Annotated in this window: 363 protein-coding genes, 4 tRNA genes and 3 pseudogenes (1 of these 370 cut by a window edge); 150 read left to right on the forward strand and 220 right to left on the reverse strand. The window is 53.5% G+C overall.

Features of this window, described 5'->3' with window-relative positions:
- Positions 1–1210 carry the 5' portion of an acyl-CoA dehydrogenase gene (locus tag GO984_RS01810; protein ID WP_157020861.1) on the reverse strand. Its footprint begins 14 nt before the window's first position, so the window shows 1210 of its 1224 coding nt (coding positions 1–1210); its start codon is at positions 1208–1210; its stop codon lies off the left edge, out of view.
- A gap of 102 nt (positions 1211–1312) precedes the next feature.
- Between GO984_RS01810 and GO984_RS01815 the strand changes: the two genes are divergently transcribed.
- Positions 1313–2224 carry a LysR family transcriptional regulator gene (locus GO984_RS01815; protein WP_157020862.1) on the forward strand — a complete coding sequence of 304 codons (912 nt, stop codon included), beginning with the start codon at positions 1313–1315 and terminating at the stop codon, positions 2222–2224.
- Between the two features lie 65 nt (positions 2225–2289).
- Here the strand turns inward: GO984_RS01815 and phoB are convergent, their stop codons facing one another.
- The 11 genes from phoB to GO984_RS01870 form a co-directional block, all read right to left on the reverse strand.
- Entirely contained in the window at positions 2290–2979 is a 690-nt protein-coding gene (gene phoB, locus GO984_RS01820) for a phosphate regulon transcriptional regulator PhoB (protein WP_157020863.1), read from the reverse strand.
- A gap of 3 nt (positions 2980–2982) precedes the next feature.
- Positions 2983–3693, reverse strand: coding sequence for a phosphate signaling complex protein PhoU (phoU, locus tag GO984_RS01825; protein WP_138165039.1), 711 nt, complete (start codon positions 3691–3693; stop codon positions 2983–2985).
- Between the two features lie 16 nt (positions 3694–3709).
- Positions 3710–4507, reverse strand: a complete 798-nt coding sequence (gene pstB, locus GO984_RS01830) for a phosphate ABC transporter ATP-binding protein PstB (RefSeq protein WP_157020864.1) — start codon at positions 4505–4507, stop codon at positions 3710–3712.
- A gap of 11 nt (positions 4508–4518) precedes the next feature.
- Positions 4519–5856, reverse strand: a complete 1338-nt coding sequence (gene pstA, locus GO984_RS01835) for a phosphate ABC transporter permease PstA (protein ID WP_157020865.1) — start codon at positions 5854–5856, stop codon at positions 4519–4521.
- Positions 5856–7334, reverse strand: a complete 1479-nt coding sequence (pstC, locus tag GO984_RS01840; RefSeq protein ID WP_157020866.1) for a phosphate ABC transporter permease subunit PstC — start codon at positions 7332–7334, stop codon at positions 5856–5858. The genes pstA and pstC overlap by 1 nt, the downstream gene beginning before the upstream one ends.
- Before the next feature lie 100 nt (positions 7335–7434).
- On the reverse strand, positions 7435–8490 hold the full coding sequence (locus tag GO984_RS01845) for a substrate-binding domain-containing protein (protein WP_157020867.1): 1056 nt from the start codon (positions 8488–8490) through the stop codon (positions 7435–7437).
- 220 nt (positions 8491–8710) lie between these two features.
- Complete coding sequence (locus GO984_RS01850; RefSeq protein ID WP_157020868.1) at positions 8711–9763, reverse strand: ATP-binding protein; 1053 nt, start codon at positions 9761–9763, stop codon at positions 8711–8713.
- A 102-nt stretch (positions 9764–9865) separates the two neighbouring features.
- Complete coding sequence (locus GO984_RS01855) at positions 9866–11047, reverse strand: trans-sulfuration enzyme family protein (protein ID WP_157020869.1); 1182 nt, start codon at positions 11045–11047, stop codon at positions 9866–9868.
- A 3-nt stretch (positions 11048–11050) separates the two neighbouring features.
- Positions 11051–11572 (reverse strand): gamma carbonic anhydrase family protein, encoded by a 522-nt coding sequence (locus GO984_RS01860; protein WP_157020870.1) that lies wholly within the window; start codon positions 11570–11572, stop codon positions 11051–11053.
- Positions 11569–12210: a guanylate kinase gene (gmk, locus tag GO984_RS01865; protein ID WP_157020871.1), complete on the reverse strand. Its 642-nt coding sequence runs from the start codon at positions 12208–12210 to the stop codon at positions 11569–11571. The genes GO984_RS01860 and gmk overlap by 4 nt, the downstream gene beginning before the upstream one ends.
- Before the next feature lie 15 nt (positions 12211–12225).
- The gene (locus GO984_RS01870) at positions 12226–13122 is read right to left on the reverse strand and encodes a YicC/YloC family endoribonuclease (protein ID WP_157020872.1); all 897 of its coding nucleotides are present in this window, start codon (positions 13120–13122) and stop codon (positions 12226–12228) included.
- A 268-nt stretch (positions 13123–13390) separates the two neighbouring features.
- On the opposite strand from GO984_RS01870, the gene GO984_RS01875 reads away from it, so the two are divergent.
- Positions 13391–14200: a PAS domain-containing protein gene (locus tag GO984_RS01875; protein ID WP_157020873.1), complete on the forward strand. Its 810-nt coding sequence runs from the start codon at positions 13391–13393 to the stop codon at positions 14198–14200.
- A gap of 194 nt (positions 14201–14394) precedes the next feature.
- On the opposite strand, the gene GO984_RS01880 is transcribed toward GO984_RS01875, so the two are convergent.
- Positions 14395–15765: a class II 3-deoxy-7-phosphoheptulonate synthase gene (locus GO984_RS01880; RefSeq protein WP_157020874.1), complete on the reverse strand. Its 1371-nt coding sequence runs from the start codon at positions 15763–15765 to the stop codon at positions 14395–14397.
- A 180-nt stretch (positions 15766–15945) separates the two neighbouring features.
- Here GO984_RS01880 and GO984_RS01885 point away from each other — a divergent pair, with 180 nt between their 5' ends.
- Positions 15946–16944: a GlxA family transcriptional regulator gene (locus tag GO984_RS01885; RefSeq protein WP_157020875.1), complete on the forward strand. Its 999-nt coding sequence runs from the start codon at positions 15946–15948 to the stop codon at positions 16942–16944.
- Positions 16945–17017: 73 nt separating this feature from the next.
- On the opposite strand, the gene GO984_RS01890 is transcribed toward GO984_RS01885, so the two are convergent.
- Positions 17018–18115: a PQQ-dependent sugar dehydrogenase gene (locus tag GO984_RS01890; RefSeq protein ID WP_157020876.1), complete on the reverse strand. Its 1098-nt coding sequence runs from the start codon at positions 18113–18115 to the stop codon at positions 17018–17020.
- 173 nt (positions 18116–18288) lie between these two features.
- Here GO984_RS01890 and GO984_RS01895 point away from each other — a divergent pair, with 173 nt between their 5' ends.
- The 5 genes from GO984_RS01895 to GO984_RS01915 all read left to right on the forward strand — a co-directional run bounded on the left by GO984_RS01895 (position 18289) and on the right by GO984_RS01915 (position 23527).
- A complete protein-coding gene (locus GO984_RS01895) occupies positions 18289–19482 on the forward strand; it encodes an ABC transporter substrate-binding protein (RefSeq protein ID WP_157020877.1) in 1194 nt (397 codons plus the stop codon).
- 94 nt (positions 19483–19576) lie between these two features.
- Positions 19577–20365: an ABC transporter ATP-binding protein gene (locus GO984_RS01900; RefSeq protein WP_138165024.1), complete on the forward strand. Its 789-nt coding sequence runs from the start codon at positions 19577–19579 to the stop codon at positions 20363–20365.
- Complete coding sequence (locus GO984_RS01905; RefSeq protein ID WP_157020878.1) at positions 20362–21195, forward strand: ABC transporter ATP-binding protein; 834 nt, start codon at positions 20362–20364, stop codon at positions 21193–21195. Before GO984_RS01900 ends, GO984_RS01905 begins: the two co-directional genes overlap by 4 nt.
- Before the next feature lie 2 nt (positions 21196–21197).
- The gene (locus GO984_RS01910) at positions 21198–22208 is read left to right on the forward strand and encodes a branched-chain amino acid ABC transporter permease (protein ID WP_157020879.1); all 1011 of its coding nucleotides are present in this window, start codon (positions 21198–21200) and stop codon (positions 22206–22208) included.
- Positions 22205–23527 (forward strand): branched-chain amino acid ABC transporter permease, encoded by a 1323-nt coding sequence (locus GO984_RS01915; protein WP_157020880.1) that lies wholly within the window; start codon positions 22205–22207, stop codon positions 23525–23527. Before GO984_RS01910 ends, GO984_RS01915 begins: the two co-directional genes overlap by 4 nt.
- A gap of 93 nt (positions 23528–23620) precedes the next feature.
- Here GO984_RS01915 and GO984_RS01920 read toward each other — a convergent pair whose 3' ends face one another.
- Positions 23621–25162 (reverse strand): helicase HerA-like domain-containing protein, encoded by a 1542-nt coding sequence (locus GO984_RS01920; RefSeq protein ID WP_157020881.1) that lies wholly within the window; start codon positions 25160–25162, stop codon positions 23621–23623.
- Positions 25163–25635: 473 nt separating this feature from the next.
- Here GO984_RS01920 and GO984_RS01925 point away from each other — a divergent pair, with 473 nt between their 5' ends.
- The gene (locus tag GO984_RS01925) at positions 25636–26265 is read left to right on the forward strand and encodes an invasion associated locus B family protein (protein WP_157020882.1); all 630 of its coding nucleotides are present in this window, start codon (positions 25636–25638) and stop codon (positions 26263–26265) included.
- Positions 26266–26335: 70 nt separating this feature from the next.
- Here GO984_RS01925 and GO984_RS01930 read toward each other — a convergent pair whose 3' ends face one another.
- Genes GO984_RS01930 through GO984_RS01945 form a run of 4 tightly spaced genes read right to left on the reverse strand, consistent with a single transcriptional unit; the run spans position 26336 to position 30611 of the window.
- Positions 26336–27544, reverse strand: coding sequence for a beta-ketoacyl-[acyl-carrier-protein] synthase family protein (locus GO984_RS01930; RefSeq protein WP_157020883.1), 1209 nt, complete (start codon positions 27542–27544; stop codon positions 26336–26338).
- Between the two features lie 28 nt (positions 27545–27572).
- Positions 27573–27827 (reverse strand): acyl carrier protein, encoded by a 255-nt coding sequence (locus tag GO984_RS01935; RefSeq protein WP_157020884.1) that lies wholly within the window; start codon positions 27825–27827, stop codon positions 27573–27575.
- Positions 27828–27875: 48 nt separating this feature from the next.
- Positions 27876–28949, reverse strand: coding sequence for a UDP-3-O-(3-hydroxymyristoyl)glucosamine N-acyltransferase (locus GO984_RS01940; protein WP_157020885.1), 1074 nt, complete (start codon positions 28947–28949; stop codon positions 27876–27878).
- A gap of 39 nt (positions 28950–28988) precedes the next feature.
- Positions 28989–30611 (reverse strand): L,D-transpeptidase family protein, encoded by a 1623-nt coding sequence (locus GO984_RS01945; RefSeq protein WP_157021199.1) that lies wholly within the window; start codon positions 30609–30611, stop codon positions 28989–28991.
- Between the two features lie 361 nt (positions 30612–30972).
- On the opposite strand from GO984_RS01945, the gene mepK reads away from it, so the two are divergent.
- Both mepK and GO984_RS01955 read left to right on the forward strand, forming a co-directional pair.
- Positions 30973–31542 carry a peptidoglycan L,D-endopeptidase MepK gene (mepK, locus tag GO984_RS01950; RefSeq protein WP_138165015.1) on the forward strand — a complete coding sequence of 190 codons (570 nt, stop codon included), beginning with the start codon at positions 30973–30975 and terminating at the stop codon, positions 31540–31542.
- A 171-nt stretch (positions 31543–31713) separates the two neighbouring features.
- Positions 31714–31790, forward strand: a tRNA-Arg gene (locus GO984_RS01955).
- A gap of 90 nt (positions 31791–31880) precedes the next feature.
- Here the strand turns inward: GO984_RS01955 and GO984_RS01960 are convergent.
- From GO984_RS01960 to GO984_RS01985, 6 genes are all read right to left on the reverse strand, one after another.
- On the reverse strand, positions 31881–32195 hold the full coding sequence (locus GO984_RS01960) for a DUF3307 domain-containing protein (protein WP_157020886.1): 315 nt from the start codon (positions 32193–32195) through the stop codon (positions 31881–31883).
- A gap of 260 nt (positions 32196–32455) precedes the next feature.
- A complete protein-coding gene (locus GO984_RS01965; protein ID WP_157020887.1) occupies positions 32456–33490 on the reverse strand; it encodes an ACP S-malonyltransferase in 1035 nt (344 codons plus the stop codon).
- Complete coding sequence (locus tag GO984_RS01970; protein ID WP_157020888.1) at positions 33487–35676, reverse strand: thiamine pyrophosphate-dependent enzyme; 2190 nt, start codon at positions 35674–35676, stop codon at positions 33487–33489. The genes GO984_RS01965 and GO984_RS01970 overlap by 4 nt, the downstream gene beginning before the upstream one ends.
- Positions 35677–35864: 188 nt before the next feature.
- Complete coding sequence (locus GO984_RS01975; RefSeq protein WP_157020889.1) at positions 35865–36917, reverse strand: dihydropteroate synthase; 1053 nt, start codon at positions 36915–36917, stop codon at positions 35865–35867.
- A gap of 9 nt (positions 36918–36926) precedes the next feature.
- Complete coding sequence (locus GO984_RS01980) at positions 36927–37853, reverse strand: methylenetetrahydrofolate reductase (protein ID WP_157020890.1); 927 nt, start codon at positions 37851–37853, stop codon at positions 36927–36929.
- A gap of 26 nt (positions 37854–37879) precedes the next feature.
- Entirely contained in the window at positions 37880–38176 is a 297-nt protein-coding gene (locus tag GO984_RS01985) for a virulence factor (protein ID WP_157020891.1), read from the reverse strand.
- A gap of 289 nt (positions 38177–38465) precedes the next feature.
- Here GO984_RS01985 and GO984_RS01990 point away from each other — a divergent pair, with 289 nt between their 5' ends.
- The 3 genes from GO984_RS01990 to GO984_RS02000 all read left to right on the forward strand — a co-directional run bounded on the left by GO984_RS01990 (position 38466) and on the right by GO984_RS02000 (position 41427).
- Entirely contained in the window at positions 38466–39578 is a 1113-nt protein-coding gene (locus tag GO984_RS01990; protein ID WP_157020892.1) for a Ppx/GppA phosphatase family protein, read from the forward strand.
- Between the two features lie 370 nt (positions 39579–39948).
- A complete protein-coding gene (locus tag GO984_RS01995; protein WP_157020893.1) occupies positions 39949–40611 on the forward strand; it encodes a winged helix-turn-helix transcriptional regulator in 663 nt (220 codons plus the stop codon).
- A gap of 99 nt (positions 40612–40710) precedes the next feature.
- A complete protein-coding gene (locus GO984_RS02000; protein WP_157021200.1) occupies positions 40711–41427 on the forward strand; it encodes an RlmE family RNA methyltransferase in 717 nt (238 codons plus the stop codon).
- 19 nt (positions 41428–41446) lie between these two features.
- On the opposite strand, the gene GO984_RS02005 is transcribed toward GO984_RS02000, so the two are convergent.
- Together GO984_RS02005 and GO984_RS02010 are read right to left on the reverse strand one after the other, a co-directional pair.
- Complete coding sequence (locus GO984_RS02005) at positions 41447–41635, reverse strand: hypothetical protein (RefSeq protein WP_157020894.1); 189 nt, start codon at positions 41633–41635, stop codon at positions 41447–41449.
- A gap of 167 nt (positions 41636–41802) precedes the next feature.
- Positions 41803–42708 carry a YihY/virulence factor BrkB family protein gene (locus GO984_RS02010; protein ID WP_157020895.1) on the reverse strand — a complete coding sequence of 302 codons (906 nt, stop codon included), beginning with the start codon at positions 42706–42708 and terminating at the stop codon, positions 41803–41805.
- A gap of 335 nt (positions 42709–43043) precedes the next feature.
- Between GO984_RS02010 and cls the strand changes: the two genes are divergently transcribed.
- On the forward strand, positions 43044–44462 hold the full coding sequence (gene cls / locus GO984_RS02015; protein ID WP_157020896.1) for a cardiolipin synthase: 1419 nt from the start codon (positions 43044–43046) through the stop codon (positions 44460–44462).
- On the opposite strand, the gene GO984_RS02020 is transcribed toward cls, so the two are convergent.
- Together GO984_RS02020 and GO984_RS02025 are read right to left on the reverse strand one after the other, a co-directional pair.
- Positions 44459–44932 carry a potassium channel family protein gene (locus tag GO984_RS02020; protein WP_245230962.1) on the reverse strand — a complete coding sequence of 158 codons (474 nt, stop codon included), beginning with the start codon at positions 44930–44932 and terminating at the stop codon, positions 44459–44461. The genes cls and GO984_RS02020 overlap by 4 nt on opposite strands.
- 45 nt (positions 44933–44977) lie before the next feature.
- Positions 44978–45298, reverse strand: a complete 321-nt coding sequence (locus GO984_RS02025; RefSeq protein WP_157020898.1) for a hypothetical protein — start codon at positions 45296–45298, stop codon at positions 44978–44980.
- Between the two features lie 170 nt (positions 45299–45468).
- Between GO984_RS02025 and GO984_RS02030 the strand changes: the two genes are divergently transcribed.
- From GO984_RS02030 to GO984_RS02040, 3 genes are read left to right on the forward strand one after another with little or no spacing between them, the layout of a single operon-like run.
- Complete coding sequence (locus GO984_RS02030) at positions 45469–46137, forward strand: ABC transporter ATP-binding protein (protein WP_157020899.1); 669 nt, start codon at positions 45469–45471, stop codon at positions 46135–46137.
- A complete protein-coding gene (locus GO984_RS02035; protein WP_157020900.1) occupies positions 46134–48545 on the forward strand; it encodes an FtsX-like permease family protein in 2412 nt (803 codons plus the stop codon). The genes GO984_RS02030 and GO984_RS02035 overlap by 4 nt, the downstream gene beginning before the upstream one ends.
- A complete protein-coding gene (locus GO984_RS02040; protein WP_157020901.1) occupies positions 48535–49587 on the forward strand; it encodes a lipocalin-like domain-containing protein in 1053 nt (350 codons plus the stop codon). Before GO984_RS02035 ends, GO984_RS02040 begins: the two co-directional genes overlap by 11 nt.
- Before the next feature lie 27 nt (positions 49588–49614).
- Here GO984_RS02040 and GO984_RS02045 read toward each other — a convergent pair whose 3' ends face one another.
- The 3 genes from GO984_RS02045 to GO984_RS02055 form a co-directional block, all read right to left on the reverse strand.
- The gene (locus GO984_RS02045) at positions 49615–50046 is read right to left on the reverse strand and encodes a universal stress protein (protein WP_157020902.1); all 432 of its coding nucleotides are present in this window, start codon (positions 50044–50046) and stop codon (positions 49615–49617) included.
- Positions 50043–52652 (reverse strand): TRAP transporter permease, encoded by a 2610-nt coding sequence (locus GO984_RS02050; protein ID WP_157020903.1) that lies wholly within the window; start codon positions 52650–52652, stop codon positions 50043–50045. Before GO984_RS02050 ends, GO984_RS02045 begins: the two co-directional genes overlap by 4 nt.
- A gap of 114 nt (positions 52653–52766) precedes the next feature.
- On the reverse strand, positions 52767–53732 hold the full coding sequence (locus GO984_RS02055; protein WP_157020904.1) for a TAXI family TRAP transporter solute-binding subunit: 966 nt from the start codon (positions 53730–53732) through the stop codon (positions 52767–52769).
- A gap of 334 nt (positions 53733–54066) precedes the next feature.
- Here GO984_RS02055 and GO984_RS02060 point away from each other — a divergent pair, with 334 nt between their 5' ends.
- The 5 genes from GO984_RS02060 (at position 54067) to GO984_RS02080 (ending at position 58316) form a co-directional block, all read left to right on the forward strand.
- Entirely contained in the window at positions 54067–54357 is a 291-nt protein-coding gene (locus tag GO984_RS02060; protein ID WP_245230963.1) for a hypothetical protein, read from the forward strand.
- 124 nt (positions 54358–54481) lie between these two features.
- Positions 54482–55351 carry an FAD binding domain-containing protein gene (locus GO984_RS02065; RefSeq protein ID WP_157020905.1) on the forward strand — a complete coding sequence of 290 codons (870 nt, stop codon included), beginning with the start codon at positions 54482–54484 and terminating at the stop codon, positions 55349–55351.
- Positions 55348–55827 carry a (2Fe-2S)-binding protein gene (locus tag GO984_RS02070; protein ID WP_157020906.1) on the forward strand — a complete coding sequence of 160 codons (480 nt, stop codon included), beginning with the start codon at positions 55348–55350 and terminating at the stop codon, positions 55825–55827. The genes GO984_RS02065 and GO984_RS02070 overlap by 4 nt, the downstream gene beginning before the upstream one ends.
- Positions 55827–58070: a xanthine dehydrogenase family protein molybdopterin-binding subunit gene (locus tag GO984_RS02075; protein WP_157020907.1), complete on the forward strand. Its 2244-nt coding sequence runs from the start codon at positions 55827–55829 to the stop codon at positions 58068–58070. The genes GO984_RS02070 and GO984_RS02075 overlap by 1 nt, the downstream gene beginning before the upstream one ends.
- Positions 58071–58316: a MoaD/ThiS family protein gene (locus GO984_RS02080; RefSeq protein WP_157020908.1), complete on the forward strand. Its 246-nt coding sequence runs from the start codon at positions 58071–58073 to the stop codon at positions 58314–58316.
- 107 nt (positions 58317–58423) lie between these two features.
- Here the strand turns inward: GO984_RS02080 and GO984_RS02085 are convergent, their stop codons facing one another.
- The 5 genes from GO984_RS02085 to GO984_RS02105 form a co-directional block, all read right to left on the reverse strand.
- On the reverse strand, positions 58424–61552 hold the full coding sequence (locus tag GO984_RS02085; RefSeq protein ID WP_157020909.1) for an efflux RND transporter permease subunit: 3129 nt from the start codon (positions 61550–61552) through the stop codon (positions 58424–58426).
- A 3-nt stretch (positions 61553–61555) separates the two neighbouring features.
- Positions 61556–62719: an efflux RND transporter periplasmic adaptor subunit gene (locus tag GO984_RS02090; protein ID WP_157020910.1), complete on the reverse strand. Its 1164-nt coding sequence runs from the start codon at positions 62717–62719 to the stop codon at positions 61556–61558.
- Positions 62720–62965: 246 nt separating this feature from the next.
- Positions 62966–64012, reverse strand: coding sequence for a substrate-binding domain-containing protein (locus GO984_RS02095; protein ID WP_245230965.1), 1047 nt, complete (start codon positions 64010–64012; stop codon positions 62966–62968).
- A 28-nt stretch (positions 64013–64040) separates the two neighbouring features.
- A complete protein-coding gene (locus GO984_RS02100; protein ID WP_157020911.1) occupies positions 64041–65057 on the reverse strand; it encodes an ABC transporter permease in 1017 nt (338 codons plus the stop codon).
- Positions 65058–65070: 13 nt separating this feature from the next.
- Positions 65071–66585 (reverse strand): sugar ABC transporter ATP-binding protein, encoded by a 1515-nt coding sequence (locus GO984_RS02105; protein ID WP_157020912.1) that lies wholly within the window; start codon positions 66583–66585, stop codon positions 65071–65073.
- Positions 66586–66719: 134 nt separating this feature from the next.
- On the opposite strand from GO984_RS02105, the gene mtnK reads away from it, so the two are divergent.
- The 10 genes from mtnK to GO984_RS02155 all read left to right on the forward strand — a co-directional run bounded on the left by mtnK (position 66720) and on the right by GO984_RS02155 (position 77153).
- Positions 66720–67982 carry an S-methyl-5-thioribose kinase gene (mtnK, locus tag GO984_RS02110; RefSeq protein ID WP_157020913.1) on the forward strand — a complete coding sequence of 421 codons (1263 nt, stop codon included), beginning with the start codon at positions 66720–66722 and terminating at the stop codon, positions 67980–67982.
- Positions 67979–69085, forward strand: coding sequence for an S-methyl-5-thioribose-1-phosphate isomerase (gene mtnA, locus GO984_RS02115; protein WP_167740186.1), 1107 nt, complete (start codon positions 67979–67981; stop codon positions 69083–69085). Before mtnK ends, mtnA begins: the two co-directional genes overlap by 4 nt.
- A gap of 32 nt (positions 69086–69117) precedes the next feature.
- On the forward strand, positions 69118–70074 hold the full coding sequence (locus GO984_RS02120) for a sugar-binding transcriptional regulator (protein ID WP_167740187.1): 957 nt from the start codon (positions 69118–69120) through the stop codon (positions 70072–70074).
- Complete coding sequence (locus tag GO984_RS02125) at positions 70071–70733, forward strand: class II aldolase/adducin family protein (RefSeq protein WP_157020915.1); 663 nt, start codon at positions 70071–70073, stop codon at positions 70731–70733. The genes GO984_RS02120 and GO984_RS02125 overlap by 4 nt, the downstream gene beginning before the upstream one ends.
- Positions 70734–70882: 149 nt before the next feature.
- Complete coding sequence (locus tag GO984_RS02130; protein WP_157020916.1) at positions 70883–71932, forward strand: dipeptidase; 1050 nt, start codon at positions 70883–70885, stop codon at positions 71930–71932.
- A 46-nt stretch (positions 71933–71978) separates the two neighbouring features.
- Complete coding sequence (locus GO984_RS02135) at positions 71979–73574, forward strand: ABC transporter substrate-binding protein (RefSeq protein WP_157020917.1); 1596 nt, start codon at positions 71979–71981, stop codon at positions 73572–73574.
- Positions 73575–74633 carry an ABC transporter permease gene (locus GO984_RS02140; protein WP_157020918.1) on the forward strand — a complete coding sequence of 353 codons (1059 nt, stop codon included), beginning with the start codon at positions 73575–73577 and terminating at the stop codon, positions 74631–74633.
- Positions 74630–75547: an ABC transporter permease gene (locus GO984_RS02145; protein WP_138164978.1), complete on the forward strand. Its 918-nt coding sequence runs from the start codon at positions 74630–74632 to the stop codon at positions 75545–75547. Before GO984_RS02140 ends, GO984_RS02145 begins: the two co-directional genes overlap by 4 nt.
- Positions 75544–76401, forward strand: coding sequence for an ABC transporter ATP-binding protein (locus GO984_RS02150; protein ID WP_157020919.1), 858 nt, complete (start codon positions 75544–75546; stop codon positions 76399–76401). Before GO984_RS02145 ends, GO984_RS02150 begins: the two co-directional genes overlap by 4 nt.
- The gene (locus GO984_RS02155) at positions 76398–77153 is read left to right on the forward strand and encodes an ABC transporter ATP-binding protein (RefSeq protein WP_157020920.1); all 756 of its coding nucleotides are present in this window, start codon (positions 76398–76400) and stop codon (positions 77151–77153) included. Before GO984_RS02150 ends, GO984_RS02155 begins: the two co-directional genes overlap by 4 nt.
- Positions 77154–77196: 43 nt before the next feature.
- Here GO984_RS02155 and GO984_RS02160 read toward each other — a convergent pair whose 3' ends face one another.
- Positions 77197–79491, reverse strand: a complete 2295-nt coding sequence (locus GO984_RS02160) for a glycosyltransferase family 2 protein (RefSeq protein WP_342448050.1) — start codon at positions 79489–79491, stop codon at positions 77197–77199.
- Positions 79492–80024: 533 nt separating this feature from the next.
- Between GO984_RS02160 and GO984_RS02165 the strand changes: the two genes are divergently transcribed.
- The 6 genes from GO984_RS02165 to GO984_RS02190 are packed head-to-tail and all read left to right on the forward strand — an operon-like array spanning position 80025 to position 86055.
- Complete coding sequence (locus GO984_RS02165) at positions 80025–80723, forward strand: FadR/GntR family transcriptional regulator (protein WP_342448051.1); 699 nt, start codon at positions 80025–80027, stop codon at positions 80721–80723.
- The gene (locus GO984_RS02170) at positions 80720–81883 is read left to right on the forward strand and encodes an aminotransferase class I/II-fold pyridoxal phosphate-dependent enzyme (RefSeq protein WP_157020921.1); all 1164 of its coding nucleotides are present in this window, start codon (positions 80720–80722) and stop codon (positions 81881–81883) included. The genes GO984_RS02165 and GO984_RS02170 overlap by 4 nt, the downstream gene beginning before the upstream one ends.
- A 36-nt stretch (positions 81884–81919) precedes the next feature.
- Positions 81920–83182 carry an ABC transporter substrate-binding protein gene (locus tag GO984_RS02175; RefSeq protein ID WP_157020922.1) on the forward strand — a complete coding sequence of 421 codons (1263 nt, stop codon included), beginning with the start codon at positions 81920–81922 and terminating at the stop codon, positions 83180–83182.
- The gene (locus tag GO984_RS02180; RefSeq protein ID WP_157020923.1) at positions 83179–84114 is read left to right on the forward strand and encodes a carbohydrate ABC transporter permease; all 936 of its coding nucleotides are present in this window, start codon (positions 83179–83181) and stop codon (positions 84112–84114) included. The genes GO984_RS02175 and GO984_RS02180 overlap by 4 nt, the downstream gene beginning before the upstream one ends.
- Before the next feature lie 9 nt (positions 84115–84123).
- Positions 84124–84966: a carbohydrate ABC transporter permease gene (locus tag GO984_RS02185; RefSeq protein ID WP_157020924.1), complete on the forward strand. Its 843-nt coding sequence runs from the start codon at positions 84124–84126 to the stop codon at positions 84964–84966.
- A 9-nt stretch (positions 84967–84975) separates the two neighbouring features.
- Positions 84976–86055 carry an ABC transporter ATP-binding protein gene (locus GO984_RS02190; protein ID WP_157020925.1) on the forward strand — a complete coding sequence of 360 codons (1080 nt, stop codon included), beginning with the start codon at positions 84976–84978 and terminating at the stop codon, positions 86053–86055.
- 81 nt (positions 86056–86136) lie between these two features.
- On the opposite strand, the gene GO984_RS02195 is transcribed toward GO984_RS02190, so the two are convergent.
- The 3 genes from GO984_RS02195 to GO984_RS02205 all read right to left on the reverse strand — a co-directional run bounded on the left by GO984_RS02195 (position 86137) and on the right by GO984_RS02205 (position 89261).
- Positions 86137–87390 carry an AGE family epimerase/isomerase gene (locus GO984_RS02195; protein WP_157020926.1) on the reverse strand — a complete coding sequence of 418 codons (1254 nt, stop codon included), beginning with the start codon at positions 87388–87390 and terminating at the stop codon, positions 86137–86139.
- 28 nt (positions 87391–87418) lie between these two features.
- Positions 87419–88465: a LacI family transcriptional regulator gene (locus GO984_RS02200; protein ID WP_157020927.1), complete on the reverse strand. Its 1047-nt coding sequence runs from the start codon at positions 88463–88465 to the stop codon at positions 87419–87421.
- Between the two features lie 710 nt (positions 88466–89175).
- Positions 89176–89261, reverse strand: a tRNA-Leu gene (locus GO984_RS02205).
- A gap of 152 nt (positions 89262–89413) precedes the next feature.
- On the opposite strand from GO984_RS02205, the gene GO984_RS02210 reads away from it, so the two are divergent.
- Together GO984_RS02210 and GO984_RS02215 are read left to right on the forward strand one after the other, a co-directional pair.
- On the forward strand, positions 89414–89992 hold the full coding sequence (locus GO984_RS02210; RefSeq protein ID WP_157020928.1) for a YqaA family protein: 579 nt from the start codon (positions 89414–89416) through the stop codon (positions 89990–89992).
- Positions 89993–89995: 3 nt separating this feature from the next.
- Entirely contained in the window at positions 89996–90457 is a 462-nt protein-coding gene (locus tag GO984_RS02215; protein ID WP_157020929.1) for a disulfide bond formation protein B, read from the forward strand.
- Positions 90458–90491: 34 nt separating this feature from the next.
- Here the strand turns inward: GO984_RS02215 and GO984_RS02220 are convergent, their stop codons facing one another.
- A complete protein-coding gene (locus tag GO984_RS02220) occupies positions 90492–90917 on the reverse strand; it encodes an Lrp/AsnC family transcriptional regulator (protein WP_138164958.1) in 426 nt (141 codons plus the stop codon).
- A 116-nt stretch (positions 90918–91033) separates the two neighbouring features.
- On the opposite strand from GO984_RS02220, the gene rocF reads away from it, so the two are divergent.
- Genes rocF through GO984_RS02235 form a run of 3 tightly spaced genes read left to right on the forward strand, consistent with a single transcriptional unit; the run spans position 91034 to position 93929 of the window.
- On the forward strand, positions 91034–91960 hold the full coding sequence (gene rocF / locus GO984_RS02225) for an arginase (protein ID WP_167740188.1): 927 nt from the start codon (positions 91034–91036) through the stop codon (positions 91958–91960).
- Positions 91957–92886 (forward strand): citrulline utilization hydrolase CtlX, encoded by a 930-nt coding sequence (gene ctlX / locus GO984_RS02230; protein ID WP_167740189.1) that lies wholly within the window; start codon positions 91957–91959, stop codon positions 92884–92886. The genes rocF and ctlX overlap by 4 nt, the downstream gene beginning before the upstream one ends.
- The gene (locus GO984_RS02235) at positions 92883–93929 is read left to right on the forward strand and encodes an ornithine cyclodeaminase (RefSeq protein ID WP_138164955.1); all 1047 of its coding nucleotides are present in this window, start codon (positions 92883–92885) and stop codon (positions 93927–93929) included. Before ctlX ends, GO984_RS02235 begins: the two co-directional genes overlap by 4 nt.
- Positions 93930–93977: 48 nt before the next feature.
- Here GO984_RS02235 and GO984_RS02240 read toward each other — a convergent pair whose 3' ends face one another.
- Complete coding sequence (locus tag GO984_RS02240) at positions 93978–94562, reverse strand: HNH endonuclease (protein WP_138164954.1); 585 nt, start codon at positions 94560–94562, stop codon at positions 93978–93980.
- A 205-nt stretch (positions 94563–94767) separates the two neighbouring features.
- Here GO984_RS02240 and GO984_RS02245 point away from each other — a divergent pair, with 205 nt between their 5' ends.
- Positions 94768–95349, forward strand: coding sequence for a pseudouridine synthase (locus GO984_RS02245; protein WP_157020930.1), 582 nt, complete (start codon positions 94768–94770; stop codon positions 95347–95349).
- A gap of 318 nt (positions 95350–95667) precedes the next feature.
- Here the strand turns inward: GO984_RS02245 and GO984_RS02250 are convergent, their stop codons facing one another.
- Positions 95668–96333 carry an alpha/beta hydrolase gene (locus tag GO984_RS02250; protein WP_138164952.1) on the reverse strand — a complete coding sequence of 222 codons (666 nt, stop codon included), beginning with the start codon at positions 96331–96333 and terminating at the stop codon, positions 95668–95670.
- Positions 96330–96974, reverse strand: a complete 645-nt coding sequence (locus tag GO984_RS02255; protein ID WP_342448052.1) for a DNA-3-methyladenine glycosylase family protein — start codon at positions 96972–96974, stop codon at positions 96330–96332. Before GO984_RS02255 ends, GO984_RS02250 begins: the two co-directional genes overlap by 4 nt.
- Before the next feature lie 96 nt (positions 96975–97070).
- Between GO984_RS02255 and GO984_RS02260 the strand changes: the two genes are divergently transcribed.
- Positions 97071–98294 carry an MFS transporter gene (locus GO984_RS02260; RefSeq protein WP_157020931.1) on the forward strand — a complete coding sequence of 408 codons (1224 nt, stop codon included), beginning with the start codon at positions 97071–97073 and terminating at the stop codon, positions 98292–98294.
- Positions 98295–98307: 13 nt separating this feature from the next.
- Here GO984_RS02260 and GO984_RS02265 read toward each other — a convergent pair whose 3' ends face one another.
- The 4 genes from GO984_RS02265 to cysS all read right to left on the reverse strand — a co-directional run bounded on the left by GO984_RS02265 (position 98308) and on the right by cysS (position 103171).
- On the reverse strand, positions 98308–99084 hold the full coding sequence (locus GO984_RS02265; protein ID WP_157020932.1) for a squalene/phytoene synthase family protein: 777 nt from the start codon (positions 99082–99084) through the stop codon (positions 98308–98310).
- Positions 99074–100048, reverse strand: coding sequence for an alpha/beta hydrolase (locus GO984_RS02270; RefSeq protein WP_209279368.1), 975 nt, complete (start codon positions 100046–100048; stop codon positions 99074–99076). Before GO984_RS02270 ends, GO984_RS02265 begins: the two co-directional genes overlap by 11 nt.
- Positions 100045–101664: a citramalate synthase gene (gene cimA, locus GO984_RS02275; RefSeq protein WP_167740190.1), complete on the reverse strand. Its 1620-nt coding sequence runs from the start codon at positions 101662–101664 to the stop codon at positions 100045–100047. The genes GO984_RS02270 and cimA overlap by 4 nt, the downstream gene beginning before the upstream one ends.
- Before the next feature lie 124 nt (positions 101665–101788).
- The gene (gene cysS, locus GO984_RS02280; RefSeq protein WP_157020934.1) at positions 101789–103171 is read right to left on the reverse strand and encodes a cysteine--tRNA ligase; all 1383 of its coding nucleotides are present in this window, start codon (positions 103169–103171) and stop codon (positions 101789–101791) included.
- A gap of 325 nt (positions 103172–103496) precedes the next feature.
- Here cysS and GO984_RS02285 point away from each other — a divergent pair, with 325 nt between their 5' ends.
- Positions 103497–104669, forward strand: coding sequence for a pyridoxal phosphate-dependent aminotransferase (locus tag GO984_RS02285; protein WP_157020935.1), 1173 nt, complete (start codon positions 103497–103499; stop codon positions 104667–104669).
- Positions 104670–104688: 19 nt separating this feature from the next.
- On the opposite strand, the gene GO984_RS02290 is transcribed toward GO984_RS02285, so the two are convergent.
- Positions 104689–105222: an outer membrane protein gene (locus tag GO984_RS02290; protein ID WP_157020936.1), complete on the reverse strand. Its 534-nt coding sequence runs from the start codon at positions 105220–105222 to the stop codon at positions 104689–104691.
- Positions 105223–105893: 671 nt separating this feature from the next.
- On the opposite strand from GO984_RS02290, the gene GO984_RS23885 reads away from it, so the two are divergent.
- The 3 genes from GO984_RS23885 to GO984_RS02305 are packed head-to-tail and all read left to right on the forward strand — an operon-like array spanning position 105894 to position 108450.
- Entirely contained in the window at positions 105894–106748 is an 855-nt protein-coding gene (locus tag GO984_RS23885) for a glycosyltransferase family 25 protein (protein ID WP_342448053.1), read from the forward strand.
- Positions 106745–107593: a glycosyltransferase family 25 protein gene (locus GO984_RS02300; protein WP_342448058.1), complete on the forward strand. Its 849-nt coding sequence runs from the start codon at positions 106745–106747 to the stop codon at positions 107591–107593. The genes GO984_RS23885 and GO984_RS02300 overlap by 4 nt, the downstream gene beginning before the upstream one ends.
- Complete coding sequence (locus GO984_RS02305; RefSeq protein ID WP_157020939.1) at positions 107590–108450, forward strand: alpha-1,2-fucosyltransferase; 861 nt, start codon at positions 107590–107592, stop codon at positions 108448–108450. Before GO984_RS02300 ends, GO984_RS02305 begins: the two co-directional genes overlap by 4 nt.
- Before the next feature lie 309 nt (positions 108451–108759).
- Here the strand turns inward: GO984_RS02305 and GO984_RS02310 are convergent, their stop codons facing one another.
- The 5 genes from GO984_RS02310 to pdxH all read right to left on the reverse strand — a co-directional run bounded on the left by GO984_RS02310 (position 108760) and on the right by pdxH (position 115004).
- A complete protein-coding gene (locus tag GO984_RS02310) occupies positions 108760–112416 on the reverse strand; it encodes a vitamin B12-dependent ribonucleotide reductase (RefSeq protein ID WP_157020940.1) in 3657 nt (1218 codons plus the stop codon).
- Positions 112417–113138: 722 nt separating this feature from the next.
- A tRNA-Pro gene (locus tag GO984_RS02315) sits at positions 113139–113215 on the reverse strand.
- Positions 113216–113259: 44 nt separating this feature from the next.
- Positions 113260–113730, reverse strand: a complete 471-nt coding sequence (locus GO984_RS02320; RefSeq protein ID WP_157020941.1) for a DUF192 domain-containing protein — start codon at positions 113728–113730, stop codon at positions 113260–113262.
- A gap of 9 nt (positions 113731–113739) precedes the next feature.
- Positions 113740–114273, reverse strand: a complete 534-nt coding sequence (locus GO984_RS02325) for a cold-shock protein (protein WP_157021210.1) — start codon at positions 114271–114273, stop codon at positions 113740–113742.
- A 125-nt stretch (positions 114274–114398) separates the two neighbouring features.
- Positions 114399–115004, reverse strand: coding sequence for a pyridoxamine 5'-phosphate oxidase (pdxH, locus tag GO984_RS02330; protein ID WP_157020942.1), 606 nt, complete (start codon positions 115002–115004; stop codon positions 114399–114401).
- Positions 115005–115135: 131 nt separating this feature from the next.
- On the opposite strand from pdxH, the gene fabI reads away from it, so the two are divergent.
- The 3 genes from fabI to gpt are packed head-to-tail and all read left to right on the forward strand — an operon-like array spanning position 115136 to position 117083.
- Positions 115136–115942 carry an enoyl-ACP reductase FabI gene (gene fabI / locus GO984_RS02335; RefSeq protein ID WP_138164940.1) on the forward strand — a complete coding sequence of 269 codons (807 nt, stop codon included), beginning with the start codon at positions 115136–115138 and terminating at the stop codon, positions 115940–115942.
- Entirely contained in the window at positions 115939–116553 is a 615-nt protein-coding gene (locus tag GO984_RS02340) for a LysE family translocator (RefSeq protein ID WP_157020943.1), read from the forward strand. Before fabI ends, GO984_RS02340 begins: the two co-directional genes overlap by 4 nt.
- Positions 116554–116576: 23 nt before the next feature.
- Positions 116577–117083 (forward strand): xanthine phosphoribosyltransferase, encoded by a 507-nt coding sequence (gpt, locus tag GO984_RS02345; RefSeq protein WP_138164938.1) that lies wholly within the window; start codon positions 116577–116579, stop codon positions 117081–117083.
- 54 nt (positions 117084–117137) lie between these two features.
- Here gpt and bla read toward each other — a convergent pair whose 3' ends face one another.
- On the reverse strand, positions 117138–117893 hold the full coding sequence (gene bla / locus GO984_RS02350; RefSeq protein WP_167740191.1) for a subclass B1 metallo-beta-lactamase: 756 nt from the start codon (positions 117891–117893) through the stop codon (positions 117138–117140).
- Positions 117894–118131: 238 nt separating this feature from the next.
- On the opposite strand from bla, the gene GO984_RS02355 reads away from it, so the two are divergent.
- The 3 genes from GO984_RS02355 (at position 118132) to trpE (ending at position 122806) form a co-directional block, all read left to right on the forward strand.
- On the forward strand, positions 118132–119307 hold the full coding sequence (locus GO984_RS02355) for an aminotransferase (protein WP_157021211.1): 1176 nt from the start codon (positions 118132–118134) through the stop codon (positions 119305–119307).
- 127 nt (positions 119308–119434) lie between these two features.
- Entirely contained in the window at positions 119435–121279 is a 1845-nt protein-coding gene (locus tag GO984_RS02360; RefSeq protein ID WP_157020945.1) for a peptidylprolyl isomerase, read from the forward strand.
- A gap of 15 nt (positions 121280–121294) precedes the next feature.
- Complete coding sequence (gene trpE / locus GO984_RS02365; protein WP_157020946.1) at positions 121295–122806, forward strand: anthranilate synthase component I; 1512 nt, start codon at positions 121295–121297, stop codon at positions 122804–122806.
- A 56-nt stretch (positions 122807–122862) separates the two neighbouring features.
- Here the strand turns inward: trpE and GO984_RS02370 are convergent, their stop codons facing one another.
- Together GO984_RS02370 and GO984_RS02375 are read right to left on the reverse strand one after the other, a co-directional pair.
- The gene (locus GO984_RS02370) at positions 122863–123609 is read right to left on the reverse strand and encodes a TSUP family transporter (protein ID WP_167740192.1); all 747 of its coding nucleotides are present in this window, start codon (positions 123607–123609) and stop codon (positions 122863–122865) included.
- A gap of 54 nt (positions 123610–123663) precedes the next feature.
- Complete coding sequence (locus tag GO984_RS02375) at positions 123664–125298, reverse strand: divergent polysaccharide deacetylase family protein (RefSeq protein WP_157020947.1); 1635 nt, start codon at positions 125296–125298, stop codon at positions 123664–123666.
- 189 nt (positions 125299–125487) lie between these two features.
- Between GO984_RS02375 and GO984_RS02380 the strand changes: the two genes are divergently transcribed.
- From GO984_RS02380 to lexA, 7 genes are all read left to right on the forward strand, one after another.
- A complete protein-coding gene (locus GO984_RS02380) occupies positions 125488–126069 on the forward strand; it encodes an anthranilate synthase component II (protein WP_157021213.1) in 582 nt (193 codons plus the stop codon).
- A complete protein-coding gene (trpD, locus tag GO984_RS02385; RefSeq protein ID WP_157020948.1) occupies positions 126066–127088 on the forward strand; it encodes an anthranilate phosphoribosyltransferase in 1023 nt (340 codons plus the stop codon). The genes GO984_RS02380 and trpD overlap by 4 nt, the downstream gene beginning before the upstream one ends.
- Positions 127088–127756 carry a uracil-DNA glycosylase gene (locus GO984_RS02390; RefSeq protein ID WP_157020949.1) on the forward strand — a complete coding sequence of 223 codons (669 nt, stop codon included), beginning with the start codon at positions 127088–127090 and terminating at the stop codon, positions 127754–127756. Before trpD ends, GO984_RS02390 begins: the two co-directional genes overlap by 1 nt.
- Positions 127753–128565: an indole-3-glycerol phosphate synthase TrpC gene (trpC, locus tag GO984_RS02395; RefSeq protein WP_157020950.1), complete on the forward strand. Its 813-nt coding sequence runs from the start codon at positions 127753–127755 to the stop codon at positions 128563–128565. The genes GO984_RS02390 and trpC overlap by 4 nt, the downstream gene beginning before the upstream one ends.
- Complete coding sequence (gene moaC / locus GO984_RS02400) at positions 128565–129035, forward strand: cyclic pyranopterin monophosphate synthase MoaC (RefSeq protein WP_157020951.1); 471 nt, start codon at positions 128565–128567, stop codon at positions 129033–129035. Before trpC ends, moaC begins: the two co-directional genes overlap by 1 nt.
- Positions 129036–130208 (forward strand): molybdopterin molybdotransferase MoeA, encoded by a 1173-nt coding sequence (locus GO984_RS02405; protein ID WP_157020952.1) that lies wholly within the window; start codon positions 129036–129038, stop codon positions 130206–130208.
- Between the two features lie 144 nt (positions 130209–130352).
- Positions 130353–131060 (forward strand): transcriptional repressor LexA, encoded by a 708-nt coding sequence (lexA, locus tag GO984_RS02410; protein WP_138164925.1) that lies wholly within the window; start codon positions 130353–130355, stop codon positions 131058–131060.
- A gap of 7 nt (positions 131061–131067) precedes the next feature.
- Here lexA and GO984_RS02415 read toward each other — a convergent pair whose 3' ends face one another.
- Positions 131068–133101, reverse strand: coding sequence for a ComEC/Rec2 family competence protein (locus GO984_RS02415; RefSeq protein WP_157020953.1), 2034 nt, complete (start codon positions 133099–133101; stop codon positions 131068–131070).
- Between the two features lie 77 nt (positions 133102–133178).
- Here GO984_RS02415 and gltX point away from each other — a divergent pair, with 77 nt between their 5' ends.
- From gltX to GO984_RS23790, 3 genes are all read left to right on the forward strand, one after another.
- Complete coding sequence (gene gltX / locus GO984_RS02420) at positions 133179–134579, forward strand: glutamate--tRNA ligase (RefSeq protein ID WP_157020954.1); 1401 nt, start codon at positions 133179–133181, stop codon at positions 134577–134579.
- Between the two features lie 119 nt (positions 134580–134698).
- The gene (gltA, locus tag GO984_RS02425) at positions 134699–135994 is read left to right on the forward strand and encodes a citrate synthase (protein WP_157020955.1); all 1296 of its coding nucleotides are present in this window, start codon (positions 134699–134701) and stop codon (positions 135992–135994) included.
- A 219-nt stretch (positions 135995–136213) separates the two neighbouring features.
- A complete protein-coding gene (locus GO984_RS23790; RefSeq protein WP_167740193.1) occupies positions 136214–137467 on the forward strand; it encodes a calcium-binding protein in 1254 nt (417 codons plus the stop codon).
- A 225-nt stretch (positions 137468–137692) separates the two neighbouring features.
- On the opposite strand, the gene GO984_RS02435 is transcribed toward GO984_RS23790, so the two are convergent.
- The 11 genes from GO984_RS02435 to GO984_RS02485 all read right to left on the reverse strand — a co-directional run bounded on the left by GO984_RS02435 (position 137693) and on the right by GO984_RS02485 (position 150068).
- Entirely contained in the window at positions 137693–138469 is a 777-nt protein-coding gene (locus GO984_RS02435) for an enoyl-CoA hydratase-related protein (protein ID WP_157020957.1), read from the reverse strand.
- A gap of 37 nt (positions 138470–138506) precedes the next feature.
- Complete coding sequence (locus GO984_RS02440) at positions 138507–139055, reverse strand: DUF2087 domain-containing protein (protein ID WP_157020958.1); 549 nt, start codon at positions 139053–139055, stop codon at positions 138507–138509.
- Positions 139056–139226: 171 nt separating this feature from the next.
- A complete protein-coding gene (locus GO984_RS02445; RefSeq protein WP_157020959.1) occupies positions 139227–139712 on the reverse strand; it encodes a cytochrome c-type biogenesis protein in 486 nt (161 codons plus the stop codon).
- On the reverse strand, positions 139709–141682 hold the full coding sequence (locus GO984_RS02450; protein WP_157020960.1) for a heme lyase CcmF/NrfE family subunit: 1974 nt from the start codon (positions 141680–141682) through the stop codon (positions 139709–139711). Before GO984_RS02450 ends, GO984_RS02445 begins: the two co-directional genes overlap by 4 nt.
- Before the next feature lie 72 nt (positions 141683–141754).
- The gene (locus GO984_RS02455; RefSeq protein WP_157020961.1) at positions 141755–142342 is read right to left on the reverse strand and encodes a holin family protein; all 588 of its coding nucleotides are present in this window, start codon (positions 142340–142342) and stop codon (positions 141755–141757) included.
- Positions 142333–142944 (reverse strand): holin-associated N-acetylmuramidase, encoded by a 612-nt coding sequence (locus tag GO984_RS02460; protein WP_157020962.1) that lies wholly within the window; start codon positions 142942–142944, stop codon positions 142333–142335. The genes GO984_RS02455 and GO984_RS02460 overlap by 10 nt, the downstream gene beginning before the upstream one ends.
- Positions 142945–143097: 153 nt before the next feature.
- Positions 143098–143541: a cytochrome c maturation protein CcmE gene (gene ccmE, locus GO984_RS02465; protein WP_157020963.1), complete on the reverse strand. Its 444-nt coding sequence runs from the start codon at positions 143539–143541 to the stop codon at positions 143098–143100.
- Between the two features lie 7 nt (positions 143542–143548).
- The gene (gene argC, locus GO984_RS02470) at positions 143549–144577 is read right to left on the reverse strand and encodes an N-acetyl-gamma-glutamyl-phosphate reductase (RefSeq protein WP_157020964.1); all 1029 of its coding nucleotides are present in this window, start codon (positions 144575–144577) and stop codon (positions 143549–143551) included.
- An 88-nt stretch (positions 144578–144665) separates the two neighbouring features.
- Positions 144666–145475, reverse strand: a complete 810-nt coding sequence (locus tag GO984_RS02475; protein WP_157020965.1) for a glutamate racemase — start codon at positions 145473–145475, stop codon at positions 144666–144668.
- Positions 145476–145483: 8 nt separating this feature from the next.
- Positions 145484–146359, reverse strand: coding sequence for a lysophospholipid acyltransferase family protein (locus GO984_RS02480; RefSeq protein ID WP_157020966.1), 876 nt, complete (start codon positions 146357–146359; stop codon positions 145484–145486).
- A gap of 286 nt (positions 146360–146645) precedes the next feature.
- Entirely contained in the window at positions 146646–150068 is a 3423-nt protein-coding gene (locus tag GO984_RS02485) for an indolepyruvate ferredoxin oxidoreductase family protein (RefSeq protein ID WP_157020967.1), read from the reverse strand.
- Positions 150069–150235: 167 nt separating this feature from the next.
- On the opposite strand from GO984_RS02485, the gene GO984_RS02490 reads away from it, so the two are divergent.
- The 6 genes from GO984_RS02490 (at position 150236) to grxD (ending at position 158296) form a co-directional block, all read left to right on the forward strand.
- Positions 150236–151141 carry a LysR family transcriptional regulator gene (locus GO984_RS02490; RefSeq protein WP_138165080.1) on the forward strand — a complete coding sequence of 302 codons (906 nt, stop codon included), beginning with the start codon at positions 150236–150238 and terminating at the stop codon, positions 151139–151141.
- Between the two features lie 287 nt (positions 151142–151428).
- Positions 151429–153720 (forward strand): mechanosensitive ion channel family protein, encoded by a 2292-nt coding sequence (locus tag GO984_RS02495; protein ID WP_342448054.1) that lies wholly within the window; start codon positions 151429–151431, stop codon positions 153718–153720.
- A 21-nt stretch (positions 153721–153741) separates the two neighbouring features.
- Complete coding sequence (locus GO984_RS02500) at positions 153742–154929, forward strand: BamA/TamA family outer membrane protein (protein ID WP_245230966.1); 1188 nt, start codon at positions 153742–153744, stop codon at positions 154927–154929.
- Positions 154930–155069: 140 nt separating this feature from the next.
- Positions 155070–157235 (forward strand): phosphoribosylformylglycinamidine synthase subunit PurL, encoded by a 2166-nt coding sequence (gene purL, locus GO984_RS02505; protein WP_157020968.1) that lies wholly within the window; start codon positions 155070–155072, stop codon positions 157233–157235.
- Positions 157236–157412: 177 nt separating this feature from the next.
- Positions 157413–157649 (forward strand): BolA/IbaG family iron-sulfur metabolism protein, encoded by a 237-nt coding sequence (locus GO984_RS02510; protein ID WP_138165082.1) that lies wholly within the window; start codon positions 157413–157415, stop codon positions 157647–157649.
- A gap of 284 nt (positions 157650–157933) precedes the next feature.
- Positions 157934–158296, forward strand: coding sequence for a Grx4 family monothiol glutaredoxin (gene grxD / locus GO984_RS02515; RefSeq protein WP_157020969.1), 363 nt, complete (start codon positions 157934–157936; stop codon positions 158294–158296).
- 78 nt (positions 158297–158374) lie between these two features.
- Here grxD and GO984_RS02520 read toward each other — a convergent pair whose 3' ends face one another.
- Together GO984_RS02520 and GO984_RS02525 are read right to left on the reverse strand one after the other, a co-directional pair.
- Positions 158375–158770 (reverse strand): cell division protein ZapA, encoded by a 396-nt coding sequence (locus GO984_RS02520; protein WP_157020970.1) that lies wholly within the window; start codon positions 158768–158770, stop codon positions 158375–158377.
- Positions 158770–159675, reverse strand: a complete 906-nt coding sequence (locus GO984_RS02525) for a coiled-coil domain-containing protein (protein ID WP_157020971.1) — start codon at positions 159673–159675, stop codon at positions 158770–158772. Before GO984_RS02525 ends, GO984_RS02520 begins: the two co-directional genes overlap by 1 nt.
- Positions 159676–159923: 248 nt before the next feature.
- On the opposite strand from GO984_RS02525, the gene tkt reads away from it, so the two are divergent.
- Entirely contained in the window at positions 159924–161945 is a 2022-nt protein-coding gene (gene tkt, locus GO984_RS02530) for a transketolase (protein ID WP_167740194.1), read from the forward strand.
- Between the two features lie 120 nt (positions 161946–162065).
- Here the strand turns inward: tkt and GO984_RS02535 are convergent, their stop codons facing one another.
- From GO984_RS02535 to GO984_RS02550, 4 genes are all read right to left on the reverse strand, one after another.
- Entirely contained in the window at positions 162066–162602 is a 537-nt protein-coding gene (locus GO984_RS02535) for a hypothetical protein (RefSeq protein WP_157020973.1), read from the reverse strand.
- Entirely contained in the window at positions 162599–163009 is a 411-nt protein-coding gene (locus GO984_RS02540; protein ID WP_157020974.1) for a hypothetical protein, read from the reverse strand. Before GO984_RS02540 ends, GO984_RS02535 begins: the two co-directional genes overlap by 4 nt.
- Positions 163010–163207: 198 nt before the next feature.
- The gene (locus GO984_RS23890; RefSeq protein WP_157020975.1) at positions 163208–163840 is read right to left on the reverse strand and encodes a DUF3885 domain-containing protein; all 633 of its coding nucleotides are present in this window, start codon (positions 163838–163840) and stop codon (positions 163208–163210) included.
- Positions 163841–163856: 16 nt separating this feature from the next.
- Complete coding sequence (locus tag GO984_RS02550) at positions 163857–164828, reverse strand: DUF808 domain-containing protein (RefSeq protein WP_157020976.1); 972 nt, start codon at positions 164826–164828, stop codon at positions 163857–163859.
- A 240-nt stretch (positions 164829–165068) separates the two neighbouring features.
- Between GO984_RS02550 and gap the strand changes: the two genes are divergently transcribed.
- Both gap and GO984_RS23320 read left to right on the forward strand, forming a co-directional pair.
- Positions 165069–166073 (forward strand): type I glyceraldehyde-3-phosphate dehydrogenase, encoded by a 1005-nt coding sequence (gene gap, locus GO984_RS02555; RefSeq protein ID WP_138165091.1) that lies wholly within the window; start codon positions 165069–165071, stop codon positions 166071–166073.
- A gap of 86 nt (positions 166074–166159) precedes the next feature.
- Positions 166160–166303, forward strand: coding sequence for a hypothetical protein (locus tag GO984_RS23320; protein WP_167740195.1), 144 nt, complete (start codon positions 166160–166162; stop codon positions 166301–166303).
- A 370-nt stretch (positions 166304–166673) separates the two neighbouring features.
- On the opposite strand, the gene coaD is transcribed toward GO984_RS23320, so the two are convergent.
- The 3 genes from coaD to GO984_RS02570 all read right to left on the reverse strand — a co-directional run bounded on the left by coaD (position 166674) and on the right by GO984_RS02570 (position 168654).
- Entirely contained in the window at positions 166674–167168 is a 495-nt protein-coding gene (gene coaD / locus GO984_RS02560) for a pantetheine-phosphate adenylyltransferase (RefSeq protein ID WP_157020977.1), read from the reverse strand.
- Positions 167169–167262: 94 nt separating this feature from the next.
- A complete protein-coding gene (locus GO984_RS02565) occupies positions 167263–167697 on the reverse strand; it encodes a CBS domain-containing protein (RefSeq protein ID WP_157020978.1) in 435 nt (144 codons plus the stop codon).
- A gap of 60 nt (positions 167698–167757) precedes the next feature.
- Positions 167758–168654, reverse strand: a complete 897-nt coding sequence (locus GO984_RS02570; RefSeq protein WP_157021216.1) for a LysR family transcriptional regulator — start codon at positions 168652–168654, stop codon at positions 167758–167760.
- Between the two features lie 135 nt (positions 168655–168789).
- Here GO984_RS02570 and GO984_RS02575 point away from each other — a divergent pair, with 135 nt between their 5' ends.
- Positions 168790–170289, forward strand: coding sequence for a CoA-acylating methylmalonate-semialdehyde dehydrogenase (locus tag GO984_RS02575; protein WP_157020979.1), 1500 nt, complete (start codon positions 168790–168792; stop codon positions 170287–170289).
- 101 nt (positions 170290–170390) lie between these two features.
- On the opposite strand, the gene GO984_RS02580 is transcribed toward GO984_RS02575, so the two are convergent.
- Positions 170391–170885, reverse strand: a complete 495-nt coding sequence (locus GO984_RS02580) for a hypothetical protein (RefSeq protein WP_157020980.1) — start codon at positions 170883–170885, stop codon at positions 170391–170393.
- A 278-nt stretch (positions 170886–171163) separates the two neighbouring features.
- Here GO984_RS02580 and GO984_RS02585 point away from each other — a divergent pair, with 278 nt between their 5' ends.
- Entirely contained in the window at positions 171164–171763 is a 600-nt protein-coding gene (locus tag GO984_RS02585; RefSeq protein WP_157020981.1) for a L,D-transpeptidase, read from the forward strand.
- A gap of 620 nt (positions 171764–172383) precedes the next feature.
- Positions 172384–175176 carry a bifunctional aconitate hydratase 2/2-methylisocitrate dehydratase gene (locus GO984_RS02590; RefSeq protein ID WP_157020982.1) on the forward strand — a complete coding sequence of 931 codons (2793 nt, stop codon included), beginning with the start codon at positions 172384–172386 and terminating at the stop codon, positions 175174–175176.
- 165 nt (positions 175177–175341) lie between these two features.
- On the opposite strand, the gene GO984_RS02595 is transcribed toward GO984_RS02590, so the two are convergent.
- The 6 genes from GO984_RS02595 to GO984_RS02620 all read right to left on the reverse strand — a co-directional run bounded on the left by GO984_RS02595 (position 175342) and on the right by GO984_RS02620 (position 180713).
- Positions 175342–175497, reverse strand: a complete 156-nt coding sequence (locus tag GO984_RS02595; RefSeq protein WP_157020983.1) for a hypothetical protein — start codon at positions 175495–175497, stop codon at positions 175342–175344.
- Positions 175498–175571: 74 nt separating this feature from the next.
- Positions 175572–176639: a helix-turn-helix domain-containing protein gene (locus tag GO984_RS02600; RefSeq protein ID WP_157020984.1), complete on the reverse strand. Its 1068-nt coding sequence runs from the start codon at positions 176637–176639 to the stop codon at positions 175572–175574.
- Between the two features lie 275 nt (positions 176640–176914).
- On the reverse strand, positions 176915–177700 hold the full coding sequence (locus tag GO984_RS02605) for a heme ABC transporter ATP-binding protein (protein WP_157020985.1): 786 nt from the start codon (positions 177698–177700) through the stop codon (positions 176915–176917).
- 12 nt (positions 177701–177712) lie between these two features.
- Positions 177713–178789, reverse strand: a complete 1077-nt coding sequence (locus GO984_RS02610) for a FecCD family ABC transporter permease (RefSeq protein ID WP_245230967.1) — start codon at positions 178787–178789, stop codon at positions 177713–177715.
- Positions 178789–179658, reverse strand: a complete 870-nt coding sequence (locus GO984_RS02615) for a heme/hemin ABC transporter substrate-binding protein (protein WP_157020986.1) — start codon at positions 179656–179658, stop codon at positions 178789–178791. The genes GO984_RS02610 and GO984_RS02615 overlap by 1 nt, the downstream gene beginning before the upstream one ends.
- Positions 179658–180713, reverse strand: a complete 1056-nt coding sequence (locus GO984_RS02620) for a hemin-degrading factor (protein WP_157020987.1) — start codon at positions 180711–180713, stop codon at positions 179658–179660. The genes GO984_RS02615 and GO984_RS02620 overlap by 1 nt, the downstream gene beginning before the upstream one ends.
- A 236-nt stretch (positions 180714–180949) precedes the next feature.
- Between GO984_RS02620 and GO984_RS02625 the strand changes: the two genes are divergently transcribed.
- From GO984_RS02625 to GO984_RS02650, 6 genes are read left to right on the forward strand one after another with little or no spacing between them, the layout of a single operon-like run.
- Positions 180950–182941 carry a TonB-dependent receptor domain-containing protein gene (locus GO984_RS02625; protein ID WP_157020988.1) on the forward strand — a complete coding sequence of 664 codons (1992 nt, stop codon included), beginning with the start codon at positions 180950–180952 and terminating at the stop codon, positions 182939–182941.
- 26 nt (positions 182942–182967) lie between these two features.
- Entirely contained in the window at positions 182968–183408 is a 441-nt protein-coding gene (locus GO984_RS02630; RefSeq protein WP_157020989.1) for a hypothetical protein, read from the forward strand.
- The gene (locus GO984_RS02635; protein WP_157020990.1) at positions 183405–184064 is read left to right on the forward strand and encodes a MotA/TolQ/ExbB proton channel family protein; all 660 of its coding nucleotides are present in this window, start codon (positions 183405–183407) and stop codon (positions 184062–184064) included. Before GO984_RS02630 ends, GO984_RS02635 begins: the two co-directional genes overlap by 4 nt.
- Positions 184054–184437, forward strand: a complete 384-nt coding sequence (locus tag GO984_RS02640; RefSeq protein WP_245230968.1) for an ExbD/TolR family protein — start codon at positions 184054–184056, stop codon at positions 184435–184437. The genes GO984_RS02635 and GO984_RS02640 overlap by 11 nt, the downstream gene beginning before the upstream one ends.
- 10 nt (positions 184438–184447) lie before the next feature.
- Positions 184448–184837 carry a biopolymer transporter ExbD gene (locus GO984_RS02645; RefSeq protein ID WP_167740196.1) on the forward strand — a complete coding sequence of 130 codons (390 nt, stop codon included), beginning with the start codon at positions 184448–184450 and terminating at the stop codon, positions 184835–184837.
- The gene (locus GO984_RS02650; RefSeq protein WP_157020991.1) at positions 184834–185799 is read left to right on the forward strand and encodes an energy transducer TonB; all 966 of its coding nucleotides are present in this window, start codon (positions 184834–184836) and stop codon (positions 185797–185799) included. The genes GO984_RS02645 and GO984_RS02650 overlap by 4 nt, the downstream gene beginning before the upstream one ends.
- Before the next feature lie 27 nt (positions 185800–185826).
- On the opposite strand, the gene GO984_RS02655 is transcribed toward GO984_RS02650, so the two are convergent.
- A complete protein-coding gene (locus tag GO984_RS02655) occupies positions 185827–186069 on the reverse strand; it encodes a hypothetical protein (RefSeq protein WP_157020992.1) in 243 nt (80 codons plus the stop codon).
- Between the two features lie 425 nt (positions 186070–186494).
- On the opposite strand from GO984_RS02655, the gene GO984_RS02660 reads away from it, so the two are divergent.
- The 3 genes from GO984_RS02660 to mmsB are packed head-to-tail and all read left to right on the forward strand — an operon-like array spanning position 186495 to position 189561.
- Positions 186495–187640, forward strand: coding sequence for an acyl-CoA dehydrogenase family protein (locus tag GO984_RS02660; RefSeq protein ID WP_157020993.1), 1146 nt, complete (start codon positions 186495–186497; stop codon positions 187638–187640).
- Positions 187641–188681, forward strand: a complete 1041-nt coding sequence (locus GO984_RS02665) for an enoyl-CoA hydratase/isomerase family protein (RefSeq protein WP_157020994.1) — start codon at positions 187641–187643, stop codon at positions 188679–188681.
- Positions 188682–188685: 4 nt separating this feature from the next.
- Positions 188686–189561: a 3-hydroxyisobutyrate dehydrogenase gene (gene mmsB / locus GO984_RS02670; RefSeq protein ID WP_157020995.1), complete on the forward strand. Its 876-nt coding sequence runs from the start codon at positions 188686–188688 to the stop codon at positions 189559–189561.
- A 138-nt stretch (positions 189562–189699) separates the two neighbouring features.
- Here mmsB and uvrA read toward each other — a convergent pair whose 3' ends face one another.
- From uvrA to GO984_RS02690, 4 genes are all read right to left on the reverse strand, one after another.
- On the reverse strand, positions 189700–192552 hold the full coding sequence (gene uvrA / locus GO984_RS02675) for an excinuclease ABC subunit UvrA (protein WP_157020996.1): 2853 nt from the start codon (positions 192550–192552) through the stop codon (positions 189700–189702).
- An 81-nt stretch (positions 192553–192633) separates the two neighbouring features.
- Complete coding sequence (locus GO984_RS02680) at positions 192634–193797, reverse strand: MFS transporter (RefSeq protein WP_342448055.1); 1164 nt, start codon at positions 193795–193797, stop codon at positions 192634–192636.
- A gap of 133 nt (positions 193798–193930) precedes the next feature.
- Positions 193931–194467, reverse strand: a complete 537-nt coding sequence (locus tag GO984_RS02685) for a methyltransferase domain-containing protein (protein ID WP_157020997.1) — start codon at positions 194465–194467, stop codon at positions 193931–193933.
- Between the two features lie 115 nt (positions 194468–194582).
- A complete protein-coding gene (locus GO984_RS02690; RefSeq protein ID WP_157020998.1) occupies positions 194583–195143 on the reverse strand; it encodes a TetR/AcrR family transcriptional regulator in 561 nt (186 codons plus the stop codon).
- A 96-nt stretch (positions 195144–195239) separates the two neighbouring features.
- Between GO984_RS02690 and GO984_RS02695 the strand changes: the two genes are divergently transcribed.
- On the forward strand, positions 195240–195692 hold the full coding sequence (locus GO984_RS02695) for a hypothetical protein (protein ID WP_157020999.1): 453 nt from the start codon (positions 195240–195242) through the stop codon (positions 195690–195692).
- Between the two features lie 137 nt (positions 195693–195829).
- Here GO984_RS02695 and GO984_RS02700 read toward each other — a convergent pair whose 3' ends face one another.
- On the reverse strand, positions 195830–196354 hold the full coding sequence (locus GO984_RS02700) for a hypothetical protein (RefSeq protein WP_157021000.1): 525 nt from the start codon (positions 196352–196354) through the stop codon (positions 195830–195832).
- Positions 196355–196624: 270 nt separating this feature from the next.
- On the reverse strand, positions 196625–198019 hold the full coding sequence (lpdA, locus tag GO984_RS02705) for a dihydrolipoyl dehydrogenase (RefSeq protein WP_157021001.1): 1395 nt from the start codon (positions 198017–198019) through the stop codon (positions 196625–196627).
- Between the two features lie 203 nt (positions 198020–198222).
- Between lpdA and GO984_RS02710 the strand changes: the two genes are divergently transcribed.
- Complete coding sequence (locus tag GO984_RS02710; protein WP_157021002.1) at positions 198223–198621, forward strand: hypothetical protein; 399 nt, start codon at positions 198223–198225, stop codon at positions 198619–198621.
- A gap of 6 nt (positions 198622–198627) precedes the next feature.
- On the opposite strand, the gene GO984_RS02715 is transcribed toward GO984_RS02710, so the two are convergent.
- The 5 genes from GO984_RS02715 to GO984_RS02735 form a co-directional block, all read right to left on the reverse strand.
- Positions 198628–199206: a DUF924 family protein gene (locus GO984_RS02715; protein WP_157021003.1), complete on the reverse strand. Its 579-nt coding sequence runs from the start codon at positions 199204–199206 to the stop codon at positions 198628–198630.
- A gap of 137 nt (positions 199207–199343) precedes the next feature.
- The gene (locus GO984_RS02720) at positions 199344–200618 is read right to left on the reverse strand and encodes an MFS transporter (RefSeq protein WP_157021004.1); all 1275 of its coding nucleotides are present in this window, start codon (positions 200616–200618) and stop codon (positions 199344–199346) included.
- 189 nt (positions 200619–200807) lie between these two features.
- Positions 200808–201497 (reverse strand): SDR family NAD(P)-dependent oxidoreductase, encoded by a 690-nt coding sequence (locus GO984_RS02725; protein ID WP_157021005.1) that lies wholly within the window; start codon positions 201495–201497, stop codon positions 200808–200810.
- Between the two features lie 66 nt (positions 201498–201563).
- On the reverse strand, positions 201564–202610 hold the full coding sequence (queA, locus tag GO984_RS02730; RefSeq protein WP_157021006.1) for a tRNA preQ1(34) S-adenosylmethionine ribosyltransferase-isomerase QueA: 1047 nt from the start codon (positions 202608–202610) through the stop codon (positions 201564–201566).
- Between the two features lie 89 nt (positions 202611–202699).
- Entirely contained in the window at positions 202700–206155 is a 3456-nt protein-coding gene (locus GO984_RS02735) for a YhdP family protein (protein WP_157021007.1), read from the reverse strand.
- A gap of 5 nt (positions 206156–206160) precedes the next feature.
- Between GO984_RS02735 and GO984_RS02740 the strand changes: the two genes are divergently transcribed.
- From GO984_RS02740 to GO984_RS02755, 4 genes are all read left to right on the forward strand, one after another.
- Complete coding sequence (locus GO984_RS02740; protein ID WP_157021008.1) at positions 206161–206625, forward strand: peroxiredoxin; 465 nt, start codon at positions 206161–206163, stop codon at positions 206623–206625.
- A 161-nt stretch (positions 206626–206786) separates the two neighbouring features.
- Positions 206787–207617, forward strand: coding sequence for a ferritin-like domain-containing protein (locus GO984_RS02745; protein ID WP_157021009.1), 831 nt, complete (start codon positions 206787–206789; stop codon positions 207615–207617).
- 202 nt (positions 207618–207819) lie between these two features.
- Positions 207820–209151 carry a DUF5930 domain-containing protein gene (locus GO984_RS02750; RefSeq protein ID WP_167740197.1) on the forward strand — a complete coding sequence of 444 codons (1332 nt, stop codon included), beginning with the start codon at positions 207820–207822 and terminating at the stop codon, positions 209149–209151.
- Complete coding sequence (locus GO984_RS02755; protein WP_157021010.1) at positions 209141–209680, forward strand: bactofilin family protein; 540 nt, start codon at positions 209141–209143, stop codon at positions 209678–209680. Before GO984_RS02750 ends, GO984_RS02755 begins: the two co-directional genes overlap by 11 nt.
- Before the next feature lie 127 nt (positions 209681–209807).
- Here GO984_RS02755 and GO984_RS02760 read toward each other — a convergent pair whose 3' ends face one another.
- Positions 209808–210185: a winged helix-turn-helix transcriptional regulator gene (locus tag GO984_RS02760; protein WP_157021011.1), complete on the reverse strand. Its 378-nt coding sequence runs from the start codon at positions 210183–210185 to the stop codon at positions 209808–209810.
- A 129-nt stretch (positions 210186–210314) separates the two neighbouring features.
- Between GO984_RS02760 and GO984_RS02765 the strand changes: the two genes are divergently transcribed.
- Complete coding sequence (locus GO984_RS02765) at positions 210315–211220, forward strand: PLP-dependent cysteine synthase family protein (RefSeq protein ID WP_157021012.1); 906 nt, start codon at positions 210315–210317, stop codon at positions 211218–211220.
- A 54-nt stretch (positions 211221–211274) separates the two neighbouring features.
- Here the strand turns inward: GO984_RS02765 and GO984_RS02770 are convergent, their stop codons facing one another.
- The 3 genes from GO984_RS02770 to GO984_RS02780 form a co-directional block, all read right to left on the reverse strand.
- Positions 211275–212243, reverse strand: coding sequence for a DUF3179 domain-containing protein (locus GO984_RS02770; protein WP_157021013.1), 969 nt, complete (start codon positions 212241–212243; stop codon positions 211275–211277).
- Positions 212244–212373: 130 nt separating this feature from the next.
- Entirely contained in the window at positions 212374–212922 is a 549-nt protein-coding gene (locus GO984_RS02775) for a peptidylprolyl isomerase (RefSeq protein WP_157021014.1), read from the reverse strand.
- Positions 212915–213421 carry a peptidylprolyl isomerase gene (locus GO984_RS02780; protein ID WP_138165132.1) on the reverse strand — a complete coding sequence of 169 codons (507 nt, stop codon included), beginning with the start codon at positions 213419–213421 and terminating at the stop codon, positions 212915–212917. Before GO984_RS02780 ends, GO984_RS02775 begins: the two co-directional genes overlap by 8 nt.
- A 134-nt stretch (positions 213422–213555) precedes the next feature.
- Between GO984_RS02780 and GO984_RS02785 the strand changes: the two genes are divergently transcribed.
- Together GO984_RS02785 and GO984_RS02790 are read left to right on the forward strand one after the other, a co-directional pair.
- Positions 213556–214746, forward strand: a complete 1191-nt coding sequence (locus GO984_RS02785; protein ID WP_157021015.1) for a phosphoglycerate kinase — start codon at positions 213556–213558, stop codon at positions 214744–214746.
- 340 nt (positions 214747–215086) lie between these two features.
- The gene (locus GO984_RS02790; RefSeq protein WP_138165134.1) at positions 215087–215386 is read left to right on the forward strand and encodes a septum formation initiator family protein; all 300 of its coding nucleotides are present in this window, start codon (positions 215087–215089) and stop codon (positions 215384–215386) included.
- On the opposite strand, the gene GO984_RS02795 is transcribed toward GO984_RS02790, so the two are convergent.
- On the reverse strand, positions 215383–215763 hold the full coding sequence (locus GO984_RS02795; protein ID WP_157021017.1) for a DUF6924 domain-containing protein: 381 nt from the start codon (positions 215761–215763) through the stop codon (positions 215383–215385). The genes GO984_RS02790 and GO984_RS02795 overlap by 4 nt on opposite strands.
- A gap of 211 nt (positions 215764–215974) precedes the next feature.
- Between GO984_RS02795 and pdhA the strand changes: the two genes are divergently transcribed.
- From pdhA to GO984_RS02815, 4 genes are all read left to right on the forward strand, one after another.
- Positions 215975–216964, forward strand: a complete 990-nt coding sequence (gene pdhA, locus GO984_RS02800) for a pyruvate dehydrogenase (acetyl-transferring) E1 component subunit alpha (protein ID WP_157021018.1) — start codon at positions 215975–215977, stop codon at positions 216962–216964.
- A 12-nt stretch (positions 216965–216976) separates the two neighbouring features.
- Entirely contained in the window at positions 216977–218344 is a 1368-nt protein-coding gene (locus GO984_RS02805) for a pyruvate dehydrogenase complex E1 component subunit beta (RefSeq protein WP_157021019.1), read from the forward strand.
- A 12-nt stretch (positions 218345–218356) separates the two neighbouring features.
- Positions 218357–219661, forward strand: a complete 1305-nt coding sequence (locus GO984_RS02810) for a pyruvate dehydrogenase complex dihydrolipoamide acetyltransferase (RefSeq protein ID WP_157021020.1) — start codon at positions 218357–218359, stop codon at positions 219659–219661.
- Positions 219662–219837: 176 nt separating this feature from the next.
- Complete coding sequence (locus GO984_RS02815; protein WP_157021021.1) at positions 219838–220437, forward strand: hypothetical protein; 600 nt, start codon at positions 219838–219840, stop codon at positions 220435–220437.
- A 232-nt stretch (positions 220438–220669) separates the two neighbouring features.
- Here the strand turns inward: GO984_RS02815 and GO984_RS23465 are convergent, their stop codons facing one another.
- Positions 220670–220912 (reverse strand): hypothetical protein, encoded by a 243-nt coding sequence (locus GO984_RS23465; protein WP_209279376.1) that lies wholly within the window; start codon positions 220910–220912, stop codon positions 220670–220672.
- 63 nt (positions 220913–220975) lie between these two features.
- On the opposite strand from GO984_RS23465, the gene GO984_RS02825 reads away from it, so the two are divergent.
- A complete protein-coding gene (locus GO984_RS02825; RefSeq protein WP_167740198.1) occupies positions 220976–222232 on the forward strand; it encodes a glycosyltransferase in 1257 nt (418 codons plus the stop codon).
- 143 nt (positions 222233–222375) lie between these two features.
- Here GO984_RS02825 and cysE read toward each other — a convergent pair whose 3' ends face one another.
- The 27 genes from cysE to fabD all read right to left on the reverse strand — a co-directional run bounded on the left by cysE (position 222376) and on the right by fabD (position 245385).
- Positions 222376–223191, reverse strand: coding sequence for a serine O-acetyltransferase (cysE, locus tag GO984_RS02830; protein WP_157021023.1), 816 nt, complete (start codon positions 223189–223191; stop codon positions 222376–222378).
- Positions 223192–223327: 136 nt separating this feature from the next.
- Positions 223328–223612, reverse strand: coding sequence for a DUF7742 family protein (locus tag GO984_RS02835; protein ID WP_157021222.1), 285 nt, complete (start codon positions 223610–223612; stop codon positions 223328–223330).
- Positions 223612–227538, reverse strand: a complete 3927-nt coding sequence (locus tag GO984_RS02840) for a baseplate multidomain protein megatron (RefSeq protein ID WP_157021024.1) — start codon at positions 227536–227538, stop codon at positions 223612–223614. The genes GO984_RS02835 and GO984_RS02840 overlap by 1 nt, the downstream gene beginning before the upstream one ends.
- A complete protein-coding gene (locus tag GO984_RS02845) occupies positions 227538–227984 on the reverse strand; it encodes an NlpC/P60 family protein (protein ID WP_157021025.1) in 447 nt (148 codons plus the stop codon). Before GO984_RS02845 ends, GO984_RS02840 begins: the two co-directional genes overlap by 1 nt.
- The gene (locus GO984_RS02850; protein ID WP_157021026.1) at positions 227981–228871 is read right to left on the reverse strand and encodes a DUF2163 domain-containing protein; all 891 of its coding nucleotides are present in this window, start codon (positions 228869–228871) and stop codon (positions 227981–227983) included. The genes GO984_RS02845 and GO984_RS02850 overlap by 4 nt, the downstream gene beginning before the upstream one ends.
- Entirely contained in the window at positions 228868–229500 is a 633-nt protein-coding gene (locus tag GO984_RS02855) for a DUF2460 domain-containing protein (protein WP_157021027.1), read from the reverse strand. The genes GO984_RS02850 and GO984_RS02855 overlap by 4 nt, the downstream gene beginning before the upstream one ends.
- Positions 229501–229593: 93 nt before the next feature.
- Positions 229594–230253 (reverse strand): phage tail tape measure protein, encoded by a 660-nt coding sequence (locus GO984_RS02860; protein ID WP_157021028.1) that lies wholly within the window; start codon positions 230251–230253, stop codon positions 229594–229596.
- On the reverse strand, positions 230246–230455 hold the full coding sequence (locus GO984_RS02865; protein WP_157021029.1) for a rcc01693 family protein: 210 nt from the start codon (positions 230453–230455) through the stop codon (positions 230246–230248). The genes GO984_RS02860 and GO984_RS02865 overlap by 8 nt, the downstream gene beginning before the upstream one ends.
- On the reverse strand, positions 230452–230772 hold the full coding sequence (locus GO984_RS02870; protein ID WP_157021030.1) for a gene transfer agent family protein: 321 nt from the start codon (positions 230770–230772) through the stop codon (positions 230452–230454). Before GO984_RS02870 ends, GO984_RS02865 begins: the two co-directional genes overlap by 4 nt.
- A 3-nt stretch (positions 230773–230775) precedes the next feature.
- Positions 230776–231189: a phage major tail protein, TP901-1 family gene (locus GO984_RS02875; protein WP_157021031.1), complete on the reverse strand. Its 414-nt coding sequence runs from the start codon at positions 231187–231189 to the stop codon at positions 230776–230778.
- Between the two features lie 88 nt (positions 231190–231277).
- On the reverse strand, positions 231278–231676 hold the full coding sequence (locus GO984_RS02880; RefSeq protein WP_157021032.1) for a DUF3168 domain-containing protein: 399 nt from the start codon (positions 231674–231676) through the stop codon (positions 231278–231280).
- Complete coding sequence (locus GO984_RS02885) at positions 231673–232011, reverse strand: head-tail adaptor protein (RefSeq protein ID WP_157021033.1); 339 nt, start codon at positions 232009–232011, stop codon at positions 231673–231675. Before GO984_RS02885 ends, GO984_RS02880 begins: the two co-directional genes overlap by 4 nt.
- Positions 232008–232607 carry a head-tail connector protein gene (locus GO984_RS02890; protein WP_157021034.1) on the reverse strand — a complete coding sequence of 200 codons (600 nt, stop codon included), beginning with the start codon at positions 232605–232607 and terminating at the stop codon, positions 232008–232010. Before GO984_RS02890 ends, GO984_RS02885 begins: the two co-directional genes overlap by 4 nt.
- 165 nt (positions 232608–232772) lie before the next feature.
- Positions 232773–233954 (reverse strand): phage major capsid protein, encoded by a 1182-nt coding sequence (locus tag GO984_RS02895; RefSeq protein ID WP_157021035.1) that lies wholly within the window; start codon positions 233952–233954, stop codon positions 232773–232775.
- A 42-nt stretch (positions 233955–233996) separates the two neighbouring features.
- On the reverse strand, positions 233997–234554 hold the full coding sequence (locus GO984_RS02900; RefSeq protein ID WP_157021036.1) for an HK97 family phage prohead protease: 558 nt from the start codon (positions 234552–234554) through the stop codon (positions 233997–233999).
- A 28-nt stretch (positions 234555–234582) separates the two neighbouring features.
- The gene (locus tag GO984_RS02905) at positions 234583–234798 is read right to left on the reverse strand and encodes a GTA head formation protein, RCAP_rcc01685 family (RefSeq protein WP_157021037.1); all 216 of its coding nucleotides are present in this window, start codon (positions 234796–234798) and stop codon (positions 234583–234585) included.
- On the reverse strand, positions 234791–235972 hold the full coding sequence (locus GO984_RS02910; RefSeq protein WP_157021038.1) for a phage portal protein: 1182 nt from the start codon (positions 235970–235972) through the stop codon (positions 234791–234793). Before GO984_RS02910 ends, GO984_RS02905 begins: the two co-directional genes overlap by 8 nt.
- Positions 235973–236153: 181 nt before the next feature.
- Positions 236154–237446 (reverse strand): DNA-packaging protein, encoded by a 1293-nt coding sequence (locus GO984_RS02915; protein WP_209279375.1) that lies wholly within the window; start codon positions 237444–237446, stop codon positions 236154–236156.
- The gene (locus GO984_RS02920) at positions 237421–237705 is read right to left on the reverse strand and encodes a recombinase (protein ID WP_245230969.1); all 285 of its coding nucleotides are present in this window, start codon (positions 237703–237705) and stop codon (positions 237421–237423) included. The genes GO984_RS02915 and GO984_RS02920 overlap by 26 nt, the downstream gene beginning before the upstream one ends.
- Before the next feature lie 253 nt (positions 237706–237958).
- Positions 237959–238351, reverse strand: coding sequence for a VOC family protein (locus tag GO984_RS02925; protein ID WP_157021039.1), 393 nt, complete (start codon positions 238349–238351; stop codon positions 237959–237961).
- A 681-nt stretch (positions 238352–239032) separates the two neighbouring features.
- A complete protein-coding gene (locus GO984_RS02930; protein WP_167740199.1) occupies positions 239033–239278 on the reverse strand; it encodes a zf-TFIIB domain-containing protein in 246 nt (81 codons plus the stop codon).
- Positions 239279–239482: 204 nt separating this feature from the next.
- Positions 239483–240637, reverse strand: a complete 1155-nt coding sequence (mltG, locus tag GO984_RS02935) for an endolytic transglycosylase MltG (RefSeq protein ID WP_157021040.1) — start codon at positions 240635–240637, stop codon at positions 239483–239485.
- The gene (fabF, locus tag GO984_RS02940) at positions 240637–241902 is read right to left on the reverse strand and encodes a beta-ketoacyl-ACP synthase II (protein WP_157021041.1); all 1266 of its coding nucleotides are present in this window, start codon (positions 241900–241902) and stop codon (positions 240637–240639) included. The genes mltG and fabF overlap by 1 nt, the downstream gene beginning before the upstream one ends.
- Positions 241903–242199: 297 nt before the next feature.
- The gene (locus tag GO984_RS02945) at positions 242200–242943 is read right to left on the reverse strand and encodes a 1-(5-phosphoribosyl)-5-[(5-phosphoribosylamino)methylideneamino]imidazole-4-carboxamide isomerase (RefSeq protein ID WP_157021042.1); all 744 of its coding nucleotides are present in this window, start codon (positions 242941–242943) and stop codon (positions 242200–242202) included.
- Between the two features lie 156 nt (positions 242944–243099).
- Entirely contained in the window at positions 243100–243333 is a 234-nt protein-coding gene (locus tag GO984_RS02950) for an acyl carrier protein (protein WP_108800206.1), read from the reverse strand.
- A gap of 316 nt (positions 243334–243649) precedes the next feature.
- Positions 243650–244387: a 3-oxoacyl-[acyl-carrier-protein] reductase gene (fabG, locus tag GO984_RS02955; protein ID WP_157021043.1), complete on the reverse strand. Its 738-nt coding sequence runs from the start codon at positions 244385–244387 to the stop codon at positions 243650–243652.
- A 62-nt stretch (positions 244388–244449) separates the two neighbouring features.
- Positions 244450–245385, reverse strand: coding sequence for an ACP S-malonyltransferase (gene fabD / locus GO984_RS02960; RefSeq protein ID WP_157021044.1), 936 nt, complete (start codon positions 245383–245385; stop codon positions 244450–244452).
- 183 nt (positions 245386–245568) lie between these two features.
- Between fabD and GO984_RS02965 the strand changes: the two genes are divergently transcribed.
- Positions 245569–246798 carry a cytochrome b/b6 domain-containing protein gene (locus GO984_RS02965; protein WP_167740200.1) on the forward strand — a complete coding sequence of 410 codons (1230 nt, stop codon included), beginning with the start codon at positions 245569–245571 and terminating at the stop codon, positions 246796–246798.
- Positions 246799–246890: 92 nt separating this feature from the next.
- A complete protein-coding gene (locus tag GO984_RS02970) occupies positions 246891–248384 on the forward strand; it encodes an efflux transporter outer membrane subunit (protein ID WP_157021045.1) in 1494 nt (497 codons plus the stop codon).
- A gap of 32 nt (positions 248385–248416) precedes the next feature.
- Here GO984_RS02970 and GO984_RS02975 read toward each other — a convergent pair whose 3' ends face one another.
- The 3 genes from GO984_RS02975 to GO984_RS02985 form a co-directional block, all read right to left on the reverse strand.
- Positions 248417–248989, reverse strand: coding sequence for a YceI family protein (locus GO984_RS02975; RefSeq protein WP_157021046.1), 573 nt, complete (start codon positions 248987–248989; stop codon positions 248417–248419).
- 169 nt (positions 248990–249158) lie between these two features.
- Positions 249159–249734, reverse strand: coding sequence for a YceI family protein (locus tag GO984_RS02980; protein ID WP_157021047.1), 576 nt, complete (start codon positions 249732–249734; stop codon positions 249159–249161).
- Positions 249735–249891: 157 nt separating this feature from the next.
- Positions 249892–250425: a hypothetical protein gene (locus GO984_RS02985; RefSeq protein ID WP_157021048.1), complete on the reverse strand. Its 534-nt coding sequence runs from the start codon at positions 250423–250425 to the stop codon at positions 249892–249894.
- A gap of 298 nt (positions 250426–250723) precedes the next feature.
- On the opposite strand from GO984_RS02985, the gene rpsF reads away from it, so the two are divergent.
- The 5 genes from rpsF to GO984_RS03010 all read left to right on the forward strand — a co-directional run bounded on the left by rpsF (position 250724) and on the right by GO984_RS03010 (position 253043).
- The gene (rpsF, locus tag GO984_RS02990) at positions 250724–251077 is read left to right on the forward strand and encodes a 30S ribosomal protein S6 (RefSeq protein WP_138165170.1); all 354 of its coding nucleotides are present in this window, start codon (positions 250724–250726) and stop codon (positions 251075–251077) included.
- Between the two features lie 28 nt (positions 251078–251105).
- Entirely contained in the window at positions 251106–251333 is a 228-nt protein-coding gene (gene rpsR / locus GO984_RS02995) for a 30S ribosomal protein S18 (protein ID WP_138165171.1), read from the forward strand.
- A 12-nt stretch (positions 251334–251345) separates the two neighbouring features.
- Positions 251346–251957, forward strand: a complete 612-nt coding sequence (gene rplI, locus GO984_RS03000) for a 50S ribosomal protein L9 (RefSeq protein ID WP_157021049.1) — start codon at positions 251346–251348, stop codon at positions 251955–251957.
- A gap of 135 nt (positions 251958–252092) precedes the next feature.
- On the forward strand, positions 252093–252452 hold the full coding sequence (locus GO984_RS03005) for a hypothetical protein (protein WP_157021050.1): 360 nt from the start codon (positions 252093–252095) through the stop codon (positions 252450–252452).
- A gap of 120 nt (positions 252453–252572) precedes the next feature.
- Positions 252573–253043, forward strand: a complete 471-nt coding sequence (locus GO984_RS03010) for a lytic transglycosylase domain-containing protein (protein WP_157021051.1) — start codon at positions 252573–252575, stop codon at positions 253041–253043.
- Positions 253044–253081: 38 nt separating this feature from the next.
- Here GO984_RS03010 and aqpZ read toward each other — a convergent pair whose 3' ends face one another.
- The gene (gene aqpZ, locus GO984_RS03015) at positions 253082–253771 is read right to left on the reverse strand and encodes an aquaporin Z (protein ID WP_157021052.1); all 690 of its coding nucleotides are present in this window, start codon (positions 253769–253771) and stop codon (positions 253082–253084) included.
- Positions 253772–253978: 207 nt separating this feature from the next.
- Between aqpZ and GO984_RS03020 the strand changes: the two genes are divergently transcribed.
- A complete protein-coding gene (locus tag GO984_RS03020; protein WP_157021053.1) occupies positions 253979–255937 on the forward strand; it encodes a bifunctional 2',3'-cyclic-nucleotide 2'-phosphodiesterase/3'-nucleotidase in 1959 nt (652 codons plus the stop codon).
- Between the two features lie 406 nt (positions 255938–256343).
- On the opposite strand, the gene GO984_RS03025 is transcribed toward GO984_RS03020, so the two are convergent.
- Positions 256344–257246: a LysR family transcriptional regulator gene (locus GO984_RS03025; RefSeq protein ID WP_157021054.1), complete on the reverse strand. Its 903-nt coding sequence runs from the start codon at positions 257244–257246 to the stop codon at positions 256344–256346.
- A 120-nt stretch (positions 257247–257366) separates the two neighbouring features.
- Between GO984_RS03025 and GO984_RS03030 the strand changes: the two genes are divergently transcribed.
- From GO984_RS03030 to GO984_RS03045, 4 genes are all read left to right on the forward strand, one after another.
- The gene (locus GO984_RS03030; RefSeq protein WP_157021055.1) at positions 257367–258029 is read left to right on the forward strand and encodes an NAD(P)-dependent oxidoreductase; all 663 of its coding nucleotides are present in this window, start codon (positions 257367–257369) and stop codon (positions 258027–258029) included.
- Between the two features lie 59 nt (positions 258030–258088).
- Entirely contained in the window at positions 258089–258706 is a 618-nt protein-coding gene (locus GO984_RS03035; RefSeq protein WP_157021056.1) for a glutathione S-transferase, read from the forward strand.
- Between the two features lie 597 nt (positions 258707–259303).
- Entirely contained in the window at positions 259304–260149 is an 846-nt protein-coding gene (locus tag GO984_RS03040) for a flagellin N-terminal helical domain-containing protein (RefSeq protein WP_157021057.1), read from the forward strand.
- A gap of 681 nt (positions 260150–260830) precedes the next feature.
- Positions 260831–261679 carry a flagellin N-terminal helical domain-containing protein gene (locus tag GO984_RS03045; protein ID WP_157021058.1) on the forward strand — a complete coding sequence of 283 codons (849 nt, stop codon included), beginning with the start codon at positions 260831–260833 and terminating at the stop codon, positions 261677–261679.
- A 199-nt stretch (positions 261680–261878) separates the two neighbouring features.
- On the opposite strand, the gene tig is transcribed toward GO984_RS03045, so the two are convergent.
- The 3 genes from tig to GO984_RS03060 form a co-directional block, all read right to left on the reverse strand.
- Entirely contained in the window at positions 261879–263210 is a 1332-nt protein-coding gene (tig, locus tag GO984_RS03050; RefSeq protein WP_157021226.1) for a trigger factor, read from the reverse strand.
- A 208-nt stretch (positions 263211–263418) separates the two neighbouring features.
- A complete protein-coding gene (locus GO984_RS03055) occupies positions 263419–264537 on the reverse strand; it encodes a porin (protein ID WP_157021059.1) in 1119 nt (372 codons plus the stop codon).
- A 363-nt stretch (positions 264538–264900) separates the two neighbouring features.
- The gene (locus GO984_RS03060; RefSeq protein WP_157021060.1) at positions 264901–266007 is read right to left on the reverse strand and encodes a porin; all 1107 of its coding nucleotides are present in this window, start codon (positions 266005–266007) and stop codon (positions 264901–264903) included.
- Positions 266008–266471: 464 nt separating this feature from the next.
- Between GO984_RS03060 and GO984_RS03065 the strand changes: the two genes are divergently transcribed.
- Positions 266472–267320, forward strand: coding sequence for a flagellin N-terminal helical domain-containing protein (locus GO984_RS03065; RefSeq protein WP_138165184.1), 849 nt, complete (start codon positions 266472–266474; stop codon positions 267318–267320).
- Between the two features lie 156 nt (positions 267321–267476).
- Here GO984_RS03065 and GO984_RS03070 read toward each other — a convergent pair whose 3' ends face one another.
- The 4 genes from GO984_RS03070 to GO984_RS03085 form a co-directional block, all read right to left on the reverse strand.
- Positions 267477–267806, reverse strand: coding sequence for an arsenate reductase family protein (locus GO984_RS03070; RefSeq protein ID WP_157021061.1), 330 nt, complete (start codon positions 267804–267806; stop codon positions 267477–267479).
- 141 nt (positions 267807–267947) lie between these two features.
- Positions 267948–268751 (reverse strand): alpha/beta hydrolase, encoded by an 804-nt coding sequence (locus GO984_RS03075; RefSeq protein ID WP_157021062.1) that lies wholly within the window; start codon positions 268749–268751, stop codon positions 267948–267950.
- Between the two features lie 14 nt (positions 268752–268765).
- Positions 268766–270253, reverse strand: coding sequence for a flavin-containing monooxygenase (locus tag GO984_RS03080; protein WP_157021063.1), 1488 nt, complete (start codon positions 270251–270253; stop codon positions 268766–268768).
- A gap of 10 nt (positions 270254–270263) precedes the next feature.
- On the reverse strand, positions 270264–270722 hold the full coding sequence (locus tag GO984_RS03085; RefSeq protein WP_157021064.1) for a cupin domain-containing protein: 459 nt from the start codon (positions 270720–270722) through the stop codon (positions 270264–270266).
- Positions 270723–270861: 139 nt separating this feature from the next.
- On the opposite strand from GO984_RS03085, the gene GO984_RS03090 reads away from it, so the two are divergent.
- Positions 270862–271857 (forward strand): AraC-like ligand-binding domain-containing protein, encoded by a 996-nt coding sequence (locus tag GO984_RS03090; RefSeq protein ID WP_157021065.1) that lies wholly within the window; start codon positions 270862–270864, stop codon positions 271855–271857.
- A 125-nt stretch (positions 271858–271982) separates the two neighbouring features.
- On the opposite strand, the gene rpsU is transcribed toward GO984_RS03090, so the two are convergent.
- From rpsU to GO984_RS03265, 36 genes and pseudogenes are all read right to left on the reverse strand, one after another.
- Positions 271983–272189, reverse strand: coding sequence for a 30S ribosomal protein S21 (rpsU, locus tag GO984_RS03095; RefSeq protein WP_127750344.1), 207 nt, complete (start codon positions 272187–272189; stop codon positions 271983–271985).
- A gap of 352 nt (positions 272190–272541) precedes the next feature.
- Positions 272542–273033 (reverse strand): hypothetical protein, encoded by a 492-nt coding sequence (locus tag GO984_RS03100; protein ID WP_157021066.1) that lies wholly within the window; start codon positions 273031–273033, stop codon positions 272542–272544.
- 341 nt (positions 273034–273374) lie between these two features.
- A pseudogene (locus GO984_RS23580) lies at positions 273375–273669 on the reverse strand (IS5/IS1182 family transposase); the annotation flags it as partial.
- 576 nt (positions 273670–274245) lie between these two features.
- Positions 274246–276714: a beta propeller repeat protein gene (locus tag GO984_RS03105; RefSeq protein ID WP_157021067.1), complete on the reverse strand. Its 2469-nt coding sequence runs from the start codon at positions 276712–276714 to the stop codon at positions 274246–274248.
- 34 nt (positions 276715–276748) lie between these two features.
- Complete coding sequence (locus tag GO984_RS23895) at positions 276749–277162, reverse strand: thermonuclease family protein (RefSeq protein WP_342448056.1); 414 nt, start codon at positions 277160–277162, stop codon at positions 276749–276751.
- A gap of 470 nt (positions 277163–277632) precedes the next feature.
- Positions 277633–279195 carry a peptidoglycan-binding domain-containing protein gene (locus GO984_RS03115; protein WP_157021068.1) on the reverse strand — a complete coding sequence of 521 codons (1563 nt, stop codon included), beginning with the start codon at positions 279193–279195 and terminating at the stop codon, positions 277633–277635.
- A gap of 219 nt (positions 279196–279414) precedes the next feature.
- Positions 279415–279648 carry a hypothetical protein gene (locus GO984_RS03120; protein WP_157021069.1) on the reverse strand — a complete coding sequence of 78 codons (234 nt, stop codon included), beginning with the start codon at positions 279646–279648 and terminating at the stop codon, positions 279415–279417.
- A 50-nt stretch (positions 279649–279698) separates the two neighbouring features.
- A complete protein-coding gene (locus tag GO984_RS23470) occupies positions 279699–280577 on the reverse strand; it encodes a potassium channel family protein (RefSeq protein ID WP_209279369.1) in 879 nt (292 codons plus the stop codon).
- Positions 280578–280754: 177 nt separating this feature from the next.
- On the reverse strand, positions 280755–281426 hold the full coding sequence (locus GO984_RS03130) for a hypothetical protein (RefSeq protein ID WP_157021070.1): 672 nt from the start codon (positions 281424–281426) through the stop codon (positions 280755–280757).
- An 80-nt stretch (positions 281427–281506) separates the two neighbouring features.
- Positions 281507–281995, reverse strand: a complete 489-nt coding sequence (locus tag GO984_RS03135) for a hypothetical protein (protein WP_157021071.1) — start codon at positions 281993–281995, stop codon at positions 281507–281509.
- 12 nt (positions 281996–282007) lie between these two features.
- Positions 282008–282367, reverse strand: a complete 360-nt coding sequence (locus GO984_RS03140) for a hypothetical protein (protein ID WP_157021072.1) — start codon at positions 282365–282367, stop codon at positions 282008–282010.
- 544 nt (positions 282368–282911) lie between these two features.
- Entirely contained in the window at positions 282912–283406 is a 495-nt protein-coding gene (locus GO984_RS03145) for a hypothetical protein (protein ID WP_157021073.1), read from the reverse strand.
- The gene (locus GO984_RS03150; protein WP_157021074.1) at positions 283403–285094 is read right to left on the reverse strand and encodes a phage head spike fiber domain-containing protein; all 1692 of its coding nucleotides are present in this window, start codon (positions 285092–285094) and stop codon (positions 283403–283405) included. Before GO984_RS03150 ends, GO984_RS03145 begins: the two co-directional genes overlap by 4 nt.
- Positions 285094–285375, reverse strand: a complete 282-nt coding sequence (locus tag GO984_RS03155) for a spike base protein, RCAP_Rcc01079 family (protein WP_157021075.1) — start codon at positions 285373–285375, stop codon at positions 285094–285096. Before GO984_RS03155 ends, GO984_RS03150 begins: the two co-directional genes overlap by 1 nt.
- 45 nt (positions 285376–285420) lie before the next feature.
- On the reverse strand, positions 285421–285645 hold the full coding sequence (gene lysC / locus GO984_RS03160) for an Rz1-like lysis system protein LysC (protein ID WP_167740201.1): 225 nt from the start codon (positions 285643–285645) through the stop codon (positions 285421–285423).
- Entirely contained in the window at positions 285617–285925 is a 309-nt protein-coding gene (locus tag GO984_RS03165) for a hypothetical protein (RefSeq protein WP_157021077.1), read from the reverse strand. Before GO984_RS03165 ends, lysC begins: the two co-directional genes overlap by 29 nt.
- Positions 285925–286671: a lysozyme gene (locus GO984_RS03170; RefSeq protein ID WP_157021078.1), complete on the reverse strand. Its 747-nt coding sequence runs from the start codon at positions 286669–286671 to the stop codon at positions 285925–285927. The genes GO984_RS03165 and GO984_RS03170 overlap by 1 nt, the downstream gene beginning before the upstream one ends.
- A 68-nt stretch (positions 286672–286739) precedes the next feature.
- Positions 286740–286958 carry a phage holin family protein gene (locus tag GO984_RS03175; protein ID WP_167740202.1) on the reverse strand — a complete coding sequence of 73 codons (219 nt, stop codon included), beginning with the start codon at positions 286956–286958 and terminating at the stop codon, positions 286740–286742.
- Positions 286955–287464 (reverse strand): hypothetical protein, encoded by a 510-nt coding sequence (locus GO984_RS03180; RefSeq protein ID WP_157021080.1) that lies wholly within the window; start codon positions 287462–287464, stop codon positions 286955–286957. The genes GO984_RS03175 and GO984_RS03180 overlap by 4 nt, the downstream gene beginning before the upstream one ends.
- A 4-nt stretch (positions 287465–287468) precedes the next feature.
- Positions 287469–288500 (reverse strand): hypothetical protein, encoded by a 1032-nt coding sequence (locus GO984_RS03185; protein WP_157021081.1) that lies wholly within the window; start codon positions 288498–288500, stop codon positions 287469–287471.
- Between the two features lie 27 nt (positions 288501–288527).
- On the reverse strand, positions 288528–292103 hold the full coding sequence (locus GO984_RS03190) for a host specificity factor TipJ family phage tail protein (protein WP_157021082.1): 3576 nt from the start codon (positions 292101–292103) through the stop codon (positions 288528–288530).
- A gap of 46 nt (positions 292104–292149) precedes the next feature.
- Positions 292150–292530: an NlpC/P60 family protein gene (locus GO984_RS03195; protein WP_157021083.1), complete on the reverse strand. Its 381-nt coding sequence runs from the start codon at positions 292528–292530 to the stop codon at positions 292150–292152.
- The gene (locus GO984_RS03200; protein ID WP_157021084.1) at positions 292530–293003 is read right to left on the reverse strand and encodes a DUF1833 family protein; all 474 of its coding nucleotides are present in this window, start codon (positions 293001–293003) and stop codon (positions 292530–292532) included. Before GO984_RS03200 ends, GO984_RS03195 begins: the two co-directional genes overlap by 1 nt.
- Positions 293004–293356: 353 nt before the next feature.
- Positions 293357–295561 (reverse strand): phage tail tape measure protein, encoded by a 2205-nt coding sequence (locus GO984_RS23900; RefSeq protein WP_209279370.1) that lies wholly within the window; start codon positions 295559–295561, stop codon positions 293357–293359.
- Positions 295562–295699: 138 nt separating this feature from the next.
- The gene (locus GO984_RS03210; protein ID WP_157021085.1) at positions 295700–296191 is read right to left on the reverse strand and encodes a hypothetical protein; all 492 of its coding nucleotides are present in this window, start codon (positions 296189–296191) and stop codon (positions 295700–295702) included.
- Positions 296191–296580 carry a hypothetical protein gene (locus GO984_RS03215; protein ID WP_157021086.1) on the reverse strand — a complete coding sequence of 130 codons (390 nt, stop codon included), beginning with the start codon at positions 296578–296580 and terminating at the stop codon, positions 296191–296193. Before GO984_RS03215 ends, GO984_RS03210 begins: the two co-directional genes overlap by 1 nt.
- Positions 296581–296605: 25 nt before the next feature.
- Positions 296606–297028, reverse strand: coding sequence for a hypothetical protein (locus tag GO984_RS03220; protein WP_157021087.1), 423 nt, complete (start codon positions 297026–297028; stop codon positions 296606–296608).
- A complete protein-coding gene (locus GO984_RS03225) occupies positions 297028–297201 on the reverse strand; it encodes a hypothetical protein (protein ID WP_157021088.1) in 174 nt (57 codons plus the stop codon). The genes GO984_RS03220 and GO984_RS03225 overlap by 1 nt, the downstream gene beginning before the upstream one ends.
- Positions 297198–297521 carry a head-tail joining protein gene (locus GO984_RS03230; protein ID WP_157021089.1) on the reverse strand — a complete coding sequence of 108 codons (324 nt, stop codon included), beginning with the start codon at positions 297519–297521 and terminating at the stop codon, positions 297198–297200. The genes GO984_RS03225 and GO984_RS03230 overlap by 4 nt, the downstream gene beginning before the upstream one ends.
- Before the next feature lie 6 nt (positions 297522–297527).
- Complete coding sequence (locus GO984_RS03235) at positions 297528–297860, reverse strand: DUF2190 family protein (protein ID WP_157021090.1); 333 nt, start codon at positions 297858–297860, stop codon at positions 297528–297530.
- Between the two features lie 100 nt (positions 297861–297960).
- Positions 297961–300342, reverse strand: a complete 2382-nt coding sequence (locus GO984_RS03240) for a S49 family peptidase (protein WP_167740203.1) — start codon at positions 300340–300342, stop codon at positions 297961–297963.
- Positions 300335–301837, reverse strand: a complete 1503-nt coding sequence (locus tag GO984_RS03245) for a phage portal protein (RefSeq protein ID WP_157021092.1) — start codon at positions 301835–301837, stop codon at positions 300335–300337. Before GO984_RS03245 ends, GO984_RS03240 begins: the two co-directional genes overlap by 8 nt.
- Positions 301837–302040, reverse strand: coding sequence for a phage head-tail joining protein (locus GO984_RS03250; RefSeq protein WP_157021093.1), 204 nt, complete (start codon positions 302038–302040; stop codon positions 301837–301839). The genes GO984_RS03245 and GO984_RS03250 overlap by 1 nt, the downstream gene beginning before the upstream one ends.
- Before the next feature lies 1 nt (position 302041).
- Positions 302042–304177 (reverse strand): terminase gpA endonuclease subunit, encoded by a 2136-nt coding sequence (locus GO984_RS03255; protein ID WP_157021094.1) that lies wholly within the window; start codon positions 304175–304177, stop codon positions 302042–302044.
- A gap of 2 nt (positions 304178–304179) precedes the next feature.
- Positions 304180–304833 carry a terminase small subunit gene (locus tag GO984_RS03260; RefSeq protein WP_157021095.1) on the reverse strand — a complete coding sequence of 218 codons (654 nt, stop codon included), beginning with the start codon at positions 304831–304833 and terminating at the stop codon, positions 304180–304182.
- Between the two features lie 131 nt (positions 304834–304964).
- Positions 304965–305579, reverse strand: coding sequence for a hypothetical protein (locus GO984_RS03265; RefSeq protein WP_157021096.1), 615 nt, complete (start codon positions 305577–305579; stop codon positions 304965–304967).
- Between the two features lie 441 nt (positions 305580–306020).
- On the opposite strand from GO984_RS03265, the gene sigZ reads away from it, so the two are divergent.
- Both sigZ and GO984_RS03275 read left to right on the forward strand, forming a co-directional pair.
- Complete coding sequence (gene sigZ, locus GO984_RS03270; protein ID WP_157021097.1) at positions 306021–306563, forward strand: RNA polymerase sigma factor SigZ; 543 nt, start codon at positions 306021–306023, stop codon at positions 306561–306563.
- Between the two features lie 69 nt (positions 306564–306632).
- On the forward strand, positions 306633–307343 hold the full coding sequence (locus tag GO984_RS03275) for a glutathione S-transferase family protein (protein WP_157021098.1): 711 nt from the start codon (positions 306633–306635) through the stop codon (positions 307341–307343).
- Positions 307344–307663: 320 nt separating this feature from the next.
- Here the strand turns inward: GO984_RS03275 and GO984_RS03280 are convergent, their stop codons facing one another.
- From GO984_RS03280 to GO984_RS03300, 6 genes and pseudogenes are all read right to left on the reverse strand, one after another.
- The gene (locus tag GO984_RS03280) at positions 307664–308338 is read right to left on the reverse strand and encodes a hypothetical protein (protein ID WP_157021099.1); all 675 of its coding nucleotides are present in this window, start codon (positions 308336–308338) and stop codon (positions 307664–307666) included.
- Positions 308338–308940 (reverse strand): hypothetical protein, encoded by a 603-nt coding sequence (locus GO984_RS03285; RefSeq protein WP_157021100.1) that lies wholly within the window; start codon positions 308938–308940, stop codon positions 308338–308340. The genes GO984_RS03280 and GO984_RS03285 overlap by 1 nt, the downstream gene beginning before the upstream one ends.
- Positions 308930–309358 (reverse strand): hypothetical protein, encoded by a 429-nt coding sequence (locus tag GO984_RS03290; RefSeq protein ID WP_245230970.1) that lies wholly within the window; start codon positions 309356–309358, stop codon positions 308930–308932. The genes GO984_RS03285 and GO984_RS03290 overlap by 11 nt, the downstream gene beginning before the upstream one ends.
- Positions 309359–309364: 6 nt before the next feature.
- Positions 309365–309559: pseudogene (locus tag GO984_RS23960) on the reverse strand (helix-turn-helix domain-containing protein); the annotation flags it as partial.
- Positions 309560–310184: 625 nt separating this feature from the next.
- Complete coding sequence (locus GO984_RS03295; RefSeq protein ID WP_157021102.1) at positions 310185–310508, reverse strand: hypothetical protein; 324 nt, start codon at positions 310506–310508, stop codon at positions 310185–310187.
- Complete coding sequence (locus tag GO984_RS03300) at positions 310505–310717, reverse strand: hypothetical protein (RefSeq protein WP_157021103.1); 213 nt, start codon at positions 310715–310717, stop codon at positions 310505–310507. The genes GO984_RS03295 and GO984_RS03300 overlap by 4 nt, the downstream gene beginning before the upstream one ends.
- An 85-nt stretch (positions 310718–310802) precedes the next feature.
- Between GO984_RS03300 and GO984_RS03305 the strand changes: the two genes are divergently transcribed.
- Positions 310803–311432, forward strand: coding sequence for an XRE family transcriptional regulator (locus GO984_RS03305; RefSeq protein ID WP_245230971.1), 630 nt, complete (start codon positions 310803–310805; stop codon positions 311430–311432).
- A 237-nt stretch (positions 311433–311669) separates the two neighbouring features.
- On the opposite strand, the gene GO984_RS03310 is transcribed toward GO984_RS03305, so the two are convergent.
- On the reverse strand, positions 311670–313025 hold the full coding sequence (locus GO984_RS03310) for a COG3904 family protein (RefSeq protein ID WP_157021105.1): 1356 nt from the start codon (positions 313023–313025) through the stop codon (positions 311670–311672).
- 521 nt (positions 313026–313546) lie between these two features.
- Between GO984_RS03310 and GO984_RS03315 the strand changes: the two genes are divergently transcribed.
- The 4 genes from GO984_RS03315 to GO984_RS03330 all read left to right on the forward strand — a co-directional run bounded on the left by GO984_RS03315 (position 313547) and on the right by GO984_RS03330 (position 316027).
- The gene (locus GO984_RS03315; protein ID WP_157021106.1) at positions 313547–313816 is read left to right on the forward strand and encodes a hypothetical protein; all 270 of its coding nucleotides are present in this window, start codon (positions 313547–313549) and stop codon (positions 313814–313816) included.
- Between the two features lie 656 nt (positions 313817–314472).
- On the forward strand, positions 314473–314826 hold the full coding sequence (locus tag GO984_RS03320) for an ASCH domain-containing protein (protein ID WP_157021107.1): 354 nt from the start codon (positions 314473–314475) through the stop codon (positions 314824–314826).
- The gene (locus GO984_RS03325) at positions 314826–315032 is read left to right on the forward strand and encodes a hypothetical protein (protein ID WP_157021108.1); all 207 of its coding nucleotides are present in this window, start codon (positions 314826–314828) and stop codon (positions 315030–315032) included. The genes GO984_RS03320 and GO984_RS03325 overlap by 1 nt, the downstream gene beginning before the upstream one ends.
- Positions 315026–316027 (forward strand): tyrosine-type recombinase/integrase, encoded by a 1002-nt coding sequence (locus tag GO984_RS03330; protein ID WP_157021109.1) that lies wholly within the window; start codon positions 315026–315028, stop codon positions 316025–316027. Before GO984_RS03325 ends, GO984_RS03330 begins: the two co-directional genes overlap by 7 nt.
- Positions 316028–316121: 94 nt before the next feature.
- Here GO984_RS03330 and GO984_RS03335 read toward each other — a convergent pair.
- Positions 316122–316206 (reverse strand) — tRNA-Leu (locus GO984_RS03335).
- 318 nt (positions 316207–316524) lie between these two features.
- Between GO984_RS03335 and GO984_RS03340 the strand changes: the two genes are divergently transcribed.
- The gene (locus tag GO984_RS03340; protein ID WP_157021110.1) at positions 316525–316953 is read left to right on the forward strand and encodes a Hint domain-containing protein; all 429 of its coding nucleotides are present in this window, start codon (positions 316525–316527) and stop codon (positions 316951–316953) included.
- On the opposite strand, the gene GO984_RS03345 is transcribed toward GO984_RS03340, so the two are convergent.
- A complete protein-coding gene (locus GO984_RS03345; RefSeq protein ID WP_157021111.1) occupies positions 316950–318524 on the reverse strand; it encodes an NAD(P)H-hydrate dehydratase in 1575 nt (524 codons plus the stop codon). The genes GO984_RS03340 and GO984_RS03345 overlap by 4 nt on opposite strands.
- A gap of 169 nt (positions 318525–318693) precedes the next feature.
- On the opposite strand from GO984_RS03345, the gene GO984_RS03350 reads away from it, so the two are divergent.
- The 5 genes from GO984_RS03350 to GO984_RS03370 all read left to right on the forward strand — a co-directional run bounded on the left by GO984_RS03350 (position 318694) and on the right by GO984_RS03370 (position 323809).
- The gene (locus tag GO984_RS03350; RefSeq protein ID WP_157021112.1) at positions 318694–319032 is read left to right on the forward strand and encodes a P-II family nitrogen regulator; all 339 of its coding nucleotides are present in this window, start codon (positions 318694–318696) and stop codon (positions 319030–319032) included.
- Between the two features lie 50 nt (positions 319033–319082).
- Entirely contained in the window at positions 319083–320489 is a 1407-nt protein-coding gene (gene glnA, locus GO984_RS03355; protein WP_157021113.1) for a type I glutamate--ammonia ligase, read from the forward strand.
- A 143-nt stretch (positions 320490–320632) separates the two neighbouring features.
- Positions 320633–321883, forward strand: coding sequence for an Hsp70 family protein (locus tag GO984_RS03360; RefSeq protein WP_157021114.1), 1251 nt, complete (start codon positions 320633–320635; stop codon positions 321881–321883).
- Positions 321884–321965: 82 nt separating this feature from the next.
- A complete protein-coding gene (locus tag GO984_RS03365) occupies positions 321966–322760 on the forward strand; it encodes a lytic murein transglycosylase (RefSeq protein ID WP_157021115.1) in 795 nt (264 codons plus the stop codon).
- Between the two features lie 374 nt (positions 322761–323134).
- Positions 323135–323809, forward strand: coding sequence for a hypothetical protein (locus GO984_RS03370; protein ID WP_157021116.1), 675 nt, complete (start codon positions 323135–323137; stop codon positions 323807–323809).
- 44 nt (positions 323810–323853) lie between these two features.
- Here the strand turns inward: GO984_RS03370 and GO984_RS03375 are convergent, their stop codons facing one another.
- The gene (locus tag GO984_RS03375) at positions 323854–324600 is read right to left on the reverse strand and encodes a heme-dependent oxidative N-demethylase family protein (protein WP_157021117.1); all 747 of its coding nucleotides are present in this window, start codon (positions 324598–324600) and stop codon (positions 323854–323856) included.
- A gap of 181 nt (positions 324601–324781) precedes the next feature.
- Between GO984_RS03375 and dddP the strand changes: the two genes are divergently transcribed.
- Positions 324782–326122: a dimethylsulfonioproprionate lyase DddP gene (gene dddP / locus GO984_RS03380; protein WP_157021118.1), complete on the forward strand. Its 1341-nt coding sequence runs from the start codon at positions 324782–324784 to the stop codon at positions 326120–326122.
- A 51-nt stretch (positions 326123–326173) separates the two neighbouring features.
- Here the strand turns inward: dddP and GO984_RS03385 are convergent, their stop codons facing one another.
- From GO984_RS03385 to GO984_RS03395, 3 genes are all read right to left on the reverse strand, one after another.
- On the reverse strand, positions 326174–326734 hold the full coding sequence (locus GO984_RS03385) for an NUDIX hydrolase (protein WP_157021119.1): 561 nt from the start codon (positions 326732–326734) through the stop codon (positions 326174–326176).
- A 96-nt stretch (positions 326735–326830) separates the two neighbouring features.
- The gene (locus GO984_RS03390; protein WP_157021120.1) at positions 326831–327832 is read right to left on the reverse strand and encodes a Hint domain-containing protein; all 1002 of its coding nucleotides are present in this window, start codon (positions 327830–327832) and stop codon (positions 326831–326833) included.
- Positions 327823–328680, reverse strand: a complete 858-nt coding sequence (locus GO984_RS03395) for a hypothetical protein (RefSeq protein WP_157021121.1) — start codon at positions 328678–328680, stop codon at positions 327823–327825. Before GO984_RS03395 ends, GO984_RS03390 begins: the two co-directional genes overlap by 10 nt.
- Positions 328681–328960: 280 nt before the next feature.
- Here GO984_RS03395 and GO984_RS03400 point away from each other — a divergent pair, with 280 nt between their 5' ends.
- Complete coding sequence (locus tag GO984_RS03400; RefSeq protein ID WP_157021122.1) at positions 328961–330190, forward strand: bifunctional alpha/beta hydrolase/OsmC family protein; 1230 nt, start codon at positions 328961–328963, stop codon at positions 330188–330190.
- A 75-nt stretch (positions 330191–330265) separates the two neighbouring features.
- On the opposite strand, the gene GO984_RS03405 is transcribed toward GO984_RS03400, so the two are convergent.
- Together GO984_RS03405 and GO984_RS03410 are read right to left on the reverse strand one after the other, a co-directional pair.
- Positions 330266–330568: a hypothetical protein gene (locus tag GO984_RS03405; protein WP_245230973.1), complete on the reverse strand. Its 303-nt coding sequence runs from the start codon at positions 330566–330568 to the stop codon at positions 330266–330268.
- Positions 330569–330576: 8 nt separating this feature from the next.
- The gene (locus GO984_RS03410; protein ID WP_157021123.1) at positions 330577–331143 is read right to left on the reverse strand and encodes a hypothetical protein; all 567 of its coding nucleotides are present in this window, start codon (positions 331141–331143) and stop codon (positions 330577–330579) included.
- A gap of 281 nt (positions 331144–331424) precedes the next feature.
- Between GO984_RS03410 and purB the strand changes: the two genes are divergently transcribed.
- The 6 genes from purB to GO984_RS03440 all read left to right on the forward strand — a co-directional run bounded on the left by purB (position 331425) and on the right by GO984_RS03440 (position 336955).
- Complete coding sequence (gene purB / locus GO984_RS03415) at positions 331425–332729, forward strand: adenylosuccinate lyase (RefSeq protein ID WP_157021124.1); 1305 nt, start codon at positions 331425–331427, stop codon at positions 332727–332729.
- Between the two features lie 70 nt (positions 332730–332799).
- A complete protein-coding gene (locus GO984_RS03420) occupies positions 332800–333789 on the forward strand; it encodes a phosphotransferase (protein ID WP_167740204.1) in 990 nt (329 codons plus the stop codon).
- A 144-nt stretch (positions 333790–333933) separates the two neighbouring features.
- A complete protein-coding gene (locus GO984_RS03425; RefSeq protein ID WP_157021126.1) occupies positions 333934–334089 on the forward strand; it encodes a hypothetical protein in 156 nt (51 codons plus the stop codon).
- Between the two features lie 108 nt (positions 334090–334197).
- Positions 334198–334728 carry a tetratricopeptide repeat protein gene (locus tag GO984_RS03430; protein ID WP_157021127.1) on the forward strand — a complete coding sequence of 177 codons (531 nt, stop codon included), beginning with the start codon at positions 334198–334200 and terminating at the stop codon, positions 334726–334728.
- A gap of 76 nt (positions 334729–334804) precedes the next feature.
- On the forward strand, positions 334805–335914 hold the full coding sequence (locus tag GO984_RS03435) for a flagellar motor switch protein FliG (RefSeq protein WP_157021128.1): 1110 nt from the start codon (positions 334805–334807) through the stop codon (positions 335912–335914).
- A 117-nt stretch (positions 335915–336031) separates the two neighbouring features.
- Positions 336032–336955, forward strand: coding sequence for a lysophospholipid acyltransferase family protein (locus GO984_RS03440; RefSeq protein ID WP_157021129.1), 924 nt, complete (start codon positions 336032–336034; stop codon positions 336953–336955).
- A 10-nt stretch (positions 336956–336965) separates the two neighbouring features.
- On the opposite strand, the gene GO984_RS03445 is transcribed toward GO984_RS03440, so the two are convergent.
- Positions 336966–337667 carry a DUF1223 domain-containing protein gene (locus GO984_RS03445; protein ID WP_157021130.1) on the reverse strand — a complete coding sequence of 234 codons (702 nt, stop codon included), beginning with the start codon at positions 337665–337667 and terminating at the stop codon, positions 336966–336968.
- Between the two features lie 234 nt (positions 337668–337901).
- Here GO984_RS03445 and acnA point away from each other — a divergent pair, with 234 nt between their 5' ends.
- From acnA to GO984_RS03465, 4 genes are all read left to right on the forward strand, one after another.
- On the forward strand, positions 337902–340589 hold the full coding sequence (gene acnA, locus GO984_RS03450) for an aconitate hydratase AcnA (RefSeq protein WP_157021131.1): 2688 nt from the start codon (positions 337902–337904) through the stop codon (positions 340587–340589).
- A gap of 211 nt (positions 340590–340800) precedes the next feature.
- Positions 340801–341085, forward strand: a complete 285-nt coding sequence (locus GO984_RS03455) for an antibiotic biosynthesis monooxygenase (RefSeq protein WP_157021132.1) — start codon at positions 340801–340803, stop codon at positions 341083–341085.
- A gap of 111 nt (positions 341086–341196) precedes the next feature.
- Positions 341197–341535, forward strand: a complete 339-nt coding sequence (locus GO984_RS03460) for a DOPA 4,5-dioxygenase family protein (RefSeq protein ID WP_157021133.1) — start codon at positions 341197–341199, stop codon at positions 341533–341535.
- A 272-nt stretch (positions 341536–341807) separates the two neighbouring features.
- The gene (locus tag GO984_RS03465) at positions 341808–342656 is read left to right on the forward strand and encodes a polysaccharide deacetylase family protein (protein WP_157021134.1); all 849 of its coding nucleotides are present in this window, start codon (positions 341808–341810) and stop codon (positions 342654–342656) included.
- Between the two features lie 107 nt (positions 342657–342763).
- Here GO984_RS03465 and GO984_RS03470 read toward each other — a convergent pair whose 3' ends face one another.
- The 9 genes from GO984_RS03470 to yajC all read right to left on the reverse strand — a co-directional run bounded on the left by GO984_RS03470 (position 342764) and on the right by yajC (position 349019).
- Positions 342764–343303 carry a DsbE family thiol:disulfide interchange protein gene (locus GO984_RS03470; RefSeq protein WP_157021135.1) on the reverse strand — a complete coding sequence of 180 codons (540 nt, stop codon included), beginning with the start codon at positions 343301–343303 and terminating at the stop codon, positions 342764–342766.
- Entirely contained in the window at positions 343296–343454 is a 159-nt protein-coding gene (ccmD, locus tag GO984_RS03475) for a heme exporter protein CcmD (RefSeq protein ID WP_171021739.1), read from the reverse strand. Before ccmD ends, GO984_RS03470 begins: the two co-directional genes overlap by 8 nt.
- Positions 343451–344203, reverse strand: a complete 753-nt coding sequence (locus GO984_RS03480; RefSeq protein ID WP_138164238.1) for a heme ABC transporter permease — start codon at positions 344201–344203, stop codon at positions 343451–343453. Before GO984_RS03480 ends, ccmD begins: the two co-directional genes overlap by 4 nt.
- A gap of 47 nt (positions 344204–344250) precedes the next feature.
- The gene (ccmB, locus tag GO984_RS03485; protein ID WP_138164237.1) at positions 344251–344907 is read right to left on the reverse strand and encodes a heme exporter protein CcmB; all 657 of its coding nucleotides are present in this window, start codon (positions 344905–344907) and stop codon (positions 344251–344253) included.
- Positions 344904–345518 carry a heme ABC exporter ATP-binding protein CcmA gene (ccmA, locus tag GO984_RS03490; RefSeq protein WP_157021136.1) on the reverse strand — a complete coding sequence of 205 codons (615 nt, stop codon included), beginning with the start codon at positions 345516–345518 and terminating at the stop codon, positions 344904–344906. Before ccmA ends, ccmB begins: the two co-directional genes overlap by 4 nt.
- Before the next feature lie 67 nt (positions 345519–345585).
- Entirely contained in the window at positions 345586–345942 is a 357-nt protein-coding gene (locus tag GO984_RS03495) for an Mth938-like domain-containing protein (protein ID WP_157021137.1), read from the reverse strand.
- Positions 345943–346069: 127 nt separating this feature from the next.
- Positions 346070–347038 carry a protein translocase subunit SecF gene (secF, locus tag GO984_RS03500; RefSeq protein ID WP_157021138.1) on the reverse strand — a complete coding sequence of 323 codons (969 nt, stop codon included), beginning with the start codon at positions 347036–347038 and terminating at the stop codon, positions 346070–346072.
- A 1-nt stretch (position 347039) separates the two neighbouring features.
- Positions 347040–348701, reverse strand: coding sequence for a protein translocase subunit SecD (gene secD / locus GO984_RS03505; RefSeq protein WP_157021139.1), 1662 nt, complete (start codon positions 348699–348701; stop codon positions 347040–347042).
- A 33-nt stretch (positions 348702–348734) separates the two neighbouring features.
- A complete protein-coding gene (yajC, locus tag GO984_RS03510) occupies positions 348735–349019 on the reverse strand; it encodes a preprotein translocase subunit YajC (protein ID WP_138164232.1) in 285 nt (94 codons plus the stop codon).
- Positions 349020–349209: 190 nt separating this feature from the next.
- Between yajC and GO984_RS03515 the strand changes: the two genes are divergently transcribed.
- Together GO984_RS03515 and serS are read left to right on the forward strand one after the other, a co-directional pair.
- A complete protein-coding gene (locus GO984_RS03515) occupies positions 349210–350850 on the forward strand; it encodes a mechanosensitive ion channel family protein (RefSeq protein ID WP_157021140.1) in 1641 nt (546 codons plus the stop codon).
- 249 nt (positions 350851–351099) lie between these two features.
- Complete coding sequence (gene serS, locus GO984_RS03520; protein ID WP_157021141.1) at positions 351100–352392, forward strand: serine--tRNA ligase; 1293 nt, start codon at positions 351100–351102, stop codon at positions 352390–352392.
- A gap of 38 nt (positions 352393–352430) precedes the next feature.
- On the opposite strand, the gene GO984_RS03525 is transcribed toward serS, so the two are convergent.
- The 4 genes from GO984_RS03525 to GO984_RS03540 form a co-directional block, all read right to left on the reverse strand.
- Positions 352431–353384, reverse strand: a complete 954-nt coding sequence (locus tag GO984_RS03525; protein ID WP_157021142.1) for a fatty acid desaturase — start codon at positions 353382–353384, stop codon at positions 352431–352433.
- A 207-nt stretch (positions 353385–353591) separates the two neighbouring features.
- Positions 353592–355061 (reverse strand): ribosome biogenesis GTPase Der, encoded by a 1470-nt coding sequence (der, locus tag GO984_RS03530; protein ID WP_157021143.1) that lies wholly within the window; start codon positions 355059–355061, stop codon positions 353592–353594.
- Positions 355062–355109: 48 nt separating this feature from the next.
- A complete protein-coding gene (locus tag GO984_RS03535) occupies positions 355110–356426 on the reverse strand; it encodes a PQQ-like beta-propeller repeat protein (RefSeq protein ID WP_157021144.1) in 1317 nt (438 codons plus the stop codon).
- Between the two features lie 59 nt (positions 356427–356485).
- Positions 356486–357157: a hypothetical protein gene (locus GO984_RS03540; protein WP_157021145.1), complete on the reverse strand. Its 672-nt coding sequence runs from the start codon at positions 357155–357157 to the stop codon at positions 356486–356488.
- Between the two features lie 261 nt (positions 357158–357418).
- Here GO984_RS03540 and GO984_RS03545 point away from each other — a divergent pair, with 261 nt between their 5' ends.
- Positions 357419–358666: an efflux RND transporter periplasmic adaptor subunit gene (locus GO984_RS03545; protein ID WP_157021146.1), complete on the forward strand. Its 1248-nt coding sequence runs from the start codon at positions 357419–357421 to the stop codon at positions 358664–358666.
- Positions 358663–362454, forward strand: coding sequence for an efflux RND transporter permease subunit (locus GO984_RS03550; RefSeq protein WP_157021147.1), 3792 nt, complete (start codon positions 358663–358665; stop codon positions 362452–362454). The genes GO984_RS03545 and GO984_RS03550 overlap by 4 nt, the downstream gene beginning before the upstream one ends.
- A 123-nt stretch (positions 362455–362577) precedes the next feature.
- Here GO984_RS03550 and GO984_RS03555 read toward each other — a convergent pair whose 3' ends face one another.
- From GO984_RS03555 to GO984_RS23590, 4 genes are all read right to left on the reverse strand, one after another.
- On the reverse strand, positions 362578–364146 hold the full coding sequence (locus GO984_RS03555) for a phospholipase D family protein (RefSeq protein WP_157021148.1): 1569 nt from the start codon (positions 364144–364146) through the stop codon (positions 362578–362580).
- A gap of 286 nt (positions 364147–364432) precedes the next feature.
- Positions 364433–365029: a 3'-5' exonuclease family protein gene (locus tag GO984_RS03560; protein WP_167740212.1), complete on the reverse strand. Its 597-nt coding sequence runs from the start codon at positions 365027–365029 to the stop codon at positions 364433–364435.
- Positions 365030–365167: 138 nt separating this feature from the next.
- Positions 365168–366976 (reverse strand): ABCB family ABC transporter ATP-binding protein/permease, encoded by a 1809-nt coding sequence (locus GO984_RS03565; protein ID WP_157021150.1) that lies wholly within the window; start codon positions 366974–366976, stop codon positions 365168–365170.
- Positions 366977–367084: 108 nt separating this feature from the next.
- The gene (locus GO984_RS23590; RefSeq protein ID WP_245230975.1) at positions 367085–369004 is read right to left on the reverse strand and encodes a LysM peptidoglycan-binding domain-containing protein; all 1920 of its coding nucleotides are present in this window, start codon (positions 369002–369004) and stop codon (positions 367085–367087) included.
- A gap of 120 nt (positions 369005–369124) precedes the next feature.
- Between GO984_RS23590 and GO984_RS03575 the strand changes: the two genes are divergently transcribed.
- Both GO984_RS03575 and GO984_RS03580 read left to right on the forward strand, forming a co-directional pair.
- Complete coding sequence (locus GO984_RS03575) at positions 369125–369667, forward strand: LOG family protein (RefSeq protein ID WP_157021151.1); 543 nt, start codon at positions 369125–369127, stop codon at positions 369665–369667.
- A 205-nt stretch (positions 369668–369872) separates the two neighbouring features.
- Positions 369873–370628 carry a substrate-binding periplasmic protein gene (locus GO984_RS03580; protein WP_157021152.1) on the forward strand — a complete coding sequence of 252 codons (756 nt, stop codon included), beginning with the start codon at positions 369873–369875 and terminating at the stop codon, positions 370626–370628.
- A 635-nt stretch (positions 370629–371263) separates the two neighbouring features.
- Here the strand turns inward: GO984_RS03580 and GO984_RS03585 are convergent.
- The 6 genes from GO984_RS03585 to GO984_RS03610 form a co-directional block, all read right to left on the reverse strand.
- A complete protein-coding gene (locus GO984_RS03585) occupies positions 371264–371866 on the reverse strand; it encodes a superoxide dismutase (protein ID WP_157021153.1) in 603 nt (200 codons plus the stop codon).
- A gap of 141 nt (positions 371867–372007) precedes the next feature.
- Complete coding sequence (locus GO984_RS03590) at positions 372008–372430, reverse strand: hypothetical protein (protein ID WP_157021154.1); 423 nt, start codon at positions 372428–372430, stop codon at positions 372008–372010.
- Positions 372431–372552: 122 nt separating this feature from the next.
- On the reverse strand, positions 372553–373119 hold the full coding sequence (locus tag GO984_RS03595; RefSeq protein WP_157021155.1) for a sarcosine oxidase subunit gamma: 567 nt from the start codon (positions 373117–373119) through the stop codon (positions 372553–372555).
- Positions 373112–376129, reverse strand: coding sequence for a sarcosine oxidase subunit alpha family protein (locus tag GO984_RS03600; protein ID WP_157021156.1), 3018 nt, complete (start codon positions 376127–376129; stop codon positions 373112–373114). Before GO984_RS03600 ends, GO984_RS03595 begins: the two co-directional genes overlap by 8 nt.
- A gap of 61 nt (positions 376130–376190) precedes the next feature.
- Entirely contained in the window at positions 376191–376520 is a 330-nt protein-coding gene (locus GO984_RS03605) for a sarcosine oxidase subunit delta (protein WP_157021157.1), read from the reverse strand.
- 241 nt (positions 376521–376761) lie between these two features.
- Positions 376762–378006 carry a sarcosine oxidase subunit beta family protein gene (locus tag GO984_RS03610; RefSeq protein WP_157021158.1) on the reverse strand — a complete coding sequence of 415 codons (1245 nt, stop codon included), beginning with the start codon at positions 378004–378006 and terminating at the stop codon, positions 376762–376764.
- A 188-nt stretch (positions 378007–378194) separates the two neighbouring features.
- Here GO984_RS03610 and ccmI point away from each other — a divergent pair, with 188 nt between their 5' ends.
- The 3 genes from ccmI to GO984_RS03625 are packed head-to-tail and all read left to right on the forward strand — an operon-like array spanning position 378195 to position 380138.
- Complete coding sequence (gene ccmI / locus GO984_RS03615; protein WP_157021159.1) at positions 378195–379433, forward strand: c-type cytochrome biogenesis protein CcmI; 1239 nt, start codon at positions 378195–378197, stop codon at positions 379431–379433.
- The gene (gene ruvX, locus GO984_RS03620) at positions 379430–379903 is read left to right on the forward strand and encodes a Holliday junction resolvase RuvX (RefSeq protein WP_157021160.1); all 474 of its coding nucleotides are present in this window, start codon (positions 379430–379432) and stop codon (positions 379901–379903) included. Before ccmI ends, ruvX begins: the two co-directional genes overlap by 4 nt.
- A 4-nt stretch (positions 379904–379907) precedes the next feature.
- Positions 379908–380138, forward strand: a complete 231-nt coding sequence (locus tag GO984_RS03625) for a DUF1289 domain-containing protein (RefSeq protein ID WP_138164207.1) — start codon at positions 379908–379910, stop codon at positions 380136–380138.
- A gap of 385 nt (positions 380139–380523) precedes the next feature.
- Here the strand turns inward: GO984_RS03625 and GO984_RS03630 are convergent, their stop codons facing one another.
- Together GO984_RS03630 and dusA are read right to left on the reverse strand one after the other, a co-directional pair.
- The gene (locus GO984_RS03630; protein WP_157021161.1) at positions 380524–381348 is read right to left on the reverse strand and encodes a sulfite exporter TauE/SafE family protein; all 825 of its coding nucleotides are present in this window, start codon (positions 381346–381348) and stop codon (positions 380524–380526) included.
- Positions 381349–381433: 85 nt separating this feature from the next.
- Complete coding sequence (gene dusA, locus GO984_RS03635; RefSeq protein ID WP_157021162.1) at positions 381434–382423, reverse strand: tRNA dihydrouridine(20/20a) synthase DusA; 990 nt, start codon at positions 382421–382423, stop codon at positions 381434–381436.
- A gap of 162 nt (positions 382424–382585) precedes the next feature.
- Here dusA and GO984_RS03640 point away from each other — a divergent pair.
- A pseudogene (locus GO984_RS03640) lies at positions 382586–383086 on the forward strand (hypothetical protein); the annotation flags it as partial.

A 383086-nucleotide genomic window follows, 5' to 3' on the forward strand; every position in this document is an offset into this window, starting at 1 on the left:
GAAGACCAGTTTGGGCACGTCCCAAAATCAGCGCATGGACATCATGAGTGCCTTCATAAGTATTCACTGTCTCCAAGTTCATCATGTGACGGATCACATCAAACTCAAGTGAAATCCCGTTTCCACCGTGCATGTCGCGGGCATGACGAGCTATGTCCAGTGCTTTTCCACAGTTGTTACGTTTGATGATAGAGATCATCTCTGGGGCGGCTTTTGCTTGGTCCATCAAACGTCCTACCTGCAGGGAGGCCTGCAACCCTAAGGCGATTTCGGTTTGCATATTTGCCAGCTTCAACTGGAACAATTGGGTTTGTGCCAGCGGGCGGTTAAACTGATGGCGGTCTAGACCATACTGGCGCGCTGAGTGCCAGCAGGCTTCGGCCGCCCCCATTGCACCCCAACTGATTCCGTAACGTGCACGGTTCAAGCAGCCAAATGGGCCTTTCAATCCCTGGACATGGGGAAGCAGGGCGTCATCACCAACTTCCACACCATCTAAAACAATCTCTCCGGTGATCGATGCGCGCAGTGACATTTTGTTTTCGATCTTTGGCGCAGTCAGCCCCTCGAGACCCTTCTCGAGGATAAAGCCTCGAATTTTACCACCATGTGCTTCGGATTTTGCCCAAACAACAAAAACATCCGCGATTGGCGCATTTGAGATCCACATTTTGGATCCAGTCAACTTGTATCCATTTGCGGTTTTTTCAGCGCGCGTTTTCATCCCTGCGGGGTCAGAACCTGCATCCGGTTCAGTCAATCCGAAACATCCGATATACTCACCTGAGGCAAGCTTTGGCAGGTACTTCTGACGTTGTTCCTCACTGCCGTAAGCATAGACAGGGTACATTACAAGCGAGCTTTGTACCGACATCATCGACCGGTAGCCAGAATCTACACGCTCGACTTCACGGGCAACCAAGCCATATGCAACATATCCTCCCCCTAGCCCACCATATTCTTCTGGGATAGTAGTTCCGAGCAGGCCCATTTCGCCCATCTCACGGAAAATTTCTGGATCACACACTTCGTTGGCGTAGGCACTTGTCACCCGCGGCTGTAGCTTGTCCTGAGCATATGCTTTGGCGGACATAGCAATCATCCGCTCATCCTCTGTCAACTGATCGTCCAGGCGCAGTGGATCGGCCCAATCAAAGCTAGTCAGGTCTGGCGCATCTTTGGCTCGGAGGGAGGGTTTGGTATCAGTCATTATGCTATTCCTTGCTCACAGCTGAATTTGAGCGGACCCTAACCGCAGGTTAATGGAAAAAACAGCGAGACTTCCACATCAAGATATGACTATTAATCATACATGATAGCACCTCGACGTTTCCTACCCTCTATCTCTTCTTTGCGCGCTCTTGAGGCACTTGATCGCCTAGGCTCAGCTTCAGCGGTTGCAGAGGAATTATCGCTTACCCAAAGTGCGATCAGCCGACAACTACAGGCCCTTGAACGTCAGCTGGGAATTGATCTGATTGTGCGTGACAAAAAGCGCCTAACCTTGACAACCGAAGCTAAGGAATATGCGTCAGAAGTCCGCCAAGCACTTAATCAGATTGCCCAATCTACGCTTCGATTACAAACATCCCCCTTGGTTGGGACCCTCAGCTTGGCAATTCTTCCTGCCTTTGGAATGCGATGGTTGATGCCGCGATTGCCCAATTTTTCGCGATTACATCCAGAAGTTACGATCAACATGGCTACGCGCCTCGAACAGTTTAACTTTGCTGGTGAACCCTTTGATGCTGCAATACACTATGGTCACGCAGATTGGCCTGGAACGCAGTCTTTGTTGCTAAAAAACGAACGTTTGATACCCGTCTGTGCTGCATCGTTGATTGAAAAAAAACAGATTACTGCACCATCAGATATTTTAGACCTTCCGCTACTACACATTCAAACCCGCCCCCTGGCTTGGGCACATTGGTTCGAAAGTCAGGGGGAACTGAAACTACCACCTCTTTCGGGCACCATGTATGATCAATTTGCAACCATTATTCAGGCCGCACTGCACGGTCTAGGTGTTGCCCTATTGCCCGACTATCTGGTCGAGCAAGATCTCGCATCCGGCCGCTTGCGAGCGCTACATCCTTTCCCGGTTGAAACAAGCGGTGCTTACTATCTAGTTTGGCCAGAAACAAAATCGCGACATGCGGCATTGCACAAATTTAGAGATTGGCTGGCAACGCAGTCCCAACCCGAAGACCCACTGCCCCGCTGATCTTGAAAAGCGGAACAACGAGTTTCCAAAAACTTAATCGCTATGCGAGATTTTATAGTTTTTGATCAACCAAGTGCATAACCTGCGCCACGTACGGTGCGCAATGGATCATCACCACCAAATTGGCTCAGAGCCTTACGCAACCGCCCAATGTGTACGTCTACAGTTCTCGTATCCACGTATATATCTCGCCCCCAAACCCGATCTAACAATTGTTCTCGGCTCCAGACACGTCCTGGTTTTTCCATAAATGTGGAGAGAAGCCGAAATTCTGTTGGGCCCAGTTTAAGTGGCTGATTGTCGCGGCTAACCCGGTGAGTTTCAGAATCTAGAATGATATCAGCGTATTCCAACTTGACCCCAACGGATGAAGGTCGAACCCGACGCAACTGGGTGCGCACCCTGGCCATCAGTTCAATTACAGAGTACGGCTTTACCACGTAGTCATCAGCGCCAGTTTCTAAGCCACGAACCTTGTCGATCTCTTCGGATCGTGCTGACAACATAATCACCGGAATATTGCGGGTTTCAGCGCGTGATTTCAGACGTCGGCAAACCTCGATTCCACTAAGATTTGGCATCATCCAATCCAAAACGATAATGTCTGGGTTTTCTTCCTTTACCAACAACAGTGCCTTTTCACCGTCTTCGGCCGTTAGGACACGAAATCCATCCGCTTCCAAATTGTAACCAAGCACTTCTCGTTGTGCCATTTCATCTTCGACAACAAGGACAGTAGGCTGATCTACGGACATAATTTAGGCCTCCTGAACTGCAGTCGAAGTCGTATCGGCTTTTGATCGGCCCTCTTCGGGACGCTCACCGGTGACCAGATAGATCACTTGTTCAGCAATTGATGTTACGTGGTCGCCCATACGTTCTGTGTTTTTTGCTATGAAATGCAGATGCATACATGGCGTAATGTTGCGAGGATCTTCCATCATAAAAGTCAGGAATTCGCGAAACAACGCATTGTACATCTGATCGACATCTAGGTCGCGTGCAATCACATCTGTCGCCAACTCTACATCACGCTGAATATATGCGTCCAATGCATCTTTCAGCATTCTCTCAACTTCACGCGCCATCCGGCGCAGAGCTGCAGTGCTATCACTGACAGCAGGTCCTTGCGCCAAAACGACTGTCCGTTTCGCCATATTCTTTGCATAGTCTCCGATGCGTTCTAAGTTCGCCGAAATTTTCATAACTGACAGAACCAATCGTAAATCACTGGCCGCAGGTGAACGCAGCGCAATGAGGCGTGCAGCCTCTTCATTGATTTGCTCTTCGAGCATATCAATGACTTTGTCGCCTGCACGAACCTGCAATGCCAATTCTTCGTCACGGGTTTCAAGCGCCCGTGCTGCCTCGACAATTGCGGCCTCTACCAAGCCACCCATTTTCATAATCCGGGCCTGAATTGCCTCAAGATCACGATCAAAAGCGGATGCGATATGTTGCTCTTCCATGTCTAGTTCCTCTGGGTCAGCCAATACGGCCTGTAATGTAACTTTCGGTTCGCGGATCGTTGGGATTGGTGAAGATCTGACCTGTTTCCCCAAATTCCACTAAGCTACCTAGGTGAAAGAACGCTGTTTTTTGGCTTACGCGCGCGGCTTGTTGCATCGAATGCGTAACAATCACCACAGAAAACCGCTGGCGAAGTTCGTCGATCAATTCCTCAACCTGCGCCGTCGCAATCGGATCAAGCGCAGAGCAGGGTTCATCCATGAGCAGCACTTCGGGTTCAGTTGCAACGGCGCGGGCAATGCACAGTCGTTGCTGTTGACCACCAGACAGGCCCGTTCCAGGAGCATTCAATCGGTCTTTGACTTCCTCCCAAATTGCAGCCCTTCGAAGCGCCTTTTCCACAATCTCGTCAAGTTCGCTTTTGCCACGCGCCAAGCCGTGAATTTTTGGACCATAAGCCACGTTATCATAGATAGATTTAGGGAATGGGTTTGGCTTTTGGAAAACCATTCCGACCTTGGCGCGCAGCTGTACCACATCTACACGTTTGTCGTAGATATCTTCTCCGTCTAGAAGGATTTTCCCTTTAATTGAACAGGTTTGGATGGTGTCATTCATTCTGTTCAAGCAGCGCAGAAAAGTCGATTTCCCGCAGCCAGATGGGCCGATAAAGGCCGTTACCGTCTTGTCCTCAATTGATACATTCACATCCTTAATGGCATGGGTTTCTCCGTAATGAACTTGCACATTACTTGCCGCGATTTTGATATCTTTCGTATCCACGTTGCGCTCCGTTAGCGTCATGTCATTCATAACCTTTGCCCCTACCAGCGACGTTCAAAGCGGCGGCGCAAGATAACGGCCACCAAGTTCATAGAGACCAAAAACAACAGCAACAGGATAATACCACCCCATGCCCGTTCATAGAACGCCGGATCGGCGCGCTTGGCCCATTCGTAAATTTGCGCCGGCATAGCCGAATTTGGCGACAACAGCCCAGAGGCGATACTGTCCGGCGCGTTTGAAGCAACAAAACCAACCATACCGATCAAAAGCAGCGGTGCGGTTTCTCCCAGCGCCTGTGCCAGACCGATAATTGTACCAGTTAATATTCCAGGCGCGGCGAGCGGCAGAACGTGGTGAAACACCGTTTGCATGGGAGAGGCTCCCACCCCTAGTGCCGCATCCCGAATACTGGGTGGGACTGCACTTAATGCCGCGCGCGTCGAGATTATAATTGTCGGTAGTGTCATAAGGGTTAGCACCAGCCCGCCGACCAAAGGAGCTGACATTGGCAAATGCATGTAGTTGATAAAAACGGCCAAACCCAAAATGCCAAATACGATCGATGGGACTGCAGCCAGGTTAGAGATGTTCACCTCAATGACATCAGTGACCCAGTTCTTGGGTGCAAATTCCTCGAGGTAAATTGAGGCTCCAACTCCGATTGGCAAAGCAAGGGCCAAAACAACCAACACCATAGAAAGGGAGCCCAATATGGACACGCCCATACCAGCAGCTTCGGGCCGTTGATCCGAAGCATCTGCGCCGACAATAAAGTCGATATTGAAGGTTTTTTCGATAAGTCCGGCGTCTATCAGTGAATCAACCAAATCAAGTTGTTCTGGAGTTATATTCTTGTCGTTTTCGATACTAGAACGGCTAACTCGACCTTTCAGATATCCGTCGACACGGCTTGAGGCGAGAAAACGAAATTGGACAGTGTCTCCAATCCGACCTGGGTTGGCGATGACATAGTCCCGCAATTGTGCAGCTGCGCCTTTTGACAAAATTCCTGCCATCTGCTTGGCCTTTAGCCCGGTCACAACCCCCAGTTCTTCGACGGTGTCCGTGATAGATGCTTTGATGAGTGGGGCGTACCCAAAGGTTGAAACTTTTTTGATGTCAGTCAGATTTCGATTGCCCTTTTTGTCTAACTTCTTCTCCAAGAGTTCCACTTGCAAGGTGATAAACGTCTGCTGATATGCACCTAATCCTTTGCTGATAATTGTGGTCAGCAATACCATTAGCATAAGCAGACTGATCGCAATGGCGGCGATTCCGTATAGCTTGAACCGGGTTTCTGCAGCGTTTCGCCTTTTGGTCCTCGTGCTTTGCAACAGCAATGAACCACCAGAATGTCTGTCTAAAGAAGTTTTCATCAGTCGTACTGCTCTCGGTAAGTGCGCACGATAGCTAGCGCTAGAATGTTCAGGCCTAGGGTCAACACGAACAGTGACAGTCCCAAAGCAAAGGCCACCAGCGTTTCGGGGCTGGCAAAGTCTGTATCGCCGGTCAATTGGCTGACGATGCGGGTTGTGATTGTGGTCATTGACTCTAACGGGTTGGTTGAAAACTTGGCGATTGCCCCCGCTCCCATCACCACAATCATTGTTTCACCAATGGCACGCGATGCGGCCAACAGTACTGCACCGACAATCCCAGGAAGAGCAGCAGGAATGACCACCTGACGCACGGTCTCAGATTTTGTGGCCCCCAGCCCCAAAGAGGCATCTCGCATGGATTGAGGCACCGCATTGATGATGTCATCAGACAGGGAAGACACAAATGGGATCAGCATAATGCCCATCACCAGACCAGCAGTCAGCACAGATGTGGCTCCAGTCATCCAAGTCAACCCCAGCAAACCTTCGGTTCCACGGCCAAAAATTCGAACCAACATCGGCCCGACAGTGAGCAAGGCAAACAACCCGTAAACGATGGTGGGGATACCCGCCAGAATTTCAAGCAATGGCTTGGCAAAGGACCGCGTAGAGGAACTCGCGTACTCAGACAGATATATTGCTGCGTACAATCCAATTGGAACCGCAACCAACAGGGCAATCAGTGAAATGTAGATGGTTCCCCACAAAAGGGGCAGTATCGATAGTTCACTATCGCCGCGAAAATTCGGGGCCCAAGTGGTTCCCAGGAAAAAATCTTTCCAGCTGTGCAAGCCAAAAAAGCTTATGGTCTCGAACAGCATCGAAAATACGATACCAACCGTTGTCAGGATGGCGAGTGAAGCTGCCAGCGCCAGCAATGCAAATACACAGCGTTCAACAACATTACGGGCCCGAAAGTCTTTATCAGTAAGACCGTAAGATCTAGCAAATCCAACAATGGCCAACAACACGACTACAATCGTCATCATCAACCGACCAGAATGTGTCATATCCCGATGTTGACGGGCAGCAGTCAGGATCTCAGGTCGCACTTCGGAACCTAACGCAATGCCCAGATCTGCCAACCTGCCACGCAGATCAACGGCGTCAGCGTCCATCACACGAATTTCTTCGTTAGTCATTTCGTTACGGGCAACAGCAATGTTCAGACCTTCACTTACCCTCTGAACATCGCTCATCATTAGTTCAGCACTGGTGTTGTCTGAGTTCAAATCCGTGGAGATCTTCCCTGACACTCGGGCGTCAATAACCAATGGTTGCAAGATGGACCAAAGAGCCAGCGCTGCCAGCGCCGGCAGCAATGTGGATAGCGCGACGTTGTAACCGTAATAAGAGGGTAAAGAGTGCAGTTTTCGAACTTCGCCGCCAGCGGAAAGCACAGCGCGATAACGGCCAAGGACAAATCCTGCGGCAGACATCAAAAACAAGCAGGCGACAAGCCAGAAAGTGGGCATCAACGGCTCCATTAGTGGTAGCAGGCTGGATTTTCTAGGTGAGAAAATAGATTAAGAACCGGAGTGAAACCCTCACCCCGGTTACATTTTCCTAAGCGACTTAGGAATTTCCGCCCATCACGACTTCGTCCGAAACAGACTCTTGAGTTTTTTCAAGTTCAGGGTCAGCTACCAAACCATATTCGGCCAACGGGCCATCTGGACCAGCCACTTCATCGGCGACGAAAAACTCAGTGTATTCCTTCAAACCTGGAATAACGCCAATGTGTGCTTTCTTAACATAAAAGAACAAAGGACGAGACACAGGGTATTCGCCGGTCGCAATCGTTTCAGTCGAAGGGACAACTCCTGACATAGTCGCAGTCTGGAGTTTGTCGGTATTGTTTTCATAGAATGCCAGGCCAAACACACCTATGCCGTTTTTATTGCTTTCAATTCGGGCCAAAGTTTCTGTGTAATCGCCATCGATATCTACTGACAAGCCATCGGTCCGCAGCGAGATACAGGCCTTTTCAGCAGCTTTCTTTTTGGCTTTTGCGGTATCGCCTGATGCTTGATCCAACAGCACATCAAATGCACCTGTTGCCTCACAGCCTGCAAGGATCACTTTATCTTCAAACACTTCGCGGGTGCCGTGTTTAGTTCCTGGAATATAGGCTTGGATAGGCTGAGCTGGGAAAGCAGCGTTTACATCAGCCCAGGTCTTGGCGCTATTTGCTACCAGCTCGCCGTCGACCAGCACCTGGTCAGACAATGCAAGGAACCAATCTGTCGGCGTGAACTCAAACGCGTTGCCCTGAATATCACTGGCAAATACAATACCGTCATATCCGATCTGCACTTCAATAATATCGGTAACACCGTTTTCAGCGCACTTTTCAATTTCTTTGGTTTTTATACGGCGCGAAGCATTGGCCACGTCGATGGTGTTTTCTCCAACACCCTCACAGAACCGCTTCAGTCCGGCCGATGAGCCACCGGACTCAACAACTGGGGTAGGGAAGTCAAAGTTCTCGCCAAAAGCTTCAGCAACGATTGATGCATATGGCAGAACCGTGGATGAGCCGGCGACTTGCACTTGGTCGCGGGCAACGGCAGCGGTTGCAGACACAGCAGCAATTGCCAGAGCGGAAGTTGTCAGTTTCACAAAGGACATCTCATGTTTCCTTGAGTAGGATTAAACTCGATCACCCCATGGTGATCTTGCAGCCCTGATAAGCGGGCTGCATGTGTCTTTTGTGACGGCAATGTAACAGCCACATGACAACGTGGAAAATTACTAACTATTTGCGCGTTACGACGAGAAAGGTGAACCAAGATACGAAGTGAATCTCTTTTACTGCCAAAAGGTTATTGGCCACGGCACACTCAACTAATTATTTTTCGGGGCAAAGCGGGAGAACAACAGTGAATGTGCTTCCCTGTTCCAGTTTGCTTTCCACCCGAAACCTACCCCGGTGTCGGTTGGTGATATGTTTAACAATTGCCAACCCTAGGCCTGTACCACCCAGCTCACGTGATCGGTGGCTATCGGCGCGATAGAATCTTTCGGTCAGGCGAGGCAAGTGGTGAGGTGCAATGCCGGGTCCGTTATCAATCACCTGCACCTGTGCGGCACTGCTTCTCAAACCAGGGTCGCGCTGTAAATTAGTCAGCTTAACCAGTACCCGAGTGCCACCATACTTGATTGCGTTTTCCACAAGGTTGGTGAAAACCTGTTGCAACTGGTCAGGGTCACCTATCAGTTGAGCCGGCGTTTCGTCCGTTTCAAGTATCAACTCAACTCCGCCGGATTTGGAAAGTGGTTCCAGAGAAATCAATGTCGAAGACAGTAGGGAGATAAGATCCACCTGCATTTTGGGGCGAACTCGTTCCTGACTTTCAACGCGGTTAAGTGAAAGTAAGTCGCCCACCAATCTGTTCATCCGGCTGGCTTCACCTTCCATGATTGATAGAAACCGATCACGAGCATTTGAATCATCTTTGGCCGCGCCGCGTAGGGTTTCTATGAACCCCATCAGCGCCGTCAAAGGGGTTCGTAATTCGTGGCTGACATTTGCTACAAAATCCCGGCGCATCTGGCTGGCGTGTTCTACCTCGGTAACATCCGAAAAACATAGCAACACTGCGCCTTTGTCATCTGCACCAATGCTTGGCACAAACCGTAATGTTACGTCGTAGGTGGTGTCTTGAGTGCCTTCGTTCGATTGATGGCGGGTAAGGCGTGGCTGCTGGTCGTTCAGACAAGATTCAACGGCATCTATTACCGCAGGCTGCCGAAGAATGGTGGCAAAATGACGGCCCAGTATTTGTTGTCCCAGTAATGAGCAACTTTCAGTATTGGTGCCGACTATACGTTCTTGCTGATCGACCAACACAGCCGGCAACGGCATGGCAGACAAAAAACCGTTTATTAGCTGCTGGGTCATTAAGTTGCCACCGATATTCCAATCACGAAGTGGCAAGAGTAGTGTTCACAATCTTGCCACCATTCGAATCTGTTCAACTGACTTTGTATCCGCCAATTGTAACTAAGACGTGGCAGTCCGTACCGCGTTGGCAAAGACCTGCAACAGGGCGTCAGGTTCTTCTAACCCTACAGACACCCGAAAGAACCCTTCACTTAACCCAAGGGCAGTACGATCATCGGCGCTAAGAGCCCTATGCGACGAAGATGCAGGATGAGATAAGGTCGTGCCAACATCGCCCAGCGTCGGTGCAAAGTTTAATCCTTCTGCCTCTCGGGTAAAGATATTGGCCGCTGCGCGTCCCCCTGACAGCTCAAAACTGACCATGTTGCACCCCGAAGAGCCCAACAATTCAGAAGCTCGATCGGCATCTGGGTGGTCAACGCGCATTGGATAGATAACACGTTTGATACCGGGCATTTCTGCAAGATGATCTGCTAGCAGTGCTGCTGTTTCCTGGGCCCTGTCAAAGCGAAGTTCGAATGACAACATGCCCCGTTCAGCCAACCAGCAATCAAACGGGCTTGGGGTCATTCCAGTTGTAACGCAAAACACGCGCATACGGTCATTAATCGCCGGATCCCGGGCCACCGCATAGCCTAACATTACGTCCGAATGTCCTGCCAAAAGTTTGGTAATCGAATGAATGACGATATCAGCGCCGTGCTCAAAGGGTCTGAATCCGCGGGGTGTCGTGAAGGTATTGTCAACCACCAACAGAATATTGCTATCAGCACAAAGTTTAGCCAGCCCAGTGATATCGGCAACTGCGAGTGTCGGATTTGAGACAACTTCAACCAGAATCATCTTCGTTTCAGGACGAATTGCCCCTTCGATAGCCTTCACATCTGAGGGATCTGCAAGTGTGGTTGCGATGCCTAACCGCGGGAGATCTTCAGCCATAAGCCGTAAAGAGCGACCATAAAGCTGGTTGGCGCCAATCACGTGGTCCCCGGCCTTAAGCAATCCTATAAGAACCGTTGAAACCGCCGCCATGCCCGAACTTGTCACGACGCCACCGGAAACGCCTTCCATTGCGTCCAGCCGTTTAGCCACCACATCAGCATTGGGGTGACCTTCGCGCGAGTAGGTATAGCCATGCACCCTGCCCTCGTACTGGTCATCCAATGCGTCCGGAGTATCGCTGGCATAGACCACGGATGGGCTAAGCGGCGTCACCACCGGTCGACTGGCACTATATGGGAGCGGATCGGGGCGCATCAGGGAACCCTTGGAATTACGCATTAGTTAGATCTCTTTCAGCTTGTCGCGGAAGTGCCGCATATTGTCCTGATAATGCAGGGCGCTCTGGTATAATCGCTCCACTGTTGCCGCGTCAACGTCGCGGACAACTTTCCCCGGAGAGCCCATAACCAATGAATTGTCGGGTATGACTTTGTTCTCAGTAATCAATGCGCTGGCACCGATCAGACAGTTTTTCCCAATCGTGGCACCATTCAGCACAATTGCTCCCATGCCGATCAAGGTATTGTCTCCGATGGTGCATCCGTGCAGCATCACTTTATGGCCAATAGTACAATTTCGGCCGATGGTAAGTGGGAAGCCCGCGTCGATGTGCATGACACAGTTTTCCTGAACATTTGAACCCTGACCAACCCTGATCTCTTCATGGTCAGCTCGAATTGTGCAGCCGAACCAGACCGAGCCCCCCTGCTCGACCACAACCTGTCCTACCAGATTTGCATCTGGGGCAATCCACGTGTCATCATGAATTTCGGGACGGTGTTCTCCTAGTGAATAGAGAGTCATTGCTGGTCCTCGAATTCAGTTTGCAGAACTCTTACATGCTGGGTAAGCGATGGTTGTTGAATACGACGCATGCGTTCAGCTTGAACGATTGTTTTCAACCTTTCCTCGGTTTCATCCAGATCATCATTGATCAGCACATAATCGTAGTACCCCCAGTGACTGATCTCATCCCAGCTTTTCAGCATACGTTTGCCAATAACGTCTTCGCTGTCTTGCGCCCGGGTTTCTAGGCGACGGCGCAACTCACGGATTGAGGGAGGTAAAATAAAGATCGAAAGGGCATGTTTGCCAAGGTCTGAATTTCGGATCTGAATTTCACCCTGCCAATCGACGTCGAACAAGACATCTTGACCGGAATCAATTGTCTTCCTCACCGGTCCAGCGGGCGATCCATAGAAGTTGCCAAAAACGTGAGCATGCTCAAGCATTTCGCCGTCAATGGCTTGCTGTTTAAACTCTCTCTCGTCAAGAAAGAAATACTCGCGCCCATGCTCTTCTCCGGGTCGCGGCTGACGGGTCGTGGCGGACACCGAAAATTTCAAGCTGGGATCCCAGTCCATCAGTCTGCGAGCCAAGGTGGATTTACCCGCACCAGACGGTGAAGACAGGATTATTAATAGGCCGCGCCGATCTGCCATGGCGTGCTCTCCTTGCTACTCTATGTTTTGAACTTGTTCACGCATCTGGTCTATCACCGCCTTCAGCTCCAATCCGGCGGCCGTCAATTCGCTATTTTGCGCCTTAGAGCAAAGTGTATTTGCCTCTCGATTGAACTCTTGCATCAGAAAATCCAATTTTCGCCCAACCGCACCACCTTTGCACAGCAATTCACGTGCAGCCGCCACGTGGGCACCAATACGGTCTATTTCTTCAGTGACGTCCGCCTTTACTGCCAAGACCGCCAATTCCTGAGCCACCCGCGCCGGGTCAGCCCATTCGCTATTGTCTATAACTTTAGCCAGATTTGCCTTTAGAGCAGCAGCAACCAATGGCTTGCGAGCCTCTGCACGCTCTGCTGCTAGGGTCGTCAACTGCTCAACCTGAGCCAATTGTTTGGTTAATACTTCTTCTAATGCAGCGCCTTCTGCGTCACGCATTTGAACGAATTCGGACACAAGGCTTTCGAACTCCTTAGTCAACTCTTTAACAAGCGGCGAAGGATCGTCACTACTGACTGAATGTTCTAAGACGCCACGCAAAGCTAAAAGATCCGCAGGATTTGCAGGAGTAAGTGTAACATCGGCAGACAAAGCAGCTGCTTCAACAACCCCCACCGCCTTGAGTATCGATTCTAGAACCGCGGTATTCACTTCAAGCTGACTACCGCCATCTTCAGTGCGTGAAACGCGCAATGCTAAAGAAACATTCCCCCTTTCCAAAGCTTTAGAGAGTTGAGATCGCAGTTGTGTCTCCAAACCCTCCAGCCAGTCGGGTACTCTCAGACGAAGGTCCAGCCCCTTGGCGTTAACGGAGCGAATTTCCCAACTCCAACTATGAGCCCCCAGGTTTCCCTGGGAAGAAGCAAAACCAGTCATTGATCGCAGGGGCATACGGCGGACTCCTTACAAGGGTAGATTTAAGTACAGCACCTAAGGCCATGGCTGACTGCTGTACAGGGGCGGAAGGCTGTGTCTGGCAACCTTTATGGTTAACGCATTGGCTGACAGGATATTAACCATTGTTTAAACATTTAGTCCAAAATTGAACTAGATTGTGTCATCTTAACTCCAGAGTAACCATTCCGGTATTAATCATTACGAGCAAGTTTGCTCCGAATGAAGCGGGAATGACAATCGGACGCGAATGGAGGGATAGGACATGTTTTTTGGTAGCCGCAAAGGTTCCGAGCATAACTCGGGTCAAGACAAGGTGATATCGATGGATCGGTTCCGTGATGGCAGCTCCCTTTCACCAATCCGTCAGGCCGAAGCATATTGGACCGCTCTACGACAGGGCGAAGATGTTCCAAAACGCTCGCAGATTGATCCGCGCGGGCTTGAAAACATCTTAAGCCAAACATTTATCTTGGAGCGCATAGCACCTGGAATCGCACGGTTCCGCTTGGCCGGCCAAAAGCTGAACGAAATGGCAGGTATGGAAGTGCGTGGCATGCCTCTCACTGCATTTTTCACTCCAACAGCGCGCAAACAAGTCAGCGCAGCGTTAGAGCATATGTTTGATGCGCCTGCAGTTGTCGAACTATCACTCCAGACAGAGGCCACCCGCAACCGCCCTTCCCAAGAAGCTCGCATGTTATTGATGCCACTTCGCAGTGATCTGGGTGACGTGAGCCGCGCATTGGGCGTATTTGTATCCGAGGGCAACTCGATGAAGACTTCGCAGCGATTTAACGTCACTGCTACAGAACTCCGCCCAGTCACACCATTGTTGAAGCCCAAAATGTCACCTGCGTCAAAGTCTCCAAATGAGGTCAATGCAGGTTTTGCTGAAACCCAGGCTAAGTTTAGTGATGAGCCATCAGTAATGGATGAGGCACGCGCACTCGTTGAAGCCAGCCGTCAATCTATGGATGAGGCACGTAAGAGCTTAAGCGAAATAGGAAAGCCGACAGAAAAAACAAAGCCTAGTCGTTCATCCCACCTTCGCCTAGTTGTCAGCCGGGATTGATCCAAAATAGATTTGTTGAGAAGTTAATGAGTGCAAGCCGTTATTTTCGGCTTTGGTTAAGATGCGCCCTGTGGAGAAACCCAGGGCGTTTTATTTTGTTCGAACGTCTTTTACTCAGAATTCACAAACCGAAAGACGCAAAAAAATGCCCGGCAAAATCGCCGGGCATCGGTGTGCTCTATCTCAAGAAAAAGTTAACCAGCCTGACGCGCAGTACGTTCAGTACGCAGTGCTGACAGTTCTTCGGCAACCAAGAATGCTAGTTCCAGAGACTGACTGGCATTCAGACGCGGATCGCATGCCGTATGGTAACGAGCACTTAGATCTTCATCCGTTACTGCCCGCACTCCGCCGGTACATTCTGTTACGTCCTGGCCAGTCATCTCGAAATGCACGCCACCCGGTACAGTTCCTTCGGCACTGTGCACAGCGAAGAAGTCACGAACTTCCTTTAGAACGCTATCAAAGGGTCGTGTTTTGTAGCCTGACGACGACTTGACGGTATTGCCATGCATTGGATCACAAACCCATGTTACATTTGCACCCTCTTCCTGCACCGCTTTGACTAGGCGTGGAAGGTGTTCTGCAACTTTGCCAGCGCCAAACCGTGCAATCAGTGTCAACTTACCTTCTTCGTTCTCTGGATTAAGCTTTGACATCAGAACCTTAAGGTCTTCTGCTGATGTCGTTGGACCGCATTTCAGACCGATGGGGTTCAACACACCACGACAGAATTCGACGTGTGCACCATCAGGCTGGCGAGTACGATCGCCAATCCAAATCATATGCCCCGAACCAGCCAACCATTTGCCAGAAGTTGAATCCAGTACGGTAAGCGCCTCTTCATACTCCAACAGCAAGCCTTCATGGCTGGTATAGAACTCGACAGACTGCAAAGTATGTGCAGTTTCTTGAGTAACACCTGCCGCTTTCATGAAGTCTAGCGTATCGGTAATACGTGCAGCCATTTCTCGGTATTTGTCGACTTTTTCAGTTTCAGTAAAGCCCAGTGTCCAGGCATGCACCTGGTTTACGTCGGCGTAACCACCGGTTGAGAACGCACGCAGAAGGTTTAGAGTTGCGGAGGCCTGAGTGTAGGCTTGCAACATCTTGTTTGGATTTGGGATTCTGCTTTCCGGAGTGAAGGCCAGCTCATTGATGATATCTCCGCGGTAGCTGGGCAGCTCCACACCATCGATCACCTCGGTCGCAGCACTACGCGGCTTGGCAAACTGCCCAGCCATACGCCCCAACTTGATGACAGGCACCTTAGCGCCATAGGTCAAGACCATCGCCATCTGCAGCATCACCTTGAAGGTGTCACGGATATTGTTAGCGCTGAACTGTTCAAAACTTTCCGCACAATCTCCACCTTGCAACAAAAAGGCTTCGCCGCGAGCGGCGGCTGCAAGATGTTGCTTCAGGCGTCGCGCTTCACCGGCAAAGACCAAGGGTGGATAATTAGAAAGCTGCGCCTCGACACCCGCAAGGGCATCAGCGTTGGTATAGTCGGGCATTTGAACCCGCGGTTTCGCACGCCAGTTCGATTTTTGCCACTTACTCATAGCTTTGTCTCCGCATCAAAGGTCTTCATTTACTTGAGGCCTCTCTATACAAAAGTGCAAGGCCTGTGACCAGTTCCGAATTGAGACTACTTGACGCCGCTTGTAAGCTGTGATCACGCTCTCAATAACGCCCCGGAATATCTCCCTCAGGCGACCCCAGGTTTTGAGGACTAACGCGCCATGCACGAGCAAAAAGAGCTTGTCGAAATCGACGGCATCCAGGACAAACCTCGTCGGTTTGTCTTTGTTTTAATGAACAATTTTACAATGTTATCGTTCGCCTCCGCCCTCGAATGCCTACGGATTTCTAACCGGATGGGGAACAAGGATCTGTATAGCTGGACTTTGATCGGTGAAGGCGGCGAAGGCGTAACTTGTTCGGCGGGCACTTCGTTTCAGCTTGATGCTGATCTGGGTGACTTACAGCGTGATGATGTCGTTCTATTGTGTTCGGGTGTTCAAGTGCAGTCGGCAACAACCAAAAAGCTATTGGGCTGGCTGCGCCGTGAGGCTCGCAAAGGTCTGAAGGTTGGGGGACTATGCACTGCCGCATATGTTCTGGCCCGAGCTGGGTTGCTGGACGGCAAAAAGGCAACCATTCACTGGGAAAACGCTGATAGCTTTATTGAAGAGTTTGATGAAATTGAGCTAACCAAATCAGTGTTTGTAATCGATGGAAACAGGATGACCACTGCGGGCGGCACTTCTTCTATCGATCTGCTGCTAAAATTGATCGCCAATGATCATGGCGAAGATCTTGCGAATGCCGTGGCAGACCAGCTGATCTATTCGTCGATTCGAACGGATCAAGATACTCAACGGCTTTCCGTACCAACACGGATTGGCGTTCGTCATCCGAAGTTGTCGACAGTAATTCAGATGATGGAAGCCAATATCGAAGAACCGATCAGCCCGTCAATCTTGGCGCGTGATGTCGGAATGTCGACCCGTCAACTGGAGCGCTTGTTCCGCCGCTATCTGAACCGCTCTCCCAAACGTTATTATATGGAATTGAGATTGCAAAAAGCACGTAACCTGTTGATGCAAACCGATATGAGCGTGATCAACGTCGCACTAGCTTGTGGGTTTGCCTCACCTTCACATTTCTCAAAATGCTACCGCGCCCACTATGATACCACACCGTACCGCGAACGGGGGAGCCTCGCCTCCAAGCCTTGAGGAACGCGGTAATGGCTATCGGTTGCATTGGGTTCTTAGAATAACCACAGAAGGTCGGGTTCGTTCACGTTTTCTAGTTCGCTGGCGTAAGCCGATAGATTGCTCCGTCATTTTCTGATGCAAACCAGATACTTCCATCCGGGGCTTCTGCGATTTCCCGGATCCGACCTGTTGCTGCCCCCTTCAACCGCTCCTTTTCTGTAAGGCTCTCGCCTGACAAACGCGAAAGAAAGTCAAGTTTCAGCGATCCGACGAAAAAATGGCCACGCCAACTAGGCCAGAGCTTTCCAGAATAGATCATCATGCCAGACGGCGCTATAGATGGATCCCAGTACCAGACCGGTTGTTGCATACCGGGTTTTGATGTGCCTTCGCCAATTTTAGCTCCAGAATAGTGCCGTCCGTATGAGATTATCGGCCAGCCATAGTTGGCTCCTTTCCGGATCAAATTTATTTCGTCACCGCCTTTGGCACCATGTTCAACAACCCATAGTCTTCCGCGCCGGTCAAATGCCATCCCTTGTGGGTTTCGATGTCCATATGACCAAATCTGCGGCTGTGAATCACGACGCGTAACAAAAGGGTTGCTGGCTGGGGTTCCCCCATTTCGGTTCAAATGTATAACTGACCCTTGGTGCCGTGATAAATCCTGTGCGCTGTCTCGCTCACCGCGTTCGCCCAAGGTCAAGAACAACGTTCCATCGGTCGATTCGATTACACGAGCCCCATAGTGTCGAGATGTGGAGGAACTCGGGCTGGCCTCAAATATCACACGAAGATTAGTCAGGCGTTTGAAATCATTGCTCAACGCTGCCACGGCCAATGCTGTCCCGGAACCATTCCCTTGCGATTTCGAAAAGGTCAGAAATAGTTGCCGACTTTGATGGAAATCACCTGGCACAAGGACATCCAGTAGGCCACCCTGCCCCCGCGCTACTACTCGGGGTACGCCTTTGATACGAAACTTATTCTGCCCAAGCACATAATTTAGGCGACCTGCGCGTTCTGTCACCAATGCGGCTCCGTTAGGCAGAAAATCGATAGCCCAGGGGACATCAAACCCAGAGGCCATTCTTTCCAATTTCAGCTGGCCTTGGCTGCTGTCCATTGTATCTGCATGGGCGCTTGCAATGGATAGTAGAAAGATAACTAGAAGAATGATCTTTGTCATTTTTCCTTCCTTTCAGGATGCTTTAAGTATATTGGATCCAACACAGCTGACCACCCCCAAGAAGTGGCAGCGATGGCCCGAAACAGGAACCGGTTTGATAGCACTTTTCTTTTCAACCGCCCTTGCCTAGGGTCAAAGATGAACAGTTATGTTCCAACAATGGGAGTTTTCTAATGAAAAAATTGCTGATGGCCACCGCTGCTGTTGCACTAACCGCTGGTACGGCCTTTGCAGGCGGCCACGCCAAAGAAGTCAAACTGGGAATTCTGTTTGGTTTTACTGGACCAATTGAATCCTTGGCTCCGTCCATGGGCGCTGGTGCCGAATTGGCAATGGCAGAAGTAACAAAGTCTGGCATGCTGCTGGACACTGCAACCGTAACCCCCATGCGCGCCGACACTGGCTGCATTGACAATGGCCTTTCCACTGCTAATGCTGAAAAAATGCTGGCTGATGGCGTCAGCGGCATCATTGGCGGCGACTGTTCCGGTGTAACCGGTGCGATCCTACAGAACGTTGCAATCCCTAACGGTATGGTCATGATCTCACCATCCGCGACTTCGCCTGGTCTGTCGACCATGGAAGACAACGGTTTGTTCTTCCGGACAGCTCCGTCAGATGCGCGCGAAGGTCAAGTTATGGCCGAAGTCCTGACCGATCGTGGTGTCAAGTCCATCGCCCTGACCTATACCAACAACGACTATGGCAAAGGTTTGGCCGACGCCATCAAGACTTCGTTTGAAGCAGTGGGGGGTGAAGTTACCATTTCCGCAGCACACGAAGATGGCAAAGGCGATTACTCTGCTGAAGTTGGCGCACTGGCCTCAGCTGGTGGTGATATCCTTGTCGTTGCCGGTTACCTCGATCAAGGCGGTCTGGGAATCATTCAGTCTTCGCTCGATAGTGGTGCATTCGACAAGTTCGGCCTGCCAGGTGGCATGATCGGAGACTCGCTGCCAGCTAACGTTGGTGCTGACCTGAACGGTTCGTTTGGTCAAATTGCCGGTTCCGGTGGCCAAGGTGCGGAAGCTTACTTTGCTATGGCTGAGGAAGCTGGTTTTGACGGATCTTCGCCTTATTCGCCAGAATCCTACGATGCAGCTGCACTGGTGATGTTGGCAATGCAGGCCGCGAACTCCAAAGATCCAGCCGACTACGGCACCAAGATCATGGACGTTGCCAATGCTCCGGGTGAGAAAATCTATCCGGGTGAACTAGGTAAAGCACTAGAATTGCTGAAAGCTGGCACAGACATCGACTATGTTGGTGCCTCCGCTGTTGAGCTGATCGGACCCGGTGAAAGTGCTGGTTCCTACCGTGAGATCGAAGTCACAGACGGCGCTAACAAAACTGTGCAGTTCCGCTAATCCTCTAAGGATTGTTTAGTAAAGATCAGCCCGGGTTCAACCCGGGCTGTTCCAACATATGGGCTGCGAAAAAGCAGTTTGGGGGAATAGTGAAATGATCGTCGTCGAAGACGTACACAAGCATTTCGGAGGATTCCACGCAGTTGACGGTGCTACACTGGAAATTGCCAAGGGATCTATTACTGGCCTAATTGGACCAAACGGTGCCGGAAAAACCACTCTTTTCAATGTAATCGCAGGCGTTCTTCCACCAACCTCCGGGCGGGTGAAAATGGACGGTGAGGACATCACCGGTTTGCCGCCACATACATTGTTTCACAAAGGGTTGTTGAGAACGTTTCAGATCGCGCATGAGTTTTCATCAATGACCTGTCGGGAAAACCTTATGATGGTACCTGGTGGGCAATCCGGTGAGACCTTGTGGAACACTTGGTTTGGTCGCAAACGAATTGCGGATGAAGAGCGCGCGCTAAGGGCTAAGGCAGATGAGGTAATGGAATTCCTTACCATTGAACACATCTCCGATCTCAAGGCCGGACAGATCTCAGGCGGGCAAAAAAAGCTACTGGAACTGGGCCGGACAATGATGGTCGACGCCAAGATTGTGTTCTTGGACGAAGTTGGAGCCGGTGTGAACCGTACACTGCTTTATACCATCGCTGATGCTATCAAACGCCTGAATGAAGAGCGCGGATATACCTTTGTCGTGATTGAACACGACATGGAATTCATTGGTCGCTTGTGTGATCCGGTGATCTGTATGGCCGAGGGTAAAGTCTTGGCGCAGGGTACACTGGACGAGATCAAGGCCAACGAACAGGTTATCGAAGCTTACTTGGGTACAGGTTTGAAAAACAAAGACAAACTGGAGGCCGGAGCATGAGCGGCAATCCATACCAAAACGATCGCGGCAACAAGGACGCATCGATCACCAGCACGTCGGGCCGGAGCACTATGGAACCCGGATTAAAGCACAGCGGCGAGGTCAAACCCGTTATCGGTGACAGCCCGTTTTTGGTTGGCGACACCATGACCGGTGGATACGGCAAGGGCCCGGATATTCTGCATGAGTGTACAATTGCAGTGAACCCAGGCGAAATTGCAGTGATCGTAGGGCCAAATGGCGCCGGCAAATCCACCGCGATGAAAGCCGTCTTTGGAATGCTGAATGTGCGCTCGGGCAAGGTGCTGTTGGACGGTGAGGACATCACAAACCTCAGCCCACAAGACCGGGTGGTCAAAGGCATGGGCTTTGTACCGCAAACCAGCAACATTTTCACCTCTCTAACGGTTGAAGAAAACCTGGAGATGGGTGCGTTTATCCGCACCGATGACATCAGCAATACAATGGAGCAGATCTATCACCTGTTCCCCATCCTTAAGGACAAGCGCAATCAAGCAGCCGGAGAGCTGTCTGGCGGTCAACGCCAACAGGTTGCGGTAGGTCGCGCGTTGATGACGCAGCCCAAGGTGCTGATGCTGGATGAGCCTACAGCCGGCGTGTCGCCGATTGTGATGGACGAACTGTTTGACCGAATTATCGAAGTTGCCCGTACAGGAATCCCGATTCTAATGGTAGAGCAAAACGCCCGGCAAGCACTTGAAATTGCAGACAAAGGATATGTTCTGGTTCAAGGGCGTAATGCTTATACTGGCACCGGCAAGGAACTTTTGGCTGATCCCGAAGTCCGCAAATCGTTTTTGGGAGGCTGATAATGGATCTGCTCAACGCCCTAGTGGCGCTTACTAACTATGTGATGATCCCTGCGGTCGCCTATGGCAGCCAGTTGGCGCTTGGTGCGCTGGGGGTTACCATGATTTACGCCGTGTTGCGGTTCTCAAACTTTGCACACGGCGATACAATGGCCTTTGGTACCATGGTAACCATTCTGATCACTTGGTGGTTGCAATCTATGGGGATCAATCTTGGTCCACTGCCGACCGCCCTACTTGCTCTACCATTTGGTATTCTGGGCTGTATGGCACTGATGTTATTCACTGACCGGGTCGTCTATCGGTTCTACCGCGAGCAAAAAGCCAAACCAGTGATTTTTGTCATGGTGTCTCTTGGTGTGATGTTCATGATGAACGGTTTGGTGCGTTTTATCATTGGCCCAGGTGATCAACGGTTCTCAGATGGTGAACGTTTCATCGTTTCGGCACGTGATTTCAAAGCAATGACCGGTCTTCGTGAAGGACTAGCGTTTAAAACCAGCCAAGGCATTACCATCATTACTGCTGTTGTGGTTGTAGCGGCCTTGTTTTGGTTCCTGAACCGCACTCGCACTGGTAAATCCATGCGTGCCTACTCCGACAACGAAGATCTGGCGCTGCTGTCTGGCATCAACCCAGAACGCGTTGTGATGTACACTTGGATGATCGTCGCAGGCTTGGCAACGATCGCTGGCGTATTGTATGGATTGGATAAATCCTTCAAACCTTTCACCTATTTCCAATTGCTACTGCCCATCTTTGCAGCGGCAATTGTAGGTGGATTGGGGAACCCGATCGGAGCCATCGCTGGCGGTTTTGTCATCGCGTTCTCTGAGGTTTCAATCACTTATGCCTGGAAGAAGATCCTCCGGTACCTGATGCCAGAAAATTTGGAACCTGACGGATTGGTGCAACTATTGAGTACGGATTACAAATTTGCCGTCTCTTTCGTGATCCTTTTGATCGTCCTTCTGTTCAAGCCCACCGGCCTCTTCAAAGGAAAATCGGTATGAGCGAGACTGTAAAACACTCCCTTATGTTTGCCTTCGTCGGGGTGCTGATCATCTTGGATGGTACCACCAGCTTTGGCATTTTCGCGGGTTCTTGGAACTCAGCACTTGGAATCCTGAATATGGGGCTTGTCTCAGCAATCATGGCCCTGGGCGTAAATCTCCAATGGGGATTTGCCGGGTTATTCAACGTCGGCATCATGGGCTTTACTGCTCTTGGTGGGCTTGCCGTTGTACTGGTCTCTTCCTCTCCAACGCCGGGTGCGTGGAGCCAGGGCGGTATTGGCATCATCATGGCCCTAATTCTTGGCGCACTTACCGTTGTAGCTGCTGTATTCATCACCAAGAATATGACAAAAGGAAAGCCGAGAGTTCTCGCTCTTACAGCGCTTTTGATCGCCGGTTTCTTTGCCTATAGAGCTGTTTTTGATCCTGCCGTATCTGGTGTCGAGGCCATCAATCCAGCGCTGTATGGCAGTCTTGGCGGGCTTGGTTTGCCAGTCTTACTGGCTTGGCCTGCCGGTGGTCTACTTGCAGCGGGTGCCGCTTGGTTGATTGGTAAAACCGCACTGGGGTTACGCTCTGATTATCTTGCGATTGCTACCCTTGGCATTGCTGAGATTATTATTGCGATCATGAAGAACGAGGACTGGCTGTCGCGTGGGGTCAAAAATGTTGTTGGCCTACCTCGCCCGATGCGCAAAGAAATTGTTCTGCAGGAAGATCCCGGTTTTCTGGACACAGCGGCTTCACTCGGTCTGGATCCGGTAGTTGCATCGACCCTCTACGTTAAGATCACCTATTCTCTGTTGTTTACAGTGGTGTTGTTGGCGTTGTTGTGGATGGCTCAGATGGGTTTAAAAAGCCCTTGGGGCCGGATGATGCGTGCAATCCGTGACAACGAAGTTGCTGCCGAAGCAATGGGTAAAAACGTTACCCGTCGGCATTTGCAGATCTTTGTATTGGGCTCTGCCATCTGTGGCGTTGCCGGTGCGATGATGACCACACTGGATGGCCAGTTAACACCTGGCACCTACAATCCTCTGCGGTTCACCTTCTTAATCTGGGTGATGGTTGTTGTTGGGGGATCGGGCAATAACTTTGGTGCGGTACTGGGCGGTATCTTTATTTGGTTCTTCTGGATCAAGGTCGAACCAATGGGCGCTGGGTTGATCAACTTTGTCACCTATGGGTTAGCTGACGACAGTGCACTGAAACTTCATCTGTTGGACAGCACCGCTCATATGCGATTGTTCACTATGGGTTTGATATTATTACTTGTCCTCAGGTTCAGCCCACGCGGATTGATCCCTGAGAAATAAAAATGCGCCGCCCCGGTAATTTGGGGCGGCGTTTCTTTTTACTGCGAACTTTGGTACTAAGCGCGGGCTTCATTCAACCTAGAGCCCTCACATTCAACGTCCTTTAAACAAGCTTCCCAGAATTCCACGGACAAGACGGCGGCCCGTGGTGCCCTTCAGCTCCTTGATCACGGCTTCGCTCATCGCAGAACCAAAGGTATCTCGTGATCGGTTCATACGCGACGAGGATCTGCTGACCCGGTTTCCACTAAAACGCCGTGCGGATTGGTATTCACGTTCCCTAACGGGCAGTTCCTGCGATTCTTCTTCAACGACCTCTGCTTCGGTTGCCGCAGCCTGCGCGCGTTTTGATAGAATTTCATACGCGGAGCGCCGATCCAACGTGCTGTCATACTTACCCGCCATATCGGATTGCCGCATGATTTCTTCGCGCTCTTTTACGCTAATTGGCCCAAGTTGAGAACTGGGTGGACGGATCAGCGTACGTTCGACAATGCCGGGAATGCCCTTTTTCATCAACATAGAAGTCACGGCTTCACCAACACCAACTTCTCGGATTGCCTCTTCCGTCGAAAAACGAGGATTCTCACGGTAGGTTTCGGCTGCAAGCTTCAGGTTTTTGCGATCCCGCGCAGTGAAGGCACGTAAAGCGTGCTGAATTCGGTTCCCAAGCTGGCCTAGAATATCTTCGGGGACATCAACTGGATTTTGGGTAATAAAGTAAATCCCGACCCCCTTGGAACGGATCAACCGCGCAACCTGCTCAACCTTGTCGACCAGGGCCTTGGGCGCGTCGTCAAACAACAGGTGTGCTTCGTCAAAAAAGAATACCAGCTTTGGTTTGTCTGGGTCACCAACCTCAGGCAATTCTTCAAACAATTCGCTCAGCAGCCATAATAGAAAGGTAGAATAGAGACCCGGCGAGGCCATTAACTTGTCTGCAGCTAAGATGTTGACCACACCCTTGCCGGTTTCATCGCAGCGCATCAGATCCGCGAGATCTAGAGCCGGTTCACCAAATAACTTGTCGCCCCCTTGATTCTCCAACACCAGCAACCGTCGCTGAATGGCTCCGATTGAGGCCGTGGAGACGTTTCCGTACCGCAAAGAAAGTTCACCGCGGTTCTCACCAATCCAAACCAGCAACGCCTGCAAATCCTTGAGATCAAGTAGCGGCAGGCCTTCGCTGTCTGACAATCTAAAAGCGATGTTTAAGATCCCCTCCTGCGCTTCACTCAACTCAAGCAGTCGGGCCAACAACAATGGCCCCATTTCCGCAATCGTTGTGCGGACCGGATGGCCCTGCTCACCAAACAAATCCCAGAAGGTTACTGGACAGGCATGATAGGAGAAATGATCAAAGCCAATAGTTTCTGCACGCGATGAAAACGCTTGGTGCAATTTGTGAGACGCGGTTCCTGGTTTCGCCAGCCCAGAAAGATCCCCTTTAACATCAGAGAGAATTACCGGAACGCCTGCGTTTGAAAGCCCTTCGGCCAATATCTGTAGAGTCACCGTTTTGCCTGTTCCGGTCGCCCCGGCGACCAAACCATGCCGATTTGCGTATTTCAGAGTTAAGCCCTGTTTGACGCCATAGCTGGCCCCTCCTCCACCTACAAATACCGTCTGTTCCATACTCGATCCCCGCTCAAATCCGCTCTTTTGCTATTGCACATAAAGTTAACCATTGTGTGCGAAAGTAACAATTGTCCGCTGCTGCCATCTTGGTGGGTTTGGCGGGCATTCCTCCCTGTCAGACTGGACCGTGCCTTATGGCACGGTCATTTTTTTTTGCACATTGGGCAAACAGAGCGTATTTCGCACAAAATTCAGCGGTTTTAAAACTCATCTACTTTTTTTGAACCTAGCTGTTGACCGAACGCTGCCCCTTTCGTAACGTCACAACCAATAAATAAGTCGGCCAGTCCGACGGGGAGAAAAAATAGAAAGGGAGCTGTAATGGTTCCCTTTTTTAATTTTGGTTCCAACATGTTCACTTCATAGAAGCATCAGCATGCAATTCCTCGCCGAAGCGACGGATAAAAGCCTGACACTGCTTTAACCCCATGGTACAGCCTATGCGGACGTCCAGAAAAAAAGAGGCCTTCATGTTCAATTCCCTGACCCCGCTTTCATTGTTAGCGATTCTTGCGCTCACAGCCCCGCTGGCGGCACAGGAAGGCAGCACCGCTGCTACCACCGCAGACACTGAGGCAACCCAACCAGAAACCGCTGCAGATCAGGGGCTCGATCTTGGCGAACCCGTTGATGATGGCCCTCAGATTGGGGATCGCTATTCTAAAGAGAAATTTGGTGATTGGGATCTCGCTTGTGTCCGGACTGAAGAAGAAACAGACCCCTGTTCATTATTGCAAATTCTAAAAGATTCCAACGACAACCCTATGGCCGAGTTTTCAATGTTCCGGCTTGGACAGCAAGGTGGGCAAGCCGTAGCAGCAGCCACGGTTATTGTCCCACTGGAGACCTTGTTGCCTGCGGCATTGACAATCTCAATCGATGGTGCACCCGGCAAGCGCTATAATTATTCCTTTTGTAGCCCGTTAGGTTGTGTCGCGCAGATTGGGCTAACCCAATCAGACATCACGGCCTTAAAGAAGGGCGGCGAAGCGATTTTGTCGCTTCGACCAGCACCAGCACCTGATCAAATCATCGAAATGAAAATGTCGCTGAAAGGTTTTACCGCCGGCTACAATATCGTTGACGTTGTTCAGCAGTAAACACACCTCACAAATGTCTTAAAAAAACCGCTGCTCAGTCCTGAGTAGCGGTTTTTACTATGACGGTTGATCAGATTTGTCGAAGCGCCAGCACAGCGTTCAGGCCACCAAATGCAAAAGCATTACTAAGAGCAACCTTGACCTCTACCTCGCGGGCCTCGTTCGGAACCACATCAAGAGCACATTCTGGGTCAGGTTCCTGATAGCCAATTGTTGGTGCAATCACGCCATCTCGAAGAGCCATTATACAGGCCAACAATTCTACGGCGCCAGTACCACCGATCAGGTGACCGTGCATTGATTTGGTAGACGAAATCATCAACTGATCTGCATGCGGCCCAAATACATCCGCAACCGCAGCGCATTCTGTTTTGTCATTCGCGGCCGTGCCTGTTCCGTGGGCATTAATATAGCCAACGTCGTCAGTGTTTATGCCGGCGTCTGTCAACGCCCCAGAAATGGCTCTTGCCGCGCCTTGTTTGCTTGGCATTACGATATCAGCAGCGTCCGATGACATTGCAAACCCAATCACTTCGCACAAAATATTAGCCCCACGTGAACGAGCATGATCAAAGTCTTCGAACACAAAAATTCCTGCACCTTCACCTTGGACCATTCCGTTGCGATTAGCGCTAAATGGGCGGCAGGCATCTTTTGACATCACGCGCAAACCCTCCCAGGCTTTGACCCCGCCAAAACACAACATGGATTCAGAGCCGCCGGTGACCATTGCAGGTGCCATACCTGTACGAACCATTTGAAAGGCTTGTGCCATAGCGTGGTTGGAAGACGCGCATGCCGTTGAAACAGTGAAACTTGGACCTTTCAGGTTGTACTGCATCGAAACATGGCTGGCCGCGGCATTGTTCATTAGCTTTGGCACAACAAAGGGATGCACCCGGTTCTTTCCATCTTCATAAACTGAGCGGTAGTTGTCATCCCAGGTCGAAACGCCGCCGCCAGCCGTACCCAGCACAACACCGGATTTGGCGGCAAGCTCACCAGTAAATTCAAGGCCTGACTGCTCAATCGCTTCATTCGCAGCGATTAGGGTGAATTGAGTGAACCGGTCATAAAGGCTCATCTGCTGCCGGTTGAACCGGCCCTCTGTTTCAAATCCGCGGACCTGACCACCGATCTTAATCATCAAACGGTCGACGTCTCGAAACTCAAGTGCGCCAATACCACACTGGCCTTCGCTCATTGCTTTCAGGGTGGCTGAAACCGAATGCCCTAACGCATTTATCGTACCGGCCCCAGTGATGACAACGCGTTTCATGAAAGTAGCCCCTGCTCACAACTCGTTGTTATTTATTAGAAATCAGTTCTTCTATGCCAGCCACGATAGATCCAACGTTGGTAATATCGAAGTCGCTTTTCGCGGGCTCATTGGCATTAAACGGCACGGTAATGTCAAACTCTTCTTCGATTGCGAAGATGCATTCAACCACCCCCATACTGTCAATTCCAAGTTCGTCCAACGTGCTGATAAGCGAGACATCAGAGGGTTCTAGAACTGCTTGCTCGGCGATGATGGCAAAAACCTTTTTCTGTATGCTCATATCTGTTCTCTGATCGATTGCGATAATGATGAATTAGCCGCTTGCCTGCTATTTGAAAACAGCCTTTTTCAGCGCATCTATATCGCGCATAATGCGTGGTAACCGTCTCTGTGATTTATACATTTCGGTATGTGTGTCCATTTTAACAGCCGGGTACCCCATTATCACCCTACCAGCTGGAACATTTGAGATAATTTTGGTCCCGCCGCCAGCAACAACCCCATTGCCAATAAAGATATTGTCGTTCACACCGCACTGTCCGGCTAGCACCACGTTGTCTCCAATATCTACCGATCCAGATACTCCGGTCTGACCACAGATCAGGCAGTCATTTCCGACACGAGTGTTGTGCCCGATGTGAACTTGATTATCGAGCTTGCTACCATCTCCGATAACAGTATTACGAATTGTTCCATTATCAATAGTGCAATTGGCTCCAATTTCTACGTTATCACCGATAGTTACCGCACCTAACGAATGTATTCTCAACCAAGTCTGCGCTTCGGCGTCCCCTTGATCCGCCAAAGATTTTCGAACATTTTCAACCGCTGAGGTTTCAGGTGTCACAAACGAAAATCCGTCGCTACCAACACGGGCACCAGGTTGTGCTATAAACTGATCTCCGATCGTCGCTCTTGCCCCTATCGACACCATCTCACGCAGAAAACCAGCCTCGCCGATCACCACATCAACTCCGACAAAGCAATGTGGGCCAATCACAGTTCCAGCGCCGATCTTGGCGCCTGCGCTGATGATGGATAACGGCCCAACACTCACATCGCTGGCCAAGATCGCAGCGGGATCAATAACAGCGGTTGGATGAATGCCGCCGCCAAAACCCTGCCCCAGGTCCAGTGTCGCAGTCACTCCTGCCATTGCCATACGTGGACGAGGGGCAAAAATCGCTGCACGGAGCCCCATCGACTGCCAATCTGCTTCAGGCCAAAGAAGCGCCGCCAATGCTGATCCTTGCCCCAGTGCGTCACCGTATTTAGGAGACATTGCCATCGCAAGGTCTTTTGGCCCCGCATCCTTAGGCTCGGCAGCACCGGAGATCATCAAATCCAGATCGCCCTGTGCTTCTGAGCCCAGGGCCTCTGCTATCTGGCGAATGGTATACATTTCAGGCCCTTCCCGGCGATTTGGTATTGGGCCTGAGGATTACCCCTGAACGCCGCTTAACACCACCCCTGCCCGTTCAAGCGCATTCCAAACTTTTGCATCACGACCATAAACATCACGGCGGTATTCAGCCCGACCTTTAGCCGACACAACTGCAGTCCGGTAAATGATGTGAACAGGAACCTTTTTATCAAGCTCCACTTTTGTCTCTTTACCGCTGTTCAGAACGCGATGGAAAAACGCCTTGGGGTCTTCGGTTTGACGTGCAAGCAATGCATAAGCAAAATCAAAGGGTTGCTGCAAGCGGATACAGCCATGTGAATAGGCGCGTACTTCACGCGAGAACAGGTTTTTAGCCGGAGTGTCATGAAGATAAATATTGTACTTGTTCGGAAACATGAATTTGACCAGCCCCAACGCATTTCGACTGCTCGGTGGCTGACGCATCGCAAAAGGGAAGCTTCTTGTAGTAAACTGCGTAAAGTCTACCGCACTGCGGTCAACTCTACGACCTCGGCTGTCAGTGATTTCCATGTGGCCAGCTGCATTTGGGTTCTGTTTGAGCTGAGGAAGGTACTCTTTGGTTACAATCGAGCGCGGCACATACCAGCTCGGGTTAATCACCATATGCTCCATTACATCAGAGAATTCAGGGGAGCGGCGATCACCTTGGTTCTTTCCAATCACCGAACGGGTTTCAAATGTGACGTTGCCGTGGTCAATAATTTTGGCCGTAAAGTCCGTTTGGTTGACTAGGACATGGCGTTCACCCCGGTCAGTCGGCAACCAACGTTCACGCTCCATCGCGACAATCACAGATTTCAAACGGGTCAGAACGGATTTGTTGATTTCCGCTACCGTGCCTTTTCCTGCGACACCGTCAACTTCCAACCCATGATCTGACTGAAATTGCTGAACAGCACTTTCCATCGCCAAATCGTAATCTCTGGTAGCACTACGTTGCAGATACCCCATGACAATCAACCTGTCGCGAAGAGCAACAACATCCGCGCCGCTTTGGCCTGGTTCCAGTTTGCGGTTTGGAACAGTGGGCCCCCAGCCGCCCTGCTGTAGCAAAGCTTCGAGGCGCAGTTTTTCTTTCATTAAAGCACGGTACTGAGGCGAAGCAGGTGTAAGAGAGCGAATAAAGGACATCGGTTGCTCATCCCGCATGCCGACCAAATATGTTGTCCCGTCAACACTCGGCTTTTCGCGCACCATCCCATCGTCAATCTGCGATGGGACTAGAAGTCCCGTTTGAACGTCGCGAGCATAGTCCACCAGTGCACGGCTTAATGCGACCTCGACCAGTCCAACGTCGCGAGTCGTTCGCGCATTTTTCATCTGTTCAGTCAGACGGGCAACTTCGACAGAACGGTCTGGCAAGCCATGTACTGACACATTACCAAGTGCTTCTAGCAATGCTGCGCGACGTGCTTGGCCCTCTGTGTCGGCCCCGGTCCAAATCGGCTGATAATTGTTCTCACGGTAAAACGCTGCCACGGCATCGTCGACCGAAGCAGCCTCGGCAATTGCTTGTTTGAACGCGGTAACCTGCGCATACGCAGGTGCGACACCAGTCCCCGCAGCCAGCCCACCAAGGACCAGAGCAAAAGCACCTGCTTTTAGTTTAGCCGCCAGTTCAGCGCGGGGAATACACATCATATTATAAAGTCCTTGAACAGCTCACAGATCGATTTAAGGCACTGCCTATATGAAACTTTGGTAAATACTAGGGGGAGAAGTCCATTCACATTTGCATCAGTTTGGATTGGAATTCCTATCTGATGCTGTGTGGTCTCAACGTAGGATCCTAGAAGTTGAATGAAGGGGAAAAAAGTCTGGTTAACATCATAATTTGCGCAAAAATTCGCCGAAAATCCTAGATAGATACAAGTTGCGACAATCCTTTCTTGGCACACGAATCGACCTATGGCATACATGTTACATCCGGGGATGGATGAAAACAGCGCTCGTAACATCGAGCGCAGGCAGGAATAGCGTACGGGACGGCGCAGTAACTATGGTAGAAACCAATTCTTCGGGTATCACCCGACGCAGCTTGCTGGGTGCTTTTGCGGCAACCACTCTTGTTGCAACTCCAACTTTCTCAAAGGCAGCAGGTTTTCTGCGCGGTGCAGGCGACATTCGGCGAATTCGAATGTATTCAGGCCGAACAGGTGAGCGGATCGACATGATCTATTGGATCGATGGCAAGTACATCAAAGATTCAATGAAAGAGATCAACCACTTCATGCGGGATTGGCGAAACGATCTGGTCAAAGAAATTGACCCCCGTACGATCGATATTATGGCCGCATCGCACAACCTCCTTGATGTAAACGAACCCTATATGATGCTTTCGGGTTATCGCAGCCCGCAGACCAACGCTATGTTGCGTCGCCGGTCTCGTGGTGTTGCTAAGAACTCATTGCATATGCGTGGCGAAGCTGCGGACTTGCGACTTGCTTCACGTTCAGTCCATCAGATGGCACAGGCCGCTCAGGCTTGTAAGGCTGGAGGAGTCGGAAAATATCGCCGCTCCAATTTCGTACATATGGATTGCGGCAACGTCCGCAGTTGGAATGGCTAAGCCAGAAATGATTCTGGCCATGCTACGCACCCGCAAGCGCAATGTTTGCGGGTTTTTACATTTAGTTTGCAGAGCTTCTGTAACTTCTAACAATGCTAGGTTTGATAGGCATCGACTCACAATTAGCCATTGCGGCTGATAGTTTCCGCAGCTATACCGCCGTTGAAATAAGCACCTGTAGCTCAGCTGGATAGAGCGCTGCCCTCCGAAGGCAGAGGCCAGAGGTTCGAATCCTCTCAGGTGCGCCATTTCTTTCAGATATCAACTAATCTGGACGATCTTGATTTGTGGATTCTGACGTATTGGCCGGATCAATCGAACTGACGACAGCTTTTTGTTTAAGCGACAACCAAAACAGCCCAACATATTTTACAACCTACATGTATTGCTTGATCAGTGTTGTAGGAAATCCGTCCAGAACACTTGGCATAGTCTGTAGCTGCATGGATGAAGAATTCTGCAATCCCTAACGCAAGTGAACCCGTGATGATGCCTACAAATCCTGCGTGTATTGTGCAGTGAGCAGCTAATGCATGGTACCATGGAACGCCGCATATCGGGGATGTATGGTTTTTTGCACGAGCAAGAAAGTCACCTTGCAAAGGATAGTCTGCCATCGCGTGAGCAAAAATCAACAGCGCCAGAACTTCCATATTCACCTCAAGTTTTGAAATATTGGTGCGTAGAGGCTTCTAACGTAGCAAAGCCAACGTTCTATCTCTGTAACCTTGTTCACTTTGACGCAGGCCGCTTGCGAGTACGCTGACAAAATGTTCAATACTCACGTCAACACGGTTTGCCAGTGTCGGATTATGACGAGTGCTCCAGAAAATGGCCGTCGCGCGCCCCTTATTCCACGGGGAAATTGAGGCGACTTATAAAAACTTACCAGATGGAATCGCTCACTAGTGGCTCAAGATGTCACCCAGTTACGTTGTTCTGGATCTCCCATTGATATTAACATCGGTTTTTCGGCCTGGCCTGATTTGAAGTCATTTTTTGACACCATGTTCTGCCACCCCCCCAAGACCAACGATTGCGCAACAGCACCGCCTAAAGTCGTGCCCGGTCCTGTGACAATAAAGAGATCGGGAGCAAATTCCTGAGCAGCAGCCCGAACTGCAAGGGTGAAATTGTAGGGTTGCACAACTTGTTGTCCTAAAGTGTAATCCCACAAAGCCTGCGTATTACAGGCCCCTGGCCACCACGTATGGCCACGTCCATCAATCAACGCAACATTAGGCTGACCAAACATGCTTTCTGGCAGTAGTTGACGACCTAATTCTGCAACGGGGTTCTGCAGATGTGTATGAAACGCTGCATGATTTGGCAGTCGCATTGGAAACCGCTCCTGCAGGACAGGTACAGACTGTTCAAAACCTTGCAATCCGGCCTCATTACCGGCCAAGACCAACATGCCCCCCAAATCAATTGATAGCAAAAGGGTCCGTCCATTTTCTCTATTAATTCTTGCTATTAGAGCCAGTAGCTCATTCTTCATTTGTGGTTGAGGTAGCCAGTTTTCGTCCACAATTGGATAAACCAACTGCCCCCCAATAAGGTGCTGTTGCATCAGCGTGCCCATGGTATTCACCACATGGAATCCATCGTTTAAAGAAAGCGCACCAGCAACAGCTAGCGCGATGTACCATCCCATTGAGTTGCCAGTAACTGCCACAACTTCGATATCATCCGCTAATGATTGTGCATCAGCAACAGCACTTGCATAGATCAACGGCGAAGCGACATCACCTCGTGAATATTTAGCCATTGAAAATTTGGCGGCACTGTCGATTTCGGTGACTGAATCCTGTCCTGCAAGACCTCGCAACTGGTCAAAACCCGTAAGTAGTTCAGCCTTATCAGCGTGATAGCGATTGAGATAGCCCAGCTCAGTTTTGTTATATGTACCACGTCCGGGACAAATTAGAACTGCGGTACGTGTCATCGTACATCTCCGAGTAAATCAAGGGCTGCTTTGGTTATGCTTTCTTTTGACGGCAGGCTGGCAGCATAGGCTGGCCCCGTGGCAATGAAGCAATCACCGGCAGCATGGCGGGCCGTTTTTATCGCCGTATGTTCGGAAAACAATGTCATCAATGCCTCTGATTGGCTGCCTGTACTGCGGCATTCATCGACGATCAGAACGCGTTTACACCCTTTTGCGGCTGCCAAAAGCGCCTCAGCAGGTAAAGGCGCGAGCCATCGCATATCAAGTATACGAACGTTGTATCCCTTAGCCTCCAACTCCACCCGTGCTTGGGTCGACAGGTACCGCCCATTTCCGTACGTGACGATAGCCAGATCATGGCCGTCGCCATGAATACCGACCTCTCCCAACACAATACTTTGGCCAACTGGAGGATAGGTTTGCATCCACCCCCCATCTTTGGCCGAATGCAGATCACGCATCGGATAAAGTGCGATCGGTTCTACGAACACCACGACCCGTTGTTCTTGTCGTGCCAGCCGAACGCATTCCCTCAACATCATCGCGGCCTCGGCCCCATCGGAAGGACAAGCAATAACTAGCCCCGGAATATCGCGTAGAACCGCCAGCGAATTGTCATTGTGAAAATGGCCGCCGAAGCCCTTTTGATAGCCCAGTCCAGCAATCCGAAGCACCATAGGATTTGTAAACTGACCGTCCGAGAAAAATGGTAAAGTAGCTGCTTCGCCCCGAATTTGGTCCTCAGCATTGTGAAGGTATGCTAAAAATTGGATTTCTGGGATTGGAACAAAACCATTGTGCCCCATTCCTATAGCTAACCCAAGAATGGACTGTTCATCCAAAAGCGTATCGATAACACGGTCCGGGCCAAACCTGTTGTGCAGTTTCTGAGTGACCCCATAAACGCCACCTTTACGGCCAACGTCTTCCCCCATCATCACCACGTCAGGGTGCTCCAACATGAGATCGGTAAGCGCCCAATTAATCAATCGGCTCATTGGCTGCGGATCAGCAAGTGCTTTCAAATCGGTGCCAAAGACAGCCGCACGCATGTCATTACTTGGACCGTTAATTGTTTTGCAAGAGCGTACTGGTGGGACTAAACTACGCGCCACCTCCGAAGCTGTTTTCAAATGTGGTCGCTCGACAACTTCTGCGGCAATGCGCTCCACACGCGCAAGTGTTTCCTGATAAATTTTTAGTGAAAGTTGTGGCGATAACGAATTGGAATCGCGTAATAAACGGACCGAGTGCAACAGAGGATCATTTGCCTCATCCGCCTCCACTTCAGCTTTGCTAAGATACGTTGTCGGCACGTCTGCCCCCGCATGTCCATAGAGCCGAACGGTGCTAAGATGCAAAAAGGCGGGTTTACGATGACAACGTACATAGTCAGCAGCTTGGGCCGCGACGCAATGTGTTTCAAATAAATCAAGGCCGTTCGCCTTAAAGTATTTGATACCAGGACGGTGCGCCATCGAGGCTTCTATCCAGCCCATCGGGGTTTTGGTGGATATCCCAATCCCATTATCTTCACAGACAAATAGTAGCGGCAGCGGCACCGACTGTACAGATGTCCAGCCAGCTGTATTGATTGCCCCTTGAGCAGTAGAGTGGTTGGCAGATGCATCACCGAAAGAGCACATAATAATTGAATCGTCCGGCAGTTTCTGATGCTCGGGAGGATGACGACGCGCAGTCCCAATTGAGTAGGCTACGCCCAAGGCTTTGGGAAGATGGCTGGCAATGGTTGACGTTTGCGGCGGGATCATAAGGTCTTTTGAACCCAACACCTTGTGACGCCCGCCTGATGTGGGATCATCGCTGGAACAGGCAAAGGAAAGCAACATATCCCATGCGATAGTTTGACCGGGAACCTGCCCCGCGCGGGCGACCTGAAATGCGGCGTCGCGATAATGAAGAAACGCCATATCGCTGGGGCGTAAGGCATGTGCCACCGCCGCCATACCCTCATGGCCGCTAGATCCAATCGTATAGAACCCCTGCCCGTTTTTCTGCATTTTCCGACTGGTTAAGTCCAGCGCCCGACTAACACATTGCGCGCGGTAAATAGCGACTGCTTCAGGGGCTGTCAGTGAAGCCGATGGTGGATGACCTTCGGGTAAATCATTTGCCCCCACCCGGTGGCGAAAACTACTATCAACAATCTGAGCGCGATCCATTTGAAATCCTCAATTCGGGTCAACTCCGCTACTGCGTATCGGTCAACCTAGGCCGAAAATCCAATGAAATAAAATCGTGAAAGTATGAGTAAAGCGAATAACAGCGAGTCACCAAACAAGCTCGCCCAGGCCGACAAAAAAGGCCGGCCAAAAGCATGACCGGCCAAATTCATGTTTGCATTCCCATGTTACCCGCGACGGCGACGCCCACCGCCACGACGGCCACGCCCCTCGCCTTCGGCTTCTGGAGCTTTGTTAGATCTGATCCACTCTCCACCATGTGGATCATTGTTGGTCAGGAAGTTGGCGGCACGTATCGCCTCCATTTCGCTTCCTGAACGTGCTTTGGTCGACCCAAGGCCAAACATGGTAACAAAAGCTTCGTCTTCCATGCCTTCAGGTAGGATGATGCCAGCAGCTTCTACAATTGCCTTTTTCTCAGCAATCTTCTTCTGTGTAACAGGCAAGGCAACAGGGTTCATAATGGCACTGGTCATGCCCGCCCCCATGGCCATCGGCAAAAAGGCATTGTTGATACCATGCCGATTAGGCAGACCAAACGAGATGTTTGATGCGCCACATGTGGTATTTACGCCGAGCTCTTCACGTAGTCGACGCACCAATGCAAATACCTGCAGGCCAGCGGTTCCCATTGCGCCAATCGGCATAACCAATGGGTCAACGACGATGTCATGTGCTGGGATACCAAAGTCAGCGGCGCGTTCGACGATCTTTTTGGCTACTGCAAAACGAACGTCGGGATCTTCGGAAATACCTGTATCATCGTTAGAGATTGCTACCACCGGAACATTGTATTTTTTGACAAGTGGTAGCACCAATTCCAACCGATCTTCTTCACCGGTGACTGAGTTAAGAAGTGGTCGCCCCTCAGCAGCTGCAAGTCCAGCCTCAAGCGCACCTGGAACGGAACTATCAATACACAATGGTATATCGACCAAGCCCTGAACCATATTAACGATCTTAGCCATAAGCGGTGGCTCAGTCTCGTTTGGGTTTGGGTTCGAGTTGTAGACAACGCCAGCGTTGATATCCAGAATGTTAGCACCGGCCAAAACCTGTGCCAAAGCGTCTTTCTCAACAGTTGAAAAATCCCCCGCTTCCAACTCGGCCGCCAATTTTTTTCGCCCCGTGGGGTTGATACGTTCACCAATGACGCAGAACGGCTCATCAAAGCCCAGCGTTGCGGTTTTTGTTTTTGATTCTACGACGGTACGGGTCATTATTGATCCTTAGGAGTTGACCGGCTTCGCCGAAGCGCCGCCATTGTTGATCGCCCAATTGGCATTGGTTTTGATCCCGCCCAACGGGAAGAAATGCACATTGGTGATGTTGAAATCTGGGTTTGCAGCTTTGTGCGCCGCCAACTTAGTAATCACATCTGTTGGTTCATATGGCAGCAGCAACTTGGTTACATCCATTGCACGTTTCTGGAGTACCTTCAACGAAGGTCCGACACCACAGGCAATGGCAAATTTAATCAACGTCTGAAGCTTGGCCGGTCCAGCAATACCAATATGGATAGGGATATCAATGCCTGCATCACTTAACGCATCAGCCCATTCAATAATTGGATCGGCCTCAAATGCAAACTGCGTTGCAAGCGCCATTTTAGCGTCGGTTCGTTCAGAGAACTTCTGTTTCCATTTAAGAGCTTCTACGACGTTCTTGTCAGATCCATCGGGATCGATATCCCGATTTCCCTCTGGGTGACCCGCAACATGCAAGCTTCTAAATCCGGCCTTATCGAACAGCCCAGTTTCCAGCAATTGCATCGAGCTTTCAAAATCTCCATGTGGATCTTTGACGCCACCAGCAAGCAACAGGGCTTGTTTGACGTCTGCTTCACCCTGGTACCGTGCGATCCAGTCAGCAAGCATCGCATGATCTTGAATGATACGGGCCGGAAAATGAGGCATCACAGGGAAACCCTGATCATTCAATTTCTTGGCTGTCGCAATCATGTCTTCAATTGGGGTGCCTTCGATATGGGCGACATAGACTCGGGTGTCTTCGGGCAACAGATCGCGAAAATCCTCGATCTTAGATGCGGTGCGCGGCATCACCTCAATCGAATACCCCTGCAAAAATGCTTCAACCTGAGGGTTGACGGGCTGAACACCAGCGGCGTCACGTTTTTTAAAGTTCAACAAAGCCATCACGGCCTCCCATAGTCGTGTCGAGCCTAGGCCCATCCGTCGTTCTGAATCAGCGTCTTAAGAAGATCCTGATCATATTCAGCCTCGAGCCGTTCGGCTTCGGAAACAACAATTTCGGCTGCATCACCTTCTACAGTATAGGAGGCCGCTTTGCGCCATTCTGCCAGGTAGGCATCGGCGTCTTTTGCGTTCACCTTCATGGCTGCGCGGTCGATCGCTTGCTCGAACCGTTCCTCCAATTGGCGCTTAGAGCCACGACGACCCTTTCCGACAATAACCTGCGCCGGAATATCGCGCCAGTAAACGATGGTGACCTCAGGCATTGCTGCTTCCTTCCAGATAGCTCTGATACCTTTGGTTTAGTGCGCCTATGGGAAGCGCGTAGGTCGAATTTCGACAAACCGGGGGTTCTGAGCGACGTTTTCAATATCAGGAAATTACAATTTTGCTTCGTTGAAGGCTACAACCCCGCACCCTCATAATTTTCATCTGCTTTATGAATTTGACGGGAGCGAGTTCAAGCAGATGTCAGACAGAGCGTCACAGCGTCTTGCGTGTGCCTGCCTGCGCACCTATTGTCGGATGTAACACGATAATCGGAGGGCGTGACTCATGGCGCCCAAGCGTTCTAATGGTACGGGCGCGTTCCCCAAGGCGGTAGAGCCACCTGTGCCAGCCCGACCCAATCCTGATGCGCTGTATGCAGCGTTGGATCTGGGTACAAATAGCTGCCGGATGCTGATTGCCCAACCCAAGGGCAGCGGCTTTCATGTAGTGGACAGTTTCTCCAAATCGGTGCAGCTCGGCACCGGGTTGGAGCGGACCGGGCGATTGTCACGGTCTTCAATGGCGCGTACCGTTCAAGCGCTGCGCATCTGCCAACAGAAACTGAAACGAAACCGCGTCACCCACATGCGGCTGGTTGCCACAGAAGCCTGCCGCCGGGCTAAAAACTCGCGAGAGTTCATTCGTCAAGTTCGGCGCGAGACCGGGCTGACATTGGAAATCATTCAGCCCGAAGAAGAAGCACGACTCGCTGTTATCTCTTGCGCACCACTGGTTTCGACCCAAACGGAACAGTTGTTGGTGGTTGATATTGGTGGCGGGTCAACCGAATTAGTGTGGATTGATATTTCATCGGTTCCTCGTCGCGACCGGTCTGCTGCCATTATGCGCCTACACAATGGGTTCCGGACAACCGACAGCCTGTTCCCTGCGGCCAAAGTTGTTGACTGGATCTCGGTTCCGCTAGGTGTGGCCACCCTTCGAGATCAGTTTAACGATGTAGAAGACGACGGCGCGCGCTTTGCGCTGATGAGCTGGTTTTTCGAGGAAAATCTGGCTGATTTTGCTCCTTATAAGGATGTGCAAGCTCGGGCTGGGTTTCAAATTGTGGGTACGTCTGGCACAGTTACAACTGTTGCCGCCTCACATCTCGGGCTAAAACGATACGACCGCACCAAGGTAGACGGATTGCGGATGACCAGTGACCAGATTGACAAAGTTATCCGGGGCTACCTGGATCTAGGACCCACAGGACGACGTCAGGATCCACGCATTGGCGAAGACCGACAGGCCCTAATCATGTCTGGGTCAGCCATCCTGCAAGCCTTGTTGCGGTGCTGGCCAACTGATCGTCTGTCTGTTGCGGACCGCGGCTTACGAGAAGGTTTACTTTATGCCCAGATGAGCGCGGCAGGTGTTCTGGACGATGGTCCGTTTTAAGATTTCAACGCTTCGAATTCGTAGATATCGCTTCCACACCACGACAAATTTTGTTTCGAATTCAAATGCATATGGTCAAGTACTTTGAGTCATATGGCTCCGTAAGTACAGTCAAATAGCTTTGATTGCAGGCTCTATCCTCGTATCGCGTCTTACCAGCCATTCCAATTATCATCGTTCCGCCCTCTCCATTTCTGCGCAAAACTCGCTGCACACTTAGCCCACACACTCCTGAAAAATTACAACGTCAACGATACGAAGCTCTAAGCCCAAAAGAGAGCACAAGAGTGGTGACTTTTTCGGCGCTTTGCTTTAAAAACCTAACTACCCGCTCTATTTTATAAAGCGGGTAGTTTTGGGGGAATGCCGAATGGCAAAAGCTCGGACTTATAAATTAGGTTGCCCAATTGCCCGCGCATTGGACCGCGTTGGCGATCGATGGACTTTACTAATTTTGCGCGACCTCCACGCTGGCCCAGGACGGTTTACAGAACTACAAAAGGGGTTAACTGGAATTGCTGCGAACCTGTTGACCGACCGCCTGGCCAAAATGACAAGCGATGGTCTGATCGAAAAAAATCGAGAAAAGCATGGTGCAGTTCTGTATCAACTTACTCAAACCGGAAGGCGCACAAGCAGCCTATTGTTTGAGCTAGCGCAGTTTGGCAGGCAGTTTCCGCCGCAAGGTGAGGTCTCTCGCCCCGGCAATCTACGAACACTTGCTGTCACGTTAAGCACCGCCTGTCAGCGCGCGGTCACTACAAATACTCACTTAGAAGTATCCATATTGGTTGATGGAGAAGTTTTTTTGCTCATCGCCAGATCGGGTCAAGCAACATTGACTTACCAAGCAGCGATGAACGCTGACCTGGAGCTAAAAACTTCGTACGATGCGATGGTGGCTTTGACCGAAGGGAAGATCACTTTTGAAAAATTTGCTGCTGAAGAATGTGAATTCATGGTTCACACTAAAGGCAAGGAATTCGAGTTTATGGCACTGATGACCGCAGCGCTTGAGCAATTGAAGGGTTAATGCCCCTTTTCCTTTGGCTCGTGTTACCCTAAATCGGCATGAAACACGCTGATGGTTCCAAGTTCTGAACCGACTGGCGGAATGAAACGGATCTATGTGATGGCTAAAACACCAACTGGCAAAAATACCTCTGGACGCGGTCAACGCGACCTTAAGGTAAAGGTCAAAACCGCACGCGGCCGCACACTGAGTTCGAGCCGCTGGCTGCAGCGACAGTTGAATGACCCATATGTTAAGCGCGCCAAGCTCGAAGGCTACCGCGGGCGTGCTGCCTACAAAATCATGGAAGTCGATGATAAATACCGCTTTTTGGTCCCTGGCGCTCGTGTCGTCGATCTGGGATGTGCGCCTGGAGGCTGGTGCCAGGTTGCAGTCAAACGCATCAATGCTCTGGGCGAAAAAAAGGGCAAGGCAGTCGGCACAATTTTGGGCGTCGACCTTCAAGAAATGGAGAGCTTGGCCGGTGCAGAATTGTATCAGCTCGACTTCATGGATGATGGTGCTGACGTTCAGGTTAAAGAATGGCTCGGTAGTAAGGCAGATGTGGTGATGTCAGATATGGCTGCGGCCAGTTGTGGACATAAACAGACTGACCACTTAAGGATCATATCTCTTTGCGAAGCCGCAGCTTATTTCTCATTCGATGTTCTTGAAGAAGGTGGTACTTTTGTCGCCAAAGTTCTTGCCGGCGGTGCCGAAGGTGAGCTTCAAAAACTCCTAAAGCAAAAATTCACGAAAGTGATGAACATGAAGCCACCTGCGTCTCGCTCCGACAGTTCAGAGAAATTCGTTGTTGCAATGGGCTTTAGAGGCTGATGTCAACCAAACCAAGCCCCTAAACACGCCCGTTTGACGGTACCACTAGCGATCGCTCAGCCATAGTGCGCAGCATCAGCGTGTCTTCGCCCTCGCCCGCACTACGGCGAGAGACTTGTAGCCGTCGATTGACCTGGTCTGACGCATTTTTCTGACGCAGCATTTCAAACAGTTGCGAGTGGCGAATTTTTTTACCCAATTTTGTCATCGAAACCCTCTAACCGGTCACCAAACGATCCTTGCTATGGTTAATGGCTAGCTAACAACTAAGCCGGGCAAATGGCCGAAATAAGGCAATTTGGCCACTTTTCGTCAAGAACCATAGTTACGAAGGAGAAAATCACCGATTGCATTGCGGCTCTTGTTCTTCCCCCATCAATTATCACAGCTGCTAGAATCCAGATCCTTGCTTGAGTTCACGCCTTGATCTTCTTCATCAAAAATGCGGATCAACGCGCCGTTAAATTCAGCGCCAAAGATTAATATCGCCGCATTCAAGTAAAGAAACATCAGTGCGGCCATCGCACCAGCTAAGCCAGCATATGTCGCTGAATACCGGGCGAAACCTCCGACATAGACCGAAAAACCCCAACTGGCACCCCACCACAAAAACACTGTCAAAACTGCGCCGGGCAATATCTGTACAAGACTATGTAGGTGCCCAGGCAACCAAACATGACAACCCAACACCGCAAACAAGGGTATAAGCGCGACCAACACCCCATTCACCCCGGTCTCCCATCCCAGAGAGATAGATACCTGGGGAAAATACTCAGACAAATTCAACACAAACAATGGCAAAAGAAATTCGAAAAATGCAACTGCCATAATTCCAGCACCACCGAGAATGACAAACATCAAACACAACAATCTGCTTTTCCAGAATGGCCGTGTATCGCTATCGCGATAGGCTTGAACCATGGCCAATCTTACCGCATCAACGCCATTTGAGGCAAAATACAAGGCCAGAACTCCGCCAAAAGTCATCAGCTTCGAATTAGATGCTGCCAGGACAGCGTACAATTCCCTTACAATCGGTTCTGCTACGGCCTGTGGCCATGCGCCAAACAACAGATCCAGCATATCATCCAGCTGCACATCCTGTGACAACGCTCCGGTAATTGCGCCAGCAAGTGCAACGGTGAACAGGACGAATGGGAACAAGGCCAACATCATCGACATTGCAATATGGCTGCTAAGCACCCAACCTTGTTTTCGGTTAAAACGCTTAGCAGCAGCCACCAGCGCGGGTGGCAAGGCTTGAACAAAAGTCAGCGGCATTGGGCCTGTCTCATCGTTGGAAATTCGGGGGCAAGTACTCCTGGTTGCAGCTAAGCCCTTTGGGCAATTAGGTCTTACGCGCAACAGGTATGCAACAACTTTGTATAGTATCCCCTTGAAAATCTGTCTGATTGAAATCGCTATTGATCAGTATGCTAAGTCTGGAGCTTTATGAACATGAGCAGCTCGGTCTAACGCTAAAGGGAGACCTCAAATGGGGTAAACACCTGATCGCGCGGTCAAGGTGTAGGGCGTGATAAATCGATTGAGACAGGAACAACCCCATGTGGCCATACGTGTGGCTGTGACCAAAAAATCTAGTTGGGACAGAATCTATGTTATCGGTAACTCTTAGCTCACTCATCGTGCTAATCATGTGGACTGCAGCAGGCATATCTGCCCTAAGTGCAGCCCGCACCGCCAGAACACCACAGGGCGCTATGGGATGGGTCGTTTTCTTGCTGGCCCTGCCCATTGTCGCTTTGCCCGCCTATTTGTTCTTCGGCCACCATCGCTTCAAAAACTATCGCGCAACGAGACTGCAATCTGAACGCGTGGTGCGCAAAATCAAAAGTTTCCCGCAGAACCACATCGCGATTCCGGAAAAGATTACAGTCAACCCTGCCCCGTTCCAAGCCGTAGCCGGGCTGCCGATATGTCGAGGGAATGGATTTGAGCTGCTGATAGACGGACCGGAGGTGTTTGACACTATTTTTCAAGCCATGGACACCGCACAGGAATATGTGTTGGTACAATTCTATATCGTTCGTGACGACGACTTGGGTAAGCAATTACGGGACCATATGATTGCAGCAGCCCACCGTGGAGTGGCTGTCTGGTTCATAACAGATGCGGTGGGCAGCCATGCACTGCCCCGGAGCTATTTTGCTGCGTTAGGAGCTGCGGGAGTAAACCTTGTGGATCCGACAACCAGACGAGGACCAAAACACCGATTTCTGTTAAATTTTCGCAATCATCGCAAAACGGTGATCGCAGATGGACAGATTGGATTTATTGGTGGTCTGAATGTAGGTGATGAATACCTAGGGAAAAGTGCAAAAATTGGCCACTGGCGAGATACCCATGTCCGCTTGACCGGTCCAGTAGTCTTGCAGTTGCAGCTGGTCTTTGCCGAAGACTGGCATTGGCTAACAGAAGAGCCACTGTTGGATTTGCTAACTTGGGACGCTGAACATGCAAGTCAAGATCTTTCCGCACTCATAATCGCGACCGGTCCTGGGGACAACACTACCGAAACTGGGTCAATGATGTTTTTCTCAGCGATTTCAGCTGCCAGAAGACGAGTCTGGCTTGCCTCGCCCTATTTCGTTCCTGATTTAGATGTTGTTGCCGCACTGAAGCACGCAGCACTACAGGGTATAGATGTGAGGATCCTTTTGCCGAACAGTATCGACCACTATGCCCCCTGGTTAGCAGCATACTCCTACTTCGACGACCTTCGTCACGCTGGAGTTAAGATACTTCGTTACAACCATGGTTTCATGCACCAAAAAGTCATTCTGGTTGACGATAGTATTGCTGGTATAGGTACAACCAACCTGGACAACCGTTCGTTTCGCTTAAACTTTGAAGCTATGGTATTCTTCTTCGACAACGGGGCTGCACAAAAGGTGGAGACGATGCTTGAGCAGGACTTCTTGCATTCGGTTGAGCTTACGCAAACTCTGGATCAGCAAAAATTCTTGATCCGGATTGGAGCCCCCGTTGCAAGATTGTTTTCGCCGGTACTTTAATTACCATTTCTATCTTCATGTGTAAAAACAAAAACTTTTCCCAGCGCCCCCACTAGAAAAGCTGTACTAATGCCAAATCCGAGCAACCCTGTTACAGCTCCAAAAGCAGCAAAAATACGCAAATCGGGCCCTACAACAACATCGCCATACCCAACAGTTGTGTAAGTCACCAAAGAGAAATAAATCGCTGTATTCCAATCTGGCAACGCCCCTGAAAGAACAAAGCCAGACGACCAAATCCACACCTGCAATGTGTGCGCAAATAGGATGTATGACAGGGCCACTGATATCAGAACCGTCGTGTGCCAAGGCATAAACAACTTACCGAACCGACTGGACATGTTTCGCAAAGCATTGGCACACCGCAGCAAAATGGCAGTTTCCAAAATCAAACATAGTATCAGAACAAGACTGCCCCAAAGTAACTGCTGTAGAAGCGACATCTTGTATCCCTTTGGTTTTAAATACATAATAGTAGTCAGCCTGCCTCCGTTTTCCGGGGCCACTATATTGGACTATTGCGATTTCATGCAATCGTCAAACACTCTCCAATATAGATCTACTTTTGCATCTAGTTTTCGATCTTCTGCACTTTCACTGCTATTGGAAGGTTTTGTATCAATGTCACCACCAGTTGACGTAGAAACCCCAAGCGAAACTGAACCGGATAATCTCAAACGTCCACGGTGGTCTCCGATGGTCAGCCCACGAGGCTTGTAGCCACTGTAGTTTTCCGCCCGTTTAGCGCAGACATCTTTCATCAAATTTGCACGTGCCGGCGCTGCAAGCGCAAATACGATACAAGCAGGTCCCACGAACCAGCCAAATTTACTCATGTGATGTTCACCTTCGCTCAGAGATGCCCTGTTGTCTCCTTGAGCTAGGGCAACGTCAATTCAGTTCTCCAAACCACGCGGCAATCCGCCATCCCTCTTGGTGCTGGACACTCTCCTTCAACAGGTATTCTGTTACACCAACGGATCGCAGTCATATGGCGGATTGGGAAATGACCGATAACACACTGCTTCAGATACGGAATGTGAGCAAATGTTACTCAGGCCTAGGTGAGTCACGCGCAGTTTTACGTGATGTCTCGCTCGACTTACAGGCCGGAAAAAGCATCGCGCTAACTGGTGAAAGTGGTTCCGGCAAAAGCACCCTTCTGCACTTAGTTGGAGCATTGGACTACTACGACAGTGGTGAAATAAAGATCGCTGGCACCAACTTGACCAATCTGAATGACAGTGCCCGATCAGAATTGAGACGCAATACGGTTTCCTTAGTTTTTCAACAATTCAACCTCGTACCCTCGTTGAACGTGGCGCAAAATATTTCACTTCATGCCCGGTTGGCCAACCGTGTCGATCAGACCTGGATTACATCATTGACTAGTCGGTTAGGTTTGACGGAGCTAAGCGATCGCTATCCTGAGCAATTATCCGGTGGACAGCAACAAAGAGTAGCCATTGGTCGTGCCCTAGCTGTACGGCCAAAGTTGCTTCTGGCGGACGAACCAACCGGCAATTTAGATGAAGTCACCAGCACTGCAGTGATGGATTTGATGCTCAATCTTGTCCATGAAAGCGGGGCAGCCCTGTTTTTAGTGACCCATTCGGTACAGGTAGCAAATCAGCTGGACCGAAGGGTACATCTTAGTGCTGGAAAAATTGCATGAAACGTGCAGCCCTAGGAGCATTACTCTCGCATTGGTGGCGTCATCCTTTGCAGCTGATAACATTACTCACAGGACTCGCATTGGCCACCGGACTGTGGTCAGCGGTCCAGGCGATTAATGGAGAGGCAAAAGCCAGTTATAACCTTGCGACCTCCGAGATCGGGGCAAGGCAAAATGAAACCCTCGTCCCTAAAACCGGATTTATTCCTCTTTCGCGTTACGTGGAGTTGCGTCGTTCAGGCTGGAGGCTGTCTCCTGTACTGGAAGGACGCTGGCCGCAAAATACCGGCTCTCTTAGACTTATTGGTGTGGATCTACTTAGCCACCCAACCTTTTCAAATATGGTCGAAAATTCAGATTCCGAGTCCTCCTTTTCTCTTGATGCACTTAGCTCGCAAGAACAGCTATTTCTTAACCCCAAAACGTTGGAACAGTTGACTGTTCATGTTGATTTACCGCCAATCGTCCAATCTGACCAAATTCCGATTGATGTTGCGCTAGGTGACATTAGCCTGGTCGAACGCCTATTGCAGCGGCCGGGTCAGATCACGAGAATGATAATTTTACCCGAGCAACCATTAGGTTTGCATCCGTTGGAAGATCTGGCTCCGGAATTGCAGCGTCAGTCATACGATGCGGGTCAGATGTCGCGGCTGACTGATAGTTTTCACCTGAATCTTACCGCGTTTGGCTTGTTGTCTTTTGCAGTTGGACTTTTCATTGTGCACGGTTCAGTTAGTTTGGGTATCGAACAGCGCCGCGGACTGTTTCGGACGTTGCGGGCAATGGGCGTTCCTTTGCATTTATTGACTGTCCTACTGCTTTGTGAACTTTTGTTGATCGCTATTGTTGCTGGGTCCGCTGGTCTCGTACTCGGGTATTTGATCGCAGCCGCGCTATTGCCTGACGTCAGTGCAACGCTTTCGGGCCTATACGGCGCCACAGTGGAGGGCAGCCTGAACCTACGGCCAGGCTGGCTGATATCCGGCATTGCTATGGCCGTGGTTGGCACGCTGATTGCAAGCACTCAGGCCATTACAAACATCTACAAAATGCCCTTGTTAGCCACGCCTGGACTTCAGGCTAGGGCTCAGGCTGCAAGTAGCCAACAATACGGCATGGCTGTCTTGGGCCTCGCCTTAATGGCTTTTGGAACAGCGTCGATGTTGGTTTTCGATGGATTGATTGCAGGGTTCGCCCTGCTCGCAGGGATGATGTTGGGGACAGCTTTGATGTTGCCATTGCTGCTATCGTGGGTTTTGACACTTGGTCTACGCAATGCACGTAGCGCTCTCGGTGAATGGATCTGGGCCGATATGCGCGCTCAACTGCCTGGGATCTCACTTGCTTTGATGGCTCTCTTACTGGCCCTCGCTACAAACATAGGTGTAGGAACAATGGTTTCCAGCTTTCGCCTCACCTTCCTTGGCTGGATGGATCAGCGATTATCTGCGGAGTTGTACGTAACTGCAAAAGACGAAGACCAAGCGCAGAAACTCGTCCTTTGGTTGACCCGTCGCGATATTACGGTTTTGCCAATTCGCTGGAGCGAAGTGCCGTTCCACGGAACGAAACTACGCATTTATGGTGTGCAAGACGATCCCACCTACAGAGAAAAGTGGCCTATGCTGCAGGTTCAAAACGGGGCTTGGGACCGGGTTTCAAATGGCACTGCCGTGATGATCAATGAACAGTTGGCCCGTCGACGTAATCTTTGGCCGGGCGATGATTTGAACCTTACACCCAGTTGGAAAATGACGGTGGTTGGTGTCTACTCTGACTATGGCAACCCGCACGAGCAAGCGATCGTTACTCTACCAGTACTGCTGCGACATGCTGACAACGTTCCAAATCTTCGGTTTGGCTTGCGGCTCCCCCCATCAGGTGTTCAAAACTTAATTAAGGAAATCCAGCAAGAGTCTGATTTCGAGGGTATAACAATGGTTGACCAAAATGACCTAAAAGCCCGTTCGCTTGCTGTTTTTGACCGTACATTTGTAGTAACCGGCGCATTGAACCTGCTCACATTGGGGGTCGCAGGGTTTGCAATCCTGACTAGCCTATTGACATTGTGGAATATGCGTTTGCCACAACTCGCACCAATTTGGGCATTGGGGATCACGCGACGCCAGCTTGCATGGCTGGAGTTGTGGCGCAGTCTTGCGCTGGCTGCGCTGACCGCACTTCTTGCCCTGCCTCTTGGGTTGCTGCTGGCCTGGCTGCTTCTATCGGTAATTAATGTGGAGGCTTTTGGCTGGAAGCTGCCAATGTACATATTCCCTCTAGACTGGCTGCGTCTTCTTGTGATGGCTTTAGTCGCAGCGGCCATCGCTGCCGCAATCCCTGCCCGCAAACTCGCTCTCATCAAACCGTCTGAGCTACTTAAGGTATTTGCTCATGAACGCTAAGTCCTTTTTGACGGCAATGTTTCTATGCTTACCAGCCCCTGCTTCTACTCAGGGATTTGCTGGGCTCGGGACCAATGCAAATGGGTTCGCAATCCCACAGCAGGGAACGTTTTTGTCTTTCCCTGCGGACCACGGATCACATCCGAATTTTCGTATAGAATGGTGGTACTTAACCGCCAACCTTAAAGGAGATGATGACCTGGAATATGGGGTCCAATGGACCCTATTTCGGACTGCACTAAGACCCGGATCGGAGGATGGGTGGAGCAGCCCACAGTTGTGGATGGGCCATGCGGGCCTAACGACGCCAAACCATCAGTTCTTTGCTGAAAGATTGGCTCGTGGTGGCATCGGTCAAGCTGGCGTTACGGCCGACCCCTTTATGGCCTGGATCGACAATTGGGAAATGACCACCGTAGGGCCAACCCTTCAACAGCTGAACCTGAAAGCCAGCGGGGCTGACTTTGCTTATGAACTGGACATGTCGACACAGGGTCAACAGCTGGTTCTGCATGGCGACAACGGTTACTCTGTCAAATCCGCTGGAGGACAAGCCAGCTATTACTACTCACAACCCCACTACCAGATCACAGGTACGTTGAGCTTGCCTCATGGTCCTGTAGCGGTAGTCGGACAGGGCTGGCTGGATCGAGAGTGGTCAAGCCAACCCTTGGCCGAAGATCAAAGCGGGTGGGATTGGTTCTCTCTGAGTTTCGATAGCGGCGATAAGCTGATGGGGTTTGTACTGCGGGGAGCCAGCGCTGACTTTACCTCAGGCAGTTGGATATCAGCGGATGGAACGGTAACAGCTCTGCAGCCCGGCGACTTTCAGGCACTCGCGCTGAAACATAGTAACGTTTCTGGAAGGAGCATCCCAACAGAATGGAAAATCACCCTACCGGCGAAAGAGCTATCTGTTGTAATTCAAGCCGTTAACAAGCAAAGCTGGATGGGTACATCCTTTCCTTATTGGGAAGGGCCTGTCACCATCTCAGGCAGCCACACTGGCCGCGGATACTTGGAAATGACTGGATATGAATAGGGGCGCCCTAAGGCACCCCTATTTAGTTTAACGGACAACAAAAACAGAGCAGCTTGAATGGCGGACCACTCTGGCAGCATTTGGCCCCAACAGATAGTCCTGCAAATCTGGCTTATGTGCTCCAATCACAATCAGGTCAGACTTGGCCGTCTTTGCGGTTTTCAAGATTTCCTGATAGGCAGTCCCTGTGGCAACCAAGTGACGGATCTTTGCGTTACGCTCAGCCCCGACGGCTTGCTCACAAACCTCACGCAGTCGTATGGAGGTTTCCTTGACCGCTTTCTCATGATGATGTTCTTCAAAGAAACCCGACACCCAGCTTTCGCCAAAATCGGGCAAAACCGTCACCACATCAAGCTGCGCACCGTCCTGTTCAGCCAGCTTAGCCGCTTGAACAAGGACCATATTGTCAATCTCAGCATTACCAAGATCAACAGCGCATAAGATAGACTTGCTCATGCCGGTACTCCTTCTTTACTAGCCCGCCCGCGCTGCAGCATGGCCACCAGTGCCAACAATAGTAACGCCGGTAAGAACACCAGTTCCTTTGGCAATTGATCTGCGGGAGCTTGAACCGCAGTGATTTGAACGGGCTCGTCACCGTAGAAATCAAAGCTCTCGATCTTGGTCGAAACCGGCGTGCCAAACATTGGCTCGTCCAACTTCATCAACCCATCTTCTTCAAGCAGCATGAACCCGTAGGTATCAGCACGAGATTGCCCATCGCCCTCTCCTTCTATCACCATAACCAAGGTGGTAGATTTTACTTTAGATGTATCGAAATCCGGGCCTTGTACGGTAATACGTAGCTCAGATCCGACTTCCGCAGCAGTCAAGGCCTGCACCAGTTCGGTTGGTGCGACATCACTATGGGCGGGCATCAGCCGATCCATAAAGAAGTCAGGCCTAAACAGAGCAAAGGCGACAAACACCAGTGCGACGCTTTCATAGATACGCGATCGGGTAATGAAGTAGCCCATGGTCCCGGCTGTGAACACCAATATGGCTATTGTCGCTGAAATCGCGACAAGTATGCCCTGCCCTAACGTGACATCAATCAACAATAGGTCAGTGTTGAAGATGAACACAAAAGGCAGTGCCACTGTGCGCAACGAGTAGAAGAACGCGATGAATCCAGTCTTGATTGCATCGCCACCCGACACCGCCGCAGCAGCAAAACTGGCGAGCCCTACTGGCGGCGTTACATCCGCCATGATGCCAAAGTAGAACACAAACAAATGCACCGCGATCAATGGAACAACCAATCCAGATTGCGCACCAAGCTCAACCACAACCCCTGCCATCAAAGAGCTGACAACAATATAGTTGGCGGTGGTCGGAAGACCCATACCAAGAACAAGTGAAAGCAGCCCAACCAGAATGAGCATCAGGATCAAGTTTCCGCCCGACAGGAATTCGACCAGATCAGCCATCACCTGACCAATACCCGTCAGGGTCACTGTGCCAACGATGACACCAGCTGTCGCTGTTGCCAATGCGATACCGATCATATTGCGGGCACCTTCAATCAGGCCATCCCATAGATCGGCAACACCTTCCTTAAAGGCATTGGCCGTTTCGCTTTCACCGCGGAACATAGCCTTGATTGGTTTTTGGGTCAGCAGGATGACAAACAGCAACAACGTCGCCCAAAAGGCTGACAAGCCAGGTGACTTTTGCTCGATCATCAGGAAGTAAACCAAGACAATGATCGGCAACAAATAGTGCAAACCGGCTTTGTAGATTTCGCTGACAACTGGCAGCTCAACCACCTTGGCGTTAGGGTCATCCGCAACGAGATCCTCAACTCCTGAGGCAACCCACAACAGCGCAACATAGATCGCGCCGATAATGGCCGACATCACCAGACTGGACACACCAGGCATTAGATATGCAACAAGCTGAACCGGGTATTTCACGCCGTAACACAGCGCAGCAAATCCGGCGAAGAACAGTGCCATGCCGCCAATGGTTCGGCCCATCGAAACCACTCGATTGCCTAGTGTTGGCATGTTCCGTTTAACAGCTTCCAAATGCACAATGTAAACCAGCGCAATATAGGAAATCGTTGCAGGCAGGAAGGCATGGGTAATCACTTCGACATAAGAAATGCCGACGTACTCCACCATCAAGAAGGCCGCAGCCCCCATAACGGGTGGCATGATCTGACCGTTGACGGACGAGGCAACTTCGACCGCACCAGCCTGTTCATTGGAAAATCCAACACGTTTCATCAGTGGAATGGTAAAGGTACCAGTTGTCACAACATTGGCAATCGACGAACCGGAAATCAGGCCGGTCGCAGCAGATCCAACAACCGCAGCTTTTGCAGGACCACCACGCAGGTGACCAAGTGCGCCAAAGGCCATCTTGATAAAGTAATTGCCTGCCCCAGCTTTGCTGAGCAATGCGCCAAACAACACAAACAGGAAGACAAATTTGGTAGAAACACCCAGCGCAATGCCAAACACCCCTTCCGAGGTAATCCACATATGGCTCATCGCCTTCTTCAGGCTGGCACCTTTCCAGCGGATCACATCCGGCAGGCCGTCCCAAGAGCCAAAGAACACGTATCCTAAGAAAATCACCGCGATGATTGCCATTGCCGGGCCTAACGCGCGACGCGCGGCTTCGAACAGCAACACTAGACCGATCAATGCAAACCATTTGTCTACATCGTCAGCCAGCCCCCCAGAATTCACAACTTTCTGATAGAAAATATAGCCATACAGCGCAATGAATGCTCCACCTACGGCCATGAGCCAGTCTTGGATAGGGACAAAATTCCGCGGGCTGGTTTTCAGCGCCGGATAGGCCGTAAAGGCCAGAAATATAGCAAAAGCCAAATGGATCTGCCGCGAGTTGTTCACCACGCTGCCTGGAAGCAGAACATTCGAAAGTGGTGAGGCCAGAATGACCTGAAACACCGACCAAATTACCGCAACAATTGCCAAAAATAGCCCGATAGACCCTGGTGGGTTTCGTGCGCCGGCGTCCGAGGACGATACCAGATCTTGCAATTCTTCTTCGGTAAGCGGCCGATTTTCATGAACATTAGATGTCATGGATAATCTCCCCTTTGGCCGTCGTCTTATACGCGGCCTTAATTTTTGACGTTTGGGCTGCCCCAAGCGTAAAACGGGGCGCTAAAAGCGCCCCGCCGTATTACATAAGTAGGATTATTCGATCCAACCTTGCTCTTTGTAGTACTTGGCAGCGCCAGCGTGCAGCGGAGCAGACAGACCTGCAGTTGCCATTTCTTCAGGCTGAAGGTTGGCAAAAGCTGGGTGCAGCTTGCGGAACGCATCGATGTTTTCAAACACCGACTTAACCACGGTGTACACAGCTTCTTCCGAAACCTTATCCGAAGTCACAAAAGTTGCGCCAACACCAAATGTCAAAGTGTCTGCATCTGACCCGCGATACATGCCACCAGGAATGGTAGCTGTCCGGTAGAACGCATTGTCGTCGATCAGGCCAGACACCGAATCTCCGTCAACAGTAACCAGAACGGAATCACAGGCTGTTGTGGCTTCCTGAATGGAGCCCGAAGGGTGACCAACGGTGTATACCATCGCATCAATCTGATTATCACACAGCGCCGCAGACTGCTCAGCAGCTTTTAGCTCGGTTGCCAGAGCAAAGGCATCCATGCCCCAGCCTTTAGCTTCCAACAAAACTTCCATTGTGCCGCGCTGACCGGAACCAGGGTTACCGATGTTTACGCGCTTACCTTTGAGGTCATCAAAGTTGGTGATGCCTGCATCTGCACGTGCAACAACTGTAAAGGGCTCAGGGTGTACCGAAAACACAGCACGCAGACCTTCGAACGCACCAGCGTCAGAAAACTTGGATGTGCCGTGGAACGCATGGTGCTGCCAGTCTGACTGTGCAACACCAAACTCCAGTTCACCTTCGCGGATGGTGTTGATGTTGTAGACTGAACCACCGGTAGATTCGACCGAGCAGCGAATTCCGTGCTCTTTACGGCCTTTGTTGACCAGACGGCAAATCGCGCCACCTGTTGGATAGTAAACGCCGGTTACGCCACCGGTGCCAATTGTGATGAACTCTTCAGCCATTGCTGCAGGTGCCATAACAGCAGCCGCCAGCAAGGCGCCGATGGTCATTTTTGTGTTTTTCATGATCAAGTCTCTCCCACTTGTATTATGTACAGATCGGAAGACAGCCAATTTACGTTCTTAAAGGTGACCCATTTAAGACGTTTGAAAGGCTTGGTAGGCCTGTTTTTAGCTTTATCCCCGATCCTGTCGAAAGGTTTCATTGCCCTAAGTTCAAGTCAAGAGTGCACATTATTGTCGCACCCCTTTGTCAGGTGAAAATCGCGTATTTGACAACCGCAGCGAAACTTTCCCCGTCCCTGACAAAACAACTCACCTTCAATTTGCCGTTTCGCTCGTTACGACCAACAAACAGGTCGCAGAAATTGTCAAAATTGACCCTACGGCAACTTCAAGCATGACAAATCGTAAAAAAACCGCTATGCACTCGAAAATTATTTTTGGTCAGTTTACACAAGACTTTTTTGGGAGACATTTAGTGACATTGTTAAGCCAGTTAATTTCAGACAATCCATCAATCGATAGTTTTTGGTCACTGGAACGCTGCGTGTCAGTGGCTGCCCGCTCTGAACCTCATGGCCCGCGATCTCCACTTATGTTTGATGTTGAACCAGAATTTCGCTCAACCCCACGTAAATGGGATCTTATTTTAACTGCGGCCTATGAACGTGGTATGCGCGCGCGTTAAATCACCTTTACCGTTGTCGCAGAAATTAGCCGAAATGTCGTAGTACCGATGGACCTTCGCGAAACAGGCGCCTAATCTCTCGCTCTGGAAAATCCTTTTTCCAAAACAGAGTCGAGGAGCCTTCATGCAATACCACCGCCCAACTAGCTTCAACGAGGCTGCCGCCTTAGCCAATCAAGCGACTGGTGAAACCCGCTTCTTGGCTGGTGGGACTGATGTATTGGTGCAATTGCGCGCCGACATCGTTACACCCGACACCCTAATAGACATTAAATCCATTCCAGGTGTTGGCGATATATCCCAAGCCCCAGATGGAAGCTGGACCATAGGGATAGCTGTCCCCGGAGCTGAGATGAGAGAGCATATTCAACTCGGTAAGGATTGGCCGGGATTGGTCGAAGCCATGGATCTGATCGGTTCAACTCAGGTCCAAGGACGCGCCACATTGGTAGGAAACCTGTGCAATGGGTCACCCGCTGCTGATTCCGTACCTGCAATGGTCGCTGCTGGTGTAGAACTGTCAGTAACTGGCCCAACTGGCAGCCGTCGTATCGCGGCGGTTGATGTTCCAGTTGCCCCGGGACGCACCTCTCTCGCCAAAGGTGAAGTTGTGTCAGCCGTTCATGTTCCTGCTCGTGGTAAAAACGCAGGCGACGCCTATTTGCGTTTCATTCCCCGAACAGAGATGGATATTGCTGTAGTTGGATGCGCTATAAACTTGACGCTGGACACAGATGGTACTGTCACCGCAGCGCGGGTTGCGCTTGGTGCCGTAGCACCAACCGTATTGCTGGTTGAAGACGCAGCCAACGCTCTTATCGGCAGCTCATTGGATGAAGAGGCCCTCAACCGTTTGGCTGAAGCCGCTTCAGCAGCCTGCAACCCAATTTCTGACAAGCGTGGCACCGTCGAGTTCCGTACTCATGTCGCCGGCGTGCTGGCAAAGCGCACCGCCAAAATAGCCTATGCGCGCGCTCAAGGAGAAAACACATGAAGAAAATTCACGTTACAACCACTGTCAACAACGACAATGTCGAGTTTCTGTGTGACCCGCGTGAAACACTATTGGACGTCCTCCGTGATCGCCTAAACCTGACTGGTGCCAAAGAAGGCTGCGGAACGGGCGACTGCGGTGCCTGTTCGGTCACTGTAGATGGACGCTTGGTTTGCTCCTGCCTAGTTTTGGGCGCTGAGGCAGAAGGCAAGAAAATTGCGACTGTTGAAGGCATTGCAAAAGGTGAAGAACTGCACCCTTTGCAGCATAAGTTCATTGAATATGCAGCCCTGCAATGCGGAATTTGCACGCCGGGCATTCTGGTCGCTGCAAAATCTCTGCTAGAGAAAAACCCAGACCCAACTGAGACCGAAGTTCGCTATTGGCTCGCAGGCAACCTGTGCCGCTGCACTGGTTATGACAAAATCATTCGCGCCGTGATGGATACGGCAGCAGACATGCGGGAGGCTTCTTAATGGCTCTGGACGATCAAAAACCCTCAGGTTTCAAATTTGTTGGCACCTCCCCTGACCGCCCAGATGGTTTGGACAAGGTCACTGGGCGCGCCCGATTTGGTGCAGATGCCTATGCCCCCGGCATGCTGCATGGGGCCGTCGTTCGCAGCCCTCACGCTCATGCTCGGATCGTTCGAATTGACACATCCAAGGCCGAGGCGCTGGAAGGCGTCAAAGCTGTTGTAACCCGTGCTGATTTTGTTGATGGGCTACAGGGTGAATTTGGCTTTGTACTTGAAAACGTCATGGCCGGCGAAAAAGCACTGTATGATGGCCATGCAGTGGCCGCGGTTGCAGCAAGCTCGCAATTGATTGCCCGCGATGCAGTCAAACTGGTCGAAGTTGAGTATGAAGTTCTACCACATGTGACCGATGTTGATGCGGCCATGGCAGAGAATGCCCCGGTACTAAACGACAGCTATGCAGATGCATCAGTGCCTGCAGGGCACCACCCTAATGTCGTTCGTTATCACGACAGCGGCCACGGCGACGTTGATGCGGGCTTTGCCGAAGCTGATCTTGTCATCGAAGACAGCTTTAAAACTGAAGCCACTCACCAAGGCTATATCGAACCACACGCCTGTTTGGCCTCCCTTGGCGGCGATGGTAAAGGCGAGTTGTGGTGCACAACGCAGGGTCATTGGATTGCGCAAAAAACCTGTGCTGCATTGGTTGGTATTGACACATCGCAATTGCGAGTCACAGCATCTGAAATCGGTGGTGGGTTTGGTGGTAAAACCACCGTATTTATTGAACCCGTCGCATTGGCGCTGTCTCGCAAAGCAAATCGGCCGGTCAAGATCGTTATGACCCGTTCCGAAGTGTTTCGCGCAACTGGCCCGACCTCGTCCACTTCGATGGACATCAAAATTGGCATGAAGAAAGACGGCACCATTACCGCCGCTCAGGGTATCTTCCGCCTCCAAGGTGGAGCATTCCCCGGCGCGCCGATGGAGTTCTCAGCCATGTGTGCCTTTGCGCCTTATTCACTGACTAACGTCCACCAGGTTGGCTATGATGTGATTTCCAATCGCCCAAAGCAAGCCGCCTACCGGGCCCCGGGTGCACCAATGGCTTCATTTGCCGTTGAATCAGTCATTGACGAGCTCTGCAGCCAATTGGATCTGGACCCAATCGACGTCCGTTTGAAGAATGCCTCACGCGAAGGCACAAAAGCGTCTTATGGACCCAAGTTCGAGCGCATCGGACTTGTTGAAACCCTTGAGGCAGCCAAGGCACACCCGCATTACTCAGCCCCACTAGAACCCGGACAGGGTCGCGGAATTTCCTGTGGTTTCTGGTTTAACCACGGCGGTGAAACCTCTGTTTCTCTTGCTCTTTCCGAAGATGGTACTTGCCAGATATCAGTCGGCACGCCGGACATTGGCGGCTCTCGCGCGTCGATGGCGTTAATGGCCGCTGAAGAACTGGGCATCCCTTACGAAAACATCCGGGTCACCATCGCAGATACAGCAACGCTTGGTTACAACGACGTTTCCCACGGGAGCCGGGTGACCTATGCATCTGGACTAGCCACAATCAAGGCAGCCAAAGATGCTGTTGGAAAACTGTGTAAACGCGCCGCTGCAAAATGGGGCATCCCTGAAGATGCGGTCTATTGGGAGGATGGCTGCGCCAAGCCGTCAGGCGCAAATGCTGGTAATTTTGATCCGATGCCACTGGCAAAAATCACCAAAAGCATGGGCCGCTCCGGAGGACCAATTTCCGGGCATTTCGAAGCTACTCCTGAAGGTGCCGGCGTTTCATTCGGCACCCATATCGTAGACGCCGAAGTGGATCCAGAAACGGGCAAGACAGCTGTGGTACGCTATACAGTCATTCAGGATGCAGGCAAGGCTATCCATCCGTCATATGTAGAGGGCCAATTTCAGGGTGGTGCTGCGCAGGGTATCGGATGGGCGCTGAACGAGGAATACATCTACGGTGAAGACGGTCGGTTGCAGAACTCGATTTTCCTGGATTATCGCGTGCCGGTCGCCTCGGATTTGCCGATGATCGACACAGTGATTGTCGAAGTACCAAACCCCGGCCACCCCTACGGCGTTCGGGGGGTTGGTGAGACCGGGATTGTGCCGCCACTTGCGGCCATTGCGAATGCGGTATCCGCTGCTGCTGGTGTCCGCTTGCGTCACTTGCCGATGTCACCTCCTCGCATTTTGCGCGCCCTGAAAGACAAAGGTTAAATGGTAAAGGTCCATCTTTGGTCCGGTCTGCGAACGCTCACCGGAGGGTTAGAATGTGTGGAGGTTGAAGCCTCCACCACTGGCCAGCTATTGGCCGCTCTAAGCCTGAGCTATCCTGAGCTGGAACCGGTAATTGAATCAGGAGTATCGATTGCGATTGACGGTCGCATCATCGCCACCAGCCTGACCGAACCGGTATCAGCGGAGAATGAAATCTTTCTGATGCAACGTTTGAAAGGCGGATAGAATTGGGGCTCTGCCCCAAGCCCCGGGATATTTCTAGCTAGATGAAGATGGATAGAAAATCAGGCCCGCCGGTTACACAACCGGCGGGCCTTTGTGATAAATTACAGCTAACCGACTGATGTCGTTTTATTTCCTATGCCCTTCACACGTTCTCGCAGCCCCTGCATAAAGGCATAGAGCACTGGAATTACAATGACACCAACAGCTGTAGCCATCAGCATGCCGCCAAACACTGCAACGCCAATTGCCTTCTGGCTGGCCGCCCCTGCGCCCGACGCAATCAACAGCGGAACAACGCCCAGCAGGAATGAAAAGGCGGTCATCATCACAGCCCGAAATCGCTGACGTCCAGCCTCATAAGCAGCATCCTTAATCGACAAGCCGTCTGCTCGACGCTCCATGGCAAACTCGACGATGAGAATACCGTTTTTGGCCGCCATACCAATCAGCATGATCATACCGATCTGTGTATAAAGGTTGATGTCGCTGCCAGTTAAGGACACCGCGGAAACCGCACCAAACATGGCCACAACCACCGACAACAGAATTGCCACCGGCATCGTCCAGCTTTCATATTGGGCCACCAAGAACAAATAGGTGAACAAGACAGCCATAAAGATGATCACAATCACAAACCCGGATGAGGATTGCTGTTGCTGGGCGGTTCCAGTCCACTCAAAAGCGTAGCCTGGCGGCAGTGCCGTCGCAGCTTCTTCTTGCATAACCCGGATTGCGTCCCCAGTTGATAGGCCCGCCGCAGGTACCGCGGTGACAGTGGCCGACCGGAACATATTGTGACGCTTCAACATGACTGGACCAAGAATGTTTTCTACATCCATCAGCGTGGACAGCGGAACCATATTTCCAGCTTGAGAGCGGACATAGAGATTGCCGATATCTTCGATCTTGTCTCGATAAGAGCCATCAGCCTGCACCATCACCCGGTAAACCCGGCCAAACAGGTTGAAATCATTCACATAGAATGACCCTAGGTGTGCCTGCATAGTCTGGAACACCTCTGAGATGGCGACATCCAGAGTTTTGGCCTTTTCGCGGTCCAGATCAACAAACACCTGCGGGACGTTGGCCCGGAAGGTGGTATATGACTGACCAATTTCAGCGCGCTGATTGGCGGCATATACCAAGGACCCAACAGCCGCAGCCAAATCCTGAGGCGTACCACCCGCAGTTTGCTGAACTTCCATCTCGACCCCAGCTGACATGCCTAAGCCCGAAATCGGCGGTGGGTTAAAGGCAACGATGCTGGCAGCAGCCTCACCATTTGCAATGCCATAAATCTGACCCAAGATAGCATTGGGTTGCAATTCATCCGCTTCACGCTCATCCCAGGGATCAAGGTTAACAATGATCATTGCCCCGTTTGCACCAGAGCCATTGAGCAGGCTAAAGCCATTGACCAGAATGGTATTGTTCACCCCTGGGATCTGCTCAATCTGTTCATTGACCCGCTTGGTTACCACCTCCGTACGACCCAATGCCGCGGCATCTGGCAGCTGTACATCAACAAACAGGTAGCCATTGTCCTCGGCTGGCAAGAAACCCTTGGAGGTGACGCCAAAAAGCGTGCCCGTGCCTGCGTACATTGCTATGACGATTGCCACCGCCAAGAACGGCCACCGCAGTAAACGACCAACAATGCCAAGATAACCATTGCGCATGACGTCAATCACGTTTTCAAACTTGGCCAGTAGTCCCGTCGGAGGACCAGAACGCGCCTTAAGAACCAGTGCGCAAAGCGCAGGCGATAGCGTCAGAGCGTTGATCGACGAAATCACAACCGCCACCGAAATAGTCACAGCAAACTGAGAAAACAGTCGACCGGTGATGCCAGGCATAAACGTCACTGGAACAAACACCGCTAACAAAACCAAAGTGGTCGCAATCACGGGTCCAGTGATTTGCCCCATGGCCTTACGGGTTGCATCAGCGGGGCTCAGCCCTTCCTCGGCGATAATGCGCTCTACGTTTTCCACTACGATGATGGCGTCATCAACCACGATGCCAATGGCAAGAACCAAAGCAAACAGCGAAATTGTGTTCAGTGACATCCCCAACAGCAGCAAGAACGCAAATGTGCCGATCAGGGATACTGGGATCGCAACCGCTGGCACAATTGTTGCACGCCATGAGCCAAGGAAGACAAAAACCACTGAAACCACGAGCACAAATGCAAGAATTAGTGTCGACACCACATCGTTTAGAGATTGTTCAACGAAGTCAGTTGTGTTGAACGGTACGGAATAAACGACGTCGTCTGGAAATGACGCAGACAAGCGGTCCAGTTCCGACAACACGTTCTCTGATACGGCAAGCGCGTTGGCTCCTGGCGCCTGATAGACGGCCAGAATTGTTGCTTTGCTACCTTCATAATAGCCTGAAACACTGTAATATTCGGCTCCCAGTTCGATGGTGGCCACATCTCGCACACGCACGGTGCTGCCTGCCTCACCGGTCCGGATAACAATATCACCAAACTCTTCAATCGTTGTCAGGCGGCCCTTGGACTTAATGGTGTACTGGAATGTTTGGTCCCCAGGAACCGGTGGTGCACCAATTTGCCCTGCAGAGACCTCTAGGTTTTGCTCTCGTACCGCGTTGATTAGATCACCGGGGGTGATGCTCAGCCCAGCCATTTTGTTCGGATCCATCCAGATCCGCATCGCATAGCTGAGGTTGTTTAGAATGTCAGCTTTACCAACGCCCTGGACCCGGCTGAGCGCGTCCTTGATGTTGATGGCTGCATAGTTAGACAAGAAAACATCATCATAGGTATCATTGGGTGAGGTCAGCGTTGCCACCAACAGCATATTGGTGGAGCTTTTTTGCGTCACCACGCCAGACGATGTGACCTCGGCAGGCAGACCAGACATTGCCTGTGCTACTCGGTTTTGAACGTTGACCGAAGCAATATCGGGATCAGTTCCCACTTCAAAAGTGACCGAAAGGGAATAGCTGCCAGTGTCAGAAGAACTGGACGACATATAGATCATGTCATCAACACCGTTCACCTGCGCTTCTATTGGTGCGGCAACACTTTTCTCAACCGTTTCAGCGTTGGCGCCTGTGTAGTTGGCACTCACGCTGACCACAGGCGGTGTAATATCGGGAAACTGGGCGACTGGTAGCGCCAGGTACCCGATTGCCCCCATAATGGTCAGAACCAGTGAAATTACGATCGCAAACTTAGGTCGCGAAATAAATACGGATGAAAGCATGGCTTATTCTCCGGCCTGATTGGCCAGAACCGGATCGACCTTGGCTCCGGGGCGTATACGCTGCAGGCCTTCCACCACGACGGTTTCCCCCGTTTCAAGCCCATCCAGCACAATAATGCCGGTTCCCACAACATCCCCAGTTTCGATGTACCGCTGTTCAACCATCTGCTGGTCATCAACCACCAATACAAATGGTCCCTGTTGATCACGCTGCATCGCGGCCTGACTGATGACAATCCGATCCTCAGCTTTCTGCGCCTCCAGCCCAACGGTAAGAAACGATCCATCAACAATCAAACGGCTGGTATTCTCAAACTCAGCTCGCAGAGTGATCGCACCTGTATTTGGATCAATGCGGTTGTCAGCAAATGCAAACTTGCCACGTTTTTCCAGCTCGGTACCATTGGGAAGGACTACAAATACTTCGAACAATTCTCTTTCTTGTTCTTCAGTAACTTCTGCGCCTTCTATCTTTTGCAGAATGCTGACGAACTGTTTTTCGTTCAAAGCAAAGGAAACATAAATCGGGGCTTCGCGCACAACATTCACCAGCGGCTTGCTGGTTGGACCGACCACATCGCCAACACTGACAGCGACCCGGCCTACACGACCAGCAAAAGGCGCAAACACTTCGGTATAACTCAGGTCAAGCTCCGCCTGTTGAATAGCTGCCTTAGCAGCTCGAACCTGTGCCTCACTTACTTTTTCATTTGCGAGCGCTGTATCCCGCTCTGCTTCGGGAACCGCACCTCGCGTGAAAAGTTCCTGCTTTCGGGCAAGATCAACTGACGCCAGCTGTAGATTGGCTTCGGCTTTGTCTAAATCGGCGCGTCGGGCTTCCAACGTAGCCTCGTAGGCACTTCGCTCAATACGAAACAGCAGATCACCGGCCTGTACTTCAGCACCATCTTCAACCAACACTTCTTCAAGATACCCACTCACGCGTGCAATTACATCCACCTTATCTTTGGCTTCGCCGCGGCCAATGAAGGTTTCCGAGTTGCGGATGGGCTTCGTGACCGCCGCCATCACCGACACCTTTGGTGCTGGAGCAGTCTCTTGTGCAATGGCCATTGGCGCGGTGCAAAGAGCAATTGCGGTACTCACCGCCAAAATCCGGCGTGTCACGGAACGCAGTGCTGGTTGTGTTTGTTTGATACGGGTCATTCTTGCGCCTTTCGGGTGCATCCGGCGAGCAACTGCCTGCCGTGGCAAAGGAATCCCTAATGAAATTTAGGTTCAATTTACCCATGTTTATCAAGCGTACAGCCAACTGCAAGAAACCTACAACATTTGGCATAAGTTCGCTGATCTTCAGGTTCTGGCCAAGGGGCCGCAATTCCGATGGCCTAGAAACAAAAAGTCCCAGAGCGAAACCTCGCTCCGGGACCTCTTAGTCGACACCTGGTAAAGTTAGCGCTTCGGCAAAGGCATCCAATCAGCCATCGAAACATCAGCGTGGGCGAACTGGGGCATTTTCGAACCGAGATCCCCCATGTTCTTGATGTCTTCGGCATTCAGGAAATCCTGAGTGATCAAGGTTGGTGGCACAATAACCTGTGCATCAGGCGTTTCACCGGCCAACATCAGCGCCAAAGTCCGGACTGAAACTTCACCAACAACCGCTGGGTTGGTGGCAACAGTAGCTGCCCAGGCTGACCCCGGTTCGCGCATTGCCGAGATATCAGCTGTCGACACATCCGCTGAGTAAATCTTGATGTCTGAAGTCAGACCAGCCTCGTCCACAGCAATTTTTACCCCCTTGGCAAATTCATCATAGGGCGCAAAGATCACATTGATATTTGGATTGGCCTGCAAGACAGACCGCGCCTGGTTGGCAACCGAGTTTGCAATTGGATTATCCAAAGTCCCAAACATTGCGGCTTGCTTGATGCCTGGGTTGGCCGCTTTGATATCCTCCCATGCCACGTCACGACGGTCCAGCGGAGCAATACCCGGAACGTAGACATAGCCAGCGGTGAAGTTGTCACCATTGTCGACCACTGCCTGCTCAAGCGCCAGTTTGCCGAGCATGTAGTCCGACTGCTCGACTTGCGGAATAGCGGTGTTTTCGACATTCACATCAAAAGCGACAACCTTAATGCCTGCTTCAACAGCGCGTTGGGCTGCGTCCTTCATAGACTCAGTCAGCCCATGCTGAATGATGATCCCGTCAACCCCAAGCGCAATCGCCTGATCAACCATGTCAGCCTGCAAGGCCGCATCTTGGCGACTATCAAATACCCGTAAATCGACACCCAGTGCTTCAGCTTGGGTTTCAACTCCAGACAGATAAGACTGGAAAAAGTCACCCGTAGACAGATAGCGGACAAGGGCAATTTTCACCTCACCAGCCTTATCGAAGGGGGCTGGCATATCACCTGCCAGCGCCACCCCGCCCATTCCCAAGGTCAGCGCCGCAGCGCCCGTGAGTTTCAACATCTGACGTCTCAGAAACATGTGTATTCCTCCCATGAAATAACGATAATCAATGCCGCCCAGCAGAGGATCTGCGGGACGACAGGTAGAATGTGAAAACAAGCGCTGCGACCAGCACCGCTCCCTTCACAAAATCCTGCGTGTAGTAAGGGGCGTTCATCATTGTCAGCCCTTGCAACAAGATGCCAACAAACAGCGCACCAATTGCGGTGCCAAATGCGTTAGGACGCGCGGCCCCCAGTACGGCAAACCCGATCAGTGCCGCCGCCACACTGTCCAGCAACAGGTTGTTACCTGAGGCAATATCTCCGCGCCCAAGGCGCGCTGCCAATAAGATCCCCCCGACCGAGGCCAGAACACCGGAGATCATGTAAGCTAGGACTTTGTAACGACTGACGTTGGTCCCCACCAATTCAGCGGCGCGTTGGTTTGAGCCGATCGCGTACATTAGTCGACCGTGGCGCGTGAAACCGAGGAAAAGCCAAACCGCGACAGCCACCAAGAGGAACACAACGACGGGCATCGGAAAGAGTTTTTCTATAAACATATCAAACCGGTGACGGCCAATCCAAAGGAACTCAGCAGCAAAGGTTCCCTCTGCAATGCTCCCATCGGGTAAGCGCATACCGGTCGCAATCGAGTTGCCTTGAGTAGGTATGCGCTGCAATCCAATCAGCAGAAACATCATACCCAGAGTTGCCAGCAAATCCGGCACCCGCATTTTGACGATCAGCAACCCGTTGACCAACCCAACAAGGGCGCCCATTGTCAGGCATAGCAACACTGTTACAAGCGCGGAGTATTCCAGAATAACCATAGAATACGCAGACAGCATCAAAGATGAGGTCGCAACAGATCCAATGGAAAGGTCAAAGCCATCGACCACAAGTGTACTGGTCACCCCAAGTGCCAGAATGCCGGTGATAGCCACCGATTGCAGCACAAAAACGGCAGATCGAGGGCTGGCGAACCCCTCTGCCGCAAGGCTGAAGTACATAACAATCCCGGCTAGCAGAACCAAAAAACCATAGCGGATTGCCAAATTCAAAATACGTTCGTTGTTCATGATTTTCGTCGACTTATCCTGCTAGGGCTGGGCTGCGCGACGGGCCAGAGACCTCTGCCACCAGTTTTGCCAAATCTATGTTTTGGTTGATGTGTTCACCGGCTATTGCGGCCTCGTTCAGCACAATTATCCGATCGGCGATTTCAAGCGCCTCGTCGATCTCAGCGACAAATACTATTGTTGCACGCCCCTTGGCCGTGGCCCTGATATGGCGACCAATGTCACGCCGCGCTCCAATGTCCACTCCCTGAAACGGTTCATCAAGTAACAGGACCCGACCGGGCTTTAGCAGCCATCTGGCGATCATCACCTTCTGTTGGTTTCCTCCAGACAGGGTGCCAATCCCGTCACGATTGGATTGGCAAACGATGCCGATGCTTCCGATCATCTCTTCTGACGCGCGTCGCTGCTTTTGATCCGATAACTTATAGTAACGGCTAAAACTCCCCAGGAACGGCAGCGTCATATTATTCGCAATGTCAAAATCAGGGATAACTGCATTACTTGCACGATCTTTGGGCGACATGAAAACGCCGGCACTCACGGCGGACTTTGCATTGGCGGGCTGATAGCTACCGCCATCCAACTCCATTTTTCCTGCAATGGGCCGTGACAATCCAAAAATGACCTCAGCCAATTGGCTTTTGCCGCTGCCAAGCAAGCCAGTCACCGCGATCACTTCACCATCATTGGCAACCAGATCAATAGGAGGACTATCCTCACGAAGCTTGATGGCCTTTAAGCACAAAATAGGTGCGCTGTTGGTTGCTGGGGTAATATCCACATCCGTCATAGCGTGACCCAACATGGAGGTAACCGCCCCCTCATAATCCAACGGTTGAGTATCAAACAAACCCGAAATACTACCATCACGCATTGATACAATTCGGTCAGCAATGCGCCTGATGTCCGACATCCGGTGCGAAATATATAAAATCGCCACACCAGCTGACCTAAGTCGATCAATCAACGCAAATAACCGCTCGGCCTCTGTTGCTGAAAGAGAAGACGTAGGTTCATCAAGGATCAATAACTTGGGAGACCGCGCGAGTGCGCGTGCGATGGCAATCATCTGACGGTCAGCCACGTCCAGTTCGGATACCAATTGCCGCACATTCATCGTCAGCCCCATGGCCTCTGCAACTTTTCGCGCTTCGGCACGAAGTTTGCGGTCATTCACAAACAGTCCAGCACCTGGCGCAGTCAGCTTGTCCAACATGAGATTAGTGGCGACATCCAAATCAGGAATAACCCCGTCATCGATGGATTGATGAACAGTTACAACCCCTTGGGAAATTGCATCTGCCGCATCCACTGGCGTATAAGGGTTTCCAGCCAAAGCCAGCTCCCCTTTATCCGCTGAATGAACACCGCAAAGCACTTTGACAAGAGTCGACTTCCCGGCCCCGTTTGCCCCCATAAGGACGGTGACTTCCCCCGCACGCATAGCGAGATCAATTCCACGCAAAACACGATTGCTGCCAAAGGACTTCTCGACGCCGCGCACTTCGCAAATTGTTTGGCTCATACATCCCCCAACACACCTTGATGATGCGTTTCTTAACTCTTCCTAATCACACTATCAAACATTGTCAAACGATTTGACATATGTAGAAGTATGTGCAATTTCCGATCTAAGCCAAAGGGAGGAAGACCCAGCACATGCTTCAAACAACAGCGTACAAAGCTTTGACGTCAGACACATTGAGTACCCGCCTGGGTGAACTGACCTCTCTCACCAGCCGGGTTGGGACTGAAACCAAGGACTGGAAGATTCAGGAGGTCGGCGACGGCAATCTCAACCTTGTGTTCATCGTCGAGGGAAGCAAGGGCAGCGCTATTGTGAAGCAGGCCCTGCCCTATGTTCGCTTGGTTGGTGACAGCTGGCCGCTGCCGCTGTATCGCGCTTACTATGAACATGAAGCACTGGTTCGTCAGGCTGCACGCAATCCCGGTACCGTGCCCGAAATATATCACTTTGATAATGATCAAGCGTTGATTGTGATGGAGTTTCTATCGCCCCATACGATATTGCGGCACAAATTGATCGCAGGAGAAAGAGTACAGGGGCTGGCGACTTTCCTTGGAACATTTTGCGCCCGCACCGCCTTTCGTGGATCAGAGCTTTCCATGAAAAGTAGTGATAAGAAAACTGACGTCAGCCTGTTTGCAGGCAATATTGAAATACCAGCAATTACCGAGGCTCTGGTATTTTCTGATCCGTATTTCAACGCGGAACGAAATCATCACACCCCTGAATTGGGTAATGTGGTCAATGAATTGCGGCATGATGTCGAATTAAAGACGCGGGTCCAAGAGTTATTCATGAGCTTTGCCTCTAACACTGAAACCATGGTGCACGGCGACCTGCACAGCGGTTCGGTGATGTCTACAGCAACCGATAGCATGGTGATCGACCCGGAGTTTGCACAGTACGGCCCAATGAGCTTTGATCTCGGAATGCTGATTGCGAACTTCCTAATGGCCTACTTCAGCCAACCCGGCCATCGCAGTGAAGATACACTCGATGAGTATCAGGAATGGATATTGGCCATAATCAGTGAGAGCCTTGTCACGTTTGAAGACGAATTCACCACACTTTGGAACAGTGAACGCACAGGTATGCTGTATCCGGCGACATTGTTTGAGGATCAGGGACATTCCTCGCAACCCGCACTACAGTCGCTGTTAAACCGCATCCGCACCGAAGCCATGGGTTATTGTGGCATTGAAATGCATCGCAGGACACTATCATTGGCCCACAACGCAGATTTTGAAGAAATCAAAGACAGCGCAGTTCGGGCGTCTCTAGAAGCCCGTAACCTTATGATGGGCCGAGAACTTATTCTTACATCAGATAAAATTTTGGACGCCGGAACCCTTGTTGCCCTGGCACGCCAATACAACAAGGGGGATTTCCTGTGAAAGTAAATGGAACTCACTACCGCTCGCTTTGGTGGGACGCAGACAAGAACGCATTGCAGATTATCGACCAGCGTTGGCTGCCACATGACTTTCGCGTTCAGCAAATCGATACCCTCACGGAATTTGCTGACGCTATTGTTGAAATGCGCGTGCGAGGCGCACCGCTCATCGGCGCCACAGCGGCCTATGCCATGGCATTGGCAATGCGGTTGGACCCGTCAGACAGTGCAATGAACAAAGCTTGGGAATTTTTCAACGCAACACGCCCCACTGCGATCAATCTGCGCTGGGCGTTGAACCGGTGCCGCGATCTACTGCGTCCATTACCCACTGAAATGCGCGCCTCTGCAGCACTGACCCTGGCCCATGAAATGGCAGATGAAGATGTCGAAGTTAACCGCATGATCGGCGTGCATGGGTTAGAAATCATTAGAGAAATTGCTTCAAAGAAACCAGCAGGCGAACCGGTTCGCCTCTTGACACATTGCAACGCAGGCTGGCTCGCAACCGTTGACTGGGGCACGGCCACCAGCCCCATGTACCACGCACATGACGCAGATATTCCGATCCATGTCTGGGTGGATGAAACCCGCCCCCGCAATCAAGGTGCTCTGACCTCATGGGAACTGGGCTGTCACGGTATTGATCACCAGTACATTACCGACAATGCTGGCGGCCACCTAATGCAACATGGTCAAGTGGATATGGTCATTACCGGCACGGATCGCACCACCCGGCGCGGCGATGTCTGCAATAAAATTGGGACCTACCTCAAAGCGCTTGCAGCGCGAGATAACAATGTACCGTTTTACGTAGCCTTACCCTCATCTACCATAGACTGGACCGTTGATGACGGTGTTGCCGAAATTCCGATCGAGGAACGTGGTCAGGAAGAAATCACTCACGTACAGGGCCGGTTGGCGGACGGCAGCATTGGGACAGTTCAGGTAACCCCAGACGGTACTGCAGGTGGCAATCCAGCCTTTGACGTCACACCTAATCGTTTGGTCACAGGTTTAATCACTGAGCGCGGTGTCTGCGAGGCGAGTCCCAAAGGCCTGGCCGCGATGTTCCCTGATCGCGCCGAAGCTGACGCGGCTTGATCATGGCCCCACCCAAAGGCAAACCCACCGTTATGGCTAATTCCTCCCGATCTGACCGCCAAGACGATGCAATTCTAGAAGCAACCTGGTGTTACTATATAGAGGGTCTGAACCAGAACGATATCGCCAAGCGCTTGAACATCTCCCGGGCGTCTGTGGTGAATTACCTTCAAGAGGCACGTCGGCGCGAATATGTTCGGATTACAATTGATCCCGATATTTTCCGGCACCAGAAACTGGCGCGCGATATGGTTGCAAAATTCGGCCTCAAGGATGCATTGGTGGTGCCCTCGGAATTGACAGATCGTGGCACGTTGGAACGTGTCGCGCGCGGCACTGCGGATTGGTTGCCAACATTGCTGGAACCCGGTGATCGATTAGGTGTTGCCTGGGGCGAAACTGTTTATCGCGTGGCCGAGGCCGCACCTCACACAATCATGGATGACTTAACTGTGGTGCAGCTGGTCGGATCGCGTCCTGCGGCCCTTGGGTTTGCCGCAGAGACCTGCTCTGCAACCTTGGCACGACGATTTGGCGCCCATTGCATCAACCTTCACGTCCCATTGTTGCTGACAAATAAAAACCTGGCTGACCAACTCCGTGCAGAACCTGTGGTGGCAGAACAGCTTCAGGCCGTAGAAAATTGTAATAAGACGATATTTGCTGCCGGTACCTGTCGTGAAGACAGTCATGTAGTGCAAGCAGGTATCATCAGTGCCGCCTCAATGCGCGATCAGGTCACCAAGGGAGCCAGCGCTGTAATCTGCGGCCGAATTGTTGATCAAGACGGCGCAGCCCTGCCAATATCCATCGAGGACAGGATGATCGGTGTGTCGTTGGATCAGATGCGCAACAAAGATTTGTCTTTGATGGTTGGTACTGGGCCTGATCGAATTATGCCGATGCTGGCAGCCATAAATGGTGGCTATGCCACCCATATCGCAACCTGCACCGATACCGCTGCAGCCATGCTGGAGACAACGATTTGAAGTCCCCCTATTCTGACTGCACCGAACTTCGCCAAGCTGTAATCGATGCCTGTCTTTCGATGAACACTCTGGGTATCAATCAAGGGACATCAGGCAATGTTTCTGTGCGTGTGGGTAACAAGATGCTGATTACCCCGTCTGGGGTCGCATATGATCAACTGACCCCCGAAATGATTGTTTCGATGCCGCTCACCAGCGACACGCCCGATCCTGGACAGTTAAAACCGTCTACCGAATGGCGGTTTCATCAATCGCTGCTGCTTTCCAAACTTGACAGTCATGCGGTAGTTCACGCCCATCCTGTCTATTGCGGCGCTCTGGCTATGAACCGTCGCGAAATCCCCGCCTGTCACTATATGGTTGCCGCTTTTGGCGGCAATTCAGTACGACTGGCCGACTATGCAATTTTCGGCAGCTCAGCACTCTCGGACAACTTGGATAAGGCGATGCAAGACCGACACGGCTGCCTAATGGCCAACCACGGTTCCGTCGTTGTTGGTGACACTCTGGAGCGCGCCATGTGGCGGATGGTTGAGCTTGAAACACTGGCCAAAGGATATGTCACAAGCCTGAGCATTGGTGAGCCACACATTCTAAGCAATTCTGAAATCGAGGATGTCCTCGCTTCGTTTAACAACTACGGGCTGAAAGACGCGTAAATAAAAATTTCTCTTACTTTCATCAATTTAGGCGGCATACTTAACAATATGAGACGTCGTTTTGACACACAAAGGCCCGCTAGCCCTATGAACTTATTGAGTATTGCTGCAAGGTGCCGCTTACGACGATTCACTCCAAAGGACTATTCATGCGCGAACCGCTGATTTTCGACGGGCACAATGATGTTCTTCTACGCCTCCACCAACAAGACATCAGCCCAGGCAAAGATGGGTTCCAGGGATCAGGTGGGAAGCAAATTGATCTAGACAAAGCGCGTACCGGTGGTTTTGCGGGTGGGTTCTTTGCCATCTACATCCCCGGCGAAGCAGCCCTATCCGACAGTCACGACGAGATGATGGCAAAAAACTATGACTTGCCGCTGCCTCCTCAAGTGGAATGGGGCGATGCCATCAAGGTGGCGCTGTCACAGGCCTCTATTCTATTCAATCTGGAACGTGAGGGTGCACTGAACGTCTGCCGCTGTACACAAGACATCAAAAACGCAATGGCTGAAGGCAAGATGGCCGCTGTGATGCACATGGAAGGCGCCGAAGCCATTGACCCTGATTTTCACACGTTGGAAGTGCTTTATCAGGCAGGTTTGCGGTCTCTTGGCCCAGTGTGGAGCCGCCCAACCATTTTTGGTCATGGCGTTCCCTTCCGCTTTCCCAGCACGCCGGATACGGGTGAAGGGCTGACCAGCGACGGCATACGTTTGATCAATAAATGCAATGACCTGGGCATCATGGTCGATCTATCCCACCTGAACGAGGCTGGGTTTTGGGATGTTGCAAAGCACAGCACTAAACCGCTGGTCGCCACCCACTCGAACGCCCATCCACTTAGCATGCACAGTCGGAACCTGACTGACCGTCAGTTACATGCCATTCGCGAAAGCGAGGGAATGGTTGGTTTAAATTTTGCGGTTGCCTTCTTGCGTTCCGATGGTCGAATGGATGAAGATACCCCCATCACAACTATGTTGGATCACCTTGACTATCTTATTGCACAGCTTGGCGAAGAACGGGTTGGACTTGGGTCCGACTTTGATGGTGCCGCTGTGCCAAATGAAATCAAAACCATCGCTGGATTGCCAAACCTGCGCACCGCTATGGCTGACCGCGGTTATGACGCCGCACTTATCAGGAAGCTCTGCCATGAGAATTGGTTGCGCGTCCTCGACCTGACCTGGATGTAAAAATACACCGGGCCTTATTTGCCAATAAACAAAAGGGAGTAACATCATGAATGCTTTTACAAAATTAATGGGAACAGCTGCACTTGGCTTTGCCTTAGGCGGCGTTGCCCTGCCAGTTATGGCCGAAACACCAGCTAACATGCTGGTCATTGCCAATCGCATTGACGACATCACTACTCTGGATCCAGCACAAAGCTTTGAATTTGCTGGCTCAGACGTGCTGCGCAACATCTATGGCAAACTGGTCAACTTTGACCCCAACAACCTAGACGCTGGTTACCAGCCTGATTTGGCCGAGAGCTGGACTGTTTCTGAAGATGGCAAAACCATCACCTTCACCATGCGTGAAGGCGTCAAGTTCCATTCAGGCAACCCAGTTCGCGCCGAAGACGTGGCGTTTTCGTTCAAGCGCGTTGTCGCACTGAACAAAACACCATCCTTCATCCTGACACAGTTTGGCTTCACTCCTGAGAACATGGACGAAACCATCACTGTCAGCGGCAACACAGTGTCAATCACCACAGACAAAGAATACGCGACTTCCTTTGTTCTGAACTGCCTGACAGCGACCATCGGTGGTGTTGTTGATGAGCTGACCGTTATGGCCAACGAAGTTGACGGCGATCTTGGCAACGAATGGCTGAAAACCAACTCAGCCGGTTCCGGCGCATATAGCCTAACCAGCTGGAAAGCCAAGGAAAGCGTCACTCTGACTGCTAACCCTGACTTCTATCTTGGTGCACCAGCCATGCAGCGCGTGATCGTTCGTCACGTTCAGGAAAGTGCTACCCAGCGTCTGATGCTGGAACGCGGCGATATTGACGTGGCTCGCGATCTGAACCCATCAGATGTTGAAGGTGTTCGTAACGCAGAAGGCGTCGAAGTGCTCGAAGAGATGCGCGGTCGTCTGATGTATATCTCGATGAACCAAAAGCACCCAGAGCTGTCCAAGCCTGAAGTCCGTCAGGCACTGAAGTACTTGATCGACTATGAAGGTATGCAGAACAGCTTCCTCAAAGGCGCATATGTTACTCACCAGAACTTCCTGCCGCGCACCTATCTTGGTGCCGTCGACGAGAACCCGTTCTCGATGGATGTTGAAAAGGCAAAGGCTCTGTTGGCCGAAGCTGGTGTTGACGGTCTGGAACTGACTGTTGGTGTACGCGAAGCTCAGGAACGTCTGGAAATCGGTCAGTCGCTGCAAAACACCTTTGCGCAGGCTGGCATCACGCTGAACCTGGAAGTCGGGACTGGTAAACAGGTTCTTTCCAAGTACCGCGCCCGTGAGCTGGACATCTATCTTGGTGCCTGGGGCCCGGACTATCCTGATCCTCACACAAATGCAGGTACCTTCGCCTATAATCCTGATAACTCGGACGCAGCTCAGGCGACTGGTCTGTTGGCATGGCGTAACAGCTGGGATACCGGTAAGCTGACTGAAATGTCCGCCGCAGCCGTTGTCGAAGGCGACCGCAGCAAACGTGAAGTGATGTATCACGACATTCAGGCAACCTTCCGCGATACCTCACCTTTTGCTGTTATGTTCCAGAAGATTGAGCCAGCAGGCATCAACGAAGACGTCGAGGGTCTGAACCTCGGTGGCGCGATTACAGCGGTTTCATATTGGACCGTGACCAAGTAAATGTCGTCAACGCACTATAATCCGAAGAGGCAGCCCCGGCTGCCTCTTCCTTCTTGGCTCAAGGGCACGCTCGTCACCCTTGCGTCAATCTCGGTCACAATGCTTGGCCTGTTGTTTGTCACCTTCTTCATCGGTCGGGTAATGCCCATCGAACCGGTTCTGGCTGTCGTAGGCGAACGCGCCACGCAGGAACAATATCACGCGGCATATCTTGAGCTAGGGCTCGATAAACCGCTTATCGTACAGTTTTCTTACTACGTTTGGGATGTCCTCCACGGCGATTTTGGCATGTCGTTGTTGACGGCAAGACCCGTTGCTGACGACATCGGACGTGTGTTCCCCGCTACAATGGAACTGGCCACAATCGGAATTACCATAGGTATCGTTCTGGGTGTCCCACTTGGTGTGATCGCTGCCGTACGCCGTGGCAGCTGGATTGACCAAATTGCCCGCGTGGTGGCTCTTGTTGGGTATTCCATGCCTATTTTCTGGCTGGGCCTTATGGGACTATTGCTGTTTTATGGTGTGCTGGGATGGGTTGGAGGACCCGGTCGTCAGGGTATTTTCTACGAAGACATGATCCCGTCCGTGACAGGCATGATCTTAGTGGATTCCGCTCTTGCACGTGATTGGGGGGCCTTTCGTGACGCCTTTTCCCATATCATCCTGCCTGCCTCTTTACTGGGTTACTATAGCCTTGCCTATATCAGCCGAATGACACGGTCGTTTATGTTAGAGCAACTTTCGGCAGAATACGTCACCACCGCCCGGGTCAAAGGTATGAGCGAATGGGCCGTAATATGGCGCCATGCATTCCGCAATATTCGGGTTCAGCTGATTACGGTAATCGCGTTAAGCTACGCTAACTTGTTGGAAGGCTCAGTGCTGACCGAGATCATCTTTTCTTGGCCAGGTATCGGGAACTATCTGACAACGGCACTCTTGTCTGCGGACATGAATGCTGTGCTGGGTGCAACCGTGGTAGTCGGGTTGATCTTCATCTGCCTGAATATCTTCTCCGACCTTCTTTACAAAATTTTCGACCCGAGGTCCAAATGAGCAGCCAATCACTTACTCTGCGCCAATGGTTGCTGACCGACACACCAACCTCGCGCCGTCAAGCCCGCTTTGCCGCCCTGTACAAGGGCTGGTTATCGCTGCGTTCAAACCACATGGCTATGATTGGCCTGGCCATTCTGGTTGTTCTGGTAGGATCTGCAGTGTTTGCGCCTTTGCTGGCACCGCATGATCCCTTTGTTCAGAACCTTGCCAATCGTTTGCAACCTCTGGGCACTGAGGGTCATATTCTGGGAACGGATTCGCTAGGACGCGACATTCTTAGCCGCATGATCTACGGATCCCGGATCACCCTGTATATCGTTGCGCTGGTTGCGATGATCGCACCTGTTGCTGGCCTGCTGGTCGGTACAGTCTCCGGGTATGCTGGTGGTTGGACTGATATCGTCCTGATGCGTATCACCGACATCTTCCTTGCCTTCCCTCGCCTGGTTCTGGCACTGGCTTTTGTTGCCGCTTTGGGGGCCGGTATCGAAAACGCTGTTCTGGCGATTTCACTGACCGCCTGGCCCCCCTATGCCCGTATGGCGCGCGCCGAGACGTTGACGATCCGCTCTTCGGATTACATCAGCGCCATTCGCCTACAAGGCGCCGGTCCGATGCGGATCATTACCAAACATATCTGGCCTCTGTGTATCAGCTCGCTGATCGTACGGGTTACGCTGGATATGGCGGGCATCATTCTGGCCGCTGCGGGTCTGGGTTTCCTCGGCCTTGGTGCCCAACCTCCTTCGCCTGAATGGGGTGCGATGATTTCCGAAGGGCGCCGGTTCATTCTGGATCACTGGTGGATTGCCACCATGCCTGGTCTTGCCATTTTTGCCGTCTCTTTGGCCTTCAACCTCCTGGGTGATGGTCTGCGCGACGTGCTAGATCCAAAGGACAGCGCATCATGAGCACTCTTCTGGACGTAGATAACCTCTGGGTGAAATTCCCAACCCGCAATGGCATTTTTGATGCCGTACGCGGGGTCTCCTTCTCGTTGGGACGTGAACGCCTGGGAATTGTTGGGGAAAGCGGGTCAGGTAAATCCCTGACCGGCCGCGCCATCCTTCGCCTGATCCGCAATCCAGGCATCGTCGAGGCAGGTCATATCAGCCTGCACGGCGAAAACCTTTTGGATAAATCCGAAAAGGAAATGCGGGCGATCCGAGGCGAGAAAATCTCGATGGTGATGCAGGATCCCAAATTCTCACTGAACCCTGTAATGACTGTTGGGGATCAGATCATCGAAGCCTACCGGTTGCATGCCAAAGCCAGCAAAGCCGAGGCTTACAAAAAATCGGTGGAGATGCTGGAAGCGGTAGCGATCCGTGACCCCGAACGGGTGATGAAAGCCTATCCGCATGAAATGTCGGGCGGCATGGGGCAACGCATCATGATCGCCATGATGTTGATCCCCAACCCGGAAATCCTGATCGCGGATGAGCCCACTTCGGCACTGGACGTGTCAGTACAAGGTCAGGTCCTGTCGATCATGGATAAGCTGGTCAAGGAACGCGGCATGGGACTGCTCTTTATCAGTCATGACCTGAACCTGGTTTCACAGTTCTGCGACCGGGTGCTCATCATGTATTCTGGTCGCATTGTAGAAGTCTGTGACGCCGACAAACTACATGAGGCGCAGCATCCTTATACCAAAGGGTTGCTGGGCAGCCTGCCAAAGTTTGATGAACCAAGCGATCGGTTGCAGGTCCTGACCCGCGATCCGGCATGGCGAGACGCCCCCAGCGTGGAGGGACGCGCATGAGTACTTCAATTTCCATCGAAAACCTGAACGTCTACTTTGGCGAGCATCACGACCTGTTTCAGGCAGTGAAAAATGCCAGCCTTTCAGTAGAACAAGGCGCCAGTTTTGGTCTCGTTGGGGAAAGTGGATCAGGAAAATCCACAATCCTGAAAGCGATAACTGGCTTAGCCCCACAATGGGATGGCCATATGGCCATCGAAGGCGCTGATCTGACGCACAAGCGCGACAGGACATTCTACAAGACCGTGCAGATGGTCTTTCAGGATCCTTACGCATCACTGCATCCGCGCCATTCGGTTGATCAGGTGCTCACCGAAACCCTGCACCTACACGGGTTTGATGACATCAATAATCGGATCAACAAACTGTTGTTGGATGTTGGGTTAGGGCCAGCGTTCCGCTTTCGCTATCCACACCAGCTATCTGGCGGACAGCGTCAACGAGTGGCCATTGCGCGAGCACTCGCACCCGAGCCTGATATCCTGCTACTGGATGAACCAACTTCGGCACTGGATGTATCCGTTCAGGCTGAGATCCTAAATCTACTCAGTGACTTGCGGTCTGAACATGGGCTAACTTACCTAATGGTATCACATGATTTGGCTGTGGTGGCCCATATGTGTGAACGCGTCGCAGTCATGCAGAATGGTGAGATCGTTGAAATCATCGACGTTGCTGATATGCGCGCAGGCAAGACAACTCAGGACTATACGGCAAGTCTCCTGCATGCCTCTGCCAATCGGGTAGCATAATCCTGCAATTTCTGCCCGGTCACATTGTGATCGGGCAGTAAACTTAGTGCTGTGTCTTGGTCTTTGGCACCGAAAAGAAATAGTCTGATGCAATATCATCAGACAGTACTGTATCGGGTATGCACTCTGGCCCGGCCAGAAACACCGAACTGCCAAAATGCGCATGCAGACGCGACAAGCGCTGCAACCGCTCACCAATCAACTCTTCATAGAAATCAGTGTATTTGGGGGCTTTCTTCAACTCGTCAATCCGGGTGCGGTGGCGCGAGACTGAATACGCGTGGGCGGCAGCGATATCAGGGTCTGCCAGCAATCGATCCAACTCAATTTGCAGCGCCGGTAACATGCGATAGATAGAGCGATCCCGTTCAGCATTGTTGTTCATCCGAAACCAGTAGGCCATGCCTTGATCCCGGTCGACATGGTTCACCCTGCCCCGGTCCCGTTTAACCAGAAAGCTCTCTGCCGACCGCAGAGCATAATGATTTAATGTCACCAAATCATATCCAACCGTCTGCACCGTTGAACGCCAGGCATTTCGGTACTCTTCTTTTGGCATATTAACGCCGGAACCATTGACCCAGTTAATTTGATCCACCAGTTGTGGCTTCAATCCTTTGGGTCGATGTACCCCCAACTTCTTAAATAAGCCAATGTTGCGGAACAGCGTTTTAAACCCCCAGGCCTGATGCGGTTTACGGGTCATCAATGGCGCGCAATGGGTGAACTGTTCGGTGATCAGCTCATCACGGAATTCTTCAACATCTGCGTTACCAAACAGCCGCCAGGTCAACGAGATCATGTTGGCATCTGGCACTGCTTCAAACAGCGCCTTCAAAGTTCCATCTCCAGTGTGAACTGTGATGAACTCATCTACATCCATACAAATCGCCCAACCCGCATTTTGGATCAACGGCTCCTTTTCAGCCGAGGCCAGGGCCGCATGCTGAGGCTTCAAACCGGTATCGCGAAAGCGATTATCGCGATGTTGCACAATCCCTTTCTCCTGCAACATCGCCAACATTGTGTCAGTGCCGTCGTCGCAGTCATTGGTATAAACTAAGAAATCATCGACCCCGATTGCACGGTGATAGGCCAACCATTCCAGGATAAACGGACCCTCGTTTTTCATCGTGGTAACAATTGCAACCCGGTCGCTGTTCTGGTGTTGCGTCTCAGTATTTTCCTTTGGCATCCGAACAGGCTTACCTGTCCAAAACTTCGCCATATTCAACAGCTCACCATTTTCTATCAAACTGGATTTGGGCACGATCCTCGAGATTTTACCCTCGTCTTCGCCATCTGCCCGGTAACGCAGCGCCATACAGCGATAAAAAGGGATAACCTCGGCAGCAGGATCCGCTCCAGCAATTCGAACCAAACGCCAGACAACGGATTTGGGCGCGGCCGATGGCGCAACAACCCATCGCCTGTGCCGCTTTGGCCCGTCAAACCTGCTACAAATGTGATCGCTAAATCTTGCCTTGCGCCCCTTGCGCAACGCCCAAGGATAAACCCGTTCCCCAGCCAAGACCACCAATCCTTGTGGGGCTGCCACGGCCTTATCAAAAACTGTTTCTGCTTTTTCCTCGGGTGCAGGCACCAAGTCATAGACATCGATATTCATTACTGCACGCGCATTACTCAGAAATCGCTGACGTACCAATTCATATAAGTTCAGGACCCCCAGTGGCGCACTCCAAGGCTCAGGACTCGGGGCGTCCATACGATCCTTGCCTGGGGCATCAGGTGCGTTCATGGGGTGCATTTCCGGCCCAATTTCCGGTTTACCCAACGGCTTATCTGCCGCCAACACCACGATAGTCAGCGGATCATCCAGCCCATCAGTCAAAGCAATTTCCTGCTCCAGTTCAGCCGCAAAGCGATCCGCCTCTTCTGGTGGGGAACGGTCCACAATCACCGCCCCCTGCAATCCATGCCATCGCTGATGCCATTGCAACCAATCGCACAGTGTGCCTGCGGTTTCGCCATTGCGTTCACTGACAGCGCAGTTCAATCCGGCAAACAGCTCACATTCAGATTTGGTTGCAGGCTGGCCAAGAATGTCGCCGCCCAGCCTGAGCGCCGCACGGCTGCTAGCAGTGATTTGTAATGTGGCAACCCCAGCCCCACCGATACTCTTAAATTCAAGAGCTCCTCCAGGATCATCAACAGCAATGTCCCTCTCTGCGATACCCGGCATAAAGAACACTTTGGTCACCTGAGTATCGTCAGAACCTGGCTCCAGGTGGATACTGTCCAACACCATTTGTTTTGTAACAGGCTGCACAGATTCGGGCTGAGGAGAAAGCCCCATATTACGTCTTAGGACTGTCACTTATTTGCTCCCGAAACTCTCGGCATTCAGGCTTGCCTTGCGTCGTACCTTGAACCCTGATCGCAGCATACCCACCAAGCTCGACTTGCCCCACGCCAGATGGGAATTCTCGATATTCAAACGATACATATATATGTCTTTGCGATTCAGAATGAGCAGTTTGAAATGCAGTCTACTGAAATCACCAGTGACCGCTAGTTTAATAACGGACTTCAATCGAACCATTCATACCAAGACCAGTGCCACTGGCAAGTTTCCAACACATCAGGCACAGGCAACTGCCGAAAGCGGCTTATCTGCGCCAAAAATCTAACAAACATCAGCCAGAAGTGGGACGAAAACAGTTTATCAAATCACTTGTTACTCCCGATGGGTTGGTGCAACAGCCCAACCCAAAACCGAACATTGTCTGACATAGTTGACTCATTGTCTGACAATGTTACAGTCCACCACGAGTCACTACAAACGCGAGACCAAAAGTGCCAAGACCGGAACGAAATTCTCTTCCCTCAGACGATCTGAAGGCAAACAAGGTGTTAAACCACATCAAACCTCTTGTAGCTGGGCGGGATGTACTGGACGCATTGGTCGAACTGATTGAGGCGGCCAAGCTTACTGTTGGTGACAAATTGCCCCCCGAAGTTGAATTGGCGCGGCGATTGGGGGTTGGCCGCTCTAAAATTCGCGAGGCACTTAATGCCTGGCAAAAAATGGGCATCGTCGTGCGCAATAAAGGCGCAGGAACCCGGCTCGCTGCAGAAATCGCTTCGCATTCTGTCCATATGCCACTGACAATGAAACTTGAGGCCGAAAGCCTGCTTAGAACCCACGCGGTGCGTCGCCCACTAGAGATTGAGGCCGTCCGCCTTGCCACTGTCGAAGCAACCGATCAACAACGGAAAGTGATCCTCGCCCGCATGGCAGAGCTGATGGCTGTCTACGAGGCCGGAGAAGACTGGCGCCCAGCCGATCATCGGTTTCACAATGAGATTTTTGCAGCCACTGGAAACCCTCTTTTTGGCCAGCTAATTGCGCAAATACAAAAGGCCTTTCAGGACATCTATGAAGCTCCTTTTGGCAAGCCTCATCTGGGTCAAAGCAGCATCGTTCTGCACCGGCCAATGGCCGAAGCCATCGCCTCTGGTGATCAAATCAGCGCTGTAAATTATACAACGCAAATCATGGATATCGTAGAAGCCGAAGTGCGCGAGATCATAGGTGCGGGCAAATGACTGGCACAAACTATCCAAATCTCTCCTTGGCGACCATATTGGCCGAAGCGCACACCGAGAGCGGCGGCTCAGTGACACCACCCATCGTTCAAAGCTCTCTCTTTACCTTCGACAGTTATGAATCCTTCGAACATCGTATGGCCGGACATGGCTCTGATCCGATCTACACGCGGGTACAAAATCCAACTGTCGCCGCATTCGAAGGCTTGATGGCAAAGTCTGAAAAGGGAGAGGCAGCTGTGGGGTTTGCCTCGGGTATGGCAGCTATTTCGTCCACACTAATGACATTTCTCAAACCGGGTGACAGGGTTGCATGCATTGAACACGTCTACCCAGACACATACCGCCTATTTGAACGCCTATTGCGTCCATTTGGCGTCGAAGTCTCATACCACTCACCGGCAGCATTTGAAAATGACCCCAATTTGCTGGACGGTGTGCGACTAGCCTACCTCGAAAGCCCTTCCTCAACGGTGTTCGAAGTCACCAATTTGCTAAAAGTTGCAGAACATGCACGGCGTCATGGCACACTAACGGTAATAGACAATTCCTGGGCCAGCCCGATATTACAAAATCCTCTGGCTTTGGGCATCGATGTCACCCTTCATTCTGCCTCAAAATACATCTCGGGACATTCCGATACAGTGGCTGGGGTTGTGGTTGCAAACCAAGATCTGATCGACCAAATCCGAGAGCTGGCCCTGCCACTTTTAGGTGCCAAACTGGCCCCGTTCGAGGCCTTTTTGCTGACACGTGGTTTGCGAACATTAGATGCACGAATCCAACAGCATCAACGCACTGCGGACCTGATGGTGGATCGGTTGTCACGCCTGTCCTGTGTCACCAGAATTCACTCGCCCAGCTCAAATTCCGTTCCCGGCTTAAAAGGGCGGTCTGGCCTGATGTCGGTGGAATTCGCGCCAAACATCGACATCAAACGTTTTTCAAATGCGCTGTCCTTGTTCCGGCTGGGCGTTAGCTGGGGCGGCTTTGAAAGTTTGATAATGCCGGCGCAGGTCGGGCTTGCGCAAAAGGGCGAGAAAAACTCGATGCAACGGTTTGGCGTATCGCCGTCATTGGTACGCCTCAACCTCGGGCTGGAGGAGCCAGAGGACTTATGGGCTGACATCACAACAGCCCTCTCACACGCAACATTGTGAAGCGGGACTAGCCCGCCATTTCTTGGAGGAGAAAACATGAAGACTCTGATCAAAGGCCTTGGCCTAGCTGCAGTGCTGTCTGGATCAACAGCATATGCCGACACGACCTTGAAACTGGTAGAAGTGATCACCAGCCCGGAACGCACCGAAGTTTTGCAGGCAATGGTAGAAAAGTACGAAGCCGCCAACGAGGGCGTCGAGGTTGAAATTATCTCCCTACCGTGGGGACAAGCCTTTGAAAAGTTGGCGACAATGGTCGCAGGTGGAGACATTCCAGATGTGGTCGAAATGCCTGATCGCTGGCTTGCGCTCTATGCGGGGTCAGGCAAACTGGCCAATCTGGAAGACCAGATTTCAGCATGGGAGCATGGCGGTACGCTGACGGACAAAACCATGGCCATGGCACGTCTGGCCGGCGGCGAAGCCCATATGGTGCCCTATGGGTTCTATTTGCGGGCAATGTTCTACAACAAGAAACTGCTCGCTGAAGCTGGTGTGGAAAGCCCCCCTGCCACTATGGATGAATTCATGACGGCTTCGGCCAAAGTGTCAGAACTGGATGGCAAATCTGGCTATTGTCTACGTGGTGGCCGCGGTGGCCTGAACGCATGGGTGATGATGGCGGCTGCGATGAACGGCACCAATGACTTCTTCACTGAAGACGGAAAATCCCGCATCAACGAACCAGACTCGGTCAAGGGCTTTCAGTTTCTGATCGACATGTACCAAAATGGCAATGCACCAAAAGATTCAGTCAATTGGGGATTTAATGAAATTGTTGCCGGCTTCTACTCTGGTACCTGTGCGTTCTTAGATCAAGATCCAGATGCCCTGATCGCGGTGGCTGAACGTATGCCAGCCGAGGATTTTGCTGTCATCCCAATGCCGGTTGGTCCCTCAGGCAAAGCCTTCCCTACGATTGGTTTTGTTGGCTGGTCGGTGTTTGATTCATCTGAGCACAAAGAAGACTCCTGGAACCTGGTGGCACATCTCTCCAGCCCCGATGCCAATTCCACCTGGACCAAACGTGTCGGCGTAATCCCAATCCACGAAGGCGCTGATCAGGACCCTCACTTCCAGACAGATCAGTTTGCTGGTTGGTTCAAAACCCTCAATGGGGCCGAATATGTGCCGACCATCATGCCGTCATATCTTGAAAAATTCGGTTTCTTTGCAGATTCCATCGCGTTGGAAAGCAGCCAAGAAGCTCTTTTGGGACAACGCAGCGCACAGGATGTTGCGGATGAATGGGCTGCATTTTTAACTGACGAATACACAGCGTGGAAAGCGGCGCAATGATCGCCAACACCCATACTGCAGTCACGTCCGGGGAAACCCGGGCGCGGCGCTCATTCTACTGGCGATACATGGTCGAACCCTACTTTTACCTGTCGCCAGCCTTGATCCTGATCGGCGTGGTCATGTTGGTGCCACTAATTGTCGGCATTTCCTATTCGTTTCAATCAATTGCACTGCTCAAACCGTTTGATACCGGCTGGGTTGGTTTGGAAAACTACGCAGCACTCTGGGATGATCGCAAATTCTGGCTGGCGCTGGAGAACACCTTTCGCTGGACCATCGGTTCGTTGAGCCTTCAGTTCCTGCTTGGGCTGGGGCTGGCTTTGCTGCTCAACACCCAGTTTCACGGTAAACGGTTGTTTCAGGCACTGGTTTTCCTGCCATGGGCCGTGCCCACATTTCTGTCCGCCCTCACATGGGCCTGGTTGTTCAATCCAGTCATCGGCCCCCTGCCCCATTGGATGCATGATCTTGGGTTATTGTCTGAGCCGTACAATATTTTGGGCGATCCAGATCTCGCCATCTGGGGCCCAATCACTGCAAATGTATGGTTTGGGGTTCCGTTTTTTGCCATCACATTGCTGGCAGCCCTGCAGTCCATTCCTAGTGAATTGTATGAGGCCGCCGAAATGGATGGTGCATCCGCCTGGCAGTGCTTTACCAAAATCACCCTTCCGTTTCTCGCTCCAATGATTGCGATCACTGTAATGCTGCGCACGATCTGGATCGCGAACTTTGCGGATATGATCTATGTTATGACCGGTGGAGGGCCCGCTAATTCCACTCAGATCCTGTCCTCCTATATCTTCACCACCGCATTTCGAAAGCTCGACTTCGGCTATGCTTCTGCCATCGCCGTTGCACTGCTTGGGTTGCTTTTGATCTATGCGGTCATTCTGCTGTTTGTCCGGCAGAAACTTGTCAAAGTCTGAGTACAGCTAATGTCTGACGCCACTCGTCGAAACCCAATTCTGATGATGGGCAAATTTGCTGCCATCACGTTCTACCTAACCTTTGCGCTGTTCCCGCTCTACTGGTTGCTCAAAATAGCTCTGACGCCGGATCGCTTGATCTTCACCGAAGGCACAAATTTGGCGCCGAGCGAAATTACATTCAGCAACTTCGCCTCGGTCTTATTCAAGACCGATTTCCTCTCCTATTTTGGCAACAGCCTGATTGTTTCACTGGGCACAGCAGCGGTGACAACCGTGATAGCCGCCGGTGCAGGATATGCGTTCTCCAGGTTTCACTTCAGTGGCAAGAAAATCATCATCGCCGTGATGTTGATTACCCAAATGTTCCCGCTCCTGATGATCATTGCGCCAATTTACAAAATCATCGCCTCATTTGGTTTGCTGAATTCCCTGTCCAGCCTGATCATCGTCTACACCGCGTTCAATATCCCATTTGCGACCTTCCTGATGCAGTCATTTTTTGACGGCATCCCCAAGGACTTGGAAGAAGCAGCTATGATGGATGGCTGCACCCGTTTCCAGGCTCTGCGCAAAGTTGTCATACCGCTTACTCTGCCAGGCCTGGGGGCAACTTTAGGATTTGTTTTTACCGCGGCCTGGTCGGAATTGCTGTTTGCACTGATGTTGATCAGTAAGAATGACACTATGACATTCCCAGTTGGCTTGTTGACATTTGTGTCCAAGTTTTCAGTTGATTGGGGGCAGATGATGGCCGCCGGTGTACTGGCACTGATCCCCAGCTGTCTCTTCTTCATCTTCATCCAACGCTACCTCGTCCAGGGGCTCACCTCTGGCGCGGTTAAAGGATAGGAGGCCCAAATGGCCCGTATGGAAATTAAAAACCTGATGAAACGCTATGGCCAGACCGAGGTTATGCGCGACATCAATCTTGACATAAAAGACGGCGAATTCATCGTTTTGGTTGGGCCTTCGGGCTGTGGGAAATCAACGCTCCTGCGAATGATTGCAGGGCTTGAACCGATTTCTGGCGGTGAATTTCTGATTGATGGGCATCGTATGAATGACATGCGACCACGCGACCGAGACATTGCAATGGTGTTCCAGTCCTACGCGCTCTACCCGCATATGGATGTGGAGCGGAACATGGGATTTTCGATGGAAATCCGCGGCGACGATAAAATCAAGCGTAAGCAACGTGTGCTAGAAGCTGCCAAAGTTCTCGGTCTCGAACATTTGTTGTCTCGTTACCCAAAGGAACTGTCTGGTGGCCAACGCCAACGCGTCGCAATGGGGCGCGCCATCATCCGAGATCCCCGTGCCTTTTTGTTTGATGAGCCATTGTCCAACCTTGACGCCTCTTTACGTGTTGAAATGCGATTGGAGATTGCGCGATTACACAAAAGACTCGGCGCAACTATGGTCTATGTCACCCACGACCAGGTAGAAGCCCTCACCCTTGCAGATCGAATTGTGGTGTTGGAAGGAGGTAACATTCAGCAGATCGGATCTCCCCTTGAACTCTATGAACGCCCTGCAAACCGATTTGTTGCCCAATTCATCGGGTCTCCGACAATGAACATCATCCCCGTATCACCTGCCCAAAACGGTGTCACACTGGCCAATGGAACTTGCCTTTCTCTTTCTGACACACTCGACCTCAACGCGGCAGCCGAACTCGGAATTCGCCCCGAACACATTCACGTTCTGCCATATGGGACCGGAGATTTCGACGCCGAAGCGGAGGTGGTTGAACATTTAGGGTCTGACACAAACCTCTTTGTTCGGGTCGATGGTATTGGGCCTTTGATGGTAAGGGTCCACGGCAATGTCCCAAACCAACCAGGTGACAGAATTGGCCTGCGTTTTCAGCTCGAGAACATCCATATTTTTTCGACGGATGGCCGGGCCCTTGGTCGACGCATCACGCTGGCTGCCTAAAATTCTGCTCCTCGCCATACCCGGACAGCCTGCGCTCCGGGTATGGATTTCAAGGAAAACCGCATTTTTATGTGACTTACGTCAGTTGAGACTTGTCAAAACATCTTTCAATTCAACGCCGGGCTTGGAAACACCCGTAGCCAACGGGAAAAGCGCGGCTTGCACAGAGTGATAGATGTCAGGTTTCCCGTTGAACTGTATTGCTGTTGGCCCCCCCTGAGCATCAATTTCCGGAAACCAGCCTCCGTGCTGATGGTCGATGAAATGCGTATCAGCAAACTTCCACAAACGACTGTACCACAGGTGCAGCTCTTCTGTCGGCGCAAGCTTTAGAAAGCTGGCCAGAACACCAATTGCCTCGGTTACCGGCCACCAGTACCGTGAAGTGACCGCAGGTGCTCCCTCAAAATCAAGCGTGTAGACAAACCCGCCAGTCTCTGGAATCCACGCATCTGACAGTGCGCGCCTGGTCAGTAACCAAGCAGTTTCTTTGACATCAGCGTTCGATCGCCCGGATAGATCCCAGTGCTGCAACAAAAGCCGTGCCAGTTCAAAGGAGTGACCAGGCGTTGTCCCGGCCGGACGAAACATCGGGTTCCCACTATAGGTGTGATCGATTTTCCAATCTTGCGTATAGTGTTCTGGTAGTCGCCACCCTTCACTTGCTCCAATCCGGTAGACAAGAAAATCAAGGATCTGTCCTGCCATAGCCAAATAGCGTTCGCGGCCGGTGGCTTCATAGGCTGTCAACAAGGCCTCGACACTGTGCATATTTGCATTCAATCCACGATAGGTCGAAAACGGTGACCAGTTGCGGTTCCACTCATCAGAGAAAAGCCCATGATTGTCTTCCCAAAAGCGGGTTTCAAGAATGGCCGTGACATCATCAATCAATCGGTCCGCATCAGGGTGATCGGCCATTTTGGCACTTGCACCTGCCAACAATACAAAAGCATGCCCATAGGCAAGCTTACGGTCATCGTGGATCTCATTCCCATCCAGCGCCCAAAGATACCCACCAGAAACGCGATCCCGGTGATGACCCCAAAGGTAGTCCATCCCTGTACCTATTACCGCCTCACATCCCCTATGCCCTGCAATCTTCCCCAAAGCATACGAATGGATGAACCGAGTGGTCGTATGCAATTCCTGCACTGTATCTGCCAGCGGCAACCCTTTGTAATCAAGCGTGTAAAATCCGCCTGCTGGTCGAACGCTGCCTTGAAAGAAATCAAACTGCCGCACCGCATCTTCGATCAAAAAGGCACGATGTGCAGCTGTTCCAAATCGATACTGGTCAGCCTTAGAGTTGTGGTCATGGGATATATTTTTCAAAGTAGTCTCACCAATGTTTGCAGAAGGTTTAGGTGCACAATTTTGGTTCGGCGTGTACGGCCGTGCCCGTTTGTGTGCTCAGAACAGGTTGGATAAACTGAAGGCCAGCATTGGGTTCACCAGAAATCCGCTTTAGCAAGAAGTCTGTCAGGTGTTCACCGGCTGCTGACAGGTCCTCATATAGGCTGTCCACCTTTGGTCTAACAAAGTCGAACACCCTGGACGTATGCTTGACAACAACGTTGATATCTCGCCCTGGGGTCAAACCTAAATCCTGGATCGCCGCAAGAGCAGCTAAACCAGATACATCTCCCGGAAGGACCAACCCATCCGGAGCATTCGGAGCGCTGAATCTGGTCTGGAACCATGCATGTATTTGGTCTGCCCCACTATCTAGTGTGACATCCTTTATGATCTCGAATTCAACACCCGATTTGTGCACGCAAGACATGAATCCATGCAGGAGATGATGGTGAAACGTAAACTCTTTTGGCGGTAACAAAATGCTCAAATGCTTTGACCCGCGGTCTAGCAACATCTCCGCAGCGCTTAGTCCAAATCCAAAATTGTCATAGTCAACAAACGGATGCTGCGTCGCCAGTTCTGAACGACCATGCGTAACAAACGGAAACTCCGCCTCCAAAAGATACCGAATGCGACTGTCGTTAGGCTTCGTACGCGAGAAAATGATACCATCCGCGAGTTTGTCCTGAACGATCCGCTCAATATGTTCAACAGACTGCTCAGTGCAAAAATCAGGCAGCACCACAAGATGATAATTGGTACTTTCAAGGCGGGTGCTGATGCCCCGGATCAACTGTGTGCCAAATCCAAGAATTTCCTCATGTGGTGGCAATATCAAATTGATAACATGTGTCCGCCCTGTGCGTAGCCGTTGCGCGGCTCGATCAGGCGAATAGCCAAGCTCCTTGGCCGTCTTCTGAACCAGAGCCCGGGTGTCTTTTGCCATCATAGGATCATTTGCCAGAGCTCGCGACACCGCTCCAACAGATATCCCAACCTTGTCAGCGATTGTACGCTGGGTGGGGCGCGACTTAACAAGATTTTTGGTCAACACTCCACCTCAAGTTCAGAAAACCTCAGATGGATTTAACACGTTATAAATGGAGACATCCAGTGCCAGGCAATGAAAAATCAGACTAGATCGCGGAAACAACAACATCGACTGCAAACAATGTCCGGTCGCATCGACAAGAGTAGGAATTATTTCGATTTAAACGGAATACAGCATGCACCACGTAAGAACATTTTGCCGTTAGACGCTTGATATCAATCCTCAAGGCCAATTGACAACGGGAGAGAAAGTCATGGTCCCATGTTGCTGCGAAGCGTAAATCAACATGACACCAACAGCCCTTTTTCCTTTCGAAACCAAATACGAGCACAGCCAATGGATGGCGGTGGGAGTAAACAGCCCACAATGGTCGTCACGAATGTTAGCAAAGGGTCGTTTGCGTTGGTTCGGTCATCGACACTGAATAAATGCAAGTCCGCATAGATGCCGTTGACGTTCCTTAAATGGATTGGCAAGTCGCCGAAGTTGCATTTCAGAAGAACCTCGTTGGCGAACAGTGAAATCTCAGACTGCAACTGATTGACGAATTGTCACGACCCACAGCTACCAGTCCCACCAAAACCCATTGAAAGAAACCGGTAAACAAATGAAGAATAGAGGCACGAGAACAAAGCCCCCCATCAGCGCGTAATCAAAGCAGGAACGAAAAAAGTCTCTGCCTTTTCTTTCGAAAAAACAGAGACTTATCTTGGTACCCAAGGCCGGACTCGAACCGGCACGCCCGTTAAGGCGGGGGATTTTGAATCCCCTGCGTCTACCATTCCGCCACTTGGGCCTCGGGGAACTCTCTAACCAAGCCCGCGACTGAGGTCCAGAGGCAATTTTCCTTCTGAGGCCAACATTTTGACGAATTATTTGTCCTTCATGTTGACCAGCCCCCCAACACCAGTATTCAACCTATAAAAACCGACAACAGGACACCCAATAATGCTTCGCAGCCTTTACAATCGCACAATGGCGCTGGCCGATCATCCGCATGCTTTGTGGTGCCTGGCGGCAGTGGCTTTTGTTGAAAGCTCATTTTTTCCCATTCCACCAGATGTCCTGATGATTCCGATGATTCTTGCGCGTCCTTCTCGGGCTTGGCTGATTGCGCTTGTGGCGCTGGTGGCCTCGGTCCTGGGTGGAATGCTGGGCTATGCGATTGGTGCCTTTTTCTACGACAGCATTGGCCAGCCAATTCTGGAGGCTATGGGCAAAGGTGACGCCATGTTGGCATTTAATGACAAGTTCAACGATTTTGGATTTTGGGCCGTACTGGGCGCGGGGATTACCCCTTTCCCGTTCAAAGTGATCACCATAATGTCCGGCTGGACAGGCATGCCTTTAGGGACCTTTATCGCCACTGCCATTCTGGCCCGTGCGCTGCGTTTTTTCCTGGTCGCTGCCTTGTTGTGGAAGTTTGGCACACCAATTCGTGACTTCATCGAGAACCGTTTAGGGCTTGTCTTTACTGTCTTTCTGGTGCTGCTGTTTGGCGGATTTCTATTGCTCAGGTATATTTGACATATGCGCCGACATCTTATTCTTGCTGCTGCTGGCGGCTCTGCTGCGCTCCTTCTGGGGGCGCTTGGGTTCCAGTACATCGGTGAAATGCCGCCCTGTAAACTGTGCTACTGGCAGCGCTATCCCCATGTCGCAGCCACCGGTATCGGTGTACTAGCACTGATGATTCCTGGCGCGCTACTGCCCTATCTGGGGGCGCTGGCCGCGGCCACCACATCTGGCATCGGCTTCTACCACACTGGCGTTGAACGCGGATGGTGGGAAGGCCCCTCAACCTGCACCTCTGGGCCCATTGCAAACCTCACACCGGAACAGCTGATGGAACAAATCATGGGTGCGCCATTGGTGCGCTGCGATGATGTCCCATGGGAGATGTTCACCCTTTCCATGGCCACATGGAATGGAATCGCATCTTTGATTCTAGTTGGAATCTGGATTGCGGCTGCCCGGACCAATGCCCACTGAAACGTATAGGGCCTGAGGTGGTGAGATTGCCGCCTCAGGTTTCTTTTTTGGTCGACAACAGCAGATTTGTTTCACTACTGACCACCCCGTCAAAAGTCCGGATTTTGGCCAGAGCCATATCCAGCGTCTCCAGCGTCTCGGTCCCCAGTTCGACTATCAAATCCCAACGCCCATTGGTCGAATGAATGGCCCGCACTTCCGGAATACCTTGTAATTGCCTGGTAATCCTGTTGGCCCCACGCCCCTCAATCCCGATCAGCATCAACCCTCGTACAGGGTCCCGTAGCACGTCCTCTTTGACAACAACTGTAAAGCCCAGAATATCGCCACGCGACTGAAGCCGCTCAATCCGTGCTCTTACAGTGGTTCGTGACAGGTTTAACTGCAGCGCCAGGTCCGACAAGGAAGCCCGCGCATCATGTCGCAGCGCTGACACCAGCCGCTCATCCGTTTTGTCCATATTCGCTTCCAATTTGGCGATAGAGCTACCCTTATGTACAAATTCACCCCTGTATTCCACCGCTAAACGGAGATTTGCTGCACTTAAACAAACGCAATTCCAAGGAAACCTCCCACGTGACCCCGAAAACATGTATTCTCATCGGTGCTCCGGTCGATAGTGGCAAGCGCCGCGATGGGTGCCTGATGGGACCAGATGCCTTTCGCACTGCTGGCCTGACCGCAGCCCTATCCGATCTTGGCCACAGGGTCGAAGATCTGGGCAATCTATCCCCTGCCCCATTTACGCCTGACACGGATGACGGCCCTCTTGTCGCGCCAAATGAAACCATTGGCTGGACCAAACAGCTTATGGCCAGCGCAGAACAGGCCATGACACAGGGGATGCCAATCTTCCTTGGTGGAGACCATGCGCTGTCGCTTGGCTCAGTTGCAGGTGTTGCCAACTATGCTGCAGATCAGGGGCGTCCACAGTTTGTGCTTTGGCTAGACGCCCACACTGATTTTCACACGCCACTGACCACGGACAGCGGCAATTTGCACGGCACACCAGTTGGTTATTTCACCGGTCGCAATGATTTCAACGGATTTCCAACCGTGAATAACCCGGTACCCCAGGAAAATGTCTGTATGATTGGGTTGCGTTCCGTCGACACGCCGGAACGAATGGCGCTAGAGGCCAGCAATATCCATCGCCACGACATGCGGGACATTGATGAAAATGGTATCGCCCGCCCACTCTCCGCCTTTTTGAACCGTGTGGCGCAGGCCAATGGGTTTCTCCACGTCTCACTGGACGTAGATTTCCTGGACCCTTCGGTTGCTCCGGCTGTGGGCACCACAGTTCCCGGCGGCGCCACAGTTCGTGAAGGCCACCTGATTTGTGAAATGCTGCATGATTCCGGCCTGATGACCTCGCTTGATCTGGTGGAACTCAACCCCTTTCTGGACGAACGCGGTCGCACGGCCCATCTGATGGTCGATCTGTGTGCCTCGGCCCTTGGGCGCCGTGTATTTGACCGCCCTACGCGGAGCTATCCGTGAATACGCTGCAAGCACCAAGCTCAGTCGTCATGATCCGACCGCACCAGTTCCGTTCGAACCCAGAAACCAGCGGCGACAATGCCTTTCAAACTCTGCCGAACCGCTCGCTCAGTGATACCTCAAAAACTGCACTGGCCGAATTCGACGGTGCAACCAAGGCGTTGCGCTCTGCTGGTGTAATCGTACATGTGTTTGACGACACAGGAACAGAAACTCCTGACAGTGTCTTTCCCAACAACTGGTTCTCGACCCATGTTGGTGGTCACATCGCCCTCTACCCGATGTCCGCTCCAAACCGCCGCAAAGAGCGGCGGTCCGATGTGATCGAGATGCTGAAACAGAAATATCGGGTGCAGGACGTCATCGACTATTCCGGGCTTGAACACGACAATTTGTCGCTCGAAGGCACCGGCGCCATGGTTTTGGACCATATCGGCCGCATTGCTTATACAGCTAAATCCAATCGCGCGGATCCAGTGCTGCTGGAGCGTTTCTGCACGCACTTCAACTATGAACCCATTGTATTTGAAGCCAAAGATTCAAACGGAAACGACATCTATCACACCAACGTTCTGATGGGTATCGCCACTGAATTTGCATTGATCTGTTTAGACATGATTGTTGATCCAGCTCGACGCGCAACAATTGTGCGGCGGCTCGAGGAAAGCGGCCGGGAGGTCATTGATCTAACTGCAGACCAGATTTCCTCATTTGCTGGAAACGCTATAGAGCTGAACGGGCACCAGCGCCATCTTGCCCTGTCCGCGCGCGCTCTGGACGCACTCACGCCCAGTCAAATTGCAACAATCGAACGCAGTGCAACGCCACTGCCACTCACCATTCCCACAATCGAAACTGCCGGAGGATCCGTACGCTGCATGTTGGCCGGCATCCACCTGAACGCCCGCGAAAGGATCATCCAATGACTCAACCTTCCAATAAGGCACTTGTACCTTTTGTCAGCGTAGACAACATGATGCGGCTTATTCATCATGTTGGAATTGAGCAAATGCTGATTGATTTGGCCAACTATGTTGAAGATGATTTCAAGCGTTGGGAGAAGTTTGACAAAACCCCTCGCGTAGCTAGCCACTCAGAGGTTGGTGTCATTGAACTGATGCCCACGTCAGATGGCGAGGCCTACGGCTTTAAATACGTCAACGGCCACCCCAAGAACACGTCTGAAGGGCTGCAAACCGTTACAGCGTTTGGCCTGATGGCGGATGTCTACACCGGCTATCCAGTGTTGTTGACAGAGATGACAATACTGACCGCGCTACGTACAGCGGCGACCTCAGCCATGGTGGCAAAATATCTGGCGCCAAAAGGCGCTGACACAATGGCCATGATCGGCAATGGCGCGCAGTCCGAGTTCCAAAGCTTGGCTATGAAAGCCATCTGCGGCATTACGTCGGTTCGCCTATACGACACCGACCCAGCTGCCACTGCAAAATGCGCAGCAAACCTGGCCAGCACTGGTTTGGATGTGGTCATCTGCAAGACGCCGGAACAAGCCATTGAGGGTGCGCAAATCCTCACCACCTGCACCGCCGATAAACAATGCGCCACTATCCTAACCGACAACATGGTTGGCGCGGGTGTACACATCAATGCAATCGGCGGCGATTGCCCCGGCAAAACCGAACTGGCGGCCGGGATCTTAACCCGTTCGGACGTATTTGTTGAATTCCCGCCTCAGACCCGTATCGAAGGTGAAATCCAACAGATGGCAGAGGATTTCCCGGTCACTGAATTGTGGCAGGTGATCAACGGCACAAAAACTGGCCGTACCAGTGATCGCCAGATCACGTTGTTCGACAGTGTTGGCTTTGCAATCGAAGACTTCTCAGCACTCCGCTACATCCGAGACCGTATCAAGGACAGTGATTTCTTCTTTGAATTGGACATGTTGGCCGACCCAGACGATCCTCGTGATCTGTTTGGTATGGTTCAACGCGCCGCCCAATAAGCCAGCAAATCCCGGCATCCCGTGCCGGGATTTCTCCCTCAACATTGCCTACGCATCCAGCTCAGCGTCCCAGTACAGAAAGTCCATCCAACTTCCATGCAGGTGGTTCGGTGGGAATTTCCGACCCGTATTACGCAGTTCTTCTGCGCCGGGTTGCCTTGGCGCCTTTTGCAAGAACATGTCCAGCCTGTGCAACGGTTTTGACCCCTTGCGCAGATTACAGGGTGAACAGGCTGCAACCACATTTTCCCAGCTGGTCACACCGCCAGCGGCTCTTGGTACAACATGATCAAACGTCAGGTCACCACGTGCCCCGCAATATTGGCAACAAAACTCGTCCCGCAAGAATAAATTAAAGCGCGTGAAGGCTACGCGCTTTTGAGGTTTCACATAGTCCTTTAGCACCACCACCGAAGGTATTCGGATCACTGTACTGGGGCTGTGCACCTCTTCATCGTATTCGGCTACGATATCCACACGCTCCAGCCAGGCTGCTTTGATCGCATCCTGCCAAGGCCATAGGGACAAGGGGTAATAGGACAATGGCCGATAATCGGCATTCAACACCAGCGCCGGATGTTGTTTCAAGGCGCCTGGCGTGCGCACAAAGTCAGTTCTAAAGTCGCCATCCATCTGAAACGTCTTCCTCGCCCTGTCTACCCGTCTATCCGGTACCAGAGCGGGGAACCCGCCCCAGCATATGATTAACTATATATCGTGGTTGAAACCTGACAAGCCCCCAGTTTCCACTATATCTCGCAATTAGCCTATGCCGGAATTGTAACAGCAAAATGATAGCAGCCCTTGATTTGCCTTTGCCCGCCTCGTATGGGCGGGCATGACCCGTTTGATCCGCTTTAACAAACCCTTTGATGTACTGCCGCAGTTTACTGATCGTGGCACAGCAGATGGGCCTCGCCGCACCCTGAGCGATTTCATTACCCTGCCTGGTGTTTATCCAGCCGGACGGCTTGACCGGGACAGCGAGGGCTTGATGTTGCTGACCGACCACGGCCCGCTCCAGGCCAAGATCTCGGACCCCAAGCACAAAATGGCTAAAACCTATTGGGTGCAGGTCGAAGGCACCCCAGACATGGCCGCCCTGCAAGCACTTGCCCAGGGGGTCGAACTAAAAGACGGGCTGACCAAACCAGCCCAGGCCCGCGTCATCGACGAGCCAGAAAACCTTTGGCCGCGTACGCCGCCCATACGTGTTCGTAAAAACATACCCGACACATGGGTTGAGCTAACGCTTCGCGAAGGCCGCAACCGTCAGGTGCGCCGAATGACCGCTGCAGTGGGCCATCCGACCCTGCGACTGATCCGCTGGAAGATCGGAAACTGGACATTGGAAGGGCTGGAATCAGGAACCTGGCAAAATGCCCCCCAAACGATCAAACCAACCCGAACGCGTCGCTAGCGCATATGGGCCAACAATAACCTGAGCCAGCTGTTGCCAGTACTGCGTACGGTCAGATCACGAGATGTTCGGAACTACCATTCAGTATAGCGCCCAATCGCGATTACCGTCGGGTCTGACCCCCCCGACATCAGGATCAGGGCCCTGTTTAAATCAGGGCGCTATTGAGATGCATTTACGCTCGGGGGATAAAATCCCCGGCCTACCCCGCTTGCGCGGTACCGCCGCTAGTATTTGCCTTTACCACCAGCTTGAATGCTGAAATCCAAACTGGATCAGAACCGGCAGGGATCTACCCTGTCGGCCCATAGACTGTGGTTACAACCCCAATTTGTCGCGCATAAAGGCCAGCGCAACACTCAGCCCATCCTGCGCTATTCCATGACCAGTTCCCTTTTGGATATGCGCAAACACATCCTGAAAGCCAGCTTCCTGCAAGGCTTCTGCGGCCTCAGGTAGCGACTGCGGTGGAACCACGTCATCCGCGTCTCCATGGACCAGCAGGATCGACATTTTGCTGACCACTTCATCCTTCAGCGTTTCCGGTGACAGTAAGCGTCCCGAAAAGGCCACGATGCCCGCAACCGGATCTTCGCGACGCGGTGCGACATGCAACGCCATCATCGTGCCCTGGCTAAAGCCAAACAGGACCACCTGTTCGGGCAGCACGTCCTCGTCTACCATCAACGCATCAAGAAATGCATTCAGATCATCAATAGCCGACCGCATCCCGCGCTCAGATTCTTCCTCGGATGACCCGTCAATCCACGGGATAGGAAACCATTGGTACCCCATCGGCGCCCCAGCGCAGCGCTCAGGGGCATCAGGAGCAACAAACAGCGTATCCGGCAGATGTTCACCCAGAGGATCTGCCAACCCAAGCAGGTCAGCACCATTGGCCCCATAGCCATGCAGAAACACCACAACCGAACGGGTGGTGCCTGACACAGGCTCTTTTCGTTCGGCGGTCAATACTCGAGTCATCTGATACCTTCTCTGGATTTTGCTACATGGTAATAGGAAAACAAAAGCCGCGCTGCAACCGATCGCCAAGGCGACCATGCCTCAGCCATCTTGCGCAACTCTTTTTCTTTTGGGCGGTCCGGCAATTCAAACAGCATTCTTGCGGCTTCCTGCAAGGCCAAATCCCCCGGTGCAAAAACATCCGCACGGCCAAGCGAAAACATTGCATAAATCTCTGCAGTCCAGGCTCCTATCCCAGAAACCGTGACCAATTGCTTCACTACCTCGGCATCAGGAACATCGCGCAAGGCATTGTAATCAATATTCGCTTCAGCCAAAGCACGCGCATATCGAACCTTCGGTCTGCTTAAACCTGCCGCTCGCAGCTCCTCTTCACTGGCTGCCATAACCTGAGACAATTCAGTAAGGTTGGCCTCCTCCATCCGCCGCCAAATGGCCCGCGCTGAGGCAACACTGACCTGTTGACTGATAATTGCCGACAGTAATTCAGAAAATCCATCAGGCTTACGACGTAGCGGCAATGGGCCGGTTAATTCCAGCGCGGCCGCAAAACGCGGATCGTAATGCGCCAACCACTCGGCCCCCTCCGCCACACAGGCATCACTCGATATTATGCGGCCAATTTTCTGATCTGACGCCACGTCATTCTCCTGCTTCACAATCACTTGCAGATTAGCCGCAGGTTCCAGCGCAGCAAGCGACTTGTGCCCACTGTTTTTCGCAGCTACGCAGTCGCCATGACAATTAGTATGACCACTCACGATGACCGTGCCGCCAAACGCAATGTCGCCATTCTGGTAATGGCGCAGGCTTTCCTTGGCTCGCAAATGCCCATCATCTTCATCGTTGGCGGCTTGGCTGGCCAATCCCTGGCCTCTAACGCCTGTTTTGCAACCTTGCCAATCTCGCTGATTGTTCTTGGCTCGATGTTGTCGGCCACACCTATTTCAGCCATCATGCAGAAATGGGGTCGCAGGTTCGGGTTTATTATTGGCGCTCTGGGTGGCGCCGTCGGCGCTATGGTTGGTGCTTATGGTCTATACCTTGGGTCATTCCCCATTTTCCTAGCTGGGAGTTTCCTGACAGGGGTCTACATGAGCGCGCAGGGTTTTTACCGCTTTGCGGCAGCAGACACGGCCAGCGAAGGCTTTCGACCCAAAGCCATTTCATACGTAATGGCAGGTGGTTTGCTCTCCGCAATCATTGGCCCACAACTGGTCAAAGCCACCAGCGATGCCTTTGTCATTCCATTTTTGGGCGCCTATATGGCGGTGATCGCAATCAACGTAATTGGCGCGCTCCTATTCCTGTTTCTCGACATCCCCAAGCCCGCTGCCCCTAGTGCAGACGCGCCGCATGGTCGGACCCGTTGGGAGCTATTGAAAACGCCCCGCATTGCCGTTGCAGTGATCTGCGCCATGGTTTCATACGCTTTGATGAACCTGGTGATGACATCAACCCCGCTTGCTGTGGTTGGCTGCGGGTTCACCCAAAACAATGCGGCTGACGTGGTCACAATGCATGTACTGGCGATGTACATCCCTTCGTTCTTCACCGGTCACCTGATCTCCCGCTTTGGTGTGGAAAAGGTAGTTGCCGCGGGTCTGGTCATTTTGGCTGGCGCAGGCGCTGTAGCCCTGAATGGGGTTGAACTAAGCAACTTCTTTGTTGCGCTAATTCTCCTGGGACTGGGCTGGAACTTTGGTTTCATCGGTGCCACCACCATGTTGGCTGGGGCCCATGAACCACACGAACGTGGCCGGATGCAGGGTCTAAACGATCTGCTGGTCTTTGGCGGCGTGACCTTTGCCTCGCTGTCCTCAGGCGGCTTGATGAACTGCTCGGGCGGTAATCCGGTAGAAGGCTGGAACGCAGTCAATATGGCAATGGCACCGTTCCTGGTACTGGCTGGAGGTGCACTGATGTGGCTGACCCTTCGCCCACAAGAAAGCTATTCATAGCAAGATTGGGGCGCTACCAGCGCCCCAATGCTGCGCGCCACAAAAGACCTGAGCGACGGTTGAATTCGCTTAGTCCCAAAGCGCCCTGTACAACCCGTTCAGGCTGTTTGATGGCCTGTTTTAAAATACCTTCGGCCTGCCATCCTGCCAACAGGGCAACACCGGACTGTGTTGAAACCCGCCCAGAATTTTTACGGGCATTCAACAACCGTTCCAGTGCCTTACGTGCCAAAGCTCGCACTCCTTCTGGTGTCCCATCCAAAAGTGGAACTCGTTTTTGGGCTTCCAGTTCCGGGATTGCTCGCAACCAATTTGCCACCCCGACACCATAAGCGAAATCACGCACGACACCCTCATCCGCTGGGCCCAGTGCCCCTGCAGCCATCCACATTAGCCCCCCCGATGTAGAATCGATATAAGCGTCGAACTCCGCCTCATCCGCAAAGGGGTCGCGGTAGATGTCCCAGCGCCGCGCCTCAGCCATTGCATCAATGACACGCGCCAGTTCGGGTTTCAGCAACCGCGCTAAAGGTGTGGCCACAAAATGCCGCCGTACCGACTGACCTGCAGCAATCTCAGTTCCCAGATCACGCCACCACTGTAGTCTCATTTCAGCGATCATGCTCTCCGAGCTGGCCCAAGGCGCACGCGACAGCTCTACATTGAAAGCATAGATCGCAAACAGCACCTCACGTGCGGCGACTGGCGCAGCCATAACAGCCTGAAACCGGTCCACATCTCCAGTCTGCACCAGCTCGGCACAAGACCGCAGATCATCATCAAAACCCATCCAAATAGTCCTCAATCGCGGCTAATGCCTGCGGTGAATCTACGATATCCAAATGTCCTGTTTCAGGAACAATGTGATATCGACCTTTTGCCGTTTGCGCCGACATCAGCGGCTCGAATTGTTGTGCCAGAAAAGCCTCGTCCTGCTCACCCACAACAACAAGAAAGGGTGGCAAGCTACAGATATCAGTCAAATAATCAGACCTCGGCGCATAACTGACATTCATTCGGTATGAATATTGTGTTGTCGCAAGATCCCCTAGTGGTCCGTCCAAAACGGCTTTTGGCATATTAAACTCAATCACCGAAACAGAGTTCAACAGCTCAATACCAACAGCATTTAACATGCTAAGGCCGATAATGCGCCGGGTAAGCGGTCGCGCCCATCCACCAGAATTTTCTCGAGCCGTTGGCGCGTTGTACTTCAAAAACGGCGCCAGCAAGATTGCGCCATCCAGCATATCGCCATGTGAACCACCTGCCATCCGTACTGCCAGACCACCGCCTGACGAATGTCCGAGCAACACTACTTTTTGCGCCGGGGCCCGCTCTGCATCTATCAGATCAGCCAAGTCATCTTCAAGCTGGCCAATGTAATCTACATCCCCACGCCGACCCGGCTTGGCGCCATGGCCACGCAGGTCTGGAACCAAAATACGGCCATACTTCAAAAGGTTCTTCGACAGACTGGTAAACTGCAACCCGTTCCAACCAGAGCCGTGCAGCAAAAGGATCAATGGCCCATCTGCGCCCGAGGTATATTCGCGCACCTGCAGGTCGTAGCCATCGCGCATTGTTACAGCGTGGGGAATTGGCGCATCGTCGCTTTTGGCCAAGACCTGAGTGAAGTCCAACCCGCCGTCAATGAACCTACCACTGGGTCGCTGCGAGACAATCAGCCCCAGTGCCAACACCCCGGACCCAACAATGCCATAGACGACACAGCGCAACAGGGTTGCGATCACTTGGCCTCTCCGTCACGGACCAGTTTCCAGCGTATTGCATCCAGCAACGCCTCGAACGAGGCATCTATTATGTTTGGACTGACGCCAACGGTGGACCAACGTCGGCCTGTGTCATCTTCACTGTCGATGATGACACGGGTCACCGCTTCGGTGCCGCCTTGTGTTATTCTCACTTTGAAATCCACCAGACGCATGTCGTCAAGCACCGCCGAATACCGCCCAAGGTCCTTTATCAGCGCCTTGGCCAACGCGTTCACTGGCCCTCGGTCACTGCCGGTTTCATCAACCGATTCACTGACCGACAGCCGCTTTTCGCCATCAACCTTAACAACCACAACGGCCTCTGACAGGCTGATCATCCGGTTGTACTTATTCTTGCGACGCTCAACGGTGACTTTATACCGTTTGACCTCAAAGAACTCAGGAAGTTGTCCCAGTTCGGCCCGAGCCAATAGTTCAAAACTGCCCTGCGCAGTGTCATAGGAATAGCCAAGATCCTCGCGGACCTTGATTTGTTCCAGAATTCGACCCAACGCCGGATTGCCCTTTTCGACATCCAGCCCGGCTTCTGTCAATCTTCTGCGAAGGTTGCTTTGCCCGGCCTGATTTGACATCGGAATGATGCGCGCATTGCCCACCAGTTCGGGTTCAATATGTTCATAAGTCGTAGGATCTTTCAGGATCGCGCTGGCATGCAGCCCAGCCTTATGCGCAAATGCCGAAGCCCCGACATATGCCGCCTGCCGCATTGGCACCCGGTTCAGTATATCGTCCAGCATTCTGCTCACATGGGTCAACTGTGCAAGCGCACCCCGGTTCACACCAATGTCAAATTGGCTTGCGTAGGGCTCTTTTAACAGCAACGTCGGGATCAATGAGGTCAAGTTGGCATTGCCACACCGTTCCCCCAGCCCGTTCAAGGTCCCTTGAACCTGCCGCACACCAGCCTCTACAGCTGCCAGCGAACAGGCCACAGCATTTTCAGTGTCGTTATGAGTGTGGATACCTAAACGCTCACCGGGCAGTCCAGCCGCGATCACCTCTGCGACGATGCGGTGCACTTCACTTGGCAGCGCGCCACCATTGGTGTCACACAGCACAACCCAGCGCGCGCCAGCATCCAGTGCGGCGCGACAAGCGGCAATCGCATACCCCGGATTATCCTTATACCCATCAAAGAAATGCTCGGCGTCATACAGCGCTTCACGCCCCTGTGCCACGATATGAGCAATCGAGGCGCGGATGTTTTCGATGTTCTCTTCCAGCGAAATACCAAGCGCAGCCGTCACATGGTAGTCATGTGCCTTACCTACCAGACACACCGACTGCGTCCCCGCGTTCATCACTGCCGCCAGCACATCGTCATTCTCGGCTGAACGACCGGCCCGTTTGGTCATCCCAAAGGCGGTCAAGCGCGCCTTGGTTTTGGGCGCCTCGTCAAAGAACGCGCTATCGGTCGGATTTGCTCCGGGCCAGCCACCTTCGATATAATCTACACCTAGGTCGTCCAATGCCTGGGCAATCTGCTTTTTTTCGGCAGTGGAGAACTGCACACCTTGGGTTTGTTGTCCATCACGTAACGTGGTGTCGTAAAGATAGAGCCGTTCTTTGGTCACGCCACGGCCCCCCAATATAAATCAGATCCGTGCCTTTGGCACAGACAGCGCCCGACCTTCACCATGGGAGGGCGCTTCACGCCTCCCATGGATCGGTCGCTGTTCCACATTGGTTCAGCTGATTTCATGACAGTCCCTCCAGTTTGGAAGCATCAAAGCCTGGCCCCGGAACCAGTTCCACCCCTGCCTTGCTCATCCGGACCTCCAGACCAGCGTCAACAAAACCTGCCTTCAACCGGTCCACTTCAGAAAAATCTTTACTCGCCATGGCCGCGGCACGTGCCTCGGAAAGCAGGACTTCAAAGTTAGACAAATCGATATCGGCAGTCTGAGCCCAATCGCCAATATCATCGGTGAGCAGCCCAACCAATTGCCCTGACGCCAGCAACCCAGCTGCATCACCAGCCGCAGCCAGTTTATGCAGTTCAGTAATGGCACCCGCAGTATTCAGGTCATCCGACAGCGCCTCGACAACCACGGCAGCAGCGTTGGCGGCGGGTTCGATACCCGCCGTCAGCGCCCGCCATTTACGCAGAGTAGCCTCCGCTTCCTTTGCTTTTTTGTCGGTCCAGTCCATCGGTTTACGATAATGGGTCGACAAAAACACCAAACGGATCACTTCTCCCGGAACGCCCTGCTCCAGCAAGTCCCTGACGGTAAAGAAATTTCCCAGGCTCTTGGACATCTTTTTGCCCTCAACCTGCAACATTTCATTGTGCAGCCATACTTTTGCAAAGCTATCATCGCCATTTGCGCAGCAGCTTTGCGCAATCTCATTTTCATGGTGCGGGAACATCAAGTCATTGCCACCACCGTGGATGTCAAAGGTATCCCCCAGCAGCTCAAACGACATGGCAGAACATTCGATGTGCCAGCCAGGACGTCCACGACCCCAGGGGCTGTCCCAGCCCGGCTGTGTCTCGTCCGATGGCTTCCACAGAACAAAGTCCATCGGGTTGCGTTTATAAGGCGCCACCTCAACCCGAGCGCCAGCAATCATGTCATCGACCGACCGGCCAGACAGCTTTCCATAGCCCTGCTTCCAGCTGTCTACCGCAAACAACACATGACCTTCTGCTTCATAGGCATGGCCTTTTGCGATCAGCTGTTCAATCATTGTCACCATCTGCGGAATGTACTGCGTGGCACGCGGCATGTGGTCCGGCTCAATGGCCCCCAAGGCAGCCATATCATCGAGAAACCACTGGATGGTTTCATCGGTAATCACCCCAATATCACGGCCGCTCTCTGCTGCACGAGTGTTGATTTTGTCGTCAACATCAGTGAAATTTCGCACATAGGTCACCCGATCCGCACCATAGGTTTGGCGTAGCAATCGGTTCAATATGTCGAAGACGACCACCGGGCGTGCATTGCCTAGATGGGCGCGGTCATAGACTGTTGGGCCACAGACATACATCCGCACATTATCCGGATTAATCGGCGTAAAGACCTCTTTTGTGCGGGTCTTGGTGTTGTGCAGTTTGATCACGGTCTCGGTCCTCATGACAGATTCTTAGTAGGGCACGAGCAAGTGCCTGGCGCGCAGCGCGGGCTTAGCAATTTGTCAGATAGATTGAAACGACAGATACCGGCCCGCTGGGTTGATCAGCAGGTAATGCAGCAAATAATAATGGTGCGGGTCTGGTTCATGCGCCGTGGATAACACGACTAACACGCTTCGCCAAGCCTGTTCTGACGACTCCCGATTCACAAAGCCAATACCAGCGACTGGGCTCCGCAATGTCGCAAACGAACGATGCTGTCGCAGTCAGTCTTGACAGCCTTCGTGATGCCTGCCCCCTTCGGGGTTTGTAGACAGGAGGGCCGCAATGTTGTTGTCGCAACGGATTACACATCTGAACACAAACGGGACAGATGGCTGGGAAGTGTTTGTGCGCGCGCGCTCGATGAAGGCAGCAGGTTTGCCTGTTGTTGAACTGACCATCGGCGAACACGATATTCGCACTCAAACGGACATCCTGGAGGCCATGCATGTTTCCGCCATGAATGGTCATACCGGTTACGCAATGGTTCCGGGTACAGATCAGTTACGGGACACAATCGCTAAACGAGTCAGCCTCCGCACAGGTGTCCCAACCGATCGTGACAATGTTCTGATCACCCCCGGAGGCCAATCGGCCCTATTTGCAGCCCATATCGCGCTGTGCGATCCCGGTGATCGGGCCCTGTATCTGGATCCTTACTATGCCACCTACCCTGGCACCATCCGTGGCACAGGGGCACAGGACATTGCTATCCAAACTCATTCGCGTGACGCATTCCTCCCACAACAGGCGCTGTTGGACGCAGCAGCGCCTGATGCAAAATCCTTGTTGATCAATACACCCAATAATCCAACAGGGGTCGTCTATCCAAAGGAAACGATAGAAATGATAGCGGGTGTCTGTCAGCGCCATGACCTGTGGCTGATTTCGGACGAAGTTTATGACACCCAGATTTGGCAGGGAGAGCATGTCAGCCCTCGTGCCTTGCCCGGCATGGCGGAGCGCACGCTGGTGATTGGTTCGATGTCAAAGTCCCACGCAATGACAGGGTCGCGCTGTGGTTGGATCATCGGACCAAAAGAAGTAATCGCGCATCTGATCCATTTGGCGACGCACACCACCTATGGCGTTCCGGGGTTCATTCAGGATGCCGCTGATTACGCGTTGAAGCAGGGGGCTGATCTGGAGGTCGATATTGCAGAGCCATTCAGACGACGCCGGGCCTTGGCCCTAAAGGTTCTTTCCCAGCAAGCTTTGCTACGGGTGATCCCACCGCAAGGGGCCATGTATCTGATGCTGGACGTTCGGGAAACCGGACATTCAGGTAGTAGCTTCGCCAATCTATTGCTGGAAACGCACAACATTGCAGTAATGCCGGGTGAAAGCTTTGGCCGCGCTGCTGCAGGTCATATCCGTATCGCCATGACCGTAGATGACAATGTATTTGTTACAGCACTTCAAGTGTTGTGCGACTTTGCTCAATCTCTTGGCAAGTGACCGTTCAACAGTTGGCAGGCTAAAATCGAAACGACGCGCGCAGGGACAAGGAATTCGAACGCATCATGCCGCCATTCTCCAATCCATCGACTTCCTGATGCAGAATTTCACCACCAACCCGCAGGTTTTGATTTAGGGAGTATGACATTCCAAAGCCGATCACCGCGCCGATATCGTCATCAAGCTCAGTTTCAGCCCGCACCCCCCCCACAGCGACATACCCCAGGGTCTGGCCAAAATCATAACCAACCCGCAGTTTTACCCGCTGCATTTCCTGGGTTTCAATACTCCCAAGTTGGATTTGGGCGCGCTCGACCTCAAGCTCACCGCCAAGAACCAACTGACCAAAATCAAGATCATACCCCAAGTGAAGTCCAGCGGCTCCGGCATCATGCCCAGTTGTACCGTCCATACTTGCATTCTGTCGGGCAATGGATGCCCCAAGAAGAAAACCGCTCCAGTCTGCGGACGTGACGGGTGTCGCGACGGCCATTGCGGTTGTCAGGCTCACAACAAGCCAGGTCAGGTTTTGAGTTTGTTTGGCAACAGGCATGTTCTTGTCTTTCTTCAGGCGCCCTTAAGCATCTGGTGTTCCCCTGCCCTCAAGTATCGCTCAAATTGCTTAACAGTTGGTTCCCCAGATGGCCTTTGGAAAAAAATCAGGTCTGCTTCAACCCTGCTTAGTTCTACAATACTAACACCCATGTCTCGGCGCGGTGGAGATCTGCCTCAACCAAGCACAAATCGAAAAAATCGTTGTGATACAACCTATTGCCCCCCCAAGAGGGTCAAAAAAACCTTTTCCCTTCGTATGCATCCACATGGCACTGATGGCTCACCCCATTTTTTGTTAGGCCCCATCTTTGAGGTGTTTGCAAAAATGTTGATATCAGCGAACCGTTCAAAACAATTGTGCCCATGGATATCAATGCGTTCAGGCGTGATTTGAGCTATGAACCAGGTACAGCTCCTCCTCTGCCCCAAAAACGTAATAAAGCGACGTGAAGGCATTGTATCTGATATTGGACAAAGTCATAAATCGGATTGGACCGGCCCCCTTTTGCTGGGAAACATGGTCATCGAAAGGATAACGCCGAAAAATCCGTATGCCGACTGTAAACAGGATTCAATTGAGCGAATGCCCCCCCCCAAGACAGTGTCTCGGCAGGCGGCGCATGACATTGCAATGAATATTGACCATACCAAGAGACCATGAACTATCAGATGACACACACCAATCCTCAGCAAATTCCGATCTACCTGATCAACCTCGACAACTCTCCGGAACGATTGAAGGCGTTTGAGGCTGAAACGAGCCATTTCGGATTGCAGTTCACCCGGGTTTCCGCTGTAAACTCTGCAGAGATTCCGCCAGATCAAGCAGACAACCTGCTTAGTCGGCGCTCTGGCCACTTACCGCTGGGCAAAGGTGAGATGGGATGTTTTCTTAGTCATCAAAAAGTTTGGGACCTAATCATCTCGGGCAATGACGAATGGGCGTTTGTAGCCGAAGATGACATTCACATTTCCAACCCAGATGCGTTCTTTAGCGACATGTCTTGGCTCCCTGAAGACGCCGATATCGTGAAGGCCGAGACTGCTCGGCAACTTGTAACGCTATCCATCCAGCTTCACTCAACTGTCGACGGTCATGAAATCAGGCAGTTGCAATCCTATCATGGCGGAAGTGCAGGTTATTTTGTCTCACGCACTGGCGCTCAAAAGCTGTTGGCCAGTACTCAAGACAAATGTGATGCTCTAGACCATGTTTTGTTTCACACTTGGATTGGCATTGTACAAACTTTGAAAGTCTATCAAATGGATCCGGCGATCTGTGTGCAGGACTATCTCCTGAAAGGGCTGCAAAAGAAGGGGTTTGCCAGCACTTTGAATACCGACAGAAGCACCAGCCGAAGTGAACAGGGCATGGTTGGAAAACCCAAAGGTCTTGCGAAGCTATGGCGGGAAATCAGTCGCCCCTTTACACGCTTGCTGCGAAAATTAAGCGTCGCCATCGACAACGCGCGCGGTGTTGCAGTGATCAAATTCATTCCGTTTCACGGAGATTCCAAGCGGTGATTCCACTTTATTACATCAATCTCGCCGAACAACCGTCTCGCAAGGAGTGGTTTGAAAACCAATGCGCCGAGCTCGGCATTTCCACGATACGAATAGACGCTGTTGATGGACGAAAGCTCCCTCAAGTTAAGCTTGAAGAGTTCAAAACAAAACAACGATTGAGACTTCGTTTTGGGCCTGCAGAAATTGGCTGTGCCCTGAGTCATCGCAAAGTTTGGGAAGCTTTTTGCAAGTCGGGTGAACAATGGTGCTTTGTTGCCGAGGATGATTTACATCTGGCAAAAGACAGCGCAGCCTTTTTCCAGTCGACATTCTGGATTCCAAAAGATGCCAGCCTGGTCAAAGCTGAAAGCACATTTAAGAAGTGCCACCTGGGACCCGCTGAACCTATTTTTGATGGCGAACGAACCATCCGGCGCCTTCTGAGCCTGCATGGCGGTGCTGGTGGGTATTTCATCAATCAGGATGCAGCCCAAAAAGCACTGGAAGCGACAACGCATCGCTTCGAGCCTGCAGATCACGTTCTCTTCAACCCCGAATTTGGATTCTTCGAAGACATTTCAGCCTATCAAATCGCCCCAGCTTTTGGCGCGCAAGACCTGTTCTTTGAAAACTCCATAGATGGTTTCATCAAAAGTGGGCTTGAACTGGAAAGACAAACACTGCGTAAGAGGCCAGCTGTTTCGAAAATCCTACGCGAGTTGAAGCGCCCGTTCCGCCAGGGATTGGAGGCCGCATCAAATGCCATTTATACTGCAGTACGAAAAAGCAGCTTTGTAAGCGTTCCCTATTTTTCAGCTGAACCTGGTTCCAAGCCGGAAATTCTCCGTAAGAGGTTCAAATGATTATTGTCAGAATTAATGGCGGTCTGGGAAACCAGATGTTCCAATATGCAGCGGCAAAAGCCCTTGCAGTTCGTTGCGGATCCAAAGTTGGTCTCGATCTGCGGGTGTTTGACGGCCCCTCTCAATTTGGTAACGCACTTAACCATTTTGACATTACAGGTATGGCCTTGCCAGAGAAGGACTTGCCGCCTCTCAGGAAGAAAAACAAGCTTCGATACCTTATGTGGCGTTCTGGACTTGTTGGGCCCAAATTTGTTGAAGAGGAAGGTGATGGTTTCGACCCGAAGTTCTCTGGATTCACTAAAAACACCTATCTGAAAGGGTATTGGCAAAGTGAAAAATACTTTGAGGGCATATCGGACGTAATCCGTCAGGAGTTCAGCATTACGACCAAACCAAGTATCGAAAATGTCCAGTTGATGAAGGAGGTTCAGTCTTGCAACTCTGTTTCCCTTCACATTCGACGTGGCGACTATGTCAGCGACCCGCTGGCAAATGCGACCCACGGATTGTGCTCTATGGAGTACTACACAGAATCGCTGGAACGTCTCGCAGAGAAGACAGGTACTCGACCTCAGATCTATGTGTTTTCTGATGATGCTGAATGGGCCAAAGAAAACGCCGTTTTCAAGTACCCAACACGTGTCGTTTCCCTAAATGATGGTGCGCATCAATATGAAGACATGCGGCTAATGTCATTGTGCAAAAACAATATTATAGCAAATTCATCGTTTTCCTGGTGGGGAGCTTGGCTAAACGAGAACAGCGAGAAAATTGTCATTGCGCCTAAGCAGTGGTTCCAAGCTGCACAAAAGCACAACCGTGACATTTGTCCTGCCTCCTGGATCCGGATCTAATAGCCAGGCGATTTAAGAAACGGCTTGAACTTCAGATTTCACCTGACGACACGTTGGGCCTAAAAATAAGGGGGGCCGTAGCCCCCCAGTTTCGTTATCCAAGCTCAATAGTTTACCGCTCGTATTTTTATTGCCTGCGGCTTGAATACCGTCTAGGGAGAGCGCACCCACCCCTTGTTCTCTTGAGACCAAAATACGTCCCATACATCCCATATTTTGAAATCTTGACCGTACGGGGTACAGATTTCATACGCATCCAAGCTGACATAGTGCTGACACGCGCCCTAATTAATCAGGGCGCGCAACACCTTAACTACAGCCAGACGTTCCACCACAGGTATTACACTTCATGCATGTTCCATTGCGCACCAGTGTGTAATTCCCACATTCATTACAGGCTTCACCTTCATAACCCTGCATTTTTGCCTTTACGCGTGCATCCATTCCGGTACTTGACGCCACAGGTGCTGCAGAGCCCGAAGAGGTTTCCGGCACCAGCGTCTGCAATGCAGATACCGGATCACTTCCACCGTTCAGAGCAGTGGCCTCACCCTGCCCGCCCTGCAGCACGACCAGCTCTTGTGGCAGACGTTTACGCAGATACCCTGTTGATGAGATCTGCTTTAGCACCTCCAGCGACTTGCTGGCGGCACTTTCACTCAGCTCCGAAACGTTAGAAACGCCCTCTTCCTCACCACGCCCCAGATCATCAAAGGCCGCACCTTCCGGTTTAACATGGGCCAGATCTGTTCGGTCCAGATAGCTGACGGCCAGTTCGCGGAACACATAGTCCAGGATTGAGGTAGCGTTCTTGATGCTGTCGTTGCCCTGTACCATGCCGGCGGGTTCAAACTTGGTAAAGGTAAAGGCGTCGACGAATTCCTCGAGCGGTACGCCATATTGCAGACCAACGGACACTGCGATGGCAAAGTTGTTCATCATCGCGCGGAAACCAGCACCTTCCTTGTGCATGTCGATGAAAATCTCGCCCAGGGTTCCGCTTTCATACTCCCCAGTCCGCAGATAGACCTTGTGCCCCCCAACGACCGCTTTTTGAGTATAGCCTTTGCGACGATGAGGCATCTTTTCGCGGTGCGATTTGATGATCTCTTTGACGATGACCTTTTCAACGATCTTTTCAGCCAGCACCGCTGCTTTTTCGTGCGAACTGCCGGTTTCAAGAACTTCAGCCGCATCATCGTCATCTTCGACCAGTGCCGCCGCCAAAGGCTGGCTCAGCTTGGATCCGTCACGGTAAAGGGCGTTGGCCTTAATACCCAGGCTCCAACTAAGCTCATAAGCTTTCTGGCAATCCTCGATGGTCGCATTGCTCGGCATGTTGATGGTTTTGGAAATTGCACCAGAAATAAACGACTGGGCTGCAGCCATCATGGTGATGTGGCTGTTCACCGACAAGAAACGCTTGCCTTTCTTCCCACAGGCGTTGGCGCAGTCAAAAATGTTGTAATGCGCCTCTTTCAGGTGTGGCGCACCTTCCAGTGTCATGGTGCCGCATACGTGATCATTGGCGGCTTCGATATCTGCCTTGGTAAAGCCAAGATGGCGCAGCAGGTCGAAGGTTGGATCGTTCAGTTTGGTTGCTGGGATGCCTAGAACGCCGGTGCAGAAATCCTCGCCTAGCGTCCACTGGTTGAACACAAAGCGGATATCAAAAGCACTTTCCAGCGCGGCATCAACTTTGGCCAGCTCATTGGGGCCAAAACCATGGCCGGCCAACGATGTATGGTTGATCCCAGGTGCGTTGCCGATGGTCGCGTGCCCCACCGCATAGCCGGTGATTTCTTCGATCTGAGCCGAAGAATATCCCAACCCTTCAAGTGCGGAAGGCACCGAACGGTTGATGATCTTGAAGTAACCGCCGCCGGCCAGTTTCTTGAACTTGACCAAAGCAAAGTCAGGCTCGATCCCAGTGGTGTCGCAATCCATCACCAAACCGATAGTGCCGGTTGGAGCGATCACAGTGGTTTGAGCATTTCGATAGCCGTGCTTTTCGCCCAATTCCAAGGCTTCGTCCCAGGCACTCCGCGCCAGTTCAGTGAGCTGTGCATCCGGACAATTGTGCAGATCCAGCGGAACCGGCGCTACAGACAGGCCTTTATAGCCATCAGTGTTACCATAGGCTGCATTCCGGTGATTGCGGATTACACGCAGCATATTTTCAGCGTTACGGTCATAGGCCTCAAACGCGCCCAGCTCGCCGGCTATTTCAGCCGAAGTCATGTAGGCAACACCCGTCATCAGGGCAGTCAGAGACCCGCACAGGGCGCGACCTTCGTCGCTGTCATAGCCATACCCCATATTCATCAGCAAACCGCCGATGTTCGCATAGCCTAGCCCCAGGGTGCGGAAGTCATGCGACAGTTGGGCAATTTCCTTGGATGGGAACTGCGCCATCATCACCGACACTTCCAGTGTCAGCGTCCACAAACGGCAGGCATGCATATAGTCCTCGGCCTGAAACGCCCCGTCTTTTAGGAATGTCAGCAGGTTGATCGATGCAAGGTTGCAAGCTGTGTTGTCCAGAAACATATACTCGGAACAGGGGTTCGATCCGCGGATCTCGCCATCTGCCGGGCAAGTGTGCCAGTCATTGACAGTATCGTGGTACTGAATCCCTGGATCTGCACAGGCCCAGGCCGCATGGCCAACCTGGTCCCACAGATCCCGTGCCCGGACGGTTTTAGCGACTTTGCCATCGGTACGATTGATCAGCTGCCAGTCAGCATCTTTTTCTACAGCTGTCAGGAATGCATTGGTGACCCGGATTGAGTTGTTCGAGTTCTGCCCCGAAACAGAGCTGTATGCTTCAGAATCCCAATCGGTGTCATAGGTGGGAAACTCAATGCTGGTGTGACCCTGCTTGGCATAGTCCAAAACCCGCTTGATATAGGTTTCAGGGATCATCATCTTCTTAGCTTCGCGGATTGCGGTTTTCAGACTAGTATTATGTGCCGGATCATAGGCATCTGCCTCGCCGCCATCCCAGGACCGGATCGCTTCAAAAATGCCGTTCAGCATCTTTTCATGCATTTTTGAGCCAGCAACAATCGAGGCAACTTTCTGCTCTTCGATCACCTTCCACTCGATGAATTTTTCGATATCGGGGTGGTCTGCATCAACGATAACCATCTTGGCGGCGCGACGGGTTGTTCCACCTGACTTAATTGCACCAGCGGCCCGATCACCGATTTTCAGAAAGCCCATCAAACCTGAGGATTTCCCACCGCCAGACAGCGCCTCGCCTTCGCCGCGCAGGTGGCTGAAGTTTGTGCCAGTACCCGACCCATATTTAAACAGGCGGGCCTCACGTACCCAGAGATCCATGATACCGCCATCATTGACCAGATCATCCTGAACACCCTGAATGAAGCAGGCATGCGGCTGCGGATGCTCGTAAGAGCTGTTGGATTTGGTCAGCTTTCCAGATTTGTAGTCGACATAATGGTGGCCCTGAGCTGGTCCATCTATCCCATAAGCCCAGTGCAGGCCTGTGTTGAACCATTGCGGGCTGTTGGGTGCAGCGCGTTGGCTGGCCAGCATATAACGCATTTCATCGAAATAAGCGCGAGCATCTGCTTCACTAGAAAAGTAACCACCTTTCCAGCCCCAATAGGTCCAAGCACCTGCCAAACGATCGAATACCTGCTTGGACGACGTCTCCCCCTGGAAAGTAACGTCATCTCCGTCTGGAACCGAACGCCACAGGAAGTCTGGTACGCCTTTCTCACGCACCCGCTTCAATTTGGAGGGGACACCGGCCTTGCGAAAGTATTTCTGCGCGATCACATCGCTGGCCACTTGGCTCCAGTCAGACGGGACCTCGACGTTATCAAGACGGAACACTATTGTTCCATCCGGATTACGGATTTCCGACGTCGCAGAAGTGAATTTCAGACGTGCATAGGCATCTTGCCCAGCTGTTGTGAACTTTCTTTCGATCTTCATGCTGCTGCCTTCACTTTTTTTGTTGCCTTAAAGTGCTGCCCGCACACCCCACATCGTAAATTGATGAAACAACCATAGGCACCACACAACACAGCAGGCACCTGACCAAGCTGGCCATTTGAACGGTTGTTTCAAATATCTTATTTGTAGTTATACGGGCGGACATCACCACTATATTTAGTGGCACCCCGATCTACCGCTACAATTTGGCGTATATCTCCATACATGGTCAACGCCAAATTTACCTTTAATTAGGGATCTTTTTGGTTGACCGACCATTAGGGATTGGACGCGCGTAAGGGTAGATGATTCATCCACAAGTTATCCACTAATGCTCACCGGGATTCTCGTTTCAGGTCATCCCCAATTTATACCGAAACCCTAACGGGTTGCTTCCTTATCTTCATGGCAAAATCACGCAGTTCCATGACTTGGAAAGTTGAATATGAAAAGTGTGGTTAACCAATACACCAACACAATCATTTCCAGGCGAGTAGAGAATGCCGCAGGACAGCGTTCGTATAAGTTGTAGGGGTAAATATCGAACTGTGGACGCACGACCACAGTTGTTAACATAAGGTTAAAGGAGGGAGGTTTTCATAGTCATTCCAGAAACAAATCTGACCATCAGCAGTCGTTGGGCAAGAATCAAAACTGCAGCTGATCTAGGCTCCAGCTCTCCTGTCTGGGCTTAGACATCGCTGGAATTTGAAGGTGAAAACTGGTCGGGACGGCAAGATTCGAACTTGCGACCCCCTGTACCCAAAACAGGTGCGCTACCAGACTGCGCCACGCCCCGGACCGTGCGCCTTCTCTAGCTGCGCAAAGCGGTTTTGAAAACCCCTAACAAGACCATTTTCCACCGCCAGGTGAAAAAACACTGTGCCGCATCTCAGTGCCGACCGAAATCCCATAAAGGGCAGTCAAACCAGCATTAATTTCGAGGACGGCAAAAACGTTGTCGCCGCCGGGTATAGGTGTCAGGTCACCCGGCACGGCATCGGGATGTACATGCGTGACCACACCACTTTCATCTGTAAAAATGATATCCAACGGAATCAGGGTGTTTTTCATCCAGAAGCTGGCGCGTTGAGGGTATTCATAAACAAACAGCATGCCGGCGCCGCGGGGCATGTTTTCCCGGAACATCAGCCCGCGGGCGCGCTCTTCATTGTCATCAGCAATTTCAATGCTAAACGATGCTTGACCCCAATCACCGCGCAAATCCACACGATCCGCTTTGCATTGGGCATGGGCAAGACCAGGAACTGCTGCAGCAAGGACCAAAGTAAAAGCTGCAGCAAATTTGTTCATCGGTCTACCTTACGCTACTGTTGGGACAGCACTTTCCCAGGCCATGACCTCAACTGCCATGCGGCCACGATTGCCATCTATCACGCGCATCGCCAAGGCTTCTCCAGGTTGTAGATCAGCCAGACCAGATTGACGCAGGACTTCTACATGCAAAAACACATCATCGTTGCTTCCGAAAACATTGGCAAAACCAAACCCTTTGCCCTTATCGAACCACTTGACGCGCGCCGCTTCCAAAGGCTCTGAACGCAGCTCATCAAAATCAAGTTCGGCAAAGTCAGCCAGCACCGGCGTCTCCTCACGCTCTGGTGCAACAATCGAGACCACTTCAACCGCCTGAACGCCGCGATCGGTGCTATGAGACATGATTACGATTTCGGCCCCATCCGCAACGGAGCTTTGTCCGAAATTCCGTAGCACATTCACGTGCAACAAAATATCGGGGCCGCCGTCATCAGATACAACAAAGCCATACCCTTTGGCCGGGTCGAACCATTTAACAAGGCCCCTTACTTGACGCATACCGCTCAGATCGTCTGCCAATTTGTAGTCCACCAGTGTTCTTGTTTTTATTGCTGTTCGCAACGTTGATGCGCGAAAATGGATACATTTTTCAAGCCTAAAAGTTTCGAATATCGGCAGTTTTTGCTATTCTTGTCACACTCAATTTAGGGAGATAAACGCGTAATCTGCCATGGTGATGATGACGTTTGGCGACGCCAAACAAACCGATCATGCAACCGGAAGGTGCCATCTGCCCAAAATTCAATTTCCTGTGGAACCAATCTATACCCCCCCCAAAACGGCGGACGTTCTGGTGACGTACCCTTGGCAGCGGTCACTTTTGCAACTTCGGCCATCAGCGCTGCACGGCCAGACAAGGGCCGGGACTGCTGCGAAGCCCAAGCACCCAAACGGCTTTTCAAAGATCGTGACTGATAGTAGGCATCTGCCTGCGGACCATCTTCGCGACTGATCGTACCACGGACCCTCACCTGTCGACGCAGCGATTTCCAGTGCATTACAAATGCCGCCTTGCCTGCCCCATCCAACTCCTCTGCCTTGGCACTCTCGTAATTGGTGTAAAAAACAAAGGCCGTGTCTTCGATCTCTTTCAACAGAACCATGCGCGCATTTGGCACGCCCTCTGAATCGACCGTCGACAAAGCAATTGCATTTGCATCATTGGGTTCTGTCTTTTCGGCCTCGGCTAACCAAGAGCGGGCAATCTCGAACGGATCATCGCCTGCAAAAATTCCACTGCGGTCTGACATAGCGTCCCTCATTTGTTGTTACCGGCAACCTAGGCAGGTTCTGTCAGACCAACAAGACCTCCTCCCCTTGAAGCAGGCCGCTCAATAACTTAAAGATCGCTAAATCAATCGAACACGGGCGGAGAACCTGCATGTCTAATCAGCTGATGGCCGGAAAACGTGGCCTCATCATGGGCCTGGCCAATAACAAATCAATCGCCTGGGGTATCGCCAAAGCCTGCGCCGACGCTGGCGCCGAACTGGCCTTTTCCTATCAGGGCGAAGCCCTGAAGAAACGCGTTGGTCCATTGGCCGCAGAATTGGGCAGTGACACTGTCCTGCCATGCGACGTCTCAGATGAAGCCTCGATTGATGAATTGTTTGCGTCGCTTGAAGCAAAATGGGGCAAGTTGGACTTTGTCGTCCACGCGATTGGCTTTTCCGACAAGGGCGAGCTGCGCGGCCGTTATGTTGATACCAGCCGGTCGAACTTCCAGATGACCATGGATATCTCGGTCTATTCCTTCACTGCCGTTGTAAAACGCGCCGAGAAGATGATGAGTGAAGGCGGATCATTCCTGACCATGACCTATTACGGTGCTGAGCAGGTGATGCCACATTATAATGTCATGGGTGTTGCCAAGGCCGCGCTTGAAGCATCTGTCAAATACCTGGCCGAAGATCTGGGCAAGGACGGTTTGCGTGTCAACGCCATCTCGGCTGGTCCAATTAAGACGCTGGCCGCCAGCGGCATTGGTGATTTCCGCTACATTATGAAGTGGAATGAATACAACTCTCCACTGCGTCGCAACGTGACCATCGATGACGTGGGCAAATCGGCATTGTATCTTCTGTCTGACCTCAGTTCAGGGGTGACAGGTGAAAACCTGCACGTCGATGCGGGTTATCATGTTGTAGGCATGAAGGCCGTGGACGCGCCGGATATCACCAAAGCATGAGTCTTGCCGCCTTCATTGCTGCAGTTCTGCTCTGCCTGATGGCCGCCATCAGTCCCGGCCCTGCCGTGTTGATGGCGGCCCGCATCGGGTTGGCCGAAGGTTGGCGCACCGGTGTTGCGCTGGCCACTGGGATTGGCGCAGGCGCAGTGATCTGGGCGGCAGCAGCTCTGTTTGGACTGGCACTGCTATTTGACTATGCGCCGGTTTTGCTGACAGGGTTGAAAATTGGTGGTGCAGCCTTGCTCATCTGGCTCGCCATCAAGATGTGGCGCCGTGCTGATGATCCTGTTGCTCAGACCGAGATACCACCGACACCACGTTCACCTTTGGCGGCGTTTCGTCTTGGCCTTGTGACACAGCTGGCCAACCCCAAACCCGCGGTGTTTTTTGGTGCGGTTTTTATTGGCACAGTACCCGTTGGCACACCTGGGGTGGTCATGGCTGCGCTGCTTGCCTGTATCTTCCTTGTCGAAACCCTATGGAATGCCCTGATTGCCCGGCTTTTCTCGTTGGAAAAAAGCCGCCGTATCTATATCAACCTGAAACATATTATCGACCGGACCTTTGGCGGGCTGCTTGCCTTGCTGGGGGTCAAGATCGCTGCAACCTGACGCGCTAAGCGGGGAGCCCTAACATGACCGATCGTTTGCCACACGAAAAAGGCTTTCACATCTCGTGGGACCAAATCCACCGAGACAGCCGAGCCCTGGCCTGGCGACTGGATGGCCAAGGGCCAAATGACGGGGCCTGGCGCGCCGTCGTCGCAATCACTCGTGGCGGCATGGCGCCAGCCATGATTGTTGCGCGCGAGCTGGATATCCGCACCGTCGACACCATTTCAGTTCGTTCTTACCACCATCAAGAACAGGGTGAGGCTGAGGTGTTAAAGGCACCGGATGCAGACATTATGGGGGATGCCGGCGAAGGCATTCTGATCATTGATGACCTGGTCGATAGCGGCAAAACACTTGATCTGGTACGTAACCTGTACCCCAAGGCACATTTTGCCACCGTCTATGCCAAGCCAAAAGGCCGCCCGATGGTGCATACGTTCATCACCGAGGTCAGCCAAGACACTTGGATCTTCTTCCCTTGGGATATGGCGCTGCAATATGTTGAGCCCTATCGTGGAACCGACTGACTTTTAACTATATATCCGAAAAAGCGCGTCCGATGGGCGCGTTTTTTTGAGTTCTTACCTGCCATGCTCCGTGACCAACTGAAAAGTCAGTTCCAGTAGTTCTGCCCCGGCAGGTTCACCATGACCGGGAACGACCAGTGTCGCATCAGAAAACTGTTGTTGAACGGATCCAACAGCATCCCCCCAATGCATCAGATTCGCATCTGCAATGTTACCCAACCGCTTCGCACGGGCCGAACGGATCAAGCAGCCCCCAAACAAAATCCCTGCCTCTGGAACATAAGCGACGAGGTTGTCCGCTGAGTGACCAGCGCCAGGATAGAAAACCTCTACTGGCCCAAAGTTCAACGCTTTATCATTTTGATTCAACGTTAAATCAAATTCTGCAGGCATCAGCCCACTCGCGGATGCGATCTGATTGCTCAAAGCCAGCGCGTGCGTTTCGATGCCGCGCGCCTGAACAGCCCCAACGCCTCCCATTTTGTCGCTATGCGCATGGGTGAAAATCGCCTGCTTAACCGGATGGCCCAACTCATTGCGCGCCCAGTCCAAAATCTCAGTGGTCTGTGCATCCGTCCAGGCACTATCAATCAGGATTGAATTGGCGCCATCGACAACAACCAATCCATTTGATGGATAGGCGCCAAATTTTTTAAACACCTTATAGCTGGTGTGCATCCATACCGTTTCAGACAGCTGCAAAAATTTGACCGGTGGAACGCGTTGCTCTGTTGAGGTGTCAGCCGTGACCGCTGATGAACCAAGGCCGAATACTGTCACAACAACACGTAGAATCTTTTTTGATATCATTTTGTAGCACCAATTTTTGGAAAGCTTGGTCGAAAGCCATCCCAGAAAGCAAGCACTTGGCAAGTAAGCTGGCACAGCTTCGCGCATAATATAAATGTGGTATCGGACTGAGCGATTTTTCGGGCTACACGCATTTCGACTTGAGCCTCAGGTCGTCCCATCGCAGGATCGCCAAAACTTGAGGCAAGATCTAACACAGGGTCAAATGCCAGAACCAATCGCCCGACAGGACCCGCCGATGTCACTCCCCCGTACTGCTGCAACTTTTATCTCGCCAATTGTCGAATCCCGGCGCTGGCTTGAAGGTGTTCACTTTTCTGCCGAGCAGCCGTTGATCAATGTCAGTCAAGCCGCCCCGATTGACCCGCCCCCCCAGGGCCTGCGTCAGGCCATTGCACAGGCCGCGCTGAATGATGACAGCGCCCATCTATATGGTCCGGTTTTGGGACGCCTTGATCTACGCACCGCCTTGGCTTCACAGATCTCAAAGCACTATGCAGCCAGACTGACCAGCGACCAGATTGCGATCACCTCGGGATGCAATCAGGCCTTTGCCGCCGCGATCGCATCCCTGTGTGGTGAAGGCGATGAGGTCATCATTCCAACCCCATGGTATTTCAATCACAAAATGTGGCTTGATCTGGCTGGCGTTGCGGCCTGCCCGCTCCCTGTCGGTGCCGAGATGCTACCCGATGTTCAGCACGCCGAAGCCCTGATCACGCCGCGCACGCGAGCCATTGCACTGGTGTCCCCCAACAACCCCTGTGGGACAGAATACCCTGCCCCTTTGTTGCGGGCTTTTTACGAGTTGGCCAAATCGCGCGGCCTGAAGCTGATTCTGGACGAAACCTATCGCGATTTTGACAGCCGCACCGGCGCGCCACACGATCTGATGCAATCCGAAAGCTGGGATCACACCCTTATTCACCTCTATTCTTTTTCTAAGGCTTACCGCCTAACCGGGCACCGGGTTGGCGCAATTGCCACCTCTCCTGCCCGATTGTCCGAAATGGAGAAATTCCTGGACACCGTCACCATCTGCCCAAATCAGCTGGGTCAGATCGGCGCGCTTTGGGGCATTGAAAACTTGTCTGACTGGTTGGCCGCCGAACGGGCAGAAATTCTGGATCGCCGCGCTGCGATCCATGAAAGCTTTGGTATACTGGCTGAACGCGGCTGGAAGCTACTTGGCTGCGGCGCGTATTTTGCCTATGTGGAGCACCCGTTTGACGCACCATCAGAACAGATCGCACGCGACCTTGTCACTCAGTCCTCGGTGCTGATGCTGCCGGGATCGATGTTCCTGCCGGTAGATGATCCGGCTGGGGAACGTCAATTCCGAATAGCCTTTGCCAATGTTGATCGGCCCGGCATCACTGAATTGTTCCATCGCTTAGCCGCAGTTCAACGCTAGTTGCACGCAACACCGCTTGCTCCTCATCGGGTGGCAGCGTATTCAGGGCACCAGACATTTTTTCACCCCCTGCCACGGCTGTTGCATAGACGCTGACTGGCAGAGGCACCGACAATATGAGGGCATCATGGCCGCAGGCATGAAACATCTTTCCAAAACCTTTGTGTGGATCCTGATGGGATTGATCATGCTGAGCCTTGTCGGCTTTGGTGCGGTGAATTTTTCCGGCTCAGCCAGTTCCGTAGCGACAGTCGGCACCCAAGAGATATCAGTGCAAAACTTCTATCGGGAATTGCAGCGCGAGCAGCAGGCCCTGCAGGCACAAACCGGACAGTTTATTCCATTGTCGCAGCTATCTGCACTGGGAATGGACCAACAGGTACTGTCACGGTTGATTTCAATTGCAGCCATCGACAATGAGGTTGACCAACTGGGCATATCTATCGGCGATGAAAACCTGCTAAAGGAAATCACCGAAATCCCCAGTTTTCAGGGATCCAGTGGCGAGTTCAATCGCGACACCTATGAATACACACTAGACAACAATGGTCTGTCTGAACGTGAATTCGAAGACGACCTGCGCCGCGAATCTGCCCGTACACTGGTACAGGGTGCCATGATGGTTGGCGCAACAATGCCAGCAACCATGCGCGACACCATCACCAGTTTTATTGGCGCGCGCCGCAGTTTCTCTTGGGTGCAGTTGCAAAATGACGAGATGGCGATGATCGCGCTGGCACCCACCGACGCAGAACTTCAAGCCTTCTACGATAGCAACCCTGACCTGTTCACGCTGCCCGAAACCAAACAGATCGCCTATGTTCAGTTGACCCCGGCCATGCTGATGGATCAGGTCGATGTCGACCAAGACGCACTACAGACATTGTTCGACCAACGCGCGGACCAATATCAGTCCCCGGAACGCCGTTTGGTTGAACGTTTGGTCTATTCAGACGACGAAGCAGCCTCTAGCGCCAAGGCGCAGCTGGAAACTGGCGGCACCACTTTTGAGGCCTTGGTTGAAAACCGCGGCCTTGCTCTTGCCGATGTTGATATGGGTGACATGACTATTGGTGCTCTTGGTGCCGCTGGTCAGGACATCTTTTCGGCCCAAGTCGGTGATGTTGTTGGCCCGCTACCATCAGACCTAGGCCCGGCCTTGTACCGTGTGAATGGACGTCTGGAAGCCCGCGTCACACTGTTGGCAGACGTCGAAGCCGAATTGCGTGAAGAGCTGGCCGCGGGTCGGGCCCGTCGCCTGATTGAACAACAGTCCGAAGAGATCGACGATATGCTGGCTGGCGGTGCCACGCTCGAAGAGATCGCCGATGAAACCGACATGCAGCTGGGCCAGATCAGCTGGACCGAGCAAAGCCGCGAAGGTATCGCTGCCTATGATGGGTTTCGTCAAGCCGCCTCCGCTGTCACTGTAGACGATTTCCCGGCCGTAGAGTTTCTGGATGACGGTAGCCTGATTGCTCTGCGTCTTGATACAGTATTGCCCCCGCGTGCCGAACCGCTGGCTGACGCTTATACAGCCGCTTTGCAGGGCTGGAACGCTGAACAGCGCCAAAATGCAATCACCACCGAAGCTGAGGCAATTGTGGCCCGGACCAAAGCCAATGGTGATTTTGACGAGGCGTTGACTGTCACCACTGAAACCGGTCTGACACGCACTGCCTATATCGACACCACTCCGGTCGATATGCTGAACCAGGTTTTTGAGATGGAACCCGGCGAAATGCGTATTGTGTCAGATGAGAATTCAACTGTTGTATTGCGTTTGGACGAAATCCTACCTCCGGGTGAGAGCGACGATCTGCAGGCAATGTCCAACGCGTTGGAAGCTCAGCTAAATCAGGCGCTGTCGCAGGACCTGTTTGAAGCGTTTGTTCAAGATGCCCGGACCCGTGCACAGCCCCAGATTGACCAGCAGGCTCTACACGCCTTGCAGGCCAATTACCTTCAGTAACCAAGGCAACAGATCATGGCACTGACTCCCGATTTCGACACCTTCGCCAAGGCCTATGACGCAGGTGAAAACCAAGTTGTCTATACGCGATTGGCTGCGGACCTCGATACTCCGGTGTCGCTGATGCTCAAGCTGACAGGGGCCCAAAAGGACGCCTTTATGCTGGAATCAGTGACCGGTGGAGAGGTCCGCGGGCGCTATTCGATTATCGGGATGAAACCGGATCTGGTTTGGCGCTGCCGGGGCACAACCTCGTCACTGAACCGATCAGCGCGGTTTGATGCGGATGATTTCAGCGATCAAGCAGGCGATCCAATGGATAACCTGCGCGCACTGATAGCCGAGAGCCGCATTGACCTCCCCGAGGACCTGCCACAGGCCGCCGCAGGCCTGTTTGGCTACCTTGGCTATGACATGATCCGACTGGTCGAACATCTTCCTAACGTCAATCCCGACCCTCTGGGATTACCCGATGCCTTGATGTTACGACCTTCGGTGATTGCTGTGCTGGACGGCGTAAAGGGTGAGGTTACAGTGGTGTCGCCAGCCTGGGCCAGCGATGGCCAGTCAGCCCGTGCGGCCTATGCGCAAGCGGCCGAACGAGTCATGGATGCAGTCCGCGATCTGGAACGCGCCATGCCTGCCGAAACCCGCGATTTGGGCGAAGCGGACGATGTGGCTGATCCGGTTAGCAACTTCACCAAATCCGGCTACATGGAAGCGGTTGAAAAGGCCAAAGAGTACATTCGTGCCGGTGATATCTTTCAGGTGGTCCCTGCGCAGCGCTGGACACAGGAATTCCGCCAGCCGCCGTTTACACTATATCGGTCGCTGCGCCGCACTAACCCGTCGCCGTTCATGTTCTACTTCAATTTTGGCGACTTTCAGGTGGTTGGCGCCAGTCCGGAAATCCTGGTGCGAGTGTTTGGCGATGAAATCACCATTCGTCCCATCGCCGGTACCCGCCCGCGTGGCGCCACACCAGAAGAAGATCGGGCACTAGAGGCCGACCTGCTGGCCGACAAGAAAGAACTGGCGGAACATCTGATGCTGCTGGACCTGGGGCGCAATGACACCGGCCGCGTCGCCAAGATTGGCACCGTGCGCCCAACGGAAAAGTTCATCATTGAACGTTACAGCCATGTCATGCACATCGTTTCCAATGTCGTTGGAGAGATGGCAGAAGACAAAGACGCGCTGGATGCGTTTTTTGCCGGTATGCCAGCAGGCACGGTATCAGGCGCGCCCAAGGTTCGAGCAATGGAAATCATCGACGAGCTGGAGCCCGAAAAACGCGGAGTTTATGGCGGCGGTGTTGGCTATTTCTCAGCTGGTGGCGACATGGATATGTGTATCGCGCTGCGCACTGCCGTGGTGCAGGATCAAAAGCTGTATATCCAAGCTGGCGGCGGTGTTGTCTATGATAGCGATCCCGAATCCGAGTTCATGGAAACGGTCCATAAATCCAACGCCATTCGCCGCGCTGCTGCAGATGCCGGTCGTTTTACCGGCGGTGGCAACAGATAACCTGTCCCAGTTAGGGTCCAACATGCATCAGTTTAGCCTGAAACGATCTGTTAGTTTCAGGCTAAACTACGGGCGAAAAACACGGCTGTCATCACCAGTCCCACAACGACCACGATGCTTTTGACCATCGCCACCGGCATCAGTCGCGCCAATCGTGCACCGATATAGCCGCCAATAGTGGCTGCCACCATCATGATAGCCGCTTCGTACCAATAGACGATACCCGCCAGCGTGAAGGTTACGACCGAGGCTGCTGACAAGACAAATGACAGGATGTTCTTCAACCCGTTCATCAGGTTAAGATCGCGCATCCCCTGAGCAGAAAACAGCGCCAACAGCACAATACCCAGCCCACCGTTGAAGTAACCTCCGTAGATTGAAACCACCAATGTGGCGAACCAGGTATTTTTGTCCTGTCTGCCACGCGATTCAATCCAGGAATTGATGCGACCCCCTAACAAAAATAGTATAGTGGCAAACAATAGCAGCCATGGCACAACCCAGTTGAACACACTTGCCGGCGTGACCAGCAGCAGCAATGACCCAGCGACACCGCCGACAATCGACAGCCCAACAAGCTGAAGCAACGCACGCCGGTCAAAGCTGCGCAGCTCTCTTAAAAAACCCAATGCGCCACTGGCATAACCGGGGAAAACGGCCACCGCGCTGGTGGCATTGGCTGCAATTGGGGGAATGCCTGTGAAAACCAGCGCCGGAAACGTCAGAAAGCTACCCCCGCCTGCAATTGCATTTAGTCCGCCAGCCAGAAATGCAGCGGTGCAAAGAACCACAAAATCAATCACAGTGTCCGGTCTTTCTTCAAGGAATTAGGAGTAGCCCTAAACTAAGTCTGAAACTTAGCGGTTGATAACCTGCAGGGACAATGCAGCCGACACCGGTGACAGCGCAACCCGCGTCGCACGGTCCTGCAGCCCCCACAGCAGCAAGGCCGAAATGGTATCTGGTTGCACCCGGCCCAACATAATCACCGCACCTTCCTGACCAGCGCGGAATGCCGCCTGATCCAGAAAGCGCCGGATTGCGCGGGGATTTTGGCCCGCACCATCAAAATCACGAAACACCACTGCAGCAGGAACGCCATCACGGGCCGCCAGTTTTTGGACGGTGTTCAGCCCATGGTCTTGTGTCAACAAACCGCGACCGGATGCCGCCGCAGCCGCCGACACTTGATCCGCCAAAGGCCGGTTTCCCTGAAACCCTGTACCGGTGCCTTCCAGCACTGCAATGGTTTCAGGCAGGGTATCAAACCAAACCGCAAGCGACGTTTCGGCATCCTGCGGCGCGGCTTCGCGCGGCAGATTGGTCAGAACCAGGACTTCAAACCCAGCGGCCCGTCGCGCCGCCATTTTCTCGGCCGCTTTGGGATCCTCGGGATCGATGGCAAAACTCAGGGGATAAGGAAACCCAACCAAGGCTTCGGCCCCAATCGAATTTTCGTCATCAATCAGCACAATGGCCATCAACGGGCGACCTTCCGGATTATCCAGAGGCTCAGCATAAAGTTCAAAAGGAGAGGCATCCTGCGAACCGTTTGAAAGCCCGCTCTCATTTAGCCTGTTGCGTTCCGTCAGCGGCACCACAGGCGTTCCAATTGTTGGGCCATCAGTTCCTGCTTGTGTGCCTGATGTGGTAGGCAGTGCGGCAATTCTCTCGCTGACGGCATCTTCTTCGGCGGTGCCAGATGCCTCGTCACGAGATTCGCCCGGAACCAATTGTTCTGCTGGAGCATTGTCGACAGTCGGCAAAATGGACGGCAAGGTCCCAAGAGGCACATTTCCAACGTCCGGCGTTGCCAACACTGGAACATCAACGCCAACATCAGGCGCGGCCACCGTAGCATTTTCGGCAACGTCTGGCGCAATCGGTGCGGTTTCAGTTTCCGGGTTAGCGACAATATCCTGACTGCGTGTGCTGGACGGCACCCTGTCACCGTTGTCAGGTCCGACGGGTGTTATCGCAGGGGCACCTGTGGGGGGGGTAATGGTGGCCAATTCTGGCACGACAACCGGAGACGGGGGTTGCGCCGGCTCGCCGGACACCACGACTTCGGATTCCTGTGACGGTAATGCTGGCGCCGGAAGTGTTTCGACCGGCACCACAGGTGTATCCGTTTGCAAAGATATATCCGGGGCAGAAGTAGAGTTGTTTCCGGTGTCGGTGGACTCGGCCAGAGTTGTATCATCAGCCCCAACTGAAGGTCGGGCAGCAGGCTGAGTATCTGCATCGCGCAACGCGCTGAGGTCATCGACCGCTTCCCCCACTGGCGCGGCAGGCGCAGCCTCGACCAGGTCGGCGTCCTGTCCCGGAGTGTCATCCGGAGCAGAGGTTGGGTCCACTGGTTCAAGCGTTCCTGCAGGGGGGTGTGCGGCAACATCCACCACCTTGGGAAGTGGCGCTGACAAGGACAACATTGCCGCTCCGGCGGCAGCCACCAGCGCCCCAATACTTACACCACCCAGGAATCCTCGCATGCCTGTCTCGCCTCTCACGTCTTGTATCTGCCCTTCGGGACCTAAGGATCTGCGCCCAGATGCCCCTATGGAAAAGTTGCTGCGCCACCCTGCGCCCTTGACGCTGCCGCGCAACCCTGAACATGTATGTTACGACCACTATACTGCGGCAGGGCCCTGCCCCGCCAGCCCTTAAAAGAGCCTGCCAAGATGTTGCTGCTAATCGACAACTACGATTCCTTTACCTACAACCTGGTTCACTATCTGGGCGAGTTGGGCGCAGAGATCGAAATCCGCCGTAACGATGCCATTGATGTGCAAGAGGCGATGGCGATGAAACCGAGCGGCATTTTACTGTCACCCGGTCCCTGTGATCCGGACCAAGCCGGGATTTGTCTGGCCCTGACCGAAGCCGCCGCCGAAACCAAGACACCCCTGATGGGTGTTTGTTTGGGGCACCAGACCATTGGGCAGGTGTTTGGCGGCAAAGTAGTGCGCTGTCATGAGATTGTGCATGGCAAAATGGGCAGCATGTCCCATACCGGCAAAGGTCTGTTTGCAGGCCTGCCCTCGCCGTTTGACGCGACGCGCTATCACTCGCTGGTGGTTGAGCGTGAAACTTTGCCTGACTGTCTGGAAATTACTGCCGAGCTGGAAGATGGCACCATTATGGGCCTGCAGCACCGAGAATTGCCTATTCATGGTGTTCAATTTCACCCGGAATCAATTGCATCCGAGCATGGCCACGCCCTGCTGCAAAACTTTTTGAACGAGATGAAGGACCCGACATGAGCGATCGTCTAAAGCCACTGATCGGGGCCGCTGCCGAAGGTCCGCTGACACGTGAACAGGCTGAAACCGCCTTTACGCTGCTCTTTGAAGGGGAAGCCACGCCAAGCCAAATTGGCGGCTTGCTGATGGCACTGCGCACACGCGGTGAAACAGTCGACGAATATGCCGCAGCCGCTGCGGTGATGCGATCCAAGTGCAACGCCGTAAAGGCCCCAGCTGGTGCAATGGACATCGTTGGCACCGGTGGCGATGGCAAACATACGCTGAATATCTCAACCGCGACCGCCTTTGTCACCGCTGGTGCGGGTGTGGTTGTTGCCAAACACGGCAACAAAAACCTGTCGTCCAAGTCCGGCACCGCCGACGTTCAGACCCAAATGGGTATCAATGTCATGGTGACACCTGATGTTGTCGAAAAAGCAATTTCCGAATGTGGCATTGCTTTTATGATGGCCCCGATGCACCACCCGGCAGTTGCCCATGTCATGCCCACCCGGCAAGAGCTGGGGACTCGCACAATCTTTAATATCCTTGGTCCACTGACCAACCCAGCAGGGGTAAAGCGCCAACTGACCGGTGCCTTTTCCCGTGACCTGATCCGGCCAATGGCCGAAACGCTGGGACAATTGGGATCTGAACGTGCTTGGTTGGTGCATGGATCAGACGGCACAGACGAGCTGACCATCACCGGTGTCAGCTGGGTTTCTGCGCTTGAAAAAAACGGCAGTGTTGTTGATTTTGAATTGCACCCGGAACAGGCAGGCCTGCCTGTGCATCCCTTTGAGGCCATTGTAGGCGACACGCCCGAAGACAATGCCAATGCATTCCGCGCCTTGTTGGATGGGACACCATCGGCCTACCGCGACGCAGTCCTGCTAAATTCAGCCGCTGCACTGGTGGTAGCGGATGCCGCCAGCGACCTTCAAGAAGGCGTTGAAAAAGCCCGTGAAAGCATCGATTCCGGCGCAGCCAAAGCCAAGCTTCAAGCTCTAGCACGGATCACAACAGGAGCCACCTGATGGCATCGCCACCTTTGCCAAAGGCTTGGGGGCATTTGCCTTTTTTCACTCAGGAATGGCCTGGTATCAACAGCGCCATTGAAACGGATCCGCGGCAAATTTTGCCCCCCGTGCATGATCGGTTTGCTGCACTAGATCTGACCTCGCCCAAGAGCACCCGTGTGGTGATCTTGGGCCAAGATCCCTACCCCACTCCGGGTCACGCCCATGGATTGGCTTTTTCGGTCAAACCAAATGTGCGTCCTTTACCGCGATCACTGAACAATATTTTCAAAGAGCTGACCGACGACATCGGCCAGTGCCCAACAAGCGGAGATCTGCGCGGTTGGGCCAATCAAGGCGTTTTGCTGCTGAACACAGCACTTTCAGTTCCGGCAGGTGACGCAAATGGCCACAAGAGCCTTGGTTGGACGAAACTGGTGCACCAGGTGCTGGATCTAACGTCGCAGCGCCCCACAGCATATATTCTCTGGGGCAATGCAGCGCAAAAGCTTGAATCTTTTATCAATCCGGGCGATCACCTGATCCTGAAATCTGCCCATCCCTCTCCTCTGTCAGCCCGGCGTGGTTTTTTTGGCTCGCGGCCATTTTCCACTGTGAACCGCTGGCTGTCCGAACGGGGGGAGGCTACTATCAACTGGACTGCACCATCGGAGGCGTTGGAATGACAACAAATGTGCTGGATAAGATCAAGGCCTACAAGCTGGAAGAAGTCGCCGCCGACAAAGCTGCCAAACCGTTGTCCGAGGTCGAAGCAGAGGCCCGCGCTGCCAGCCCTGTCCGTGGCTTTGCGCAGGCCCTGATGTCCGCCAATCGCGAAGGCTATGGGTTGATTGCCGAAATCAAGAAAGCCAGCCCTTCCAAAGGTTTGATCCGGGCTGACTTTGATCCTGCGGCGCTTGCCCGTGCCTACGAAGAGGGTGGTGCCACCTGCCTGTCCGTACTGACCGATACACCCAGCTTTCAGGGCGCCAAAGACTTTCTGGTTCAGGCCCGTGCCGCCTGCACACTGCCTGCCCTGCGCAAAGATTTCATGTATGACACCTATCAGGTGGCAGAGGCCCGTGCCCTCGGCGCCGATTGCATTCTGATCATCCTGGCCTCGGTGTCGGATGCTCAAGCCGCGGAACTGGAACAGGCAGCGTTTGACTGGGGCATGGATGTGCTGCTGGAAGTGCATGATGCCGAAGAACTGGAACGTGCCTGCGCGTTGAAATCACCACTGATGGGTATCAACAACCGCAACCTTAAAACCTTTGAGACCACGCTGGACACGACACGCACCCTGTCCAAAATGGTTCCCGCTGACCGTACGATTGTCTGCGAAAGCGGTCTCAGCGGTTCCGATGATCTGTCTGCCATGGCCAAATACGGGGCACGGACCTTTTTGATTGGTGAAAGCCTGATGCGTCAGGATGATGTTGCCAGTGCCACCCGCAACCTGCTGGCTTCGCCACTGATGCCCGGAGCGATGTAATGCCACTGACCCATTTTGACACCAAGGGCGATGCCCATATGGTTGACGTCTCGGACAAGCCCGTCACGTCGCGTGTCGCCACTGCTGAGGCCCACATTCGTATGGCTCAGGCTACATTTGACATCATCGCCGATGGGCGCGCCAAAAAGGGTGACGTTCTGGGCGTGGCCCGACTGGCGGGTATCATGGGGGCCAAGAAAACCCCCGATCTTATCCCGCTGTGTCACCCGCTGCCCGTCACCAAAGTGGCCGTCGAGCTGACCTTGGATCCTGACCTGCCAGGCGTTCAGATCGAGGCGACTGTTAAGACCACGGGGCAGACAGGTGTTGAAATGGAAGCCTTGACCGCTGCCAGCACCGCAGCCCTTACAGTCTATGACATGAGCAAAGCGGTGGATAAGGCCATGGAAATTGGCGGCCTGCGCGTCACACTGAAAGACGGCGGTAAATCAGGTCGTTACGAGGCATAGATGATCACAGTTGATGACGCCCTTGCGCAGTTGATGACACTGGTTTCCGTTCTGGAAGCCGAAGACGTTCCCCTGATCGAAGCAGCCGGGCGGGTGCTGGCCGCAGATGTGTCTGCACGTCGGGATCAGCCTCCCTTCGCAGCTTCAGCTATGGATGGCTATGCGCTGAAATCCACCGAGGTCGAGCAACATTCCATCCTGAAAGTGATTGGCGAATCTGCAGCTGGCCACAGGTTTGATGGGCAGGTCGGCCCCGGTCAAGCAGTGCGTATTTTCACTGGAGCGCCCGTACCTGAAGGCGCTGATTTTGTCGTCATACAAGAAGACATCACCCGCAATGGGGATCTGATTACCATTGCCAATGCGCCAAGTTCTAATTCCAACATTCGTGCCAAAGGCAATGATTTCGCCATTGGCAGTACCCTGGATGCGCCACGCGTCTTAACCCCCAGTGATATCGCCCTGCTGGCGTCGATGAACGTCGCCACGGTTCCGGTGATCCGCCGCCCCGATGTGGCGCTTATCTCCACCGGGGACGAGCTGGTTATGCCCGGCGACACGCCCGGCCCTGACCAGATTATTGCCTCCAACACTTTTGGCCTGAAGGCCATGATTGACGCTTTGGGGGCGCATGCGCGTATTTTACCCATTGCCCGCGACAACACCGCATCCTTGCGCACAGCGTTCAAACTGGCACGCGGGGCTGATCTGGTGATCACCATTGGTGGGGCCTCAGTTGGCGATCATGATCTGGTTGGCAAAGTTGCAGCAGATCTGGGGCTTGAACAGTCGTTCTACAAAGTTGCAATGCGCCCTGGAAAACCGCTGATGGCTGGTCGGATGAATGAGGCTGCGATGGTTGGACTGCCGGGTAACCCGGTATCAGCGATGATTTGCGGTAAGATTTTTATCGCGCCAATGATCGAGGCAATGCTGGGCCTAGATACAAATGCACCGACCCTTCTTAAGGCACAGCTGACCGAACCTCTTACCGCCAATGGACCGCGTCAGCACTATATGCGTGCCCTGCTGGACGGATCAGAAATCCGCGCATTTGATCGCCAAGACAGTGCTTTGTTGACAGTTTTGGCCTCAGCCAACGCGCTTTTGATCCGCGCTCCATTTGATCCCGCGCGCAAAACTGGCGAAATAGTAGATTACCTGCCGCTCTGACCCCTAATCACATTATGATCCCCCCAACCTAGGGCCGGTGGCATCGGTTGGATGGCATCTGTTCGCGCGAGCTCTAATACCGTTGACACAAAACGGGAACATGCGTAGAACAAAACAAAACGCAATACGGCGGAGGGAAAACCTATGTTGACCAAGAAACAGTTGGACTTGCTGGAATTTATTCACAAGCGCCTGCAAAAAGATGGTGTGCCTCCCAGTTTTGACGAGATGAAAGTTGCGTTGGATCTGCGCTCAAAATCCGGCATTCATCGATTGATCACTGCCTTGGAAGAACGTGGCTTTATCCGCCGTCTTGCACACCGGGCGCGGGCCATTGAAATCATCCGTCTTCCGGAATCTCTTGGCGGCAGTCAGACACCGGTTGGATTTACGCCGCGGGTGATCCAGGGCGGCCACCAAACGCCGCCCCCCAGCCAGCCCGCAAATGTCGAACCTAGCCATATGATGGCGATGGAATTGCCGGTGATGGGACGTATTGCGGCTGGTGTTCCAATTGAAGCGATCAGCCAAGTGTCACATCAGGTGGCCGTGCCCAGTTCGATGCTTTCAACCTCGGGACAACACTATGCTCTTGAGGTCCGCGGTGATTCAATGATCGAGGCCGGTATCAATGATGGGGATGTGGTGGTCATCCGTGAAACCAAGGTGGCCGACAACGGTGACATTGTTGTTGCATTGGTTGAAGGTCACGAAGCGACACTAAAGCGGTTCCACCGTCAGGGAGGATCTATTGCTCTGGAAGCCGCAAACCCAGCCTATGAAACCCGCGTTTACCCTGAAGATCAGGTAAAGGTGCAAGGCCAACTGGTTGGCTTGATCCGAACCTACTGATCGGGCATCACTGACCAGCCCCAAGCATTTGCGGGGCTGGTGCATTTGTCCACAAGCGGTGCCCGGCCAAATCTTGTGCACTGTACAGCTTCCCCTCGGCAGTCAGCATCACACTTCCGATATCGCGTAACCGCACTGGATCGATAATCTGGCAACCTCCGGTCAGGTCTTTTGCAACGGTTGTGACAATGATTTGACCAGCGCGGCACTCGGAAAACGCGTCAACGGCGCGCTTGCCAATCACATGTACAACTTCGGTTGAGCCTATAACCACCCGCCTTGATGCCCCTGCCCAACGCGCCGCCGCATCAGACTGGTTCACGTCGTCCCCGTCATTTTCCAACCAAATCCGCGCCGAAAATCCTGCGCCTTTGGGTTTTGACAGCGCGCGACCCTCACTGGTCATTTTGCCCACCAAGGCCGCATCCGCAGAGATGAGCACCGCCGGACGCTCATGCTGGCTCCACAAAACCAAACCAAATAATGCAGGTACCAACCCCAAAACCCGTAGCCACCCTTGCCAGAGGATCAACAACAACATCCCCGTTCCAACCAACGGAAGCACCATAGGCCCTGGGGCGATCACCCTGCCCTGGGCCCCCTGCAATCCGGATACCCAATGCGCAACCAACAAAATCCACTCCAATCCCCAGCCCATAAGCGTCAAGCCGATCATCTCCAGTCCAAACGGCGCAAGACTGAGCGCCAATACTGCCGAAGGGATGACCAGTACCCCCATCAAGGGCACCGATAGAAGATTAGCGATCAACCCATAGTACGATAATGTGTTGAAATGGGCCGCTCCAAATGGCGCAGTCGCGGCACCAGCCACGGCGGACGATATTATCACCGCAAGCACAGGACGCAGCCAAGCAGGCCCCAGTGTAATCCCACTGTCGCGAATCCATCCGAACACGGCCACCAACCCCGTTGTGGCGGCAAAGCTCATCTGAAAACCGGGACTCATCAGGCTTTCAGGGCGACGTATCAATACAATCAGCGCGGCCAATGCAACTGCGCGCAGGGAGAAGGCCCTCCGATCCATCAACACAGCCCCCAAAACCACGGCCACCATTACAAAGGCGCGCTCGGTGGCGACATTTCCGCCGGACAACGCCAGATACCCCGCCGCCACCAATAAGGCCCCGATGGCAGCAAGCTTTTTGACTGGTAGTCGCAGCCCGACCCTTGGCCACAGATTTAGCAACACCCGCAGGGATGCAAAGACAAACCCGGTCAAGAGCCCCATATGCAAACCTGAAATAGCCAATAGATGGGCCAGGTTACTTCCCCGCAGCGCCAACAGACTTTCCTGCCCTATGCCACTACGGTCTCCGGTGGTGATAGCTGCGGCGAATCCGCCTATGCTGCCCGGCAGTTGCTGTTGTATGTAAGTTGACGCAACACGGCGCAGACGTTGTAATCTCAAGTCCTCTCCGCCGGGTGTCACCAACAAAACTGGTACGCGGGTGTACCCTACCCCTCCGAGACTCTGAAACCAGGCATGCCGACGGAAGTCAAAACCACCCGGCTCTGCCGGCCCCTGAGGCGGCATAAGGTGTGCAGTGGTCATAATACGGCTACCTGGCGCGGGTAGCTCCGTTGCACCATGTAATGATATGCGGACCCGCTCCGGCGTGTTGACCGGAGATATTTTGCGCAGCCGGACCTGATCCAGCGTCAGACGCAGCGCATCGCTGGCCGAACGATCAATCACAACCACCCGCCCCTCAACCGGGCCGTAATAGCGATACGTCAAAACCGGAGCAGTAACCCCGTGCGCACGAAGGCCTGCCACACAAAAACCCGCCGCAACGAGCAAAATCATCCAACCCAGAAGTGATACGTTGCTCTTGCTCCGCACCACGACCAAACCACCGATACCGCAGATCGCTGCCAAGGCCAGATAGTTTTCAAGTGTGGGTTCTGTCGTTAATGCAAAATAGCTCCCAACCCCTGCCCCCAGCATCACTGGAGCGAAAGGGAACAAATGTCCCCGCTGTTTCACCAGCAGGGAGTCCAGGGCAGCAATCGCACGCATCTTGCTCCTCGCCGTTTGGCTCGGTAGACAGGCGTCAAATCTAGCTCTTCAAAAGTTTCCAAAAGGTAAATGGCCCCATGTCCAAACCGGTCGTCACCCGTTTCGCACCGTCTCCTACCGGCTTTCTACATATCGGTGGCGCGCGTACTGCTCTGTTCAACTGGCTATACGCCCGAGGTCGTGGCGGCAAATTCCTGCTGCGCATCGAGGACACTGATCGTGAGCGTTCAACACCCGAAGCAACAGCTGCGATCTTGCAGGGCATGGAATGGTTGGGTCTTGACCATGATGGCGAGGTGGTTAGCCAGTTTGACGGCGCCGCGCGTCATGCAGAGGTGGCACATCAATTGCTGGCAGAGGGCAAAGCTTACAAATGTTTTGCGAGTCAGGATGAAATTGCTGCCTTTCGAGATCAGGCCAAAGCCGAGGGTAAATCGACCCTCTATCGTTCACCCTGGCGCGAAGCCGACGAGGGCGACCACCCCGATATGCCTTATGTCATTCGCATCAAAGCGCCGCAAAGCGGCGTTACCACTATCAAAGACCAGGTTCAGGGCGATGTGACCATCAGCAACAACCAGTTGGACGATATGATCCTTCTGCGTTCAGATGGCACCCCAGTCTATATGCTGGCAGTTGTTGTCGATGATCACGATATGGGTGTGACCCATGTGATCCGGGGAGACGATCACCTAAACAACGCTGCCCGCCAGATGACAATCTATGAGGCTATGGGGTGGGACATCCCTGTTTGGGCCCATATCCCGCTGATCCATGGCGCCGACGGCAAAAAACTGTCCAAACGCCACGGTGCATTAGGCGCGCAGGAATATCAGGTGATGGGTTATCCTGCGGCGGGAATGCGCAACTATCTGGCCCGTCTAGGTTGGAGTCACGGCGATGATGAGTTCTTTTCAGACGCTCAGGCGTTGGAGTGGTTTGATCTGAATGGAATCGGTAAAAGCCCGGCCCGATTTGACACCAAAAAGCTCGAAAACCTATCCGGTCAGCACATCGCCGTTAGCGATGACGCTGCATTGCGGCAGGAAATTCAGGCCTATCTCGTTGCTGCTGAACAGCCCGTGTTGAATGACGCACAGTCAAACAATCTTGAGCGAGCCCTATATTGCCTCAAAGAGCGTGCGAAAAAATTGCCGGAACTTCTTGAAAAAGCACATTTTGTTCTAATTTCAAGGCCTGTGGAGCAAGACGAGAAAGCAGCTAAAGCGCTGGCATCTGTATCCGATGGTATACTGGATGAATTGACGCCGCAGCTGCAAAATGCTAGCTGGTCCAGAGATGATCTGGAGATGCTTCTGAAAACCTTTGCAGAAGCCCATGACACCAAGTTTGGTAAGCTGGCTGGCCCACTGCGGGCAGCACTGGCCGGACGTGCGGTGACACCTTCAGTTTTTGACATGATGCTTGTACTGGGCCGCGATGAAACCATGGCCCGTCTAACCGACGCCGCAGGTTGAACACATTAAATGTTGTTCTGACCTGCTCAAAAGTGACAATGCCTGCATTCTGAATTCGCAGGACTGGCCGCATGGAATGGCCCGGTGCCATTCCATGCCAGTAACAGGAAGGGATATCCATGACCGACACCAAGAAATCCGCCACGCTTAGCCTCAATGGCGAATCCTACGAGTTGCCTATTTTTTCCCCGACTGCTGGACCCGATGTTCTTGATATCCGTAAACTCTATGGTCAGGCTGGTGTTTTCACCTATGATCCGGGTTTCACCTCAACTGCCAGCTGCGACAGCACCATCACCTTTATTGACGGTGACAAGGGCGAACTGCTGCACCGCGGTTATCCAATCGATCAATTGGCCGGAAAATCGCATTATCTAGAAGTCTGCTATCTGCTGCTTTATGGTGAGCTGCCAACGGCTGCTCAGCTGGAAGATTTCGAAGCACGCGTGACCCGTCACACAATGGTGCACGAACAGATGCACAACTTCTTCCGTGGTTTCCGGCGTGATGCCCACCCAATGGCCACACTTGTGGGTGTTGTTGGTGCGATGTCGGCCTTCTACCACGATTCCACCGATATTTCAGACCCTTGGCAGCGCGAAGTTGCATCGATCCGTCTAATCGCCAAGCTGCCAACAATTGCTGCGATGGCCTATAAATATTCTATTGGCCAGCCATTTGTATATCCTCGCAATGATCTGGATTACGCTGCTAACTTCCTGCACATGTGTTTCTCGGTTCCCGCCGAGCAGTACGAGGTCAACCCGATCCTGGCCCGTGCCATGGACCGGATCTTTACACTTCATGCGGATCACGAGCAGAACGCATCGACCTCGACCGTACGTCTGGCCTCATCTTCTGGTGCCAATCCGTTTGCCTGTGTCGCGGCTGGCATTGCATGCCTCTGGGGTCCGGCTCACGGCGGCGCCAACCAGGCCTGCCTGGAGATGCTGAAAGAAATCGGCAGCGTTGACCGCATTCCAGAATACATTGCACGCGCCAAGGACAAGAGCGATCCGTTCCGTCTGATGGGCTTTGGTCACCGGGTTTATAAAAACACCGACCCGCGCGCCACTGTGCTGAAGCAATCAGCTGATGAGGTTCTGGACCTGCTGGGTATCGAAGATAACCCGTTGCTACAGGTTGCAAAGGAACTGGAGCAAACCGCGCTGAACGACCCCTACTTCATCGAGAAGAAGCTGTTCCCCAACGTTGACTTCTATTCGGGCATTATCCTCGAAGCGATGGGTTTCCCAACATCGATGTTCACACCGATCTTCACACTGTCACGCACAGTTGGTTGGGTATCGCAGTGGAAAGAAATGATCGCAGACCCGCAGAACAAAATCGGTCGGCCGCGTCAGTTGTATCTTGGTGAGACCGCTCGCGACTACATCGATATCGAGAATCGCTAGTAATTTCGATCACCCGATTGAAAAACAAGGTTAATGAGCGCCCCAATCCATCCGGTTTGGGGCGCTTTTTTTGAAACAATCCTTTGCTGGCCCGCGTATTGTCCCGTGCTGCCTTATAATCGCCATATTCTCTTGACGCACCAAAGGTAGAAATCTTAACAATTCATTAAGTTGCATTTTAATTCAAATAGTTGAAAGTGAGTACTCGATATGCTGTGGATGACATTGATTGGTCTGGGCTTGCTGGTTGGAGTTGTATCCAACGATGACGATGATCCCGCAACCACAGGAGATGCAGCCGAAGAGCCCCCCATCGACGACGGCCAGCTTGAAGGCAATGAGGGCCATGATTTGCTGATGGGCACTGCGTCGGATGAGACGCTGCTTGGTCGAGACGGCAACGATAACCTTGATGGTGGCGAAGGTAATGACCGGCTGTTCGGAGACAACGGCAACGACACCCTGTCCGGTGACAGTGGCCAAGACAACTTGTTTGGTGGCAAAGGCAATGACGAACTGGATGGCGGCAAAGACGATGACAAAGTCTTTGGTGGTGCCGGCAATGACGTCGCTTCTGGTGGTGACGGCAACGACAGCGTCTTTGGCAGCACAGGTGACGATACAGTCTTAGGCCGGGATGGTGACGACTTTCTGCGAGGCGGTGACGACAATGACCGCGTATTCGGTGACAATGGCAGTGACACATTGATCGGCGATGGCGGCAACGACCACCTGTTTGGCGGCAAGGGTGATGACCAGCTGAATGGTTCGGTTGGCGATGACGCAGTCTCAGGTGGGGACAACGACGACGTGGCCACCGGAGGAGAAGGCAACGACCGTGTCTTTGGCAATGACGGCGAGGACAAACTGTTTGGAGAAGCAGGAGATGATCTTCTGCGTGGCGGCGATGGCGACGACATCCTCATCGACGGTTCGGGAACCGATGTACTGCGCGGTGGTGGAGGCAACGACGCAATCTTTGCCAGTGGCTTTATGAACGAACAGGCCACACTTGATAATTTCAAAAACCCAGATGACACACTTACTCCTGCAGAATTAGTCGACAAGCTTGAGTTGGACTTTTCTCAAGATACCGACACTGACGGTGATATCGTTGATGGCGGCCAAGGCGACGACACGATATTTGGCGGCATTGGCGATGTGCTAACGGGGGGTGATGGCGCTGATACGTTTATCACTGGGGATTGGGTCAAGGGCGAGGAAGTCACTGAGATCACGGACTTCGACGCAAGCGAGGATGTGTTACTCTTCGGCTATGACGAAACCCTGCCCGAGCCGGTCCTGACGATGGTAGCTGAGGACAACGGTGAAGGTGGCAGTGACGCTATTGTAATGGCCGATGGTGTCGAAGTCATCCGCTTGGCAAATCTTGGAACAACGTTCGACGTTAGCAATGACATTGCGCTGATGCCCAACAACGGCTTGATCCAACAAAGTATAGAACGGCTCTAACCGAATACCGGAGAGATCCGTTCTATATAACTCATTTTGACTATGGGGTGATTACCGACATTTTCGTGATAGTGATCACCCTAGATCGATCAAATCGACGCGGACCTTACACGCTCTTCCTAACCGAAACTGCATGGATTCGCTGATTTTCGTCCTTGGACAACCAAAATGCCAACCGCTCCAAGTCGTTTTGCCGCCGTTTGCTATCAAACGGCGGCAAATAGTTTAGCGGCCTTCGAACTTGGCTGGGCGCTTTTCCATAAAGGCGGTGACACCTTCCAGGAAATCGCGCGACTTGCCGCATTCACCCTGCAAATGCGCTTCAACCGACAGTTGCTCTTGCAGGCTGTTGCCATAGCTGGCGCGGATCGACTGCTTGATCGCACCAAACGCTTTGGTTGGTCCTTTGGCCAGATAGGTGGCGCGGGCGCGCCACTGATCCGAAAAGTCCGCGTCTGGCACAGCTTCCCAGATCATCCCCCAGTCACTTGCCTGCTTGGCCGAGATTCTGTCGGCAAATAGTGCAGCGCCCATGGCTTTGGCCATGCCCATCTGTCGGGGAAGGAACCACGTACCACCGGCGTCCGGCATCAGCCCAATGCGGGCAAAGGCCTGCATGAAGAATGCGCTCTCAGTCGCGATCACCACATCCGTCGCCAATGCAAGATTGGCCCCTGCTCCAGCAACCGGGCCATTTACCGCCGCAAGGGTCGGAACAGGGCAATCAAAGATCGCTTCCAGCATTGGGGTATATTCATCGCGCAGCGTACGCTCCAGATCCAGGTCACTGGCGCTGTTGGCGTCGCTTAGGTCCTGTCCCGAGCAAAACGCATCACCTGCGCCTGTCAGAACAACCACCCGCGCTTCTTCACCAGCGCGACGCATCGCATGGGTAATCTCAGCGCGCATCTGGCTGGTTAGCGCATTCATCTTTTCAGGGCGATTCAACGTTACGATCGCCAGCCCGTCCGCCAGCAGATAAGTAATTTCTTTATAGTCCATCACTCGGCCTCATATTATCCGTTGTCTGCATGCTGACTTAGGTAGCCGAACGGGAAAAGGCAAACGCCACGTCAGGTAAAGGGACTCTTTGTAACTCCCGCAACTGACTTATTAGCGCGCGTGCATCTACAGGAACAGGTTGCTCCACCCTTTGGTAACGAGATCCGTCTTTGGTACGGGTTACCAATCGCATCTCAACCAGTGATCGCCGTATCTGCGCAGCATCTTCCAGTGTCGTCACTTCGTTGAGAAGCTCACTGATTTCGCGTTCTCCCCAAACAGTTTTAGAGGGCAACACAGCCCAAACCGCCCACAGGCACAGGTTCTGCGTACTTGTCTTACCGGGCCAATTGGAAAAACGGCCTTTGTCATCAAAGTTTCGCAGCGCTCGGTCCAGCAAACGCTGATTGACCTGAGGTTCGGGCGCGTTCGTTGCGCGAAGATGTTGGAAATTCTTGTAACCAGCGGCCTGTGCTACACGGTTCAGCATTTCAACATGGCTGGGCGCATCTGACAGTGTGCCCCGCAGTGATTTGGTGAATTGTGACAGGTCGGCAATGGTCAGCCGAATTACATCCCGGGTCATATCTTTCTCCCATGGATACCGCAGCCCAAGTTGGGATGAGGATGCCCGCCCTTATCCAAATGGTATCCTGAGTAAAGGATCCGGATAAATAAAAAGCAGGTTTAGCGAAAGGCGGAGCCTGGGTGAACTGCTGACCAAGGGCACCCTAACAAGGGGTAGCAAGCGTTGCAATCACTCGTCCAGAAGTTCTTTCAAACGGGCTTGTTCGGCTTCGCTCAGACCGGACTCGTTGCGCCTCGGGGCGTTGGAGCGTCCGCGCAAATACCCCCCAGCCATGATGACAGCAAGCAACAGCATCATGGGCCCAGCCGCCCACAGCAGCCAGTTCGACCCATTTGCAGAAGGCCGCAACAAAACGTATTCGCCAAAGCGATCGACAATGAAGTCCATTGCCTCAGCATCGCTGTCCCCAGCAACCAAACGTTCACGCAGTAGAATGCGCAGATCACGCGCCAGTTCGGCGTTGCTCTCATCGATGCTTTCGTTGCGGCAGACCAAGCAGCGAAGATCTTTGGACAATTCTCGCGCCCGCGCTTCTAATGCCGGATCTTCCAACACCTCATCCGGCTCAACCGCCTGAGCGGTGGTGCCAAAAAACACTGGGGTGGACAGACCCAGAACAAGCAGTAGCGTCAGAACAATCTTTAGATGTTTCATTCAGCCGCTACCCCTGCGATCTTAGCCTTGCGAGCACCAGCAGCCACGCGGTAGCGACGGTCGCTTAACGATAGCAATCCCCCCAGAGCCATCAATAGACAACCACCCCAGATCCAGTTCGCCAATGGCTTGATATAGGTCCGCATGATCCAGCCACCATCGTTTTGCTGATCGCCGATCACCACATACAGATCGCGCAGGAACCGGTAGTCAATCGCCGCTTCGGTGGTTGGCATCCGCGTCACCGGATAGTCGCGTTTTTCAGGCCGCATCATTGCCACTGGCTGACCGTCCTTGGTCACCCGGACATTGGCTACAGTTGCGTAGTAGTTTGGCCCACGATTGCGACCAACATCTTCCAGAACCAAAGTGTAGGCACCTACGTCAAAAGGTTGACCAACATATGCAACCCGAATGTCCTCTTGTTCCCAGGCGGTGAGCCCGGCTATGGCAAAGAACGTGATACCCAAACCGGCATGTGCCGTCGCTTTACCCCAATCTGCCCGCGGCAGGCGCATCATCCGTGCCAGACGCCCGGCCAGGCCAGAACGACCCGTGTGCGACCAGAGGTCAGTGATGGCGCCAAAGACCATCCAAGAGCCCAGGAACAGTCCGACAGGGCCAAGCGCTGAACGCCCGGTTTGCAAGGCCCAGGCAGCAACACCCAAAGCAACAGCCAACCCAAAGACGTAGCGCAGTTTCCAGGCCGTGCGGCCTAGCTTACCCCGTTTCCACGGCAGCATTGCGCCCACCGGCATGACCAGTCCCAACAGCACCATAAACGGCGTAAAGGCGGCGTTGAAGAACGGAGGTCCGACGCTCAATTTCCGGTCAAAGGCCATTTCAGCAATGATTGGCCACAGGGTGCCAAAGAACACCACGAAACAGCTGACGGCCAGCAGGACATTATTGATCACCAGCCCGCTTTCGCGACTGATCACGCCAAACACCCCCTTGGCCTCCATCGACTGGGCCCGTGTGGCAAACAATGTCAGCGCACCACCGGTAAAGATCGCCAGGATATACAGGATGAACACACCACGCACTGGATCATTGGCAAAGGCATGGACGGATGTCAGCAACCCTGAGCGCACAATAAAGGTGCCAACAAGCGAGAAACTAAAGGCCAGAATTGCCAGCAGGATAGTCCAGCTTTTCAGCGACTCGCGTTTTTCAACCACAACCGCACTGTGCAGCAACGCTGCGGCTAAAATCCAAGGCATGAAGGACGCGTTTTCGACCGGATCCCAGAACCAGAAACCGCCCCAGCCCAATTCATAATAGGCCCACCAGCTGCCCAGAGCGATACCAATGGTCAAAAAGACCCATGCAGCAAGTGTCCAGGGGCGAACCCAACGCCCCCAAGCTGCATCAACGCGCCCTTCAATCAGGGCAGCTATGGCAAAGGAAAAGGTCATGCTGAGGCCAACATAACCAAGGTACAAGAACGGTGGATGAAACGCCAAACCGGGGTCTTGCAATAGCGGGTTCAAATCCTGTCCGTCAAACGGCGGCACTGCCAGACGCATGAAGGGATTTGAAGTGAACAGGATAAAGGCAAAAAACGCGACCCCGATCGAGGCCTGTACCGCCAGAACGCGCGCTTTAAGGCTGGGCGGCAATCCACCACCAAAGACGGAAGCCACCGCACCAAACAGCGCCACAATCAGTACCCACAACAACATAGAGCCTTCGTGATTGCCCCAGGTTCCGCTGATTTTGTACAGCATGGGTTTGGCTGAATGGCTGTTGTCCACCACCAGCTTTAGCGAGAAATCGGAGGTGACGAAGGCCCAGGTCAGCGCGCCAAAGGCAAAAGCCGTAAACAGGAACTGCGCCTGCGCGGCTGGCTCGGCAACGGCCATCCATCCGGGCCATCGTTTATGGGCACCAATCAACGGCACAACCATCTGCACGATAGCAATCAAAAAGGCGAGGATGAGGGCGAAGTGTCCGAGCTCTGTAATCATAAAGCCTATATAGGCCGAACAGATCGGCGCGCCAATGACAATCGCCGCGCCATCCGGTCACAGGTCTGTGGTTTATTCACTCTGTTTGTTGCGCAACAAACGCCACTGTATCAATGCTGGATTCTGTTCCGGTTTGACAACCTCGATTTCATCCTCTGCATGCCCGTTTGTCGTTGCTTTACTCACACTTACGGCTTCTAGCTGTCTTAACTGAGAAACATTGCCAACGACTTGAGGCACGCGCGACAAAGACAGGGCCAGATCGCGTTGCAGATTTTCGGACTTCAGTTGCTGACGGGCGCCAAAGTAAAAGGATACAATTACCCCCAGCAGCCACCATAATGGTTCTGGCACCAGTGCAATCCCCTGCATTCGTGCCGCAAACCAAACCGGATCAACCATTGCCGATCCCAATAGCCCAATCGTGCCAAGAGCCAAGGCGGGGCGTGGCAGTCGATTAACCCCATCCATACACCGATCAAACCAGCCGCGTTGTTGCAACGCAAATTCCGATTGCATTTGGTTGATCGCAGCCATCTGGCCTTCAAATTGCCGCTGTGCACCAGACTCGGCATTCTCGCGGAACACTTCAACCGTTTCGCGCAACACATTGCGGTTGCCACCAAACGCCATTTTTAAGAACTGTGAGATCACCCCCATGATGCCACCCTTTTTTGAAAATCCTGTTCGCTGAGATGATACCGGGGAGACAAAAACTCCTCGGCACGCCGGATCCAGCCGCCTTTGCCTCCTGCCCGGGTTCGGGCGTATTTGCGGCTGGCGGCCCGTCGATCGGCTAGGCGAAAATAGTAGTTACGTCGGGCAACGCCGTAGGCATCTTTCAACGCCTGCTCACCCACATCGGCGGCCAGTCTTGACGCTTTTATCGTCTGCGGCCCGATCACCCCATCAACTGTCGCCTCATACCCCATATCGCGCAGCAACCGCTGCAAGATTTTGACGGCATTCGACCCCGCGTTAACATACATATCAAACACCGAAGGTTGCAGAAGTTTGGGTAAACTGGAGATTTTCGGAGCCGTAAAATAATGGGAAACAAATATCTCTACCGCTTGTTCCTGGCTTATCGCCTGCACATCGTCCAGCCCAACTTGCCCATCTCCGGTTAGATCCAAATTCAACCGGCGTAGCGTGTGGATTGTCACCCCATGCTTGGTCGCCCCTCCCGGATCATCGGGATCATTCACAAAACCACCTTCACGGGCGACTATTTCTTCTGCAATCTGTTGGACACTGGGCATCGCACACTCCTATCGGAACCGTGCACCAGATTGCCGTTCAAATATTGCCACGCCTAAAACACAGCGCGCGCCCCGTTATCCGGAGCGCGCGCCTTATCTTCTTAGTCATGCTGCAAAAAACGACCACGTCAAATCAGGACGGTGTCGAAAGATTCAGCTTTCTGGTTCGACGTAGACACCCTGTTCTTTCAGTGCATCTACCACTTCTTTAGGCATGTAAGTTTCGTCATGTTTCGCAAGGATTTCAGTCGCTTCGAAGACACCTTCAACATAACTCCCGGTTCCAATCATGCCTTGGTTTTCTTCGAACAAATCCGGCAAGACACCCGTATAGGTGACGGGAATCGACGCCCCACCATCCGTCACCGAGAACGAAATGATTTCACCCTGCCCGCGCACCAACGTACCTTCTTCGACCAGTCCGCCAATGCGGAACACTTCGCTTGGTTTTGGTGGTTCAGCCATCACTTCGCTAGGAGCGCGAAAGAAATTGATGCCGTCCTGCAGTGCATAGCCAATCAGACCGGTGGCCACCACAAGGGCCACCGCAGAAACCAAAACAATCTGTACCCGGCGCCGTTTTTTGAGTGTCTTCATTCCATCCTCACGGGAATAGCGGGGCCATCATCAGACCCGATGTTTCATCTTCACCTAACATCAGATTGGCGTTCTGCAAGGCCTGCCCGCTGCTACCTTTTGTCAGGTTATCCAATGCGGCGATAACAATTGCACGACCTTCGATCCGGTCGGCCGCAACACCGATGTGACAAAAGTTTGAGCCCCTCACATGATGAGTACTGGGAGCCTCACCAAAGGGAAGCACTTCGATGAACGGCTCGCCGGTGTAAGCTGCCGCCAGACACTCATGGATATGCTGGGCATCACCTTTGACATAAGCCGTAGCCAGAATACCCCGGTTGGCAGGCATGAGATGCGGGGTGAACTGCACCTTAACCGCGCGGCCGGCCACCTTTGAAAACTCTTGATCAAACTCTCCCAGATGCCGGTGCGTGCCACCGATAGCATAGGCGTTGTAACCCTCACTCAGCTCGGCGTGCAGCAACCCTTCTTTAAGAGATCGCCCCGCACCAGAAACGGCGCATTTCAGGTCCAGAATGATTTCGTCCAGATCAATCACCCCGTCTGCAATTAGGGGCCGCAATGCAAACTGCCCAGTGGCAGCATTACACCCGGTGCCAGCTACCAAACGTGCGGCAGCGATGTCGTTGCGGTAAAATTCGGTCAGCCCGTAAACCGCCTCCGTCTGCTGCTCCAGCGCGTTGTGTGGATTTCCGTACCACTTTTCATAAGCCGCCGGATCACGCAGCCGGAAGTCCGCGGACAGATCAACGATCTTTAGCGTTTTGGGTAGTGCAGCAATCACTTCCTGGCTGGTTTTATGCGGCAGGGCACAAAAACACAGATCGATCTGAGAAAAATCAATCTCACCAATCTTACACAGGGTTGGCATATCCAAATGACGCAGATGCGGGAACACCTGTGACATTTCCATGCCTGCCTTACGGTCCGCAGACAGGGCCGCGATTTCAAAGCTCGGATGCTGCGAGATCAGCCGCACCAGTTCAGCACCAGTGTAGCCGCTAGCGCCCAGAATTGCGATTTTATGGGTCATGTCAGACCTCTTTCTTACATGTCATGTATCATTGCCATGACTGACAATGAACTTTTAGAACAAAAATGGATGAGTGCTTTGACCTGGATCAGGCCGCTGAGAAGGTTATCTCTCGTCGCAAAAACTGAGTGGCGCGGTCTGATACCCGAGTGGCATCGCCGCTGGTCAGAAAACCGCCAGGTCCGCGCCCCATCATATCCGGATGACGCTCAAGATAATGCGCCAGACTTTCAGCAACCAGATCGCCCTGACTGTAAACAGTGACATTCGGTCCCAGCGCCTTTTGAAAGATATCTTCCATCAGCGGATAATGGGTACAGCCCAATATTGCGGCTTGTGGTTCAGGCATCTTGCGCTTTAGCGCATCCACATGGCTGCGCACCAAAGCTTCGGCCAGGATTTCATCACCCTCTTCGATGGCATCCACAACACCGCCGCAGCTTTGTGCTTCGACATCGACGCCAATAGCCCGAAACGCCAGTTCACGCTGAAAGGCACGGCTGGCCACGGTCGCTGGCGTCGCAAACAGCGCCACATGTTTGACCTCAACTTCACGTGGGGGGGAGTTATCGCCCCACTCTCGTTCCGTCAGGGCCTCAATCAGGGGAACAAACACGCCCAACACCCGTTTGCCCGGAGGCAGACCACCTTCTTGCATCCTGCGCAGGGCAGCAGCGCTCGCGGTGTTGCAGGCCAGTATAACCAGATCGCAGCCATGCGCCCACATCGTTTCAACCGCTTGCCGAGTCAACTGAAAGACGTCTTCAGCGTCGCGTACCCCATAAGGCGCATGGGCGCTGTCGCCATAATAAAGGAAATCCACATCCGGCAGACGTTGCTGCGCGGCGTTCAGAACGGTTAGCCCGCCCAATCCAGAATCAAAGATACCAACTGCCATTGTCCCTGTCAGGCGCGATGCCTGTCCTCGAATTCATAGCCATAGCCGTTGTTGTTCAACGGCTTTGGAGACAGCTCATACGTGGCTTTGCGCAGGAAATCCATCATTGCTTTGGAATCTGTGACCAAAGGATCCAAAACATCACGCTGCAACGGATCCCCAATCACTACTTTCACCGGCGTATCTACCCGTTTTTTGAATTCCTTGATCAACAACCCCATCCGCAACGTACCGTGTAGATGACTGGCGATTTGAAACAAGCGCGATGTATGACCCTCAAAAAACAGCGGCACAACCGTCGCATTAGATTTGGCAACCATCCGTGCCGTAAAGCCACGCCACCCCGGATCCATTGGATAATCAAACGGGCGTGCTCCGGTGGAAACGGTGCCTCCGGGAAAAATACCAATTGCTCCGCCCTGTCCCAGATAGTTGAGCGCGGTTTTTCGTGTTTGCAAGTTGGTCCTTAAGGCATCTTTGGTCTCTTTGAATGAAACAGGCAGCACGACCCGGTTCAGGTCCTCGGCATTTTGAAACACGCGGTGCGCCAAAATGCGAAAATCGGAGCGCGATTGGGACAATATGTGCCCCATCATTAGCCCATCCAGTATTCCATAAGGATGGTTTGCAATCAGGATCAATGGTCCGTCTGTTGGTATGTTCGTAAGAGACCCCGCCATCACGTCCAGGGTTAACCCGTAGCGTTCAGCCATAACTGACCAGAAGTCATGGCCCTCGGTAATATCATGCTGATATCCTTTGGCCCGCTTAATCAAACCAAGTCGGCCCGTTGAGTTTTCCATCAGTTTGATCAGGAACCGACCGGAACGGGTTTCAGCCGAATGTGCGTAGGAGATATCGCGGGCAATATGGCGCGCTTGCATTCTGGCGGTACTCCAAGGGAAGGAACCGGAACACCGGCTTATGTGTTCCAAAATATGCGAGCCGCGTAACATGCCAGTGACAGAGATTGAAACGGGATTAGTTATGACTGCACGGATGCGCCACAGCGTCATCATCTTGTTGCTTCAGGCGTTTCTACCGACAGACTATTCTTTAGCCAGATAAATTGTTGGATACCCTTCGTTGGAAACGCTATCGACGACTAGGGTTCATAACAAAAAGGCCGGGATTACCCGGCCTTTCTTTGAATTAGGATCAGCGTTGCGCCTATTCCGCCGCCTTGTTCAGCTGCGTTCCGCCCTGTTGCAACACAATCAGCAACTCCTCACGGCGCTTGGCCGCCTTTAGTTCGCTTTCGTGTTTGACAGGGCCAAAGCCACGAATTTGTAACGGCAGTTCGGCCAGTGCAATCAGCGGTTCCATGATCTCTGGGCTTGCCTTAGGCAACCAAGCCTTCATATCCGCTTCATATTGCTTGATCAGTGCACGCTCCATTTTGCGATCTGCCGAATACCCAAACAGATCCAACGGTGTACCACGCAGAGATTTCATTTTGGCGAGCAACCGCAACAGACGCAGTGTTCCCGGGCCAAATTTGCGCTTTTTGGGACGGCCATTGGCGTCTTTTCCGCCCAGCATGGGAGGAGCCAAATTAAAGGACATCTTGAAATCACCCTCAAACTCAACCTCTGCCTTGGCGCGACTGTCCAGCAGCAATCTGGCAACCTCGTACTCATCCTTATAGGCCAGTAGTTTGTGATAGCCTTTGGCCGTGGCTTCTTTGAGAGGCTTATCACTGATACCTTCCAGCAGTTTGCCATAACGCTTGGCCAGGCGTTTGCCCTGATATGCCACCAGAGCATCACTGCGATAGGATATTTTTTCATCCAGTGTTTTGGGCAGATCAACGACCTTGGGCTGGCTTACACCTTTTGCCTCGGCCGGGAACAGAACCGCCCAGCGACCAATATCAAAGGCCCGCAGGTTACGTTCGACAGCGGCACCGTTCATGGTGATCGCCTGGGTTAACGCCTCCAAAGTCAGAGGGATCAAACCACGCTGCCAGGCCGCACCAAACACCATCATGTTGGAAAAAATCGAATCTCCAAGCGTGGCTTTCGCCAGGTCGGTCGCGTCGAACAAGTCCAGACGATCCCGCAACCGTGCTTCCAGCGCCAGTTGCAACCGGTCAGTTGGAATGGTGAAATCCGTATTGCGGGTAAAATCACCGGTGATGATCTCGTGGCTATTGACCACAGCCCCAGTACGTTCAAGCGACGTCAGCCCCAATGTTTTGGCACCTGCGCTCACCACTAAGTCGCCACCAATCAATGCATGGGCCTCGCCGGTGGCCACACGGATTGCGCTGATGTCTTCCGGGCGATTGGCCAAGCGGCAATGGATGTGCACTGCGCCACCCTTTTGCGCCAAACCCGCCATTTCCATCATGCCGGCGCCTTTGCCGTCAATTTGTGCCGCCTGAGCAAGAACTGCACCAATGGTCACAACGCCAGTGCCGCCGACCCCAGTGATGACAACATTAAACGTGCCATCGATTGTCGGGAGATCTGGCTGCGGCAGATCTGGCAAATCTAACTGTGTGGTAGGGTCTTTTCGCGGCTTTGCGCCTTCCAAACTCAGGAAAGAGGGACAAAAGCCGTTCAGGCAAGAAAAATCCTTGTTGCAGGACGATTGATCAATCGCACGCTTACGGCCCAGTTCGGTTTCGGCAGGAACAATTGACACGCAGTTGGACTGAACGCCACAATCACCGCATCCTTCACAAACATCTGTATTGATGAACACCCGCTGATCCGGGTCTGGAAACAGACCACGCTTGCGGCGACGGCGTTTTTCAGCAGCACAGGTCTGGATATACAGGATGGCTGATACCCCTTCGACCTTTTCAAATTCGCGCTGAACGTTCATCAGCTCACCCCGTTCATGCATTCGCATACCGGAGGGAAATTGTTTGGCGTCGACGTCTTCTTTCTCATCATAGACCACCGCCATGGTCTTGATGCCCATGGCCACAAGCTCGCGAGCGATACGCGGAGCATCCAGCCCGCCTTCGTTACCCTGTCCACCGGTCATGGCAACCGCATCATTGTACAGGATCTTATAGGTTATGTTGGTACCCTCAGCCAGGGCAGCGCGGATCGCTTGAATGCCTGAATGATTGTAGGTGCCATCGCCTAGGTTCTGGAAAACATGGGGTCGGTTCGAGAAGGGAGCCTCGCCAATCCAGTTGGCGCCCTCCCCACCCATATGAGTAAACCCAGTGGTTTCGCGGTCCATCCACTGCACCATAAAGTGGCAACCAATACCGGCATAGGCGCGAGACCCATCCGGAAGTTTGGTGGAGGAGTTATGTGGGCATCCAGAACAGAAGTAAGGCAGACGCGAGGTGATTTCTTCGGCATTGTCCGCCCGGCGCGCGTCCTCAAGAGCCGATAGGCCTGCGTGAATAGCATCGGTTTCGCGGCCCTCTTCGATCAAGATCTGACCAAGTTTCTCGGCGATCATAATCGGATCCAGCGCAAACCGAGTTTGGAACAGCTCTTCGCCGTGCATCGAGCCCGCACCGCCCCCTTTGTGCCAACCGTAAACCCGGCGACCACGGCGATCATCAAAGATAGCTTCTTTGATCTGCACTTCGATCAGTTTGCGTTTTTCTTCAACAACAACGATCAGGTCCAGACCTTCCGCCCAATCGTGAAAACCTTTCATATCCAGCGGGAAGGTTTGTCCGACCTTATAGGTGGTGATGCCCAGCCGGTCGGCCATATTTTCATCAATGTTCAGCAACGACAACGCATGGCTCAGGTCCAGCCAGTTTTTACCCGCAGCAACAAAACCGATTTTTGCACCCCGCTGACCCCACATGCGCTTGTCCATCTTATTGGCATGCGAGAACGCTTCGGCAGCAAAACGTTTATAGTCAATTATCCGGTCTTCCTGTTGGAAGCGGTCATCGGCCAGACGGATATTCAGCCCATCGTTGGGCATTTCGAATTCAGGCGTAACCAGCTTGATCCGGTCCGGGTCCCCATCCACAACCGAGGTCACCTCGATGGTGTCCTTCATCGTCTTCAGGCCAACCCAGAGCCCCGAAAACCGGCTGAGCGCCATGCCATAGATGCCGTAGTCCAGAATTTCCTGAACACCCGCCGGGCTGACAATCGGCAAATAGGCATCCATGAGGGCCCATTCCGATTGGTGCAGCACGGTTGAGGATTCACCTGTGTGGTCGTCGCCCATCGCCAACAGCACGCCGCCGTGCTTGGAGCTTCCGGCCATGTTGGCGTGGCGGATCACATCGCCCGAACGGTCAACGCCCGGCCCTTTACCGTACCAAAGCCCAAACACGCCGTCGAATTTACCTTCACCACGGACTTCGGCCTGTTGACTGCCCCATAGCGCTGTTGCGGCCAGATCTTCGTTCAGCCCCAGCTGAAAGGTAACATCCGCCGCTTTTAGCTGCTTTTCAGCCCGCATCATCATTGTATCTACGGCACCCAGTGGCGATCCGCGATATCCGGTGACCAAGCCAGCCGTATTCAGACCGGCCTGCGCGTCACGCGCCTTTTGCATCAACATCAGGCGCACCAGCGCTTGCGTGCCGTTTAACATGACCGGCGATTTTTCCAGGTCATATTTGTCATTGAGCGAAATTTTTTGCGTGCTCATCGGGGCCTCCCAACCTTGACTAGCTTGCATTGTTTTTTCAACTAATAGGTCACAATTGCTGACCTGTATAGCTATATTTTGTAAAAACTGTCTTCAGGACACGGTTGAAATTGAAACAAGTGATACAATTCATATAGGTTAGTCGCAGTAGATCAAAAGAGATGCACATGGACTGGGACAAGCTAAGAATTTTTCACGCGGTTGCCGATGCCGGCAGCCTGACCCACGCAGGCGACAAATTGAATTTGTCGCAATCGGCGGTTAGTCGACAGATTCGCGCGCTTGAAGAAAGCCTAAGCGCCACCCTGTTTCACCGACATGCGCGTGGCCTGATTCTCACCGAACAGGGAGAATTGCTGTTTGATGCCACAGTCGCCATGTCAAAACGGCTGGAAACAGCTTCGGCCCGAATTCGTGACAGCGATGAAGAAGTGTTTGGTGAACTACGTGTCACCACGACGACTGGATTTGGAACACTTTGGTTGGCTCCGCGACTGACCAAACTGTACGACCAGTTCCCAGACCTGAAAATCGACCTAATGTTGGAAGAGCGCGTACTCGATCTGCCAATGCGCGAGGCTGATGTGGCGATTCGTATGAAAGAACCAAGTCAGGCGGATTTGATCCGTAAAAGGTTGATGACTGTCAAAATGCGGCTCTATGCCTCTCGCGCCTACTTGGAGCGTAACGGCACACCGCAAGAGCTGTCAGAGATGTCAAAACACCGGCTGATCTGCCAAGATCCGCGCTCTCCGCAGGTTGGTTCCGCTGCCGTACTGGTTCAGAAGCTGATGACTCACAACCCATTATCCTTGCTTACCGTGAACAACTATTTTGCTGTATTGCAGGGCGTTTCTCACGATTTGGGGATCGGTGTCTTACCCGACTACGTCACTGAGGACTCTCCCGACCTGATAAATATTTTACACAGCAACGATGCGGGTGAAGTCCCGGTGTACTTAGCCTATCCGGAAGAATTACGGCATTCTCGGCGCATTTCCGCCTTTAGAGATTTTGTGCAAAATGAGATCATCGCCCACCGCAAACATCTGAAAGAACTTGGCAAACTGTAAGCCATGCACAAAACGCATAGCAGCAATGCTGCGCCTGCGGCATTTCGTGCCTTGATCGAACATCACAGGGACCCTAAATCACTCTCGAAGGCGATGGCAATTGCCTCTCCTTCACCTCCCTGTTGGACTTCGGCCGAGCTTAGTGCTCGGCCTTTTTTTTGGCTTTCTAGTCCAATAGCCCCAACTGTTTCGCCAAAGTGTTTTTCAAGGTGCATTTCTAATAACCCGTGCATTTTCAAGACCAGAAGCTTAAACCTATTGGCAAAGCCGTTTTAAAGGATCCAATTGTGTTATTCCGTCTCTTATCAACGCTCAGCATATTGCTATTTGCAGGCGTCGTTTCCTCTGCCGTGCAGGCACAGGTCCCTTTGCCCAACACATCCACAGCTGCGCCAGCTGAAATCACTCTGCCGGACCCGCTGACCCCAGAAGCCATTCACGAAATGGTTGCCAGGATGTCGGATGACCAGGTCCGCAACCTGTTGCTTGATCGTCTGGACGCAGTGGCAACCACACAAACGGCGCAACAGTCAGGCAAAAGTCTAATCACAATCGCTCAAGAGACCTGGGTGGCCTTCTACACCCCTACTCTGGACGCAGTTTCCAAACTGCCGGTATTGTTCAGCAAACAGGGTGAGGCGCTTTCCAATTTCCAAGCCTCTTTTGGAAATGCCGGCCTGTTAAAGCTATTTGCCTTTATGGCGATCGCCATTGGCGCAGGTCTTGCCGCTGAATTCGTAACAAACCTACTAAGCCGACGATGGCAAGGGGATGAAACACCGTCCGAAGACGCCACACTATGGAGTGCACTCAGCTTTCTGGCGCGACGGTTTGGTCGTGACATACTTGGACTGGTAGCCTTTTACTTTGCGCTGCGGTTTGTTGGCCTGACGTTGCTTAGCCCTGCAGAACTTAGCTTTGCCGGACCGTTTGTGACCTATCTGATCTGGTTCCCACGTCTTGGCGCTGCCATTTCACGTTTTATTCTTGCCCCACACCGGGCTGATCTGCGGCTGGTGAATATCAACAGCCGCTGGGCCGGCTTTTTGCACCGCAACATAATCGGGCTGGTACTCCTGGGTGGTTTCACACTGTTTATTGTTGGGTTTGATACCGCAAACGGAGTTGCCATCAACGAAACCCGAATTGCCTTCTGGCTCAACACTGCCGTGCACATCTATGTTGCACTCATTTTCTGGACCGCCCGCGCAGGTCTGTCAGAGATGATGCGTGGCACAGATCCGGACCGTAGTAAATTTGATGAATGGGTCGCCAAAGCCTACCCTTACTTTGCAGTAGCTGTCGCATTGGTAACTTGGATTGTCGTACAGGTTCTGTCCGGCTCTGGACATATCAAACTGCTGCTGACCGCACCGCATTACACCACCATGTTCTGGTTGCTGCTGGCTCCGGCAATCGACACCGCCATTCGCGGCTTGGTGCGTCACTTGCAACCGCCGATGATTGGCGAAGGTGCAGTGGCCGAGGCTGCCTACAAAGCGACCAAGCGCAGTTACATCAAAATTGGTCGTGTCATCGCGGGCCTGTTTGTGGTGTTGCGCGTGGCAGCCGCTTGGAACTTGGACCTTCGCAACTTGGCTGCTGCCGGTGTTGGTGAGCGCTTTGCCGCTAATTTTGTTGAGTTCACAATGACCGTCGCCACTGGATATGTGATCTACGAACTTGTCTCGCTTTACGTAAACCGACAACTGGCAAAAGAGCAAACCTCGCTTGGCGTTGTCGAGGAAGACGCGGCTGGTGGTGAAGGTGGCGGAGCTGGGGGCTCACGCCTGACCACCGTCTTGCCATTGGCTCTGGTCAGTGCCCAGACTGGGATCATAGTGATTTTTGGCCTGTTGGCTGTGGGCAGCCTTGGCATCGATATTACGCCATTGCTGGCTGGTGCTGGTATCCTTGGCCTTGCGATTGGTTTTGGTGCGCAAAAGCTGGTGGCCGATGTGGTCTCTGGCGTGTTCTTCCTGATTGATGATGCGTTTCGTGTTGGCGAATACGTTGAGGTTGGCGGTACAATGGGCACGGTCGAAAAAATCTCGATCCGCTCCATGCAGCTGCGTCACCACCGCGGATTAGTGCATACCATCCCCTATGGCGAAATTCCCAAGCTGACCAACTTCAGCCGCGACTGGGTCATCATGAAATTGATGTTCACTGTGCCATTTGATACCGATCCCAATAAGGTCAAAAAGATCTTCAAAAAGATCGGTGCAGAGATGATGCAGGAACCGCTGTTCAAGGATGACTTCCTTGAGCCCTTCAAAAGTCAGGGTGTGTTCCAGTTTGATGATGTTGGCATCGTCATGCGCGGCAAATTCATGGCGAAACCGGGAACGCAGTTCACCATCCGCAAGGAAATCTATAACCGGGTGCGCAAGGAATTTGACGCCGCTGGTATTGAATTCGCCCGCCGCGAGGTCCGTGTTGCCCTTCCCGGTGGAGACGAAACTAAGGAACTGACAGAGGCCGACAAAACTGCCATTTCCGCAGCCGCGGGCGCTGCAGTTCAACAGCAGGTAGAACAAAAGGCCGAGGAAGAACTTGCAGCCAAGGCGAAGACCTAATTCTGCTTAGGAAGGACGAAGATGACCACTCAATTTGCGGCTTCATTTTGGTCAATTACAGGTCGAACTCTGTCCTGGAATAAACTTACACACGGTGGCCGTCAGATGACGGCCACCGTTGCGTTGATATGTAGCTGTATTCCGCAATTGGCATGGGCGGTTGGCCCGGATGATGTCGACCGGCAAATGCAACCTGTAGAAAAACTGGGGAAAGACACCGACTTTGGCTTCAAGAACGGCTCGGTTGTTGTGGCCCCTATCCCGTTTTCCAACCCCACCATTGGGTCTGGTCTGGCTCTTGGCGCCGGATATCTTTTCAAGACCGATGAGAATTCCAATACCTCTGTCATTGGTGCGGGCGCCATGCGGTCTGACAATGGCAGTCAGGCTGCTGGCGTGATGGCCAGCCTTGCATTTAACAACAACCATTGGCTGGTCAGCGCCTTTGCAGGCAAAGCGGACGTTCGCTATGATCTGTACACCTCACTGGGGCCGTTTCCTGTACATCAAGATGGCTATTTAGCCCGTTTCAGTCTGGCGTATGGCGTGACAGATAATCTTAGGTTTGGCGGCGTTATGCGCTACCTGGATACTTCCATCTCTGCCGATTTCCCCGGCTTGCCATCCCTGCCGCCTAGTTATGATCCGGATCTAACCCTCGAAGTCCTAACTGCCGGCATTAGCGCGGATTGGGATCGCCGCAATGACAGCGACTACCCAACCGAAGGCTCTCGATTAACCGCCGAAGTCACGCGTGGATTTTTCCTTAGCAGCGCCCGCGCCAGTTACGACAAGGCCCATGCCATTTATGATTGGTACAAACCACTGAACGAGAGCAGCACAGTAGCTCTACGCGGCGTTATCTGCTCCACAACGGATGAAACCCCGTTCTTTGATCAATGTTCAATCGGTGCCACTGATAACATGCGTGGTTTCAATTCGACCCAGTTTCTCGATCTACGCTCTACCTCCTTACAAGCCGAATATCGCCATCGCTTTGGTTCGCGCTGGGGTGGTGTGGTCTTTGGCGGCGTTGGCTGGACCGGGGCAAAATTTGACCAACTTCGAGATGGTGGCAGCCACAGTGCCATTGGTGTCGGTGCCCGCTACCGGGTTTCCAAGAAATTCCCGGTCGATTTCTCGGTGGACGTCAGCCACAACAATCTGGGCGATGATCAGATCTATATCTATGTTGGACAACGGTTCTGACCGGGCAGATCAGGGCAACCAATACCGGTTCGATCCGGACCGCACCAATTGCTACACCTTGTTTTGGCGCTTTACCCTTCCCCCGGCGGCCTAGTTGTCCTAAAAGGCGCCCAAATCCAGCCATCCGGGAAATATGATCGATGCAAGAACCAGCCATCACATCAGAACTGATTGAAAGCCACGGATTGAGCCCCGCGGAATACGATCGCATCCTGGAAATCATGGGCCGCGTCCCAACCTATACCGAGTTGGGCATTTTCTCGGCGATGTGGAATGAGCACTGTTCCTACAAATCCTCCAAGAAATGGTTACGTACTTTGCCGACCGAGGGACCACAGGTCATCTGTGGCCCTGGTGAAAATGCGGGTATCGTCGATATCGGTGATGGCCAATGTGTGGTGTTCAAGATGGAAAGCCACAACCACCCGTCGTACATTGAGCCCTATCAGGGTGCGGCCACGGGTGTAGGCGGCATTTTGCGCGATGTTTTCACAATGGGCGCTCGCCCCATTGCGGCTATGAACTCGCTGTCCTTTGGTGAACCCGCGCACCACAAGACCACTCAGCTGGTCAATGGCGTGGTCGAAGGTGTTGGTGGTTACGGCAACTGCTTTGGCGTGCCCTGCGTTGGCGGCGAAGTCCGCTTTCACCCGGCGTATAACGGCAACTGCCTGGTCAATGCCTTTGCGGCGGGCCTGGCTGACACTGACAAAATTTTCTACTCAGCTGCATCGGGCATTGGCATGCCTGTTGTTTACCTTGGCGCCAAAACCGGCCGAGATGGCGTTGGTGGCGCAACAATGGCCTCAGCTGAGTTCGACGATACCATCGAAGAAAAACGCCCCACCGTTCAGGTTGGTGACCCCTTCACTGAAAAGCGTCTGATGGAAGCCACGCTGGAGCTGATGGGCACCGGTGCCGTGATCTCGATCCAGGACATGGGCGCAGCGGGTCTCACCTGTTCGGCTGTAGAAATGGGTGACAAGGGTGGCCTTGGTGTCAAACTAAACCTCGAAGACGTGCCGCAGCGCGAAGAGAACATGACAGCCTATGAGATGATGCTGTCAGAATCTCAGGAACGCATGCTGATGGTGCTAAACCCCGAGCTGGAAGCCGAAGCCCGCGCTGTGTTTGTAAAATGGGATCTGGATTTTGCCATTGTTGGCGAAACCATCGCCGAAGACCGGTTCCTGATCCTGCACAACGGCGAGGTCAAAGCCGACCTGCCGCTGGCCACGCTGGCAGGTTCTGCCCCAGAATATGACCGCCCTTGGGTTCCAACCCCCGCTGCGGAACCACTGACAGACGCCGATGTGCCAACCATAGATCCCATTGACGGCCTCAAGGGTCTGATTTCTTCGCCCAACTATGCCGGTAAGCAGTGGGTCTACGAACAGTATGACACCACCGTCATGGGGGACACCGCTCGTCGTCCCGGTGTTGGCTCAGGCCTGATCCGGGTACACGGCACTGAAAAGATGCTGGCCTTCACTTCGGACGTGACCCCCCGCTATGTCAAAGCCAACCCAACTGAAGGCGGCAAGCAGGCGGTGGCCGAGGCTTACCGCAACCTGACCGCAGTTGGTGCCAAGCCTTTGGCCACAACCGACAACTTGAATTTTGGCAATCCGGAGAAGCCCGAAATTATGGGCCAGTTTGTCGGCGCGCTGGATGGCATTGGTCAGGCCGTCGCTGCACTGGACATGCCCATCGTGTCCGGCAACGTGTCACTATACAACGAAACTGACGGTCAGGGCATCCTGCCGACCCCAACCATTGGGGCTGTGGGTCTCGTCGCCGCCGGAGAGGAACCGATTATCGGTGAAGCTCGTGACGGTCACGTCGCACTGCTGATCGGCGATACGCTTGGTCATCTTGGCCAGTCCGCTCTACTGGCAGAAGTCTTCAACCGCGAAGATGGCGACGCCCCTGCGGTGGATCTGGACGCTGAAAAGCGCAATGGTGATTTTGTGCGCAACAACCGCGACTATATCAAAGTCTGCACCGATCTGTCCGACGGTGGCCTGGCGCTGGCTGCCTTTGAACTGGCCGAGGCAGGTGGTGTTGGTGTTCAAATCGACGCCAGCGACACACCAACCCTGTTTGGTGAAGATCAGGCGCGTTATCTGGTTGCCTGTAATTTTGATCAGGCCGAGGCCCTGATGCTGGCTGCCGGTCAGGCAGGCGTCACGCTAACCACTGTTGGAAAATTCGGTGGCGATACAGTTAAGATTGGTGGCAGCGAAGCCCCGCTGGCTGAGCTATCCGAGATCTTCCGCAGCAGTTTCGCTGCTACGGTGGCCTGACACAGCCCCCAAATCCAAATCACTTTGGAGCCGCCCGTCATCACGACTGGGCGGCTTTCCCACAGTTCTGACATGCCGATATATCGTAGAGGGGTTCGTCATCTCTGTCTCACCTGCCCCTTGCAGCCCAGCCCCCGCACATCTACATCTTAGACAACAAGTCAGGAGACATCCCCAATGGCCATGCTAGCCTCAGATATCGAAGCGCTGATCCGTGAAAGCTTCCCCAATGCCGAGATCACCGTGATGGGCGACGATGGCGTTCACTTCTCTGCTGAGGTAATCGACGAGAGCTTTCGGGGTAAAAACCGCGTGCAGCAACAACGTGCCGTGATGGCCGCGCTCAAGGGCAAAATGGACGGCTCCAACGGCGAAATCCACGCCCTAGGCCTGACAACAAAGGCGCCTGAGTAATCACTGTTGCGTGGGTCATAGCAAGCGTTGTTGTACTTATTGTTGCGGCAATTGGCATTGAAGCCTATGTGAAGCGCAACAAAAGACGGGCTCTATCGCAGTCGCAACCCACAATGCGCAACGCAAACTGCAAGAAGGTTGAGCTGGGACAAGAAGCGACTGATCTGGATCTGGTTGAACAGGCCATAAGACGAAACCAGCTGTTAGAAGACGCCGGCAGGCGTTTAAGCAGCCGTAACACAAAATAATGCGCCGCGGCGCAGTAGAGACTAAGGAAACGCGACATGACCGACACAAAGACCCGTATCGACGAAACCGTCAAAACAAATGACGTTGTGCTGTTCATGAAAGGCACCAAGGACATGCCACAGTGTGGCTTCTCGTCCAAGGTGGCCGGTGTGCTGAACTACATCGGCATTGAATATACCGACATCAATGTTCTGGCCGATGAAGACATCCGCTCGGGAATCAAAGATTACTCCGACTGGCCCACCATTCCGCAGCTCTATGTCAAAGGCGAATTTGTCGGCGGATGCGACATCATTGTTGAAATGACCCTGTCTGGCGAACTGGATGGTATGTTTGAAACCAATGGTATCACCTTCGACAAAGATGCCTCTAACAAGATCCGCGAAGCCAACGGCTAGGCCACCGTACTCAGGACAAATAAAAAAGGCCTCCGGTGATCTTCCGGAGGCCTTTTTCGTTCTAAGAGATGAAAAGGTCTATTTCGCCAGTTTTTCTTCGACTTCGGCGGCCATTGATTCTGCTCTCGCGGCCAGCTCAGCCAGTGTATCCGTCACCTGCGGCGGGATCACCGGGACTTCGATACGTTCGGGCTCGGGCGCTGGCGCAGCACGCAGATCAGCCAACTCCGATTCTCGCTCGGCGAGTTCCGCCTCGACAATTTTGATCCGGTCTTCAACAGCCGCGGTCTTATCCGCCAACAACAAACCCGCCATCAGCAGCATCCGTGCCTCGGGCATGCGACCGATCTGATCTGACAACACCTGCGCCTCGTCGTCCAGCATCTTGGCTGCGGACTGTAGATAGCTTTGCTCGCCGTCCTGACAGGAAACCTCAAAACCGCGACCGCCGATATGTATGGTCAATTCTGGCATCAGACTTCCTCCCCTTCAGGAATATTCTCAACGGGTAAACTTTGCGCGTTAGCCAACAGTGGTTCCAGTTTGGCCAGAACCGCATTGACCTGCGCCTGATCGCTGGCCTGTGCTGCGCGCAGCCCCTCAATTTCAGCTTCCATTGCAGTATTGATCAAACCGGCATCCCCGACCCCAGCAGCGTTGGCCTCACGCAGGGCGGTATTGGCGCTGCGTAGGCTTTCGTTTGCATGACGCAGCTGTTGTAACTCGGTATCTAACCGCACGAGCGTTTCGTTCTGTCGCGCCAGTTCTGCGCTGGTGTCTACCATTTCAGCAGCATCGTCTGGTTGCGAGATAAGTTGCGCGGCCTCGGTAGCCGAAGCCTTTGCCTGTTCCAGCTCAGCTTTCAATGCGCTGACTTCCTCTGTCAACGCGGCGGTTTTCAGGGCTTCGTCTGCGGCATCTTCGGAAACACTTGTTGCCTCATCCAATTTGGACTGGATTGCTGCAATTTCTGACTTTAGCTCTGCGACTTCTGCATCCTGGGCAGCAGCAGCTTCGGTAGCTTTCAAAGCAGCCGTATTGCTGGCCGCTTCCATCTCACCAGTTAAACGCGACACTTCGGCCTTCAAGGCGTCTTTCTCGTCTTGATTGCCAACTTCGTTGCGCAGCAATTCCACCTCAGCCTGAAGCGCCTCTAATTCTTGCGAATTATCAACGGGCGCCGGCACCTCAGCCAGTTGCGTCTTCAGTGTTTTCAGACGTTCCTCAAGCTGCGCATTTGCAGTTCTTTCTTCATCCAGCAACTGGTTCAAATCGTCGATCCCGGCCCCATCCTGAGCCGCATCCAAAGCGCCCAATCCGGTTCCGATCCGATCCATCGCAGCCGTGATACGACTTTGCAATTCTTCGATTTGACTCATGCCTGTTCCTCACCCGTCCACATCAATTTCAAAATTCGCCGCCACGTTTGTCTGCTGCGAATCGCTTACAAGATCTCATTCGGCGCCAGCTTACCCAAAGCAGGAGTAAATTACCCCCTGTTTGCTTTCAACCACTTGCAGGCCCAACTTGACCCTGTTCGGCACTGTTATGCTCAGCAACGCTTGATCTTTGCCCCATCGCTGCTATTCAGCCCTAAATCTGCCTGAAAACCCAAAGGAACGACCCAGTGGACCTGACAGAACTGCGCACCGCCAATCCCGAACATTGGGCCAAGGCTGCGGCCATCCGTGCCCTCACCCTTGATGCCGTCGCCGCCGCCAATTCAGGCCACTCCGGTATGCCCATGGGCATGGCCGATGTCGCCACCGTATTGTTTGAAAAGCATCTAAAATTTGATGCATCAGCCCCCAAATGGCCTGATCGTGACCGGTTCATCCTGTCGGCGGGTCATGGCTCTATGTTGATCTATTCGCTGCTACACCTGTGTGGCGATGCACAGGTCACTCTGGATCAGATCAAGAATTTCCGCCAGATGGGCGCTCTGACCGCTGGTCACCCTGAGAACTTCCTGCTGGACGCTGTGGAAACCACCACTGGCCCACTGGGTCAGGGTCTGGCGAATGCCGTGGGGTTTGCCATGGCCGAAGAAATGCAGCGCGCTCAGTACGGCCGCAAGATCGTTGACCACCACACCTATGTCATGGCCGGCGACGGCTGCCTGATGGAAGGTGTCAGCCAAGAAGCCATCGGTTTGGCCGGACGTCACTCGCTGGGCAAACTGATCCTGTTCTGGGACAACAACAACATCACCATCGACGGCACCGTTGAATTGTCCGACCGCACCGACCAGGTAAAGCGTTTCCGGGCGTCTGGCTGGCAGGTCATCGAAATCGACGGCCACGACCCACAGGCCATCGATGAGGCGATTACGGCTGCCAAGAAGTCTAAGAAGCCTTCGATGATTGCTTGCAAAACCCACATCGCTCTGGGTCACGCGGCACAGGACACTTCCAAGGGTCACGGCGCACTGACCGACGCCGACCAGATGAAGGCCGCCAAAGAGGCCTATGGCTGGACCGGTGGTCCATTCGAAGTCCCTGCCGACATCAAATCTCAGTGGGAAGCCATCGGTAGCCGTGGCGCTTCAGATCGCGCCGAATGGGAGGGTCGCTTTGCCGAGGTGTCCAAGCAGAAACAGGACCGGTTCAACCGCGCCTATGCGCTGGACGCCCCGAAAAAACTATCGGCTGCTGTCAAAGCGCTGAAAAAGCAGGTTAGCGAAGACCAGCCAAAGGTTGCCACACGTAAAGCCTCTGAAATGGCTCTGGCCGTGATCAACCCGATCATGCCGGAAACCGTTGGTGGCTCTGCTGATCTGACTGGATCGAACCTGACCAAGACTGGCGACATGGGTGTATTTGACACTGACAACCGCAAGGGTCGCTTTGTCTATTGGGGTATCCGCGAGCACGGCATGGCCGCTGCGATGAACGGTATGGCCCTGCACGGCGGTATTCGCCCCTACTCAGGCACCTTCTTCTGCTTTACCGACTATGCACGCCCCTCCATGCGTCTGGCTGCGCTGATGAAGATGCCGTCGGTGTTCGTGATGACCCACGACTCGATTGGTGTTGGCGAAGATGGTCCAACTCACCAACCGGTCGAACACCTGGCAATCTGTCGCGCGACCCCGAACACCTATGTGTTCCGCCCAGCGGATGCGGTTGAAACTGCTGAATCCTGGGAAATCGCCCTGACCACCAAGGAAACTCCATCGGTACTGTCGCTGACCCGTCAGGGCCTGCCGACCGTGCGGACCGAGCACAAGCTGAACAACCTGACTTCCAAAGGCGCATACGTGCTGGCAGATGCCGAAGCCAAACGTCAGGTGATCCTGATCGCTACTGGTTCCGAAGTCGCCATCGCACTGGAGGCCAAGGCCAAGCTGGAATCCGAAGGTATCGGTACCCGCGTTGTGTCCATGCCCTGTATGGAACTGTTTGCTGAGCAAGACGAAGCCTACCGCCGCAAGGTTCTGCCTGCAGGACCGGTTCGCGTTGGCATCGAAGCGGCTGTACGTGACGGTGGCTGGGATAAATGGCTGATGGGCGAGCGTGGCCAGGACAAGAAAGCCGCGTTTGTTGGCATGGACAGCTTTGGTGCCTCGGCCCCAGCTGGTGAACTGTACGAGAAGTTTGGCATCACCGCGGATGCAACTGTGGCTAAGGTCAAAAATCTGCTGGGCTGATGCAGCTCACATAGCTGAAATAAAATTGGGCGCCTCTAGGCGCCCTTTTCCATTGAAAGCAACCGGTTACATTCAAAATAAAACCCGCTCCAAGTTCGGGCAACCGAAGGTTGGAAGAGATCAACCGCAAGGTCTTTCCCATTCAAACGGCCGCCACTTGGTCATCGGGTGCATTTGGTGAAACTCCCGTATCAACCGATCCGCCTCAGCGTCCTCTTCTTCAGGACTTAATTCCCACTCGCCAATGTAGTCCAATAAATCAAGGTGCAAATCCTCGTCCCGATAAATGTTCGCTAGTCCCCAAGGAAATTGTACCAACAAAGACTGAGTAACATTTAGCCCAGTTCGCCCACGAACATATTGTTCTGCAATTGCGGCGGCGAGGGTCTCCACAGCCTCTGTGTCTGAAGAAACTACAGGAATACCTAACTCTTCAACGATATCATCGAACAGAGCACTCATTTCGAATGCATTGAATGGCTTAATTTCGCCAAGCAGAACGAACAAAGAAGGGCTAGAAAACCCCGCAACAACCATTGCCTCAGCCCATGCGACCCAAGTTTCATCCCCAGACTTGTTTAAGTAACGATTCGCGGACATTTCAGAAGTGTAAGGCACATAGCTTCTGGTTGTGGCGCTTTCAGTTATGTTCATCACGCATCGTGCTCCGCCTTCAACGCATCAAAGGCCTTGCGTGCAAAGTCCAACCGCATCTCATATTGCCCGGCAGCGACGGCAAACTCTGGCGGTTGAATACCGGCCGCCCCAAAAGCTTGCCGTACTTGTGCTCCAGACAGAGGGATATAGTCCGGGCTTTCACCGCTAAGCTTGTTTAATAGCCTCCCACCGAACCACTTGCTGCGGTTTTCGGCTCTTTTTGCAGTAGCCATGCGAAAATGTAGAAACCTAAATAGCTGCTTGCCATCCAGCGGGGCTAGGTCGGCAGCCGTACTAAGCGCAGAAATCAAAGGTGAAATACCGCCAGAAGTCGCCGACGCCACCCCCTGCGAAGTTGGAGAAGGTCCGGAAATTATTTTGAGTATTGGAGTTGCAGATTTCGCCATGAAAACTCCTAGTTCAATTCTTCAAATAATATTGCTGAAGATGGGTCAGCTTATTTGCTACCTCTGACAGCCCCCCAAATCGGCGCGATCACCTTGATCGACACCGGAATCAAAACAAACCCCTGCGCCGGTCCAAACACGCCGTCTATTGATACCTTGGCAGACCACCAGGTGATACCCATCCAGACCGGACGCAGACTAGCCCTCAAATACGGTTTTCATCTCGTCAAAACCATACTCTAACAGCCAAGAATTTCTGTTTTTGTAGAGTGACATCAGATCTTCTTTGCGTACAGCACTCACATCCATACCGCGATCATCGTAAGCGTAGAGAACGATACCCTTTTTGAAGTCAACGAAATAGATGTCAGCGAAACTTGCTGGTCGAATGCCCAACTCGCATCCCAGCGCCAGCCACATCACTTCGCGCAGCTGCCCAAGGTCCTCCAGCTCTGCCGCATCCCAGTGTCGAAAAACTTCATCATCATCTTCGTCAAAGTCAGGATTACCTTTCTGTGAGACAGCTCCCAGGTACTGAAAATTATTCTTCTTGAGTCCACAAAGCTTAAATGGCTTCAGCCGCTTTTTCCGCGGCTCCGCGTCGCCATAGACCGACGACAGCATCCAAAGGCACGCAGTGTCAGAAAACACCTCAGTCGCCACCGCTGCGGCACGGTCATAGGCTTGGATGAATCGTTTTAAGGGACGGTCGGTAGAGACATCTTCGCCTCCCAGTTCGAACCGAAGCGTAAACTCCGTATCGTCAAAGAGATTATGGGAAAATTCTCCGTAGGGAAACGGATGCTCAAAGTGCTTTAAAATATCTGTCACTGTACGCACGCCACTCCTAGTGGTCCGAGGTGTCTTTTCCGAATAGGCCTAGCATCGGCACAATCACCTTGGTGGCCACCGGGATCAAAAGAAACCCCAGCGCCAGTCCAAACACGCCGTCCATTGTAGCCTTGGCGAACCACTCGGTGATGCCCAGCCATGCTTCGGGCACCATTTGACCCACTGCTGCGGCGTAGTCGTGGATATGGTGGCCCAGCCAGCCATAGCCCATTTGCTCCGCCCCGTGGATGACGATGGACCCGCCAACCCAGAGCATTGCGGCGGTACCAACAATCATCAGTAGCTTCATGAACCGCGGCATCATCCGAACCAATCCACGGCCCAGGCTGCGGGTTACGCCAAACTTGCCGTTTTGGGTCATGTACAGACCTACGTCATCGGCCTTGACGATCAGCGCAACCGAGCCATAGACGGCCACGGTAATACCAACGGCCACCATGGCCAGCGTTGCGGCCTCCATCCAGATGTTGCTATCGGGGATTGCGGCCAGCGCAATGGTCATGATCTCGGCTGATAGAATGAAATCGGTCTTGATGGCCCCTGCGGCTTTTCTTTCTTCCAAATGCGCCGGGTCCCCCGGTTCGTCTTCTTTGAAGACATGTGTTTCATCATGGGGCACCAGCAGGTGATAAATCTTCTCTGCGCCCTCAAAACACAGATAGGCCCCGCCCAGCATCAATAGTGGCGGAATCATCCAAGGCGCAAAGTTAGCCAGCAGCAGCCCGATCGGCAGCAGGAATAGCAGCTTATTCTTGAGCGAGCCTTTGGTGATCTTCCAGATAACGGGCAATTCACGACTGGCAGCAAACCCATGTAGATACTTCGGGGTCACAGCGGCATCGTCGATCAGGGCACCAGCGGCTTTTGACCCGGCCTTTAGGGCTTGCGCCGCCACATCATCAATCGATGCCGCGGCTACTTTGGCAATACCTGCCACATCATCCAGCAAAGCCAGCAAACCGCTCATGGAAATATCCTCACCCGTCAAAATCGCGTTGCGCGCTACCCTAGCGAAACTGCACGGGCACGCAACCAGGCGACCGTTAGCGCCACCGGAAATTTCCGTTATCGGCACCGGTACATTTCCGTTATCGATACCATCAAGTTATTGCGCTAACAGCCCGGCATTATGACCTTTTTAACCCTTTAGACCCAGCCCCCACCGGTCTATACGCCAAGGTAAGAATTGCCGTTAGGAGACACGCTCATGACCATCAAAGTTGGCATCAACGGTTTCGGCCGGATCGGCCGCTGCACCCTGTCACACATCGCAGCCTCGGGCCGCGACGACATCGAAGTGATCAAGGTGAATGCAACCGGACCACTTGAAACCGCTGCTCACCTGCTGAAATACGATTCGGTCCACGGTCGCTTCCCCGGCGAAGTCACTCTGGGTGATGGCACCATGAACCTAGGCCGTGGCGACATGCAGATGTTTTCGACCTACAACATGGAAGACCTGGACTGGTCCGGCTGTGATGTGGTTCTGGAATGCACTGGCAAATTCAACGACGGCACCAAAGCCAAAGCCCACCTTGAACGTGGCGCTAAGAAAGTGCTGCTGTCCGCGCCCGGCAAGAACATTGACCGCACAATTGTGTTTGGCGTCAACGACGGCGAGTTGAAAGCCTCGGACACGATGATCTCCAACGGATCCTGCACCACCAACTGTCTGGCCCCACTGGCCAAGGCACTGGACGATGGCATCGGCATTGAGCACGGCCAGATGACCACCATTCACGCCTATACTGGTGACCAGCCTACCCTGGACCGTCGCCACGATGACCTGTACCGCGCCCGTGCCGCTGCAATGTCGATCATCCCGACGTCAACGGGTGCAGCCAAGGCGCTGGGTGAAGTTCTGCCCAAGCTGAAGGGCCGTTTGGACGGATCCGCGATGCGCGTGCCTACACCAAACGTTTCTGCTGTTGATCTGACCTTTATCGCATCGCGTGATGTGACTGTTGATCAGGTTAACGCCGTCATGCGCGAAGCCTCTGAAGGTGCAATGTCCCGTGTTGTTGGCTATGAGCCAACTCCTTTGGTTTCCACTGACTTCAACCAGTCACCGGAAAGCTCGATCTTTGCGCCAGAACAGACACGCGTCGTTGGCAATCGCCTGGTTCGCGTTCTGGCCTGGTACGATAACGAATGGGGCTTTTCAGTCCGGATGGCGGATGTGGCCGTCGCCATGGGCCGTCTTAGCGCCTAATGCGCCCCTGCTAAGTACTGCTCATCCTTGAGGTTTTACGTCCGGTCAGGCATATCTGGCCGGGCGTACTTTCATGGTGAGGCTATATGACCAACAAAATTTCCCTGGTGCTTGGCCTGATGATTGTCAGCGCGACCGCCATTGATCTGTTCTTGTTTGGCACCAGTCATATGGTGTTTCTCGGCAAAAGGATGCTTGAACTGATCAACTGGTTAGCCTTCTGGCGTTAGTCTTCGTCGCGCCGAACCTGCGGACAATAGGATTGGTCGGCGGTGTCCTAAATCGCGGCCTACACCGATTTCCTCATCGACACCTGCCCCACCGAAGCTCAACAAAGCAATGTCTTATGATTCGCGATTTGTGGCCTTTGCCGAAACCTGACCTTTAAAAGGTGCTTTTGGTTCCGCAATGACATGTAAAACGACACTCCATCCGTTTTACCGTTTGGAGCCTCAGTTACCCAATTGGAAGGTCGTTTTTGGGCCAATCATGCCGGGACTATCCCGAACGGTGGGCGGCAGAGGTAGAGGCTCCTAGCGGTGTTGAAGTTTCACCCGCAAAATAGGGGCGCATCTTGGCACGCCCCTGCAATTCAGCACATCACCTGCCCTGTTTTCCTTGCAATGCTTCATCGACCAGAGGCGTGACGAATTTTGACACGTCACCACCAAGCCGGCAAATTTCTTTGACCAGCTTACTGGCAATGGCCTGATGTCTGGCCTCCGCCATCAAAAACACTGTTTCGATTGAACTATCAAGTGCACGGTTCATACCAACCATTTGATATTCATACTCAAAATCGGCAACCGCGCGCAAACCACGCACAATGATCTGTGCGCCAACGTCTCGCGCACAGTCAATCAGCAAGTTCTCGAACGGATGAGCCACAATTTCAGTCCCGGTTTGCGCACTTAGCTCGGCACATTCCGCTTCAATCATCGCAACACGCTCTTCCAGAGAAAACAGTGGCCCTTTGTCTCGGTTGATCGCAACACCAATCACCAATTTGTCGACCAGCGCACTTGCACGCCGAATGATGTCAATGTGTCCGATGGTAATCGGATCAAAAGTGCCTGGATACAGAGCAACGCGCATGGCGGCCTCCTGCTGGGTCAGATTTGCTGCACACGCAAACACATTTGCGCAGTGCAGCGCAAGAGGGGGAAAATACTGAATTCACTACTGGGACTTAATGCCCCATAATCATGCCCTGCAGCGCGTCTTTTTCCATGGCAACCTGTGACAGCTGCGCCTTGACCACGTCGCCAAGACTAACCAGACCGATCAGCTTATCGTCCTCGACCACAGGCATGTGACGAAACCGACCTTCTGTCATTTGGCGCAGGATTTGGCCTACGTTGTCATGACTGGTACAGGTTATCAGCTTACGGGTCATATAACTGCTCACTGCCTTGTCCAGACAGCCCCCCCCCGATTGCGCCAACTCACGCACGATATCGCGTTCGGACAAAATACCCTCTGCGTGCTCTCCGTCTGACGAAACCACAACTGTACCAATCTTGCGCTCAGACAATAGCTTTGCAGCCTCAGAAATACTGGCATCCGGGGCAATCGTAACCACCCCTTCACTGGGTTTCGATTTCAGAATCAATTGAACTAGCATTTGTGCTTCCTCTGAAATTTTATTGCGTAATTCCAAGGGTTACCGCAATAAGACAACATGTCAAGTCAAGGCTTCCAGCCTTGCGACTTCATCACGAATTCCCGTGCTCAGTGCTTCAGCAAAACGGTTCAAACGTTCACTGCGTTGATCACCATGGTGCTGCACCAGATAAAAGCTGCGGGTCAGGCTGATCTCATCTTGCAGCACTTTTCTGAGTGCGCGATGAAATGGCAGGGTAAAATCATGGGCGACGCAAAGTGCGGTGCCTTGTGTCACCAGTCTCAGTTGAACCGAAACAGAATTTGACGCCAGAGCCACCCGCTCCAACCCAATTTCATTCAAATAATCCAGCTCACGATCAAAGATCATATCAGGAATGTAGCCAACCAGTTTGTGCTGCCTCAGGTCTTCAATGCTCTCGATGGGCGGGAATTCTCTTAGAAAGTGACGAGACGCAGCAAGGTGTAGTTTGTAGTCGCAAATCTTTTGTACCTTCAGATGCGTCGCAGTTGGGGCGCTAACCGTGATCGCCATATCCGCCTCACGCCGCGACAGATTGATCACCCGTGGGAGCGCGACAATCTGAATATCCAAATCCGGATTTTCAACACTGATCCGGGCACAGACTTGTGGCAGCAGGTAATTGGCGCTGCCGTCTGGCGCCCCGATGCGAATTTGCCCTGCCAGTGTTTCACTGGGACCACTCAGCGCTTCTTTTGCGGCACGCATTGCCTGCTCGGCATCTTCCGCATGGCTTAACAGGCGGTCGCCAGACGCACTCAATGCATAGCCTTGAGGCGACTTTACAAACAGGGGCGCTTCAAGTGCACCCTCAAATCTGGCAATCCTCCGCCCAACCGTAGCGGGATCCATCTTCAGTATCCGCCCCGCACCAGAGAGGCTGGCCTCACGCGCCACCGCCAAAAAGACTTTCATATCATCCCACTGCGGATCCATACTCTTCATACTGATTGTCCCCGTTCAACTTCTGCTGACACTTTTGCGTTCTTGCAAAACCTATTTGGAATATTTCCTCTTTTCCGATGTTTTTTGCAAGCCTATGCTTCCATCAAATAAATTGCGGAGGATCCAATGCAAGAGCTGACCCACTATATCAATGGCGAACACGTCAAAGGCACGTCCGGACGTTTTGCGGATGTATTCAACCCAGCAACAGGCGAAGTGCAGGCCAAAGTGCCTCTCGCGTCCAAGGAAGAGCTGGAAGCGGCCGTCGCCATCGCCAAGGCTGCACAGCCTGCCTGGGAAGCCGTAAATCCACAGCGTCGCGCCCGTGTCATGATGAAATACGTATCGCTGCTGAACCGCGACATGGACAAGCTGGCCGAGGCCCTGAGCCGCGAGCACGGCAAAACAATCCCCGATGCAAAAGGCGACGTGCAGCGTGGTCTGGAAGTGGTTGAGTACTGCATTGGTGCACCACAGATGCTGAAAGGTGACTTCACCGATAGCGCTGGCCCTGGCATCGACATGTACTCCATGCGCCAGGCACTGGGTGTCTCTGCGGGTATCACCCCGTTCAACTTCCCTGCGATGATCCCAATGTGGATGTTCGCCCCAGCCATCGTTTGCGGCAACGCTTTCATCCTGAAACCATCCGAACGCGCACCTTCGGTTCCGCTGATGCTGGCTGAACTGCTGGAAGAAGCAGGCCTGCCCAAAGGTATCATTCAGGTCGTGAACGGCGACAAAGAAGCTGTGGACGCGATCCTGTACAACGACGTTGTTCAGTCGGTTGGCTTTGTTGGCTCGACTCCAATTGCCGAATATATCTACGGCACAGGCTGTGCCCAGGGTAAACGCGTTCAGTGTTTCGGTGGGGCCAAGAACCACATGATCATCATGCCCGACGCTGACCTGGATCAGGCCGCTGACGCGCTGATCGGTGCTGGTTACGGGGCCGCTGGCGAACGCTGCATGGCGATCTCGGTTGCGGTTCCTGTTGGTCAAGAAACCGCTGACAAGCTGATCGAAAAGCTGGTTCCACGTATTGAAAGCCTAAAGGTTGGCCCTTACACATCTGGCAACGACGTCGACTACGGTCCAGTTGTCACCAGCGCTGCCAAAGACAATATCCTGAGTCTGGTTCAGACTGGTGTAGATCAAGGCGCGGATCTGGTTGTAGATGGTCGCGACTTTGCTCTGCAGGGGTATGAGGATGGCTTCTTTGTTGGCCCTCACCTGTTCGACAACGTCACACCCGACATGGATATCTACAAGAAAGAGATCTTTGGCCCGGTTCTAACAACAGTGCGCACCGAAACTTATGAAGAAGCGATCAAACTTGCGATCGACCACGAGTACGGCAACGGCACCGCGATTTATACCCGCGATGGTGACACCGCCCGTGACTTTGCCAACCGGATCAACATTGGCATGGTTGGTATCAACGTACCAATCCCGGTTCCGCTGGCCTACCACACCTTTGGTGGTTGGAAGAAATCTGCATTTGGTGATCTGAACCAGCACGGTCCGGATGCGTTCAAGTTCTACACACGCACCAAAACCGTAACAGCGCGCTGGCCCTCGGGCATCAAAGAAGGCGGCGAGTTCTCTATCCCAGTGATGGAATAAGTCGCGGATCTTTTGCTAAAATGAAGAATGGCTGCAGAGTGATCTGCAGCCATTTTTTTGTCGGCCCAATAGGTCCGCGGTCTTAGTGATCAAGACAGACGTCAGCCCATCTCTTCCTGACATTCGATTGCCGCTTCCAGCGCTTTGGAACTGCCGGTCAGGTCGATCGACATGACTTCGCCGCCTTCGGTATAGAGCGTCATTGTGTATTTCGCCGCTATGTCGAACAAGAAGTCTGGATTATCAAAAGGAATATCTGCACCTGGTACATCGTTCAGGTACATCCCCCGTGCCTCTGCATCATAGTCCTGACCATCCAGGGCAAATTGGACCGGGTACCATTCGTTTTCCTGGATATCCCCCCAGGCCATGTTAAATGCCGTGACGTAGCCGCCCCCCTGCACACGATCAAAACCGATGCGAACAACAGAACCGTCGTTGAATTCAGATTGTATCAGACAGCCGTTACCAAGCGATGGATCGATCATGACATCCCAGTAGTCAGATGCCCCCCAGTGCTCCAAAGTTTGAGCAAATGCTGGCGCAGTAGATACTGCCCCAATAAAAAGAGCTGTTGTGATCGTTGAAATTTTCATTGTTGTCCCCATTTTTAAATATTGGGGAACACTTTCCCCTTTTTAGACGTTTTGGCAACTCTTTCACACAATAAGCCGACCAACACCGGCATGTGTTGCAAAAATTGGAACGCCTGAAACAGGGTCACAACTGCTCCAAGCCCATTTCAAGCTTCCTGCGCGGGAACCACACAAGCCTGTGAAGCACGGAATTTTGAGCACCGCGCGCCTATTTAATTTGCATTGGCCGCTTATATTGCCCTCCGTATCGAGCCGTCAAAAATTGCCCCGGAGGCAGAATGCCCAATTCCCGCTTTACCCGCCGCCATGCCCTGTTAAGTGCGGTGGCCACACTGGCCACGCCATCATTGCTGCGCGCACAGTCCTCCGATGCTTTCCCGATTGAAGAGCGCCCAGTAAATGGAGCTGCTCCGACCAAGCGCAATATTTCGGCATTTCAAAAGCAGCAGTGGCAAGATCACTTTGACACGCTTGGAGTTGGCTGTCTTTTGGCTGATATCAACAGCCGCGCCCTGCACTATTGGAGCGGTGACAATGAAACATACCGCCTATTCCCTTCTTCGGTGCCGCTGACAGAAGATCTGACTAAGCGCGGGTATTCGAAAATTGTCCGCAAACGCGAAAATCCTAGCTGGACCCCAACTGCTTCCATGCGCGAACGTGACCCGACGTTGCCCCTGCGCATGGACGGTGGGCCTGGCAATCCATTGGGCACCCGCGCAATGTATCTAGATTGGCCTGCCTACCTGGTGCACGGCACCCACGACACACGCAAAATTGGCCGACAGAGCTCCTCTGGCTGCATTGGTCTTTACAATCAACACGTTGAAGAACTTTATGAACTTGTCAAAATTGGCACCCAAGTCTTGTTGCTTTAAACGTTTCCGCCAAATCTGAACGATCCCGCCCCTTGGCGGGTTCTTTGCGTGTTGTTGGACATTTTTTTTATTGCAGCAACCGGAAGACCCCGAAGGAATCCGGATAGGACTCTACAATCAGCGAGTTCATACAGGTGAACCGCGTCCAGATCAGGCTTGTGGAATGTCCTTCAAATGGGTTCAAAGCGGGTTCTTTCACGCCGTTTCCCCAACATTGGGACACCAATCTGGATTTGTTGCACAAATCCCGCAAAGGGTTTCGCTCGCGAATCCAACAAGATAGCCAAACACAATGACCACTTGGGCCCCTACAAATTCAAGACTATGAACTGCTCGAACTATAACACCGTGCGAAAGCGCCGCGAAAAGGAAAAGAAACCGTCAGTGGATTGTGTAACAATGCCGTTTAGGAGCTTATAGGCTGCTATCACTTAAGAATTGCAAGCAAACGCAGCACGATCTATTGATATTGACCGCGCACATGGTGTGACAGTCAGGCATCTTGCAACCCACCATAAGCTGGTATACTTCCGCATACAATGAACTTGGGCGTGGGTTAGACAGAGGTGTCTGAGAACCGACGCTTGAACCTTCTCTAACACCTAACCGTTGGATTCGTCATGAGCTTGTACACCGACTACCTAAATGAGATCGCCGCTCGTAAAGAAGAGGGGTTGAACCCTAAGCCCATTGATGATGGCCTATTTGTAGATGAACTCATCTCACAAATCAAAGAGACCGGGAATGAACACCGGGACGACTCTCTTAAGTTTTTCATCTACAACGTCTTGCCGGGCACAACGAGCGCTGCGGGCGTAAAGGCCCAGTTTCTCAAAGAAATTATTCTTGGCGCTGCCGTTGTCGACGAAATCTCTGTAGCTTTCGCATTTGAGCTGCTGTCACACATGAAGGGTGGCCCTTCAGTTGATGTGCTTCTTGACCTCGCACTGGGCGATGATGCGTCTATCGCAGGACAAGCCGCAGAAGTGCTCAAGACACAGGTCTTCTTGTACGAAGCCGATACCGATCGTTTGGCTGCGGCCTATACAGACGGCAATGCCACAGCCAAAGACATTCTGGAAAGCTACTCAAAGGCTGAGTTTTTTACAAAACTTCCTGATATCGACGAAGAAATCAAAGTTGTCACCTATATTGCAGGCGAAGGCGACATTTCTACCGATTTGCTATCCCCCGGCAACCAGGCGCACTCCCGTTCGGATCGGGAACTGCATGGCAAGTGCTTCATTTCCCCTGCTGCCCAGACTGAAATTCAGGAATTGCAAAAGCAGCACCCTGAAAAACGTGTGATGTTGATCGCAGAAAAAGGCACAATGGGTGTAGGCTCGTCCCGCATGTCAGGCGTGAATAACGTAGCCTTGTGGACTGGCAACCAAGCCAGCCCCTATGTTCCGTTTGTAAACTTCGCCCCGATTGTTGCAGGTACAAATGGCATTTCTCCGATTTTCCTGACCACCGTTGGCGTGACAGGCGGCATCGGCATCGACCTGAAAAACTGGGTCAAAAAGGTGGATTCCGAAGGCAACCCGATCCTGAACAACGATGGTAACCCGGTTCTTGAACAAAAATATTCGGTCGAGACCGGCACCGTCCTGACCATCGATACAAAAAAACAGATGCTGTATGATGAAACAGGCAAAGAAGAGCTTGTTGGCCTTTCCTCCTCTTTCACACCTCAGAAGGTGGAATTCATCAAGGCAGGCGGATCTTACGCAATCGTCTTTGGTAAAAAACTGCAGAACTTTGCGTCCAAAACGCTTGGTGTCGAACTGAAATCTGCTTTTGCTCCTTCCAAAGAAATCACCCACAAAGGGCAAGGCCTTACAGCCGTTGAAAAAATCTTCAATAAAAATGCGGTTGGCGTGACTGAAGGTGCTGTACTGCACGCCGGATCTGATGTCCGCGTTGAGGTAAATATCGTTGGCTCGCAGGACACAACCGGCTTGATGACTTCTCAAGAGTTGGAGTCGATGGCCGCGACTGTACTGTCGCCCATCGTCGATGGGGCCTATCAGTCAGGCTGTCACACAGCCTCGGTTTGGGATCTGAAGGCACAGGCCAACACCCCGCGGCTTATGAAGTTCATGCACAATTTTGGTCTGATTACCGCACGAGATCCTAAAGGCGTCTACCACGCCATGACCGACGTTATTCACAAGGTTCTGAATGACATAACGGTGGATGACTGGGCAATCATCATTGGTGGCGACTCGCACACCCGGATGTCCAAAGGCGTAGCGTTTGGTGCAGACTCGGGCACTGTTGCACTGGCTTTGGCTACAGGTGAGGCGAGCATGCCCATCCCAGAGTCCGTGAAAGTGACCTTCAAAGGCACCATGGCCGACCATATGGATTTCCGGGACGTGGTGCACGCCACCCAGTCGCAGATGTTAAAGCAGTTCGGCGACAACGTCTTCCAGGGGCGCATCATCGAGGTCCACATCGGAACCTTGCTGGCGGATCAGGCCTTCACATTCACCGACTGGTCTGCAGAAATGAAGGCCAAAGCCTCTATCTGTATTTCCGAAGACGACACGCTTGTTGAATCGCTCGAGATTGCCAAGAGCCGTATTCAGATCATGATCGACAAGGGCATGGAAAACGACAATCACATGCTGCAAGGCTTGATCGATATCGCTGACAAACGCATCGGCGAAATCAAATCAGGTGAAAAGCCAGCTTTGACGCCAGATGACAATGCCAAGTACTTCGCAGAAGTTGTGGTCGATCTGGATCAAATCGACGAGCCCATGATTGCTGACCCGGATGTAAATAACGCGGATGTATCCAAGCGTTACACCCACGACACCATCCGGCCGATTTCCTACTACAAAGCAGAGAAGAAAGTGGATCTTGGCTTTGTTGGCTCCTGCATGGTGCATAAAGGCGATTTGGTCATCGTGGCACAGATGCTGAAGAACTTGGAAAAGAAAGGCCAAAAAGTCGAATTCAACGCGCCTTTGGTTGTTGCAGCGCCGACCTACAATATCATCGACGAGATGAAGGCAGAGGGCGATTGGGCCATCTTGCAAGAATATTCAGGTTACGAATTCGATGACTTCATGCCGAAACAAACCGCACGGACAGAATACGAGAACATCCTTTATCTGGAACGCCCTGGCTGCAACCTTTGCATGGGCAACCAAGAAAAAGCAGCAAAAGGTGACACCGTTCTGGCGACATCGACCCGCCTGTTCCAAGGGCGCGTTGTAGAAGACACCGCTGAGAAGAAGGGCGAATCCTTGCTCGCCTCAACTCCGGTCGTTGTTCTCTCTGCAATCCTCGGCAGAACTCCCACTATGGAAGAGTACAAGGCTGCTGTGGAAGGGATTGACCTGACAAAGTTTGCCCCACCCGTAGAAAAGCCAGCGGGTTCACGTTCAGCTCACTTCTAAGGCACAGGTTGGGCTCGAAAATAACGAGCTGCCCCATTTAATTGGGGCGGCTCGAACGGTCTTGCAGGATTGACCTTGATCTGATTGGGCAACAAATTCCCAATACCGAAGCATTCTTCGACATTGAGCAAATACTCGTTCCCTAGGCCCTGTAGGACAGACGCCTTAGTCGTCTTGCTTAGGTGTCGTAACTTTTGGGCAGAGTTTTAGAAAACCACAAAAGGTTCCTGCTTCCGGATAAGTGGAGGGCGGCATTGTTTGAGCCGGGGTCTGGGCCGCGTTAGCAAAAAGTATCAGCAGGGTGAGAATAACGGCGCGCATTGAACATCTCCGTTTCGTGGAATTGATGCCCATGATAGTTTGACTGACACGCCCTTGCGCGTCAAACTTGGAAATCAGTGCAAGTTTGCAGCAATTGGCGATGATTTTTCAGAATCGGTGTAAGCCCGAGACAGCGCGCTGCGTCGGTATTCAGTCGGGCTGCATCCAATTTCTGCGCGGAAGGCGCGGTTGAACGGCCCCACAGACGCAAAGCCGACCTCATATGCAATTTCCAGCACCGTTGCATTCATCTGGGCAGGGTCAGATAAGGCGGCACAGGCAGCTTCGATCCTTGCCTGATTTATAAAACTAGAAAAATTGCGGTAACCCAGTCCTTGGTTTATTGCGCGCCGCAAGCGGTGCTCGGGTACGGCAATTTTTCCTGCGAGTGCACCGATTGTCAGCCCTTCTTCTCGCCAGATGCCTGCGGACATTGCTGACTGGAGACCTGCAATCAGCGTGGGGTCGGAAAATTCATCTTGAACAGGCAAACGGTTACTGATCTCGGGGGAGGTCTCGCCGGGCCAACGGTGCGCATCGGGGCGCAACAGCCACACAGCAAAATTCAAGGTAACCGCAAGCGTGCCGGCAGCTTGCAAGAGAGCCAGCGAAAGACTGTCCTCCTGTAACAAGCCTGTAGCCTGACCCGCCGTCAAAAACAAAGCAAGACCAGCGATAGCTGCTGCGAATCCAGGTCGCGCACGGCAGCGGCATTCCACCAAATCGTCACGCGTAGACCACAGCGAGAGGATGAACAGGGCCCCATAAAGGATCACGGACATTGGCAGGCAAACGGAATAGAGGTCGGGAAAGGATTCATGGGTGTAAAGCGCAGCTGAGGTCGCCAAAGACGCAACCAGCCAGGGCCAACGCTGCCCCGGGGAATCGAGAAATATAGTCACGATCAACCAGGTAATCGCTGCTGGAGTGAAGCTGGCTATAAGCGTGAGATTCGAGTGTAACGCCGGGTGCAAATCGAGTGGCAGAGCCGCAGTGATGATCAGGAATGCGGATTCGGATAGGGCCAATGCCGACACAGATAAGCGCCCTTCCAAACTGATGGGCGCGCGCCAAAGCAATAAAGCCAGTAACAACAAAACGGTAATGGCACCGCCACGCAGCGCAAGGTCGAGATAGATCATTAGCAGGCTATTCTTTTTCAAACTGTTCGAATGGGGCCTTTATAGTAAATTCGCCCTCGTTCCGCGCATCGATTTTTGAAAATGATAGGCCGATTCTGAAATTGTTGTGGTTGGCACTGGCTAGACTGACAAATTACGTCGAGCGGTCCACCAATCAGCAAGCAGCAAAGCTTCGGGGATAGAGCTTGGTGTAGTTTGTGAAGACGCCCCTGCCCGTTTCGGTCTGAAAGACAGACACGCACCGCAGGGGGTTTCTAAAATACTTGATGTTTCCCTCAGGTTACTCGAGCATGGCGAGCCTGTGGCAACAAGAAAGGTGTGCCATCATGCGGTGTTGTGCAGACCGGCAGCGGGCAACCATAGGTCTGCGCTAAGTTCGCATCAGTTAGCACCGATTGCGGACTGCCCTGAGCAGCGATGTGGCCAGCATCCATAAGCACCACTTTATCAGCAAACATGGCCGTCAAGTTCAGATCGTGCATTACTGCAACCACGCCACCACCACGGGCCGAAAAGTCGCGAGTTAGATCCATTACGGTAAACTGATGGCCGATGTCCAAGCTGGCAACCGGCTCGTCCAGAATCAACCACCGCGGAGCACCATCGACCACCGGCCGCCAAATCTGCGTCAGGACTCGTGCCAGCTGTACGCGCTGTTGTTCCCCCCCGGATAGGTCCTGATACATGCGATTGCCAAATCCTGTCAGACCGACTTTCTCTAGGGCTCTTAACGGTAACTCTTTCTCGGCAGCAGACAGTCCCGCTGTAAGACCAAGCCGCACGATTTCAAGCACGGTGAAGGGAAAGGCGATCGTGGTGCTTTGCGGTTGTACGCCTCGGAGCGCGGCCAATTGCCAGGGCTTCAGACCAGCCACATTTTTGTTATTCAGCAGCACCTTGCCGGAATAGGGAATTTCACCCGTCATGGCGCGCAGCAAGGTGGTTTTTCCTGATCCGTTGGGGCCAACAATGGCAGTGACCTCACCCGGCTTGGCCGTGAAATTCACTCCATTCAGAACCTGGCTCTTGCCCAGGACGACTTCAATATCAAAGGCTTGCATGTGAAACTCCGGTCATAGGCCCATGGCTCCGTGCCGCTTTAGCAATATCCACAGGAAGACTGGTGCTCCCAGAACGGCGGTGACAATACCAATAGGAAGTTCGGCTGGGGCAATGACAGTCCGGGCAATCATATCAGCAGCCAAAAGAAGACTGGCCCCCAACAGCGCCGCATTTGGTAAAAGGCTGTGATGGTCAGGGCCAGTCGCCAGTCGCAACAGATGCGGAACAACAATGCCGATGAAGCCAATGCCGCCGGCAACAGCAACGGCCGCACCTGTAGCCGCAGCGACAGATAGAATCGAAATATTTTTGACCCGTTGCACCGAAATACCAGTGTGACCGGCAGCGGCTTCTCCCAATGCCAAACCATTCAACCCACGTGCAATAAAGGGGGCAACCGCCAAAGCTGCCAAAACGATTGGGGTTGCCGCCAAAACCTTGGTCCATGTAGCGCCAGCCAGTGATCCCATGCCCCAGAAGGTTAAATCACGAAGCTGGTTGTCATCCGCCATATAGACCAGAATGCCGGACAGGGCTCCGGCCAGAGCACCAAGGGCGATACCCGCCAACAGCATGGTTGCAACCGAGGTCTGCCCGCGCCGGGTTGAAACCCGGTAAAGGATCAAAGTTGATCCCCAGCCGCCAAAAAACGCCGATACCGGGACCAGATAGTTGCCAGTCAAATCGCGAATCGCGGGCGGTAAAAACGCGCCCAACACGATTGCGCTGATTGCTGCCAGACCAGCACCGGCGCTAACGCCCACAATGCCCGGATCCGCAAGTGGATTGCGAAACAGCCCCTGCATCACTGCGCCTGATACCGCCAGAGAGGCGCCAACCAATATGCCCAAACATAGCCGTGGAAGGCGAATATCGAACAGGACAATGCTGTCCAAACGCGACAACTCGCGCCCGGCTGCAAGATCAACCAACGCCCCCCATAACGACGTCCCCGATGCGCCCCAAGCTAAGGAAAGCACCGAAGTCGCCGCCAGCAGGGCAACCAGAATCACTGTTAGTTGTCGGGCCTGTACCCTGCGATCTACAGGAAGAGAGCCCCGCTTTGGCATTTCAATTGTTAAGGACATCAGTTTGTCTCGCCATAAAGTGCCTGACTGAGTTCCGTGATGGCTGACGCGGTGCGAGGACCAAATCCCAGCAAATGCAGCCCGTTCATCCGCACGACCTTGCCGTTTTGAGCAGCCGGAGTCGGAATCAGCGCAGGCATAGCAAGAAGTTCTTTGGCTGCTGCGCCGTGGTCGCCACCTCGGTCCATCATCAAAATCACATCTGGTGCTGCGATGGTCACGGCCTCATCCGTCAAAGGCTTGTATCCATCAAATGCGGTAACGGCATTTATGCCCCCAGCCATATGGATAATGCCATCTGCCGCCGTATTGGTGCCACCAGCCATAATACGCCCACCCTGTGTGGACAGGATGAATAGCACTTTCTTAGGGTCCCCGTTTGCCGCCTTTTGAGCCGCATTCTGAGCTTCGGTTAGTTCGCTCGCAACCTGCGTAACCAGAACCTCTGCGGCTTGAACCTGATCAACAGCAGCACCAACAGTTCGGATCTTGGCGACGATGCCATCAGCGGTAAAAACTTCGGGCACCGAAACAAACCCAACCTGAGCGGATTGAAGTACGTCGATGGTCTCTGGCGGACCGGCGCCTTCGATGGCTATGATCAGATCCGGGGCTACGGACAACACGCCTTCGGGTGACAGCGCACGGGCATATCCAATGTCTGGCAGTTTTGCGACCTGATCAGGATAGGAAGACGTGGTGTCGCGCGCAATAATCCGATCTTGCTGATCCAGTGCATAGACAATTTCAGTCACTGACCCGCCAACGGTGACAATACGGCTCGCTGGTTGCGCCAAGGCCATATGGCTCGCCATCGTCGCCACGATAAGTAGGCTTGATGTCGTGTAAAGACGAGAAAATACCGACATTACGCTGGTTCCTTCACCTGCGCAGATCTCAGCGCATTGACGATAGCGTCCCAGGTTGGTCGATGATCTTTGGCGTCTGTGCGACGACCGAATACTTGAAATATGATACCGCCTTCTGCGTCAAAAGCCTCAACCGACATCGCCGCGCCGCGTTTTGTTGGCTTGTTGACAGCCCATACTTCGGCGATGTGATCCATGCGCAAATGCAGGTCAAATCCTGGGTCCAGAATATTCTGCCAGGGACCCATTTCGCGCAGATTTCGGATTGGACCGCCGTGGATCTCGATACAGCCCATATTGCCAACAAAAATCATAACTTCGACATTTTGATCCAGCACCGCATTGAGCATGGTGTTGACCTCATCCGTAGCCACCTGACGCGCCATGGGCTCACCGACGGTGCGATAAGCGCCTAAGCGATTCATTTTTAATTTTGGGACAAGACGCAGAAACTGATGAGTGTCGGTCATTTTGGACCACTCATTACGTAACTGCTCAATCTTGTCCGGGTTTGTCTTGGCTCCATCAACCGGTTTACGCGGTGAAACACTTAGTTCTTGATCTTGGTCGTCCAACTTCAGGTCCGTCACCAGCTGGGTCCAAGCCGTCAGATCGGAGGCTGGGCGCAGATGAATTTTGTGGACGGCATCACCCGAAGCATCAAAAATCTGGATTGAACGTTTAACACCGCTCTCGGTCTCACGTTCAACAGCAAAGGCCGAGACAAAATGCCCGCCAAACAGACGCAGGTCGATTTCCTCGTTCAGGATCATCGACGCATGCGGCCCCGAATGAAAATTGTCGTAAACGCCCACCTTCTCAATCACGCAAGAGCGGTTACGGGTCAGAGCCATCACCTCTCCCAGATCCTTAAGCCGGGGCATGATGTCATCCGGACTGGCCGCGATTCGTGTCACATCGTGACCGACATAAGCCGCAACCAACTGGCCTTCGCGTATGTTTAATTTGTCTGCAAAATCACGATCACGCAGGTTTGTATTATCGCTGCGTGCCTGCCGGATGTCTGCCGGTGTCAGCTGTGCCAGATCGCTCATGTTAGCCCTTTCAGTTGGCTTTGGTCTAAGTGAGCTGGCTTTAAGTCCGACAAAATCGGCAGATCGAGGCTGGCTGTTGCTGTTTGCAACAATGTGTTAATTATTGTTGACTGTTTTAATCACCTTTACTAATAGGCTCAAGTCGGAAAATGAATTTCTGCAATTAGAACAATACCAAAACCTCGCCAGCGCCTAACGCAAGCATCCGGTACAATAGCGATGCGAAAGGACGGCAAATGCGTGGGCATGGGCTTGGATGGAATTTATTGGGGACTGTTTCGTCCCTTAGCTTGATGATTGTTAACGCAGCCCCCCTAATGGCTCAGGATGTTGATGAGGGCTTCCTTGGTGTCATTGAATTGGGCGACAGCAAGCGCGAAGTGCAGGTTGGCACTGCAACTGCTGTAACAGTGATCAACCAAGAAGAAATCGACGACCGCCAAGCCGGTACAATTGCTGAGCTGATTGATTCCGTTCCCGGTGTAACCCTGGTTAACGGAAACACTCCGCAGGGCTCTGGGATCAACATTCGTGGTTTTGGTGCAAATGGCACCTACGGAACCGACGCTAAGGTGCTGGTTGTGGTCGACGGCGCCACAACCGGGGCTGAAGAACTCTATCGGATTGGCAATCAGCTGTTCACTGACCCGGAACTTTATAGTGAAGTTTCTGTGATCCGCGGCACTGTTGGATCATTTGAATTTGGATCCGGCGTGGTGGGTGGCGTCGTTCAGCTCGAAACAAAAAACGCTTCAGATTTCACCGGTGGTGAAATTGGTGTGCGCTTGCGCCAAGTGTTAGAGGCAACGTCAAATGGGGCAGGTTTTGCAAGTTCAACAATCGCGGCCTGGCAACCCACTGACAACCTCGAGTTCCTGTTTAACTACACAGTCCGTGATCAAGACGATTACAAAACCGCTGATGGAACTGTGGTTACAAACAGTAAGTTCCGAATGCCGTCATACCTGGTGAAGGGGCGGTATACCTTTGGTGATGACAATGCCCATGCAATTACTCTGTCCTACAATGACAGCACCACTGACGAAAAAGACGTGCCCTATGATACATTTGGCACGACAGGCGGCTCCTTTGGTAACGTTGATCGTAAAACCCACAGCAAAATTGCAGTCCTGCAATATGACTATAACCCAAGTGGGAATGACCTGATTGATTTAAGTGTCAACCTGTCGCGTTCCGAACAAGCCATCGACCAGACCTGTCTTCCTGCGACAGCACCACACGGGTGTTTTTCTGTAGTGGATGCGGATCACAACTACGAGACCACCAAACTGACGATCAAGAACACCGCCTATTTCCTAACGGGATCGGTTGAGCACAACCTAAGAGCGGGAATTGAGTTTTCACAACGTGATCGACTGGATGCGCCTTCAGCACCAGGAGGCTCAGACAAACGTTTAGCCCTGTTTGCAGTGGATGAGATTTTAGTCAACCAAAACCTGACGCTAACACCTGCCTTGCGCTATGAAACTCAAGACATCAAAGGTGATACGGCCCCTAACAATGCCTCCTATTCCAATGACGCATTGATGGGTGGCCTGTCGGCTCGATACGAATTTGATAGCGGCTTTGCCGTGTTTGCCAGCGCAGCTTATACCGAGATGATGCCGATCATTGACGACCTCGGTACGCCGCTTTTTATGACCCAGCCGGAAAAATCACGCACCTATGAAGGTGGTGTTTCTTATACCCAGGGCGATCTGTTTTCCACAGGTGATGCCCTGCAGGTGAAAGCGAATATCTACCAGACCTATGTTTGGGATGTCACTTCATACTCCAATGTCGCCAATATTGACGTCAAAGGGATCGAACTCGAAGCATCCTACAGCCATGCCAGCGGGTTTTATGCCGACTTCAATGCAACCAGCGCCGACGGAACTTCAACGACGAATGCCGGTGTTGACAGCAAGTGGATTTATGCGCCCGAAACGTCTGCACGACTAACCCTCGGAAAGCGTTTTGGTGAAGCGCTTGACGTCAGTTGGGAACTTGTGGCGGCCCAGTCCACCACAGGTGTCGGCAACATCGCACTTGCGGGTTATGGCGTGAATAACCTGAGGGCAACATACAGGCCACAATCTGGCGCGTTCAAAGGTGCTGAATTTCGCTTTGGCGTAGAAAACATTCTGGACGCCACATACCAGTCGCAGCTGTCTACTCGGGTGGCTCCGGGCCGGAACTTCAAGCTGACGATGGCAAAAACCTTCTGATCCACTGATAGCCCGAAAGGTATTCGATGACACTTGGTATATGTAAATGGAAGGCCCTAACAGCACTTGTGCTGTCAGGGCTGGTTGGTTCGGCAGCGGTTTCCGAAACGGTAAAACCGCCCGCGGTCTCAATAGAGTTGAGTGCAGCGGATGCGATCGGCGAAGCCTGCCGATTGTCTTTTGTTGTCCAGAACAGTCACAGTCAGGACATTGCCAGTTCAGTCTATGAGACGGTTTTGTTCAATGTAGATGGGCAAGTCGCACAGTTGACCCTGTTGGATTTTCAAGACTTGCCTGCCGGGCGCATGCGTGTGCGACAATTTCAATTTGACGGTTTGGCGTGCGATGACATCAGCCGGGTCCTGATCAATGGTGCTGACACCTGTAAGGGCGAAGGATTGCCACAGGATGCATGTCACAAAAATCTAACCCTGCGCAGCCTAACCAAGATGGAGCTGATAGGATGACTATGATCCAATCGGCATTGTTGCAGGTCCTCGATCTTGGTGGCCCTGTGGTATTGGTTCTTCTGGCGACTTCGGTGCTGGCGACTGCGTTGGTGTTGTACAAAATATGGCAATATCAAATTGCGCGTGTTGGCCGCCATCGACAGTTGAGCCTTGCAGTTGACGCTTGGGACCGAGGTGACGTCTCACAGGCATTGGCCAATTTGCAGCAGACCAAATCCTACTTGGCCCCAGTGCTACACATGGCGCTGACCCAGCCCCCCAGCAGAAAACTGTCGGACCGGACCGAAGCCGAAGCCGAAGCTCGCTTCTCGCGACTGGAACAGGGATTGGGTACTCTCGACCTCATTGCTCAATTGGCGCCACTACTTGGGTTGTTCGGCACAGTTCTGGGCATGATCGAAGCGTTCAAAAAACTGGAAGCGGCTGGATCCTCGGTAGATCCTTCAATGTTGGCGGGCGGAATTTGGGTGGCTTTGTTCACAACGGCCGCTGGTTTGGCTGTGGCAATGCCAACATCCATGGTGCTGAGCTGGCTTACCGCCCGAATGCAACGAGAGAGAGTGTTTGCAAACCGGGCGCTGAGCACGGTGTTTGCGCCGACGGCCGCTTCGGCAAGCAAAGTGGAAGAGTTGCGAGCAGTATATGGCAGTTAGTTTGAAAGGCCCTAAGCGTCGGCGCCTGTCGATGACCTCGTTGATTGACGTAATATTCCTTCTGCTGTTGTTCTTCATGCTGACCTCAACGTTCTCAAGATATTCTGAGGTCGAATTGATGAACGCAGCAAGCGGCAATGGCCAGGAGAACAAGCAGATGTTGTTTGTATCGCTGGGCGAAGACAGTTTGATGCTGAATGCGCAAAACGTTGATATGAGCCTTATTGCCGGTTTGGTTGAGGCTCAGCCGAATGATGGCAGCGGGCATCTGGTATTGATCAACCTCGAGGAGGTGACGTCGTCGCAAAGATTGGTGGACTTGTTGACCAGCTTGCGAGTGGTCAAAGATCTGCAGACAATGATTTTGAGCTGAGGTCGGCCCTGTGCGCATTAAGCAACCTATTGCCAGTCAAAAAGAACCAACGATCGCTCTCATCAATATCGTATTTCTAATGCTGGTGTTTTTCATGATCGCAGGCACCCTGGCAGTGCCTCTGGACAAGGAACTTCGGTTGATCGAGACAACCGGTTTGGATGGACGCGAACCGCCTGACACACTAGTGGTTCATGCCGACGGCCGACTTTCCTTACAAGGAAAGCCCCTCGCCGATGCCGCGGTTTTTCTGGCGACCCTCTCTGCAGATGAATTGAAAGTGGTGCGCATCGTTCCAGACCGTGCATTACCGGCCAAACGGCTCGTGGCGCTGGGTAATTTACTGCGTCAGGGCGGTGCAGGTCGATTGATGCTGGTCTCTGAAAAGGGGCTGAAATGACACCGCAGTCTCGAAGCGTTGCATTGTTCGCGCTGATCTTAGCCGCAGCTGCACATGCGGCTCCGGCATTTTTGAAGGGCAACACCGACGTTCAAATCGAAGGTGGCAACACTGCTCTTGCATCACAAGGAAACTCTTTTACCAACATGGCGGCGGGAGTGCAGGAACCAGAAAAGCCACAAGATATCACCAATGCTCAAGACACAATCGAACGTCCTCAGACGCCACCTATAACGCCTCCCATAAAACCTCTGGCTGAAAATCAGGTCGCGCAGGCCATTGAGCCAAGTCGCGCACTTCCACGGCAACAGATTGTAAAACCTGTCGAACAGCTGTCCAAAGTCGAACCAGTGCAGGCGTCAGCGGTCACACCTCAAGTTCAAAATCCGATAGCCGTAGACACGGCACCAGCATTGCAGGCCGTTCCGCAAGACGACAGCGCGCGGCGCACAGATCCCGAGGTGGTTCGCCCTATACAACAATCCGAACAAGGCGCAGCAAAACCGAGCGAGCGAGCGCCATTGACGCCAAAACCTGAGATTCAATCCCCCATAGCTGAAGCCAAACCACAACCTAAGCCCAAGCCCAAACCACGAGGCAATGGCGCAAACACCACTGCTCAGGGAACTGCAGATGGTCAAAGCAACAGTCCGGGAGGTCAGGCAAGAACCAATCCAAGCACCAGCAAAGTGCAAGGAAATGCCGCTGCGAGCAATTATTCCGGAACAGTCAGACGCAAAATCCATAGGGCGAAACGCCAACGGGTTAACATCAAAGGCGTGGCTCTCGTTTCGTTCAACATTGCTCCTAATGGCTCCATTTCAGGAGCGCGCGTGGCCCGTAGCTCTGGTTCGGCAAAGTTAGATCGAATTGCCTTGTCACAGGTCCGCCGCGCCTCTCCGTTCCCTCCACCTCCGCCGGGCGCACGCACCAGTTATTCAGTTGAAATCAAGGGAAAATAGATCTTCGCCCCGATCAGGTGATCCCCACTACCGGGCCGGTGTGATTGTACGGGTGACGGTATTACCCTCACGTGGCGGCAGGTCTGAAGTTGTGCGGACCAGTTCCAGATCAATCATGAATCCCTGTCTGTTGGCGATACTCTGAGGCCCCCAAGCGGAATCGAATCTATAGGCACTTTGCACTGACCAACCGATCATATGCTCCATCAGGCAATTTAGTGCCCAAACCTGTTCCGCGACTTTGGAGATCCGGGGCAAGATGCTGAACATTCTGGCTGAGCAAGCGTGACAGGGTGAACACTTTCGCTGGGTCCTCGACCTAAACGCCCCGACACGGTTCCAGGTTATGAGCCCGGCGGTCTGATGCCCCCAGCGAAAGCAAAGGTATCCTAGCCATGACAGGCATCGTTTACAATGCAGACACTCTGGCCTGACCGTTTAGATGGAACCGATGGGTGCTCTGGTTTGAGACCGCAAAGCAGGCAGTCTAAGTTTTTTGTGTGGTGGTCACCTTCAGCGCCATCACTTTGTCTCTATGCCCTTTGCAAATTTGCGAGTTCAGTTTGCAATAATAGCGACACCCAACCCGGTTTCATGAAAAATTCCTGTAACGATTACCCTATAACTAAACACTTGTTCAATTCCCGATGGATGGCAGTATAGTGCCGCCAAACTAATCAAACCGGAGGCCCGCCATGGATTTTGCATTATCCGAGGAACAAAACGCCATTTTCGACATGGCCTATGCATTCGGGCAGGAGCAAATTGCTCCATATGCCCAAGGCTGGGAAAAAGACGGAACCATCCCCAAGGCGTTATGGCCGCAAATTGGCGAGTTGGGTTTTGGTGGTCTTTATGTATCGGAAGAACATGGCGGATCAGGTCTGTCGCGGTTGGATGCAACCCTAGTCTTCGAAGCCCTGGCGATGGCCTGCCCTGCCGTGGGATCCTTTTTGTCGATCCACAACATGTGTGGTGGCATGATCGACAAGTTCGGATCGGATGAAACCAAGAAAAAATGGCTACCCGACCTCTGTACCATGTCGACCGTCTACTCGTATTGCCTGACCGAGCCTGGGTCCGGGTCCGACGCTGCAGCCCTGAAAACGCGCGCCGAAGTAAGTGATGTTGGCTACACTCTGAACGGATCCAAGGCGTTCATCTCTGGTGGCGGCTACTCTGATGCCTATATCTGCATGGTGCGCAGTGGCATTGACGGCCCCAAAGGCATCTCGGCACTGGTGGTTGAAGATGACACTCCTGGCCTATCTTTCGGCGGTCTTGAAGACAAAATGGGCTGGAAAGCCCAACCCACTGCGCAGGTCCAGTTCGACGATTGCACTGTCCCGGTTGCCAATTTGATCGGCACCGAGGGCAAAGGCTTCAGCTACGCCATGGCCGGACTTGACGGCGGCCGACTGAATATCTCTGCTGGTGCATTAGGCGGCGCTCAGCAGGCGCTGAACCTGACATTGCAATATATGTCCGAGCGCAAGGCCTTTGGCCAAAGCATCGACCAATTTCAGGGGTTACAGTTCCGACTGGCTGAGTACGAAACCAAACTTCAGGCCTCCCGCACCTTTTTGCGTCAGGCGGCATGGAAACTCGACAATGGTGCCCCAGACGCCAGCAAATTCTGCGCAATGGCCAAACTAATGGTCACTGACGTTGCCTTTGACGTGGCCAACGGCTGCCTGCAACTGCACGGCGGTTACGGCTATCTGGCGGACTACGGCATTGAAAAAATCGTTCGCGACCTGCGCGTTCACCAAATCCTGGAAGGCACCAATGAAATCATGCGGGTAATTGTCGCGCGCCATCTGTTAGCCGAGAACCAATAAATGTCTGACATCGACATTCGCATTACCGGCAAAGCTGGCCGCATTACACTGACCCGCCCTAAGGCATTGAATGCACTGTCCTATGACATGTGCATGGCCATAGACGCAGCACTAAAGGACTGGGCCACAAACGATACCGTACAACTGGTTGTGATCGATGCAACCGGGGACAAGGCCTTCTGCGCGGGAGGTGACATTGCAGAGTTATACGACAGCGGCACCAAAGGCGACTATGCCTATGGCCGCAAGTTCTGGAGCGATGAATATCGCCTGAACGCCCGTATGTTTGAATATGGCAAACCCATCGTCAGCTTCATGCAAGGTTTTACCATGGGTGGCGGCGTTGGCATTGGATGCCATGGCACCCACCGCATATTGTGCGAAACCAGCCAGATCTCCATGCCCGAGGTGGGCATTGGTCTGGTCCCCGATGTCGGCGGCACCTTGATTTTATCACAGGCCCCGGGCCGGCTGGGTGAATACCTTGGTCTGACCGGGTTTCGTATGGTGGCAGACGATGCCATTCTGGCAGGCTTTGCTGACCTCTTCATTCCGAAAGATCAATGGCCCAGTTTGATCTCTTCGCTCGAGTCAGACGGCGATTTGGCCTGCCTAACCGCCAGCGCCGACGTCCCTCCCACAGGGAAACTGCGCGATCTTCAGGGCGACATTGATCGCCACTTTGCTGGTGAGACACTAAGCGATATTCTAAATTCACTGCGCAATGATGACGGTGCGTTTTCAGCTGCCACGCTCAAATCTCTTGGGCGAAACTCGCCGCTATCGATGGCTTGCACGGCAGAGCTGTTGCACCGTTTACGCGGCCCAGAACCTAGCATCCGCACAGCGTTGGAACTGGAATATCGCTTTACTTACCGCGCAATGGAAAGGGGCGATTTTCTGGAAGGTATTCGCGCCGCCATTATCGACAAAGATCGCAAGCCGCAGTGGCATCACAGCGACATGGATGTTCCCACCAGCGCCACCAGCCAGATGCTAATGCCGCTGGGAGCTGAAACGCTGACTTTCGAGGAAGGATAAACAGATGAAAATTGGATTTATTGGACTGGGCAACATGGGCGGCCCAATGGCGGCCAACCTGGCCAAGGCAGGCCATCAGGTTACTGGTTTTGACATGGCTGAGGTGGAGATCGATGGTGTCTCTATGGCGGCATCTGCGGCTGAAGCGGCAACTGGCGCTGATGTGGTCATCACCATGTTACCCAACGGACAAATCCTGCGTGCAGTGGCCGACCAAATCATTCCAGCCATGACAGCCGGCGCAACCCTGGTCGACTGTTCGACAGTCGACGTCGACTCCGCCCGGGCAGTGGCCGAACAGACCGCATCGTCTGACCTGCTGTTTGTCGACGCCCCGGTATCCGGCGGCATCGGCGGTGCTGCTGGCGGCACGTTGACCTTCATGGCGGGCGGCAGTGATGACGCTTTTGCCACGGCCAGCCCCTTGTTCGACGTCATGGGCCAGAAAGCAGTACATTGTGGCGCTGCCGGCGCCGGTCAATCCGCCAAAATCTGCAACAACATGATCCTGGGCGTCACCATGGCCGCCACCTGCGAGGCCTTTGCCCTGGCAGACAAACTGGGTCTGGACCGGCAAAAAATGTTCGACGTGGTCTCTACCTCTTCAGGCTATTCCTGGACTATGAACGCCTACTGCCCAGCCCCAGGTGTTGGCCCGCAGTCCCCGGCAGACAATGACTACAAACCGGGGTTCGCAGCCGAACTGATGCTGAAAGATTTACGTCTATCGCAACAGGCTGCTGAAAGCGCGGATGCTGATACACCAATGGGCGAACTGGCACAGGCGCTTTATGCGCAGTTTGTCGAAAACGAAAATGGTCTGGGTATGGATTTTTCCGCCCTGCTGCCCCGGTTTGAAAAACGCGGCCGTCGTTCGTAAAAGTAAAGCGCGCCCAACTGGGCGCGCTGCCTCCGGCAGGAGTATTTTAGGCAAAAAGAAACCTGAGGCCCTACACCGTTCTTTTTGCCAGAAATACTCTGGGGTGAATGCGCTGCAAGCGCAGAGGGGCCAAGCCCCCTACTCCGCCGCTACCTTCTTGGGATTCAGCATGTCCTTTAGATAATGTCCGGTATGGCTGCGTGGTTCTTGCGCGACCTTTTCGGGCGTTCCCACAGCAACGATCTCGCCACCGCCATCGCCGCCTTCAGGGCCGATATCGATGATCCAGTCAGCCGTTTTCACCACATCCAGATTGTGCTCAATCACCACAACTGAGTTGCCCTGGTCCACCAGTTCATGCAGCACATCCAGTAGCTTACGGACATCCTCGAAATGCAAACCAGTCGTTGGTTCATCGAGAATATACAGGGTACGCCCGGTTGATCGCTTGGCCAGTTCTTTGGACAGCTTCACCCGTTGGGCTTCCCCCCCAGATAGGGTGGTGGCCGACTGACCTACCTTGATGTAGCCAAGCCCAACCCGCATCAGGGCGTCCATCTTGTCACGGATTGGCGGCACCGCCTGGAAGAATTCCTGGGCATCCTCAACTGTCATATCCAGAACATCAGCAATCGACTTGCCCTTGAACTTGATCTCCAGCGTTTCCCGGTTGTAGCGCGCACCCTGACAGGTTTCGCAGGTAACATAGACATCAGGCAGGAAATGCATCTCGATCTTGATCAAGCCATCGCCCTGGCAAGCCTCGCAGCGCCCCCCCTTGACGTTGAAGCTGAACCGGCCCGGCTTATACCCACGGGTCTTGGCCTCGGGCAGGCCAGCAAACCAATCGCGGATCGGGGTGAAAGCGCCAGTGTAGGTGGCTGGATTAGACCGTGGTGTTCGTCCGATGGGACGCTGATCAATATCAATCACCTTGTCCAGATGCTCTAGCCCTTTGATGGTTTCACAGGGCGCTGGCGTCTGCCGCGCACCGTTCAACCGCATTGAGGCGGTTTTGAACAGGGTCTCAATGGTCAGAGTTGATTTGCCGCCACCAGAAACCCCGGTGACACAGACAAACTTGGCCAGCGGAAACTCTGCCGTGACGTTCTTCAGATTGTTGCCAGTGGCTTTGACCACCTTGACCTTCTTCTTGTTGCCCTTACGCCGTTTGGCAGGCACCGCAATCTCGCGGGTTCCGGCAAGGTATTGCCCGGTGATCGAGGCCGCATCGGCGATCAATTCTGCCGGCGTGCCCTCGCTGACCACCTGACCACCATGCACGCCAGCCCCTGGGCCGATATCAAAGACATAATCTGCCTCGCGGATCGCTTCTTCATCATGTTCCACCACAATGACGGTATTGCCTTGATCACGCAGGTTTTTCAGCGTTCCCAGCAGCCGGTCATTGTCACGCTGGTGCAAGCCAATCGACGGTTCGTCCAGCACATACAATACCCCGGTCAGTCCAGACCCGATCTGGCTGGCCAGACGGATACGTTGGCTCTCACCACCCGACAATGTGCCTGAGTTACGGCTAAGAGACAGATATTCGAGCCCCACGTTGTTCAGGAACCCAAGACGCTCACGGATTTCCTTGACGATGGCCCTAGCAATTTCCTGCTTTTGCACAGTCAGATGATTGGGCACATCTTCGATCCAGGCCAGTGCCTCGCGGATCGACTTTTGCACGACCTGCCCCGCATGCGCACCAGCGATCTTAACTGCCAATGCCTCTTCACGCAGACGGAACCCATTACAAGCCCCGCAGGATCGGTTGTTTTGATAGCGTTCAAACTCTTCGCGGATCCAGTTCGAATCTGTTTCGCGATAGCGCCGTTCCATATTGGGGATTACCCCCTCAAAAACGCGCTCAACCTGATACACCCGTCCACCTTCATCATAGCGGAACATGATTTCTTCATCACCCGACCCACGCAGGAACACGTTCTGTACCTTTGGCGACAGGTCCTTCCACGAGGTGTTCTTGTCAAACTCGTAATGCTTGGCGATTGCCTCAATGGTTTGCAAAAAATACGGCGATTTGCCCTTACGCCATGGGGCAAGAGCACCGTCATAAATTTTCAGAGTCTGATCCGGCACCACAAGACGTTCATCAAAGAAAAGTTCAACCCCCAGACCATCACATTCCGGACAGGCCCCAAAAGGAGCGTTGAATGAGAACAGCCGCGGCTCGATCTCGGAGATGGTGAAACCACTGACCGGGCAAGCAAATTTTTCGGAAAACGTAATCCGCTCGGGGTCATCCGCGGCGGTTTCCAAAATGGCGATACCATCGGCCAAATCCAGCGCCGTACGCAGGCTGTCGGCAAGACGTGTTTCCAAGCCTTCGCGCACAACCAGCCGGTCTACAACGACATCGATATCGTGGCGGAATTTCTTGTCCAGCGTCGGCGGTTCATCCAGCTCATAGAACGCACCGTCCACTTTAACCCGCTGAAACCCCTGTTTCCTCAGCTCAAGGAAGTCTTTTTTGTACTCACCCTTACGGTCGCGCACGATGGGCGCCAACAGATAGCCGCGAGTCCCCTCCTCTAGCTTCATGATCCGATCGACCATGTCCTGAATCTGTTGTGCTTCGATCGGCAGGCCAGTGGCAGGGCTATAGGGCGTACCAGCACGAGCAAACAGCAGGCGCAGATAGTCGTAAATCTCAGTCACAGTGCCAACAGTGGACCGCGGGTTCTTACTGGTTGTCTTTTGCTCGATTGAGATGGCCGGTGACAGACCACTGATGTGATCCACATCCGGTTTTTCCATCATATCAAGGAACTGCCGGGCATACGCACTTAAGGATTCGACGTAACGGCGCTGGCCTTCGGCATAGATAGTGTCAAACGCCAGACTGGATTTGCCCGAGCCCGACAGGCCGGTGATCACCACCAGCTGATCGCGTGGAATGTTCACGTCGATGTTCTTTAGATTGTGCTCGCGTGCGCCGCGCACTTCGATGGATTTTAGTTCAGCCATAATGCCCCCCAGAAGACGCCCTAGACATAGGGAAAACCTTTGCGGTTTCCAACCCAAAAGTGAGAACGTTAGGCGAACATTTTAATTTCGGCGGCGGATTGCCAAGATGATATGCGCTAGCAGGCCAGCAAGAAACAGCAGCACAACCACCCCCAGCAACCCTGAGTATCCTGCAACTGTCAGTGCAGTCACCATAATTGGCGTACCAACCGTGTTCCCCAAGTTTCCGGCCTGCGCCATTGCGCCGCTTGACTGGGCCCGGTCAGCCGCTGTTTCATTCAACTGCGGAACAAGGGCAAAGCTACCACCCTGCACCAGTCCCATCGCACCAGCCAGAGCAATACAGGCCACTGGCAACCCTGGATAGGCAAGCAGCCACAAAGCCATCAGTATACACAGGACAAAGCCAAGCTGCACCAATCGGACAGCTGAAATAAACCTCATCAGGTACACACCCAGTGTCATCGACACTGCAATACTGGCCAGCGGCATCATTCCCACCACGAACCCACGCAAGTTGGGTTCAAAAAACGGTGGAATCACGGTCAGGATCGCAACGAAGCAAGCGGTATAGAACAGCCAACCAGCTGCTGGGGCCACCAACCAGGGCGAGCGGTATATCCGCCAGTGCAGTGCGGGCAACGCAGCGATGTTAGGAATGGGTTGGCGTGCCGGCACTGGTACATTGCGTAGGGCCACCCCCAAAAGTACGGCCAGTACCGCCATGATGGCGGCATGTGCGGCAAACAAGGACAAGACACCGAATTTGCTAACCAGCGGCAGCCCGAACCAAGCCAGCAGAGTAAAGGCGACGCCAAAGAATGTGCTCCACAATGTCATCGCCAGGCCGCGGGACCTGTCACTGCTCACTTGCGCGATCAATGTAGGGCCGGCCACCACCAGTCCCAAATGGGACAGGCCTTCAACCACGCGAGTTACTAGGAAAGCAGAAAAAGGCAGGTGTAAGGCTTGCAACACCGACATAGCTGCGCCAATCCACAGGGCCCAGACCAGCGTACGGCGATATCCAAACGCCGCGACAAACATGCCCGCGACCACACCCAGCAAAATCCCAAGCAACCCAACCAGCGACACAGTGAAACTGATTGCATCTCCTGCCAGGGGATACAGTTCAGCCATCCGGTCAAAGATCACACTGATCTTGCCATATTGCGCAGCGGCCCCAAGGCCGGCAGCCCAGATCACCAGGATCAAGCCCCAGCGGGTATTATCTGTCGATGTCACTTTGAATTCGCACTTCTTCAATCGCGCGCAACATCACGAAGCGTGCCAAGATACCGACAGGACTAACGGGAAGACGCCGCAGGGGCCAGTGGGGATCTTGTAAATTCTCAGCCCAATTTCGCTGGGCACCCGCCTAGGTCTTTTGCGCAATCGCCCATGCACAAATCGGCATTTTAGGGTCGTTGTCCAGCGGATCATTGGCTTCATCATATTCGGGCGGCCATTTGTCTTCGAGGTTCCGCAGCGCTGCGTTGCGGTTGCCCCATTGTTGGGCCCGGATCGCATCTTCTTCAAACCCGGCCTCTATCAGCAGGTTCTTTAATCCCCGTGCTGACCAGCGTGAACAATCATTAGGGGCAGCGTGGAAAGGTATGTGAAATGGAACAGCCAGCCAGAAGTACCCACCCCGTCGCAACATCTTGCGGATATTCTTGGTTGCCCCGTAAGGCCGGTCCAGATGCTCCCAAACCTGATTGGCCAGGATCAGATCAAACTTCAACGGACGCCCGTCTTCCCCGCTTATGGGACCCTGGCAGATATCGTATTCTGGAAACCTAAATTGTTGGTAGGAGGCAAAATCGAACATCTCGCCCCACTTCCCTGAAATCTCAGCAACATGTAACTGTCTTGGCCCCAATTCGCGGATCATTCTGCGACTGGATTTCGCCATTGCTATTCTATTGAGACTTGGCACCACTATCCCCCAACTGTTCCCGCTACCGGAGTTCACAGAACACCGAAACACCGCATAGGGCAACTGACAACTGCCTGGGGTCTGGGCAATCTTATTGCGGACATAGTCCAAGGTGCTCGACCAGCAGGGTGAGTTCCTCGGCGGGCGTCCTAGTAGGCCCGAGTGTAGTTTTTTGACGTTCACGCCATCCCAGATAGTAGTTGTAGATGATGGTCGCTTTTTCCTGAGCCACCTCATGTGAGTAACCAAGCCGTTCAATTGAGCTGCAAGCATAGTCGATACGCTGCTTTTCCACTTCGATAAGCAGGTCGCGTACGGCTCCATTGGCCTGTCCCAAGCGCCGCAAATGGATCAGAAAGTCGTCTTCAATTTCAGCACTAAAAATAGTGAGGATCAGAGTGTTGATTTCTAAAGATGTGTCTGACTTCGCTTGGCTCAACACGATGTATTCTTCGGTTCTTAGGTCCCGCCAATGGTTGATTATGTCATTTATGAACACATCACGGGTTTTGAAAAAATGATAAAAGCTGGCTTTACTGACCCCAAGCGTACGGCCCATCGCCTCCACCCGCAGAGCGTCAACTCCTCCAACACAAAATTTGCGAAACCCAAGCTTAACCCAGGCGTCCTTAGATGCAATTTTTTTGGGCACTCTATTCTCACTTTCAAATCCAGCACTTTCTATTGCACGGTAACGTCTAATAGATTCGCCCCCTTACACACCACCTTATAATGAAAGCACAATTCTATGAATACACGAACAAAACCAGCAATATGGCTCGCTTTCTCAGGTCTTTTTCTAGCTGGTATCGGCGGCATTTCCTCAACTGCCGCGACCCCAATGAAACCCCACTACCCCGAACTCGTGGCGCAGCTGAAAGGCGGTCCTGTCTGGACGGCATTTGGGCAAGATGTGACCGCCAGTAACATATATTGGGGCTATGCTTACCTTGGCCCATTCTCAATTATCATATGGGCGTTTGTGGTCTTATTTGCAGTTCGTGCTGCCCCAGCTGTTCAGTTCTCAAAATTGTTCTTGGGTGTAAACGCTCTCGGGGCGCTCGGCATGCTGGCTTTTGCAATGGCCCACCTGCTGATTGTCGGCCAAGTTTTAGCCGCGGTCGCAATACTGGGTTTTTCGCTGGCGATTTGGCAAAGTTTTCTTGTCGATAAAAACGTTCCGAAAATGCCTGTTCATTAGGCTGCACAATATGGTTCCACACCATTTGCCTGTCAAAACAACACCTGCCGAGGTAAAACTCAGCAGGTGCAATACAGATTAAGTCTGGTGATCAGGCTAGTGCCCAGCCGTCGTTCAACGGTCAGACAGATGTTGCCTCAGCCCTGCTCAGCATTACAGTTCCGGGCCAGTTCCATTGCCTTGTGTGTTCCAGCCAGATCCACCTGAAATGACGCCTCTTTTTCAGGGAAAACCGTCATAGTATATTTCTGGGCAAGATCCTCGATAAATTGAGGGTTGTCGGCAAGAATATAGCCACCGGAGTAGCCTTCGGTTATGTTCTTTTTCATCTTTGTCGCCTTGGCATTGTACATAGTGCCGTCCAAATCGATAAAGATCTTTTCCTTATTGCCGCTACCCAACTCAGCGGTCTTGGAAAACACTCCCAAATATCCCAGTTTGTGATCAGCCGTTAGCCCCATCTGCACAACATTGGCCGAGGCATCAACACGCTCGATCAGGCAGGATTCCCGCTCCACATCGACATAGACGGTCCAGCCGTCCACAACACCGTATTGGGTAAAGCTACCGTCGCCAGGCAACACTGAACCACCGGCGACTGCTGAAGTTGCAGAAACAAAGCCACCAGCCACAATCATGGCGAGAGTTTTAAAGGTATTCATAACGTTAACCCCTATACTAATTAACAAGTGTACACCAAACCAATTTAGGCACCCGTGCTGGTGCTGTCGAATGCTTTGTTTGTTCTGACCAAAAACCGCTATTTTCAACTCTGTAGTCGACTTGCCAAGACAATTTTTCCCTGATCTCATAGTCGGATAAATGTTGATAGCGAAGTGGGCGGATAATTGCTTGCTTTGCACGTTAAAACGCAAAATGCCCGGAACCAGTCATGGCTCCAGGCACTGCAACCTAAACGGCTGTATCTAAAACTACATATGGATCACGCGGTCAAATGCATCCAATACACTTTCATGCATCATCTCGCTAAGGGTCGGATGTGGGAACACGGTATTGATCAGGTCTTCCTCGGTCGTTTCCAGCTGACGCCCAACCACATAGCCTTGGATCATTTCTGTCACTTCAGCCCCAACCATGTGAGCACCCAACAGTTCGCCGGTTTTTGCATCAAAAATAGTTTTTACCAGACCTTCAGCCTCACCCAGTGCAATGGCTTTGCCATTGCCGATAAAGGGAAACCGGCCCACTTTGATGTCATAACCCAACTCTTTGGCCTTAGCTTCGGTATACCCGACGCTGGCCACCTGTGGATGACAATAGGTGCAGCCTGCAATGCTTTCGGGTTTAACCGGATGCGCGTGTTTGCCTGCGATCAAATCTGCCACCATGACACCTTCATGGCTTGCCTTATGCGCCAACCACGGTGCTCCGGCGATATCACCGATGGCATAGAGCCCGTCGACCCCAGTCCGGCAATATTCATCGGTGACAACATGGGTGCGGTCCAGCTTAACCCCCAGTGCCTCTAGCCCCAGATTCTCGACGTTACCGACGATGCCAACAGCTGAAATCACAGTGTCGAACTCTTGGGTTTCAACCTTACCACCAACCTCGATATGGGCTGTAACCTTGCCCTTACCGCGATCCAGCTTTTTGACCATGGCTTTTTCCATGATCTTCATGCCCTGCTTCTTGAACGCCTTATGGGCAAAGGCGGAAATCTCGGCGTCCTCAACTGGCAGCACCCGGTCCATCACTTCGACAACAGTCGTGTCGGTCCCCAGTGTATTATAGAAACTGGCAAATTCGATACCAATGGCGCCTGACCCGATGACCAGCAGCTTTTTCGGCATATGTGGCGGTTGCAATGCATGACGATAGGTCCAGACCAGATCTCCGTCTGCTTCCAGCCCCGGCAGTTCCCGTGCCCGCGCGCCAGTGGCCAGAACAATGTTCTTGGCGCTTAGCTCTTCGGTGCCCTTATCTGTCTTGACACTAACGCGTCCCTTAGCCGGGATCACCGCTTGTCCCATCACCACTGTAACTTTGTTCTTCTTCAACAAATGACCGATGCCACCAGACAGCTGTTTGGCTACGCCGCGTGACCGCTTCACCACTGCATCGATGTCATAGTTTATATTGTCTGCCGACAGGCCGAACTCTTTGGCCCGGTGCATCAGGTGAAACACCTCAGAGGATCGCAGCAGAGCCTTGGTAGGGATACAGCCCCAGTTCAGGCAAATGCCGCCCAGATGTTCGCGCTCGACCACTGCGACTTTCAGCCCCAGCTGCGCGCCGCGAATGGCGGCAACATAGCCCCCCGGTCCGGCCCCGATAACAATCAGATCAAAGGATTTGGTAGCCATTGTTAGTCCCTCAGCACTGCGGTTTAAAAACTAGTTCACCATTAAACTATTTCCATACAGACTGCAAACACTCACCCTGACAGAGAGGTTCTCCTGCATTTCTTATTGTTATCAATAGCATTCCACCGCAATTTCTGAAACCATGAGACGACATAAATCTTATAATTCCCAATCCAACACATTTGACCCAATAGGCCCTTGTAATGACAAAAACACTTCTGGATCTGCTCAAGGCATGTATCAACGCAACCCTGCTGCTACTGGCCCTCAGCCTGTTTCTGGGTTGGAAACTGATGTCTTCTGTGGACAATGTGACAGGGCAAGTCACTCAGGCTGTGGCCCAAATCACCCCAGTCCAAAACCGCATCGAGGCATTGCGAACCGAAGTTGTCGCCCTGCGTAGTGACATTCTGCAGCGCCCCGAAATCGCGGTGTCGGCGAAGCTTGATGCAATGGACCGTAGATTGGCGGCTCTCCAGTCCGAAATGTTGGATCTGAAAACCCTACCTGCAGAGGTCATTCGAGATGCGGCCCAAACCGGGGCGGCTGAGTTCGCCGGGCAGATTGCCCGGCTCTCAAATTGTGTGCCGCCGACCCCCTGATTGGGCCTAGCTGGCGGCCTGCAGCAAACGGACCGTCTCGCCATAGCCACCAGCCATAACATAGTCCAATTCAGGTTCCGTGCTGTGACGCGCCAGCGCTTCATTGCGATAGGGAAAGCGACCGAACAGCCGGATCACCTCACGGTGCGCGCGGGCGTGCAGCAGGTTCGACGGGCCTTCAACCGGCATCCGTTCCTTCATCAACCGAACACAACGATCCTGATCACACAGATTTTCGGAATGCATTAGCGGCAGATAGAAAAACTGCCGGGCCGGCTCATCTATCTTCATATCCCATTTCTTGCTGATCGCCGCCTTAGCCGCTGCCAGCGCCAGCTTGTCAGTGGAAAAAGCCGCCTTGGATCCGCGGTACATATTCCGTGGGAACTGATCGGTCAGAATGAGATAGGCCAGCACTCCGCTGGGATGGGTAAGCCACATCGAATACTTGCCTTCGCAAGCCCCCTCCCATGCTGCCTCAAACCGTTTTCGTATCTCGGCGTCAAACGCCTCGTCCTGCATATACCAGCCCTTTGGTCCAGCTTCATCTAGCCAGAACTCCAGAACCTCGTCGGGACCAACCATGGGTCATACTCCAATTTTTGCCTGTCCCTAACATCAGTCGATTTTACGACCACTTTACAAGTCTGTTACGGTAACAAATTACAACAGGAGTGGTGTTTTTGTGAAATCTTGCGCAAAATCCAACCGGGTTAGCGCAATCATCCTAATTCACCAGCAGCTTCTTGCTCTTCCAGTTCCGTTTCAATGGCATACTCCTGTGCAAACTCAACTGACACGGGCGATGCACTTGGTGTCATCGGAGCCATTATTCCAGTTTCTTCGACAGGAATCGCAGCCCGCTGAGTGATGCGATAAGCCGCATAGCTGGCCAAAACAGCCAGCAACAGCGCCATAAACAAGAAGTACCCCGCAGGCCCAAAGATCGCGTCCCCCATCAGCCAACCGGTGATCAGCGGTCCCGCGATCGCCCCCAGCCCATTGATAAACACCAACCCGCCCGAGGCAGCCGCCATATCATCGTGGTCAAGATAGTCGTTGGTATGGGCGATCAGCAGCGAGTACAAAGGGCTGGTCATGCCGCCAACCAGAAACGCTGACAGCAGCAACATCTCAAACTGCATCCCAAATTTCATTCCCAGCACGCTGCCAACGGCTCCAACGCCCGCAATGACCAGCACCAGAACACGTCGGTCCATTCTGTCCGAAACCCACCCCAGCGGAAACTGCAGGAGCGTCGCGCCAACGTAGAACGTCGCCACAAAGATCGAAATTTCCAACAGGCTCAATCCTGCCTCAGCGCCATATACTGCGCTCATACCAAACTGTGCGGAAAACACGCCGCCCAGCAAAAACATGCCTACACATCCCAGCGGCGACGTTTCCATCAGCTTACGCAATGTCATCGGTTTGGCAGTGTCAAACGCCGGTGTGGGGGAAATCGATAGCAAAATCGGAGCAAACGAAACGGATACAAGCACCGAAGCAATGACAAATGTCTCGTAACCGGCTGGATCACCAACCAGTAACAACCCCTGCGCAGACACGATCCCAGCCATCTGCACGATCATGTAAAGTGACAGTGCCTTACCTCGGTTTTGATTGTCTGCCGCATTGTTCAACCAGCTTTCTGCGGTCACATACACGCCAGAAAAGCAAAACCCGATAAGAACCCGTCCGAAGATCCACGCAACAGGATGGGCAAAGGCCGGATATAGGATCATCACAGCCGAGATAAATGAGGCCAAAGCCGCAAAGACCCGCACATGCCCCACCCGCCGGATCAGGTCTGGGGCCAATTTCGACCCACCTAGAAAGCCTACAAAATACGCCGACATCACAAAGGACATCTCAAACGTAGAGAAGCCCTCAATCTCACCTCTGACCCCAAGCAAGGTCCCCTGCAGGCCGTTGCCGACCATCAGTAGACCCATCCCAAGTAACAGCGCCCACGCGCTCGACAGAACCTGAAACATCCCTGCGTATCCTTCTCATTTAGGGACTGCACCATCTGGCCCGCCCCAAATAGGTTTCGGCCTCTCAGATGGCTGTTTCTCCCTGAGAACGAAGCTCAGTTCTGTCAGTTTTTCGTCACGCAGGTCCTAAAAGCGACGCTTGCATATATTCTCGGGCAAACAAAGACGGCCCTCCACAGCGCACCTGTGTCACTGATAATCGGCGATCGACCGCCCCGAGACCTGCGACCAAACCATGCCTTCACTCCGCAACATGGTGACAACCATCTCGGCGCCCTGCTCCGGGCTCATCGCAATGTTCAGATCGCGCCCAACCCCAGCCGTGTCATACATGCTGGTATCAATCTTACCCGGATAGAACCCCATCACGCGGACTCCCTTTGGCGCACATTCGACCTCCATACAGCCGGTAAACCCACGGATGGCCCATTTGCTGGCCGAATAAACACTGATCAACTTACGGCAATACAACGCCCCAGTCGAAACCGTGTTGATGATCGTGCCACGACGGCGGGCCAGCATATCGGGCAAAAAGGCATGTGTGGTCAGGATTGTGCCTGTGGTGTTTGTGTCCAAAACCTGTTGGATTTGTTCGGCAGTATAGGTCTCAAAATCCCCTTCCAGCCAAATGCCTGCATTATTGATCAGACCGTCAACCGGTCCTAGTTCAGCAACAATCTGAGCACTCACCCGCGTGATTGACCCTGCATCGGCGACATCCAACTGATACCCTGGCACAGCCAGATCTGTCGCCAGACTGTCCACCTTATCTCGATTTCGCCCCGTCAGAACCGGCTGAAACCCAGCCATCTTTAACTGCTCCACTACGGCAAGACCCAACCCGCTGGTGGCCCCTGTTACAACAATAGTCCCGCCCATACTGCAATCTCCCCTTTTACGGCGGAGCCTGCACAATTTCACCCTAGTCAGCAAGAACCGCCAAACTTAGGGCAGCAACAATGAGGCGTCACCGTAGGAAAAAAACCTGTAACCGTCTTTGACCGCGTGATCGTAAATCGCTTTCACACGCTGTTGTCCAATCAAAGCAGACACCAGCATCAACAGGGTCGACTTTGGCAGGTGAAAGTTGGTCATCAGTGCATCGGTCACATGAAAGGCGAACCCCGGATAGATAAAGATATCCGTCTCCCCTTCCCAGGGCGCAATCTCACCGTTGCGTGCCGCACTCTCAATCAATCTGAGTGCCGTGGTCCCCACCGGGATCACACGGCCACCGGCCGCCTTAGTGGCGGTGATTTCATCGACGGCTTGCTGGCTGACCCGCCCCCATTCTGCATGCATCTTATGGGTGGTCACGTCATCGACTTTGACCGGTAAGAATGTGCCTGCCCCGACATGCAGGGTGACATGCGTGAATTCCACCCCCTTGGCCGCCAAGGACGTCAGCAATGCGTCGTCAAAATGCAGACTGGCAGTTGGGGCAGCGACCGCCCCAGAATGTTGTGCCCAAACCGTTTGATAGTCCTGCTTATCCTGCTCATCCGCAGCACGTTTTGCGGCAATATAGGGCGGTAAGGGCATCGCCCCCGCCTGCGCCAGTGCTGCGTCGAAATCATCCCCATCCAGATTAAACCGCAGCTGGCCCTGACCATCCTCGACAGCCTCTAGTGTGGCGCTAAACCCATCACGGAATACTACCTCTTCGCCGATCTTGATCTTTTTCAGTGGCTTCAGCAAAGCCCCCCAACGCCCATCTGCACGCGGCTCCAGCAGTGTCACTTCAATTTTAGCTGCAACCGGTCCCTGCGCACTGTCACGATGCCGCCGCCCGCTTAATCGTGCCGGGATCACTTTAGTATCGTTCAACACCAAGCGATCGCCGGGGCGCAGCCAGTCCACCAGGTCCGTCACATGCCCATCGCTAAGCACGTCGCCTTGGGCCACCAGTAAACGCGCCGAACTGCGCGGGTTTGCGGGGCGGGTCGCAATCAGGCTGTCAGGCAGCTCAAAGTCAAAATCACTGAGTTTCATGCCCGCGCTATAAGGGGTTCACCGCCGCTTGACCATGGCCCAATGTGAGAGACTGCTTAGGTCAGCAAGGATCGCTGAACACGGCAAAGCTATCGATCCTCTGCCGGGCTGGAATAGGGAGAGGGCGGCGTGCCGGGCGTCGGCGCAGCAGGTTCTGGCTGCCCGGGAATTCTGGGCGCGGGGCCACGAAAGATTTCACGGAACATACCCGGCGCCAGCCCAGACAGCGGGTTGACCTGCACCTGCGGCTCATCCGCAGTACCGCGCAGGGTATAGGCAAATCCAATCAAGCCCTCACCCTTGCGGGTCAGTACCGATCCAATGGCGTTCAGCATATAAATCGGTGACACCACGCCGCGCATGTTCAACACCCCACGCGCAAGATCAAAATTGCCGTCCATCGACAGCCCGATCGAGGGACCGACTGCGCTGCTTTTGTGCAGGATCAGATAAGACGGGCCCAGACGAAAACTGGCCTCAACTCCTGTAAACAAAATACCTTGCCCAGCCAGTTCATCCACCAGACCGATCAAGCTTAACGAGTTGATCAAAGCGGCCATTGCCGGTGCATCTTTGATCCGGGTATTTTTCACTTTGATGCGGCCATCATACTCCCCCGGTTTACTCGCTGGGGTCAGTGTCATATCAAAACTGCCTCCCCGTCCATGGCCCAGCATCCCAGCAGACCGAAAGACGCCACCAGCATCATTTGACCGAATCCGCGTCGCAACACCCCCATTTTGCGGCACCACCTGACCGCTGATTGCTGTCTGCCCATTCAAGGCACCGCTGAATTGACCACTAAACCCGCCCAAAGTTGAGAACTTCCCCCGAAACCCATGTAACGCGATGCTGTCTGTCACCTGCAACCGGCCCAGTGTCAGGGTAATCGGAGTATTGCCTCCGCTGGTACCCGCAGCACCGCTGGCACCACTGAACGGAGTTTTACGCATGTCCAGCGCCCCACCGGTGACGTTGACCGATGGCGCGGCATTGCCCCGGCCCACCAATTCAGCTGAGCCTGTCAACCAATTGCCAACCTTCACTTGACCAAACTGGGCCCGGTCCAATCCTCCACCCTCACGGGTACTCAGGGTGCCTGACACCGACAACCCAGGGGCCTGAAGTTCCAAAAGGTCAACCTGCGCCAGTTCTCCCAACCGGGCTGAGATATTCAGGGTTCCGGTGGCCTCAGGCGACATTGCCCAACTCAAAGATGGGATTCTTAACCCTGCCCCGCTCAAATCTGATTGTAACGAGAGCAGAGGAGCCTGTTCTGGTTTCAAATCAACCGCAAATTCACCAGTAGCCTGTCCGCTAATTGATCCTTTGGGCAATCCCAGGCCAAAGGCATCTACTGCCATTTGCGATAGCTCAACCCGGCCTTCAACGCGGCTCGCTTTTGGCACGTCCTTACCAAGAGCCATTCGCCACTTGGCGCTTATGGGGACACCAGACAGTTGCCCTTTGCCACCAATATCCACGCCGTTCTGATCTCCACTCAGACTTAGAGAGGTTGCCTGCAACGCATGGCCAGGCACCAACACGTTGCTCTCGACATCAGAAATCCGTCCCTGGTAGTGATAGAAAATTTCCTCAACTGGCACCTTTTCGCGCAGTGGCAGCGATAGGGTGCCTGCAACGCTGACCAACCCCTTTGCCAGATCTACCGGCAGATTACTGTCTTTCAATACCGATAAGGGGGGGCGGTTCAACAAGGATAGAACAGACGTCACCGATCCTGTTCCCACCACCCGGGCAACTCCCGGAGCCCCCCGCTTGACGGACATATCGGGAATAATAAATGAGGTCCCCGCAACATCGATGTCCCCACCTTGATCAGCGGTAACCGTACCGCCGGTGGCCATCAGAACCAGGCGCTTGCCAAAAATGCTCATTTGACCTTGAGCATTGCGCAGCGGCGGCAGGTTTTTCTGGAACCGCACAACTGCATCTTCGAACCCAAGGTCCAAATACAAGAACGGCTTTTTGCCGTCTCTGCCGCGCAGTGCCAAATTGATGTCACGCGCAGTGCCTTGCCACAAATTCTCGCGCACCCACTTACGTGGTTTTGGCGGCGCCGCTTCGGGCCAGAGTTGCTTGACGCGGTCTGCCTCAACTTGATCCACCTGGGCGATGACATCGTAATCCCAGCCCAGATCTCCGGCCCTCAGCGCACCACTGACAAGAATATTGCTATCACCATCCCGGACCAGCATCTCGCCGATCCGAAGACGAAATGGATTGAGTTCAAGTTTGAAATCCGCACTTATCCCGGCCAGTTCCAGTGGAGTTTCGTACAACCCGCGTGGATTCAAACTCAGATCCGAAAACCGCACCTGCCCGACGAGTTCGGTCAACTGCCCATTCTCCACCCCACTTAGCAGCGCCTGACCTTCCATTGCGCCGGCGCCCCATCCGCTGTTCACACGCAGTTCATCAAACTGCAGGATTTGCGTTTCAGGCGTGAAGGAAATGTAACTACTGGCGCCATGGAATGGGATCGGTAGCGTTTGGTCTGCAGGCTGCAATACGCCGCTGCCTATCTGCAGACTGGCAGAAAACGGTAGCAGCGCACTATTGCTGTCGATGCCGCCTCTCAGAGACCCTGAAATTGGGGCCCGCAAAACCTGCAACCAACCAAGCGCAGCACTCTGACTGGCGATATCCTCGCTGGCGATTTCACGCACCAACACACCAAACTCAGCAGCGGCATCACCAATTTTTGAGCTATAATTGGCCTCAACCGTACCGACATAGTCGCGCCCGCTCAGCAACGAGAAACCACCGGTGATGGCAACATTCTCACCGGTGCGGTCTAACTCAATGTGCCCGCCATCCAAGGTCCAACCCCGGCCTTGCCGGTCGTCTTCATAGCGCAGCGTCAGGGCCTCAGTCTCGATAACATCCAGCGCCGACAAAGCCGGAGCCATCAGCAGCTGGTCAAACTGTTCAATCAATTGTGGCAAGCCCGCCGCCTGACGCACCGGTGCTGCACCACCTTCAAGGCTCAGTGCCATTGCACCACTCGCCTCGCGACGCAAAGTCGCGAACAAACCGCTGATACTGATCCGTTTGGGTTGTACCTGCCCCGACAACAGCGGTCGCATCGCCAGTGATGCCTGCGCATCCGCCAGCTGCGCCATAACAGTTCCGTCTGCCGCGCTTAGCCGGACGTCCCGCAAGCCAACGCGGGGTCGCCACCCGTGATTGACCACCATATAGATCTGGCCAAATTCGATTTGCATGCCAGCCAAGTTGCGCTCGATCCGCGTTTCAACCCGCTGGCGCAGCCAGTCTGGTGCATCAAACCGGGCCCCCATGGCAAAATACACAAATCCAGCCAATAACAACGTCACCCCAGACAATAGCCAAACGCCAACACGCAGCATCCGCCAGCGGGTCCGTTTGACGCCCGGCAGAGACGGCTCTTGGTGCTCTGGGCCAGGGCCTGGTATTTTTTGGGCACGGGTGATCTTTGCTTTTCCTTTGCCTGTTGTCGCCAGAATGTGGCAGTCAGTCCCCACAGTTTTCCATGGAGACATACGATATGCTCGAAACCTCAGACCTGGCCCCTGATTTCACACTTCCTTGCGGAGGCAAAAGCAGCGATGTGACGCTGTCAGTTCTTCGGGGCCAAGCCGTAGTCTTATTTTTCTATCCTCGTGATGATACGCCGGGCTGCACCAAGGAATCCATCGGATTTTCCAGTCAGTTGCAGGCTTTTTCTGATGCAGGTGCTCTGGTGTTTGGCATCTCCAAGGACAGTATTACCAAGCACGATAAGTTTACCGCAAAACACGAACTGACAACACCGCTGCTTTCTGACGAAAATGGCACCACCAGCGAAGACTACGGGGTCTGGAAAGAGAAAAACCTCTATGGCAAAAAACACTGGGGGATTGAGCGCTCAACCTTTCTCATTGACGCAGAGGGACGCATTGCCCGCGTTTGGCGCAAGGTAAAAGTGGACGGCCATGTCGAAGATGTTCTGGCAGCGGTCCAGGCGCTCTAAGCAGCCTTTGTACAGCGCAGCACTGAAAATCTGATCGCAAGCAATGCTGCATAATCAGTCGATTGGGGTGAGCGCGCAGAAAGCAAGCCGCGCTCACCCCAAGATCTGGACAATCTCCCCCAAATCAAGGAGATCCAGGTCACAACAACCGGATGGCTCCTATGATCAACCAAAACCTTTCACTCGCGGAGCGCGCGGCGCAGGTCCTCAACACCGCTGATGGGCACGAAAAAACTGCTCTGTCTCGTCATCACGCAAAAGAATGGTTTGAATCCCGTACAGGAAAACGTGAGGTGATCGAAATTGGTACGGCCTCCCCGCCTCTTCACCCCGCGCGGCCTGAACATCCCGAATTGCTCAACCCGCGCGATGTTCCAAAGCGGAAACCAGGAACGCCCGCTGGTAGAATTGCGCTGTTGCACGCGGTTGCGCATATCGAATTAAACGCTGTGGACCTGCATTGGGATATCATTGCGCGCTTCTCTGATGTGCCGATGCCGATGGGGTTCTATGACGACTGGGTAAAATCCGCGGATGAAGAATCCAAACACTTCAACCTTATATGTGATTGCCTGGACACCCTTGGCAGCCACTACGGTGCTTTGCCCGCCCACACTGGCATGTGGCGCGCCGCCGAAGACACCGCCGAAGATCTGATGGGCCGTTTGGCTGTGGTTCCCATGGTGCTCGAGGCCCGCGGGCTTGATGTCACCCCTGGCATGATCGAGCTGTTCCGCAAGGCCAAGATGCCGCAGGTGATCGAAACACTAGAAGTGATCTACGCCGAAGAAGTCAGCCATGTGGCCTATGGCAGCAAGTGGTTCCATTTTCTGTGTGGACGAGAAGACTCCGACCCCAAGGAAGTCTTTCACAGCTTGGTAAGGCGCTATTTTCACAGTACTTTAAAGCCTCCGTTTAATGAGGAAAAACGAGCCGAAGCTGGGATTCCGCCGGATTTCTACTGGCCCTTGACCGAAGCTGATCCTCAATAAGGCTTCGGCTAAATCCACATGGCTGCTGCCTCACTTCTGTTCGGCAAAATCTCGCCCATAGCGACCAATTGTTCGCTGGGTGAACGCTGAATTGGTCAACAGGCTTGCCCAATCCTGCCTGTCTGGCTATTCCTTACCCCCTAAGGGCTGGCGCGCTCTCTGCGGCGGGCCTTTTGTAATGAGATGGCACAAGGATCAGCGCGTGCGAACACGTCTGGCTATTAAAATTCACGGCTTTCTGGAACGGAGATTTCCCGAGCGGCGCGTTTTTCTGAAATCCGATACCGACACTCGTTTTATCCGGCTCCGCCCGGAAACTCAGCTGATCGCAGTTGCAGGCACCTGCGTCATCGTCGCCTGGGGTATTGTCGCAACCGCCATTGTCCTGATGGACAGCATTGGCTCAGGCAATTTTCGCGAACAAGCCAAACGTGATCAGGAAACCTACCGCGAGCGGCTGAATATTCTTTCGCAAGAACGCGACGCCCGCGCCCAAGAGGCACTGGCCGCGCAGAACCGATTTAACGCAGCACTGGCACAGATCTCGGTAATGCAATCGGAAATTCTGGCTTCGGAAACGCACCGCCATGAGTTGGAAACCGGCATCGAAGTCATCCAGACCACGTTGCGCCAAACCATGCAGGACCGCGAGTCGGCCCGAAGTCAGCTGACCCAGCTCCAGCAACAAGAAGCCACTGGTGACAGCCCGCAGGCACTGGCCTCATCTGCCCCGGCGCAGATGGACTTTGTCGCCGCTGCTCTGGCCGATACTGCGCTCGAGCGCGACCAGATCCTGGCAGATTCGCAAGCCGCACTTGAGGCCCGCGATGAGCTGGAAAAAGAAATCCGATTGATGGACGATCGTAACGATCAGATTTTCCGCCAACTCGAAGAAGCCATGGCAATCTCCGTCGAACCACTCGACAAAATGTTCCGCTCTGCCGGAATGCCCACGGACCGCATCCTTGAACAGGTGCGGCGCGGATATAGCGGTCAGGGCGGTCCGCTTGACCCTTTTTCCCTGTCAACCCGCGGTGAAGAACCCACTGCGGATGAACTGCGCGCCAATCTGTTGCTGAATCAGATGGACCAGTTGAATCTCTATCGTATTGCTGCCCAGCAAGCGCCATTTGCCACCCCGGTCAACCTTGGCACAGTCCGCCAAACCTCGGGTTACGGCTATCGTCGCGACCCCAAAACAGGGGGGCGCCGCCTGCACAAAGGCTCTGACTTTGCAGGCCGCACCGGCACTGACATCTTTTCCACTGCCGACGGTGTTGTCACCCAAGCAGGTTGGCAATCCGGCTATGGCAAGCTGGTCACCATCCAGCACGCCTTCGGCATTGAAACTCGATACGCCCATAATTCTAACATCCGCGTAAAGGTCGGCCAAAGGGTCTCGCGCGGGGATCACATCAGTGATATGGGTAACACCGGACGGTCCACCGGGACCCACCTCCACTACGAGGTTAGGGTCAATGGAAAACCAGTTAACCCGATGATCTATATCAAGGCTGCACGCAATGTTTTCTAAAAGCAAAATCAACGAACCCGGCGCCAAGGCCCCAGAGGCTAAAGCAACTCCGGCAGTACCAGCTTCGGCAATGGCATCGGCTCCAGCCGCGCCAGCCAAGAGCGAGTTCAAGGCCAGCGCCCCAAAGGCAAAACCACCTGCCTCCATTCTGTCCTCGGATCTGCACGTTACCGGCAACATGAAAACCACCGGTGATATTCAGGTTGAAGGCACAGTCGAAGGCGATATCCGCGCCCACCTGCTGACCATCGGCGAATCGGCCACCATCAAAGGTGAAGTGACTGCTGATGACGTCGTCATCAATGGTCGAATCGTTGGTCGTGTACGCGGGCTGAAGGTTCGCCTGACAGCAACCGCTCGGGTCGAGGGTGATATCATCCACAAGACCATCGCAATCGAAAGCGGCGCGCACTTCGAAGGCTCGGTTCAGCGTCAGGACGACCCATTGAATCCAGGTCGCGCTGCTGCGCCAGCTTCCAAGGCACCAGCCTCCAAAGCGGCAGCTGCTATAGCCAAGGCTGAAGGCTAACGCCAACATCGGATCTGAGCATCAGATCCCTGAAAAATTCGGACGCCACTGGAGAAATCTGGTGGCGTTTTTTATTCCTTGCGAGCCTCAGACACCCATGTTGCACTATAGCAGTCGCACATGGACGCTAGTCGTCGCTGTCAACAACCGTGCGCCCCTGAACTGGATCATAACGTCCACCACCCAAATGCGCATGCCCCCAGCCCATAATCTGCAACAGGATAGGTTCTAGCTCCTTGCCCCGCTCGGTCAGGTCGTAGCGATATCTGACGGGTCGGTCCTGGTAGGCTTCTCGGCGCACTGCTCCCCACTCCATCAACCGCTTCAATCGCTGCGACAACAGGTTGGTTGGCATCTTTTCTTCGCTCCCCTGCAGCTCCTGAAAGGTATGTTTCCCATGCCACATCAGATCGCGAACAACCAACAACGTCCATTTATCGCCAAGAATTTCCAGACTGCGCGCAATGGAACACCGCGAGCGAAAGTCGTGTTGTTGCTCCGGCATGGCCTGCTCCCATTCGTGATACATTCTTTGCTCTTACCGTAGTCACTTTAAAAATGGAAGCTTGACCCAACTAGTCACTTTAAATATGAAAGTCACTAAGCTCAAAACAGCACAGGGATCACAGGACCCATGATTGGAAACACTCCATTGATCAAAATTCGCCACCTGACAGGTCCAGACAGCGCGGAAGTCTACGTGAAGTGGGAAGGGGCAAACCCAACCGGCAGCATGAAAGACAGAATGGCAATGTCGATGATTGAAGGTGCAGAGCAGCGCGGCGCGTTGAAACCTGGCGGACGGGTCGTTGAATACACTGGAGGCAGCACCGGCAGCTCGCTCGCTATGATCTGCGCCACGCGCGACTATAAGGCTCATTTTGTCTCCTCGAATGGGTTTTCACAGGAAAAACTGCAAACCATGCGGGCCTTTGGTGCCGAGGTGGAGATTGTTCATGCAGAGGGAGGCGTCCTGACTGCAAACGTAATCAACCGCATGATTGCCCGCGCGAAAGAGTTGAGCCGTGAACCGGGTACATTTTGGCCCGATCAAGTCAACAATCTGGACAACAAACTGGGCTACCACGGAATGGCGCGTGAAATCCTCAACCAGATCGATGGCCCGGTTGATGAATTCATCATGGCGGCAGGTGGTGGCGGGTGCATCTCTGGAAATGCTGAAATTCTGAAAGCACAAAACCCCAACACCAGGATCATAGCCATCGAGCCAAACGATGTACGCAATGTTTCCGGAGGAGATACAAGCGGCACCCACAAACTTGAAGGAATTGGCTTGTCCTTTGTGCCAACAATCCTGCGACATGATCTCCTTAGCGACGTTATCCCTGTGACCGATGAAGACGCCTATTGGGGCGCACGGTCACTGGCCCGCCGAGAAGGCCTATTTGCGGGGATCACTTCGGGTGCAAATGTCTGGGCCGCCCTGCAACGCGCCAAAGAATTGGGTCCCGGTAAGAAAATTGTGACCGTCCTCATCGACACCGGTTTAAGGTATTTAAACGATGACTTGTACCTGTAAGACCCTACAACATAGTTGGCACATAATCTCTGGCGATGGGAGTCTTTCATTTACCTATTGGGCGCCCAACATCCACTCACCCTCAGGCCAGAACGCGTGAAACGCAAATGCAAACATCACGTCATGGGCCAGATCTCGCCCCTGCCCGTCGCGCACCCGAATGGATCCCACGTCCCGTCCCGCAGCAATTTTCCCGGTATCCAGTGCCGAGGCCTGACCGGCACGCCAGGAAATCACCACCCCAGCTTCGCGGACCTCGCCTACCTCGGCAAGACGTGCCAACGGCCAGGCCCGTGTGCCGACCCGCACCACCCGCGCCAGCGGACGAACACCGTGTGGAGGCAGTTCTCCATTGTACAAAAATGGCCGCGCAGAGCTGTCATAGCCACGATACGGGTTACGTCCATAAGACCGGTTATAGGCTGGCTCAGCCATCACCAACCCCTCTGGATTGCGCGTCACAAACTCCTGCCAGCTCTCCATCCAGCTCGGCAGCAGCTTTAACCTGACGCCCGTCATATCACCAACAATCCCCTGTCCTAGCGCCTGCTGCCACCAACTCTCGGTCTCGCGATCAAACATCACCATGTCAGAGTTTCGCAGTTTTCCAGACACCCCAAAGGTCAACACACCAGCTGAGGTACGTCGATCAAACGTCATCGCAGAATTACACAGCGGACAAAACGTCACTGCAATAGGCACATCACCAATGCTGTCATTCACAATTTCATGCCAGGTCAGATAACGCAGCGGATAAGCGCGCGGTGTTTGTCCTGCAATCTCCACTGTGATGACAGGTTCACGCGCCCCAATTCCCTGCGCATCATCTGTGCCAACAAACTGTGGATTGTCCAACGCCGGGATGCCATCTCTGGGCGGCCCGCCAGACAAGATCTCGGCCCAGCTGTCAACGCTGGTTCTGCTGAAATCGGTGTTGGGCCATTCGCCGCGCCAATTTTCCGGGTCAGCGGCGGCTCCCCAAGACAGGAGAGTGAAAACAACAAGGCAAGAACGCAGCAACATAATAAGCCCCTCTCCAGGGACAGAATGCGCTCATCCGAGATCACAAACACCAAAAAAAAGCGTGAGCAACCGACGGTCCGGCTGCTCACGCTTCCAAGCTGCAGAACTTCCCCCAGGAAGTTCCAAACGTTTAGTCGGTCACTGTTACTGTTCTCATAACATCAGGCGCGCCAATGACAGAACCATTAGCACCCAGACCCAGCTTGATGTCTTTTACCACATCCATACCTTGGGTGACTTTTCCTACAACGGTATACTGACCATTCAGGAAGTACCCGGCATCAAACATGATAAAGAACTGCGAGTTGGCACTGTTCGGGCTCTGGCTACGCGCCATGCCCACAACACCGGCGTCAAACGGCACATCCGAAAACTCAGCGTCGATATTGCCCAGGTCAGATCCACCGGTTCCGGCCCGGCTCATATCCATGCCTTCCAGACCATGCTGCACGTCTCCGGTCTGCGCCATGAAGCCTTCGATCACACGGTGGAACACAACCCCGTCATACTTGCCTTCAGCCGCCAACGCGGTGATCTGCGCCACATGCTTAGGTGCGATATCTTCCAACAGGTCGATTGTGATGGTACCATTGGCCCCTTCACCTTCAACGGCGATCTCGATGCCAGAGGCTAGCGCAGGACTGGCCATCAGGGCTAGGGCTGCTGCAAACTTAAGCATCTGCTGCAACCTTAACTGAAATCATCCGGTCCGGCTCTGCAGGTGGCTCGCCACGGGTGATGGCGTCAACGTGATCCATACCTTCAATAACCCGGCCATAAACGGTGTACTGGCCGTTCAGGAAATGGTTGTCGCTAAAGTTGATGAAGAACTGAGAGTTGGCGCTGTCTGGGCTGGCTGAACGCGCGGCGCCAATGGTGCCACGGTCGTGCGGCAGCTTTGAAAACTCGGCTGGTACATTAGGAAGCTCAGACCCACCGGTCCCCGCGCTACGCAGGTTGAAACCGTCTTCCATGTCACCATTGGCCACATCGCCAGTTTGCGCCATGAAACCATCGATCACCCGGTGAAAGCAGACATTGTCATACTCGCCACCACGGGCCAGTTCCTTCATGCGATCGCAATGCTGAGGGGCAACATCCGGCAGCAGTTCGATGACAACGTTGCCGCCTGTCAACTCGATGATGATGGTGTTTTCTGGATCTTTAATCTCGGCCATTTGGCTCTCCTGTCTTGTCTATTTGCGGTGATATTTAAGCTGCGTGCCACCAATTGCCAAGGGAGCATTGACTGCACAGCAAAAAGCCCCGAGATAAACGCCAGATTGACATAGGTTTTTCCAAGGAGACGGACATGGGCTGGAACACGCTGGACGATATGGAACTGGCAGGAAAACGCGTATTGCTGCGTGTTGATATCAATGTACCAGTGGACAATGGCGTGGTGAGCGACGACACCCGTATCCGCCGTGTGGCCCCCACAGTTGCCGATATCCTGGCACACGGTGGCAGCCCAATCCTGTTGGCGCATTTTGGCCGCCCCAAGGGTCAGGTCGTGCCTGAAATGTCGTTGCGCCCCCTGCACCCCGCACTGGAAGCCGCATTTGGCGCCCCTGTGGTGTTTTGCGCCGACTGCCGTGGCCCCGCGGCAGAGGCAGCCGTAGCCGCCCTGCAAGACGGTGAAATTCTGCTGCTGGAAAACACCCGATTTCATCCGGGCGAAGAAAAGAACGATACCGATCTGGCGGCAGAAATGGCCCAGCTCGGCGATATCTATTGCAACGATGCCTTCTCCGCGGCCCACCGCGCCCATGCCTCAACCGAGGCCCTGGCCCAATTGCTGCCCGCCTGTGCTGGCCGCTTGATGCAGGCAGAACTCTCCGCCCTCGAAGGCGCGTTGGGACAGCCCAAACGCCCGGTAACGGCTGTGGTTGGCGGTGCCAAGGTGTCCTCCAAACTAGAATTGCTGGGCAATCTGGTTGAAAAGGTCGACCATCTGGTGATTGGTGGCGGTATGGCCAATACCTTCCTCGCCGCCCAGGGCATAGATGTTGGCAAATCTCTGTGCGAACACGACATGACCGGCACCGCGCTTGAAATCATGGCCAAAGCCCAAACAGCTGGCTGCAAGATCTTGCTGCCCGCCGACGTTGTTGTCGCGCGTGAGTTCAAGGCAGGTGCAGACAATCAAACCGTCGCTGCAGACGCTTGCCCCGCTGATGCGATGATCCTGGACGCAGGTCCAGCCACCGTTGCTGCCATGGCTGATGTATTGGCGTCCTCCCAAACCCTGATCTGGAACGGCCCAATGGGTGCCTTTGAAATTCCGCCTTTCGACGCCGCGACAAATGCAGCAGCCCAACAAGCGGCCGCGCTAACCAAATCCGGTGACCTGATCAGCGTCGCTGGCGGCGGTGACACCGTGGCGGCCCTCAATCAAGCAGGCGCAGCCAAGGATTTCAGCTATATTTCCACCGCAGGCGGCGCTTTCCTGGAATGGATGGAGGGCAAAACCCTGCCAGGTGTTGCAGCATTGACCCGGTAACCCCGGTACAAAACGATCTCTCCCATCGCTGGTACCGCTAGCAAATGTCACTGTTCAAGAGTCTCTGAACAGGGTGCGGACTTGCGGTGGGAAATCGTTAACACAAGACAAAATAGAGAGAATTCCAACTCCCGGATTTCATCTAACCTGATATATCCCCGCCGGAGGCTGCGGCCCGCAGGGCCACCCCTAAAAAACCTTACAAAACCCTTAACGAAAAAAACTTAGGACATTGGACTCAAAGGGGATTCACAATCCGAATCGCCTGTGCCATAACCATTACAGACGCTGGATCAACTGGCGCTAAATAAACTTGAGCAGTACATACAGGCTATCCCACGTGACCCGAAACCACAGACCCACTCTTGGTTCATTGTCCTTTTTTGCGGCCGCATTCGCGCTCAGCGCGTATTTTACTTTTGCGGCAGTACAGGGGGATTACGGGTTATTTCGCAGGGTCGAGATCGCGGCAGAGACAGAAACTCTGGGCCGCGATCTCACCCGGCTCAATCTAGAAATCGCACAGATGGAAAATCTGACACGTCGCCTGTCAGATGATTTTCTTGACCTTGATCTTCTCGACGAACAGACCCGTTCAGTTCTGGGTGTCTTGCGCGCAGACGAAATCGTCATCCGCTAAAATTCAGCGAGTGGTTTTAAGTACCCATCCTCAACACACTCTTCCACAAGTTCCTCGAAAAACAGGTTGCCAGTCGAAAGATTGTTATCAACCTGCCAAATCTCGTTGAGTTCAGCCCGAAATGACACCGCCTGACCTTCCGGGTCGATGCAGAGAACAGGGCGGCCCTTTTGTGACAATGTCAGATCATCTACAGCAAAGATGACCATTGCTTCAGGATATGGAAACGCTTCCCTTAGCGTCTCTTCATCAGAACCAATAAACCTTTGCGCATCAACAAACCGCAGGTCGGCGCGAAATCCCATTTCGTTTTCCACCAAGCTGTCTTCACACAGCTCCTGCCATTTCATGGCATTGACGTCGGTTATCAGGACCATTGGCGACGCAGAGTCTTCCAAAATATTTCCCCTTACAAACAAGCAAATCACTGTTTTCATATCGACCGACTCCCCGTAGCATTCACCACAGATCACTGCGGAAAACAGCCGTCTCAGGCGCGCGCAACAAAAATACTCGCCAGCCGCGCCAAAATGATTTATTAGATAGTTTAACACTAAACTATCTAGCCTACAGGGGGAGTTCACCACCATGGCTGCGAGAAAAAGCGTTAAGAAAACAAATGTTTCCGCCGAAGAACTGACCGAGCACTATCGCTCGATGTTGTTGATCCGGCGATTCGAAGAAAAGGCGGGCCAGCTTTATGGCATGGGCCTGATTGGCGGCTTTTGCCACCTTTACATCGGTCAGGAAGCCGTTGTTGTCGGTCTTGAGGCCGCAGCTGAGGAAGGCGACAAGCGCCTGACCTCCTACCGCGACCACGGCCATATGCTGGCCTGTGGCATGGACGCTGGCGGCGTTATGGCTGAACTCACCGGACGCGAAGGCGGCCTGTCCAAGGGTAAGGGCGGCTCGATGCACATGTTCTCGAAAGAGAAGCATTTCTACGGCGGTCACGGCATTGTTGGGGCCCAGGTGCCAATTGGTGCCGGTCTGGCCTTTGCTGATAAGTACAATGACAACGGCCGCGTCACGTTCACCTACTTCGGTGACGGTGCATCGAACCAGGGCCAGGTTTATGAAACCTTCAACATGGCCGCGCTTTGGGAACTACCGGTGATTTTTGTTATTGAGAACAACCAATACGCTATGGGCACCTCGCAACAACGGTCCTCGGTCACACCAGACATCTACACCCGAGGCGCCGCTTTTGGTATCCCCGGCGAAGCTGTTGATGGCATGAGCGTTCTTGCCGTAAAAGATGCTGGCGAACGCGCGGTAGCCCACTGCCGCGCGGGCAAAGGCCCCTATATCCTAGAAGTCAAAACCTACCGCTATCGTGGACACTCCATGTCGGACCCGGCCAAATACCGGACCCGCGAAGAGGTTCAGAAAATGCGCGAAGAGCGGGATCCGATTGAACAGGTCCGCGCGATGCTGCTCGAAAACAAATACGCCACCGAAGATGACCTCAAGGCCATCGACAAAGAGATCAAAGAAGTGGTCAACCAGTCCGCTGATTTTGCTCGCACCAGCCCGGAACCAGCGCTCGAAGAGCTCTGGACCGACATCTACGCTTGAGGGGATTGAAACATGGCAACTGAAATTCTTATGCCCGCCCTGTCTCCCACCATGGAAGAAGGCACCCTGGCCAAATGGTTGGTCAAGGAAGGCGACACCGTAAACTCGGGCGACGTGATGGCCGAGATCGAAACCGACAAGGCAACGATGGAGTTCGAGGCCGTAGACGAAGGTATCATCGGCAAGCTCCTGATCGCCGAGGGCACCGAGGCCGTCAAAGTCAACACCGCCATCGCCATTCTGGTCGAAGACGGTGAAGCTCTGGATGCAACCCCAACCACCGCAACCGCTGCCCCAGCCGCAGTTGAGGCCCCGGCCCCAAGCGCAACCCCGGTAGCCGCTTCCATTCCTGCCGCACCGGCAGTGGATGTGACGCCGGATTGGCCCGAGGGCACCGAACTGGTTCAAACCACCGTCCGCGAAGCTTTGCGCGACGCAATGGCCGAAGAGATGCGCAGTGACGACGGCGTTTTCCTGATGGGTGAAGAAGTTGCCGAATATCAGGGCGCTTACAAAATCTCGCAAGGGTTGCTGGACGAATTTGGCGCAAAGCGGGTGATCGATACCCCGATCACAGAACACGGCTTTACTGGCATCGCTGTTGGCGCGGCCTTTGGCGGCCTAAAGCCAATCGTCGAGTTCATGACCTTCAACTTTGCTCTGCAAGCGATGGATCACATCATCAACTCGGCAGCCAAGACACTGTATATGTCTGGTGGCCAGATGGGTGCCCCAATGGTGTTCCGCGGTGCCAATGGCGCTGCAGCCCGTGTCGGCGCGCAGCACAGCCAGGACTTTGCGGCCTGGTTCATGCAGATCCCCGGCCTCAAAGTTGCGATGCCCTACTCTGCATCTGATGCCAAGGGCCTGCTGAAATCAGCAATCCGCGACCCTAACCCGGTTGTCTTCCTTGAGAACGAAATCCTCTATGGTCGCGCCTTTGACGTGCCCAAACTGGATGACTACACCGTTCCATTTGGCAAGGCCCGCATCTGGCGGACCGGCACTGACGTGACCATCGTGTCGTTCGGTATCGGCATGCAATACGCACTGGAGGCCGCTGACAAGCTGGCCGAAGACGGTATTTCTGCCGAAGTCATCGACCTGCGCACCCTGCGCCCGATGGACACCCCGGCGATCATCAAATCGGTGATGAAAACCAACCGTCTGGTGACAGTCGAGGAAGGCTGGCCCCAGGGATCTGTTGGCAGCTACATTTCTTCCGTTGTGATGCAAGAGGCTTTCGATTACCTCGACGCCCCAGTGATCAACTGCACCGGTAAAGATGTCCCGATGCCCTATGCGGCCAACCTTGAAAAACACGCACTGATCACCACCGAAGAGGTGATTGAGGCCGTGAAACAAGTGACCTACCGGTAAGGAGACAGAGCTATGCCCACTGAAATTCTCATGCCCGCCCTGTCCCCCACCATGGAGGAAGGCACCCTGGCCAAATGGCTGGTCAAGGAAGGCGACACCGTAAACTCAGGTGACCTGATTGCCGAAATTGAAACCGACAAGGCCACCATGGAATTCGAAGCTGTCGACGAAGGCGTCGTTGGCAAGATCCTGGTCCCCGAAGGCAGTGAAGGCGTTGCGGTGAACACCGCCATTGCGGTGCTGCTGGAAGACGGTGAAAGCGCTGATGACATCGGTGCCACACCTGCAGCCCCGGCGGCCCCAGCCGCAGCCGCTGCGCCAGCAGAGCCGGGGCCTGTACCGGCGTCCTCTCCTGCGCCAGCAGCCCCCGCCCCGGCGGCACCGGCAGCCGCAGATGGCACCCGGATCTTTGCATCGCCCCTTGCCCGCCGTATCGCGGCCAACAAAGGTCTGGATCTGGCAACGCTGTCCGGATCTGGTCCCCGTGGTCGTATCGTCAAGGCAGACGTTGAAAATGCCGTGGTGGCACCTAAGCCTGCCGCCGCTGCGCCAGTGGCCACGCCTGCTGCTGCCGCAGCACCGACCGGTCCATCGGCAGATATGGTTGCCAAGATGTACGCGGATCGCGACTACGACGAGGTCAGCCTTGACGGAATGCGCAAAACCATTGCCGCACGTCTGTCCGAGGCCAAACAGACCATCCCACACTTCTACCTGCGCCGTGACATCCAGCTGGATGCACTGCTCAAGTTCCGCGCTCAGCTGAACACACAGCTTGCGGGACGCGGTGTGAAACTCTCGGTCAACGATTTCATCATCAAGGCCGTCGCCATCGCCCTGCAACAGGTCCCCGAGGCCAACGCAGTCTGGGCTGGTGATCGTGTGTTGCAGATGAAAGCGTCAGATGTAGCTGTAGCTGTGGCAATCGAGGGCGGCTTGTTCACCCCGGTTCTGCAAGACGCAGACAGCAAGTCGCTGTCATCCTTGTCGACCCAGATGAAGGACATGGCCTCGCGTGCGCGCGACCGCAAACTGGCCCCCCATGAATATCAGGGCGGATCCTTTGCGATCTCCAACCTGGGCATGTTTGGCATCGACAATTTCGACGCCATCGTGAACCCACCCCACGCCGGTATCCTGGCCGTGGGTGCGGGCAAGAAGCAGCCCGTGGTTGGTGAAGATGGCGAGCTGAAAGTGGCGACCGTGATGTCGGTCACCATGTCGGTTGACCACCGCGTCATCGACGGAGCCCTAGGCGCCAACCTGCTGAACGCCATCGTCGACAATCTGGAAAACCCGATTGCCATGCTGGCCTAAGGGTCGCTGGATAGGAATTGATAAAGCCCCGGTCGTAATGGCCGGGGCTTTTTGTTTTAATAGCGCAGATGTGGATAAAATTTCTCACTTTGAGACCGATCTACCTTGAGCTAAGAATTCAAGGAAACGGATAAAAAGCTCTTGAGTATCACAACCACAAATTTTTTCTTTCTTAAATGGACTTTCAAACAATGGTTTCTGGTACCATTTCACCTCTTTTGAATCGTAGCTCTAATGCATGGCGCACCATACTCGCCGCACCTGCTGTACTTATGCTTATGGCCAGTCAGCCAAACGCTCAGACGGCAGTTTGCTCGAACTCTGAAACACTTGATCCTGGCTTCATTTCCCTCATTTCTGATCAATTCGACACCGATCGCGATGTCCTGTTGAACCCTGATGCCTCGTCATCAAAAGAAGCTTGGCCGGGATCTGACCTACAGGTGTATGTTGCCAGCGGTGACTATGGCTCGGTACTTCGATGTGTTGAATACCTTGGTGTGGACCCCGCTCGCGTTGACCAAGAAGTCCAAGGATTGAGAGAGAAACTTGGTCCAAGCTCAGAGGTCCGGCTTTCAGCAGATCAAGAAGGCGTAACAACAGATGTTGGCGCCTTGTTTGTCTTGGCTGAGAAAGACGTTTTTATTCGCGTCTCAAAAGAAGAAAGCCTGATGTCTGCCGCAGCTGCGGTATTCGCCGCCTTGAATCTTAACGAACAATCGTGCTGGCTCAACCAAGAGTGTTTGAAAGCGGTTGAGGCTTATTGGGCAAAATGAACCATTTCTGGTTATCCAATCATTTAATCTTGCGTGTCCCCACCGTGAGCCGCATGAAAACCTGAGGCCCACCCAAGGTGTAACAAAAAAGGGAGCGCAGCCGCCCCTTTCTTCTTTGCCAAGAAACTCAATTGCGCGGCCTCTGCCGCCAACGCGACGCTAGCAGCAACACGCAGATCTGTACTTAAACCCAGGTGTCGAATACGACAGGGTCAGTTCCTCGTCGTCCCTCTCAGCCCCGATGCCATCGAACAGCGGGGGTGGACAGGTAACGTTCGCCGGTGTCTGGCAGCATGGCCAGGAAGACCGAGCCCTTGTCATCAATCTGCTGAACGCCATCGTCAACAATCTGGAAAAACCGATTGCCATACTGGCTTAAGACAGGCTGGGTAGAATGACCGAGCCCTCGGGTGCCGTCCCGGGGACCTTCAGCGCGGCGGTAACGGAGGCACTGCGCTACAAAGTCCAACGGCATTTTTGTCTCAGACAGGTTGAACCATCCCCGCTTCCTGCCTACTTAAGCTGTAAAGAGGCGCATATGAAAATTCTATTGATTGCAATTGGTTCGCGCGGAGATGTACAGCCGTTTGTCGTGCTGGGGAACCGTCTGAAAGCTGAAGGACATGACGTCCACATTGCAGCAGCCGAAGGATTTTCGGCTATGATCTCAGAGGCAGGACTGGCGCACCATCCCTTGCCAATGGACCTTCAGGATCTGATGCAGTCTCCCGAAATCAAGTCTGCGCTCACCTCGTTCTCCGGCAAGATCAAGGCCTACCGTTGGACAAGCGAGATTATGAACCAACAGCTGAGCGCGATGTGGCAGATCGGCATGGATGTCGCGCCCGGACTGATTTTGTACCACTTCAAGGGTGCACTGGCACCCTATCTAGCACGGAAACTCGGCATTCCTGCTTGGCCCATCATGCTGCAGCCGGGTTTCACTGCAACACGCCAGTATCCGCAATTCCTTGTGGCGTCGCGCTCTCTTGGCCGGGTTGGCAATTTGGCCAGCCACAAAGCCATTGGTGCGCTGATCAAGGTCGGGACCAATTTGATGATTAAGCGTTGGATCAAGGCGAGCGGGACAGATATTGGCCCCATGATGGATGTTCAGGCAGGTTATGCCCCTGATGGCTTGGTGACACGCCCCCATGCCTATTCGCCCCACATAACGCCCCTTGCCCCGGATATGTCGGAGGCTGAAAAGCAGGTCGGTTACATATTTGCCAAACCAGAGGAGTTTACGCCGCCGCCTGCGCTGCAGTCTTTTCTGACAGAGGGTCCCAAACCAATTTATGTTGGATTTGGTTCGATGCCGGGCATTGATCATCAACGCATCAACACCGCACTCCTTGGGGCGCTTGAACAGACCGGCATTCGGGCTGTTGTCGCAACTGGCTGGGGTGGGTTTGCTGATTTATCTCCTGGACCAAATATTCATGTTCTTGAGGCGGTTCCACATACCTGGCTCTTTCCGCGTGTCGCTGCGGTGGTACATCACGGTGGATCCGGGACAACCCACGAAGGTCTCCGTTGGGGACGACCAAGCGTTGTCTGCCCACTTTTTGCCGACCAGCCCTTCTTTGGCCAACGTGTTGCCGATTTGGGCGTTGGCCCAGCCCCCATTGCCCAAAAACGCCTGACAGCAGACAAGCTTGCCTCCGCATTGGAGGCCGTCCTGAGCCCCGAGATGACTGCCAAGGCTGAAACGCTAGGCGCTTCGATGAAACACGAGGATGGCGCAGGCAAGATGGCGGAACTGATCGCTCAGATTGACGAGGTACCGTCCTAGGCTTCTGTCACAGCAGTCGAAAACGCACCTGGTGAATTCACCCTGTCGGCGGCGGCCCTTTTGATTTTATACTGCGACAAAAACAAACACCTACCGAGAAAACTCTCGATAGGTGCCAAAGTCTAGTACGAATTGGCTAAGGTCTATTTACCGCTACCGCAGGGAACCACCTGATCCATATTGACGGCAGGTTGATCGCAGCCTGCCTCACCAACGATCTTGGCCGGAACCCCAGCTACAGTTGTGCACTCTGGGACTTCGTTCAGCACCACGGAACCGGCAGCAATACGACTGCATCGACCAACTTTGATGTTGCCCAACACCTTGGCACCGGCCCCGATCAACACGCCATCGGCGATCTTGGGGTGACGGTCTTCTTCTTCTTTGCCGGTCCCGCCCAGTGTCACGGAATGCAGCATCGACACGTTATTGCCAACCACTGCGGTCTCGCCGATCACAATGGAATGGGCATGGTCGATCATGATCCCCTGCCCGACTTTGGCACCAGGATGGATATCGATGCCAAAAATTTCCGAGGTTCGCATCTGGAAGAAATAGGCCAGATCCTCTTGCCCTTCCGTCCATAGGAAATGACTAACCCGGTAGGCCTGAACTGCCTGATATCCTTTGAAATACAGCACCGGCTGCAACAGACGATGACAGGCCGGATCACGATCATAGATCGCCATCAAATCCGCACGAGCGGATTCGACGATACTGGGAGACTTTGCAAAAGCATCATCAACAATCTCACGCAGCACCATCATCGACATCTCGTTTGAGCTCAACTTGGCGGCAATGCGATACGACAAGGCTTTTTCAAGCGACGTGTGGTGTAGAATGCAGGCATGGATCAATCCGCCCATCAAGGGCTGCGTGGCAACCGCTTCCTGAGCTTCGGCAGTGATCTGATCCCAAACCGGGTCAATCGATGTAACGGCGTGCTGTGTTTCAACCATGGCTATACGTCCTATGCTGCTCTTAACAGTGGCATCTAAGATGCCTTTTGCCAAATGCAAAGTCTTGATGGCTCATATTCTCGTGTGGAATGAATCAGCAGCGGGTCTGCCATAACAAGATAGCAATGCCTCAAACCTACGGGTCATAGCGCGTCATCAACCGGTGCAGTACCAAAGCAAAGCACTGGCAGTATTCGATGTTATCAAAGCTGGGCTCATCCGCCAGCTTGTAATACCTAGCCGCCGACATCAGTGACCCATTGCCATAAGAAGAGTGTAATCGTCCACTCAAACGCACATACTCCTCGGCCTGATCTGCCTGCACAAAAATATGCTGACAAAGCCCCTCACGCGCTTCCTTACCAACCAATAGCAGCGCCCGTGCCACCGAGGTCACATCCCCATGCAGCACCGGCCGCATCACCCTAAAATCACCATTGCTGGCAATCCCGCGCCATATCTGGAAGAGATTTGTGTCACTTCCACCCTGTCTCCGGCAATCACACCATCCGCAACCTGCGCACCGGGGCTATAACTCCAACTTGGGGTGTTCACGCTATACTCCCCCACCAAGGTCTCGCCGCGCAGGACCTGAACGCGATACAGTTCTGTCTCTTCACCCAAGGGCACCTCGGGCAGATCCCAGCTGTCGCCATCAATCCGGGTACGGCGGATCCAAATGAACACCACATCCTCGCCCAGCGCACCGACTTGTTCTAGATGGACCGGGCTGTAGGGGCGCAAGCCATTGCCATCAAAAGCCTCAGTCCTGTGGACATAAGAGGGATCATCATAGCCACGTCGAGCCGACCCAATGCGGTAATGCCGCGAAATCCGCCGCTGGGCCGGGGTCAGCCCTATCTGTGCAGGTGTTCCATCCAACCGTACAATCCAGGATCCCACGGGCCAGGTTGCGGGCATCAGCGCGTCACTCCCCAATTGCCCGCGCAAACGTCGCCGCAGCAGATAACTATCCGGACCGATCAGCTCCGCCTCCTGAAACTGTAAAAGCTCCCAGTTGCCGCTGGTACCGTCACCGATGGCCAGCAGATTGGCCCCATTCAACACCGCATCAGCCTCTCGGCTCTGCAAACTACCCGAAATCAAGCTCACATGCAGATCACCGCCTTGGTCCCAACGCCCGGTTGGAGCCGCCGCTAACGGGGATTTGGTGATACCAATAGTTGTCCCGGCAGCAATGATTTGATCCAGCACATAGTTATCATCGCTGTTTGAATCATACACGGCCACTGTCCCTGGCCAGGGTTGTGCGGTCACCGCAAGAAGTGGCGCATGTGGGATTTCATCGCCGTGCATCAGGGGAAGATCTAAAAATAGCGGCAACACCGGTACTGGGGCCGCAAAGGCCGTTAGCCCCGGCAGGTCTTCGGCCATCTCGGAAGGCGTATAAACCTCGGGTTCGATGCGCGCAGCTTCGGCCAGTTGCAATTCCGTCTGTTCCAGCTGATCTATCCGGTAAAGGGTTTTGGTACCATTGCTGTCTGGCAGCCGCACCACATCACCTGCGCCCAGCGCCATGGCAGATGGTGGCAGAGCAAAGCGGATAGTGTCCCGCGCCACCCGGGCCTCTGTCAGCCAACGTTCCACCACCTGACGACCCTCACCACGGGTCAGGGCCAGCGGCAGATCGTTTTGGCTCACGGCGTGGGTGGCCTGATCCGGAAGCACTGCTTCTTCCCCCACCACATCATGATCGCCGCCAGACAGCACAAACCGTAATCTGACCCGGCCTGCCAGTTCAGCCTCACTTTCGCGGATCTGCTCTGTACTCCCGTCTACTGCGTGACTGATCGCCAACAGATCCGGATCCAGATCCACCGCCCCTAGCCCATTGCGCATCTGGAACGTCAGCACCCCATTGCGTTCAATCGCATCAAAGCCAAAGCGCAACATCAAGGGTTGCAGTGCCGCCCGTGCTTCGCCGACATCCGCGACAACATACCCGCGAACCACTCCGTGCAGCTGCGAGACGTCATAGCTGCCGGCCTCCAGCCCAGCGCGCTGACAGATCTCACCCACAACCGAGTCCAATGTGCGTTGCCCCACCCGGCCGTTCAACCAATGCCCTCTCGGGTGATTGTCGCCGTCGCTCCAAATATCCAGCGCATTGGGAAACACCGGAAAAGGACGGGCATCCCAGGCCCAGACATAAGCATTGGCCATATCCAGCATCGGCGCCCCGTAGACCTCGGATATTGGATTATTCTCCACCTGTCCCCAGTGTCCCAGCACAGCGCGCAGATATTGGGTTTGGATCAGATCATCCCGCAATCCGTTTGAGAATTTTGGCAGTTGAGATTCCGAACTTTTGGGATCTAGAAATTTGTTGGGTTGATTGGTTCCCTTATCTAGGGCGGCACATCCCAGTTCGGTGAACCAAATGGGCTTACTCTGTGGCTCCCATGCAGTGGCCAAGGCCTGTCGCACACCACCAATGCGCTCATGATGGTCGTTGTGCCACCATCCAACTAAATCCTTGTAGCGCCAGATCCAATGTTCACTGTGAGCTGTATCCTTGATCTCTGTGCGGATCTGTGCCGCCTCGGCTTCGGGTGAGTGATAATACCAGTCAAAGCCTTCGCCACCTTCGACATTGGCCTCCAGATAGGCAGGATCATAGATACTGGTCACCCCAGCCTGTGTATCCAGATGATCCTCTCCTTCGCGCCAATCCGACAACGGCATGTAGTTGTCGATACCGATGAAATCGATATTGTCATCCGCCCATAGGGGATCCAGATGAAACAGGTGATCGCCTTCAGGGCTGTCATAGCCAAAATACTCGGACCAATCAGCGGCATAGCTGATCTTGGTCTCTGCCCCCAACAGGATCCGGGCCTCAGCCGCCAACTGCCGCAATGCCTCCACCGCAGCAAAACCAGCGGCCCCACGGATCTGGGTCAACCCGCGCATCTCGGAACCAATACAAAAAGCCTCAACCCCACCAGCCGCGGCACAGAGCGCTGCATAATGCAGGATGAACCGCGACAACGACCATTCCTCCGGGCCACTATAGGTTACAGTACCGTCCCCAATTGCAAAATCCGCCGCAGTCACCGTACCAACAAAGGCTGCTACCTCTGCATCCGCTACCGCGGTCTGATCTGGTGTCCCTTCCCGCCCCGGAGCCACAGACAATGTGATCCGCCCCCGCCAGGGCAGATGTGGTTGATCCATGGCCCCGCTCCAGGGATCCGGCAGACCATTGCCCTGCTGCTGGTCCATCAGGATAAACGGATAGAACATCACCCGGCGTCCCTGATCCCGCATATGTCGGATCGCCTCAACCACCGAGGCATCCGCTGGGGTGCCACCATAAATTGGGCGGTCATCCTCTTGGGTGATGCCCTGAGCCGTGGAGCGGCTTACCCCGGATACAGTCCAGGGCATATTGCCCCCATCCGACAGCGCCTGCTCGACTTTGGGACGCAGGCTACAATGCCCACATCTCAGATCGCTGCCAAACCAACTCACAACCAACGAAGCCGCGTCACAGCTTGGCAGTTCCTCTTCCAGCGCCCGCATTGAGGTCAGGAAATCCGTTTGCCCCGAGGGCGCATGGCTATTGGCTGGTTGCGCCTGCCCTGGCCCGTGGTCGTAATGAACCGCTGTGGTGGCCAGGGTGTATTCACCCGTTCCCGGCATCAACGCCACTCCGCGCACCAGCTGACCGAGATCCTTTTCATAGGTCACACTATCCGGTTGCTCTGCCCGGATTACTTCGAATGAAAATTGCGGCACCCGGTTGCCAAAAGGCTCCAGTGCAAGATCTTCGATCACCACATAGGCGGTGCCGCGATAGGCAGGCACCTGATCTGCACCTTCAATTGCTGCAATAACCGGATCAGGGTCCTGATCCTGAGTGCCGGGGTACAAACGCAGGTTCAGATCTGCAATTAACACTTCCTCACCATCTGCCCAAACACGGGACACACTGGCCACTTCGCCTTCACACAGCGCAATCGCCAGCGAGACTGAATAGCTATAGCGGGTCACGGTGGGCTGGCTAGGCGCACCTTTACCACCGCCACCGCTGATGGTTTTACTTTCCTGAAACTGCGAGGCCCAGATCACCTGCCCGCCAATCCGCATCCGGCCATAGATCTGCGGAATCGGCGCGCCTTCGCTGGCATGGGTCAGGCGAAACCGGTCTACCTTGCCGGTTTCCACCGGATCCGACCCTGCGCCCAGCAACCGCGCATCAATCACCCGGCCCAATGTCGCACCAACAGCACGCCCCACAACAACGGATGAAAGCCCGGCCACCGTGCCCCCAACAGATCCCCCAAGTGCAGCCCCCGCTGCCGACAATAGAATGGTTGCCATCAGATCTTCTCCTCGGGGAAGTGAAAGCGCGCGACGATACGACGGCGCCAGGGGATGCTGAGCGGGCTTTCGACAACACCGTGGCCCGAATAGGCATGGACAAACCGCCAGGGCTGTTCTGTGCGGGACTGGATCCCCAGATGTTTGGCCACCGCACCATGTCGCATCCGAAACAGGATCACATCTCCAACAGCCGCCTGATCCAGTGGTTTACCCACGAGATATTGCATGGCTGCCTGCCACAGACGTTCCTCCCCCTGCGGTTCGGACCAATCCTTGGAATAGGCGGGCACCTGGGCAGGCCCTTCTCCCAGCACCTCTCGCCAGATCCCGCGCACCAGCCCCAGACAGTCACAGCCTGCGCCCTTGCTGGCCGCCTGATGCAAATAAGGGGTACCAATCCATGTCCGCGCCACCTGCACTACCTGATCCGCCAGCACAGTCATCTGCGACTGCCGCCGGTTGCAGTCCCGTTTTGCTTGGGCACCGACATCACCCAGTCTTCGCCGGGGATATCCGGGAAGCCTTGAAAATTGACCAAATTGTTGAATTTCAACCGACAACTCTGCATCCGCTTATCGCACCCCGCCACCAGCTGAACCATATCGCCCGCTGCGATCTCTGCCCGCAACGGCTGCCACAGCTCGATCACCCGGAAGGTTCCCGTCGACCGGTCTTGCTTGATCACGCCGCCTAACCCCTGCGCTGCCCCAGACAGCACCTCTAGCTGCCCACGAGCAAACCATCCCGGTTCAAACCCAGCCAGATCCTGCCAGCGAAATTCCTGCTGCCTCTCGACCTGCTCGACAGGGAGTTGCTCGGTGTATCCCGGTGTATCCAGCGCAAACCGGCACGTTTCATCGCCCAACACGGCCGTACAGGGTTTTTGATAGACCCGCCCCAAAGGTCGGTTCAAGGCTTCGCTCAGCCCCCGTAGTTCGGCATGGAAAGCACCGCCCGCGCGGCGCAATTGGCCCATGGATCCGCGAAACATCAACCAACGGGTGGTCACATCCGCCCAGTTCACCATCCAGCAGCGCACTTCGGCCCCATCAAACCGACCGGCCTCAATATCCGTTTCGCGTATAGCTGCGTCACTCAGCCCCCCAATCGCTTCGGTGTTGTCCACCGACAGTCCGGTCGCCTGTTGCAGCGCCAGCGCGGTCAAGCCGGTGCCGGCCTGGAAGCTGTAACCTTCAAACGCGAGGTTCTGGTCATGATCGGTAAATCCGTAGGTCACCCCATCAGCACGGGTGACAAGCCAGGCTCGGCACAGGGTGGTCAGGCCTTGCTCTACATGCGCCTGAAATGCAGCACTGACACCCGCTGTCATACCCGTACCTCGACCACTGGCACATTAGGCACGTCACCCGCCTGAAAGTTGGAAACACTGGTCAGGATCCGGTCAGTGTCAAAGCGCACCGGCACATCAAATTCAAACCCGGCAACAATGCTCATGCCTTCCGCAGGCGGATGTACAAAAGTGATCAGACCACTGGACACATCCAAAGAGAAATCCACGGTCTCGCGCAGTTCATCCTGTTCAACGCCCACCCGCACCGAACCCGCCACAGGTTTGGCAATCGGGCGTTCATAAAGTTGGTCACCTGATTTATACGTTTTGCACAGCTGAAAGCTGACCGTGGTGCCATCCCCCACCGCGATCACCTGATCACGATAATCAACGTCGCCCGAAGCCCGAGCGGATTTATAATCTGACCAGTCTTTCCAGCGGAACCCATGCATCTGGCCCTGTCGCGCTTCAAAAAATGCGATCAGCAATTCGATATCATCCAGCGACCGAAGCCCCAGCCCAGCGTCATAGCGCCTGCGCGAATGCGCCCAGGGGGTGTTGCGCTCCTCATGACCATTGGCCAGTGTCACCACGTCCGTGCGCCGCTCGGGACCACCAATAGAACCAAAGCTCAGGCTGGCTGGAAATCTTACCTCGTGGAACGTCATAGCTGCTGTCTCCAATCCTGCTCATGGCTGGTGTCTTGTCTTGATCCCAAGATCAGGCGCGCCCGGCCTATCGACCGGGCAGCGCGATGGCCTTTACCGATTGCGGTTGCCACGCCCCAAGGCCCGGCTCATCTGTGCGGCGATTTGGCCCTGGCTGCGGGCAAAGCTGTGCACGTCAGGCGTGGTGACATTCATCACCACCTTGACTGACCCGCCACTGCCACCGCGCACCCCCAATGCACCATCCGGGCCACGTGCCAGCGGCAGGATCGCCTCGGGGCCTGCTTCGCCCATCAACCCGGTGCCACCACGCATGGGAAAACTTGTTGCACCACTGACCACGCCACCGCGCGCAAAAGGCATCACCCGGCCTTGGGAAAACGCAGCACCATCGCCAAAAGGCAGCAGCCCACTGATCAACCCTGCCACTCCATCGGACAGCAACCCACCGACGTGGTCGGTCACCGGCTTGATCGCCGCGTTGTAAGTGGTCTGGATCATTGAACGCGCCACGGTTTCCAGCGCCTCGGAAAGTTTCATGCCGTCAAAGGCCACTCCGTCAAAGGCGCGACGCAGCCCTTTGGACATGCCGCGTTCCAACGTGGCGGCATCACGCCCGGTGGCCGCAAACGCCTCACGCACGCGGCGCAGTTCAGCGTCAAAGGTCGCCGCCATACCGGCAGCGTCACCTAATGCATCGCCCAGGCCCTCGCTTTGGGCCTCAAGATCCGATAATGCCTCGTGATCACTCATTTTTTTCTCCCGTGTCGATGGGTTGGTCAGGAAATGCCGCCATCAAGCTGGCCAAACCGGCCTGACCCATCGGAGTTTGATCAACACCCTGACCCAACATCAGACTCAGCTCGGCTGGGGTGAGGCGCCAAAACTGGTCTGGTGTTAGCCGCAACCCAACCAGCCCAGCTCGCATCAGAGCAGACCAGTCAAGTGTTTTCATGTCTCTTCTGGCGTCATGAAGGCCCGCGCCAAGAGCTGTGCTGCAGCGCGTGCCGCCATCAGTACCCCACCTTCTATTTCTGCTTTGGCCAAATCCGAAGGCGTCATCGCGTGTCCGCCCCCCTGCAGCCCAGCAGCAATCAACGCCAGTACGTCACCCGCGGAAAACCCACCACTTTCGAACCGCTGCACCAGATCCACCAGAGATCCAACCGCCAGGGAGTGCTCCAGCTCTGCCAAAGCCCCCAGCGTCAGTTTCATCACCCGAGGGGTTCCTTCGATCACCAGCGTCACTTCACCTGCCCAAGGATTGCTCATGGCTCAAACCGCGGTAAAGGTCAGCGCACCCGCGCTGGCCAAGGCCAGTTCATAGGTGGCCTCACCATTGTGGCTGCCGGCGTATTCCAAAGCGGAGACCTGAAATGCACCTTCGACGATGCCAAAATCTGGGATGATCACCTGAAAGTCCGGTGTTTCGCCATCAAAGAACAACTGCCGTGCACGTTCATCAGATCCCGCATCGCGAAACACACCCGACCCCGAAATAGAGGCAGACCGAACCCCAGCACCCGACAGCAGCTCGCGCCAACCGCCCTGACTTTCCAAGCTGGTGACATCCACCGTTTCCGCATTGAAACTGATCCGCGTGGCGCGCAGCCCTGCGAGAGTTTCAAACTGTCCATCGCCGGTCATGTCCACCTTGACCAAGAGATCCTTGCCGTTTTGGGCCGTCATTTCGTTTCTCCAATTACTTCAAAGTACTAGGCATCACTTTTACGTCCCCCGACCGACAGATCAGGCTCCGCCTCATGTTCTATGGCCCTTAGTCATCCTCAACCCGGGCGCGAAACCGTAACTCGATCCGACGGCTTCCATCGCTCAATCGTCTGGCATTGGCGCGGTCAAACCACAGGCCAATCAGCTGTCCCCGTGACAGGACCAGCGGGGCGCTGATCAAACTATCACAAAGCGTAGAAGCCAGTTGTTTTGCGCTTGAAAATCCGGCGCTATCCGAATGAATTGAAAGGGTAAATCGATGCAATGCACCAGCGCCGGACTTGTCCGACCCGTCGCGCACATCTTCATCTCCCAACAGCACATAGATTGGCGGCACTGTGCCCGATGGCAGCGCATCATGGATGGCTATACCAGCCAGCGCAGGATCGTTGCCCAGATGTTGAAACACGGCCGATTGCAATGCAGCAGACAAAGCATAGCTCATGCCGAGATCTCCTCTTGCACAAAACAGGTCAGATACCGCCCCAAGGCGTCTGCCTCGGCCACGGCATGGATCACAAACAATCGTGCGCCATCACGGAACCGTTGGTCCGGACGTGGGCGACTGGCAGATCCAACCGGAGAGGCCCGCAGGGTCACCCGATAGCGTTGAAGCGAAAGATCGGCCCCTCCCTGCACTTTGCTTCGCCCCGTAAGCGGTTGAAATTCAGCCCATATTTCACCTAATGCCTGCCATGTTTCTACATGACCACCGCTACCATCACTGGCGCGCTGTGGATCCTCTAGCGTCAGACGGCGCGACAGAACCGGCGCAGTCATTGCATCCGCCCCAGGCTGAGCCGGACGACGCGATACCGTTCAATCAGGCTGGTGACACCAAAGGGCATGCAGCCACCGGACAGGCCGGTGTCATCGCGGTATTGGTAATAATGCGATGCCAGCATCAGCACAGCCTGACCCAGATCAGCCGGAAGCCCGCCCCAATCTGTCGCAATGCCCGCCGTCAAGGTGATGCGTAGCGCACCACCAGTACCCACAAGGGGGAACAGGCTGCCTGTTGGGCAGAGCTTCGGATGTTGGCTGTCCTGGATCAAATGGTACTGGCTGGACGCCAGTATCTCTTCGACGCCCTCGGCATCTACCTGAACCACAGCACTGACTTCTGTCACCGGCACCAGGGGCAACACCTGCGCCGATCGATCATTCCACTGGTGCAAGTTGAGAACAAACTGCCGCGATAACAGAACCTTACCGGTCCTTGCTTCGATCGCGGCGATGGCGGCCCGCAGGAAACTGATCAAGACCTCGTCTTGCAGGCTGTCTTCGCCAAACCCGGTCCCCAGCCGCAGATGCGCCTTGAACGGCTCTAACGGCAGCGCGGCCTCGGGCACCGGCGTTTGTTCGGTCAACATCATCACATTACTCCGCAAACTGACGTCCCTTTGGGACAGAATTGAAAACAGCGGGCGCACCTCTCCCCATGCCGCTCGGACGGAGGGGAGCAGCTGGACGGCACAGAGGTGGTTGAAGTGCACCCGCTCACGCAGCCGGGTTGCCGGCCGCGTCATCGGCTTGACGGTTTAGGTCAGGCCGAATTTCAGCAGCTTGATGGCAGCAAAATCACTGACATCTCCGCCGACGCGTTTGGTGGCATAAAACAACACATGGGGCTTGGCGCTGAACGGATCGCGCAACACTCGCAAATCGGGACGTTCAGCAATGGTGTAGCCAGCAGAGAAATCCCCAAAAGCGACGGAGTAGCTGTTGCTGTCCACATCCGGCATATCTTCAGCCACCAACACAGGATATCCCATCAGCCGTGCAGGTTCACCCGCCGCAAGCCCATCCGACCACAAGAACCGGCCATCACCATCTTTTAGCTTGCGGATCAGCCCGGCAGTCTTTGAATTCATTATGAAAACACCGTTTGCGCGATACTGCGCCCCAAGCGCGTACACCAGATCAACAATGGCATCCCCATCGCCAATACTGCCGTCACTGCCAGTCACAACATAGCCGACGTTGCCCCAACTCCAGCTGTCATTATCCACCACAGGATGGGTCAGAATACCGGTTGGTTTGTCGAGCCCGTCACCATTCAAAAAGGCCGAGGCTTCGGCGCGGGCAAACTTGTCCGCAATCCGCCCGGCCAACCAGGACTCGATGTCAAATGCACTGTCATCCAGCAGCCGTTGCGAGGCCTTGGGGAGTGCGCTTAACTCGTGCAGTGGGATGGTAATCCGGTCGATCACCGGAGTGCTGGTTTCAACGCTGGGATCTGTTTCGGTTGCCCAGCCCGCACCGACATCTGTATGGTCGATCAACACGTCGTAGGATGTGGCCTCGACTGTCACCACTGCAGCGATAGAGCGGATTGATGCGGTAGACTGAAGGACCGAAGTAACCGTTTCTGCGGTCACCGGATCGACCAGATATCCGCCGTCACTGTTCACCGCAGTAGACAGAGATTTTCCATCCAGTTGCAGGCCACGCAGCCCATCATCATCGCCAGATCGCAAATAGGTCTGAAACGCTTTTTGATGTGGCGCACCTAGCTCAACTCCGGCAGACAATTGCGGCCGCGCAGTCATTTGGGTTTTTCGATCCAACATGGTCACTCGCTCTTCTGTTTGTTTCAATTTTGCGTTGATATCTTCCCGGAACTCTTTGAAATCACCTGTAAAACCATTCACCTCTTGGGTGACTTCGAGAATAAGAGGGGCGGCGTCCACTACCTGAGCCGAGGGAGGAGTATTGCTCATCTACATGTCCTGTCTGTTTGATTGTTGCGCTAATGCACCCTGTCAGTGCGCGGCCATCTGTTGACGCGCCCGCTTCAATGCCGAAGTCATATCGTGTAGTGCCGCCACAACAGGGTCTTGCGCCTCTTTGGTTGTTACTCGCGCGGTGGGCAGCATTGGAAATGTCACCAAAGACACCTCCCACAGGTCAACTTCACAAAGACGGCGTTCGCCCTTGTCCCCTTTGCTGGCCCGTTTTGTACGATAGCCAATCGACAACCCGTCAATCGCCCCTGCAGCAATCAGTGCTGCGGCCTCTGCTCCACGGCGGGTTTCAACCAAAAGACGGCCCTTTACCCATAACCCGCGTTCATCCTCGCGCACCTGGTCCCAAACCCCAATCGGTTGGGATGGATCATGTTGCCATAGCATTTTTACCTTACTTCCACGGGCAGACAGGGCTGCAAGCGAGGCAGCATAGGCGCCCTTCATGACCATGTCGCCACATTGATCAACCTCGCCAAACCGGCTTGCGTAGCCCTGAATGATGCTGCCCTCGGTTAGGCTGATCGCCATTTTCGAAGAGGTGAATTTATGTTCCAACTGGGATGTGTAATCCATCAGAAACTCCATGTAACATATTGAATTATTACAACATCAGGAATGATCGAAAGGCCTGTGCCAAAACCACCGCAGCCACGCCGTAAACTGTGAACCACAACCGGCGATCTAACCGTTCCATCATCTGTTCCAGACGGTCTAACCGCCGGTTTAGATTATCCTGCTGCAGCTGGTTCACTCTCTCATGCGCCGCCAGACGTAACCCCGGTGCGCAATCAAAGGAGGGTGGATACCCGTCATTCATCCTCCGCACCTCCGTCTTCTGGCGGCAAACCCAACAAGGTCCGCTTTTCACTTCGGCTTAAAAACTCAGCCGAGCTAACCCGCGCCCATTGCGCGTCTCGCTCACTGGACAATGCCGCCACCTGATCAAGATCCGGCTTCAACGTTAGGGGTTCACCGTTAAATCCCGTCAGCCAATGCATCAATGTTGCGACGACGCGGGTGACCAACGGTACTATTGTTAGCCGGTAGAACGCCCGATTGGCTTCTTGGTAATTGGCATATGTCGCATCACCCTGGATCCCCAGCAGCATTGGAGGAACCCCAAAGGCCAGCGCAATTTCACGCGCGGCTGCCTCTTTGGTCTTCTGGAACTCCATATCGCTGGGCGAAAAGCCCATAGGTTTCCAATCCAGACCACCTTCCAAGACCATTGGCCTTCCGGCGTTGCGTGCACCCTGAAAATTCGCTTCTATTTCGTCACTTAGACGGCGGAACTGATCATCTGCCATGGTCCCCTGTCCATCAGATCCTTTCCAAACCAAGGCCCCCGAGGGACGTGCGGCGTTGTCCAACAATGCCTTGGACCACCGAGAGGCGCTGTTGTGAACGTCCACCGCCATTGCTGCCGCCTGAAGCGGTGACAGACCGTAATGATCGTCCTGAGGATGGAAACTTTTGATATGGCATACGGACGAGCGAGTTCCGGCTATCTCAAAGCGATGTTTGCGCCCGCCCACCTGATAGTCATACCCCTGCGGCCAGCCATCGGTGCCGGGCACCACAGTAACCCGGTCCGAGCGCAACACATGCAGCTCCAATGGCAACCCGTCGTCTCCAGCCACGGCCTCGACATAGGCATTGCCGGACAGAAGCAACTGACCAAACAGAGTTTCAAACAGTTCGGCCCGCCCTTGCGCGGCATTTGGATGGGCAAGAAGGGCCAGCACCGGATGCTGTTCAAACCGTTGCTGTTGATCCTGTAGCACCAAAGGCAGCGCTGCCGCTGACTCGGCGATCAGTTTGACACAGCGAAAGCCAACTGGGTTGCCTGCGAAACCGCTGCGGATCAAAGAACTGCTGTCGCGCGGGCTCCAGGCGGCACGACCCGCACTGTGCCAGGCCACCACATGGGATGCAGCGCTTGCCTTTTGCTCGATAGGTTTGTTTTTGCGCCTCAGGACGTCAAAGACCATGACTATTCCTCATCCTCAAGTTTGGGACACTGTCGCCCCTTTGCTGAGAAAGTTATCCCTGATGGCCCTGAAGATTTTCGATCCAGAGCGAACGCCACCTGCGCAACACCTAGTGAACAAAAGCCCATATTAATCTGAATTCATTGAGTAAACGCCTGCCAGAAAGGCAGGCGCTTTTGTATTACAGGGCTCTGAGCCGGGGCCTGAGCACCATGGCTGCGGGGCTGATTATCAGATCATGCAAAGCCCAGACCAGTGCATCCACCCGGTCCGGAGAACCCGCCCCCTGATATCCTTGCGACGTCATTTGGCACATCTGCTGTTCCAGATCCGCCAGGCCCGGCGCATGCAGCACCCGCCCCTGTTCGTACAGTGCAGCGACCGGCTCCGCGCGGGCCGATTTCCCGCGACTGGCGTGCAGTGGCTTGTAGGGCACCAAAGGGTCCACTTGCCGCAATACATTCTCCACCAGTGCTCCGCCCTGATTAACCTCGGCGACCAAACGATCAGCGCCAAATTCCTGCATTGCGGCAATTGCAGCCTGGGCCCATGCCAGCGGCCTAACCCCCTGGACGGTTCGGTCCGCCAGCACATAGGCGCGCCAGTCTTGTGGCGGCCCCTGCAGAATGGCACCGGTCACGACAATCCCGCAGGCATCTGACGTTTTGCCAGCACTCACCGCCGGATCAACAGCCACCACCACGCGATCCAGTTTAGGAACGTGATCCTGCAGCGCCGCCTGAACCATTTTACCGGTCCACAATGCGCCTTCGACATCTGACAGCAGAACACCTTCCAGCTCCTGTCGCCCAAGCCGCGTCCCTGCATATCGTGCCCGTACTTCGGTCAGGAAGGACGGCGCCAGATTGGCCCGGTTTGCCTCTGTTGTAGCATGGGTTTCGACTGTGGAGGGAAGCGCCAGTATGTCACGCAGGACCTGAGCATTCCGCGGCGTGGTGGTGACACACACCCTTGGGTCCTGCCCCAGTCGCAGGGCAAATTGCAGCATATCCCAACTGGACCGAGCTTTTTTCCATTTGGCCAGTTCATCGGCCCAGGCCGCATCAAACTGAGGCCCGCGCAGCGCCTCGGGATCGTGGGCAGAAAAGGCCTGCGCTGTCGCGCCATTGGGCCAGATTAACTTGCGCTCACCAGCCTTCCATGTGGGCCGTCGATCCGGCGGTGAACAGGCAAGAATGCCACTGTCCCCCTGCACCATTACATCACGCACCTGATCATAGGTTTCGCCCAACAAGGCCACGCGCCGGGCAGACCCCGGTTCCATCGGCAGGCTGCCTTCGACCTGTGCGCGCACCCATTCGGCCCCGGCACGGGTTTTGCCTGCTCCGCGCCCTCCCAGAATGACCCAGGACCGCCAGTCGCCTGTGGGTGGCACCTGATGCGACAGGGCCCAGTGTTCGAACAGATAGGGCAGCGCAATCAGCAGTTCATCCGGCAGTTCTTCCAGAAACATCTCGCTCATCACAGCAGGTACGTAAGGAAGCAAGTCGGCAGCGCAGATCGGAGCGCAGGCTGTCGAGATCAAGGGCGGGGCCGCTTTCTGTGAGGGATGCAAATTGGCTGCTTTGTGCGACAAGGGTTTTCTCCACTTTCTGGCAGTCCCGGATAAGCCCCTCAAGCTTGGCGAGTTGTGGTTTTGAGATGTCGCCGCCCACCTCTTGTTCAGCCTCCAGCTGCTCGCGCAGGGCCTCGGCCTCGTTGCGCAATCGCATGATGGACTCCTGTAGAGACCGAAGCAGATCAGCGGTTTTTTCTATGTCTGGAGACAGTGGGTTTTGCACCATAGTCTGGATTTCCTCATGCGTTGTGATCCACATGAGAGACTCAAAACGGCCAAAGGAGTTGAACCCAAAGGCCGCTGTGATGTCTTCCAACTGCAATACAATCTATACGCGAAAATCTTGCAAAAGTCAAGACTTACAGGACAAGGTGCGTTCGGTGGGTAGGCAACAGCCAGCTATACCGTCAGGCGTCCAAGTTAGTTTCAAGACTCACTGAGACATTCAACTTATTGCCGTCCAAATCGCGCACATAGGCTCCATAGTAATCTGGATGATAGCTGCGCGGGCCGGGTTTGCCTTCGTCTGTACCGCCGCACTCCAGCGCCGTTGCGTGAAACGCGCGTACGGCCGCAGCATCCGGCGCGTAGAACATGAACTGGCTGCCATTGCCGAAGGTGGCCGGTTGGTCGTTAAAGGGTACGATGAGAAACACGCTTATTCGCCCATCAGCGCCTGCATAGCCCACTTCGCGCGGTTCGGTCAGGACACGGCGCATGCCGACGGTTGCCAGGACAGTGTCGTAGAACTGAGTGGCGGCAGTGATGTCATTGGTGCCGATGCATACGCCGGATAGCATGGTTGGTGTTTCCTTTGGCTGAGTTGATTTCTATGGTGCATATTCACTAACTCACATGGATCGCACCGAATATTGCTCAGCGCACTATGAATTAAGTATCTCTAGAAAATCACTCTTTTTTCGATTTCCAGAAACCATAAACCAGAAGAAAGCAGAACAGCGGCATCATAAAGAAAACAATAAAATCGCCGAGTGTCGCGTATCCGCTATCGTAGTAACTTTTTGGAAGATACGTCCTCCAAGCAATTAACAATGGAAACATCCACCCACAGGCCTGCAGAGCAGGAAGGCTATACCTCCAGAACTCCCTCAGTAGGCTTACGAAACCTACTTGCTTCACTTTGGTCTCCCGGTTCACGCTTGGCTGCCGTTTCCCCAAGCCACTAACAGCAGAGCGTTCGATGCGGATAATACGGCAACTTATGTTGCAGTCACTTTAGTGGGTTGTGAGGTGAGAAGCCAGATCCCGGATAGAGGGTGTGTGATCTGTGGGCACAATCCCCATGCAGCTCAGTTGAGCTAAAGCACACCTCCCCAAGGGCAGTGCCTGACCTTGGGCGTGCTGTAAGCACGCATTCAGCGTGGCGGAAAGGTTAGGCGCGGTCCGGCGGTGCCGGACCTAGTTCGTTTTTCGTGTGCACTAGAAATTGGATAATTCCAGCTACAAGGTTGAGTACGCATTTAGAAATCAAAAAGGTCCTCTAAAAACCCACCGCGTTTTTTCTTCTTTTTATAGCTGTGATCCTCATATCCGCGATCTCTATCCCGGTGTTGTTGGGGCGCCGGCGCTGACATTGCCCCGCGCTCGATGATTTTGTCCAGCTCTCCACGGTCCAGCCAAACACCGCGGCATTGGGGGCAATAATCGATCTCAACACCTGAACGATCCGTAATCACAAGAGTTGTTCCGTCAATTGGGCACTTCACAAGTATGTCTCCTTTGAACTCATCACGTTCGATTTAGGAGCACCCAGCATGACTGACATCCGTATTATTAGGTAGGCGGCGCGGGAAACTTCCAATGTTCAAACCGGTTTCCGCGCGTGCGCTTGCTTACCCCCATCACCAAACAATGCCATAGACGCAAAAAAGGGCGCCGAAGCGCCCTCTTCTTTTGGCCAACGGCCAATATCAGTTGTTTTGTCGTTCCGCTTCAATCGCGCGCCATTTCACGACGTTGCGATTGTGCTGTTCAAGCGTTTCGGCAAAGGCGTGGCCCCCGGTGCCATCAGCCACAAAGAACACGTAGTCAGTTGTGTCGGGATCCACAGCCGCCTGAAGGCTGGCCATGCCTGGGTTGGCAATAGGGGTCGGTGGCAGGCCTTCGATCACATAGGTGTTCCACGGTGTGACCTTGCGCAGCTCACTTTGGCGCAGGCCACGGCCCAAGACGCCTTCGCCCTTAGTGACGCCATAGATCACTGTGGGGTCAGTTTGCAGGCGCATGCCGCGATTCAGGCGGTTGGTGAAGACACTGGCAACCTGACGACGCTCATTCGGGACACCGGTTTCTTTCTCAATAATCGAGGCAAGGATCAGCATTTCTTCGGGGTTTGCCAGTGGCAACCCATCGGTGCGGGCCTCCCACGCGGCATTGATGCGCAGCTGTTGGCGTTCCTGCATCTCAGCAAGAATATCAGCCCGCTTGGAACCCGGCACCACTTCATAGCTATCCGGCGCCAGCATGCCCTCGGGTGGGCGTTCGCCTGGATCGCCATCCAGCACATCCATCGCCTTGAGCGCCTCAACCACCTGCCAGCTGGTCACACCTTCGGCCAGAGCAATGCGATATCGGGTATCTGCTTCTGAACGCTTTTCCGTGTACACGGCAGGTGTTTCGTCAACACCGGGCTGGAATTCTGCACGTTCAACAAATTTGTTGCTGGCCGGATCCAGTTCACGCACCTCGGCAAAAATACGCGTGATGCCAACGCGGTAAACAATCTCGGTCCCACAGGAGCTCGCACCCGCAGTGGTCACCTGCGCCACGATTTCTTCCATTGAAGAACCCGCATCGACCAAAAAACTACCCGCCTTGAGCAGGCCGGTTTTTTCGCTGTATTTGGCACCGATACGGAACATTGCCCCATTGGTCACCGCGCCCTGCTCTTCCAGGTCGCGGCTCACCTTGGTCATGTTCGAGCCCCGCTCTACCCGCAGGCAGATCGCTGTTTCCAGCGGTCCACTTGCAGTATATTGCGACTTACCCCAGAGGATTACCCCCCCAAGGAGAAACAGCCCTACCACCAGGAAGGTCAGCATATTTGAGGCAAGGCTACGCCACATCAGTCAGCGCGCCCAAAGATGACGGATGCGTTGGTGCCACCAAAGCCAAAGGAATTGGACAGGGCCACATCGATTTTACGAGCGCGTTTGGCATTAGGGGCCAGATCAACCACCGATTCAACCGCCGGATTGTCCAGGTTGATCGTTGGCGGGGCAACCTGATCACGGATAGCCAGGATCGAGAAGATCGCCTCGATCGCGCCAGCAGCCCCCAACAGGTGGCCGGTGGACGATTTGGTCGACGACATTGTGACCGAAGCGGCATCGTCACCGAGCATCCGCTCAACTGCACCCAGTTCAATGGTATCAGCCATGGTCGAGGTGCCATGCGCATTGATGTAATCAATATCTGCAGGTTTCAGGCCAGCATTGGCCAGAGCAGCCCGCATGGAGCGTTCACCGCCCTCACCTGTCTCGGATGGCGCTGTGATATGATAGGCATCGCCAGACATGCCATAGCCCAGAACTTCGGCATAGATTTTTGCGCCGCGCGCTTTGGCGTGTTCGTATTCTTCCAGAACCACCACACCGGCCCCTTCGCCCATCACGAATCCATCGCGGTCGGCGTCATAGGGTCGGCTAGCCTTGGTCGGGTCGTCAGCCATTTTGGTCGACAGCGCCTTACAGGCATTAAAGCCCGCAATACCAATTTCACAAATAGCGGCTTCGGCGCCACCAGCAATCATGACATCGGCATCACCGGCTTTGATCAGACGACTGGCGTCTCCAATAGCGTGGGCACCGGTGGAACAGGCGGTCACAACAGAGTGGTTCGGACCCTTGAACCCAAAACGGATCGAAACCTGCCCAGAGATCAGGTTGATCAGCGCGCCGGGGATAAAGAACGGGGATACCCGACGGGGGCCGCGTTCTTTCATCATGACTGCGGTGTCCGCGATCGAGCTAAGGCCACCAATACCGGAGCCAATCATCACGCCGGTACGAAACTGATCTTCTTCAGTTTCAGCAGTCCAGCCAGCATCACGCACCGCCATATCAGCGGCTGCGATTCCATAGAGAATGAAATCATCGACCTTACGCTGTTCTTTTTTCGCCAGCCATTCGTCAGGGTTAAAGGTACCATCGGAGCCATCGCCGCGTGGAACTTCGCAGGCATAGGTGGTGGCAACGCCGCTTTCAACGGCATCAAACAGGGTAATCGGGCCCGCGCCGGACTGACCGTCCAACAGACGCGACCAGCTTTCTTCGACACCGCTGGCCAGCGGCGTGACCAATCCCAGACCGGTAACAACAACTCGACGCATTCCTTGCTCTCCTTTGCCTCGGCAATTCGGTTTCAAATAGCTCAGATTGCCACAAAAGTGCAAGTGGCCCGAATGTCGGACGATTTAACGGGGAACTCACGGCTGAGGCAGCATGTGGTTAACCCATAGCAGTCAAACTGATGCTGTAGTGAGAACAGTTACAAGGTTCCTAGCCCTCACCGCGTTCCCGAGGGCAGGATAGGTGCAGACCGCGATCGTGAGCCACGCCTTCGCGGTCTGCTTCCAAATTGTTGAACGCGCAACTTTTGGCCATACAAGCAGTTTTCCGCCTGTGGATCAGAGCAATTCCGCCACGGCTTCGGGTTCAGGTATCGCCATTTGCAATGCGTCTTCAACTGTCAGCGTTTTGCGGAACAGCGCCCGCCCCACCAGCGCGCCTGAGATAGAGCCAATGTATTTCAACCGTGAGATATCATCAGCCTTGCGTACCACACCGCTGGCAATGACCGGAGCCTTGGCCGCGCTGGCCAACCCCGCAATCAGCCCCAGCTGGGCCTCGACATCTGACATATCACTGTCGATATCGGTAATTATGATGCCAGCAAACGGCGCGTCGCCGAACGCCTCGATAAAGCCCTGAGGTGTAAAGGCACCGGGCTGGCGCCAGCCGTCGCTCATCACCTGCCCTTGCCAGATATCAACGGCCAAAACGATCTGATCCGGGTGCTGTCTGGCCAATTCCTCAACCAATGTTGGATCACGCAAGGCCAGCGTTCCCACAACAATACGCCCAACGCCTTTTTCAAGCCAGTGTTCGATGTGTTCGCGGCTGCGCATGCCGCCGCCCAGTTGGACCGGAATACCAACGTTACGAATAATGTCTTCGATCAGCTCTGCATTGTCACCATTGCCTTCGATCGCGTTGAAATCGGTCAGGTGCATCCACTCCGCACCCGCTGCGGCAAAGCTATGAGCAGTTTCAACCGGATCTACATGCCACAGCATTGGCTCATCCAGCCGCCCCTTGTCCAGGGTCACACAATGCCCGTTCTGCAATTCCATCGTAGGGTAAATCATCATGGTGGGCTGCCTCCAGTTACATCGACTGAGGCATGATAGCATATCGCGCCCCTCAAATCTGAGACTGGGCTGAAAATTGCCGGAGGCCGCAAACAAAAACGGCGTCTTCCGTTTGGAAAACGCCGTTCAGATCATCACCAGAAGGTGACGGAAAGCTTAGGAAGCTTCAGTGATGAATTTCACTGCGTCGCCGAAGGACTGGATAGTCTCAGCAGCGTCGTCAGGAATTTCAATGCCGAACTCTTCTTCGAACGCCATAACCAGCTCAACTGTGTCCAGGCTGTCTGCGCCCAGATCGTCGATGAACGATGCGTTCTCGGTCACTTTGTCTTCTTCAACACCCAGGTGCTCTACAACGATCTTTTTTACGCGGTCTGCGACGTCGCTCATGTCAATTCCTCGTCAATTCAGGGCTCTATCTGCCCGTTTCTGCCCTTGCCCGCACGGGGGGACATGTTTTGCCCAATCCGGGCGGTTCGATCCCCGACCAGCGGGGGTGCCGCATGGTCCCGTAAAGGAAGCCATTGAAGCAAATATGCGCCGCCTATAGCACAGCTAACAGCAGAGGCAAACGATTTCGCTTGGTCATTTACTTGCTTTGTCTACCATTTACAGGCGTCAAGCGACGCAGATGGGAGCACCATTGGTCCCTTACAAGGAGTGCCCTGAATTTATTGGGCAATCCAGTATTTTTTTCGCGGCAAGCTTATAGCATCGCCATGCCACCATTGACGTGCAGCGTTGTGCCCGTGACATAGGCTGCCTCTGCGCTGGCAAGATACAGCACGGCAGCTGCGATCTCTTTCGAATCCCCCATGCGACCGGCCGGGATCTGGGTCAGAATCGCGTCTTTCTGAGTGTCGTTCAGTTTGTCTGTCATTGCAGTTGCAATGAAGCCCGGTGCAACGGCGTTGACGGTGATGCCCCGGTTGGCGACCTCATAAGCCAGCGATTTCGACATGCCAACCATACCCGCCTTGGACGCAGCATAGTTGCCCTGCCCCGGATTGCCGGTGGCACCAACAATGGACGAGATATTGATGATACGGCCCCAGCGGGCTTTCATCATGCCGCGCAGCACGCCACGACACAGACGCATGGTAGAAGTCAGATTGACATTGATAACGCTATCCCACTCGTCATCTTTCATTCGCATAAACAGGTTGTCACGGGTGATACCGGCATTATTGACCAGAATATCAACAGAACCCATTGCCGCGATTGCTGCTTTTGGCAGGGCTTCAACCGAGTCTTTTTCAGACAGGTTACAGGTCAGCACATGGGCGCGCTCACCCAGTTCAGCGGCCAGCGCCTGCAGGGGTTCTTCGCGGGTACCAGACAGCACCACAGTGGCACCAGCGGCGTGAAGGCTGCGTGCAATGTCGCCGCCAATGCCACCGGATGCGCCGGTGATCAGAGCGTTCTTGCCAGTCAAATCAAACATATCTTGTCCTTTAAGGTTCCGCTGCGCCTGCTTTGACGCATTGGAATTGGAATATCTATCGCTTAAGCTTCGGCGGCTGCCTTGGCATTCTCCGGCGTACCAACCTGTCGGCTGGTCAGGCTGCGGTCGATCTTGCGGATCATCCCGGACAAGGCTTTGCCCGCGCCAACTTCCCAGAACTCCGTCACGCCTTTGGCAGCCATGGCCTGAACACTTTCGCGCCAGCGCACAGAACCGGTGACCTGCTCGACCAGCAGCGCACGAATTTCAGCGGGATCTGTCACCACATCCGCCCGCACGTTTGCGATCAGCGGTACAGCTGGAGATTTGATTTCAACAGCAGCCAGAGCCTCTGCCATGACATCTGCGGCAGGCTGCATCAGGGCGCAGTGGAACGGTGCGCTCACCGGCAGCATGACTGCACGCTTGGCGCCGCGCGTCTTGGCGATCTCCGCCGCACGTTCAACAGCGGCTTTGTGACCCGACACTACCACTTGGGTTGGATCATTGTCATTGGCTGCTTGAACAACTTCGCCGTCAGTTGCAGCCTCGGCCGCAACCTCTTTGACAGTTTCAAAGTCCAGCCCCAGCAGCGCAGCCATCGCCCCAACACCAACGGGCACAGCACTTTGCATGGCCTGCCCACGGGTCCGCAGCAAGCGGGCAGTATCAGACACCGAAATGGCACCCGAAGCGGCCAGCGCAGAGTATTCTCCCAGGGAGTGGCCCGCGACAAACGCGGCCTTGTCGATAGTGATACCTTCTGCTTCCAGCGCACGTAGCGCGGCAAGTGAAGTGGCCATCAGCGCGGGTTGAGCATTTTGCGTCAGTGTCAGCGAATCTATGTCGCCCTCCCAAATCAGGCCGCTCAGGTTTTCACCCAGCGCCGCGTCGACTTCGTCGAAGACGGCCTTGGCAGCCGGATAGGCATCAGCCAGCGCCTTGCCCATTCCAATTGTCTGCGCGCCCTGTCCGGGAAAAACGAATGCGATAGTCATCAAGGACCCCATCTACTCAGATACTTTACGGTTTTTGCCGGTTTAGCGACCTGCGCGCCATCACACAAGAGAGCTGCTTGTGTCCGCACGACTCCTGTGCGTTGGCGGACAGCTCTCAGCGTTGCAACCCAAGGTCCGATAGGTAGGGTATGCACAACAGATCCCTTCAAGAGGTAGTCGCTCGTGTCTTCCAATAATAGCTTTGCCAGTTACGGCAGTATCGCCAAAAGTTTCCACTGGCTGACCGCCCTGCTGATCTTCTCCGCCTTCCCGCTTGGTTACTTTGCCAATGAGCTTGCCCATGAAATCACAGGTCCTGATTTTGATGGATCAAAAGATGTAATCGAGCGAGCCACACTGTTGTTTTCTATACATAAGACAGTGGGCGTGGCGATGTTCTTTGTTGGTGTGTTGCGCATTGTGTGGGCGGTGACACAAGAAAAGCCCGGCCTGCTACACCCCGAAAACAAACCCGAGGCCCTGGCCGCAGAAACCGTTCACTGGGTTCTATACGCATCGCTGGTGCTTGCCCCCCTTAGTGGCTGGATTCACCATGCTGCTACGGTCGGATATGCGCCTATCTGGTGGCCGCTTGGTCAGAATCTGCCGTTTATCCCAAAGTCGGAGGGTCTGGCTGAAATCTTTGCCGGGTTGCACTGGATCTTTGTCTGGACCCTGCTTGCAACCGTGGCGCTGCATATTGCAGGAGCGCTAAAACACCAGATCATTGACCGTGACGCAACATTGCAGCGGATGCTGCCGGGTCGCCGCAATTTGCCCCAGCCCCCCGCCCAAGCGCACAGCCTGATGCCTGCCGTAGTTGCTTTGGCGGTTTTTGCTGCTGTGTTGACAGGTGGGGCTACTACAGGCGTCTTCCAGACACATACCGCAGGTAACGCTGACAGCGATATTCAACTGGCCGAAGTTCTGTCTGGTTGGACCGTGACAGAAGGTGTGCTGGGAATTGAAGTAACGCAGATGGGCGGACAGGTTGCCGGATCGTTTGCAGACTGGACAGCCGCAATCACTTTTGACGACCCTGCCGCCCCCGGTCCCGCGGGTGATGTTGAAGTGATCATTGCGATCCCTTCGTTAAGCCTTGGTACAGTGACGGCTCAGGCCATGGGGGCCGACTACTTCGACAGTGCCACCTATCCTACGGCGGTCTTCAAAGCTGACATTGAAAAGCTGGACCAGGGCTACCAGGCTGTGGGAACACTGACGATCCGGGACAAGGTTTTGCCGATCACCCTGCCCTTTACGCTGGATCTGCAGAATGACGCTGCCAAGATGAAAGCCGAGCTTACATTGAACCGACTTGATTTTGACATCGGTCGCAGCCTGCCAGATGAAAGCTCGCTTGGCTTTGCAGTGATCGTCAATATTGAGCTCGATGCGCTGCGAGCAAAATAGAAGTTCGCATCAAATGCGTCGTTCCAGCTTCTTGAAAATGCAAGACTGGGACGACACAGACGACCCGCAACTGTGTCCTTCCTCTTGTGACAATGTTCTTCTATCGTAGTGAAAATCCACTGGTAGAGGTCGCCTGCACATTGCCCCCCACCGAAGACGACACTGAAGCCTTGCCTTCGCGCCGGACGTTCTTTTCTGGTCTTGGGGCATCCGCATTGCTGGGGAGTGGGTGTAGCGTAGGAGAGGACTTCGAAAGCCCCTCCACCTCGCTTCCAGATCAGTACTTCCACACCCGTGAAAAAGACGCCCAATCCCGGGGCGCCGCTGAGTGGTGGAAGAAATTTAATGACCCGTCGCTGAACCGGCTTGTCGAGCTGGGCCTGGCGCAGAATTTGGACGTCCAGAAAGCTGTCGAACGCATTGAACAATCCCGTGCCATTTTAAGTGGTGCCGGCTATCCAATTTCAGGGGTGACGCGTATCGGCGAAGCCAAAGCTACAGGTGGCGGCACCGATGGACGCGCTGAAAGTGGGTTTGTGCGGGCCGAAGCGAGCTGGCAGCTGGATTTGTATGGTCAATTGAAGCGAGAACGCGAAGCGGCATCCTATCGGCTGGCATCGGCATTTGCGGATGCCAATGTTGCCCGGACAACTTTACTAGACGAATTGGTGACGGCCTATATCGACCTTCGGTTCTATCAGGAGCTTATTCGGGTCAACCAGCGGGTTGTTGCGTCACGCGAAGAGACCCTGCAAGCGACCCAGACTGCCCAGAGACAAACCGCCCAGAGCGGCGATGTGGTTACGGACGAGGACACCACTGAGGTCACAGAGGTCACAGAGCTGGATGTTGCACAGGCAAAATCTCTTGTTGCGACCGCCAAGGCAGAACTGCCTGAAGCAACCATCCTGTTCTTCAAATCTGCATCGCGTATTGGTCGTCTTCTGGGCCAAGCCTGGGAGCGACCTCGCGGCGGGTTAGATAAAAAGGCTCCGCAGCCCGGCCCGGATACGACTGGGCTAAAAGTTGGCATTCCCGCAGATCTGGTCCGCAACCGTCCTGATGTTCTATTTGCTGAAAACCGTCTGGCCGAAGCCGTGGCGCTGGCGGGTGTTGCCGAGGCAGAGCTGTATCCACGCCTGCAGCTGACCGGGAACCTGAATGTCAATTATTCAGGTAGCGACTGGCTGCCCACGGCCGGGTTTTTCAGAGTTGGGCTGGATGTCCCGTTGTTTGACCTTCCGGAACGCCGTGCAAAAGTTGCAGCCCAGCAAGCGCGCGCTGCTGAGCTATTGCTGGAGTGGAAAGAACGTGTCGTTGAAGCAGTGGAAGAGGTACAGAACGCGCTGATAAGCCTCAAATTTCATAAGGATGCCGTTGCTGCAACACATGACGCACTGGATGCCAAGCGCGACGTTCTGAAGTTAGCACGTGAGGGCTATATTGCCGGTGACATCGGTTTTTTACAGGTTCTCGACGCTGAGCGGTCGCTATTGTCGAATGAAAATGCGCTGGCGCTGGACCGGCGCAATTTTGCGGTGGACTTTGTCCAGCTCAATGTAGCGCTGGGCGGCAGCTACGGTTAACCACGCGCAGCCGGACTGCTCTTCGCGCATCATCAATCCGCTTTCATTGCTTCGATCGAGATCAGGATTGTCACTTCGTCCCCAACAAAGGGCGCAAATTTTCCCAAATCGAATTGCGACCGCAAGATTGAGGCGCTGGCGTTAAACCCGACCCAAGGCTTACCAACCATGGGGTGATCTCCCATCTGATTGAGAACCGTGTCCAGAACAACAGGTCTGGTGATGCCATTCAGGGTCAGGTCACCGGAAATCAAAGCAGATGTTTCGCCTGTCACCTCGACCTTGGTGGACTTAAAACTGATCAGTTCATTCTCGTCCGCCCCAAAGAAATCTTTGGACATGAAATGATCATGGCGCTCTTGCCAGCCGGTAAACATCGACTGCGCAGGCATCGAAACTGTCACACTAGACCCTTCCGGGTTTTCCTGATCGAACATCACTTCGCCCTGAAAGCCTGAAAACAAACCACGGGACGTCGAATACCCCAGGTGGTTATAGCTAAAGACAATTTGGCTGTGCGGCGCATCCAGCAAGTATTTTTCTGGCGCAGAAAAAGCCGCTGTCGCGGCAAAGGCAACAAATGCGGCAATCAAAGGGGTTTTCATCGGAAAGCCTCCAAAAGAACATAAGGTCCTTATTCAAAATGGCGCAAACCCACCCAAAGAAAAGCGGCCATACTTAATAACCACGCCAAAACGCAAAACCCCCGACATGTAACACGCCGGAGGTTGCTGGCCCCTAAGGGGACCCGAGGTAACCAGAATTGAATTCTGCTTATTCGGCTTTCATAGCTTCAACCGAAATCTGGATTGAAACTTCATCGCTGACAAACGGGGCAAATTTACCCAGTTCAAAATCAGAACGCAGTACAGTTGTTGTTGCATCGAAACCGGCCCATGGCTTACCCGCCATCGGGTGGTCGCCGGCCTGGTTCAGGTTTGCGGCAAGGACAACAGGTTTGGTCACACCATTCAGTGTCAAATCGCCGGTGATATTGGCGGTGGTTTCGCCAGTCACTTCAATACCGGTTGAGGTAAAGCTGACCATATCGTCATCAGTCGCACCAAAGAAGTCCTGAGACATGAAGTGGCCAAAACGCTCTTCCCAACCGGTGAACATGGATTTTACTGGCATCGTCACCGAAACACTGGAACCAGCCGGGTTTTCCTGGTCGAACATGACGTCGCCCTCAAAGCCTGAAAACAGTCCCCAAGTGGTTGAAAAACCAAGGTGGTTGTAGCTGAACAGGATCTGGCTGTGGCTGGCGTCCAGCACATATTTTTCTGGGGAAGCAAACGCTCCGGTGGCAGCGACAGTGGCTAGGGCGGCGGCAAGCAGGGTCTTTTTCATTTGGAGGAGCTCCGGTTGAACAATTGATATGGCAATAGAACTGGTCGCTACTGTCCAAAAAGGGAAGTCAGCAAAAACCAACATATTCTGTGACCCTACGAACAGAACGCCCGGCCGCAACTGGGCCGGGTGCTTTCTCGCGCAGATGTGAAGTGGATCAGCTCAGGATTGGCACCACGCCGCTCAATTGGTCACGTAGCAATTGGCGCGTGGTTCCAACGTTGATGGGCAACCTGATCAGCAAGGAGCCATCAATTTCGAACAATTCAACCGAACGATCCTTGAACCGAACGCTGCCGAGACTGTCATAGCCACGCCGAAGAACTGTGCGCGGACGTCCTTTGTTGGAGCGTTGCAGCACTCTGAGCTCACGTCGAATTGGGTCGAAATAGGCATCTGGGTGACTGTCAGGATCATTGATCATCATCAAAGCGATGCCGGCGAATAGGAAAAATATCGAAACACCTATTTTGATCAGCGCCATCTCAGGGTCATAAGCAGCACCAGGCATCAACCACATTCCGGTAGAACTGAGCACCATAGCAGCACCAAGAACCCGCAGAACTAACGACCGCAGTTGCCAGTTAGGGCGAAAGGTGAGCACCAAGGGCAGCGCCTCAGCCATTGCATAGAGCCCACGAGCTGGGGCCGTTCCAGAAGTATTCGTCGGGATTTGGTCAGTAGCTGTCATAACGTCTGCCCTTCCTGTTTCACCGCACCTTCAAGATGCCGTTAATGTCTCGTTAACCTTAATCAAGTCCAACAATGCGACCGCAATGGGGCAGATGCGGGGAAAATACCGGGCAATCACGGTCAATGTTGTCAACCTGGAAGCAGGGTGCATCTGATGGCTTGCCCTTTTGGCCACAGGATGTATATGGGGGCTTCCTTTCGTACTAATTTCGATCCGCGCAGACTCTCGTGGTAGGGCAGCGGAAGGTTCAAACGCCCTGCCTTTGAAATGCGCCTTGAATATAACAGGAGCTCACATGCCACTATATGAGCATGTAATGATTGCGCGTCAGGACCTGTCCAACACGCAAGCAGAAGGTCTCATCGAACATTTCGGTGCTGTTCTGTCCGACAATGGCGGTAGCCTGGTCGACAGCGAGTACTGGGGCGTCAAAACGATGGCCTACAAGATCAACAAAAACCGTAAGGGCCACTATGCCTTCCTGCGTACCGATGCTCCGGCACCGGCGATCCAGGAAATGGAGCGCCTGATGCGTCTGCATGACGACGTTATGCGTGTTCTGACCATCAAGATGGACGAGCACAAAGAGGGCCCTTCGGTCCAGATGCAGAAACGTGACGAACGCGACACCCGTCGCGAGCGCCGTTGATCGCTGCTTAGGAAAAGGACGCTAAACCATGGCCGCAAAACCATTTTTCCGTCGTCGTAAAGTTTGCCCATTCTCGGGCGACAATGCACCGGCGATCGACTACAAAGACACTCGTCTTCTGCAGCGCTACATCTCTGAGCGTGGCAAGATTGTTCCATCGCGGATCACCGCAGTATCGGCAAAAAAGCAGCGTGAACTGTCTCGTGCTATCAAGCGCGCTCGTTTTCTCGCTCTGCTGCCATACGCTGTTAAGTAAGGAGACACTGACATGAAAGTTATCCTTCTTGAGCGCGTAGCGAAACTGGGCCAGATGGGCGACGTTGTTGACGTCAAACCTGGCTACGCTCGCAACTTCCTGCTGCCTCAGGGCAAAGGCTTGTCTGCTTCCGCAGCCAACATTGCCAATTTTGAAAACCAGAAAGCGCAGCTTGAAGCCCGCAATCTGGAGACCAAAACTGAAGCAGAAGCTCTGGGCGAAAAGCTGGCTGGCCAGCAGTTCGTTGTGATTCGTTCGGCATCAGATGCTGGCGCTCTGTACGGGTCGGTCACACCGCGTGACGCCGCAGAAGCCGCAACTGCTGAAGGTTTCTCGGTCGACAAAAAGCAGATCGCTTTGATCCACCCGATCAAAGACCTTGGTCTGCACGCTGTTGCTGTCAACCTGCACCCCGAAGTTACAGTTGAGATCGAAATGAACGTTGCGCGTTCGGCTGAAGAAGCTGAACTGCAGGCATCGGGCAAGTCGATCCAGGAACTGGCCGCGGAAGAAGAAGCCGCTGCTGATTTCGAAATTTCGGAACTGTTTGACGATATCGGTTCGGCAGCATCAGATGATGATGACGCTCCGATGGCTGACGCTCCGGTTGCTGACGAAGCTTAATTGCTTCTCACTATGCTATGATTTTGGAAAGGCCGCCCTTCATGGGCGGCCTTTTTCTGTGTCAGGTCTGGTCCGATCCTTTTTGTACCCTAACCTTGTTTTACTGATTACACATTTTGCACAAGGATACGGACAATGGCTGGCAAATTTCTGACCCTTGCCACACTGGCCTTGCTACTGGCTGGATGTGACACTGTCCCAGTAGACGCACCTTTACAGTTAAGTGGCGCACCGGGGGCAAATTTTGATTCTGATGAGGCCCAGTGCCGCGCCGCAGCGCGTCAGGTCGGTGCCAACCATATCCAAAAGACCGCAGCTATTGGCGGCGTTGGTGGCGCTTTGGCTGGCGCAACTGAAAACCGTGACAAAGCAGCAGTCGGAGCCGTTGTTGGCGCGGTTGTCGGTGCGGCAGTCGGTGATGCACAGGTCAAGCAGGCACAGCGCGACTATTTGGTTCGATGCATGCAGCAGGCTGGCCATCCAGTAATTGGCTGATGCAACGTTTGGCAGCCAACACCGGTTCGGTCAAGAATCGCCGACCACATTGCCGATTGGTTGCCTAACTCTACGCTGCTGCTAGATTAATCGGCACCATCGTGAACCGGGGGACATCAAATGCATCGTCGAACAGTTCTGGGCCTCATTGCCCTGCCGATCCTAATTGCCGCTTGCAGCAGTAGCCGGGCGGATCAGTACTCGGACGATTTCAACCCTCCGCTGTACCCCAATGAAACCTCGGAATTGCGCAAACAGATCAACCATTGGGCCGATCATTATGAGGTCCCGCGCGCATTGGTGCACCGGCTGGCAATCCGCGAAAGTACCCACCGCCCCTGGGCAATAAACCGGCCATACTACGGATTACTGCAGATCCTTCCCGCCACCGCACGTTCAATGGGATTCAAAGGTCATGCCAAAGACCTGCTAGATGCAGACACAAATCTGGAGTTTGCTGTCAAATATCTGCGAGGAGCCTGGTTGATATCAGACGGCAGTCAGGACATGGCCGTGAAACACTATTCACGCGGCTATTATCATGAGGCCAAACGGCGCGGGATGCTGAAAGAGACCGGGTTGGTGAACTGAGTTCAGTTGTGATCCGGCCGAGACCGGATCACAGGTTTTTAGTCTTCTGGGCTCAACACTTTCCAGATCAATGCTCCTAAAGCGGCCCCAGCCAAAGGCGCCAGCCAAAACAGCCAAAGTTGAGCCAGAGCCGGACCATCAGCGAACAGTGCCACGCCCGTTGAACGTGCTGGATTGACTGAAGTATTGGTCACCGGGATAGAGATCAGGTGGATAAGGACCAACCCAAGACCAATGGCAATCGGAGCAAATCCCGAAGGAGCCCCGGCAGAGGTTGCGCCCAGAATGATGATTAGAAACATCGCAGTCATCACCACTTCAGTCACCAGTGCCGCTGTCAGACCATACCCCTGCGGCGAGGCCTCGCCATAGCCATTTGAGGCAAAACCGCCAACGCCGGTGAACCCTGCCCCGCCTGAGACAATGATGTATAGGACAACGGCGGCGGCAGTCGCGCCGATCACCTGTGCAACCCAATAAGGGATCAGATCTTTCGCGTCGAACCGCCCGGCAATCATCAGTCCCAGCGAAACCGCCGGATTGAAATGCCCGCCAGAAATATGACCGACGGCAAAGGCCATAGTCAGGACTGTCAAGCCAAACGCCAGACTAACCCCTAGCCAGCCAATGCCGACATCCGCGACACCGGCCGCTAAAACGGCGCTGCCGCACCCCCCCAGAACCAACCAGAATGTCCCGATGAACTCTGCCAATAATTTCTTGGTCATGCTTTACCTCCAAATTGAATGATCTCCGCATAGCACACTTAATGCGTTAGGAGCATAAGCTTGAAAACAAACACCTTCTGCTGTCGACCCAATGCAACAGAAGGTTATCCGTTGAATAAAGAAACTCGTGCAACAAGAATGTCATATGATTGCGCTAGCACCATGCTATCCTGACCCGATAACAAAAATAAGCTTTGGGAGTTCGCTATGCCTATTCGGATCGATCGACGTTCATTCTTGGCCGGCAGTGCCGGTCTTATCGCACTGCATCCATTTTCTGTTCAAGCCGCCAGCAACCAGGTACACTTGCGCTTGATGGAAACAACCGACTTGCACGTGCATGTGTTCCCCTATGACTATTACGCCGACAAACCCCGTGACACCGTTGGTCTGGCCCGCACCGCGTCGATCGTAAAAGAGATCCGCGCCGAGGCCACCAACTCGCTGCTGCTGGACAATGGTGACTTTCTGCAGGGCAACCCGATGGGCGATTACATCGCCTATGAGCGCGGCATGAAAGAGGGTGATATGCACCCGGTAATCGCTGCGATGAACACACTGGGATTTGAAGCCTCAACTCTTGGCAACCACGAGTTCAATTACGGGCTCGATTTCCTGATGAAATCGCTGGCCGGGGCGAATTACCCAGTGGTCTGCGCCAATATCTCAACCGAGACCGGCGCTGGCCCGCGTGACGACAAGACCCTGCTGCCGCCCTATGTGATGATCGAGCGTGAACTAACCGATGGTGCCGGCGCGACACATCCGATCAAGATCGGCTTGATTGGCTTTGTGCCTCCTCAAGTGATGAACTGGGACCGTCGCCACCTAGAGGGCAACGTTCAGGCCCGTGATATTCTGGAATGTGCCCGCGCCTATGTGCCCGAGATGAAGGAAAAGGGTGCAGATATCATCATCGCTCTGTCCCACTCGGGTATTGGGTCGGCGGATGAAACAGAAGGCATGGAGAATGCCTCGGTTCCATTGGCAGCTGTTGAGGGTATTGATGCCATCATGACCGGCCACAGCCACCTTGTGTTCCCGTCCTCCAAATACGCCGACTTTGCTGGTGTAGACGCCGACAAGGGCACCATTCACGGCAAGCCCGCCACCATGGGCGGGTTCTGGGGCAGTCACCTTGGCCTGATTGACCTGATGCTGGAACGCGATGGCAACGGCTGGCGTGTGGTTGGGCATGGCTCTGAAGCACGCCCCATTTCCAAGCGCAACGAAGACCGCAGCTATACGGCTTTGGTTGAAGACGATGCTGCAGTTCTGGCAGCTGTGGCAACAGAGCACGATGAGACACTGGCTTATGTCCGTCGCGCAGTTGGTAAAACAGATGCACCATTGCACAGCTATTTCGCACTGGTGGCGGATGATCCTTCGGTGCAGATCGTGTCCAAGGCCCAGCAATGGTACATTGGCGAGATGCTGAAAGGCACCGAATACGAAGGCCTGCCAATCCTGTCGGCAGCGGCGCCGTTCAAGGCCGGCGGTCGTGGAGGCCCTGAGTATTATACAGACGTGCCCAAGGGCGATGTGGCAATCAAGAACGTGGCCGACCTGTATCTGTACCCAAATACAGCCCGCGCGGTGCTGGTGTCGGGCCAACAGGTCAAGGATTGGCTGGAACGCTCGGCTGGTATCTTTAATCAGGTTGAGGTCGGCAAAGGTGATCAGGTTCTGCTGAACCCGTCCTTCCCCAGCTACAACTTTGATGTGATCGACGGGGTGACCTATCAGATCGACCTGTCGCAGCCATCCAAGTTTGGCCCCAAGGGTGAACCGGGGGATGACAGTGCCAACCGGATCGTGAACCTGATGTACAATGGCGCGCCTTTGGATATGGATGCCCAGTTCATCATCGCCACCAACAACTACCGCGCCAGTGGCGGCGGTAAGTTCCCCGGTGCGATGGGTGACACCATTGTGTTCGAAGGTCCGGATACCAACCGCGACGTGATTGTGCGGTACATCGTTGAAAACGGCACCATCAGCCCGCGTGCTGATGCAAACTGGTCCTTTGCCCCCCTGCCCGGCACTTCTGTGCTGTTTGATACCGGCCCCAAGGCCAAAGACTATGTGGGCAGCGTCGAGGGGATGAAGATCGCACCAGCCGGTGAAGGCCCCGAAGGTTTTGCGCGGTTCAAGATCGATCTGTAAAATAAAAATGGCCGCTCCGGTATTTCTGGGGTGGCCACACATTCAAGGATGACAATTTTTTGAGTTTCAAACTTCCCACCTGGGCAGACATAAAGCTATATTTCAGTGTTCCAAAGTATAGAAAGCCCTTTAGTATACTACTTTTGATGGCAGCAGCACCGGAAATCGGTCTGCTGTATTACGTCATTTATGAACCAGAACACTACCTCAACCACCGGATAAGCAGGTCCGCCCCGCTTTTAGTTTGGCTCTACCCACCAGTAATACTGCCTCTATTCTTGTTCGGCATCAAAGAGGCCGCTTCCAACCTTCGGCTTGAGAAGATCAAAGAGGAATAGCTCACCTTACTTTTACCCGTCAGCAAAATCGCTAACAACATACAAGTATTGCGCAACTGCGTAGGCTCTCATTTATAACTTGTGTCTTTGGCAAAATGCTCGGCCAGCAAGTCAAACACCATACGAATACGGCGACTGCTGTGCAGCTCGCGGTGGGTAACCAACCAAACTGGCACATCAAAGGGTTCCATGTCGGGAAAGGCTGCTTCTACCCCCGGCGTGCGCTGGGCCACATCGTCCGTCATCACAGCCAAGCCCAAACCAGCCTTGACCATTTCCCACAGGGTGACACTGCTGGAGCTGATCATTTTGTAATTCGCTCGGTCGAGCTTCAAACCGCGCCCGGACAGCACACGCAATGAGCGCAGGTAGTGGTCTTGCCCGATGAAATCCACGCCAGCTAAATCCTGATTGGTATCAGGGCGGCCGATCTGATCAAGATAACGATAGGCCCCATAGAGCCGCGCCTGTGTTTGGCCCAGTTTCTTGGCGGTCAGGTCAGGCTGTTCCGGCTGCACGTGTCGAATTGCAATGTCCGCCTCTCGTGCAGTCAGGTCGCTCACCTTGTCAGAGGCCACCAGTCTGATTTCGATCCCCGGCGCCTGCTGCCTAATACTCGCAACAAAGGGCGGCAACATGTAGGCCATCATGGCCTCGGTTGCTGTGATGGAAACCTCGCCCTCGACGGATTGCGACTGCCCTGAGGCGGTCAGCGAGATTTGCCCTGCCGCCTGCAGCATGGCACGGGCTTGTTCGACCAGTTCAAGGCCGGATTTGGTCAAGTCCATCCTGCGGCCGTTACGTTCGAACAAGGTGACGCCCAGATCCGCCTCTAGCGCGGCGATCTGACGGCCCAAAGTGGGCTGGGTCAGCCCAAGTACACGCGCCGCAGCCGAGAACGAACCCTCGTCCACGGTGGCCAAGAAGGCGCGGATTTGATTCCAGTCGAAAGAGACAGATTTCCATTCCATGCATTTTTGTATGCCAGAAGTGCAAACCTTGGCAATTCCTATGCGCACACATCGGAACTATCTGGGTTATGAAACGGGCGCGGCTTTGCGCCCAATGAAAACAAACCAAGGATCACATCAATGACTAAGCAAAACCTGGTTATTTTCGGAGCCTCTGGAAACTGCGGCCAATGGGCTGTCAAATCTGCCATTGCACAGGGCTATAATGTACGCGTGCTGATCCGCCCCGGATCCAAAGCGGACTTTCCCGATGGAGTAGAGATCATGCACGGAGATGTCGTGGACGCACAAACAGTGGACCGCGCGGTGCAAGGCCAAGGCGCGGTGCTGTCTTGTCTAGGTATCAAACGGAAATCCGCATCCAACCCCTGGTCCCCTGTGGTTTCCCCTGTTGATCTGGCGGAACAAAGTGCCAAGAACATCGTCGCGGCGATGAAGCGTCATGGCGTCGAACGAGTGGTGTCCATCAGCGCCGCCGGGGTTGCGGAAAGCTGGTCACAGATCAACCCGGTGATGCGGTTTTTGGTCAAGTCGAGCAATGTATCTGTTGCCTATCATGATTTGGCCAAGATGGAGCAGGTATATAAAGATAGCGGTCTGGACAGTCTTGCCTTGCGACCCGTTACCTTGGTCGATGGTGAAGCAACCGGAGACGCACGGATTGTTGAGCGTTATCGGCTGTCTTCGAAAATCAACCGCGCCGATGTTGGCCACTATATGGTAGAGGCGATAACACGAAAATCTCCCTACTCTGCCCCGGCCGAGATGATCAGCGCCACTTAGTCTTGTCGAGCAAGATGTTGGGTTCTATTGTCGCGTGACTTTGCGAAAAGGCGCGACACATGACCCCCACTCTCTATTCCTTCCGCCGTTGTCCCTATGCGATGCGGGCACGACTGGCGCTGGCCGCGTCCGGTCAGCAGGTTGAACTGCGCGAAGTGGTCCTGCGGGAAAAACCAGCCGCGTTCCTTGAGGCCTCGCCCAGTGCGACTGTGCCCTGTCTGGTCACCAAAGATGGTGCCATCGACGAGAGCCTGGACATCATGACATGGGCCCTGCGCCGATCCGACCCCGAAGGCTGGCTTAATATGCCGGATGCCGGATGGGAGTGGATCAGCCGCGCAGACGGGCCATTCAAAGACGCACTGGACCACACCAAATACGCCAGCCGGTATCCCGAAATGGATTCTTCTGAACAGCGTGCACTGGCTGGTGCATTTCTGGCGGAACTGGATCAACAGATTGAACAATGGGTTTTTACTAAGCCAAGTTTGGCAGATTACGCGATTCTACCTTTTGTTCGGCAGTTTGCCTTTATCGACAAAGATTGGTTCGATGCCCAACCTTGGCCGAAATTACAAGCGTGGCTGGAACGCTTCCTGATCTCAGATCGGTTTGCGTCAATCATGAGCAAATACCCACAGTGGGCTGAGGGGAACGAAACAGTTCCCTTCCCTTAGCCTGGTGAGGCGACAAAACAACGCCTTGCTTTGGATCCACTGCACGGCTGCCCTGTAATTCACAACCAACCCTTAAGGCCCAAGACCAAGCCAACTGAAAAAGTAGTGGAATTTGTTTAGCAAAGTGACTGATTCCTTACTCAGGACTGCCTTTAAAGGGATCCCCAACCCCTAATTCGCCTTCGTGGTCACATTTCTTCAATGTCTATTTCCAAAAATTCATAAATCAGATGCCCAATTTTAGACACAAATGAGCCATGAAACGGAAAATCATTATTTCACGCAACACTTTGGAATTAGCCGACAAACCTGAAACGTTTGCAGTTTCCAACGCCACAATTCGAGACAACACCACTAAAAATAAAGCAGATAGAGTAAGGAATTATCAATTTTTCATAATTCTTTAATTAGCACCTCGTTCACAATTAAGGTTCTGTTAACACTTGAAAACCAAATATGAAGGTGCACTCTGGGTGGGGTGGCGTGAATAAGTTGAGTTAATAATCGAACGACTATTCGCAGTGTCAGAATGGCCCTTTTACAGCCGATAAAGGCGAAACAAACGTGAGGGAACTCACGTAATTAGGGATTATTATTATGACAAGCCTTCTGACAAACAATGGCGCAATGGTTGCTCTTCAGACATTGCAGACTGTTACCAACAACCTGACTGAAACACAGACACAGATTTCGACCGGTAAACGCGTTGGATCCGCCAGTGATAACGCTGCCGTTTGGGCCATTTCCAAGACAATGGAATCCGACATCGCGGGTTTTGAATCGATCTCGGACAGCCTGGCCTTGGGTGAAGCAACTGTTGCTGTTGCTTCTGCCGGTGCTGAGCAAGTTGTTGAAAAGCTGACTGAAATCAAAGAACTGCTGGTCTCTGCGCAGTCTGAGAACGTCGATCACGACAAAATTCAGAACGACATCACCAAGAAAACCGAGCAGGTTGCCTCGATCATTTCTGCCGCTCAGTTTAACGGTGCCAACCTGTTGGCCACTGATGTAGATGGCAACGGTGCGACCTCATTGGGTGTTCTGGCCTCGTTAGACCGGGTTGGTGCAACTGGTACCCCTTCGGCAACTGAAATCGCTGTTGATACCGTTGATTTTGAAGCCAATGTTGACCTTTCGGGCATGACAACAGTTGCCGATGCCACCAGTGCTGCGACTGCTCTGGGTGAAATCGAAGCCTTCCTGACCACCGCCATCGATGGCGCTGCGGCTCTGGGTGCTGACTCCTCCCGCCTCAAGGACCAGGGCGGCTTTGTGAACAAGCTGACCAACGCCATGAAGCAGGGTATCAGTGCGCTGACAGACACCAACATGGAAGAAGCCTCTGCCCGACTAAAAGCGCTGCAGACACAGCAGCAACTGGCCGTACAGACCCTGTCGATCGCCAACAACGCACCTTCGGCAGTGATGCAGCTGTTCCGCTAAGAACACCACCCGAGGCACAAATGTGCCATCTAGAAAAGGTCGCCCTAATTGGGCGGCCTTTTTGCGTTTTCAGGGCCGAGATGTTAATGCACCCGCATTTTGAAACCGCCACGAGCTATAGCTGAGAAAAAAGCTCCAATAAAGTCCTAGGAAATCCTTACCCCCCAAAGGCTCCTCAGGCCGAAGCCCGTTACATCGTATTAATGAGTCTTGCGGTTACCCTACTCAAACCGACCAATTCGGACCGTTCAAACTGCAGGTCACGCCCTAAACTTACATTTTTTTAAGATGTGATTGTAGAGATCGTTGTTTTTGGCGCCTCAATGCAGCCTCAAATTCGCCCAAAATACGAAAAGCAACATGTCGACAACACATTGAAAATAAAAAGAAATGCAAGATTTCGCAAATACTCCCCTGCCATATTTCGCCCGTACTTTATCAATTTCCGTAAGGAACAGGTAAGGAATAATCAATTTTTCATAGTTCTTTAATTAGCAAACAATTCATAATTAGGGTTCTGTTAACACTTACCAACCAAATATGAAGGTGCACTCTGGGTGGGGTGGCGTGGATAAGTTGAGTTAATAATCGAACGACTATTCACAGTGTCAGAATGGCCCTTTTACAGCCGATAAAGGCGAAACAAACGTGAGGGAACTCACGTAATTAGGGATTATTATTATGACAAGCCTTCTGACAAACAATGGCGCAATGGTTGCTCTTCAGACATTGCAGACTGTTACCAACAACCTGACTGAAACACAGACACAGATTTCGACCGGTAAGCGCGTTGGATCCGCCAGTGACAACGCCGCCGTTTGGGCCATTTCCAAGACCATGGAATCCGACATCTCAGGTTTTGAAGCCATCTCTGACAGCCTGGCCCTGGGTGAAGCAACTGTTGCTGTTGCCTCTGCCGGTGCTGAGCAGGTTGTTGAAAAGCTGACAGAAATCAAAGAACTGCTGGTCTCTGCGCAGTCCGAGAACGTCGATCACGACAAAATTCAGAACGACATCACCAAGAAAACTGAACAGGTTGCTTCGATCATTTCTGCCGCTCAGTTTAACGGTGCTAACCTGCTGGCAGCAGATGTTGACGGCAACGGCGCCACCTCAGTCGGTGTTCTGGCCTCTCTGGACCGTGTAGGCGCAACAGGTACCCCTGCAGCCACAGAGATCTCTATCGATACTGTGGACTTCGAAACTGACATCGACCTTGCGTCCAACTTGACGACAGTGTCCGACGCTGCCAGTGCTGCGACTGCTCTGGGTGAAATCGAAGCCTTCCTGACCACCGCCATCGATGGCGCTGCGGCTCTGGGTGCTGACTCCTCTCGCCTCAAGGACCAGGGCGGCTTTGTGAACAAGCTGTCGAACGCCATGAAGCAGGGTATCAGTGCGCTGACAGACACCAACATGGAAGAAGCATCAGCCCGCCTGAAAGCGCTGCAGACGCAGCAGCAGCTGGCCGTACAGACGCTGTCGATCGCCAACAATGCACCTTCGGCAGTTATGCAGCTGTTCCGCTAAGACTGACCTCCACGGCACTCAGGTGCCATCTACAAAAGGCCGTCCTTCTTGGGCGGCCTTTTTGCGTGTTACCACGAACACCACGTTATGCGTTGTTTCCAACGTCTTGGTAGGAAACAGGGCCTCGCTCATCCGATGCGCTGTCCAAACAAAAAGGCCGCTCAAATGAGCGGCCTTTTCGAAACTATCAAAGTAAGACTTACTCTTCTTCGAGCGCTTCAACAGCTTTCTGCAGATCGTCTTTGGAGACTTCTTTTTCTGCAACTTCGGCCAGTTCAAACACATAGTCGATGACTTTGTCTTCAAAGATTGGCGCGCGCAGCTGCTGTTGCATCTGAGCGTTCTTCTGGATGAATTCAAAGAACTCACGCTCTTGGCCCGGATACTGACGTGCCTGGCCCATGATGGCCTGGGTCATTTCAGCGTCGGTCACTTCAACTTCGGCTTTTTGACCCAGTTCAGCCAACAGCAGGCCCAGACGTACGCGACGTGTAGCAAGAGTGGTGTGCTCTTCTGTGGTTTCGATCTCTGGGTGATCGTGACCGGTTACTTCTGGGTTGTCTTCGTGCCACAGCTGGTGCGCGATTTGACCGGCTTCAGCTTCGACCAGCGACGGTGGCAGGTCAAACGAGACCAGCGCATCCAGCGCATCCAAAGTAGCGCGTTTCATCACTGCGCGCGATGCACCAGCGTATTCCGCTTCTAGACGCTCGGAAATCTGACCCTTCAGACCGTCCAGATCTTCAGCGCCAAACTTCTTGGCCAGCTCGTCATTCAGCTCAGCCGCAACCGGAGCTTTGACTTCTTTGACTGTGCAAGCAAAAACAGCGTCTTTGCCAGCCAGGTTCTCGGCGCCGTACTCAGTTGGGAAAGTGACTTTAACGTCTTTTTCTTCACCGGCCTTCAGGCCAACCAGCTGCTCTTCGAAGCCAGGAATGAAGGAGTTTGAGCCCAGAACCAGCGGGTAGTCTTCGCCAGCGCCGCCATCAAAGGCAACGTCGTCAACTTTGCCCAGGAAGTCGATGACAACCTGGTCGCCGTCTTCAGCAGCAACACCTTCGTCGCGCGCTGCGAAATCCTGAGCAGTTTCGGCCAGGTTGGCCAAAGCTTCATCAACGTCAGCTTCACCGGCTTTGACAACCAGCTTTTCCAACGACACGGATTTCAGATCGACTTCGGGAATTTCTGGCAGCGCTTCGTAGGACATGTCAACGCTGACATCGTCGCCTGGCTTCCAGTCTTCGTTGGTCATTTTGACGTCCGGCTGCATTGCAGGACGGTCACCGCTGTCCTCAAAATGCTTGTTCATGGCGCCATCGATAGTTTCCTGCATCGCTTCGCCCATAAGACGTTCGCCATACTGCTTTTTCAGCAATGCCATAGGCACCTTGCCCTTGCGGAAACCTTTCATTTCGATTTCCGGCTGAGCTTCAACCAGCTTTTCGTTTACCTTGGCGTCCAGTTCGGCCGCAGCAACGGTAATCGCATAGCCGCGTTTCAGACCTTCGTTCAGCGTCTCGGTGACCTGCATGATATTCCCCATAGAGATTCGGGGCATGCACATAGGCATCCCCCCAGATAAATTTGACGCCTTTTATTTCTACTAAGCGCGTGGCGCAAGAGGCATTGCCACCTGATGACGACAGATGGGCGGGAAAGCTCCTTATTTGGCCGCAGAAAAGGAAAAAACACGCCCCAAGGGACGTGTTTTCTTGAATCTGGTGCTTTGATAGAAAGCTTTAGAACTTCCAGCGGGCACCGGCCATGATCACACTACTGTCATTATAGCTAGTCGAAGTAGTGTCTTCGTAGGAGTAGTCGCGGTAGGCCAAGTATGCCTCGACATTGTAGTTGTCGATTTTCTGAACTGCAGCAATGCCCCAAGAAGTGGCGGAGTCACCGGTCGAGGCCATATCCGAGCCGTCGTAGTAATCAACCGAGAAGGAGGTCGAGCCCAGGGATGTCCAGTTAGTAGTATACCCCAGTTTGGCATAGCCATAGCTACCCGCAATGTCGCGTTCACCTGCAGCGACAGCCAGGGACACGCCTGTTGGCTTGTGTTCGATCGCCGCCGACCCAACGATGTCGCGCGTGTCTGCCTTGCCAGTCTCTTCAGTCCATGCTGCACCCAAGGCAGCTTCGAAGGCAAAGTCGCCCAAATTGGCGTTACCATAGCGAACCGCAACATCATATGTTTCACGGTCGTTGTTAGTTTTCAGAATGTCAGTACCGTAAGATGCAGACACAGTGAAACCATTCAGGTTGATGGAGTCATAGCGAACACGACCCAAACGACCACCGTCGTAGTCAGAAAACACATCCCCAACATCAATCGAGCTGAGTGTCCCAGTTGATGTCCGGAAGGCATAGCCGCCAGCGGGATCAGCAACCGCAACACCGGCTACAACACCGGTTCCGGACCGGTCACTGCCTGCGATACCATCAGACGCCATCGAGCCCTGACCAGCAGAGAAGCGGCCAAAACGAGCGGTATCAAACTGCAGGTCAACGTGGCGGATATTGGTGCGGTCCCAGCTCAGTGTATCACCTGTGGAGGTCTGGCTGACACCACTGGAACTGCGAAGACCGAAAGCAGTTTCAAATTTGAACTGGAGGGTGTTTTCACCATAGGCCTGTTTCAGCCGAAAACCGATGCGGGAATTGGATCCCGAGTTATCGACCAGGCGGTTATAGGTCTCTGTACCATCGTCGTAAGATTGGAAGGACGGATCAAACTGGCCATACCAAGTAAAGCTACCGCCGGTGTCATTTTCATAGGTGGGACCCGCAAAGGCGGGTGATGCGATGGCGGCAGTCAGTGCGATTGCGCTGGCGCTTGCTGCAAACTTAATGCTCATGAGTGAGTGCTCCTAGTTCCTCATAAAGGTCGGCACCCCTCGTTCCATCCATAAGGGATCCGACTTAGGAATAGCGGCTATCACGCGTTTTTTTCAGATCCGAGACTTGAAGTTCAGGACGGGAAAACAGGCTGTCAAAAATAGCAAAAAATTCACAGATCTGTGATGTTTTATTCTTTTACTACAACACCTTATGTGAACCAGATCACACAACTCAACTACTGTGAGAATTTCATTATGCTATCAACCATCTCATTTAGAATCACAAGGTTTATCTTCACTGGACTGAACTTGCTTTTGCGGCAGAAAAGAGAAACGCCCCCAATTCATGGGAGCGTATTCCAAATTTGCAATGTAGGGGTTTCAGAACTTCCAGCGTGCCCCAAACAACACTGATTCAATGTCTCGATAAGATGTTGTGACCTCAGAGAACTCATAACTGCGCAGACCTAGGTAGGCTTCCATATTCACGCTGTCGATATTTTGTACGGCACCTATACCAAAGACGCGGGTCGACGATCCACTGGTGTTGAAGTTTGAACCATCATAGAGATCGACGCCCAGGGCTGTCTGCCCAATGGCGAACCAATCCCCTTTGTAGCCAAGTTTGCCATAGACATAGTCTTCACCGGTGTCGCGGCTGCCAACGGCCATCGAAACATTGAACCCACTATCAAGTAACACGCTGAAAGATCCAAAGGTGTCATCACGGTCCACCCCATTTCTATCTCGGCGTGAAAATCCAACCCCGCCGGTGAACTTACCACCGCTGAACTCATTGGCGTACCGCAGGGCAACGTCATAGAATTTGTCGTTACTGTAGCTGGCAAGGATCTCCTCCCCTGCCGCAAGCGAAACTGAGAAACCACTGAAATCAGGTGAGTCATACCGCACCCTGCCCCGTCGTCCGCCATCAAAGCTGGAGGTGACTGAACTGATAGATACCGAAGACGCTGTACCGGCAGAGGTACGGAACGTAAAACTACCGGCTGTGTCACCGATGCCGTTATAAAGGACCAGACTGGTTCCGGAAAAATCTGTATCCGCAATGCCATCAGTCGCCATACTGCCTTGGCCCAGATAAAACTTACCGTAGGTTCCGCTGTCATAGGCGAAATCGACCTTACGCAGGTTGGTGCGGCTCCAATCCACACCTTTTGGGGTGAAGGTCTGGCTGACGCCATCGGAAGCGCGCAACCCAAGTGCCGTTTCGAAATTGAAGGTAAAAGTACCGCTGCCCACAGGCTGGTTCACCCAGATCCCCACGCGCGTGTTTGAATGGGAGTTATCAACCAGATTGCTTGTGCTGCCTACGCCGTCATCCACCATCTGAAACGCAGGGTTGAATTGGCCATAAATACTAACAAAACCGCCAGAATTATTATCGTACTTCAATTCCGCCTGAACAGGCAGAGCAGCCAACCCTGCCGCTACTGCAAAAAGCGCTGACCTTCTCCAAAATGTTGTCATGACAATTGCCCACTGAATAAAACACTCTATCCCTTTGAGATGTAGCATCCTGTCCGTGAAGAAAAGGGTTTAGTTGATACACCATTGTAGTCATTGCATATTCACCACACGACAACCGATCAAAACAGATCAAGATGTCCTTCAGCTGTGCGCCTGTAACAGGTTGAACGGGTCGTCAAACTCTAGGAATCGCCCTCATCCAATCCCAGATCTGCACCCTTCAAACGGCTTGCAAACACAACGGTCGGCTTCATTAAATTTAGTCCTTTATGAGAATGAATTCAGATCCTGGCATTAAGGATTTAGTCGTAATCTGGGCATAGATAAAGTCCTGCACCTTGTACTAAGGGGGCACGGCGACCACGGGTCGATCGTATTGTCAGAATGACGCCAAAGGCCAACCAGAGCGGTTCGGCTGTAAATGGGGTCAAAAAACCCCCAATATGACTAAAGGAATACATGCTATGACAAGCATTCTGACAAACAATGGCGCAATGGTTGCTCTTCAGACTCTGCAGTCTGTGAACGACAATCTGACCACTGCTCAGAACGAAATTTCCACCGGTAAACGCGTTGGATCCGCCAGCGACAACGCCGCTGTATGGGCGATTTCGAAAACAATGGAATCCGATATCGCGGGTTTCGAAGCCATCTCCGAAAGCCTTTCAGTTGGTGAAGCCACTGTTTCGGTTGCTTCGGCTGGTGCTGAGCAGATCGTTGAAAAACTGACTGAAATCAAAGAGCTGATCGTTTCCGCTCAGTCTGAAAACGTCGACCACACCAAGATCCAAAACGACATCGACGCAAAAGCTGAACAGGTTACAGCAATCATCAACGCTGCTCAGTTCAACGGTGCAAACCTGCTGATGGCTGACGTTGATGGCAATGGCGCGACATCTTTGGGTGTTTTGGCCTCGCTTGACCGTGTTGGCGCAACTGGCACTCCCACCGCGACCGAAATCACTGTTACTACAGTTGACTTTGAAACCAACATCGACCTGGCCTCAAACCTGACATCGTTCACCAACGTCACAGATGCGACAACCGCACTGGGTGAAATTGAAACTGTCCTGGCCGTGGCCATCACTGGTGCCGCTGCACTGGGCGCTGACACAGCTCGCCTGAAAGATCAGGGTGATTTTGTTGGTAAACTGACAGACTCCATGAAAATGGGTGTTAGCTCGATGACAGACACCAACATGGAAGAAGCTTCGGCCCGATTGAAGGCCCTGCAAACCCAGCAACAGCTGGCTGTGCAGTCGCTCTCGATTGCAAACGGTGCGCCACAGTCGATCATGACACTGTTCCGCTAAACCGATCTTTGGTTCGGGGCGCCTTAGCGTGCCCCGAACCGACCAACCCAGTATCCCCTTAAAATAAATCAGATAACACGCAGTGATCGAACCGTATCGCACAGCGTCGCTTTTTAGCGTTTGCTCCCGCTGGAGTTTGAACGCAAACCCCGCATCTTATTCCGACAACAAAACCTGCTGCACAGCCTCATCCCAACCGAGGTAGTATGCGTCTCCATCATGGATTACGGGACGCGCCATCAATTTGGGCTTAGCAGCCAATTGATCCTCCGCCTCTGAATGCTTCAGCCAATCGCTCAACGACCGCCAATCATTTGTTGTTCGATCCACCAACCGATCCCCAAACTCAGCGATCAACGTCGCAAGCTCCGTTTCACTCAATGGCTCAGCCCGCACATCACGGAAGACCACATCTTTACCCGCCTGCTCCATTGCCTTGAGGGCTTTCTTGCAAGTTGAGCATGTGTTTAGTCCGTAAATTATCATGAGCATTCTCCTTTAAGGTCGGCGCTGCAACCTCCTGCATTCTGCCTTTTTATACAAGAGACACTGTTTAGCCAGGCATTCGAAGTGCACCAGAGTTGTTGTGCGAGAAAAGATGACTTCACCGGCCCACGAAGAGGTAAACTAGCCAAGAAGAGACCGGCACAACGGGGACGTTGGATCTTGCAAACCGTCGAGTACTGTAAAATGGTTGTGCTCACCCTCGACGAATACGCTCGTATCACAATCGAGCCCCTCCCACATCATAGCGAGCAATTTAGACTGCCTGATAAACTCTGGTCGTTCCCCACCACCAACCCAAGCCGTCAAGCGGTGCGCGTTTCGCGGCTTGTGCAAAACCGCACTTTCGCGCGTTGCCTCCGCACCATCCAGACACAGTGTTTCATTCATCTTGGTATGCAACAGCGGCCGCAAATCATGCAATCCGCTGAGAGACAACGTATGTACAATCCGCTTTGCTACACTCTCAGGAAGTGGTGAATCCTCACAAATCATCCGGGTCACAAGGTGCCCACCTGCAGAATGTCCGACAAGACGGATGGGGCCTGCTATTTTCTGCGCAGCAACGGCAATGGCCCCACCAATTTGCTGAGTTATTTCAGATATTCGAACATCTGGAGTCAGTGTATAGCTTGGTATGCAAACCGCCCATCCACTTGCACGGACTCCTTCAGCCAAATTGGTCCAGTAAGATTTGTCCAGCCTCATCCAAAAACCGCCGTGCACAAAGACAACCAGGCCCTGCGCTTCAGCCTCTGGATGGACAAGGTCGAACCGCTCCCTTTCTGATGGGCCATATGCGATATCCAAATCGATGTTTGGCGTGTTTTCGCGGTAACTCGCAGCGCGCGCTGCCCAGATGCCGGGCAGCGCGTCAGATCCTTCGACATGCGCCATATTTGCAAAAGCATCATCCCAATCTTGCATGTCGAATTTTCCTCTTATTGAGCTTGATACTGTGGAGTAGATGCAAGGTATTCACCGTAGGCTGGCGCGTTGGGGTATGAGAACTGCTCTGCCAGAGGGTTGTTACGCTTGCGTTTTGTCGCCCCCATATCCCCAAGCAATTCGTCAAAATGCTTGAAGTGGAACGGCGCTGAGCAAAGCCCGCCATAAACCTGAGCTGCCGGGCGTTCCTTGCGGCGCCAATCCAGCATCATCTGCATGTTCCGTTCCATGTCATCACGGCTTGGCTGGCGTTCCAATTGCCCATCAGCATACCGGACCAGCCAGTTTGCGACCATTTCAGCAGACAGGATTGTGCAGAAACTGGAGTTGAAACCGACAAAACCCATTTCGGGCAGGTCCGGGTTCACCGCAAGACGGAATGTCCGGTACTGGCCATCAGCTTCGATCAGCTTGTCGCGGTATGTCTTATCCAGATAAGGAATACCCAGTTTCCATCCCACCGCCAGAACAGAGACATCACATTTAACCCGGTCGCCCGTGGTCAGGACAATTTCATCGCCATCATAGTGATCAAAAGTGCCCTGGATGGGTTTAACTGCGCCCGATTTAAAACTTTCAAACAGACCAGGTGTCACGATGGGAAGCGAACAGGATGCCTCTTTTTCAATTGGGGTGTCCGGGACCATATTCCATTTCTTTAGGCCCAACTGCGCCTTCAGCAGGGTCTCGAGCCCACGAAAGTTCGCCCAGACCAGCGGCTTCAACGCCAATGCAATCACCCGCTGCAACGGGTTCTTTCCCCATTGGTTGAACTGCTGTTCCTGCGCCCGCATATAAAGCAGCCGCTTAAAGTTGATTCCGCCAACAAAATAGGGAATCCGCCAGACATTCTCTCGGTAGACCATAGTGACCTGTTTAGCGCCATTTTTGGCGGCGTTTACGGCAATGTCGGTGGCCGATTTCGACCCACCAAGCACAACCACGTGCTTGCCCTGCATCATCGACGGATCCGTATAGTCCGAAGAGTGCATCACCTCCCCCCCCTGCGCGACAAAAGCGTCCTGACCGGGGTGCGAGATAATGTTCTTTTCGGAAAACTGCCCGGTGCAAATGGAAACAAAATCGAAATCTTGCGTCCGACTGCGCCCAGCCTCGTTGATAGTCAACGTCCACCCTGGCTTGCCATCTGCCCGACGGTCCATAGACGTGATATCGGTGTTCAATCTGAACAGGCGGCTTAGATTATGCTTGGCGGCATAAGAATGCAGATATGCATGAACCTGAGGCCCCTTGGGCCACTCCGGATAGTCCTCGGGCATGGGGTGATCTGTATAGCAATACAGATCCTTGGGGGATTGAGTCTGCACGCCTGGGTAAGATCGAGATAACTCCCATACACCGCCGAAATCATGGCTGCGTTCAAATCCGATAACCCGGTGACCTTTTTCGTCAAACGCCTTGGCCGCAGCCAAGCCGCTGACGCCGCCGCCGATGACGGCGACTGTCTTTCGCTTTACCATGTTTATGACCTCAAGCTTCCGGCGGCGGCAGGAAATCAACTTCGTGCAGTGCAGACAAACGCACCAGTTCTGCGGGGTCAGTGACACCGTCTAACGCGACAAACAGGTCGTACAACTTGCGCGATGGCGCAACGCCAAAGATGCATTTGGCGGATTTGCCGGACCGGTTAAAAATACCGTGTGCAACCCCCATCGGCATCCGGACTGTATCACCGGGGCCAGCCTGATGGATGCTGGGCGCCCCTTTGTCATGTCCGAACTCAACGTCCAGATTACCCTCAAGAAGATAGATCCACTCGTCTTGTGTGGGATGGATATGAGGTGGCACAAAGGTATCAGCAGGAACATCCGCGTGCCAGGTAAAGGCGTTATCGCTCAGTAGCTTTGGCGTGTAGGTCTGCCCGACCACATTCCAGGATGCACCATTGATCCCGTCTGAGGCCGCAGTAATTCCGATTGTTGTCGTCATATCATTTCCTCCCTGTCCTGATATATCGTCACAAAAGCCTAGCAAGTCGGCCCCCAAGGCTTTGTCCAAAAAGCGCAACAATTTCTCCGCCACAGCATAAGTCTTTATTTTAAGCTTGAAATTTATTATGCTGCTAAGGATGACGCGAACAGGACAGGACGTTTCTGCCGAGCCCCTGCGGGCACATCGGCTTTTTCAAACGCAAGACATTGATCTGGCGCGCCAGTTCGTGACCCAAAAGTTTTGCGACCACGATTTGGTTCCGACATCTTCACACCATTGCTTTGATACCCGCCACAATCATGTCGCGGGTCAGATGCTGTCCTTAAATTATCTGAAGTACTCCAGCGAAGTCTCGATTAACCCGGGGGAACTGGATCGCTTTTACTTGATCCAGGTGCCAATTCATGGGCAAGCAACCGTTACAAATGGCTCAAAAGAAGTAGATGTATCGATCAACACGGCCAGCGTTCTAAACCCCATGCAAAATACGCAGATGACCTGGTTCGAAGGTTGCGAAAAACTGCTGCTCCAAATTGACAAAGCCGCGTTACAAACCTCTGCCGAAGCGCTTGTTGGAATGCCGTTGGGGCAGCCTGTTGTCTTTGACCCAAAAGTAGACATGGCTTTGCCTGCAACATCAGCCTGGTGTCACACCCTGAAAGACGCTGTGAAAGTCGCGCAAAATGGCGGTGCATTTGGGGACAGTGCTTTTCGGCATCAGGCAATGTTGGAAGAAAACCTGATCTTTGGTTTCCTAAGCTGCCAGAAAAGCACGATCAGCCACTTCTTTGTGAATGATGAAAAAGCGCTTTCATCCAGTCAACTCCGCCGCGCGAAAACATATATGCTGGAAAACCTTGCTGAGCCGATCACGCTGTCAGATTTAGCTTATCAGGCCGGATGCAGTCTAAGAAGCCTGCAATGTGGTTTCAAAAAGTCCTATGGGTGTAGCCCCATGCAATACCTGCAAAAACAAAGACTTGGCTATGCTCATTTTCTGTTACAGTCGTTGCCACCCGACCATCTTGTAAGCTCGGTCGCCTACGATTGTGGTTTCACACATCTGGGTCGGTTTTCGATTGCTTACCGAAAGGCATTTGGTCAATCGCCGAAAAAGACCTTGGGGCGTTAACAGCCACAACAGGTTATGTGGTGAAACTTTGGTTGGGGAAAATGCGGCAAAATTCGCCCCCAAAACAAAACCCCCACAACCAAATGGCGGCGGGGGTTTTGCAGTTCGTCAAAATCCAATATGATTTACATCATACCTTCACGCTCTAGCTTCTTACGAGCCAACTTACGGGCACGACGAATCGCTTCCGCTTTCTGGCGCGCATTCTTCTCGGACGGCTTCTCGAAATGTTGCTTAAGCTTCATTTCACGGAAAACGCCTTCCTTTTGGAGCTTTTTCTTCAGAACTCTAAGGGCTTGATCGACATTGTTGTCGCGAACACTAACCTGCATGTGGTTTTCACCACCTCTCTAGTTTGAAGTTGCAATGATTTGCAGGAATTGGCCTCATAGCAATTTTGTTTTCGTTTGTACAGCATAACAGTTTCAAGTCACGCAATTGCAGTGAATTTGCCCAGCCCGGCTGTATCACTTCGGGTGAAAGCATCTGAAGTGACCCACAAAATAGACAGAGGGTTTGTCGTATCACTGGTCACCCGTGCCGTGATCATCCCATAAGGCAGGTTCGCCCTCACCCTCTTTGTTCAAGGGATCGCTATTTTCACCACGATATGATGTGTGAGGCAGAACGGCCCAACCGCATTTCTGCACCGAAAGCAAATGAACGCAGGTGCGAGTTTATCAGCTATTGCATAAACGGCAGACCGGTACAGACCGGTTCTGCACTCGCATCATCGACAACCATTTTTCCGATAATTCCGTCAGAGTCCGCTGTTGCACGGACGTATACCTCAACGGTCCAGTTGTCGGGCCCACTACAAAGTGTATCAGCGCCAAAAGACACACTGACGATGTTTTCCATCACATCAGCGGTGGTTTCTCCGTAAGGCATGCCAAGCAAATGGGCCGCGGCAGCTGCTTTGATTTCTGCCTGCGTCGATCGCGTTTGCAGGGTACCGCCGCGCTCACCGGCAAATTCCTTTGTTGGCTCTGCGTTGCAATATCCCCAAAGCCCTGACCAATAATTCCCGTCATAATCGAATGATAAGTCCAACTTGCCCCATGCATTTGTACGTATATTGGGGAATTGCAAATCAGCGGTACAAGGTTCCGAAGATTCTGCTTCAGCCCAGTATCCGTAGTATTTTCCATCCGCTCCGGGACTGGAAAAATACATAAATGCCGATCCATTTTCATATGAAGCAAAGCAAAGATCCGACCTGATACAGCTGAGCTCCATCACCCCCCAGCTTGTCTCGTAGAAAGTCCCATTTGGCAATGTCTGGGCCGAAGCGCCTGTTACCAAAAGAAGAAAGGGAACTTGGGAACCAATTCGGTATAGATTTTGATACAAAGTCATCGGTCTTCTAATCCTTATTTGAGAAAAGGAAGTGGTCCAAACCTGTCGGTATATTGAAAGACAAGCAAGCTTTATCGCGTCGCCGCTAAAATGAGATCACGGGTGGCTTAGTTGTACAAATCCACAGACGCTCGTAATTCTCCTTTTCTTGGCGGGACTTAACCTGCGATCCCTGTCGCAGGTTGACCAAGGGCAATGTAGCGATAGAGCGGCGCGACGCGGATTTGGACTTCCGCGAACCGACGGTCAAAATCCCTGGCCATGAGGCTTTGCCCCTCAACTTCTAACAATGCATCTTAGTCTCGACGCGGCGCCCGCGGAGCTAACCGCTCCTACGCCGCAGAGTACAGCCCAGATATCGTAATGTGTTTACGGCTTTGTTCCGGGCAAAGGCTCCTGCCTTGTCGGTTGCCACGACTTGGTACTCTTGCGCGATGGAATAACAGCACAGGCATTCCACTCGCCTTCGCCCTATAGCTTGATGCCGGTGCTATCGGTCAAGCGGTCACGGACTCCGAGATACGGAAGGCTCACGTCCGGCCTCTTTTGATGGTGGCAACGGGTGTTAAAGCCATCAAAAAACAAAGTGGTGCGGGTGAAGGGACTCGAACCCCCACGCCTCGCGGCGCCAGAACCTAAATTTTACGTGGATTGTTGAAATTCAAAGGCTTAATCAAAAAGTTTCCCAAGACATAGCAAGAACGAAGGAAGAAAGCGGGAAATGCTCTTTCAACTTGATTTGCGAATAATTCGCGCGCCGTGCTGTAGAGTAGCTGTCTGGTTGGACGACAGCTTTAGCACTACAATCTCGAAAAGCGGACTTGCGACGGCCATACCGTCCGCCGGCTGATCTGAAACAATATGGCCATTCTGATCACGAACCACGATGCGGTGATCAACTTGTATTTTCCCCAAGCTGATTTCCTTTCACTCACTAGCGCTTTTGATCTTTGTTACCCGATTTGAAAAAAGGAACAAACCGCAAACAAATGCGAATTTCGAAAACCGCAAGATATGGTCTGCAGCTTTTTATCGGTTCGCCAGTGCCTTTGCCATTTCTACAGCCTGGTCCGCAGGACTACTCGCCTTTGAAAACTCAACCTTGTCAGCAGCCAAAGCTGTTGAAAGTTGATCAAAAGCTGCTACATCGATTTTAGTAAGCCCTTCCGATAGCAGTTCAAGAGCATCCGCACGACTGTGATGGAAACCAGCTAGGCGAATGTTGTAACGGTAAAGCCCACCAAGCGTTGCCAATAGAAAAAGTAAAAGAATACCGGGTGGCATTTGCTGTGCCAATGTTTGCCACCACCCGTCTTGGTTCGAACGCAGAAGTTCATTCCAACCTTGCAAGCAAGAAAGGGTCAAAGCCTCTAGGTTTCCATTGGGCTCAGACACCTTTGCGTTGCTTCGCGGCTCTAATTCACCTCTGCAAATTGTCAGAAATTTCTCAAAGTCCCGATTTTCCTCTTCGCGGACCAATGATTGTGGAAACTGATTTAGAACTTCTAAGTTCGCCTCAGCGTCCATCAAACGGTTGCTCTGAAATTCAAGTTCAGCCTGAAGACGTGCTACTTGTCGACGCCTAGGAGTAAGAACATTAAAAATATGCCTAGGCTGCTCATCCATGAAAAAAATCAGCTTTTCCAGCTGAGTTCTTTCCTTGGTCAGCAAGCCCTCCGATCCAATCACAAAATCGGCAGCATTTTCATTACTAACTAGTCCCGAACTCCCAAGCGATGCTACGGCATCAGATAGATGAGACCCAAATCTCATCAACAGGTTATAGCCATAGAAAAACGCCTCTCCCTCCCCCAGATCGACATGTTTAACAAATCCACCCTGATACTCCGGTAAAGCAGAGAGTGTAAATGAGGCCCCACTATCGCTTGATTGAAAGGTCGAGTTCCCACCTCCGTAAATGACTATTGTGCTATCGCCCAAGATGGCATGTTCTTCGTAAGCGAAACTGGAATCGATTCCCCCTGGCTCTGCGGGATACGAAAATGAAACTCCGTTGTCCGTAGATCTGAGAATCGCACCCGAGGTCCCAAAGATAAGAACGGTTCCGTCACCCATGACCGCAATTTCGTTGTAAACTTCATTGTCAATTATTCCCTTACCCCAACCTGTTAGAGAAAAAGTACTTCCATCACTCCTGGGTATTGTTGAATGCGAAAATGAAACTCCATTGTCTTCTGATCTGAGGAACGCGTGTTCATCCCCTACAATCAACACAACGCCTCCACTTAGTTTGGCATGTTTGTAGAATACTCCATCGATACGTGTATCCTCTGGCAACTCTGAATACGAAAAGGAGGCCCCATAGTCCTCTGATCTAAGAACTTTCCCTTCGTCGCCGAAAACCAGCAACACGCCGTCGCCCAAGTCTGAAATTCCATGGGTCCTGCCCCATCCTTCTTTGTCCGTCAGCAAAAATGAACGAGAAAAGGAGGTTCCGTTATTCATCGATCTAAGAACCGTTCCGTAGTCCCCAAAAATCAAGAATACACCGTCTCCCAGATCGGCAAAATGATGATAAATCTCAGCGGGCTGCAGATCATCATGCAATGCAGAGCGAGTAAATGAGCCACCTCTGTCCCTCGAAATGAGGATTTTGCCATTACTTCCAAAAACCAGAATTGAACCGTCGCCCAATTTGGCATAATCGACGAAGCGTTGCTCAATGCCCGTCTTCCAGTCTGGCAGAGCAGAGGCTACAAAAGTAGCCCCACTATCGATTGACTGGAAAACCGCGCCATTACTTCCAAGAATTACAACCGTGCCATCATCTAAATCGACAATGTCATAGACACTTCCGGCACCGTCTAGTTCTTCTGGAAGTGTCGAGATCGAAAAGGAAATGCCGTTGTTTGTCGATCTAAGAACCGTTCCGTAATCCCCAAAAATCAGCACGGTGCCATCAGACAATTTGATATGCTCAATAAAGTCCTCAGTTTCGTTGAGCCCCTCAGGCAAAACAACCCTCTGAGAATACTCTTTGACGACCGACACCCTCAAAAACGAATCTCTATTTCCATAAAGAAGCACGTCGTTTCCTAGTTGAACGTGCCCAGAGAAATTAAGTTCTTGGTTATTTTCCGATTGAAAGGATCCATCCGTGAATTTCGCCCCCAACTCCAACTCAATCCTCTTTTGAGTAGCTACACGCTTCGAAGATATGGTGTTGATCGCATCTTCAGCCTTTGTCGTGGTCAAAACCAATGCACCACGTCGTCCATCAACATACAGTTTCCAAAAAGGTTGGCCTAAATAAAAAAACAGACCCACTACGACCACTAGATACAGGAAAAGCAATAGCCGTGATGCCCGAACTGCAGCTGTCGTAGCACGCAGGCGTTGCTGACGAACCAATCCACCAATACGACCATCAGGAACATTCCATTCGGCATTGAGAGCCGCGTATCTTAGGTCAACTCGGCGATCAAATTCTGCCTGCAAACCATGCGAGTAACTATTTTTCACAATATGATCGCCCATGTTCAAACACTATTTCTGACTCCACTGTTGGTTCTTAACGACAGTACCCAGCACGTCGAATTCGTGATTTGGCCGCGGGCGTTTCTAGATGGCGATACCGACCACCAGAGTATCGCTGGCAATCAAGCGCATAACCCGCAGAGATTACCGCAGCACCAATGTCTTCCCCTCCGGCGTAGCAGATTCCGATGTATCGGTCATAAGACCGCACGCCATTCAATTGACAATCGATCGATTTCCCCGTCAAGAAATTCACCATCCAACGCCGAGCATCTTTACCCGCACTCGTTTTCAATTCTGGAGCATCAACGCCCTGCAGCCGGACAGGTGTTCCATCAACAACAATCGTATCTGCGTCCCGAACCTGAAGACTTGCAGACAAAACTGGACCGGTAGCAAACAGAGCTACCGCAAGCAAAATGCTGAACTTCAAAAATTTCCCTCCCAAACTGGACCTGTTCTGAGCCTAACCCTCACGAATTTCAGCCAAAATCGCCGCGAGGGCCAAAAAGATGAGGCAAAAGGCTGCGACCGAGATATTTAGGTCTAGGTCCCTTCCTGGACCCGCGTACCGCAGAGCAGCCTCGTCATTTGCAAAAAGTTTTATTGACGCGCTAAACGCGCTCAGCCCGATCCCGAACCATCCTACAATACGCAAGATTGCAACCAATTAAAATTCCTCCTTAAATAAATCAAATCACCAGTATTCGCCTAATCGCAAACTGGCCTCTCTAGCTGGAACTACCCTAGGTAGGGGATTGCTCCTTAATTGAACGCCCGTGATCTCGAAGCGGCATAATCAATTTTGTCAAATGAACAGGACTGGGCTGCGCTGATAGATAGTTGTTGCCGCGCTGACAGGTCCTTAATCTCTTCGCAGTGCAGCCTCCCGGTATTCTGTCGTGAGTGGTGACCGTCTCAGACAGGTGCATTTGCCTTATTCTTCATGAGAACCACTACCTCCTTGCCAATTTTATCTAGGTTCTCGTTGACAAATTTTTCGACTAGAGGTCTGCAAACCTTTTCAGATTTAGCCTTTTTTTCGATTGCAGATCCCGCAATCTCTGGCGTTTCCCCCAACTTAACCACACGGTTACATATATCGATATGGTAAGAGTTGTACCAATTCACGAAATACTCCAAAATCGACGATGACCCGGTCGACCAAACAACATCCACGGCCTTATTTACGACTTTCATGGAAATGTCTGCTTCTACAAGATTTGGATAAAGAAATAGCAGTTCACCTCCATATTTTTTGAAAAGATAAGGCTGCATTTTGCGCAGATTTTTATCAATAACTTTCCCTATCAAGCCGCTTTTTTGGATGTACCGTCCCATTTCATCAGCGAAGGGAGTAAGGCGTTTTGCTATTGCGCCCCCCACTTTAGAGAGTACGACACCCTCTGCTGATTTGATTGCGACACGGCAGGTTGCCCCTTTAAATCCTCCGTTGGCTGTCCATTTAGAGGAGTTCAGGAGACCACTGAACGCTTCGGTCAGTGATTGTTTATAGCCAGCAGTTATAGCTGATGCCAGAACAGGTTTTCTGGTAATAAGCGTGAGCATAATCTCCAACGCAACAGTGGATACGTCATCAGCAACCGACACAACATCTAAAAAAGCGTCAACAGAGGCCCCACTATCATCAACTGTCTTCTGTAAGGTACGCCCTGCAATGTTTATATATGTGATTGCGTTCCTTCGATGTTTGTCCCCTGTGCTCATGCTTTTTGCATCAATCTGTGCAACTTTTGTTTTTGCCTTTTTTATTGCAGTTTCTGCCTTGGAAAGATTGTCGCCAGCGGTTTTATAGTATCGCATATTCCCCGCGAGCAAGACGGCTGCTGAGGCGATGGTATCATTATGTAGGATATTGTAGGCGCGTCGAACACTTGCAATACGTTCTTCAACCGACCTTACTTGCTCAGATAAGCTATTAGACAACTGTTTGAGACATTTTTCTATTTCGGAATCGTCGCCAGCACACTGCTTGCCCCCGATTTTGATCACTCGAACTCTTTTGTCTTCTTTTTTTGCGGCGGGTTTACTCAGAGCTTTGTGTGTGGCTCCGTCTGGAGTGATGACGCCATCAACTCGCAGGCATTTTTCCTTTTGAAAGGCCTTAAGAGCAGTGAGGAATGAGCTGTCAACTTTTGGCGTCATAGAGACTTCTTTGAACCCCACACTCTTGGCATGTTTGTTCAAAAGTTGCTTGATGGTTTTCAGGTCGTCGGGGCGGTTCAAGCTCCACTTACCAAGTCCAATCTGCGCATATATCTTGCCAGTTGGCATCTTAATTTTAGGGACGAAGACCTCCCAGCCAGGTTCAATTTTGCTAGGAACCTTAGTCTTTTTGCGAAGTTCTTTATTGAAAGGCGCAGCCCAGATTTCTTTTTTCCAGTCAACAATCATATATGCCTTGGCAATCTCAGATAGCGTTTCACCCTTCTTTACAATGTGCTTTTGAGTTGCGGCCATTCAATATTCCTCACACAATCAAAAAAACGCTGCATATGCCGCAATAACATTACCAACCGCGTTTTCTAATGAGCAACGCACAGTCTTTGGGCAATATGATAAGTATAGTTGAGGTTTACCGTTTCTAAAGGAAAATCGAACTGGGTTGAAATTCAACCATGAGTAACTGTTGTATATTTGGAGTGGATTACCACTCCACCTGGTTGAAGGTGCGGGTTTTCAGATACTGGTGACATAGGCGAACTGGAACTGCCACAGTTTGACGCCTCTCCGGTATTGGACTTGGACCGATACACAGCGCCACTCATCACTCGGCAGAATATCCGCCGACACAAATGCAAATTCCGCTCCACGCCGTAAAGCTAGCTCTTCACCATGCACCGCCACATCCGATGGGTCTGTGAACAAGAACTGAGGAACTACCGGCTGATCAAAGTCGACTAGATCATCCAAACCCGAACTTTCTCAGACATGCTTTACTCGCCTCGCAAAGTGCCTTTTGTTCATCTGCGCGGAGTTGCTAGAGAGTTAAGAAATAGTCCAATGAACACGATCCCGAACAATGTTTGCAATGCAACTAACATCCTCCCTCGGTGTGTGACTGGCGCAATATCCCCATATCCGAGCGTAGTAATTGTAACGGTACTGAAATACAGCATTCTCGCAAATTTTCCGTCCAAGGCGTCGAGACCACCCGCGGACGCTGACCTAAAGAGAATGACATCGTCCACTATTTTACTCGGCAAAACTATGCTTGGCAAACCTAATGTCGTCTCTTCATCAACGGTACCGAAACAACTGTTCGCGGCTTGCGCGATACTCGAATAAGATATTTTTGTTTCCCCTGTATAAGATTCGTTCTTCACAAATAGTGCGGTCCGTCCTCCGACACCGAATTGCTTCGTCTTGGTGTTCAACTGATACTTACTTGCATTTCTACCGGGGATTTCAAAATGGTCTATGTGGTGGCGTGAGTAGCCAACCACAAGACCTTCGGGTGGTAGTGTTCCAAATGACCTATCTGCCCTGTAATCTCCGACAGTCAAAAAAGCGTCGCGTCCTCTTCCTTCAAACCAACTGTCCTCGACATCAGGATCGAAGCCAGAAACTTCAGAACTGAAGCCATAAATTGCGATTTCGGCTCGTCCGGTTTCGAGGTCCAATGATGGGTAAATCTTGAACGGTACAAGAACATCGCAACCCTCTGCCGCGCTGATCAGATGACTTTCAATTCTCCGTGCTAACTCGTCTAGTTGTGGGTCGAAATGCAGGTTGGATGACCTAAAATCTCTTGAAAAGAATGAGTAGATCAGAGCGAAAAGTGGGATTAAAAGGAGATATGCTAGTCCCCACACAAATCTTCTTATTGCAGCGAGTTTCATTTTATTCTTCCTTCGCGAGCCAGCAGCGACGGTAGAGCCCGAATTGCATGCTCGCGATCTCCTCTAAACTTTCCACTGCCTACATTACCCAAGAAAACTTGCTTTCATCAAATTCAATTCACACTGCAGAATCTATCCCACCTTTCAAGAACTACACGTAATAGCTCCTTTGTTGGACTAAGTTGTCCCCCAGTCATCAGCTCGATCCGATGGCTTAGGCCATCTTGATATCTCATCCATGTGCCCTTCAAATAGACCCTTATTTCTCAAAAATTCTATGTGTGTGATGTACCTAGATCGAAACATTCCTTCCAGCGCTTGAAAGTTCGAAACGCGAGAATGAGCAACTGATGCTATAATCAGATCGTGAAAGTTGATAGCCAGATCAACTGCGGAAACATGGAGCTCCACTAGTTGACGAGACGCCCCACCAGCTTGGGCAGCTTCCATCAATTCATCTTTCGATTTTATCAAACTTTCACCTCCCGCTCGCGCATTTAGAGATAGCTCGATCTCTAAGGTAGTTTCTCGACCTTCTCCATTGATGCTGGAAATCGAAATGGGTCGCCGCATGCTTTCGGTGATGTGAAGGTGAATTTCTCGTACCGTGGACTCTAGATCTGCCCGTTTTTCGCGATCGTTCTGGCGTTTTATTTCCTCAGAGCGATGTCGGATTTCTTGAGAGATAGCATATGCTGAGATTGGTATCGCAATCGCGGTTACCAACGAGGACATGTAACCCGCGAATTTGACAAAATCCGTATCCACCCAAGTATCCGGGTAAGGCAAAAGGTATGCGCTTGCGCCAGCAGCAATTACCGCTACCCCCAAAAACAATACGATTTTCAAAATTCTCTCCTTAATCGGATTCGGTTCCGAGCCCCGCCCAATCGGTCCAGATCCAAACTGGTCGCACTGGTGGGGTTGTATCAATCACCCCTATTTTTGTTGACAGGTGAGACGCCACGCAAGTTAAACTTCTTACCACGTTTATCGGCCACGCTTTGACCGACAGCCTTAAACAAAACACCGGCAAGATCTTGAAGCGCATCGTCTCGCAGACCCCTACGAATACCGCCCATAAAGTATCTATCGCGAGTAAACGTTTCCGTATCTTCTATCAGGGTCAACACTTCAAATTGTTCCTCAGAAATTTTTAGCCCCAGCGAACGGCAGCAAGATCCAATAGCGCCAACTTTGTGAGAAAAGGTCCTTCTAATCTCGCTTTCCGACATATCCTGTAAGAGCAAATAGGCCTTCAGATACAACTCTATCGCCATGACAAACAACTGACGTCTTGGAAAGGCTGGAAGATAACTAGTTTTCGTCGCATCCTCCAATAGAAGTCGCAATGCGGAGGTCTCATAGCTGCGCCCAACATTTACATAACCTATTGCTGGATCATGGATATCACCCATATCAGGCTCCTTTTATGTACCTTCCACACCAGCACCAATAACCTCGGAAACAAGCTCATAGAGAGCTGCAGCGGCATGCTCAGCACTCGGAATATCAAGATTCTTCAGGGATATAACTTTTGCTGACATCAAGTACTCAGACTGCTTAGTGGCGTAACTGCGATAAATATCAGCAGCCCGGTCACGAACTTCTTCTGCACGAGCATCTATCCTTGCTTCCAAGGCTGGTTCCAGCGAAATAAAATCGAAATCCACATCCGCCTTTGTCCTTCGTGTCAAACACAAAACATATGGGATTTGTTCCTTCTGGCAACGTTTGTAATGCAGATCAATTGCTCTCACGTCCGCTTTCGCGGCCTTCAAATATGACATTCTAACAATTCTCCTTAGCTGGACATTCAACATCTAACTACCTCAAAACGCACTCAAGTCACTTGATCAAAATCTAAAACAACTACAAATTGCAAGCGCCAGCCTACCGCTTGAAACATTTAGATTGATCCCGACTAGGAAATATTCATGAAGTTCATTTGTTCGACAACTATTATGACGATGGTACTTGCATCAGTTGCAATCGCAGCACCCGTTGAAATTATCCAATCCCCCTCAGGGGATAAGCTGGTCTATTCTAAGTGCAAGACAAAGCCAAACAAGTGCATGGCTCAAGCTGCAAAAACATGTAGCGGCCCATATCAAGTAATTGATAGCGAAAGCCACGCCGGGGGCCTATTTGCAGACTTAATGCCTGGTCCCATCACGTGGTACTCAATGACAGTTCAATGCGGAAAATCGGACGGGGCATTTCCAAATTTTCAATTCCGCGGTCAGAGCTACCAACCGCCAAGCTACGTACAGTGCAATACTTATGGTAGCTCTGTAATTTGTCTTGGGAACTAGGCACGATAAGAAGGCGAATTTAGGCCACTACCCCCTGCCGTGTCGCCACCTTCGACATGTCAATCAAAGACACACCCGACATAGCCAGGCCGGGCACCTTATCGTTGACCGTGGTTTCGGCACCCAATCCCATCCACTCCAGCAGCAGCAGCTCCCAGAGGAACCAGCCGTTTTCATCCACCTTGCGGATAAGATCACCGGTCAAGACCAGATTGACGCTATAGGTCGTATCCATGACCGGCTCCGTGGTCATCTCGCCCTGGGCATTTCTTTCCGCTGGCTCCAGCAGAACAGCAACCGGAAAGAAGTTTGCATGGGGCACCTCTTCGACCCATTCCCGCAACACACCGTTTTGCGTCTCTTGCCTTACCACCATCAGGTTTTTGGTCAGTGCCGCCGCTTCAACATGGGCAGGGCTGGGGGCGTTCAGTGCAAAGCTGACCTGAGTAATTGTGCCGTGTTCGTCCTCGACAACGTCGGCAAAGACCTCAGTTCCTCGAATAGTATAGGTCATGCTACCAACTCCCGCACCAGATCAATTCCAGAGGCACCAAAGCGCAGGTCAAGCTTTGACAGGACAACAGGGCTTTCAGGTGAAATCTCTAGTGCAGCCCCACCTAGATAGGGGAACCCTGAGACAGCTTTCGATATCGAAAATCCGCCATGTTCAGCGACCGACATGTCAGTATCCGAGTAGGACCCAGCAATATCAAACGGGACGCCCATGCCCGGTGCCCAGGTTGAGGCGTCACCGCTGTAGGTCAGAACACCGTCAACACCGTGGATCACCACCAAATCACCAGAGCCGTTGACGCTATCAACCTTAGCCCCAAGTCGGTTCCCGCTATCTCCATAGATCTCCATGAGTGTCAGCGTCGAGAAATTGTTAAGTCTCTCATAGGTCATCAAGCCAGCCATATGCACAGTCAGATCTTGGATCACCTCCGGCCCATCCTGTCGCGTGGGCATGTTGACCTCTTTGATGCTGGCCCTAAATGTCGAGGTTTCCCCACCAGTGAACTGCCGCCCAGATACGTTAGGCGCAACGCCGGTGGCTGTCCAAAGCGTGGCGCGGCCTGTGTCGCCGGGGTTGAGTGTGCCTTGATTGTAATCGGTGCCGCCCTCGGAGACGTAAGCACCCATTGCAGGCCCCGCGAGGTGATCCAAAACCACTAGATAGGTCTTGCCAATCTCAGCGACGAAATCGCAGTTCGCGCGGGCGGTCCCGGTTGTGTTGACCACATCCACACCGCCCAGCTCAGCATTATAGATCATTGAGCCGCCGATGCTTGATCCGTCATCCCATCCCGGCAAGCCAGGCGCAGGTAACGTGGTCAACTCAGGCTCTTGATCATGGTCCACCAAATGGCGTGCCAGGGTCACAGCCGAAAGTGTCAGAACATCCTTGGCGCGGCTGGTTGCAGCCCCATCGGAAAGAATTGGCGAGGTTGGAACGTGGCCATCCTCAAACTGGAGAAAATACACTGTGATATTCTCACCAGCCACGTTGCTGTCTGGCCCAACCCCAACCGACACAACACCGCTAACATTGGCCGTGTAGGTGCAAAAGATCAGATGACCACCGGGCACCGCCAGTTCACGGATAACAGTGGCTGTGCCTGCATTCTCAGTTGTGGACGCCAACGCGCCGATAGGTCCTCTGATGTGCGTTTCCGTGCTAGAGAGTTCATGCCGGATCGCAATGCGGCACCGGCCACTTGTTCCCTCTTTGACGAAGGCCGTGATGCTAGAGGTTTGGCCAGCAACAACAGCCATTTCAGCCGATGGACGCGCTCGGTGCCATGTCTCGCCATCGGACGTGACCACGACACCAGCGAAGCGGCCCAAGAAGTTATCGGCTGCTGCGGCGAACGAGGCACCAGAGACCCACCAGTCAGTAATGTTTGCGACCGCCTGCGCAATCTTGTTCGTCCCAGACGGCTCTAGCAGCAATCCAACAGACGTCCACATGCCGTTCAACCATTCATGATGACCATTACGCGGTACACCCGGCGCAGCGGTCACTAGATGGCCAAGTGCGTTGATATAGTTGCGACTGCCAGCAGCCTCAAAATCAAACAGATCAAGAATGCCAGGACCAACGCCACCGACGTAGCGGTCAGCGATGAAATCTGCCATGATTTGAGAGGTGTTGCGGATGGGGTGCATGGGCCTTGTGATACTGACGCCAACGCCGATCATCAGGAGCCTCCCTGAATGTCCGTTGCGGTGGTGCCGGTTGCAAACACGCGACGGACACGACGGGGATAATCCTGCCCCGGTTGAAGGTTCTTCAGAATAGTTGGCGGGTCTGCTGGATCGTCCTTTTTCATATGCACCGCAACATTGCCTGCACCCCCTACGGTGATAATGCGGGTCATATATTCCAGATCGGCATCGTCGTTTGGAGTGATATCGAACACACGTTCAATTGGGCTTTCCAAGCCAGCAAATTGGCCTTCTACTTCGTCAATGATTGGCATGGGGGGTCTCCGACGTTTTGGAATTTGGAAATTTGAAGCGGCCGCTCAGCGCGGCCCGGTTGGTTTTAGAATTTCAGCAATGGTTTCTAGGCGGTCATTGGCGCAGTGACGCCCGCGCATCTCAGCGCCCGCAGCATCGATCCACTGCCCTTCAGTGCTTGGTTTTGGCCCGGTGTATCCTGAACAGGGTTGCAGCAGGTCGGGCGGCACTGGGGGTGGTGGTGGCGTGATAACAACAGGATCACGGCCACAGCCGCTCAGCAGCAGCACGCAGCAAAGGAGACAAAGGCGCATCGCGGCCCTCCATGGATTGCAGGTCATTGAGTAAAGCGTCCCACTGGCGGGCGTGATCAGCGGCGCGGGCCAGATACACGCGGTGGACGCGGGCGGATTCAAGCGCCTGCTCTTGGGCGATACGAGCCGTGGTGATCTCGATTTGCGCTGCAGCAAGCTCCCCCCGCAACTGGGTGCGGTCCTGCACCAGATCGACCAGCCACCAGCCTGCAAGCGCCAGCGCCAGATAGGGCAGAAACCGCAGGGCCTGCATCATCAGGTCTCACCGACCATGCAAAGATGGTGCTCCGCCCCCCTGCGATTCACCAAGCCGCGCACAACGCGTCGCCCAGCCCTGTTCCACCAGGTCAGGGCCTCACAGCCCCCAATGATATCACCGGCGTTCAGGCGGCGTGTGGCTGTGCTGCGCCCTGCCCCGCGTATACCGACATTCCAAGCCAGCGACACATAGGCAGCGTCACGCGAGGGTGTCAGCCGCTGCCGTTTGGTTTCAGGTGTAAAATACTTATGCAGGGCGTCACGGTAAGAGGTTAGCCCGCGCATCAGGTCCGCCTTGCACTGGGCATCACTTCGATAATCGCCCTGCCGCACCCCCTGCGTCTCGCCATAGCAGATAGTCCAAACTGGTGGTTTAGCGATCCGGTCCAGATAGGCATGGTTTTCCTTGCCTTCCCAGACCATGACATGTGGCACCAGGACCCGCATGGTGGCCTTTTCAGTGGTCTGCGCCGCTACCTGCGAGGCAAGGATCACTGAACTAAGAACAAGAATCGCAACGACAATGCGCCGCCGGATCGCGCCCTTACTTGTTTGTAGGACCACCCGGCCAAGGATACCCAAAGCGATGATCCAGATTTGCAGCATCGTCCACATAGCCGGGTTGGTATCCACACCCGTCGCCAGATAGATGGCATCCGGTGCACATGTGACAGCAGCAAGGACGTAAAAGGCCAAGGCGGTATAGGATCGCAGAACAATGCCCCGCCAGTTTTTATCAAACATTTCAAGTCTCCAATTGGAAAGACCCCGCCAAAGGCAGGGTGGGTTCAGTTTCAGTTTTTGGGGTTGGTTTAGCTCGGCAATTTGCCAGCTAGTTTCGCCTGCAGCTCACGGCGCTGCAGCCGGTAGGTGGCGACTTTGAACCAAAAATTCACGCCAAACCCGGCCAGCGCCAGGACAAAGCCACCGATGGCCAGCCATTGGGTCAGAGACAATGCCCCTACACCGGCAATGGCTGCGCCGCTAATGGTCGTGAAATTGGCCAGCCCCTGAAGCTTGCTATCGATCATGGAGCACCCCCTGCAGCTTTGGCCCATGCTGCCGTGACTGTGGCAACGCTTAAGTCAACGGCTGGATCAACGGACTTCGCAAAGCCCTCAAACTCACCGATCAGAGCCAGCGTGTTGTTCAGATTAAAAGTGTCTTTGTTTCGATATCTCGCCAGCAAACCGCGCATATCTTGACTTTCTTCTTCTGGTCGGCCCGCGAGGCTGGCAATCATCCCATCCCAAACCAGATCCCAGTCTTTGCTGGCTAGGAACCCTTCGAACTCAGACTTTGAAAGATTGGGAAGCTCAGGCTCAAATGGTAAGGCTGGCAAGCCAAGCGTATCAGCAGCCCAAGCCGCGCGGGCTGAGGGATCCGGCGGCACATCCACAGCGTCAACAATGCTGTGGGTGGCACCTTCTGGTACAAACCGCGCCGCCGCTTCATCTGGGGTCAAACCACTGCCTTCAACCAAGGTCATCACAGCAACCGAACCGGCCTCGTCGGCATAGACAATTGATTTTTTCATGGGGCTACCTCGAAATCAGTACTGTAATGTTGTCAAAATCCCTGCTCGTGCCTGTTAGATTGGTGGTAAAAAACGAGACAGAACCAACAGCTTTGGTCTCCCCAATTATGTAACCGCGCTCATCGCCGCCTGTATCGAAGTCGAACGCACTGATTGAAACGCCATAGTTCGTGTCTGGCTGGTCATCATAAAAGTGGACGGTGTAAGGGCCACTAGGGCTTTCTTTCACAACGGAGGCGACCCCCTTGCTAGACCGAATTGAAACCGCCCCGGTACCGTTGAAGTTTACCCGCACTGGGAAAACTGTAGACGCTGACTCTTCGACCGGCGCAAACAGTGCTTTGCCTTTTTCAAAGGTAACGATACCAAGGGGATCGGTCAGCGCCTCACCTGCGGGCATGACCATCGCCGCCTTGTCGGGGCCATGATAGAGGCTAACCTGAAGTGCGCCTGTTTCAGTCAAGTCGGCGGTTAGAATGTTACCCTTCTTCTCACTTGCGGTATTTCGAACCTCGACAAGATAGACTTCATTGTTGACCAGCGTTCGGGCAAGAAAACCTTTGCCGGTTTCTTTGAGATCGAGAAGCGGTGCCCCGTTTTCAATCGTAAGACTGCCGGTCAGCTTGCCACCAGATCTGAGCAATCCCAGAGCAGCGATTGCCTCAAGCACCCGCAAGGGGGTCATGAGTTTGGTATCATGCTCCCCGGCTTCCGCCTGGGTCTTGGTTGCCAGCGACAGACGCTCTGCAGCCACCTTGCCCGCATTCAGATTTGCCGCATCCCGCAGGAACGCAGATGCACCCGTGATGAGACCAGTGGCTGGGTTCACCCGTAACACCAGGTGATCCACTACACCGTCAAAATACATCAGATCAGTTTGCGTGGCGCTGACCGACTGCGCCCATAGCATTCCCGGCATCGCATAAGCCGGACGCTCTGATCCGTTGTGATTTGAATGCAGCGCCTCAAACAACAGCTGGAGATCAGAACCACTCCGTTTTGTTGGGTCGAAGTCTGCAAGCCCGTGCTGGGTCATTTTGCGTCCTCTTCTAGATTTTTGAATTTACTGAAGTCGGCCATAGCCCTTGGCGATGTAATCGAATGTGCAGGCAACGCCCTGCCCCAGATCATCCAGAAACTGCTGATGGAAACCTGAAGCATTGCCAGCTGTCCGCACAGATCGTGCGCCTACTGGCAGACCTTGCCCATCAACCGCAATCGCTGGCTTACCCAAAAACGGAGGATCAAAGCTGACCTGCACACCCTCTGCAGGGCAGACGATATCCGCCCCTTCTACAATTCTGTCCGGCACATCGATCGTGACGGTCAGAGCCTTTAATACAGGCGATGTCGTGACACTTGTTGAGGTGAAGACCACCCGGAACCTGAAGCCTCGCGCCAGATAATCCCCCACCAGAAACCCTGCCCAGTCAGTCCAGACCGCGCTTTGGTCATTTGGATCCTCGGTAGTGGTCGAGATCTGCAACTGCAGCCCAGCCGGATCAACCTCACTGCCAGACCAGGTCGCGACATCAAACCATAAACCCCATTCAGACCAATGCTCCCCAAGATCAAATGCAAACCAATCTAGGGCCGCAGTGACACGGCTGGTCATCACCGCCGACAGGTCGGTGATCTGAGAGGATGTAAAGGTCGCCTGATAGCTATCCTGTGGGGGCAATCCCTCGGGTAAAAGCTGCAGGCCGCGCGCAGTGCGCGACAGTCCAGCATCGAGGTCACCGACAAAGTCAGGATGCAGGGCCACCTCTTGCACAACATTGAACCCAACCAGGTCCGCAATCGTTGACAAGATCACGGTGGGGGCTGCGCTATAGTCCCCCCAGTGGCCCACAGCCTTGATCAGGTAGCTGCCTGCGAGGGCTGGAACGGCGACAGAGGTGCCCACCACAGCGCGTTCAACGTCCACCGCCTCATTCCAGCAGCCAGAGCTTCCAGCAGCGAGGTGTCTGATGGCATAATGTTTGGCGACAGGCCCTAGGCTATCCCAGGTAAGGTGTGCCTGGTCACCAAGGACCCGCAGACCAAATCCTTGCACCAGGTCAGGTTTCACCACGGCGGCGTCACGGCTGACCTCTTCCACCACCGCTGCAGACAAAACACCTGCGCCATTCCTCGAATAGATTTTCAGGGCATAATCTCCAACAAAAGGGAGATCTACGGTCACGGTGTTGCTGGAAACCTCACCTCTGGAAACTTCTGCCCCACTCTCCAGATCGAGCAAGACAGCAAGCAGAGAAGAGGTGATGAACCGATCCTGCGCAACAACCTCACCAACCCACTGAACCCTTGCAGGATCAGCCGCCACCTCGATCACCGAACCGATGATGCGCGGCGCAGAGGCCAGTAGAGTTTCGCGCGGCACAACTGTCGTGATTGTTGGCACATAGGGTGGAATGGCCCCTTGATCCGCCAACAGAACCGCTGGCGCTGCAGGCACGCCCTTGAGCTTGGCCTGCATCTCCTCGCCATGCTGGATCGATGTAATCAGCACTTCCATGCTTTCCTGCGTCATTTCCTCAATGGAAACCAAATCACCCAATTTGATGCCCGCCGCATTCACGGTCTCAGCAACAGTCCAGATCCCATCATAGGAGGTCGGTGGATTGGCCCGAAACACCAGCTCAGTTTCAGACCCCCGGCGCAGGCAAATTCGGTAATCACCCGCTTCTGGCGACAGAAATTCATCAAGGGTAAAGCTGATCAGGTTGCCACTGCCATCACTGGTGATCTGGCTAATCCTGCCTGACCCCACACCGATCAGCGGCACATCATGCACCAGGCGCACCTTGTCACCCATGTTGACCCGCAAATGGTCGAGATCACTGCTCCAGCTGAACTCTTCCGGGCGCAGGATCGCCTGCGCCAGATGATAACGCCCAAGACGCCAGGCATTGCCCCCGGTGGCGTCATTTTTGGCCAGAACCACACCGCGCAGATCCAGAGTTTCAAATTCACTGGCATTAGACGCATCATAGCCATCGGCATAGGCGACGATTTCGTCCTGCTGCCATTCCAGCCGCTCAGACAGGCAGCGCACCCGGAACCCATGGATCTCCTTTGGAAAGGTGATCGATCCCTTAAACCCGTAGCTGTTGCGCGGGCTGAACTGCTGCACCACCGGCCCTGCGCCACCATCACGGATGATCGAGTATTTCAGATCCCGCAGTGTGCGCCGCGCCCGACCCGTGGCGCAGATCATATCCAGCACCTCGGCCACAGTGGTGGACTGATCAATCACCGCGTCACAGGTCCAGTGCGGTTCTTGCTGCGCCCAATCCAGAAGGTCATCGATCTGAATTCGAGTTTCGCCAATGGGCCGGGCCAGCATTGGCCCCATTAGAGACCGCGCATAGATCCACGCCGGATGGCGAACGGGTTGCGGTGCTGACCAGGTCGCGCCGTTCCAGACCGGGGCCATCTGCAAGGCCACCCCGTTCAAATCCTGCAGCTGACCATTCAGCTGGTCGCTGGCCTTCACCCGGATTGCAACCTCGGCAATATCCGCATGGCTTGGCAGAGATCCCGATTGCACAGACCGAAGGGCAGTCAGATAGGCATCGTCGCGAACCGTTGTGGCCTCACTGTCTTCAGTTTGACGGGTCACCTCGACATCATATTCACCCTCATCCGGCAGCTGGATCGTTTTGGAAAACCGCAGGTTTGCCGTTGAAGCACCACTATGTGTTTCTGTGCCCGCATCGATCCAGTCCAGATCCCCAACCCTGCGATATCGGTATCCCACATCAACCGAATGGGTTTGCTTATTGTTGTTACCGTCAAAGGCAACCAGCCCCTGATAGGTCACATCCACCGTGACAGAGACCGCACGGTCCCGTGTTGTCCGCACCACCGCCACGTCTTGCTCCAGCCCCACCGAAAAATTGTCTTCAGCCACATCATCCGGATAGAGAGACATTGCCTCTGTGCCTTGCCGCCAAGCCGTAACCAACGGCGCGAGATCTGGCAAATTCGCCAAGGTCTCGGCCTCATCCACATTGAGGAATTCCAGTTCCACGCCTTCAAATTCTGTGATCGGCGTGGTGCCAATGCGCAGTGTTTCCAGAGCAACCGGGCCATAGCCAAAGGTGTAGCGCCCCCGGAAATAGATATTGTCCGCTTCCCCCTCTGTGTAGCCTCTGGCCGTTTTGGGCGGGAAGATCTGATGGCGCCCCAATACGGTTGGGTAGACCCCATAGCGATTTTCCGCGTTGCCAGATCCGGTGATCGAGTGATTTGGATCATCCTGCGTTGCACGTCCCGGCGACACAGGGGGCGGGATCAAGGCGTTGATCAAAAGTGAGCCAACAATCGAAACCGCCGCATAAACTAATGCATAGCCAAGCGTCCCAGAGGCAAACACGGCCCCCGCAACCGCGCCAGCGGCTGAGGGTAAAACTGCCGCCAGCAACAAACCGGCCAAAGGACCGTTTACCCTTGGTCCAATCAGCACATGGCTGCCGGAACGCGGGCGCACCCGGTGCCATTGATCCATTGGCACAACGGAAGAATTCGCCCCGCGGCTGATGGTCACCTGAACCGCGGCCAGAAACCGCGGCTCAATCGCGGCATCGCGCACGATATCTGCAACGCTGGCCCCTTCTTGACGGGTTTGGGACACAGGCCTCCCCCGCAATGGGTGTTTGTAGGCCGTGGTTTCAAACAGATCAGGACCCATAGACATAGATCCCTTCCAGCCGTGAACCCCAGGCGCTGCTTTGATAGTCTTCAATCACGCTCTCACCGATCTCACCTGATGCATGCAGCATGAACCGCCCGCCCATGGCATAGCCCACATGAAGAGCCAGCCCTTTCACTTTGAACAACAGCGCCGCCCCCTCAACTGCCCGATCCACGCGCCGCCAGTCTGGGCGCGTTTTGGCTGCCAGATTTAACCGGGCTGCAGCGGTCATCGTGCACAGCGGGTCAAAGAGATCCCGACCATGGCGCACGCGCTGCAGAGCCAAAAACAAACCAAGGCAGTCATAGCTTTCTGGCCCCCTGCCAAGCTCTTGGTAGGGAATGCCAATCCAACCATCCGACCACATCAGAACAGTGCCGGCACATTTTGGGGGTTCAGGATCATATGCCCGAATTGGGTTTCCAGAATTGGCTCCACTCCCATGGTGCCGCGAATGGTGTGCGCGTCATATTCCGCTGCGCGCATCTCAACATCCAAGGGGCCGACCTGCACATCATCCGGAGTGTCAGCCAGGATCACCACAATCTGCGCTTCAACGATGCCGGTAACCTGCCGCAAAGCCTGCACCAACCGCCGGTCAGTGTTATCTGCAACCCAGTTGATCACTGGCACGCCTTCCGCCTCTTCGTCAGGCAGGGAAACGCTAAACCCCAGTGGCTGGAATTCCTGCCCCTGATGGGTGATTGGCACAGTATTCGGCACAACGCGGATTGCTTCAGCCCACCCCGCTTGCGTCAAGGTGATCAGCGGTAGAACAACCTCGCCCGTTTCCTGAGCGTGCATCGCTTCCAGCATTTGCGGCGTCAGATCTGACCTCATGGCAACAGCTCGGCAGCAATTGAGATAGACCACTTTCCACCGCCAACGGGCCGGAATTTCGGCGAGCCGGTAAACCTAAAAGTTGCCTCAACTCCAAAAAGCGGATCTACCATCAAAAACGACAATGCTCCCCCCGCCAGGTCAACCGCTCGGAAGGCCTTGAACGCAGAGATTTGCTCAACGGTGTAAGAAGGGTGGAACAAATTATAGCTATCCGGAACCGCTGTAAATCGAGGTCTGGTTTTCTTTGGCCCAGTGGACATAGACGTGCGGATAACGCCGCCTCCAAACTCCACTCCGAGGCCTCCAAGCCGATCGAGGCTAGGCAGATTACTGGGAAAGCTTACCGGCATTTAGTACCCCATTGCCTTAGGGCGCAGACCAAAGCGACGGGACAGAACCTTATCCTGCTTGCCGCTCTCAAGACTGCGCTTAAGGCTGTTATCGATAAAGACGTCAATTCGGTCCGACCCGGTCTGTTCGGCCTGAACATTTTCTGAACCCGATGCAGAATGAACCACCACCTGCAGGTTGATCTCTTGAGCCGGGGCTGACCCACCGGAGACCTGCGCATGCACCCCCAATTTGCCGCCGGACCCGCGCGAGAGTGGTAGAATGGCCTCTGGTCCCGCCTCGCCCATCAGCCCGGTACCGCCCCGTAACGGGAAGTAGGTCGGAGCGGAGACCACCCCACCTTTTGCAAATGCACTTACGCGCCCCCCCTGAAACGCATTGCCCTTGGCATTCATTATCACCCCACCACCGCCGGTCAGGCCGCTGAAGATATTGCCCAAACCCAACTGCCCGAACACCCCACTGAACGCATCGCTCAGCATCTGATCCAGCAAACGATCCGTTAGACGGCCCAACGCCGCACCAGCGTCTTCTGAACCGCGAACAATTGAAGAAAACGTTGATCCAAAATCGTCTTCGATGCGCTTCGCAGACTGTTCTAATCGCCGGGCCTTTTCTTCAGCGGTTTCCAACCCAGCGCCCAGCCCATCAACTTTGCCAGTTGCATTAGAAGACGCGACCCCAAGTGCATCGACACCATCAACAGTGACCTGCAGTGTGCTATTCAAAGCCTCAGCTGTTTTCACCATGGCCGTGTCGGAGCGCATCACGCGCGTTGCAGTGTCTTTGCGGCGAGACTCGGCGATTTCAAGCGCACGGGTGGCCTCTGCCAGTTCACTCCGGGCACAAACCAGATCTTCTTGAATGAGACCGGCTTCGTCTTCTCCAAAGAAATTCCCAAACTTCAGCCCGGAATTGATCCCCTCCTGCATCGCCAACTCAGACTGCAGCAGCGCGACATTGGAAGACGCCGCATCGCGGGCAGCCTTTGCCATGTCGTAATAGTCATTGGCCGCATCAACAGCAGCGGCTCCAGCTCGGGGGGCTGCGGTTGATTCAAAGACCCCAAGTGCTGCATTCAAAGCCGCCTGCGCTTCCTTGATCTGCTCCAGAGGCTCTTTCACCTTCTCGGCGTTATCGCGGAACACTAGGAAATAGGCAGCGGTTCCACCGACCAGAGCGGCCAGCATACCCCAAGGCCCAGCGGCGAGCGCTATTGCAGCTGCCATACGGGGGGCCAATGTAATAATAAGACCCATCCCCTTTGCCATGCCGCCCAATGCAGTAATCGCTACCGGCAAACTCAGGACCAACAGACCAATTGAGGTAATGGCAGGCCCAAAAGCAGTGGCCAATCCACCAGCCACAACGATGTTCTTTTTCACTTCCGGAGACAGCGCAGAGAACCAGCGAACTCCATCCTTAATCTGCTCCTTCAGTGGTTCCATGAATGGAACAATCTCCTTCCCCAGCTCTTCCTTCACATCGCTAATTGCGTTTGAAAGTTGACGCCATTGCCCAAGAGGAGACTGTGCGGCCGACGCCGCCTGCCCCTGGAACTGAGTTTCCAACTCCCGCAGGATCAAGGCCTGCGCCGCCGCAACATCGCCGGTTTCCACCAAAGACTTGATGACTTTCTTTTGATCTTCAGAAAACTGGACGCCGGAGCGGCCTAAGGCAGAGATCCCTTTTATTGGGTCATTCAGAGCCTTGCCCACCAGAATAGACGCGCTCTTCAGATCCATCTTCAACAGCGTCGCCATATCCAAGACATTGGTTTGCGCGCGCCGGAACACATCCCCCTGCACCTTTGTGAAGGTGAGCAGAGGCGCAGTCACATTACGCAGAATATCCTCATCCCCAAAAGTGGTGACGCCCTGCAATGCAGCAGCCATCCCCTTGAGGTCCTGCGCTGACAGGCGGGCCGCACCACCAGTTGAGCGGATAGCCTGTGCCACAGTGCGCTCTGCATCCACTTGCTGGTCATACAGCTGCACAGACTGCTTGCCCAAATAGGCCAAAGGTGCCGTCATCGCAGCACTTAGCCCGGCTCCAAGGTTGCGCATAGTCCGTCCGGTTCGACGGGCATAGTCATTCACCCCCGCCAGCGCCCCCTTGACCCCCCTCAAATCATTTCGGGTGCGATCAAAGGCAGCAGCGGTACGGGACTGCGCAGTGATATCGAACTTCAACAGGTCAAGCACTTTGGGCCTCATCTCGCAAATCAAGGAAAGCGTCGAGCAGCTCCACCTCGTAGAGGGGAAGATCACTCATTATCTGGTGGGGGTATTTTCCCAAGGCCAGGGCGATCCGACAGACAGCCTGTGCCTGCCGGTCGCCCATCAGCCGTTTTTTATCGGCTGCTTTGCCTCATGTGCTGAAACGATCCGCTCAAGGGTGTAAAGCAGGAAGCCAGGTGAAGCCGCATCAACTGCCTTGGACAAAACCGGGCTGCCTGCCACCACCTGCTTTAGTGCTTTTTTCAGAACATCTAAATCCAGCGCCGCGAGTTCTTGTTGTGCCGTCTCACCGACCCCGCCAGAGGCCTCGCCCATAATCCGTGACATGACCGCGAATTCCATTTTATGGAGTTCAGCTTTCACTTCCGGCTCATTGGGAAAGGCAGGGCTGCCATCTGCATTCTTTGCCTGATGGACCATGCCAGAAACCATCAGGGCGTGCTCATCCGAAGGGTTTACACCCTGTCGAATTGCCTCATGGTCGGCCAAGGTGAGAGGCGGAAAATGAAGATCGATGCCATATTCCGAGACGTGAACCTTGACCATTTTCCGCGAATTATGCGCATCGCGTAGCTTTGCTAAGATATCGCTCATCAGGCCACCGCCGCGATGCTCAATGCACCCTTGCCTTTGCCCGAATACTCTCGGGTTGCCTCGCCATCATGGCTGCCACCAAGTTTCATAGACAGGATAGACACGGTGCCGGAGTAGTAAGTTTTGCCGCTACCGTCGCCCTCAGTGTATCCTTCAAAGGTCACCACATCCCCTGCCCGAAGGCTCTGATTGGCACCTGCCATATGGTCGAGCAGAAAACTCAAGCTGGCAGTCCAGCCTGGGACAGTGGTGTCATGGTCCTGCCAACTATCACCGGCAGCAGTCAGGTCTACATCGCCAACGGTTTCTTCAATGTCGATCTGTCGAAGGCCGTCAATCACACTGCCGTCGAGTTTCGCCACTGAGTTCTTCAGTGTATGCCGCGCCATTTGCGGGCTCCTTTTCTGTTGAAAATTAGGCTGGCAAACCTTCCGGGGTGAAACGCGCCACCCGGAAAATCATGTTCAGCTTTCCTACCCGGCGCGCTCCGTCGCCAGATATGTCGATATCGGTGGTTTCAAGTTGGTGATCACCCGCACCAATCTCTGCCAGAACAGGCAGAACTAACGCCTCAATCTGGACACTGATGTTGTCCAGAGAATCCTCAAGGTCATCGCCACCCTGACAACGGTATTGAACCGCAACATCCGTGGCGCGCAGAACACTGGTTGCGTCTGCTTTGCGACTGACTTCCCGAGGGGTAAACACCCCAAGTGCAGGCAAGGTTTCTGGATCAATACTGCTGGCCCAAGCTGCCAAAACCGTTAGACCAGAAAACCCCGGCTCTGCGACAACCGCATCCCGAACATCTTTGCGCAACTTGCTGCGAGGGTGCATCAGCTTTTAGCCTTGGTCTGCCCGGTTACTGGTTCACCAAAACCGCGCTGCTTATCATCCCGCGCGCCTTGGTCGGTCGTTTCGTAAGCGTCGCCAGGCTTCAGTGCCTTGCCCGTTGGCGATTGTGTGGCGGTTCGGCTCTGCAGCGCCCGCATCTGCACTTTCTGGGTCACAGATCTTCCTCCAGTTCAAAAATTACAAAACCATCATCAGCCGGGCTACCGCCGGGCTGACCATTAAGGACAAGGTATGTCTTGCCGTTTGCCGGATCGATCAAACTGCCCCGGACGATCCCAGCAACCTGGTCGGCTGGCACCTTCAGGGTCGGCGCGAGAACCAACACGTCCCGACCATCCTCCCCAGTCACTTCCACTGGCTCCTCTCGGAACACAGCCTCCAGAGTGTGCTTTTCCCCACCAACCGGCGTATGGGAGACAGAGCTGCCAAGTATGTTAGTCAGCAGCCCTGCCATTCCGTCGAAGTAAGAAGACATCAGCCCTTAGCGAACCACACCGTCCAGAAGCACCAGGCTGGTGTCGGACGGATCTGCAGCCGCAACCGACGCAGCACCAATCACTGAGTTGCCACTGGTCGCAGTGGTGCAACGCTTGTTGGCATCGTCCCAGTAAATCTTGGCACCCTGCGTCCAGGCCTGCGCACTGGTCTTCACCAGATCAAAAACGCCCCGGCGCCTAAGCTGCACCAGCTGACCTGCCAAGGTATCAGTCGAGGCCACGCCAAAGAGCGCCCCAACCTTGCACCCCTCGCCGGATTTGACATCGTATGGCGCGATAACGGGAATAACCTCGCCGTCATGTTTATGGTTTTTCATGATACATTCCTTTTCAGCCCGCTTTTGCAGGGCCTTGCTCCAGAAAGACCAAAGGCGGCCAGTGGCCGCCCTTAGGTCAAATCAGTTTGTTCCGCTAAACTCAGGACTGGCCAGGGTTCTTGTACAGCCCGTGATAGGCCATCGGTGATACCCCAGCGTCCAGACGAACCTTCATTTCCGTGCCGTCAACGCTCCATCCGTCCTGCTGTTCGATGAACGGTTCGCGCATCCCATCCAGGTAAGCGACTTCGATCGTGTCATGTGAACTTGGATCAGCAAGCAAGAACCAGCTATTTCCGGAAACCCGCGCGTCAAGGATTGGGTCAGCCGCTTTGTACACGGTATTAAAGGCTTGCTGACCTTTACCGCCCGAAGTGTCCGGGGCCTTTTCCGAGTTCAATGCCCGCAACACTGCCGCCCGCTGCACATGCCCTGCCAGCAGGAACCGAGGCGAGATGTTTAGGACAGCGTTTTTGTCCTCAGACTTGCGCGGCTTCTGCTGTGCCATGGCAGTTAAACCCGCATCGATCGTACCTTCGGACGGCGCAGCACCAGTTTCAGACAGGTTGCCGTGATCCGCGTGGAACAGCGCCTTGCCATCGGACATTGCAGGGTTGCCATTCAGCACCGCAAAGACCAATGCACCAACGGTGCGTTTTGATGCGCGCCCCATTTTGCGCGGAATATCAGAAAAGGCATCAAGGTCATCATTGATGACAGCCTGTCGCGAGATCTTAAACAGCTTGCCGTAGGTGGCCAGCATGATTTCCTCGCTGAAATCACCCATGGTTGCATATGTGAATTCTGCATCTTCATCGACTTCGGCCAGTGCAGGGAACATCCCCATGCCGACACGCTTGGTCTTCTTGAAGTCAGTCAATGTGCCCGCGCGAGTGAACTGCTCGAAGCTTTCCGCCGCTTCATTGTAGCCCAACAACATGGATTTATGCGCCACATCTGCCAATACATGGCCAAAGTCAGCCGTGGTATGCTGACCGCCCGCCATGCTGGGCACAAACGCCGCTCCAACCATAGACATCGCCCCGCCAATCGGCACAGCCAAACCGCGCGAAGTCAAAGTGTACCTGGCCATTTCACGCAATGACATGGAAGAAAATTCGTTTCGTTTGCCGCCCTCTAGGCCAACTTTGGCCGAGATCGCTTCGACCATGCCCGCACGGGTTCGCTCTACGCCATCGGTCACCACTCGCGCCGAAGTGTCATTATTACGGATATCCCCACCGTCTTGACTTTGCGAAGCCATCTTATCGATGATCTGCTCTCCAGCGGCCTCAACTGAGCCACCACCTGAGACCAATTCCTGTGCAAAATCAGCTGACAGTCCGGCCTTGGCAACCATGCCGGTGATTTTCACCGCTCGATCGGTCGCGGCAGCACCTGCATCTGGCACGGCTGCAACCGGGGTTGTGGCGGCCTGTTCGGTCACCGGCTGAATAACTTTGTCACTCATGTGACTCTCCTCGTGTTGCTGGGGAACTTTCGCCCCGGATACGCAGCCGGAGCTGCTCAGTGAAACGCGGGTGCCTGCATTTGGAATGTTGCCATCCCATGCGCCGGTTTCATTCACCGATGCGACCATCGCATCGAATGCCTTTTTGGGATCTGCCACGCGATCAGCCAGACCAAGGCGCACGGCCTCAGGTCCATCGAAGCAGCGCGCTTCAGTGCTCAGCGCCGCTGACATGTCGAAACGATCGCCGCGCCCTTCCGCCACAAGCTGCGCAAGGGAGACGCGCATTTTTTCGCACTGTGTTTGCCACTCAGTCAGAAGTTCCTCAGACAGCGGCTCGATTGAGTTGCCTTCAGCTTTGCGCTGACCTGCACGAATAATCGTGACAGTGATGCCCTCTTTATCCAGTTGCCGGGACTGTTCGGCATGCATGGCAATGACACCAATTGAACCACATCCGCCAAATTCAGGGACAGTGATCAAATTGGCCTGACTTGCCAGGGCGTAACCTGCGGAATAGGCACTCTCTGCGCAAAAGGCATAGACAGGTTTGAACTGGCGCACTTCACGGATCTGTGCGGCCAACTCAAAAGCCCCAGCCGCTTCCCCGCCCGGCGTGTCTAGTTCCAGTGCGATCGCTTTGATTTCCGGATCGGCGGCTGCAGCCGAGATCTGCGCTCGCAATCCTTCATAGCTGGTCAGGCCCGAGGACTGCCCCAGCCAAGCGCCACGTCGCACCAGAGATCCAATCACCTCAATCACTGCAACGCCCTGATGATTGAGGTACCCTTTGCGCTCTTGGGTCACATGCGTGACCAACCCGTCATGCAAAATCGATCCGGCTTTTGGGCCAGTGTTGCCGCTGGCCTGCTCTGCCATTGTGGCACCCAGGTCAACGTGAACCCCCAAAACCCGAGGGCTGAACGCTTCAGCAATGACGCGGGCTTTGCGCTCTTCGATCATCAGGGGCACGCCAAACATACGCTGCGCGACTTGGGCCATGTTACTCATCAGCGGTTTCCTTGCTGTCTGTGTTGGAATGTTGAGCACCGCTGGCGGTTGTTTTGCGCGGGTCACTGTCAAAAACTGCATCGCTGTCATCAGCGTTTGCATTGTCCTCTTCGATCTCTCGCTGCACACGCGCGGGATCTTCACCCGCCTCGCGAATGACGCTTTGCCGCGATGCAAAACCAGAGCGCACCTTTTTGTTTAGAGCAGGATAATCCTTGGTTGGATCAACAACCGGACGGCGCGGTGCAGTCCATTTCAGGCGGTATTCAGTCGGATCGATCCCAGTCTTGAAGTGAACCGCCTCTTTGAACCAATCCCCAACGCGGGACATCTGTTTTGCGATCATCAATTCCTGCTGCCAAAAGCTGACAATCGGGTCCTGATCCATGCGGCCCATGCGGCCCGAGGAATAGTTCACGCGGCTGTAATCCCCGGTAAACCCTTCATAGGTCAGCATCAAACCTGAGGCGATCAACCGATCGATCAACCGAACAACTGGCTCTGCATCCATGGCGCTTGGTGGTTCATTCCAATCAAGCTCATCACCGGCATCCAACTCAAGAATTCCACCGGCTTCAATTTCGGACAGAAAATCAGAGCTATCGCCATCAGGATCATCATCGCTGCCAACCCTGCGCAGAATTCCGGCAAACATCGCCGCAACTTCCTGCCGCTTCAGCGTGCCCTGCATGAACTTATGAATATCCATCAGCTCGGGCATTACTGGCGTATACCAGCTAATCCCTCTCTTCTGCCCTGGGCGATCCACCATAAACGCATGGGCGATATGTTCAGCGGCCACACGCCTCACATTTCCGCCGCCATAGACCGAACCGGGATGCTCTGTGTGCAGGTGAAAGAACTCACTTTTCCCAGTGGGACCGTATTCAATACCGTCCTCGATCCGCCGCCCATTTGTGCCCTGCCCGGTGTCCCGGTTCGTTGTAAGGTAATCCGTTTCCAAACATTGGATTTGGAATGGAAGCGGCAGCCCATCTTTTGACCTGCGCAGGCGACGGCGCAGCAGCACCTCCCCCGAGGTCGGGATCGTTTTCATAGACAAAGATTGCAGGCCGAACAAAGTAGAATTGCCATCCGCATCAATGGCCGTGGTCAGCAAGTGATCTTCAATCAGACCCTCAATGCGTTTTTTGTTCTGGCTTGCCTCCGCACTGACCATCTCCACCACCGGGCGTATACCTGCGCCAATTGCATAACCGGAAAACAGATTGTTTGCCCGCACCACACGGGGATTGTTGCGCAGCATATCGCGGGCAATAAAGGCCAGCGGCATGCGCGCTCCTTGCATTGCCCCCTGTGCATCGCGCCCATTGCGATAGAATTCTTGCGAGCGGCGACCGCCCCCAACTGGTGCATAACTACCAGCCGATGCCTGCCGATCAACTCGACGCGATCGCAGTAGGTCAAGCTTGGTTCGAGCGATCTCTCGACGCAGTGCCATTTCTGGAGCCACGTAGGACAGAAAACCACCCATCAGCGGAACCCCGTGCGGGTTGTCGGGTTGTGTATACGTCTAGAGCCACCCAACGATCCCAATGCTGTCTTGAGCTTACGTTCAAGCCGAAGCATTTCGTCATAGGTGCGAAAATTGACTTTTTCGCCATTCATTTCAACCGACTGAGCACCCTTGGCAATTGCCGATTGCAACCTGTCGAGATCCGCTTGTGTATATGCCATGTCACACTCTCATTTTGCCGACACGCCGCTTGCGCCGCTTCGGTTCTGGGTTTGGTTGATCCGGGATTTTGGGGATCTTTGCTCCGGGCACCCAATGGGGATTTCCATCGCCCAGAGTTGCCCAGTTTGGTGGCGCTTCCAGATTGATCCGGCGCAGCCCTTTATGTTCAGCCATCGCTTGAGCCTGGACTGACAAGTCAAAGCTCTCGTTTCGTTTCTGGCCGTGCTTTAAGGCCCAGCCTTTTTCCAGCCGTTCCTCAGCGCAGAACTCTGCCATATGATCGTCACTCAAAAATTCAGGCAGCGGGAAACTGCGCCGGTCACCAGGCGCGCGCATCAATGCTGCTGCAACAGAATCCTTCAGCCGGTCCGTTGCCATATTCAGCAACTTGATCCGGCGGCCTTTGTTCTTCTTATTCGACCGCTCCGGTGCTTCATGCCAGACGCGATCACGCTGTTTGAAACCACCATGACCACGGGTCAGGAACCAACGGCTCCCCTCTCCCGCCTTCACCCGTTTGCGCCAGAACTCTTCAGCGTTGTCGCTGACACCCGGTTGACCCTGGAAGTCCACGCCCAAAGCAAGGGCGCGTAGTGCACAATCAGCGCCATCGACCACCCAAAGCATGTGGCCCAGCTCAACCAATACGGCCCAGTCTCCAGGGTACTTGCCCGGATCTAACTTCCGTTTGGGGATCTCGCCCTCAGTTAAGGGTGGTGGCTGTGTTAAATCGAAGCGGTCAATCACCGTGCGGGTGCCATCAACACCCCAGCCTGTAGCCTGCACTGTGAAATAGGTGCCCTGAACATCAACCGAAACGGTGATAAATCTGACCCAGGCAGGCGCAACACCACGTTGCACCAGTTGCTGCTTTTCCTTCAGTGCAGTGACGTTTAAATCGCCGTCATCATCTTCACTGGCCCGCGCATAAGGCAAACCAACTTCTGTGTACATGAACCGGCCAAGCGCCAGGTCATCATCCATTTCTTCAACTTCGCGCACCGCATCCAGATATCTGGCAACCATGCTGGACCAGTTGGAAAACGTGGCCGCAGCCCCATTTAAGGCCCAGCTTGCAATCTCGGAGCCTCGGATCGCCGCATCGCCAAGCGGCACCACAGCGCCACCATGCTCAGCCTCATGAAACCAACCGCCTCGATCGCGCAATCCAGCCCGGTTGAATTCGTTTCTATGTTGCGCCCCAATCAGACAATGGCAGTGAGGACACTCCATTTCAGCGGTTTCGCCAGCGTCGATCGGTGGCAAATCTGCATTGTAGTGCAGCCTGTCAAAGCGCGGTTCGAACAGAATTTCACAGTCGCGACATTCCCAGTACCAGCGCCCCCGTGTGCCACGGTTATATAGGGGAACAATGCCATGGCGCACTGGCGGCAATTCGTGTGGCGCATCTTTACGCGCGGCCCAGTTCGACTTCTTTACCGGCCATGCCGGCGTACTTTCAGCAAACAGAAATCCACGCGACATAAACGTCTTGCAACGCTGCAGCCCCATATCAAAGGCAGACCCTTCCGGCGCATCCTTACGCACCCCAAGTTCTGGCGGGAAGTGATCGTAATCCGTCATCCCAACAAAGCGGTATTTGGCAGAGGACAACCATTGTGGTGTCGGATAGCCAAGCGTCAGACGCATGCCACGAAACCGCTTGCGCCCGAATGTATCGTCATCACGCGCACGGCCCAGCCGCTCACGCACTTCAGGGCTGTTCTGGATCACAGTATCCAGCGATTCCTCGACCCAGCGATCCCGGCTTGGGCGATCCATATGAACCACCAATGCCGGACCCGGATCACAGGTCACCGGATGCAGCGCGGTTGTGATCAGGGCCATCGTTTTGCCAGACTGCGACGGCCCGACAAAGGCACCCGCGCGATAGATACGCGATTGCGTCGTATCGACCGGCTCCACCATGTAGGGCGTGACCTCGCGGTCGTAGTTTTGCCAGACGCCTCGGGTCTCCACCCGTACAAACCGCTCAGCTGCTTCGGTTGGTGTTAATCGGCTAGGCGCATCCAGAAGCGGCAGCGAGTCCATCAACATGTCTTGCGCCGAGGCGAACGGCGGCAGAGGCGGCAGGTCGTGAACCTGTCCTAGCGCATAGTCTGAATTTTGAACCATGATCAGGCGTTGCCCTGATCTCGGTTGTCGGAGAGGTTCACTATTTCAGCAGGCCTAAAACCCGATTCACTAATCTTGTGGCGCGTGTCATCCAGAATTCCATCGCAGAACTTCTGCGCCTTATCCACCTGGTGCGGACTCAATCCAAATTCCTGTTCAAGCCAATCCGGAAAATTCATAACCGCATTCCGGAAACTGACCAGAACATGGTCAAGAACAGCCTCAACATGCATGCGACGGACGAGGTCGCCGCGCTGTTCGGCAGCTTTGTTCCGGATAATCATGGCCTCGGACCATTCACGAACTTCCTTTGCTGAAAGGTTCGCGTTTTCCTGATCCTCATCGTCGTTGATAAACAGCATGGCCTTTTGAGCCGCACTATTCAGTTTTTCAGCACGTTCCTTGGCCTCGCCGCCCTCTCGCCACTTCCGCCAGGCGTAGCAATGGCTGAACAGAAACTCATAGCTAGTCCCGTTCCCACCGCGCGAATTGACCGGCATACCGGCATCAACCCATTTCGTGATTGTAACCACTGAAACCGCCATGGCACGAGCCAAGTGGTCACGGTTGAAAGTCTCATCCTCGATCCCATCGGGTAGCGGGTAGAGAGACAGGTCGAGAACTTCCCCACTTTCCAATTCGATCTGCTCAGACATACCTTGACCTTCATTTTCCTAAACCGGAACAACAACAACAGAAACCGCAACCCCCCGACAAAAAACCAACCCTGCATGAACCGGGGTGCGAATTACCCCCGTGCGGGAAGAGACCAGGAAGGACCCAAACACTATCTTGCAGTGGACAGAGCTTTTCTCACTCCGTTCACAAACGCTGCCTCAAACCTCTTGCGAGCCACGCGCATTGCAATTGGTCCAAAATTGTACTTCTTGCGGTAGGATGCTCGCGGCTCAAACGACACCAGCATCTTGAGTGGCCCACGACCCTTACGTCCCGTGCGCTGATAGATCCCACCCGGCAAGTGACCCCGCTGACCACCACTCGCGCTGGTCGCAAAGACACCCTTGCGCCGCTTCAGCCGGGACAGTGCACCTTTGGGCAGGTTGCCGTATTTGTTCAATCGCGCGCCAGTTGGAACCACCAGAGCTTTTCTCTTCGGCGTCCGACGTCCACCCTTGACCTGAAGCTTCAGATACTGGGCCTGCACGGATTTCACACCGATGGTGGCAGTGAGGTTTGTCTTTCTGGCCCGCCGAAAATAGAGCGCGCGTTTTGTGTAAGGTGTCGGGCGGTCAAAGATCTGCTCAATCGTGCGTTCTTCTGCTTCCTTCACATGCCCCGCTGTTTCATTCAGAGCCAGTGAGGTTGCATAGGGCAGCTGCTTACGCGCGAGATCAGACAGGACGCGCTCGGCCTCATCAAAATTCGCTTTGATGTTCAGCACGGCAACACTCCGAAACGCAAAGCGCCCGAGGCAGGAACTCTGCTTCGGGCGCATCAATGGTGACTGCAATATGTCAACAGGAGCTGTTTTTTGTCAACCCTCCTTTGTTGGACACATCCTACCAACTCATCTGCTGTGATCGAGCAATGGCGGCACCGAACCCCATTGTGACTAATGCTGCACTGCGCAGAAACTTCTCAATATGGGCGGAGACCTGCCGTTCGCTACGATTTGCATGAATGGCAGCAATGCGCAGAGAGCGACATTTGCAAAGTCTTGGCTGCTTCCCGATAGCAGACATTCGCGCGGTGCGCAGCGAGCAACTGGTAGGAGCCCGATCTGACTAAATATCTCGTTGCGGCCAATGTCTGCTATCATAGGTATGAGCTATGTATTAATTGGTTTCTCACAGCAGTGTATATCGATGGAAAAGAGAACCGCATGGACGTTGAAAAAATCTGGTTTGAATACCGTGCGCGTATCAAGGCGTTTTTGCATTCAAGGGTTTCAAATGTTGCCGATGTCGAGGATTTGCTTCAGGAAATATCCATCAAGACATTTATGGGGATTTCTGCTTTGGATGACCCGTCGAAGGTGCAGTCTTGGCTGTTTCAAACAGCCCACAGAACGATCATTGACTTCTATAGGAAGAATGGCAGCGCTAAGGACATGCATCCTGATGATCTTTGGTATTCCGAAGATGAGCCGGAAACACGCCATGAACTAGAACGATGTGTTGAACCCTTTATCGCCGCGCTTCCGAGTGAAACAGCCCAACTGCTGACTGCAATAGACATCGAAGGACAATCCCAAAAGGACTACGCAGCGGCGCATGGGTTGCCATATTCCACACTAAAAACACGTGTCAAAAATGGTAGGAGAGCTTTGCGTTCTGTCTTTGATAACTGCTGCAGGTTCACATTAGATTCTCGAGGTAACCTTTCTGAATATCAGTCTAAATCAGATAGTTGTGAAAATTGTTGAATTTTCTTCCGTCTTTTTGCTTTGGCATCCGTCTTACAGGTTGAACCAACAAAAACGAAGGAAAGACCAATGATCAAAATTATAAGTTTCAAAATTTGCCCATTTGTTCAGCGTGTAACTGCACTGCTTGAGGCAAAACACCTCCCCTACGAAATCGAGTACATCAACTTGAGCGACAAGCCTCAATGGTTTTTGGATATTTCACCTACTGGTCAGGTGCCGATGCTCGTTACTGAAAGTGGTACAGCGCTTTTTGAATCCGATGCTATCGTCGAATATATAGATGAAGTTACCGCGCCTCTCGTGGATGTCTCTACACCGGAACAGCGGGCGATTGATCGCGCGTGGAGCTATCAAGCCACCAAGCACTACCTTGTTCAGTGTTCCACCATGCAAAGCGCAAACCAAGAAACACTCACTGAACGCAGTGGAAAGCTGAACAAAGCCTTTGACAAAGCAGAAAAACAATTGGCTGACGGGCCGTTCTTCAATGGTGAAATCCTGGGCAACGTAGACATTGCTTGGTTACCCTTGTTATATCGTGCGCTTCTCGTTGAGAAACATTCGGGATATGACTTTCTCGCCAATTATCCGAAAGTGAAGGCATGGCAGGAAACAATAGCTAAGACTGGTATTGCTGAAAAATCTGTCCCTGCCGACTTTGATGAAGCATTTTCCAACTTTTATCTTGCAGAGAGAACCTTCCTTGGGCGCGGCGCAAACTTCGATGAAGTTCCGATTGCCAACGCAACGGCCACAGGTGGAGGCTGTTGCGGTTGACCAAACGTGACCCTATCCAGCCTTTCGGTTGGATAGGGTCACGTCCTAAAACTCAATCCGAAAATTATTGAGCTCACCAAAAATAGACATTCGCGCAAGCTCGTCCAAAAGTAGCGTTGTCCGGCCCAGCGGACCTTTAGTCAACCGAAGTTGAATGACTGTTTTTGCCGCTGGGCAAGTTTGAGACCATGACCGCTTGGGGCTGGAAGCCGCCGTTAGACGGGTTTGGCACGAACGGCAGGTCAACGCCGAAAGCACCAATTGGCCTATCCTGAGTTAAGGTCTGAAGGCCCTCCATAGCCGCCATTGCCCGACCTCCTTTAACCCTCCTTCCATGGCGCTCGTGGTGGCATGCGATCGGTTACCACATGGGAGGTCATATGGCAGTGGGCTTGGAACACATGGCGCAGCTCCAACAACGCACCAAACCAGGCAAGATAAACCCGACGCGCCGCAGCCACATCGCGGATCGTATCAACGTAGGTCACCGGGCAGCAACGCATCTCAAGCCGCTGGACCCTACCGCGCCTCAGAACTTCAACGAACCCACACTGCTCGGTGGCCGAATGCCAGCCATGCTGGTTCTGCTTCCACTCACGGGGAACACATCTGTGCTTGGCGCCAACCATCCAATTGGGGCGCTGCCCGGCGCGGGCCAACTCGGCAATCTGCAAGGCCATGCGCCGCCCACCATTTACCTCGGGCAACACCGCCAGGGCCGAGGCGACGATATCGGCATCATGGTGTGGATCCGATTGGCCACCGCCATCAACCCGACAGCCGAGCCTCTTGCCTTCCATCAGATGCCAAATGCTATCAACACCGGGCCGCGCGCCAGTCTCGCGGGCAATCTCATCAAAGTCGAGACTGGCATGCTCACGCTGGAACGCCCATTCAATCAGCTGCAACACTCCAATTTCGCGCTTACCAGTTCGCGGCGCAGCTGGAGCAACCGGGTGCAAATCACTGCCCATTTTAAATCCCTCAACACCCATCAAGCCCCACCCTCAGTTTGCGCGAGTTCTGCAATATCTTGGCACCGCTGAATCGCGGCACGGCGTTTGTTTCGAAAGGCTTGATCCTCGCGCGATACGTCATCATTGCGAGACAGTTTCATTTCGATATCTTCCAGTCGCCGTTTTGGTCCGTCAGCCATGTCTTTGATTTGGGTCTGCGTCCACTTGCCCGGCCACTTACGCTCGCCCATCGGCAGATCACGCAACCAATCCAACAGCTCTGGCGCCCAGCCCTTGCTAATAGCTTCTTGTCCCAGCGGGGAGGCAAAGATATCGCGAAACAAGGGCGATGGGTCAGATCCCCTGCTCTGCCCTTGATAGCTCCGCGCTTGAAGCATGATATCCTTGCCAATCGGAAAACGGTCCCGCCGCGGGCCACCCGCATGACGCATGGCCCATTCGAGCAGCTCAGTCAGGCTTTCAGCACTCATCGAAGCCAACCCTTGGCGCAACGTGCGCTTCATTTTTTCGAACTGCTCCTTGTTGGTCGTCGTGGGCCTACCCAGACCCAAACCCTCCAAAGGTTCAATAAGGATCTCTTGCACCTGCTTCTCGCCAGCAACTTGATCATCACTGTTCATTTTTCGCCCTCTGCTCTTTCTCAGCAAAACCGTTGATCGTCGCCTCTTCGATCGAGATCATTTTCTCAGCGAGCAAACACTCCTGAACCCTTGCGGAAACAAACTCAGCATTCACCGTACCACCGGCTTTGATGTGGCTTGCAATCTCTTGCGCTTCTGATCGCTCTTGATGGGTGAAAAATGGCTTTGCTGCCGCCTCGCGCTGGTTAATTACAGGTTCTTTACAGGTTACCTCTCCAGTGGGCTGGAGACGGCTACCCCCTGAAATTGGAGACGGGTTGCCCCTCAAATTGGAGTCGGCTCCGTCTCCAGTTTTTGGAGTCGGGGCCTGTGCTTTCGAGGTTCCAAACATCAATATGTATCGGGTTGGTTTTTGCTTCTTTGTCTTCCCGTCCCAGCTCTTGTGACGCTTGATCAAGCCCTTTGCCTCGAGTGAGTTCAGAGCATTGTTCAACGTACCATTAGACACCGAGCTGGCCTCCCGCAGGTAGGCTTGGGTCGGGAAACACCCCTGCGCGGGATTGTGGCAATCACACAGATGAAACAGCACACGAAACTCGCTATGGCCCAGATCAGAGGCAGGGAGGCTAGACAGCCAATTTGTGGCCTTATGGCTCATAGCGCCCTCTCCCTCTTGCTGGAGAAGCCGCCATCCTCTCCAATAAAAAAGTCTCTCACGCAAAACGGATAATACCTGCTGCACCACTCAACTTTTTGGTGCAGCATCAACACTGTTTGCGCGACAGAGATTCGCCCCTCTGTCGCGCGACCACAAAGCGACCAAAGGAGAAATCGCACCATGGATTCACAAGAGCTTGCTGACCTGAGGGATCGAGCCGATTGCAACAATTTCATTCTTGCAATGATTTTGGCCGCAAACGCTCGGAATGTGCCCGCTACTACGGAATTGGTAAGAAGTTTTCTACCTGCACTTCGGGAGAGGTACGGTGAGAGCAAAATGTTGGATGCCCTCGAAGAGACTACAAGTTTTTCAGACGAACTCTTAGAGATTCTTTCTCCAAATTTGGAGTAGAGCACTGGCGTCTTAGGCCATATCGCTTCAACAAAGCTTCGTCCAAATGACCGGCTCGAATGGCCTCTTCGATTGCTCGAGCAAACTCGTTCGAGCTGTCTTTGCCTTTCGGGTCCATTTTCCACCTCTACTATAAGAATTCGATCCCAACAGGACAGAAACGTTGTGGCTAAAACCGTCCACCCACGGCCGTTTTCTGGACGCATGCCGCTCACGCCGCCTGCTCCAGCTCGGCCGCGAAATAGGCGGGGGCGTCGGGGTCGGTCAACATGACCAAAAGGGTGATGTGGCTGGCTGGGGCAGTCACTGCCCCCCACCAATTCAACGCGGTCTGGAAACTGACATCGCAAAACAACGCCACCTCGCGCGGGCTGTGGAACCGGGCGCGAAAATACCCTGACCAAAGCGCCGCCGCACTGGTCTTTAGCGCATAGGGGTCTAACTTGTTTGACCAAGACTTTTGCTCTACCCCGGGCGCATCCTGCACAGATGACACATCGGTATTCACAATCAGGGTTAATCGAGCGCGGCTCATGCGGCGCCCTCAGCTATTGGAGCAGGCGCCGGGTTGTCAGCCATGTATTTGCGCAGCCGGTCCGCCACATCCAAAGTGCAACTTTTGCCATTTTTCAGACGGTGATAAAGTCGACTGTTACCAACCGCTCGGCTGGTAACAGTCGCCGGAGCGATACCCTTCAAAGAGGCGAAAGTCTCAATCTCCAAGATCAAATGTGTTGTCATCATGAAGCTAAATAGGGAATATTATCCCCAAATTGCAAGGGATAATTGTCTCCTATCCTTAAGTGAGGTAAGGGACTATTGTCACCACATGCCTTTAACCTTCAAAGAAGCGCTCAACGGAGCAATGAATGCATCAGGACTTTCGATGCGGAAACTGGCTGAAAAGGCTGAAGTTTCTTATGAGCAACTCAAGAAGATCAATCAGGGCAAAACACAAAGCACCAATGCTGAGGATGCTCTGCGCATTGCTGCCGCTATAGGAATACCGCTTGAGAGTTTCATGGCAGGGGAATTCGAAGGACGTCCCACAATTGCGATAGCTGGCAAAGTCGGCGCTGGCGCCCAAGTCCCTGTATTTGACGCTTATGAGAAAGGCGACGGCCCGCAAATTGAGTGCCCGCCTGGCCTATCCTCACATGGTATTGTAGCGGTCGAAATTGAGGGCGACAGCATGGAACCCATCTACTCAGCCGGGGATCTGCTGTTCTACACCCGCAATGGCCATGACGCCGTGCTGACTGACGACATTGGTTATCGCTGCGTCTGTGAAGACGCCGATGGAATGGGCTGGGTCAAACAGATTAAACCCGGCGATGAACCCGGTCTGTTCCACCTAATCTCATTAAACCCCGGTGCAAACAACATGTGGAATATCCGGCTCAAGTGGGCCGCACGGGTTCGCCTCCATTGGCCTGCGGAACTTGCCAAGAAAACCTAACCCAACAACCTTACATTACGGGCATCCACGAAATTCACTCGTCACATCATACAGAATGTCTATTTCACCGGGCGACCGCTATGCGCAGTTATTGACCTTTGCAAAGTCGGCCCCCAGGATGCGCCGACATGTAGCGAACGGCTGCTCTTTGGATCGTCTTTCAAAAAATCTAGGGTCTCTGGAAGGGGACTGGTTCAGCAGTTTGAAGCCAATGGCTCGCTGACAGCCCTGACGCGATTAGTCGGCCATGCAGAAGGTCGCGATATCGGACTTGATGCAAGCACTGCTTAGCACCGCGAACGCGCCCGGGCTGTCGAACATAGGCTCGGCTGGACGCCCGTTCAGGGTGAGATTTCCATCAATGGACGCAACTTCGAATTGGCCCTCAGGCACATCAATAATCCACTGCAAGCGTTCAGAAAAATCCAACTTTCGGGTTCGACTAAAGGTAACTTGGCAAGTCCGAGGTGTACTATGCTGCCCTTCGGTCAGAGCGCAGAGTCTTTCGCCGAACGCGTCGGGCTTCGGCGCTTCCAGAAGGAGCATCCAGTGTTTTACAACCAATTCCCCTGAAGACCCTGCACCATAGCTTGCAATCTGAAGCGAGCCCCAAAATTCTGATTCGGCGGACACTTCGCCGGTGCAGCCAAATCCGCCTTCATCAAAAACCCCAAACTCGAATTTGATCACATCATCGTCGAATTCATTTGGGCCACGTTTGAAAGACCGAAAAGTCTCGTCATATTTGGGGAAGCCTTCCCAAAGAGACGCGACGCCGGGGGACTGGTCATCTCTGACAAGTTGCGCGCCGTTCAGCGCGAGATAGCACAGGTGGCGCACATGACCGCGTGTCAGAGTTGTCGGCATCCGGGCGCTGTCGATGTTCAGCGGTTTGATATTGTATTCTTGGAGTGCTGCTGTTCCTTGTAGATAAGCCATGTCTTCGGGCTCTGTAAGCAACATTTGCGTCAGCAAGGTCGGATGTATTCCCCAGTCGGACGCGTTTCGCATCAGCAGTCCGATGGCGGCTACAGCGATCTTGAAGGCCTTATCGACCGTGCCTTTGTCATAAACACCGTCGGCAACTGAGAGGGACGGCGCATGAAAGCCGAGACGGCCATCTTTATGGAGGTACCTGTCGGGGAAACGCCCGTGCTGGCCTTCGCTGACTTGTCCAGCCATGAACAGGATCGCACAAGCGCTTTCACAGGTATCACCCGCGGCCACGACGGTGGCGAGGTTACGCAAGGGCAGGATTGCGTCGCGCTCAATGACATCCTCGGGTCCACGCAGGAATTCCGCTATCCGCACCGCTTCGGCCAGGGATCCGCCGGAGGAAGACAGGCAGAGGCGCGGGCGCTTTTGGCCTGAGGGGCTATCCACCAACCCAATTGGAGTCAGTTTGAGTTTGGAGAGTTGTGTGCGGGCAAAGAGTTTGAGCGCGTCAAGGTCGCCTGTTTTGACCATGCCGCTCATTTTGAAGGTGCAACCTTGCTGGTCGTTCGGTGTCAGGGTGAATTCGGCGGCCCAAACAATCGGGGCACTGAGAAGGAAAACCGCGAGGGCTTGCATAACACGGGGCAATAATAGCATGGTGAAAACCTTTGGATTATTTGATGCGTGAATAGCCATGAGGGTTGGCGACAATTCACTCGAGGTCAAGATTGGACTTCTGACATCTGCCAAGAGTCTTGATGGTGCAGTTCCGTACCTCTGAGTAGAGGGCTCGAAATCTAGGAAAGAGCGGCATCAAAGGCCGGGTCAAAAAATCTTTCGATTTGAGCGAAAGCAGCCTTCCGCGCGATTTGCAGCGACTGCCATTTTGCCCTGCTCAGCGGACCTCTACACAGATCGCAGCGAACGGCGGCTCACCGCCCTTAGTGCCCCATATGCCGCGTCATGCTTCACCTGACACGAATGTCTTAGAAGGGCTGGCAGCGGCCACCCTTAATTCCGACAAAGGGCACTAAAGGCAGTTTGCCAAGGTGCAACAAATTTTGCAGATCAAATAGTGGGCAATAAACGCCTTCCAACTGGGGATATTTATCCCTATTATTATTGACAGGGATTTTTGTCCCCTATATCAATTCTCACATCAACCGATGGAGGATTGAATGAACGACATCTTTAACACCGCCCGCCACATCGTCGGCACACCACAGGATCACTTACACGACACCCATCTGTTTTCCGCTGCTTGGGCCACAATGAAGGCCGCGCGCGGACAGGGGTTTGACCCACAGCGCCTACACCCGCAACACCTGATCGGCCACCCTGCCCCAGATCCGGAACCACTCGACCGGACTCTGATCCGGGTCGGCGAAACCGTGCGCAGCTATGCCGCCAAACAGGGGTACAGGATCCAGCGCCGCCATGCCGCGTGATCTGACACAGCGCGCGCCTTTGGCTACTGCCACACACACGCCGCCCCGCCAGACCCGCCAACAGGCCAGCCAGCGGGCACCCCCGCTCCACACATAAGAAAGGCGACCAGCATCCGGAGGACGTCGCTGGTCACAACCTTTCAGAATTCCGCGCAGCCTCCCACATGCGCGGAGTAGTGCGGGTGGGTCAGTCCTCCTCCAAAGTTCCCCACCCGCGCATCAACCAACACCGGCGTGCCGCGGCACGTCACAGGGGGAGCGCTTTTTCACTCACGGAATTTCCCTGTCGCGCCCCCGCCAATCCAACAAAAGAAGCCAAGTGGACGCCATAGAGATGCAAATGGAAGTCGTAAAATGTACAGCGCCTACTGCTGTACAAACGCAGCGCAAAACCAGCTGCAACGAACCAATCCGCGCAGAGCCATTTGGCCTCGCAGCAGCATGGCTACACTTCGCAAACCAACTGGAAGTCCGACGCCTAGCAAAACTTCACATGCGCATTGAACGCAAGAAAGTCGCCCTGTCCGAACTCATAGGACAACGGCAGACCATCATGAACCGATGCATCAAACGGATGCGCCGAGCCAGAGGAAGGAACTGATTTCTCTCATTGGCCCACCACATGTGGCCAGCGACGGAAACCAGGAGGACACAACATGCCCCGGAATATTTCTTTTGCCATGACCACCGAGCAGGTACGCAATCAGACCAAAGACATCACCCGGTGCTTTGGTTGGTGGTTCTTGAAGCAAGGCGACAGGGTTTGGGTCGTTGAGAAATCTATGGGCATTCCGGCAGGTGAAACTATCAAGCGGATCTGCATGATCGAGATCGTCTCAACACGAGCCGAGCCGTTAAATGAGATCACAGCACGAGCCTGCACTCGCGAAGGTTTTCCGAACTATACTCCCGAGGGATTTGTACAAATGCTGGTGGATCACTTCGGCATTGCCCCCACCAAAGAATGCAACCGGATCGAATTTCGGTATATTTCTGATGGAGGCGCTTAATGGGAAAGCTAACACCTTTAGCCGTTGGCGAAAGAAACGCAGCCAAGTTGATGGATATGACCCTACCCGAGTTCAAATCTTTGGTTAAGTGTGGCTCTCTTCCTGCCCCTGTCCAAATTGCCCAAGGGCCACAGCGTTGGCGTGTTGCAGATTTGGACGCCATCTTGAATGGTGAAGCCATGAACAGTGAGCAAATCACATGGTAAAGAAACTCAACCGACGATATGTCACGACGAAAACGACCAAAGGCCGAACCTACTACTATTTTCGCCAGGGCGAAAAATACATTCGCCTGCCAGACAATCCCGACAGCCCTGAGTTTGACCAAGAATATTGGGCCATACGCTCAGGCAAAAAACAGCAGCAACCCAAAACCACATTCGACGCTCTGATCCAAAGCTATTATCAAAGCCCCATTTTCACAAAGAAAGCTGCAGGAACCAAAAAAGAATACCGACGCATTTTGGAGTTGATTAGGGAGAAAAACGGCAAGGCTGATTTCACCAAACTGCGCCGCCGAGACGTGATTGCCGCACGAGATCGCTATGCTGATACCTGGAGCAAGGCAAACGATATGGTCGCCTTGCTGTCGATCCTCGCAAAGCATGCGATCGATCTGGAGTGGACTACGCACAACCCTGCCAGCGGCGTTGAGAAGCTAACTGGTGGTGAGTATGAGCCATGGCCCGAAGCTAAGCTGAGAGCATTCGAACGATATTGCCGGGATGAGAAACATGAATGGGAATTGACTGCATTCATGCTGGGAATTGGAACCGGCCAACGCATAGGTGACATCGTTTGCATGGAATGGTCACACTACGACGGCGAGTTCATTTCGGTTGTTCAAGAGAAGACCAAAAAGCGGTTATGGGTCGCATGCCCTGAGTTCCTGAAAACTTACCTCGATGCGCTCCCCAGAAAGGGGAAGTTCCTAATCACTAAATCCCTTAGCAAGGGAATAGCAAAGAAGACAATTCAGGAGCGTGTTCTAAAAATCCGCCGTATTATTGGCGCCGAGAAATACGTCATTCATGGATGGCGATATTCTGCAGCGGTTGCACTGGCCGAATCTGGATGTAGCGACAGTGAGATCCAAGCGGTCACAGGCCACAAAACCTTAGACATGGTGAAGAAGTATCGCGCCCAAGCAAATCAGAAGCGCCTGTCCCAGTCCGCACAAGCCCGCCGGACCAGAACATGAACAGAACATGAAAGTGGGAAACAAAGTGGGAAACTTTGATTTCACCTCACGAAAAACCAACTGGGTAATCGTGATTTTCTCTTTAAAATCAAAGTGGTGCGGGTGAAGGGACTCGAACCCCCACGCCTCGCGGCGCCAGAACCTAAATCTGGTGCGTCTACCAATTCCGCCACACCCGCACTCTACGCTCAGGCTATTTGCCTAGCGTGAGGGGCTGATAGCAAAGCTTTCTCTGGGATGCGAGAGGAAATCTGCACTTCCTGCAAAACAATTATGGCAGGGCTGCAACAATTTCTCACATTTTCATAGATTGTTTACCCTTGGCCACAAAAGACCACGACAGCCGCACGGAATTGCCACAATCTGACGGAAAAAAATACCGAGGCAGACAGAGCGAGAACGCTATGACAACGCAGAGCAATAAGCCTGTGCCGGGTAAGATTCCGGTTAAACATCAAAACCATACATCTGCGGAGGCTTCACCCTCGGCTGGGTTAATGCGCGATACAATTGTGCTAACGCGCCAAGGTGACGTTGCGGTGCAAGACATCCGAGCAGGTGATCATGTCATTACCCGTGGAGCCGGTATGGTGCAGGTGCAATCCATTACCCGGCAGCGAGCTTTACGGCGGGCAATCTCGATCACGGCCGGGTCACTGGGCGACACCCGCCCCGACTGCGACATTGTTTTGCCAGCTGACCAAAAGGTTTTGATCCGGGATTGGCGGGCGCAGGCGTTGTTTGGTCAGGATCAGGCCCTGGTGGCAGCTTCGTCGCTGGTCGACGGAGAGTTCATCATCGACCAAGGGATGCAGGTGCTTGAGCTATATACTCTGGAGCTGGGACAGTCCCATGTCATCTATGCTGGAGGGCTGGAAGTGGCAGGAGCAATCGAGCCCGTTCAAGACCTGCGCCCGGCTGCCTAAAGCCCAAGATCACGGAACACCGCAGGCAGTTGCTCGGCCAGATCCTCCGCTATCAGGCCGGGACCAAATTTTCGGGCACATTCCACATGCAACCAAGCGCCAGTCTCTGCCGCCGCCATCGGGGGAAACCCGCGCGCCATCAGGCCGCTGATGAACCCCGCGAGAACATCGCCTGACCCTGCTGTCGCCAGCCAAGGCGCGGCGCGATCATATTGGGCCGAGTTGATCGAACAGCGCCCATCAGGATCAGCGATCACCGTATCCGGCCCCTTGAAAAGCACCACACATCCTGCACGGGTTGCCGCCTCTCGTGCGGCATCTACTTTGGAGTAAGCCGGGCCGGTGGTGGCGGGGGCGGCTAGTTTCTCGGCAATATCGGGGAACAATTTAGTGAACTCTCCGCCATGCGGGGTAATCACGCAATCCTTGTGCAAAAGACCAAAGAGTACATCCGGATTGGCACTAAACCGTGTCAGGGCGTCTGCATCCAGTACCGTTGGTCGGTTTGCCTTTAGCACGGTTAATACCAATGCCTGTGTATCCGCCCGAACGCCAAGCCCAGGGCCCAAGCAGACAGCATTGAACCGCATGTCTTCCAAGACTTCGGTCAAGCCCAACGCCCCATCGATTTGCTTGAGCATTACCGCAGTCAGATTTGCAGCATTTTCCAGCATTGCAGAGCGGGGTGAGCCCAGAGTAACCAACCCTGCCCCAATGCGAAGTGCCCCGCGAGCGGCAAGTCGAGCGGCGCCGGTGCTGCCGTGAGTACCTGAGAGAACCAGCGCGTGACCGTGGGCGTACTTGTGGTTCACTCCTCTTTTTCCGTGTATGATTGGCGACGCAAGTTTCACCACACCCTTTTCCTTTGGGAGCATATTGTTGTCCCTTGGAAGCCCGATGTCCTTAACAATAACCTTCCCGCAACTTGCCTCCCCATCAGAAAGATAGTGGCCAACTTTCGGACTATGGAAAGTCACTGTTAGTTGGGATTCAAATACGTGATTAGGTAGAGGTGCGGGGAGCCGCTCTTTTGTTCCCTCACGAAGTACAAAACCGCAGTCAGAACAAACACCAGAAGGAGTATCCACCGCCACCAATCGAGGAAGACCGGCATCTGCATCAAAAACCTCCCATAGCTGATTGTGAAGATCTCCGATCGGTCGGCTTAGTCCTGTTCCAAACATTGCATCGACATAGACGGAAGCAGTCCAGCCAAGAGGACGCTGAAAGTCCTCGATAGACTGTACTTCACCCAACTCCACCCACCGCTCATAATTCGCCTTCGCATCCGGCGGCAGTTTGTCAGCATTCCCATACAGAAACACCTCCACCTCCCACTCACGCTCATTCAGCAATCGCGCAACAACAAAACCGTCACCACCATTGTTGCCAGGTCCACACAAAACAACGGCTTTGCGGTTCCCACTCTGTAGTTCCGGCCATTCCTCAAAAATAGCCTCAACAACCCCTTGCCCGGCCCGCTCCATCAGCTCTAGCCCGGTCACCTTGCCAGACTCGATTGCAGCCTGTTCAATCGCACGCATTTGGGCAGCAGTTAGCAGTTCAGTCATCTTCAGGCCTCATCGATTCAATTTCGCACATAAATTAGGCGTAGCGCTCTCAAATTAAGCAGGTCATCGCCGAGCAATTGATGATTTCCCACCTTCGCCACGGTATACATTGCTGTTCCTAATAAGAAGTGTTCTGACCAGCCTCGACAAGCTGTGAGGAGCCCGTGACATGAAAAAGATCGAAGCCATCATCAAACCGTTCAAACTGGACGAGGTGAAGGAAGCGTTGCAAGACGTCGGTGTACAGGGGCTTTCTGTCATCGAAGTCAAAGGTTTTGGCCGCCAAAAGGGCCACACGGAATTGTATCGCGGCGCCGAATATGTGGTGGATTTCCTGCCCAAGGTGAAGGTTGAAGTGGTGTTGGACGACGATCAGGTCGATGCCGCCATCGAAGCCATCGTGGAGGCCGCAAAAACCGACAAGATCGGCGACGGTAAGATTTTTGTCTCTCCCGTCGAACAAGCCATTCGTATTCGGACCGGCGAGACCGGATCTGACGCGCTGTAAACCACAGCACTCACATACATAACGACTATCTAATCAGAAGGACCAAGGGAATGAGCGTAGAGGCAGTTCTCAAGACACTCAAAGACGACGATGTGGCCTATGTCGACATCCGGTTCACAGACATTCGCGGCAAGTTGCAGCATGTGACAGTTGACGTGGATCTGGTTGATGAAGACTTCCTTGAAGAAGGCTTTATGTTCGACGGTTCCTCCATCGCCGGCTGGAAGTCGATCGAAAATTCAGACATGAAACTGATCGCAGACACAACAAGTGCCTATATCGATCCGTTCTATGCCGAGAAAACCCTGTGCATCCACTGCTCGATCGTTGAGCCAGACACTGGCGAAGCTTATGAACGTGACCCACGTGGTACAGCACAGAAAGCCGAAGCTTACCTGAAATCCTCGGGCATCGGTGACGTTGCTTATATGGGTCCAGAAGCTGAGTTCTTCCTGTTTGACGATGTTCGCTTCTCGAACTCGATCAACAAAGTTTCCTACGAAGTTGACGCTTCCGATGCGTCCTGGAACACTGACACCGAGTATGAAATGGGCAACATGGGCCACCGCCCTGGCGTCAAGGGTGGCTACTTCCCAGTTAACCCAATCGACGAAGCCCAAGATCTGCGTTCTGAAATGCTGTCGACCATGAAGCGTCTGGGCATGAAAGTGGACAAGCACCACCACGAGGTTGCGTCTTGTCAGCACGAGCTGGGCCTGATCTTTGACAGCCTGACCAAACAGGCCGACGAGCTGCAGAAATACAAGTACGTGATCCACAACGTGGCCCACGCATACGGCAAATCAGCTACTTTCATGCCCAAGCCGATCTACGGCGACAACGGCACCGGCATGCACGTGAACATGTCGATCTGGAAAGACGGCAAGCCCCTGTTTGCTGGCGACAAATACGCTGATCTGTCGGACGAAGCGATCTATTTCATTGGTGGCATCCTGAAGCATGCCAAGACCTTGAATGCCTTTACCAACCCAGCGACCAACAGTTACAAGCGCCTCATCCCAGGTTTCGAAGCCCCAGTACTGCGCGCCTATTCGGCTCGCAACCGGTCGGGTTGTGTACGGATCCCATGGACTGAAAGCCCGAAAGCCAAGCGCGTCGAAGCTCGTTTCCCGGATCCGGCCGCCAACCCTTACCTGTGCTTCGCCGCATTGCTGATGGCTGGCCTGGACGGCATCAAGAACAAGATCAATCCTGGCGAAGCCATGGACAAGAACTTGTACGACCTGCCTGCTGAAGAACTGGCTGATATCCCAACCGTTTGTGGCTCGCTGCGCGAGGCGCTGGAATGCTTGGCGGACGACCATGACTTCCTGTTGCAGGGCGACGTGTTCACCAAAGACCAGATCGACGGCTACATCGCACTGAAGATGGAAGAAGTTGAACTGTTCGAACACACCCCACACCCGGTTGAGTTCGGTATGTACTACAGCTGCTAAGCTAAACGGTGCGTGCAAGCACGCACCCTACACAGATATCCGGGCGTCCCAATTGGGGCGCCCTTTTGTTGTTTATTTACCCCTTGCCCCGGCCGCCTCACGGCTGTATCCCCGCGCGTTCCCTCACTTGACTGGAGACCATCATGAGCGCGCCCAACACCCTCGGCATCGACTTTGGAACGTCAAATTCCGCCGCTGGTATTGCGGTAAACGGAAAACCTTGGCTGGTAGAGCTGGAACCCGGGCAGACCACTTTGCCCACGGCCGTCTTCTTTGAGGAACAGCCACGCAGAATGCGTATTGGAGCCAGCGCGACAAGTGCACTGATTTCCGGCGAGGAAGGCCGGTTCATGCGGGCGCTGAAGAGCCTGTTGGGAACGCCATTGCTGCGCGAAGAGCGACGAATCAATGGCGAGCGGATCGATTTCATCGAGATCATTGCCCGCTTTCTGCGCGAAGTGAAATCGCGGGCCGAAGCAGCGACCTACCAAGAATTCACCCATGCCCTCTCTGGGCGACCGGTGCGGTTTCACAGCAGCGACGAGGCCCGCAATGCCCAGGCCGAGGTTGATCTGCGAGATTGCTATCTGGCAGCCGGTTTTCAAGATGTGAGGTTCATGTTTGAACCGGAAGCTGCAGCGCGGGCGACAACACCCGACGACGGGATCGGACTGATCGTTGATATTGGTGGCGGTACTTCCGATTTTTCACTTTTCAGTCAGAAAGACACCGGAGAAACGGAAATTCTGGCCAGTTATGGTGTGCGTATCGGGGGCACTGATTTTGACCGTCGCCTGAGCATCGATCACGTGATGCCATTGCTGGGTCGTGGCAGCGCAATCCGCAATGCCTTTGGTGCAGGTACCCTGCCCGCACCGGCCAAGATCTTTAATGACCTGGCAACCTGGCAGATGATTCAGTTCTTGTATGCCGCTGACAGTCGTCACAAAGCAAAAGACTTGGCCCGAAATGCGGCCGAACCCGAAAAACTGGCACGTCTTGTTACTGTGCTGGAAGATGAATTGGGACATGATGTTGCTTTTGCTGTCGAGTCCGGAAAAATTCAAAGCAATCAACCCGATCACCCTGCCCCGCGCATTGATCTAAAGGAGCTGGAGCGCGGCCTAATGGTCCCCTTAAGCGCCGAGGTTTTGCAGGATTCACTGCACGAACAAGTCGCCGAGATCGCCGTTGGCGCACAGGAGACCCTAAAACTAGGCCGGATTGACGCTGCACAGGTTGACAGAATTGTTCTTGTTGGTGGCTCATCCTTGATGGCCGTGGTGGAGCAACAAATGCGTCAACTATGCCCCGACGCCAAAGTTCTGAAGGCCAATGCCATGACCGCAGTTGCTGATGGGTTGGCAATTTCGGCAGCAACAGCCTTTGACTGACGCAGCAGCTAATCATATTTCGGGTGGTTTTTCAGGCTTCAGGCACTAGGCTCAGTTAAGTTCATTAGTGAAAGACTGTATTATGCGTTTGCCCCTGTTATCCGCCTTGTTTTGTGCCTGCCTGTCTGCCCCGGTTATTGCGGCCCCCTGTGGCAATACCTCCGCCGGGTTTGCCGCCTGGAAAAATGATTTTGCCTCTGAAGCCAAACGCGCTGGAGTAAAAAAACCAGGGCTGCAGGCGTTGGCAAACGCTCAATATGCCAGTCGGACAATCTCGGCTGATCGCAACCAGAAAAGCTTCCGCTACACGCTAGAGAAGTTTATGGAAATCCGCGGCTCCTCCACCATTGTTGCGCAGGGCCGTCGACGCAAGGCGCGCAACCCTGAGTTCTACGCGGCACTGGAACGTAAATATGGTGTGCCAGCCGGTGTGCTTATTGCCATTCACGGCATGGAGACCGCCTTTGGTCACTTTATGGGCGACAGTCAGATCGTCCCGGCAATTACCACCCTGGCCTATGACTGCCGGCGTTCAGAGTTTTTTGTTCCCCACGCCATTGGCGCACTCAAGCTGGTTGATCAGGGCGCAATCACACCAGCAACCCGTGGCGCCAAACACGGCGAACTTGGCCATACGCAGTTTCTACCTGGTAACGCTCTGAAATATGGGGTCGACTGGGGCGGGGATGGTCGCGTTGATTTCTACGATATGGCAGATGCTTTGGCGTCGACCGCCAACTACCTTCGCAAAAAGGGCTGGAAAAAAGGAAAAGGGTACCAACCTGGTGAGCTCAACTATACAGTTTTGAAGGAATGGAATGCAGCGACGGTCTATCAACAGTCACTGGCTATCATGGGCGCCGGGATCGACCGCTAAATCCTTATACTTCAGATTTATGCCGTTTGCTTATGACCCTGTTAAACCGGGCGAAAATTTGCGCACTTGCGGATTGCCCACATTCGGCCGGAAAAGACTGTTCAGCCTGACGCAATAAACAATCATTCCTTCTAGGCGTGATTGTAACGGCTTTGGCAGCAATGTGGCCAGTATCTGCCAACATTCAGCCGCAATTCCAACTCAAAGAACATCGAACTTCGTGCAACTAATTGAAATTTATTCAATTTTTCACTACTCCATCAAGGCTCCATATTGAAAACAATCTTTTAGTATTTCCGGCTATCCCGCCTCACTTTCAGCATCTTCAACCGATATTGTTTCCTAAGAAGAAACCCGAGCGGAGGATCCTGACGGTGGCCCATACAACCAAGTTTCATGGTGGTCTAACTTATTACGGACTACCCGGCAGTGCACTTGCAAAATGCAGCTGCACCATTGCCGACACGCTGGAAGAATACGGCCACTCGGTAGATCAGTTTAGCGCCCACGACAGCGACGTGATTGCACTGGCATGTGATCAATATCGTCTAGTCTTGCGCTTGGATGACCAACCCAGCGACATTCAGGCAGGCAAAGTTCGGGCTGGGCCGCAGCGCGTGGTCATTTCATTGCAGCCCAATTTTCCCAAACACTGCGACGCGGAATTGAGCGAAATGCTTATGGCGATTATGCTGTATCGGTTGGTAAATTTGCTGGGGGCTGAACATATCGAATGGATGACCCCAAGTGCCAGACTCACTCGCAAACAGTTTCTTGGTGTCTTTGCCAAAATCCGCCCCATGCAAACTCCGCAGCCGATCTCGGCAAACGAACGCTTTGCACCTATCGAACAAACTGCTGAAGAACTGGATCAGCATTGTTCGGCGATGCAAAATGTCTCTGTTGTGCCGGCGACCAAAGCGGATCCGTCTCAACGTTTTGCATCATGGGCCGGAATACTCATGCGCAGTTCAGAATTTCGCTTTGTCACACGTGTTGCACCACTGACGGCCTGCGCTGTTCTATTGCAAAGCTCGGGTGTCATCTAAGACTACAGGCCTTTGTGAACACCACTCAAAGGCCCTACATCCATTTATTGCTTTGCCCACTGCGCAAACACATTGGCACGCGTCAGCACATGAGTGTGGATACAAAACACCACGGCACGGCTTTCTGGCAGGCGTAAAATCATCTGTTTTTCGCTACGCATATAACCCGCCTCAGCTTCATCTACTTTATCCCGTGGCTGGTGCTGGCTGCGCGGTTGGAACAGGCTTGGGTCGTGGTACCACAAGCTATTAAACCGCCACAGCGGCCGCCCCACCTGAACCCCGTCAAACAACCGCTGCACCCGCTTCCCTATGCCAACGTCATATTCAGCTACGGTTTGGTGTATCCCTATCAGTGGTTTTAAATATTTTTCAGACAGGGTCCAACTCGCCGGAAAACACAACACCGCCCCTGTCATCACATGTTCATCGCCCTGTTTTTCGAGAATACAGAAATCCTGCTGGGTGATACGTCCCAAGGTTCCAAGTGGATCTTCCCAATCCAACTCAATCCCGCTCTCGTCTAACCGCTGAAGCTGGTCTCCTCGGTGCTGCGGGTAAAGGTGCTCCAAAACCAGATGCAACAACTCCTGCGCTGCGGGCATCGCCTGCTCATCCAACATCAACACCTGATCCCGGTGATGGGCCAGTAACCGGTCCCGTTCCTTCATCTGGGCAGAAAAGGCATCATCAGGCAGCAGCCAATCCTGCGGCGCAAGCGGCTGAATCCCCGGCAGCGCCTTTGAGCTGAGTGGATTATAGGGAATTTGGGTTTGCAAAATCGTGGTCATGCTTCTGCATAACATTCCCAGCCCTGAATGCCAGCACTCCCACGCCAGGCTGGTAAGCTGTCACCACTTTCGTCCGAAGATGTGAGAGCCAAAAACGACCACTGCAATCGTCGCATTCAGCGCGGAATCACCCGTCGCATGGTTTCAGACTAGACAGGACTGTGCAGAAAGGAAGCCCACCATGACCGAGCACTACCGCGACACGCGAAAAATTGACCCCAACCGCGGTGCGCAGCTGGGCGATGGCAGCCCGAATGACAACAACAGAATAGAAATTGGCCCAACACAGCTTGCACTGACTGAATGGCAGGCAGCGGGGTTGCAATTGCCAGACCTGGAGCAAATGCGCAGGTTTCGGTGGCAACGGCTCACTCAGGCAATTAAGGACCGTGGTTATGGTGGGTTGCTGATGTTCGATCCTTTGAACATTCGCTATGCAACTGACAGCACCAACATGCAGCTGTGGAATACCCATAATCCGTTTCGGGCAGTTCTGCTGTGCGCCGATGGTTACATGGTGATCTGGGATTACAAGAATTCACCCTTTTTATCGACATTTAATCCACTGGTACGCGAACAAAGATCCGGTGCTGATTTGTTCTATTTCGATCGCGGCGACAAGGTGGATGTGGCGGCAGATGTCTTTGCCAACGAAGTACGCCAACTGATGCACAAACATGCTGGCGACAACAAGCGTTTGGCGGTGGACAAGATCATGCTTCACGGGCTGCGTAGCCTGGAGGCGCAGGGTTTTGAGATCATGGAAGGTGAAGAAGTCACCGAAAAAACCCGCGCCATCAAAGGAAAGGATGAAATCCTCGCCATGCGCTGCGCACATCATGCGTGTGATGTCGCAGTGGGGGAAATGGAGTATTTTGCCCGAGCTAATGTCGGGGATGGAAAGACGTCAGAGGATGACATCTGGGCGGTCTTGCATGCTGAAAACATACGTCGCGGTGGGGAATGGATTGAAACCCGACTGCTGGCCTCGGGCCAACGGACCAACCCCTGGTTTCAGGAATGCGGCCCACGGATCACTCAACAAAATGAGATCATTTCCTTTGATACAGATCTGATAGGTTCATATGGCATTTGCATCGACATTTCGCGCAGTTGGTGGATCGGTGATCAGAAGCCGCGTGCGGATATGATCTATGCCATGCGCCATGCCCATGACCACATCATGACCAATATGGAGATGCTGCGCCCCGGCGTGATGATCCCCGAACTGACAGCCAATGCACATCGGTTGGATGACAAGTTCCAAGCGCAAAAATATGGGTGCCTGATGCACGGCGTGGGACTATGTGATGAATGGCCACTGGTCGCCTATCCGGATAAGGCAGTACCGGGGGCCTACGACTATCCGCTGGAACCCGGTATGGTCCTATGTGTAGAGGCCTGTGTTGGCGAGGTTGGTGGCGATTTTTCGATCAAACTGGAAGATCAGGTACTAATCACCGAGGATGGATATGAAAATCTGACCCGATATCCCTTTGATAGCAAATTGATGGGAGAATAGGCCTACATAGTAACTTCCGATCCTTGGCCCTTTCGTTGGGAGGGACGAGATCTACAAAGGAGCGTCAGCAGCGCTGCCCAGAAACAGATTAAGCTTTTCACGCAGGACCAACACACTCGGCGCATCGGTCACGTCCTCTAACCGATCAACCGGCACCCAGGCCAATGCATGAGATTCAATGCTGGCCTTGGCTTCGCCTACTTCAGCCCGGAACAAATACCGGACATCGTAATGAAGGTGTGCGCAGTCCCTAGCTGTTTCGGGGATCTGATGAATATCGACATCAAACACAGATCGTGACAATGCGCCTATGCGGGTTAAGCCACTTTCTTCGTAAGCTTCTTTCAGCGCAACAAACGGGACGTCGGCAACCCCATCGCAATGGCCACCCAGCTGCAACCAGCGATCCAGCTTTGCATGGTGCGTCAACAATACTGATTTGAAATCCTTTGACAGAACAAACGCCGATCCGGTGACATGCCCGGTTGTCGCGTCACGTTCGAACGCTCGCGGTTCGTTGGCACAAAAACTATGTAACCTCTGCCACATCTCCCGGTCGTGTCTATCGCTCGGGAGATAGCGACCAATCCCTGAAATTTCTTGCCCGACCATAAACCACAATCCTGCCAATTAAACAGAAACAAGTTAGAGAACCTTAGCTCTATTATCCATAGATCGTTCCAAAGCCCGGTACTCTGAGACAGAGTACTATTCCAGTAATGTTTTTGTCTCATAGGGCTTTAACACCGGATGGCAGAGACTACCAAAACTGGACAAATCCGTCACAATTTCAGGAAACAGCTGACAGATTTCACCTCTCGCTGCGCCGGACAAGGCTGTTTGGGCCATTTCTGCCGGCATCAAGGTTTCACACTCCACCCCGTTGGCCCAGACCGTGTGATGGCCCGCTAGCAGAATGTGAAAATACTCAACGCTTTCACCATCATTCACCTGGCAAATGTTATGGTCATTTTGCAAGGAAATGGCGGGGACCAGCACCTCCGGCTCTCCAAACAACATCTCGGTGCGCCAGTTTTTCAACAAAACCCGATGCTGAGGCGACAACATTAATTCTCCAACCGGAGTACCTGGTGCAAGACTGTTAGGCGCAAACCGGATTGGGCGAAGTTCTGGATGATTACGCAATTCGCGGCCGTCCAACGCAGCACTTCCTATCCATTGTATAGGACGGCATTTGCCATCTCCGCAAAATACTTGGTCACCACGCTCCAATAGCTCAACAGCCAATTCTCCACCCGCGGTTAGAATCCGACTACCACGCACAAAACAGACCACCACACTTGCCACGCCGGTTCCGTTTGCGGAGTCGACATCAATTGACACCGAATGCGACTGGCCATCAGATCCTGTATAGTCAAATGTCCAGACATTGCCGACGTTTGAGTAGTTGTCAAAGCCGGTGAACACAAAACAATCGCCCGGATCCATGCTTTTGACTGTCATTGAAAAGTCGTCATCGAATCCGGACAGGTCGATATGAAACTCATCATCGCCTCCCGGTCCTGCACCGGCCTCAGTTGGAGCTCCTTTGCCCCAACGTTCATAGACATAGTTACCAGAAAGGTCACCACCATCTTCAATAGTGACAATCTGATTGTCGTCCTTATCACCCGAGATCAGATCCGTACCCTCGATCTTATCGCCGGTGACATCCACTCCCAGCGTGACGGTCAGAACCTCTATTCCCATGGTTGAGCCTCTCGCTCTGGCTGGCTTGCAACTGCTCGTGCACAAAACAAAATGCGCGCAATTGAATTCAACTCATCGACAATCAGGGCACCGCAATGAGAGCGAGCGAACCCCGCAGAATAGGCCTCTAAAACCTCATTGCTCTTCGCTGGGAACCGTTCAATCAACGCACCAAATCCGTTGATGTAATCCCAGCCGCGTGGACGCATCCTCGACTGTTCAAAATCACAGCCAAGTAGAGCCCCATTCTGAGTTTGCAGATAGTTGTGTAGTGCTGGGTCATTGCGCGACAGGACTCGCCCACACAACGGTATTCCAGACAAAACTGATTTTGCTTCAACGATCTGTGAAAGGGCCACGCCGGTTTTAAACTTTGAGAGATAGCCAAACCAGTTGCCGCTTGCCAATTCAGCGGGGGCCGCAGCATCAAACGCCGCCAACCATGCGCCAATCCTAAAAGCGGTGTGGCTTGGTTCTGCGTCCAGTAGAGACTTCGTTTCCACCCACTCTGTAAGAATAAATTTCAATTCGTCCGAGTATGCCAGAAGGCCAGGAACCAGACCGCTGTCCAACATGCTATGAAGCGACATTTTCTCCCGGAAAAATGCAGCCGGTCCATCGGGCCCGTCAAACAGTTTCAAAAAACCGAGTTTCCCGTCGACATTCAACTTCAAACACAGTGAACGTGAGCTTGCCTTGACCAACTCAAATTTAACATTCCGGTCGTTTGTCTGTCCGGTTAAAGTTTCTGCGATTTGTGAAAAACAAAACCCCAGCTGGTGTCGCAAACGGTCCTTCCAGTCTGCGTTGTAGAGTGTACCTGTCGCATCAGGGTTGTCGTCCAACATATTTAGATTCCATCAACTAGTTAACATAAACGAACTCTGGCACGCCCGGAAACACGATCCGCCCACATCACCTTCAATTTCATCAAGTATATTTTGTGTAAAAACTGATCAAATTTGTTTCGGCAATTTTCTGAAAATTTTAGGAACCCACTCGCAAGGTAAGATGCACAGTTTGCTTCGCCGGGATAGCTTCACCATCGCGTGAGCAATGTTCCATAGATCTTGTCCTGCTGCCGTTGCGTGCTCACTCTTGCATCAGCAACAATCAAAGGCTTCCGCTATGCCCGCAGAGCACATCACATTTCCCGGACACGCAGGCACCCCACTGGCCGCACGGCTGGACCTTCCTAGCGGTCCAGTTCTGGCAACTGCTCTTTTTGCCCATTGTTTTACCTGTTCCAAGGACATCCCGGCTGCGCGGCGCATTGCGGCAAGGCTTGCGTCAATGGGAATTGCAGTTCTTCGCTTTGATTTCACTGGCTTGGGACATTCCGAAGGCGAGTTTTCGAATACGTCGTTTTCCTCCAACGTCGCGGACCTGAACGCAGCAGCCCAGTATCTGGCAAGCCGTGGCATGGCCCCTGATCTACTGATTGGCCATTCCTTAGGTGGTGCAGCTGTCCTGCGCGCAAGGGCTGGAATTCCGTCTGTCAAAGGGGTCGTCACTCTCGGCGCCCCCTTTGATCCAGGACATGTCGCCCATAATTTTGAAGACGCCTTGCCAGAAATCGCAGCCCATGGATCAGCGCAGGTCAACCTGGGGGGGCGCCCCTTCACCATCTCCAGAGAGTTTGTAGAGGACATTCAGGCGGAAACTTTGCTGCCAGCAATTTCTGAGCTGCATGCTGCGTTATTGGTTCTGCACGCGCCACAAGATGCGATTGTTGGAATTGAAAATGCAGCACAGATCTTCACCACAGCCAAACATCCCAAAAGCTTTGTTACCCTGGATGATGCCGACCACCTGATCAGCCGCGCCCAGGATGCAGAATATGCTGCAAGTGTCATCGCAGCCTGGGCAGGCAGATACATCGACCTCGCCCCCCCTGCACCACCACCCGGCGCGCCCGAGGGCGTTCTCCGCGTCACCGAATCCAGCCCGGATGGCTACCTCCAAGACATCCAATCTGGTCCGGATCATCACGCCTATGCCGATGAACCCTTGGCCTATGGTGGCAGCAACCTGGGAATGTCGCCCTATGGGTTTGTTTCCGCAGGACTGGGCGCGTGTACGTCAATGACCCTTCGCATGTATGCCCGTCGCAAGGGCTGGCCCTTGCTTGGAATCGATGTTGAGATCAGCCACGACAAAGTACATGCTCAGGATGCAACCACGGGCAATCCGTCCCGCATCGACCAGTTCACGCGAAAGATCTACTTGCAAGGGGATTTAAGCACAGACCAGCGACACCGCCTGCTGGAGATCGCTGACAAATGCCCTGTTCACCGCACGCTGGAACATGGCGCAAGAGTGGTTACGCTGTTGCAGGACACTGCCACACAAAGCTGATTTCAACTCTTCTGAGCGTTCCCCTCCCGCTTGTATGCACCGCGCTGCAAGCGGGGCGGGAGCCCTTCACAACGCTTAGCGGCGTGGCATTGGCCGGGCAACCGGCGGGCGGTGGATTGGAGGTCGCGCCACCGGCGGACGTGCGATTGGCGGACGCGCAATCGGATGTTCTGGTCGCGGCGGGCGCTCAATCGGGTGCTCTGGTCTGGGCGGCTTGGGAGGACGTGGATATCCGTTGTAGTAATCATTCCACAGCATTCCGTCATAATACACGCCACCGCTATAGGTCGCATTAGGATCACAGGCAGACAGGCTCAGCGTGCCAAGACCTAAGAACGCGACAAGCAGAATTTTTCGGGAGGGCAAATTGATCATCATGTTTCCCTTCACCGAATGGCCCGGAACGACGCAAAGACGGCGTTCACATCAGACACCAGATCCGGGTTAACCCCGGCCTCCATTACCACCACCGAAATAGCGACGCGATTACGAGGCAAAACGACCACTACTGCTGTAAAACCAACAGCCCGTCCGTCTCGCCGACCAGATCCAGTAATTCGCGCAGCTGGCAAGCCATCTACGGTAATCCGTTTGCGCTCTTCAACCTCGGTGTCCTGAACAAGAAACGGCCCCACTCCGCGCAGGTATTCTAACGCAGACTCATAATTAGAAACGCCATGCGGGGAAATAAACCCTAGCCACACCCCGGTATCAGCAACGGGTTTCAGTCCAATTACACGGTTGATCAAACGGGCTTCATCTGCGTCAGGCGGTGTCAGGTTTCTTTCCCCCCCTGCCCGCACAGTCCAGAAGTCGGGCGCTGAAAACCGGAACAATGCGCGGTCCCCATCCATATATGTGACGGGCATTTCCGCCAAGGCCAGCGAAGGCAGCAAGGACAGAGTTGTAAACATCGCTCCAACAGCCAATGTTTTTCGGAGTCGTCTTAGCATACCTGCATCTCCTAAAATTTTTGAGGTCACGGTTCGATACATCCGTGGAAAATACAATGTAGTAAAAGATAGATCGGCTTGTATGGAAAGGCGCAATTGTCACATCCACCTACAATTCGTCCTGCCCGGCTGCGAACGAAATGCCTGAAGTTTGTGCATCTTGCGCACCGCTGGGTCTTTGTACTGGGCAATATGTCCCATCAAGCCCCTGTCTACCTTGTTGTTTTGCCCCACCTGATCTAAGAGGCGCGCATCCCGTCCTATTATAAAGGTCCTGGCCTATGATCCCTCGCTACTCCCGCCCCGACATGGTTGCCATCTGGTCTCCGGAAAGCAAATTCCGCATTTGGTACGAGATCGAGGCACATGCCTGCGAAGCCATGGCCAATATCGGTGTCATCCCTCGCGAAAACGCTGATGCTGTTTGGAAAGCCAAGGACGTTGAGTTTGACGTTGCACGCATCGACGAGATCGAAGCCATCACCAAACATGACGTCATCGCATTCCTGACCCACCTCGCCGAACATGTCGGCAGCGACGAAGCCCGTTTCGTACATCAGGGCATGACCTCTTCGGACGTTCTGGACACCTGCCTGAACGTGCAGCTGGTGCGCTCAGCTGACATCCTAATCAAAGACATGGACGGCCTGCTGACAGCCCTGAAGCGCCGCGCAATCGAGCACAAAGACACCGTCCGCGTTGGCCGCAGCCACGGCATCCACGCCGAGCCCACCACCATGGGCCTGACCTTTGCCCGGTTCTATGCAGAAATGGACCGCAATCTGGCGCGCCTGAAACTGGCCCGTGAAGAAGTCGCAACCGGCGCAATCTCCGGCGCAGTGGGCACATTCGCCAATATCGACCCAGCGATTGAAGAACATGTTTGCGAGCAGCTGGGCCTGAGCCCCGAGCCGATTTCCACCCAGGTGATCCCACGCGATCGTCACGCGATGTTCTTTGCCACCCTTGGCGTGATTTCCTCTTCGATCGAAAATGTCGCGACTGAAATCCGCCACATGCAGCGCACCGAAGTGCTGGAAGGTGCGGAATTCTTCTCGATGGGCCAAAAAGGCTCTTCCGCGATGCCACACAAAAAGAACCCGGTTCTGACTGAAAACCTCACCGGTCTGGCGCGTCTGGTACGTTCTGCAGTTGTACCGGCACTGGAAAACGTCGCCCTGTGGCACGAGCGCGATATCTCACACTCGTCAGTCGAACGCGCGATTGGCCCAGACGCCTGTGTGACCCTGGACTTTGCTTTGGCGCGCCTGACCGGCGTGATCGACAAGATGCTGGTCTACCCCCAGAACATGCTGGACAACATGAACAAGTTCCCCGGTCTGGTGATGAGCCAGCGGGTGCTTCTGGCGCTGACGCAGGCCGGTGTGTCGCGCGAAGACGCCTATTCCATGGTGCAGCGCAACGCACTGAAAGTCTGGGAAGAACGTCTAGACTTCCGCGAGCTGCTGCTGGCGGATGCCGACGTGGTTGCTGCGCTTGGCGAAGACGGTGTCAACGAGAAGTTCGACATGGGCTATCATACAAAACACGTTGATACGATTTTTGCACGTGTCTTCAAAGACTAACGATATGGGCCCGGGCAACCGGGCCTTTTTCAACCTCGTTTAACCGTCGATCATATTTTCGCCATATCGGGTGCGTATTGGATCGCACATGGTCAATTTATGTAATTACGACGAAACACTCATTTCAAAATTCATTCATGAATTCAAAGAGTCGCTGCATTCATCGCCCGAATTGGGATATTCATGCATCTATAGGTCAAGCACCTTTCCAAAGTCGCGGCAAGTATTTGGAACCACGACTGAAGATGGCCGCACCTTCGCCATCAAAATAGACACTGAGAACGACAATGGTCGGCTTGAAAAAGAGTTTGGTGTTCTGAAGGAGCTTTTTCCCTACTTTCAGGAAAAAGAGCAAACCCAAGTCATCAAACCAATTTACCTGTCTCCCGGTGGCCAATTCCATGTTACGGAGTTTGTTGACCACAAAACCGCCATGCAGGTAATCTACTCGTCCAAAGTTCATACTCAAGCCGGGCAAGCCTACAGGAGGGCTGGTCAATGGCTACATGAGCTTCACAGCTTCAAACACGCGCGCAGGGATCGCTTTTGGTTTGATTGGATGTTTGAAGAGATTGATGCCATTTTATGCACGGCTATACCTCAGGCCTCCGCCTCTGAGTACCGCCCCTATCTGGAACAGATGCACCGGGACGCAATCCAACTTGGAAACTGCGAAGATACTGTCGTTTTTTCGCATGGTGATTTTCATTGTGACAACCTTATCCTGGGACGTGGTGTAACCTATGGTCTCGACTTCACAGAGGTTTCTGAGAAACTCGCCGTTTACGACATTGTGGATTTTTTGAAGGCGGATGTTTTTCGGGTTGGCACAGCAGACGAAATAGACCGAAGCGGTATCCTAACCCACAATAAAGACATGTTCTTTCGTAAGTACCGTCATCCGGTCAACCATGACATTCTTGACTTTTGCATCCGTGGCAGATTGCTCATCGACTGGTTAAAAGTTTCAAAGGATCACTACGCACGCAGTTCTTTTCTACGTAAGAAATTTGCATGCCTTGGTGACAGACTCAGTTTGGCATTTTGTTCTTCGATCTAAAAATCCGAATTAGCCCGAGCAGCTTTACCTGCGAGCTTTCCGGTTTCGGCCAGTTCCAGCCTATTGTAGCTGCTTTAGCTTCCGGTTTTGGTGATCCTCAACTTTGCGACTATAATTGTAGAGTTGCCATTGTGGAGACCCGTCATGCGTTTCAGAATTGTTTTCATTGCCATTGTCCTGACCTTGCCGGCCAGCATCGCGCTGGCCTGTTCACAACACAGTCAGCAAACCCAATCCTGTTCAGCTGGGACGGTTTGGGATAGCGACATGCAGAAATGCACGAAACAGGTGTCTGGCTAGCCCCAGTTCAACAAGATGTGACGTGTTGGTCCGGTATTTGTGATTTCGCAATTTTGGCAAATACGAATAGCCTTCTGTTCTAATCCTTTTTGCAACTGGACTTTATACATGCGCGCGCTTCTTATTTGTCTGATTTGTTTTCCCGGTCTCTCCCTCGCTGCAGGTGGTGATGATCGCGGTGCCCCCAAACCAACCCCCACCACTACGACCTGCAATGGTGTGAAGGTTTGGGATGAGAAAAAGAAGCGCTGTGTCCGGCCCAAACAATCATCCTTGGAAACCGAAGGCCTGTACGGCGCTGTACGTGAGCTGGCCTATGCTGGACGCTATTCAGACGCACAGGGTGTACTGTTGGCGATGGCTGATCAGACGGACGACAGGGTGTTGACCTATTGGGGGTTTACCCATCGCAAGCTGGGTAACATTGAACTCGCTAATGCCTTTTATCAGCAGGCTATTGCACAGAATCCCAACAATTTTCTAGCACGCTCTTACATGGGTCAGGGGTTTGTTGACGATGGGCAATATGCCCAGGCACTGGCGCAATGGAAAGAAATTCGCGCCCGAGGTGGAACCGGCGCCTGGCCTGAGGTCTCACTGCGCCGTGCTTTGGAAACGGGCCAAAGTTTCAGCTACTGACTTCAGATTTTCTTTACGGCTCTTGGCGTAACCTGCTTAGGAACCGAAGAAGAATCTTTATGGTAGGGGCGCAAGAATGCAGAACGATTTGGCCTTGGCGTTACCGCCGACATCAGCACTGGACACCATGGGCGGCTTTGACGCCATGGCACCAGCACCTTCAACGAGCAACCTAAATAGCAAAGCCAAAGCCGCCATTGTGGTTCGGCTTTTGCTGAACGAAGGCGCGGACATTCCAATTGAGGAGTTGTCTGACGAAATGCAGGCCTCTTTGACCCAGCAAATGGGCAAAATGGGTCTGGTTGATCGTGACACGCTCCATTCAGTGGCCAATGAATTTGCCGAAATGCTGGATAACGTCGGCCTGTCTTTCCCCAATGGTTTGGCGGGTGCGCTGACCGCAATGGAGGGCAAGATCAGCCGCCAGACGGAACGTCGCCTGCGTAAGGAGGCCGGTGTCCGACAGTTTGGCAACCCGTGGGAACGCTTGCGCGCCCTACCCGCAGAAGATTTGGCTGAGCTTGCTGAAGCCGAAAGCACCGAGGTGGCTGCTGTCATGTTGTCCAAGCTGGACACAGCAAAGGCTGCAGAAATGCTGGTTCACCTGCCCGGTCCCGTTGCGAGACGGATCACATTTGCTGTTCGACAGACTGGCGCAGTAACCCCAGACACAGTTGACCGCATCGGCTTGTCACTGGCGGCCCAGATAGAAGCACGCCCGGAAATTGCATTTGACGAGACGCCTGGCGAACGTATTGGAGCCATCTTAACCCAATCCCTTGCCGCCAAGCGAGAAGAAGTGCTGACGGCGCTGGACGAAGAAGATCAAGAATTCGCTTCGGATGTTCGCAAATCCATCTTTACTTTTGCTCTTATCTACAAGCGGGTCAGCATGATCGACGTACCACGGATCGTTCGTTTGGTTCCGCAGCCTGATCTTGTCACGGCCTTTACTTATGCCTTTGCTGTCGGCGAAGACGAAAAAGAAAGCGCCGAGTTCATTCTTGCCAATATGTCGAGCCGCATGGCCAATAACATCCGCGACGAGATTGTCGAAAAGGGCAAGGTCAAGGATTCGGTGGGTGAAGCCGCAATGGCCTCAGTGGTCAACGTAATGCGCGAGCTGGTTCAATCTGGCGAAATGGAACTACGCGTCGTGGAAGAGGAAGAGGACGAAGCTGCATAAGTGCATTTTGCAGCCTAGTTGATCTATTAGATGGACGGGTAGCTTGTACCAGCAAGTGGTGCAGATTAAGATCCTGATTGCTAAACTTGTCGCAACTCTGCAGGCCCGTCTCCTTCTATGCCAATTGACCCAAGCAAACTGTCGCGGTTGTCACGCGCCAAGTACCGCGCAAGCAATCTATTTTTACGCACGGTAATTGGCGGAATTGGCTTCGTGCCTTATCGGTGGCGGGTACCAGGAATGGGCTGGTTGGTCAGTACACTGGCCCCCTTAGTTGGCTTTGATAAACGCGTACGGGCCAACCTAAAATTGACCTGCCCTGAGCTCTCTGATACCGAGATTACCCGATTGTGCCGCGAAGTAAGCAACAATGCCGGCCGCACCTTAATCGAGCTATATGCTGGTAAGCCGTTTTTGGAGCGCGCGCATGCAGCCCCTATATCCGGGCCCGGACTAAAGACACTGGAGGCCGCGCGCGCGGAAGGTCGCCCAGTGATATTGGTCACCGGTCATTTTGGAAATTACGACGCTGCGCGTACGAACCTGATTGGCCGGGGCCACAAAATGGGGGCGCTTTACCGTCGCATGGCCAACCCTTATTTTAATGAACACTACGTGCGTTCCATTGAACGAATTGGCAAGCCGATGTTCGAACAGGGCCGTCGCGGTATGATGGAAATGGTACGCCACCTGAAAGCTGGCGGTATTATTGCCATCGTCGCTGACCTACATTCCCATGGCGGAAAGAACATTGATTTTTTCGGCAAACCCGCTGTGACCTCTGTTGTACCAGCCGAACTCGCGCTGAAGTACAATGCAGCCATGATCCCGATCTATGCCACCCGCCAAGAAAACGGTTTGGATTTTGAAATCACAGTGCATAAAGAGATACCGCATACTGATGCTGTAACGATGACACAGGCGGTTTGCACCGATCTGGAAGCCCTTATCCGCCGAAATATGGGGCAGTGGTTTTGGATTCACCGGCGCTGGAAACCCTTCGGACCTCAAAAGAGCTCTAAAGAAAACGTTTCCGACTGACGCAGCAATTCTACTCTATACGAGCGGCTGCCAAAATTGCTCCATAGGTCCCGCGCTGAACCAAAACCGCGGCGGGTTGAATGCCGACAAATGGTACTTTTAGGCTCAACGCATCCTGCCCGTTCCAGGTGGTAATTTGCTGCCAATCCTCAACGACATTGGCGTATTCAAACCGGCTACCAGAGAGTTCGCCGCGTGTGATTTCAATCGTCTTTACAGGATCAAAGCGGACCAGCTGTACCGTCAGTTGCTCTACTGGCATGGTCGCAAGTGGCTGCAACCTCAGTAGAAAGGCACCTTCAGCCCGCTTAACATCAAGCCGCACTAATGGCGCTACTTGCTGATGTTTGGCAATAACTTCAGCAAGTTCCATTGCATCGGCGCCAACCACATCGTCCTGTCCCATGATGACCATTTGAGGGGTGTAGATCATTTTACGTCCCCCCGCATGCGCATACCCCTTTTGTCGTTGGGTATGAACAGGTCTGGCAAATTGATCAGCCCAGCCAATGTAGTCCCAATAATCCACGTGCAACGCAAGAGGCAACACGTCCTCTCGTTCGGTCAACCGGTGCAACAAACGATCTGCAGGTGGACAGGATGAACAGCCCTGCGAAGTAAACAGTTCAACCACCACCGGCCCTGATTGAGCTATGGCCGGCACCGGCAGCCCAATACAGATTGCGGCAACAATGGTTTTCCAGACGCGCATTAGTGATCTTTCTTCTTGCTCTGCGAATCTGATCTATATCCCTAGTCGCAGCAATGCCAATCAATCATTCTTGAGAGCTAGGTGAGTTTCTAGTGACTGGACAACCCCACAAATTGTATACCATGGAATACAAAGGAACCTCTTGTAGCGTTTCAACCCTTGAACGCGAGGCCCTCATGTTGCAAACAACTCACAGCGAATTCCCTCTTTCCACATCCCAAAGGGAGGCCACCCATGCCTATCACTGTCGGACAGGACACCGCCAAGACACGCAAAGAACTAAGCGTTAACGGCAAGAGCATTTCTTACTACTCAATCCCCGCCGCCACCGAGGCCGGTTTGGGTGATTTTTCAAACCTGCCTGCAGCCCTGAAAGTGGTGCTGGAGAACATGCTGCGTTTCGAAGACGATGGCTTCTCGGTTTCGGTTGATGATATCAAGGCCTTTGCGGAATGGGGCGCCAATGGTGGCAAGAACCCTCGTGAAATTGCCTACCGCCCTGCCCGCGTGCTGATGCAGGATTTCACCGGCGTTCCGGCTGTTGTTGACCTGGCCGCCATGCGTGACGGCATCAAGGCGCTCGGTGGAGACCCGCAGAAAATCAACCCACTGGCTCCAGTCGATCTGGTCATCGACCACTCTGTGATGATCGACGAATTTGGCAATCCGCGCGCGTTCCAGATGAACGTCGACCGCGAGTATGAGCGCAACATGGAGCGTTACCAGTTCCTGAAGTGGGGCCAAGGTGCGTTTAACAACTTCCGTGTTGTGCCTCCGGGAACTGGCATCTGTCACCAGGTAAACGTCGAATATCTGGCCAAGACCGTCTGGTCTGACACCGATCAAAATGGCCATGAAGTTGCCTATCCAGACACTCTGGTTGGTACCGACAGCCACACCACCATGGTCAACGGTATGGCCGTTCTGGGCTGGGGTGTTGGCGGTATCGAAGCCGAAGCAGCAATGCTGGGTCAGCCGATCTCGATGCTGATCCCCGAGGTTGTTGGCTTTGAGCTGACTGGTTCGATGGTCGAAGGCACCACCGGCACCGATCTGGTGTTGAAAGTCGTCGAATTGCTGCGTGAAAAAGGCGTGGTTGGCAAATTTGTAGAATTCTACGGCGAAGGTCTGGATCGTCTGCCGCTGGCGGACCGTGCTACCATTGCCAACATGGCCCCTGAGTATGGCGCCACCTGTGGTTTCTTCCCAATCGATAACGAAACCCTGCGGTACCTGCGCAACACCGGTCGCGACGAAGATCGCGTTGGCCTGGTCGAAGCCTATGCCAAAGCAAACGGGTTCTGGCGTGGTGCAGACTATGCGCCGATCTATACCGACACAATGTCCCTGGACATGGGCACAATTGTTCCGGCGATCTCCGGTCCCAAGCGCCCACAGGACTATGTTGCACTCTGCAATGCCAAGGATGCCTTCCGCAAAGAAATGGAAGAGACCTTCAAGCGCCCCATGGGCAAAGAAGTCGCCGTCAAAGGCGAAGACTACACCTTGGACAGCGGCAAGGTAGTGATCGCTTCGATTACATCCTGTACCAACACATCGAACCCTTACGTCATGATTGGCGCTGGTCTGGTGGCCCGCAAAGCCGCAGCGCTGGGTCTGGACCGCAAGCCTTGGGTGAAAACCTCGCTGGCACCGGGTTCGCAAGTCGTATCCGCCTATCTGGAAGCCGCAGATCTGCAAAAAGATCTGGACTCGGTTGGTTTCAACCTTGTGGGCTATGGCTGCACCACCTGTATCGGTAACTCTGGCCCGATCCAGGCTGAACTGTCCGATGCCATCGCTGAGGGTGATCTGGTTGCAACGGCTGTTCTGTCGGGTAACCGCAATTTTGAGGGTCGTATCAGCCCCGATGTGCGCGCCAACTACCTGGCCTCACCACCGCTGGTAGTCGCCTATGCATTGGCGGGTACCATGGACATCAACATCGACACCGATGTGATCGCTCAGGACAAAGACGGCAACGACGTCTACCTGAAAGACATCTGGCCAACCACACAGGAAGTTGCAGAACTGGTCGAACAGACCGTCACCCGCGAAGCCTTCCTTGAAAAATACGCCGATGTTTTCAAAGGAGATGACAAGTGGCGCGGCGTAGAGACTACAGATGCCGAGACCTATGATTGGCCTGCTGCCTCGACCTACATTCAGAACCCACCCTACTTCCAGGGTATGAGCACAGAGCCGGGCACCATCAGCAATATCGAAGGTGCCAAGGTTCTTGCGGTTCTGGGCGATATGGTCACCACCGACCACATCTCACCTGCCGGTGGCTTCGCAACCACGACACCTGCTGGCGGATATCTGCTAGAGCGCCAGGTTCAACCCCGTGAGTTCAACTCGTATGGATCGCGTCGCGGCAACCACGAGATCATGATGCGCGGCACTTTCGCCAACATCCGTATCAAGAACGAGATGCTGGACGGTGTTGAAGGTGGTTACACTAATGGACCCGACGGCAAACAGGCAGCGATCTATGATGCAGCTATGGCCTATCAGGAGGCAGGCACACCGCTGGTGATCTTTGGTGGCGAGCAGTACGGCGCTGGGTCATCCCGTGACTGGGCGGCCAAAGGCACGGCCCTGCTGGGCGTCAAAGCTGTGATCACTGAAAGCTTTGAGCGTATTCACCGTTCCAACCTCGTTGGCATGGGCGTTATCCCGTTCGAATTTACGGGTGGTGACAGCCGCAAGTCGCTGGGCCTGACCGGAGAAGAAACCGTTTCGATCACTGGCCTGGATACCATCAAGCCACTGCAGAAAGTTCCATGCTCGATCACTATGGCGGACGGTACGGTGAAAGAAATCACGCTGAAGTGCCGTATCGATACCGCACCTGAGATTGAGTACATCGAACACGGTGGCGTGCTACACTATGTGCTGCGAAACCTGGCCAAGTCGTAAGGCCTAGCGCCATAATAATGAACTGAACATGCTCCCCAGTCGGGGAGCATGTTTTTTTACGTCCATTTTCAGGCTTACTCCTCCAAACAATCAATAGCTGACATCCAATTGTGCCTCTCAATCTCTCAACCTACCGATGGTTGCTTGAAAAATATGTATTTATGATACATCATTTTAAACTTAGACGCTTCCAAGACGTAAGGCCCCGATAATGAAAGAAGCCGCTGTGGCAATCGTCTATCCAGACCAAGACACATTTGATGCACATGTTACGTCGGTATTGGAGCTATTACCTGGCACGCGCGCCTTTCCCGGTTGTATTGAGGCCCATGTCGGCGTCAGTACAGAACGTCAGGAAATTGCGATTTTCCACATTTGGGAAAGCCAGCAGTACTTAGATGACTATCTCGCTTGGCGTGCAGACCGGGGTGATTTGGATGCACGGAGCAAAACAATGCGCCGTGAGCAAAGCTTCAGCACGTTTTCCATACCGTAAAGCGCACCAAGCGGATGCATCTTCTATAAGATGTTGAATCCCACATAGCTGCACAACCCTTGTTCAATCGCGAATAATTGCTGCGCCTTTAAACCTGTGCATAGTCACATCATGAAACAAATCGCAAAAATCTCAGGCTATCACGCCCATGTCTATTTTGATGCTGACAGCGTCGAGAAGGCTCACCAGCTTTGCCAATCTGCAAGCGACCTGTTTGGAGTTCAAATGGGGCGAGTTCACCAGCGCAATGTTGGACCACATCCCATGTGGTCCTGCCAATTGGGCTGCAGCCCGGACCAGTTTGCAGATGTCCTACCCTGGCTGGCGCTCAATCGTGACGAGTTGATCGTGTTTGCCCATCCTGAAACCGGCGACCATCTGGCGGACCACCGCGATCATGGGATCTGGCTTGGCACGGGCCTGGATCTGGATTTGACAATCTTCAGCTAAGCGCAAAAGGCACACCTCTCACCGCGTCACCATGTTCTAAAAGAATAATCACCCCCCCGTTTCTAATGGTTGAGCGGTGAACTACCAAGTTTGGGTGACCGCCTCCCGAGTTAACTTTGAAATATTGCCGCCGCTCAATTTTAAGCCTACATTGGAAAACACTCTACAACCTTAAGTTTGATTCGGTTGTTTCCCGCTAGTTTTGTTGGCGGGAACGCCAATTTTTGAATGACTCATCAAATTTCAATCATAGATGTAAGGGGTACTAAATCATGGCAAATGCTGGTGGTGTTACACTCACCTTTGATATGCATCCTAAATGGGAGCATGCCAGTTGGTGGCTGCAACCAAATTTTTACGGCGGAAAAAACATATTTGATATTCTTGACGATTACGGAGTGCGTGCCACGTTCTTTGTAAGTCAGTTTGATAGAGTCAAAATTGATCCCAAATGGCAAAATGTTATTGGCCGAGTTATTCGAAGTCATGAAATAGGCGGTCATACCCTAAACCATCCATCGGAGCCGGGATCAGACCCCATCAAATATTTTTACAGCGAAATATACCCTAACTATTTGGACTATCTGGCAATTCGGGCACAACCGGGACACCAACATTGGCCAGCATATTGGAGCAGCTTTGCCTACCCAAATACTCAGGCTGATGCTGTAACAAATGAGTTCTTGCTAAAGGTTTTCTCACGTTTGCGTGGTGCAAATCCTTCTGATGGAAGCGGCCCAATGTCACCTGCTGAAATCGAACGCGCCGGTGTCATCACTGCCGGTTGGTTGGACCGGTTTGCATTCACTCCGCCGATGGGCTCGCCTGCTTGGGAGAATGGTTGGAAAGAATGGGTAAATGACACAGCTCGGATCAATGGGTATGTTGTTTTCGCCAGTCACCTACCATCTTGGTATGCGGGAAACCCCGCAGATCCGGTCCCAAAGTACGCCGATCCTTCAGTGCTACTAAATTTCCTGAGCCATGTGAAATTCCAGACTGACTTGTCGTTTGTGAGTATGTCTCAACTACCGCGAGCAACCCGATCCTCCACAGTTGATTTACCAGCCGAGCTAAAAGATGGGTTGGATCAGTTGGAAAAATTGAGAAATTTAGTTTAGGTAGACACAGCTGACAACTCTCTAAACATCTAGAATAATTTCATAAATCCATTTTGGCCCGAAAGGACTTGGGCCAAAACACTTATCGACTCTCTAATTGACGACAACTAGTTTTGACGTGCTCTTTCCAGCGCCGGGCGCAGTGTTTTCTCTATCACCCGTTCGGTTAGCGGTCCCGCATGGCGTAACAGAATCTTACCATTGCCATCGATCACATAGGTTTCCGGGACACCGTAGACCCCCCAGTCCAACGCCATACGGCCTTTTTCGTCCCGGCCAATAGCGGTGTAGGGATCTCCCAGCTCATCCAGAAACGATGCCGCATTACCTTGCTGATCTTTGTAGTTGATCCCGTAGATGTCGATGCCTTCGTCTTGCAGCGCTTGCAGGTTCGGATGTTCAATCCGGCACGGGGCACACCAGCTGGCCCAATAGTTGACGATTTTGACCTTACCGTCGCGCAGTGTGGCATCGTCAAACACGGTCTTGCCGACGAACTCTGTCAGCACCACCGGTGGTGCCAACTGGCCAATACGCGCAGACGGCAGGCTTTCAGGATCTTCGCGGAACATACCAACCACCGCCAAGCCAATAAATCCGGCAAACACCACAACTGGCACAGCCATCATCGGAGAGATTTTAGCCATTGCCCATTACCCGCTTTTCCACTTTGTCCATTTCGGCACGCACACGGCGGCCACGTACCACGCTGATCACAACCAACAACACCAGTAGCGCGATCGACGCCACATAGGCAGACAGTACTGTTTCAGCGTATTTCCCCAGATCCGGCATCATGCTTCAACCCTTTCCCGAGCCATCAGTGCCTTGATCCGTCGAGCGCGAATTTCGGTCCCTGTGCGATAAAAAACCAGTGCTACAAACAGCAGCACGAACCCAACAATGCAAAGCATCAAAGGGTAGAAAAAGATGTTGCTGACCTTTTCTTCCGTATCCGTTCCAATCACCGCTTCGGCGCGCATGATGGATGCGCCCTGGTGTAACCCTTGGTTCCAGAAGTTCACAGCATAGCGGCTCAACAACGCGAACACGCTGCCCACCAGACACAGGAACGAGGTTAGGTCCGCAGCGGTATCAGGGTCTTCTATGGCTTCCCACAAAGCGATGTAGCCAAGGTAGAATAGGAACAGGATTAAAAACGAGGTCAGTCTCGGGTCCCAAACCCACCACGTGCCCCACATCGGCTGCCCCCAGATGGCTCCCGTCGCAAGGGCGATCAGCGTCATGATCATACCAATTGGTGCTGCGGCACGGGCTGCTAAGGCGCTGACATGGTGACGACGCACCAACCAAACCAAGGAGGTCGCTAACATCATCACCCAGATATTGATCGCCAGCATGGCCGACGGCACATGCAGGTAGATGATTTTTACGGTTGATCCCTGACGATAGTCGTCACCGGTGAAAAAGAAGCCCCAGACCAGACCGACGCCGATGCTAATGGCTGCAGCAGCCCATAGGACTGGCAGCACCCGTTCGGTGGTGGTGATGAACTTTTTTGGATTGGCGTATTCCCAGATCGACATATTGGGTCCCTAGCTGTTCCTTGTGGGTTTCTCAAATCACGAATTCTCTAGCGCAGGTTTATGCGCAACACGGCGGCGCTGGCAAAAGGCAGCAGCGCGATGGATGCCGCCGATATTCCTGCGAGCATCAATAGCGGGGTCTGGATCTCCATGCCAACAGCGCCGCGCCGCGCCACCTCGGCACCAAAGATCAGCGTTGGCAAATACAGCGGCATCACCAGCAACGACATCAACAACCCCCCGCGTTTTAGTCCAACGGTCAGCGCAGCTCCAAAAGTACCAATCACCGACAGGGCTGGAGTGCCCAACAACAGCGAGATCACCACCCATTTGAACCCACTCACCGGCAGATTCAGTAACACGCCCAAGACCGGTGCAGCCAGCACCAGCGGCAAACCAGTTGTAATCCAATGGGCCAGCGCCTTGACACTGACCACGCTTTCTAACGGCAGCGGCGCGGTGGCGAGCAGATCAAGCGAGCCATCCTCCCAGTCCAGCGCCAGCAAACGGTCCAGCGACAGCAGACAGGCCAACAGCGCGCCAAGCCAAAGCACACCCGGTGCAATTGACGCCAGCAAGGCGGGTTGCGGCCCCACCGAAAGTGGTACCATCACCGTCACGATCAGAAAAAAGGCGAGCCCCAGACCAAAGCCGCCACCGGCACGCAAGGCAAGGCGCAGATCCCGCATCAACAGAGCTATCACAGGAAACCTCCGTCAAAATCTTCAATCGCGGGTGGCTTGGCTTTATAGGGCCCAACTTCCAGCACTTCGCTGTCGAGACCAAGATCAATATGGGTGGCAATCAGGGCTGATCCGCCCTGCCCCAGATGGGCGCGCACAGCATCAGCAAACATCGCCACCGATTTCACATCCAAACTGACAGTTGGCTCATCAAGGATCCATATGGGCCGCCCAGTGACCAGCAGCCGTGAAAGTCCCAACCGTCGCTTCTGACCGGCGGAAAGCGCACCTGCCGGTCGATCTTGTAGGGTTTCTAGATCAAATGCCTTCAATGCAGGTGCGATGCTACCAGCCCCAAAGACATTGGCCCAAAAACTCAGGTTCTCAGTCACAGTAAGTGTTGGTTTGATGCCATCCGAATGGCCCGCATAAGCGATCAGGTCTTCGCCACCTTCAACTATGCCGGAGACCGGCGGTTGCAGCCCTGCGACGGTGCGCAACAATGTTGTTTTACCTATTCCGTTGGGCCCGCGTAGGATCAACGCCTGACCAGCGGCCAGCTCGAAACTCAGCCCTTCCAACACCGGGATACCACCGCGAGCGATGCACAGATCAGTAATTCTAAGGCTCATAAAACCCGCTTATCTCGTTGCTTGCGCAGACTAAAGGCATATTCCGAACAAGTGTCTTTGCGGCAGATCAATTCACGGGCAAGGCAGCCAGTGCAATACGGCGCCCCTCGGATAGCAGGACGTTGTAAGTGCGACAAGCTGCGGGAGAATTCATCACCTCAACGCCAATCCCCGCCTCTTCCAAATCGGCCCGCAACTGCGTGGGAATATGTGCAATATCGACTCCGGTGCCGACAAACAGCACATCAATGTCACCCGCCAGGCCCAGCAATACAGCGCTGTCCTCATAGCCTGCCCAAACACTAGTACCCTTGGGCCCCGTCAACAGACCGCCCTGCACCAGCTCTCCACCAACCCGGAAGAACCCAGGCCCGTAACTGTCTATCGGGGTTGCATCGGTATAGGCAACTTCGTTGAGACGCATGGGATCATCCTTGTTTCGCATATCTTGAGGGTGAATAGCACAGCACACGCGCTTGGCCCAGATCCCAACACAGCAAAAAACCGCAGGCGGTAACCTGCGGCTTTTCCATTTTCATTGGTTTGACGTCTTAGGCGTCAATATTGGCAAACTGGTTGCCAGTGGTGTTCGATGGTTTGGACCAATCGCGCTTCACACCCAGGTACAACAGGATCGTTGAAGCCACAAAGATTGACGAATAAGTCCCAACAATCACACCCCAGATCATCGCAAAGACAAAGCCACGGATCACATCGCCGCCCAGTACATAAAGCGAGATCAGCGCCAGCAGAGTGGTGACCGAGGTCATCACGGTACGGCTCAGCGTTTCGTTGATCGACAGGTTCAAAACCTCGGCCAGTGTCTTCTTCTTGTACTTGCGCAGGTTTTCACGCACCCGGTCAAACACAACCACGGTATCGTTCAGCGAGTAGCCAACAATCGTCAGCAGCGCCGCGATAATCGCCAGGTCAAACTTGATCTGCAGTTCCGAGAACACACCGATGGTCAGCACCACGTCATGCACCAGTGCGGCAACCGCACCGAGAGCAAACTGCCATTCAAACCGCAACCAGATGTAGATCAGAACCGCCGCAATCGCGAGCACCACAGCCAGAACAGCGGTCTGCACCAGCTCTCCCGAGACCTTTGGACCTACGGATTCGACTGAGACAAATTTGATGCCCGGCGCAACCCCATCCAGTGTGGCGTTGATGGTTTCGATCACTTCACCGGAAATGGACTCGCCATCTGCCTGCGCCTGAATACGGATCATCGCAACGTGCTGATCTTCTTCGAACGTTGGGTCAAACACCTCGGTGATCGAAACATCGCCCAGTTCAAGCGTATCAATGGCACCGCGATAAGCACCAACATCGACGGCTTGCGTGCTTTCGGTCCGAATGGTCGTGCCACCCCGGAAATCGATACCAAAGTTCAGCCCCTGATACATGAATGAGGCAAAGCCAACCACCATCATCAGGGCTGAGATCCCCAGCCACAGCTTCCATTTTCCAAAGAAATCAAACGAGGTTTCTGCGGGAACTAGTTTAAGTCTCATCTTACACCTCGATCGTTTTTGGACGGCGGCGTTCAAACCACATGACAATCATCACACGGGTCACAAAGATCGCAGTGAACACCGAGGTCATGATGCCCAGTCCCAAAGTAATGGCAAAGCCACGTACCGGGCCCGAACCCATGGCGAACAGGATCACAGCAGTGATGAATGTGGTCACGTTGGCATCCAAAATAGCACTCAGCGCCTTCGAATAACCTTCCTCGATAGAACGCGCCGGGCCACGGCCCGCCTTCAGCTCTTCGCGGATCCGTTCAAACACCAGCACGTTGGCATCCACCGCCATACCAACGGTCAACACGATACCAGCAATACCCGGCAGCGTCAGCGTGCCACCAATCAGGCTCAGCATGCCAAAGATCAACGCGATGTTCAGGATCAGCGCCACGTTGGCAAAGATGCCAAACAGTCCATAGCTAAGAACCATAAAGACCAGCACTGCGACAAAGGCGACGATGGTTGCGATCTTACCCGCATCGATGCTGTCCTGCCCTAGCTCTGGACCAATGGTCCGTTCTTCCAGAAACTCCAAACCGGCTGGCAATGCACCTGCACGCAGCAGAACAGCCAAATTGGTGCTTTCCTCGATGGTAAAGTTACCAGTGATGATGCCAGAACCACCCGGAATATGCGATTGGATCACAGGGGCCGAAACCACCTCGTCATCCAGAACGATAGCAAAGGGAGATCCGATATTCTCAGCTGTGTAGTCACCAAAACGACGTGCACCGGATGTGTTGAAACGGAAGTTCACAGCCGGGCGACCGTTCTGGTCAAATGCTGGCTGCGCATCAACCAGATCTTCACCAGTGACAACAGGTGCGGATTCGATTGTGAAATAGACGCCTGGTTCATCCAGCGAAGGAACAACCTTGTTGCCTACGCCGGGGTTTGCATCTGCATCTGAACCACGACCTACGACTGGGCTAAACGTCAGCTGCGCAGTTGTACCGATGATCTTTTTCAACTCAGACGCAGAGCCGATACCCGGCACCTGGATCAAAATACGATCCGCACCTTGGCGCTGAATGGTCGGCTCACGTGTGCCCACCTCGTCAATCCGACGACGCACGATTTCCAGCGACTGACGAACCGTACGATCATCCGAGGCCAGCTTTTCTGCATCAGACAGTTGGATCGTCAGAATATCACCATCTGCCGAGGATTCGATGTCCATTGCACCGGCACCGGTCAGACTGGTGACTGGGGTGGCAAGGCCACGCACCAGTTCCAGAGCCCGGTTCATGCCTTCGGGTTTTGAAATTTTCAGACGAATCTGGTCTTCCGGGCTCGGTTGGCGGCGGAATGTACCCACAGTGGCCCGTTCCGGGCGCAACGTTTCACGCACTTCAGGCCACATCGCATCCATGCGAGCAGCATAAACATCCGCAACCTTCACCTCGGCCAACAGATGCGCACCACCGCGCAGATCCAGCCCAAGGTTCACCAGTGACGATGGCATCCAGGATGGCCACTGATCGACAATTTCCAACCGCTCAGGTGTTTCACCCTTGGCGACTATTTCGATGGCCGCATCGTTGGCCTGTTCAACACGCGTGTAAAACGCATTTGGCAGGGCAAGCAGCAGGCCGGTCACACAGACCAGCCAAATCAGCACCCTCTTCCAGAGATCAATTTGCAGCATTGCCCTGCCTTTATAGTTATTTACGCGAAGCGATTAAGCTGCTGGCTCGGTCTTATTCAAAACCTGAGCAATGGTCGCTTTGACCACACGAACTTTGACGCCGTCGGCGATTTCAACTTCGATTTCGCCGTCTTCCTTGACCTTGGCAACCTTGCCGATCAGACCGCCCTGAGTGATCACCTGATCCCCACGGCGCAGCGCTTCGATCATCGCCTTGTGCTCTTTCATCTTCTTCTGCTGCGGCCGGATCAGCAACATATACATGATACCAAAGATCAGAATGAGTGGCAGAAACTGGCCAAGTGCGCCTGCGTCCATGGGATATTCCTTTTGTCTGGATCACGCTGGTGTTCAGCGTAAAATTCGCTGGCGAACCTATGCGCTGAATACCAGCTTTGCAAGGCGAGGCAGACCTTCAAGCTGCTGTAAAAAAAACACCCCCGAAGTTCTGCACAGACTAGCCAGATGCTTTAAGTCGAATATAGTCGTCATCAAAGGAATTTTGTTGATGATGTCACATATTATACGCGGTCTGTCCTGTTTAGGATTGTGCATCGCGCTGCTCTTCCCTGCCACGGCGCGGGCTCAATCCACAACACCAGAAAACCAAGCCGCCGAAGTGGCCGCATCAGCGGACGATGGTGTTTTCCGTGCCCCGGTTATTGTCGACGGATCTGAATTGTTCCTCGTACGAGGATCTACCGCTCTGCCGGGAACCGAACGCGCAGAGATGGTGGCAAGCCGCATCATTGCAGTCGCAGTATCCAACACCTCTGACAAAGTTGACATTACCTTCAATTCCGTCGAACTCGGCGAAGAGATCTTGGCTGACGGTGAAATGATCACAATCGTGACCCATGCCGATGCAGAATTGGAGCAATTGGAGCCTGCGGTGCTCACCAAGCTCCAGGGCGATGCTATTCGTCAGGCTATTCTTGCATATCGTACAGCAAGAACCAAAGAAGCCCGTTTGCATTCCATTGTTGTGGTAGCAGCTTGGACGCTTGCATTCATTGTACTCACATCCCTGATTTTCTGGCTTCGGCGGCGCCTCAAAATCCTGATCAACACCCTGGTTCACCGGCATTTCGCCTCCGTCGAAAGCGCAACAAATTCCCATGTTCAGGCGGACGCCATCGCTGCCCTGATCCGTTTTGGCGTGAATTTTGTACTGTTTTCAATCTTGTTTCTCGGCATCTACTATTACTTGTCCCTGATCCTTCTGTCGTTTGCCGAAACCCGATATGTCGCCCAAATTCTGCTGACCTATGTTACCAAACCGGTCCTGAATATCCTGATCGGATTTTTCTTATACATTCCCAATCTGATCACATTGGCCATCATTGCTTTTATCACCTCTTACATCATCAAGGGCCTGCGGGTGTTCTTTGATGCCGTGGAGGCAGGCACCTTTGTGATTGGTGATTTTGAACGCCATTGGGTCAACCCCACCTTCAACATTGTGCGCGTGCTGCTGATATTGATAGCGATCGTGTTTGCCTTTCCCTACATGCCGGGCTCAGATTCAGCGGCATTTCAGGGCCTGACACTGCTGGTTGGCGCCATGTTGTCCTTGGGTGCCAATTCCGTCGTCAGCAACATCCTGTCAGGTCTGTTCGTTATCTATCGCCGCTCCACCAGCATCGGTGACCGCATTAAGATCGGCGAGCATACAGGCGACGTGGTGCAGATCAAACTGATGGAAACCCACCTGAAATCGATCAAGAACGAGCTGATCTCTATTCCCAACGCGCAACTGCTTAATTCCGAGGTGATCAACTACTCTAAGAAAATCGACGGCAACGGCTTGCTGCTGCACACCACCGTCGGCATCGGGTATGAGGAAACACCAGCCAAGATAGAGGCCATGCTGATCGAGGCCGCCCGACGCACCAAAGACCTGAAAACCCGCCCTGCACCCTTTGTGCTGTGGGCCGGGTTGGCGGACTACGCGATCAACTACCAGATCAACGCCTACACCACCCGAGGCACCTCTATCCCGCGCATCAAGTCTGACTTGCACAAGCACATCGTCGCGGTGTTCAACGAAAACAAAGTTCAGATCATGACGCCAAGTTACATCGCTGATACTGAAGAACCGAAGATCGCCGAGAATGAATGGGATGGCGAGTTGGCCACGAAAAACTAAGGGCCGCGCCTGACCTTGGGTGGGCGCAAAGCGCCTTCCCGGGAGGAAGGTCAGGCGCTGCCCGGCCTGCGGCCGAGCCAAACAGATGCAGTACGCAACACCCACCGCGCGCCCATCTCACCCCATCTTAACTCCCCAGTGCCAAATTCCCTCACCCGATGCGTGAAGCCTTCTCCTCCCCTTCCCCTTTGCTCGCTGCTACGGCATATGGTTAGCCAATGATTCAAAACCGTCCAAGGAGACGACCCCATGCATGACATTCGCGCGATCCGTGAGAACCCTGCCGATTTCGACGCCGCTCTGGCGCGGCGTGGGGATGCGGGCATGTCATCTGAAATTCTGGCGCTGGACACCGCCCGCCGGGGCAAAATCCAATCGGCCGAATCCGCTCAGGCTGAACAGAAGAAGGCCAGTAAAGAAGTTGGCGCAGCCAAAGGCCGTGGTGACGACGTCGAGTTCGAACGCCTACGCGCTCTGGTGTCTGAAAAAAAGGCCGAAGTCGCAGCGATGCAGACCGAGGCCAAAGAACTGGACGCCCAGCTGACCGACATGCTGGCTCGAATCCCTAACCTGCCTGCCGCAGATGTGCCCGAAGGCGCGGATGAGGATGACAACGTTGAGGTCAGCCGCTGGGGTACCCCAGTAGATCTACCATTTGCAGCAAAAGAACATTTTGACATCACTGGTGTCACCGCCTCGATGGATTTCGATACCGGCGCAAAACTGTCTGGTAGCCGTTTTGTTGTACTTAAGGCTGCAGTCGCACGGATTCACCGCGCGCTCAGCCAGTTCATGATCGACACCCACGTAGACAAGAACGGGCTGACCGAGGTCAACACTCCGGTGCTGGTGCGTGACGAAGCTATGTATGGCACAGATAAGTTGCCGAAATTTGGTGAAGATAGCTATCAGACCACCAATGGCTGGTGGCTGATCCCCACATCCGAAGTTCCGCTGACTTATTCGGTGGCCGAAGGTGTTCTGGATGAAAGCGTTCTGCCAATCCGCATGACAGCCCATTCACTGTGTTTCCGATCCGAAGCTGGGTCTGCCGGGCGTGACACATCAGGCATGCTGCGCCAGCACCAGTTTGAAAAGGTCGAAATGGTCTCGGTCACCCATCCCGACACATCCGACGACGAGCAAAAACGTATGCTGCGCTGTGCCGAGGACCTGCTGGAGCAATTGGGCGTGCCCTACCGCACCGTGCTGCTGTGCACCGGCGATATGGGCTTTGGTGCGCGGCGCACCTATGACATCGAGGCCTGGTTGCCGGGTCAGAACGCCTATCGTGAAATCTCGTCCGTATCGACCACTGGCGAATTTCAAGCGCGCCGAATGTCCGCCCGTTTCAAGCCATCTGAGGGTGGCAAGCCCGAGTTTGTACACACGCTGAACGGTTCAGGCCTCGCAGTGGGGCGTTGCTTGATTGCAGTACTGGAAAACGGTCAGCAAGAAGATGGTTCCGTCACTCTGCCAGAGGTTTTGGCACCCTATCTGGGTGGTAAGACAACTCTCACCGCCGACGGTACATTGGTCTAACGGATTGGCCCGGCAGCACTGCCGGGCCTCCATTGGTCTCACTTGGGGAACGGCACCAATCGGTTCTGTTCCTCATCCCACAGCTTTAGCCCAAGAGCCCGGACTGCTTCCGGGAATTTGATCCGCCGAGGGGCGACTTCGGGCGGAAGACTGTGATGGCATTTGCGCAGTCGGTATGACGGTATACGTGAATTCAGGTGGTGGATGTCGTGTAGCGTGATGCAGGCAACGGCCATGTCAAAGAACCAGCCAAAGTCCAGACAAGACGACCCCTGAATAGCCGCAACATGGGGGTCCAGATCCGGGCGGCGATCCCAATATGTGTCCTCAAAATTATGCTGCAGATACACCAGGAACACTCCAATCATCCCACCAAGGAATGAAAAACCCAGCCAGATCCACAATCCGAGCACGCCAGCCAGTTGGTAAATGATAGTCAGGTATATCAGTATCGCCAGATTGTGCAGGAGCACGCCCATAATTCCAAACTTCAACGTATTCTTAGGCCAACGGTAGCGAATGAAATAAGTAAAGGCCGACCCAAGTGGCACCAGCACAAAGGGATTCCGGTACAACCGATAGAACAACCGCTGCCAAAATCCCGCCTGCTGCCATTCAGACAGTGTCATGGTGTTGATTTCGCCGGTCTCGCGATGCTCCAGATTGCCGATATTGGCGTGGTGCAGGTTATGGTTCTGCTTCATCACCTCAAAAGGTGCAAAGGTGAAGGGGGAGAGCACATGGCCGGCAATTTCATTCTGGCGTCGCGTTTCAAACAGGGAATTGTGGCCAGTGTCATGTTGCAACACATAGAGCCGCACCGCTGCGAAGGCATTTATAATCCCGGCAGGGACCATCAGGTACCATTGGTCCGAAAATTGGATGGCCAGCGTTAATGACAGAAAATAGACGGCAAAAGTTCCAAAATAGCTCAGCGAGGCAAGCCTATTGTCCTTGTCACAATATTGGCGTGTGTATGCTCTCAGATCCATGCGTAATTCCATAAGTATGTATTGTGACGCCCCAATGAAAACAGGGTGCAGTTAATTCGCTTAAAATCTAATATTCCTTTGCATTGGAACAAGAGGCAAGCCCCTCAAAAATATAGGGTGCAAACAAAGTGGACTGAACTTCCAAAATACAAAAAGGCGACCTCAGAGTGCCGCCTTTTCACGTCTTGCCCGTTCAAGTGGCTAAAGCTAGCCGCGTTGAGGTCCTTTTAGGTGTTTCCTCAACTTGCTTGGCGGTGCCTTTTTACGCCCTTTAAAGGGATTTTTGTCGTTCTGTGACCGCAGTGTCAGCCGGATCGGAGTGCCCGGCATGTCAAAGTCCTGGCGCAGCCCATTGACCAGATACCGCTTATAGCTTTCTGGCATTTTATCTGGGTGAGAGCACATCACAACAAATCCCGGTGGCCGGGTTTTGGCTTGGGTCATATAGCGCAACTTGATGCGCTTTCCCTGCGGTGCGGGTGGTGGATGCTGCTCTAACATGCCAACCAACCAGCGATTTAGGGCCGCGGTTGGTACCCGGCGGTTCCAAACATCATGCGCTCTCATGATCGCCTGTTGCAGGCGGTCTAATCCGCGGCCGGTTTTAGCTGATACCGTGATCAATGGAGCACCACGTAACTGTGGTAAGAGGCGAGTGAACGCTTCTTTGAGATCGCGCAGTTTTTCCTGCTTGTTCTCTTCGATATCCCATTTATTGACCGCAACAACCACTGCGCGGCCCTCTCGCTCAGCCAGATCCGCAATCCGCAAATCTTGTTGTTCAAAGGGAATATCGGCGTCCAGCAAAACGACAACCACCTCGGCAAACTTCACGGCACGCAGACCATCAGAAACTGAAAGTTTCTCCAGCTTTTCCTGTACCTTGGCCTTCTTTCGCATGCCGGCGGTATCGAAGATCCGCATCGGCACCCCATCCCACTCCATGCGCAGGCTGATAGCATCACGAGTAATCCCGGCCTCGGGGCCAGTCAAAAGGCGTTCCTCCCCCAGGATCTGATTGATCAGGGTAGATTTGCCTGCATTGGGGCGCCCCACCACTGCCACTTGCAGTGGCTTGGCCGTCGTGGGCACTGGTACGGTGTAATTCTCTTCGTCGTCGTCATCACCTTCATCCAGATCGACGTCGGTTTCTGGCGTGTCCTGAACAGCCTGCGCCTCAAATTGGTCGGCCAATGGCATCAGCTGTACATAGAGATCATTCAGACCTTCGCCATGCTCAGCCGAAAGACGGATCGGCTCGCCCAATCCCAAGTTATAAGCTTCGATCACACCTGCATCTGCAGCTGCGCCTTCGCCCTTGTTCGCGGCTAAAACAACATTTGCAGACTTTTTGCGCAGAATGTCAGCGAACATTTCATCCAGCGGCGTCACCCCGGCGCGGGCGTCAATCATGAACAGGCAGATATCCGCCATTTCGACAGCGCGCTCGGTCAGTCGGCGCATACGCCCCTGCAGCGAATCATCGGTGGCATCTTCCAGACCGGCCGTATCGATCACGGTAAACCGCAAGTCAGCCAGACGGGCCTCCCCTTCGCGCAGATCCCGCGTAACACCAGGCTGATCATCGACCAGCGCCAGCTTTTTACCAACAAGACGGTTAAACAGGGTGGATTTGCCCACATTTGGGCGGCCCACGATGGCGAGGGTGAAGGACATCGGATAAACTTTCAGCGGTTCAGATGCGCCCCATAGCGCATCCTGGCGTCAACGGAAAGCGTGCAATTCACCTTTTGTCGACACAACATAAAGAGTTTTGCCCACCACAATTGGTGCTGTCGTGGCGCCAGCAGGTACTTCAACCGTCCGCTGGAGGTTGCCATTTTCGGGATTATACAAGCGCAGCAGCCCATCGTTAGACGCCACAATGACATTTCCGCCAGCGAGAACCGGCCCATAGTGAGCGACAATTTCTCCGCGTTTTCCAGGTTTGGTTTTCAGATATCCGGGAAGGGTAACAGCCCAGATCACTTCGCCCGTGTTCGCATCAAGACGGAGCAGGCGCCCTAGGTCACTCACCTGAAACAGACTACCACCCGCAGGCCAAACAGGTCCCAGCGCACCTTCGCGCGTGGTCCAGATCCGGCTGCCATCATCAACGTCAAAGGCTGCGGTGCGGCCAGAATGGTTCCCCACATAAGCGCGCTTACCAACAATCACCGGGCCACCAGTGACATCGCCAATCCGCGCCGTCGAATGGCCAACTCGCTTGCCTGCGACACTCGCACTCCACCGGCGCAGCCCGCCATTGCGGAATGTTGCAGTCAGATCACCCGATCCAAAAGCAAAAATCGCCAAATCAGAGGTAAAGACAGGAGCAGGTGCACCCAACACATTGGAGGCGCTGGGTGTCCCCGATATTTGCCAGGCAATGCGACCATCTTTGGTGTTAACCGCCCAACCGGTATCGTCACCAGCTGCCAGATATACCAAGCCCCCACCAATGCTGGGTTGGCCCGATCCAGTGGCTTCCAGTTTTTGACGCCAGATCTGCTTGCCGCTTTTTGCCTCCAACGCCGTCAGAACACCGTAACCTGAAGAAACGTAGAGAACACCTTCATGATAGGCCATCCCGCCACCGGTCGAAGACCCATCAGGAGAGGGAATGATCTCGGTTTTCCAAAGCACCTGTCCAGACGGAGAAACAGCGGAAACTTGCACGTCGCTGTCTAATGTGTAAATCCGCCCGTCCCCGAATACAGGTGTCGCGGTAATACGTTGGCGGCGTTCGTCGCCATTGCCAATTGAAACTGACCAGATCCGCTGGGGTGTCGCGCTAAGGGCTGGGTGGGCAGTACGATAGGCTTCGATACCATGGCTCTGTGGCCAGGCCGCATTTGCGGTTTGCTGCGACAAATTGATGGCGCGAGATTGATTCTCGATACGCCCAGTGTTGCCTTCACGTATATCTTCACGCTGTCCCTGCAGAATGACTTCGGGGTCTTTACAGGCGGTAAGTGTCAGCAGCAAAGCGCCGCCAAGCAGGGCTATCCCTGCCCTAGAGGTGGATATTGCTGCTGTCATTGCCCTGCCCTGTCTTCTTCCAATTCACTCACCTGCATAACCATTTACATGGTCTTCGGTCACCCCTGAGAGGGTGACTCAACTTCCAGCTTACCGCCAAGAGCTACAATCACTTGGCGAGCCCGGTCTTGCAAGTCTGCACGAACCTCGGCGTCTTCAATAATGGCACGCAACCGAGTAATTGCCGCCTCGACATCACTTTCAGCAATGTCGATCAATGCCAGTTGTTCCTGTGCCAACAGGCGCAAAGGCGCCCCAGGCTGTGAAAGCGCTTCATATTGTAGCCGTCGGTCCTGAACGGATAGCGTATCGTGCTGCAATGCCAACGCCTTATAAGTGGCAGTATGACGGTAGATCAGCGGCAGATCTCCGTTGCGAGCAACTTCACCTAGCAAAGCAACCGCAGCTTCAGACTGATCAGAATTGGCCAAGGCCCCGGCCTCCAGCATTTTTAGAATGGCATCACCGCCAGGTGTCTCTGCCGTTACTGTCGCCAGTGACTCGGCACGCTTACCGGTATCATTTTCAGCCAGTGCCGCGATAATAGAATCCCCAAGAGCCTCTGCAGACGCAGTCGTGCGGGCCTGGTCGAACTCACGATAAGCGGCACCGCCCACTATAACAGCCACCACAACACCGCCTATCCAGCCGTACCGTTTGAGGGCCAGGAACATACGGTCGCGACGAACCTCTTCGGTTACCTCGTCGATAAAACTGTCAGCGTCGCTCATCAATTCGTCCCTGATATGCCCGGACAACGCCGGGGAGTTTGTCTCTTTTGCCTCTCATACAGCGCCTTAAGGCCCAAGCCAAGTGGCGCAATCATCTAGCCATGAAGACAAAGTCGAAAAGAAAAGCAAGAAATGTGATCTAAACTACTTAGTTTAGAGTGGACAATGCTTATATGCGTCCTATGACTCTGCACCCAATGATCCGCAGGGATCTTATTTTCGAGCCCAATTGGGCCACCAATGACTTGAGAAGGACCCAAGATGCGCTTGATTCCATTACTGACGGCTATCGTGGTAGCAGCCAGCCTTTACATGCTGGTCATCGAACGCGACGCGTTAATGGCATTTGCCCTTGGCGAAAACCCCGAGACGCCCATCGCTTCAACTGAAGATGTGGTTGCTGATCCTGTAGAATCAAGCACTGAAGTTGCGGAAAACCGAATTGGCGTTGTTGTTTTGCGCAGCGAATCCCGCGCCCTCGATAGCGCGGTAATCCTGCGAGGCCAAACTCAGGCCGCCCGTCAGGTAGAGGTGCGTGCAGAAACTTCGGCTACCGTGATTTCCGAACCTCTTCGTAAGGGCGCTCAGGTTAAAACCGGCGACTTGCTTTGCCAACTGGCCCCAGGGACTCGTCAGGCCGCAATGCTTGAAGCGCAGGCCCGCCTTTCCGAAGCGCGTTCGCGTGTACCCGAGGCCGAAGCTCGCCTTGAAGAGGCCCGTGCACGTTTGAAAGAAGCGCAGATCAACAACAACGCCTCTCGCAAACTATCCGAAGGTGGTTACGTTTCTGATACCCGTCTGGCCGCGACCCAGGCCGCTGAACGCGCTGCAATTGCAGGCATCGCGTCGGCTGAAACTGGATTGCAAACGACCAGCGCTGGGATCGAATCCGCAGTTGCTGCAGTAGCTGCGGCACAAACAGAAATTGACCGGTTGAACATTACAGCGCCGTTTGATGGCTTACTGGAAAGCGACACTGCCGAGCTGGGCAGCCTGATGCAACCCGGCAGCCTTTGTGCAACGGTTATTCAACTCGACACCATAAAGGTTGTTGGTTTTGTGCCAGAAACCGAAGTGAACCGGATCCAGGTTGGCGCACTCGCCAGAGCTGAATTGGCCGCAGGCCAGTTGGTACAGGGAGAAGTGACCTTCCTGAGCCGCTCGGCAGACCCAAGTACGCGGACTTTTGAAGTTCAGGTCACTGTGTCAAATGCCAATCTGTCAATTCGTGACGGCCAAACCGCCGACATCGCCATCTCTGCTCCTGGTGACCGCGCCCATAAACTTCCGCAGTCCTCACTGACATTGAACAACGAAGGCCAATTGGGCGTTCGGGTGGTAAATCATAACCAAGTTGTTGTTTTCTACCCTGTGAAACTGTTGCGGGATGAGGCAGACGGGGTCTGGATTTCCGGCTTGCCCGAAGTTGCTGACGTCATTGTAGTAGGGCAGGATTTCGTCGTCGATGGCGTGCCCGTAACTCCGACCTATCGTGAGGCTTCGCAATGATCGGAGTCGTCAGCTGGGCCGCTGAACGGGCCCGAATGGTTATCGCCTTCATTCTAATTTCGCTTCTCGTTGGTGGCTTTGCCTATTCAAGCCTACCCAAAGAAGGTGAGCCGGATATTGAAATCCCGGCTTTGTTCATCTCAGTCCCCTTCCCCGGGATTTCGGCCGTGGACGCTGAAAGCCTGCTGGTCAAAGTTATGGAAACCGAACTGGCCGACCTTGATGGGTTGGACAAGATGAGCTCTACCGCTGCTGAAGGCTATGCCGGGGTCGCGCTAGAGTTTGATTTCGGTTGGGATAAAACGGCTGTGATGGCCGATGTCCGGGACGCTATGAATTCGGCCGAGGCTAATTTCCCTGATGGTGCCGACGCCTACACCATCAACGAAATCAACTTTTCTGAATTTCCGATTGTCATTGTCAACTTAACCGGTGATGTGCCCGAGCGCGAAATGGCGCGCATTGCCAAGGAATTGCAGGACGATTTTGAATCGATCGACTCAGTCCTCGAAGCCGGGATTGCAGGTAACCGAGATGAAATGGTCGAAGTCCTAATCGACCCTCTTCGTCTTGAAGCGTATAATGTCACCGCATTAGAGCTGATTAGTGTTGTTCAAAACAACAACCAGCTGATTGCTGCAGGTGAAGTTGAAACCAACCAGGGTACGTTCTCGGTCACCATTCCGTCGTCGTTTGACGACGTGAGCGACATCTACACATTGCCGATTAAAATCAATGGCGACCGCGTAGTTACACTGGGTGAGCTGGCCGAGATCAACTTTACCTTTGAAGACCGCAAAGGAACGGCCCGCTTTGACGGCGACAACACCGTTGCGCTGCAGGTTGTCAAACGCAAAGGCTATAATCTGATCGACACAGTCGACCAGGTGAAGGCAACCTTGGCAGCCGCGCAGGAAAAATGGCCCGAAGAGTTGCAGGCCGCTGTGACTGTCGGCACATCAAACGACCAGAGCCGCGTTGTTGGGTCCATGGTCCGCCAGCTGGAAGGCTCGGTTTTGACTGCTGTTGCGCTGGTGATGATTGTGATCCTCGCCTCGCTGGGTAGCCGCGCGGCGTTTCTGGTTGGTTTTGCTATTCCAACTTCGTTCCTGCTATGTTTTGCCTTCCTGGCCCTGATGGGGATCACCATTTCTAACATGGTGATGTTTGGTCTGATCCTGGCCGTAGGGATGCTGGTGGATGGTGCGATCGTCGTGGTAGAATACGCCGACAAGCGTATCAAACAAGGCATCGGCCCAATGCACGCCTATGTTGAGGCCGCGCAGCGCATGTTCTGGCCTGTTGTCTCGTCGACTGCCACAACGCTTTGTGCCTTCCTGCCCATGTTGTTCTGGCCCGGCGTCCCGGGTGAGTTCATGAGTATGCTGCCCATCACCTTGATCTTTGTTCTGTCTGCCTCGCTCTTGGTGGCGTTGATTTACCTGCCAGTTGTAGGTGGTGTTTCTGGCCGGATGAGCCGTGTTTTCGAACACCTGTCTGATGGGCTGCGTGCTGTACTACCTTGGTGGATCCGCATCCCATTGGTGCCTCTGCCGATGTACGGCATGTTTGTTGGTGCCATGCAGATGTTGAACCCGGGTTACATCATGGCTGATGGCAGCGCCGGCGTTGGTCCACTTTTGGTCGGGGCAGTATTGCTGATCCTGTCAGCCTTTGCAGCCTCGGTTGTTCTGGGGGCTGCTGGTTTTCAGCGCCGTGAAAAAACCGTCGAACCCGGGTATCACCACACCGCCTTTGGTCACTTCATCAAGTTCATTGTCGGCAATCCAGTGATGCCTATCGTAACCGTTGGTGCCGTTGGTTTTGCAATTTTGACGGTGTTCACAGCCTTTGGTGAAAACAACAACGGCGTAGAATTCTTTGTGGATACTGAACCAGAACAGGCCACTGTCTATGTCCGCGCCCGTGGCAATACCTCGCTGGTCGAGAACGACGCACTGGTGCAGCAGGTTGAAGACGTTATTTCAGCCCACCCAGCTGTAATCAACGTCTTTGCCTTCGCTGGTGAAGGTGGTCTGGACACTGGCGGCCCCGGTGGCGGCCAGTCACCAGCTGATACCGTTGGTCAGGTCCAGTTCGAGATCATTGCGTGGGAAGATCGCCCAACCCAGACTGAGACCTGGTTCTTTGGCCTGCTGAACCGTCGCGTTACTGCCACCGATTTTGACGGCAAAACCGTGATCGCCGAACTGGAGGCCGAGCTGGCGAAGTTACCCGGTTTCATTGCGGAAATGGCCGTGCTGGAACAAGGCCCCGGCTCAGGCAAGCCAATACACCTGCGTCTCAAGGGGGACGGCTGGGACGAATTGACCACCGCAGCACTGGCAGCGCGGGCACACTTTGAACAAACGCCAGGCCTAATCCTGATCGAAGACAGCCTGCCCCTGCCCGGCATCGACTGGGAAATCAACGTCGACGTAGAAGAGGCCGGCCGCTATGGTGCGGATGTGGCTACTGTTGGCGCGATGGTTCAGTTGGTAACCCGTGGTATCTTGCTGGACACCATGCGGGTCGACAGTTCAGATGAAGAAATCGAAATCCGTGTTCGTCTGCCGGAACAGGACCGGGTTCTGTCAACACTGGATAACCTGAAGCTGCGCACAGCTGATGGGCTGGTTCCCCTGTCTAACTTCATCTCGCGCCATCCTGTTCCCAAGCTGGCTGAGATCAGCCGCGTTGGGCAACAACGGTATTTCGATGTCAAAGCTGACGTCGCTCCGGGGCTGAGCAAGATGATCGGTACTGATCCAGAGACTGGGGAAGACGTTCGGCTCGGCCTGTTCAAAGCCTTGGCTGAAGGACAAACCAGTTCAGGTGAAGTTTTTGAGGGTCCCGGTGGCACGCGTCTGGAGCTGGTACAACTGACCGGCGCAACTTCGAACGAAGAACTGCATAAGGCTCTTGAAGATGGTGCACGGTTTGCTCCGGTCAATGCAACAGAACGGATTGAAGTGCTGACGGAGTGGTTGGACACCAACCCTCTGCCCGCTTTGGTCACACCGGAATGGACCGGCGATCAAGAAGAGCAGGCCGAATCCGGTGCCTTCCTTATGAACGCCTTTGCCGGTGCACTGGGACTGATGTTCGTGATCCTGTTGGCGCAGTTCAACTCGTTCTACAACTCGATCCTAGTATTGCTGGCCGTGGTTCTGTCCACCACTGGTGTTCTGATCGGCATGATGGTGATGGGGCAGTCCTTCTCGATCATTATGACCGGGACAGGTATTGTGGCGTTGGCCGGGATTGTGGTGAACAACAACATCGTTCTGATCGACACCTATCAGGAATTCAGCCAGCGCATGCCAAGGATCGAGGCGATCATTCGCACCGCCGAGGCGCGGATCCGTCCGGTACTGCTGACAACGATCACCACTATGGCAGGTCTGGCCCCGATGATGTTTGGTCTCAGCCTTGATTTCATCGACGGCGGGTATTCCATAAACAGTCCAACGTCGCTGTGGTGGAAGCAACTTGCGACCGCTGTGGTATTTGGTCTTGGCATCGCAACCGTTCTGACTCTGGTTGTGACACCATCACTGTTGGCTATCCGGATCTGGCTGGGGACCTACATGTCCTGGATGGGACGACTGTTGGCCCGGATCACAGGTGGACGGTCCAGCCGCATTGCACAGGATATGCGACTAGCGCGCAAAGCCCGCAAAATGCCAACCACCGAGATCTTGTGGGATGATCCAACCACAAAAACAGCTCGCCCTGCTATCAAGGCTGCAGAGGCGGACACCCCGTCCCTAAGTGCAGCAGAGTAGCTAAGGCTTAAATCCGGCTGAGTTCAAAATGGGGAGGGCGTCTAGCGCCCTCCCCATTTCTATTCAGGCGACAGGTATAGTTTGGTTTCTAAATTCATCGTCTCTACCTGCCCTGCTAGTGGATCACAGCAACCAGGTCACGGGTAGCCAACCAATCAGTTGTACTAGAAATCTGGAGAACGCGGTCGACCCCGGCTCAATCTGGAACTGACGCTGGTCTCCGGATGCCAATGTCTCCAGCCACTCGGTGCCTCCATCCGCCCGACGACGCACCTGGTAAGCGCGGACTTTCATTTCTCCAGAATACCCGGGAAATATCGTTCCGGCTAAGTCAGAGTCCCGTATCAAAAAACCCATTTCGGTATTCAAATGGGCCGAACGCGGATCAAAATTGAAGGAGCCTACAAACAGGTCTTCTTGGTCGACAACAAAAGCCTTGGCATGCAGGCTGACCTGCGTCGAACCGATCAACCCAAACTGATCCCGCAGATCTACGTTCTCATCGTCTTCTTGGGTTGCCTTGAGTTCGAACACCTGGACCCCAGCGTCCAACAGGTCGTCTCTGTACTTCAGGTATCCACCATGCACTGGCAACACATCTGTAGCCTCTTGTGCATTGGTCAGAACCCGAACCTTTACCCCCTGCTCCGCCCAGCCGGACAACATCGCAGTTAGCCGCTGACCCGGTACAAAATAAGCGGACACCAGATCAACACTTTGCTGAGGTGTGCCCAAGATCTGTCCTAGGCGGTTGATCATCAACTGTTCGTGGGCGACGCGGCCCTGCCCTTTGGCTGGATCGTCGCTAACCATATGCAGATCAGCCCATTCAAATCCCGAAGCGCCATCCCGAAGATGCTCCATCAGATCAGAGGACAGTACCGATGTGGCAAATTGGCGGGCGCCTAAGGTGTCTTCTATCGCAGTAACAGAGGCCTCAAGCAGGCCGCCCTCTGAGTCCCCAGCTGCAGGCAAGATCAGACCAACCGGCACGGCTGACGGGCTTGCCCAGTAGAGATCAAAGTCCTGCGATGTCTCAACCGCCGCTGGACCCAGCGCAACGACATCAAGATCGAAGTAGTTCACCCCCGCATTATGAGCAAAGTAGATATCGCCAACGTTGCGGCCACCAACAACGGTAGCCACCCCGTCCACGGTGAAGGATTTATTGTGCATCCGACGGTTGATGCGTGCAAAATCGAACAGGTAAGTCAGCATGCGTGGGTTACGCAGGATAAACGGATTGAACAGACGAACTTCGACATTAGGATGCAGATCCAGTTCGGCCAGCTCACCGTCTAGGTTGGGTGTCCCATTGTCGTCCAGAAGCATCCGCACCCGTACACCACGATCTGCTGCACGCCGCATGGCATCGAGCAGCATCAGCCCAGTGGCGTCGTTGTTCCAGATGTAATAACGCGCATCGATACTGTGCTGCGCCGCTTCGGCCAACAGCATCCGTGCGGCGAATGCATCTTGGCCTTGACGTAAGGGTGCAACACCAGACTTGCCTGTGTGTTGTAAGGCCAGGGGCAGCACTTCTCCCCCCAAAAACGTCTCCATTGACGGTGTCAGTGCAGTACTATGGGTTCGAGCAAGCGACGTTGGCACCCGAAAGGTCCATTGGAAACCCAGACTGACAATAAAAAAGCCAAGAATGAACAACAGCAAGAAACGAAAGAAACGAAGCATGAATGTTACCCGTATTGTCTGTTTTCAACGTCAACCTATCGCCGTAACCATGTGACATCAACGACGCTTTCACTCATAGGATGAGCTACGGTTTCAAAGACTTAATGTCTTCCCCGGATGCGTGTGGTTCCATTGAACAAACCAGTCACGCCTGCCTCAGTCCAAGATCCTATGCCTGGATGAGTTGCCACCATTTTCCTTGTTAGCTGTGTTTCCCAGAGGATAAATACGTCTACTTCTGCAACAAACTAATCTGACAAAACGTCAAAACCGAACCAAACGATCCTTACTCAAAATCGGAAACTGACAACCTCTTTTCTGACATCAGATGTTGGACAACATAGGCAATTGAAAGAGCATCATCCAAGGCGTCATGTCCTCTCAATGGGGGATGCTCAATTCCAAAATAGCTCACCAAACCACTGCTGGGTGTTCGCTTAATGTCTTCATAAGGCATCCCTGCCGCAAGCAGCAACTGGCAGGCATTGTCAAATCGGTTTGCAGGCAATGAAGGCTCAATCCCAGCGATGTAGCAACTGGTTGCCATCATGTTCAGCTCATCCTTACCCCAGGACCAAAGCTTAGACGCACCAGCAAAGTCAAATATCTGCTTATTGGCCTCACTTAGCGAGACGCCTTCAGCATCAACCACATCTTGCGTGATACCTGTTAGCTTGGTAAAAAATGGATCCAATTCATACGGCACACCGTTTCGATCAAAAGGCTGAATGAATATTTTCAGCGTATCAACAATCTGAAACTCGTCAGTCAGGGCAAGTTTTACGGCTCCGATTTGAACGATGACGGGGTCTGGATCATATGGACCACACCAAAACCGTCTGCGTGCGTCTTCTGTCACCAAAAACTCGCAATCAAAAAATATTCAAGAAAAACTTGGGCGCACCCACTTTGTAACGCCCCAGCCCTTGCATGCAGCAACTACCCCCTCATTCTCTCCAAATCACATTGGAAGAGGTTAACGAAGGCCTGGTCGAGTTTTCAGCCCCCCATACACCTTAGCTTATGCGGCCTCACCATCGGCCTGCTGCCGGTTCCAAAGATGAGCATAGCGCCCGTCACGCGCAATCAGGTCGTCGTGGGTACCCAATTCACAAATTTCGCCCTGTTCTAGCACTACAATCTGATCCGCCTCAGCGATCGTAGACAGACGGTGCGCGATGGTGATCACCGTGCGTCCCTGCCCAGCTCGCACCAGTGCCTCTTTGATCTCTTGTTCGGTGTCACTGTCCAATGCAGATGTGGCTTCGTCCAACAGCAGGATCGGAGGGTTCTTGAGCAACGTACGCGCAATGCCTACCCGCTGTTTCTCCCCCCCAGAGAGCTTCAACCCGCGTTCGCCTACAGTTGTTTCATAGCCTTCTGGCAGCGAGAGAATGAAGTCGTGGATCTGAGCGTCCCGAGCAGCCTGTTCAATCTGCTCCTGACTGGCATTTTCGCGCCCGTAGCCGATGTTGTAACCGATGGTATCATTGAACAGCACGGTGTCTTGCGGCACTACGCCAATGGCGTCATGCAGACTGGACTGGCTAACGTCACGCACGTCTTGACCATCAATCAATAGCGCACCACCGGTAACGTCATAAAACCGGAACAATAGCCGACCGATCGTTGATTTCCCCGAACCCGTCGATCCAACGATAGCAACTGTTTGCCCGGCCTCAGCTTGTAGCGACACGCCCTTGAGGATTTCTCGCTCAGGGTCATAGCCAAACCGCACGTCTTTCAATGTGATGCACCCGCCATTGACCGCCAGCTTTGCCGCCCCCTTGCGGTCTGAAACATCTGCGGGTTGTTCCAGCAGGTCAAACATTTCACCCATATCCACCAGGCTCTGACGAATTTCACGATAAACTGTACCAAGGAAATTCAGAGGCACTGTAATTTGGATCATATAGGCGTTGACCATAACAAAATCACCAACCGTCAAGGTCCCTGCCTGAACGCCTATAGCCGCCAGCACCATCACGCCAACCAGACCTGCGGTAATCAGAACACTCTGACCAAAATTCAGAAACGCCAGCGAGTAGGCCGTTTTTAGGGCTGCGGCAGCATAGGCCCGCATAGCGCCATCATAGCGTTTTGCCTCGCGAGCTTCTGCGCCAAAATACTTGACCGTTTCATAGTTCAGAAGGCTGTCGATTGCCTTTTGGTTGGCATCTGTGTCTTGCTTGTTCATTTCGCGGCGCAGCTTCACCCGCCACTCGGTGACCGCAAATGTAAACCAGAAATACAGCCCAATCGTCCCCGCAACGATCAAGAGGTAACGCACATCAAACAGCACTGCCAGGATAATGGCCACCATGGTCAGTTCCAGGATCAGTGGCCCAACCGAAAAAAGCAAAAACCGAAGCAAGAACTCGACGCCTTTGACGCCTCGTTCGATAATTCGGCTCAAGCCACCCGTCTTGCGGGTGATATGATAACGCATCGACAGTCGGTGAATGTGGGTGAAGGTTTCCAAAGCCAACCGGCGCAGGGCACGCTGACCTACCGGTGCAAAAATGGCATCTCTCAGCTGCTGAAAGCCAATCGTCAGGATCCGAGCCATGCCATAGGCTACGGTCAGCCCAATTGCACCAAGCGCAAGGTCGGGCACACCTTCAGCGGCCAAACTGTCAACTGCGCCTTTATACAGAACAGGGGTATAGACCGCGATCACTTTGGCAAATACCAGCACGGCCAGCGCCAGCACCACCCTGTACTTCACCCAGACTTGCCCCTCAGGCCAGAGATATGGCCACACACGGCGTAAAGTGCGTAGGCCAGAACGGCGTTCGTCGCGGGCGGTTATATTGTCTGGCTGGGTCATGGTGTTTCCTTGCTAGCCCTCAGAGATAGGTGTTAGGCGAAGGATTGACCAGATGGGCAACATGAAAAACGCGCCCGGAAGGGCGCGTTTCACAATCTTATTCAGGACTTATTCCGGGATGGAGAAAATCTGCCCCGGATAAATGAGGTCGGGATTGCGTATCGCTTTCTTGTTGGCCTCAAACACCCGAACATACAGCAGCCCATCACCATATCGTTCGCGCGAGATTGCCCAAAGCGTATCACCTTCTTGTACTGTTACTGCACGCACCAATGGCGCGGCTTGCACCGGGTTACCTTCTGGCACTGCTGGCGGCCGTAAAACCTCGGGCGACTCCCGTTTGAACGGCGTTTCCAGACGGCTCAACACCTTGCCTGCAAGATCCAGTTCGTCCAAGCGCAGAGTGTAAATCCCCGGCGCGACATCGCCCAACTGAACTTTCCAGTGGCCATCCTCAGCCGCCCGAATATCCGCTACCGGGCTGTTGTCCAAATAAACCCGAACCAATGACTCTGGGCCTGCCCGTCCAGCCAGCTGAACAGCACCTTCATCGCTGTAACTGATCGTATCCAGTGCCACTTTACCCAGCAGTTCTGGTTCTGCAGGGATGGCGGGCTGTATCAATTCAACACCGCTGGAATCGGTTTTAAGCACCGCAATGGCAATTGGAGAGGGCTGTGGCTGTGGTGCGATTTCGGTTGTCGGTTTTGCGACAACCTGTGGAGCAGCCTCACGAACCTCTGCAACTTGCACATGGCTTGTCTCGTCATCAGGCTTCGGTGTGCTCTCGGCCGAGGATGGCTCTTCAGTTGCATTGCTTGCAACATGTGTGTCCTCAGAAACGGTGTGTTCCTGTGTATCTGTCGACGCAACTTCGGTGCTTGAAACATCGTCGTCGGTGCTATCTGAAACATCTGGCGTTTCTTCTGCGACCGTCACATCACTCTGCTCAGCAACTACGTTCACAGTTTCAGTACCAGCTTTTTTCGGTTGCAACTCAGCTGCTGCCAATTCCGAAGGCGCCAAAACAGGTTGCGGCGGCTGTTCAGCCTGCGGCTCAACCGCAGCAACTGCCACGCTAGGCGCCAGAATAAAGCTGGCATCCGACATGATAACCTGACCATCAAAAGCCGCTTGCAGTGAAACGACACGGGCCTGTGCACTTGGTTCAATAGAGGTAAACGAGACGAACTCCCCCCCTTTTTGAACCTGAAACTGATCCAAGACATTATCATCCAACAAAACAGAAACCTGCACACCTGCCTGCGCCCGGCCGGCGATGACCCCTGCACCGTCTGCGTCAAAGCGAACCAAATCCAGCTCAGGCGCAATTAGAACAAAAGCTGGCTCCTCTACAGCTTCGGGAACTGCTGTCTCTGGTTCTTGTTGGGACACAGCCTCGGCCTGTTCTGTTTGCTCAACAGGAGTTTCCTGCGGGTTGGTGGCCTCCGCAGTATCAGAGACCTCTGTCTCATCTGCAGGAGGAATAGCAGTCTCAGTTTTGGGTTCAGTCTCAGATTCAACAGGTTGCTGAGAAACGCCCTCAGTGGCATCTGCAGTGCTGACCTCACCAACCTCAGCAGGAGTATCGGACACGCTGCTCTCATCTGCCACTTCGGCTGAGGGTGTACCAGGTTGTGGTGAAACAGTCTCGGCAAGGTCAGGCTCTACATCGTCGCTCATTCCAGCAACGGCATCATCCGATACCTCGGGTGTTTGGTCTTCCACAGTTTCGACAGGCTGACTTTTTGTTTCAGCAACACTTGGCTCGGCCTCGACCTGTGTTTCAACACCCGCTTGCGCATTTGAATTGGCGGGCTCAGTCGCAACAATAGGGCTCGAGCTGACATCCGTGTCCGGAACCGTAACGACGGCTTCTTCCACAGTTTCGACTTGGTCTACTGCAGGAGGGTCATTTTTGAACACCCCCATTTGCATGAGCACCACTCCGCCAATCACCACCGCAACAGTTGCGATGCCGCCAATTGCCAGGGCGCCCAGCCCTCCGCTTCCGGCTGTTGCCGCCATAGTCTTCCTTCCCATCTGCGGGACATCCCCACCCGCTGAGTTGAGCCAATCTATCAATCTCGTTATCAGGGGTCAAAGCACGTCTTCGTCCCAGAAGATTCAACAGTGAAAGGTCGGCCCATGCCTGTAAAATCCGTCTGTGTGTATTGCGGATCCCGTTTCGGAGCAATGCCCGCCTATACCGAAGCTGCAAAAGCCTTGGGAATAGGGCTTGCAGAGCACAATCTACGTCTTGTTTACGGCGCGGGTGATGTTGGGCTGATGGGCGCAGTCGCGCGTGCAGCCCAAGCCGCAGGGGGGACGACCTTTGGCGTTATCCCCGAACATCTCGAACGGCGTGAGGTCGGAAAGTCCGATCTGACAACATATGTAGTCACCGAAACCATGCATGAGCGCAAAAAGGTGATGCTGTATAATGCAGACGCAGTTGTGGTTCTTCCTGGAGGCCCAGGTTCGTTGGACGAGTTGTTCGAAGTTTTAACCTGGCGTCAGCTGGGGCTGCACAACAAACCGATCGTGATCCTAAACACCGACGGATATTGGGAAAAACTGCGCGCTTTGTTAGAGCACGTGGTTGAACAAGAGTTTGCAGACACTAGCCTGAACCAATTTTTGACATGGGTAGAAACTCCGGCACAGGTCTTGGAGGTACTGCGCTCATAGCGTCTCAATACCTACGGCCTCCGTTTTCACTTTATGGCGTCTAGGACCAACAAAGAAGCCCTGACACCAAATGTGAAGACCTGCGGCACTGTTTTGTCCCTCTACCCCCGTCAGATTGCTTGATCGAGGGCAAGAATGCTCGTACCTTGAAAGTCGGTACTCGTTGGTAGGTCGCTCATTCACGGCCTTATGATGGAGAAAGAGAATGCGCCCAAATCTCTCTCTGACCGCACTACTGTCGGCAATGCTGCTTTCCACCAGCCCTGCGTTTGCCGAACTTGTCAGGTATGCCACAATTGATTACGCGCCTTATGCGATTCACGATGATCCCCAGGGACGTCTGGGCCTGTTTGTTGACATAAACACGGCCATCGCCGACCGAGCAGAGCTTAACTATTCCGATACCCTCCTTCCGATCTCCCGAGTCATAAAGAACTTGGAGCATGATGTTTCCGACTGCGGTGTCTTTCTTCTGACATCTATTAGCAAGGAGGCCTATATTCCGGTCGCAAAAATTCTGGACCGGTTTGACACAATTATTATCAGCCGCCCCGGTCTGAAAATTACCCAAGAGGCCGACCTGAGCAACCAACGTCTGGCGATACCAAGAGGCAGCTTTGAAGGCTCTACGATTGCAACCGATCCAAATATCGATCGCGTTCTTACAAATAGCGCCGAGCAAAGTGTACACCTGCTGAAGGCAGGTCGCGTGGACGCTATTGCCGGCACATCGCTCAATATTCTGTACCAGCTTTCCCTGGAAGGCATGAGCCGAAATGAGATTGGAGACATTTTTACCTATGAGCGCCAAGAGGTTTGGCTGCAATGCTCTAAAAATCAGCTATCCGAAGAGACAATTACAAAACTTCGGCAAGCGACGGATGCTTTAAGACTGGAAGGTGTCTTTGACACATTTGTCAGGCGCTATATTTCTGAAGCATTTAGTTCGCCCAAAACGTGATGGGGTCGATGACAGCTGATCTGCAATGCCATTGAAACTGATGACCGTTGAACCATTGACGTCGCTTTGCCAGTGTCTCGATTTGTTTGATAAAAGTCAGCTCCCAGTTCTAATGAGCTCGCCCTGTCATAGACTTTTTCTCTACGTTGAATGTTGCAAAAGTTCGTAAGGGCCGATTTTTAAATCATCACTGTATGAAGCGGTCGACCACTATGTGAACTACAACAACGTCCCTCACCACATCTTCAATGGCAAGTCGACTGGCCCGCAAGATTGATGGCCGACCAGACCTCATTTTAGAGTACCTTATGATAAACCGCCTTTGTGTACTCGGTCTCTGTTTAATCGGCTTTTCCAATGGGCTGCATCCTCAACCTCTCAACGCAGATGGCGCGCATGGATGGGAGTGGCAGTTATGCCGCGTAGGACCTGATACTTGATGCAGAGCACGGCGTTCCCTGCACAAAGTGCAGAAATTACTGCCGCCGCGCCCAACAAATGCCGGGTTTACTCGTGATTTTCAAAGATCGGGATCTCACCAGACGTCGGGGTGATTGCAATCCTTTCTAAGGCCCAGATACAGAAAACCCGCCGACAATCGCCGACGGGTTTAAAATCAAACTGCTATCCAGAGCTTAGCCCAGACGGGAAGCAACGTTTTCCCAGTCAACCAGGTTGTCGAGGAAGTTCGACAGGTAAGCAGGACGCTTGTTGCGGAAGTCGATGTAGTAGGAGTGCTCCCATACATCGCAGCCCAGCAGTGCGGTCTGGCCAAAGCACAGAGGGTTCACGCCGTTCTCAGTCTTGGTCACAGCCAGCGAACCGTCCGCGTTCTTGACCAACCAGGCCCAGCCGGAGCCGAACTGACCAGCGCCAGCAGCCGAGAACTGCGACTTGAATTCGTCAACCGAACCGAAGTTTTCGACCAGAGCTTTTTCCAAATCACCTGGCATAACGTCGCCGTTGGGGCCCATCATTTTCCAGAATTCGTTGTGGTTCCACAATTGGCTGATGTTGTTGAAGATACCATTCTGGGCAACCGAGGACGCATCATAGGTGCCAACAATGATCTCTTCCAGCGACTTGCCAGCCCATTCTGTGCCTTCGATCAACTTGTTGCCGTTGGTCACATAGGCGTTGTGGTGCAGATCATGGTGATATTCCATGGTTTCTGCGGACATGCCTTTGGCAGCCAGCGCGTCGTGTGCATAGGGAAGATCGGGAAGTTCAAAAGCCATCTGAGACACCTGTCAAATTAAGTTGCGTTTCCTAGCTGATACATGCGGTGCGGGCATTGCTAGGTCAAGAGCGAAGACCACTGTTCTTCGCCGCATGTTTCCCCTTCACTCCACACCCTATGTGCACAGTTCAACATATGATCAGAAAAGCGTCTTACCCTTCATTATCTGGCAGCGTCCATCTCCGCGAGGATTATTGGAAGCATTTACCATGGGAAATTTTGCTCTGAGGTTGAAGGTCAAAGAAGACGGATCAATGGTTGCTGTATAGTTCACCCGTATGTCACCAGCGCCGTCGGAAGGTAGATTTAGCTTCCAATTCAAACGATACTTTCCGCTCTTTAGCGATTTGATATCAGCTGCAATTGGTCGACCTTTAGCATGCTCCACCAATCCATCATACACACGGGCATTCCCTTTTTCCGCTTCTACAGAAAATAATACCCTCTCTGGAATCCACCCCTTGTTCTCCCATCCCTTCAGCGCGCAATCATAAGAAACCACGTCAGACAGAACCGGAGTGGCAGCGATAACAAAGGCAGCTGCGAGGCTAAGACAATTCATCTTTTATCTCTATTTCCTAGGCGTTAAATCGCGAACATAGCAAGCACAACCAGAAGCACAACGGAAAACACCGCCCTCTAACTGAAGGCGGTGTTGAGCTGCAATAAATCAAAACTTTCAGACTAGTAGACGCCAACCTCAGACTGCGATTGCGCTGCGGTGCTCAATAGGGTGAACACATAACCGGCGACAGAACGGAAGCAGACGATGTGGAATGTTTCGTCGTGGTCCAGCCAAAACGCCGCCGCGACTTGCGCCATGCGGGTCCGGCGGAATTGACCAGGAACAAAGGCGTCCACGGACATGTCCACAGGGCAAAGCTTGGCCAGCACTTCGCGTGCGCCCTCCCCCGACACCCGGAACACTGCACGGGCGTCTGAGACATTTTCTGCCAGAGCATGCTCACCTTTCAGGCCTGCATTGATTTCGGCCAGCTTGGCTTCGACCTCTTCGTAGCGAACCAGCACCAATAGCTCATCCGGCGACATCCAGCATAACCCGCCGTCTTCGCGCAGCTCAACTTTACCGGAGACTGGCATAGCCGCCCCAGTGGCCGATTTGACCGCGTCTTTCAGCTTGGCAGAAGACAGATCCCCCCGCAGGGTTATCATGCCAGCCAAGCCACCTTCTGCGACAGAGGCCATACCGCTGAACGCAGCTCCGTTCAGCGCGCTTACAGGATCAGACATTCTGCTTCTCCCCTTCTTTGTCATAAAAGACCTGATCGACAATCTTGGCCTTATAGGTTTTGTCATCCGTCCCAGGGAACTCGATCACTTCACCCATGCGTTTCTGCCCGTTGTGGACCAGCCCCATGGCAATGCCCTTGTTCAGGGTTGGCGAGTGATAGGTCGAGGTCACACGACCAAACACATTGCGCTGACCATTGGCATTGAGCCCCTCGCCCACGGCGTAGGCCCCATCCGGGATGACCGATCCATCAACGGTTTCCAGTCCAACCAGCTGCCAGCGATCCGGATCTGCCATATGCGACCGCAGGTGCGCACGTTTGCCCAGATAGTCTTCTTTCTTCTTGGACAGGGCCCAGTGCAGCCCCAGATCTTGTGGGATCACGGTGCCGTCGGTTTCATCACCAATCATGATAAAGCCCTTCTCGGCCCGCATGATGTGCAGGCATTCGGTGCCATAAGGCATCACGCCGAACTCTTTGCCTGCCTCCAGCAGCGCCTTCCAGAACGCCATTCCCTGACTTGCAGGCACTGCGATCTCATAAGACAACTCACCCGAGAACGAGATCCGGTAAGCGCGGCAGTCAAACTCACCGATTTTACCATCCCGCCATTCCATAAACGGCAGCGCTTCTTTGCTAACATCCATGCCGCTAAGTTTTTCCAGAACCTTGCGGGCATTGGGGCCAACTACAGCGACCTGGGCCAGTTGCTCGGTCACATTGGCGACATAGACTTTCCAGTCCCACCATTCGGTCTGCAGCCATTCTTCCATGTGGCCATGGATCCGCTCGGCGCCGCCGGTGGTGGTGTGACACAGCCAGGTGTCGTCATCGATACGGGCAACCACACCGTCGTCGATCAAAAAGCCGTTTTCAGAACACATCAGCCCATAGCGACATTTGCCAACCTTCAAGTTGGACATCATGTTGGTGTACATCATGTCCAGGAACTTACCTGCATCCGGTCCTTTGACCACCAGTTTGCCGAGGGTCGAAGCATCGAGCAGGCCGAGGTTTTCGCGGGTGTTCTTGACCTCGCGTGCTACAGCGTCCTCGACACTTTCATTTGAACGCACAAAAGCATAGGCGCGGCGCCACTGGCCGACCGGTTCCCAATCGGCACCATTGGCATCATGCCAGTCGTGCATCGGGGTTTTGCGGATCGGCTGGAAGATTTCGCCACGGGCCTCGCCACCGATCGCACCCATGGAAATCGGTGTGTATGGCGGGCGGAAGGTGGTGGTGCCGACCTGTGGGATTTCAGATCCCAACGTGTCAGCAAGCACGGCTAAGCCATTGATGTTGGACAGTTTACCCTGATCTGTTGCCATACCCAGCGTGGTGTACCGCTTGGTGTGTTCTACGCTTTCATAACCTTCGCGGGCGGCCAGCTGAACGTCAGACACCTTGACGTCATTCTGGTAATCCAGCCAGGTTTTCATCCGCAGCTTAATGTCAGCCTTGGCAGGCATAAGCCAAACCGGGGCCATTGGTTGCTCGGCTTGCACAGAACCAACCGGAGCTTTGACAGCCTTCTTGGCAAAACCGGCCGCCTTGGCTGCGGCTGCGCCAGCGGTGGTCGCATCTGTCAGCGTGTTTTCAAGATCCAGCGCGCCGTTGGCAGAGCCAGCAGCAACCACGAACCCTGCCCCATCATCCCCCAAAGGCGGGCGTGATGCATCCGGGCGGAAGTGGGCCTGTGCGTTGTCCCAGATCAGTTTGCCGCCGCAGTGCGACCACAAGTGTACAACCGGCGACCAGCCGCCGGACATGGCTACGGCGTCGGCTGCGACGTCTTCCTGCGCACCACCTTCACCATCCTGCGCGCAGATCGCCACTTTGGCGACGCGCTTACCGCCTGTAACCTTGGCAATGGCACGACCGGGATCGACGCGGATACCCAGCTGGCGCACTTCTTCCATCAGCGCGCCGCCACCGGATGCGCGGGCATCCAGAACGCGGACCACCTCGACACCTGCTTTATGCAGGGTGATCGCAGTACGATAGGCATCGTCGTTGTTGGTGGCGATCACCACGCGCTTGCCCGGGGTTACACCCCAGTTCACAACGTAGTCACGCAAGGCGCCGGCCAGCATCACACCTGGAACATCGTTACCCGCGAACGACAGTGGGCGTTCGATCGCGCCGGTTGCGGTGACAATCTGTTTGGCTCGGATCCGCCACAGGCGGTGGCGTGGGCCAGCATCACCCGGGGTGTGATCGGTTAGGCGTTCATATCCCAGCACATAGCCGTGGTCATAGACGCCCGAACCCATGCAGCGGGTGCGCAGGGTGACGTTGTCCATGCCTTCAAGCTCGGCCAGGGTCTTTTCAATCCAAGCCTCAGGTGTGTCACCGTCGATAGTGCCACCGTCAACCGGGGCCCGTCCGCCCCATGTGTTGGTCTGCTCCATCAGCAGAACCTTGGCGCCCGTTACGGCTGCCGCCTTGGCTGCCTGAAGACCGGCGATACCGCCGCCAACAACAACCACATCGGCAAAGAAGTAGAAGTGTTCGTAGGTGTCGGCGTCTTTTAGTTCTTTGTCTGGAGCCTTACCCAAACCAGCCGACTGACGGATGATGGGTTCATAAACATGTTTCCAGAACGCCTTGGGATACATGAACATTTTGTAATAGAAGCCAGCTGGCAGGAACCGCGACAGGTGCGCGTTGATCGCGCCCACGTCGAATTCCAGGCTGGGCCAGTGATTCTGCGACTGTGCCGACAGGCCGGCGAACAACTCGGTTGTGGTGACCCTTTGGTTGGGCTCAAACCGTTCACCATTGCCCAGTCCCACCAATGAGTTGGGTTCTTCGGCACCGGAGGCCACCAATCCGCGCGGGCGGTGGTATTTGAACGAGCGGCCCAGCATCATCTGGTCATTGGCCAGCAGCGCCGAGGCCAATGTGTCGCCTTCATAACCGCTCATGCGGTTGCCGTTAAAGGTGAACTCAATCGGTTTGGAGCGGTCGATCAACCGGCCCTGATTGGCAAGACGGGTGCTCATGTTACGGACCTTTCACGCAGATCTGCGGCGGGAATTTGAGTATTTTCAGCAAAAAGAAGGCTCATTTGAACTCTCTCCAGCTCCAGTCGGGGCGCTTGGCGCTGATGGCGTCGCGAATGTCCTGTGGCGGCTCATATGTCTGCGCCGAATAGGTGCCGAATACCTCGAGCGTCATGGTGCAGCGGGCAGCGTGGAACCACTTGCCGCAGCCGTTGACGTGCCGCCAGCGTTCAAAATGCACGCCCTTGGGGTTTTCGCGCATGAACAGGTAGTCGTGGAACTCATCGTCGCTTGATCCGGGACCAAAGCGTTTCAGATGCGCCTCGCCACCAGCGTGCAGTTCGGTTTCTTCGGCTTTGACACCGCAATAGGGGCATTCAAGGATCAGCATTGAATTACTCCAATGGAAAACTTACATTCAGAGCCATGGAACCAGGCCCGTTGATAACTTTGATAATTGCTCTCTCCACTGTGGGCGGAGGAATATGGCTTGTCATCCGCGAGCGCATAGCCAAACGCAAGGCTCCACCAACGACCCATCAACCCCATGGAATGTCTAAGGGCCAGGACCGTTCTGCTATCGCACGAAGCGCGGCAGAAGGAATTAGTCAGAACACGTTTCATAGCTAACATCAGTGCGCCACCCCTGCAGCGACGCTTTCGTCGATGAACTGGCCTTCTTTGAAGCGGTCGATGGTAAAGGCTTCGGTCAGCGAGGAATGGCCCGTGGCCATCAGCTCGGCCATACCCCAGCCGGAACCGGGGATGGATTTAAAGCCGCCGGTGCCCCAGCCGCAGTTGACAAAGACGTTGCCCACCGGGGTTTTGGAGATGATCGGTGAGCGGTCGCCGGTGACGTCCACAATGCCGCCCCACTGGCGCAGCATTTTTAGGCGCGAAACCATCGGGAAGGTCTCATTCAGGGCGCGTACAGTTTCTTCGATATGGTGGAAGGATCCGCGCTGGGTGTAGTTGTTGAACCCGTCGGTGCCGCCGCCGATGACCATTTCGCCCTTGTCAGATTGCGACATGTAGCCGTGTACGGTGTTGGCCATGACAACCACATCCATGCAGGGTTTGATCGGCTCGGACACCAGTGCCTGCAGCGCGACGCTTTCCATTGGCAGGCGGAAGCCAGCCATTTCAGACAGGACCGAGGCGTTGCCAGCAACCAGCATACCCAGTTTGTCGCAATCAATCGGCCCCTTAGAGGTATCAACACCCGCGACGCGACCATTTTCGACCCGCACGCCGGTGACTTCGCATTGCTGAATGATGTCCATACCCATGCCGGAACAGGCACGCGCATAGCCCCAGGCCACGGCGTCGTGACGGGCGGTGCCGCCGCGTTCCTGCCACAGCGCACCCAACACTGGGTAGCGTGGACCATCCAGGTTGATGATCGGCACGATTTCTTTGACCCGCTGCGGCGAAACAAACTCGGTTTCAACGCCCTGCAATGCATTGGCGTGGGCGGTGCGCTGATAGCCGCGGATTTCGTGCTGGGTTTGCGCCAACATCAAGACACCACGCGGGCTGAACATGACGTTATAGTTCAGGTCTTGGCTCATATCTTCGTACAGGCTGCGCGCCTTTTCGTAGATCGCGGCTGAGGGATCCTGCAGATAATTGGAGCGGATGATGGTGGTGTTACGGCCGGTGTTGCCGCCGCCCAACCAGCCCTTTTCGATCACTGCGACATTGGTGATGCCAAAATTTTTGCCCAGATAATAAGCAGTGGCCAGACCGTGCCCGCCAGCGCCGACAATAATAACATCATAATGGCGTTTCGGTTCGGGCGAACGCCAGGCGCGCTCCCATCCGGAGTGATAGCGCAGAGCCTCCCGCGCGACAGCAAATACCGAGTAGCGTTTCATGGCGAATCCATTTGGTTCGAGATAAATACGGGTATGCCCCAGCCCCCCTTACAAACCGCGCCGTTAATCGTCGCAATTACGCAGGATTGCGACATCACTGTGACGTGACACCACGCCCCAGACAAGCAGTTTGCTCTTTTTCCCGCCGCGTCGGCGCGATAGATGCATAGGCAAAATACGGAGAGATCATGACCTTCTGGATTGTCACCTCATTCATGGCGCTGGCCATTGTCCTGCTGCTGTCACTCACGCTGTTGCGCACCCGCAAGCTTGGAGAGCCTGCAGCTGCCTCAGATCTTAAGGTTTATCGTCAACAGCTTCGCGATGTGGAAAAAGACCTGACGAAAGGGGTTATCAATCAGGGCGATGCTGAACGCATTCGCACTGAAATTTCGCGCCGGATCTTAGCTGCGGATGCGCAAATGCAGCAGAGCGCTGCCAGGCAAGAACAACCACGCAATTGGACGCTGGTAGCTGCCATCGTGACGGGTGTGGTGCTCATTGGTGGATCGCTCGGGCTATATTCTCAACTCGGTGCAGTCGGCTATGGAGATTTGCCACTGCAATACCGTATCACACAGGCACAGGATCGATCGACAAACCGCCCCTCACAAAGCGAGGCGGAAGCCGAGATTCCAGCATCACCGCCGGTGGACGTAGAAGAAGGTTATTTGGAACTGGTTGAACAACTGCGCCAGACCGCATCCGAGCGAACCGATGACGCGCAGGGGCAGATGTTGTTGACACAGCACGAAGCCAACCTTGGCAATTTTGTCGCGGCTTACCAGGCCAAGCAAAACTACATTCGTATCATGTCCGGTGATGTAGAAGCCCGCGATTATGCCGAATCTGCTGAGTTGATGATTATGGCTGCAGGTGGGTATATCTCCCCTGAAGCAGAAACTGAATTGCGGAATGCCCTGTCCATGGACCGCGGCCATGGTCCTGCACGCTACTATTGGGGCGTGATGTTGGGACAAATTGGCCGTCCTGACATGGCTTATCAAATCTGGGCGGAAACTCTGCAGGCTGGACCAGCCGACGCCCCTTGGATTCAAGGAATCCAAGACCAAATCGCAATGATGGCCTATCGTGCGGGCGTCGAGTACACGCCAATCACCCCAAATTCCGAAAGTGGTGCGCCGCTGGCAGGGCCGACTGGCGAAGACGTCGCCGATGCTCAGCAAATGAGCAAAGAAGAGCGTCAAGAAATGATCCGCGGTATGGTCACACGCCTGTCCGAGCGGCTGGCGAGTGAAGGTGGAAACCCGCAAGAATGGGCCCGTCTGATTGGAGCGCTTGGCGTATTGGGCGAAGCTGACCGCGCCAAAGCCATTTATGCCGAAGCTCTGCAAACATTTGCCAGTGATGAGGCCGCACTGACATTGATCACTGGCGCGGCCCAGCAGGCCGGAATCGAGCAATGATCCACGACGATCTTGAACAGTTTGCAACCGCCCTGCCCGGTTTCACTGCGCTCATCGGTCTGGATCTGGGTGACAAGACCGTTGGCGTTGCGGTCTCAGATCCGATGGGAACAGTGGCAACACCACTAGAGACCGTACGGCGCAAAAAGTTCACCGTTGACGCTGCCCGGTTACTGGAGATCATCGAAGGTCGAAATATTGGCGGGATTGTGCTGGGTTTGCCACGCAACATGGACGGCTCCGAAGGACCACGCTGCCAAAAGACCCGTGCGTTCGCCCGCAACCTCAGCCGCTTAACCGAACTTCCAATTGCGTTCTGGGACGAACGACTGAGCACTGTAGCGGCAGAAAGGGTGCTTTTGGAGGCGGATACATCTCGAAAACGTCGCGCTGAGGTGATTGATCATGTGGCGGCCTCGTATATCCTGCAAGGGGCGTTGGATCGTCTGGCGCATTTGAAGAACGGATAATGTCATGAGTGATGAGGTCTGGAAGCGCGACGAGGTCGAGTCTCCCTGTACGCAAATCTGCGTTGTGAACCCCGTCACACGCTTGTGCACCGGCTGTGCCCGCTCAATTGATGAAATCACACGCTGGTCGCAGATGCCCCCAAGCGAGCGCAGCACCATTCTGGCAGAGTTGCCAAATCGTAGCGCCACCCCCAAAACACGCCGTGGCGGGCGCGCAGCCCGACTAAAGACCTGAACTAGTTCCCCAACCAATCGAACATGCATCTGCCTTAAAAGCTTCGGCATCCAGGAGATGTGACGCAACGCTCTGAGCCATCCGCTGCCAGGCCTTGTCGGCCAATCTTGCCACCTTTTCTGCCAATGGCGCGTGATCTTTGACCAGTTTAAAATGTGCCTACAACGCGAACAGCCCCTCGATCTCTGGAATTGTTGTGCGTTCGTAATCGTTGTCGCTGACCTGGTCTGACAGTTCGAACTCCAGCTGAGGACCATGATCAAGTTTTTCACTGAGATCGCCAAAAACCTCATTAAAACAGGTTTATATGTAACGCACCTAGGCAACCCGTAGAGATGCCAAGTCAGTAACTCATCTTATGGTGAAACAAGAGTCTTAGCGCTGTCTAGTAGCCTAAGGCTTTGCGTAGCATATTGAGTGCCACAGCGACTAAAAACACCGCGAATACGCGCTTTAGCGGCTTGGGGTCCATGGCGTGGGCCAGTTTCACTCCCCATGGTGCGGTCACCAGTGTCATTGCGATAACCACACCAAAGGCCACCAGATTAACCGCCCCAATTGTCAGAGGCGGGCGTGTCGCAGGATCAATCGGCAGCAACAGAAAACCAATTACCGATGGCACGGCAATGATCACGCCAAACCCTGCTGCCGTTGCGACGGCCCGGTGAATTGGTGTGTTGTACAGACTCATCAACGGCACGCCAAAGCTGCCGCCGCCGATCCCCATTAGCACCGACAAGAATCCAACCATCGGTGACAGAATGAAACGACGAGCTCCCTTGGGCATCGCGTCACCCAACCGCCAGTCACTACGGCCAAGCCCAAGATACAGCCCAATGATAAGCGCCAGTACCCCAAACAAGCCCTGCAAGGTTGTTGATCGCAAAACGGACGCGGCAAGCACCCCTGCAATTGCACCAACAACTATACCAGGTCCCCAGCCGCGCAGGATCTGCCAGTCTACCGCACCTTTTTTATGATGGCTTAGCACGGATCTCAGCGAGGTCACGATGATGGTTGCCAAGGATGTTGCCAGACACAGTTGCATCAGCTGATCGCCACCGTAGCCCAGCGTCTGAAAAGCGTAGAAAAAGGCCGGAACCAGGACAATACCGCCACCAACCCCCAGCAAGCCGGCTAATACTCCGGCCACTGCGCCGATCACCGCCAACAATACCAACATTTGGGCAATGAGCGCTGCGTCGGGCATCAAGTCTCTCCTATGGCATTTGGTCTGGCAGACAAAACTGCGCCTTGCGGCAAGAGTCCAGTTGCAAAAAGTGTTTTATAGAAACTCACGCCAGAACCGAGGCAAGGGCCTGTTCGACCAGTTCGGGGCCTGCGCTATCGCGGTGGGCACCTTCAGACAGGGTTCGACGCCACTGACGCGCACCTGGACGACCAGCAAACAGCCCCAGCATATGTCGGGTCACCTGATGCAAACGTCCGCCTCCATTCAAGTGTGCCTCAATATAGGGCAACATTTGACGCGCAACGTAGAAAGGATCGCTGGCTTCGCCTTGTCCGAAAATTTCGGGATCTGCGGTGCTCAGAACATCGCCCGGTTGATGATAGGCGGAGCGACCGATCATGACCCCGTCAAGGCCACGGTCCAATTGTGCTTTGGCCTCGTCCAAAGACGAAATCCCGCCGTTTATCGAAATATGCAGATCCGGGAATGCTGCCTTCATCTGATGAACCAACTCATAGTCCAGAGGCGGAACATCCCGGTTTTCCTTTGGGCTTAACCCCTGCAGCCAGGCCTTGCGGGCATGGATTGTCACCCGGCGGCAGCCAGCTGCCTGAATTTTGTCCAGAAAATCAGGCAATATCTCTCGTGGTTCTTGCTCATCCACACCAATGCGGCACTTCACGGTCACTTCGACATCTGCAGCGTCACGCATCGCTGCGACACAATCCGCAACCAATTTAGGGCTTTGCATCAACACCGCACCAAAGGCCCCTGATTGCACCCTGTCTGAAGGGCAACCACAATTCAGATTGATCTCGCCATAGCCCGCATCAGCCCCCAATTTGGTAGCCTGGGCCAGTTCAACCGGATCCGACCCACCAAGCTGCAACGCCACCGGATGTTCCTGAGGACTGTGGGCAAGCAGATGCAGAGCCCCCCCCCGAACCAGCGCCGGTGCGGTCACCATTTCGGTGTATAACAAACTCTCTTGACTCAGCAGTCGGTGCATAAAACGACAATGCCGGTCCGTCCAGTCCATCATCGGTGCCACGGATAGGCGTGCGGCCTTTGTTATTAAGGACTTATCTGTCATTTAGGCACTCTCCGCTGACCGAAACAATGGTTTGTTTGGAGCTTATTTTGCTGGGTTTTACGACGTTTTGTGTTTTTGGCATACTTTTTGGCATACCCACTTGGAGCTAGGCATACCGGAACCCTATATCCGTAGTATGCCAATAACAAAGCACGGGAAATAATGGGCACAATCGTAGAGCGCAAGAGCAAATCCGGAACCAAACATCGGGCACAGGTTATCAAGAAGAAGGGAGGTGAAGTCGTCTTCTCCAAGTCAGCTACTTTTTCAAGGAAAACCGCTGCCAACGCATGGATCAAGAAAGTCGAAAAAGACTTTGACGCTGGAAAACTAACCAATCGCCAAATCCAAACCACTGTAAGTGAACTGATCGACAAAGTTATCGACACGCAGCGAAAACAGATGGGGAAAACTAAGTCGCAAGTTCTGAAGACTATCAAGCTCTTTGACGTCGCGGACTTTGAAGTAGCGTCACTTCGGCCAGCAGATCTTGTTGAATTTGCCAATCAAGTTGCCGAAGGAGAACACGGACCCGCTGGGCGTTCGCCATCCACCACTGCCAACTACATGAGTCATTTGTCCGGATGTGGACCTGTCGCGCTTTCGTGCCGCCCCAAGTGCTCGTTTGAGCCACCATCCGTTCGAAGGCGACTGGGCTTTTCC

Source organism: Parasedimentitalea huanghaiensis (genome assembly GCF_009753675.1).
Taxonomy (GTDB): domain Bacteria; phylum Pseudomonadota; class Alphaproteobacteria; order Rhodobacterales; family Rhodobacteraceae; genus Parasedimentitalea; species Parasedimentitalea huanghaiensis.

What these genes read in the sequence shown, in the direction of transcription:
- GO984_RS03250 (WP_157021093.1), bottom strand. Translation starts at nt 302,040, where the DNA reads ATGGCATATACACAAGCGGATCTCGACAGGTTGCAATCGGCAATTGCC.
- GO984_RS02845 (WP_157021025.1), bottom strand. Translation starts at nt 227,984, where the DNA reads ATGACTGTGCTGGCGGATCAGGTAGTGCAGGTGGCGCGGACATGGATT.
- GO984_RS03410 (WP_157021123.1), bottom strand. Translation starts at nt 331,143, where the DNA reads ATGCTAAGACGACTCCGAAAAACATTGGCTGTTGGAGCGATGTTTACA.
- GO984_RS02390 (WP_157020949.1), top strand. Translation starts at nt 127,088, where the DNA reads ATGGCATCGCCACCTTTGCCAAAGGCTTGGGGGCATTTGCCTTTTTTC.
- GO984_RS02380 (WP_157021213.1), top strand. Translation starts at nt 125,488, where the DNA reads ATGTTGCTGCTAATCGACAACTACGATTCCTTTACCTACAACCTGGTT.
- GO984_RS02085 (WP_157020909.1), bottom strand. Translation starts at nt 61,552, where the DNA reads ATGCTTTCATCCGTATTTATTTCGCGACCTAAGTTTGCGATCGTAATT.
- GO984_RS03030 (WP_157021055.1), top strand. Translation starts at nt 257,367, where the DNA reads ATGACTAAGCAAAACCTGGTTATTTTCGGAGCCTCTGGAAACTGCGGC.
- GO984_RS03580 (WP_157021152.1), top strand. Translation starts at nt 369,873, where the DNA reads ATGCGCCCAAATCTCTCTCTGACCGCACTACTGTCGGCAATGCTGCTT.
- GO984_RS01940 (WP_157020885.1), bottom strand. Translation starts at nt 28,949, where the DNA reads ATGTATACCATTCGCCAGATAGCAGAGGCCCTGGGCTCAGAAGCACAG.
- GO984_RS02215 (WP_157020929.1), top strand. Translation starts at nt 89,996, where the DNA reads ATGCGCCGACATCTTATTCTTGCTGCTGCTGGCGGCTCTGCTGCGCTC.
- GO984_RS03185 (WP_157021081.1), bottom strand. Translation starts at nt 288,500, where the DNA reads ATGACCCAGCACGGGCTTGCAGACTTCGACCCAACAAAACGGAGTGGT.
- GO984_RS03080 (WP_157021063.1), bottom strand. Translation starts at nt 270,253, where the DNA reads ATGGTAAAGCGAAAGACAGTCGCCGTCATCGGCGGCGGCGTCAGCGGC.
- GO984_RS03600 (WP_157021156.1), bottom strand. Translation starts at nt 376,129, where the DNA reads ATGAGCACCCGTCTTGCCAATCAGGGCCGGTTGATCGACCGCTCCAAA.
- GO984_RS02655 (WP_157020992.1), bottom strand. Translation starts at nt 186,069, where the DNA reads ATGTTCAGCATCTTGCCCCGGATCTCCAAAGTCGCGGAACAGGTTTGG.
- sigZ (WP_157021097.1), top strand. Translation starts at nt 306,021, where the DNA reads ATGGACGTTGAAAAAATCTGGTTTGAATACCGTGCGCGTATCAAGGCG.
- gap (WP_138165091.1), top strand. Translation starts at nt 165,069, where the DNA reads ATGACCATCAAAGTTGGCATCAACGGTTTCGGCCGGATCGGCCGCTGC.
- GO984_RS02020 (WP_245230962.1), bottom strand. Translation starts at nt 44,932, where the DNA reads ATGTATTTAAAACCAAAGGGATACAAGATGTCGCTTCTACAGCAGTTA.
- GO984_RS01930 (WP_157020883.1), bottom strand. Translation starts at nt 27,544, where the DNA reads ATGAAACGCGTTGTCATCACTGGGGCCGGTACGATAAATGCGTTAGGG.
- gmk (WP_157020871.1), bottom strand. Translation starts at nt 12,210, where the DNA reads ATGGCAGATCGGCGCGGCCTATTAATAATCCTGTCTTCACCGTCTGGT.
- GO984_RS02075 (WP_157020907.1), top strand. Translation starts at nt 55,827, where the DNA reads ATGGCTCTGGACGATCAAAAACCCTCAGGTTTCAAATTTGTTGGCACC.
- GO984_RS02095 (WP_245230965.1), bottom strand. Translation starts at nt 64,012, where the DNA reads ATGTTTCTGAGACGTCAGATGTTGAAACTCACGGGCGCTGCGGCGCTG.
- ruvX (WP_157021160.1), top strand. Translation starts at nt 379,430, where the DNA reads ATGATCCACGACGATCTTGAACAGTTTGCAACCGCCCTGCCCGGTTTC.
- GO984_RS02590 (WP_157020982.1), top strand. Translation starts at nt 172,384, where the DNA reads ATGAGCTTGTACACCGACTACCTAAATGAGATCGCCGCTCGTAAAGAA.
- GO984_RS01935 (WP_157020884.1), bottom strand. Translation starts at nt 27,827, where the DNA reads ATGAGCATACAGAAAAAGGTTTTTGCCATCATCGCCGAGCAAGCAGTT.
- GO984_RS02150 (WP_157020919.1), top strand. Translation starts at nt 75,544, where the DNA reads ATGAGCACTCTTCTGGACGTAGATAACCTCTGGGTGAAATTCCCAACC.
- dusA (WP_157021162.1), bottom strand. Translation starts at nt 382,423, where the DNA reads ATGACAGATAAGTCCTTAATAACAAAGGCCGCACGCCTATCCGTGGCA.
- GO984_RS03540 (WP_157021145.1), bottom strand. Translation starts at nt 357,157, where the DNA reads ATGAGCGACGCTGACAGTTTTATCGACGAGGTAACCGAAGAGGTTCGT.
- GO984_RS02810 (WP_157021020.1), top strand. Translation starts at nt 218,357, where the DNA reads ATGCCCACTGAAATTCTCATGCCCGCCCTGTCCCCCACCATGGAGGAA.
- GO984_RS03535 (WP_157021144.1), bottom strand. Translation starts at nt 356,426, where the DNA reads ATGACAGCAGCAATATCCACCTCTAGGGCAGGGATAGCCCTGCTTGGC.
- GO984_RS02870 (WP_157021030.1), bottom strand. Translation starts at nt 230,772, where the DNA reads ATGAGCAATCCTTGGGCAGGTGAAGTGACGCTGGTGATCGAAGGAACC.
- tig (WP_157021226.1), bottom strand. Translation starts at nt 263,210, where the DNA reads ATGCAGGTCACCGAGACGCTGAACGAAGGTCTGAAACGCGGCTATGCG.
- GO984_RS03280 (WP_157021099.1), bottom strand. Translation starts at nt 308,338, where the DNA reads ATGGGTGTTGAGGGATTTAAAATGGGCAGTGATTTGCACCCGGTTGCT.
- GO984_RS02375 (WP_157020947.1), bottom strand. Translation starts at nt 125,298, where the DNA reads ATGCGAGGATTCCTGGGTGGTGTAAGTATTGGGGCGCTGGTGGCTGCC.
- mltG (WP_157021040.1), bottom strand. Translation starts at nt 240,637, where the DNA reads ATGTGGCGTAGCCTTGCCTCAAATATGCTGACCTTCCTGGTGGTAGGG.
- GO984_RS03005 (WP_157021050.1), top strand. Translation starts at nt 252,093, where the DNA reads ATGGCTGGCAAATTTCTGACCCTTGCCACACTGGCCTTGCTACTGGCT.
- GO984_RS02635 (WP_157020990.1), top strand. Translation starts at nt 183,405, where the DNA reads ATGACTATGATCCAATCGGCATTGTTGCAGGTCCTCGATCTTGGTGGC.
- GO984_RS02765 (WP_157021012.1), top strand. Translation starts at nt 210,315, where the DNA reads ATGATTGGAAACACTCCATTGATCAAAATTCGCCACCTGACAGGTCCA.
- GO984_RS02975 (WP_157021046.1), bottom strand. Translation starts at nt 248,989, where the DNA reads ATGAAAACCCCTTTGATTGCCGCATTTGTTGCCTTTGCCGCGACAGCG.
- GO984_RS02040 (WP_157020901.1), top strand. Translation starts at nt 48,535, where the DNA reads ATGAACGCTAAGTCCTTTTTGACGGCAATGTTTCTATGCTTACCAGCC.
- GO984_RS03200 (WP_157021084.1), bottom strand. Translation starts at nt 293,003, where the DNA reads ATGAGGTCAGATCTGACGCCGCAAATGCTGGAAGCGATGCACGCTCAG.
- GO984_RS01845 (WP_157020867.1), bottom strand. Translation starts at nt 8,490, where the DNA reads ATGTCCTTTGTGAAACTGACAACTTCCGCTCTGGCAATTGCTGCTGTG.
- GO984_RS03395 (WP_157021121.1), bottom strand. Translation starts at nt 328,680, where the DNA reads ATGTTGGACGACAACCCTGATGCGACAGGTACACTCTACAACGCAGAC.
- GO984_RS01985 (WP_157020891.1), bottom strand. Translation starts at nt 38,176, where the DNA reads ATGCCTGAGGTCACCATCGTTTACTGGCGCGATATTCCGGCGCAGGTT.
- GO984_RS02840 (WP_157021024.1), bottom strand. Translation starts at nt 227,538, where the DNA reads ATGGCAACCATTCTATTGTCGGCAGCGGGGGCTGCACTTGGGGGATCT.
- GO984_RS03115 (WP_157021068.1), bottom strand. Translation starts at nt 279,195, where the DNA reads ATGGCCGCAACTCAAAAGCACATTGTAAAGAAGGGTGAAACGCTATCT.
- GO984_RS01925 (WP_157020882.1), top strand. Translation starts at nt 25,636, where the DNA reads ATGTTCAATTCCCTGACCCCGCTTTCATTGTTAGCGATTCTTGCGCTC.
- GO984_RS02735 (WP_157021007.1), bottom strand. Translation starts at nt 206,155, where the DNA reads ATGTCTCCATGGAAAACTGTGGGGACTGACTGCCACATTCTGGCGACA.
- GO984_RS03445 (WP_157021130.1), bottom strand. Translation starts at nt 337,667, where the DNA reads ATGCGCGTCTGGAAAACCATTGTTGCCGCAATCTGTATTGGGCTGCCG.
- GO984_RS23885 (WP_342448053.1), top strand. Translation starts at nt 105,894, where the DNA reads ATGACACACACCAATCCTCAGCAAATTCCGATCTACCTGATCAACCTC.
- GO984_RS03480 (WP_138164238.1), bottom strand. Translation starts at nt 344,203, where the DNA reads ATGTCGATCTGGGAATACGCCAATCCAAAAAAGTTCATCACCACCACC.
- GO984_RS03215 (WP_157021086.1), bottom strand. Translation starts at nt 296,580, where the DNA reads ATGGCGCGGCATACACTGAAGAACTCAGTGGCGAAACTCGACGGCAGT.
- GO984_RS02715 (WP_157021003.1), bottom strand. Translation starts at nt 199,206, where the DNA reads ATGGTTGGTCCCGACGAGGTTCTGGAGTTCTGGCTAGATGAAGCTGGA.
- GO984_RS01975 (WP_157020889.1), bottom strand. Translation starts at nt 36,917, where the DNA reads ATGACCCGTACCGTCGTAGAATCAAAAACAAAAACCGCAACGCTGGGC.
- GO984_RS02900 (WP_157021036.1), bottom strand. Translation starts at nt 234,554, where the DNA reads ATGGATTACACATCCCAGTTGGAACATAAATTCACCTCTTCGAAAATG.
- dddP (WP_157021118.1), top strand. Translation starts at nt 324,782, where the DNA reads ATGACCGAGCACTACCGCGACACGCGAAAAATTGACCCCAACCGCGGT.
- GO984_RS03550 (WP_157021147.1), top strand. Translation starts at nt 358,663, where the DNA reads ATGATCGGAGTCGTCAGCTGGGCCGCTGAACGGGCCCGAATGGTTATC.
- GO984_RS02925 (WP_157021039.1), bottom strand. Translation starts at nt 238,351, where the DNA reads ATGCTATCCGGCGTATGCATCGGCACCAATGACATCACTGCCGCCACT.
- lpdA (WP_157021001.1), bottom strand. Translation starts at nt 198,019, where the DNA reads ATGGCTACCAAATCCTTTGATCTGATTGTTATCGGGGCCGGACCGGGG.
- GO984_RS02320 (WP_157020941.1), bottom strand. Translation starts at nt 113,730, where the DNA reads ATGAACAAATTTGCTGCAGCTTTTACTTTGGTCCTTGCTGCAGCAGTT.
- GO984_RS02135 (WP_157020917.1), top strand. Translation starts at nt 71,979, where the DNA reads ATGAATGCTTTTACAAAATTAATGGGAACAGCTGCACTTGGCTTTGCC.
- glnA (WP_157021113.1), top strand. Translation starts at nt 319,083, where the DNA reads ATGAGCGTAGAGGCAGTTCTCAAGACACTCAAAGACGACGATGTGGCC.
- GO984_RS01890 (WP_157020876.1), bottom strand. Translation starts at nt 18,115, where the DNA reads ATGACAAAGATCATTCTTCTAGTTATCTTTCTACTATCCATTGCAAGC.
- GO984_RS02480 (WP_157020966.1), bottom strand. Translation starts at nt 146,359, where the DNA reads ATGCAAGCGCGCCATATTGCCCGCGATATCTCCTACGCACATTCGGCT.
- GO984_RS02725 (WP_157021005.1), bottom strand. Translation starts at nt 201,497, where the DNA reads ATGGGCGGGACTATTGTTGTAACAGGGGCCACCAGCGGGTTGGGTCTT.
- GO984_RS03220 (WP_157021087.1), bottom strand. Translation starts at nt 297,028, where the DNA reads ATGCACCCTCGCAGCAAGTTGCGCAAAGATGTTCGGGATGCGGTTGTC.
- GO984_RS02235 (WP_138164955.1), top strand. Translation starts at nt 92,883, where the DNA reads ATGACTCAACCTTCCAATAAGGCACTTGTACCTTTTGTCAGCGTAGAC.
- GO984_RS03525 (WP_157021142.1), bottom strand. Translation starts at nt 353,384, where the DNA reads ATGGATCTGAGAGCATACACACGCCAATATTGTGACAAGGACAATAGG.
- pstC (WP_157020866.1), bottom strand. Translation starts at nt 7,334, where the DNA reads ATGCCCACTTTCTGGCTTGTCGCCTGCTTGTTTTTGATGTCTGCCGCA.
- aqpZ (WP_157021052.1), bottom strand. Translation starts at nt 253,771, where the DNA reads ATGACCAAGAAATTATTGGCAGAGTTCATCGGGACATTCTGGTTGGTT.
- rpsR (WP_138165171.1), top strand. Translation starts at nt 251,106, where the DNA reads ATGGCCGCAAAACCATTTTTCCGTCGTCGTAAAGTTTGCCCATTCTCG.
- GO984_RS01970 (WP_157020888.1), bottom strand. Translation starts at nt 35,676, where the DNA reads ATGGATCGCGCTCAGATTGTTGATAGTAGTTTTCGCCACCGGGTGGGG.
- GO984_RS02525 (WP_157020971.1), bottom strand. Translation starts at nt 159,675, where the DNA reads ATGAGTCAAATCGAAGAATTGCAAAGTCGTATCACGGCTGCGATGGAT.
- GO984_RS01900 (WP_138165024.1), top strand. Translation starts at nt 19,577, where the DNA reads ATGATCGTCGTCGAAGACGTACACAAGCATTTCGGAGGATTCCACGCA.
- pstA (WP_157020865.1), bottom strand. Translation starts at nt 5,856, where the DNA reads ATGAAAACTTCTTTAGACAGACATTCTGGTGGTTCATTGCTGTTGCAA.
- GO984_RS03630 (WP_157021161.1), bottom strand. Translation starts at nt 381,348, where the DNA reads ATGCCCGACGCAGCGCTCATTGCCCAAATGTTGGTATTGTTGGCGGTG.
- GO984_RS02855 (WP_157021027.1), bottom strand. Translation starts at nt 229,500, where the DNA reads ATGACGTTCCACGAGGTAAGATTTCCAGCCAGCCTGAGCTTTGGTTCT.
- GO984_RS03060 (WP_157021060.1), bottom strand. Translation starts at nt 266,007, where the DNA reads ATGACAACATTTTGGAGAAGGTCAGCGCTTTTTGCAGTAGCGGCAGGG.
- GO984_RS03435 (WP_157021128.1), top strand. Translation starts at nt 334,805, where the DNA reads ATGCAGAACGATTTGGCCTTGGCGTTACCGCCGACATCAGCACTGGAC.
- GO984_RS02005 (WP_157020894.1), bottom strand. Translation starts at nt 41,635, where the DNA reads ATGACAAAATTGGGTAAAAAAATTCGCCACTCGCAACTGTTTGAAATG.
- GO984_RS02540 (WP_157020974.1), bottom strand. Translation starts at nt 163,009, where the DNA reads ATGGCGAAATCTGCAACTCCAATACTCAAAATAATTTCCGGACCTTCT.
- GO984_RS02950 (WP_108800206.1), bottom strand. Translation starts at nt 243,333, where the DNA reads ATGAGCGACGTCGCAGACCGCGTAAAAAAGATCGTTGTAGAGCACCTG.
- fabD (WP_157021044.1), bottom strand. Translation starts at nt 245,385, where the DNA reads ATGACTATCGCATTCGTTTTTCCCGGACAGGGCGCGCAGACAATTGGA.
- GO984_RS02180 (WP_157020923.1), top strand. Translation starts at nt 83,179, where the DNA reads ATGATCGCCAACACCCATACTGCAGTCACGTCCGGGGAAACCCGGGCG.
- GO984_RS02695 (WP_157020999.1), top strand. Translation starts at nt 195,240, where the DNA reads ATGAATACACGAACAAAACCAGCAATATGGCTCGCTTTCTCAGGTCTT.
- cysE (WP_157021023.1), bottom strand. Translation starts at nt 223,191, where the DNA reads ATGGTTGAAACACAGCACGCCGTTACATCGATTGACCCGGTTTGGGAT.
- GO984_RS03320 (WP_157021107.1), top strand. Translation starts at nt 314,473, where the DNA reads ATGCCCCGGAATATTTCTTTTGCCATGACCACCGAGCAGGTACGCAAT.
- lexA (WP_138164925.1), top strand. Translation starts at nt 130,353, where the DNA reads ATGTTGACCAAGAAACAGTTGGACTTGCTGGAATTTATTCACAAGCGC.
- GO984_RS02615 (WP_157020986.1), bottom strand. Translation starts at nt 179,658, where the DNA reads ATGTCGGTATTTTCTCGTCTTTACACGACATCAAGCCTACTTATCGTG.
- ccmE (WP_157020963.1), bottom strand. Translation starts at nt 143,541, where the DNA reads ATGAAGACACTCAAAAAACGGCGCCGGGTACAGATTGTTTTGGTTTCT.
- fabI (WP_138164940.1), top strand. Translation starts at nt 115,136, where the DNA reads ATGTCTAATCAGCTGATGGCCGGAAAACGTGGCCTCATCATGGGCCTG.
- GO984_RS02105 (WP_157020912.1), bottom strand. Translation starts at nt 66,585, where the DNA reads ATGAGCCAAACAATTTGCGAAGTGCGCGGCGTCGAGAAGTCCTTTGGC.
- GO984_RS01885 (WP_157020875.1), top strand. Translation starts at nt 15,946, where the DNA reads ATGCACGAGCAAAAAGAGCTTGTCGAAATCGACGGCATCCAGGACAAA.
- GO984_RS03495 (WP_157021137.1), bottom strand. Translation starts at nt 345,942, where the DNA reads ATGCGTCTCAACGAAGTTGCCTATACCGATGCAACCCCGATAGACAGT.
- GO984_RS03165 (WP_157021077.1), bottom strand. Translation starts at nt 285,925, where the DNA reads ATGATGCAGGCCCTGCGGTTTCTGCCCTATCTGGCGCTGGCGCTTGCA.
- GO984_RS02660 (WP_157020993.1), top strand. Translation starts at nt 186,495, where the DNA reads ATGGATTTTGCATTATCCGAGGAACAAAACGCCATTTTCGACATGGCC.
- GO984_RS03195 (WP_157021083.1), bottom strand. Translation starts at nt 292,530, where the DNA reads ATGTGGTCGGATGGTTGGATTGGCATTCCCTACCAAGAGCTTGGCAGG.
- GO984_RS03230 (WP_157021089.1), bottom strand. Translation starts at nt 297,521, where the DNA reads ATGTCTTCTTACTTCGACGGAATGGCAGGGCTGCTGACTAACATACTT.
- pdhA (WP_157021018.1), top strand. Translation starts at nt 215,975, where the DNA reads ATGGCTGCGAGAAAAAGCGTTAAGAAAACAAATGTTTCCGCCGAAGAA.
- GO984_RS03175 (WP_167740202.1), bottom strand. Translation starts at nt 286,958, where the DNA reads ATGATCGATAGCAAGCTTCAGGGGCTGGCCAATTTCACGACCATTAGC.
- GO984_RS23790 (WP_167740193.1), top strand. Translation starts at nt 136,214, where the DNA reads ATGACATTGATTGGTCTGGGCTTGCTGGTTGGAGTTGTATCCAACGAT.
- GO984_RS02850 (WP_157021026.1), bottom strand. Translation starts at nt 228,871, where the DNA reads ATGACAGCGGGTGTCAGTGCTGCATTTCAGGCGCATGTAGAGCAAGGC.
- GO984_RS02460 (WP_157020962.1), bottom strand. Translation starts at nt 142,944, where the DNA reads ATGCCCAGTGTCCAACAGATTGCAGAAGAAATAGTCGCCCGTGAAGGT.
- GO984_RS02490 (WP_138165080.1), top strand. Translation starts at nt 150,236, where the DNA reads ATGGACTGGGACAAGCTAAGAATTTTTCACGCGGTTGCCGATGCCGGC.
- GO984_RS02760 (WP_157021011.1), bottom strand. Translation starts at nt 210,185, where the DNA reads ATGCCGGAGCAACAACACGACTTTCGCTCGCGGTGTTCCATTGCGCGC.
- GO984_RS03360 (WP_157021114.1), top strand. Translation starts at nt 320,633, where the DNA reads ATGAGCGCGCCCAACACCCTCGGCATCGACTTTGGAACGTCAAATTCC.
- GO984_RS03375 (WP_157021117.1), bottom strand. Translation starts at nt 324,600, where the DNA reads ATGACCACGATTTTGCAAACCCAAATTCCCTATAATCCACTCAGCTCA.
- GO984_RS02405 (WP_157020952.1), top strand. Translation starts at nt 129,036, where the DNA reads ATGATCACAGTTGATGACGCCCTTGCGCAGTTGATGACACTGGTTTCC.
- GO984_RS03610 (WP_157021158.1), bottom strand. Translation starts at nt 378,006, where the DNA reads ATGAAACGCTACTCGGTATTTGCTGTCGCGCGGGAGGCTCTGCGCTAT.
- GO984_RS02290 (WP_157020936.1), bottom strand. Translation starts at nt 105,222, where the DNA reads ATGCCTGTTGCCAAACAAACTCAAAACCTGACCTGGCTTGTTGTGAGC.
- GO984_RS03365 (WP_157021115.1), top strand. Translation starts at nt 321,966, where the DNA reads ATGCGTTTGCCCCTGTTATCCGCCTTGTTTTGTGCCTGCCTGTCTGCC.
- GO984_RS01850 (WP_157020868.1), bottom strand. Translation starts at nt 9,763, where the DNA reads ATGACCCAGCAGCTAATAAACGGTTTTTTGTCTGCCATGCCGTTGCCG.
- cysS (WP_157020934.1), bottom strand. Translation starts at nt 103,171, where the DNA reads ATGAGGACCGAGACCGTGATCAAACTGCACAACACCAAGACCCGCACA.
- GO984_RS02875 (WP_157021031.1), bottom strand. Translation starts at nt 231,189, where the DNA reads ATGACGGCCCAAAACGGCAAGGATCTCTTGGTCAAGGTGGACATGACC.
- GO984_RS02070 (WP_157020906.1), top strand. Translation starts at nt 55,348, where the DNA reads ATGAAGAAAATTCACGTTACAACCACTGTCAACAACGACAATGTCGAG.
- GO984_RS03470 (WP_157021135.1), bottom strand. Translation starts at nt 343,303, where the DNA reads ATGGCTAAAATCTCTCCGATGATGGCTGTGCCAGTTGTGGTGTTTGCC.
- GO984_RS02910 (WP_157021038.1), bottom strand. Translation starts at nt 235,972, where the DNA reads ATGGTCTTTGACGTCCTGAGGCGCAAAAACAAACCTATCGAGCAAAAG.
- GO984_RS02890 (WP_157021034.1), bottom strand. Translation starts at nt 232,607, where the DNA reads ATGATGTTGACCGAACAAACGCCGGTGCCCGAGGCCGCGCTGCCGTTA.
- GO984_RS02340 (WP_157020943.1), top strand. Translation starts at nt 115,939, where the DNA reads ATGAGTCTTGCCGCCTTCATTGCTGCAGTTCTGCTCTGCCTGATGGCC.
- GO984_RS02175 (WP_157020922.1), top strand. Translation starts at nt 81,920, where the DNA reads ATGAAGACTCTGATCAAAGGCCTTGGCCTAGCTGCAGTGCTGTCTGGA.
- GO984_RS02825 (WP_167740198.1), top strand. Translation starts at nt 220,976, where the DNA reads ATGAAAATTCTATTGATTGCAATTGGTTCGCGCGGAGATGTACAGCCG.
- GO984_RS02240 (WP_138164954.1), bottom strand. Translation starts at nt 94,562, where the DNA reads ATGGATGGCGACTTTAGAACTGACTTTGTGCGCACGCCAGGCGCCTTG.
- GO984_RS03275 (WP_157021098.1), top strand. Translation starts at nt 306,633, where the DNA reads ATGATCAAAATTATAAGTTTCAAAATTTGCCCATTTGTTCAGCGTGTA.
- GO984_RS02585 (WP_157020981.1), top strand. Translation starts at nt 171,164, where the DNA reads ATGCCCAATTCCCGCTTTACCCGCCGCCATGCCCTGTTAAGTGCGGTG.
- GO984_RS01980 (WP_157020890.1), bottom strand. Translation starts at nt 37,853, where the DNA reads ATGGCTTTGTTGAACTTTAAAAAACGTGACGCCGCTGGTGTTCAGCCC.
- GO984_RS02210 (WP_157020928.1), top strand. Translation starts at nt 89,414, where the DNA reads ATGCTTCGCAGCCTTTACAATCGCACAATGGCGCTGGCCGATCATCCG.
- GO984_RS02650 (WP_157020991.1), top strand. Translation starts at nt 184,834, where the DNA reads ATGACACCGCAGTCTCGAAGCGTTGCATTGTTCGCGCTGATCTTAGCC.
- GO984_RS02245 (WP_157020930.1), top strand. Translation starts at nt 94,768, where the DNA reads ATGACCCGTTTGATCCGCTTTAACAAACCCTTTGATGTACTGCCGCAG.
- rplI (WP_157021049.1), top strand. Translation starts at nt 251,346, where the DNA reads ATGAAAGTTATCCTTCTTGAGCGCGTAGCGAAACTGGGCCAGATGGGC.
- GO984_RS02815 (WP_157021021.1), top strand. Translation starts at nt 219,838, where the DNA reads ATGGACTTTCAAACAATGGTTTCTGGTACCATTTCACCTCTTTTGAAT.
- GO984_RS03575 (WP_157021151.1), top strand. Translation starts at nt 369,125, where the DNA reads ATGCCTGTAAAATCCGTCTGTGTGTATTGCGGATCCCGTTTCGGAGCA.
- GO984_RS03300 (WP_157021103.1), bottom strand. Translation starts at nt 310,717, where the DNA reads ATGATGACAACACATTTGATCTTGGAGATTGAGACTTTCGCCTCTTTG.
- grxD (WP_157020969.1), top strand. Translation starts at nt 157,934, where the DNA reads ATGACCGACACAAAGACCCGTATCGACGAAACCGTCAAAACAAATGAC.
- GO984_RS03070 (WP_157021061.1), bottom strand. Translation starts at nt 267,806, where the DNA reads ATGATAATTTACGGACTAAACACATGCTCAACTTGCAAGAAAGCCCTC.
- GO984_RS23465 (WP_209279376.1), bottom strand. Translation starts at nt 220,912, where the DNA reads ATGCCGTTGGACTTTGTAGCGCAGTGCCTCCGTTACCGCCGCGCTGAA.
- fabF (WP_157021041.1), bottom strand. Translation starts at nt 241,902, where the DNA reads ATGCGTCGAGTTGTTGTTACCGGTCTGGGATTGGTCACGCCGCTGGCC.
- GO984_RS02520 (WP_157020970.1), bottom strand. Translation starts at nt 158,770, where the DNA reads ATGCCAGAATTGACCATACATATCGGCGGTCGCGGTTTTGAGGTTTCC.
- secF (WP_157021138.1), bottom strand. Translation starts at nt 347,038, where the DNA reads ATGAGACTTAAACTAGTTCCCGCAGAAACCTCGTTTGATTTCTTTGGA.
- GO984_RS03545 (WP_157021146.1), top strand. Translation starts at nt 357,419, where the DNA reads ATGCGCTTGATTCCATTACTGACGGCTATCGTGGTAGCAGCCAGCCTT.
- GO984_RS02710 (WP_157021002.1), top strand. Translation starts at nt 198,223, where the DNA reads ATGACAAAAACACTTCTGGATCTGCTCAAGGCATGTATCAACGCAACC.
- phoB (WP_157020863.1), bottom strand. Translation starts at nt 2,979, where the DNA reads ATGTCCGTAGATCAGCCTACTGTCCTTGTTGTCGAAGATGAAATGGCA.
- GO984_RS01855 (WP_157020869.1), bottom strand. Translation starts at nt 11,047, where the DNA reads ATGCGTAATTCCAAGGGTTCCCTGATGCGCCCCGATCCGCTCCCATAT.
- GO984_RS01995 (WP_157020893.1), top strand. Translation starts at nt 39,949, where the DNA reads ATGGCAAAAGCTCGGACTTATAAATTAGGTTGCCCAATTGCCCGCGCA.
- GO984_RS03625 (WP_138164207.1), top strand. Translation starts at nt 379,908, where the DNA reads ATGAGTGATGAGGTCTGGAAGCGCGACGAGGTCGAGTCTCCCTGTACG.
- GO984_RS01920 (WP_157020881.1), bottom strand. Translation starts at nt 25,162, where the DNA reads ATGGAACAGACGGTATTTGTAGGTGGAGGAGGGGCCAGCTATGGCGTC.
- GO984_RS02310 (WP_157020940.1), bottom strand. Translation starts at nt 112,416, where the DNA reads ATGAAGATCGAAAGAAAGTTCACAACAGCTGGGCAAGATGCCTATGCA.
- GO984_RS02620 (WP_157020987.1), bottom strand. Translation starts at nt 180,713, where the DNA reads ATGAGCGATCTGGCACAGCTGACACCGGCAGACATCCGGCAGGCACGC.
- GO984_RS02550 (WP_157020976.1), bottom strand. Translation starts at nt 164,828, where the DNA reads ATGAGCGGTTTGCTGGCTTTGCTGGATGATGTGGCAGGTATTGCCAAA.
- GO984_RS02260 (WP_157020931.1), top strand. Translation starts at nt 97,071, where the DNA reads ATGACAATTAGTATGACCACTCACGATGACCGTGCCGCCAAACGCAAT.
- GO984_RS03465 (WP_157021134.1), top strand. Translation starts at nt 341,808, where the DNA reads ATGGCAAATGCTGGTGGTGTTACACTCACCTTTGATATGCATCCTAAA.
- GO984_RS02755 (WP_157021010.1), top strand. Translation starts at nt 209,141, where the DNA reads ATGTTTTCTAAAAGCAAAATCAACGAACCCGGCGCCAAGGCCCCAGAG.
- GO984_RS02025 (WP_157020898.1), bottom strand. Translation starts at nt 45,298, where the DNA reads ATGAGTAAATTTGGCTGGTTCGTGGGACCTGCTTGTATCGTATTTGCG.
- GO984_RS02030 (WP_157020899.1), top strand. Translation starts at nt 45,469, where the DNA reads ATGACCGATAACACACTGCTTCAGATACGGAATGTGAGCAAATGTTAC.
- GO984_RS02775 (WP_157021014.1), bottom strand. Translation starts at nt 212,922, where the DNA reads ATGCTTAAGTTTGCAGCAGCCCTAGCCCTGATGGCCAGTCCTGCGCTA.
- queA (WP_157021006.1), bottom strand. Translation starts at nt 202,610, where the DNA reads ATGAAACTCAGTGATTTTGACTTTGAGCTGCCTGACAGCCTGATTGCG.
- GO984_RS02980 (WP_157021047.1), bottom strand. Translation starts at nt 249,734, where the DNA reads ATGAAAAAGACCCTGCTTGCCGCCGCCCTAGCCACTGTCGCTGCCACC.
- GO984_RS03020 (WP_157021053.1), top strand. Translation starts at nt 253,979, where the DNA reads ATGCCTATTCGGATCGATCGACGTTCATTCTTGGCCGGCAGTGCCGGT.
- cls (WP_157020896.1), top strand. Translation starts at nt 43,044, where the DNA reads ATGTTATCGGTAACTCTTAGCTCACTCATCGTGCTAATCATGTGGACT.
- GO984_RS03140 (WP_157021072.1), bottom strand. Translation starts at nt 282,367, where the DNA reads ATGTCATATTTGAAGGCCGCGAAAGCGGACGTGAGAGCAATTGATCTG.
- GO984_RS02905 (WP_157021037.1), bottom strand. Translation starts at nt 234,798, where the DNA reads ATGAATGACGGGTATCCACCCTCCTTTGATTGCGCACCGGGGTTACGT.
- purB (WP_157021124.1), top strand. Translation starts at nt 331,425, where the DNA reads ATGATCCCTCGCTACTCCCGCCCCGACATGGTTGCCATCTGGTCTCCG.
- bla (WP_167740191.1), bottom strand. Translation starts at nt 117,893, where the DNA reads ATGATATCAAAAAAGATTCTACGTGTTGTTGTGACAGTATTCGGCCTT.
- mtnK (WP_157020913.1), top strand. Translation starts at nt 66,720, where the DNA reads ATGCTTCAAACAACAGCGTACAAAGCTTTGACGTCAGACACATTGAGT.
- phoU (WP_138165039.1), bottom strand. Translation starts at nt 3,693, where the DNA reads ATGGAAGAGCAACATATCGCATCCGCTTTTGATCGTGATCTTGAGGCA.
- mepK (WP_138165015.1), top strand. Translation starts at nt 30,973, where the DNA reads ATGGTAGAAACCAATTCTTCGGGTATCACCCGACGCAGCTTGCTGGGT.
- GO984_RS02610 (WP_245230967.1), bottom strand. Translation starts at nt 178,789, where the DNA reads ATGTCCTTAACAATTGAAATGCCAAAGCGGGGCTCTCTTCCTGTAGAT.
- argC (WP_157020964.1), bottom strand. Translation starts at nt 144,577, where the DNA reads ATGACCCATAAAATCGCAATTCTGGGCGCTAGCGGCTACACTGGTGCT.
- GO984_RS02415 (WP_157020953.1), bottom strand. Translation starts at nt 133,101, where the DNA reads ATGCGTGCGATTGCTGCCCTGGACTCCCTGCTGGTGAAACAGCGGGGA.
- GO984_RS02185 (WP_157020924.1), top strand. Translation starts at nt 84,124, where the DNA reads ATGTCTGACGCCACTCGTCGAAACCCAATTCTGATGATGGGCAAATTT.
- coaD (WP_157020977.1), bottom strand. Translation starts at nt 167,168, where the DNA reads ATGCGCGTTGCTCTGTATCCAGGCACTTTTGATCCGATTACCATCGGA.
- GO984_RS02865 (WP_157021029.1), bottom strand. Translation starts at nt 230,455, where the DNA reads ATGAAAACACTTGACTGGTCTGCTCTGATGCGAGCTGGGCTGGTTGGG.
- GO984_RS03085 (WP_157021064.1), bottom strand. Translation starts at nt 270,722, where the DNA reads ATGACGACAACAATCGGAATTACTGCGGCCTCAGACGGGATCAATGGT.
- GO984_RS03010 (WP_157021051.1), top strand. Translation starts at nt 252,573, where the DNA reads ATGCATCGTCGAACAGTTCTGGGCCTCATTGCCCTGCCGATCCTAATT.
- GO984_RS01860 (WP_157020870.1), bottom strand. Translation starts at nt 11,572, where the DNA reads ATGACTCTCTATTCACTAGGAGAACACCGTCCCGAAATTCATGATGAC.
- yajC (WP_138164232.1), bottom strand. Translation starts at nt 349,019, where the DNA reads ATGGACGCAGGCGCACTTGGCCAGTTTCTGCCACTCATTCTGATCTTT.
- secD (WP_157021139.1), bottom strand. Translation starts at nt 348,701, where the DNA reads ATGCTGCAAATTGATCTCTGGAAGAGGGTGCTGATTTGGCTGGTCTGT.
- GO984_RS03055 (WP_157021059.1), bottom strand. Translation starts at nt 264,537, where the DNA reads ATGAGCATTAAGTTTGCAGCAAGCGCCAGCGCAATCGCACTGACTGCC.
- GO984_RS01960 (WP_157020886.1), bottom strand. Translation starts at nt 32,195, where the DNA reads ATGGAAGTTCTGGCGCTGTTGATTTTTGCTCACGCGATGGCAGACTAT.
- GO984_RS03455 (WP_157021132.1), top strand. Translation starts at nt 340,801, where the DNA reads ATGAAAGAAGCCGCTGTGGCAATCGTCTATCCAGACCAAGACACATTT.
- ccmA (WP_157021136.1), bottom strand. Translation starts at nt 345,518, where the DNA reads ATGAGCCTTAGAATTACTGATCTGTGCATCGCTCGCGGTGGTATCCCG.
- der (WP_157021143.1), bottom strand. Translation starts at nt 355,061, where the DNA reads ATGTCCTTCACCCTCGCCATCGTGGGCCGCCCAAATGTGGGCAAATCC.
- GO984_RS03315 (WP_157021106.1), top strand. Translation starts at nt 313,547, where the DNA reads ATGAACGACATCTTTAACACCGCCCGCCACATCGTCGGCACACCACAG.
- GO984_RS03240 (WP_167740203.1), bottom strand. Translation starts at nt 300,342, where the DNA reads ATGAGTAACATGGCCCAAGTCGCGCAGCGTATGTTTGGCGTGCCCCTG.
- GO984_RS02360 (WP_157020945.1), top strand. Translation starts at nt 119,435, where the DNA reads ATGGCCGCAGGCATGAAACATCTTTCCAAAACCTTTGTGTGGATCCTG.
- GO984_RS03585 (WP_157021153.1), bottom strand. Translation starts at nt 371,866, where the DNA reads ATGGCTTTTGAACTTCCCGATCTTCCCTATGCACACGACGCGCTGGCT.
- GO984_RS01945 (WP_157021199.1), bottom strand. Translation starts at nt 30,611, where the DNA reads ATGTGTATTCCCCGCGCTGAACTGGCGGCTAAACTAAAAGCAGGTGCT.
- GO984_RS02915 (WP_209279375.1), bottom strand. Translation starts at nt 237,446, where the DNA reads ATGTTTCTGGAAGAACTGCCGGATGAACTGCTGATTGCGCTGCCCTAT.
- GO984_RS02455 (WP_157020961.1), bottom strand. Translation starts at nt 142,342, where the DNA reads ATGGGGGTGATCTCACAGTTCTTAAAAATGGCGTTTGGTGGCAACCGC.
- GO984_RS03310 (WP_157021105.1), bottom strand. Translation starts at nt 313,025, where the DNA reads ATGCTATTATTGCCCCGTGTTATGCAAGCCCTCGCGGTTTTCCTTCTC.
- GO984_RS02485 (WP_157020967.1), bottom strand. Translation starts at nt 150,068, where the DNA reads ATGAGCACGCAAAAAATTTCGCTCAATGACAAATATGACCTGGAAAAA.
- GO984_RS02435 (WP_157020957.1), bottom strand. Translation starts at nt 138,469, where the DNA reads ATGGACTATAAAGAAATTACTTATCTGCTGGCGGACGGGCTGGCGATC.
- GO984_RS02010 (WP_157020895.1), bottom strand. Translation starts at nt 42,708, where the DNA reads ATGCCGCTGACTTTTGTTCAAGCCTTGCCACCCGCGCTGGTGGCTGCT.
- GO984_RS03040 (WP_157021057.1), top strand. Translation starts at nt 259,304, where the DNA reads ATGACAAGCCTTCTGACAAACAATGGCGCAATGGTTGCTCTTCAGACA.
- fabG (WP_157021043.1), bottom strand. Translation starts at nt 244,387, where the DNA reads ATGTTTGATTTGACTGGCAAGAACGCTCTGATCACCGGCGCATCCGGT.
- GO984_RS03595 (WP_157021155.1), bottom strand. Translation starts at nt 373,119, where the DNA reads ATGTCTGATCCTGTAAGCGCGCTGAACGGAGCTGCGTTCAGCGGTATG.
- GO984_RS02170 (WP_157020921.1), top strand. Translation starts at nt 80,720, where the DNA reads ATGACTGGCACAAACTATCCAAATCTCTCCTTGGCGACCATATTGGCC.
- GO984_RS03390 (WP_157021120.1), bottom strand. Translation starts at nt 327,832, where the DNA reads ATGGGAATAGAGGTTCTGACCGTCACGCTGGGAGTGGATGTCACCGGC.
- GO984_RS03405 (WP_245230973.1), bottom strand. Translation starts at nt 330,568, where the DNA reads ATGATGATCAATTTGCCCTCCCGAAAAATTCTGCTTGTCGCGTTCTTA.
- GO984_RS23470 (WP_209279369.1), bottom strand. Translation starts at nt 280,577, where the DNA reads ATGAAACTCGCTGCAATAAGAAGATTTGTGTGGGGACTAGCATATCTC.
- GO984_RS02805 (WP_157021019.1), top strand. Translation starts at nt 216,977, where the DNA reads ATGGCAACTGAAATTCTTATGCCCGCCCTGTCTCCCACCATGGAAGAA.
- GO984_RS02285 (WP_157020935.1), top strand. Translation starts at nt 103,497, where the DNA reads ATGTTGTTGTCGCAACGGATTACACATCTGAACACAAACGGGACAGAT.
- GO984_RS02265 (WP_157020932.1), bottom strand. Translation starts at nt 99,084, where the DNA reads ATGGGTTTTGATGATGATCTGCGGTCTTGTGCCGAGCTGGTGCAGACT.
- GO984_RS03045 (WP_157021058.1), top strand. Translation starts at nt 260,831, where the DNA reads ATGACAAGCCTTCTGACAAACAATGGCGCAATGGTTGCTCTTCAGACA.
- GO984_RS02880 (WP_157021032.1), bottom strand. Translation starts at nt 231,676, where the DNA reads ATGAGCTATGCTTTGTCTGCTGCATTGCAATCGGCCGTGTTTCAACAT.
- GO984_RS03430 (WP_157021127.1), top strand. Translation starts at nt 334,198, where the DNA reads ATGCGCGCGCTTCTTATTTGTCTGATTTGTTTTCCCGGTCTCTCCCTC.
- GO984_RS02120 (WP_167740187.1), top strand. Translation starts at nt 69,118, where the DNA reads ATGGCTAATTCCTCCCGATCTGACCGCCAAGACGATGCAATTCTAGAA.
- GO984_RS02050 (WP_157020903.1), bottom strand. Translation starts at nt 52,652, where the DNA reads ATGACATCTAATGTTCATGAAAATCGGCCGCTTACCGAAGAAGAATTG.
- GO984_RS02145 (WP_138164978.1), top strand. Translation starts at nt 74,630, where the DNA reads ATGAGCAGCCAATCACTTACTCTGCGCCAATGGTTGCTGACCGACACA.
- GO984_RS02785 (WP_157021015.1), top strand. Translation starts at nt 213,556, where the DNA reads ATGGGCTGGAACACGCTGGACGATATGGAACTGGCAGGAAAACGCGTA.
- GO984_RS02970 (WP_157021045.1), top strand. Translation starts at nt 246,891, where the DNA reads ATGTTCTTCTATCGTAGTGAAAATCCACTGGTAGAGGTCGCCTGCACA.
- GO984_RS01965 (WP_157020887.1), bottom strand. Translation starts at nt 33,490, where the DNA reads ATGACACGTACCGCAGTTCTAATTTGTCCCGGACGTGGTACATATAAC.
- GO984_RS03590 (WP_157021154.1), bottom strand. Translation starts at nt 372,430, where the DNA reads ATGAATTGTCTTAGCCTCGCAGCTGCCTTTGTTATCGCTGCCACTCCG.
- GO984_RS03100 (WP_157021066.1), bottom strand. Translation starts at nt 273,033, where the DNA reads ATGTATTTTTCCAGTCCCGGAGCGGATGGAAAATACTACGGATACTGG.
- GO984_RS03025 (WP_157021054.1), bottom strand. Translation starts at nt 257,246, where the DNA reads ATGGAATGGAAATCTGTCTCTTTCGACTGGAATCAAATCCGCGCCTTC.
- acnA (WP_157021131.1), top strand. Translation starts at nt 337,902, where the DNA reads ATGCCTATCACTGTCGGACAGGACACCGCCAAGACACGCAAAGAACTA.
- rpsU (WP_127750344.1), bottom strand. Translation starts at nt 272,189, where the DNA reads ATGCAGGTTAGTGTTCGCGACAACAATGTCGATCAAGCCCTTAGAGTT.
- GO984_RS03460 (WP_157021133.1), top strand. Translation starts at nt 341,197, where the DNA reads ATGAAACAAATCGCAAAAATCTCAGGCTATCACGCCCATGTCTATTTT.
- serS (WP_157021141.1), top strand. Translation starts at nt 351,100, where the DNA reads ATGCATGACATTCGCGCGATCCGTGAGAACCCTGCCGATTTCGACGCC.
- GO984_RS03145 (WP_157021073.1), bottom strand. Translation starts at nt 283,406, where the DNA reads ATGACCTATACTATTCGAGGAACTGAGGTCTTTGCCGACGTTGTCGAG.
- GO984_RS02475 (WP_157020965.1), bottom strand. Translation starts at nt 145,475, where the DNA reads ATGGCAGTTGGTATCTTTGATTCTGGATTGGGCGGGCTAACCGTTCTG.
- GO984_RS03105 (WP_157021067.1), bottom strand. Translation starts at nt 276,714, where the DNA reads ATGGGCGATCATATTGTGAAAAATAGTTACTCGCATGGTTTGCAGGCA.
- trpC (WP_157020950.1), top strand. Translation starts at nt 127,753, where the DNA reads ATGACAACAAATGTGCTGGATAAGATCAAGGCCTACAAGCTGGAAGAA.
- GO984_RS01990 (WP_157020892.1), top strand. Translation starts at nt 38,466, where the DNA reads ATGGCGCCCAAGCGTTCTAATGGTACGGGCGCGTTCCCCAAGGCGGTA.
- GO984_RS02665 (WP_157020994.1), top strand. Translation starts at nt 187,641, where the DNA reads ATGTCTGACATCGACATTCGCATTACCGGCAAAGCTGGCCGCATTACA.
- GO984_RS02985 (WP_157021048.1), bottom strand. Translation starts at nt 250,425, where the DNA reads ATGACAGCTACTGACCAAATCCCGACGAATACTTCTGGAACGGCCCCA.
- GO984_RS03425 (WP_157021126.1), top strand. Translation starts at nt 333,934, where the DNA reads ATGCGTTTCAGAATTGTTTTCATTGCCATTGTCCTGACCTTGCCGGCC.
- GO984_RS02630 (WP_157020989.1), top strand. Translation starts at nt 182,968, where the DNA reads ATGACACTTGGTATATGTAAATGGAAGGCCCTAACAGCACTTGTGCTG.
- GO984_RS03135 (WP_157021071.1), bottom strand. Translation starts at nt 281,995, where the DNA reads ATGGGTGATATCCATGATCCAGCAATAGGTTATGTAAATGTTGGGCGC.
- GO984_RS02035 (WP_157020900.1), top strand. Translation starts at nt 46,134, where the DNA reads ATGAAACGTGCAGCCCTAGGAGCATTACTCTCGCATTGGTGGCGTCAT.
- moaC (WP_157020951.1), top strand. Translation starts at nt 128,565, where the DNA reads ATGCCACTGACCCATTTTGACACCAAGGGCGATGCCCATATGGTTGAC.
- GO984_RS02570 (WP_157021216.1), bottom strand. Translation starts at nt 168,654, where the DNA reads ATGGATCCGCAGTGGGATGATATGAAAGTCTTTTTGGCGGTGGCGCGT.
- GO984_RS02510 (WP_138165082.1), top strand. Translation starts at nt 157,413, where the DNA reads ATGGCCATGCTAGCCTCAGATATCGAAGCGCTGATCCGTGAAAGCTTC.
- GO984_RS02045 (WP_157020902.1), bottom strand. Translation starts at nt 50,046, where the DNA reads ATGAGCAAGTCTATCTTATGCGCTGTTGATCTTGGTAATGCTGAGATT.
- GO984_RS23320 (WP_167740195.1), top strand. Translation starts at nt 166,160, where the DNA reads ATGACCAACAAAATTTCCCTGGTGCTTGGCCTGATGATTGTCAGCGCG.
- GO984_RS03150 (WP_157021074.1), bottom strand. Translation starts at nt 285,094, where the DNA reads ATGATCGGCGTTGGCGTCAGTATCACAAGGCCCATGCACCCCATCCGC.
- GO984_RS02220 (WP_138164958.1), bottom strand. Translation starts at nt 90,917, where the DNA reads ATGGACAAAACGGATGAGCGGCTGGTGTCAGCGCTGCGACATGATGCG.
- GO984_RS01910 (WP_157020879.1), top strand. Translation starts at nt 21,198, where the DNA reads ATGGATCTGCTCAACGCCCTAGTGGCGCTTACTAACTATGTGATGATC.
- GO984_RS02770 (WP_157021013.1), bottom strand. Translation starts at nt 212,243, where the DNA reads ATGTTGCTGCGTTCTTGCCTTGTTGTTTTCACTCTCCTGTCTTGGGGA.
- GO984_RS03090 (WP_157021065.1), top strand. Translation starts at nt 270,862, where the DNA reads ATGACGCGAACAGGACAGGACGTTTCTGCCGAGCCCCTGCGGGCACAT.
- GO984_RS02055 (WP_157020904.1), bottom strand. Translation starts at nt 53,732, where the DNA reads ATGAAAAACACAAAAATGACCATCGGCGCCTTGCTGGCGGCTGCTGTT.
- pstB (WP_157020864.1), bottom strand. Translation starts at nt 4,507, where the DNA reads ATGAATGACATGACGCTAACGGAGCGCAACGTGGATACGAAAGATATC.
- GO984_RS03075 (WP_157021062.1), bottom strand. Translation starts at nt 268,751, where the DNA reads ATGCAAGATTGGGATGATGCTTTTGCAAATATGGCGCATGTCGAAGGA.
- pdxH (WP_157020942.1), bottom strand. Translation starts at nt 115,004, where the DNA reads ATGTCAGACCGCAGTGGAATTTTTGCAGGCGATGATCCGTTCGAGATT.
- GO984_RS03400 (WP_157021122.1), top strand. Translation starts at nt 328,961, where the DNA reads ATGCCCGCAGAGCACATCACATTTCCCGGACACGCAGGCACCCCACTG.
- GO984_RS03155 (WP_157021075.1), bottom strand. Translation starts at nt 285,375, where the DNA reads ATGCCAATCATTGACGAAGTAGAAGGCCAATTTGCTGGCTTGGAAAGC.
- GO984_RS03180 (WP_157021080.1), bottom strand. Translation starts at nt 287,464, where the DNA reads ATGAAAAAATCAATTGTCTATGCCGACGAGGCCGGTTCGGTTGCTGTG.
- ccmI (WP_157021159.1), top strand. Translation starts at nt 378,195, where the DNA reads ATGACCTTCTGGATTGTCACCTCATTCATGGCGCTGGCCATTGTCCTG.
- GO984_RS02440 (WP_157020958.1), bottom strand. Translation starts at nt 139,055, where the DNA reads ATGACCCGGGATGTAATTCGGCTGACCATTGCCGACCTGTCACAATTC.
- GO984_RS03305 (WP_245230971.1), top strand. Translation starts at nt 310,803, where the DNA reads ATGCCTTTAACCTTCAAAGAAGCGCTCAACGGAGCAATGAATGCATCA.
- GO984_RS02130 (WP_157020916.1), top strand. Translation starts at nt 70,883, where the DNA reads ATGCGCGAACCGCTGATTTTCGACGGGCACAATGATGTTCTTCTACGC.
- GO984_RS02565 (WP_157020978.1), bottom strand. Translation starts at nt 167,697, where the DNA reads ATGCTAGTTCAATTGATTCTGAAATCGAAACCCAGTGAAGGGGTGGTT.
- GO984_RS02000 (WP_157021200.1), top strand. Translation starts at nt 40,711, where the DNA reads ATGGCTAAAACACCAACTGGCAAAAATACCTCTGGACGCGGTCAACGC.
- GO984_RS01815 (WP_157020862.1), top strand. Translation starts at nt 1,313, where the DNA reads ATGATAGCACCTCGACGTTTCCTACCCTCTATCTCTTCTTTGCGCGCT.
- GO984_RS02305 (WP_157020939.1), top strand. Translation starts at nt 107,590, where the DNA reads ATGATTATTGTCAGAATTAATGGCGGTCTGGGAAACCAGATGTTCCAA.
- GO984_RS02090 (WP_157020910.1), bottom strand. Translation starts at nt 62,719, where the DNA reads ATGACCCGTATCAAACAAACACAACCAGCACTGCGTTCCGTGACACGC.
- GO984_RS03440 (WP_157021129.1), top strand. Translation starts at nt 336,032, where the DNA reads ATGCCAATTGACCCAAGCAAACTGTCGCGGTTGTCACGCGCCAAGTAC.
- GO984_RS02920 (WP_245230969.1), bottom strand. Translation starts at nt 237,705, where the DNA reads ATGCGATTGCGCAACGAGGCCGAGGCCCTGCGCGAGCAGCTGGAGGCT.
- GO984_RS02835 (WP_157021222.1), bottom strand. Translation starts at nt 223,612, where the DNA reads ATGCGGCCGGTGCTGCATGGGGATGTGACCTCGGTGGCACGGGCGCTG.
- GO984_RS01870 (WP_157020872.1), bottom strand. Translation starts at nt 13,122, where the DNA reads ATGCCCCTGCGATCAATGACTGGTTTTGCTTCTTCCCAGGGAAACCTG.
- GO984_RS02580 (WP_157020980.1), bottom strand. Translation starts at nt 170,885, where the DNA reads ATGAAAATTTCAACGATCACAACAGCTCTTTTTATTGGGGCAGTATCT.
- GO984_RS03515 (WP_157021140.1), top strand. Translation starts at nt 349,210, where the DNA reads ATGATGTCACATATTATACGCGGTCTGTCCTGTTTAGGATTGTGCATC.
- GO984_RS02625 (WP_157020988.1), top strand. Translation starts at nt 180,950, where the DNA reads ATGCGTGGGCATGGGCTTGGATGGAATTTATTGGGGACTGTTTCGTCC.
- GO984_RS03295 (WP_157021102.1), bottom strand. Translation starts at nt 310,508, where the DNA reads ATGAGCCGCGCTCGATTAACCCTGATTGTGAATACCGATGTGTCATCT.
- GO984_RS02795 (WP_157021017.1), bottom strand. Translation starts at nt 215,763, where the DNA reads ATGGTCCTGATAACCGACGTCAATGCCATGAAATGGCAGGAGCTGTGT.
- GO984_RS03170 (WP_157021078.1), bottom strand. Translation starts at nt 286,671, where the DNA reads ATGTTTGATAAAAACTGGCGGGGCATTGTTCTGCGATCCTATACCGCC.
- uvrA (WP_157020996.1), bottom strand. Translation starts at nt 192,552, where the DNA reads ATGGCTGAACTAAAATCCATCGAAGTGCGCGGCGCACGCGAGCACAAT.
- GO984_RS03255 (WP_157021094.1), bottom strand. Translation starts at nt 304,177, where the DNA reads ATGGTTCAAAATTCAGACTATGCGCTAGGACAGGTTCACGACCTGCCG.
- GO984_RS02355 (WP_157021211.1), top strand. Translation starts at nt 118,132, where the DNA reads ATGTCACTCCCCCGTACTGCTGCAACTTTTATCTCGCCAATTGTCGAA.
- GO984_RS02745 (WP_157021009.1), top strand. Translation starts at nt 206,787, where the DNA reads ATGATCAACCAAAACCTTTCACTCGCGGAGCGCGCGGCGCAGGTCCTC.
- GO984_RS02640 (WP_245230968.1), top strand. Translation starts at nt 184,054, where the DNA reads ATGGCAGTTAGTTTGAAAGGCCCTAAGCGTCGGCGCCTGTCGATGACC.
- GO984_RS02685 (WP_157020997.1), bottom strand. Translation starts at nt 194,467, where the DNA reads ATGGCGAAATCCAGTCGCAGAATGATCCGCGAATTGGGGCCAAGACAG.
- GO984_RS02445 (WP_157020959.1), bottom strand. Translation starts at nt 139,712, where the DNA reads ATGAAACATCTAAAGATTGTTCTGACGCTACTGCTTGTTCTGGGTCTG.
- GO984_RS03555 (WP_157021148.1), bottom strand. Translation starts at nt 364,146, where the DNA reads ATGCTTCGTTTCTTTCGTTTCTTGCTGTTGTTCATTCTTGGCTTTTTT.
- GO984_RS02700 (WP_157021000.1), bottom strand. Translation starts at nt 196,354, where the DNA reads ATGAATACCTTTAAAACTCTCGCCATGATTGTGGCTGGTGGCTTTGTT.
- GO984_RS03385 (WP_157021119.1), bottom strand. Translation starts at nt 326,734, where the DNA reads ATGGTCGGGCAAGAAATTTCAGGGATTGGTCGCTATCTCCCGAGCGAT.
- GO984_RS03325 (WP_157021108.1), top strand. Translation starts at nt 314,826, where the DNA reads ATGGGAAAGCTAACACCTTTAGCCGTTGGCGAAAGAAACGCAGCCAAG.
- GO984_RS03330 (WP_157021109.1), top strand. Translation starts at nt 315,026, where the DNA reads ATGGTAAAGAAACTCAACCGACGATATGTCACGACGAAAACGACCAAA.
- mmsB (WP_157020995.1), top strand. Translation starts at nt 188,686, where the DNA reads ATGAAAATTGGATTTATTGGACTGGGCAACATGGGCGGCCCAATGGCG.
- GO984_RS02060 (WP_245230963.1), top strand. Translation starts at nt 54,067, where the DNA reads ATGACAAATCGTAAAAAAACCGCTATGCACTCGAAAATTATTTTTGGT.
- GO984_RS03285 (WP_157021100.1), bottom strand. Translation starts at nt 308,940, where the DNA reads ATGAACAGTGATGATCAAGTTGCTGGCGAGAAGCAGGTGCAAGAGATC.
- GO984_RS03065 (WP_138165184.1), top strand. Translation starts at nt 266,472, where the DNA reads ATGACAAGCATTCTGACAAACAATGGCGCAATGGTTGCTCTTCAGACT.
- rpsF (WP_138165170.1), top strand. Translation starts at nt 250,724, where the DNA reads ATGCCACTATATGAGCATGTAATGATTGCGCGTCAGGACCTGTCCAAC.
- GO984_RS01905 (WP_157020878.1), top strand. Translation starts at nt 20,362, where the DNA reads ATGAGCGGCAATCCATACCAAAACGATCGCGGCAACAAGGACGCATCG.
- gltX (WP_157020954.1), top strand. Translation starts at nt 133,179, where the DNA reads ATGTCCAAACCGGTCGTCACCCGTTTCGCACCGTCTCCTACCGGCTTT.
- GO984_RS02740 (WP_157021008.1), top strand. Translation starts at nt 206,161, where the DNA reads ATGCTCGAAACCTCAGACCTGGCCCCTGATTTCACACTTCCTTGCGGA.
- GO984_RS02140 (WP_157020918.1), top strand. Translation starts at nt 73,575, where the DNA reads ATGTCGTCAACGCACTATAATCCGAAGAGGCAGCCCCGGCTGCCTCTT.
- GO984_RS02450 (WP_157020960.1), bottom strand. Translation starts at nt 141,682, where the DNA reads ATGATTACAGAGCTCGGACACTTCGCCCTCATCCTCGCCTTTTTGATT.
- GO984_RS03245 (WP_157021092.1), bottom strand. Translation starts at nt 301,837, where the DNA reads ATGGGTGGTTTTCTGTCCTACGTGGCTCCAGAAATGGCACTGCGTCGA.
- GO984_RS02885 (WP_157021033.1), bottom strand. Translation starts at nt 232,011, where the DNA reads ATGACTGCGCCGGTTCTGTCGCGCCGTCTGACGCTAGAGGATCCACAG.
- GO984_RS03035 (WP_157021056.1), top strand. Translation starts at nt 258,089, where the DNA reads ATGACCCCCACTCTCTATTCCTTCCGCCGTTGTCCCTATGCGATGCGG.
- gltA (WP_157020955.1), top strand. Translation starts at nt 134,699, where the DNA reads ATGACCGACACCAAGAAATCCGCCACGCTTAGCCTCAATGGCGAATCC.
- GO984_RS02860 (WP_157021028.1), bottom strand. Translation starts at nt 230,253, where the DNA reads ATGAGTGATCACGAGGCATTATCGGATCTTGAGGCCCAAAGCGAGGGC.
- GO984_RS03345 (WP_157021111.1), bottom strand. Translation starts at nt 318,524, where the DNA reads ATGACTGAACTGCTAACTGCTGCCCAAATGCGTGCGATTGAACAGGCT.
- GO984_RS02600 (WP_157020984.1), bottom strand. Translation starts at nt 176,639, where the DNA reads ATGATCTATCTCGACCTTGCGCTGCGTGGCGGTGCCATTACCGTTTTG.
- GO984_RS02100 (WP_157020911.1), bottom strand. Translation starts at nt 65,057, where the DNA reads ATGAACAACGAACGTATTTTGAATTTGGCAATCCGCTATGGTTTTTTG.
- GO984_RS02945 (WP_157021042.1), bottom strand. Translation starts at nt 242,943, where the DNA reads ATGATGATTTACCCTACGATGGAATTGCAGAACGGGCATTGTGTGACC.
- GO984_RS02500 (WP_245230966.1), top strand. Translation starts at nt 153,742, where the DNA reads ATGACCACTCAATTTGCGGCTTCATTTTGGTCAATTACAGGTCGAACT.
- trpE (WP_157020946.1), top strand. Translation starts at nt 121,295, where the DNA reads ATGGCACTGACTCCCGATTTCGACACCTTCGCCAAGGCCTATGACGCA.
- GO984_RS03605 (WP_157021157.1), bottom strand. Translation starts at nt 376,520, where the DNA reads ATGCTGATCCTTGAATGCCCCTATTGCGGTGTCAAAGCCGAAGAAACC.
- GO984_RS01880 (WP_157020874.1), bottom strand. Translation starts at nt 15,765, where the DNA reads ATGAGTAAGTGGCAAAAATCGAACTGGCGTGCGAAACCGCGGGTTCAA.
- GO984_RS03235 (WP_157021090.1), bottom strand. Translation starts at nt 297,860, where the DNA reads ATGAAAAACCATAAACATGACGGCGAGGTTATTCCCGTTATCGCGCCA.
- GO984_RS02575 (WP_157020979.1), top strand. Translation starts at nt 168,790, where the DNA reads ATGCAAGAGCTGACCCACTATATCAATGGCGAACACGTCAAAGGCACG.
- GO984_RS02895 (WP_157021035.1), bottom strand. Translation starts at nt 233,954, where the DNA reads ATGAGCAATACTCCTCCCTCGGCTCAGGTAGTGGACGCCGCCCCTCTT.
- GO984_RS02250 (WP_138164952.1), bottom strand. Translation starts at nt 96,333, where the DNA reads ATGACTCGAGTATTGACCGCCGAACGAAAAGAGCCTGTGTCAGGCACC.
- GO984_RS03340 (WP_157021110.1), top strand. Translation starts at nt 316,525, where the DNA reads ATGCGCGATACAATTGTGCTAACGCGCCAAGGTGACGTTGCGGTGCAA.
- GO984_RS03565 (WP_157021150.1), bottom strand. Translation starts at nt 366,976, where the DNA reads ATGACCCAGCCAGACAATATAACCGCCCGCGACGAACGCCGTTCTGGC.
- GO984_RS02605 (WP_157020985.1), bottom strand. Translation starts at nt 177,700, where the DNA reads ATGCAAGCCTTTGATATTGAAGTCGTCCTGGGCAAGAGCCAGGTTCTG.
- GO984_RS02080 (WP_157020908.1), top strand. Translation starts at nt 58,071, where the DNA reads ATGGTAAAGGTCCATCTTTGGTCCGGTCTGCGAACGCTCACCGGAGGG.
- GO984_RS03210 (WP_157021085.1), bottom strand. Translation starts at nt 296,191, where the DNA reads ATGAGCGATATCTTAGCAAAGCTACGCGATGCGCATAATTCGCGGAAA.
- GO984_RS03260 (WP_157021095.1), bottom strand. Translation starts at nt 304,833, where the DNA reads ATGTCTGAGCAGATCGAATTGGAAAGTGGGGAAGTTCTCGACCTGTCT.
- gpt (WP_138164938.1), top strand. Translation starts at nt 116,577, where the DNA reads ATGACCGATCGTTTGCCACACGAAAAAGGCTTTCACATCTCGTGGGAC.
- GO984_RS02190 (WP_157020925.1), top strand. Translation starts at nt 84,976, where the DNA reads ATGGCCCGTATGGAAATTAAAAACCTGATGAAACGCTATGGCCAGACC.
- trpD (WP_157020948.1), top strand. Translation starts at nt 126,066, where the DNA reads ATGAGCGATCGTCTAAAGCCACTGATCGGGGCCGCTGCCGAAGGTCCG.
- ccmD (WP_171021739.1), bottom strand. Translation starts at nt 343,454, where the DNA reads ATGATGCCGGATCTGGGGAAATACGCTGAAACAGTACTGTCTGCCTAT.
- GO984_RS02065 (WP_157020905.1), top strand. Translation starts at nt 54,482, where the DNA reads ATGCAATACCACCGCCCAACTAGCTTCAACGAGGCTGCCGCCTTAGCC.
- GO984_RS02155 (WP_157020920.1), top strand. Translation starts at nt 76,398, where the DNA reads ATGAGTACTTCAATTTCCATCGAAAACCTGAACGTCTACTTTGGCGAG.
- GO984_RS02720 (WP_157021004.1), bottom strand. Translation starts at nt 200,618, where the DNA reads ATGTTTCAGGTTCTGTCGAGCGCGTGGGCGCTGTTACTTGGGATGGGT.
- GO984_RS23590 (WP_245230975.1), bottom strand. Translation starts at nt 369,004, where the DNA reads ATGGCGGCAACAGCCGGAAGCGGAGGGCTGGGCGCCCTGGCAATTGGC.
- GO984_RS03350 (WP_157021112.1), top strand. Translation starts at nt 318,694, where the DNA reads ATGAAAAAGATCGAAGCCATCATCAAACCGTTCAAACTGGACGAGGTG.
- GO984_RS01875 (WP_157020873.1), top strand. Translation starts at nt 13,391, where the DNA reads ATGTTTTTTGGTAGCCGCAAAGGTTCCGAGCATAACTCGGGTCAAGAC.
- GO984_RS02780 (WP_138165132.1), bottom strand. Translation starts at nt 213,421, where the DNA reads ATGGCCGAGATTAAAGATCCAGAAAACACCATCATCATCGAGTTGACA.
- GO984_RS02595 (WP_157020983.1), bottom strand. Translation starts at nt 175,497, where the DNA reads ATGCGCGCCGTTATTCTCACCCTGCTGATACTTTTTGCTAACGCGGCC.
- GO984_RS01895 (WP_157020877.1), top strand. Translation starts at nt 18,289, where the DNA reads ATGAAAAAATTGCTGATGGCCACCGCTGCTGTTGCACTAACCGCTGGT.
- GO984_RS01915 (WP_157020880.1), top strand. Translation starts at nt 22,205, where the DNA reads ATGAGCGAGACTGTAAAACACTCCCTTATGTTTGCCTTCGTCGGGGTG.
- purL (WP_157020968.1), top strand. Translation starts at nt 155,070, where the DNA reads ATGCAAGAACCAGCCATCACATCAGAACTGATTGAAAGCCACGGATTG.